Source organism: Subtercola sp. PAMC28395 (assembly GCF_018889995.1).
GTDB lineage: Bacteria > Actinomycetota > Actinomycetes > Actinomycetales > Microbacteriaceae > Subtercola.
Genome location: NZ_CP076547.1, coordinates 115,343 through 571,749, shown reverse-complemented (window position 1 = coordinate 571,749; position 456,407 = coordinate 115,343). Strand labels below are relative to the sequence as shown.

Here is a 456,407-nt window from a genome sequence, read left to right as displayed (position 1 = left end):
GCACCCAACGTTCGCGTGGATGGTCCGATCCGCGTGACCAACCGTGCTACAGCGAGCGCGGACCTTCTCCCGCGATCGGAGAAGGTCACCTCTTTTGTGACGAGTGAAGACCCAGAAGCGAACTGCACGGCTGTGGCCGGTGCCGCCATCGTGCTCGTCGCGGTGAAGCCGCACATGGTCGCCGAGCTGCTCGACGAGATCAGCCCGGTACTCGAGCCCGGCACGATCGTGGTGAGCGTCGCGGCCGGTGTGACGACCGCAACAGCGGAGTCGCACACGCCGGAGGGGGTGGCGATCATCCGGTCGATGCCGAACACCCCGGCGATGGTGGGCCGCGCGGTCACCGGAATCAGTGCTGGCTCGCGATCGACCCCCGAACAGCTCGAGATCGTGCGCGCGCTGTTCTCCACGGTGGGGGAGGTGGTCGAGGTTCCGGAGTCACAACTCGATGCTCTCAGCACCATCTCGGGCTCGGGGCCCGCCTACGTTTTTCTGTTGATAGAGAAGCTGACGGCCGCTGCTGTGGAGAAGGGGTTCTCGCCCGAGCAGGCAGCCCAGCTCGTGAACGGCACCTTCATCGGGGCGGCCGAGCTCCTGCGCCAGTCCGACAAGACACCAGAGCAGCTTCGCATTCAGGTCACCAGCCCGAAGGGCACCACAGAGCGGGCGATCGGCGTGCTGCAGGATGCCCGGCTCGACACGATCTTCATCGAGGCGACTGACGCGGCGCTGGCGCGGGCGCGTGAACTCGCTGCCGGGTGACTGGCGGGCGCGCGCCATGCACGGCCGCACTTTTCCCGACGAAGCATAGCTTCGTCGGCGCTGGGCCCACGCCGCCGGTTCCCGACGATTCGCAGAATCGGCGGGCCGTGTCGGTGGGGAGCGTCGCGGCGAGCATCCACTGGATGCTCGCTTTTAGCTCCAGCGCGCGCTCATAGCTTCAGCGCGCGAGGCAGCCGCGCAAAGCCGTCGATGTCGGCGGCCGTACCCGACACCACGATCAGGTCGTCTTCGCCAACGATCGTGTCGGCTCCCGCGTACACGAACTTCTGGCCGGGGCTCCTGACGCCCACGACCGTGATCCCGTGCTTGCGGCGGAGGGCAAGAGTGGAGAGCGCTGCCCCGCGGGCCGCGAGGGGAGGGCGCAGCTTCGCCAGCGACAGTTCGTCGTCGAATTCGATGAAGTCGAGCACCTGCCCCGACACGAGATGGGCGATGCGGTCGCCCGACTCCGCTTCGGGGTAGATCACGTGGTGGGCGCCGATGCGCTGCAGAATGACGCCGTGCGAGTGCGACATCGCCTTCGCCCAGATCTGAGGCACGCCTAGTTCGTCGAGGTTGGAGGTGGCGAGAACGCTGGCCTCGAGCGACGCACCGATGGCGACGATCGCGATGGAGAAGCCCTGCGCGCCCACCTGCCTCAGGGCATCGATGTCGCCGGCGTCTGCCTGTACGGCGTGTGTCGCGACACCCGACCACTTCTGCACGAGGGCCGCGTCGGTGTCGATCACGAGCACTTCGCGCCCGAGGCGCTCGAGCTTGCTGGCCGCCGCCGCACCGAAACGGCCAAGGCCGACGATGAGAACGGGTGCGTCTGATGAGTTGCTAGCCAACGATCGGCCTCTCTTCTGGATAGGTGTAGAGCTGGCGGCGGTGCCGGGAGGCCAGCGCAGCCGCGAAGGTCACGGTGCCGATCCGCCCCATGAACATGGTCGCGGCCATCACGTAGATTCCCGCGTCGGGCAGGCTCGCGGTGAGGCCGGTCGACAGGCCGGAGGTGCCGAACGCCGAGATCACGTCGAAGAGAACCGCATCGAGCGTTGCGCCCGAGATCTGCAGGATGACGATTGTCGCCACCGCAACGGTCGTCGCCCCCCAGAGAACAACGCTGACAGCCAGGCGCAGGATGTCGACCGGAATCCTCCGGCCGAAGGCCTCGACCGAATCGTTGCCGCGTGCTTCAGCAAACGCGGCCAGAAAGAGTACCGCGATGGTGGTCACCTTGATTCCACCCGCCGTCGACGCCGAGCCGCCGCCGATGAACATGAGCATGTCGGTGATCAGCATGCTGGAGCCGTTCAGCTGGTCGATGGGGATCGTCGCGAAGCCGCCCGATCTCGTCATTGTCGACAGAAAGAGCGACTGGAAGGCCTTGTCACCCACGTTCAGAGGCCCGAACGTGCCGGGATTCGAGAATTCGAGCGCAAAGTACAGCGCCGCCCCGCCGCCCAGCAGAATCAGCGAGGTCACCACCGTGAGCCTGACGTGCAGCGACCAGCGCGCCTTGCCGGGGGTGCGGATCGCGCGGGTGACGGCGTAGATCACCGGGAACCCGATGCTGCCGAGAAAGACTCCGAGCATGAGTACGCCGAGAAACCAGTAGTCCTTCGCGAAGGGTGCCAGCCCCGCAGGGTTGGGCGAGAACCCCGTGTTGGTGAACGCCATGGCCGAGTAGTAGATGCTCTGCAGGGCCGCCTGGTCTGGCGCAATGCCACTGAGCAGCATCCGGGGGAACAGCAGCAGGGTGAGTCCGGCCTCGATGACGAGAGCACTGACAGCCACGGTGGCCAGCAGCCCACCCACCTCCCCGAGGCGTACGGCCTGGCTGCTGCCGCTGATGCCGGAGTGGGCATGCGACGGGTCGGCCTCACCGATCGCGAGCAGTCGCGAACGCAACCCGAGCCTTCGCGAGATGACGAGCCCGAGAATCGAAGCGAGCGTCAGCACGCCCACCGCACCGATCTGCACGCCGAGGTAGATGACCGTCAGGCCGAAACCCGACCAGTGGGTCGCCATGTCTACCGTCGACAGGCCGGTGACGCAGATCACCGAGACGGCGGTGAAGAGCGAGTCGGCGAGGCCGGTCGCTGTGCCTCTTGCGCTCGCGACCGGCAGCGAGAGCAGAAAGGTGAACACGGCGACCAGGGCGAGAAAGATGAGTACGGCAAACCGGGCGGGTGAACGACCGGAGAAGTCGTTGACCGCTTCGCGAAACCGCACGAGGGTGGATGATGCGCCATAGCGGGGGCGTCGTGTGGCCGTGCTGCCGGTCATCCATCACTCCTCTGGCCTCGCCGGTGTGGAGAAGGCTCGGTCGGCTGCTCTGTTGCCCAGCTTGTCAGTGGAGTCGCTCACCGCGCAACGCGGCCAGAGCAACTACCCTGTAGCCATGGCTGACATCTTCTCTGTAATCGCCGACCCTACGCGGCGCCAGATCCTGTCGCACCTGCTCGACCGTTACGTGGGCTCCGATGCTCCCGCCGCGACAGACAACCCCACGACGGCGCCGATGGGGGAGATCAGCGTGTCAGACCTGGTGTCGAAGCTCGTGCTGAGCCAGCCGACGGTCTCCAAGCACCTCAAGGTCTTACGTGATGCGGGCCTGGTGACCGTGCGAGAAGAGGGACAGCACCGCTTCTATGCGCTCGAATCGAGCCCGCTCGAAGAGGTCGAAGACTGGCTCATCCCGTTCCTGAGTGCAGACTTCGACGATGCTATGGATCAGGATTCCCTCGACATCGAAGCCGAGCTCGACGAGCTTGAGTCGCAGGCCGAACGCGAGCAGGCAGCAGAGCAAGTGTCAGACGGAACACCGCAGATGCTCAAGTCACAGTCATCCGCAGCACGCGCCGGCGAACGGCTGGGCTACACCGTGGCCGGGGCCGCCGAACGCGCGCGGGCACTCTTCGAAGAGGCGGCGCGCCGCATTCCGTCTATCTCCCGCAGCAGCGATTAGCAACCGCCTCCGGGTACGTTCGTTGCTTCGCGCGGATTTTCTTCGCGTGCAGGGCCGAGTCTGTGAAAAACTTCAGCGTCGCGCAATATTCATGCCTCTTTCACAGGTTTTACACATCTGAAATGTTTTATCCCTCAAACAGGGGGAGGTCGTCATTTAGGGTTGTCGAACGCGTGCGGGCCCTCTGCCGCGAGTGTTGGCTCTGACTGATTGAGGTTCTCTAGGTGAGTATTCCCCGGCGACGATTTACCCTGCCCCATGACGATGTTTTCGGTAGAACGGCGAGGCGGAGGCGGGGTCTCACCGTCGCAGCTGCGCTGGCGGCTGTGGTGCTCGGAGCCACCGGAGCGGCGACAAGCGCTGCGGCCTTTCCCGCCATCAGCGGTGTGAGCGCTGCCGCATCCCAGGGCACGACCCCGTCGATCGGCTTCACCCCGCTGCCGAGCGCGCCCACGCAGCCGGTGAGTGATTTCACAGATGGCCGCTACGTGGTCGCGATGACCAACCCCGCTGCGTCCACCTACACGGGCGGCCTGAACGGGTTCGGGCCGACGAAGCCCGACAAGGGTTCGCAGATGAACGCCAGGTCGGCGCCGGTAACCAGCTACACCGATTTTCTGGCGAGCCAGCAGAAAGACGTGGCCTCCTCAGTCGGGGCATCCGTCGACTACTCCTACACACTCGCGTTCAACGGCTTCTCGGCCAACCTGACCGCTGCGCAGGCATCTGCCCTGACTGCCAACAAGAACGTCGCCAGGGTGACCCGCGATGAGCTGAAGCACATCACCGCCGCTGAGCCCTCGACCACATTCCTCGGCCTCGACGGCCCGAGCGGGGTCTGGGCGAAGAACGGCGGAGTCGATGCGGCCGGAGACGGCATCGTCGTCGGCGACATCGACACCGGAATCGCACCGGAGAACCCCTCCTTCGCCGGGGACGCTCTCGGTACGACCCCGGGTGCGGCCCCGTATCTCGACTCCTCTGCGCCCGCCGGTGTCGGGCCGATCACTTTCGCGAAGGCCGACGGCAACACCTTCCACGGTGAGTGCGTCACGGGCGAGCAGTTCACCACCGCAGACTGCACCACCAAGATCGTAGGCGCACGCTACTACCTCGACGGCTTCGGTGCAGGCAACATCGGCACCGCGGCAACCGGCGAATACGTCTCCCCTCGTGATGGAGACGGTCACGGTTCACACACCGGCAGCACCGCGGTGGGCAACAACGCCGTCACGGCGACCGTTGGTGGCGACAGCTTCGGCCAGATCAGTGGTGTCGCACCCGCGGCGAAGATCTCGGTCTACAAGGTCTGCTGGTCAGGCCCCGACCCCGCCTCCAGTGACGACGATGGATGCACGAACGCCGACATGCTCGCTGCGATCGACCAGGCCGTGGCTGACGGTGTCGACGTGCTGAACTTCTCCATCGGAGGTTCTTCTGCGCTCACAACCGTCTCCGACACCGACGTCGCCTTCCTCGGCGCAGCGTCTGCGGGCATCTTCGTTGCGGCCTCGGCCGGCAACTCGGGCCCCTCGGCCTCGACGCTCGACAACGCCTCGCCCTGGTACACCACCGTGGCGGCGTCGACGATCCCCAGCTACGAAGCCACAGCAACGCTCGGCACCACCGAGAAGTTCGCCGGCGGCTCGATCACGGTTCAGCCGAACGGCTCCGGCCCGCTCACCGGGCCACTGGTTCGCGCCGACCTGGTGAAGCTGGCTTCGGCAACGGCGGCAGACGCGTTGCTCTGCGCACCCGGTTCACTGGACCCCGCGAAGGTCGCCGGGAAGATCGTCTTCTGCCAGCGTGGTGTCTACGACCGCACGGCGAAATCCGCCGAGGTGCTTCGCGCCGGCGGAACCGGCATGCTGCTGGTGAATAAGACCCCGAGCTCGATCGACCTCGACGAGCACTCTGTACCAACCGTTCACCTCGACTCGACGGCCTGGGACACCACCTACGCCTACTCGGCCCTTCCGGCCGCGACAGTCACTCTCAGCAAGGGCAACACTGCGGGCCCGTCCCCGGCTGTGCCTCAGCTCGCCGGATTCTCGTCACACGGCCCGGTACTGGGTGGAGGCAGTGACATCCTGAAGCCCGACATCACAGCCCCCGGCGTCGCCATCCTTGCGGCCGCAGCGAATGCCCAGGGCGGGGATCCGACCTGGGAGTTCCTCTCCGGCACCTCGATGGCTGCCCCGCACATCGCGGGTCTAGCGGCATTGTATCTGGGCGTGCATCCATTGGCCACGCCCGCTGAGATCAAGTCGGCCATGATGACGACGGCGGGCAACACCGTCGACAGCACGGGCGCAGACGTCACTGACGTCTTCGGCCAGGGTGCCGGCAACGTCGACCCGACGAAGTACTTCAACCCCGGGCTGCTGTACCTCAACACCAGCGACCAGTGGTGGCAGTACATCGCGGGAATGGGTTACGACGTCACGAGTGACCCGCCCATCGTGCCCATCGACCCGAGCGACCTCAACCTCGCATCGATCGCGATCGGCTCACTCACCGGGTCACAGACGGTCACCCGAACGGTGACGTCGACGCAGGCCGGTACGTTCACGGCATCGCCCGTCTCCATCCCGGGCATCACGACAGTGGTCTCGCCGACAAGCCTGTCGTTCGACGCCGCTGGTGAGTCCAAGAGCTACACCGTGTCGTTCACGCGAACGGATGCCCCGCTCAACGAGTTCGCCACCGGCTACCTCTCGTGGACGAGTGGCGACACGGTCGTCAGGAGCCCGCTTGCGGTGCAGCCCGTCGCCCTTCTTGCGCCGGCGGTCGTGACGGGAACGGGAACCACCGGTTCCGTCGACGTGCCGGTGACGCCCGGCGCCGACGGAGCGATTCCGCTGGTCGCCGAAGGCCTCGCGAAGGGTGACCTGCTGCTCTCGACCAACCAGGACCCGAGCCTTCCGCTCGGTGGCCACTCGGCCGTCCAGGGCCAGGGCACTCCTGCCCTGTTCGATGTGACGGTGCCGGCAGGTGTGAGTTATGCGCGCTTCGACCTGCATTCAGTCACGACAGCTGAACAGGGTGCCGACCTCGACCTGACGGTCGATCTCATCGACGATGCCAATGGCGGGGCCGTTCTCGACGAATGGGTCTCGGCAACCGGTGCGGCCAACGAACGGGTCAACATCGCTTCGCCTGCAGCTGGGCACTACCGACTGAGCGTCGATGTGTTCTCCCTGCCCACCGGGCAGTCGACAGCTGCGATGGACATGCGGTCGTTCCTCGTCTCGCCCGCGGGAGGCAGCGGTTCGTTCACGGTGCCGCCGGCTATCGACGGCACCCAGGGCACGCCGACCTCGTACACGGCATCGTGGAGAGGGCTCGACTACTCCTCTCCCTACCTCGGTTCTGTCGCCTACGGTGACACGGGGTTGACGACGATGTTCGAGGTCACGACCGAGGCTGCGCCGCCGACAACACCGACGCCGACCCCGACCGACACGGCTTCGCCGGTGCCCACTGTTCCGGGCACTCCGACGCCGACGTCATCGAACTCGGCATCGGCCGTGCCCGACCCGGGTTCGGGCGGGGGCTCGGGGCTTGCCTCGACCGGTCTGACGGTGTTGCTGCCGATCGGTCTCGCGGGCATCCTGTTGCTCGCAGGAATCAGTGCCCTGGTTGTTCGCCGCCGCCGCGCAGCTTCGGCTGATGGAGGCCTCGACGAGTAGCCCTCATGTGAATCGGAACATGGTCTGACCGTTGCACGAGCGGCGCTCTCCACGAACTGTGGGAGCGCCGCTCCTGCATGCCGTGGCCCCGGGCATCGACCGGCTTTACACTGAGTCACATCTGCCCCTAGAGTTACCAGTTACCACTCAGGTAACACCAACCTGATGCGCGCGAGAGGCAACGACCCATGGCACACGATCTGTCAGACGTGCGATTCCTGACCGTTGCAGAGGTTGCAGACATGATGCGGGTGTCGAAGATGACGGTCTATCGCCTGGTGCATTCGGGAGACCTTCCGGCAATCCGATTCGGCCGGTCGTTCCGGGTTCCCGAGACGGCCGTCGTCGCTGCCATCGGCACACCTGCGGTCGACTCGGCTGTCACCGACGGCCGGGCGGCGCCTTCGGCAGAGTCTGCCTAGCCGCTCGATGCGCTAGACTGCTCCGAGGTAATTTTTCCTTCTCGGCTGCACAGGAGTGTGGCCAAACCCAAATCTTGTGAGGTATCTGTGGGTTCAGTAATTAAGAAGCGTCGTAAGCGCATGGCGAAGAAGAAGCACCGCAAGCTGCTTCGTAAGACTCGTCACCAGCGTCGCAACAAGAAGTAGAACACGTCAGAGCGACGGTGCCTCCGGGTTCTCCGTCGAAGCTCTGCGTGCTCCCGCACTGGGAGTGCACCAGGCGTCAGGCTCTCGAAGCCTGGCGCTTTTTGTGTTGATCCGGCGCGAGAACTCGCCTGCGCGGTGCTGACGGGCGCAGAATGGGCCACCGCGCGAGGCGTGCGTGCTGGGTCAGGGCGCGGTCGGGGTGCACCAGCACCGGATGCCCGACAGCACTGAGCAGCGGCAGGTCGTTGTACGAATCGGAGTAGGCCCAGCACTCCCGGAGGTCGACGCTCGTTCCGCTGGCGATGATCGCCGCCGCTGCCGCCTTCTCTCCGGCGTGGAGCATCGGCCCGTCGAGGCGCCCTGTGAACGCTCCGTCGACGGTATCGAACCGCGTGCCCCGCGCTCCCGTGAATCCGAGTTCCTCTGCGAGCACCTGCGCCACGACGTCTGCGGTAGCGGAGAGCAGCCAGACCTGGTCGCCCCTGGCGAGGTGCAGGCGCGCCCTGGTGAGTACCTCCGGCCTGAGCCTCGCCCGGATGCGTCGATGGTAGACCTCCTGCCCCAGACGACGCAGCTCGTCTTCGGTGTGCCCGGTGAGCATCTGAAGCGTTCTGTTCTTCGCTGTCTCGGTGTGGCGCATGTTCTCGCCGACGGCCATGAACCTGGCTTGCTGCCAGACGAACGACGCCACGTCGCGGGCGGTGAGCAGTTTCAGGCGCCACGCCCCCAGGCCGACCAGATACACGGTGGCGCCCCGCACCAGCGTGTTGTCGATGTCGATGAACGCTATCGAAGGTGTGGCCGTCGACTCGGTCATGCCGCCCATGCTACCGGCAGGCCCCCGCAGTACAGTAGAGCCGTGGCGCATGCTGAAATCACCCTCATCGGAAAGCCGGGCTGTCACCTCTGCGACGACGCGCGCACGGTGATCGCAGAGGTCACGGAGTCGCTTCGAGCCAAGCCTGGATCACCGTCGACCACACTTTCCGAGGTTTCGATTCTCGACGACCAGGCGTTGTTCGATGAGCACGTCGAAGACATACCGGTCGTGCTCATCAACGGCCGGATCCACACCTTCTGGCGGGTCGACCCGGCCCGTCTCACCGCCGCACTTCTGGGAGTCCGATGATCAGGCACATAGTCACCTTCAGATTGTCTGCTGAGTCGGCTGAGAAGCGGGCGGAACAGGCGGCCTGGGCCGGTGAGCAGCTCACCTCGCTGGTGCCTCTCATTCCGCAGATCATCGCGCTCAGCATCGTGCACGACGTTCGCCTCGAGGCAGGCAATGCCGATTTCGCGTTGATCGCGGACTATGCAGACCAGGCTGCGCTCGACGCGTACCAGGTTCATCCCGATCACGTTCGGGTCTCCTCTTCGATCAAGCCACTCGTGGCGACGCGACTGGCCGTCGACTTCGAAGTCTGATTGCTCTCACGCCCTCGTTGTTCTCTGGGGCTGCATCATGCAGAGGGTCGTTCTCGGCCGCCGGGGATTCCACAGGGCGGCCGACCGGAAGGTTCTCCACAGATCGTGTCTGATGGCGGTCTGGCCATCAGGTGCCGCTCTATCGTGAGGCCATGAAGATCTCTCGTGACTCCTCTGGGCGGTTGAGCCCGAAGACAGGCCACGTGAAAAGCTGGCTCGCCTCGGTCCGGCAGGGCTCAGCGATGCAGAACTGGTAGCGCTGGTACTCGGCTCAGGCCTTCGAGGCGTGAACGTTCTCGACAGTGCCCGGCTGCTGCTCGAGCAGTCCGGGGGCGTGCAGGAGCTCATGGGATTGACCGTGCGTGAGCTCAGGCAGCTGATCGGCGTCGGGGCCGCGACAGCGGGCCGACTTGTCGCCGTCGCCGAACTCTGGCGCCGGGCGCACGATCCACCGCCTGGCCCGGTGGTGGCGACGGCATCAGACATCGCGCGCGCGATCCGAGCGCAGCGCGAAGCCGATGCCGAGTTCACGCTCCAATCAGCAGGCGATGTCACGGGACCAGTCGCTCCTACGCCAGGAGCGCCTGATCCGGTGCTCGACTCCCCAGCGATCGGCCCTTCTGTGTTCAGCTCACGGGCTGTCTACCTCGTGATCACCGACGCTGAACTCCGTCTGCGATGGGTCATCGCCATTGCGACGTGCGAAAGCGAGAGCATCGCGGTTCTCGCGTCGCGGGTTCTGCACGAAGTGCTCTTTCGCGGCGGCGCTGCATTCGCGCTTGCGTGGGTGGGTGACGACGATCAGCCAGATCAGAGCGAAGCGCACTCTCTGCGGGACGTGTTGAAGCTCGCGTCCGCGACCGTGGGCCTGACGTTCTTGTCGGCGCTCGTGCTCACCAGCACAGACTGGCACGCGCTCTGACAGAACTCGCGCGCCGGGCTACGGGGTCAGGCGAGTCGGTCCACGGAAGAGGTACGTGACCTCGCGCAGGTTCCCCTGGTGCAGCAGCAGCATCAGCACGCGTGCGAGACCCATGCCGAACCCTCCGTGCGGCGGCATTCCGTAGCGGAAGAAGTCGAAGTAGTACGCGAGCTCTTCGGGGTCGAGGCCCTTCTCGATCGCCTGCGCTTCGAGCACGTCGACACGGTGTTCTCGCTGGGCGCCGGTGGTGATCTCTGTTCCCCTGAAGATCAGGTCGTAGCTCTTCGTGATCGTCGGGTCTTCGTCTGAACGCATGTGGTAGAACGGGCGGATGCTCGTGGGGTAGTCGGTGAGGAACACGAACTCGTGCCCATAGGTCTCCTCGACGTATGCGGCGATCTGACGTTCACCTTCCGGGTCCATGTCATCGTCGTTGCGGTCGACGACATGCCCGCGTTCGGCGACGATCCGCTTCGCCTCAAGCAGCGGGATGCGAGGGAACGGAACAGTCGGAACGACGACATCGATGTCGAACAGGGCCTTGATCTGCTCGCCGTGCTTCTCCTTGACCGCGGCGATGCCGGCGGCGAGGAGTTCCTCCTGCATGTGCATGACGTCTTCGTGACTGTCGATCCAGCTGATCTCCGTGTCGACGCCGGTGAACTCGGTAGCGTGGCGTGAGGTGAACGACGGGTCGGCGCGAAAGACCGGGCCGATGTCGAAGACCTTGCCGAAGCCAGCGGCCTGCGCCATCTGCTTGAAGAACTGCGGGCTCTGGGCCAGGTAGGCGGTCGTGTCGAAGTAGTCGAGCTTGAAGAGCTCGGCATTCGACTCCGAGGGGCTGCCCATGAGCTTCGGAGTGTGGATCTCGATGTAGTCGTTGTCGATCCAGTAGGTACGGAACGCGTGCTCGAGCGTCGTCTGGATGCGGAAGATGAGCGCGTTGCGCGGCACCCTCAGATCGAGGAATCGCCAGTCCATGCGCTTGTCGATCCCGCTGTCTGCGGCAATCGGTGTCTCGGCGATGGCCGTCGAGGCCACGGTCAGGGTCTCGAGCTTCACCTCGATGCCGCCGAGCTTGACCCGCTCGTCGTGCTTGAGCTGACCGGTGACGGAGACGAACGAGCCCTGGGTGAGGGCTGAGATCGTGGTGGCCGGTTCATCGGCGATGACGACGCCCTGATCATCCGAATTTCTCGGGTTGACCAGCTGGACGGCGCCGCTCTCATCGCGGAGAACGACGAACTGCACCTTCTTCTGGTCGCGAACCGTCTCCACCCACCCCGAGACGCTGACGGGGCCATCGGCCAGGGCGGGGAGGTCTTTGATGAGTACGCGATCAGTCACGAGAGCCAATCTTATCGCGGGAGGTGCTGTGGCCGTCGCGAAGCGAGCTGCGCTGACGGCAGCTGTGCCTACGGGAGGCGGTTGAAGCGCACCTCGGAGGAGCGGTGGCCGTAGCCGTCAGTGACGGTTTCGATGATCGCGGCGACGATAGCGATGGCGGCGAGAATGCCGAGGAGTGTGAGGGTGATGATGATAGCCATGATGTGGATAGATCCTTTCGTGACTCCATTCCACTCCTGTTGACTGTTCAGCACAATCTAGTTCTTCTTCGCTTTTTGTGAAGCTGAGCTTCATCACTTATGACTCATTCAGGTGCTGAGCAGCTTGGCTTGTTCTACGCTCCGTAGACTGTGGGGCGTGGTAGCCAGCCAAATCCATCTCGTCCGTCACGGCGAGGTCTTCAATCCCGAGCACGTGCTCTATGGGCGACTGCCCGGCTTCGGGCTCTCAGACCTCGGCCGGCAGATCGCACAGTCGGCAGCCGACGAACTCGCGCAGCGGAGCCGACCGGTCTCGGCACTCTTCGCCTCGCCGTTGCAGCGCGCGCAGGAGTCCGCCGCACCCCTCTCTGTTGCCTTCGGTCTTGAGATCCAGACCGAACCGCGCATCATCGAACCCACAAACAAGTTCGAGGGCATGAGCCCGCAGATGCGGAACGCCACGCTGCGCCGGCCTCAGAACTGGTCGTGGGTCGCAAACCCGTTCAAGCCGAGCTGGGGCGAGCCCTACAAGAGCATCACGACCCGGATGATCGCCGCCCTTCACGACGCGTACGACTCCGTCGATTCGGGCGATGTCGTCATGGTGAGCCACCAGCTGCCGATCTGGGCGACCCACCTCGAGATCACCGGTCAACGGCTGTGGCACGACCCTCGCAAAAGACGGTGCAACCTGTCGAGCATCACGTCGTTCGAGCGCGTCGGCGGCATCTTTCTCGAAGTCGGCTACGAAGACCCAGCGGCCGACCTCCTGGCGCTGGCCACCGACGACGGGGCGGTGTGACACCGGGCATGCCTGATTACCTCTTCCCACGAACCTTTCGGGCTCGTACCTCGCGTCGGCTGCTTGCCTTAGGCGCTGCTCTGGCGCTGGCAGGTCTGCTCGCCGGCTGCTCGAGCGACCCACTTGCTGCTCAATACCGCAGCGGTGACTCCAAGCAGTACATCGCCGGCGACGGCACCGTGACCGAGATTGCCGCAGAGAACCGCGGCACCCCCGTCAGCTTCACGGCCACCACAGAATCCGGAACCACGGTCAGCTCCTCGCAGTATCTTGGCCAGGTTCTTGTTCTGAACTTCTGGTATGCAGGCTGTGCGCCCTGTCGGGCCGAAGCGCCCGCTCTGCAGACCCTCAGTGCGAAGTACGCCGACAAGGGAGCGAGCTTTCTCGGCGTGAACGTGCGCGACCAGGCCGACACTGCCCTCTCGTTCGAGAAGTCCTTCGGCATCACCTATCCGTCTGTCATCGACACCGATGGGGGTGTGCAGCTGGCCCTCGCAGGGCTCGTCGCGCCCAACGCCGTGCCGACGACGCTCGTGATCGACAAGCAAGGCCGGGTTGCCGCACGGATCCTGGGCCAGACCACTGAGCCGAGCATCCTCGACACCCTCATCAGCGGCGCTGTCGCTGAAGCGAGCTGAACGCCGTGGTGAATCCCTTCGCCGACGCTGTGCTGAACGGCCAGCTGCTCGTGGCGATACCCATCGCGATGCTGGCCGGCCTGGTCTCGTTCGCTTCGCCGTGTGTGCTGCCGCTCGTACCGGGTTACCTCGCGTACGTCGGCGGGTTGAGCGAGCCGGGCGAACGAGCGAACCGTCGCAGGGTGCTTCTGGGTATCAGCCTCTTCGTTCTCGGGTTCTCCCTCGTCTTCGTGGCAGCCTCGACGCTGTTCGGTGCGTTGGGTGTGTGGCTTCTGGTCTGGGGCGACGTCATCACGCGGGTGCTGGGTGTCGTCGTCATTCTGCTCGGACTTGTGTTCATCGGGCAGTTCAGTTTCATGCAGCGCACCTTCAAGCCTTCGTGGCGACCGGCAACCGGGCTGGCAGGTGCCCCCATTCTCGGCATTGTTTTCGGTCTGGGCTGGACTCCGTGCATCGGCCCGACCCTCGGCGCCATCCAGGCGCTCAGCCTCAGCGGCGGATCGGCATTCAGTGGCGCGCTGCTCGGGCTCTTCTACTGCCTCGGTCTCGGGATCCCGTTCCTGCTGGTGGCGCTCGGCCTGAACTGGGTCACGCACTCCATCGCATTCCTGAAGCGGCATATTCGCTTCATCAACATTCTCGGGGGAGCAGGGCTCGTCGTGATCGGTATTCTCATGGTCAGCGGTCTCTGGACCGCCTGGACCTACCAGCTTCAGGCGGTGATCACAGGTTTTGTCCCGGCCATCTGATCACATCGACTCACCCGACCCCTCGGTTGCCATCTCTGGCCCCGGCGGCGACGACATCGTGCAGCCCAAACTCGGCCTGGTGGGCTGGTTGCGCTGGTTCTGGCGACAGCTCACCAGCATGCGCACAGCGCTCTTCCTCCTGTTGCTGCTGGCGTTCGCGGCTGTTCCCGGTTCGCTCGTTCCCCAGCGCGCCGCCGACCCGAACGGCGTCACCCAGTACTTCGCCGACAACCCGTCGCTGGCGCCGTTCCTCGACAAGCTGCAGGCCTTCGATGTCTACACCTCGGTGTGGTTCTCGAGCATCTACCTGCTGCTCTTCATCTCACTCGTCGGCTGTGTCATACCGCGCGCGAAGCACCACTTCGACGCCCTCCGCGCGAAGCCTCCACGTACCCCACGCAATCTCGCGCGGCTGGGTGGATTCCAGAAGCGTGAGCTCGCAGCCGAATCGGGCACCAGTGCGGTGCAGGCCATCGAGGTCGCCCGGCGCCAGCTGCGCAAATCGGGGTACCGGGTCGTGGTCTTCGCCGACGCCGGTGCCGATGGCTCCACTGACACGGCCTCGGTCTCGGCCGAGCGTGGGTACGCCCGTGAGACGGGCAACCTCGTCTTTCACGCAGCTCTGGTGGGCATCCTGATGACCGTCGGTGTCGGCGGGGGCTTCGGCTTCGCGGGCCAGCGCACCCTCGTCGAGGGCGGAGGCACGTTCGTGAACACGCTGAGCGCCTTCGACACCTTCAACCCCGGCCGGTTCTTCAGCGAGAACTCGCTCGACCCGTACTCGTTGAAGCTCGACCAGTTCACGGCAACCTACGAGACGAAGGCAGACGGAGCCTTCGGGCAGCCGATCGACTACAACGCCACGGTCACCACACAGGAGAAGGGCCAGCCAGCGCAGCAGTCGACCATCAAGGTCAACTCGCCGCTCCGCATCGGTGGCACCGACGTCTACCTGCTGGGCAACGGCTACGCTCCCACGATCACCGTGAAAGACCCAGCAGGCAACGTGGTGTTCACTGACTCGGTGCCGTTCCTGCCGCAGGACGCGAACCTGACCAGCGTCGGTGTGGTGAAGATTCCGGATGGCCTGGCCAGACAGCTCGGCATGATCGGGTTCTTCTACCCCACGCAGGCGACGTCAACGACCGGTGCGTTCTACTCCTCGTACCCTGACGCGCAGTATCCCGTCCTCACGCTCAACGTGTATGACGGAGACCTGGGGCTGAACGGCGGAGTGCCGACCTCGGTCTACTCGCTGAATACCGACAAGATGACGCAGCTCACCGGAGGCAAGACCGGGGTCAAGTCGATCGAACTCAAGCCGGGCGACAGCCAGAGCCTGCCCGACGGGCTCGGCACGATCAGCTTCGACGCCGTTCACCGTTATGCCTCGCTGGACATCCACCACGACCCGACCCAGGGCTGGGTGCTGCTGTTCGCAGCGTCTGCGCTGGGTGGCCTGCTCATCTCGCTGTTCATCCCGCGCCGGCGCGTCTGGGTCAAGGCGACAGAGCGCAGCGACGGTACCCTGACCCTCGAATATGCGGGGCTCGCACGCGGCGAAGACCCGCGTCTCGTGAGCGCTGTGACCGAGATCGCAGACAGGCACACGAAGACCCTCAGCGACGCCCCAGATGCACCCATTCCCGCCGACCGAACAAACACTTAGGCTTACACCGTGACGCTAACTCTCGACGAGTATTCGATCTTCTTCCTGTACGGGGCCATGGTCCTCTACGCCGCGGCCTTCATCGCGTTCGCTCTCGACCTGGCTCGGCGTTCCGCGCAGGTCTCCAAGGGCAACCTGGTCAGTGTCGACGGTACTGTGACGACCCCTGCGCCCGCCCGCGAGACCGTCGGGGCGGCAGTCGGTGCCGGGGGCGTCGGCTCGCCCGTGGTTGGTTCGGCCCCAGAAAGTGCACCAGCGACCCAGAACCCGGGCGGCCGCTTGTTCGGCGGGCGCGGGTCTGGTTCTGCGGGCGTCACTGCGGCCGACGGCAGCACGTCGAGCCGCTCGCTGAGCCTGCGCCTCGGCGTCGCGTTCACCCTCATCGGGTTCCTGCTCGAAGTGACGGCTGACATCCTGCGTGGCATTGCCGCCAACCGGGTGCCGTGGGCGAACATGTACGAGTTCTCGATGACCGGCACGGTGCTGATTGTGGGCGTCTTCCTCCTCGTCATCACCCGCGTCGACCTGCGCTTCCTCGGTACCTTCGTCACCGGCCTCGTACTCATTCTGCTCGGCATCTCGACGGTGAACTACTACGTGGTGATCGCCCCGCTGCCGCCGGCGCTCCAGTCGGCGTGGCTCGTGATCCACGTGTTCGTGGCGAGTCTCGGTACCGCATTCTTTGCGCTCGGGTTCGCTCTGTCGGGCATCCAGTTGCTGCAGTACCGGCGTGAGACCATCACAACCGGGGCGAAGTTCCTGAAGCTCAAGTTCCTGGCGTCACTGCCCGACTCGGTCAGGCTCGAGAACCTCGCCTACCGGGTGAACATCGTCGGGTTCGTGTTCTGGACCTTCACGCTCATTGCCGGCGCAGTGTGGGCTGAGCGAGCCTGGGGCCGCTACTGGGGCTGGGACACCAAAGAGGTCTGGACCTTCATCATCTGGGTCATCTACGCCGGGTACATCCACGCCCGGGCGACCCGGGGCTGGCGCGGTTCGCGCTCGGCGGTGCTCGCGATCATCGGCTTCGGCGCGGTGCTGTTCAACTTCGGCGTGGTGAACGTGTTCTTCCACGGCCTGCACTCCTACTCCGGCCTGTAGACCGCCGAAGCTCCTGGGGCCAGATCAGCCGGCGTGGCGGCCTGACGACTCGCTGAGGGCCTCGAGCAGGCCGTAGGTGCGCATGAGCCGTTCGCGCCACCAGACGTCGCGGTCGCGAGCCGCGAGGTTGTTCTCGACCAGCGTCTCGTCGAGCACCGGACGTACCACCGGGATTGCGCCGTCGACAGGCAGCAGCGGTTCGGCGGTGACATCGGCCGCCAGCAGGGCAGCGGTCGCGAGACCGCAGTCGTATTCCAGATTCGGAATGCACGCTGCGAGGTGAGCGCCCATGGCGATTCCGATCGAGGTGTCGAGGGCAGACGAGACCACGACGGGCAGGCCCGCTCGCTCGACGATGTCGAGAGCTGAATGGATGCCCCCCAGGGGCTGGGCCTTGATGACGAGCAGATCGGCGGCACCCCGGCGAGCCACGTCGAGCGGATCATCCACCTTGCGCACGCTCTCGTCGGCTGCGATGGGGATTCCCATGTACTTGACGCGCTGCCGGATCTCCCAGAGTTCGTCGACGGTCGCGCAGGGCTGTTCGACGTACTCGAGGTCGAACTCGGCGAGAGCGTGGATGGCGTGCTCGGCCTCGTCGACGTTCCAGCCCCCGTTGGCGTCGAGGCGGATGCGGCCCTCGGTGCCGATGAAGGCGCGCGTCGCCCTGACCCTGGCGATGTCGTCGCTGAGCGACTGGCCACGTTCGGCTACCTTCACCTTGACCGTTCGGCAGCCAGGGTAACGGGCGAGAATCTGCTCGACGTCGGGTTCTGCGACGGCAGGCAGCGTGGCGTTCACGGGGATACGGTCACGCAACAGATGTGGGGTCTCGCTCCAGCCGAAATCGATGGCTGCGGCCAGCCAGGCCAGGCTCTCGGTGTCGTCGTATTCGACGAACGGAGAGAACTCGGTGGCCCCGAGCGGGCCCCTCAGAATGACTGCCTCCCGGGCATCCACACCGCGGAAGCGCGTATTCAACGGCAGCGAAACGACGCTGGCCAGTTCGAGCAGCTCGGTCAGCGTCGGCAGAGGGCGGTTCATTTGGGGCATGCCCCATTGTCCCGCTGAACAGCCGAGGCGCGCACCACCGGGCCGAAGGCTAGGCTGAACAGATGGTCACCGAACAGCCCTTTGTCTCTGAAATCTTCGATGCTGGTTCATGGAAGATCGCTCCCGGAGCGGAGTCGATGACGGACATCTCCTATCACCACGACCTCCAGGGCCAGGTTGCACGGATCGCATTCAACCGGCCGGAGGTGCGAAACGCGTTCCGCCCGCACACGGTCGACGAGCTCTACCGTGCGCTCGACGATGCCCGCCAAAACCCGCGCATCGGTGCGGTTCTGCTCACCGGGAACGGCCCGAGCCCGAAAGACGGCGGCTGGGCGTTCTGCAGCGGCGGCGACCAACGGATCCGCGGCCGCGACGGGTACCAGTACGCCGAGGGCGACGGGGCCGGGCTGAACGCGGCATCGACGGGCCGGCTGCACATTCTCGAGGTGCAGAGGCTCATCAGGTTCATGCCGAAGGTCGTCATCGCGGTGGTGCCCGGCTGGGCAGCTGGCGGCGGGCACTCGCTGCACGTTGTCTGCGACCTCTCCATCGCCAGTGAGGAGCACGCGAAGTTCAAGCAGACCGACGCTGACGTGGGGTCGTTCGACGCGGGCTACGGCAGCGCCTACTTCGCCCGGCAGATCGGCCAGAAGAATGCTCGCGAGGTGTTCTTTCTGGCGCGGGAGTACAGTGCGAAGCGGGCCCACGAGATGGGGGCCGTAAACGCAGTTGTGCCCCACGCTGAACTCGAGGCGACTGCCCTCGACTGGGCGCGCACTATTCTCACCAAGTCGCCCACGGCCATCCGGATGCTCAAATTCGCGTTCAACGCGGTGGACGACGGTCTCGTGGGGCAGCAGGTCTTCGCCGGTGAGGCGACCCGGCTCGCCTACGGCACCGACGAGGCCGTCGAGGGGCGCGACTCGTTCCTGCAGAAGCGCGAGCCCGACTGGTCACCGTTCCCCTACCACTACTGAACCGTCCCCCCGTTCGTCCACGCGCCCTCGCACGTGCAGTGTGCACGTAGCGCCCCGTGTAGACGAACGAGTGGATGCCTTCCGTTGAGACCGTAGGGTGGATGACGTGACGCGACGACTTGAGGTGATCGGCGGTGGGGACCCTGCCGCGGTGACGGTTGCGCTGAAGGCGGCGCTCGACGGCAGTGGTCCGGCGATCCTGCCGCGCGAACGGCGCACTGACGCCGCAGTGCCCGGTCGGCGTGTCGGCTCGGTAGGTGACATCGAATTCGCGGGCGGTCACGGCGGTCTCGGCGAGGGTGTTCAGGTCGGCGAGTCGACGGCAGCGGTCGACCCGCCGGATGTTAGGCCCGCAAGAGCCACCCAACCCACTCCCGCCGGTGTGCCGGATGCCAGGCCCGCAGTAGGCACACGAACCACTCCCGCCAGTGTGCCACGAGTGGTCGTTGAGGAGACAGGGCGACCCCTGTCACGCGAGGTGCCGAAGCGGGTGTCTCTCGTCGTCGAGACCTCGGGCACGTCGGGCGTGCCGAAGCGAGTTGCCCTGAGCGCCGACGCGTTGCTGGCGAGCGCGGCCGCCACCGAATCGGTGCTCGGCGGGGGAGGCCAATGGTTGCTGGCATTGCCCACGCACTACATCGCGGGCATGCAGGTGCTCGTGCGCTCCATCGTCGCGGGCACGCAGCCCGTTGTCATGCCTGCCGGGCACTTCGACCCTGCGGAGTTCGCGGCACTCGTGGACGAGCTGACCGCGCCGTTGAAGTTCACGTCGATCGTGCCGGCCCAACTGGCCAGACTGGTTGATGCCGCTGGCGGTTCGCCGGGCATCCGGGACTCGCTCCGGCGACTGGATGCCCTGCTCATCGGCGGCCAGGCGGTACCCCAGGCGCTTTTCACTGCGGCCCTCGACCTCGGGCTGAGGGCAGTGCGAACCTACGGCTCGAGCGAGACCAGCGGTGGATGCGTCTACGACGGCCGACCCATCGGCCAGGCCGTCGCGCGGGTCACCGCTGGCGAACTCGAGCTCGGTGGTCCGACGCTGGCCGAGGGGTATCTCGGCGACGAGGAGCTGACGGCGCAGAAGTTCTACTCCGACGCTGGCCATCGCTGGTATCGAACCGCAGACGGCGGGGACGTCACCGAAGGCATCGTCAGCATCACCGGGCGGCTCGACAACGTGATGATCTCCGGCGGGATCAAGGTCGCTCTCGATTGGGTCGAGCGCGTCGTGCAGTCAGTACCGGGGTACGGAACCGCGATCGTGACAGCGGTGCCGAGCGAGGCGTGGGGGCAGGCGGCCGCCGTCGTCGTCGCGCGCCCCAGCGCGGGCACGGGTACCGCCTCCCGTGATGATTCACTCGTCACGCTACAGGCTGCGGTGACGGCGAGTGTCGGTCGTGCTGCCGCCCCGACGCGAGTGGTCTTCGTCGACACGCTGCCGACGTTGAGCTCGGGCAAGCCCGACCGGTTGGCAATCACGCGGATGCTCGCCGAAAGTCCGTCAGAGTGACAGGGTTCTGCGTGCTGTCGGCCCCCCGCAGCATCCATTCGGCTGTGCACTCGTAGAATCTTCTGGTGGCACAAACCAAACGCAAGAGGTCGGGTCACCCGGCTGGCAAGAAGCAGCACTCGGCTCCGAACAAGCTCACCACGCCGACGGCGGCGATGTGGATCGCCGGGGCGCGAATTCGAACGCTGCCGCTCGCAATCGCGCCCGTTGCGCTCGGTGTGGGCGCCTCGACGATCATCACCGGTGGATTCGGCACGATCAACTGGGCGCTGGCTGCGCTGAGCCTCGGTGTTGCGCTGTTCCTGCAGATCGGGGTGAACTACTCGAACGACTACTCCGACGGCGTGCGTGGCACTGACGAGTTCAGGGTCGGGCCGCCGCGCCTGACCGGCTCCGGGGTGGCGAACCCGAAGCGGGTGCTCGCCGTCGCCGTCATTTTCTTCACCCTGGGCGCTCTCGCGGGCCTTGCGATCGTCGTGCTGACCGGACACTACTGGCTGTTGATCCCTGGCGTCATCGCCATTGCGGCCGCGTACTTCTACACCGGGGGCAAGCGGCCGTATGGCTACTACGGCTTCGGCGAAGTCTTCGTGTTCATCTTCTTCGGCGTTGTGGCCACGGTCGGCACGACCTACATCCTCTCCGGCACGTACAACGTCGAGTCTCTGGTCGCCAGCGTGGGTGCCGGGGCCATCGCGTGTGCGGTGTTGATGGCGAACAACATCCGCGACATCGACCAGGACAAGGTGGCGAAGAAGCGCACGCTCGCCGTGCTGGTCGGCAACCGTGTCGCCCGCGTTGTGTACGTGCTCTTCATGCTTGTGGCCTACGTGGTCGCGGCACTCGTCTCGTGGATCTATCCGCTGGCTCTGCTGGTGTTCTTCACGCTGTTGATCGCGATTCCGGCGGCACTCATTGTGCTCACCGGCAAGACCGCAAAGGAGTTCATCCTGGCGCTGAAGCTCACCAGCCTCGTGGGGCTGGTCTACGGGCTGGCACTTGCGAGCGTGTTCGCGTTCAGTTACTGAGCGTTCAGTTATTACCGAACGTTCAGCTGCGGGACGTTCAGCTGCGGGACGCCGGGTCGCCGTCTACGACGGCGTCTTCGTTCTCTTCGTCTGAGCCGGCTTTCTCGGGTGCGCGCGGAGCCACTTTGCCCTCGCCATGCCGTGCCTCATAGAGGCCCTGCGCAAGCTGCTCGCGGGGCTTGCGCAAGAAGATGTACGACGCACAGAGCGAGATGACGGCGGCCACGGCCGCGGCAATCCACGGTGTCATCTGCGTCAGAAGCAGCAGTGCGAGAACCACCGCAAACAGGCCGATCCTGATCAGCGAGTAAACCAACCACATTCGACTTGTTTTCACTCCTACAGTTTATCGAAGCCGTTCTGAGCGCTTGCCGTACGTCTCCCACAGACACAGCAAACAGAAGGTTTAGCACCTGCGCCAGGGCGTATGGTTTGACTATGGCTCGTCTCTTGGTTGGTCTCGTCGCAGTGGCGGTGGCTTTCTCTGTGTACGCGCTCGTGGACTGCATTCTGTTCGCCCGAGCGCGCGTGCGAGGGTTGCCCAAGCTGGTGTGGGTTTTCATCGTGCTCCTCTTCCCCGTCATCGGAGCCGTGCTCTGGTTCCTTGTCGGCAGGGGCCGGGAGAATCCCCGCCTGCAGCCCGTCTACCGCACAGTGGGTCCAGATGACGACCCCGACTTCCTCGGCAACCTCCGCGCAGAGCCGGTCACCGATGCACAGCTTCGCGAACTCGAGCAGCAACTCGCCGAGATCGACGACGACCCTGACGCAGGGAGAGCCGACACCGGCAGATCCGAGCGGTGACCAGGGCGCACATCTCCACGGGCAGCCCGGCTGCTGATTTCTCGCTCGCACTCCTGCAGGAGTTCCACCGGCTCGGGGTGAAAGACGCGGTGCTTTCGCCGGGTTCCCGCTCACAGGGGCTGGCCCTCGCGCTTGCAGAATTCGATCGGGCGAACCTCATCGACCTCCAGGTGCGCATCGACGAACGCACCTCGGGGTTCACTGCCCTGGGCCTCGCCATCGAAACCGGCCAACCTGCCCTCGTCGTCACCACCTCCGGCACGGCTGTCGCAAACCTGCTGCCAGCTGTGCTGGAGGCCAGCCACTCGAGTGTGCCGATGCTTGTTCTGAGCTCTGACCGCCCCGCTGAACTGCGCGGCACCGGCGGCAACCAGACGACCTGGCAGCCGGGCATCTTCGGGCGCTTCGTCCGGCACTCCATCGACGTCGGCGCGCCGGGCGGGCAGGCAGGCGAACCTTCTCTTGCAATCGCCATCGCCCGAGAGGCCTACGAAGCGGCGGTGGGAATCCACAGTGGCCGCCCGGGCCCGGTCCACGTCAACCTTCAGTTCCGTGAACCACTCTCGGCGTCGGTTCCCGACCTGGTCCCGAACCCGCTCGCTTTTGCTGGTGAGCAGCCGGAGACGAGTGAGGTCGTCATCGGAGAGCCTTCGCCGGGCACAGTCACACTCGACGACCATCTTCGCGCCTCGCACGCCGCGGCTGGGGGCCTTCAGCCCGCCCCCCTCGAGCTCGCCCGCGGCCCACGCACCATCGTCATCGCAGGCCACGGCGCTGGCAGGGCGGCCGAGCAGCTCGCCCACGAAGGCGGGTGGCCGCTGGTCGCTGAACCCTCCAGTGGATCCAGATTCGGGCGCAACCTCGTGGTCGCATACCGAGAGCTGCTGAACGACCCCGATTTCGGCGGCAGGGTCGAACGAGCCATTGTCTTCGGCCACCCGACTCTCTCGCGCGAGGTCCCTATTCTCTCGCTGCGGGAGGGCGTCGAGACCATCGTCGTCACACCTGACGCCGACGCCCACTTTCAAGCCGCAGAGCAGTTCGCCCGCGCCAGTGCCGATGCGGGCGACAACGTCGATCCCCGTGCTGTATTCCGCCGAAGAGCGGTGACCGACGACGCAATCGGTCTGTACAATCCTGGCCACCGGGTCTCTCGGTTTGCCTCCTCGGTGACGGTCGCAACCGATCCGACGGCAGGCGGTGCTAGCCCGGAAGGCCGTGACGCTCCGGATGATCGTGACTGGCTCCGATTGTGGGTGCTCGCGAGCCGGGCCATCGTCGCGTCCCAGCTCGACGAGGTCGCCCCGCCGAACCCCGACGACGCTCGCTCCCCCGACATCGCCGTGCGCCGCGACTACCGCCTGGCCGAACTCGCTGCGCTGCGCGCCCCGATCACGAGGCGCGTTCTCGCTCTGGCCCTTTGGCAGGCGACCTGGCCGCACGACCGGCTCGTGCTCGGTGCCTCACGCCTCATCCGGGATCTCGACCGAGTTGTGCCGGGCAAGAACATCCGCGTGCACTCGAACCGTGGGCTGGCCGGCATCGACGGCACCATTGCCACGGCGATCGGCATCGCGCTCGCGAGCCAGCGCGGCGCCGATTCTGTCGGCGTCACCAGGCTGCTTCTCGGCGACCTCACGCTCCTCCACGATGTGGGGAGCATGCTGCTCGGTGTGGGGGAGCGACGGCCGCGCATCCAGCTCGTCGTCGCGAATGACGGGGGCGGCACGATCTTCGACACGCTCGAAGTCGCCGATACCGCGAACCGTGCGGCATTCGACCGGGTGATGTTCACCCCGCAGTCCGTCGATATCGCCTCCCTTGCGAAGGCGTACGGCTGGGCCTACTCGATCGTGTCGACCCGTACTGACCTCGACAGCGCGCTCACGGCCCAAGTGACCGTCCCCGCGATCGTCGAGGTCCGTCTGCCTCGCTGACCACCGCCGATACCGCTCTCGGCCTGACGCGATAGGCCCTCTGACGCGGCTCGGGAGTGCGTATCGCGTCATCTCGACATCGATACCGGCTCACACGACAGATCGCGGAGCCGCAGGCAAGCCCGCGGAGTGATGCAGCAGTGCTACGCGAACGCCTCGACGATCGGCCGGAACTTCATGCGCGTCTCGAGGAACTCGTGGTCGGGTTGCGACTCGGCCACGATGCCCGCGCCGGCGTACGCCGTGATGTCTCCGTCGCCGGCGACCTGGGCGCAGCGCAGGGCGACAGCCCATTCGCCGTCGCCGTCGGCCCCGACCCAGCCGACCGGGCCCGCGTAGCGACCACGGTCGAAGGGTTCGAGTTCGCCGATGAGTCGCAGGGCATCCGGGGTCGGGGTGCCTGCGACGGCCGCCGTGGGGTGCAGTGAGGCGATCAGGTCGAGCGAAGTCGAGCCGTCGCTGAGCGCGCCTTCGACGTCGCTGGCGAGGTGCCAGAGGTTCGGCAGTTTGAGGGTGAAGGGGATCTCGCTCGTGATGAGCGTTCGACTGTGCGGCGACAGCGCGGTGAGCACGCTCGCCACGGCGAAGCGGTGTTCGTCGAGGTCTTTGGCGCTCGTGGCGAGTGCGACGGCCTGGTCGTGGTCTGCCTCAGCATCACGGCCGCGCGAAATCGTGCCGGCCAGAACCCGGGCAGACACGGTGCCACGGTCAACGCGTACCAGCGTCTCGGGGCTCGAGCCGATGAGGCCGTCGACCGCGAACGTCCAGCAGTCGGGGTAGCCCAGGGCGAGGTCGGTGATGACGCGCCGCAGGTCGGCCCCCTCCGGCAGATGCCCCACGAGGTCGCGCGCGAGAACGACTTTTTCGAGGTCGCCGGCGAGAATGTGCGCCACAGCCTTCTCGACGGCGCCGCGGTAGGTGTCGGGTTTCGAAGCCCCCGGCAGCAGAGAAATACGGTACTCCTCGCCGAGCTGCCTCCCGCCAGGCAGCGATGGATGATCGCCCGGCACGGTCTCGCCCGGCTGGAGTACGGTCACCTTCGTCACCCAGAACTGCCCGTCGCGCTTGCCGATGATCAGCTGCGGAACGATGAGCACGCTGGGCAGTGACGAGTCTCCTGCGAAGGTGAACGCGCCGAAGGCGATGAGCCCGGTGCCGGGAGAGCCGAGAGGGTTGACGACGGTCGCCGCATCAGCGACTTCGCGCCAGCGCGCGCACGCGTCGACGATCCGTGATTCGCCCGAGAACTCCAGGCGCAGCGCTGTGCCGATGCCGGCCATGCCCTGGCCCATGCGGATCCAGAGCAATGGGTCTCGCGAGTCGATCAGCGGGACGAGGAGTCGGATGTCGCCCACCGGGAGTGTTTCAACGTACAGCCGGGGTTTGTGCGGCGCGGAATCAGTCACGAAGCAACCCTACGCCGCACCCCGCGGATTGGGCCGCCAGCGATCGGCCCGGGCATCCTGAGCGTTTCCCGTGAGCCCTGATACAGCGAACTAAACTTGGAAGGTGTCCAAGGCCGACCTCAGTAAGCAACCCGCGCAGGTTTCTGCGATGTTCGACGATGTGTCGACCCACTACGACCGCACAAACAACGTGCTCTCGGCGGGTAACGATGTGCTCTGGCGCATCGCGACGACCAAAGCTGTCTCCCCGAGGCCGGGTGAGCGCATTCTCGACCTCGCGGCCGGCACGGGAACATCAAGCGCCTCTCTCGCCAGGCACGTGAAGAATGGGGTGGGCGGTGCCCATGTCGTTGCGGCCGATTTCTCGCCCGGAATGATCGAGGTCGGTAAGCGCCAGCAGGCGGGCAACCCGAACATCGAATTCATCGTGGCTGATGGCATGAACCTTCCGTTTGGCGACAATCAGTTCGATGCTGTGACGATATCGTTCGGGCTCCGGAACATCGTCGACCCGAAGGTCGCACTCGGTGAGCTCTACCGGGTCACCAAGCCCGGCGGCCGGATCGTGATCTGCGAATTCAGCACACCACCGTTCACGCCGATCAGGGTCGGTTATTCGACGTATCTTCAGCGGGTGATGCCGGCGGTGGCCCGGGTGGCAAGCTCGAATCCCGCCGCCTACATCTACCTCGCAGAGTCGATCAAAGATTGGCCGAACCAGACCACGCTCAGCCGGTGGCTCTCAGAAGCGGGTTTCCAACAGGTGGGCTATCGTAATCTGACCTTCGGCATCGTCGCCCTGCACCGTGGCGTGAAGCCCTCGAGCCCGCAGCCGACTCAGTAGGCTTGACACGTGAAGCCGACGAACCGCTCCGCGGACATTTTCTGGGGCGCCAACCCCTCCAAGGGGGCTAGGCGCAGCCAGCCCTCGACGGCCTCGCTCTCGCTGGCTGAACGACTCTTCTCCACCGCCGACGACCGCAAGGCCTACCGCGCGGTCGAGGAGGGCATCGAACGCCTCGAGAAGAACCTCGTCACCGAAACGGCCTTCCACGACGGCATGGCCGAGGTGTCGGCCCGGTACCTGCTCGACGCCGGCGGCAAGCGTGTTCGCCCCCTCCTGGCGTTTCTGACCGCGCAGCTCGGCGACGGTGTCACCGACGACGTGATCACCGCGGCAACGTCGATCGAACTCATTCACCTCGCCTCGCTCTACCACGACGACGTGATGGACGAAGCGGAGCAGCGTCGAGGCGTGCCCACCGCACACACGGTGTGGAGTAACTCCATCGCTATCCTCACCGGAGACCTGTTGTTCGCCCGCGCGAGCAAGCTGCTCTCGATTCTCGGTGAAAGGGCGATCCGCCTGCAGGCCGACACCTTCGAACGGCTCTGCCTCGGACAACTGCACGAGACGGTCGGGCCGCGCCCCGGCGAAGACCCGATTGTGCACTACCTCCAGGTGCTCGCCGACAAGACCGGGTCGCTGATTGCGGCATCCGCGCAGCTCGGAGTGCTCGTGTCGAACGCGCCAGAGGCATACCAGCAGGCCGTCTTCGACTTCGGTGAGAAGATCGGCATCGCGTTCCAACTCGTCGATGATGTCATCGACCTGGCTCCCCAGAGCGACGAGACGGGTAAGACGGCCGGCACTGACATCCGTGCCGGCGTCGTCACACTGCCCCTGCTGTACCTGCAGCGAGACGCGCCGACCGACCCGACGGCGGCCGGGCTCCTCCGTCGGCTCGACCCTGAACTCATCGCCGTCACACCCGACGCCGACGTCGACGCCCTGATCGCTGAACTCCGCGCCCACCCGGTCACGGCTGAGACCATCGTCGAATCCCGCCGGTGGGCCGATGACGCCGTCGCGGCCCTCGCACCCCTCCCCGACGGCACGATCAAGAAGACGCTCGTCAAGTTCGCCGCCACCATGGTCGAACGTTCGAGCTGACCACAAACGTAAGGAACCACACCCTCATGACCAAGCTCCGCCTGGCCATCGTCGGCGCAGGGCCGGCCGGCATCTACGCCGCCGACCTGCTCATCAAGGCTGAGAGGTCGTTCGACGTCTCGATCGACCTGTTCGACCACCTGCCCGCACCATACGGGTTGGTGCGCTACGGCGTCGCCCCCGATCATCCGCGCATCAAAGGCATCATCACGGCACTGCGTGAGGTGCTCGACCGCGGCGACATCCGGTTCTTCGGAAACGTGCGTTACGGGGTCGACCTGACGCTGGCAGACCTGAACAAGCACTACAACGCGGTGATCTTCGCAACTGGCGCCATTCGCGATGCGAGTCTCGACATCCCCGGCATCGACCTCGACGGGTCGTACGGCGCAGCCGACTTCGTGAGCTGGTTCGACGGGCACCCCGACGTGCCGCGTACCTGGCCGCTGACCGCCCGCGAGGTGGCCGTACTCGGCAATGGCAATGTCGCGCTCGACGTGGCGCGCATTCTCGCCAAGCACCCCGACGACCTGCTGCCCACCGAGATCCCCTCGAACGTGTACGACGGGTTGCTCGCCTCGCCGGTGACCGACGTTCACGTCTTCGGGCGCCGCGGGCCGGCGCAGGTGAAATTCACCCCGCTCGAACTGCGTGAGCTCGGCGAGATCCCCGATGTCGACCTGGTCGTGTACGACGAGGACTTCGACCTCGACCCGGCGTCGGAGGCGGCCATCGCCACGAACAAGCAGGTCATGGTGATCAACCGAGTGATGAACCAGTGGCGCACCCGGCCGGCGGGCACCGCGTCACGTCGGCTGCACCTGCACTTCTACGCCCGGCCGGTCGAAGTCCTCGGTGACGACGGTGCCGTCACGGGCATCCGGTACGAACGCACGCGGCCCGACGGTGCCGGGGGAGTCGAAGGTACCGGAGAGATTCGCGAACTGCCGATCCAGGCGGTCTACCGGGCCGTCGGGTACTTCGGCTCACCGCTTCCAGAGGTTCCGTTCGACGAGCGTCGCGGAGTGATCCCGAACCGCGAAGGCCGGGTTCTGGATGATCATGATGAGGTTGTTCCCGGCGTCTACGCCACCGGCTGGATCAAGCGTGGCCCCGTCGGCCTCATCGGGCACACGAAGTCCGACGCCATGGAGACCCTGTCGCACCTCGTGCGCGACGGCGCCAACTGGTGGACGCCCGCATCGCCCGACGAGGAATCGATCGTAGAGCTGCTCGACGAGCGTGGAGTGGTCTTCACCACCATCGATGGCTGGCACCACCTCGACCAGTACGAACTCGCGCTCGGCGCGGCTGCCGGCCGCACCCGCATCAAGGTCGTTCCCCGCGACGAGATGGTCGCGGTCTCGAACCAGACCCCGGAGGTCTGACCACTCCGCCGCGTCTCCTCGCAGTGCGGCGCGAGGAATTCGAGGCGCAGTACCTGCGCCCCCTCGTGAGCGAGGCCGCAAAACTCGGCATCACCAGAGAGCAGCTCGTTTCTCTCTTGCAGAAGGAGGCGTGACCCATGAGCATCATCGCCACCACCAACCTCACGAAGCGCTACGGCAGCGTCGTGGCCGTCGACGACGTGAGCCTGTCGCTCGAGCCGGGAAAGATCCACGGGCTGCTCGGCCGCAATGGCGCGGGCAAGACCACGTTGATGCAGCTGCTGACCGGCCAGGACTTCGCGAGCTCCGGCACGATCTCTGTGTTCGGCGAGTCGCCGGTCGAGAACAACCGGGTGCTGCAGCAGCTCTGCTTCATCAAAGAGAGCCAGAAGTACCCCGAAGACTTCCGTGTGAAGCACGTCTTCCAGAACGCTCCGCTGTTCTTCGCTGGCTGGGACGCGGCATTCGCCGATTCCCTCGTCGCCGACTTCCGATTGCCGCTCGGGCGCCGCATCAAGAAGCTCTCGCGGGGGCAGCTCTCGGCGCTCGGCGTGATCGTCGGGCTCGCCTCACGCGCTCCGCTCACCTTCTTCGATGAGCCGTACCTCGGCCTCGATGCAGTGGCACGGCAGCTGTTCTACGATCGGTTGCTCGAGGATTTCGCCGAGCATCCGCGAACCGTCATCTTGTCGACACACCTCATCGACGAAGTGCAGAACCTGCTCGAACACGTCATCGTCATCGACCAGGGCCGCATTCTCGTCGATTCGGATGCCGACGAGCTCCGCGGGTCGGCAACGACCGTTGCGGGCACCGCCCGGGCGGTCGACGAGTTCACGACGGGGCGCACGGTGCTCAGCCGTCAGGCTCTCGTCGCAGTTCTTCGCGTTCTCGTTCTTCTTCTTCGTGGGAGCGGCGATCGCCACGGTGTACCTGCGCTGGCGTGCCATGGGCCAGATCGTGCTCTGGATCGCGGTGACGCTCCTATCGCTCGGCGCTGTCACGCTGATCACGGTCACCAACGGCTGGCCCGCGGTCGGTACTTGGTTCGTCGACGCTGGTGCCTACGGGGTGGCCGCCTGGTCGCTGGTGATCACCGCTGTCGCTGCGGTCTTCGCGTATCTCGTACTCCGTCGCGCCACGCCCGCCAACTGACGCTGGCCGCACGCGCCACTCTCCCCGCACAGCCCGGCTGAAACGTTCGGACATTCCTGCGGGGCACGACACAGAGGCGCGTACTGTCGCCGAATCTCCGACGGTTTCCCCAGACTGAAGGCGCGCCACCGACCGTGCGGCGCATTCGGGCGTCAGCGGAAGTTGACGAACTGCACCGCGACGTCGAGGTCAGCCGACTTCAGCATCGCCATCGTGGCCTGCAGGTCGTCGCGGCTCTTGGAGGAGACCCGGAGCTCGTCGCCCTGGATCTGCGCCTTCACGGTCTTGGGAGATTCGTCGCGGATCAATTTCGAGATCTTCTTGGCGGCCTCCTGTTCGATGCCGTCTTTGAAGCTGGCTTCGATGCGGTACTCCTTGCCCGAGGCGAAGGGCTCTCCCGCGTCGAGGCTGCGCAGGCTGATGCTGCGCTTGATGAGCTTCTGCTCGAACACCTCGAGGATCGCCTTCACGCGCTCCTCGGAGTTCGCCTTCATCAGCACCTTCTCGCCGCTGTAGTCGATCGAGGCGCCGATGTTCTTGAAGTCGTAGCGCTGCTCGACCTCCTTCTGGGCCTGGTGGAGCGCGTTGTCGGCCTCCATCTTGTCGACCTTGCTCACGATGTCAAAGCTTGAATCTGCCATGGCGCAATTGTACCGGGGGAGGGTGGGGCGACGTGAAGTGAAGCGGCCGCCCGATGTGTGCCCGGGCGGGTGTCGGGCTCCTCCAAGCGGGCATCTGTAGGGTGGCCGAGTGAACTCCGCCAGCCGCTCCGGGAAGCCAAGGGGTCCCGGGAAGCCGAGCGTCCCAGGGAAGCCCAACGGCGGCGCGAAACGAAGCGGTCCAACTGGTTCGCAGAAGCCGGGAGGCAGGCGGGCAGTCGCACGCAGGCGGTCGAGCCGGCGGAAGTGGGGCATCCATCGCAGAAGGTGGATGATCGCCGCCTCAGTCGCGGGTTCCGTTGCCGTCTTACTGGTGTTCGGAGTGGCCGCGGCGGGCCCACTGGGAGACGCTGTACGCCAGGCTGTCGCTGATGCACAGGCGGGGCAGGATGATCCGCAGACCGTCGTCGTACCCCCGGCGTCGGTCGCGGTGGCCCAGCTGGGCAGCACCCCCGGCGCTCTGCCCGGTGTGGCGGGGCGGGTCGACCTTGCGTGGGCGACACGCGTCGCCACGTCCACCAACATCTCGTTGCGGGCCATCCAGGCGTACACGGGCGTCGCGGTGGCCAAACAGCAAGAGGACCCGGGGTGCCACATCGGCTGGAACACGCTCGCCGCGATCGGCTCGGTCGAGTCGGGCAACGGTACCTACGCTGACAGCTCGGTCGGCGCCGACGGCGTGGTCAGCCCGCCGATCTACGGCATCGCCCTCGATGGCAATGGGGTGACCGCGATACCCGACACCGATGGTGGAGCAATCGACGGCGACGCGACGTTCGACCGGGCCGTCGGGCCGATGCAGCTGATCCCCGAGGCATGGCGAAACTGGGGAACCGACGCGAACGGTGACGGCGTGGCCGACCCGCAGAACATCGACGATGCCGTGCTCGCCACGGCCAACTACCTGTGCCACGCCGGCGGAGACCTCAGCACGGAGGCCGGGTGGAAGAAAGGGGTCGCCGCCTATAACGATGCCACCTCCTACGCCCTCAAGGTCTCGCAGGCAGCGAACCGATTCGCTGCCGCCGCGGGTTGAGTAGGGACCGTGTCGCGTATCAAGACCTGCTCGTCGTTGGGGTTTCGATACGCGTGGCTGCGCCCCGCTACTCAACCGGCGAGGAGGCTCAACCAGCTGGCGGCGGCGCCGTCGACGTACGCACGATGAGCTCGACGGGCAACGGGATGTTCGTGGGCAGCGGGTCGCGGCGGCCGGGGTGAAGGCGGTCCATCAGCATTTCGACGGCCTGTTCTCCCTGGCGGCGCGGAAACTGGGCCATGGTGGTCAGGCCGAAGAACTCGGAGTGCTCGTGCCCGTCGATGCCGATCACCGAGACATCACGCGGTACCGAAAGCCCCAGATCGCGCGCCGCGAGGATCGAGCCGATCGCCATCTCGTCTGAGGCGGCGAAGATCGCGGTCGGCCGGTTGGGAGCGTTCGTCAGAAGTTCGTGCGCGGCTTCGTATCCACCACGAATCGTGAAGTCGGCTGGCCGAAACAGCGAGGCGTCAGGCTGAACGCCCGCGAGCCGAAGGGCATCCTCATAGCCGGCCCTGCGGTTGGTGGGCAGGTGGAAGTCGAGTTCGAAGCGCGAGGCCCCGCCGATCATCCCGATGCGGGTGTGACCGAGGCTGAGCAGGTGGTCGGTCGCGAGCATGGCTACAGCCACGTCGTCGACGCTGAGCGTCTGCACGCCCTTGAGCGGGCCGCCGATGCCGACGATCGGTTTGTGCAGGTCGAGCAGGCTCTGCAGCTCGCTCTCGTTGAGTTCGATGGTGAGCGCGAGAACGGCGTCGACACGTTTTCGCAGCAGAAAGTGTTCGAAGACGCTCGTGCGCTCTTCGTCTCCGCCACTCAGGCCGTACAGGGTGAGATCGTAGCCGTTCCGCAGGAGCGCTGCACCGGCCCCCTCGAGCACTGAGGAGTAGAACCAGCGGCTGAGGAACGGTACGACGACGCCGACATTCTTCGTTCGGCCGCTGGCGAGGCTCGACGCTGACGACGACACGACATAACCCAGCTCTCGCGCCGCTTCGTGAACCCGGACCCGGGTCGACGGGGAGACATGCCCGTTGCCGCTCAGCGCACGGGAAACAGTCGCCGTTGAAACGCCAGCGAGCTTGGCGACGGCTTCGATTCCGGGCATGGCGTCCTTGCTGAGACTTGCACGACAGAGTGCAACGAATTGGTGACTCCGAGTTTAGAGGGTGCCGTGCAAGCGTGTACACACCGCACTTCTCCCGCCTGTGGCCGGTGTCGATTTCGCCAGAGCGGCCCCAGTGAGTATTCTTGTGCGAGCGCCTTCGGTTGTGTTTGTGAACGTGGTCGGGTGCGCCTCGGCAAGTTACCCTAGCGGCCAAAGGGATCTGACTGTAAATCAGACGGCTGAGCCTTCGGGGGTTCGAATCCCTCACTTGCCACCAATGAAAGCCTTGAAATCACTGCGATTTCAAGGCTTTTTGGTTTGAATCAGGGGTCCGACCCCACACGAACCCCATACCGGGTCCTGACCGCCGTTGACGAACCCAGCCACCGATTCGCTGAGCCCGTCGTTCACCCATAGTCTTTTCAGGCGGGCGGATGCTCGTTCAGATGGTTCTCGCACCTGGAGCGTGATGGCTGACCCAACTCCTGTGACTCCTGTGAAGCTCGGCTGGGTGGGGCGCCTCGGTGCGGCGTCGGCCCGACGGCCGTGGATCGCACTGGCCGGGTGGATCCTGCTGGTCGGCATCGCGTTGACTGCGGCGCTCGGTGCTACGGGAGGCCAGACGCTCTTCCAGCGGCTGGTGACCGGTGCGCCGTCCGCGGTGGGGGAGAGCAGCAGGGCCACGGCGATTCTCGACAGTGGGGTCCAGCGTGACCAACTCAGCCTGGCGGTGCACGGAGTTTCACCCTCCGATGCCCGGGCCATCCGCATGTCGACGGAGATCTCCAGCACTCTTGCAGCGCTGCCCGACACGACAGTTGCCAACCCGCTTGTCGTTCGGCCGCTCGCTGATGGGAGTGCGAACCCAGCGTCGGTGCCTCTGCTCGCCGACGATGGCAACGGATTCCTCATCACGGCAACGATCTCCGGCGTTGACGGGAAAGCTCCCGACAAAGCCGTCGTCAACGATGTCGAGGCCGCGCTGAATACCAGTTCGCTCCAGTACCGCGCGGCGTTTCCCGGCGCGACAGCCGAGGTCGGTGGCTCGCCGCTGCTCGTCGAGTCGCTCACGTCGATCTCCGAGAGCGACCTCGCGAGAGGCGAGACGGTCGCCCTCCCCATCGCACTCATCGTCATGCTTGTCGTCTTCGGCGGGTTCATTGCAGCAGGAATTCCTCTGGCCGGCGCGGTGGCAGCCATCGGCGGCGCTCTCGGAGTGCTCTTCTGCTTCACTTTCTTCACCGACATCAATACGAGTGTCGTGAATGTCGTCACCGCAGTGGGGCTCGGCCTCTCGATCGACTACGGATTGTTGATCGTGAGCCGCTTTCGGGAGGAGTCCCGGAAACACCTGCTGGTGTCGAGGGACGAGCGATTGGCCGCGGTCGGCCTCGCGGTGAATTCGGCCGGTCGTACGGTCACCTTCTCAGGCACCGTCTTTGCAATCGCGGCTCTCGGGCTCCTGCTCTTCGATCCACCGATCGTGCGAGCAATCGGCATCGGGGCACTCGCCGTGACGGTGATTGCGGTCGCATCTGCGCTCACGCTCATCCCGGCGCTCATCGGTCTGAGTGGCGAACGACTCATTCGCCCCGGCGTGCTCACGCGCATCCCCGGTGTCGGCCCACTGCTCAGCCGGTTCGGTGACGTGGCGCCCCCTGAAGGCTTCTTCTCCCACCTGACCAGGCGCGTGCAACGCCGGCCCGCCCTCCTCACCCTGGCCACTGTGGTTGTGCTGCTGGTGATGGGCAGCCCACTGCTGACACTGCAGCTCGCGAACACGAGTGTCGATGCCATTCCGAAGTCATCCACCCAGTACGACTTCGTTCAGACGGTGAACGCACATTTCGCACTGGCGACGAGCCCACGTGTGCTCCTCGTGACCGAGACCGAGGCCGACGCGGCAAGCTGGGCCGCGCAGGTGAAGTCCCTCGACCACGTGGCCTCGGTCGGCGTGCCGACCGGGGCTGGTGACGGCTGGAGCGTCCGGGTGTCGGTCGACCAGCCCACCGATGGCGTCAGGGTCGTGCACGAGATCCGGGATGCCCGGCCGGCCTTCCCCGCCTGGGTCTCCGGTATCGACGCCGACACCGCCGACCTGGCCGGGTCGCTGCTCAGTGGGGCGCCCCGCGCTGCACTGCTCATCGCGGTCGGAACGATGATCGTGCTGTTCTTGATGACCGGTTCGCTGATCATCCCTCTCAAAGCACTTGTCGCCAGTGCGCTCTCGCTCGGGGCTTCGATCGGGGTGCTCGTCTGGGGCTTCCAACAGGGCAACTTCGCCGGCCTCATGGGTTTCAATGCCGCCGACGTGCACGGGGTGGATGCGTTGGTGCTTCTGCTGACCTTCGTTTTCGGTTTCGGGCTGGCAATGGACTACGAGATGTTCATCCTCTCGCGGGTGACAGAGCTGGTCGAGGCGGGTGTTCCGGCCAAAGAGGCGATTGCGCTCGGTCTGCAGCGCTCGGGTCGCATCATCACCTCAGCCGCACTCATCATCATCGTGGTGTTCGCAGGCTTCGCGACCGGCGACCTGATGCTCATCAAGCAGCTCGGGGTGGCGCTCGCAGTGGCGGTTCTGCTCGACGCCACCCTGGTGCGCTGCCTGCTGGTGCCCGCGTTCATGACGTGGTCGTATCGCTTCATGTGGTGGGCGCCCCGCTGGCTGAAACCCGTTCACGCGAGGTTCGCGCTGCGGGACTGAGCCAGCCAGACCCGGCCCCAGGCGGGGCCTCACCGTGCACGGCCGCCGCCGCGCGCCCCGGCCCGCTCAGTGAAAGCGGGTCGCCGCGCGCGACCAGTACTCGTCGCTGCCGGTGAGGCCCGAGCGCAGGCCGGAATCGCCGATCTTGAGGGCAAGGCCGACCCAGTTCTGCAACCCCGCTGGGTCTGGCACCCGCCCGAGATACGCCGAGTACATCGAACTCACGCGGCTGCTGATTGTCTCTGTCGAATCCCAGAACTGCGCGATGACCCAGTCGCGACCGTGGCTCTGCGCAAGATCTGCCCAGAATTGGTACTCGGACGCACCTCCCGAGCGTTTCAGGAGCGTCTGGTACAGCGACTGCGCGAACGACAGATTTGTACCACCGTGATTGGTGAAGTACTCCAGTGATCCGTAGAAGCTGGTCTCGATGTCGTCTGTGGTCAGCAGACCCTGTTGCATGCGTGTCAGCCAGAAGGTCTGCCCGCCGGGATCGGAGCCGCGCCCCAGAATGCCCCGATACGCGGCATTGATGCGGATGAGGCGGTATTCGTCGCTCGAGACGAAAGCGTCAGATACGGCAGTTCGGGCACCGCCGCCGTCGAGGATCTTCGTCCAGAACATGAGCTCGCTGAACGCCGGGGTGCGGGCGAGGTAGTCGTTGTACAAGGCTGTCACGTACGAGCCGCTGGCCGAGAGCACGTTGACGCCCGCGCCGATCGCGGCGAGGTTCAGCGGCACATTCGTGTTCCTGAAATCGATGTGCTCGTGATTGCAGGAGTCGGAGAACTGGTTGATGTTCACCAGGTAGAGCGACGTCCCCGCTGACACCCTGCATTGGTACTGGCCGGCGTTCGTCCCGTCTGGAACGACACTGTCGAGGAGCTTGAGCAGCTGGATGGTCTGCGAATTCGATCCGTTGAGCACCACGCCGCCGACGACGGCGAAGTCCACGGCCCTCGCCGGATCTGTGCAGTGCACGGAGTAGGTCGGTGGCCCGCAGTTGGTCTGGTCGCCGATGCACGGCCTCTGGATGTCGGAGATCGTGACCGAACCGAACTTGTACAGCGTCAGAACGATGATCTGCAGTATTCGCGTGTCGACGGTACAGCCCGTGAGCGCCTGGCCCTGGGCCAGAGGTGCGATCTCACGGTCGAAGATCGCGGGCGGGTTGGTGCGGAGCGCACCAGCCGTCTTGGCGTCGACGAGGGCCTGGGCGAGTTCGTGGGGGTCATTCGACACCAGCGGAGTACCGACTGCCTGCGTCGAGGTGGTGGGGGTCGGGGTCGGCGCCGCCGGCTGCGCAGACTTGACCGGTGTGGGTACGATCGTCGGCTGGGCTGTCGGTGTCGGTGTGGTCGTCGCTATCGGTTGCGGTGAACCAGTCGCTGGTGTGCCCGGTGACGGTGGTACAGCATCCGGTGTCGGTGTCGGAGTGGGGGCCGGCGCTTCTGTAGCCGTTGGCAGAGGGGCGGTGGATGCTGCGGCTGAAGGCGCCACTGACGGTGTCGGTGTTGGCTGTGCGAAGGCAGGCTGCACACCCACACCGCCGAGGCCTGCCACCAGGGCGATGGTGACGGCAATGGACACTCTGTTCAGCCGGGTCACAGTACTCCTCGTGCGTTCATGGGGTAGCTTCAGAACGACGAGCAAGTTCGGTACTGGCTGGGCGACGTTTGTTGAAGGGGTGGTCGGTGGTGCTCTTCATTGGCTTCAGAGATCGTTACGAAGGGGGAGTCGGAATGAGACTCGGTCTGGTTCGGGCATTTTCCGGGGCCGCACTGTTGGTAACGCTGGCTGTTGTGACGGGCTGCACGAGTGCAGGCCCTCAGCCGTCCCCGCCATCGTCGACGTCGTCTGCTTCGGCAACACCGAGCCCGCAGCCGTCGTCGGCACCCCCCGCAGCAACTCCATCGATGACCCCAGTCCCCAGTACAACGCCCTCGAATCCTAACCCGAGCTCTGCTGCTTTGGCCAGTGTGGTGCTCGCCTGCCAGAGTTGGCAGACGAGCCTCTCTCAAGACAAGTCGACCTTCCCGAAGACGCAAGCCGGTGCCGCGGCGCAGGTTTCGGCGGCGGCGGCCGTCGATTCGCGGTGGCAGACGCTGGCCTCAGACATGAGCTATCTCGTATCGGTCATCGACGACACCAGCTCCGAAGCGCAGTCGAAAGGGCAGCAGACGTTCACCGACCTCTCGAACCAGTGCCTCGCCGTGGGAGTGACGGTCAACGGCGGGTAGCCGCCACCCGCCTCCGTGCGAATCCGCTCCTTACCGACCAGCAGGTAGAGTTCGGGCATGACCGATCTGCCTCCGCAGCTTGCTGCGATCGACGACCTGCCGCGCACCCGCTACGAACAGATTTCGTTCCACCGGGGTACGTTCTCGTTCTTCATCCAGAACGATCACGACGAGAAGTTCAGTGTGTGGGTCTCTCGCCTCGTCGACTGGCACGAAGTGGGTCGCTTCGAACTCAGTGGCGCAGCGGGGGCCGATGCGCTCTATGTGGCCCGCACCCACAAGTCCCACGGGCATCCTGAGGTCACGGGTGAGCCGCTGCCGTGGCGGGACGCCGTCGCCTGGCTGGTCGATACGGTCGAGGGTTCGGCAGCATGACGCTCGCTGACCCGAACGCAGAGCTGCTCGCCATCGCACGCCGAATCGCCGTCGAAGCGGGCACCTTGGCGGCCCGCCGGCGCCAGGAGGGCGTGCAGGTGGCGGCGAGCAAGTCGTCACTCGAAGACGTGGTGACGTTCGCCGACCGCGAAGTCGAGGCGTTCATCCGCAGCTCTCTTGCCGATGCGCGGCCGAACGACGGGTTCCTCGGGGAAGAGTCGACCGACTCGGCCTCGGCAGGTACTTCGGGCCTCACCTGGGTCGTCGACCCCATCGACGGCACGGTCAACTATCTTTACGGCATCCCGGCCTACAACATCAGCATCGCCGTGGTCGAGGGCGAACCCGACCCTCTCACCTGGAACGCGCTGGCGGGGTGCGTCGTGAACCCGGCGGCCGGTGAGGTGTACACGGCGACGGATGCCCGGGGAGCCTTTCTCGGATCGACCCCGCTCGCTGTCAACCCTCCCGTCGACCTGTCGCAGGCGCTCGTCGGCACGGGCTTCTCCTACAGCGCTGAGACGCGCGTGAAGCAGGGGATCGTGCTCGGGGAGCTGATCGGTCAGGTGCGTGACATCAGGCGCATCGGCGCTGCCGCCCTCGACCTGTGCGCGGTCGCCGCCGGTCGCCTCGACGCGTACTACGAGCGTGGGCTCAACCCATGGGACCATGCGGCGGGTGCGCTGATCGCGCGCGAGGCCGGGGCCGTGGTGACGGGATTCAATGGCGCACCGGCCGCACGGGAGTTCACGCTGGCTGCAGAGCCGGTGTTGGCGGCCCGGCTCGAGCCGATCATCCGCGAGTTGTTCGCGAAGGCCGGTCTCTGAGCTGAGTTCGGGCTTGCGAGATGGGTCATCGACTTCAGAATCTCAGCAAGAACCCGACGTAAGAACCCGAAGAAGCACAGCTTCTTCGGCGCTGGCGTCGCGGCGGGCATCCACTGGATGCCCGCTCTAAGCTCCAGCGCGCGACATCACAGTGAGCGAAGCCACACCGTCGTGTCGGCGGGGAGAACAGCTTCGTCGACAGGGTCGCTGGCAAGCAGCAGTTCGCCGAGCACCTCGACCGGGAGTTCGACGGGCATCGCACCGGTGTTGGAGATCACTGTGACGTCACCATTGCGGAATGCCAGAACGTCGTCGCCGAAGCCGAGGTCGGTGATCCACTCGACGGCACCCATGCCGAGGTTGCCCTCGGCGCGGAGCGAGAGCGCGAGCTTGTACAGCTCGAGCGTCGAACCGGCGACTCCGGTCTGCTGGTCACGCGCGTAGACGTCCCAACCGGCGGGCTGGGGCAGCCAGCTCGCGTCCGCGGGCCCGAACCCGTAGCTCGGGGTGTTCGCCTCCCACGGGATGGGCACGCGGCAGCCGTCTCGGCCGTAACGCTCGCCGTTCGTGCGGAACCACGTCGGATCCTGGCGGGCCTCGTCGGGCAGGTCGATCGCTTCGGGCAGGCCGAGTTCTTCTCCCTGGTAGATGTAGGCGCTGCCGGGCAGCGAGAGCATGACGGCCGTGGCGGCCCTGGCTTTGCGCAGTCCGTCGGCCGGATCGGGAATGCCGACCGACTTCGGCCCGATGCCGTCGCCCTGCAGGTGGCCAGGGGCCAGGGCGAGGCGCGTGGCATGCCGCACGACGTCGTGGTTCGAGAGCACCCAGGTGCTCGGTGCCCCGACCGTCGCGAAGGCAGCGATCGACGTGTCGATCACGATGCGCAGCTCCTCGGCCGACCAGTTCGCCGAGAGGTAGGTGAAGTTGAAGGCCTGGTGCATCTCGTCGTCACGCACCCAGTGCGCGAGCTTGTGCAGGGGCTCGACCCACGCCTCGGCGCACAGTACACGTTCGCCGTCGTATTCAGCCAGTACTGCGTTCCAGTCGCGGTAGATCTCGTGGACCCCCTCCTGTGCCCAGTAGGGAGGAGTTGGTGCGTCGATCGGGTCGGCGATCTCCGGAGTCAGGGGAACGGCACCGCCACCCATGCTCCCGGCCTCGGCGGGAGGTGTGTAGTCGGGCAGGCCTTCTTCTTTGATGAGCCCGTGCGCAACATCCACTCGAAAGCCGTCTGCACCCCGGTCGAGCCAGAACCGCAGGATGCCGCGGAACTGTGCCCGCACCCACTCGTTCTCCCAGTTGAGGTCGGGCTGGCTGATGTCGAAGATGTGCAGGTACCACTGGCCGGGCGTGCCGTCGGGGTTGGTGATGCGCGACCACATCGGGCCGCCGAACACGGACTCCCAGTTGTTCGGCGCGATGTCGCCGTTCGGGCCGAGGCCATCGCGGAACACGTAGCGGTCCCGTTCGGGGCTGCCCTCAGGCGCGGCGATCGCGGCTTTGAACCACTCGTGGTCCCATGAGGTGTGGTTCGGAACCAGGTCGACGATCACCTTGATGCCGAGTGAGTGGCTCTCCGCCAGGAGTGTGTCGAAGTCGGCGAGTGTGCCGAACAGGGGGTCGACGTCGCAGTAGTTCGCCACGTCGTAGCCCGCGTCGTGCTGGGGCGACGTGAAGAAGGGCGACAGCCAGATTGCATCGATGCCGAGTTCGAGAAGGGAGGGGAGCCGGCTTGTGATGCCCGCCAGATCGCCGATGCCGTCGCCGTCGGAGTCGGCGAACGACCTCGGGTAGATCTGGTAGATCACTGCAGAGCGCCACCACTCGCTGCCGGTGGTCACCACTGTTTCGCGGTCGAGGCCGGCGAAAGTCAGCGTTTCGTTGGGGTCGCCGACGTCGGGAGTCAGATCGGTTGTCATGCTAAAACCCTAATGCGAGTCACGCGGCGCTTTTGCGCCTCCCGCAGATGCTATTCTCTTACGGTGCCAAAAGCCGCCGGATGTTCGGCTGCTCAGACGCGCCCCCTTAGCTCATTGGTAGAGCACTTCCTTGGTAAGGAAGAGGTAGTGGGTCCGATTCCCACAGGGGGCTCCCGGCTCCGTATGTCTCGTGAGAGACTGGGGGCCTTGGCGGGGTAGCTCAGTTGGTTAGAGCACACGGCTCATAATCGTGGGGTCGCGGGTTCAAGTCCCGCTCCCGCTACGAAGCCCTCGAGATCTCGCCGTCTCGGGGGCTTCTTTCTTTTCGCCTACTCCTGCAGCGGGAAATAGGAGAGGAAGAACTAAGTGGGTTCGTCCCTGTTTCACCCCCGCTCAGGGCGCGCATCGCCCCCCCGCACTCACTACTTGCGTTTTGAACCAGCGAGTGCTCGGCTCCGCCGTCCATCGTCGATAGTCTTCTCCAATGGAATCCGAGCCGGGTCGTCGATCACAGCGGATCTGGCCTTTGATCGCCTGTATCGTGCTCATCATGTTTGCCGATGTGACTGTGCTCGCGTCCGGCACGAGGGTGTGCTTCACCTCCCCCAGCGATTCGGGGTACGGGCCTGACTCATGTGGTCCACTGCGCCCTTTCGTCCCAGCGCCGTTCGCGGTAGGCATTGTCGTCTTAAGCGTTCTCGCTGTTGCACTGCTCGTTTGGCGAGTAGTCGTAATCGTCAGGGCTCGCAGGAGAGTGAATCCGTGATGCTCAGGTCGCGCAAGGGCTGGGTGCCGAGCGTTCAAACTCTCAGCGGCTAGTTCGCGTGCGGCAGGCCGAGCTCGACGACGAGGTGGCGGTGGTCGCTCCCGACGCTCAGTTCGTCGTTGACGGAGACGACGGTGATGCCCGGGCTCACGATTACATGGTCGAGGCGCATCAGAGGAGGGATGGGCAGGTCCCAGCGGGGCCAGGTCAGGCCGACGCCAGATCCGGCAACCCGGAAGGCATCGCGCAGATCGCCCGATACCAGCGACTCGAGCGGTGCGTGATCGAGCGTTGCATTGAAGTCGCCAGCGAACACGATGGGAAAGGGGCTCTCTGCCGCCACCGTAGCAAGTGAGGAGAATTGCCGTGCCCAGGCCGGTGCATCTTCGGTGGAGAGGGGAGCCACGGTGTGCACGTTGACGAGGCGCAGCGAGCCCGCCGGGGTCTCGAGGTCGGTCTGCAGCATCGGGTGGCCGGCCACGTCGATTTCGTGACTGTTGGCTATGGGGAACTTCGAGAATGTCGCCGACCCCAGAAACCCGTCCAGCGGCGCGGTGGCGCGGTACGGGTAGATCGTCCAGAGCTGGGATGAGCCGAGGGCTGCCAGCACATCTGGCGTGACTTCCTGCACGACGACGATGTCGGCACCCTCGGCCGCGAGACTGTCACCGAGCTCGGGGATGTGGGCGTTCTCGTTGAGCAGGTTGGCCGTGACGAGCCGGACCCGCAGATCTCCGTCGGGGAGCGCCTGCGTGCCGTTCCACCCGATCAGGCCTGCTGTCCACCACAGCTGTACGGCACAGAGTGCCAGCGCCACGACGGCGAGGGCGCGTTTGCGACGCCAGATCGCGATGACGGCCAGGGGATACGCAGGAAGCAGGGCCCACTCGACGACGCCCTGGAGACCGATGAGCAGGGGCACAGATTCCGGCCGCCATACGCGCACGACAGCCACGAAGACCAGCCCACCGGCCACGGCCCAGCCCAGTGCGTACCCGACTCGCGACAGTCGAGTGGGGCGACCCATCAGGCAGAGCCTTGCGGAAACAAGCGGTCGAGGGCGTCGTTCAGCGCTTCCGAGCTGACGGGTTTGGTCATCAGCCCGCTCAGACGACCAGCCAGTTCCGCAGAGACGGCCGAATGTTCGATGCTGCCCGTGATCAGCAGAAACGGTGGTTGCGTGCCCGGCCGTGCTTCGACCGTCTCCAGTACGTCGACAGCGGTTCCCGATGGGAGGTGGTAGTCCGACATCACGAGGTCGTATTCGGTCCGCACCACCTTTCTGCAGGCGTCGACGACATCGATCGCTTCGTCGACAGCGAAGCCGCGTTGACGGAGCATGTGCGACAACACGAGCCGGGAGATCGCATCGTCTTCAACAACCAGAGCAATCGAACCCATTACGAACCGTCCGTCTGCGGTCGGTCGATCATTGTGAAGATCTGGTCGAACTGGGTGAGCCGGAAAACGCGCATAGCGTCGTTGGCAATCGGCCGCACCAGCGTCACCGATCCTCCCTCGCGCATGAGGTCGCGTCGAGCTCGCGCGAGCACGGCGAGACCAGCGCTGTCGACGAACGAGACCTCAGTGAGGTCGATGGTGAGGTGTCGCACAGGAGCCAGTTTCTCACTGGCCAACTGCTCGCGAACGCCCAGCGACTCGACCACGTCGAATCTGCCCTTCAGGGCAAGTTCAGCGGTGTCGCCGACGAGCGATGTGATCGTCAGTGTCAGGCCGTCGCTCGGTACGCCTCTGGTGTCGGATTCCGTCACGATAGCCCCTCTGTGTCGATGCGCATCTCCAGTTCGTTCATGTCGCCGTTTCGACGGTAGACGAGAACAGAGACAAGCGAGCGGATGATCTTGACCCCGTAGCCGCGCTCGCCGAGGCCCATCGGGTCAGGCGCAGGCACCGCAGCCAGATCGAACTCTTCGCCCGGGTCTCGTACCTGTACGGTCAGACTGTCGGGCCCGAGAGTGAGTTCCAGCTCGATCATGCTGTTGGGCGGCAGCTCTGCATGGTCGATCACGTTCATGCACGCCTCGTGCACGGCCAACTCCGCGCGGGAGAACAGATCCGGTGCGGGTGCAGGATCCAGGCTGTCGATCGCTGTCTTCAACCAGGGACTCAGCGCCCGGAGGGCCAGAGGGCTCGGCTCAAGGCGGAGATGGGACTGCACAATGGGAGTCATGAGTGCTCTCCGAGCGATTTGAGGATGACGAGGGTCGAGTCGTCTGAGGCGCTCTGCCCGGCGGCGAATGAGTGAATGGTGTCGAACAACTCTTCTCCCATCATCCGTGAGGGTTTGAGCGAAGCGCTGAGACAGAGCTGTCGAAAGCGTTCGTAACCGAACATCTCTCCGGAAGCATTCGACTGCTCAGCGAGACCGTCTGACCCGACGACGAGGCAGTCGGTATCGTTCAGGATCATGCTGCTCACCACTGGTATGAGGTTTCGAACCACGCCGAGCGGGGGCACGGAGGCCGGTACGAAGGTTGCGACTCCGTCACGCACGAGTACGACGGGGGAGTGACCGGCGTTCGCCAGCGACACCTCGTGAGAGTTCTCATCGTAGAGACCGACAGCGAGCGTGACGAAGACCCCGACGTCGTCGAGGTAGTCGAAGAGTTCGTCTTCTATTCGCCGCATGACCTCGGCAACGGAGGCGTGGCGGTGGGCGAGGAAGGCGACTCGACAAGCCGCAACGGCACGCGTCATGATCATTGCTGCAGGCAGCCCCTTGCCCGCGACGTCGCCGACCGCGAACCAGATCGAGCCGTCTGTCTGGCCGAAGACGTAGAAGTCACCGCCTGTGAGTGACGCTGGCACTGACTTGGCGAAGAAGTCGATCACCGGTGACTTCGGCGGTCGCTCGATGATCACCGATTGCGCCAGGGCAGAGGCCAATTGGTGTTCGCGCTCGACGGCGGCGCGTTCGAGTTCGCGGTGGTGCAGGTCGTTGAACGCCAGCATCACACCGAGGGCAGAGACGATGGCTTCGATGACCGGGATGTCGGTGGTCGAGAACGATCGGCCCTCTCCGCGGAAGAAGGCGAGGTAGCGGTCGGCCTGCCCATCGGGGTCGAGCGCAGCGATCATCGCCCGTCCGGAGGCCGCGCTTCGCAACGAAGACCCTGGCGCCAAGCGGATGCTCTCGAGTGTCACTGCGGTGTATTCGTCGAGCTGGGCGAGCTGCCCGTTCGAAGCAATGACCTCCTCTCCCTCGAGGAGAAGGATCACGACGGATTCTGTCAGGCCGAGAGCCTTGCCGAGAAGCAGGCCGATCGTCTGCTCCGATGCCAGGCCCTGCACGTTGATCTGTGCGAGTGCCTTCATGGCGTGAATGCGGTCCTGGCTGGCGATCAGGGCGCTGGTCAGTTCGAGTTGCATCGACTCCAGGGAGTGGATCGCGTCTCGGGCGAGTCCGGCGGCTGCCGTCGCGCTCGCAGCCCCGCCTGTACCATCTGCCCGGCCGTCGTAGGCGGCCGATGCCTGAGCCTCGAGCTGGTCGATCGCGTGGTACGCCGTCTTCGGAACGGCCGCAAGCGCGGCCCGTTCGCGAGACTGCTGCGGGCGTGGATTGATCACGAGGAGCTCGCGCCAGACTGCTCAACGGAGAACACCTGGCGCAGGTCGGTGATTTCGAGGATGACGCGCACCGGGTCTGACAGATCGACGAGGATGAGTTCGCCTGAGAGTGCCTTGGCAGACTTCTGGAGTCGAACGAGCTCGGTGAGCGCCGTCGAGTCGACGAACGCCACCTGCGAGAGATCCAGCCTGAGCGTGCTGGTCTCCGCCGTGAGAAGGGGTGCCACAGTGCGCCGGAAGCTTTCGGCCTCGTGGGCGTCAAAACGACCGACGAGTGACACGCGGTTCTGGTTGGGGCCGGATTCGGTGCGGATGATCATGTCTGTGTTGGTCCTTCTTCAAGCCCGGCGGCGTGTGAGTGCTGGTCTCGTGCAACGGTCGTGTGGGGGGAGGCCGAATACCTGCCCTGCATGTCGTGCACACGGATTCGCACGAGATCTTTGAGGAACTGCATGCTGACCTTGGCGGCGTCCACCGTGGATCCTGGCGCGTCGATCCACTCGACGGGCACTTCCGCGGCACGGAAACCCAGTTTAGAGGCCAGATACAGCACCTCGAGGTCAAATGAGAAGCTGTCGACGACCTGCAGGGAGAACAGGCGATGGGCTGCGTCTGCTGTGAACAGCTTGAAGCCGCACTGGGTGTCAGTCACGGTTACTCCGAATCCTCGGGAGACGATGACGCGCAGGCCGCGGCTGAGAATCCTGCGCGACAGGCTCTTTCCGCTCACCGCAGCACCCTCGGCCGCGCGTGACCCGACGACGACATCGAAGCCCTCGGCGACCTTCCCGTAGAGCCGGTCGAACTGCTCGATCGGCGTCGACTGGTCCGCATCCGCGAACAACACGACCTCGCCGCGCGCGGCGAGCATGCCCCGGCGAACGGCGTCACCCTTGCCGGCATTCTTCTCGGCGACCAGGATCCGAAGGTTCGGGAACCGCAGGTCCTTCAGCAGTTCGACGGTGGAGTCGGTCGAACCGTCATCGGCGATGATGAGTTCCCACGGCTCATTCCGCGCGCTCATGTGCGTCGCGATGGCACCGAGGGTCGGCAGGATCCGGATCTCCTCGTTGTAGGTCGGAATCACGACCGAGACGATCGGCGGCACGGCCAGTGGCTCGGTGACCCAGGCACGGTACGCCCGGTATGCCGACGAATCCCCGCTCATGCGACCTCCTCCTGTCGGTTGCCCAGCCTCAGGGCGATTGCCCTAACGCCCAATACGACCACCAGCAGGCTCATCGCGATGAACTGCATGGCGATCAGGGTCGCCATGTCCGAGTGCCAGATGAGAATCAGAATGAGCTGCAGAACGGATGCGCCAAGCAGCAGGGCCGATTCGGTCACCCGCGACTGCGACAGGCGGTAGCTCGCCACAAGATTTGCGACGGCGAAGAGCGTGGTCATTGCGGCATACGCCGCGAGCGGCACCGAGAGCTGGGAGTATGCCGGGCCGAGGATGATGCCCAGCGCCGGGCCGCCGATCCAGAACGCTCCGAGAGTGCACGCGACCCCGATGGCGAGAACAGCGAGAATTCCGCCGCGGAGAACGGCCGACGATTCGACACCCGCAGCATGGCGTCGGGCGACGACAGGGAAGACGACCGTCGCAACAGACCACGCGAGAAAGAACACCGCTCGCCCGACGAGGGCCACGGCCGCGTAGATTCCGGCGTCGGTCGGCGTGAAGAAGGCCTTCGCCACGAAGATGTCACTGTTGTTGGCGATGATCTGCCCGAGTAGCAGAACGGAGACCAACCACGCATACGCCCGGACTTCGGCGTAGTCGATACCAGGGCCCATTGTGTCGCTGTGCGAGCGACTGCTGATCAGCACGACGATGCACGTGACGACGAACGAGACCGAGAGGGCAACAGTGGCGCCGTCAACGCCGAAGCCGGCGGTGACCAGGGCGATTCCGAGGCCGAGTCGCACCACCATCTCGACGACGAACGAGAGGGCGAGAGGTGCGAACATCAGTCTCGCCTGCATCACGCCTCGCCCCACGGCCTGAACGAGCCAGAAGGGTACGCCGACCCCGAGAATGACGAACGGCAACGCGGAGGCGGTGTGAAAGATCGTGGACCAGAACGGCGCCGCGATCGCGAGCACGGCGCCGGTGACGACTCCGGCGAGCAGAGCCACCAGGCGCAGACGACGTGCAAGCAGATCGGAATCCCCGCTGAATCCCAGCTGGTCGGCGCGTGCGATGAACCGGGCGGCAACGAGCTGCAGGCAGAGGGCAATCGAGGTCAGGCTGAAGAGAAAGGTGACGATCAGGTTGGCGTCGGAGAACTCTGCGGGGGTCAGAACCCGCCCGAGAAAGAGGTTCAGAATGTAGTTGCCCGCGTTCGCGACGACCATCGCGATGGCAAGAAGTGCGCCACCGCCGATCAGCCTGCCACTCACCTTCGAGTCGGTGACCGCCTGCTCCGTCATCGCCGCGCCCGCTTCTCGAGCAGACGTTCGATGTGCGCGATGTGCCACTGCACGACCTCTGACATCGGGATCCCGGTCGCGGCCGCATAGTTGCGCCGGCCCAGCTCCCCCTGTTTGACGGGGTCGTCGAGCACTTCTGCGAGCGCGTCGGCCAGGCTGGTTGCATCACCTGGTTCGAAGTAGACGCCTCGGAACCCTTCTTCCTCGATGATGTCGACCAGGTCACCGATCCGGGGGATCACCGCAGCGCGACCGTACTCTCCGGCCTGGTGCAGTACTCCCGAACTGCCGGTCGTCGAGGTGTACGGAAACGCCACAACGGTCGCTGAGAGAAAGAGGGTGGAGACTTCGTCTTCAGAGATGTAGCCCGGCATCTCGATATTCGGCACGTCGGAGAAGCGTTCCTCGGCCGAGGCCATGTATCCGGCCGAGTTCGGGCTGTCGGTGCCGGCAAGTACGAGGCTGATGTCGGTGTAGCCGCGGTCCAGGAGTTCTTTGTAGGCGTGAACCAGAAGGTCGACGGTCTTGTAGGTTCCCCATTTGCCGAAGGCGAGGATGGACCGTCGCCCGGGGGGCGCCGTGAACACGGGCTGGGGTATCTCATCGAAGCTGCCGTGGGGAGCGAGAATCGCGTTCGTGGCTCCGTAGCTCGACTGTAGGAACTCGACATATCGCGGAATCGTCAGCGCGACCAGGTCTGCACGAAGCAAGGCACGCGTCAGGATACGGCCGGCCTTCGTCATCAGCCAGGCGGTGAGCGGCGAACCGGCGAAGCCGGCATCCTTCATGTCGACGTTGTCAGCCAGATTGTGCAGGATCAGGAGCGTGGGAATCTTTCGTGCTCGCAGTACAGCGGGCACCAGGAGCCCGAGGGCCCCGGCGATGCGGCGATCGCCGAAGGTCGCAAACTGGAGATTGAGCACGACTGCATCGGGCTTCGCCTGCACGATGGAGCGGGTGAGACGGAACACGGTCGACAGGCTGTTGAATCGCCAGGCGGAGACGAATTGGACCCCCGGCATGGGGTCAGGGTCACCCGCGTCTGTCTCGTCGGCGAAGACGACCACTGACTCGACCTCGTCGAGCCGTGACAGGTGCTTCACCAAGTGGAAGCCGAATTCGTTCAGGCTGTTCCTGCCTGGTGGAAATGCTGTGACGACACCGATTCGAAGTTTCGAGGCGGAGCGTGAGTCGAGACGGGCCGTGTGCTGCGGATCGGTCATGAGCCGCTACCCCCCAGCAGTCGGTCAGGTGGCGAAGCAGGCAACTGCCCGATCGCCGTCGCACCCCGGATTTCTACTGCTGTGACGATGTCAGGTACATCGCCTGCGGGTGGTCGTGGCTTCACGATAGCGCAGAATCAACCGGGGCGATCCGACGACGGCTGTCGGGATTACGCACGAGAACACAAGAAGCCTGCAAGACTGGGCACCCCCAGTTTGAGTGGCACCAATGAATGCGCGGGTGTTGGGAGTACTGGGGGTGGGGAATCCGAGTCGACCGGGGCAGACGCGGCCTGCAAATCGTGCAGGAATCGTATCCAGAGACACTGCGCAGGAATAATCTTCAGGGACCGAGTGGGAGGAACTTCGAAGTGGCGAATGACACGAGCTCCGGTCAGCTGATCGGCGGCAGGGCGCGCGCCCGGGTTCTCAGCACCATTTTCGTGGCCGTCTTCGTCGTACTGACGGTGTACGGCATTGCCACCGTTGCTCTTCCGTCGTCTGTTCCCCTCTTCTGGTGGGAGACGGGTGTCTACCTGGGAATCGAGGGTGTGTCTGCGCTGCTCATCGGGCTCCGAGTCGCCCTGATTCCCCGTGAGAGAGTGGCGTGGGGGCTCATGTGCGCAGCCCTCGTCCTGGTCACCGTGGCGGACTGCATCGAAGGTCTCTCGGCTTCGCCAGGTGTGGCACAGCCCAACGCCCCGGTCTCGCAGGTTCTGTACGTTCTCTTCTTTCTCTGCACAACGGCCTCGCTCATGCTGCTCATCCGCAAGCGGGTGGCCCACGCGTCGTTCGCCGTCTGGCTCGATGGCCTGATCGCAGGCTTGGGTCTTCTGGCGATCGTTTCGAACATCACGGTCATTCCTGGCGAGTCGATGTCGGTCGGCAACCTCATCCAGCTCTTCTACACGGCGGCTCCCCTTCTGTTCGTGGCCATTCTCATCGCGGCCCTTGCCGCACTCAACCGCAAGCCGAGTACTGCGATGTGGCTGCAGTTTGCGGCGTACCTGCTCATGGCGATTTCGAGCATCGCGCTCGCCACGCAGATGGCGCAGGGGGCATACTCGATGGGCTCACCCTTCGATGTGCTGTGGCCACTCGCCACCATCCTGATCGCCCTTGCGGCGTGGTCGTCGCAGGTGCCACCACCGCCCAGCGAGTCGCGCTTTCGGGGCATCGTGTTCGCGCCGGCCCTGTTCTCCCTGTTCGCCCTGAGTGTGCTGCTGCAGAACCAACTCGGTGCCCGGGGTGATATACCCGTGTTCTTCGCGATCGCCACTCTGGGTGCCGGCGTGCTGCGGTTGCTCATCTCGGTGGCAGACGCCGATCGGTTGCGACGCGGAGAGGAAGCTCTGAGTGCCAGCCTGAAGCAGGCGAGGGATGAGGCGCTCGCGGCGAACGAGGCGAAGACCACGTTCCTCGCCACCATGAGCCACGAGATCCGCACGCCGCTGAATGGCGTGCTCGGTTTGAACGAGGCGCTGCTCTTGACCGATCTCGACCCTGAGCAGCGCGACCTTGCAACAAAGGCGTCGCGGAGCGGTTCGTTGCTTCTCGAACTGATCACCGACATCCTCGACTTCTCGAAGATCGAAGCCGGCGCAGTCGAGCTGGAGCACCGCCCGTTCGACCTTCGTGAGGCCGTGGCCGACAGTGCCGACCTTTTCGCGCTGCAGGCCGACGCAAAGCGTCTCAAGCTGAAGGTGCGCGTGGCGGATGACTGCCCCCTTCTGGTGCTCGGTGACGTCACCCGGCTCCGCCAGATACTGGTCAACCTCATCGGCAACGCCGTCAAGTTCACGCCGACTGGTGAGGTGCGTGTGACGGTGCGCAACGGCGCGTCGCCCGGTGCGGTGCGATTCGAGGTCGCCGACACCGGCATCGGCATCCCTGTCGACAAGCTCGACCGGCTGTTCACATCCTTCAGACAGGTCGATGAATCGACGACTCGGATGTACGGCGGGAGTGGTCTCGGCCTCAGTATCTGCCATTCTCTCGTCGAGTTGATGGGCGGCCACATCACGCTCATGAGCGTCGTAGGAATGGGGTCTGCATTCTCGTTCGAGCTCCACTTCGAGGATGCGAACCTCAGCCGGGTACGTGTCGAGGTCGACAGCCTTCCGCTGGAGGTGCCCGATGCGGGGGAGTTGACCACGTTCGACCCCGCCTCGGGCCCTGGCCTCAGTGCCGAGCCCGGCCTGCCTCGTTCACCAGACCCGAACCTTCCGAGACACGTCGCCGCTGTGGCTGGCGGAGCACTCAGAGTCCTGGTGGCTGAAGACGACCCGACCCTGCAGACCCTGTCGAGAGTGCTTGTGACCAAGCTCGGCCACGTCGTGGACTTTGTCTCCAACGGCGCCGAAGCCGTGGATGCCGTGCACCGCACGGTGTACGACTTTGTGCTCATGGACATGCACATGCCCGTCATGGACGGCCTCGAAGCCGCAATCACAATTCGTGCGGCCGGCGATGCGGTGCACCAACCCAGGATCGTCGCCCTCACGGCAAGCGCGACCGTCACTGATCGCGAGGCGTGTCTTGCGGCAGGAATGGACGAGTACATCGCAAAGCCGTTCACCGTGCGCGACCTTGCGTGGGCATTCGGTTCTGCCGTTCCGGCGAGTCAGGCGCACGCCGGCCTCGGGTCGTCAGAAAACCGGCCGTTCGCCCGGCTCGATCACCTGGGAGAAGAGGTCAAGGCCGCTGCGCTCCGCTCGTTCGCACTCCAGGGAGCTCACGACCTTCTCGACCTGGAGCACGCGTTCGCCGCCGGAAACGTCGGAGATCTGCGGTTCTTCGCCCACCGGCTGCGAGGGAGCAGCCTCACGATCGGCGCCGATGCTCTGGCTGCCGCCTGCCTGCCCATCGAGACGCTGAATGACGAGTCACCACTCGACCCAGCTTCGTTCGAGCACCTGCGCACGAGTTTCGATGCCGTGGCGAAAGACATCGACGATCTGGGGCACGGTCAGGGGATCGCCCCGTGATCAGAGTGCTCCGCCGGGCACCACGACCCACGCAGGCAGATGGGCTCGACCGCCCTCAGGCCTCGAAGCAGACGACTCGCACCAGGCCCGCCGGTGCAGCCGGGCTCTCGGTGAAGACCATCGCGCTCGCCGTCGGTGTGGTCTATTTCGCCGGCGCTCTCTTCGTCTTCCGTGACGTTCTGTTCGCCATCCCGTCTGTTCTGAATGGCACTGCCGTCATCGGCGGCGACGAACTGGTGCCCTTCTTCAACCCACGAAGCCAGCTTCTCGAACAGGCCGCCGGGCAGTTCAACGAGTTGGTGAACGGGTACGAGTTCCGCGTGCGCTACGCGTTCCTCACGACCTGGGTGCGCTATTACAAGGTGCTGCCCTTCGCCATTCTCATCGTGATCCCCGCCATGTTCTGGGGCACGTACCTCACCGTTGCCCGCTTCATGGACAAGGTGTTCACCTCTTTGTCGTCGCAGTCCATCTATCTCGCGACGGCGTTCCCGGTGGCCCTGATCTACCTGATCATGGTCTACTCCAAGGTCACGCATTTCTACACGCTGATTCTCGGGTTGGTCATGATGACCATCTCCTCGATGTGGATGCTCTACGCCCTCCTGTTCGCAGGGCGCAAGTGGAAGCGCTACATGGTGCTGTCGAGCTTCGTGACGCTTCTCAACCCGGCGGTGCACTACCTGATCCTGTTCAGCCTCTTCTTCGGCATCACCATCCTCGTGCTCATCGTCGGCCAGGTCGGGCTCTGGATGAGACTGGGCGGCCCGCGCAGGCTGAGGTGGCCCTGGCAGTGGCGCTGGCGCAGGCGATGGCGGTCTCCGGTGACGGTCTGGCGGGAGAGCGCGGGTGGTGAACCGTTGTCCCTGCGATCGGTCGGCGCCGGCTTGGCCCGGCTTCGCAAGAAGATCACGGCATTCACCACCAAAGCCAGCGACACGGTTCTCGGGCGCTCGCTGTTCGCCGGCGTCATCTTCGTGCTGATCGCGATCATCCCGTACGCCCTGTTCGTGAAATACGTCGCCCTCGCCGGGGTCACGAACCTGAGCGACACGGTACCCGGAGACTTCTACTTCATTCAGGACGCCTCGGTGTCGTGGCTGCACATGCTGTCGTGGGATCTGGCGGGCATCACCGACAAGATTCTCTTCGGCGACTACCTCGCCAAGGTGCCGCGGTACCCGGACGCGGTGTACACCGTTCTGTTGTTCATTCCGCTGTTCGTCGGGCCGATTCGCCGTCGGCTGTTTCCGACGAGACCGCACCGGCAACTCCTCGGCGTGATCTACGTGGCCATCGCGTTCGCCCTCTGGGCGACGATCGGCTACGGGGAGCCGCTGTGGTTGCCGACCTTCCACCGCACCCTCGCGGCTCTCGCCATCACCGCGAACAACTCACACAGCGTCATCGGCAACTTCGTGGTGACGATCGCTGGCACCATCGTGCAGGTGCTCCGCTTCCCGCACAGGTTCCAGCTGATCCTGTTCATGCTCGCGCCGCTTGTGATGTCGCTCACTCTCGCCTGGGGCATCGATGCGCTGGGCCGCCTTCTGACGGGTGCCCCGGCCCGTGCAGCGATGCCGCCCGCGGCCGACGCCTTGAAGCCGGATGCGCTGCAGTCCGGGGACTCGCGACAGGGAGAGCCTGCTGACGCACAGGCAGAACCCGTCACCGCAGCCGCATTCGCGCCGACCGATGCGCCGGTCTCCGCGACGGGTGTCGCAGCCAAGGCGATGAAGCCTGCGCGGAGGCGACGCCGGGCATCCACTGCGGCAGAGCGCAGCACGCTGCTGTTCCGGCTTCTCGCAACGGCGTGCATCGCCTCGGTCTTCTTCACCCCGTTCTTCTCCAACCCGACGTACCGGCTCGTGTTCAGCTCGGGCAACATGGCGAACTTTCTCTCGCCGTTCCCACTCGGTGACCTGAAGGAGCTCAAGACGGCCCTCGATGCCCTGCCGGAGGGCAAGACGGCGGTTCTGCCGCCAACAGAGACGTCGAAACTCGTAGGTGACGAGAACGGTATCGACCACAAGTTCATCGACAAGTTCTTCATCTACTATCTCGACGCGCCGAGCTTCTACTACGGGCTGACAGGCGACGTGAAGAACAAGTTCGACTTCTTCCTGATTCTGCGCGGGCTCTACTACCAGCAGGACTGGTGGATCAACGAGGCCCGCGACATCGGCCTCAGGTACATCGTGGTGGCAAAGAACATCCACACCAACAACGGTGTCGGTGCCGAGTACCTGCCGAACGTTGAGAGCTACGTCGAACCCGCTCTGAAGCGGTTGCCCGACCAGGTCGCGCTCCGGTTCGAGAACAAGAGCTATGCACTCTACGAGATCACCGACCAGGCACCGGAACATCGTGAGACGCTGCTGGTCGATTCGAGCTGGCAGACCTACCTGAACCTGGTGTTCACCCGCCACGATCTGAGCCGGTGTTACAAGTTCGAGTACACGCCGTACTTCGACCCGGCATCGGTGGAGCCGAACAGCACGATCCACCTGCTCACCGACGACGTGCAGACCTCTGCGCTCGACCTCTACATGCTGGATCATCCGAAGTCGATCTCGCCGCCGGACACCCGGATGTTCGCCTTCAACCCCGACATCGTTGCGTCGAGCTACTATCTGTCGCCAATGTTCCGTTCGTTCCTGTTGTTCTCGAACACGAAATGGAATCGCACGAACGTGATCACTCCCGGGGTTTTCGGTACTTTGCGCGGTTCGTTCATCGGTGTGCCCCGAGCCACCCAGTTCAGCATTCCGGTGACGGTTCCGACAGCGGGCAAATACCACGTGTTGATGCGAACGGCCGCGACGGCGAACACGTTGAAGATCAGCTCTCCCGGGCTCTCGTACGACAAGACGGTCGAACTTCGTTCCCCGCCGAGTGACCTCCAGTACTACCCGACGGCGAGCGTGTTCAGCCCCGATCGGAAGCCGGTGGACACCTCAGGGATGTCGGTCGCCCAACTCGAGGCAGCCATGCCAGATGAACTGACGCCGGTGAACGTCGCGTACAGCTACCAGGATCTCGGCGTGGTGGATGCCACGGCCGGCTCGCACGCCTTCAACATCGACAAGACCGACAACAACCCCATGCTGGTCGAGGGCATGATGCTCGTGCCCGAAGCAGACTATGAGTCGCTTGCTCTCCCGGCCAACGTTTCGCAGATCACCAACCCCAATGACCTCGGATGCTCGAAGGTCACCCCCATCACGGGCAAAGTCCAGGGCTACGTCGACCCTGCTGCCAACCAGGCCCACCTCAACCTCACCGAGGACCAGCTGCTCAATCTGGCGGCCGCAGACGTGCAGGATCTCGTGCCCGGTACGAGCGATGAGATGGGCCCGAGCTGGCTGGGCATCGCAGCAACCGGACTGCTCCTGGTGGTCAGCGCCCTGCTGGTGCGCTGGCGCTCGCGTCGACGGCCCGATCTGGAGTACGAAGACTCACCTCCACCCGAACCAAAGGAGTAACCATCGTGACCACCACCCCCACCCCTCGCAGGATCGTCTTTCTCGGCACGCATGGCCAGTACAACATCGGTGACGAGCTTCTGCTCGAATCGTTTCTCGCGCAGCTGGGCCGCGAGAATCGCTATCTGGTGAATTCGTATGACCCCGCCTTCACGCGCGCCCAGCTTGCCGGTCGGTACACCGTCGAGGTGATCGACACGTCGAAGGACCGGCGGCAGTTGTTGCGCGGGCTGCTCAGCTGCGATCTGCTCTGCTTCGGCGGCGGGAGCATCATCAAGGAGCTCTACGCCTCAACCGGGCGCAACCGGTATTCGACTCTTCTGATGATCCTCGCCATCGTGACCTTCACGCATCGGATAGCACGCAAGCCCATCGCCATGCTGAACATCGGTGTGGGCCCGCTGCGCAGCCCTCGGGGGCTACGCATTGCGCGCATGATCCTCTCCCAGGTCGACGAGCTGACGGTGCGTGATGCGAAGTCCCTCGCAACCTGCCAGTCGATCGGTGTCGATGCGCTTCAGGCGACCGACGCAGTGTTCTCGGCGAGCCCGGAGTGGCTGCTTGGCCGAGCTCCCCTGGCCGAACCGGCGCCACGGGCATCCACCGACCCCCTGAAGGTCGCCTTGAACCTCAACTTCGACATCGAGAACCCAGAGAACTGGGAACTCTTTCTCGAGCGCCTCGCCCTCGCCCTCGAGCGGGTGAACGACCATCACCCCATCGAGCTGCACGCGCTGGCGATGCAGGTCGGTTTCAAACAGAACGACGACGGCGAGATTCTGGATGCGTTCGCTGCCCGATTGCCCTCCGTCACGTTCCATCGGCACGAGCTGCACGATCACAACGACGTCGCCCGGCTCATCGAGTCGTGCGACCTGGTCGTGAGTGAGAGATTCCACGCGATCGTCATCGCCTCGATTCTCGGTGTGCCGTCTGTGGTGCTCGCGTATGACGTGAAGGTGAGCGGCTTGGCGAACATGCTCGGTCTCTCCGACTGGACTGTCGACATCAACCAGCCGTTCGAGGCTGCCGCGCTCGCAGGGCAGATGGTCGACTTGATCGAGCAACGCGAGACGGTCTCGGTGCAGGTGCGCGAACGCAGCGCTGAGCTCGAAGTTGAGGCACGTCGTAACTTCGATTCAATTCGCCAGTGGATCGCCGGCATCCCGCTTCGAGGCAAGCAGAAAGCCGCCTGACGGCTCTCAACAGTGTCCAGCTTCGTCGCGAGTCTGATGCGACGGTGCGAGGCGATGTCCGGCCGACGTGCCGATGTGAGGCGCGTGGGCTGGCCTCGATTCGGCACCATCGCCTCACGAGAGTGAAGTTGTCCGGCAATTCGTGCCATTCGGCGAGAAACTGCGCAAAAGCTGGGCGAATTGCGTCGGGACCGCAGAGGGTGGCAACGCTACTGTTCTACTCGGTACTGCACCACGCGGTACACCGACTGACTTTTCACACCGACTTGTCAACCCACCCAGCAAGGGGAACCTCGTGCAGTCCATCACCACGGCCACCAGCCGCCGTCGTCTCACCAGGAGCCACCTGATCGTGGCCGTCGTGGCTCCGGCTCTCGTTGCTTTCGGCGCGGTTGTCGCTGTTGCCGCACCGGCCTCTGCTGCACCCGTTGCCTCTGCACCCGTTGTCTCCGTGCCGGCCGGCACCAACTTGGTCTCCGAATCGTTCTCCGGCACCACGATCTCCGACAGCGCGTGGCGTGCTCTGGGCGACGGCTGCCTGACCCGCGCAACTGTCGCGCCGGCGTCGACCGCCTCGAGCCTGGGCGTCTGTGCCCTCCGGGTGGCATCGCCCGCTGCAGCGTCGGCAACGGGGTACCTGCAGCTCACCGACGCAACGGGCTACCGCAAGGGTGGCGCGGTGTACACGAAGGCCTCGCCTTCCGCTCTCGGGCTGGACGTGACGTTCGATCAGTGGCAGTACAGCTCGGGTGGCTCGGGTGGTGACGGTCTCAGCTTCTTCGTCGCTGATGGTTCGGCGAACATCACGACCACGGGCGGGCAGGGCAGCTCGATCGGTTATGCGCAGAACACGAATCAGCCGCCGGCTCCGAACGGTCTGGCGGGTGCGTACCTCGGTGTGGGTCTGGATGTCCACGGCGCGTTCGCGAGCTCGTCCGATGGGCACGGCACCGGATGCTCGACCGGCCAGTCGGCGACCTTCCAACCCAACTCGGTGGTGCTTCGCGGCCCCGGCTCCGGCAAGACCGGGTACTGCTACCTGGCGGCTACGAACCTGCCGACCGCGACTCAGAAGCTGCGCACCAGCCTGAGCGATTCGACCCTTCTCACCTCGGCGATGGCCCGCAAATTCCGCGTGACCGTTTCGGCCGAGAAGTTCCCGACGGTCACTGTCTATGCGGCATTCGCTCCGACGGCCGCGCTCACGCAGGTGCTGCGGTACACGATGACCGACGCGGCTCCGTCGAGCTACCAGTTCGGCTTCACGGCCTCAGATGGTTCAACGGTCGATACTCACCTGATCGGCAATGTCTCGGCCTCGACCATCGTTCCCATCGACACGACCGCGCCGGCCGTCACGATCACCGGTGCAGCGAAGTCACTCGTCGCAACGTCGACCCCGACGATCGACGGCACAACGGACGAGGCCGCAGGGGCTGTCGTCTCGGTACTGGTCGGCTCTCAGAAGCTGACGACGACGGCCGCTGCCGACGGCACGTGGAGTGTCACTCCCTCTGCGCTGCCTGAGGGCACGGCGTCCGTCGTCGCGTCGGTCACGGATGCTGCGGGCAACGTCGGTTCAGCGGCGCAGGCGCTGACCGTCGACACCATCGCTCCCGTCGTCACGATCACCGGCGGCGCGAGCGTGCTGGTGACGTCGACCACTCCGGAGCTCTCGGGTACGACCGACGCTGCAGCGGGTTCTGCGTTGACGGTTCTGGTCGGTACGCAGACGCTCACCACGCCGGTGAACGCAGATGGCACGTGGAGCGTCACGTCGGCCGCGCTTGCCCAGGGCCCGATCGCGGTGTCGGCTTCGGTGTCGGATGCTGCGGGCAACGTCGGTTCGGCGTCGCAGGCGCTGACCGTCGACACAATCGCACCGGTCGTCACCATCGCCGGTGGAGCCAGCGCGACGTCGGTGTCGGCAACTCCGGTGGTCGCAGGAACGACGGATGCTCCCCAGGGCAGCACTCTCACGGTCGTTGTGTCAAACCAGACCTTCACCGCCACGGTCCAGACCGGTGGCCGGTGGTCCGTTGCTCCCACAGCGCTCGGAAACGCAACCGTTGCCGTCACGGCCTCGGCAACAGACGCTGCAGGTAACACCGGCACGGCCACACAGTCGCTGACGATCAACGTGACCGTCGTCGTTCCGACCCCGACGCCGACTCCGACGGTCACACCGGCGCCGACCGCGACGCCGACGGTCACCCCGACCCCGACCCCGACGCCGACGCCGACTCCGACGGTCACGCCGACCCCGACGCCGACCCCGACAGTCACGCCGACCCCGACGCCGACGGTCACCCCGACCCCGACGCCGACTCCGACGGTCACACCGACGCCGACTCCTACCCCGACGGTCACCCCGAACCCGACTCCGACGGTCACGCCGACTCCGACCCCCGCGCCCCCAGCTTCACCGGTGGTCGCGATCACCGGTGGCCCGACGGCCTCCTCAACAGTGGCTCGGCCGACGATCAGTGGCACAACGAATCAGCTCAGCGGTCGCGTCACCGTCACAGTCGACAAGCAGACTCTCTCGGGCGCCGTTTCGGCCACGGGCGCTTGGAGTGTCGTCCCTTTCGTGCTCACCGAGGGCGCGCACGCGGTTGTCGCTGGCGTCGTAGCATCTGACGGGTCGAAAGCGAGCGCATCCCAGACGCTCATCGTCGACACCATCGCCCCGTCGATCGTGATCAACGGCGGCTCTGCCATCTCCACACGATCGGCCACGCCGACAATCAGTGGGCGGACCAGTCTGCCTGCTGGCGGCACAGTCACCGTCGTGGTCGACGGTGTCGCCCTGACGAGCGTTGTGTCGTCAACGAGAACCTTCTCAGTGGTCTCTCCCCGTCTCACCGTGGGCACCCACGGAGTGGTCATCTCTGCGACTGACGCTGCAGGGAATGTCGGCTCGCAGCGACAGCGGCTCACCCTGGCACCGGTGATCCTCATCGACGGTGGGGCTGCCCGGCTCACGAACTCTGCCGCGCCTACCATCAGCGGGACGACCGATGCTCTCCTCGGCAGCCCCATCACCGTCGTAGTCGGTGGACAGACGATCGTCGGCGCAGTGACGACGCCGGGCATCTGGTCTGTGACTGCTCCGAAACTGGGGTCATCCGGGTACTCGGTGATGGCGCGTGTTCGTGATGCTGTCGGAAATGTGTCGACTGCCTGGCAGACACTCACCGTCGACACGATCGCTCCAACGATTGTCATCGATGGTGGCCTTGCGATGTCGACCAAGTCCGTCACCCCGACGATCAGCGGTCGGGTCAATCTGCCAGCAGGCAGCAGCATCACTGTTGTCGTCGACGGAGTCGCCCACACGGCGAGCGTGTTGTCGGCACGCACCTGGTCGGTCACCTCGCAGCCTCTGACTCTCGGCGCGCACACAGTGGTCGTCTCTGCGACAGATGCTGCCGGCAACGTCGGTACCATGCAGCAACGTCTGACCATCATCGGCTGAGCAGCTGTCGAGACCCTGGCCGGCCACTTCACGGCCAGGGTCGCGACAATGCACTACATCCCGCCGGAAACTGCAGGCACTGGACCAACTCCAGCCCGCCGGTGATCCGCGCGACGTCTGGTGTCTGCTGGGTAGTATGAGGACCTCATCGCGCAGACTCTTCAGTGCTCCGACGATGACTTCGAGTCGCCCTACTTCGTCAGGTGCTCGTGCAGAGCCTCGACGCCGAATCGGTAGCCCGTCACGCCGGCCCCGACGATGATGGCGATCGCCACCTCGGAGAGGTACGAGAAGTGACGGAAGTCCTCCCGCCGGTGCACGTTCGAAAGGTGGATCTCGACCATCGGCAGCTCTGAGGCCTGCACGGCGTCGCGCAGCGAGACCGAGGTGTGGGTCAGTCCGCCAGCGTTCAGCAGCACGCCGACGTGGGTGGTCCGCGCCCTGTGGAGGGCATCGATGAGTTCGCCCTCGTGGTTGCTCTGCAGGGCATCCACCGCGTAGCCGAATCCGAGCGCGCTCGACGTCACAAGGTGCTCCACATCGGCGAGCGTCTGCGTGCCGTAGATGAGGGGCTCCCGGGTACCGAGCATGTTGAGGTTCGGCCCGTTGAGCAGCAGGATGCGCGGGGTTGGCCCTGTGGGCGGCGTCGGCGTCATGGGGGGCGGACTGCTTTCTACTGGCAGACCGCGCCGATGGCGGTGAAGGAGGTCTGGACGGCGAGACCGTCGGCCTGGATCGCGCTGCTGCCGACACTCGGGTCGGCGACGTAGGCCTGAATGTCGGCGATGAGGGTTTCGAGGTCCCCGTACGCGGTGGTTGCCGTCTGCAGAACCACCGGGTTCGTGATCGTGCCGAGCGCGGTGCCGAAGTCGGTCGACAGGTTCTGCAGAGCGGTCACAGCGCCAGCCGGGTCGGATTGCAGCGACGAGAAGCTGTTGCTGAGTGCGCTCGCTGAGGCGGAGACCTGTTTGTTCAGGATGGTGCAGGCCTCGGCCACAGTCTGGGTCGAGCCGTCGGAGCCACCAGCGCTCGGGTCGTCGGTCGGCAACGTCAGGTCGGTGGGGATCAGTGACGACAGCGCCTGGCTCTGGTCGATGCCGGCCTTCACCACGGCAGCGCCTGTGGCCAGTGCGACGACGAGAACGATCGCCACGATGATGCCGGCGAGAATTCCCGCGTACCCGAGGATCACCCCGGCAAGCGCAAGGCCGCGGCCCTTCTCGCCGGTCTTCTTGATCTGGCTGAGCGCCAGGTGACCGGTGATGACGGCGACGAGTGACAGAACGAAGGCGCTGACCAGTGAGACGATCGCCAGCACGTTGTACCTCTGGTTCGCCGGCACCTGGCTCGGTGGCTGGGTACCGAAGGGCGGCCCCGGCGGAACACTCGGCACCGGCGAGGTCGGCGGCACAGGCGGAGTGGGCGGCACAGGGGGAGGCGTTTCCATGCTCATGTCGTGTTCCTCGGTTCATCGCGGGTCGAACGATACGTCAGCAGCGCGCGGGTTGACCGGCGCAACCGGGAGCGTGAGCCCGTCGCTCGGAGGTACGGCACCGAATCCATGGTGTCGATCCGACACCGGCTCCGTGTGCATCACCCCAGACCGAAGGGTGCGGCGCTTCCCTATCAATCTAGTGGTGTCAAGCCGATTCGGCCCTAGGTGCGAGCGCCCGCCGGGCAGGAGCAGAATGGAACAAGAGGTACACCGAGGTGCCAATGGATATTGTGCACAGAGAACGAGCCCGCTGTGACGAGTGATGCTGAACGCCTGCAGGTCTCTCGCGTGCGAGAAATCGTCGCTGAGGACCCTCGAGCCCTGGCTGCGCTGGAGGATGCCTATTCCGGCCGATTCGCGGTGATGGATGCCCTGTGGTGGTCCGCGCATCCGCTCACCCGCGCGCCAAGCGGCGCGCTCGACCCGGCATTGGCGCTGGCTGCTGCTCGCGCGGCCGCGTATTCGCGCGAGGCATCGACTTCTCCGCTGGTCGCTATCGACGACCCGCTGACAGGGGAGTCGCTCACCGTCACCCGCGCAGAAGCCGCACTCATCCGGCTCGAAGCCCATCTCGTGACCGACTCCCGGACTCTCATCGAGGCGATCGAGCGTTCTCGCCCGCAACTCGAGGAGGCCGAATCACGGCTCGAAGCGGTGGCTCCGAAGACAACGACCCTCGAACATGCACCTCGGCAGGGCACGCCAGTGGCGGGAGCGACGACGGCAGCGGCCGGCTCGTCGACCGCTGGGAGCCGGGGCATTCACGCTCGGGTGGCCAGCGCCAGCGGTGGCGGTGAGGAAGACTCTGAGGGGTCAGACGAGCATCCGGGTGCACGGATCTCGGCCCTGGCGTGGCGTAGGAGGTCGATGATCTGGATGTCGGCAGCAGTGACGATGACTGTTCTCCTGCTCGCCGGGGTCGTGCTGGTCGTGGCACAGCAATCGGGCTCGCTGGGCACCACCACCACCGCGGCTGGGGCGGCCGGTGCGTCTGGGGCGACGCCATCCGCGACGGCCCAAGCCGGTGCGAGCCTCGGGCTGACGATCTTCGAAGACCCCACCCTCGCCCCGGCGATCCCTCCGGCGAACATCGACCCGTACTACAAGCCTGACTCGTTGCGCCTCCTGGGTGTCGCAGACTCCGACCTCACGGTCTACGCCGTCGAGAACCGAATCAACCAACCGTGCCTGCTTGCCGTCTACACCGATGGAACCCAGAGCGCCACGTGCGTGACGAAGGACGAGTTCGCGTCGATGGGGATCGAACTGCGCATCACGAGCCTGAATGCGCGCACGAGCTCAGACACGTACCCGTATCGCTCTGGTGCTCACGACGTGGTGTTCTGGAATCCCGATGGATCGTACGGCGTGAGCTCGAGCCCGGTCGCACCGACCGACAGCTCCAGCTACGGCGTCAACCCGCAGCAGACCTCGGCTCCGTAGCCCATCACCACTCCGGCAGGCGGATGAAGAGCGCTGCCGGTGGGCTGATCGTTAGACTTGCGTGGTGCCAATCAACCCAGATCTCGCGGGCCGGGTGTTCGAGAAGACCTCGCCGTATCTCGTCGGGCGTGAGAAGGTCCGTGAATTCGCTCGCGCGGTCTTCTCGACCAGCCCGCTCAACTTCGACGTCGTCGCGGCCAGGGCGGCCGGGTACAGCGATGTGGTGGCTCCGCCCACCTTCGCTGTCATCCTGCAGCAGCTCACGCTCGACCAGCTGCTCGCAGACCCCGACGCCGGTATCGACTTCTCGCGCGTGGTGCACGGCGACCAGCGGTTCACCCAGACGCGGCCCATCGTCGCCGGAGATGAACTCACGGCCACTCTCACCATCGCCAGCGTCAAGTCCCTCGGGGGCAACTCCATGGTCACCTCTGAATCGCGCATCGAAGACGCGGCCGGGGCCCACGTCGTGACCGCGATCTCGACCCTCGTCGTGAGGGGTGACGAATGAGCGTCATCACATCGGCCGACTTCGCCGCGCTCGCGCTGGGCGATTACGTCGCCGAACGCCAGTTCACCCTCACCCGCGATTCCCTCGTGCGGTACGCCGGTGCGTCCGGTGACTTCAACACCATCCACTATCGCGACGACGTCGCCCGGTCGGTGGGCCTCGAGGGTGTGCTCGCGCACGGCATGCTGACGATGGGTTTCGCTGTCCAGCCCGTGATCGAGTGGCTCGGCGACCCGGCCCTCATCGACGACTACCAGGTGCGCTTCACCCGCCCGGTCTACGTCGACGCCGAGAGCGGTGCCGAGGTCACGGTATCGGCGAAGATCGGCCAGCTCGACGTCGATGCCGGTACGGCCCGCGTCGACCTCGTGGTCACCGCGGCCGGCCAGACCGTGCTCGGCAAGTCCCAGATCCGCATCCACGCCCCGATGGCAGTGTTTCAGGCCCCATGATCGAAGAATCCACCGATGCCTCGCTCGAGCCGCTCACCACGCTTCGAGTCGGGGGCGCAGCGGCGCGACTCGTGACGGCGTCTGATGTCGAGGGCATCATCGAGGCGAGCCTCGATGCGTGGCACGACGGTGACCACTGGATGATCCTCGGTGGCGGCTCGAACGTGGTCGTCTCCGACGACGGCTTCGCGGGCACGGTCATCCGCGTCGCGTCGCGCGGCATCGTCGAGGCCGACACGGTGCCGGGCGACCCGCCTGCGACCGTGCGCCTGCTGGTGCAGGCGGGTGAACCGTGGGACGACGTGGTGAGCTACGCGGTCGAGCGCGGATTCAGCGGAATCGAGGCCCTCTCGGGCATTCCCGGCTCGACCGGTGCGGCGCCGATTCAGAACATCGGCGCGTACGGCCAGGAGATAGCTTCATCTCTCACCGGGGTCGAGTTTCTCGACTACGACACCGAAGAAGTGCAGTGGCTCGGGGTGCACGAACTGGGTTTCGGGTACCGCACCAGCATCTTCAAGGCGGGGCGCCGTGGTGTCGTGCTCGCCGTCGGGCTGCGATTGCACGCAGACGCAGACGCCGGCGCCGGCCGCGGGCCGCAATCCCTCGGCCAGCCGATCGAGTACGGCCAGCTCGCAACCGCACTCGGCGTGCAACCCGGCGATCGGGTGGCAGTGGGGCTGGTTCGTGACGCAGTACTTCGGCTTCGTGCATCCAAGGGCATGATCCTCGACGCAGACGACCCCGATTCGGTCAGCGCCGGTTCGTTCTTCACCAACCCCATCGTGAGCGAGGCGTTCTCACGCACGCTTCCCCCTGACGCACCGCGCTGGCTGGTCGAGCCCGAGGCGGCTCCCGTGGTGAGAGCGCTGGACGAGGCGCCAGAACCCGAGGTCTTCGCCCCTCATGTCGCGCCTCAGGGCGGGTACCCCGTGAAGCTCAGCGCTGCCTGGCTGATCGAACACGCGGGAATCGCCCGTGGGTTCGCGATTCCCGGCTCCCGCGCTGCAATCTCGGGCAAACACACCCTCGCATTGACCAATCGCGGGGGTGCGACCGCGGCCGAAGTCGCCGAACTGGCCCGCTTCGTGCAATGGCGGGTGCAGGCTGAATTCGGTGTAAACCTCTCGCCGGAGCCGGTCTTCATCGGGTTCGACGCCGAGCAGGCGGACTACCTGTAGCCACCAGCCAGCCTGCGGCCTACTCAACCGGCGTTGCCCGCGCCTTCCCTCAGATCAGCCCGAGCTCCATGGCCCGCGTCACGGCCCGCGTGCGGTCGGTCACGGTCAGCTTCTCGAAGGTGTGCTGCAAGTGCGTTTTCACCGTCGCCTCGCCGATGACCAGCGTCCGGGCGATCTCGGGGTTGCTGTTACCGGCCGCGACGAGCCTGAGTACATCGAGTTCTCTCGCGCTCAGCTTCGGAACCGGTGCACGGTCCTCGCGCATCCTCTGCACAAGCAACGAGGCGATCGAGGGCGCCAGCACGGTCTGCCCGGCTGCAACGGCACGCACACCGGCGAGAATCTCCTCCGGGGGTGCCGCCTTCACGAGGTATCCGCTGGCCCCTGCTTCGATCGCCAGCAGAATGTCGTCGTCCGTCTCGTAGGTCGTCAGTACGAGCACCCGGATGCCCGTCGACTTCGCCACGATCCGAGCCGTTGCTTCGGCTCCGCTGAGCCCGGGCATCCGGAGGTCCATGACCACGAGGTCTGGCCTGAGGTTCAGAGCCAGCACAGCGGCTTCGAGCCCATTCACGGCCTGGCCGACCACCTCCACATCGGGTGCTGATTCGAGCAGCGCGACCACGCCGGCGCGAACGATCGGATGATCGTCGGCGACCACCACGCGGATCACGACCCCACCCTCTCTGCGAGCGACGGCAGGGAGACCGTCAGTTCGACCCCGCCCTGGCCGGAGGGGCCGATCGCGAGTTCGCCACCGAGCAGGGCCAGCCGCTGCTGCATGCCGGACAGGCCGAAACCGTCGTCGAGCGGTCGCGACGCGTCGATGCCCGTTCCGTCATCGCCGACCGAAAGAACGATTCGAAGCCGGGCGCCGTCGGAGGGAGCGACCACGGCAGAGGTGGCGGCAGCTGCGCTTCCGGTTGTCGCCAGCCGCATCGTCACCCGAGTTGCGTGGGAGTGCTTCCGCACGTTCGCCAGCGCCTCCTGCGCCGATCTCAGCAGAACGACTTCGACCTCGTTCGGTTCGGGGTGATACCCCTCCGTGGTCAACGTGATGGCGACGCCGGTCTCGCGGGTGAAACGGGTGTTGAGGCGGGTGAGCGCGGCCGGCAGGCCGCCATCCACAGCCACGGGCGTGCCAGCGGCGACGAGCGCCCGGGTTTCGACGAGCGCCTCGCGGGCGATGTCTTCGATGAGGGTGAGGTCGAGCTTCACGGAGGGTTGATCATCCGTCGCCGCTCGTGACGCGCGCTGGGCCACCATCACCAGCCCGGTGAGGCTCTGGGCGATCGTGTCGTGGATCTCGCCGGCCAGCCGTTCGCGTTCGCTCAGAATTCCGCTGTCACGGTTGAGTACCGCAAGCTCATGTTGCGTGGCCTGGAGCTCGGCCAGGAGCCTGGTGTTCTCCTGCCCCTGCTTGAGGGCGAACGAGAACCAGAGGCCGAGGGCGAGGCTGAAGAGCAGGGAGATCGCCTCGATGGTGATCGCCTGCGCGATGGCCCGGGCTGAGGTTCCCGTCGAGAACAGGAACCCGATGGTGACCCCTGCAGCGAGAACGACGTTGAGAATGATTGCGCGGCGAAGCGGGTCGACGGTGAACCAGATGATCGGAAAGGCGATGGCCTGCAGCGTGGCAAGGGACGGGTTGAACCCCACTCCCACGCTGGTGCACACGATGGCCAGAACGGGGAAGGCGAGCGCCCGCAGGCTGGTGCGGTGGCACTCGTCGTAGTCCACGATGAACCCTCGCCACCCGAAGAGAACATAACCGACCGCGAGCACGCCGAGGCAGACCCAGGCGCCGATGGCTGACGTAGGTGATTCGGCGAAGTCGGTGGCAGCGACGGCGGCCATCGCGACGAGGGTGACCCCCACCGCGATGTGCCACCAGCTGAATCTGTTCATTCAGCTATCTTTGCGGATCCAGCGGAAGGTCACGCGGCACACGATGAGCCCGGCGACCAGCCAGACCAGCAGTGCAATGGCGACGCCGCCCAGGTTCCAGGCCCCCCCACTTTCGACGGTTGCGAAGGACTCGGGCAGAAAGACCGAGCGCATTCCCTGCGCCATCCACTTGAGCGGGAACAGGCTGGCGACGGTCTGCAGCCAATCCGGCAGCAGCGAGAACTGCAGGTAGACCCCGGAGATGAACTGCAGAATCAGCACCGGGGGGATGATCACGGCGGTGGCGCTGCGGCCGGTGCGGGGCAACCGAGAGATGGCGATACCCAGCACCGCCGAGGTGGCGATCCCGAGCAGATAGACCCAGGCGAAGGTCATCCACTTGGCCGGGTCTGTCGGCAGGGCCACGTCGAAGGCGAACCGGGCGACCAGAAGCAGCAGGCCGATCTGCAGCAACGACGTCACGAAGACCTGCCCCATCTTGCCGAAGAAGTACGAGAGTACCGGCAGGGGTGTGCCGCCGAGCCGCTTGAGGGTGCCGTCGCTTCGTTCCATGGCGATGTCGACGCCGAGGTTCTGAACGCCACTGAGCAGGATGCCCGCAGCGATCATTCCCGGCAGGTAGAACGCTGCCTGGCTGATGCCGCCTGTACCGTCGGGGTTCGCGCCGACGTTGCCCATGCCCTGGAAGGCGACGGAGAAGATCGAGAGCATGATCACGGGGAAGAGAAAGGTGAAGAAGAGGGTGTCGGTCTGTCGGAAGTAGACCTTCGTCTCATAGCCGATGCGGTTGGCTCCGAGCCGGATCGTGCGTGCGAGGCCGAACGACGGATTGCCTGGATTGGTGCGCGGGGTGCGCAGAGTGGTGGTGGTCATGCGAGTTCGTTCTCCTTCGAGGAGGTGCCGGTGATCGCGGCGCCTGTGGTGGCGGCTTCGGTGGTGAGGGTGTTTGCTGCGACCCTCGCCGACGATTCGCTGTGCGAAGCGGGGTCGGCATCAGCGACCAGTCCGAGGTAGATGTCTTCGAGGCTCGGGCGCACGACCTCGAGGTTCTGTGGTTCGCCGATGCGCCGCACGAGATCGGCGACCGTCGCCCCCGGATCGTGGGCCCGGACTTCGCGGGAGATGCCGTTCTCGAGCCAGCGCACAATGGGTACGCGCGCTTCAGCCGAGCCCAGAGAACCGACGGGCCCGATGTCGATGAGCTTGCCGCCGGCCACGACGGCGGCCCGATCGCTCAACTGTGCCGCTTCGTCGAGGTAGTGCGTCGTCAGCAGAATGGTCGTTCCCTCCCGTTTGAGGCCATGAATCAGTTCCCAGAACTGACGTCTCGCCTCCGGGTCGAATCCCGTGGTGGGTTCGTCGAGAAACAGCAGTTCGGGCCTGCCGATGACGCCGAGCGCCACGTCGACCCTTCGCCGTTGGCCGCCTGAAAGGTTCTTGATGCGGGTGCCGGCCTTCTCCTCGAGCCCGACGGCCGAGATGACGTCGTCGACGTTCCGTGAATTCGGGTAGAAGCCGGCGAACTGCGTGAGCTGCTCGCGTACGGTCACGTTTCCGCTCTCACCCGAGCTCTGCAGCACAATTCCCAGGCGTGCCTTCCATTCGAGTCCGCCGTGCTGCGGGTCGACCCCCAGCACGTGCGCCTCACCGCCGCTGCGGTCTCGGTACCCCTCGAGAATCTCGATCGTGGTGCTCTTGCCTGCGCCGTTCGGGCCCAGCAGCGCGAAGGTCTCACCGCGCGCGATGTCGAAGGTCACTCCGTCGAGCGCAGTGAAGGCTCCATAGGACTTGGTGAGGTTCTGCACGCTCACGGCGGTGTCGTTTGAGGTCATGAGACCATCGTGCACTCGCGCGGCTCGCAGCAACAGCCGTCGGCTCACCTATTTGTCCATCCCCCTATTGGGGGATGGACGCGGCTCCTTCGTGTTGCGATCATTCACGCAGTGAGAAATTCCTGTGAGGTTCCACATCTTCAGAATCGGCGAAGACCGGGGGTGGCAGTTGAAATGGGTGCGGACCCCGGTCTGTTGGGCAGCTCTGATCTGGTCTCCGATCAGGAGATCCAGCGCCGGATCGATTTTGCCGACGCGGCCCTTGCGCTGGTGAGGTGCGGGCCCGGCGATATTCGGCACCGTGTTCTTGTGCGACGGGTCGCTTCTGGCGCACTCCCAGCAGAGGAGGCCGTCGCCATAACCGCAGCCCGAGTCGGGGCGACGATCGGCGACCCTGATCTCACAGTCGGAGCTGGCGGAGATCTCTACGAGATCCCCGGGTCGACGACGTTGCGCAACCGCCTCATCTCTGCAAACCATCATTACGGCATTGAAGACAGCGCAGAGCTCCGACGAATCGAACAGGAGATCTCCCGGATCCGGTTGGTCGAACTTGCCGCCGTGCCGGTTCAGGGGCACCTCGACTACGACCACATGAAACACATCCATCGGCGGCTCTTCGGAGACGTCTATCACTGGGCTGGTCACGAGCGGGTCGATCCGTCATCGATGATGCGCTTCGCCCCCGACGCAGTGCACTTCGAACCTGGTGATCTTTCTGCCCCTCCGATGAAGTACAAGTACTTCGCAGGCTCGGAGATTGCCGAGGCCTCGTCTATTGTCTACAGCCAGTTGCACGCGTTGCGTTCGCGAACGGATCTAAGCCGTGAGGGAGTTCTCGATCTCATGGCGGAACTGGCGGGTGAGATCCAGACCATCCACGCTTTCCAGGATGGCAACTGCCGCACGGTCTACGTCTTCGCACTCCAGTTCTTCGAAGACATCGGCTACCCGGCCGACCCGAGCCAATTTCTGGGGGACTCCCACCTTCGCGAGCGCATGATCCACGCCCGTCACCAGAATCACGCAACGGGTCGCCATGAGGCCTACTTCCGCACGTTCGACGCTCTTCTGGCCCGAACAAAGAACTGAATCCAGCGATTCAGGCGTGCACCAGTTGCGCTGGATCTGGCCGGGCTGTCGGCCTCAGCTGAAGAGGCGCTGAAGCCGCGAGACACCCTCGGCGAGTGCCTCATCGCTCAGCGCATACGACAACCGCAGGAACCCGCTCGGCCCGAACGCCTCACCGGGAATCACCGCGACCTCGACCTGGTCGAGAATCAGGTCGGCGAGCTCGAGTGAGGTCGTGGGTGTGACGCCACCCCATTCGCGGTTCAGCAGGCCCGTCACATCGGGGTACACGTAGAACGCGCCCTCGGGTGTGGGGGTATGGATGCCCGGAATCGCGTTGAGCCCCGCAACGATCGTCGTGCGGCGGCGGTCGAACGCCAGCCGCATCTCCTCGACGGCGGTCTGCGGGCCGGTCAGTGCCGCGAGGGCGGCGCGCTGCGAGATGTTCGAGACGTTCGACGAAAGATGCGATTGCAGGTTTCCGGCGGCCTTGATGGCATCGGCAGGGCCGACCATCCACCCCACACGCCATCCGGTCATGGCGTAGGTCTTGGCCACGCCGTTGACCAGGATCGTGCGGTCGGCCAGCGCTGGCACGGCCTCGACGATCGACACCGCCTTCACGCCGTCGTAGGTCAGGTTCTGGTAGATCTCGTCGGAGATCACCCAGAGGCCGTGTTCGTCGGCCCATTCACCGATCGCCTTCGTCTGCTCCGGTGAGTAGACGGCCCCTGTCGGGTTCGACGGTGAGACGAACAGTAGAACCTTGGTTCGCTCGGTTCGGGCCGCCTCGAGCTGCTCGACGGTGACGAGATACCCCTGATCGCTGCCGGCGAAGACGTCGACGGTCACTCCGCCGGCGAGGGCGATGGCCTCGGGGTAGGTGGTCCAGTACGGCGAGGGAACAAGTACCTCGTCGCCCGGGTCGAGGAGCGTCGCGAACGACTGGTAGACAGCCTGCTTGCCGCCGTTCGTCACGATCACCTGCGCGGGGCTCACTTCGAGGCCGCTGTCCCGCAGGGTCTTCGCCGCGATGGCCTCCCGCAGCTCAGGGAGACCGACGGCCGGCGTGTACTTGTGGTTCTTCGGGTCGCGCGCTGCGGCGACGGCAGCCTCGACGACAAAATCCGGCGTGGGAAAGTTGGGTTCGCCGGCGGCGAAGCTGATGACTGGCCGTCCCGCAGCCTGAAGTGCCTTCGCCTTCGCGTCGACCTTGAGGGTCGCTGATTCGGCAATGGAAGAGATGCGGTGCGAGATTCTGGCGCGTTCAGTCACCAGACAAGTTTAGAGCACGACAGTCCAGAGTCCTCGGGCAACCGGATGCTCGGCGAGCCAGAGATCAGACGATCTTCGAGTTCTCGTCGAGGCGGTGCCAGGTGCGGTTGTGGTACACCAAGGGGTGCGCCTGAGACGCGTCGGCAGCCTCGTCGCCCGGCCCCGGTGCGTGCGTCTCGAGGGCCTGCACCGCGACCACGGTCGACCCGCCGGCTTGCATCTGGTTGACGATCCGACCCCGGATCCACGCGTGTGCAGCCGGAAAATAGGGCTCACCCGTCGGCAGTCTCTTCCAGATGTTCGTGTCCGCGAAGCGGTCGATGCCGCTCGTTGCGCCTAGTTTCGCGATGTCGAGCTGGTCAGCGCCCAGGAGATGAACGACCACCGTGTCGGCGCTCCGAATCGTTGGGGCACTCGACGAAAGCTCCGAGACGGAGAAGACCAACAGGGGCGGCGCGGCGCTGACGGAGAACACGCTGCTCGCTGTCATGGCGACCGGGCCGTCGCCAGCGTCGGCGGTGATCACGGCGACGCCAGCCGGGTGATTCCGGAACGCTGCTTTGAATTCGTCAGGAGTAACAGTCTCTGCACTCGGGTGCTGAACGAGGTTGTGTTCGTTCGCGATACTGTGCTCGGCCGTTTCGTTCTGCTCCACGTTGTGCTCGAACGGGTTTGGCGCCTGTGCGTTACTCACTGTCACTCCTGGGCCTTTTGTCGTATGGGCTGCTGCCAGCCTAAGTCGCCCCGTGTTTCATGGGAATTTCGCCGTAACACAATTGCGGCGCGCCTGTTCGTGCACGTGCATAGTGGTCCTGCCGTGGGCTACGTCGTCAGCACGACCTTTCCGATGTGCGTTGACGATTCGAGGAGGCGATGGGCTTCTGCGGCCTCGGCCAGCGGAATGCGGGCGAAGATCACGGGCTTGACCTCACGGTTTTCGATGAGGGGCCAGACGTTCTCGCGAAGACTCGACACGATCGCGCCCTTGGCCGCAGCCGAGCGGGCCCGGAGGCTGGTGGCGTGGATCGTTCCGCGCTTCATCATGAGGGGGCCGAAGTTCAGGAGACCGGGGGTCCCCCCGAGGTTGCCGATGTTCAGGAGGTGGCCGTCCAATGCCAAGGCGCGCACGTTGCGTTCAAGGTAGGAGCCGCCCACTGAATCGAGGATGACCTGGGCGCCGGGCCCCTCTGCTTTGAGTCGTTCGACGAAGTCTTGCGTCTTGTAGTTGATGAGAATCTCCGCGCCCAGTTCCCGGCAGGCGTCGAGTTTCGTATCCGATCCTGCGGTGACCGCAACCCTCGCGCCACGCGCCCGTGCCAGTTGGATCGCCATGGTTCCGATACCGCTCGAGCCGCCGTGCACAAGAAGGGTCTCGCCTGCCCGAAGGTCGGCAAGCAGAAAAACGTTCGACCAGACTGTGGCTGCGACCTCGACCAGGCCGGCCGCGTCGACCAGTGAGACGGTTGAAGGAATGGGAAGCACCTGTTCCACCGGTACGCTCACTCGTTCGGCATAGCCGCCACCGGAGAGCAGGGCACACACTTCATCACCGACCGCGAATTCGCTCACCTCGTGGCCGAGGGCGGCGACAGTGCCGGAGACCTCCAGCCCCGGCCATTCCGGCGCGCCCTTCGGCGCTGGGTAGTTGCCCTCCCGTTGGCTGACATCTGCGCGGTTCACACCGGCAGCAGCGACGTTGATGAGCACGTCACGGGGCCCGACAGTGGGCTCAGGCACGTCGCCCAGTTGGAGCACTTCCGGCCCACCGAATGAAGAGATCACGACAGCTTTCATGATTCCAAGGTAACTCGTGCTAGGCAGGTTGACCCTCGACCGACTGGGCATCTTTGCGGTCGACTTCGATGTGACTTACACTAGGTGAAGGTAGTTGAAATCTGCCATGCTTTTTCATGCCCATTTTCAGTTTCCAGCGTCTTCTGGCGCGTGGTGCTGAGGGTGGGTGTAACGAAGCGTGCTGATGCTTCTCCGTGCGGCAACACTGTTGAGTGTGACAGGGTTGTCTCATCCTTAGGGTGGTGGCTCAATTGGTAGAGCAGCGGTCTCCAAAACCGCAGGTTGCAGGTTCGAGTCCTGTCCGCCCTGCAAATCAGCGCAGGCGTTTGCCCGTGTTGATCGTGGCCGAAAGGCTGGTCGTGGCTCACGAAGTGAAATCACGCACGTTGGGAACTCACCGTTCCGGGCGTGGCGCGAAATAACTTCACTGCCGCGATTCCTGGGGCCAGTTTGTGAAAGGTACTAACGGTGGCACGAAAGATAGTCGACGAACCCAGTGAGGCAGTCGTCGAACGCGCCAAGACGGATCGGGCAGCCAAGCGCAACCCGTTCTCGCGTCTCGTTCTTTTCATCAGACAGGTCCTTGCAGAACTTAAGAAGGTCGTCACTCCGACCCGCAAAGAGCTCATCAGCTACACGCTTGTCGTCCTCGTCTTCGTCGTCATCATGATGGCTTTGGTATCAGGGCTCGACTTCGTCTTCAGCTGGTTGGCCGTCTTCGTGTTCGGTGATCCGGGAACCAGCCCAATCGGCTCGTAGGGTTCCCTTTCGGCTCACCCTTCAGCAACAGAAATGGAACGTATTTAGTGTCTAAGTCAAACCGCGACGATCTCGATCTCGGCGCTGCTCGTGAGCAGTCAAGCGAGGTCGAAGAGGCTCAAGAGGGCGACAACATCGAAATCGAGTCGCCGACCGACCTCGATGCACTTCTGGCAGCCATCGATGGCGGAACCGGCGAAGAGCACTTCGACTCCGAAGACGTCGTCGACATCGAAGCCGACGCTGAGGTGAACGAAGCGCTCGACCCCGACAGCGCTGACGACACCGAGGCAGCACTCGAGGCCATCGAAGACGAAGAAGAGATCGACGGCGCCGACACTGACGCAGAAGACGACGACTTCATCTCCGATTCCGTTGTGACTGCCGACAGTGAGGGTGACCTCGAACTCGAGGCCGAGCTTGCTGAGGCGGCAGAGGTCGACCCCTACGAGGCGTTCCGCACCGAACTCCGATTCATGCCGGGCAAGTGGTACGTCATCCACTCTTACGCGGGCTTCGAGAAGCGCGTCAAGCAGAACATCGAGAGCCGCAAGAGTTCCATGGGCATGGAGGACTACGTCTACCAGGTCGAGGTGCCGATGGAAGACGTCGTCGAAATCAAGAACGGCCAGCGCAAGCTGGTCACGCGCGTTCGCATCCCCGGGTACGTGCTCGTTCGTATGGACCTCAACGAAGACAGCTGGTCTGTCGTGCGCCACACTCCCGGTGTGACCGGGTTCGTGGGCAACTCCCACAACCCGACTCCGCTTCGCTTCGAAGAGGCCTTCTCCATGCTCAAGAGCCTCGTGGAGATCATCGAAGTCCCCGTAGCGAAGGCAGGCGGGGCCAAGGGCGGCAAGGCCGTTTCCCGTTCGATCCCCGCGGAGATCGACTTCGAGATCGGCGAGACCATCACCATCAAGGAGGGCTCGTTCGCGGGCCTCCCCGGTACGATCAGCGAGATCAAGCCCGAGAGTGGCAAGCTCACGGTCCTGGTATCCCTGTTCGAGCGCGAGACTCCGGTGGAGCTCAGCTTCGACCAGGTCACCAAGCTGTAGTTACACATTCGCGTCGCCGCTGCTGCGGCGCGACGTCGTCCGATTCCCAGCGCAATGCGGTTGTGCCGGGAATCGGCTAAAGTAAGAAGGTTGCCTTCGGGCAATTCATCACCACCACCGCGGGGACAAGCCCTGTAGTGGGAGCGCCGCCTTCTGGCGGCACGAAAGAGAAGAGAAGAAATGGCACCGAAAAAGAAGGTCACAGGTCTGATCAAGCTTCAGATCAAGGCCGGCGCCGCCAACCCCGCACCGCCCATCGGGCCTGCGCTGGGACAGCACGGCGTGAACATCATGGAGTTCTGCAAGGCGTACAACGCAGCGACTGAAGACCAGCGCGGCAACGTCATTCCGGTTGAGATCACCGTGTACGAAGACCGTTCGTTCACGTTCATCCTGAAGACCCCGCCCGCCGCTGAGCTCATCAAGAAGGCAGCCGGCGTCGCCAAGGGTTCAGGCACCCCGCACACCGTCAAGGTAGCGAAGCTCACCAAAGACCAGGTTCGCGAGATCGCCCAGATCAAGCTGGCCGACCTCAACGCCAACGATCTCGACGCCGCGTCGCTGATCATTGCAGGAACCGCCCGCTCCATGGGCATCACGGTCGAGGCGTAGGAGGCTCTCATGGCACAGAAATCAAAGGCTTACCGGGCAGCCGCTTCGAAGATCGAAGAGGGCAAGCTCTACACCGCCGCCGAAGCCGTCGTTCTTGCAAAAGAGACCGGCTCGGCCAAGTTCGACAGCACCGTTGAGGTCGCCCTCAAGCTCGGTGTCGATCCCCGCAAGGCAGACCAGATGGTCCGCGGCACCGTGATTCTTCCCCACGGCACCGGTAAGACCGCCCGCGTCATCGTCTTCGCAACGGGCCCCGCGGCCGAAGCAGCAATCGCTGCCGGTGCTGACGAGGTCGGTGGCGACGAGCTGATCGAGAAGGTGGCCGCTGGCTACACCTCGTTCGACTCCGCCGTCTCGACCCCGGAGCTCATGGGCAAGGTCGGTCGTCTCGGAAAGGTTCTCGGCCCGCGTGGCCTCATGCCGAACCCGAAGACCGGCACCGTCACTCCCGACGTGGCGAAGGCTGTCACCGAGATCAAGGGTGGAAAGATCGAGTTCCGCGTCGACAAGCACTCCAACGTGCACTTCGTCGCCGGCAAGGTCAGCTTCACGCCCGACCAGCTTCGCGAGAACGTCGGCGCCGCGCTCGACGAGATCGTTCGCCAGAAGCCGTCCTCCTCGAAGGGCCGCTACATCACCAAGGGCACCGTTTCGACGACCTTCGGTCCTGGCATCCCCGTCGATGTGAACGCTCTGGTCTAACCACATTTGTTTGTGAGCGGCACGCGCTCACAAACCGTGAAGGGGCTCGCCGTAGGCGGGCCCCTTCCTTCGTGGCGGAGCATGCCACTTCACCTGCGCTGCCTTGTCTAGGCTGGGGGAGTGCCACTCGTTATTCGCAAGGCCGACGCGGCCGACGCTGCTCGCCTCGCCCTCATTGCCTCCGCCACTTTCGCCTTTGCGTGCCCACCGCATACCTCGGCCGCGGGCATCCAGCAGTTCATCTCGTCGACCCTGTCTGAAGCCCGGTTCGACGAATATCTCGCAGACGGCGAGCGGATGCTCTTCCTGGCTGAATTCGACGGGTTGCCGGTCGGCTACACCATGGTTGTCATGGGGCAGCCGACAGACCCCGAAGTGGCCCGCGCTCTCACAACAGGGCCCACCGCGGAACTCAGCAAGTGTTACGTTCTGCCGGGGCATCACGGCCGCGGGGTTGCCCACCGGCTCATGGAGCTGTCGGTGCAGTCGGCTCGTGAGCAGGGTGCGGCGGCCGTGTGGCTCGGGGTCAACAACGAGAATGCGAGGGCGAACCGCTTCTATGAGAAAAGTGGTTTCGTCGCTGTCGGCACCAAGACGTTCCTGGTGGGCGAAGAGCTCGAGCACGACTTTGTGCGCGAACGCCTGCTCTGACCGACGTCAGACCTGCTCTGCGACGGCGATGACCAGCTTGCCGCGGGTGTGCCCTTCTTCGATTCGTCGGTGGGCGTCAGCTGCGTGATCGAGATCGAAGATCTCGTCGACGTGCACGTGAACGTCTCCGGAGTTGATGAGCCGGGTGATCACAGTGAGCGTCGAGGCATCAGGTGAGACCTTATAGGTGGTGGCACGGAGTCCGAGCGCGTGGGCATCGTCGATGAGACCTGGCCAGCTCCCGCTGGGAGCGTTGACGAGCAGGCCACCCGGGCGAAGGGTCTGCAATGCCCGTGTGCCGGTGTCGTCGATCGTGTTGCCGATCAGGTCGATCACCACATCGACATTCGACACCTCGTCTTCGAAGCGGGTCGAGGCATAGTCGATGACCTCTGCGGCGCCGAGCTCATGCAGCCAACTCCCGTTGCGCGTCGATGAGGTCGCGATGACGTAGGCGCCGAAATACGCGGCGAACTGCACTGCGAAATGACCGACACCGCCAGAGCCGGCAAGGATGAGCATCCGCTGGCCCTCGTGGGCCTTGGCGACGTCCACAACCATTCCCCAGGCCGTCAGTGCGGCAACAGGAACAGCTGCGGCTTCGACAAGCGACAGGCGTGCTGGCTTCTTGCACAGTTGCATACTCGGTGCTGAGACGTATTCCGCGTAGGCGCCGAGACCGCGTGGGGCGCTCAGCATTCCATAGACCTCGTCACCGGGTTTCAGTGGGTGACTTTCATAGGGCGTCTCAATGACGACACCGCTGAAATCCTGCCCGAGAACGCAGGGGTAGCTCGCGATCGCCGCAGAGGCTCCTTTGCCGGCACGGGTCTTTGCATCGATCGGGTTGACTCCGGCCGCCGCGACCTTGACGAGCACCTCTGCGCTGATACGCACGGGAAGACCGATCTCTGCGGTGTGAAGGACCTCGGGGGAACCCGTCGAATCGATCACTGCGGCCTTCATTGTGGTCGGGAGAGTGCCGAGGTGATCGAATTCTGCCTGGGGATTGGACAAGGGACTCACTCCGGTCGTTTGCTGCGTCATCGGTAACCTTCCGTATGGTGCGATCAACACCGCTGGCGATCGCTAGGCATCGAATGTGCGTGTGTCCCACCAGTGGGGGACACGACCTAAGTAAACCTTTCTATTGATACAACGATGTTACGAGGGTGTCACCTTGTTGCTAACAAACCTGCTGTGAGGCGCACGGGGGGTGCTGAACGTCACTCTGACCGGCGGCTGGAGCGTGACGTGCGGCGGGGCAGGCTGAATGCGCCCACGATGACGAGCATCGCCCCGACGGCGATCAGGGGCCAGAGCGCGGCAATGTCGAGCCCAGTGTGGGCCAGTTGCGGTTTGGTGGCGGTGGTTCCCGACGAACTCGAGTTCGACCCGCCCGCTGACCCGGAAGCGCCGGTCGAGCCACTCGTTGCCGTCGGAGTTGGCGTGGGGGTCGGGTTTGGTGTCACCGCAGGCGCGACGTCGACTGTGTAGAACTTGGCTGAAGCGGGAAGTGTGTCGTTGATCGCGACCATGTCGAAGGTGATCGACCCCGGCGTCGTGGGGGTTCCCGAGATTTCGCCCGTTGTCGCATTCAGTGACAATCCAGCAGGAAGGGTATCGCCTGTGCCGAGCTCAAATGTGGGCGCAGGCAGCCCGCTTGCGGTGAAAGTGAAGCTGTAGGGCACGCCAACGGTGGCCGGGGGGAGCGCCCCCGAAGTCAGCGTCGGAGCGACGTGCGGGATCGTGTTCGGCAGCCGCGACACGGTGTCGTCGTTCTCGTTGGCAACGTAGACGCTGGGAAACTGTGACGCGTCTGCAACAATCCCTCGAGGGCCTGAACCTGTTGACAATGTGAGCTTCTGCGACTTCTTGGGATCTCTGCCATCGAACTGGGTTACAGCGGAATCCGAGTTACCCGAAACAAAGACACTGTGCGTGGAAGGATCGACCGAGAGGCCCGTCGGCGCTCCGGGGATATCCATGGAGTCCAGAGTCGCTGCAGGATCAGCTTCGTCGAACCAGCTGATCTGTGAGATGAGAAGGTTTGTGACGAAGACTCTGTGGGTGCTGTTGTCGACCGCGAGCGCGCCTGGCACAGTGAACCCACCGATCGTTGTCGCCACGGGCGCAGCGGCTGATCCGTCGAAGAAGGACACAGAAGAACCGAAGGCATTGCCCACATACACCTCGTGTGAGGTCTGATCGACCGCGATTCCGCGAGGTGTGGCCCCGACTCCCACGGTGGCAATCACCGTGGGAGTGACAGCTCGTCCATCCAGAATGGAAACCGTTGCTGCGCCGGAATTCGCCACGAAGACCCTGCCCGACGAGGCGTCCACCGCGACTCCGTCGGGTGCCGCCCCGACTGCCGTGCTCGTGATCGTCGGCACAGGCAGTTCGCCATCGAAGATCTTCGGCGACGCCGAACCATGGCTTGCCACGAAAACCCGGCCGGTGACCGGGTCGACCGCCACGCCGCGGAGGTCGGTTCCTACTGCTGGGAAGGTGTCGGCAACAGGCGTCACTGCCGCGCGTCCGTCGAATCGCGAGACCGAGCCGTCTGCGGAATTTACGACGAAGACATTTCCCGTCGCGGAGTCGTACGCCATGCCCTGCGGATGGCTGCCGACGATAACAGGAGCTACCACTGCATGAGCAGCCGAAGCAGAACCGAAGAGCACGAGGCCCAAAGCGCCAGCCCCGAGAACGGAGGCCGCAAGGGTGCGAAAGGTGAAGGAAGATCGAGAAAGGCGCATAGGGGTGAGGCTATCTCACCTCAGGATTGCTGTGCAACCCTCGACTTTGGCGTGGGTCTGCTGTGCTCGCAGCCTCGACTACCGCGCCGAAACCTGCAGCGGCGGCAGGTGTGTGGAACCCGAGCGGAGCTGGCTGAGGTGGCGTGCGTGGGCGTCGAGCCGATCATCCTCTGCGGTGACGGGCACCCAGGGCCTCACAGCGGTGGTGTGCCCCGAGTCGTCGAGTGCAGCCATGATCGTCAGGCAGTGCGTAGTGAGCTGGAACTCGCGTTCCCGCGGGTCACGCGAGCGCACGTGGGTGGAGATATGCATCGCTGAGTGCCCAGTGTGCACCAGACGTGCCTCGACCTCGACCAGGTGGCCGATGGGGATGGGCCGGTAGAACCGGATGCCACCCGAGTACACGGTGATCGCGTCGAGCCCGCTCCAGGTCGAGGCGCAGGCAAGGGCAGCCTCATCGATCCAGCGCATTACGGTGCCACCGTGGGTCTTGCCGCCCCAGTTCACGTCGGTCGGGGCCGCGAAGAAGCGCATCGTCACGATCTCTGCGGTGCCCTCCGAGGAGTAGACCTGGCCCTTCATGGCCTCTTCGATGCGGGCGCGGATGTCGATGCGGTTCACGGCATCGTTGTAGAGGCTGGCGTCTTCGTCGGTCTGGGGAACCCACGGTTCGACGGGCTGTGGCCTGGCATCCGCACCCATGGCGACGAAGATCACCATGCAGTCGCTGGAGGTGACATAGCGGCCGACCTTGGGGTCTGCCGAGGTGACGTTCACCCTGATGTGCATGCTCGAGCGCCCGGTGTAGACGAGTTTCGCGCGTACCTCGACAAGGTTGCCCGAGTCGATGGGGGCGACGAAGCTCACGCTGCCGACGTAGGCCGTTACGCAATAGGTCGCGCTCCAGCCCACAGCGCAGGCGTAGGCGGCCTTGTCGATCCACTCGAGCACCCGGCCAGCGTGCACCTTGCCGCCGATGCTGGCGACATCGTTGGGCGATGCGAGAAAGCGGAGCGTGACTTCGGGGGCGCCGTGCATCATGATTGGCTCGCCCTGGTGAGCTCGTGCTCAGGGTCGTGACGGTCGAGAAACTCGAAGACCTCCGTGCTGTCGACGCCGGGGAACGAGCCGGTCGGCATCGCAGCGAGCAGGCTCGAATTCAACCGGGCGCTCGGCCACGACTTGGTCTGCCATTTTCTCGACAGTGCCGTGGAGGGCTGCCGGCAACACGTCGGGTCTGGGCACGTCGAGGCGAACCGGGTGTCGGTGTCGCGGCCCCGGAACCAGCGCGCGTCGGCAAACGGGGTGCCCACGCTGATCGAGAAGTGACCGCGGGAGGTGGTCTGGATGCGCGAGGTGCACCAGTACGTACCCGTCGGTTTGTCGGTGTACTGGTGGTAGGGGCTGAACCGGTCTTCGGCGTCGAACACCTGCCGGGCACTCCAGTACCGGCAGACGATCTGGCCCTCGACCGACCCGAGCGCATCGGTCGGGAAGACGACGTCGTCATTCTCGTAGGCCTTCACGACAGAACCCGTCTCGTGCACCTTGAGGAAGTGCACGGGGATACCGAGGTGCTCCGTCGCCAGGTTGGTGAAACGGTGTGCCGCGGTCTCGTAGTTCACGCTGAAGGCGTCGCGCAGGTCTTCGACCGAGAGCTCGCGCTGGGCCTTGGCGCGCTGCAGGAACTCGACGGCCGTGTGTTCGGGGATGAGCAGAGCGCCTGCGAGGTAGTTCGTCTCGACACGCTGGCGGAGGAAGTCCCCGTAGCCCGTCGGCTCCTCGTGCCCGAGTACGTGGCTGGCCAGGGCCTGCAGCAGAACGGTGCGCGGGTCGGCGTCGGGGCTCTGTGCGCGGGGCACGTAGATGCGCCCGTTCGCCAGGTCGGTGATCGACCGGGTCGACCCCGGCAGGTCGGCCACGTAGTGCAGTGTGAAGCCGAGGTGCGAAGCGAGATCGGATGCGACGCGTTGCGAGAGCGGGCCGCCCAGGTGACCGACGGCCTCGAGCAACTTCTGCGCTGTCGTCTCGAGTTCGGCGAAGTAGTTGTTGCGCCCCCGCATGTGTGCGCGCAGCTCGGTGTTGGCGCGGCGGGCCTCCTCGGGGGTCGCGATGCGCTCGCCGTGCATCCGCTTGATTTCGTGATGCAGGCCGAGAATCGTCTCGATCGCCTCGTCGCTGAGGGTCTTGCGCGCGGGCACCGCGGGGAGGCCGAGCGAGGAGTAGAGCTGGCCGCGCTGGATGCGCTCGAGGGCGATCTCCAGGGCCGCGCGACGGCTGGGCGGTTCGGAATCGAGGAGCTGTTCGACCGTGACGTCGAGGGCCGTGGCAAAGCGTTGCATGTCGCCGAGCTTCAGTTCGCGCTTGCCGTTCTCGACGACAGAGACCTGCGACGCTGCCCGCCCGACGGCAGAGCCGAGGGCGTCGAGGGTCATTCCTTTGTCGGAGCGCAGCTGGCGGATCCGTCGGCCGACGGTGAGTGAATCGAGCATGACTTCATCTTGGCTGCGCGCGGGCGACGGCAGAGCGAACTCGTCCCGCCGACATCGCTCCTTCTTTCATAAATCGAAAGAAGTGCCATTCTTCTGCTCGCGAGCCCGCTTTCTGTGGGATCGACTTTCCCGAAGGTGCGCGAAAGTCGCCCTTTTCTTGCACATTCGGGCAAGTCGACGGAGGTCAGCGGCGCTGCATGAGGCCGAGCAACTGGTCGGCCAGGCGAACGAGCTGGGCGATCTCGTTGTCGTCGCGGTCGATCCAGCGGCACTCGGGTTCGGCCGAGAGAGGCACGAACTCCGCGTGCTGCTCCCAGACCAGGAGGGTGCGCTCTGCGCCCAGCACGTACTGCTGCCACCAGATCTGCCGAAGGTAGTGGCGGGGTACCGACTTCCACGCCTTGTTCGTCGTCTTGATCTCGGCGAGTTCGGTGTCGCCGGTTGCGGTCACGGCGATTCCGTCGGGCGTGGCCAGGTGAAGTGGCCGGCCGTGCGCGTGGAAGAGCACCGTGCTCGGCGCGATGCCGTGTTCACGGTGCACCCAGGCGGCGATGTGCGGCTCGCGGTCTCTACCGTGGTCTGTGTAGGCGTTACCGCCGAAGTTGTGGCCGTTCAGCTTGTCGTAGGCCGCGTTCTCGACCGAGCGTTGGGTGGTGAGCCGCGCGGCATCGGTGGCGGTGACCCCGCGCGAACGTGCCCTGATCCACGCCACGCGGTCAGTCGAATCGGCGACGACGCGCGACAGGTGGGCCGGCACGAAGGCCACGGCAGGCGCCAGCTCGTCTTCTTCCCACGGGAAGGTCAAAGTCAAGGCCGTCGTCACGATTCCATTCTCTCGCTGTGACGGTGGAACACTTGACCAGACACGGCTGGTCTCGCTCGAGGTGGCGCAAACTGCTCTTACCACTGGGCCTCAGCAGCATTTTGCGTCACGTGCTTGGCGGTCATCCACAAGAGTAAAGGCGAACAATGCGCATTGCAGTTACCGGCGGTTCAGGCAAACTCGGCAGAACAGTGGTCGACCATCTGCGGGAGGTAGGGCACGAGGTGTTCAACCTCGACGTGGCCGGCCCACGCGACAGCACGATCCGCGTCGATTTCACGAACTACGGCGAGGCCCTCGACGCCCTGCTGGGCGTGAACGACAGGTACGACGGTGTGGATGCCCTGGTTCACCTTGCCGCAATACCGGCGCCGGGCATCCGCTCTGATGTCGCCACGTTCGACAACAACATGCTCTCGACGTTCCATGTGCTGCACGCGGCGCGGCGCGCAGGAATCACGAACATCGTGACCGCGTCGAGCGAGACCGTGCTCGGCCTGCCTTTCGACACCCCGCCGCCCTACATTCCGGTGGACGAGGAGTACCCAGCCCGCCCTGAATCGGTGTATTCGCTCACGAAGCACCTCGAGGAACAGCTGGCGATCGAGCTGACGCGCTGGAGCCCGGAGCTGAAGATCGTCGCGCTGCGGTTCTCGAACGTCATGTACGAGGAGGACTATGCCGAGTTCCCGTCGTTCGATGCCGATGCGCGCCTGCGTAAGTGGAACCTCTGGGGATACATCGACTCGCGCGATGGGGCGCAAGCCGTGCTCAAGGCGCTGGAGTTCGAGGGCACGGGCTTCGAGCGATTCATCATTGCTGCGGCCGACACCGTCATGAGCCGGAGCAACGACGAGCTGGTGGCGGAGGTGTTCCCCGACACGCCTGTGCGCGGCGAGCTCGGCGAGAACACGACCCTGCTCTCGATCGACAAGGCTCGCAGAGTGCTGGGGTACGCACCGCAACACTCGTGGAGAGACGCTCGCTCGTAGGACTGCCGCGGAACATCGATCAACCATCGGCCCTCAGTGAAACCTCCGCGCTGGGCGGCTTGGTTTGGCTGTGGGCCGACGATTGATCGATTCAGGCGGCGGGTCGGGGGCAGGTGGTGTCAGGCCTCGCGCACCGTGCCGCCCTTGATGTGCAGTCGGCGTTCGGCGCGCCGGGCGACCGCGGTGTCGTGCGTCACGATGATGAGCGTGAGCCCCTTCTCGCGCCAGAAGCCCTCGAGCAACTGCATGATCTCGTCGCGAGTCTCTTCATCGAGGGCGCCCGTCGGTTCGTCGGCGAGCAGTACATCGGGGGACTTCACCAGCGCCCTCGCGATGGCCACCCGCTGCTGCTGCCCACCGGAGAGCTCAGCCGGTCGGTGAGTCAACCTGTCGCCGAGGCCCACGGAGGCCAGGGCATCCTGAGCCTTCGCGCGCCGCTCAGAGCCCGGCATCCCCAGCGGTGCGAGCGCCGTCTCGACGTTCTCCTGCGCCGTCAGGGTCGGGATCAGGTTGAAGCTCTGGAAGACGAAGCCGATCTCCCGCGCGCGAATCTCGGCCAGGGCGTTGTCGCCGAGTCTCGAGAGCGTCGAACCCCCCAGCAGCACTTCGCCGGAGCTCGGCCGGTCGAGCGCGCCCAGCATCTGCAGCAGAGTGGACTTGCCACCGCCGGTCGGCCCCTGCACGGCGACCATCTGGCCGTCGGGAATGCTGAGAGTCACATCGTCCAGCGCGACAACGGTTCGCTTCGCCTGGCTGTAGCTCTTTGAGACGTTCTTCAACTCGTACATGGATGATCTCCAGAAGTCGGTGTGAGGGATGAGTGGATCGGCCCTGATGCGGGGCTGGAAGCGCAGGCTAGGCGACTGAGCGCAGTGCCTCAGCCGGGCGCAGGCGAGCCGCCCGCCAACCACCGATGGCCCCGGCGAGCAGGCCGCCCAGAACAGCCAGCCCCACAGCGATCAGGACGATCTCGATGGTGAAGGGTGCGTGGAGGACGACGGTCGAAGTTGCCTGGTTCGCCGCAGCGCCGAAACCGCCGCCAGCACCACGCTGGCCGAAGCCGCCGCCCCCGCCGGTCGCCCCGCCGCCCGTTGCAGCAGACCCTGCCGTACCGGCTGCGCGCCGTGCTGCCCCGCCGAACCCACCACCCGTGGTGGCTGAGCCGGTCAATGTGGGGGAGATGGCATTCACGATCGCGATGCCGGCGATTCCCACGACGACACCGATGACCCCGCCGATGAGGCCCTGCACCACCGATTCTCCGGCGACCTGGCGCACGATGCGCCCGTTGCTCCAGCCGATGGCCTTGAGCGTGCCGAACTCACGCGTTCTGCGGGTCACTCCCGAGATCGTGAACAGGATGGCAATCAGGAACGCCGCGGCTAGCACGAGGATCGACAGCCAGGTACCCAGGCTGCTCACCAGCGATGATGCAGTCGACAGGGAGCCGGAGACGGTCGAGGCGAGGTCGGCCTGTGTGTTCACGGTAGCCGTCGGCAAGGCCGTCTTGAGGTCTGCTGCAAGCTGGTCGACACCGCTGGAGGAGGCGGCCTGTACGTAGACCGTGCTCAGCTTGCCGGTGTTGCCCGAAAGGGACTGGGCGACATCCAGGGGCACATAGACGTTCGCAGCGGTTGTCGAATCCGTGCCGGTCGAATCGACTGTGCCGACGATCTGGAACGCTGTTCCGCCGATCGTGATGGTGCCACCGACGGCGAGCGACGCACTGGTGGCATAGCTGCTGTCGAGAACGGCGACATCGGTGCCGGCGTCACTTGTCGCAAGAACGCGCCCGGTCGCAACGGCAACCGACGAGAGGGGCCCGACCGAATCGCCCGCGGAGTCGACGCCGAGCACGCTGAATCTGTTGAGGTTGAAGGCGCTCCCTCCCGCGCCGTCTGCACCGCCGGTGGGCGGCGTCGCGTTGGTCGCTCCGCCCGGGGTGCGGTTGCCACCGGTGGCACCCGCCTGACGGTTCGGCACCTGCCCGCTGAACGTGATGTTCTCGAGCGACAGGGTGCCGGTGGCGGCGGCGACTCCACTCACTCCCTGCACCGTTGCCAGCTGGCCGGCATCGAAGACCGTCTGCGTCGGAGTGCTGACGAGCCGGGACTGGCTGAGATTGGTCGTGCCTCCCGAGGTGTCACCTGAGCCCGACCCGAAGGCGAATCCCTGCTGGCCACCGCCAGCGGCTCCGGCAGTCGGCGGAGTGGCCGCCTGGCTGATCGTCACGTCGGTGCCGACGCCATAGACGGAGGCGAGTACAGAGGCCTGTGCGTTCTGCACTCCGGCAGAGATCGAGTTGACCAGGATGACCAACCCGATCGCCAGGGCCATGCCGATGGCGATGATGATGGTCTGTCTGCGGCGGCCGAGTAGTTCTCGCCGCAAGTAGGTACCGAACACGGGTGCTCCTCGTAGATCCAGCTGTCTCGGCCCGGGGCAGGCAGAGAGGGTGAGTCGAACAGCGAGAATCTAGGAGCGTGTCTTATCGAATTGCCAAGGAGAAGCTATGAATCAGCTGTGCCTGAGAGCTTGCTCAGAGAAATGGACATTTTCAATTCACAGACCACGCGTAGGCGATTCATAGACTTGTCATAGAAAAGAACGATTACCTAAGGGCTGTGACCATAGACAACTCAAGGCTTCCTTCCAGTTCCTCGGCGAGCAGGCCGCGACTCTCGAGAGCCGACGGCTCCCCGGTGCGTGCCCTCGTCGTCGACGACGAGCCCACCCTGACCGACCTGCTGTCGATGGCACTGCGCTACGAGGGATGGGACGTCAAGACGGCCAGCGAAGGCCGCCAGGCCGTGACGCTGGCCCGCGAGTTCCGCCCCGACGTCATCGTTCTCGATGTGATGCTCCCCGACATCGATGGGCTCCAGGTGTTGTCCCGCGTTCGCGGCGATGGGCAGGAGACCCCTGTTCTCTTCCTTACGGCGAAAGACTCGCTGGATGATCGGATCGCCGGCCTCACCGCGGGTGGCGACGACTACGTCACCAAGCCGTTCAGTCTCGAAGAGCTGGTGGCCCGCCTGCGTGGCCTGCTCCGCCGTTCGACCGTTCTCGTCACCGACGCCGTCGACCCCGAGGTCGTGGTGGGCGATCTCGTGTTGAACGAAGACAGCCACGAGGTGCACCGCTCCGGCGAGCCGATCGAACTCACCGCCACAGAATTCGAGCTCCTGCGCTTCCTCATGCGCAACCCTCGCCGGGTGCTCAGCAAGGCCCAGATCCTCGACCGGGTCTGGAGCTACGACTTCGGTGGGCGCTCGAGCGTCGTCGAGATCTACATCTCCTACCTGCGAAAGAAGGTCGACGCGGGTCGCCCGCCGATGATCCACACTGTGCGCGGCGCCGGCTACATGCTGAAGACCGCGCCGTGACCCTCCGTCGCCGGCTCGTTCTGAGCGTCGGCGCCCTGATCGTCCTGCTCGGCCTGGCCATCGGGCTCGTGAGCACGCTCACGCTCAACGGCGTGCTCGTGAACAAGCTCGACGAACAGCTCCCCGGCGGCTCATCGAGCAGTGCGGGAGGGCCTCCGCCGGGCGGAACGTTCACTCTGCAGCTCCGCGGGGGCGACCTCTCCACGTTTCTCGACCGACAGCCGCTCGGAACAGTCGGGGTGATCGTGTCCGGTGGCCAGGTGCTGTACTCAGGCACCGTCATCAGCTCGTCGAGCGCCACTTCCTTCGGTGGAACCGAAGTGGTTCCGCTCGCGTCCGCACGAGCCCTGCAACTCGCAGCCGTCACTCCCGGCCAGAAGCCGGTCACCGTCGACCTCGGAACCGGGCTCGGCCAGTACCGCGTCGTCTCGCTTGAAACGACCAATGGCTACACCGTCGTGCTCGGCCTCTCCCTGGCGCCCGTCCAGGCGACCGTTACGCAACTCGCCATCACCACCGTCGTCGTGACCCTGGCCGGCCTCCTCGTCGCCGTTCTGCTCGGCGGACTCATCATCACTCTCGCCCTCCGGCCCCTGCAGCGCGTGGCCGACACCGCTGCCCACGTTGCAGAGCTCCCGCTCGACCGGGGCGAAGTCGCCCTCGCCGTGCGCGTCCCCGAGCGAGACACGAACCCGAAGACCGAGGTCGGCCGGGTCGGTAACGCCCTGAACCGGATGCTCGAACACGTGTCGTCTGCGCTCACCGCGCGCCAGCAGTCCGAAGACAAGGTGAGGCAGTTCGTGGCCGACGCCAGCCACGAGCTGCGCACCCCACTCGCGTCGATCAGGGGGTACGCCGAGCTCACCCGCCGCCAGGACGAAACCCTGCCCACCGACGTGACGCATTCCCTGGCCCGCATAGAGTCGGAAGCGACGCGAATGACGTCACTCGTCGAAGACCTGCTGCTGCTCGCGCGACTCGACTCGAGCCCGGACGTGGCTCATGACGCCGTCGACCTGACGCTCACTCTCGTGGATGCCGTCAGCGACGCCCACGCGGCCGGGCGCGACCACGACTGGATCCTCGACCTGCCTGAAGAACCCGTCGAGGTCGAAGGAGATGCTGCCCGTCTCTACCAGATCACGGCAAACCTGCTGGCCAACGCCCGCGTCCACACACCCGCCGGTACGCACGTGACGGCTGGGCTCGAGGAGATCGCGGTCTCCGGGAAGAAGTTTGCGGTCATCAGCGTCGCTGACGACGGCCCCGGCATCGACCCTGCCGTCATGCCGACCCTCTTCGAGCGGTTCGTTCGCGGTGACGTATCGCGTTCGCGGCACGCCGGCAGCACCGGACTCGGCCTGGCGATCGTGTATGCGGTTGCTGAGGCGCACGGTGGCACTGTCACGGTTGAAAGCGTGCCGGGTCACACGGTGTTCAGGGTGACGTTGCCCGTGACCTATGCCGCGCCCGCCCCCATCGCTGCCTGACGTGGCCGGTGCGCGGGCCGCCGCACGGGCAGGATGATCGTCCCGGCGCATCTCGATGACGATACCGATCACGCGCCACAGGTACAGAATGGTTCCGTGAGTTCCTCTCCGCACGCCATCACCCGCCCGATCCTGCGCCAGCAGTGGCGCAACCTCACCTTTCTCCACTGGCGCATCGACAGCGCAGTCGCTGCCTCCCTCATGCCCGCGGGAATCGTTCCCGATGAGTTCGACGGAAGCTCGTGGGTAGGCCTGGTGCCGTTCACGCTTCGCAACACGCAGTTCGGCCCCTCCCCGGCACTCCCGTTCTACGGAACGTTCCACGAGACCAACGTGCGCCTCTATGCGCGCGACGCAGAGGGGCGTCGGGGAGTCGTCTTCCTCTCGCTCGAGGCCGAGCGACTCGCGGCAGTCCTCGGCGCACGAGTGGCGTTCGGGCTCCCGTACATCTGGTCGCACATGCGCGTTCGCAAGACCGGGGGAACGATCGTGTACACCTCGCGCAGGCATTCGACTCCCCGGGGTGAGGTCGACTCTGCAGTGTCGGTGCGGCCGGGCGCCCGCATCGAGCATCCGGATGCCCTGGCCGACTTTCTCACCGCCCGCTGGGCGCTGTTCTCAAGGCACCTCGGCCGAACGCTCTACCTGCCGAACAACCACCAGCCGTGGCCGTTGCAGCAGGCGGAGCTGCTCGACTTCTCAGACACGCTCATCACCCGCGCGGGGCTCCCGGGTGTGGCCAACAGGCCGCCCGACTCTGTGCTGTTCTCCACCGGAGTGGACGCCATCTTCGGTCGCCCCCAGCCTTTCAACGCCGGCGAGTTGCGTGCCGGGGTCACGACAGGCTAGTCTGTACGAAGCCAAAGACCGCTGGTCATCGGTGTGCGCAGATTCGTGAGAACGAAGACGTGTGCTCCGGTCGAAGTTTCGCAGAAGCGAAGCCCGCGCAGGTGTTCGAAGTCAGTTTCTTCGGGTTGTGAATGACCACGGTCATCCATGCCAGCTGAAATCCAAGCTCCGCACTCCTGTGCCGGAGCTTTTTTTGTTGTGTTACCGGGGCTGCCCAGCACAGTTTTTCAACGAAAACTATTTATCCAAGGAGCGCCATGGCGAACAAAGAAGCCACGGTTGCCGAACTCTCCGAACTTTTCGAGAGCTCGACCGCCGTTCTGCTTACTGAGTACCGCGGTCTCACTGTTGCGCAGCTGACAAAGCTGCGCCGTTCGATCAGTGAGCACGCCACCTACGCCGTGGTAAAGAACACGCTGACCAAGATCGCGGCCAACAAGGCCGGCATCACTTCGTTTGACGACGAACTGGTGGGTCCTTCCGCTATCGCTTTCGTTCACGGTGACCCCGTGACCGTGGCAAAGGCTCTGCGCGACTTTGCCAAGGCAAACCCTCTTCTGAGCGTGAAGGGCGGTTACTTCGACGGTAACCCGCTGACCGCTGAAGAGGTCACCAAGCTCGCCGACCTCGAAAGCCGGGAGGTGTTGCTGGCGAAGTTCGCCGGTGCCGCCAAGGCTTCGCTGTTCGGTGTCGCCTATCTGTTCAACGCACCGCTCTCGAAGGCCGTTCGCACGGTCGAGGCGCTGCGCGAGAAGCAGGAGTCCGGCAACTAGGTTGTGACCCCGTGCATTCCGCACGCGAGTCGCACCTGACCGTCGGTAGTAAACACAAACCAACACAAGGAGAAAAAAATGGCAAAGCTGTCACAAGACGAGCTCATCGATGCCTTCAAGGAGCTCACGCTCATTGAGCTCAGCGAGTTCGTGAAGAAGTTCGAAGAGGTCTTCGAGGTCACCGCTGCTGCTCCCGTGGCAGTCGCTGCTGCCGGTGGCGCTGCTGCGGCCGTCGAAGAGGTCGAAGAGAAGACGGCGTTCGACGTCATCCTCGAGGCCGCTGGCGAGAAGAAGATCCAGGTCATCAAGGAGGTGCGCGCTATCACCAGCCTCGGCCTCGGTGAGGCGAAGGCACTCGTTGACGGAGCACCCAAGCCTGTTCTCGAAGGCGTCAACAAGGAAGCTGCCGACAAGGCAGTCGCCCAGCTGCAGGCAGCCGGCGCGACGGTTACCCTCAAGTAACTCCGCTTCACAGCTCTCACGAAGGGGCGTCAGGGTGAAAACCCTGGCGCCCCTTTTGTCTTGCGGATGAGAGCGCGATCATTTACTGTGTAGTCTCCCAGATAACGATTCGGCAACGGGTCGGATAAATGCCGAAACGGGCTTGCCCCAAGCCGCCAAGGCGCTTAGTGTTTGTCACTGGAAGCGCTTGCTATTTCGATAACAACCGCGGTTCGCGTGCTTCCCAACCGTACTCAATGAGGAGGAAATCCATGAGACTCACCCGTGACAAGCGAGTGATCATCCCTCTGGCAGGCTTGGCCGTTCTGGGTCTTGCGCTGACAGGCTGTACCGGTGACGCGCCGGCTTCGTCTGGCGGCACTGCCGCAGCAGGTTGCGAACACTACGCAAGCTACGGCACCTTCACCGGTTCACCCACGGTGAGCATCTACTCGACGATCGTCGACGTCGAGGCAGACCAGCTGAACCAGTCCTGGGCCGATTTCGAGAAGTGCACCGGAATCACCATCAAGTACGAGGGCAGCCAGGAGTTCGAGACCCAGATCAACGTTCGCGCACAGGGTGGCAACCCGCCCGACCTCGCGATCTTCCCGCAGCCGGGCCTGCTCGCCTCGATGGTGGCCGGTGGCTACCTCAAGCCAGCACCCCAGTCGGTCTCCGACAACGTCGACAAGAACTGGTCTGCTGACTGGAAGAAGTACGGCACCGTCGATGGCACCTTCTACGGTGCACCGCTGATGGCCAGCGTCAAGGGCTACATCTGGTACTCGCCGACGTTCTTCAAGAGCAACGGCTACACCATCCCGAAGACCCTCGACGAGCTGAACACCCTGACCGCCAAGATCGCGGCCGACGGCAAAGCCAAGCCGTGGTGTGCAGGTTTCGCATCGGGTGAGGCCAGTGGATGGCCGGGCACCGACTGGATCGAAGACGTCGTGCTTCGCCAGTCAGGCCCTGACGTCTACGACAAGTGGGTCACCAACGATGTCAAGTTCACCGACCCGCAGATCACGAAGGCATTCGACTACGTCGGCAACTTCCTGAAGAACCCGGCCTACGTGAACGCCGGCTTCGGCGACGTGACCAGCGTCAACTCGACGACCTTCCAGGACGCCGGTCTGCCGATCCTCCAGAGCCAGTGCGCCATGATGCACCAGGCTTCGTTCTACGAGGCACAGTGGCCCAAGGGCACGAAGGTCGCTGAAGACGGAGACGTCTACGGCTTCCTCATGCCTCCTGCAGCTGCAGGTGGAGCCCAGGCTGTCACCGGTGGTGGCGAGCTCGTCGGCGCGTTCAAGACGAGCGACCAGATCACCGCAGTGCAGACGTACCTCTCCAGCGCACTGTGGGCCAACAACCGCGTCAAGCTCGGTGGTGTGATCAGCGCGAACAAGGGTCTCGACCCCGCGAACGCCCAGTCGCCCCTGGCCGTGCAGAGCATCAAGATCCTGCAGGACCCGAACACCACGTTCCGGTTCGACGCGTCTGACCTGATGCCCGCCGCCGTCGGCTCGAACTCCTTCTGGAAGGGCATTGTCAACTGGATCAACGGTGACAGCACCCAGACGGTGACCGAGTTCATCCAGTCAACCTGGCCGACAAAGTAGCAACTCACTAACCAGTGCACACGAGATTGCTGCGCGGTACCCTCAGAGGTGCCGCGCAGCAATCTCGCTTTGGTCCAAAGACGTATCTAAAGGGGTGAGCCATGACAACCACCGACCTAATCAACAAAATCGTTCAAGTAGTAGTGGCACTTGCGGCTTTCGCCGCAGTGATCGGACTACTGCTGTTCCTCATCGACCGGGCACCGAAAAAGCGAAAAGATGTCGTTCAACTCATCGGTTTCGTGACTCCGGCGTTCCTCTTCCTCATCATCGGTCTTGTCTATCCGGCCATCAGAACGGCGATCGCCTCGCTTTTCGACGGCAAGGGCAACTTCATCGGTGGCGAGAACTTCGTGTGGGTGTTCACCCAGCCTGACTCCCTCGTGAGTCTTCGCAACACGATCATCTGGGTCATCCTGACTCCGCTGGCCGCGACCGCGATCGGCCTCGCCTACGCGGTCTTCATCGACAAGTCCCGCGGTGAGCGCTACTTCAAGGCGCTTGTCTTCATGCCGATGGCGATCTCATTCGTCGGCGCGAGCATCATCTGGAAGTTCGTGTACGAGTATCGGCCCACGGGTGTCAACCAGATCGGGCTCCTGAACCAGATCGTCGTGTGGCTGGGCGGTGAGCCTGTGCAGTGGTTGCAGTCCGTTCCTGCGAACACTCTGCTGCTGATCGTCGTCATGGTCTGGATCCAGACCGGGTTCGCAATGGTGGTGCTCTCCGCCGCGATCAAGGGCGTTCCCACGGAGATCATCGAAGCGGCCCAGCTCGACGGCACCAACGCCTGGCAGCGGTTCACGAACGTGACCATCCCGGGCATCCAGAGCTCGCTCGTCGTGGTCGTGACGACCATCTCGATCGCCACACTGAAGGTCTTCGACATCGTGCGAACGATGACAGCCGGAAACTTCGACACCAGCGTGCTCGCCAACGAGATGTACACCCAGGCCTTCCGTGCTGGTGAACCGGGGCGGGGCTCAGCACTGGCGTTGATCCTGTTCGTGCTGGTTCTGCCGATCGTCATTTACAACGTGAGAGTCTTGCGCAAGCAGAGGGAGATCCGATGAGCGTCGCACCAGTCGAGCTTCCAATCCCGGGTGGAGCCACCCGGTCGCTCGAAGAAGAGTATGTCGCCGCCACCACGAAGACGGCGCGAGTCAAGAAGAACCTCACGTCGCGGTGGGCGACTGTTGCGGCCCTGGTGATCGCTGTCGTCTGGACGATCCCGACCTTCGGCCTGTTGTTGTCGTCGTTCCGCCCCGAGGTGCTCATCAAGACCACCGGCTGGTGGACGATCTTCACCAATCCCGGCCTCACCCTCGACAACTACAAAGAGGTGCTCTTCGCCTCATCGTCGAGCGCGCCGCAACTGGGCCAGTATTTCGTGAACTCGATCGCCATCAGCATTCCGGCGACCATCTTCCCGTTGATCCTGGCGTCGATGGCTGCCTACGCTTTTTCGTGGATGAAGTGGAAGGGCCGCGACGTCGTCTTCATCCTGGTTTTCGCGCTCCAGATCGTGCCGCTGCAGATGGCGCTGATCCCCCTTCTTCAGCTCTTCTCGAAGGGTGTCCAGATCGGCAGCACGACCATCATCCCGCCGATCCCGACCGGAACGTACGCGCAGTTGTGGATCGCCCACACGGCGTTCGCTCTGCCGCTGGCAATCTTCCTGCTCTACAACTTCATCTCGCAGGTTCCCGGCGAAGTGATCGAGGCAGCGCGGGTCGACGGGGCATCTCACGGGCAGATCTTCCTGCGGATCATCATTCCGCTCGCGATGCCGGCACTCGCGTCGTTCGCCATCTTCCAGTTCCTCTGGGTGTGGAATGACCTGCTCGTCGCGCTGGTGTTCTCGGGTGGTTCGCCTGAGGTGGCGCCTCTGACCCAGCGACTTGCCGAGCTCACCGGTAGCCGAGGCAGTGAATGGCAGCGCCTCACGGCTGCTGCCTTCGTCTCGCTGGTCGTGCCGTTGATCGTGTTCTTCAGCCTTCAGCGTTACTTCGTGCGTGGACTGCTGGCAGGCTCGACGAAGGGGTAACAGGGCCACAGAGCGGCGTAGCCTGAACCCATGAGTTCAGTGGGTCGCGGTGGTCGTGGTGGTGGCGGTGGTTTGATGGGCGGTGGCGACGTCCAGGCGCAGAAGGCCCGGAACGCCCAGGCGCCGAAGGTCGACAACCTCTTCGGGCGCATCACCCAACTGTTCGCTCCGTATCGGCCACAGATCGCACTGACGGTCATCCTCGTTCTGGTGGCGGCGGCACTCTCGGTAGTGCCGCCGCTGCTCACGCAGCGAGCCTTCGACGACGGGTTGTTCCCTGTCGCGGGCGGCGGGCCGAATGTGCCGGTGTTGACCGGCATCATCGCCCTGATGATCGTGATCTATGTCGTCTCGACGCTGCTCGGTGTCTGGCAGACCTACCTGACCGCCACCGTGGGCAACAAGGTCATGGGGGCGATGCGTGTCAGCCTGTTCACTCACCTGCAGGCGATGGAACTCAGTTTCTTCACCAAGACGAAGACCGGCGTCATCCAGTCGCGGCTTCAGAACGATGTCGGTGGTGTGGCCGCAGTTCTCACCAACACCATCTCGAGCGTGCTCGGCAACACCGTCACAGTGATCGCCGCCTTCGTCGCCATGCTGCTGCTGAATTGGCAGCTGACGATCGTGGCGATCATCCTGATGCCGATCCTCGTGATCGCCCAGCGCAAGGTAGGCCAGGTTCGAGCGCGGATCGCCACGAAGACGCAGGAATCGCTGTCTGACATGACGGCCATCACCCAGGAGACGCTGAGCGTTTCGGGCATCCTGCTGTCGAAGAGTTTCAACCGTCAGAACAGCGAGATTGCCCGCTATTCGAAGGAGAACGACAACCAGGTTCGCCTGCAGGTGAGCCAGCAGATGAGCGGCCAGTGGTTCTTCGCCATGGTCAGCATCTTCCTGTCGAGTATTCCGGCGATCGTCTACCTCGTCGCCGGACTTCTGCTGAACAACGGCGCTGCCGACATCACAGCAGGCACGATCGTTGCCTTCACCACCGTTCAGGCCCGGTTGCTGTTCCCGCTTCTGGGGCTGCTGCGCGTGGCGCTTGACCTGCAGACCTCTGGCGCACTCTTTGCACGGATCTTCGAATACATGGATCTGGTGCCCTCGATCGTCGACGGCCCGGATGCTCGTGACGTGCCTGGCCCGGCGCCGGATTCTCTTGGCGTTGCTTCGCCTGTTCCGGACCAGCTGGGCAGCGTGGCGTTCGAGAACGTCTCCTTCCGTTACGCCGACGCCTCGCCGACCTCGCGGCCCACGCTGGGTGGAATCAGTTTCGAGATCGAGCCCGGCCAGTTCGCGGCGTTCGTGGGGCCGTCGGGCGCAGGAAAGACGACGATCTCCTCGCTGATCCCACGGTTCTACGAAGCCACGGGTGGTCGAGTGCTCTTCGCAGGTGTGGACGTTCGCGAGCTCCGCCAGGAATCGCTGGTTTCGCATCTGGGTATCGTGAGCCAGGAGACCTACCTCTTTCACGCCACCGTGGCCGACAACCTCCGCTACGCAAAGCCCGATGCGACACAGTCCGAACTCGAAGAAGCGGCGACGCAGGCGAACATCCACGATCGCATCATGAGCTTCGACGACGGGTACGACACAATGGTGGGGGAGCGTGGGTACCGTCTCTCGGGCGGCGAGAAACAGCGCATCGCGATCGCGAGGGTTCTGCTCAAAGACCCAGCTGTACTCATTCTCGACGAGGCGACGAGCGCCCTCGACTCGATCTCAGAGCGCATCGTCCAGGCAGCGCTTGACACGGCAGCGCGGGGGCGCACCACCATCGCCATCGCACATCGCCTCTCGACGGTCGTGTCAGCCGACGTCATCTTCGTCATCGAAGACGGGCTGATCGTCGAGAAGGGCACGCACGCAGACCTGCTCGAGCGCGGGGGCGCCTATTCGGCCCTGTACGTGGAGCAGGTCTCGGTGCGGTGACCCTCGTGCGCGGATGACTCGTTCTACGCTGGATCCCGGGTGCCGGGTAACACGAAATTCTTCGCTGGTACGTTTAAGAAGTGAAATACGCGGAAACTGTGCTCGACCTCATCGGCAACACTCCTCTGGTGAAACTCAACCGGGTGACCGACGGCATCGCCGCCACGGTGCTCGCGAAGATCGAGTATCTGAACCCCGGCGGCTCGGCCAAAGACCGCATCGCGATCCGTATCATCGATGCCGCCGAGCGCGACGGCCTGTTGAAGCCCGGCGGCACCATCGTCGAGCCGACTTCGGGCAACACCGGTGTGGGCCTGGCGCTCGTGGCCCAGCAGCGCGGCTACCGCTGTGTCTTCGTACTGCCCGACAAGGTCGGCGAAGACAAGCGCAACGTGCTGACGGCCTACGGTGCCGAGATCGTCGTCACTCCCACGGCGGTTGCCCTCGATCATCCGGATTCGTACTACTCGGTCTCTGACCGCCTCGCAGCCGAGATCGAAGGTGCGTTCAAGCCGAACCAGTACGCGAACCCCAATGGCCCGCTCAGCCACTACGAATCGACCGGTCCAGAGATCTGGCGCGACACCGACGGGCGCGTGACGCACTTCGTGGCCGGAGTTGGCACCGGCGGCACGATCAGTGGCACCGGCAAATACCTCAAGGAGATCTCGGATGCCCGGGTGAAGGTGATCGGAGCAGACCCCGAAGGCTCGGTCTACTCCGGGGGCACGGGGCGCCCGTACCTCGTCGAAGGCGTCGGCGAGGACTTCTGGCCCGCAGCCTACGACCCCAGTGTCGTGGACGCCGTGATCGCGTCCAACGATGCGGAGTCGTTCGACATGACCCGCCGGCTTGCGCTCGAAGAGGGCCTGCTCGTAGGGGGTTCGAGCGGACTCGCCGTCTCGGTGGCACTCAAAGTCGCGAAAGACCTCCCGGCCGACGCTGTCGTGGTTGTTCTCCTCCCCGACGGCGGTCGCGGGTACCTCGGCAAGATCTTCAATGAGAAGTGGATGCGGTCGTACGGCTTCAGCGACGAGTCGACCGAGAGCACCGTGCGCGAACTCATCAGCCTGAAGAGTGGGGCAATGCCCGACCTCGTGCACGCGCACCCGACCGACACCGTGCACGACGCCATCGGCATCATGACGAAGTATGGTGTCTCGCAGCTGCCCGTGCTGAGCGCGGAACCCCCCGTCGTGATCGGCGAGGTCGTCGGCTCGCTCAACGAGCAGTCCCTGCTCGAGCAGGTTTTCAGCGGCGCCGCGAGCATGACAGACAAGGTCGGCGGGTTCGCCAGCGATGCTCTCCCGCTCATTGGAATCAACGAGTCGGTGGGCGCGGCCAGGCAGGCATTCCGCGCCTCGCAGGCGCTCCTGGTCGTCGACGACGGCAAACCCGTCTCCGTGATCACCCGGCAGGACCTGCTGAGCTTCCTGAGCGAATAACCGCTCGTCACACCTACGAACCGCGCCCTACCCGGCGCTTGAGGACACACCATGCCCAACAAGCAGCACTTCGAGACACTCGCCATCCACGCCGGCCAGGAGTTCGACCCCACTACGGGCGCCATCATTCCGCCGATCTACCAGACGTCGACCTTCGTGCAGAACGGAATCGGCAACTTTCGCGGCGGTTATGAATACGCACGCGGTGGCAACCCCACCCGCACATCACTCGAAACCCTGCTGGCCGCCCTCGAAGGCGGAACCCATGCGTTCTCGTTCGCGTCGGGACTCGCAGCCGAAGACGCACTGCTTCGCGCTGTTCTGGAGCCCGGTGACCACGTGGTACTCGGAAACGACGTCTACGGTGGCACTCATCGCCTCATCAACAAGATCCACAGCCGGTCTGGCATCGAGAACGACACCGTCGAGATGATGGATCTCAATGCCGTGCAGAAGGCTGTGGTCAAGGGCAAGACGAAGGTGCTCTGGCTCGAGACCCCGAGCAACCCACTGATGAAGATCAGCGACGTCGGCGAGCTTGCCGAGATCGGTCACGCTGCGGGAGCCATCGTGGTGGTCGACAACACCTTTGCATCGCCCTACCTCCAGAAGCCGCTGGCGCTCGGGGCCGACGTTGTGGTGCACTCGACCACGAAGTACCTCGGCGGCCACTCCGACATTCTCGGGGGAGCCCTCGTCATGAGCGACGCGGAGCTTGCCGACAAGGTGGGTTTCCAGCAGTTCGCCGCGGGCGCTGTCTCCGGGCCGATGGATGCGTGGCTCACCGTCCGCGGAATCAAGACGTTGGCCGTTCGCATGGACAGGCACAGCGCCAATGCCCAGGCGATCGCCGAACACCTGGTCGGTCATCCGGCAATCGAGCGCATCTACTACCCGGGCCTGGAGTCGCACCCCGGGCACGAGCTCGCGAAGAAGCAGATGTCGGGTTTCGGTGGCATGATCTCGCTCGGAATCCGGGCGGGTGCCAAGGCCGCGCGCAAGTTCGCCGAGTCGACGAAGGTGTTCCAGCTCGCCGAGTCGCTCGGTGGTGTCGAATCGCTCGTGGGGTACCCCAGCGAGATGACGCACGCCTCGGTGCGAGGGACCGCCCTCGAAGTGCCTGACAACATCATTCGCCTGTCGGTCGGTATCGAGAACGTCGATGATCTGATCGACGACCTCGACCGTGCGCTGCCGAAGCGGTAGCCCGGGATACGCATGCTGCACGAAGAAGCCCCGACGGTCAACTGGATGACCGGCGGGGCTTCTTCGCTCTGCGACTGACTCGTCGTGCCCGAACCGGCCGCGACGTGAATCGGTGTGTGAGCTGTGTGTTCTACTTGCCTGAAAGGGCGTGTGCCTTGATCGCGTCGTATTCGACCGAGGTGATCGTGCCAGCGTCGAGGAGGGCCTTCGCCTTGGCAATCTCGTCAGACGGGCTCGAGCCTGCAACCGTGCGGATGTACTGGTCGGTGGCCGACTGGGCTTCTTTGACCTGTTTGACCTGGCGCTCTGCCATGCCGCCGCCACGGGCGATCAGGTAGACCAGCGCGGTGAGGAACGGCACGAAGATCAGGAAGAGGATCCAGATCGCCTTGAAGACGCCGTTCAGTTTGTGGTCGCGGAACAGGTCACCGATGATCGCAAACAGAGCGAAGAGGTACGCGATGAACGCGAAGCTCCAGAAGAAGATGCCGATGACGTTCCAGATGTTGTTCCAAAAATCCATGATGAGTGTTCCCCTCGAGGCGCGCGCTGTGCGCTAGTCAAACTGTTGCAATCTGCCGAGAATTCGGCGATTTCTTTCTTACCGTAGTGGGTACGGGCCCCACTCGTGTAGTGGCCTACCCGAGGGCGAGCATTCCGGCAGCTGACAACGCCAGAACCAGGCCGACGATCTGCACGGGCGCGATGCGCTCGCGCAACACGATCGCGGCGAGAATGATGGTTCCGGCCGGATACATCGCCGTGAGTACCGACATGGTGACCAGGTCGCCGAGGTGCAACCCGGTAAGCAGCAGAATATTGCCCAGGGCGTCGACGATGCCGCACCCGGCAGCAAGCGACACTCCGAGCCTGGCGGGAGATCCAGTCCGCGTTCCGGCGTCGACGCCGGCTCTCTTCGTGCGACTCGTGAGAAAGATCACCAGAGCGACGCCCAACAGCAGGGTCGCATTCACCGCTCGATTGAAGAGCAGCGGCACGATTCCGGAGTCTTCTGGAGTCTGGTTGATCAGAATCAGAAAGACGCCGATCATCGCTCCCGAGCCGACGGCCATACCGATGCCGCGAAGACTCGGTCGCACTGCACCCTTCTCGGGCACGAAGCCGACGAGCACGACCGCGACCAGTGCGACAACCAGGCCGAGGTAGCCGATGATGCCGAACCGTGTGCCTGTCAGCAAGCCGACAACCATGGGTACGATCGCCGAGACGAGGGCAGTGAGCGGCGAGAGGATGCTCATCGGCCCGATGGCGAGGCAGGCATAGAGGAGCGAAAGTGCGATCGCACCGGCGACACCGGAGAGGGCTCCCCAGATCGCTGCCGACCAGCTGAAGGCGCCGCCGATGATCGGGTAGACGGCGAGGAGAATCGCGAGGCCGGATGCTGCCGCCAGCGCTGTCACGAGCACCGGGTTCAGGCGCTTCGAGGCGAGGCCGCCGAGAAAGTCGGCAGAACCGTAGACCAAGGCGCCTGTGATTCCGAGAAGCGTGGGGATCATGTGACCCGAGCCTAACGCGGCACGTGGTCTGTTGATCATGCTGTGGAGAGAAGTTCTCCACAGGGTCGAACAGGCAGGGGTGGTGTGTCAGGAGTCAAAACTAAGCTGGGCACATGACATTCGACTCTGCTGCACCCACTCTCGATGATGCGGTGAGTACGCGGGTCGGCGGCGGGTCTGCAGAGGCCAGACCTGAGCAGGCCAGCCCTGAGCAGGCCAGACCTGAGCAGGCCAGCCCCGAGCAGGTCAGCCCCGAGCAGGCAGGGCTCGAGCAGGCTGACCCAGCGCGCCAGTTGCTCAAGAGAGTGTTCGGTTACGACGACTTCCGCGGCGACCAGGCCGCCGTCATCAGCCACGTGGCCGCGGGTGGTGACGCTGTTGTGCTGATGCCGACCGGCGGTGGCAAGTCGTTGTGTTACCAGATCCCTGCGCTCCTTCGTGACGGCACCGGGGTTGTCATCTCTCCTCTCATTGCTCTCATGCAGGATCAGGTCGACGCTTTGTTGGCGGTCGGGGTGAGGGCGGCATTCCTGAACTCGACCCAAGACGCCTCAGAACGCGATCGGGTCGAGAGTGCGTATCTCGCCGGCGAACTCGATCTGCTGTACGTGGCACCAGAGCGACTCTCGTCCGAGAGCACGAAGCGGTTTCTCGACAACGGGAGAATTGCTCTCTTCGCGATCGACGAAGCCCACTGCGTGTCGCAGTGGGGCCATGACTTCAGGCCCGACTACCTGAGTCTTTCCGATCTGGCCGACCGCTGGCCCGAGGTTCCGAGGATCGCCCTGACGGCGACGGCGACGGCTGCAACCCACACCGAGATCACGCAGAGACTGAAACTCGGCGACGCGCGGCACTACGTCGCGAGCTTCGATCGGCCGAACATCCGGTATCGCATCGAGGGTAAAGGCGAGGTGCGGCAGCAACTGCTCTCGTTGATCCGTCGCGAGCACGATGGCGACGCGGGCATCGTGTACTGCCTCTCACGCAAGACCGTCGAGCAGACAGCGCAATTCCTTTCGGCGAACGGGGTCAACGCGCTGCCGTACCACGCGGGGCTGGAGAGCGGGCTGCGCTCCCGCACCCAGGCACGGTTCCTGCGCGAAGACGGCGTGGTCATCGTGGCCACGATCGCGTTCGGCATGGGTATCGACAAGCCCGACGTGAGGTTCGTCGCGCACATCGACCTGCCGAAATCGGTGGAGGGCTACTACCAGGAGACAGGTCGGGCCGGTCGAGACGGCCAACCGTCGACGGCCTGGCTGGCCTACGGCCTGCAAGACGTGGTGCAGCAGCGCAGAATGATCGAGCAGTCCCCGGGTGACCTCGCACACCGCCGCAAACTCTCCTCCCACCTCGATGCCATGCTCGCGCTCTGCGAGACGATCGACTGCCGGCGGGTGAACCTGCTCGGCTACTTCGGCCAGACGAGTGTGCCATGCGGCAACTGTGACACCTGCCTGGTGCCGCCTGTCTCGTGGGATGGCACCATTCCCGCTCAGAAGCTGCTTTCGACCGTGGTGCGGTTGCAGCGCGAACGCAACCAGAAGTTCGGTGCAGGGCATCTCATCGACATCCTGCGCGCGAAGAAGACGCCCAGGGTCGACCAGTATGGTCACGATGAGCTCGCGGTCTGGGGCATCGGTTCAGAACTCTCCGAGCAGCAGTGGAGAAGTGTGGTGCGCCAACTGCTGGCAAAGGGCCTTCTTGCAGTGAACGACGACGGGTTCGGCACCCTTGTGCTTGCGCCTGCCAGCATCGACGTGTTGAGCGGGGCTGTGACGGTGCCGATGCGATTGGAGCCAGACCGCGCCGCGGGTTCGTCCGGCTCAGGCACGGGCGGTTCGCGCGCGAAACAGGCGCGCGCAGTTGCCGACCTGCCAGACGACGCCATCTCGCTTTTCGAGGCCCTTCGTGCCTGGCGGTCGACGACGGCCAAGACGATGGGTGTGCCCGCGTACGTGATCTTCCACGATGCGACACTCCGCGAGATCGCCGTGAGGCGACCGCTGGTTGCCGCTGACCTCGACGGAGTCGCCGGTATCGGCCAGAAGAAGCTCGACACCTTCGGCGAGGGGCTGCTCGAAGTCGTTGCGGCCAACGTCTGACCGCATCGGGCTCAATGCGCGCTGCCGTCTGGTTCGGCCAGCGTTCAGTGGGACCGGTGCAGCCTTGTGCGTTCTCTGCTGTGAAGACGCTGGTCTATTGGAGGTTCTCACAAACTGGTGAGCATACGGCCATGGGGAGTTTGTAGCCCCGGCACTGTCGGCTTGGGCGTGCAGTGCCTCGCCTTTACTGTGAGGGAGAACTCACTCAGTGGGGAGAGTCATTCCCCCACGATTGAGCAGCACTGAACGCACTCGACAGACGAGGACACCAATGATGGTCACCACTTCTCCGGCTTCTGCCCCACACGAGGCGCCGATACGACGTCCGGCATCGTCCGGTGGCGCGACGAAGAATTCGCGTGTGAATGGGTCGACCTCGGGTGCCTTCGTGGCCAGCACCCCTGCGCCGACTGTCGATGTCGCGTTGCTGGGTGAATATCTGCTGGGCACCTGGGCCGAGGCCCGCCTCGAAGCGCGTCGGGTCACAGCGCGCCCAGAGATGCAGCGCATCGAGGGCCAGACCCTCTCCGAACATCGCCAGAGAGTCCTCGACCAGCTCCACCTGCTCGTGGCAGAGGGCGCTGTGAACAAGGCGTTCCCGACGAGGCTCGGCGGGCAGGACGACCACGGCGGCAACATCGCGGGTTTCGAAGAACTCGTGACGGCCGACCCCTCGCTCCAGATCAAATCCGGCGTGCAGTGGGGCCTGTTCGGTGCAGCTGTGCTGCACCTCGGAACCGAATACCACCACAACACCTTCCTGCCCGGCATCATGAGCCTTGCTGTGCCCGGTGCATTCGCCATGACCGAGACGGGTCACGGTTCTGACGTCGCCAGCATCGGCACGACTGCGACCTACGACCCGGAGACCCAGGAGTTCGTGCTGAACACGCCGTTCCGCGGTGCCTGGAAGGACTACCTCGGCAATGCTGCACTGCACGGCATCGCGGCGGTCGTCTTCGCCCAGTTGATCACTCAGGGAGTGAACCACGGAGTGCACGCACTCTACGTACCGCTGCGGGACTCTGACGGAGCATTCCTGGCCGGCGTCGGCGGTGAAGACGATGGGTTGAAAGGTGGGCTGAACGGGATCGACAATGGGCGGCTGCACTTCGACGATGTGCGGATACCCCGAGCGAACCTCCTCAACCGGTACGGAGACGTTTCTGCCGAGGGTGTCTACTCCTCGTCGATAGCCAGCCCGGGCCGCCGCTTCTTCACGATGCTGGGCACTCTCGTTCAGGGCCGCGTCTCGTTGGACGGGGCATCCACTGCTGCCGCGAAGATCGCACTCAACATTGCCATCACGTACGGAAGCCAGCGTCGGCAGTTCACCGCGGGCAGCGACACGAACGAAGAAGTCCTGCTCGACTACCAGAAGCACCAGAGCAGGCTCCTGCCGCTTCTTGCCACGACCTATGCGGCGAGTTTCGCCCATGAGGTGCTGCTGACCAAGTTCGATGAGGTGTTCTCCGGCAAGCACGACACAGACGTCGACCGGCAGGATCTCGAGACGCTTGCTGCGGCCCTCAAGCCTCTTTCGACGTGGCACGCCCTCGACACCCTGCAGGAGGCGCGCGAAGCGTGCGGAGGCGCTGGCTTTCTGGCCGAGAACAGGTTGACCGGCCTGCGCGCCGACCTCGACGTGTATGCCACGTTCGAGGGAGACAACCACGTACTTCTCCAGCTGGTCGCCAAACGCCTGCTCACGGATTTCAACCGCAAGTTCGCAAAGGCCGATGCCGGCGTCATGGCACGATACGTCGTCGAACAGGCCGCGGATCGAGCGGTCAATGGCACGGGACTGCGACGATTGGCGCAGAATGTCTCTGACCGTGGTTCGGTTGCCCGTTCCGTCGGCCAGCTGCAATCGTCGAAGGTGCAGCGATCACTGCTGACCGATCGCGTGGAGACGATGGTGGCGGAGATCGCGACGCGGCTCCGCCCAGCTGCCAAGTCCTCGAAGAAGAAGGCAGCCGATCTCTTCAATTCGAACCAGAACGCCATGATCGAGGCCGCGCGGGCACACGCCGAACTCCTGCAGTGGGAGGCGTTCACCGATGCGCTCGCAGGGATCGACGACGCACCGACGAAGGCGGTTCTCACCTGGTTGCGAGACCTGTTCGGGCTGGGGCTCATTCAGAAGCACGCCGCGTGGTACCTGATCCACGGTCGCCTCTCGCCGAAGCGTGCGCTCGCCATCGAGGCCTACATCGACCGCCTCACGCTGCGGCTTCGACCGCACGCCCTCGACCTCGTGGATGCCTTCGGGTACGGGCCGGAGCATGTTCGGGCTCCGATCGCCTCTGGCGCCGAAGCGGTGCGCCAGACCGAGGCGCGCGAGTACTACAGGGCGCTCCGCGAAAGCGGAACTGCTCCTGTCGACGAGAAGTCCCTCGCGAAGACGAAGGCTTCGACGAACTGACGGCAGAGGCTTCCGTGCGGAATCACCGACGCGGAAGCCTCTGCGAAATTCGTCTTCGCGCCGCGACTATTTCGCCGCAGAAGTCTTCGTGTACTTGACTCCGTCGAACAGCAGGCGATAGCTGAGGCCGGCAATGAGCGCGCCGACAATGGGGAAGACAATGAACACCCAGAGCTGTGCCAGCCAGTCACCGCCACCGAAGATCGCCGTCGCAATCGACCGGGCCGGGTTGATCGACGCGTTGTCGATGGGAATCGAGATGAGCAGCAACAGCGTCAGCGTGAACCCGATGGCGATCGGAGCGAATCCCGCCACTGCATGCTTGGCATTCGTGACGCCGAGGATCACGAAAAGGAACAAGGCCGTGATGATGATCTCGATGGCGATCGCAGCGCCGAGCCCGAAGCCGCCGGGCGAGTGCTCGCCGTAACCGTTAGAGACGAATCCACCCTTCACCGCCGAATCGAGAAAGCCGGCGGGCCCTGCCGAGGCGAGGGCGAAGATGGCCGTTGCACCCAGAATCGCACCGACCAGCTGAGCGACGATGTACGTGATGACGTCGCTCCAGGCGAAGCGACCCGCGGCCGCCAGGCCGAGGGTGACCGCGGGGTTGAAGTGGCCGCCAGAGATCGGCCCGAATGCATAGGCCCCGATCATGACGGTGAGCCCGAGCGCGACAGCGACCCCGAGAAATCCGACACCAAGGGGGTTCGATGCGTCGCTCGACGGGAAGGCGGCTGAGAACGTCGCGGTGCCGACCAGCCCGAAGACGAGGAGGAAGGTGCCGAAGGTTTCTGCGAGCAGGCGCGCGAGAGTCGACGGCTCAGCTGGTTCTGGTGCTTCTGGAAATGACACAGGGGTCCCCTCAATCGGTGTGTTTGTGTGAGAATATGCGCAGATTGCGCAATCGTTTGTGCACGTATGTGCTGAAAAAAACATACTGGAAGTTCACAGGTCGTACCGCGGTATGACGATCGGTGTTCGAATCGTCGACACAAAGATCCACCCGTGGTCGGATGCCCGGGGTGCACTAGACCTCGTACTCTCGAAGTACTGCGGGCCATTGCCCGGAGCATCCACGCAGAAGTTCGGAGATCAGCCAGTGATCGAAGCTCACTCACTCACAAAAAGGTATGGATCGAAGACCGCCGTCGATTCGGTCAGTTTTGTCGTTCGCCCGGGACTCGTCACCGGGTTCCTCGGCCCGAACGGTGCCGGCAAGTCGACGACGATGCGCATGATCGTCGGCCTCGATCGCCCGACGGGCGGCAGCGTCACCGTCAATGGCAAGGCGTACAAAGACCATCATGCCCCGCTTCACGAGGTGGGCGTGCTTCTCGATGCGAAGGCAGTGCACCAGGGCCGCTCGGCCTACAACCACCTCCTGGCGCTGGGGGCCACCCACGGAATCGGTGCAACGCGTGTTCGCGAGGTGATCGAGATGACCGGCCTGGACACCGTGGCGAAGAAGCGGGTGGGTGGGTTCTCGCTGGGCATGGGGCAGCGGCTCGGAATTGCGGCTGCGATGCTCGGCGACCCGTCGACGCTCATTCTCGACGAGCCGGTGAACGGTCTCGACCCCGAAGGCGTGATGTGGGTGCGGGAGCTGGTGAGGTTCCTGGCGTCGGAGGGCAGGACTGTTCTGTTGTCATCGCACCTCATGAGCGAGATGGCACTCACGGCCGACCACATCATCGTGCTGGGCAAGGGGCGCGTGCTCGCCGATGCGCCGGTTGCGGAGATGATCAGCTCGTCGACCGTCTCCTCGGTGCGGGCGGTCAGCCCCCAGGCCGGAGAGATAGCCAGGTTGCTCACCTCGAACGACGTGACCATCACGAGTGTCGATGGCCAGACCCTGCAGATCGTCGGGCTGACGGCTGCTGCCGTCGGTGAAGCCGCGGCTGCGGCGGGCATTGTTCTGCACGAACTCACGCCTCTCAAGGGCTCACTCGAAGACGCTTATGTGAACCTCACTGCCGATTCTGTCGAATACCGCACCCACCCGTCGGCACTTGCCGCTGCCGCTCTCACCGACTCGGAGGTCTCACGATGACTGCCACCGCTCCTTCTGTACCCCGTTCCTCCCAGAAACTCGCGAAGGTCCATCTGACTGCAGGCGGCATTCTGAAGTCGGAATGGATCAAACTGACATCGCTCCGGTCGACGGTGTGGTCGTATGCTGTTCTGCTGGTCATCCAGGTCGCCATCGGGCTGCTCATTGCCTCTGTTGCGGCAAGCGGCCAGAGTGGTCCACGTGGCCAGGGCGCAGGTCTGCTTCATTCCCCCGGTGTCGCAGCACTTGTCGCGACTGCCGGAGTGAACTTCGGGCAACTCGTGGTTTCTGTGCTCGGCGTTCTGATCATCAGCGGCGAGTATTCGACGGGTCAGATCAAGTCGAGTTTTGCCGCGGTGCCGAAACGGCTGCCCGTGCTCTGGGCGAAGGCTGCCGTCTTCACCGTTGTGACGTTCGTGGTGTCGCTGGTGGCGATCGTGCTCACCTACTTCGTCACCTGGCCCATCCTCTCGGGAGCCGGGGTCACCTCGAATCTCTTCGATTCAGACGTGTACCTGAATCTTCTCGGGGCGGCGCTCTATCTGGCCCTGGTCGGACTCCTCGCCCTCACGATCGGTGCGGTTCTGCGCACCACGGCAGGCGCCATCGCCGCTTCGCTCGGCCTGCTGTTGGTTGTGCCGGTCATCTTCGGCCTGATCCCCGCTGACTGGGCCAAGTCCATCTCGGATTGGCTGCCCGGCAGCGCGGGCGGTAGCCTCTTCGGGTCGGGCGGGATCTTCGAGTGGTGGCAGGGACTGCTGATCGTTCTTGGTTGGATCGTGGCGGTCGGAGTAGCGGCGGCCGTACTGATGAAGCGGAGAGACGCCTGACCCACGCCCCGCAGGAGAGCGCTCTGGTGAGTCCCACCGGGCGCTCTTCGGCGTCCGTGTCGGCGGAGCAGGATCTGAAGCTGCCCAAACCTCCTGGGGTCTTCCGGCTCTTCTTCGGCAGGCACATGTGGATCGTGGACTGGGCAGTCGTCGTCGTCTTCGCCCTGCCCGCTGCGGTCTATCTCCCGATCAGACTCTCTGGCGCGACCGGTGATGCGCCTGGCACGGTCGTCGGGATTCTGGCCATCGTCGGCACGGCGACCGTCGCCGTTGCTTTGCTGTTCCGGCGTACTCACCCCCTGGTGCTCGTCGCCGTTGTCGCCGTTTCATTCTTTCTGGTGCTGCCGTCCTTTCCCGGCCTCGGCCAGTCGGCGCCGCTGTTCGCCCTCTATGCGGCCGCCCTCTACGCTTCGGTGCGCGCGGCCTGGGTGTCATTCGGTGTTCTCATCCTCTGCCTGGCTGCCGTCAGCCTTGTCGCCCACAATGGTGATCTCGGGGAGGCGATCGCCGTCTCGCTGGTCTTCGGCTTTCTGATGCTCGTGGCCGTTCTTGTCGGCATCAATGTGGGCAATCGCAAGCGCTATGTGGAGGCGCTGCTCGACCGAGCGGCACAGCTCGCCCGCGAGCGTGACCAACAGGCACTCCTGGCAGCTGTGACGGAGCGGGCCAGGATCGCCAGGGAGATGCACGACATCGTCGCACACAGCCTCACCGTGATGGTGGCACTCGCCGACGGCGCCGGTCTCACTGTGGGGAATGACCCCGACCGCGCCCAGGAGATCATGCACCAGGTGGCAGAGACGGGTCGCCAGGCACTCGCAGACATGCGCGTCGTTCTCGGAGTCCTCGCCGATCCGCGCCCCTCCACCGTGGCAGCGGCCCTCAAGCCCCAGCCGGGTCATGACGATCTCGAAGCCCTCGTGCAGTCGTATCGCGGCGCGGGAATGGTCGTTCACTTCACCGTGTCGGGGGCGCCCCCGCGAGATCCAGGGTTACAGCTCACCGTGTTCCGCATCGTCCAGGAGGCACTGACGAACTGTCTGCGTTATGCCTCCGACCCGAAACACGTGGTTGTGGAGCTGGACTACGGCACTTCCGAACTCGTGGTGTCTGTCGCCGACGAAGGCCAGGGCACAGCATCGAACGGCAGCGCGAAAGGTTCGCTCGCCGGTGCCACCACCGTCATCGGATCCGGCCAGGGACTCGTCGGCATGCGTGAACGGGTGACCGCATACGAGGGTTCCCTCGAGACCGGCCCGACAACGGCAGGCGGCTGGCGAGTGCGAGCCACCCTACCCGTGCGGCCTCCGGGAGCACCGGGCGGCGAACACGCCGTAGTGTGAGGCGCGGGCAGCAGAGACAGTGTGTTCACGCGGCCGAGAGCAAAAGGGTTCGATGCAGAAGGAGTGTGGGGCGCAATGATGGCGAGCGACGCGCGCCCGGTCATCCGGATCGTGCTGGTCGATGACCAGCCACTGCTTCGCCTCGGGTTTCGGCTCGTGCTCGATGCCGAACCGGGTTTCGAGGTGGTGGGCGAGGCCGAAGATGGCGCGTCGGGGATCGCCGTTGCTGCTGAGCTGCTACCGGACATCATCCTGATGGATGTGCGGATGCCCGGGATGAACGGCATCGAGGCAACCAAGGTACTCGTGCGTGATGTCCCGTCGAGCAGGATTCTCATTCTGACGACGTTCGATCTCGACGAGTACGCGTTCTCTGCGCTGCGCGCCGGAGCGAGCGGGTTCCTGTTGAAGGATGCGCGCCCGGCCGAGCTCGTCGCCGCGATACGGGCGGTCGCCGCGGGCGATGCTGTCGTCTCACCGCGTGTCACGAAGCAGCTGCTCGACCTGTTCGGCTCGAAGCTGCCCGTCGCAGACAGTGACGCTGGCTCGCCGGCCGAGATGCCCAAGGGTCGAGAGCCAACAGCAGTGCTGCGGGGCTCCACCGCTGGCACCACTGTGAGTTCAGGAGTCGGGGCTGGCGACGAGCGCCCGGTCACGGCTGTTGCCGATGAGCTGCGCCTCGGCACACTCACCGACAGGGAGCGGGAGGTGTTGCTGGCGATCGCCGGTGGTCTCACCAACATCGAGATCGCGGCACGACTGACGGTCTCCGAGTCTACGGTGAAGTCGCACGTGGGTCGGGTCCTGGCCAAGCTCGAGGCACGGGACCGCGTACAGGCCGTCATTCTCGCCTACGAATTCGGATTGACCAGCGATTCGTCCGCGCCTCATAACCCGTGAAGTAGGCGCGCGCAATGCCCTTGAATTGAGTGCCGGGGCAGACGAGGCTGTAGGCATGAAACGGATTTCGTACAGCGGCGGGTCATTTCTCACTTCAGACGCTGTGGCCGACGCGCTCGCGCACTTCGTTGCGGCGCTCGGTTCGAGTCACCGGGCTGAGGCATTGGAGGTGCCGGTGGTCAGGGACAACGGGGAGACAGGCGTTGTGCAGATGGTGATCGGGCCGGCGAGCGAGTTGGTGAGCACGACCGTCGAATCGCCGTTCGCCGAACCGGAGTCGGCCGCGGCTGTGCAGAACATGCTCCAGAAGACGAACGCTCTCGGCCGACCCAGACCGATCGCCGAATCGCAGTCAGAGGCGACAGCGATGGGGTTCGACTACGACGAGGTCTGATGGTGTCGCGCCGTTAGGCGGGAGGGTCGTGGGCGTCCTAGGCTCGAACCATGCGACAGATGTATCCCGAAATCGAACCAGACGAGATCGGCTTCCTGCCGGTCGGTGACGGCCAGGAGCTCTACTGGGAGACATCGGGAAACCCAGCTGGCAAACCGGTGGTCTTCCTGCACGGTGGGCCGGGTGGGGGCACCAGCCCCGCGCACCGGCGCCTGTTCGACCCCGAACGGTATCGCATCGTTCTCTTCGACCAGCGCGGCTGCGGCCTGAGCCTGCCGCATGCCAGCGAGTCCTCCGCCCACCTCGCTGCCAACACCACCTGGCACCTCGTGAGCGACATCGAGAAGCTACGCACGCACCTCGGCATCGACAAGTGGCAGGTCTTCGGCGGCTCGTGGGGGAGCACACTGGCCCTTGCCTACGCCGAGACCCACCCCGACCGGGTGAGCGAGCTGGTGCTTCGCGGCATCTTCACCCTGCGCAAGGCCGAACTCGACTGGTTCTACGAAGGCGGGGCACGGATGATCGTTCCCGACCTCTGGCAGAAGTTCCTCGAGCCCGTTGCCCACGCCGAACGGCACCACCTCATTCGCGCCTACCACGAGCTTCTGGCAGACCCCGACCCGGGCATCCATGGCCCCGCGGCCGTCGCGTGGTCGACCTGGGAGGCGTCGACCATCACCCTGTTGCCGCGTGAAGAGCTCATCAGGCGTTTTGCAGAGCCCGCCTATGCCCTGGCGTTCGCCCGGATCGAGAACCACTACTTCGTCAATGAGGGGTGGCTCGACGAAGGCCAGCTGATCGCGAATGCAGGGGTGCTCCGGCAGATTCCGGGAGCGATCGTGCAGGGTAGGTATGACCTCTGCACCCCAGCGGTGACAGCCTGGGACCTGCATGAGGCCTGGCCCGAAGCATCGTTCACCATGGTGCCCGACGCGGGCCACGCCTTTGACGAGCCGGGTATTCTCGACGCGCTGATCGAGGCGACGGATCGCTTCGCCGAATCACCGTGACGGGCTGGCCCTGACTCTCGGCTGGGGTGACAGCGCGAGAACGGCGAGGCCTGCAGCGAGCAGAACCAGGCCGGCCGCGATCGACACCGTGAACTGCTCGTGCAACACGACCAGCCCGAGCACGGTGGCGGTGAGGGGTTCGACGAGTGTGAGGGTCGATGCCTGGGATGCGGGCACGCCCCGGAGCCCCCTGGCGAAGAGCGTGTACGCGAGGGCGGTTGTGACCACGGCCAGCCATGCTGCGGTCAGGCCGCCGCTCGGCGTCGCCAGCCACGCGAGGTCCGAACCGAGCAGCACCGGCGTCATGATGACCGCGGCAGCTCCGAAGGTCGTGCCCATCGTGGCCGCCGGGGTCCAACCGAGGTCGAGCAGGGCCTTGCTGCTCAGGGCATAGAGCGCGTAGGAGACACCCGCGCCGAGCGACGCGACAATGCCGAGCGCGGTGATGGTGCTGGGGGTCGAGGCGCCCGACCCGAAGAGCAGAGCGAAGGCTCCCGAGAGGGTGGCGACGCCAAGCGCCGCGATGGCCGTCGCTAGGGCCCATCGCATCCCGGGCGCACGCCGACGCACGAGCCATTCGAGCAGGCCCGTGATCACGGGTGCCGAGCCGAGGGCGACCAGAGTGCCCACCGCGACGCCGTTCTGGCTCGTACCGGTGAAGAACGTGGGCTGGTAGGCGGCGACCCCGACGGCACCGACGGCCACGAGCATCCATTCGACTGGGCGCACGGCGTGCAGGCGCGCGAGAAGGCTGGTACGAGCCTGAAGCTGGGCGGTGGAGCCTGGTCGAGAGCGAGCACCTGATCGTGCGGCGAACAGTGCGAACAGGGCGAGCAGGGCGCCCCCGAAGACGATGCGGGCTGCCCCGAGCGAGACTGCGCTGGCTGCCGGGGCTCCGAGGGCCTGCGCCGTGCCCGTTGTTCCGAAACAGACGGCCGCACCGATGATCAGAATGGCGGATGCCCGGCCTCTGCCCGATGGTGACGTCACACCAGATTCTGGCACAGGTCGCCTGAACCGAGCTCAGCTCTCAATGAGCCCAGTTCTCAACGAGCACAAAGGCGGCTGCTCAGAGCGCGCGGCGGGGTTCCTCTTCGCTGGGCTCGGAATCGTCACTCTCGATTCGCTCTGGCGTACGCTTCGGCGACGTTCGGGGGGCTCCGCCCAGCGACAGGGTCGCAAGAAAGCCGATGGCAAGGAATCCCGCTGCAGTGAACGCGGCGTACTTCGTGCCGTCGCTGAAAGCCACCTTGGCGGCTTCTGCCACTGCCGCCGTCTCCGGTGAGGCGGCAAGCGCGCTGATCGACGAACCCGCACTGTCGACCACGCTCGACACGAGGGCGGTTCGCTGGGCCTCCGGCACGCCCTGGTCGCTCAGCTGGGAATCGAGAGCGGCGCCCGTCGCGGTGAACAACACCGTGCCGAGAATGGCGATACCGAGCGCAGACCCGATCTGGCGGGCGGTGGACTGGGTACCGGAGCCTTGCCCGCTCTGCTCGACGGGAACATCGCGGAGCACGACACCGGTGAGCTGTGCGGTGGCGAGGCCCACGCCGAACCCGTAGACGAAGAGGAAGGGCACCAGCAGGCCCCACGGAGTCGTGGAGGAGATCACGAAGCCGATGCTGGCGACACCGATGATCTCGGCCACGAGCCCGATCCGCACGATCGTGACGGGGGAGACCTTGTTGCCGAATGCGCCGGCGAACCCGCTGGCGACGAACGAGCCGATGGCCAGCGCCAGAATGATGAAACCTGTTTGCAGGGCGTCGTACCCCAGCACGTTCTGCAGCCAGAGGGGCAGCGACAGAATGATGCCGAATTCGCCGAGTGAGACGATCATCGCCGCGATGTTGCCGTTGCGGAAGGAGGGGATCGCGAACAGGTCGAAGGCGAGCATCGTGCTCTTGCCGGCACGCTGCCGACGACGGCCCCAGACCACGAACAACACGCCGGAGACCACGGAGATCGCGAACACCATCGGGATCGGCGACAGTGCATACGGCCAGGTGTAATTTCCGATCACGGGCGCATGGTTGGTGAGCCACCAACCATAGGTGCGGCCTTCGATCAGACCGAAGACCAGCGTGGCACTCGCAACCACAGACAGAACAGCGCCAACGACATCCACCCGACGAGTCGAGCCTTCGTCACGCGATTCGCGCACGAAGACGAGCACGCCCACGATCACGATGATGCCGAGGGGAATGTTGATTCCGAAGGCCCAGCGCCACGAGAAGTAGGTGGTGAGCCAGCCACCGAGCAGCGGGCCGACCGCAGTCATTCCACCGATCGTCGAACCCCAGATGGCGAAGGCCAGGGCGCGTTCTCTACCCCGGAAGTTGGCGTTGATGAGGGAGAGTGTCGTGGGCAGCACCATGGCGCCACCGACACCCTGAACGACCCGCGCCGCGATGAGGAGTTCACCTGTCTGTGCTGCCGCGGCGAAGATGGATGCGATGGCGAAGATGGCCACACCGAGGATCAGCAGGCGACGGCGGCCGTACCGGTCGGCGAGCGTGCCGAAGACCAGCAGAAGGGCCGCAAAGACGAGGGTGTACGACTCCTGGACCCACTGAACCTGCGTAGACGTGATGCCGAGGTCCGAGATGATCGAGGGGATGGCGACATTGACGATGGTCGAGTCGACGATGATGAGCGAGACGCCGATGCTGATGAAGACCAGCCCGGCCCAGCGGGCGCGAGCAGTCTGGGCAATGTTATTCACGCGCCTAGTATTTCACTTACCTAGATAAATCGCCAACCGAATGAGCGATTCTGCGAGCAGCAGAATTGACGATCCCGTGTCAGCGACGGGGCAGCCCAGCCGATCTCGCCCGGAGTCGAGCCACGATGGTTGCGATGATGACGACGGCAGCCGCTACAAGGGCGGCTATCGCTACAGGCGTGGAGGGAAGGGTTCCGGTGAGCCGGCACACCGCCACCCAGACGATTCCCCAGGTGAGCGAGAACATCGGGGCAAGCCTCCCTCTGCCGTAGACAGCGAGCAGCACGCCCACCAGGCCGGCAACCGCGACGACGGCCACTCCCCACACCTCAGCAGGCAGTCCCCACCCGGTGAATCCCGCCTGCTGCAGCCAAGCGGTCAGATTGGCTGCGGTCGCGATGCTCACCCATCCGAGGTAGAGGCCGACAGTGCCGTCGAGAACGATCGTCTCGATGACTGTTCGGGGACGGGAACGCAGTGTCATGGCGAAGGCGTAACAGAGTGAGGCGAGAAGCATCACGATCACCAGCGCGCTGAGAGCCAGGTAGCCCGCCTGCACGCTCAGGATCCAGGCAGCGTTCAGAATGAGCGTCACAGCAATGGGGTAGCCGAGAGCCCGCTGCCGAGCATCCGTCTTCTGGGCGGGAAGAAGTTGCCAGAACGCGTACGCGACCAGGCCGAGGTAGATGACGCTCCAGATGGCGAACGCCCCTCCGGCGGGGGCGACGAGCGTGGAGTCCGCGCCGAGTGCTCCTCCAGCGGCTTCGGCGATGGGGGTTCCCCCTGCTGCCCCCGAGCCCACGAAGGCACCCACGACGGCGATGACTGCGCTGGAAACGACGACACTCTGGCGCACGGTGTCTCTCAGTGTCGGTGAACTCATGCTTCAACCGTAACCGCCGCGAGCTGCGGAGGAGAGGCGGGCCCGCAGATCGATCTGTAGGGAGAGTTTCACGGCAGTCTGAGAATCCGCACACTTTCGGAAGACGCTCGGGAAGCGAATGTGCGGGCGTGCGAGCATGATGCTCAGGGAAGGGAGCATCGCGTGCGACTGCTGGTTGTCGAAGACGAAGAAGAGATGGGCCGTTTGATCGCCCGGGGGCTCGAGGCGGAGGGCTACGAGGTCGACGTCACGGACAACGGCGTTGATGCTCTCATCAAGGCGGGATCGGTGTCGTACGTCGCCGCACTCGTCGACGTCATGCTGCCGGGAATGTCGGGCTTCGAGTTCTGCCGGCATCTGCGCTCGCAGGCGAGCACCCTGCCGATTCTGCTGCTGACGGCACGGGATGCTGTGGACGACCGCGTACGGGGCCTCGACGCCGGTGCCGATGACTACCTCACGAAGCCGTTTGCCTTCGCCGAACTGACGGCGCGCATCCGTGCGCTCGTGAGGCGTGAAACGGCAACACCGAAGCTCTCTGTGAGGGTGGGGCAGCTCGTCATCGACAACCAGACGCGCCGGGCCGTGATCGCAGGCACGAGCCTTGCCCTCAGTCCGAAGGAATTCGAACTGCTGAGGCTGCTGGCACTGCGACAGGGCCAGGTGCTCACCCGGGCGGAGATTCTCACCGAGGTCTGGGGCAAGAGCGAGAACATCGATGCCAACGTCGTCGATCAGTACGTGAGCTACCTGCGACGCAAGATCGACCCGCTGGGTTCGGGTATCTCGATCATCACGCGGCGGGGAATCGGTTACGGGCTCGGCGTCGACGAGCTGGCAGGCAGCGTGTGACAGAGGCCTCCGGCCCCGTCGTTCGCAGGGCCCCCCGGATTCTTCGCCGACTCTCGATTCGCGCCAGGCTCACGGTCGGCGCGCTGATCATCGCCGGCGTGTTCTTCGCAGGAACAGCCTTCGCCGTTCACCAGCAGGTCGAAGCGATTCTCACCAACTCCTCGATTCTGCTCCTGCAGAATGACTCCTCCCTGTTCGAAGAACAGATCACCGATGGCAAAGACGCTGACCTCGACCGCCCGGGCCAGGGCCAGCTGGTCGCCGTGATCGACCCGACAGGAACCGTGCGCCTGTCGACGTTCCCCGCTGAACTCGAGCCGATGCTCAGTTCGCTGGCCTCCGCGGGCACGGCCCCTCAGAACGTGCACACCACTGCCGCCGACTATCTCGTGCTCGCCCACACGGTGACTGCGCCCAACGGCCAGTGGAAGGTTGTCGCCGCCCGTAACGAGGGCGCATCCCGGCTCTCGCTCGACTCGCTGACCCGCGCGCTCACGGTCGGCCTCATTGTGCTCACCCTGCTCTTCGGTCTCGGATCGTGGGTCCTGGCTTCGGCGGCTCTCAGGCCGGTCTCTGCGATGCGGCGAACCGCAGAGGAGCTGAGAGCGGCTGATCGCCTGGTATCGGCCGGCTCCGGCTCCCACAAGGCCGAACTTTTGCCGGTCGGGCCCGCTCACGATGAGCTCTCTGAACTGGCGACCACCCTCAATGCGCTGATCGAGCAGCTTCGAGCATCGGCAGACCGTGAAAAACAGCTGGTCTCCGACGCAAGCCATGAACTGCGTACACCCCTGGCGATCCTCCAGGCCCAGCTCGAACTCGCCCACCTCAGTGCTGGAGACCCGGATGCCCTGCTCAGCGAGATCGAATCCGCCGAGCTCACTGTCAAACGCCTCTCGCAGCTCGCCGCAGGTCTCCTCGAACTGACTCACATCGAAGCGGCACAGCAGCACGATTCGACGCCGGTCACCGAGATGGCCGACGAGATCGTCGATGCAGTTGCCCGGGCCGCGCTGCTCTCTGGCGATTCTGGAGTCGCCGTGACCTCGTCGACTGCGGGGAACATCGTCGGCACCATGGGCAGGGTGGGGCTGTCGCCGCACAACTTCGGCCGCGTCATCGACAACCTGGTGACCAACGCCGTTGCAGCGTCAACCCGGCCGGGCTCCGAGCAAACAGGGGAACGGTCGGTCGAGGTGCTGCTGAGTCTCCCGACCGACGCGAGACTGAGGCTCGAAGTGCGCGACGACGGCCCCGGGATGGCGCCGGAGTTCGTGCACCTGGCGCTTGATCGGTTCGCCAGGGAAGACAGCTCGCGCGCCGCCCGTGGGCGATCATCCGGTGCTGGTCTCGGCCTGTCGATCGTGGCAGCACTCGTGTCGTCTGCAGGAGGGACTGTTAGCATAACGAACCGACTGCCGCGGGGGCTCAGCGTGGTCGTGGAACTGCCCGTTGCAGAAGAGCTGTCGTAAGGATGAGTGCTGTGTTTTCTGAAGTGGTGGTGAGCGGCGCGGCCGTTCTGGCCGGTATCAACCCGATCAACCCCGAGTCGATCATCTCGGGTGCAGGCCCGTGGGCCCTCGTCGTTGTCTGTGCCATCGTGTTCGCAGAGACGGGCCTGCTGATCGGCTTCGTACTGCCCGGCGACACCCTGCTGTTCTTCACCGGACTGCTGACCTACACCGGCGTGATCTCTGCACCGCTGTGGCTCGTGCTGCTGGCCGTCTCTGTGTCGGCCGTGCTGGGCGACCAGCTGGGGTACTTCATCGGCTATCGGACGGGCCCGCGAATATTCGAGCGAAAAGACACGGGGCTCTTCAGTAAGAAGAACGTGGCCAGAACGCAGCAGTTCTTCGACAAGTACGGCGGAGCCGCCGTGATTCTCGCGCGGTTCGTCGCTGTGGTGCGCACTTTCGCTCCTGTCGCAGCCGGTGTGGGCAAGATGCACTACCTGAGGTTTCTCGCCTTCAACGCGATCGGTGCAGTCGCCTGGGCGTTCAGCGTGATTCTGCTCGGCTACCTTCTGGGCCACGTACCCGGCGTCGCCGACTTCGTCACGCAGTACATCGACGTGGTCATCGTCGGAATCGTCGTGATCTCGCTCGGTACTGTGCTGGTGCAGGTGCTGCGGTCACGGCGCAAGCAGGGCGAATCCTGATCGAGAGCATAAGCTCGGGGTATGGTTTCTTCTCCCTTCACCGTCTCCCAGGAGCGCAAGCTCGTCACTGAGCTGCCCGGCCCGAAATCGAGAGAACTGCACGCGCGTCGACTCAAGACGGTGTCGCGCGGTGCGGGCACCCTCGTCGACATCTACATGGACCATGGTTCAGGCGCGATCCTGGTCGACGTCGATGGCAACCAGATCATCGACCTGGGCTGCGGGATCGGCGTGACGACCATCGGGCACGCGCATCCGGCCGTTGCGGCCGCTGCGGCTGCCCAGGCCAACAAGCTCACCCACACCCTGTTCACCGTGACGCCGTACGAGAACTACCTTCGAGTCGCAGAGAAGCTCGCTGAGATCACGCCCGGCGACTTCGAGAAGCGGTCGATTCTCGTGAACTCGGGCGCAGAAGCGGTCGAGAACGCCGTCAAGATCGCTCGCAAGTTCACCGGCCGACGCGCCATCGCGACCCTCGACCACGCTTTTCACGGCCGCACGAACCTGACGATGGCGATGACCTACCGCCCTTGGCCCGAGCGCGCGGGCATGGGGCCGTTCCCCGGTGAGATCTACAGTGTTCCGACCAGCTACCCCTTCCGCGACCCCGAGGGCATGACGGGTGTCGAAGCCGCCGAGCGCACCATCGACTACATCAATACCCACATCGGGGCGACGGAGCTCGCCGCGTTCTTCGTCGAACCGATCCAGGGCGACGGCGGCATCGTCATTCCCGCCCCCGGTTTCTTCGAGACGATGAGCGCGTTCTGCACAGAGAACGGCATCGTCTTCGTCTCTGACGAGATCCAGGCCGGTATCGCCAGAACCGGTGCCTGGTACGCCATCGAGCACAGCGGAGTGGTGCCCGACCTGGTCACGAGCGCCAAGGGCATCGCCGGCGGCTTTCCGCTAGCGGCGGTGACCGGTCGAGCAGAGATCATGGATGCTGTGCAGCCCGGTGGCATCGGTGGCACCTTCGGTGGCAACCCCGTGTCGACGGCCGCAGCGCTCGCTGTGTTCGAGACGATCGAGTCCGACGGGCTGATTGCCGAGGCGCAACGTGTCGAGCGTGCCTTCTTCGCGCGGATCGGCGATTGGGCCGAACGCTTCAGCGTCGTCGGCGAGGTTCGCGGAAAGGGCGCGATGATCGGGGTCGAACTGGTTCTCCCCGGTACCAGAAAACCCAATCCAGAGGCACTGACAGCGATAATCAAACACGCCACCACGAACGGAGTCATCGTTCTCGACGCAGGCAGCTGGGACAGCGTGCTGCGGTTCCTGCCGAGCGTGGTGATCAGTGAAGAGCTCATCGACGATGCAGCCACGGTGATCGAAGAAGTGCTCACTCTCCTCGAGAACGCCTGAGTCTCCTCATGCGGGGCGCGGAACGACGGGCCAGCAGGGGGTCACTGCTGGCCGCCCTGCGCGTCGCCGTTCGCGACTGGAGACACGGTGACGAAGATGCTTCGCTGTCAGCGGCTGCCGCGCAGAACGACGAAAGCGCAGCCCCCGTACCTGCAGTCCCGGTACCTACTTCCGATGCGCCCACGGTCGCAGCGGCCCCCGTCACGTCGCCCGCCGACGAGAGTGAGCTGCAACTGAGCGTACTGCTCGACCAGCTTCCCGACACCATTCTCTTCATCGTCGACGAAAACCTGCGTTACCGGGTCGCTGCGGGAGCCGGTAGGCGCGGGCAGGGCGTGCTCGACTGGGAGGGCAAGACCCTCTATGAGGTATCGAGCCCCGAGAACATCGTGATTCTCGAGCGCGCCTACCGGGCTGCCCTTGCTGGCACCCGCACGGTCGTGCGCATCACTTCGACCGTGACGCATCGTGAGAATGAGGTCATTGCGGCACCATTCACCCGTGGCGAGCACCCGGAAGCCCTCGTCGTGGCCCGGGATCTCACCGAGATCCGCGGCCGCGAGATGGCGCTGAGGCTGGTCACCCAGCAGTTCGAGCAACTGGTGCTGGCTTCGCCGACGGGGATCGCACTCGCAGACCCCGAGGGCCGGATCTCGCTGGTGAACGACGCCTTCTGCGCTCTGTTCGATGCCGAGGCAGAGTCGCTCATCGACACGTCGGCCGTTGAGCTGCTGCCCCTGCCTCCCGTGCCTGGAGCGGCTTCGCCCGGTGACGGCTGGGTGGAGCAGCTCATCCACTCCCCGTCGGGGCTTCGTACCGACGACATCGAACTGCCGGGGCCCACTGTCATGGACGAGACCCGACGCGCCGTCGTCAGTGCGGTCGTGCTGCGCGACGGCTCGGGCGAGGCGACGTCGGTGCTCATCAACGCGTACGACACGAGTGAACAGCACCGCTACCACGAGCACATGGCCTACATCTCGTCGCACGACACCCTCACCGGCCTCATGAACCGGGCCGCCTTCGAGCGCCGTCTCGACGAGCACCTGGCCTCGTGCCGCGACAGCGAAGATTGTGGCGCCGTACTGGTCGTCGACGTCGACAACTTTCGCGACATCAACGAGCAGTTGGGTCACCGTGCTGGTGACGACTTCATTGTGGCACTCGCCGGCATGATCTCCCGCTGGGTGCGATCGACGGATGCTGTCGCCCGCCTCGGTGCTGACGAGTTCGCCGTTCTGCTCACCGAAGGCGACCACACCCAAGTGGAGGCAGCGGTCAACTCGCTTGTCGCCCAGGTGCGCGACGGTTTTCGCGGTCTGGAGCAGGCCGAGGCGGTCGGGCTCGCGCGCCGGGTCACGGCGAGCGTCGGTGCCGTCGCAGTGGTGAGCGAGGGCACAACTGCGGCCGATCTCCTCTCCGATGCCGACTTGGCCATGTTCCACGCCAAGCAGCATGGGCGAAACGGGTACAGCTTTCTGGAGCCATCAGAAGTGCTCGCGGCGAGGGCGTCGAACCAGATCAACTGGACGGCGAAGATCCTCGCGGCCATAGAGAGTGACCAGCTTGTGCTTCATGCCCAGCCGATCCTCAACCTGAAGTCGAAGAAGATCACCTCCCTCGAGTTGCTCGTGAGAATGATCGACGACGACGGGAGCCTGATCTCCCCTGCCCCGTTCATCTCCGTAGCCGAGCAGTCGGGGCTCGCCGTGATGCTCGACGAATGGGTCGTCGCCCACGCGATCAGCTGCCTCGGCAGGCTGCAGAAGATCGATCCGACGATCACCGTGCATGTCAATCTGTCAGGGCGATCGGTCGGTGACCTCGCTTTCGCCGATTTCATCGCTGCCCGTCTCGCCGAAGCCGGTGTTGATGCCTCTGGCCTGGTGCTCGAGCTCACCGAGACGGCGGCGGTGAGCAACATCGACAGTGCACAGGCCTTCATGCGCACCCTCACGGCGCTCGGCTGTGTGTTCGCGCTCGACGACTTCGGGGTGGGTTACGGCTCGTTCTACTACCTGAAGCACCTGCCGTTCGGAATTGTGAAGCTCGACGGCGAGTTCGTCTCCGGCAGCGAGCGGGACCCGCTCGACCTGCTCGTCATGTCGTCGCTCGTCTCGGTCGGCAAGGGCCTCGGCATGGTGACCATCGCCGAATTCGTCGAAGACGAGGGCTCGTTGGTGCTTCTCGAGTCGCTCGGTGTCGACGGCGCGCAGGGGTTCCACATCGGTCGCCCCGCACCGCTCGAACACTACTTTCCGCAGCTGAGCGTCGCCGTCTAAGGCCCCCGCCCCGTCGCGCGCCCGGCACGATCGCGCGGCGTGTCAGTTGCCGAAGGCGTTCGCGCAGGTCTGTTCGGCGGCCGTCTGGCCCGTGACCCCATCGATGACGTTGCTCGTGGGAGCCGGGGTGGGTACACCTGAGGCTCCCGGCGTTTCGGTCGCAGTGGGCAGCGGTGTGTCTGTCTGGACCGGGGTCGACACAACAGAGGACCCGGGTCCTGTCGAGTCCGCATTGAGCGTGAACGGCTCATCGGCCTTGATCTTCGCGAACAGCTCGTCGGCGACGTCGGTCGTCGGCACGACCTTGCCGGGGTAATCGGCATCGCCGGTCGTTCCCGGGTACTGCACGAAGACGAGCTTGGCGAGGTCGACGTCTTTCAGCGCCAGCGCCAGCGACACCATCGAATCGAGGCTCGCCAATGTGGTCGAGAGCTTGATGTTCTGGGCCGCCGCCTGCGCCAGCCCATAGAGCTTGGTCACGTCGGTGAGGGTGTTCGCGCTCTTCAGCGTACGCACGAGCGAGGAGAGGTACTGCTGCTGCGACGAGATACGGGCCAGGTCGCTGCCGTCGCCGACGCCGTGCCGGGTGCGCAGGAACGCCAGCGCTGTTCCGCCGGAGATCGTGTTCGTTCCGGCCGGCAGGTCGAGGCCCGAGTCGGTGTCTTTGATGGGTTCTGCGAGACACACTGGCACCCCGCCGACGGCATTCGTCATCTCAATCACGCCGTTGAACGAGATGAGCCCCGCGTACGGGATGGTCAGACCGGTGAGATTCTCGATCGTGGTCTTGATACAGGCCAGCCCGCCGCGTTCATACCCCGTGTTGAGTGCTTCGTTGTAGGTCGCGTCGTAAGCGGTGCCGGTACTGGGGTCTGTGCAGGCCGGATGATCGACGATCAGGTCCCGCGGAAAGCTGACCACGACCCCGCTCTTCTGGTCGGCAGACACGTGCAGCAGAATGTTCACGTCGTTGAGGGTGGCGTCGCGCTCACCGAAGGAATTGCCCTGGCTGGCGTCGTTGTCTGTTCCCACGATCAGTACGTTGAACCCGCCGACGAACGCACCGACGTGTGCTTCGGCGGGGGCGCCCGAGCTGCCCCCGATGTCGATCGAGTTCGCCGAGACCTGCGTGGCGATGCTGGTCACGGCGATGGCAGCAACAGAAGCGCCACTGACGAGAACGACTGCGACAGCAATCGCCAAAAACTTCACGAGAGTGCTGGCGGCGCCGAGGCGGCCCCGTTCTGCGTGCTTGATCGGTGGAGCCATTGGAGCATCATACCCGCAGCCCTTCTGGCAGCCTGGTGTGAGGGCTCTGTTGTGAAGGGGCCCGTGTGAATCAGTTGTCAGAATCGAGCGGCGCTCTCCGCGTCGGTGATGAGGAGCAACCCGGCCGTTCCGAGGCTGGCGAGCCTGTCATCCATTTCGGTGCCCGACAGTGCAACGCCCTCGACGGCCAGAGTCCCCGGGGTGGGTGCGCCGGTGATGAGGGCGTCGAACTCTGCGACGTCACCGATCGTACCGAGGTGCACCTGGCCGAGCTTGCTCACATCGGCGACGATGACGGCCCGGGCGGCCGATTCGAGCATGCGGCGCTTGACCTGGGCCTCCGGCAGGTTCACGTTGGTCACGCCCTGCTCGGCATCGACGCCGTTGCACCCGATGAAGGCGAGATCGACGTGCAGGCCACTCAGAACCGGTGAGACCAGAGGCTCTACCAGCGAGTGCTGCAGGGGCCGCAGAGTGCCTCCGGTGACGATGACCGTGAAGCGCGGGATGGCCGGCTCGAGCGCGAGCGCAATGCTGAGCCCGTTCGTGATGATCACAACGTCGCTGAGGTCTGGCCGAGCGACGAGCGCATGAGCTACCGCCAGGGCCGTAGAACCCACGTCGAGCAGAACGCTCTGGCCCGTGCGCACCAGACTGGCCGCCAGTTCGCCGATGAGCTGTTTGTCGGCAGCAGCAGCCTCGATGGCCTGTTCGAAGCTCGGCTCCTGCACGAGCTGGCGCTGACGGATGACCGCGCCACCGTGCACCCGGCGAATCGCCTGCTGCGCGTCGAGGGCGTCGAGGTCGGTTCGAATCGTCACGTCAGACACCCCGAAGGTGTCGCTGAGTTCGCCGACTCTGGCGAATCCGCGCTCGTCGATCACCGCGAGCATCTGTTCTCGACGAGCCACCGCAGAATGCTGTACTTTAGATTTCGAAAGCATTCTGCAATTGTATTTGCGAAAACGAAAGTGTGGCTCATTTGCGCGGCTCAGACGAGAATCTCCCCGGCCCTCCCGCCGGTGAGGTCGAAAGACTCTCGATGGTGGATGGTTCGCCCATCGTCAAACGCCCGTATTCCCTCGCCGACGGCCGGGAACTCATCTACTACGACGACGCCGACACGCTTCTCCCGCCTGAGCGAGCTGCCGACGAACGCCTGCTCGACCCGCGCCCACCCGTCGCGGAGATGCGCCAGGACGCGCTGACGGGGGAGTGGATCTCCATTGCCGCCGCCCGCAACAATCGCGTCTTCCTCCCGCCGGCGAACCTCGATCCTCTCGCACCCCAGGCCCCCGACAACCCGTCGGAGGTGCCGAGCCTCTACGACGTCGCGGTGTTCGAGAACCGCTCGCCGTCGTTCGGGCCCGAGCTTCTCGGCGCGGGCGAGGCACCCGTGCGAGACGACCACTCGATCGGGCTCGGCAAGAGCCGGGCATCCATCGGCCGCTGCGAGGTCGTGTGCTTCAGCCCCGAGCGCGAGGGCTCTTTCGGGTCGTTGCCGACGTCGCGCGCCCGAACGGTGATCGAGGCCTGGGCCGACCGCACCGCCGTACTGCAGGCCATGCCGGGCATCGAGCAGGTCTTCCCCTTCGAGAACCGCGGTGAGCAGGTGGGAGTCACGCTGCACCACCCGCACGGCCAGATCTACTCGTACCCGTTCGTCTCGCCTCGCACGCAAAGGCTCATCGCCTCGATCGACGACTACGGCCCGACGCTCTTCGCCGACATTCTGGCCAGCGAGCAGGCAGGCGACCGGATGATCGTGCAGGGCGAGCACTGGAGCGCCTTCGTTCCCTTCGCCGCACGCTGGCCGATCGAAGTGCATATTCTGCCGCACCGCCAGATTCCCGACCTCGCGTCGACCACTCCGGCCGAACGTGACGAGCTCGCTGTGCTGTACCCGCGCGTTCTGCGCGCTTTCGATGGTCTCTACGACACGCCGACGCCCTACATCGCGGGGTGGCACCAGGCCCCGGTGAGTTCGCATCGCGATGACATCCGCCTCATGATGCAGATCACCTCGCCGCGTCGCGCCGCAGACCGCCTCAAGTTCCTGGCCGGCTCCGAATCGGCCATGGGGGCGTTCATCGGTGACGTGCGCCCCGAGGTCACCGCCCACAACCTTCGAGAGAGTTTTGCCGCCCATGAGTGACCCCATCGACCCGAATCGTGATGCTGAGCAGACCAGCGACGCGCAGACAATCGCGGCGCAGACGACCGCCGCGCTGACAACCGAGTTCGAGCGCCTCCACGGCCAGCCGGCCGACGGCGTCTGGTCCGCGCCGGGCAGAGTGAACCTGATCGGTGAGCACACCGACTACAACGAGGGCTTCGTGCTGCCGTTCGCCATCGATCGGAGGGCGTATGTGGCGCTTGCGGCCCGTGCTGACGGGCTGGCCCGCGTCTCGTCGACGTTCTCAGACGACATCGTCGAGTGTGCGCTCACCGAACTCTCACCCGGCGTGCTTGCCGGGTGGTCGGCGTACCCGCTGGGCGTGGCGTGGGCCCTGCTTTCGGCGGCGGTCGAGGGGCAGAAGCCCCGCACGCCCGAATCGCTGCCGGGGTTCTCGCTGCACATCCACTCCGAGGTGCCGATCGGCGCAGGGCTCTCGTCGTCTGCTGCGATCGAATGCGCCACAGCGGTTGCCCTCAATGAGTTCTGGCAGTTGAGTGAGGCGCCGGCCAGGCTCGCACGCATCGGGCAGATCGCCGAGAACCAGGCCGTCGGTGCTCCCACAGGAATCATGGACCAGTCCGCCTCGATGCTCGGTCACGCCGACGCAGCGGTCTTCCTCGACTGCCGCAGCATGCAGACGGCCACGATTCCGCTCGGGCTCGCCGCGAACGACTTCGAGATCCTCGTGATCGACACCAAGGTCAGCCACGATCATGCGACGGGTGGCTATGCGGATCGCCGGGCATCCTGCGAGCTCGCAGCGGCGACGATGGGCGTGCACTCGCTCAGGGAGCTGACCCCGGCAGACCTGCCGCGCATGCGCGAGGCGCTCGACGAGGTCACCTTTCGCAGGGCCCGGCACATTGTCACAGAGAACGAACGGGTGCAGGAGACGGCGAGGCTTCTGCGCACAGAGGGCCCCCAGGCGATCGGGGCGCTTCTGGACGCCTCACACGTCTCGATGCGCGACGACTTCGAGATCTCGGTCGCCGAGCTGAACCTGGCGGTGGAGGTCTCGCAGCGCTCCGGGGCGATCGGCGCCCGGATGACCGGCGGCGGTTTCGGCGGATCAGCGCTCGCACTCATTCCCCGCACGCTCCGTGAATCTCTCGAAGCCGATATTCTCGAAGCATTCCGGGCAGAGGGGTTCGCCCGGCCCGACCTGTTCATCGTGCAGCCCTCTGAGGGTGCGACCATGACCGGAGCCCACGCGTCAACTGGAGAGGGAGCATCCGAATGACCTGGATCGTCACCGGAGGGGCCGGCTACATCGGCTCGCACGTCGCTCGGGCGTTTCTCGAGAACGGTATCGACGTTGTCGTCATCGATGACCTCTCGAGCGGTCGCACAGAATTCGTGCCTGAGGGCGCAGTGCTCGAGCAGGGTTCGCTCGTCGATCGGGCCTTCGTCGACCAGGTCTTCGCGCGGCACCAGGTGAGCGGCGTCGTTCACCTGGCCGGCTTCAAGTACGCCGGTGTGTCGGTGACGCGCCCGTTGCACACCTACACGCAGAACGTCACCGCCACGGTCAACCTGCTCGAGGCGATGGCGGCCACCGGTGTCGAATCGATCGTGTTCTCCTCGAGTGCCGCGGTCTACGGAAACACCCCGGTCGCCTTCGTGACCGAGGAGACCGCAACGAACCCCGAATCGCCGTATGGCGAGACCAAGCTCATCGGCGAGTGGATGATCGCCGACCAGGCCAGGGCGACCGGCCTCCGGCACACCAGCCTGCGGTACTTCAACGTCGTCGGTTCGGCAACGCCGACGGTCAGCGACACCAGCCCGCACAACCTCTTCCCGCTGGTCTTTAGGGCGCTTCTCGCGGGCGAGACCCCGAAGATCTTCGGTGACACCTATCCCACCCCCGACGGAACCTGTGTTCGCGACTATGTGCACGTCGCCGATGTCGCCGCGGCGCATGTCGCTGCCGCACGCAAGCTCGATGCCGGTGTGCCCCTCGAGCGTGCCTACAACCTCGGCAGCGGGTCGGGCAGCTCTGTTCGCGAGATCATGACCGAGATGGCTGGAGTGACCGGCATCGCCTTCACTCCCGAGGTCATGCCCGCCCGACCGGGTGACCCGGCACGCATTGTCGCTTCAGGCGAGCTGGCATCGCGCGATGTCGACTGGGCGCCCCGCCACACTCTCCGCGACATGATCTCCTCCGGCTGGGAGGCGGCGACCCACTCGGCGTGAGCCCTCGGCGTCACCTCTACTTCGGTGTCTCGCTGAACGAGCCCGTCCAGATGGCCGCCGCACCCGACTCGCCGATCTGCACGACCCTGATCGTCGTCGCCGTGCCGAGCGCGAGTGCGAGCACCATGAACACGACCGAGACCACCAGTGATGCCCGCCGGCTCACCCGGCCGGCGAATCGGCCTGCGGGCCGCGCTGCACGGGGTGAAGAGTCGGCAGGCGTCGTTTCGGCGACCACGAACGGGTCGCGCTCGTCAGGTACGGCGAGGTTGCGCGTCGGGGGCTCCGGCTGGCTGGGAGGGGCGGCGAATGAGCGATACCAGACCCAGATCGCGGTCGCCAGAACGAACTGGCCGAATGCCCAGGGTACGAGGGTGTCGCCGATGGCGGCATGCGCGGTGATGAGCGGCGTGGGGTTCACCCGGGCGAGCAGCCACTCACCGGCATTGGTGGCAAGCGGCACGCTCGCGAGCCCGACGAAGGTCACCAGCGGGGTGATGAATGTCAGCTTGCGCCGGAATGCCGGCCACACTGCCCCGAGAAAGGTCATGATGGCGCCGAGGGGCACCACGATGACCACCACGTGCACGAGCAGGATGTGGAGGGGGAGACCGTTGATCTCGTAGGGCAGCATGAAGGTACTCTAACCGGCGACGATGGCGTCGCCGGCGACCTTCACCGCAACGACGCTGAGCCCCTTCTGTGCGGGGCCGTGGGTGACGTTGCCCGTCGCGAGGTCGAAGGTCGAGCCGTGGCAGGGGCACGCGAAGTCACTTGACGCGAACGCCACGGCGCAGCCCTGGTGTGGGCAGACCGAACTGAAGGCGACGACCTTGCCGGCGCTGGGCTGGGCCACCAGGATGTCCTGCCCGCCGAACGAGATGCTCTTCGCCTGGCCGACCGGCACATCGGCGAGCTTGGCGATCTCGCCGGCGCTCCCCGAACCTGCCGACGCTGCCGGTGTCGAAGCTGTGCCGCCAGCCGCCCCGGTCGAGGTGGTGGGGGCGCAGGCCGAGAGGGCGAGCGCGCTCGCGCCGAGCATGCCGACGCTCCCCGCTGTGAGAACAACTCGGCGGGTGACGGGGGTGTTTTCAGACATGAGGCTCCTTCTTCGGCTGCGGAATTGTCATACTGCTACTGGTACCTACGAAACGCTGGCTCATTCGGTTCACCGCCGGGTGAACTTTCTTGGCCGGCATCTCGTATGTACTGGTGGAGGTGTGAAGAGTCGTGGATGATCAGGCCGAGCTGTTGCGCACGCTCCACGACCAGCATGCCCCAGCGCTCTACCGTTTCGTCGTTCGACTGACCGGCGACAGGGCGTGGGCAGAAGACGTGGTGCAGGAGACCCTGTTTCGGGCGTGGCGCAGCCCCGCGATCATCCAGAACACCGGCACGGGAGTGCAGGCATGGCTGTTCACGGTAGCGCGCAATCTCGTCATCGATGAATTCCGCAGCGCCCGGTCGCGAAACGAGATCGGTACCGACGTTCTGCCCGAACGGGCGAGTGCCGATCGCACCGACGAGCTGCTGCAGGCCTGGCTGGTGGCCGACGCCCTGACCGACCTCACTGCGGAGCACCGTGAGGTTCTGGTGCAGGCCTACTACGGCCAGAAGTCGATCGCCGAACTGAGCCAGCTTCTCGGCATACCAGAGGGCACCGTGAAGTCACGCCTGCACTACGGACTGCGTGCGGTGAAGCTCGCGCTGCAGGAGCGGGGGGTGACCAGATGACAGAGCCAGGTGGTGGCAGCGGTCGTGAGGGCCCCGACCTGTACGACTTCGCCGAAGACCCCTACGCCGAAAGTGATGCAGCCTACGTTCTCGGTGCGCTGTCGCCGAGCGAACGGCTGCTCTTCGAGAGGCATCTGACCGGATGCCCGGCCTGCCGGGAGCGCGTCGGTGAGCTCGTCGGGCTTCCCGGGTTGCTTGCGTCGGTCTCGGCCGAAGAAGCGCTTGCGGGCGAGACGCGCGGCGAGATCCACGATGAGGGCGAAATCGCCGGTTCCACAGCGGTCGATGCCACAGCCGTCGATGTCGGCCCGATCGATGTCGGAACGGTCGACGTGCTGCCACGACTTCTGGGGCGGGCACGTCGCCGCAGAAGGATGACCCGCCTGCGAATCGGGGCTGCGGCGGGGCTGGCCGTGGCCGTTGCGGCAGGGGTGGTGACTCTTCTGGTCGTCATGTCACCTCCCGGCAGGGCACTGCCCGAAACGGCACTACCCGATGCTTCGACGGGAACAGCACTCCCCGTGTCGCCCAGCACCGAGCACGTGCAGCTGGTCTCCGTTCAGCCGAGCCCGCTCAGCGCGGAGGCCTCGTTCACTCCGCTGCCGTGGGGCACCCGGATCGACTGGACCTGCACCTACAGTGACCAGGCCAGCCAGGCGGCTGGCAACCCTGCCTCCCGCGCGCCTGAAGAGACTTCTGGGCAGAAGTCCAGCCTGCCGCAGGCGGGCGGGTATTCGCGGGGGTACGCGATGGTCGTCACCGCTGCCGATGGCACACGCACGCAGGTCGCGACCTGGACTGCGGGGCCCGGCACCGAGGTCACGCCGACCGCCACCACGAGCATCCAGCTGGCCGACATCGTGGCGGTCTCCATCGTCGCGTCAGACACCGGTCAGATCCTGCTGGGTTCTGATCTGTAGCTCGGCAGGGAGCGGTCGTGCATTGGGCCCGTCATTCCGGGCCTCGCGCGTTTGGCTGCCGGTTGGTCAGCGGCCGGGAGAGACCGGGGCCCGGTGGTGGTAGTGCTCGCCGTTCACGATCGTCGCATGCCACTCGTGAGGGCCGTCTTCGCGGGCGGTGTGCAGCAGCACGCTGTGGGCTGCGTTCGAGATCGTGGTGACTTCTGCGCCAGTGAGAGCCGTCATTGCTATGCGGATGAGCGTGCCGTGAGCGACGACGATGATGCGTTTGCCGTGGTGTGTGGTGACGATGTCGGTGAGGGCAGTAGTCGACCTCCTCGCGACTTCGAGTTCTGTCTCTGCCCCGGTGAATCCTCCGGGAATACGAAGAGCGGTGAGTTCCTCGGAGTCCTGCAGGCCCTCCGCTGGGCCATAGTCACGCTCGACCAGTGCCGGGAACTCGGCGACGACGTTGATGCCGAGTTCGCTGCCCAGTATCTCTGCGCTCTCGCGGGCCCGCGACAGTGGTGAGCAGACGATGAAGTCCCACTCGTCGACCTGCATCGCCCGAGCGGTGGCGCGTACCTGTTCGCGGCCGGTGGCGTTCAACGGAATGTCGGATCGGCCCTGGATGCGCTTCTGGGCGTTCCAGGCCGTTTCGCCGTGCCGAACGAGGGCGAGGGTGGTATGCGGTGTCACTCCCCAATTCTCGCACTCTCTGCGTGATTCCGACTCGGTAGCGTAGCATTCCGCTCCGGTCAAGCCCCTGACTCGATAAGACGTTCCGTGATCTGTTTGAATAGGGTCTGTCTGTAGCTACGCGGGGAATCGCCCTTTGAGCAACAAATGGAGGCGTTGGGCTTGTGGGCAAACTGATCTACGGCAGTTCTGGGATCGAGGTCGTCTTCGACGACCGGGCACTGGCTCACCTGCAGATCGTCGTCGGCAACAAGCTCAGACGCCGTGAGAGCTTCTTCTTCTCATGGAAGGATGACGCCGAAATGGGTTCTGGCCGCAGCAGCCTGTGGCTCGACCCATCCATTCCCCTGTACTTCAAGTATTTCGGCAGCAAGGTTCCGGTGGTGAACCGGGCCTGGATCCAGGTGCTCGCGGATTCGGCCAACAGTGGTGCGGGCCTGCACTACATTCCGGAGCCCACCGACTCCTAGCTGGTCGACCCGGCGGCTCCGAGGTGGGCAGTATGCCGGGTCAGAGAGTCAGCGTGCGATTGACGATGTCAGCAGCGACTTCGCTGAGCGGCCTCCGTGCGTTCCGGGCATAATTCCTGATCAGAGCGAAAGCCTCGTTCATCTCGACGTGCTTGACGTGTGAGACCACACCCTTGGCCTGTTCGATGACAACCCTGCTGTCGAGCGCTCGCTGGAGCTGCTCGCGGGTGTCTTCGCTCTGGCGGAGAGCACGCTCGTGCACGATGCCGATCGTGGCCATGTCGGCGAGCGCCTGCGCGGCGGCGGCGTCGGTCTCGTTCAGTTCGCCGGTGGCGTCGCTGAAGAGGTTCAGCGCCCCCATTGTGAAACCACGCAGGCGAAGCGGAACGGCATGCACCGAGAGAAAGCCGAGGTCGAGAGCACCGTCGCGAAAGGCGAACCAGTCCGGCCGGATCTCACGGATGTCGGGAACCTCGACGACTTTGCCGGTGAGGTAGCACTCGACACAGGGTCCGAGACCGGCCCGGAGCTGGAGGATCTCGAGCAGTCGACTTCGTTCGCTGGTCGAGGCCATCACTTCGAGGACCCCGTTCTCGTCGGCCAGCAGCAGGCCTACTGCGGCAGCGTGGAGCACGGTCGCACAGGTGTCGACCAGCGTCTGCATCAGATCGACGACGTCGTAGCCGACGACGAGAGTATCGGCGAGCGAAACAAATGAGGCTGCGAGCAGTCCTTCTCGGGATTCCGTCATGACGGACTCACCCCTCTCTACGGCTGCGCTCGGTCGTGGGTGAAATCGAGACGGCGTGAGACCACATCGTGGGCGACTTCGCGCACGCTCCGCCCCGATGCGAAGGCGTGCGCTCGCAGCAGGAGGAGGGCATCTGTTGACGAGACCTCCAACTGGGCGATGATCATCCCGGTTGCCTGGTGAACCTGCTTGCGCGAGAAGCCAGGGCTCGGGTCGCTGTCGACGTCGGCGATGTTCACCGAATCGTCGGCCAGTACTCTGCGCAAGACCTGCCAGGCCGCTATCTCGGTAAGAGAGACCACGTCGGAGACCTCGGTCTCGGACAGCGTGAGTGGTTCGTGCGAGTACAGGTCGATCGACCCCACGTCGAGCCCGCCCAGCGTCAGCGGAAAGGCGAAGAGCGCACCGATCTCGTACTCGCGGAGTGCTTTGGCGAAGACGGGCCAGGCCGGATGCTCGGTGAGCGCGAAACTCGGGGAGAGTACCGGCGCCCCCGTCCGTAGCGCCTGCCAGCAGGGGCCCTCGCCGAGGTCGATCTGCAGTTCGTCGATCACAATGGCCTTGGGGTCGGTCGCGCAGATGGTGGAGGTGCCGAGGCGACCGCTGCCGATCGTCGACACTGCCGCGCCTGTGACGGGCACGACCCGCAGGAATGGCCGGCAGAGGCTCGCCTTGCCGTCTCCTTCGTGTGCGCGCGAAAGTTCACTGTGTGCGAGAAGGTACGCCTCGCGATCGTTCCCGCTCATGGTGCGCGCCGCAGGCTAATCGCGGTACGGGGATTTGACCATGGCGATGCCCGCGACGATGCCGGTGATGGCGACCCCGACAGAGAGGAAGGCGAGCAAACCGAGCAGTACTTCTGGCATGTCGTTCTCCTTGAGCGAGTGCGGGTGAATCCAATTAAAGTGGCAGCGTGCCAGTTATGCAAACGGAGCAGGAATTCGCCCAGGTGGTCGCGCGTCTCCGTGAGGCAGGATGCGTCTTTGCCGAAGAAGAGGCGGCCCTGGTCGCCGAGGCCGCGGAGTCGCAGGGAGGGCTCCGAGAGCTGGTCGACAGGCGGGTCGGCGGGGAGCCGCTGGAGTACATCCTCGGCTGGGCGGAGTTCTGCGGGCATCGCGTCGGCGTGCAGCCAGGGGTGTTCGTTCCGCGGCGGCGGTCGGAGTACCTGGTCGAGTTGGCTCTGGAGGAGAGCCGGGCATCCGAACCGCTCGTAATTCTCGACCTGTGCTGCGGTTCGGGCGCACTCGGGCTCGCTGTTGCCCTCGAGCGACCGGATGCAGTGCTGGTCTCGGTCGACGTCGACCCCGCGGCCGTCGCCTGCGCCCGGCGCAACCTGGCGGGGATCGGTGAGGTGTTCGAGGGTGACCTGTTCGACGCTGTGCCCGAGAGCGTGAGGGGCCGAGTCACGACCCTGCTGGTCAACGCCCCGTACGTTCCCACGGAGTCGATCGCGCTGATGCCTCCGGAGGCGCGGTTGTACGAGGCTCCCGTCGCCCTCGACGGCGGGGGCGACGGTCTCGACGTACAGCGACGAGTGGCGGCGGGCGCAGCGGACTGGCTCGTGGGAGGGGGGAGCCTGCTGATCGAGACGAGCACGTTGCAGGCCGAGCGAACAGCTGCGCTCTTCGCCGCGGTGGGGCTCGAGATCCGGATCGAGCACTCAGGGGAGTACGGTGCGACTGTCGTGATCGCGACGATGGGCCGATCATCCATTGCGCCGGGTGGTGGCCACCTGCCAGAGTGAGGTCATTATGAGCCAGACGACGACGACACCGGCATCAGACGACCAGCAGAACACGACACAGTCGCACGCTCCGCGGCCACACAGGGCGCGCGCTCACCCGACACGACCCGGGCACGTGGGAACCTCGGGCCAGAACCAGCTGAACCCGATCTTCGCGCGCGAGGGCGAAGCCACGGATTTTCCGCAGAACACGCTTCCCGACGCCGAATCACTGCCGGAGACGGCGTATCAGATCGTGCACGACGAGGCCATGCTCGACGGCAATTCGAGGCTGAACCTCGCCACCTTCGTGGGCACGTGGATGGATGAGCAGGCCACGCGCCTGTACGCCGAGACCGTCGACAAGAACATGGTCGACAAAGACGAATACCCGCAGACGGCCGCGATCGAGACGCGCTGCTGGAAGATGCTGTCGAAACTGTGGAATGCGCCCGACCCCGACAATTCGATCGGAACCTCGACGATCGGGTCGTCGGAGGCCTGCATGCTCGGTGGGCTCGCCCTCAAGCGTCGCTGGCAGCAGGCTGCCAGGGCTGCAGGGAAATCGACCGAGCGGCCGAACCTGGTGCTTTCGAGCGCGGTTCAGGTGTGCTGGGAGAAGTTCTGCAACTACTGGGACGTCGAGCCGCGTTACGTGCCCATCACCGATGAGCACAAGGTTCTCGACGGGTACGACCTGGCGTCGTACGTCGACGAGAACACGATCGGCGTCGTCGCGATCATGGGAGTGACCTACACCGGCATGTACGAGCCGGTCGCCCAGATCGCGGAGGCCCTCGACCGAATCCAGGCGGAGACGGGGCTCGATATTCCGATCCATGTCGATGGTGCGTCTGGCGGCATGATCGCGCCGTTCCTCCAGCCGGAGCTGGTCTGGGACTTCCGGCTCGATCGGGTGGCTTCGATCAGCACCTCGGCTCACAAGTACGGGCTCGTGTACCCGGGTCTCGGCTGGGTGATCTGGCGCACGATCGACGACCTGCCGAAAGACCTGATCTTCGACGTCACGTATCTCGGTGGGCACATGCCGAGTTTCGCGCTCAACTTCTCGCGCCCCGGCGCGCAGGTGCTGCTGCAGTACTACCTCTTTCTGCGGCTGGGCTGGGACGGGTACTACAAGGTGCAGAAGGCCTCGCACGATGTGGCGGTGTTCCTCGCCGGCGAGATCGGCGCGATGCCTGCCTTCGACCTCTGGAATGACGGCACAGACATTCCGGTCTTCGCCTGGCAGTTGGCTGCGGGGCACACCGAGAACTGGAACCTCTACCACCTGTCTGAACGACTGCGCCTGAAGGGCTGGCTCATCCCCGCCTATCCCATGCCCGACAATCTCACCGACGTGGTGGTGCAGCGCATCGTTGTGCGCAACGGCCTCAGCCTCAACCTCGCCGAGAGCCTGATGGGCGACATCAGGGAAGCGGTCGACTATCTCGACCGGCTCGAGTCGCCTATGCCCACCGAGGGAATGGTGTCGTCGTTCACGCACTGACGAGCCAGTGCGGGCAGGGCACCTCTGGCGGTAGGGTCTTCGCATGACTGACACTGTCGCACTCCAGCCGGCAACGCCCGGGGCCTCTGGCGTCTCTCTCGACGGCCGCACCTTCACCTTCGAGGTGTCTAGCGAGACCTCGTTCATGCCGGGCGAATTCGTCACCCTGACTTCAGCGTCGGGCGACGTCGCAGTGGGTCACGTCGAAGCGCATTCGGTTACGGCCTCGGGTGGCACGACGGGGTTCGGCCGCCTGCTCGGCTCCGTGCATCCGGATGCCCGGCTCGACCCGCGCGGTGCAAAGCCGTTCGAGTCGGCGGTTCTGGCCGCGGCCGACACCGCCGTGCTCGAGCTCGTGCACGAATCGGCGAGGGCTACGCTCGCCGTGGGCACGCTGGCCAGCTATCCAGGTGTCGACGCCCGCCTGCTTCCTCACCGGTTCAACCGGCACACCTTCTGGTGCGGGCAGAGCGGGTCGGGCAAGACCTTCGCGCTCGGCGTTCTGATCGAGCAGCTGCTCTCGCACACCGATCTGCCGGTAGTGATCTTCGACCCGAACTCGGACTTCGTGAAGCTCGACCAGGTGCGCCCGGGTGCCTCGGACGAGGAGGCCGAGCTTCTTCGTTCGAGGTCGATCAGGATCCTGCGGCCCGGGGGCGACGGCGAGCACCTGCGCGCCCGGTTCACCGCCCTTCCATTCCCGGTGAAGGCGGCCCTGCTGCGCCTGGACCCCCTGCTCGACCGCGACGAATACAACACGATGCTGCACCTCGACGGAGCCTTCCAGAGCGAAGACACCGCGGCTCTCATGCGGCGACTCCTGGGGTCGGAGGATCCGGCCAAACACGCCCTGGCCCTGCGCATCGACAATCTGAATGTGCTCGCCTGGAGCGTGTGGGCGAGGGAGGAGACGGCGGCCACCGAGGTCATCGTCGACCGCCCCAACGCCACCGTGCTCGACCTCGGCGGGTTCGAGTTCGCAGAGGAACCCCTGATCGCGGCACTGTCGGTGCTCGACGACCTGTGGGCGCGCCGCGAAGAGCGCAGGCCGATCCTCATTGTGATCGACGAAGCCCACAACCTCTGCTCGCCCGATCTCACCTCGCCGCTTCAGGTGGCGATCAGGGAGCAGATCATGCAGATCGCCGCAGAGGGCCGGAAGTTCGGCCTGTGGTTGCTCTTGTCGACGCAGCGCCCGTCGAAGGTGCACCCGAGCATCATCTCGCAGTGCGACAACCTCGCGCTCATGAAGATGAGTTCGCCGCTCGACCTCGAGGAACTCGGAACGATCTTCGGCTTCGCGCCGGCGGCGCTCGTCTCGCAGTCGCCGAACTTCCGCCAGGGCGAGGCGCTCTTCGCGGGCGGCTTCGCGCCGGCCCCGGTGATCGTGCAGGTGCGCGACCGCCTCACGGTTGAAGGTGGCGTCGACGTTCCCGTTCCGCTGAGGGCTCCTGTCGTTCCCGTCAGCGGGTAAGCAGCGCCTGGCGCTCCGGATGCTCGTCGAACCATTGGCCGACGTACCAGCACATCGGAATGACGCGGAGCGTCGAGCTGTGCTCGACGTCATCCATTGCGAAGGCGACGACTTCGCCGGCCAGCCCCTGGCCCCGGAGCTTCGGGTCGGTGAACGTGTGGGTGAACGAGATGCTGTCTGCCCGCTCGATGTAGTCGGCTGCGCTGGCGAGGGCGCCGTCGAGGCGAAGCTCGTAGCGGTGGCGCTCCGTGTCGTGGATGAGTTCGCGTGCCATGCTTCCCAGCCTAGGACGGGAATAGGGTCAGCTGCCCGAACCGCCTCGGATCACGCGTGGAGAGACGCGAAGAGAGACGTGGAGCGCAAAAAGGCGGGGCGTACGGCCGGCTGTGGCCGTGACGCACACCCCGCACTCGGGTTGCGAGAGTGTTACTGGCTGAGCGGGAGCAGAATGCTCTTCACCGAAGGGTCGGTGGCGAGGAACGTCTGCACGGCCGGGTCCTGGAACGCGGCGACCAGCTTCTTGATGTTGTCGCTGTTGGCGAAGTTGGAGCCGATGGTGAGCTGGCCGGCGAACTCGTCGGGAGCCTGGGGTGCGAAGATCTGCTTCTCGATCGGGATGTTCGCGGCGAGGTAGTACTCGGTGTAGCCCACGGCCGCGTCGAGGTCTGGCAGGGCGCGTGACTGCGCCGCGAAGTCGAGCAGGGTGAACTTCAGGTTCTTCGGGTTGGTGGCGATGTCGGCCTGCGTCGCGGTGCCCTTGCCGGTACCGGGCTTCAGCGTGATGAGACCCGCGCTGTCGAGGATCCAGAGGCCCTGCGCCTCGTTGGCCGGGTCGGAGTACAGCGAGATGGTGCCGCCCTCGGGGATCTGGCTGACGTCGGTGTACTTGTCGCTCCAGAGCCCGAAGCCCCAGCGGAAGACGGGCGTTGCCGCCTCCTCCTTGAAGTCGGGGTTCGCCTCGAGAACCTGGCCGAGCCAGAGCTTGTGCTGGTAGACCGTCGCCGCAACTTCGCCGTCGCTCACGGCGCGGTTGATCGTGTTGCTGTCGGAGAGGCCCTTGAACTCGACCTTGATGCCGTACTTCGGGGCGACGTTGGCCGCGACGAAGTTCACCAGGGCCTGCTCAGAGGCGTTGCCCTCTGCGGTGGCGACGTAGAGGGTCGCTCCGGCGGTGTTGTTGGCCGAAGCCGAGGGGCTGAGCAGGGGGATGGTGACCGCGGCGACGACGCCGACGACCACGATCGCCCCACCGGCGATCCAGGGCCACTTCTTGCGCTTCTTGAGTTCGAATCCGTGGCCGGTTTCGGCGGCCGAGGGGGTGGTGGAGGGTGTTTCAGACATGGCTGTAGTGCCTTTCGGGCTGCTGTGGTTTACAGGAGGGTAAGGATTGGGGTGGGGTGGAGCGACACGGAATAGTCAGCACGCAGGAGCACGTGCAGGCTGCACGCGCCGGGCCGAGTGGACTGTTCCGTTGCGGGGGATGGCGGTCGGTGAGCGACCGCTAGAGCATCAGGTGGGACGGGCGACATCGTGATGAGGTCACGACAATCGCGCGCTCAGACGGGCGACGCAGCATTTGCAGCCTCGATATCGATGCGGGCGACCCTGCGGGCGAAGCGGCGATCGCTGGCCGTCGAGCTGTGCGGGGTGGTGAGGCGCACGAGAGCGTCGCCGACCAGCTGCACCGCCGCGACGAGAGCGACGAGGATGATGATCGTGGCGAGCATGACCTGGTTGTCGAAGCGCTGGTACCCGTAGGTGATGGCGACGTAACCGATGCCCCCGGCGCCGATCGTTCCCGCGATCGCTGAGTACTCGATCATGGCGATGGTGTTGATTGTGAGTCCACCGATGAGCGACGGCACCGCTTCACCGAGCTGCGCCGTGCGGATGATCTGGAAGCTCGAGCCACCTGAGGCCTTCGCGACCTTCACCAGCGACGGCGGAACACTGCGCAGCGAGTTCTCGACGATGCGGGTGAAGAACGCGATGCCCGCGACCGACATCGGCACCACGGCAGCCGCGATACCGATGTTCGTGCCCGTGATGAGCCGGGTGAACGGAATGATCGCGACCATCAGGATCAGGAACGGCAGCGACCGCCCGACACTCACGATCCAGCTCAGCGCGCTGTGCAGGGCAGGGTTCGGAAAGAGACCGTCACGGGCGAGATTGTGGATGATCGCCCCGAGTGGCACGCCGACGACGACCACGATCGCCATCACGATGCCCACCATGATCAGTGTCTCGCCGAGCGCGGGCAGTACGAGTGCCGGGATCTGCGCGAGTGGCACGTCGTTGTTGGCGAGCACGGCGCTCGCGAGAGTCGCGGCGCTCATGCGGCGAACTCCTTCTCGGAATCCGCTGCGCGAGCCGCAGCCGAGCTGCGTAGCGAAACCTCGTCCTCGTGCGCGGGGGTTCCGACCCGGCCTTCGGCGTGCTCGACCGGCGATTCGGCAGGCGTGAGCCGGGCATCCAGACCCAGCCGCCGGGCAGCGTCGATGACAGCCTGCTGGCTCGAGGCGCGGAGCCCCACGCTGGCGTGCCCGACGATGGCCCCGTTGATGGTCTCGATCGACGCACCGAGCAGAGAGACGGGGGTCGACAGTTCGTTCGAGAGGCGAGTGACCCAGTCCGAGGGAACCCCGGCCGAGGTGTAGCTGACGAACCAGGTGGTCTCGTCGATGCCGGCGTCGAGGGCGGGTTTCGCCGGGTTGAGGGCCCTGCCGAGTTCAGAATTCGGGTCGCGCAGCAGGTCGACGACGCGGCCCGATTCGACGATGTGGCCGTGGTCGAGGCGGGCGACGGAGTCGGCGACCTGCAACACCGTCTGCATCTCGTGGGTGATGAAAAGAATGGAGAGGCCGAGGTCGTCGCGCAGCTCTTTCAGCAGCGAGGTGATCGAGGTTGTCGATTCGGGGTCGAGGCCGGAGGTGGCTTCATCGGCCAGCAGAACCGTCGGCTTCAGGGCGAGAGCCCGGGCGATACCCACGCGCTGGCGCTGGCCGCCCGAGAGCTGGTGCGGAAAGTAGTCAGCGCGTGCAGAAAGCCCGACACGGTCGAGCAATTCGGCGACACGCTTCTTCGAGTCCCGGCGGGTGACGCCGAGATAGCTGAGCGGCAGGGCGATGTTGTCGGCTGCCGTGCGGCGGCTGAACAGCCCGTCGGACTGGAAGACGGTGCCGATGCGGCGGCGTGCGGCGCGCAACTGCGCCTCGCTCAGCTGCGACAGGTTCTCGCCGTTCACCACGACAGAGCCGGAGGTGGGGCGCTCGAGAAGGTTGACGCACTGCGCCAGAGTGCTCTTGCCCGCTCCACTCGGGCCCACGACGGCGAAGATCTCGCCAGGAGCCACGCTGAAGTCGAGGTTGTCGAGCACGGTCACGGCAGTGTCGCCGTGACCGTAGACCTTCGTCAGCTTCTCGAGAGTGATCACGTGACAGGCACCCCGACGCGATACTGGGCACCGAGGTGCTCTTCGGGCAGGCGGTCGCCGCGACCGTGCAGCTTGTTGCGCAGGGTGCCCTCGACGTAGTCCGTCTGATAGGCGCCGCGCTTCTGAAGCTCGGGAATGACGAACTCGACGACGTCTTCGAAGGTACCGGGCGTGATCGCGTAGGCGAGGTTGAACCCGTCGACGTCGGTGTCTTCGACCCATTCCTGCAGGTGGTCGGCGACCTCTGAGGGCGAGCCGACGACGAACGGGCCGAGGCCGCCGATCGCACCGAGCTTGGCGATGTCGCGCACCTTCCACTCGCTGCCGTCTTCGTTCGCGGCCTGGAAGTTGGCGACGGTCGACTGGATCGCGTTGCTCTTGACGTTGCCGATCGGCTCGTCGAGGTCGTATTGCGACAGGTCGATGCCCATCCAGCCCGACATGAAGACGAGCGCGCCCTCTTCGCTGGCGTAGCTGAGGTAGTCGGCGTGCTTGGCCTTGGCCTTCTCGGTCGTCTCGTCGACGATGATCGTGAGCAGCGTGTAGATCTTTGCGCTGTAGCGGTCGCGACCGGCCAATTCGAGGGCATCGCGGATCTTGCCGACGGTCTCCTTCAGCCCGGCCTTCGTCGACGACGCCACGAAGATCGCCTCAGCATTGCCTGCCGCGAACTCGATGCCGCGGGGCGAGGCCCCGGCCTGGTAGATCACCGGTGTGCGCTGGGTCGACGGCTCAGAGAGGTGGATGCCCGGAACCGTGAAGTGCGTGCCGTAGTGCCCGATCTCGTGCACCTTGCTCGGGTCGGTGAAGACACCTGACTCGCGGTCGCGAATGACGGCGTCATCCTCCCACGAGCCTTCCCAGAGCTTGTACAGCACCTCGAGGTACTCGTCGGCGACGTCGTAGCGCTCATCGTGCTCGAGCTGGTCGTCGTGGCCCATGTTGCGGGCAGCGCTCGGCAGGTACCCTGTCACGACGTTCCAGCCGACACGGCCGTTTGTGAGGTGGTCGAGGGTCGACATGCGGCGGGCGAACGGGTACGGATGCTCGTAGGCCGTGCCGGCGGTGATGCCGAAGCCGAGGTTCTCGGTGACCGCGGCCATGGCAGACACCAGGAGGATCGGATCGTTGACCGGAACCTGGGCTCCGTGACGGATGGCGGCCTCGTTCGATCCGCCGTACACGTCGTACGTGCCCAGCACGTCGGCGATGAAGATGCCGTCGAACTTGCCGCGTTCGAGGAGCTTCGCGAGCTCGGTCCAGTAGGAGATCTGCTTGTAACGCCACGACTGGTCCTGCGGGTGTCGCCACATTCCTGAGGACTGGTGGGCGACACAGTTCATGTCGAAGGCGTTGAAACGAATCTGTCGGGTCATGAGGCTATAGTGCGTGAGATCCGCGTGCGCTGCTCGCTCGGCTGCCACAAAGCGTCACATTCCCCCGCGCAGACAGTCCGCACGGCCTCCGCAGCGCAGGGTTTGCTGCGGTGGGGCGACGTGAGCGCGCATCCTCGACAACCCCCACGGCCCGACAGTCGAACGGGCGGAGGAGGGCCGATACCCCGGGATATGTGGCGGACGTCGGCCCAGCTCCGCCCGTTCTCACCAAGGCCGAGGTTTAGCACGTGCCAACGGGTGTCAGAGCCGGATGAGGGGAATTCCTGCCAGTGCCTCCCAGGTGACGAAGACGAGAGTGGCGAGGTAGGCGACCACCACGACGCGCATGACGGCGAGCCGAGTGCCCGGCGATAGAAGCGCCCGAATCCGCGTAGAGAGTAGTTCGAGCGCAGCTGCAATCAGCGGGATGATCTGCAGAGCGTGCATCCCGACGAAGTGGGGAATCCGCAGGTCGCCGCCCACGGTGCTCCATCCGAGCAGCGGCAGGCCGGGGCCGCCGTCTGGCAGGCCGACCGTGTGTGCGCCGACGATGCCGTGGTAGTCCGCCAGCTGCGCTGCCGTCGGGCTTGTCATCAGAAAGGCGAGTCCCATCCCGATGAGGGCGATGATCAGGCCGGAGCGGATGGCGAGGGTGCGGGCTGCGTCGCCGAGGTCGCTGCGGAACAGCAGCACGGCGACGGGAACCGCCGCGCTCCAGACGACGACGATCGAGACCGCCATCACCGCCCAGACGGCAGTCTGCAGTGGGGTCGACACGTTGAAATGGCTCGTGGTGTCGGCGGCGGCGGCCGCAACGATGATCACGATCTCGACGGCCAGGAAGACGGCAGCAGTCGTTCCTGCCCACCAGGCGACGCGCTGAACCCGTCGTGAACCCTTCACCAATCCGATGAGCCACGAGAGGGAGAGGGAGTAGACGAAGACCGAGACGGCGAACTTGAACGGCTTCGCCCAGAGGGCAGCCCCCGTGATGATTCGTGGATCGACGAAGATCCCGACAAAGGACCAGACGGCGAGTGCAGCCATGGCCAGCGACACCACGAGAAGAGGCCTGTGCCAGGTGACCCGACGCAGGGCCGCGTTCCGGAGTGTGGTCGATGGGGAGTGGGTAGCGGAGTGAAGATCGGTCATGGTGATCACGCGGTTCCTTCCGGTGAATAGCGCTGCTGGGTGACGTGCTCCTGGGCGATGCGGCGCAGAGCCGCGAAGAGTGCGTCGCCGAGAACGGTGCCGACGACCACCGTTTCGGCCTGGGATTCGCGTGACTGGCGCGTTTCGATCTCGTCGAGGTCGGCCTCGGCGGCGACCAGTGCGGCAGTCTTATAACGGCCGAACCAGCCCCGGTCATCCCGCTGGCCCACCGCGTCGAAGGTGCTGAGCACCCGTCCCGCAGCCAGGCGGCCGGGGTTCGCGGGCAAGTATTTCCAGTCCGAGACGAGAGCATCGATGCGCTGGAGGGCTTCGGGGTCGATCTGTTCGACGTCGAGGGTTTCGGAGACGGTGTTCTGCGCCACCGCGAACGTCTCGGCGAGCGAGGAGTCGGAGTAGATCGAGTCGATGACCTCGCGGGCAGACAGGATGCTCAGCCCGCCGACGTCGAGGAGTGCCCGAATGAGCCGCAAGCGGCGAACGTGCTCGTCGTCGTAGCTCGCCTGGTTGGGGCTGCTCGCGACGCCCGCTTGCAGCAGCCCCTCCCGCAGGTAGTACTTGATGGTCGCGACCGGCACCCCGGCCACCGAACTCAGTTCCGCCATTCTCATAACAGATACTTTAGCTATCCGATAGTGGCACTGTCTATAGTTCGTGGAGCACTTTCGGCGGAAGAGCGCGCGTCCGCCGCGCTGGCGTCGGCGGATTCCCTCTGCTCCGACGAAAGTCGGGTCTACGCGGAGACGTCGGCCAGATTCGGAGGGTTGGCGCCGGAGCGAGACACGGTGATGGCGGCGCAGTCGATGGCGAAGGTGCCGAGGCGAGTGAGTGTTTCGGCGGTGAAGGCCGAGCCGTCGACGAGGGATTCGGGCGCGGTGCCTTCGCCGAGCATCCGGAGCAGCGTGTGGATCGACGCGCTCATGAACGAGTCGCCCGCGCCGATGGTGTCGGCCACGACCACACGCCTGCCGGGCAGGTCGAGGGTCGCGAGATCAGAGACGAGCAGGGCACCGGATGCCCCGCGGGTCATGATCGCAAGCGCCGGCCCCAGCGTGAGAATGTGGCCGAGTACCTCGGACGGTGACAGAGCTGGGTACAACCATTCGGCGTCCTCGTCGCTGAGCTTCACGACGTTCGACAGTGCCATCAGGTCTTCTGCTGTTGCCCGGGCTGTCTCGACGGAGCCGAGCAGCGAGGGGCGGATGTTCGGGTCGAACGTGACGATCGTGCCCACGGGTGTCTCGGCAAGAAGGCGGCGGACGTCGGACGCGCCAGGGGTGAGGAACGCGGCGATCGAACCGGTGTGCACGAGGGCGGTTGCGGGCAGCTCTCCGACGAATTCGAGTGACCAGCGAATGTCGAACTCGTAGGTGGCTGCGCCGGACTCGTCGAGCAGGGCGGTGCCCGTCGAGGTCGGCTCGTCGATGATGGAGCCAGGAAAGAAAGCGACGCCCGAGGCTTCGATGTGTCGTTTCAGTTCACCGCCGCGTGCATCGCTGCCGATGCGGGTGACCAACTCGACGGCGTCGCCCAGCCGGGCCAGGCCGATGGCGACGTTCATGGGCGAGCCGCCGGGGTGCTCGGAGACACCGTTCGGACTGATGACGATGTCGGTGAGCGCCTCGCCGATCACGATCGCCGGCCCGGGCGTTCTGGCCGGTGCTGCTGAGGGTGCGGGCTGCGCGGCGGACTCTGGTTCAGGAGACACGGTGTCGGATCCTTTCGGCGATCATCAGGCGGGAAAGACGCCGATGGGGTCGAGCATGGTCAATTGTGACTGGCCGCCGGTGATGAGGGAAGTCAGCCTTCTGTTGAATTCGAGGCCGTGAGCGCTGGCGAGGTGCGCGTCGAAGGCGAGTTGGTCGCGGTAGAGCTCGTAGACGAAGACGGAGTGAGGATCGCTGGACAGGGAATGGGGGTCGAATCGCAGGTTTCCGGGTTCAGCACGCACGGCCGTCGCGAATTCGTCGATGAGCGCGGACACTGCGGCAGCGTTGCCGGCTGAGGCGGTGAACTCCGCGTAGAGGGCGATTGTCATGGCGAAGTGAGTGCTCTTTTCTGGGTGCGAAGCGGTGTCGCGGGTGCAGAGGGGGTTCGGATCACTGCGCCGGGATGGGCCGTGAGGTCGTCGACGGAGTGCCGTACTAGGAGTCTGGTCGGTAGGGTCACCGAGGTCTGTTCAGTCGATGGATCGGCGATCTGCGCGATCAGGTTGTCGACGGCTGCCTTGGCCATCTCCTCGATGGGCAGGTCGACCACGGTCAGGCTCGGGGTGAGCACAGTGGCCCAGGGTGCATCGTCGAAGCCGACGAGCGAGAGGTCCCGGCCGATGACGAGCCCCCGTTCCTTCGCCACCCGCAGTACGGCGAGCGACATGTTGCCGTTCGAGGCCAGCAGTGCGGTCGGTGGCTCCGGCGAATCGAGGATCGCGCAAACCGCGGTGGTTGCAGCATCGCCGGCATCGCCGCAGTATCGCACCCAGTCCGGGTCGACGCGAAGGCCCGACTCCGTCATCTCGGCGTAGTAACCCTCGACGCGATCGTGGATGGTCGAGATGAGGCCACGCGGCCGCTCGCCGGTCTCGCCCTCGAGATTCGCCGTCACAACGATCAGGCCGATCTTCGTGTGACCGAGAGAGTGCATGTGTTCGACCGCGTCGCGGGCCCCGCGATTGTTGTCAGCGGTGACACTGGGAATGCCCAGCGTCTCGAGCGAGCGGTCGAGAAGCGTGACTGGTTTGCCCTTGAGGTCGGATTTGCTGAGGAACTCGAGGTCGACCACGGCACTGGGCACGACGATCAGGCCGTCGACCTGCTTCTCGAGCATGACGCGAATCGATGCGCGTTCTGCAACCAGGTCTTCGTTGGTGTTGGTGACGAGCACCTGGTAGCCCTGCAGGCTGGCCGACTCGATGACGGATCGCATGGCCAGGTCGAAGACACTCAGGCCCACTTCGGCAATGATGAGCCCGAGGGTCTGTGTGCTGCCGGCCCGCATCGAGCGGGCGAGCACATTGGGCACATAGCCCAGCTCTTCTGCGCTCCGGAGCACTTTGGCGCGGGTCTCCGAATTGACAACCCCGTAATTGCTCAACGCACGGGACGTCGTGGCCCGGGACACTCCTGCGTGCCTGGCCACATCGCTGATCGTGGGGTGGGCTTCGTTACCCGATTGCTTCATGAGCTTTTTCCTGATGGTTTGACAGCGGAGATAAACGGTGTGATGATCATACCCATCATCACCGAGATCGATCTCACAACAAAACTGAGATCGATCTCAATATAGGGCTGATGACTTCACGAAGACACCTGCACCACACCGCAAGCGAAGTCAGACTCTGCCACTCTTCCCCTCCATCGGGCGAAAGTGAGAGAGTCAGATCGCACTCAAAGGAGAGTTACCCGAAATGAAACGTATCGTTCAGACCGTCGGAGCAGTCAGTGTGGCAGCATCGCTGCTTCTCGTGGCTTCCGGCTGCAGCGGCTCGACCACGGCAAGTTCGACCGCCGGCGGAGCGAAGCCGCTCACCATCGCCTTCGTCATGGGCGCAGAGGCCGACCCGTTCTTCAAGGCAATGAATGTCGGCGCTGCTGCTGAGACATCCGCCAAGGGCGACAAGCTGATCTGGCAGGGCGACCCCTCGCTCTACTCGCCGGCAACGCAGATTCCCATCGTCGACCAGGTGCTGGCCCAGAAGCCGGACTGCCTCGTGCTGATCCCGACCGACCCTGACGCGCTCCAGGCTTCGGTCACCAAGGCGACCGCAGCGAAGATCCCTGTGGTCAACGTCGACACTCACGTCACCGACCTCAGCAACGTCATCTCGTTCATCACCGGAGACAACGTTCAGGGCGGCCAGGCCGCAGCCGACCAGATGGCTACGGCGATCGGTTACAAGTCCGGTGGCAGCTACAAGGTCGTTGCCGGCCTGACCTCGGCCACCGCGACCACCAACGTCGATCGTCTCAAGGGCTTCAAAGACCAGCTCGCAGCGAAGTACCCGGGCATCGAGCTCGTCGACACGGCATACTCGCAGTCGCAGGCAGCCACCGCTGACAGCAACGTGAGCAACTGGTTGACCAAGTACCCCGACCTCGCGGGCATCTTCGCCATTGACGGCACCAACGCCACGGGCGCTTCATCTGCCCTCCAGGCCAAGGGCCTGACCGGCAAGGTCGCACTCATCGGCTACGACGCATACAAGTCCAACGTCGATCTGATCGGTAAGGGCGTCTTCACTGCTCTCATCGCCCAGAACCCGGCCGAAGAAGCCAAGCAGGCTGTCGACGCATGCCACACCTACATCGACAACGGCAACAAGGCCACCGGTATCGAAGCCAAGGTCACACTGCCGAACATCACGCTGAACAAAGACACCTCGGCTGCTGACCTGACGAAGTACACCTACGTCCAGTAGTCACCCCCTGCCGCGGCTTCGTCGGTCACCACCCGAAGGTGACCGGCGGGGCCGCACCCCCTCATCTCACCACCGCATGCTCGAGCACCACTGCATGTATCTCTAGACGCTGTCTTCATACGACGCGAAAGGCACCCCGTGGCAATCACCGAAACAATCGAACTGAAGCCGGGCGCAGGCGCACAGCCGCCTGTCACTCCCGGCAAGCGGTTCATCGAGCTGCTCACCAACCAGCAGACGATTCTTCTGCTGGTCCTGATCGGAATGGTGATTGTCTTCTCCGTTCTGAACCCGGTCTTCTTCACCGTCGACGTGTTCGGCAACATCCTGCTCGACTGGGGCCCCATCGTTCTCATCGCGGTCGCTGAGACGTTCGTCGTCATCTCGGGCGGAATCGATCTCTCGGTCGGTGCCACTCTCGGCTTCTCGGGTGTGATTGCGGCCTACGCCATGCAGGCGATGACCGCAGCCGGCCAGAACGACGGAATCACGATCTTCGTCGGAACGCTCGTGGCTGCGGCGACCGGTGTGCTCGTCGGTTTCATCAACTCCGTACTCATCAACCGGTTGCACCTCGTGCCCTTCATTGCCACACTGGCCACCCTCGGTGCCGCTGGCGGTATGTCGATCGTGCTCACGGGCGGTGCGCCCATCGGTGAAGGCCCGCAGAGCGCCATTCTGCTCAGCGTGCCGTGGCTCGGCCCGCTTTCGTGGCCGCTGATCTTCGTGATCATCATCGTCGTGATCGCCGGTCTGTTCCTGCACAAGGCCCGCTTCGGCCGGTACACCTACGCGATCGGCTCGAACTCGTTCGCCGCCCTGGCCGCCGGTATCAATGTGAAGCGGCACCTGACGAAGATCTACGTTCTGTCGGGTCTGCTCTCGGGCCTGGCGGGTATGTTCCTCTACATCCGCCTGGGTTCGGGTGCTCCGACCTCCGGTGTCGGAGACGAGCTCGACGCCATCGCCGCAGTCGTCATCGGTGGCGTCGCACTCTCGGGTGGTGTCGGCCGCATGTCGGGTACGGTCCTCGGATCGCTCATCCTCGCCACCGTCACCAGCGGTCTCATCATCATCGGCGTCGAACCGAACTGGAAGCAGGTCGTCGTCGCCATCCTCATTGCCGCAGCGGTCTCGCTGCAGGCCCTGCGCGCGAACGGAAGACGCTCATGACCCTCGCAGATGCACCTCTCTACGAAGTACGCAACATCTCCAAGAAGTACGGCAGCGTCGTCGCTCTCGATGACGTGAGCCTCAGCGTCAGGGCCGGAGAGGTCATCGGCCTGGTCGGCGACAACGGCGCCGGCAAGTCGACACTCGTGAAGGCGCTCGCTGGGGCGCATCAGCCGGACTCAGGCCAGATTCTGCTCGAGGGCGTCGAACGCCACTGGAAGAGCCCGCACGAAGCGCTCGAAGCCGGCGTCGAGACCCTCTATCAGGAGTCGAGCCTCGCTCCCCACCTCTCGGTGAGCTCGAACGTGTTCCTCGGTCGCGAGATCCCGAGCCCGGGCATCCTCGGCAAGCTCGGATTCCTGGCCCAGAAGCGAATGGATGCTGAAGCCCACGCCGACCTTGAGCGTGTCGGTATTGCGGTGCCGGCGTCGAACCGCCCCGTTTCCCAGCTCTCTGGTGGGCAGCGCCAGGCTGTCGCCATCGGCCGTGCAGTGTCGTGGGCACGCAAGGTCATCATCCTCGACGAGCCCACGAACCACCTCGGCGCGAGACAGTCGAAGGAAGTCCTGCAGGTCATCCGTGCCGCCAAAGCGAAGGGGCTGGGTGTGATCTTCATTTCGCACACCCTGCCTCACGTGCTGGAGGTCACCGACCGTGTCGTCGTGCTGCGACTCGGCAAGATCGTCAAAGACGCACCCACGGCGGATTTCGACGTGGACACCCTGCTCGGCACGATCACCGGTCTGCTCGTCTGACCGCTTTCGTGAACAGGTCAGCTGCGGCTGCCGGGAACTCGTGGTTCTCCGGCTGGTCGCAGCTTTTCTGTGTGCAGTGTCGTGGAAGCTCTCAGTTGCCGTGCCTCTGTGCGGCTGCGTTCACTACCTTGTCGACGATGGCTTGTGGGTTGAAGTCCGGTGGGGCCTGGGTTGGGGGGAATTCGGTGAAGGTCGCGATGTGTTGCTGCACGATGGCTGCTGCCGGAAGCACGGTCCAGAGTTTCTCGCCGGCATACAGGGGGTAGGCCGGGTCTTCCATGTGGCGTTCGAACGGGTCGACGCGCAGGTTGACGGGTTGCGGAACGGTGCTCTTCACGATGGCCCCATGGAACCAGTCGTCTTTCGTCTGGAAGTGCACCTTCCAGTTGTTGTAGCGCAGCGCGAAGAGGTCTCGTTCGCCGTAGTAGAAGAATTCGTGGCGCGGCGACTCGTCGACTTCGCCTGTCAGGTAGGGCAACTGGTTGTAGCCGTCGATGTGCACCCTGAAGTGCTTGTCGCCGAAGTCGGCTCCCTCGAGGAGTTCTTCTTTGACCTCGGGTCTACCGACTGCGGCCATGACGGTGGGCAGGATGTCTTCGAGGGAGAAGATGCCGTTCAGCACCTGGCCCGCGGGGATCTTTCCCGGCCAGCGGATGGCGAGTGGGGAGCGGAAGCCGCCCTCCCAGCCGAGACCCTTCTCGCCGCGGAAGGGCGAGGTGCCGCCGTCGGGCCAGGTGAAGGCCTCTGAACCGTTGTCGCTGGCGAACACCACGATCGTGTTGTCCGCGATGCCGAGCTCGTCGAGTTTGGCGAGCAGTTCTCCGACGACCCAGTCGAGTTCCTGCATCCCGTCGGCGTAGACACCGAGGCCGGTCTTGTCTTTCCAGCGCTCCGAGAGATGCGTCCATACATGCATCCGCGTGGTGTTGTGCCACAGGAGAAAGGGCTCGTCTGCGGCGACGGCGCGGTCGATGAAATCGAGCGAGTGCTCGAGCAGGTCATCCTCGATGCTCTCCATGCGCTTGCGCGTGAGGGGCCCAGTGTCGGTGATCGTCTGCTTACCGATGGGCCCGAACCGCGGATCCACGGTCGGGTCATCCACGGTGCTCGCCTTGCAGTCGAGCACGCCGCGCGGAATGAACAGCTGCTGGAAGATCGGCAGTTCTTTGGGGTACTCGGGCTGCTCGGGCTCTTCTTCGGCGTTCAGGTGGTACAGATTGCCGTAGAACTCGTCGAAGCCGTGTACCGTCGGCAGGAACTTGTTACGGTCGCCGAGGTGGTTCTTGCCGATCTGCGCCGTTCGGTAGCCCTCCGGCTTGATGAGCTCAGCGAGGGTCGGATCGGAATCCTGGATTCCCTGCTCGGCCCCGGGCAACCCGACTGTCGTGAGCCCGGTGCGGAGCGGAATCTGCCCAGTGATGAACGCCGCCCGCCCGGCCGTGCAGCTAGCCTGCGCATAGTTGTCGGTCATCATCGCGCCCTCGGCCGCGATGCGATCGATGTTGGGCGTCTCAGTGCCCATGATCCCGCGATGATACGCCCCGACATCGAACCAACCGATGTCGTCGGCGAGAATCAGCAGAATGTTCGGTTTTTCGTTCGTCATCGAATCCTCGCGCCCCTGAACGCGTCAGCACGTCCACCCTCCCATGGTATGCAGAGGCCTTTGCGCTGTCACGAAACAGTTTCGGCTCGTACGAAGGGCATGCACCCTCTTCGGGAATAGAGTCGCGTCGTGTGCGTTAACTTGATACGAAGGCACTCAAGTTTCACAGGAGGACCACTTGCCCATTTCACCCGACAACCTCGGCCCCGCGGCCGAAGGCTCCAGCTCGTTCGACGAATTCCTCGCCCGCTACCTGCAGGGTGAGCGCGCCGCCCAAGCCGGTCGTCCCATCGACATCAGCAGGCTCATGAGCCGGCGTACCCACGAGGTACTCGCCGAGGCCGGCCAGTTTGCGCTCTCCCACGGCCAGAGCGAGCTCGATGCCCTGCACATTCTGCGGGTCATCGCTGAACAGGAACCCGCGTCCGACGCCATTGCCCGCCTCGGAGCGAGCCCCTCTGCGATCGCGCACGCCGCCGAGCAGCGCTTGCCGCAGTCGTCGACCGAACGCCCCGATGTTCTGCCTTCGCTGACCCAGTCGGCCCAGCGCACGCTCTTTCACGCCTACCAGGTCGCCCGGGCATCCGGCTCGACCTACATCGACCCCGAGCACCTCTTCTTCGCGCTGGTCATCAACCAGGATTCACCGGCTGGTCAGGTGCTCGCCGCCGCCGGCGTGACTCCGGATGCCCTGCAAGCCGGAATGCGCGAAACCGTCAGCGCGGGCGAGGCGTCTGACCCGATGTCGCCCGCGTCCCCGGAGTCTGAAACCCCGATGCTCGACAGGTTCGGCACCGACCTCACGGAGATGGCTCGCGAAGGCGACCTCGACCCTGTGATCGGCCGCTCCGACGAGATCGAGCAGACCATCGAGATCCTCTCCCGTCGTACCAAGAACAACCCCGTGCTCATCGGCGAGGCCGGCGTCGGCAAGACCGCGATCATCGGTGGGATCGCCCAGGCCATCGTCGACGGCGGTGTTCCCGAGCAACTGCGCGGCAAGCGTGTCGTCTCGCTCGACCTGCCCGCGATGCTGGCGGGCACGAAGTACCGTGGCGACTTCGAGGAGCGCCTCACCACAGTGATGGACGAGATCGCCGCCCACAAGTCCGAGCTGATCGTCTTCATCGACGAGCTGCACACCGTCGTCGGTGCTGGCGGCTCCGGCGAAGGCGGAATGGACGCCGGCAACATCCTGAAGCCCCGACTTGCAAAGGGCGAACTGCACCTGGTCGGTGCCACCACCCTCAAGGAATACCGTGCGATCGAGAAGGATCCTGCGCTCGAGCGCCGCTTCCAGCCCGTCGTGGTCGGCGAACCGAGCATCGAAGACGCCGTGAAGATCCTCGCGGGTCTCCGCGGGGCATATGAAGACCACCACGGCGTGACCTACACCGATGAGGCCATCCGCGCGTCCGTCGAGCTGTCGGCGCGCTACGTCACCGACCGTTTCCTCCCCGACAAGGCGATCGACCTGATCGACCAGGCCGGTGCGCGACTGCGCCTGAAGCTGGGCCTCAAGTTCGACGCTTCTGCCTTACTGGTGCAGCTCGCAGATCTCGAAGCCTCGAAGAACTCCGCCGTCGCGGCAGAGCACTACGAAGAAGCTTCGCGGCTGCGCGACGAGATCGGAACGGTGCACGCGAAGCTCTCCGCGGGCGCGGCTGGTCACACTGCGACGTCTCTGCCTGCGACGCCTCTGCGCGGTCGATCCTCAGGGTCGACGACAGGCTTGTCGACCACGGTTGGTGAGCCCGAGATCGCAGCTGTGATCGCGCGCGCCACCGGCATCCCGGCCGAGCGCTTGACCGAGGTCGACCGTGAACGTCTCGCGTTGCTCGAGACCGAGCTGCACGAGCGCGTGATCGGTCAGGACGACGCGGTCACTGTCGTCGCCAAGGCCGTTCGCCGCAACCGCACCGGCATGGGCGACCAGAACCGGCCCGTCGGCAGTTTCCTGTTTCTCGGCCCGACCGGCGTCGGCAAGACCGAGCTCGCCAAGACGCTCGCGTCGAGCCTGTTCGGTGACGAGAAGGCCATGCTGCGCTTTGACATGAGTGAGTTCGGCGAGCGCCACACGGTGTCTCGCCTGGTCGGAGCCCCTCCCGGATACGTCGGGTACGACGAGGCCGGCCAGCTGACCGAGCGTGTTCGCCGCAACCCCTACTCGGTCATCCTGTTCGATGAGATCGAGAAGGCCCACCCAGACGTCTTCAATCTGCTTCTTCAGGTGCTCGACGACGGTCGCCTGACCGACGGCCAGGGCCGCACAGTCGACTTCCGCAACACCGTCATCATCATGACCTCGAACCTCGGTTCGGAGTTCCTGGCGAGCCGGGGCGGGGCCATCGGGTTCGTCGCCGACCCGACAGCTGGCGGCGGTTTCGGCAGCGACAAGGCCCTTCGCGACCGCGTGATGGGCAAGCTGCGCGAGGCGATGCGCCCCGAGCTCCTCAACCGCATCGACGAGATCGTGCTGTTCAGAAAGCTCGAGACCGCGCAGCTGCGTGAGATCGTCGACCTGCTGCTCGGTGCGACCAGGGCCCGTCTGGCCGTTCGGAACGTCACCATCGAGGTGACCGACGCCGCGATCGACTGGATCGCGTCGACCGGGTACGAGCCCGAGTATGGCGCACGCCCGCTTCGCCGCGTCATCCAGCGCGAGGTGGATGATCGCATCGCCGATCTCCTGGTGACAGGTGCGCTCAGCGATGGTGGCTCCGTCACCGTCGATGCCCACGATGGCTCTCTCGTGGTGGTTGCTGGTTCCATCGCCGACGCCGGGTTGCCCCTGGCCGCGTAACCCGAGACTCGTTCCCTGGGGAACGGGAAGGTGCCCCGAGCGGATCCTTCTTCACGGAAGAGATTCACTCGGGGCATCTCTGTATATGCGGCCCCCTGCGGCCGAACTGTGGGGTACTGTCGTCGCATGACGCCCGCAGAGCTTGCCAACCTCGCGCACCTGCGCCGGGCGCGCGACCTCATCGACCGCGACTTCGCGAAGGCGCTTGACGTACCGACCATGGCTGCGCGCGCCATGATGTCGCCCGCGCACTTCTCGCGGTTGTTCCGCGCGGCCTACGGCGAGACTCCGTACGGCTACCTCATGACCCGTCGCATCGAGCGGTCGATGGCGTTGCTGAGGGCCGGCATGAGTGTGACCGACGCGTGCATGGCCGTCGGCTCGACCTCGCTCGGGTCGTTCAGCACGCGGTTCACCGAGTTGGTCGGCGAACCTCCGAGCGTGTATCGGGCACGCGAGCACCCTGCCGTGATCGTTATGCCGACCAGGATCGCGCAAGAACAGACTCGTCCGCGACGGCGGGCAAGCGGTGCACCGCAGGCGAGCAGGATTCGAGAAGCAGCGGCGCGGGCATCCGTCTAGCGTTGCTGACATGACGATTTCACTCAGATACTCCCAGATCACAGTCAATGACGTCGATGAGTCACTGGGCTTCTACCGCGACGCGCTGGGTCTGGCGGTGCGCAACGACGTCGCCAATGGTGGCTACCGCTGGCTCACGCTCGGCAGCGATGCGCAGCCCGGGCTCGAGATCGTGCTCTCGGAGCCCCACGCCGGTCGCTCGCAGGCCGACGGCGACGCCCTTCAGGAGTTGTTGACGAAGGGCGTCCTGCCCATCATGGTCTTCAGTACCGATGACCTCGATGCGACCTTCGAGCGGGTTCGGGCCTCGGGAGCCGAGGTGCTGCAGGAGCCGATCGACCAGCCGTGGGGCCCACGCGACTGTGCCTTCCGCGACCCGTCGGGTAACACTGTTCGTATCAACCAGGCCGTGTAGGGCGCGCACCCACGGCGGAATACGCGAAGCGGGTCTCGAGTTGGCCCTCTTGACATGGATACTGCCCTGCACTCACAACTCTCGCCGAGCGTGACGATCGTGGGTCACGTGTGTATCGACCAGAACCGCACCGTCGAAGACCTGACCGACGAGCACCGAATCGACAATGGTGCCGGCACCAGTGCGACGGTCGACGCTGGCGACACGGGGAGTTCGGCTGGCTCGCCGGCCGTCTACATGGCGCCCCAGTTCAGCAGGAACGGCGTCGACGATGTGTACGTTCTCGCCCCGTACTCAGACGATTTTCTCGGTCTGGGAGCTGGCCTTCATTTTCTGAACCCGCCGCAGCCGGGAAGAACGATGCTCTACCGCAACATCATCGAGGGTGGCCTGCGGCGACAGGAGTGTTATCTCTCGGAGACTGCGAAATCGGTGCCCCTGAATGACGTGGTCGCGGATCGTCTCGCGTCAACCGACATTCTGGTGGTCGCTCCACTCCTGCCCACCCTGACTGCGGACTACATTCGCCAGGTGACGGCTGCCGCACCATCGCACGCCGTCACGATTCTGATCGCACAGGGTTATCTTCGCGACGTGACCGATGAGTCGGTTGTGGTCAAGCGTGCATTCATCGAGCATGCCGACATCCTGCCGCAGTTCGACCTCGTCGTCTTCTCCGACGAAGACATCTCCGATGCGCTTGTCGTTGCCAGGAACTGGTCTGGTCTCTATCCCCAAGTGCGATTCGTCGTCACCCAGAACAGTGCAGGGGCGACTGTCTTCTGCGCGGGCATGCCCACCCATGTCGCTGCGCACCCCATCGATACGGTGGGCCAGGCCATCGGAGCGGGCGACGTCTTCAGCGCCGCGCTGTCGTTTTCGTACTTCCGCGGCGGTGACGCGGTTGATGCCGTGGCCGAGGCGAACAGTGCCGCAGCTGAATTCATCGTGCGCTCCGCGGCGCGGGCGGCCGTCTGAGTCGCGGCGCCACAGCGTTCGCGCCATGCTGCCGAGGCGAATGGATGCCCGGCAGCAGCCCGCTCGATAGGCTCGCCTTGTGACAACGCACGAAACGCCGACCCCGACGGGAGTCACGCCTGCGCCGCGCGCTCGCCGGGCATCCCGCAGGCGCTGGATTCTCGTCGGCGCGGTCGCACTTGCGGCACTCGTGTATGTCGGCGTCGTGTTGCTCTATGCCTCGAGCGGACGAGTGGTCTCGGTGGGCGAGAAGGACTCCACGGCTCCGGTCGGAGGGGTGACCGTCTTGCTCACTCCGCAGGCCGTCAACCCTGTCGGCGAGAGCATCACCATGCAACTCAAGCTCGTGACATCCGACCAGATCCAGCCCGTCGATTCCGCGTTCCTCCCGGAACAGGTCAGTGTGATCATTTCACCAGTCGAAGGCAACCAATCGATCGATTTTGCGAAGGACTCGATTCCCGGCACCAAGACCGTGACCCTGCTCACGCCGGGTGAGGTCGAGAAATGGCCATTCGACTCCTATCGCCAGCAGAATCTGGTGGTCATTGCGTACACGACGGTTGATGGGGTTGCGACACCGGTTCCCACGAAGGTCTACCTCACCGGAGACATGCCGGGGTGGAGCCTGGCGGGTCGGGAGACACCGACCGACACAGTGAATGTGACGGTGGCCGGCGAGACGGAAGACCTGCCCGTCATCTCCGTTTCAGCCACCCGCTCCGCGAGCACTGTCGCGTTCGGCATCGTGCTGCTGGGGCTCATGGTCGCGATGCCGGTGCTTGTACTCTTCGTGGCGATCACGGTCTATCGCGGGCGGCGTAAGGTCGAGGCGTCGTTCATGAGTTGGATGGGCGCGATGCTCTTCGCAACGATTCCGCTGCGAACCTTTCTACCGGGTTCGCCGCCGATCGGTTCGTGGATCGATTTCTTGATCGTGCTGTGGGTGATCGTGGGCCTGATCGCCGGGTTGGCGATCTACGTTGCAGCGTGGGTGAAGTGGGGGAGCCCGACCACGAGCCGAGCCTGACGGCGGCGACGAGGCAGCAGGCGAACTCGGCCGTCGTGGGCCAGAGCGCGTTGAACGTCAGCCCGCTGGTCCGAGCAGAACCGCGAAGAGCGCGGCAGCGCTGCCGACGATGAAGAGCATCGTGCCGAGTTGCATGGTGCGGGTCTTGTTCTTGTCAGCCGTGGGAACGTCGACTTCGAGAATCGGGCACCCCGACCATCCGATCAGGCCGATACTCACCGTGACCAGACTCGAACCGACCCACCAGAGAAGTTTGACCCCGCCGGTGAGCACGGCCGGGCGCCAGCCAGACGAAAGAAGAAGGCCGAGTACAACGGCGACAGACCCGACAGCCGCAGCGAACCAGACCGTTCCGGTGCGCATGATGCGCTGCACGTTCTGTTCGGCAGACATCAGTTCGTGTTTCTGCGGAGCTGTCACATCATGTGTAGACACGGTTCTGTGAATCCCTTCTGGCTGCGGGGCGCGGGTAGAACCGATTCCACCCGAGATCCAACGATAGTCCAGCATTGTGCTTGAGAGGAGGGCTTGATTTTCGAGGTACTTGCCTTCCCCTAATCAGTTATATCGCCGAGGGGCGATTTCGTCAAAATCTGGCTTGATCTCGCCGATCGTGCGCGACGCGAACCGACGTCATCTCGGCGCGATGAGGCTCGCTGAATTGCGCGGATTCACCAGGTTGATGCGATCGGAGACGCGATGCATGGTGAGCTTCTCTGCTTTCTCGATCGCGCGGCGCTTCAGTTCCTGCAGAAAGGAGGGGCTCCGGGCATCGGCTCCCGGATCGAGCCAGGCACTCCAATCGCCCCGGCCGAGAATCATCGGAGCCGTGCGTCGACGAGCGTCGACCGTTTCGTCTCTCGTGATGAATGCCACGGAAAGGCGTTCTCGTGGTTTTGCTGCCGAGACGTTGTAGACGCCCAGCGAAGCCATCATCGGCGCATTCCCCGAGACGAAGAACGGCTCCGATGCCCCCGGTTCGTCCTTCCAGTCGAAGTAGCCCGTCAACGGAATCAGGCATCGCCGGTCTCGAAGCGTGTCGCGGAACAACCCGTTCATGCCGATCCGCTCGATGCCCACGCTCGTGACAGGTGCGAGCTCGCCGTTGTTCCACAGGGGCAGGTAGCCCCAACTCGCAGGAACGAGTTCCTGCGATCCCAGTGCCCCGGCCGAAGCTCGGGCAATCAGCACGGTGGCCCCATGGTCGAAGACGTAGGAGGGCCTCCAGGGCCCGGGGTGGCCCAGTGATCCGCGGATGAACGTCTCGATGTCTGAAGACGAAGCCGACAGAGCGAACCGAAGCGGCCTCGGTCGGCCAGCCCAGGGTCGGGCGTCAGAATCGAGTTCGTGCCGGTCATCCAGCTGCCGTGCGGTCACGAACGCGCGAGACGTCCGACGGCGAAGAGCGCGGCGACGGCGGTGAACAGAACGAGCGAGACAACAGGCACAACTGCTGCAATTCCGATCGCTGCGAGGTAGGCGGCAGCGGCAATCACGCAGAAGACGATCGCCCGCTTCGCCACCGGGTGTGCCGCTTCAGCGCTCTTGAGGATCGAACCAGACCGGCGCACGTGCAGCCAGAGCAGCAGGAACATCGTCGTCAGCAGCACCATCGTGACGCCGTAGAGAGCGGTAGCAGCGTAGAGCTGAGCAGTCGTGCCGTCGACCAGGTACTCGGCGAGCACGCCCGTGGGGAACGGGATGAACGCGACAACCGCGAGTAGGCCGAGGTTCAGAAAAAGCAGTGGCCGATCCACGCGCGCGAAGAGGCCGATCAAGAAATGGTGATTGATCCACATCACACCGATGGTGAGAAAGCTCACGAGGTACGAGACATACGAGGGCCACAGGGCGAACAGTGCGGCGAACAGGTCTCCCTCTTCACCGACACGAGGCACGGTGATCTCGAGAATGAGCAGGGTGGTTGCGATGGCGAACACCCCGTCGCTGAACGCTTCGACACGGCTGGTCGACACAGACCCGATGGGAGGCGCGGACTCGGTTTGACGGGATTCGGTCACTCGCAAGAGTCAATCATACGAAGCGTATGATTCACAAGTGAGAGTATGGACTCGTGAGCACTGAAAGCGCGGGCACCCGGGTCAACCCGCGGGTGCAGCGCACCCGGGCGAATGCGCTCGCAGTGGCCCGTGAAATTCTCCTCGACGGTGGGCCCGCTGCGCTGACGTACACCTCGCTCAGTGACCGCAGTGGACTGACCCGGCAGACCCTGTACCGGCACTGGCACCAGAGGGAGGCACTTCTCGCCGATGTGATCCTCACAGGCCCCGATGTCGGGTACCCGAGCGCTGGCCCGGATGCCCGGCAGGTCATGATCGAATTCCTCACCAGCCTGCGGGCCGGCCTCAGCGACACGGCAACGGCCGCGGCCCTGTTGACCATCGCTGCCCAGGCCGGTCAGGATCCCGATGCTTCCGACGCGCTCTCGCGGATCTTCGCCGACCGTCGCGCGGCCTTGAATCTGCTTCTCGAACAGACGCCTGTGACACTCGATCCCACCGATTACCTGCAGGTCGCAGGCCCCGTGATCACGCAGCTCCTCATCGGGCGTCAGCCGGTGAGCGACTATCTCATTGCCGACACGGTCGATGCGTGGCTGGCTCGAGGCCAACACTGACGGGTGCGATTCGCGCGGCTGATGCGGGTGCTCGTCGCGCGGGGGGAGGGCTGCGCAACAGGGCCGCAGCCTCGTGCTCACCTCTGGGTTACCGATTCAGAGCGAGCTCAACCGGGATCGGATCTCGGCGGTGACCGACTCCAAGGCGGCAGTGAAGTCGCTGAGCTGTTCAGAGTCGAGGTGTCCGGCTGAAGCTGCGAGCATCTCGTTGAAGCTCCGATGGATCTGTGTCATCAGGTCGTGACCCGAAGCTGAGAGTTCGAGGTAGAGGCTCCGCCGGTCATCCGGATGATCGACCCGGTGCACGAGCCCGAGATCGACCAGGCGTCGTGAAATCGCCGTCACGGCACCCGTTGTCATACCCAGGTGCGAAGCAAGGTCTTTCGGGGTCAGGCTCACGGCCTGGGCGATCCTGAACAGCGCACGCAACTCGGTGGCCGAGACGCCGGCATCCCGGGCGATGCGCAGCCGGTTGGCCTCCAGCGCACTCACGAAGTCTGTCGCAGCTTTCGGGAACCCGCTCAGCGTATGGGGGGCCTGCTCTTCACGCACATTTCACCTCCGGCTGGCTGAGGCTGCGAGCAAGCCCGTCACTTCGTCTGTTCTGATCGCCTCATTCTACAGATCGTCCTTCAGAATGCTCACAAATTGATTGACTTAATAAGTTACTTAGCTTGTAAGGTATCTGGTGTGCCCCAGAAGAAAGCACTTTCGGGGCGCTTCGCCGATTCCGATCAGATGGAGAACGCCGTGATACCTGACCTCCTCTCGCATGGCCAATACGAGACCGTGTACAACTTCCTCTCGCTTGTGATTGCATCGCAGCTCTTCACGGCGGTGTTCCTTCTGATCTCGCTTCCCCGGATACTCCCGCGGTATCGGCAGGCCATCACAGTGGCGATCATCGTCTGTGGCATTGCTGCGTATCACTACTTCCGCATCTTCGACTCGTTCAAGTCCGCGTTCGTGACCACGTCTGTCGGCGGCACGGGCGATTACACCCAGGCTGTCGGGCAGGGCTTCAATGAGGGCTACCGGTATGTCGACTGGCTCCTCACCGTTCCGCTGCTCCTGGTGGAGCTCGTGGCCGTTCTCGCTCTCGCTCGCTCGGTGCAGTCGCGGCTCCTGGCGCGTCTGGTGCCCGCAGCAGCGTTGATGATCGCTCTCGGTTACCCCGGTGAGATCAGCGGCGACAACGGTATTCGCGGCCTGTTCGGACTCCTGTCGACCATCCCGTTCATCTACATCCTCTACGTGCTGTTCGTCCAGCTCGGCAAATCGCTCGACAAGCAGCCCGCCGGCGTGCGGAAGACTCTGAGCCGACTCCGCTTTCTCCTCCTGCTGAGCTGGGGCGTGTACCCGATCGCCTACCTCCTGCCCTTGCTGAACATCTCGGGGTCTGATGCCTGGGTCTACAAGCAGGTCGGCTATTCCGTCGCTGACATTCTCGCCAAAGCCGTCTACGCGCTGATCATCTTCCACGTGGCGCGCATCAAATCGTTCGACGACGATACCGCCTTCGCTGCCGTCGAACTCTCTGCCGAGGAGGTCCGCGCAGCGAAGTAGTCGCTGCCCTCACCGGCTGAGGCGCTGCCATCACGGGAATCCGCGATGACAGCGCCTTTTCCAATTCTTCCCCTCCAGCGATGGGCCTCTGTCGCCGCACCGTCAGCGAAGGTTGGGCACCTCGGTACGGGTGCTCCCGATCGAGGAGGGGACTCTTGCTGACTTCTGCGTTGCGGCGACACGAAGAGCCTTCACGCCGAGCTGGTCGGTCGGAATACGGAACGATTCCTTAGCAGTGATCGCTGCGATGGCCGAGAGAACCATGCAGGACCCCGTGAAGATCGCAACGGGGACCCACCCGTCGATCCCGCTGCCGAGAATCGCATAGCAGATGCTCGGGGCGAAGCCTGCGAGGAGGAATCCCAGCTGGGTACCGATCGCGAAACCCGAATACCGAACGGGAGCCGCGAACATCTCGGCGAAGAAGGAAGGCCACAAGCCGTTCACCATCGAGTAGAACAGTGTCATGTTGAGGAATCCGCCGAGAAAGATGAGTGGGATGGATCCGGTGGAGATCGCCCAGAAGTAGAGAAAGATGGTGGCAGCGCTCCCGAGAGTCCCGATGATCCACACCGGGCGTCGGCCGATTCGGTCAGACAGCGCGGAGAAGAGCGGAATCGTCACGAGGGACCCGCCGATCGACACCGTCGCGACCCACAGCATGGCCCCTCTATCGACACCGACGGCCGGGCTGGTCGCGTAAGCGAGTCCGAACACGGTGAAGGTGGTCTGGGTCACGGCGAAGAGGGAGCACACCAGTACCCGAACCACGTCGCGCCATTGGTAGCGGAACACCTCGGCGGCGGGGAATTTCTTGACGGCGGCGACGGACTGCGCCTCAGCGAAGACCGGGGTCTCGTCGAGTCGGGAGCGCACCACGTAGGCGGCCACGAGAACGACCGCGCTCAAGAGGAACGGGATCCGCCAGCCCCACGAGTACAGCTGCTCTTCCGGAAGGGCGGCAATGGGAATGAAGACGATGGTCGCAAGAACCATGCCGGCGGCATATCCGGCCATGGTGAAGCCCGAGAAGAACGCCCTGCGGTTTTCCGGGGCGTGTTCGATCGCGAGAGTGCTCGCGCCGGCGGCCTCCCCGCCAGCCGAGAACCCCTGCGCGAGACGGCAGAGCACGAGAAGCGTCGGTGCCCAGACGCCGATCTGGCCATAGGTGGGAAGGAAGCCGATGACCAGACTGGCAACTCCCATGATCACCAGCGTGAGGATCAAGACCCTCTTTCTGCCGATCCGGTCTCCGAAGTGGCCGAGAATGAGGCCGCCGAACGGCCGTGCCACGTAGCCCACGCCGAAGGTGGCGAGAGACGCGATGGTCGCCATCGCCGGATCCGCCGCCGAGAAGAAGACGTGATTGAAGACGAGGGCTGCTGCCGAGCCGTAGATGAAGAAGTCGTAGTACTCGAGTGCGCTGCCGACGAAAGCCGACGCCGCGGCCTTCCTGGGCATGCGCTGAGGGATCGCCGATGGTGCAACTGTGGTGGACATTCTGTCTCCTTTGACGTGGTGCCGGTAGTTGGTTGAGTTTGGGGTTGTGGTTGGGCGAGATGCCGTGGGCAGAGGCCGTGCCGATTCTCTGTTCAGACTGCGGTGTAGCCTCCGTCGATGACGAGTTCGGAACCGGTGGTGAACCGTGATTCGTCGCTGGCGAGGTAGAGCACGCCGTAGGCGATCTCCTCTGGCTCGCCTTGCCTGCGCAGCGGATTGCCCTCGACAAGTTGTCGGTAGTAGGCCTCGGGCCCGACCATGCTCATCTCGGCCGCTGTCCGGCTCATCCGCGTATTCATAGAACCGGGGTGGATCGAGTTCACTCTGATCCCGTACTCACCGTAGGTTGCGGCGTCCGACTTGGTGAGCAGTCGAACCGCACCCTTCGTCGCATGATAGAGGGGAACGCTCTTGCCGCCCGTGATGCCATGAATCGAGGAGAAGTTCACGATGCTTCCTCGAGAAGCCGCAATCATGGCAGGCACCACGTATTTCGTCGTGAGCCACGTGCCTTTCACATTCACGTTGAAGATGCGGTCGAATTCCTCCAGGGTCGACTCGTGCGACGGCGCCGCTCGGCCGATGATTCCTGCTGCATTCACCAAGACGTCGGGAATGCCGACGTCTTCGAGTACCCGGGCGACGGCGCGTTCCACTTGCTCCGGATCGGTGATGTCGAGTTCGAGTGAGGTGACGCCCGCCTCCTCCCAGGGGTCAGCGGGTCCTGTCACGTCGAAGCTGACGACGCGGGCACCGTGGCGGGCCAGCAGTCGCACACACGCGCCGCCGAGATCCCCACTGCCTCCGGTGACGATGACGATCTTGCCCTGCACGCGGCCCGCAGCTGTGCGTGCCTGTTGTGCCATCTCGGTGACGTTCATTCAGAGCCTCCCTTGCGGTCGTTCGATTTGTTCGGCTCCGCAATCAGGAAGTCGACAGACGCGATCTCACGGGTATGGGGGCTCGAAAGTGCGATCAACGGCGTGTGAAGTGGATGCCCGGCATACCCCGTCACATCGGAGGCTGAATCGAAATCCGCGACGATGGCGCAGTCCCACGCTCTGTCATCGCCACCGATGTCTCGCCCGACATCGAGCGATCTGAGCCCCGGAACGGCCCCGACCAGCCCGGCGAGCTCTGCGCACCAGCGTTGTTCGATCGCCGTAGTGAAGGTCTCGGCGAACCGGAAGAGCACGACGTGGCGGATCACTGCGCTGTCGCCTCTGCGACTTCAGCCAGATAGCCGATCGGGCGCTCCGCGAGCGTGCGGCCTATCAGGTACCCCATGGTCATGAGGGGTCCGAGCGTCGCGCCGGCCCCGGGATACCCCGCTCCGTAGGCGCTCTCGGTGGTGTTTCCCGCAGCGAAGAGCCCGGGAATGGGGTCGTCGTCGACATCGTGAACCTGGCCCGATGCGTCTGTCGAGACGCCACCGCTCGTGCCGAAGGCGCCGTTGACGACGGGAATGGCGTAGAACGGCCCGGTGGCGAGCGGACCGAGGCTCGGGTTGGGAAAGAGATTTGCCGCGTCACCCCAGTAGGTGTCGTATCGGCTGAGCCCCCTCCCGAAATCCGGGTCCTCGCCCAGCACGGCGAAGTGATTGAAGCGAGAGACGGTGTCGATGAGAGCAGACGCATCCACGTCGATCTGAGCAGCGAGCTCGGTAAGGGTCGCGCCCTCGCGCAACCAGGTCGGCGTCGGCTCGCCCGCCCGATGGCTGAGAATCCCATAGCGTTCGAGGTAGGTGTGGTCGAAGACGACGTGGGCCGGCGTGTTCAGCGGCGCGTTAGACGCTGGGTCCCAGGAGTGAAGCGATCGGGCGAGATCGTTATAGTTCTGGGATTCGTTCGCGAAGCGGCGACCCTTCTGGTTGACCATGATCGACCCGGGGCCCTGCCGTTCGAATCGGAGAAGGGTGCCGATTTGCTCGCCGTCGCGCAGATCGCCCGGGATGACCGACATGGGCGCCCACCACGCCTCTCTGGTTCCTCCGATTCGTGCCCCGATACGCTGGGCCATTCGAAGACCATCGCCGGTATTCGACGGCGGGGAGCACACGGCATGCAATCGGGTCTGAAGCAATCCATCGGTCAGCTGCCTGTCCCACTCGAAGCCGCCGCAGGCCAGCACGACACCGTCGTCTGCATGAATGGTGCGCCCGTCGACATGGATGCCCGTGACGCGCCCGCCCTCGATGAGTAGTCGTTCGGCTCGGGCATCGACGGCCAGGGTGACGTCGTCTGCGATGCACGAGGCCAGCAGCATACTGACCAGAGCCTGACCCTTCGCCACCAGACCGCGAGCATCCCTGGCCGCCAGCTCGTCCCACGGGAAATGGGTGAATGCTCCCCACTCCTCGTACTCCTGCATGGTGAACGGCAGGCGCCCGTCGCTTCGCACGAATTGGCGCAGGTCTCCAAGAGCGGCCTGAGCGTCGTAGAGCTCCGGCTCAACCGTGCGCCCACCGTTGATGGATCCCGGGAGATCCATGCGATAGTCGGGAAAATTGTCGAGCAGCAAGAATTCCACGCCCAGTTCCCGTGCAGCGTAGCGAAGCATGTCATCGCCGTGGTCGATGGCCGCATCGAACAACTCATTCCGACCGCGACCTCTCGACACCGCTCGAACATATCGGGCGGCATCCTCTACTGAGTCCGCGATGCCCGCGGCGCGGGAAAGGTGGTTCGCAGCGATCCAGAGCATTCCGCCCGATACCGCCGAGGTGCCTCCGAGCAGAGCCGATTTCTCGACCACAACTACGCTCTTGCCCTCGTGCGCCGCAGTCGCGGCGGCTGTCAGAGCCGCCGCACCCGACCCCACCACGACTACGTCGAATCGTTCCTGCATTTTGCCATGAAGAACTCGCATCGAATTCCACACTCCCGTCTTCGTTGACCTGAGAATCTTGTCCTCTGAAGAATGCCAACCATGCGCGTCACCGACCGGGTGGCTCCCGTTGAATGAGAAGAAAGGTAGTCGTGCGAGAGCCGATTTCAGTGTCGAATGTCGTCGACGAGTTCAGGAACCGGGCCGAATCCGGGCGCCGATGTCGCGTGGGCGTTGGGCTCCGAGCGCACGGGAGATGCCGCGTGCCGCAGTCTTGAGCGCGGGCACGGTCGCGCGCAGATCTTCCTCGCCGAGGGGAACGATCACGTTCAGCGCCGCGATGACGCGGTCGCCCGCCTCGAACACCGGCACAGCGATGCCCGTTGTGGTCGGCACGATGATCCCCGGAACAGATGCGAAGCCGAGCATCCTGATCTCGGCCAGCAACCGTCGAAGAGAGGCGGGTTCCGTGACGGTGTTCTCGGTGTATCGCATGAGGCTCCTGGAGAGCACATCATCCTGAAACTCAGAAGAGGAGTGGGCCAGCAATACGAGCCCAGACGAGCAGGCGTGGATCGGCAGCCGCCCGGCGATCCGGGTGATATTGACCGCGGAACCCTTCGTCGTGAGGCGCTCGATGTACAGCACGTTCTCGCTGTCGAGAACGCTCAGGGTTGTGTGTTGCTGCACCACCGTTTGCACGTCTTCCATGAACGGAAGCGCGATCTCGCGCAGGTCAGTCGTACGTGATCCGCGGGAAGCGAGCTCCCACAGTCGAACGCCGAGACGGACTTCCCCCTCTGCCCCACGCTCGAGGAGCCGTTCGCCCAGAAGCTGCCCGACGAGCCGGTGGGTGGTGGCCAGAGGAATCCCCACTCGACGAGACAACGCGGAGATCGTCATGGAGGATCGATGCGAATCGAATGCGCCGAGGATCGTGACGAAACGAGAAAGCAGAGAGTCTCCAGACGGGGAATTCGCCATGAGCCAACACTAGGCCTCTGAAAGCTAAAAGAACCCCCATGAGTAGAAGCCTCAACGAGGGTCCGGTGGCACCGACCGGCATCGATCCGGTGACCTCTCGATTTTCAGTCGAACGCTCTACCAACTGAGCTAGCGGCCACCGCATTCTGCGATTCGGCGCATTCTGAATGTGAAGGAACGAACGAACAGACGGATGTCATTTCACCAGAAGTCAGGTTCTCCGAACCAGAATTCGAGCTGAGACCACGGCGGCTTTCGATCTTCGCCATAGTCGGCGGGAGGTTCCCAATCCATGAGGCGAAACTCCGTCAAGAAGTACTTTGCGAGATTTGTGCCGTAGAAGATCGTGTCGAGCCCGTGAACGGACAAGACCGGTGCACCTGGTTCGGTGGGCTCGGCAGGCATGTATCGATGCGCGTATAACGGAATCAGAGTCGGCCACGTATTGATGTGCCTCATCGCAATGTCTGCCGCCTCGAACAACGAGGTTGGCCGCTCTCCCCACGTGCGACCCCACACGTCATTCTCGACAACGTAGGAAAGCACCCAATCCTTATGCCGGTCGAGCCGCATCCTGATTTCATCGTCGGAGTCGTGTCGCCAGTCGACCCATCCCTTGCCTAGAGGCAGCACCCTCGATAGCAAGTCTCGATGATCAGGGCCGAACCTGAAGCCGAACGTACCCTCGATGCGGCGGAGTTCAGATTCTGAGAGGCCAGCTTCCAGCGAAACGCCCACCATGCGCAGCACTTCGACCGCTTCATCGACGATGTCCACGGACCCACCATACTCGGCGCGTCTCGGGTGGCATCAGGCAGGTTTCACCACACACCACTCGTTGCCCTCTGGGTCCTGGAGCACCTGGAATGATCCGGCCACATCGGCGTGGACGTCACCGATCCGTCTGGCTCCGAGTCGCTCGGCCTCGCGGGTCGCCTCGGCGATGTCCCCGACGCGCACGTCGATGTGAAGCCGGTTCTTCACCGACTTCGGTTCGGGTACTTTCTGAAACGAAAGCTGGCTCCACCCCGGTGGAACGATGTACCACCACGCTTCGTCACGGCCCCGGGGCTCGCCGCCCAGAATCGCCGCCCAGAATCGCGCGAGGTCTTCCGGATGCCGACAATCCACCACAATCTCGTCGACGCTCCCGATCACGCACCGATTCTAGCTGGTGCGCCACAGGCGCTGCACGACGTGTGCTGCCCGGTTGAGTCACCGGCGGGGTATCTGTTCATTTCGCCGGAGGTGAGGCTGCCTGACGGATTCCTCATAGGCGCTAAGTGCGTCGGGAGACGCTCGGTCCTTCCGAAATCCGGCTATGACAGCGCGTGTCTGCAACTCCATCGTTGGGAAGTAACAACCGTTCGATCACGACCCGCCGTTGCCGACGGGGTTGTCGTCGAGGTCGTCGGTACGGGCATCCGTGTCGCCGTCTGCGGGTGTGCCCTTGGGTGTGGGTTCGGAGACCAGGTCTGCATCTTGGGGAACCGTGAAGTCGTGCATGAAGTCGGGGTCGTCGCCAGGAGTCATAGCTCGAACATACGCCTGTATAGCGAGTTGCGCTCGAGGGTTGCTGAGCAACGCCCAGGCGTCGACGCATCGGGTCTCGTCATCCGTTGGGCACTGCCAACGGGCACAAAAAAAGCCCTACTCCAAGTAGAAGCCTCGAAGTAGGGCAGTGGCTCCGACCGGCGTCGATCCGGTGACCTTTCGATTTTCAGGTCGACGCTCCGATCTGTACATCCGTACTACTTAGCAATTGACTCAAACATTGCGACTGGATACCGGACGTTAGTAGTTGTGTACGCCAGATTCGTGGCCCGCTGGTGGCCCGAGTTCCGAGGTCGTAGGCCGGGGTTCAAATGAACGTTGCCGAACCCACCACGTCGAGTGAGGACGATCTCGCTGAGGCAATTCTGCGGCGCTATTGCTCTCGGCCGATCGAGGTCTCTGGAAATCGACGTGTTCGCTGCGGGTCACGACTCAAGACAAAGTGCGTTAGCTGTAGCACGATTTACGCGAACGACTGGAAGGCCATACTCCGCAGCGGGCTCCGTAGTGAATCCACAGGGGACTACCGATGGTTCTTTCTCACATTGACAGCTCCGTCGTTCGGAAAGACGCACACGATGTCAGATCACGATGGTCAAGGACGTTGTGCCTGCGGCACAAAACATTCGCAGGACGAGGACCAGTTTCGCGGCCTGCCGATTGATCTTGAGCGGTATGACTATGACGGAGCGGTGGCTTGGAATCACGACATGGGAAAACTCTGGGACGTGACCAGATCAAAGTTGAGAAAGCAATATCCAAGGTTTGAATTCGCGCTCGTTCGTGAATGGCAACGCCGGGGAAGTTTGCACGTTCACCTAATCATCCGCATGCCGTCCATCGAGGCAACCTCCGCCACGCAACTCGGCCTGCATGCCCAATCGACGATGACGTTCGTGAATGGCCGAAAGGTTCGATGGGGCGCCCAGGTCGACTCTCAAGAGATCGAGCTGGAATCTAGTTCAGCGAAGCAACTCTGGTACCTCGCTAAGGCGCTCGGGTATTCTTTGAAATCAGTCGATTCGGCGCTTTCGTCAAATTCCTACCAGCATATTGTGCGACTATTCGAAGCCGCTCGTAAGTTCACCTGCGATCTTTGCCCCTCGTCGGGCCCGCATGATTGTCGCGCATCGTGTCATCGTAATTTCGGTTCGAAGGCGGTAATCGTATCGGTTAGTCGAAAAACCAAGAGTCGTCCAGGCTGGTCATTCTCGGGACTTACCCGAACGCGTCAACGGGCCGATCGAAGAGAGTGGATGGTGAACAACGGGGACGATGAAGCGCCGATCTCTGTCGATATCAGCGTCGCAATTCGATGGGCTGATGACCATTACAACGGAGGGCTCGCGGGGAGGAGGTCCACTCCTGTCTGGGCGCGCGCGGGTTGAGAGAATTGGAGGGCAGACATACAACTTCTCCAAATCCTGATCGGGGTGAAGAATTCAGGATGGGTATATTGATTTCTACAGCGCCGACGAGTTGCCCCATTCCGGTCATTGGCGAGGCGCATGTCAATTTGCGCGAGATTGGCGATATGGCGACTTGGACGTCGGGCTGCCGGGCGTTAGGACCGATACTCTGAACTCATCGTTCCTCGGGGGTTACCTATGGCAGTTGAGCTAGACAGCGGGATTCCCTCGGCTGTTCCAATTTGGCCCGCCCTGGTCGCGCCAGTACTTGAAGTGCTGCGCGATGGGGAAGCGCTGCATCGCCGAGACGTGTTTGACCGGGCGGCGAAAATCGCCGATCTGACCGAAGCGGCCCGGGCAGAAACCTTGAACTCAGGCGGCTTTAGATATGAGCAGCGAATAGGTTGGGCCCTGACTCACTTGTCAAAAGCTGGATGGGTTGATCGACCGGCGCGCGCGACATATTCGATAAGTCCGTCCGGCAGAGCTTGGCTCGATTCCGAACCAGGGGAGCTTACCTACGCCACTGCTCGTGAAATATTTTCGCCATTCTGGCCTAAGGAGTCTGAGAAAGCGGGGGCGGCTGGCCTCGACTCGTCGGTCGCAACGCTGGAATCGCTAGAGCCTGTCGAGCAAATAGAGGACGCGATCAACCGAATCCAGGTGAGCGTCGGTGACGAGCTATTGTGTCAGCGACGGTTGAAATGTAGGCCAGGATCGACGGTCGAAAACTAGGCCACCCGAGGAACGATTGATTGGGTGATCACAGTGGAAGATTGGGCGTTGATTCGTCGCCTTCATAAGGGTGAGGGGCTGTCGCAGCGAGAGATCGCTAAACGGCTCGGGCTGGCCAGGGACACGGTCGCGAAAGCGATTAGTACTGATGGGCCACCGAAGTACGTCCGGCCGCCGAGGCCGTCGGAGGTGCGCGATCTCGAGCCGGCGATCAGGGAATTGCTGAAGGCGTATCCGCGGATGCCTGCGACGGTGATCGCGGAGCGGTTGGGTTGGCAGGGCTCGATCACCTGGTTTCGTCAGAATGTGGCCCGGCTCCGCCCGGAGTACGCACCCGCTGACCCGGCTGACCGGCTCAGCTACCGGCCGGGTGATCAGGCGCAATGTGATCTGTGGTTCCCGCCGGTGAAGATCCCGCTCGGTCACGGTCAAACAGGGTCACCGCCGGTACTTGTGATCGTGCCCTCGAATTCACGGTTCATCACCGCGATGATGCTGCCCACCCGCACGACACCCGATCTGCTCGCTGGGATGTGGGAGCTGCTGCAGGGTCAGCTCGGGGCCGTGCCGCATCGGCTGATTTGGGATAACGAGGCCGGGATCGGCCGGCGGAACTCGTTCGCCGAAGGTGTTGCCTCGTTCACCGGTACCCTCGCGACCCGGATCGTGCAGCTGAAACCGTTCGACCCGGAATCCAAGGGCATCGTTGAACGAGCGAACCAATACTTAGAAACCTCGTTCCTACCTGGCCGTACGTTCACCTCACCCGCCGATTTCAACGACCAGCTGGTCGTGTGGTTGCGGCGGGCCAATAACCGGCAGGTTCGCCGCCTCGCCGCGAAACCTTCCGAGCTGATCGGCGTGGACCGTGCTGCGATGGTGCCGCTGCCGCCGATCGCGCCGAACGTTGGCTTCAGCTCGAAGGTCAGGCTGCCGAGGGATTACTACGTCACCGTGCTCGGTAACGACTATTCCGTCGACCCTGCTGGTATCGGCCGGATGGTTGACGTGCGCGCGAACTTGCGTACCGTGACCGTCACCCTCGACGGGAAGTTGCTCGCGCAGCACGACCGGGTATGGGCCAGGGGTCAGTCGATCGCCGACCCAACCCATGTTGGCTCAGCCAAGACGTTACGGACTTTGTTTCAAACCCGAACTCCTGCGGTACCGGAACGGTATGACCGTGACCTCGCCGACTACGACCAGGCGTTCGGGGTCAGCTTCGACCCGGCCGGTGAGGTCGCCTGATGAGCAACGAGACCGTCAGCCAAATCGAGTACTACGCCCGAGCATTGAAAGCGCCACGCATTCGGGAGGCCGCGGCCCGGCTCGCCATACAAGCCCGTGACGCCTCCTGGACGCACGAGGAGTACCTCGCCGCGGTGCTCTCTCGTGAAGTATCTGCCCGCGAAGCGTCCGGCGCCGAGCTCCGGATTCGCGCTGCGGGGTTTCCGGGACGTAAATCGATCGAGGACTTCGCGTTCGATCACCAACCCGCTCTGAAGCGCGACACCATCGCGCACCTCGGCACCAACAGCTGGCTCGCCGACGCCCAGAACGTCGTCCTCCTCGGCCCGCCCGGTACCGGGAAAACGCACCTCGCGATCGGCCTGGGCATCAAAGCGTCACACGCCGGCTACCGGGTGCTGTTCGCCACTGCGACGGACTGGATCACAAGACTGCAAACCGCGCACACACTCGGGCGGCTCCCGCAAGAACTCGGCAAACTCCGCCGGTACGGACTGATCATCGTCGACGAGGTCGGCTACATCCCGTTCGACAAAGACGCCGCGAACCTGTTCTTCCAACTCGTGTCATCCCGCTACGAACACGCCTCTCTGATCCTCACCAGCAACCTGCCCTTCGCTGGCTGGGGCGACACCTTCGGCGACCACGTCGTCGCCGCGGCAATGATCGACCGGATCGTGCACCACGCCGAAGTCATCACCCTCAAAGGCGCCAGTTACCGGCTGAAAGACACCGGCATCAAAACCCTCCCATCCACCAGACCCGAGAACACGGCAGAATAACAACACACACGTGGCCGACTTTTACACCGTCGAAAATGGCCCACTCTTAGACCGTCGCTGACAGCTATTGCAACGGCTACGCGAGAGTCACCCCGCTTTTTTTGAAGAAGCCGTCGTAGCGCTCCTCTTGAAAATGGGCTACGGCGGTGCCGAGCAGCGGGGCAAGCGAATTGGCGGAACCGGAGACGAAGGAATTGATGGCGTCATCGATCAGGATGCGCTGGGCTTGGACCGCATTTATCTGCAGGCCAAACGCTATAAACAAGGAAATAACATTAGTCGCGAAACCATTCAGGCATTCGTGGGAGCGCTGCACGGATTCGGAGCTTCGAGGGGTGTTTTCATAACCACAAGCGCCTTTACAAGCGCCGCGGTTGCTTACGCGAACGGAGTTCCGATTCGGGTCATTCTTATCGACGGGGACCGATTGGTAAACCTGATGATCAAATATCGTGTTGGTGTGCAGGCCAGGCAGACATATGCGGTGGTTGAGATCGATTCCGATTTCTTCGACTAGGCCTTCGCTCAGTACCTCAGGGCTTAATTTTTTCGCAAACCGACTGCTGAGTCAGTTCGATGGCTGCTCTAAATAAGGCGCGCCCCTCGTTAACTGCATCCTGGGACTCTTCACCTAGCCGAGAGACTTCCTCAATCGTTTCATCAGAGAACGCCGGAATCTTAATCTTTTCCAAGGCGTCGTCAGGGACGGCGCTGAGTATCCCGCCATTGCCGTAGCGTTGAAATTGGTCTTTTACCCATCGCGATTTCATTAGAGCGAGCACGAAGTGCCCCGACCATTTGTAAGGTCGGAGATGAAAGAAACCAGTGGATACGATTGCCCCGTCATAGGCGTCGTCCACATAGGCCACCTTGTTCAGTGAACCTAAGACAGACGACGCGACAACGTCACCAGATTGGACGCGTCGTCTAGCTCGTGAGGGAAGGTCCGACCCGATCCGCGATTGACCGGCGGCAATTGCTCCAGTGCGCGGATCAATATTGGACAGCTCGACATATCTGTATTCGAGATCTGGTGTTTTTCGGGGGTCGATGTTCACAGACAAGGGCAACATGGCCGACGTGAGGCCTATCGACGTCACCGAGTCAGCGATACCGGCCGCAAAAGATAGCGAACCAGGCGAAAAGAATTCGGCATCAAACCGTCTGTCGTCGAGTAGCATCCGAAAATTCACAACGCTGATGTTTCCAGGAATCGCCGAAATCAGAGGGTGCTGCAGGTTCAAGATCTCTATCGCCCGCGCGTGCTTTTTCTCTGACGTGGAAATTGACTCGTGGCTCTTATGGAGAAGGTCCCTGACTTCGCCCTGCACGCTCATGGGCAGAAGTGGGATCTTGACCTTTCGGATTTCCGAGCCACTCACATTTGCCTGGTTGATCGAACGCATCGCGCGTCGACGCACCTGGGAAATGCCAAACGGGGTATTCAAATATGCGGTTAGGTATTCAGGCAGTACACGGGTCGGGTCGGGTCGCAATCGAATCAGGTAGGAAGCGAAAACTGTACCTTGTGCAGACAGAGCTATGCCGGTTCGGCCAACCATGTTGAAGGCGTTCGTGCGATTGAACAACACGTCCCCGGGCTCAATTAGGTACCTGAGGGAAACTGCGTCATCAATATCTGCGAATCTCGAAGCGCTCTTCACGAACCCAAGATCCAGCTCGTTCATTCGTAAGATTGGGAAACCTAAGCCCGTGTCGTTCATTGCCAAGGAAAGCCCGTATTGGACCTGCTTTAGCACGGTTCCGAGCGGTACCCATTCGCTATCATCGACTGCCCTGAATTCGTATTGAGGATCAAAGAATTCGGCTGAAAACCGGTTCTGAGCGGACATTTCAGAAACGTTCACGCTTGTCACGACACTCATGGCTGTGTCCAAAAGCTGAGATTCTGCTCCTTCGCGAACAGGATGAATTGCTCGGCAATGTCTAGATCACTCGCAGGAATGCCAGCGATATTTTCGAGGTCCCTCTTGTCTAGTTCAAAGTTGACTAGGTCCTGATCGACCAATATGTGCCCTAGGGAATCTCTCTTGGTTGCGTCGTCGACGCTTTTGTAGATGTAAGTGTAATTACCTGAGGAATCCTTTCCGCCCCGTTCGCTCACGGCCATGAAGACTGGGTAATCGAGGGCCTTGAGCGTTTCGTTTGCGATCCACTTGGTCTTGTAATCGCTTATTAGGTCGGGAGTGTCGAAGAACAGCTGAGCTTGGCCCCGATTGGTTTCTCGAGCTTCATCGACTCGAATTCGATTCAGAATGTCAACTAGGGCTAGATGCTCGGATCCGAGTTCCTTGAGCTTTGCCTTATCGGCGGCGGCCTTTTCTCGATGTTTGTCGCGCAACCTCTTAACCTGATCGACGCGGTCTGGAGCTGTCTTGACAGAAGCGATGGCGACCTGGAGACCGGCGGCTTCCGTTTTCAGCGCCTTCTCGATTTCGACGATCTGCGCGCGCACATTTGCTGCCGCTTGTTCGCTGGAGCTCTTCATCTCCTCGCGTCCACGGATCTCACCACTTTCGTCTGCGTAGTCGGCGGGATCGAACGGCTCTGGGAATGCAGCATCAAAGACGTCAAAAACTAGTCCCGGAATTGACTCAGTGGGGATATCGTCGTCCCCGTGTACCTCGGCCAGGATTTGACGCAGATCGTTCTTGATGTCGGGGCATTTCAAGGCAATGGTCTTGCTTAGGGCTGCGTGTTCAGCCAACTCAGAATGAGTGTATTTCTGAAGAAGAAGCACGGAGGTCTTGGTTCCGGTGTGTGGTTTGAAGGTGTTTTGATGTAATCCGACGACGCCGAGAATACGAGCCTTGTTGAGGATCCACTCGCGAATATACGAAAGCGATGGGTTATTAAATTTGCCTTGCGGAAGTACGACCGCGGCGCGGCCGCCAGGCTTCAACATGTCGATGATGCGTTCGATAAACAGCACATCACGTTCTTCCTTCACTTGTCTCTTGCCCTTAGCGCGTCTTATCGCCGGTCCGGCGAGTTCATAGTGCGCCAACGTCTGACTGTCCTTTATTTCTCCGGCAAAGGGAGGATTTGCCAAGACAATGTCGAAATTGAGGTGTTGGAAGTATTCCCACGCTCTGTCGCGATCAAGAAGTGGGTCGCCTGCCGGAATCTTCGCTTGAACCAATTTCTTGTGTTTTTTAAGGCCACGTATCAACTCTTGGCCCGATGTGTTGTCGTACCAGGTGCGAGGGTCGATTGAGTTCACGTCGGGGCCGAAAATGTTTGTGTGGCCGTCACCCGCAATGAGCATTAACGCGCGCGACGTCTTTGCTGCTCGTTTTTCGAAATCAATTCCCCAAAGGTACCTGCTGGCGTATTCACTCTTCCGCTGCTCGCGTTGCTCCATAGTGTGTGCCGGAAACACCCAATCCATGGTGTGAAGCAGAAATCCCCCCGAGCCACACGCCGGATCCATGACGAACTCCCCCGACTTTGGGTTCAGCATGCGAACGCACATTTCGATTACCGGGCGAGGGGTGAAGAACTGACCCTTCTTTTTCTTTGCCTCGGAGGGCAATAGATATTCGAACGCGTCGTCCATGATTCGAAGATTCGAACCCATGAATCGAAGCTTTTCCAGCGGACCAATACAGACCTGTAGATGGCGAGCTGCAAGCTCAATATCCTGATCGTCGTCGAAAATTCCCGGCCACTCTTCGCAGGCTTCGGCAAACAGCGTGTTTATCGCGGTGTACGTTTTCTCGGGTTCGACGCTTTTTCTGAAACGGGTCGTCTTGCCCTTGGTTTTCGAGGCGGACTTCTCATCCCAAATTTTTGCGAAGATCAGCTTGAAGATCTCGTTGAATTCGTCTGTCCCGCTGTCGGCTAGAACCAATTCTTCGAGGTCTTGGATCACACGCTTGAAGTTAAAAGTCTCCCGAAGGTCATCGATCGTGATTGGTGCCTCAAGCACCTCTTGCAAGCTCTGTCCGTTTTTGGGAAGGTCAGGCAACGTGTCGTCAAAATTTCCCTTGACGGACCGATACAAGGTGATTCGATCTGCACCATTTGACCAAACCGCAGAAGGAGCGCCTTTTGAGTTCATGTAGCTCTTGAGCTGCTCTATTCCTTCCGCAGAATCGGGCTGCTTGCACTCGACGATGATCTTCGCTGTCGACTTGGATCGATCGGTGTAGACAACAATGTCCGCTGCCTTCGGATGGATTTCCGTACCGAAGTGGACAGGCACCTCGATGTCAAGCTGCTCCGCAGGATATCCATATGTCGTCATTAGCTTCTTGAGCCATAGCTGACGGACGATCTCCTCAGGCGCAGACTGTCCCGTCTCCGCTGAATAAACGAAGTACTCAGATAGGCCCGATCGGGTGGTGATCAGTGTCTTGACGTAGTAAGCCAGCGAACCCGCGTATTTCCCGGACTGGATCACCCGTTCCGTGATCTCAAGAGCGTCTTCAACGGGGATGCCTATGTCTTCGAATTCGCTGAGCGAATGGAGTACGGCGGGGTCCTTGAAGATCAAGTTAATGACTTCGAGAGATGACAGCATTTGTTTTTTTCAACCTTCGCTACAGATTCCTTCTAGGAATTTGTCCAGTCTTCTCAAACTAGCAAAGGTCTGAAATTATTTAGTCCATTGAATCGGTCGCGCCAGACAATGATCGCGAAGTGGCCGGCGCGGATAAATTGTGGCGAAGCACCGTCGCCGCGGCGACGCCGCGAGCGACGGCTTGATTTAGTGAAGAAGAATTCGACGGGAAATGATTTGGCTACGGTTCGAGTGGAAGCGAAATCGGGCCTGGGCGCATGCGCAGCCGATGTCCGTCGAGGATTTCAGCGGCATCGCGTGGGGCTTCACTTACTCGAAAGCTCACCCGCCCGTACCCCTCGGTGAAACCGTCGATCCTGTAAGTCGCTACGACGAAGCTGGCGAGTGTTGCGACGAGCACTTGCCCGACGTAACGCGAAGGCTCGCGAACTGGCCACCAGGCGCGGAGCGCGTTACGGCGAATCGCATCATTTTCATCTTGCGATAGCCCCGCGTCATACGTCTGTGCGTAGCCGATCCATTTTCGTTCGTCGTCGTCCTTTGCAGGCATCTTGGAATGAACACGGACGACGTAGCCCGGGGGACGAGGTCGAGATGCTTCAGTCCGCTCCTCCAAGAAACGTGTGATGGTCTCCGCCTCGAACAACTTTTGTCTGCCGATTGTTAGCGGCTCGGGAATCAACTCTGCAGCGATGAGGTCCAAGAGCGCCTTAGGGGACACTTCAAGCTGGTTTGCCGTCGCTGTGGAGGTCAGGTAAGCGGGCATTTCCAAACCATAGCGAAACGGCAGACACAAATGCATCATTTACAAATAAATTAACCAATATATGTGTGATGATGGGATCTATTGTTCGTATCGCTATATGTATAGGAGATCTCAGTGCCAGCCTCAGTAAATATCCCCATCAACGGCAGTTCGGCGAGTTTCACTCCCAGTTCTTTCGTCTCCCGCGCCAAAAAGCTCTATGTGAACGGGAACGTGACTGACGGCTTCAAGCTCGACGCAAAGAATCGCCCGCTCTTCGGTTTCAAGGCCATTGTTGAAGTGTTGGGCCAACGTCTGGAAGAAGTTTCCGTTGAATCGACGATGGAACTTCCCTCTTCTCTTCCTCTCGGCGTTGTTCTGGTCGGCTCTGGCGTGGGCGAGATCCGCATACGAAACACGCGCGAGGGTTTTGACCTCGGAATAACGGTCTTTCTTGAGACGTTTGCGATTCGAAAGGGCGGCGAGTAGATGAGACTTCGTCTGTTCTGGGTCCGTGAACTGTGGGGCCCCCTTGCCTGCCTGTGGTTAATTCTCCTCTCGGCCCTCACTGAAAACGGGGCCGTCTTGATTCTGTCGGTGATGACGCTCGCTGTTTGGGCGTCTAATAGCTTCGTCGTTCGCACGCTGTGGGACACACGGCTCGACGTCGTCAAGGATCGCGACGCTCAGATTCTCCTGAGAAAAGTGCTCATCGGTTGGCGCTTTATCGTCGACAAGGCAGGTTTAGTGCCTGGTGGTGCAGCAACGCACTTTCGAGCGTTTCCAGCGGTCGAAAACTACAGAGTCGAAGCCGTGGGAATTGTGCTGCGTGTTCGACTCTTGAAGGGTCAAACCATCTCAGAGTGGCAAGCCGCGGCGAACCGCATCGCTAGCCATGCCTTTGTCAATGTCCCAGTTACCGTGACCGCAGCGCCAGCACAGATGTCTCGCGTAGAAATCCATTTCGTCCTTCGGGATCTTCTTGGCGAATCGCGGGGGCGCTAGATGTCCAGCTGCGTACGAGTGATGCTCGGTCAAGACGAATCTGGGGCGCCGGTCATCATCGACCTGGTATCGCCATGGGGGATTGCTGTTGCGGGTCAGTCCCGAAGCGGTAAATCACAGCTTGTATACAGGCTATTGGCGACAGCTGCCAATTATGACGAGGTTGCCGTCGTTGGCTGCGACCCGACCGGGCTTATCTTTCAGCCATTCGCGGACGCTCTTCATCCCGATTGGCGCGCCTCTCGTCTCTCTGATGTGGGCCCACACGTCGAGGTGCTCGATCGATTAGTCGAGGAACTCGATCGACGCATTGATTACCTGCTCGCCAGCGATTTGGACCAGTTCGAAGACTTTTCGGTCGAGTTTCCGCTGCTCGTCGCAGTGCTTGAAGAATACCCGGCGCTCATCTCCACTTCCGAAGCAGATGACCTTGCTGACGCCCGCCGCCCTGGCGAGCGTTATGCGCCAAGGGTGCGGCGCAATGTTCGGCGAATTATTCAAGAGGGGGCGAAGGTCGGTTTTCGCGTCGTCCTCCTGAGTCAGCGCGCGGACGCGGCGATAATCGGCGGCTCTGAGCGATCCAACCTGGCCTTCCGGATAAGTCTGCGCACGGTAGACGCGGACGGCGTTCGCATGCTGCACCCATTGGCAACCGCGCAGATGATCATTCGACTCTCGCTGGCGGCTCCTGGCGTCGGAATCGTTGACGGGCCGGGCGAGGTGACCCGATTCTTTCGCGGAACCTATATGACTTACGCGCAGTATCTTCACGATGTTCGAAAGAACATTCGGATGTCTGCGAGTCACGAATGAACGCGATGATTTCGCCGTACCTGACAAAGAAGGAAGCGGCGGAATACGTGCGATCTCGACCACGCACACTCGATGACCTCAGACAAAAAGGTCAATTTCCCGAGCCCGACTCAAGCGTTGGCAGACTCTTATTGTGGTCGAAGGCATCGCTCGACTCGTACCTGACGCAAGGTGGGAGCCGATCGAATGTCGAGTGACAAAGATCTGCCCGAGGGGGTGCGTTGGAGGGAAGACCGCAACAAGTTCCAGTGGCGTCTGAGGTACAAAGACGGATCAGGCAAATGGCGCGAGCAAAATGGCTACGCATCAACTGCCGCCGCGGCCAAGAAGGCGCGATCTCTTGCCGCAAGAGGTCGAACTATCTCTGACACGACCACACTCTCAGAATGGTACGAGCGGTACTGGCCAGTAATCTCCTCACGGCTGGCCGAGGGCACTATTCGGGCGTACGGCGTAGCGTGGCGGATTCGGGTCAAACCCTCGCTAGGACACATGCGACTTCAGACAATCTCGCCGACCGTCGTTGAAGAAGCCATGTTGAGCTGGACGGGAGGTTCTTCAACAAAGCGAGATGCCATCGCGGTTCTCGCAAACTTGCTGCGCGCGGCCAAGAAGGCGAATCTGGTGTCGAGCATCGTCACGTTGGAAATTGACCTGCCGAAGGAAGAGCAGCGCGATCCCACGTCTCGGGCGCTGGACGCTAGCGAAATACGCAATCTGATCGCAGCAGTTCCTGAGGGACCATACCGACGGATCATCTGTGTTCTTGTTTTTGCTGGTATTCGCCTAGGTGAGGCCGCCGGTATGAGGGTCGGTGACGTGGACCTTGATCGAAAGGTGCTGAACGTTCGCGTTCAGGTTACGGGCAACCGATCAGGTGCCCTTCAGGAGTCGTCGCCGAAGTCGCATAAGTCGCGATTGGTTCCGATACCCGAGGAGCTCTTGCCCCACATACTCGCGGCAATGAGTTCCAAAGAGAAGACGGATCTGTTATTTCCGGGACCCAGGGGCGGGAGGATCACGTCAACAAATCTCTCTAGAGATCTGAAGTGGAATGATCTCAGGAGCGCAATCAGGCGGTTCGGCGAAAACGAGCATCAGCTTAGATTTCACGATCTCAGACACACATTGGCGACGCTGCTGTTCGACGCAAATCTATCAGCGCCGGATGTCCAGGCGATCCTTGGTCATTCGTCGCTGCAAGTCACGCAGCGTTATTCGCGCGCGAGAGCCGACTCCGCGCAGCGGGGAAATTTGGCGCTCAACCGTCTCTTTGGTGGCCCATCCGTGGCCCAGGGTGAGGGTAGCACCAATGAATGATGTGTCCACGGTGTGTCCACAGGCGACGACAGGCGAGTGGAAACCGGGCAAAAATAAGGCCCCACTCCCGGTAGAAGCCCAGAAGTGGGGCAGTGGCTCCGACCGGCGTCGATCCGGTGACCTTTCGATTTTCAGTCGAACGCTCTACCAACTGAGCTACAGAGCCGAAGAGGCGAACCCCTCCGGAGGCCGAAAAACCCTTCCGAAGAAGGGCAGTTCGAACCTTTGCGACCCTGACCGGACTTGAACCGGCGACCTCCGCCGTGACAGGGCGGCGCGCTAACCAACTGCGCTACAGGGCCAAACTTATGAAATTTTTGATGTTCGGTTTTCTTTGTGCCAGCAGGCCCTCGAAGAGCATACCCTACGTGGCTTGTGACCCCAACGGGATTCGAACCCGTGCTACTGCCGTGAAAGGGCAGCGTCCTAGGCCGCTAAACGATGGGGCCGTTTTGACAACTCAACGAGTATGCCACATTCTCGGGTGCCGCCGCCAATCCGATGTGGATGCCCGGCGAGCCGCACCGCATCCCCACGTCTCGGCGTCCCACATCCGGCATCGAACGACCTCGATCGGGCCAGCCACGCCCGCGCCCACGCGTCGGCTAGCGCCCAGATCGGCCAATCGTCGGCCCTCAGTGAAACCGTCGCACATAGCGCCGAGGTTTGACCGTGGGCCGCCGATTGATCGATCGGGAGGCTAGTGCGAGCCCTCTTCGGCGAGCTTCGTGATGCCGTTCTGCACGATCGTCTCGGCATCGGCGGCCGAACCCCAACCCTCGGTCTTGACCCACTTGCCGGGCTCGAGGTCTTTGTAGTGCTCGAAGAAGTGCTCGATCTCGGCACGAAGCTGGGTGGACAGATCATCCAGATCCTGAATGCCAGCCCAGCGCGGGTCTTTGGCGGGCACCGCGATGACCTTCGAGTCGATGCCAGCCTCGTCGCTCATGTTGAACACGGCGACCGGGCGCACCTTGAGGCCGACGCCCGGGTACACCGGGTACTCGAGCAGCACCAGCACGTCGACGGGGTCACCGTCGAGGCCGAGGGTGTTCTCGAAGAAGCCGTAGTCGGTGGGGTAGACGAAGGTGGTGAACAGAACCCGGTCGAGGTAGACGCGGCCGGTCTCGTGGTCGACCTCGTACTTGTTGCGGCTCCCCTTGGGGATCTCGATGACGGCGTCGTAGGTGCCCATGGCAACTGCTCCTTCTGATGGGTTGTGCGAGTGGCTTGCGCTGGTTCTCTGCGCAAAGTCTGCGAGTGCTGAAACTGCAATAACGTTACTGGATGCACACGAACGCCCGCCGACCGCGCCTCACGCCCGCGATGGCCGACGTGCGCCGTGCTGTGCGTGAACTGCTCGCCAGGGAACTGCCCGGCATTGACGCGCTGGTGCCAGAGCCCGGGGGCGACTCCGCTCCGGATGCCCGGCTCGCAGGCCCCGAATCGCCAAGCAGCGCGCGACCCGACTCCTCGCTCAAGCGGCCGGATGATCGGCTCGACGCCCCCGAATCCCGCCCGCGTGACCGGACCGATGCCCCGCCCGAACGGCCGGATGATCAGCTCAGCCACCCCGAATCATCGTCGCGAGCCCATCCCGACATTCCGCTCGTGCTCGTGGGGCTCAGCGGCGGCCCCGACTCGCTCGCCCTCGCCGCCGCCCTCGCGTTCGAAGCCCCGCGCGCAGGAATCCGTGCTGGCGCGATCGTCGTCGACCACGGGCTGCAGGCCGGCTCAGCAGAGGTGGCCGAAGAGGCCGCTCGCCAGGCACGCGAGCTGGGCCTTGGCCCAGTGTTGATCGAACGCGTCAGCGTGGAGCGGGGTGGCGTCGGCTCGGGGCCGACGGGTGGCCCCGAAGCCGCAGCGCGCACGGCACGGTACGCGGCCTTCGAACGCGCGCTCGCCACGACCGGCGCCAGCCACGTGCTGCTCGCCCACACCCTCGATGACCAGGCCGAGACCGTGCTGCTGGGTCTCGCCCGCGGTTCGGGGCCGGCGAGCCTGTCGGGCATGAGCGCGGTGAACGGGGTCTACCTCAGGCCGCTGCTGGGCATCCATCGCGAGGTGGTGCACCGCTCGCTCGCCGACCAGGGCCTTGTCGCCTGGCTCGACCCGCAGAACCTCGACCCCGCCTACGCGAGGGTGCGCGTGAGAGAGACGGTGCTGCCGCTTCTAGAGGCCGAGCTCGGCCCCGGTATCGCCGACGCACTCGCCCGCACGGCCGACCAGCTCCGCGAAGACTCCGTCGCTCTGGATGCCCTGGCCGCCGAATGGGCGGCCGAGATCGTCGAGCACGCCGAGGCGGGCATCGCGGTCGATGTACACGGACTCGCGTCCAACCCCGCCGCGCTCGCCCAGCGCATCGTGCGATTCGTCGTGGCAGCCGAGTTCGGCACCGCCCTGAGCCGGGCGCAGACGCTTGCCGTGCTGAAGCTGGTGACCGAGTGGCACGGGCAGGGCGGGGTGGATCTGCCGGGCATCCGTGTCGCGCGTGTCGACACCAGACTCGTCTTCGCCCGCCGCCCGTAACGTGCGTGTCCTGTTGCATGGCGGTCGTGCGAGCGCTGCCAGGTAGACATCGGGCGGAGCTCAGCGAAAGCGTGGCGTCAGGTGCGGGGGGATGAGCCATGCTCCGCCCGTTGTCGACTGGCTCTGTGGCGAAATGCCGGTGAGCGAGTCGCGCGGTGCCCCCATGCGTTGCAAGGTGCTCTTGTGCATCACCGTATTCTCGTTGCCAGCCACGTCTTTCCGACAAAGTTCTCGGGGAGCGGAGGCATCGCCGGGCGCATCGCATCCAGATCGGTGTTGGGTAGGCTGGCACCCATGGATTCCCGCGATGTTGAAGCAGACCTGTCACGCATTCTGATCACCGAGAGCGAGATCCACGCGAAGATCGCCGAGCTCGCGCGAAAGATCGAAGTCGACTATGCGGGCCAGGATCTGCTGCTCGTCGGCGTGCTCAAGGGTGCGGTCATGGTCATGGCCGACCTGGCACGCGAGCTGCACCTGCCGGTCAGCATGGACTGGATGGCCGTCAGCTCGTACGGCAACAGCACCCAGTCGAGCGGTGTCGTACGAATTCTGAAAGACCTCGACTCCGAGTTGCAGGGCCGCACCGTGCTGATCGTCGAAGACATCATCGACTCGGGTCTGACGCTCTCCTGGCTGCTCGGCAACCTGCGCTCGCGCGGCCCGGCCTCGGTCGAGGTGTGCGCGTTACTGCGCAAGCCTGATGCGGTGAGAGTCGAATTGGATGTTCGGTACGTCGGTTTCGACATCCCCAACGATTTCGTGGTGGGCTACGGCCTCGACTACGCGGAGAAGTACCGCAACCTCAAAGACATCGGGGTGCTCGCACCCCACACCTACTCGTAGTCGCCCAATCGGACGAACCTCAGCGCCTCCGTCGAAAATAGCGCGGAGGTCGGGCTGAGGTTCGTCCGATTTCGTTGACCCGAGCGTCTGATCACGAATTGTTCAGGCTCGGACACGCTGCTTGGTTGACCTCGGAAGCGCAGCTTCCCAGGCGCTGGCTGTCGCGGCGAGCCTCCACTGGATGCGCGTTCACAGCTCCAGCGCGCTACTCAACCAGCGGTGGCTGCTGATGCGTCGGCCTGGCGATCGTTCTCGCGGTGCTGCTCGGCGGTGGCGTGGGCGGCGTGCAGAGTGGCATGAATCGAAGCCTTGCGCTCGAACAGCAGGGCAGCCATGATCGCCCCGGCCAGGAAGAAGCCGGATGCGCACCAGTACGCGACGTGGTACCCGTTCACTGCGGCTTGTGCTGCCACGGCCGCCTGGGCCGCCGGCGTCGTGGCCCCTGCGATGTTCGAAGCGATGTAGTTCGTCACGGCCGTGGCCACCAGTGTGTTGAGGAGGGCCGTGCTGATCGAGCCGCCGACCTGCTGGCTGGTGTTCACCATTGCCGACGCGACGCCCGCGTACTGCCGGTCGACCCCGAGCGTTGCGGTCTGGATGGACGCCGGCATGATCGTTCCCATGGCGAGCCCCATGAGCATCAGGGGCGGCAGGATGTTCGCGGCGTACGTGCTCGAAAGGTCGAGGAGGGTCATCCAGGCGAGGGCAGCCGATGCCATGAGCATGCCGATCGGAACGAGAACCTTCGGCCCGAATCGCGGAACGAAGATGTTCGTTCCGAGCTGGGCGGCCAGCACCAGGCAGGCGATCATCGGCAGGAACGACATTCCCGTGGTGATCGGCGAGAAGCCGAGTGAGGTCTGCAGGTAGTACGTCAAAAACAGGAACACGGCGAACATGCCCGACCCCGCGACGAACACCGACAGGTACGACGCGCCGCGGTTGCGGTGGAGCACGATCTTGAGGGGGAGCAGCGGGTGTTTCGCTCGTTGCTGCCAGAGAACGAAGGCCACCAGGAGGATGCCGCTGGCGACGAGCATGCTCCAGGTCCAGAAGTCGCCCCACCCGTTGGTCTCCGCGTTCGAGAACCCGTAGACGAGGGCGAACAGGCCGCCGGAGACCAGAAGGGTGCCGGGCACGTCGAGTTTTGGGCGGGGCCCGGTGCGCTTGTTGGTCGGCACGAAGATGAGGGCGCCGATCACGGCGACGATCGCGAAGAACACGTTGATGTAGAGGTTCCAGCGCCAGCTGAAGTCCTGCGTGAGGTAACCGCCCAGCAGCAACCCGACTGCGCCGCCCGCACCGGCGATCGCACCGAACACGCCGAAGGCGCGGGCACGCTCCTTCGGAATGGTGAAGGTCGTCGTCAACACAGCGAGCGCGGTCGGCGCGAGCAGCGCGCCGAACAGCCCCTGAAGGGCCCGCGCTGCAACGAGCGTGCCGAAACTGTCTGCAGCGCCGCCGAGCGCGGAGGCTGCGGCGAAACCGATGAGGCCGATGATGAAGGCACGCTTACGACCGATGAGGTCTGACATTCGGCCGCCGAGCAGCAGCAGGCTGCCGAACGCGAGGGAGTACGCCGTCACCACCCACTGGCGATCACCGTTCGAGAAGCCGAGGTCGGCCTGCGCCGCGGGGAGCGCGATGTTGACCACGGTGGCGTCGAGTACCACCATGAGCTGCGCGAGCGCGACAGTGGCGAGAGTGAACCAGCGACGAGTGGATGCGGTCTCTGCCGCTGTTTTCTCCGACATGTTTGATAGCATATACGGTACTCATCAGTTTCGGATATTGGAATTCTCTCGTCGGAGGCACCCGATTCTTCGGAACAGCACGGTGTTTCACAGATCTTCGAACAGAAAGGCAGGTGCTGTAATGGCGCACACCGACGCCGCTGACACCACCTTCGCAGACACCTCAGACACTGTGCCGAAACTCGGTCGCAAGCGGGACCACTCCCGTGATCCCGAGATTCTGGATGCTGCACTCGACGTTCTCGCCGAGACCGGCTATGACGGCATGACGATCGACATGGTCGCGGCCCGCGCCAAGGCGGGCAAGGCCACGCTCTACCGCCGGTGGCCATCCAAAGCACATCTCGTACTCGATGCTGTCGCCTGCATGAAGAAGGGCGACTACGACCCCGACGGCCTGCCAGACACCGGCACCCTGCGCGGCGACCTGGTCGCCATGATCAAGCCGCACTCGATCGAAGACGGCGAACGCAAGATGCACATCATGGCCGGTGTCATGTCGATGCTTTCCCGCGACCCCGATCTCGCCGACGTCGTCAGCGCGGCGATCGTGGAGCCCCGCGCCGAGGTGAATCGCCTGTTCATGAGACGTGCGATCGCCCGCGGGGAGATCCCGGCCGAAAGTGATATCGAGACCCTCTCGATGATCACTCCGTCGATGGCCTCGTACCGCACGCTCATACTGAAGAAGCAGATCGACCGCGAGTTTCTGCTCTCGATCATCGACGGTGTCATCTTGCCCGCCCTCGGCATCAGACAGACCGCTCCCTCGTCGCACTAGTCACGGTGGCCCTGTCGGGTCAACGGGCGCGCCCTCACGCACGGTTGATGGCACAGAGATGCCCCCTGTCCCGCGAGGGGAAGGGGGCATTCTTTGTGCAAGGGTCAGTGCATTACAGCCAGCGGCAGGTCATCGGCATCTTCGGCCTGCGCCTCGGCGTGGGCGGCGTGTGCCGTCGCCGTGACCGTCGACTTGCGGGTGTAGAGAAGTGCAGTGATCACGGCGCCGACGGCGAAGAAGAGCGCGCTGTACAGGTAGGCGGTGTTGTAGCTCGCGATGGCGGCGTCAGACACGACCTGGGCAGAGGGCGGCAGGTGCGAGGCGACGTAGCTCGTCGCAGCGGTTGCCGCGAGCGTGTTCAGAAGGGCCGTGCCGATCGAGCCACCCACCTGCTGGCTGGTGTTCACGCTCGCCGAGGCGACTCCAGCGAACTGGCGATTCACTCCGAGTGTCGCGGTCTGCATGGCGGCGGGCATGATCGAGCCCATCGCGAAGCCGAGCACGAGCAGCGCAGGCAGGATGTTCGCCGCGTAGGCACTGTTCGTGTCGAGCCTCGTCAGCAGCAGCATCCCGACCACGCCGATCACCATGCCCGTGGGCACCATGACCTTCGGGCCGAACCGAGGTACGAGGATGTTTGTCGACAGCTGTGCGGAGACGACCAGCATGAGGATCATCGGCAGGAAGGCAGTGCCGGTCTGGATCGGGGAGTAGTGCATCGACACTTCCAGGTAGTACGTGACGAAGAGGAAGATGCCGAACATTCCGGCGCCCGAGATCAGAACAGCAAGAAAGGATGCCCCGCGGTTGCGGTCGAGGACCACGGCGAGGGGGAGCAATGGATGCTTCGCCACCCGTTGCCAGAGAACGAACGCGACCAGCAGCACGCCGCTGGCGACCAGGAAGCCCCAGCTCGAAGCCGAGCCCCAGCCATCCGTCTCGGCGTTCGAGAAGCCGAACACCAGGGAGAACAGGCCACCGGAGACGAGGATCGTGCCGGGGATGTCGAGCTTCGGGCGCGGACCCGTGCGCGCGACCGTGGTGAGGAAGATCGCGGCACCGATGACGGCGATGACGGCGATGAAGACGTTGATGTAGAGGTTCCAGCGCCAGTTGAAGTTCTCGGTGAGAACGCCACCGAGAAGCAGGCCGACAGCACCACCGGCGCCGGCGATGGCACCGAACACACCAAACGCTCGTGCGCGTTCCTTCGGGATCGTGAAGGTCGTCGTCAGCACGGCCAGGGCCGTGGGTGCGAGCAGAGCGCCGAAGGCTCCCTGCAGGGCTCGCGCGGCAACGAGCGTGCCGAAGCTGTCAGCAGCACCACCCAGTGCCGAGGCGATGGCAAAGCCGATCAGGCCGATGATGAACGTTCGCTTGCGACCCATCAGGTCGGAGAGGCGACCGCCCAGCAGCAGCAGGCTGCCGAAGGCGAGGGAGTAGGCGGTGATGACCCACTGACGGTCGGCATTGGAGAAGCCGAGGTCGGTCTGGGCGGCGGGGAGGGCGATGTTGACGACGGTGGAGTCGAGAACGACCATCAGCTGGGCAAGGGCGACCACGGTGAGGGTCCACCACCGCCGGGAGGAGGCGACAGGTGTTTCGAGAGAGGATTCAGACATGTCCGCAACTATATGCGGTACTGGGTAGTTTCGGAAATGAACAGTTCCTGAATTTACCTGGGCGAAACAATCCTCTCGATCTACCTCGGCAACCGTGTGCCACGGTCGATCATTCCCGGGCCGCGTATTTTGCCTGCTGACAAGTTAAGCCCACGGGGAACACGCAGGCGGCACCCAGTTGCCCCCGAGTACTCTGGGCCAAGTACTTTGGTGACCAGAAAGGTGCCGGCATTGCCGCAAGAACCTAAAAGAGACATGAGCATGAAGCGAATTTTCAGGTCTCCGATTCCCTACATCATCCTGGGTGCCATCGCGCTCTGGATCGGCTTCGGCCTGATCACCGGCACCGGCTTCCAGCAGGTCTCCACCCAGCAGGGCCTGCAGTTCCTGAAAGACGGCAAGGTCTCCGAGGCTCTGATCATCGACGGCGAGCAGCGCGTCGACCTCACCCTGGCTTCAGCCGACGCGAAGTACGGCACCAAGGTGCAGTTCTACTACGTCGCCCCGCGGGGCACCGAGGTCGTCAATGCCGTGACCGCGGCTGCCCCCGCCGACGGGTTCAACGACCAGGTTCCGCAGACCAACTGGTTCCTTTCGTTGCTGGGCATCCTGCTGCCGGTGATCCTCATCGGCGCCTTCTTCTGGCTCATGCTCTCTGGCATGCAGGGCGGCGGCAACAAGGTCATGCAGTTCGGTAAGTCCAAGGCGAAACTCGTGTCGAAAGACACACCCAAGGTCACCTTCGCCGACGTCGCCGGCAACGACGAGGCCATCGAAGAGCTCGAAGAGATCAAAGACTTTCTCAAGGACCCATCGAAGTTCCTCGCCGTGGGTGCGCGAATCCCGAAGGGTGTTCTGCTCTACGGGGCTCCCGGCACGGGCAAGACCCTTCTCGCCCGCGCAGTCGCCGGCGAGGCAGGAGTGCCGTTCTACTCGATCTCCGGTTCTGACTTCGTCGAGATGTTCGTCGGTGTCGGCGCGAGCCGGGTTCGCGACCTGTTCGAACAGGCCAAACAGAATTCGCCTGCCATCATCTTCATCGACGAGATCGACGCCGTCGGCCGTCACCGTGGTGCTGGCATGGGTGGCGGTCACGACGAGCGCGAGCAGACCCTCAACCAGCTGCTGGTCGAGATGGACGGCTTCGACGTCAAGACGAACGTGATCCTGATCGCGGCGACCAACCGCCCCGATATTCTCGACCCCGCCCTTCTTCGCCCGGGCCGCTTCGACCGCCAGATCGGCGTCGACGCCCCCGACCTCCAGGGCCGCAAGCAGATCCTCGAGGTGCACGGTCGCGGCAAGCCTCTGGCTGCCGGCGTCGACCTCGAAGTTCTCGCTCGCAAGACACCGGGTTTCACCGGTGCCGATTTGGCGAACGTGCTGAACGAGGCTGCCCTTCTGACGGCTCGCTCGAATGCGCAACTGATCGACAACCGTGCGCTCGATGAGGCAGTCGACCGCGTCATGGCGGGCCCGCAGCGTCGTACCCGGATCATGCGTGATCACGAGAAGCTGGTCACGGCCTACCACGAGGGTGGTCACGCCCTGGTCGCCACAGCGATGAACCACACCGACCCGGTCACGAAGATCACGATCCTTCCGCGAGGCCGTGCTCTTGGCTACACCATGGTGCTTCCGCTGGAAGACCGGTACTCGGTTTCTCGCAACGAACTCCTCGACCAACTCGCCTACGCGATGGGCGGGCGTGTTGCAGAGGAGGTTGTCTTCCACGACCCCACCACGGGTGCGTCGAACGACATCGAGAAGGCCACATCCACGGCCCGCAAGATGGTCACCGACTACGGAATGAGCTCTCACGTCGGAGCCGTCAAACTCGGCAGCTCGTCGGGTGAGATGTTCCTCGGCCGCAACATGGGTCACGAACGGGATTACTCCGACTCGCTGGCGCAGCAGGTCGACGCCGAAGTTCGCGAACTCATCGAGGCAGCGCACGACGAAGCGTGGCAGGTGCTGAACGACAATCGCGACATTCTCGATCGTCTGGCCACCGAGTTGCTCGAGCGCGAAACGCTCGACCAGCACGAACTGGCCGAGATCTTCAAAGACGTGCGCCACCTCCCGCCTCGCCCGCAGTGGCTCTCCAGCGAGAAGCGCCCGGTTTCGTCGATCCCCCCGATCGAGTTCAAGGCATCCAAGGCGCCGATCGACCTCGGCGCAACGGACGGTGGCATCACTTCAGCGCCCGAACCCGAGGCCAAGCCGAAGCGTGCGCCGCAGAGCACGCCCCGACCCGCAACTGCGTAGTCGTCGCGCACTCCCGTTGTGAACACTGGTCGCACAGATTCCGCGCGCACCGATGTGGAGAGTCCTGGTGTGGAGACCCTCGAGCTGGGAGCGAGCGATTTCGTGAGCCGTGATTCCCGCGAACACGCTGACAGCCACCATGGCAACGTCAACCGGATCGACTCGCAGAGAGTCGAATCAGCCGTCAGGGAGCTCCTTCTGGCTATCGGTGAAGATCCCGACAGAGACGAACTCGTGAGTACGCCGCGACGGGTTGCCGAGGCGTACTCTGAGTTCTTCTCCGGCGTGGGCGTCGACGCGTCACACCTCCTGTCGGAGACGTTTCCGCTGGAGCCCGACGTAGGCGCTCACGCACCGCAGCCCGTGCTCGTCAGGGGTATCTCCTTTCGCTCGGTCTGTGAGCATCACCTCCTGCCGTTCCTCGGTACGGCACACATCGCCTACGTGCCGAGCAACCGGCTGATCGGTCTGGGCAGGCTGCCCGCAATCGTCGACATCATCGCGTCACGCCCGCAATTGCAGGAGCGACTGGGTGAACAGATTGCCCAGACCATCGCCGACGGGCTGGACGCCAGGGGTGTACTGGTTGTTCTCGAGGCATCGCACGGCTGCGTCACCATGCGCGGGGCGCGACAGACAGCGAGCTCGACCGTGACCATCGCCGCCAGGGGGTCCCTGGCAGAGCCTGCTGCCCGCGCTGAGATCCTGATGCTGATCGGAGCGATTCCGCTGCCATCCACTACATCGAGTACACGGTGAGCAACGTCGGCGAGGGCTTCTCGCGGAGAAGGCGGCCGGCGATCGACGTCGTGCCGCAGACCTTCGAGGGTCTGCCGAAGGGCCGTACCCTCATCATGGGCATCGTGAACGTGACGACCGATTCATTCAGCGATGGCGGGCGCTGGCTTCGTTCGGAGGCCGCCATCCAGCACGCCCTCGAACTGGTCGCGGCAGGGGCCGACCTCATCGACGTCGGCGGTGAATCGACGCGGCCGGGTGCCAGGCGTGTTCCTGTCGCCGAAGAACAGCATCGTGTGGTTCCGGTCATTCGCGAGCTGGCCCGGCACGGTATCGCCGTGAGCATCGACACGATGAACGCGTCCACCGCACGGGCAGCGATCGAAGCTGGTGCGATTCTCGTCAACGACGTTTCGGGCACCGCCTCAGACCCGCTGATGACTCCCACGATCATCGAACTCGATGCCCCGATCATCGTTTCGCACTGGCGGGGTCACAGTGACACCATGAACTCTCGGGCCGTGTACGCCGACGTTGTTGCAGAGGTTCGCGCCGAGCTCGAATACCAGGTGGCCGAGCTCGTGGTGCGGGGGGTGGCGATCGACCGGCTCCTGGTCGACCCGGGCCTCGGCTTCGCCAAGAACTCCGAGCACAACTGGAAGATCCTGGGCCACCTCGACGCCCTCACCTCGTTCGGGCTGCCCGTCGTGGTCGGCGCGTCGCGAAAGCGGTTCATCGGCGAGCTGCTGCCCGCCGGTGACGCAATGGAAGAGAGAGATTTCGGCTCCGCTGTTGCCGCGGCGCTCGCCGCGCAGGCGGGCGCCTGGGCAGTGAGAGTTCACGACATTGCAACAACCACTGCCGCGCTGGCCGTGGCAGAGGCGTGGAAGACGGGGGCTCTCGATGAGTGAGATCGGCCGGGCATCCGCTAGTGTCGCCGTCGTGACTGATGAATTCGCGCCGGGCGGGACCCCGTCAGCCCAGAACCCACCGACCCTGCTCGTGCCCACGGAACCCGACTCACTCACCCTCACAGGCCTCGCCGTGCAGGCGAACCATGGGGTCTACGACTTCGAGCGTCGCGATGGCCAACCGTTCATCATCGACGTGACCGTGTGGCTGAACACCGTCGACGCGGCAGCAAGCGACGACATCGACCAGACGCTCCACTACGGTGACCTCGCGAGCGAGATCGTCGAGGCGGCCTCGAAAGACCCCGTCGACCTGATCGAGACCCTCGCAGAGCGGGTGGCGCTCGTCGTTCTCGCGCACGCGATCTCTGACCGTGTGCAGGTGACCGTGCACAAGCCGGAGGCGCCGATCGCCGTTCCGTTCGGCGACGTCTCGATCACCATCACTCGGAGACGGGCATGAGGCAGGAGAAGCTGCGCGTCACGCTGCCCGCAGTGATCGCGCTCGGCAGCAACCTCGGCGACCGCGAGGCAACCCTGCGGTCTGCCGTGGCTGAGATCGAGGCCCTCGACGGTGTGATCGTCGACGCGGTCTCGAGCCTGTACGAGACCGACGCCCTCAAGCCGGAGGGAATCGACCTCTCGGCGCCCGCCTACCTCAACGCCGTCATGCTCGTTCGATCGGCCCTCACCGCGCACCAGCTGCTCGCTGCCCTGCAGGGCATCGAGCAGACCCACGACCGGGTGCGGGCCGAGCGCTGGGGCGACCGCACCCTGGACCTCGACCTCATCACGTTCGCTGACCTCGAACAGAGCGATGAAGTGCTCACCCTGCCCCACCCGCGTGCGTTCGAGCGATCGTTCGTGCTGGCGCCGTGGCATGAGATCGCGCCCCACGCCACGCTGCTGGGCAAGGGCCCCATCGATGAGCTGCTGGCAGAGACCTACGAGAGCCCGCGGCTCTTCGCCGGGTGGGTGCGATGAAGCGTACGCGCCCCGTCACCCTCGTTCTCCTCGGAATCGCGGGGGCGTTCCTCGGCTTCTTCCTCGAGGTCGCGCTCGCTTCCTCTGGGCAACCGATCGTCGCCCTGCCTCTCTCGCTCTCCATCACCCTCGTCGCCGCGGCCGCGATCGTCGTTGCGCTCGCCGTGCCGATCGCTCGCGCGATCCGGGGCACCAACCCGCACCCGATCAATCCGTTCCGGGCAATGCGCGTCGCCGTACTGGCGAAGGCGTCGAGCATGGTCGGTTCGCTGATCGCGGGGGTCGGTCTCGGCGTCGTCGTCTACCTGCTCACGCGAGCCGTCATCCCCGCGGTCGCCTCGCTCTGGCTCAGCATTGCGGCCGCCGTTGCCGGTGCTGTGCTGCTGGCGTGCGGGCTGGTCGCCGAGAAGCTCTGCACGCTACCGCCCGACGATCGCAACCCGGACGACGGGCAACCCGCGCCAGACAGACGATTGGGCTGAGGCAGTGAGCACTCCCACTGATTCGAGCAGGCTCTCATTCGAGGGTACTTGGCGTCGGGTCAGCCCGAAATACGTCGCCGTCGAGATCGCGGCCTCGTTCGTCACGGGAGTCGTGCTGGCTGGTGTGAGCGTCTTCTTCATCGTGGTCGCCGGCGCGTGGTTCGGGTGGTGGATGCTCGGGGCCGCAGTGCTGGTAACGATCATCCTGCTGGTGGTCGCCCCCCGGCGCGCCCGCGCGTACGGGTTCCAGTTGCGCGACGATGACCTGCTCTTCAGGCGGGGGATCATGTTCTTCCGCATTGTGGCGGTGCCCTACGGCCGCATGCAACTCATCGACATCAACAGGGGGCCACTGGGACGCGCGCTCGGGCTCAGCGACCTGAAGTTCGTGACCGCCGCAGCAACGACCGGAGTCTCGATTCCCGGTCTCCCCGAAGCAGAGGCCGACGAGCTTCGCGACACGCTCGTGAGGTTGGCCGAGCAGCGGCGGTCTGGACTGTGACCACCGGTGGGCTGCCCACGGGTGCCACGGCCAGGCTGGTCGACGGTGAATGGCACCGCCTGCACTGGGCGTCACCGCTTCTGAAGGGCGGCTTCTGGCTGGTCGCCATCGTGGGTTTCGTGTTGGCGAACCTGCGGGAGCGGCTGGTGGAGTTCTTCATCGGCACAGGGCCAGCAAATGGCGGGGGTCCGGGCGGCGGCGGAGGGCCCGGTGACAACGGGGACATCATCGCGATGGTCTACGACAGGGGCCAGACAGGCGTCGCGATCCTGGTGATCGCTGGAATACTCCTCATCGCCGTCGGATCGTTCGCTGTGGCCTGGCGCATGCACAGCTTCCGTATCGGCGCTGACGCGGTCGAGGTGCGAAGCGGAGTTCTGTTCCGGCATCACCGCAAGGCGCGGCTCGACAGGTTGCAGGGCATCCACATCACGCGCCCCCTGTTCGCACGGTTCTTCGGGGCGGCGAAGATCGAGCTCAGCGTCGCGGGCCAGGACGCGAAGGTCGAGCTGGCGTACCTCGGGTCGGGGCAGGTCGATGAGCTTCGGCGCGAGATCCTGAGCCGGGCATCCGGAGTTCGTGCCGAAGAGCACACCGCCACAGCGAATGCGGCCGGCGCGGGAGCTGTGAATGCTGAAACCGGGCTGGTGGCGGATGCGACCACAACGGTGGCCGGGGCGGCACCGGTGAAGGTGGATGATGGCCTGCTGCAGCGCAGAGTGCACGAGTTGCTGGCACCCGAACTCGACCCTGACACGGCCCCGCCCGAATCCGTGGTGAAGATCACTCCCGGCAGGTTGATCGGTTCGCTGGTGCTCAGCGAATTCACTGTCGTGTTGCTGCTGGTGATAGCGGGGCTCTTCGTCTCGACGTTGTGGGGCCACCGGTTCTTCGTGCTCTTCCTGCTGCTGCCGAGCGTCATCGGTTCGCTCGGCTACTACTGGCGGCGGTTCAGCAAGTCCCTGCGCTATTCGATCGCCGGCACCGCCGACGGAGTGCGCGTCGGATTCGGCATGTTCAGCACGAGCAACGACACGCTGCCTCCCGGCCGCATCCACGCGATAGAGGTGACGCAGCCCATTCTCTGGCGGCCGGCAGGGTGGTGGATGATCCGCATCAACAGGGCTGGTCACGCGTCGAGCCGGAGCGGCTCGAGCCAACCCCACACCCTGCTGCTGCCGGTGGGCCGTGCCGGAGACGTGCAGAAGGTGCTGGGGCTGTTGCTGCCCGGCAGTGCGGGCCAGGAGATCCAGGAGCTCGTGCTCGCCGGACTGTCGGCTCGCTCAGGCAATGGTTTCGCCGATGCCCCCCGGCGCGCGTTCTCGCTACGGCCGCTCTCGTATCGGCGCACGGGGCTGGCGGTGACCTCCGACGCGGTTCTGCTTCGTAGCGGCTTCATCTGGCGACGCCTGAGTGTTGTTCCTCTCGCGCGACTGCAGAGCCTTCACGTTGCGCAGGGGCCGGTGCGCCGGGCGCTCGATCTGGCGCAATTGCAGTTCAATACGATTGCAGGCCCCGTTCGGGCGACTCTCGGTGTGATCGGCCGGCGCGAGGCCCTGGAAGCATTCAGGTTGCTCTCTGACGGGGCTGTGCGAGCGGCCGAAGCGGATGGTTCGCACCGCTGGGCCGAGTCACGCGAGCACGTGGTCTTGTCGCCGGCGTCGCCGTCCGCAGAACACGGCGCTGCCGCAGGACCGATCGTGGAGCAGGCTGCTCCGTCAGCGCAGTCGGCGCCGCCAGGGCTCGACGTCTCCCGACCGTGAGCCACTCGATGAGTCACCCCAGCACCCTCCAACCCGAGCGATCCACTCCAACCATGAACAGGCAACGATGAACCCCCAGCAGCGATCAGGCCGGCTCGGCATCGGCATCATCGGAGCAGGGCACGTCGGCCCCGTTCTCGGTGCCGCGCTGGCCGGCGCGGGGCACGCCATCGTCGGGGTGGCAGCCGTGTCGGAAGCCAGCCGGGAGCGTGCCGAAGCGATGCTGCCCGGGGTGCCGTTCCTGGCGATTCCAGACCTCATCGAGCGCAGCGAGCTCGTGATCCTCGCCGTGCCGACCGATCAGCTGCGCAGTCTCGTCGAAGGGCTTGCCGCAACACAGGCGTGGCAACCCGGGCAACTCGTGGTGCACACGGCTGCCGAGTTCGGCATCGAGGTGCTGGCACCGGCCCTCGCCTCCGGTGCAATCCCCTTGGCACTGCACCCTGCGATGGCGTTCACCGGTTCGAGTATCGACATCGCCCGGCTCGCCGGCACGTATTTCGCTGTCACTGCTCCCGGCCCCGTGCTCCCGATCGGGCAGGCCCTCGTTGTGGAGATGGGCGGAGAGCCCGTGATCGTCGCCGAACGCGATCGAACGGCCTACGCCGAGGCGATCGAAACCGCCACCAGCTTCTCGAGTTCGATCGTCGACCAGGCCACGGGCATCCTGGCCTCGATCGGCATGGCTGCGCCCGGTCGCGTGCTCGGGCCACTGGTGCGCTCCTCGGTCGAGAATGCGCTGCTTCGAGCAGCGGGGCCCGATGATGCGCTGCCCCTCGGCTCGTAGCCGGTAGCATTCATCGGGGTTAAAAAAGGAGATTCGGTGTCGATACTCGCTGTTTCGATCGCAGAAGTGCGCGAACAGATCGCAGCCGCCACGCACGACGCACGAAGCCAGGGCAATGCCAACCCTGTGGTGGCGCTGGTGCCGACCATGGGTGCACTGCATGCCGGCCACCTTGCTCTGGTCGCCCGCGCGCGTGAAGTGGCCGATGTCGTCGTGGTCTCGATCTTCGTCAATCCGCTGCAGTTCGGTGAGGCAGAAGACCTCGACCGCTACCCCCGCGACTTGAGCGGCGATCGTGCGGCGCTCGACGAGGCCAGCGCCTCGGCGGTACCGCGAGCCGGCTCCGGGATGACGTCGGTGAGCGAGATCATCGTCTTCGCCCCGAGCGCCGCGGAGATGTACCCCGACGGCAAGACCCAGACCAAGATGTCGGCTGGCAATGTCGGCAACCTGCTCGAAGGCCGCAGTCGCGCCGGGCACTTCGACGGCGTGCTCGTTGTCGTCAACAAGCTCCTCAACATCACGCGACCCGACGTTGTGCTCTTCGGGCAGAAGGATGCCCAGCAGGTCTTCGTCGTCAGCCGGATGGTTCGCGACCTGAACATTCCCGTCGTGGTCGAGGTGGTCGAGACGGTGCGAGAGGATGATGGACTCGCGCTCTCGAGCCGAAACCGTTTTCTCGACAGAGGTGAGCGACTCGCTGCCCGCGTTCTGTCGCAGACGCTCGAAGCGGCGGATTCCGCAGCCTCGAGTGGAATCGACGCCGTGATCGCTGCCGCGCAGTCGGCGAGCATGGGGGAGCCGCTGGTGAAGCTCGAGTACCTGGCGGTGGTGAACCCGACGACGTTCCTCCCGGTCGACGACAACTACCACGGCAAGGCCATCGTCGCCGTTGCCGCCCGGGTGGGTTCGACGAGGCTCATCGACAACGAATCCGTGTACCTCGGCGGTTGACCGTGCGGCGCGCCACGTAAACTTGGGGCGACTTCAAGGAGCTTCTTCGCATGACCAGCAACCCCGAACATCCTGACCTCGCAGCTGACCCGAAGGGCGGCGAGGCCAGCGCACGAATCGCCGCGGCCGACGCGCTCGCCAATGATGCTGCGGCGGAGGCCGCAGCCGCTGAGGCCGCCGCTGAGGCCGCCGCTGAGGCTGCCGCGACGAACGAGCAGAAGCTGATCAGGCTCGGTAAGCGCGAGCGCCTGAACGAGAGCGGTGTCGAGGCGTACCCCGTTTCGGTGCCCATCACCACGACCATTCCGGCCGTGCGGGCGAAGTACGGCGACCTCGTGGCCGATGAGACGACCGGCGATGTCGTGGGCCTCGCAGGCCGGGTGGTGCACCTGCGAAACACGGGCAAGCTGTGCTTCGTGTCGCTGCAGTCCGGCGACGGAACGCGCATCCAGGCCATGGTCTCGCTCGCACTGGTCGGCGAGGAGGCGCTCGCGGGTTTCAAGGAGTTCGTCGATCTCGGTGATCACCTCTTCGTCAGCGGCGAGGTCATCTCCTCCCGTCGTGGGGAGCTCTCGGTGATGGTGGCCGAGTGGAAGATCGCGTCTAAGGCGTTGTTGCCGCTGCCGAACCTGCACTCCGAGCTCAACGAAGAGACGCGCATGCGCAACCGGTACCTCGACCTCATCGTGCGCGACGAGGCGCGGGTGATGGTGCGAACGCGTGCAGCTGCCGTGGCGAGCCTGCGCAAGACCTTCGCCGACCGTGACTTCATCGAGGTCGAGACTCCGATGCTGCAGACCATGCACGGGGGAGCGGCGGCCAGGCCGTTCTCGACCCACAGCAACGCGTTCGACACGGAGTTGTTTCTGCGGATCGCACCGGAGCTCTTTCTCAAGCGGGCCGTCGTCGGCGGCATCGACCGCGTCTTCGAGATCAATCGCAACTTCCGCAATGAAGGCGCCGACTCTACTCACTCGCCCGAGTTCGCCATGCTCGAAGCATACGAGGCCTACGGCGACTACAACACGATGGCCACTCTCACGCAGACGATGATCCAGAACGCCGCGCTCGCGGTCTCCGGTTCTCACGTCGTGACGTGGGCCGACGGCACCGAGTACGACCTCGGAGGCGACTGGGACCGCATCAGCATGTATGAGTCGCTGAGTGAGGCTGCCGGCGTGACGATCACCCCCCAGACGCCGACAGATGAACTCAAGGCGCTTGCCGCTCTCGAGGGCGTCGAGGTGCACCTTCCGAACCACGGCAAGTACGTCGAAGAACTCTGGGAGCACTTCGTCAAGGGCTCGCTCGTGCGCCCGACGTTCGTGATGGACTTCCCGCTCGAGACCAGCCCGCTCACGCGCTCTCACCGCTCCATTGCCGGGGTCGTCGAGAAGTGGGATCTCTACATCAGGGGGTTCGAGCTGGCGACGGCCTACTCCGAGCTGGTCGACCCGGTCATCCAGAGGGAGCGTTTCATCGAGCAGGCACTGCTTGGCGCCGCCGGCGACGACGAGGCGATGCGCCTCGACGAGGAGTTCCTGCGGGCACTCGAGTTCGGTATGCCTCCCTCAGGGGGCATGGGAATGGGGATCGACCGCCTGCTGATGGCCCTGACCGGGCTCGGCATTCGCGAGACGATCCTGTTCCCCCTGGTCAAATGACCTCCGTGGGTGCCGCCTCGAAAACCGATCGGCGCCCGAGCGAAAAGAGAAGACGATGAGCTACGTTCCCGAAGACAAAGACGACAAGAAGAACAACAAGCCGACGACGACGCGCATCATGATCTGGGTCGGAGTCGGTGCCGTGGGGCTCTACTTTCTCGTCTCGGGCATCATCGGCATCGTCACTGGCGGTCACTGACCATGTCGAACGACGATGGGCGCGAACCCGATGACTCGACGGATGCTGGTGAGAACGATGCGGCGGACGCCGAGCAGAAACGTCGCCGGCTTCTCTATGCGCGGCTCGTCGTGGCGGGCGTGGGCCTGACCTTCCTGATCGTCGGCTTCGTGCAGTTCGTCACGAAATGATCACCGCAGGATTCGGGCGTAGGGTGGAGACGTTATGAGTGACTTTCTGGCTGTCTGTGCTGTGCTTCTGCCGACTGTGGCCGTCGGGCTCCTGTTCTGGTTCATCATGCGGGCGATCATCCGCTCAGACAAGACGGAGCGCAAGGTTCTCGCGAAATATGAGGCCGAAGAGCGCGCCAGACGCGGCATGTAGCGGTCGCGAACCGTTCAGGCAGGCCCCGCCAGTCCCCGTGGCTTCACTATGCTGTGAAGCGCGACCACGAGGAGAGCAATGATGCATGCAGTGAGCATTCTGGCCGACCAGGCGAACTACGGTATCGGCGGTGGCCAGATCTACGGGCAGGGGTTCGGGCTCGTCTTCGCCATTCTCACCGTCATCGGTCTCTGGGCCACCTTCCGCAAAGCGGGGCGGCCCGGATGGGCCGCGATCATCCCGATCTACAACCTCTACACGATGATCAAGATCACCGGCAGATCAGGATGGTGGCTGCTGCTCTTCCTCATTCCCCTGGTCAACATCGTGCTCTACATCGTGATCGTGCTCGACCTGGCTGCCGCATTCCGTAAGGGAGCTCTGTTCGGCATCTTCGGGCTCTGGCTGTTCCCGTTCATCGGTTTCATGATGCTCGGATTCGGCAAGGCGAAGTTCGAGGGCACGCCACTGTTCTGATGTGACGCCGTTGGGCACCTGTGGCACGGAATTTCTTTTATTCTGATATGTTTCAGATCGCGCGCCGGGGGGATCTGGCGCCTATGCGACGAGCAAGGGGTAACAGTGAAGCTATTCACCGCGGCAGTGGCCGTCATAGTCATGGTTGGAGCGGGATTCATCTCGTCTCCAGCGATCGCCGCAGAGAAGTCGGCCGGCATCACGGTCACCGGCTCTCCTTCTCACAGCGACATCGTCGCACCACCCGCCTCACCGCCGCAGGGCGAGGTTGCTGCCACCCATCCCCTGGTCACGCCCTCAGACATCTCTGCAAGTGCGAACTCCTCGACGCAGGGAAAGAGTTCTGCTTCCAGTACCGCTGCCATAGGTGGCTTCGTGACGCTTGCGTCGACGTCGGCGCCGATGGGCTCTGGCATCACCGTGGTCGCCATTCTTTTTGACGATGTCACTGGCGCGATCAAGTTCACCAGCGAGACGAAGACGGCCTCCGACGGCAGCTTCTCGATCCAGGGTCTCGCGCCTGCAGACTACTGGCTCCTGTTCTACGACGACACCAAGCCGGGCGTGCCCACAGTCCAGTGGTACGGTTCGTCGGAATTCGATCCATACGGTTCTTCCCTCCCTGTCGCCGACGGCCAGTCCGTCTCAGCGAACTGGGCACTCACCCCGTCGGGTGAGGTGCTAGGTTCCGTTTCGTGTGAGGGTTGCGATGCGCCACCGGCCTCGGCCGATGTGGTCATCTACATCGCGAAGTTCGACCCGTCGCGCAACGACTGGTTCAACGTTGCGAGCGCGCAGCCCGATTCTGCCGGAAGATACGACGTTCAGGTTCTGTACCCCGGCTCGTACTACTCCTATGCCAGGTTCAACGGCTCGAGCGAATTCAGCAATATCGGGTTCTCTCGTGACTACACCGTGAACGCGCGGTCAGCGGTCTCGGCCGACGTCATCATTCCCCGGCTGATCACGCCGGTCTCCGGAGTGCAACCCGCCATCAACTCGGTGGTGAATGCGCTGTACTTCGACTTTCTGACCCGCTTTCCGAGCGCTCACGACATCACCTTCTGGAACGGGCAGTTCGCCGGCGGATCTGACCCCGGAGCGGTTGCCACCGGCTTCGTCACCAGTGATGAGTACCGTCTGATCCGTATCAACGCGGCCTATCAGACGATCCTCGGTCGTGGCGCGGACCCGGCGGGCCGCCTCGACTGGCTGCACTGGATGCAGCAGGGTCGAATCACGACCGATGACATCGAGACGTCGTTCTATGCGTCTGACGAGTACTTCAACAAACAGGGTGGCACGAACAAGCAGTTCGTCAACGCCATCTACCAGACGCTCCTGCACCGAGGCGGAACCGACACCGATTACGCGTTCTGGTCGAACCTCGTGCAACAGCACGACAGGGCTTGGGTCATCGCACGCTTCTGGGACTCCACCGAGACCATCAGTGAGCGCGTCAGCCTGATGTATGCGCACTACCTCGGTCGTACGCCTGACCCCTCGGGTCTGGCGACCTGGGTCGGCCTCGCGCTCCAGATCGGCGACTCCGGCCTGCGTGCTGGCCTCACCGGCAGCGACGAATACTTCATTCGCTCGCAGTACCGCTTCTCCGAGCACTAGGGACTCGCTGGGCGGGGCAGTAACTGCAATCTGCCCACGGCGAACAGAGCAGTTTCGGTGGCCCGGCGTCGTTAACATTTAGATACCGGCTACCGTCACACTGCCCCGGTACCCAAGGAGTCAGCATGTTTGAGAGATTTACCGACCGTGCCCGTCGTGTCGTCGTCTTGGCCCAAGAAGAAGCCAAGATGCTCAACCACAACTACATCGGCACCGAGCACATCCTGCTCGGGCTGATCCACGAGGGTGAGGGTGTCGCCGCCAAGGCACTGGAATCCCTCGGCATTTCGCTCGACGCTGTGCGCGAGCAGGTTCAAGACATCATCGGCCAGGGCCAGCAGCAACCGACGGGTCACATCCCGTTCACGCCGCGAGCGAAGAAGGTTCTCGAACTGTCGCTGCGCGAAGCGCTGCAGCTCGGGCACAACTACATCGGCACCGAGCACATCCTGCTCGGCCTCATCCGTGAGGGCGAGGGTGTTGCCGCCCAGGTTCTGGTCAAGCTCGGGGCTGACCTCAACCGTGTTCGCCAGCAGGTCATCCAGTTGCTGAGTGGGTACCAGGGTAAGGAGGCTGTTGCTGTGGGAGGCAACGAGCAGGCTCCCGACAAGGGGTCTCAGATTCTCGACCAGTTCGGTCGCAACCTCACGCAGGCCGCGCGCGACAACAAGCTCGACCCGGTCATCGGGCGCGAGAAGGAGATCGAGCGGGTCATGCAGATCCTGTCGCGCCGATCGAAGAACAACCCTGTGCTGATCGGTGAGCCCGGCGTCGGCAAGACCGCTGTCGTCGAAGGCCTTGCGCAGGCGATCGTTCGCGGCGACGTGCCAGAGACGCTGAAAGACAAGCAGCTCTACACCCTCGACCTCGGTTCGCTCATCGCCGGCAGCCGCTACCGCGGTGACTTCGAAGAGCGACTGAAGAAGGTCACGAAGGAGATCCGCACACGCGGCGACATCATCACGTTCATCGACGAGATCCACACGCTGGTCGGTGCCGGTGCAGCAGAAGGCGCGATCGATGCGGCGAGCATCCTGAAGCCCCTGCTTGCACGCGGTGAACTTCAGACCATCGGTGCGACCACCCTCGACGAGTACCGCAAGCACTTCGAGAAGGATGCGGCGCTCGAGCGCCGCTTCCAGCCGATCCAGGTCGCAGAGCCGTCGTTGCCCCACACGATCAACATCCTGAAGGGACTTCGCGACAAGTACGAGGCGTTCCACAAGGTGTCGATCACCGACGGTGCCATCGTCGCTGCGGCGAACCTGGCCGACCGGTACGTCGCCGACCGCTTTCTGCCAGACAAGGCCATCGACCTGATCGACGAGGCCGGCGCGCGCCTTCGTCTCTCGATCCTTTCAGCACCGCCGGAGCTTCGTGAGTTCGACGAGCGCATCGCTCTCGTTCGGGGCCGCAAAGAGGCCGCGATCGAGGAGCAGGACTTCGAGAAGGCAGCGTCTCTCCGAGATGAAGAGAAGAACCTCCTCGGTGAGCGACTGAGGCTTGAGAAGAAGTGGAAGTCGGGTGACGTCAAGGCGTCGGGCATTGTCGACGAGGGTCTGATCGCCGAGGTGCTGGCACAGGCCACGGGCATCCCGGTCTTCAAGCTCACCGAAGAAGAGTCCAGCCGGCTCATGTTCATGGAGAAGGCCCTGCACCAGCGGGTCATCGGGCAGGAAGAGGCGATCGCGGCTCTGTCGCGCACCATCCGTCGCACCCGTTCGGGCCTGAAAGACCCGAAGCGCCCCTCTGGCTCGTTCATCTTCGCCGGCCCCACGGGTGTTGGTAAGACCGAGCTCGCCAAGGCGCTCGCCGAGTTCCTGTTCGACGACGAGAACGCGCTCATCTCACTCGACATGAGTGAGTACGGCGAGAAGCACACCGTCTCGCGTCTGTTCGGTGCCCCTCCCGGGTTCGTCGGCTTTGAAGAGGGTGGCCAGCTCACCGAGAAGGTGCGCCGCAAGCCGTTCAGCGTGGTGCTGTTCGACGAGATCGAGAAAGCTCACCCCGACATCTTCAACTCGCTCCTCCAGATTCTGGAAGAGGGCCGGCTGACGGATGGCCAGGGTCGCGTGGTCGACTTCAAGAACACCGTGATCATCATGACGACAAACCTCGGTACGAAAGACATCACGGGTTCGCCGATCGGTTTCCAGTCGCAGACCAACGTGTCGACGTCGTACGACCGTATGAAGGGAAAGGTCAACGAAGAGCTGAAGAAGCACTTCAAGCCCGAGTTCCTGAACCGCGTCGACGACACGATCGTGTTCCCGCAGCTGTCGAAAGAGGAGCTGCTGCAGATCGTCGACCTGTTCATCGGCCGCCTGCGCGATCGCCTGCTCGACCGCGACCTGTCGATCGAGCTGTCGCTCGCTGCGAAGGAGCGCCTCATCGAGGTCGGGTTCGACCCATCGCTCGGTGCTCGACCGCTTCGTCGTGCCATGCAGAACGAGGTCGAAGACCGGTTGTCTGAGCGCATCCTCCTGGGTGAGCTCAACGCCGGCGACAAGATCTACGTCGACTTCGTCGAAGGGGAGTTCACCTTCCTGACGACGTCGCCCGAGCCCCTCGCTGCCATCACGGCCGAGGCTGCCGGAGCTGCCGCGATCGACTAGTACGCTGCGAGAAACGGATGCCGGGCATCCGTAGCTCGACAGAAAGGGCCGACCACACACAGTGGCCGGCCCTTTCTCATGCCCGCAACCCGACTGAGGGCGGGAATGTTCTCTGGCCCTGACTCACCGCGCACCGCCGGGCGGGGTGCTGCGTCGACTGGTGTTTCGTCGGCGAATCGGGGTGCCGCCGCCATAGTGGCCTCGCCACCCCGATTCTCCGACGAAACTCACGTGAGTGCGCGGCCCAGCGGCTGCCGGCGAGGTCGAAGTGGTCGGGTTTCGCGAAACGGGCGCGTGGCTGGGAGGATGGAAGGATGACTGCCGCAGACGTGACCGCCGCCCGCCCCGATTCGGGTGCGATCACGGTGCGACGCGCGCGCACGAGCGACGTGCCGTGGATCCAGCGTCTCGTCGAGCCGCTGGTGCAGGAGCGCATTCTGCTCGGCAAGGACTCCGTGGTGTTCTACGAAGCGGTGCAGGAGTTCCGCATCGCCGTCGACGAAGACGGCACCCCGATCGGCTGCGGCGCGCTTCACGTCTTCTGGGAGGATCTCGGCGAAGTCCGTACCCTCGCGGTCGACCGGGACTGGTTGGGCAGGGGAGTCGGCCACGCGCTGCTGAATGCGATCGAGAACGATGCCCGCGAGCTCGGCCTCTCGCGCCTCTTCTGCCTCACCTTCGAGGTCGCATTCTTCGAGCGGCACGATTTTGTGGCATCACCTTTGGCGCTCGTCGCACCCGACGTCTACGCCGAACTGGTGCGCTCTCCCGACGAGGGTGTCGCAGAGTTTCTCGACCTCGCGCGCGTGAAGCCGAACACCCTCGGCAACACGCGCATGCTGAAGCACCTGTAGAAGGCAGCATGGCGGGCTACCAGGTGTGCGTCTGCTATCTCACACGCGAGCGGGCGGATGGTCGCCGGGAGGTCCTACTCGGACGCAAGCTCACGGGGTTGGGCATCGGCAAGGTTGTAGGCCCGGGTGGCAAGATCGAGCCCGGCGAGAGTGCGCGTGAGGCGATCGTTCGGGAGGTCTGGGAGGAAACGGGCATCCGTGTCGCCGCTGACGAACTGAGGGAGGCGGGGTACCTGCGCTACGAGTTCCCCCACAGGCCGTCGTGGAGCCAGGATTCGACGGTGTTCATCGGCGAGGTGTGGCAGGGCGAAGCTGTGGCTTCGGCCGAACTCGCCCCCGAATGGTTCGCACTCGATGAATTGCCTCTCACCGAGATGTGGGATGACGCGAAGCACTGGCTCCCTCGAGTGCTGGAGGGCGAGCGTGTCGACGCGTGGTTCTCGTTCAACGCCGACAACGCAACGGTTGCCGAATGGACTGGCCTTCATAGCGGAAACCAGAACCTGGGTTCCGGTGGGGTCGCTCCGAGCTAGGGGCCAGTTGAGGGTGCCGAAAGGAAGCGGCTGAGGAACTTTACGAGGTCGTCGGTCGCGCGGTGGGCCGTCGCCTTCATGATGAGTGGGTACGTCACCCAGCCGTGGGGCGCGCCGGGGTAGGTGATCAGCTCGACGTAGGTCTCGGATTGCTGGAAGCCGCGCGCATAGGCGATGCCCTGGTCGCGCAGTACGTCGTGCTCGCCGACCTGCACGAGCGCGGGCGGCAGCCCGGCGAACGATGCCGCTCGCAGCGGCGCGACCCGGGTGTCGCTTCGCTCGGGCGACGACGGGTCTGAACCGAGGTAGTAGTCGAAGAACGCAGCCATGTCGTCTCGATGCAGAACGGGTTTGTGGGAATTCTCGAGCATCGACTCGTCGTCGAGAGTGGTGTCGGTCACCGGATAGATCAGCCCCTGGGCGGCGATGGGAGGGCCCGAGCGGTCGCGCGCCAGCAGCGCCAGCACAGCCGAGAGGTTTCCGCCAGCGCTGTCACCGATCACCGCGAGGCGATTCGGGTCGATACCAAGCTCCACATCGTTGGCAGACACCCACTCCAGGGCGGTATAGCAATCGTCGACGGCCGCGGGGAACGGATGCTCGGGGGCAAGCCGGTAGTCGACGGCGACCACGACCGCTCCCAACCGGGCACTCACCCTGCTGGGGAGCCAGTCGCACATGTCGAGCCCGCCGAAGAGGGTCCAGCCGCCGCCGTGCAGGTAGAGCACGACCGGCAGGGACTCGGGAGGCAGGCCCGTCGAGGAGTCTCCAGACCTCCTGGGCCGGTAGATACGGACGGGGATGGTGTGACCGTTCGATGAAGGTACGGCCAGATCCTCTACCGTCGTGCCCGAGTGACGGGCGCCGAAGAGCACCCGGCGAACCGGTGCAGGCACGTGCTGCATGGTCTGGTTGTGCGCGATGTCTGACGGACTCATCGTGGCAATGTGCATCGAGCGAAATCGGTCCATGAACCACCCCCAGGCGCGAACGCGCGCGGGAATCGGGGTCGGCACCGGTTTCGTCATGACACGAAGTCTGTCAGTCGCGGCGACCGTGGCACTTCTCCGGTCGGCACGCCCACGCTGAAGACGGCCAGCGCCACGTCACTGCGACCGAGCGAGAGCCGCTTTCGCAGCAGCCCATGCGCGAGTGGCGAGTCGATCAGCTCGGAATGCGGTGACACCGCGAGTCCCCGGGTGTGCGCGTGCAGCCAGAGGCGCTGCAGCACCCGGCCCGCGTCGAGCACATCGGGTTCGGCGATGCCGATCGAGCTGTCCATCGCAGCGGTGACGCGGGGTGCGTCGTCGAGAACCGCGAGACGCGCATTGGCGACAAGCACGAGATGGGTGGGGGAGTCAGGCGACCTCTCGGCGAGCGAGAGGTCGAGGGGCCGGAGGCTCCGGGCGCGCTCGAGCGACTCCGAAGCCCCGCCGATGACCCCGGCCACAGCCAGCATCGGGTCGCGCAGGTGCCGTCGCCGCGTGGCAGGGGCCGCCAGCCTCGCCAGGGGCCGCGGCATGCCGAGCATCACATCCGTCATTCCGTCGAGCCGGTATCTCGGGTGCTTCGGGTCGAGCCGCAGCCACGAGAGCAGCTCCTTCGCCACGCTCGGCCGCGACGCTGTGAACGCGATGCCGAGCCGGCTGAGGTACGCCATAGCGCGATCGTCGAGCCGCCGAACAGTGAGCCACGGTGGCAGGTCGACGTCGACGAGGTCGTCCCAGGTCTCCGGATGCCCGGCGAGCCGCCCGCGGAACACACCCCTCTGGCGAACATCGTCGGCGCTGAACGACCGCGCCTCGACCGGGGCACCTGGCACACCCGCACGGTGCGGCTCGAGCGACACCCTGAGCACAGGGGACGAGGGGTCGGCTCGACCCACGACAGGCAGCTCCTCCAGCCGCTCGAGGGCAGGGAGCGCCTCGACCGAGACGCCGAACCCGAGCTCAGAAGCGCCGATCGCGAAACTCTCGACCCAGGCGCCGAGCGCGAGCACGACGTCCCGAAAACTGGGGTCGCCGGCCGGCAGGGTGCGGCTGGGCACCACCGAGACCTCCACAGACGTCTCGGAGACGATGCGGGCAGACCACGGCTGCGTGTTGTGTGCCGACGGCGCGCGGCTCGCCAGCAGAATCAGGTCATCGAGCGTCGTGCTCATCGCAGCCCCTTCCGGTAGAACGTATAGCCGTGCAGCGGGCGACCGCCAAATCTGGAGAACTGCGCTGTCGAGCCGAAATTGCTGCGCGCCACGTACGTCGAGCGCAACGTCGAATAGCCGGCTTCGGCGAGATTCGCCTGCAGCTGGCGACTGAGCAGCGTGAGAATGCCCTGGCCCTGCCGGCTGGGTTCTGTTCCCTGAATGACGAGCACAGCATCCGTTCGGTATTTCTGGCGCGTGAGCAGCAGTTGCACCTGCCGAAGGCCAGAAAGACGGCCGCCCACCTTCTGCACGAACTCGGTGATGTCGGGGATGACCAGCACGAACGCCACGGGCACGGATGATCGGGCATCCCTGGCCAGCAGAAGCAGCTTCTCGTCGAGCAGGAACGCCAGCCCATCGGTCGCGGCCGCCATCTCTGCCGGGGTGATCTGCGTGTAGTACGGCAGCTGGGCGAATGAGGCGTTGAGCAGGGTGAGCAGTTCGGGGATCAGCCGCGACACGCGCCGCTTCGAGCCGTATTCGAGCATGAGCCCGGCTTCGGCCCACTCTGCCGCGCGTGGAGCGACAGCATTCGCCTGCGTGACGTCGACGACCCAGGTGTCGGCCTCGCCCCAGCGCTCGAACCCCTCAGCCTCGTAGACAAGAGGAACCCACTCCTCGTTCCAGGCCGAATCGATGAATCCGCGTTGCTCGAACCCCGAGGTGACCACTCCGCCAGCCTGGTTCGGCAGGAGGGAGACCGGGCCGAAGAGGGCGTCGAACGGGGTCGATGGTGGTGTGCCCGTGCCTGTGCCCGTACCCGAGCCCGTTGCCCGCACAGTGAAGTATTCGAAGAGGGCGCTCGCCGCTTCGCCGTCGCGGAACTCGGTCGCGCCGAAGAGCAGCAGCTTCTCGCCGAGCTTCGCGTCGAGGCGCGCATCGGTGTGCAGCGTGCTGCGGCCGACAACGTCGCCCCCGGCGTCACGGGCGATCACGAGCTCCACCGGCTCGGGGTGGGGGCTGGTGCCCCTGTGCCACGACCGGATGCTCGACTCGAGCAACGGCACAGCGAGGTCCTGCGGCTGTACCCGCAGCGGCATCGCGACGAATTCACGGAGTTGTCTCTCGCTGCTCACCCGCTCGACAGTGACCGCGTTCACCGGTCGTCACCTCCGGGCGGCGAGGCTGGTGCGGGTTCTGTTTCCGACGATGCCACTCCGGGCGATGCGGCTTCTGCCGGCGCGTCTGGCAATGAGGTGTGGATGCGGATGTACCCGCCGGTTCCGTTTCGAGTGCCAGCGGTGATCCACTGCATGAGCTGGCGGTGGGCCGGCAGCCTCGCAAAACTGAGCAGCTCGTCACGGGTTCCGAAGAACGCCAGGGTGCCGAGCGTGAACGGGGCCTCCCAGTACACGGTGTGCCAGACGTAGCCGCGAAGGTGCTTCATGCGGACGACCATGGGGTACCACGTGCGCGACAGCACCAGCCACGAACCGAGCCCGCGGTATTTGGTCGCCCCGATGAACATGGCGTGCGCATCGCTGAGCGGTCGGAGCTCGTGTTCGGTGTGGCCGGAGGAGGGGTGTGACCGAGACGACCCCGGCGTTGCCACTCTTGGCGGGGTCGCGCCGTGGGCTTGCTCAACTGACGTCGGAGTGAAGTGCTCGATGTGCGCCATGACGTTTGCCTCCGCCCGCCACACGCCGTTGCTGTAGCCGCTGGGCTCCGCATTCAACACGCGAGCGATCCATCCCTCCTTCACAGGTGGCCGGAGCTCCAGAGGTGATGAGTTCGCGGTGAAGGTTGCGCGCGGCGGCCGGTTCAGCGTCGCAGCAAACGATTCTGCGTCGGCTGCAGTCTCGAAACAGACGATCACGCCGACGCGCCGGTCACCGCCCGGGCCGCCGCGCCGAAAGCGCTTATGCCAGACGAATCCACGCTCGACGCGCGCGCGTCTGGCAACCGAGTGCGGGCTCTCGCCGGAACCCCGCACTTGCTCGGCGACAAGGATCGCACCGGCCCTCGCCTGTACAGGTGCCTTCGAGAAATCAGTGGTTCGCATCAGTCAACGGCCCCGCCCCCTGGCCCGGCCTCCGGGCCTCCTGAGCGCGGCCCGGTTCTGGCCGGCTGCACGACTGCACCCCGATCATCCGCGTCCACCAGGTACACGTTCTTGATCTTGCTCGACCCGCCGGCGAACACCCCGGTGCCGTGCTCGTGCACCTCGATGCGAACGTCAGAGGCGGTCGGGTCTTCTGCGAGCGACTGAGCGATGTCTCGCGACACGCTGGCCAGGTGCGCGAGCACTCCCGCGGCAGATCGCTCCCGCAGTTCGGCGACGGCCCGCTCGTCGAGCTCCGCATCGGCCCGCAGCTGCAAGTGGATGACCGGCCGCTGTTCGAGGTCGCCGATGTCGAGCAGGCTCAGCTTGAACGACTCGATCGCGTAGGCGTAGGGGTTGCCGAGGTACAGGCCGTTCTCCACATCGAGGGGGTAGATGTTCGCGCCCATGTAGGAGATCGTCGAATCCTTGCGGCCGAAGAGCAGCACGAAGGGCAGCTTCATGCGCTGGATGGCGAAAGCCCGCTCGAAGGCGAGGGCGAGCCTCGGGAACTGGCTGACGTAGCCCTGCATCTCGGGGAACGTGACGATCGAGGCTTCGTCGCCGATGTTGTATCGCACCTTGGGGCTCATGATCGCGGTCGAGTTGAGGGTGACGAGCAGTTCACCGGCGTCGGTGGTCTCGAGGTAGGTCTCGAGCGGGTTGTACTGGAAGATCATCGGGGTGCGTTCCTCGCCGTCACCGAGCACGAGGGAGCGCAGCGCCGGGTTGGCGACCAGGCTCCGGCGAAGCCAGACCGAGAGGTCGCTCTCGCCCGCCATTCCGATTGTCAGGTCAGAGGCCCCGTACCCCGAATACACCCGGGAGAACCGCTGCTCGATGTAGTCGCGGAGGCCTTCGGTCAGGGCTTCGCCGCCGACGAAGCCGTTGAGGTCGAACGCATCCCAGTCGAAGCCCTCGGCATCGAGCCGGTCGCGCAGGTGCTTGAGAAAAGGCGGGTAGGCGCTGACGAGATAGGTGTAGCCCGGACCGAAGTGCCGCAGGGTGTCGACGATCTTGTCGATGTCGGGGCCGGTGTTCTTCACCATGGCGACCTTCGACATCGCAAGCCCCGTGTTGGTGCCTGTGGCCCAGGCGCCCATCGAGAAGGCGTTGATGCAGAACAGCTTTCGAGAGCCGAAGAGCAGCGTGATGTACCCGGCCACGTTCTTGTGCACGGTGGCGAGTTCACGCTTGGAGCGCATCCAGTTGTAGGGCCTACCGCTCGAACCACTCGACTCGTCGACGACCGTGCCGACGGTGACGATCTCACCGTTCCAACACCTCGAGGGCTCGGGGAATCGGTCGACGTACTCCTTCTTCGAGGTGGGGGTGTACGCGCCGAGTCTCCACCAGCGAAAACGGAATCCGGTCTCGTTCTGGTACTGCCGGTACGCCGGAACATCGAGATAGGCCTGCTGGCAGATCATCCATGCGTTGATTCTCGCGAAGCGCTCGAACGACGGCTGGTAGTGCCGGGCGGTGAAGCGCCAGAGCGCCGGGTGCAGCCGATACACGCTGTAGAACGCCGTGACCCCAGCGGTGGCGACGCGGAGTGCGGCCTGCCGCAACTGCTGCCGGCGAAGCGGTGCGGGGTGTTTGAGCATGGTTCACATTATCCCGCCGTGTGCTCGAAGAACACAGGGCTCGCAGCCCTCGTGCGGTCTATTCTTGATCGGGAGTGCGGGTTGCCAGAAGGAGTACCACAATGCTGTTGCACGGAGTCGGTGTCGGTCGGGGCCTTTCTGTCGGTTCGATACTGCGGATGCCTGAGCCGTTGCCCGAACCGGCAGACGACATCAGCCAGGCGTCACCGGCCGACGAGTTCGCCCGGGTCAAGGTGGCGCTCGCCCACGTTGCAGCCGACCTCGAAGCCCGCGGCGAGAAGGCCGGGGGTGAGGCGCAGGATGTGCTGGGTGCCCAGGCCCTGATGGCCCAGGACCCGACGCTGGTCGACGACATCGAAGAACGTCTCTCAAACCACAAGTCGGCCGACCGGGCCGTGTTCGAGGCCTTCGCCAATTTTCGTGACCTGCTGCTGCAGATGGGCGGCTACATGGCCGAGCGCGCGACCGACCTCGACGACGTCTCGCAGCGCATCATCGCGAAGCTCCGGGGGGTGGCAGCACCCGGCGTTCCCGAGTCAGACGCGCCGTTCATTCTCGTGGCGCACGACCTTGCACCGGCCGACACCGCACTGCTCGACCTGGCGAAGGTCATCGGGCTCATCACCCGCGAGGGCGGCCCGACCTCGCACACCGCCATTCTCGCCCGGTCGAAGTCGATCCCGGCGATCGTCGGCGTCGAGGGTGCAGAAGAGCTGGCCGATGGCACGCTGGTGATTCTGGATGCTGGAGCCAGCACCGTGCGCACCACACCGTCGGATTCTGAGATCGAGCAGGCGAACATCCGTATCGCCGAGCGGCTGGCTGTGGCTTCAGCGCCGCTTACACCCGGAGCGCTGGCCGACGGCACGCTCGTGCCGCTGCTCGCGAACCTCGGCTCGGCAGATGGCGCCGACGAAGCACTTGCTGCGGGCGCTGAGGGTGTGGGGTTGTTCCGCACGGAGTTCCTCTTTCTCGATGCGACCGAGGCGCCCTCCGTCGAAACGCAGCTGCGGGAATACGAACGGATGCTGCGAGCCTTCGCCGGCAAGAAGGTCGTCGTGCGCGTGCTCGACGCGGGTGCCGACAAGCCGCTGAGCTTTCTGAACGACGAGAAGGAGGAGAACCCGGCGCTGGGTCTGCGGGGCATCCGTGCCCTTCGGGCGAGCGAGCAGATCCTCACCGACCAGCTCGCCGCGCTGGCTCTGGCGGAGTCCGCGGTGAACGACTCGGCCGCTCCGGGTGACCGGGTCGAGCTCTGGGTCATGGCGCCGATGATCGCCGACAGTGACGACACCGAGTACTTCGTCTCGCTGGCACGGGAGGCGGGCATCCGGGTCGCGGGCGTCATGGCAGAGGTGCCGTCGTCGGCGCTCGTGGCCGACCAGATCTTCGAAACGGCCGACTTCGTGAGCATCGGCACCAACGACCTCACGCAGTACACCCTCGCGGCCGACCGCCTGCTCGGCTCGGTGGCGAACCTGCAGGACCCGTGGCACCCGGCGGTGCTGCGACTGGTGGGGATGCTCGGCAGAGCCGGCCGCGACGCGGGCAAGCCCGTGGGTGTGTGCGGAGAAGCTGCGGCCGACCCGTCGCTCGCCGTGGTGCTGGTGGGGCTCGGGGTCACGACGCTCTCGATGACGCCCGCTGCGCTCGCCGATGTGCGCGCCGAACTCGCGCGCCACACGATGGCTGAAGCCCAGGAGCTTGCGCGGGCGGCCGTCGCCGCGACGTCGGCCCAGCGGGCTCGCACGGCCGTGCTGCGGCTTTCGGCAGCCAACGCCGTCGGCTGAAGAAGCCCCCCGGTATTCTAGGAGCATGTCTTCTGCCGCAGGTTCACCTCGTCGACGCCCGTCGGCGAGGGTGTACCGGCGTCGCCGGTTCGTCGTTCTGCTCGGACTGCTCGCGGTGATCGTGATCGTTCTGCTGATCGTCTTCCGGCCCGGATCTGGTTCGGGCTCGCCCAGCGGAGCTCCCGCACAGACCGGCTCCGCTGCTGCGTCCGTCGCACCGACAGCGTCTTCTTCGACGGCCGCCGCAGACTCGGCCAGCCTGTCGCCGGCGGCGGCCCCTGCCCCCTCTGCAGCAGCGACGCCCGCTCCTGCGCCCGCTGCGGCTGACGGCTCGGTGGCCTGTGCGGCTGGCAACATCACCGTCACACCGAAGACCGACTCCAACGACTACTCGAGCGGGTCACAGCCGCAGCTCTCCTTCACCCTGACGAACACCGGCTCCGACCCGTGCACAATCAACGCCGGCACCTCGAAGCAGGTGTACACGATCACCAGCGGCTCGGAGGTGTACTGGACCTCGACCGACTGCCAGACCGGCGCCGCTGACACCCTGGCGATGCTCGCACCGGGGCAGACGGTTTCGGCGACGCCCTTCGGGTGGGGCCGCGTCCGGTCGAACAAGGCTGCGTGCGATGCTGCTCCGGTCTCAGTTCCCTCCGGTGGGGCGTCGTATCACCTCAAGGTCTCCGTCGACGGCATCACCTCGAAGGACTCCGCACAGTTCATCCTCGAGTAGTCTGCCCGCGCGCCGCACCGGTCTTCGACCTCGCTGGTGCTTGCGTTCGCCTGCAGCTCGGGCGCATCGGTTCGCCTGCCCTTCACCTTCGCGCGTTAGCATCGCATCATGTCGACTTCGGTTCTGCGCAACGACCTCGAGATCGAGACGGCCCAGGGCGTCGTGCGAGGGGTACGCGAACGCGGCATCGAAACCTGGCGTGGCATCGCCTACGCCGAGCCGCCGGTCGGTGCGCTGCGGTTCAGGGCTCCCCGGCCTCCGCTGCCGTTCACTGGCGTACAGGATGCCCGGCACTTCGGCCACGTCTCGCCGCAGTCGCGCGAGGGCAACTTCATCGGTGCGGCGAAGAACGCCACCATGAGCGAGGACTGCCTGACGCTCAACGTGGTGCGGCCTGTGCGGGGTGCGTCGGCCGGGCATCCGGAGTCTGAGGCCGTGCACGACGCACCCGTTTCCCCGCTGCTGCCTGTCATGGTCTTCATTCACGGCGGGGCCTACAGCGTGGGGTCGTCTGCCGAGGTGCCACGAAACGGTGACACCCTCGCGCGTGACGGCAACGTCGTGTATGTCAGCATCAACTACCGACTGGGCGCGCTCGGGTTTCTCGACTTCACGGCCTACTCGAGTCCCGACCGCCCGATCGAGAACAACCTCGGGCTGAAGGACTGCGTTGCGGCGCTGCAGTGGGTTCAGTCGAACATCCGGGCGTTCGGCGGTGACCCGGATTCAGTGACGCTGTTCGGCGAGTCTGCCGGCGCCAACGCGGTGACGACGCTGATGACCGTGCCGTCGGCCGCCGGGCTCTTCGCGCGCGCGATCGCCCAGAGCTCGCCGACGAACGCGGTCTATCCGCCCGAGCTCACCCGTGTCTGGGCCGGCCAGTTCGTCGAGCTGCTCAGTGAACGCATTGCGAACGACAGCGTCGAGAACACCACGGCAGAAGACGCGGGAGAGATGCTCGTGAACGCCCACTGGGGCGACCTGGTCAAAGCGACCGATGCCCTCACGATGCGGGCGCCAGACACCGACCCCGGCACGATCGCGCTCTGCCCGGTCATCGATGGCGACTTTCTGCCGGAGCGCCCACTCGACGCGTTCAAGGCGGGCCACGCGCACCGGGTGCCGCTCATCATCGGTACCAACGACCGCGAGGGGTCTCTGTTCACCGGGCGACTCGACATTCTTGCGACGACGCCCAAGCGCATCCGGGCGATCTTCTCCAAGACGAAGAAGAAGGCGCGCAAGGCCATCAAGGCCGAGTACCCGGGCCTGCCCGAGAAACGCCCGGCGGCTGACTTCGGTGGCGACTATGCCTTCTGGTACCCCACCGTGAAGGTCGCCGAGCGTCACTCCCGGTTCGCGCCGGTGTACTTCTACCGTTTCGACCTGGCTCCGCGCCTGGTGCGCCTGGCCGGGTTCGACGCGACGCACGGCATCGAGCTCTTCGCGCTGTTCGACCGGATGCACGGGGCCTTCGGCCGCACGATGACACTGCTGGGCGGGCGGAGGTCGTTCCTGCGTTCGGGAGCCCGCATGCGTCGGTGGTGGAGTGCGTTCGCCTACGAGGGCGATCCCAACGCGGACGCGTGGAACGGTGGGCGCGGTGTGGCGGTTGCCGCTCCGAATGCGGCCGCGCGGGATGGTGAGCGTGGTGGGGCGGTTGCCGCTCCGAACGCTGAGGAGTCGGGCCCGGACCGGTCACGCCCTCGGTGGCCACGCTACGAGGAGGAATCCCGCCGCACGCTCATCATCGACGCGGTCGACCGAGTGGAATCAGACCCGCGCGCCTCGCGTCGCCTGGCCTGGCAGGCTTTCGTTCCTCACGTCTAGCGGACGTGCCCCCCGACCCGCTCCGCGTTGTGACGCTCGCTCGTCGCCGGTGGGCGCGAATATCGCCGTCGATGGCTCACTCCGCCGGTTCGTCCTTCGTGTGCTGCAAACCGACGAACCTCAGCGAAGCCGTCGCAAATACGACGTCGGTTGCTCTGACGTTCGTCGGTTCTGCGTCGCGACCCGTCTGCGTCGCGACCGGTTTGCGCCGCGACCGGGTGGGTCCGGCAGCGGACCACGCCTGGCTGGACGCTATTCCGGCTGGGTCAGGCCGCGTCGAACGCCCGGTGGAACGCGAGCTTGATCGCCGTCTCTCCCGGGCCGAGCACGGAGGTGAACCCCAGCCGCCTGGCCTCCGTCGTGCGCAGTGCACCCGACGTGACGGGCCGCACTTCGCCTGCGAGGCTGATCTCGCCGAATGCCACGAAGTTGTGCGGCAACGCGATGTCGCTGTTTGCTGAAGCGATCGCAAGCGCGATCGCGAGGTCGGCCGAGGGGTCGGTCAGTTTCACGCCGCCCACCGTCGACACGTACACATCTTTGTCGCTCAGCTTGATCTTGAGGCGCCGTTCGAGCACGGCCAGCAGCATGGAGACGCGCGACGCGTCGACGCCGTTCGTCACGCGACGCGGGTTCGGTGCACCCGTGGCCACGACAAGCGCCTGGACTTCGACGGGCAGGGCCCGCCTGCCCTCGAGTGCGACCGTGACACAGGTGCCGCTGACCGCCTCGGTGCCCCGGCTCAGGAACAGCCCGCTGGGGTCGGGTACTTCGCGGATGCCTTCCCCGGTCATCTCGAAGCACCCGACCTCGTCGGTGGGGCCGAAGCGATTCTTGAGCGTGCGCACGAATCGCAGCGACGTCTGCCGGTCGCCCTCGAACTGGCAGACGACATCGACGAGGTGCTCGAGCACCCGAGGCCCGGCTATCGAGCCGTCTTTGGTGACGTGCCCGACGAGAAGCACTGGCAGTGAGCGTTCTTTGGCAACGCGGATAAGCGCTGTCGCCACCGCTCGCACCTGCGTTGGCCCCCCGGCCGCACCGTCGATCTGCGAACTGCTCACCGTCTGAACGGAGTCGACGATGACGAGGTGCGGCATGACGGCGTCGATCTGGCCGAGGATCGTGGCGAGGTCTGTCTCGGCCGCGAGCATGAGTGTGGGCGAGAGTGAACCTGTGCGTTCGGCACGCATCTTGATCTGGCTCACGGACTCCTCAGCGCTGACGTAGAGCACGCGCAGGTGCTCCTGCGCGGCGCGGGCGGCGACTTCGAGCAGGAGGGTCGACTTGCCGACACCAGGTTCGCCCGACAGCAGGATCGCCACGCCGGGCACGAGACCCCCGCCCAGAACGCGGTCGAACTCGGTGATGCCCGTTGCCCAGTGTGTTGCCGTGTCGGTCTCGATCTCGGTGATCGGGCGAGCAATGCTGGCCTGGTCGACGCTCACGGCTTTGATCTGCCCCTGGAGCCCCGTGGACTCAGCTGACGACACAACGGTGCCCCACGACTGGCATTCACCGCAGCGGCCCGCCCAGCGCAGGGTCGTCCACCCGCACTCGGTGCACTTGAAGTTGCTGAGGGGTTTGGTCGCCATACAGCCCACATTAGGCGCGGCTGCCGACACTGGACTCGAGCAAGCGCGCGAGTGGTGAAACACCGTCACGTGACGAAGATTGTGAGGGACGAGCCGGGCCCGGTTCGCCCACGCTCGAGCTGGTCGAGTCGGAGCAACTTGCGCCGATCATCCACGACCGCCGAGTGAAGACGAGCTGGCAGGCGAAGAGAACGGGGAGGTCAGTCCTCGTCGTCGATCTCGGCCTTACCCTTGCCCTTCGCAGAGAGCACGGCGGCGCGCTCGGCGAGACGACGATTGACCTCTGCCTGGGTGTCGTCGACGAACTTCTGGTCGAGCGGCGGGTTGGCCTCCTGCGGCTTGCCGTTGTACTTCTCGATGTACTCGTCGAGCTCGGGGCCAGATGTCCACGAGGTGATCAGGCTGTACCGGGGTTCGGGGCCGGTGTGCCACACGGCGTGCCAGAACCGCTGCGTGTCGACGATCAACCGCGACCCTGCAGGAAGCGGAATGCGCACCTCGGTAGAGGGGTCGAACCGGTCCTCGCGCAGGATGAGCACGGAGTCGGGGTCGTCGCTCAGGTTGAAGAAGCCGCGCACGATCCACCCGGTGCCATCGGGGTTCAGGCGGTTGTTGTCATCCTGGTGCAGGTTGTAGACAGCCGTCTCGTAGTCGTTGGGCTGCAGTTCGATGACGCGGCACCGGCCGACGTTCGCCCCTGGTTCTTCGGCACGGGCCTTCAGAATCGGCGCCCGCTCGACGTTTCCCTGCACCCAGACTCCGTCTTTGTCGGCGCGGGGAGGCGTGTGATTCCAGAAGCCGTTGCACTCCATCTGGCCGAACGCGCTCGCGAGGGGCGCAAACCGGGTGTCTCCCGACGACTTCCAGTCGACAAAAGTGAGGTCGAGCCATTCTTCGGGATCAGCAGCCTGGTTGTAGGTGTCGAGCACAACGTAACCGCTGTCGGCGAATGCTGCAGATCTGATGTAGCTCATCGGGGTGAAGGTGCCTCTCAGTGAACGGCCGGGCCCGAATGCTCAGGGTCCCGTAGAGAAACGCTAACACTTGATGACTCCGTGCCACCTGTTGCAGCCAGCCGATATCGCTCGAATGCGGCAAGCGTGTGGCGTTGCCCGCCCGAGAGCACGATGTCCTCGCCGTCGAGCGTCAGCTGCGTCTGGTGCTGGGCAAGCGCACGCATGACGGTGTGGCGGTGGGGCTCGAGCGGAATCTCGAGGTCGCCCACTTGTGACGGCTCAGCCTGCGGAACGACCATATAGAGAGGCAGCCCTGTCTGCGACGAAGCCGCAGCTGCCGCATCGTGCATGCGCACGTGATCCGGATGCCCGTACCCGCCCTTCTCGTCATAACTCACCAGCACGGCCGGCCCGGTCTCGTCGATCACACGAAGGATCTCGTCGACCACTTCGTCGAGCGAGGCCAGGCTCAGGGCATCCACTGGCGCGTCGTCGGCCGCGATCGCGGTGCCGGCTGGCCCCCATTGCATTCCCGAATCGGAATACACGCGCGGGGCCGCTGCGTCGTCGACACTTTCGCCGAGAAAGCGGTGGTCGGTGACGCCCAGCTCGCGCATCGCTCCAGCCAGCTCGGCTACGCGTGCTGCTGCGAGTTCGGGTGTGCCTTCGAGATGCTTCAGCGGCCCCGGCACAACTTCGCCGCGCTCGCCGCGCGTGCCGGTCACGAGCACAACGGAGTAGCCATCGGCCACCAACCTCGCCATGAGGCCGCCGGTGGCGAGCGTCTCATCATCGGGGTGCGCGTGCAGCAGCAGAACGGCCTGGTCAGTGCGGGCAGGGTCGGAGAGCTCGGGGAACAGCACGAACCCAGCCTATTCGGCTGGCTGACTCGAATCGCCGCGTCGCTCTCGAGTCTGCTCGTTGCCCCGAGCCAGCTGCGATGAGACCGCGATCAGACCGCGCTCGATGGTGCCCACAGGTTGAGCCGGGCATCCACCGCATGTTCGTCGATCGCGTCGAGCTCAGACTGTTCGAACGAGAGGTTGGAGGTCGCCGCAAGATTGTCTTCGAGCTGCTTCACGCTCGACGCGCCGACCAGCACCGATGTCACGCGTTCGTCGCGCAGCGCCCACGACAGCGCGAGCTGCGCCAGCGTCTGCCCGCGGCCGGAGGCGATCTCGTTCAGTGCGCGCACATGACCGAGTGTCTCGTCATTCAGGAACGTCTGCGACATCGACCCGCCCTGTGCAGCGCGCGAATCGGCAGGAACCCCGCCCAGGTACTTGTCGGTCAACAGCCCCTGCGCCAGCGGTGAGAAGGCGATGCATCCCACGCCGAGGTCACCCAGTGTGTCGAGCAGGCCCGACTCGATCCAGCGGTTGAACATCGAGTACGACGGCTGGTGGATGAGCAGGGGAGTGCCGAGGTCGTTCAGGATGCGCGCGGCGGCCACTGTGCGCTCGGGCGAGTAGCTCGAGATGCCCGCATAGAGAGCGCGACCCGAGGTGACAGCAGTGTGCAGCGCCCCCATCGTCTCTTCGAGCGGCGTATCGGGGTCGGCCCGGTGCGAATAGAAGATGTCGACGTAGTCGAGCCCAAGCCGACCCAGCGACTGGTCGAGGCTCGCGAGCAGGTACTTGCGCGAACCGAGGTCGCCATACGGGCCTGGCCACATGTCGTACCCGGCCTTGCTCGAGATCACGAGTTCATCGCGGTACGGAGCGAAGTCCTCGGCGAAGATACGCCCGAAGTTCGTCTCGGCGCTGCCATACGGGGGCCCGTAGTTGTTGGCCAGGTCGAAGTGCGTCACGCCCAGGTCGAACGCCCGGCGCAAGATGGCGCGCTGCGTCTCGGTGGCCACGCCGTCGCCGAAGTTCTGCCACAGCCCCAGCGAGACCGCCGGCAGTTTCAGCCCGCTTCGCCCGGTCCGGCGGTAGGGGAGGTGGTCGTAGCGGTCGTCTGCAGCAATGAAGGTCACGCTCCGATCATGCCACGCGGGCTTCGCCTGTATGGATGCCCGGCCTCCGATTGGCGCCTCCGCGTGGTGTGCCGTAATGTGTCCTCCGGTACCGTGTCCGAGCGGCCGAAGGTACATGTCTCGAAAACATGTGTGCTTGAAAGAGCACCGTGGGTTCAAATCCCACCGGTACCGCCATCTTCCAGCCCCTCACTTCCCTGTATTTACGGGGATGTGGGGGGCTTTGGTTTGCTCACGGCTCCTCACAACCCCACAAAAACCACACATTTGCTTTTTCTCGCGCCGTAGCGAGAGATTCAGCGACCGCGTCAAGGTCGTCTGGGAAGAGGTCGGCGTAGGTGTCGAGGGTCATCGCCGCAGATGCGTGGCCGAGCATCCGTTGCACGGCCTTGACGTTCGCGCCGGCACTGATCGCGAGTGAGGCGGCTGTGTGTCGAAGATCGTGAGGAGTCACCCGCGGCATGTTCGGTTCGGCTGCTTGTGCCTTTCGTACGGCGGAGGCGAACCAACCTCGCTGGCTGTGCGGAAACTTCAGATGCGACCCACCTGATCCGAATACGAGCTCGTTCCGGTTCTTTCCCGCCACTGCCAGACGGATGGATTCATCCAGAAACGAAGGGTATGGCACGCTCCGGCCGGCGTATGACTTTGGAGTTCCGACATGGATCGTGCCGTTGACATCGACTGCATTCTCTTCTACTCCGAAGCGTCGCCGGTTCACGTCAACGTGCTTGACTCGCAGCCCGGTGAGTTCACCCCATCGAAGTCCCGTGTAGGCGAGGGCCAGAATGACCACACCATGGTCCTCAGCAAATCGAGCCAGGGTGTTGAGCTGTTGATGGCTGAGGTATACGCGGGGCTTTCTGAGCTTGCGCGGCAAATTCACTCCGCGAGCGACGTTGGACTGCACGCGGCGGTCCCGAACTGCGACATCCAGGATGGACGCGAGAACGCCATAGGCGCGTATCACGGAGGTTGCGCCTAGGCCGGTGGAGGAGGAACTCAGTCGAGAGACCCACGCTTGAACGTCGCTGTGCTGTACCTTGCCGACAGGGGTCAGCCCGCAAACCGGAACAACGCTTAAAAATGATCAAATGAACTTAAAACTGCTACTGTTTGATCAAGGGTACGCGTCAATGGGCCTACAAAGCTGGGCATCTCGCTCGTGAAGAAGACTGAGAGGACGTGGATGGCACGGCTTGAGGATCGAGTTGCCATCGTGACGGGCGGGGCGACGGGAATAGGTCGCGCAATCGCTGAACTGTTCGTATCCGAAGGTGCGCGAGTCGTCATCGGTGATATTCAAGACGATCTCGGTATGGAAGTTGCATCAGCGCATCCTGAACGACTGCTCTACCAGCGCGCAGACGTCACGGTCGATCGAGACATCGAGGCTCTGATCCATTCGGCGACAGATGTCTTCGGACAGGTAGACGTGATGGTCAACAACGCGGCTACGGGAGGGGATCGTTCAGACCTTGTTGACCTGACCGCTTCGGGATTCGAGAGCACAGTGCGGCTTGTGACGACGTCGGTGATGCTCGGCCACAAATATGCTGCCCGGCAATTCCGAGCTCAGGGGCGCGGCGGATCGATCATCACGACTGCCAGCGTCGCCAGTCTGCAAGGCGGCTGGGCACCCGCAGCGTATACGGCGTCCAAGCACGCCATCGTCGGGCTCATCCAAGCCGCAACAGCAGAGCTGGCTCCTTACGGGATTCGCTCGAACGCAATTGCGCCCGGCTCTATTTTCACGCCGGGGAGCGCGCGCGGTTTGGGGATCGCTGAGGGCGAAATCGACGAGTTTGTGAAGTTCGTCGATGTGCGAACCGCTGATTCCTACCCGCTCGGCAGGTCAGGCCGTGGTTCCGACGTCGCTAACGCAGCTCTGTTTCTTGCAAGCGACGAGTCGAGCTGGATTTCAGGGGTGATGATTCCCGTCGACGGGGGGTCGACGGCAGTCGCGCTGGGCGGAACGGCCCCCATCACTCCACCCGGCTCGCCCACCATTCTTGCCGACGCAGTGGCCGCGTTCCGGGCCCGATGACTAAGAAGTATGGTATAACCAGTCAGTGAAGAACAGTCGGCAAAGCGAAATCGTTCAGTTCCTCGACGCCGAGGGAATGCTCACCGTAACAGAGTTGGGCAAGCGTTTCGGTGTCTCTGAAATGACGGTTCGGCGCGATCTGGTGGAACTCGAGACGGCCGGATTGGTGCGACGAGTTCACGGGGGAGCCACGCGCGCACTGGGCCGTGCTTACGAGCCTCCATTCAGAATGCGTCAAGCGGCAGCGCTGGGTAGCAAACAGGCCATTGCGCGGGCGGCGGCGAAGCTGATCGCTGAGGGCGACGCGATCGGGCTCGATGTCGGATCGACCGTGCTCGAGATGGTGCCGGAGTTCGTTGACATTGACAACCTGACTGTCGTCACCGCGAGTCTGAGAGTGGCGAATCGGGTAGCTGAGTTGCATGCACTCGAACATTCTGTGCGGCTCATCGTCACAGGTGGCGTGGCGCGGGCTGAAGAGCTCTCTCTGACCGGTCAGTCCGCGATCGAGTTCTACCGCAACATTCGTCTCGACAAAGCCTTCATTTCGGTTGGGGGAGTGAGTAATGAGGGGGGCGCGACCGAGTTCAATCTTGAAGATGCCGAGGTGAAGCGCGCCCTCATCAACTCCTCTGAAGAGGTCGTGGTGTTGGCCGACTCATCCAAATTCGGGCAGACCGGGTTCGCCTATGTCGCCGACCTGCGTCGGGTGTCGTGCTTGATCACCGACTCAGGCATCGGCGAGAAGGTCTTGAGCGACCTTCGGGGGATCGGTGTTTCAGTTACCGTCGTCGATCCGGTTTGATCTCTGTCGGTCGATCGTCACCAGGTCGGCAGCCCATTCTCGATGATCGGAACGCCGTCGAGCAGAATACTGCCCGCGCCTCCACCCGAGGAGGGGCGCAGATCTTTCACGATGTCCCAGTGCAACGACGATTGATTGGTGCCGCCGCACTGCGGGTAGGCGCGACCGAGGGCGATGTGCGCGGTACCCAGTATCTTCTCGTCGAAGAGCAGGTCACCGGTCATCGTGCGCATTCCGGCGTTGAGTCCGATTCCAAGTTCACCAACTCGCCGTGATCCGTCGTCGGTGTCGAGAAGTGCGGTAGCGAGCGCGCTGCCTGTTGTGGCGTTGACTTCTTTCACCAACCCGTCTTCGAAGTCGAGGCGAAGGCCTTCAACTCGTTCACCTGCAAAGTAGAACGGTTCGGAGAAGACGATGTGCCCGTCGACACGGTCGTCTAGCGGAGCGGTGGCGATCTCGCCATCAGGCCAGTTCGCCTCTCCGGCAAAGACGACGGCTCGCCGACCGGTAACACCTAGCGAGAGATCGGTATCGCTAGAAATGATGCGCAACGTGTCGGCCTGGTCGATTCGCTCCGCCAGGGCCTGCCACGCAGGGAGTGCTCCGGACCAGTCCATGAGACAGCCGGCGAAGAACTCCTCGAACAGCACGTCGGGACAAACGCCGATGAATTCCGACCACTCCCGGGTAGGCACGCGAACGAGGGCCCAGCGCCCCTTCTCCCAGCGCGCTGAAGAAACCTGGCCTTTTGCACGCCGCAGGGCTGCCACCCGAGTGGCCACCTCCGGCTCGCTGAAGCCTTCGAGGCCGGCCGGTGGCAGCATTCCGCGGAACGAGACGTGCACGTCGGATTCCCGTAGCGACGCCATCTCGATAGCTGATGGAGACTCGAGCACTTCGCTCGACGCGAACCGAAGGCCGAGGGTATCGAGCCGCTCGTCGGTCAGCAGAACATGGGGTACTGCTCCGCGACGGTACACCGCGGCGCAGAACGACTCCACGATCGCGAAGCTGCCGGCATCGGTCAGAAAGACTCCGACCTTGTCTCCGGAGGCGATGTGAAGCCCATCTGCCACGGCTTCTGCCACGGTCGACCAAGAGTGCTCGGGCATGCGGTCTGACACGTATCAGTTACCTTTCGAGGATAGACGCGCTAATTGGTGAGCTATGGGTTGCATGGCTGTCTGCAGTTCGTGCCAGAGCAAAGTGCGCTCGCTGTAAAAACGAGTACGAGCGGCGTCAGGGATGATTCGCGCCGACGTCTTCGCCCAGGCAGCGACCGCACGCGGGCTCGGCACCAGGCCCACGGCCACGGCAGCGAGCATCGCGTCGCCATACGATGCGCCGTTGCCGTGGCACACCTCCTGCGCGAGACCCGACATATCTGAGACGAGTGAGAGCCACACAGAGTTCTTCGTGCCACCGCCGACCGCGAGAATGCGGTGAGGAGGCACGCCGGCGTCTGCATAGCACGCGAACACATCTGCGACGCCGTAGCCGATTCCCTCGAGCAACGACCGGTAGACATCGGCCCTAGTGTGTCTGACTGTCAGGCCAGCAAGCATCCCGCGAGCATCCGGGTCGTTCAGTGGTGTGCGTTCCCCGCTGAAGTGCGGCAGCGCGAGAAGTTCGTTGGCGCCGGGCGGGGACTGCCCGGCCTCGATTGCGAGTTCGGTGAACACGGCGCCGTCCGTGTTCTGCTCCAGCCCGAGTATGTCGACGAACCAGCGAGTGATGGTTCCGGCCGTCGACGTGCCCGCGGCAAGCACGTACGAGCCCTCGAAGAGGTAGGGCGCCGCGTACAGCCCGGCATTGGTGACAGCACGATCTACCACCTGAATGAAGAAGTGGCTCGACCCGTACATGACCATCAGGTCGCCAGGATCGAGAGCGCCGCAGCTGAATGCCTCGGCGAGAGCATCGCTTGTGCCCACCAGCACCGGTGTGCCCTCAGCCAGACCGGTGGCCCCCGCTGCCGCCCTGGAGACCGCGCCGGCTACCTCGCCGGCCCAGGCCAGCTCGGGAAGCTGGTCGTCGTCGACGAACCACTCACAGCCAGCCGTGTTCCATCTGCCTTCAGCCAGCTCGTACAACGGGTGAAAGTAGGCTGCGGTGCCGTAGTCCATCACCCATCGATCGGTGAGGCGGCCGACGAGAAAGCTCTGGCTCGTCACAAAACGGTGCGTTCGGCTGTATACCTCGGATTCGTTGTCATGGATCCACGCGATCTTCGGTCCCGCAGACTGGCTCGATAGATCATTGCCGCTGCGGGCGTGAATCACCTCGCGACCGAGTGCGTCCTCGATGCGAGCGATCTGAAGGGTCGCTCGCGTGTCGATGCCGTAGAGAATTGCGTTGCGAAGTGGATGCCCGGACGCATCGACCGGCAGAACGCTGGGGCCGATTCCACTGCACGCGACTGCCGCGACGGATTCGCCCTCGGCAACAGAGCTCAGTAGTTCGCCGACGATCTCGCAGAAGCTGCCCCACCAGTGGAGTTCGGCGTCATGCTCAACGAATCCCGGTTTCGGCGTGATGATGCTGTAGGACCGTACCGAGCTCGCCCGCACCTCACCCGTCTCATTGACGAGAACGCCCTTCGCTTCGAAGGTTCCGAGGTCGAAACCGATAAGGAGTGCCATGACTCGATCCTTGCGCAGTCTGCGTCAGACTCGACTCATCCGCACATCGCGCACGGCGCTCATCAGCTCACGCACCCGTTTCTCGTCTGCGGCGTTCTCGAATTTTCCATCGACCTTGAGTGCCGTGCCGACGATCGCTGCATCAGCGATGGAGAGTTGAAGTTCGGCGGTCTCTGCTCGCACGCCGGTATTCACGATGACTGGGGTGTCGCCTGCGTTTTCTTTCACGACTCTCAGTGAAGCGCTGTCTGTTGCTGCGCCGGCAGTGAGGCCCGACACGCAGATCGCGTCGGGTTTGGCATTGAACACGGTCGACACGGCGATGTCAGCGAGCGACCGCGAACCGAGATACGCCGTGGCCTCTGGCACGATGTTGAAGATCATTTTGACATCGCTGGCTCCGATCCGGGCTCGGTGCCGTGCGGTAGCCCCGACGTTCGTGTCCCACAGGCCGAAGTCACTGGCGTAGACCCCCGTGAAGATCTCGCGAACGTACTGCGCGCCTGTCGCGGCAGCGAGATCGAGTGAGGCGATGCCATCCCACAGTACGTTGACGCCGAACGGGATGGTGATCTCGTCAGAGAGTTCACCGATGATCGTCGCCATGCTGATCGCAGTGAGCGGCTCTGTCTTCGTGAGGTAGGGCAGGCTGAATTCGTTCGAGATCAGCAGCCCGTCTACGCCGCCGGATTGCAGCGCGTCGAGATCCCGCCGGGCGGCGTCGATCACTGAGCGCATACCCCCAAGGGAGTTGAAGGCGGGGTCGCCCGGCAGTGCCTGCAGGTGCAACATCGCGATGACGGGCTTTCGCACCGGAAAGAGGTTGTCGAGCCAGGTCAATGTAATTCCTTTCGAAGATTCCGGCTGTCCCGGAATGTTTGATGCATGTTTAGTTTATACATAAATCATGTTCATATTGACAATATTTACGGTCAGCCTCGAAACGGGGTGCGCAGATTCAGGCCCGTGGTGCGAGACGGTCTGAACCCGGTCAACCGGGTAGACCACGCGCTCGGTTGCTTTCGATGACCAAGGGGAGCGATCGGCACCTGTTCGGCGCACAGGCGCTGGGCCGTGGCGAGCAAGTCCCGCTGGAGATCACGCGGAGCGATGGAGGCTTGGTCGAAAAGCGATTCGAGTTCGTCTGCCACGGGGTCCTGCCAATGACAGTATCCGCGAGCCCAGGTGCGTCCCAGATACCAGCGGAGGACGAACTCACCGTCTACCCCGTACACGCTCGGGTCACCCGAACTGAGTAGGAGGTCGTAGTCGCCCGCGGGCACCTCGGCCGAGAAAAGATCGGCGGTGTGGGCGACGGTGACGGTGACATCGATTCCGGCTCTGGCCAGCTGGCTGACGACCGTATCGGCGTTCGCCTCTACCCAACTCGCGCTCGAGACGGCAAGACGCAACTCGAGGCCGCTGCCGTATCCTGCGGCGGCTAAAAGTTCTTTCGCGGCCGTGACGTCGGACTGCGGGTACATGGGGCAGGGTGCGTAGTCTGCGTGCCACGAAGGAAGCAGCGAGTCGGCCGGCACCAGATCGCCGCCATTGGCATGCCGGGAAAGTCCGTCGCGATCGAGCGCGTGAACGATCGCCCGCCGCACCCGAACATCTTTCAACCGCTGGTCGGCGCAATTGAACATAAGCCACAAAATGTTCTGGCTCTCTTGGCGACCAAACTCAAGATCAGATCGCAGGCTGATCCGCGACTCTGATGTCGGCGACGGGTCTTCGATGGCGTCGAACTCGCCTCCCAACAACCCATCGAGCCGCTCTGAGGCGTCAGGGCTTGCTCTCAGCGTCAGCAGAGGACGCAAGCTCGCTCCGGGGTATGTCTCTGCAGGTTCGAGTGCGACGGTCGCGCTGCTCGCTTCGACGATGCGGTACGGACCGGTAGCGGGCGCATACGCGCGCCGCAGACCCGAATTTTGCCAGTGTTGCGGAATGACGCGCACTAGGGCCAGACGTTCGTCGAGAAGCGGCATCGGTCCTGCGGTGTGCAAGCGCAGCGTGCGTTCGCCGACAGCAAGGGCATCCCGCACGGCCCGAAGCGACTCTCCGAGAAGCTGACCTTTCTCGCCCGTGGCCTGCACCATGGTGCGCACCGCGGCGGCGGCGTCTTCGGCAGTCACCTCTGTGCCGTCATTGAAGAGAGCATCCGGTCTGAGAGTGAGTTCGTACTCGTGCTCACCCACGCGAACGAGAGTACCTTCGGCCAAGCCGCCGTCGAGCCGCCCGGTGGCTGGGTCGCGACGGCGAAGCGTGTCGTGAACGTGATCGAGAACAGCGACCCCGCCCGACGTCGCCGCGTCGTAGGGGTCTAGAGTGCCGATGGTGTAGGCGAGACCGCCCGAGATGTTGTTCGTCATTTCACGCTGCCTTCGGTCAGGCCGCCGACGAGATGTTTCTCGACGAACAGAAACAGAACGACGACCGGGATGATTGCGACGAGCGAGGTTCCAAACAGGTACTGCCACTGAATGTTGTCTCGCCCGATGAACTGGGTGATTCCCACCTGCAGAGTCTTCTTGTCTTCGCTGCTGATGAGGGTGAGGGCCACGATGAACTCATTCCAGCCCGCGATGAATGCGTAGATGCCGGCCGTCACGAGTCCAGGCCGGATGACCGGCAGCACGATCGTCCAGAGTGCCCGGATTCTCGACGAGCCGTCCATCCACGCCGCTTCTTCAAGCGTCGCAGGAACGGTTGAGATGAACCCACGCAGCAGCCAAATTGCGAATGACAGGTTGAATGCGGTGTTGATGATAATCAGCGCCGGCAGGCTGTCGAGAAGTCCGAGGGTCGCGAACTCCCGATACAGGCCGACTATCAGCGCGATGGGGGCCAGAATTTGCGCGATGAGAATGAAGAAGAGATAGCTGCGGCGGCCGGGAAAAGTGAACCTCGCTGTCGCATACGCGGCAGGAACCGCGATCAGCAAGACGAGAACAGTAGACACCCCGGCGACGAGAAGCGAGTTCGCCAGGTACTGCGCAACGGGTGCCGCAGTCCACATGTTGATGTAGTTGCTGAAGTCCCAGTTCTTCGGGAAGAGAGTTCCCGGAACGGAAACGAGTTCGCTGCTCGGTTTGAACGAGGTAAGCAGCATCACCAGATAGGGACTGAGAAGCAGCAGTGAGAGCGCGAGCGCGATGAGGGTGAGGGCTACGGACGCCAATTTCGACTTTGTCATCGATTACTCCAGTCTCGCGCGGCGCACGTAGAACGCGACACACACTCCGATGATCAGCACGTTGAATACAGCCATGGCTGCACCGGCGCCGATGTCGCGATCGGTGAGGAAGGCGATCTTGTACATGAAGGTGATCGTCGTGTCGTTCTGGTAGCCCGGGTTGCTCTTGTTCAGCACGTAGATGATCGGGAAGGAGTTGAAAATCCAGATGGAGTTCAGCAGTACGGTGACCATGAGCGGTCCCCTCAGCAGGGGAAGTGTGATGTGCCGGTAGGCCTGCCAACGACTTGCCCCGTCGATCTGACTCGCTTCTTTGACCTCTTCTGGAATGCCCTTGAGTCCTGCGAGCACCGCGAACGAGGTGAAGGGGAGAGAGATGAAGACGGCGGTGAAGATCATCACCGGCATGATGGTGCGCTCGTCGCCCAACCAATCGACCGGCGCATCGATGATATGGAGGCTCATCAGAAAAGGGTTGAGCACGCCATAGTAGTAGTTCAAGATCCATCGGAACCCGATCGCCGTCATGACTACCGAGGTGGCCCACGGCACGATGAGCGCGATGCGAAGCAGACGGCGGCCGCGGAATTCCCTGTTGAGAAGTTGGCCCATCGGAAGAGCGAGCAGCGTCGTGATCGCGACGCCGCAGACCACCCAGATCAGAGTGTTGATCAACACTCGAGTGAGGTCGGGATCGGAGAAGATCTTCTCGAAGTTCGCGAATCCGGCCCAACCTTTCACGGCGCCCGTCAGCGAGAACTTCTGGAATGCCGCCCGCAGTGTCTCAAATAGGGGATAGACGACGACCGCAACAACGAGCGCGACGCTAGGCCCGATCCACGCCAGCAGAGACAACGTCCGCAAGCGGTTGGGGGAGTTGCGTCGTTTTCGTGCGGCACGACTGGCCGGAGCCTGCTGACCGGGCCGGGTTGCGGCCCGGTCAGCAGGCACTCTGACGGTTGTCGACATCAGTTCGCGGTGGCGACAGCTTGGATCTGGGAAAGGATGTCCTTGGGATCTTTGCCGCTGACGGCGAGCCCCAGCGAGTTCTTCATCTCGCCGAGCACCTTGTCCCAGTTCGGCTCTCCGACGGGAGCGAAGCTGGCGGACTGTAAGGCGGTGATGTATGGCCCTGCAGTGGGGTCAGCGGCAAGCTTGGCCTGGAGGTCGGTCGTTACCGGCAGCAGGCCCGTGTCGCTGATCAGGGGTGCGTAATTCTCCTGCGCGAGAGCGAAGTCCAGGAACTGTTTGACGGCGTCTTGGTTGCCCGGCTTCTTGAACCCCATGATGTAGTCGGCGATCGCGAGGCTAGTCGGCTTCACTCCGGAAGCGGAGGGAAACGGTGCGGTCGCATACTTTACGCCGTTGCCCTTCATGCGCTCGTCGAGCGCGCTCTGGCCAATCACCATGCCGGCGGTTCCTGACTGGAACAACTGCCAGGTGCCGTCGACGCGACCAGTGTTACCCGGGTTCACTTCGGTTGCTCCGTCGGCGGTGAGCTTGTTCAGAAATTGTAGTGCGGTGACGTTCTCGGCGGAGTCGACGGTCCACTTGCCGTCTTTCATGTAGGCGCCGCCCATGTTGAACATGAAGGTGGAGTAGTCGATGTGCGGCGCTTCGGGGCTCAGCGACAGGGCGAATCCTGCTTTTCCTGGCAGAGCAGAGATCTTCTTCGCGTCGGTGGCCAGCTCGTCGAGTGTCGTCGGAGGCCCTGAGATTCCCGCCTGAGCGAACAGGTCGGTGTTGTAGAACAGGGTTGACGCGCTCCCGACGAAGGGCAGCGCGTACTGGGTGCCATTGTAGGAACCCGATGTCGCCAAGTTCTGGGGGATGTTCGTGGCCAGTGCCGAGGTCTCGATGTCGCTTGCCGGGTAGAGCAGGTCATCGGCAGCATACTGCGAGAACGAATCGAGGTTGAGAATGTCGGGAATCTGATTCGTCTGAATCATGGTGCTGACCTGCTGGTGAATGTCGCTCCAGCCGATGACCTGGAGGTCGACCTTGATGCCGGTCTTCGCGGTGAACCGCTTGGCTACATCGGTCCAATAAGCCGACGTGTTGTCGCTGTACTCTGCGGCGACGAACTTGATCGAGCTGACCGGGGCGTCGGTCGCGGAGGGGCTGCCAGCCGAGCACGCCGAAAGTGCGAGCATCGAGGCTGTACCGATGGCGGCTACCAGCGCCACCTTGGTTGTGCGGAACATCTTTTCTCCTTTGAAGAGCCAGAGGTTGCCCTGAGCTTTAGATACTCGGGTCGGATTACTAGGTGAACAAACAATACAAAAAAAATGATCGTTAGAACAGAAATGAAACATGAATGTTACATTGGCGACCGCGGTCAGCCGTTTACGGGAAAGCCCAAATTGATTCCCGTGCCAGCGCCTAGTGGCCAGCGCGAGGTGACGACCCTTGCGCGAGTGAAGAACTTCACGCCGTCGGCACCGTGAGCGTGCGAGTCGCCGAACAACGAGTCCTTCCAGCCACCGAAGGAGTAATACGCAACAGGCACGGGCACTGGCACGTTGACGCCGACCATGCCCACTTCGATCTCGTTCTGGAAGGCGCGGGCGGCTCGGCCATCGCCGGTGAAGATCGACGTGCCATTGCCGTACGGATTGCTGTTGACGAGCCGGATCGCTTCCTGCAGTGTGTCAACCCGGATAATCAGCAGAACCGGCCCGAAGATCTCTTCGGTGTAGATCTTCATGTCGGTCGTCACATGGTCGAACAATGTGGGGCCGACGAAGAACCCCGTGCTGGGCGCGTCAACTGAGATCTCTCGGCCGTCGACGACGAGTGTTGCGCCTTGTTCGATACCCGAGGCGATTAATCCGGTTACTCGCTCCTTCGACGCCGCCGTGACGAGCGGGCCCATGTCGCAGTCGCGACGGCCGTCCCCTGTGCGCAACGAGCGGGCGCGCTGAGCGATCTTTTCGGCGAGCCGGTCTGCAATCGGCCCGACCGCGACAACGGTCGACACGGCCATGCACCGTTCGCCCGCCGACCCGAAACCGCCATTCACTGCCTCGTCTGCCGCGAGATCGAGGTCGGCATCAGGCATCACGACCATGTGGTTCTTCGCGCCACCGAGGGCCTGAACACGCTTGCCGTGCGCGCTACCCGTCTCGTAGACGTACCGGGCGATCGGCGTAGAGCCCACGAACGAGATGCTCTTGATGTCGGGGTGCGTCAGCAGAGCATCCACAGCGACCTTGTCGCCATTGACCACGTTGAACACTCCATCGGGAAGCCCTGCCTCGGCCCACAGTCGAGCGATCCAGACCGCCGCACTTGGAACCTTCTCCGAAGGCTTGAGTATGACGGTGTTGCCCGCCGCGATTGCGATGGGAAAGAACCACATCGGCACCATGGCAGGGAAATTGAACGGGGAGATAATGGCGACGGGGCCGAGTGGGGCGCGTACAGAATGCACATCGACGTTCGTCGAGACGTTCTCTGAGAACTCGCCCTTCACGAGTTGCGCGATGCCGCAGGCGAACTCGACGACTTCTTGACCGCGCGATACCTCGGCGAGGGCGTCGGAGAGGATCTTGCCGTGTTCGGCTGTGATCAGTGCCGCCAACTCAGGCTTTCGTTCGTTCAGGAGTTCCCGGAATCTGAACAGGATGGCCGTGCGCTTTGCCAGCGACGTGTCTCGCCAGCCCGGGAATGCGTCGGTTGCTGCCTGCACGGCCAGCGCGACATCCCCGCTCGATGCGAGAGCAACGTTCCGGGTGACGACTCCTTCTGCCGGATCAGTCACCTCGGCCGTGCGAGTGTCGGTGGCAGTGTACTCGGCACCGTCAATCCAGTGGGGAACGGTCGTATACATGGGTCTCCTTCGTCGATAGGGAATCAGTTGGCTCTTTGGATGGTGCGCAAGATGGGAAAGGAGATGAGAAAGATGATGATGAGCATGACCGTTGCTATCGCAGCGCCCTTCCCGACTTCGAGATAGGTGAAAGCGTTGAAGTAGGCGAACAGGTCGAGCGTTTCGGTGGAGTTTCCCGGCCCGCCACCGGTCATCACATAGATCGTGTCGAATCGGCGGATGGCGTCCATCGTGCGGAACAAGACGGCGAGCAGGATCATCGGCTTCAGGAGCGGCAGGGTGATGTTCCAGAACATCCTGAAACCGCCCGCGCCGTCGACTTGCCCGGCTTCGAATACCTCGCCGGGTATCGAGCGCAGCCCGGCCAGCAGTATGACGACGACGAACGGGGTAGACAGCCAGACATCCGAACCGATGACCGCAGGCATCGCTGTTGCGGCATCACCAAGCCAATTGACGGGGCCGATTCCCACCAGGGAGAGAAGGTAGTTCACCATTCCTGAGTCGGTGTTGAAGAGCATCCGCCACATCAGCCCGACAACCACCGGAGTAGTCATCATGGGGATCAGGTAGACCGAGCGCAAGAACTGTGCGCCCTTGAACTCCTGGGAGAGAAGCAGAGCGATGCATGTGCCAAGCGAAACCTGGACGACCACCGTCACGATCACCTGGTAGGCAGTGAGCAGCAACGCGTGCCAGAACGCCCCGTCGACCATCAGGTCGAGAAAGTTCTGTAGGCCGACGAAGGTCGCGCCAGCCGGATCGCCTAGGTTCCAGTCGAGCAGGGAGGTGTAAAGCGATAGCGCCAGCGGTACGGCCGTGAGCAGGAAGAGCAGCGCGAACGGTACCCCAATCAGCAGATACCAGGTCGTGTTGTCGTCTCGCTTGAGAAACCCGGGAGCTAGCGGCACTGGAGCCCGCTCCCGGGTCAGTTGCGTCGTCACTGAACGATCTTCTTCACTTCGTCGTTGGCTTCATTCATCGATGTCTCGATGTCGGATTGATCGCTCAAGATCTTCGACAAGGCGAGTGACAGTGCTCCGCGAATCTGGGTGCCCTGGGGAATGACGGGGGAGTAGACAGAGTTCGCGTGGCCGATGGCGTCTTTGATCGCGGCAAGATATTCAGGGTTGTAAGCCTTCTGCACGTCGGGGTTCTCGAGGACGTCAGAACGCGCCGGTGAGCTCTTACCTGAAACGGCTTGCCCGACTGCGACGTTTTCGTCGGTGAGGTACTTGATCAGTTGCCAGGCGGCTTGGTCGACCTTGGTGCCCTTGACCATCGAGAATCCCCAGACTGCGCCCGCGATGTAGTTGTCGCCTTCACCGCTCAGGGCGGAGTATCCGACATCCCCGGCGATCTTCGAGGCCGAAGGGTCTTCAAGCGGGGGGCCTACGGGTGCACCATCTATCCACATGGCCGCTTTGCCTTGCTGCATGGCGGACTGCGCCTCGACGTAACCGTAGTTCGCTGAACCAGCCGGCCCGTAGTCGACCATGAGCTTCTTGTACTGTTCCGTGGTGGTGATGGCCTCTGGCGTGGTCAGTACGTCGTACTTGGCGTTACCGTCGTCGCCCAGCCAGCGCCCACCATTGAGGAGCCACATCATGATCCACGAGAAAGAATTCTCGTTGCCTTCGCGAGTGCCGCGACCGACGAAGCCGGCCTGGCCCTGGTCGGGCTTGTTGAGTTTCTGTGCGGCTGCCACGATGTCGGTCATCGTGTGCGGCGGGTTTGCTGGGTCGAGGCCGGCGGCGGTGAACATGGACTTGTTGTAGTAGAGAAGGTCAGCACCGACCTGATAGGGCATGGTATAGGACTTGCCATCGTTTTCGAGCGACTTCAAGAGCGAGGGCTGAAAGCCCGCTGTGTAGCTCGCCGGTGTTGCGGTCGCGTCGCCCAGGTAGCTGTCGAGCGGGCTGATCCATTGCGATGCGACTAGCGTGGGCAGGTTCTTCGCTCCTGCCTCGATCACGTCGTACTGGTTCGAGCCACTTCCCAGCGACAGCGCGAGCTTCGCGTCCATTCCGGCTTCGGGTACCAGTTCGACGTTGACTTTGATGCCGGTCTGCTCTTCAAACTTCGGCACGTAGACGTCTTTGAGTTCTTTGGTCGAGCCGGTGTCGATCATCAGAATGTTGACGGTCTGGCCTTTGACGTTGTCGGGGGAATACGTAGCCGAACTACTCGACGCCTGGCCAGAGCATCCTGAAAGAGCAACCGCTGTGAAGGCGGTGAGTGCGATTGCGGTGCCCCGCAGAACAGCTTTGTGGTGTCGCATGGATGGTGCTCCTTTACTTGATAGCTCCTGCAGTAAGGCCTCGGACGAGGCCCTTTTGGGTGAAGATGGTGAAGACGAGCACGGGGAGTACGACGAGGATCGACGCGGCAGACAGCTGCCCCCAGTTGACGCCGGTGGAACTGATGAACCCCTGTAGTGCGACCGGTGCTGTACTGGTGTTCCGGCCTGCCAGAACGAGGGGGTAGAAGAACTCGTTCCACGACATGATGAACGAGAAGATGGCGCAGGTTGCGATGCCCGGCCATGAGGAAGGCACGATTACACGGAACAGTGCCTGCACTCGCGTGCATCCGTCCATCCGTGCCGCTTCTTCGAGTTCGACGGGGATCGACCGGAAGTACCCGGACATGATCCATGTGACGAAAGGGAGCGTGATCGTCATGTACACGAGCACAAGGGCGAGATAACTGTCGAGCAGACCGAAGAATCGGAACATGAGAAAGAACGGAAGAGCAAACCCCATGGCGGGTGCCATTCGCACCAGGATGATCCACGTGCCCATGGTTCGTGTCACTTTGCCCGTGGTTCGGGCCAGGGTGTAGCCGGCTGTGATACCGAAGAGCAACGACAGCGCAGTGGTGGCGATCACGACGATGATGCTGTTCTTGTAGGCGGCAAGAAAGTCGCCGCCGCCGAGTACGGCCGTGAAGTTTTCGAACGTCGGGGTGAAGATGAACAGCGGGGGTGATGCGAAGGCATCGGATGCCGTCTTGAGCGAGGTCGAGAGCAGCCACAGCAGCGGTAGCAGGCTGCTCAGCACAATCACCCAGGTCAGAACGATGCCGGCTGATCGCAGCGGCGTCGGGCGGGAGCGGCGGTGACCCGCCACTACGGAGTAACCTGAACTTTTATCGCGTTGTTCGCCGGATTCGTCAGAGTGTCGAAGGCCTCCTGAGCGTGTGCAAGATCGAACTGGTGCGTCAGGAGGGCGTCGAGGTTGATTCGGCCGGCTGCAACCATATCGATGGCAACCTGGGTCTCGTCATTCGCGCCGGTGCAGCCGATGATCGTGATCTCCTTGTGCAAGATGGGTAGCAGATCGACGGTGACGGTATCTTGCACTGCACCGAAGAACATCACTCTTCCGCGCTTGCGCACGGTGTGGATCGCCTCTTGGTAGGTTGCATCGATGCCGACCGACTCGATCACCACATCTGCGCCTTCGCTTCTGGTCAGGGCTCGGACCTCGTCTCGCACTGACTGCTCGACCGGATTCACGATGACATCGGCGCCCAGTGAGCGTGCAACCTGCAGGCGGTGAGGGGAGGTGTCGCTGACGATGATCCTGCCCGCCCCGGCGAGCCGCGCCCCTTGCAGGATGCATAGGCCAAGTGTGCCGGCGCCGAAAATCACCACCGTGTCGCCGAGCAGAATGCCTGATCGGTTGATGACATGCAGCGCGTTCGAGAGCGGTTCGATCATCGAGGCCTGGCTGAAGGTGACGGAGTCGGGAACCCGAAAGACTTGCTTCTCCGGCACGGCCGCCAACTCCGCCATGGTGCCCTGTTCGAAACCGCGCAAGCTGGAGCCGATCACCCGTTTGCGGTCGCAGATCGAGATCAGGCCCTGCGAGCACGGCACGCACTCGCCGCACGAGACCTGGGGGTCGATCGTCACACGATCGCCGACGGACACCCGGGTGACACCCGCGCCGACGGCGACCACGTCTCCCGCGCCTTCGTGCCCCATAATGAGGCCGTCACGCCGGGCGGTTCCTTCTGAATCGGTGAAGCCGTGCAGGTCTGACCCGCAGATGCCGGAGGCACGAATGCGGATGAGTACCTCATGCTCTCCGTGCTGTGGGTCGGCGAGATTCTCGGTGACCAATACTTTTCGACCGGAATCACGCCGGATGACTGCTGCCTTCATCTTCTCTACGCTCCTTTGCTTGCCGACTGTGTCTGGGAAATGAATTCTGCGAGGACTGCTTCGGTGTCTGGTGCTGAAAGCAACGGCTCGCCTTGTACGATCACGCGGGCTCCAGCCTTGACGGCCGCAATACTTTCCGCGATGTCATACGTTGCATAGCTGACAGGAACATCGACCGAGCCGACGACATCGCTAAGCAGTTGGATGGGCGAACCCTGGGGCTGGCTGCGTTTCTGGTCGACTCCGAAATGCACCATCAGGTAGTCCGCACCCAACGAAGCGAAGTGCTGTGCTTTCCGGAGGGTGTCTGTCGTGTTGAAAAGGTCAACGGTGACGTCAATACCGAACCGTTTTCCCGCGGCAATTGCCTCTGCGACTGTCTCTTCTGGTGCTAGCGCGGTTACCGTGATGTTGCTGGCTCCCATGTCCTTCGCTGCCCGGATGTACTTCTCGGGGGCCGCCACGATCATGACGTCGAGCAGCACGTATGTGCCGACGAGTTCGGGCATGAGTTGGCGCACACCGTTCAAGCCTTCGAACTCGATGAGCGGTTTGCCAAGCTCGATCCAATCCGCGCCCGCTGCCCGGGCGCTGTGAATCAGTGGTCGGGCAGCCCCGACGGATGTCACGTCGATTGCTATCTGAACGAGAGGTGTGCTCATGGGTTCGTTTTTCCCCTTTACTCTTCGTCGCTGAATACCGCAGGTTGATCGGTAGTTGATCAAGTATTACACAGAATGTGTTCATGTAAACATTCAATGTGTGTACATCACCACGTTTTGTTCTGCGCTTGGCGGTTACGCGAGTAGTGCACCCAGGCGCGGACCGAGCCGGCCTGCCAGCACCTTGTAGCCTTCTGGGCTGGGGTGCAGCCCATCTTGCAGCAGATGCGCTTCATCGACGTCGAGAACATCCAATCCGTCGATCAGAAAGAGATTCGCGTCACCGCGACGTTGTAGCTCGATGACGACATCACTCACAATGGTGCGGATCTCTCTCAACGTGAGCTGGTCGTCGTTCAAGCGGTTTTCGCGCTCGGGTGATGCGATGGGGGAAATGATCACGAGTGGCGTGTGCGGATGCCCGTCGCGAACGGTCGCCAGAAAGCCCTCGATCGTCGGTGCGAGGGTGCGGCGCGGGTATGTCGAGGCGCCCCAGACGTTGATGCCCAGGCAAAGTGAGATCAGGTCGGCTGGTGTATCGCGGATGTGCCGCGCGACGACGGGATCAAGGTGACACTGCCCGGCGAAGCCGAGGCTGGTGAGCCGCAGGTCTTCATGTGCCGAGACGAGGGCGGGCCAGGTCTCGCTCGGACCAAGTGCTTCGCGACAGTGCGTGATCGAGCTGCCGTAAGCGATCCAGTGCGGGCGCGAAGTGAGGGGGCTTTCGGCGTACTGAGCGTCGCGAAGGGTCAGGGTGCCGAGCTTCGAGTCTCCGAAGTGCGGCAACCAGACTGTGATGTGTTTGCGATCGTGGCCGAGGCCGGTTGCAGAGAGCGTTCCTTCGCCGACGACCAGCTGGCGATGTATCCGCACTCCGTCGACGCACACATCGAAAGGCGCTACGGCGCCGCTGAGGCTCGCGGGCATCGTCACGTCGACATCGAGCGCCAGCTCAGAAGCGTCGGTGATGAGATCCAGTCGTACCCCGGCCGCCATGTCGGCCATCTGGGTGAGCTCAGGATGAACGATCAGGCCCTTCCTCGTGATCGGTAGGCGGCGCGGCGTCAGCCAGTTACCTTCGGCGACCAGCTCAGCGCACCCCTCCACGAGAATTCTCGAATCGTTGGGCATAAGTTCCATGTCAATGGCCTTCCGTGTGGGGAATGTGAGGAAACGAAGTGACGCGGAGGATGCTGTAACATCAGACATCAGATGTAATGTCTGCTTCCGAGCCTACGCCGTAATTTTGAGGGCCTGCATGCACGAAGCCGAAGGGTGAGGCCGCAACCATGAGCGTTCTTATTCACGGCGTTCGAAAGGCCGATTCCGACGGGATAGTCGAGGACTTCTGGTTCGTGTCGGAGCAATCCCGTATCGTCGCAACCGGAATCGGCGACCGCTGGCGCTCGCAGTATGGCAATGTCGCTGACCAGCACGACATGCCCGGCCGTATTGTCACGCCAGGGTTCATTGACATTTGGTGGCGGATATTCGTCCGAAGACGGCCCGTCTACAATCCGAACGGGCCTGGCAACGCATCGCGCACACAGCACTACCCGAACGGTGATCTCTTTCGTTTCTGGCGACCTTCCGGCAACGCTTAACCGGCTCGTCACGGTAGCCCGTTTCGTTGAGGAAGATTCGCTCATCCTCGGCTCGCATCTCGAAGGGCCGTTCCTTGCTTCCGCTAGGCGGGGTGCGCATGCGCAGAAATATCTCGCATCACCCGACGCGGACACGGTCGTCACGCTGCTCGAAAAGGGCGGCCATACTCTACGTCAGGTGACGTTCGAGCCGGAGCTGCTGCGGGAGTAGCTCCCGCGCTCGTCGCCCGTGTATTCGGGCCGGTCGAGAAGGTGTTCCAGGTGGTCGTTTGCCCGGGCGAGATCGGGACTGTGCCGAGTGGGGAGCGTCAGCATCTCGAGTTGGGAGCTGGTCAACGGCTGGGTGAGTCCGTGATCGATGTCAGCGACAGTCCCTCTGCCGGCAGTGTCTTCTTCCATGATCGTCGTCACCTCTCCGTGAGCGTCGATGGACCGTGTTGACGCCCACTGTAGCCCCCTTCATCGCCGGGGGGAAGGCTGGGCGTGTCGCCGTCTGCGAGAGGGTACAACCAGCGCCAGGGCTCCTGAAACGAGGAGGAGAGCCCCCGCCAGAAGTGCCCCGAGCGGGGAAGCGAGCCCTGCTCCCGTGTTCGCAAGCGTCGCGGCCGCCGCGGCGGGAGCTGCCGAGGGTGAATCAACCGGGGTCGCCGACGGAGTGGATACCGGTGTCGGGGTCACGGGCAGTGATGCGCCGATGTCGCCGCCGTGCGGGATGACGACGGTCACCGGGTCGAACATCTCTGGGCATGAGACGGACAGCATGATCTCCGCATCGGGCGGGGTACCGTGTGCCCGGAACCATTCAATTGTCGATTCGAACGAGATGCTGAGCACGCCCGCGGTGGCGGGCCCGCCGCGTTGCAGTTCGATGGAGGTCTGGAACGGCAGCCCGGAGACGAAATATTCGACCGTCGTCTCGATCCGTGCTAATGACTGGTCTGCTCCGAGTGCGCAGCCGGAAACAGTGATGCTGGGGAGGCCACCGACCGGCGGGTTCAGGATGCTCGTCACCGTCACCGCCGTCGGTACCGTGACGCGCATCCTGAAGCTCACGGTCACACCGGGATCGCCCACCCCATTCGGGTGGGTGATGTCAGGTGCCACAGTCGCGTTCGTCAGATCGGCAGCGTGGAAGCTCACGCCCCCTCCGCCTCCGCCGCCTGATCCGACGAACGGACTACCCGCGCCGCCGCCGGTTCCCCCGCCTGATAAGGCCGAATCACTCACAGGGCCACCCCCGCCGCCGCCACCGCCACCGACGCAGGCTGACCCCGCATTGCCGTCGCCGCCGTCGGCAGAACCGCTGCGCCCGAGGGATCCCGGCGTTGCTTCCCCGCTGCCGGCATTGTCGAGGTCAGCGTCACCGCCGACTCCGGCATCGGTTCGCTCCGGATCCTGAAAACCGCCACCACCACCGCCGGCTGCGACAACCGCAACGATGCCGTCTGCGAAGAGCGCAGAGGAACCGCCACCGCCGCCAGCGAATGCTCCGCAGTTGTTCGAGCCTGCGCCGCCCGCCCCGTAGCCTGTTCCACCCGACCCATCGATACTGCTTCCTGCGGTGCCGACCTGCCGGGTCAGAACCTGCCCCGGCGAGACCGCGAGGTCTCCGGTGACAACGGACCCGTGCCCTCCCGCGGCGCTCTGTGCAGTGGCGCCTGCGCCAGGCGCACCGATGACGCTCACCTCGACGGAGGTGACTCCCAGCGGTACAGCCCAGGTTCCCGATGGCGAAAATACGGCGGTGGATGTCAAAGTGCTGAAGTAGTCCGTAGTCCCGGGAGCCACAGGGGGTGCGGCCGTTGCCGCGGTAGCCGAAACCCCCACGACGACCAACGTCACCGCCCCCACGGCGCCGATGAAGCGGGCCATTTCGAAGAGAGGGCGTCTGCGGCCGGTTCGCGGGCTCATGGCAATCTCCGATGGTCACAGCGCAGAGAACGGAGATGTGCTCCTCGACGCGCCGTTATCGAGTTCCCCACCCACAGGCTAGGGCACCGATGAGTCCTTTCGAAGTCGTCGGTGCTCGCTCAGCGAACCGCGGCAATGCCCACCTCACCAGCGCGGTTGCATAAGGCCGCTGGCGGAACGGGAGCTGCGGCTGGCCTCGCCGGTGTTCACCCTCACCGTCGTCTATGTCTCGCTCGACGAGGGGCGGGCATCCCGGCCTGTCGCCATCGCCTCGCTCGCGTTCTACGTTTTCGTCACCCGCCGAAATGCGGCGATCTCTCCGGCGACCCGGGAGTTCATGCGCCTTGCGCGCAAGGTGCTGCAGGATATTTCGGGTAAATAACCCCTTCACTACAAAGATTACGACTCTGACATCGACCCGTGTCAACTGATCGCTTCGTTGTCTTGGAAACCCCTGCAAGCCTGCGTGAATCACCGGGTCGTGTCCCAGGCGATCGTGGTCGCGGTCGGTGTCGCCGCTGACCGGCCAATATGACCGAGATCGCGCCCGCCAGGGGTAAGGTGTGCAGATGACTGTCTCGCCTAGTCGACCGGCCCGGAGGCAGATCACCCTCACGGTGCAGCGCAAAGAAAACCTCGGCCCTCATCTGGTGAGAGTCGTGCTCGGCGGCGAGAATTTCGACGATTTTCTGGCCAACGAATTCACTGACAGCTATGTGAAGATCTACTTCGCCAAGGCGGAGCTCGGGCTCGTACCGCCCTTCGACATGCCGGCTCTGCAGGCGACTCTCGCCCCCACCGATCTTCCCGTCACTCGCACCTACACCGTGAGGGCAGTCGATCCCGTCGCACAGACGATCTCGATCGACTTCGTCGTGCACGGCGACGATGGACTGGCTGGTCCCTGGGCTGCTGCCGCTGAACCCGGCCACCAACTGACGTTCAGCGGCCCAAGCGGGAGTTATGCACCAGATCCGGCAGCTGAGTGGCACCTCTTCGTCGGGGATCTCTCGGCGCTTCCCGCCATAGCCTCTGCCCTGGATTCGCTTCATCGGGCAGCTGTGGGCCTGGTGTTCATCGAGGCCGTCGACGAAGCAGACATTCTGGCTCTCGACGCACCACCGAACATCGCTGTGCGCTGGGTTCTGCGCGGGCAGAACCAGAATCTGGTCGAGGCAGTCGATGATGCCGAATGGCTACCCGGCCGGCCCCAGATCTTCGCGCACGGCGAGCGCGGCACAATGAAGCAGATGAGAGATCTGTTCAAGCAGCGCGGCGTGCTGCGATCGGAACTCTCACTGTCGGGGTACTGGGCGGCGGGACGAACCGAGGATCGCTTCCAGGCGGAGAAACGACAGCCGGTGGGAGTCATCCTTCCCGTGTCGGAATAGCTCGCACCACGTCGATTCGCAGCCTGTTCAGCGAAACGCGGCGATACCCGTCACGTGATTGCCGATGATGAGGGTGTGCACTTCGTCGGTGCCTTCGTACGTGCGAACGCTCTCCAGGTTGTTCGCGTGGCGAAGTGGTGAGTAGTCGAGCGTGATCCCGTTGCCGCCGAGCATGCTTCGCGCCTCGCGGCAGACGGTTATGGCCTCGCGACAGTTGTTCAGCTTGCCGACCGATATCTGGTGCGGTTGGAGGTTTCCGGCGTCTTTGAGGCGACCGAGGTGCAGGGCGAGAAGCGTGCCCTTGTTGATCTCGAGCGCCATGTTCACCAGCTTCTCCTGCGTGAGTTGGTATGCAGAGAGCGGCTTGCCGAACGGTACACGTTGTGCCGAGTAATCGAGGGCCGCAAGGTAGCTGTCGCGCGCCGCCCCCATCACGCCCCAGATGATGCCGTAGCGCGCCTCGTTCAGGCACTCGAACGGCGCACGCAGGCCACGGGCATCCGGAAGCATCGCTGATGCGGGGAGCCGCACGTCGGTCAATTCGACATCACACTGAATGGATGCCCGCATCGAGAGCTTCTGCGTGATCGCGGTCGCTTCGAACCCGGGTGTCGACGTCGGTACGACGAATCCCCGCACTCCGTCATCGGTCATCGCCCAGACGATGGCGACCGAGGCGATGGACGCGAGCCCGATCCATCGTTTCGAACCGTTGAGCACCCAGTCGTCGCCATCGCGCGCGGCGAATGTCGTCATGCTGCCGGGGTCGGAGCCGGAATTCGGCTCGGTGAGACCGAAACAGCCGATGGCAGTACCTGCTGCCATCTGGGGCAGCCATTCCTGCTTCTGTTCCTCTGAACCGAACTTGTGGATCGCGCTCATCGAGAGGGAGCCCTGAACGCTGACGAAAGTGCGGATGCCCGAGTCACCCGCGTCGAGTTCGAGGGCCGCGAGCCCGTACTCGACCGCTGACCGGCCGGCGCATCCATAGCCATGCAGGTGCATGCCGAGCAGCCCGAGTTCGGCCATCTGTGGGATGAGGCTCCGCGGGAACTCGGCTGAGTCATACCAGCCCGCGATATGCGGTCTGATCTCAGAATCGACGAAGGCGCGGACAGAACGGCGTAGTTCGCGCTCTGGCTGGCTGAGCAGGGAATCGACGTCGATCAGGTCTGCTGGTTCGCTCACAATGGTGCTCATGTCGAACACTCTAGGCTTCCTGTCGTGTTCGTGTGGGCCGAAGGTCCCTGCTGATCAGCCCAGGCCGATCAGCCCTCGGTTGAGAGGCGAAGGGGCGACCTCGACGAGGCCCCAGCTGATGTCGTAACCGTGTTCGGAGCATGCTGCGTAGCGCAGCCGCAGGCCTTCTGATTCGACCGTCACCACACAGTCCGCTTCAACTGCGCATGCCTCGATGAGGCACTCGGTCTTGGTCGGCCGCGCCGTGCCCCAGCTTGTCTTCGTTTCCCAGGGAGTCGTTGTTCTCATGTCATCACCTTTGATCTACGGGTTATATTTCCATCTTGGGCAATCCGTTGCGCATTTGGTACGGGTCGGGACGCGAAAGATCTGTAGATCTTGCCAAAAGAGGTAATTCACGGCCGAACGAAGGGCGTGCCGGAATTTGCACCGATGTTCAGATGGTGTAAAAATACACTTCATGCAAGATGGTGCAACTATTGGTCGGCGAGAGCGTCGCAAGCAGGAGACCGCCTCGAGCCTGACGTCGGTCACCCGGCGGCTGACGGCAGAACGTGGGCTCGCGGGATTCACGATCGAAGAAGTATGTGAGCAGGTCGATGTCTCCCGGCGCACGTTCTTCAACTACTTCGCAACGAAGGAAGACGCGGTCATCGGTGTCGACCCCGAAGAGGAGGCCCAGCAGTTCGCCTCGGACTTCCTGGCATTGGGCTCGCACGGTTGGCCTGCGGTCATCGACGACCTCATCGCGCTGATCGTGCAGCACGTCGAGTCATCTGACTTGGTGGCGGCCGAGCACACCGTGTTCTGGCTCGCCCTCGAGCGGGAGCCTCACCTGATGGTGCGCTTCATCGGTATCTCGCGCGAACGCGACCGCCAGGCAGCCGCATTCATCGCCGAACGCGAGGGCGTGTCTCCAGACGACCCGCACGCTCGTGCCGTTGTCAGCATTCTGTCGACCCTGCTGCGCTCGGCCGGTGAAGAGCTCTTCGACCCGTCGAACACCCGGGAATTCTCCGAGATCATCAACGAAGCACTGACGGCCTACCGGAGCGTACTCACAACAGATCAAACCCGACTCTCGTCAGCTCCGCCCCGAAAGGAATGACTGTGACCGCCATCAAGACCGAGGCGCCGCTCCTGCTCACGCAGCGCCGGATCTGGATCATCTTCGCCGCCCTGATTGCCGGCATGCTGCTGTCGAGCCTCGACCAGACGATCGTCTCGACCGCAATGCCGACGATCGTGGGCCAGCTCGGCGGTGTGGAGCACCAGGTCTGGCTGACCACCGCGTACCTGCTCGCGACGACCATCGTGATGCCGATCTACGGCAAGTTCGGTGACGTTCTCGGCAGGCGTCGCCTGTTCCTGATCGCGATCGCGTTGTTCACGGTCGCCTCGCTCGGCTGCGCGCTGGCCGGCGACTTCACCCAGCTCATCGTGTTCCGCGCCATCCAGGGCCTCGGCGGTGGCGGGCTCATGATCCTCTCGCAGGCGATCATCGCTGATATCGTCCCCGCCTCTGAGCGAGGCAAATACCTCGGCCCCCTCGGCGCGATCTTCGGTCTCTCCGCGGTGGGCGGGCCCCTACTGGGTGGCTTCTTCGTCGATCACCTCACCTGGCAGTGGGCGTTCTACATCAACATCCCGGTGGGCATTGCCGCGTTCGCCGTCGCCTGGTTCACGCTCACCCTCCCCAACAAGAAGGCGACGGCCCCGATCGACATTCTCGGCGTGGTGCTGCTCTCGGCGTTCACCACGTGCCTGATCTTCTTCACCGACTTCGGCGGTGACCGTGCCCATGGCTGGGGTGCGATCGAGACCTGGATGATCGGGGTCGGCATGGTGCTCTCGGCGCTGCTGTTCGTGCTGGTCGAGTCGAAGGCGAAAGATCCGATCATCCCGTTGTCTCTCTTCAGGAACCCGATCTTCGTGAATGCGACCGCGATCGGTCTGACGATCGGTCTCGGCATGTTCGCGGCGATCGGCTTCGTACCGACGTTCCTGCAGATGTCGTCGGGTACTTCTGCCGCTGTGTCGGGGCTGTTGCTGCTGCCGATGATGGTGGGTCTGATCGGCACGTCGATCCTCTCCGGGCAGCTGATCACCCGCACCGGCCGGTACCGCATCTACCCCATCCTCGGCACGATCGTCACCGGGGGCGCGATGGTCGCCATGACCACGCTCACAGCGACGACACCGATCTGGCTGATCTGCGTGTTCCTGTTCTTCTTCGGCGCCGGTCTCGGCCTGATCATGCAGGTCGTGGTGCTCGTTGTACAGAACTCGGTCGACGCGAAGATGGTCGGAACAGCGACGAGTACGAACAACTACTTCCGTGAGGTGGGTGCTGCCCTCGGCACGGCAGTGTTCGGAACGATCTTCACCACGCGGTTGACCGACAACCTCAAAGCCGTGTTCACCGATGCCGGCGCCAGCGCCACCGACGCAGCCAACGCGACCGCGAGCATCGACCCGCAGACCCTGAACTCCCTGCCGCCGGAGATCCACCTCGGCGTGGTGACCGCCTACGCCGACGCGCTCGCACCGGTGTTCTGGTACCTCCTGCCGTTCATCGGCCTGGCATTCGTGCTCGCGCTGTTCCTGAAGCAGATCCCGCTCTCCGACCAGGCCGGGCTCATCGCCCGCGGTGAAGCGATCGGCGGAGAAGAGGCCGAGGCGCTCGAGGCTGCACAGCGGGCAGGTCGACACACGACTGTTGTCGAACCGATGGTCGAACCGGTGGTCGAGACGGTGACGTCTGGGGCTGCACCAGACGGTGCTCGTGAAGACAGCAGGACCAACGACCCTTCCTGACCGGGCGTCTGTCAGCAACAGTGGAGGCGGATGCGGGTCGACTGGCTCGCGCTTCGAAGGACTGAGTGTGGAACGGCGCTGATCGAGGGCGGCGAACCAGAAGCGTAGGGATGCAGTGGTCGGCCCGATGATGTCAGGCAGCGTGTTCGTGATGAACTGGGCGATTCTCTTCGGATCGCTGGTGGTGGTCGGACTCGCACTGATAGTGATCGCAGTCTGCGGCCTGGTTCTCTCTCGCGGCCGGCTGGAGCGGGGCATCCAGTCAGAAAGCCTGGGCAAGTCGCCAGAGCTACCGGGCCAGCAACCAGAGCTACCGGGCCAGCAACCAGAGCAGAGCGTGCGCTGATGGCCGCTGTCAGTCGGCGGACCTTCCTCACCCTGGGCGGAGTCGGTGCCGCGTTGGTCGTGACCGGCGGCACCGGCTTGATCTGGGATGGGTTGAACAACGCCGCACCCGTCACTGCGTCGACCGGTGGCGCTGCCTTCACCGAGCCGCCCGTTCTGCGAAGTGTCTCAGGTCTGCTCGACGTTGCTCTGTCTGCATCGCGCTCGCGTATCGATGTCGGGGGCACGACAGTTTCGGCGATGACCTACAACGGGAGCCTCCCCGGGCCGACCCTGGTCGTTCGGCCGGGAGACACGGTGAAGATCTCGCTCGTCAACAGCCTCGGCGAGCCGACCAACCTGCATACCCACGGGCTTCATGTCTCGCCGGAGGGATCGAGTGACAACGTCTTTCGCCAGGTGGATACGGCGACGACGGCCGACTACGAGTACCAGATTCCCGACGATCATCCGGCGGGCGCCTTCTGGTACCACCCGCATCACCACGGCATGACGGCAGAACAGGTGTTCGCGGGGCTCTACGGCGTGATTCGCGTCGAGCGCGATGACCACATCGCTGTGACACGCGAGCGTCTGCTCGTCATCTCGGACATCACCTTCGATTCCTCCGGAGAAGTCGCCGTGACCACTCAGATGGATCGCATGGCGGGGCGCGAGGGCCAGATCATGCTGGTGAACGGCCAGGTCGCTCCTGTGCTCGACGCGAAACCGGGAGACATCGAACGCTGGTACGTGGTCAATGCCTGCACCTCGAGGTACCTCTCGCTGACCCTCGCAGGGGCGACCATCTCGCTGCAGGGCAACGACGGCTCGCGACTCGCCGAGCCGCGCCAGGTTTCGGCAATCGATCTGGTACCTGGAGCTCGTGCAGACGTGCTCGTCACGATGCCCGCCGGCGCCGTCAACCTTCTCGCGATTCCGGTCGACCGCGGTTCTGCAGGCAGCATGATGGTCGGCAATCCGCGCAGCACGAGCGTGGTCACACTGGCACGCCTGCGTGTGTCGGGGGAGAGGGCGACCGTTCCGCAGACAGCCACACTCAGCCCCGCGCCCCTCCCGCTCCGGGACCTGAGAACCGAGACGCTGACAGGCTCACGCACTCTCACGCTCGCAATGGGCGCCGCAGGCATGGGCATGGGTGGTGGCGGAATGATGCAGTTCACCATCGACGGCACGACCTTCGACCCGAATCGCGTCGACCAGTCCGTCGCTCGAGGGGCGATCGAAGAGTGGATGCTCGTCAACACGAGCACGATGGATCACCCTTTTCACCTGCACGTCTGGCCGATGCAGTTGCTCTCAACCGGCGGCACGACCGAGACCGAACCAGTCTGGCGCGACGTGGTGAATGTGCCGGCGAAATCCCGCGTTCGCGTTCGAATCGCCTTTGAGGACTTCACCGGCACATCGGTCTACCACTGCCACATTCTCGACCACGAAGACGGCGGCATGATGGGAGTCATCACCGTCGCGTGAGTGCTGCGGTCTGGCTGCTAGATACCGAGCAGTGCTAGATACCGAGCAGTTTGGCCTTCGCCGCAGTGAATTCTGCGTCACTGATCAGCCCGGCCTGGTTCATCTGGCCGAGTCGCGCCAGCTGCGTGAGGAGGTCATCCGCGGGTGCCGCAGCCGGTGCTGCGGGTGCGGCCTGCGCGGCGGCGGCCTGCTGCGCAACAGCCTGCTGGGCGGCAGCGTCGATCGCAGCCTGCTGCTGCGCGGCTGCCATCTCCTGCTGCTGGGCTGCCGACTGCGCGCCAGCCTGCTGCCTGTTGCGTACATTGCCGGAGACCGCCGTGGCGGTTCCTGCGATGACGGCCGTGCGTGCCATTGTTCCGAACAGACCGGGGCGTCCCATACGTCGCATGGTCTTACTCTCCTTCGACTTCGAGTTCTTCGAGTTCCGCGAGTGCGGAAAGTACTTCATCGACAACCGGCCCGGGTACCCGGGTGCTGTCAAGCAGAATGCCGCCTGAACCGACAACCGCGTCGCGAAGCCCCTTCGCCCAGGTGTGCTCGAAGACGAGCACTGCTGCAGTGGTGTTCGGCTCAAGCCCGGTGAGCAGTTCGTGCACGTCGTCGTCGGAGATGAGTCCGTCAACGCGTTCGAGGAGCCCACTCAGGGTGGATTCATCGCTGTCAGCACTGATTTCGTCGAATTCGGCGAACGACTCAGTGCCATCTTCATCGATGTGCACGATCAGCCCATCGATGATCGTGATGGTCTCGCTCTCGACGAGCTTCTGCAACTCAGGCACGATCAGCCCTGAGAAATTGCTGCCTGGAAAGACGACGGTGAGTATCTCGACGGGCCCGGATGCCATGGGTTCCTCCATTGGAAATGTTGTGTTCTGGTGGGGCACCGGAACCATCTGACTCTGAGGCTAGGGGGTACGGTGGCTCTTGATCAAGCTGAACGACAAAGCTTTCAGACAACGGAGAACATCGTGGAAATGCGACTCGAATTGATTCCCTTACCCTCCACCGATGTCGAGCGCAGCAAGGCGTTCTACATCGATCGAGTCGGCTTCGTCCTCGACCACGATGTCGAGCCGGGGAACGGCATGCGGGTCGTGCAATTGACCCCGCCCGGTTCGTCCTGCTCCATCGCCATCGGGGTCGGCTTCGTCGACCCTTCGGCGGCCCCGGTGCAAAGCCTGCATCTGGTCGTCGACGACGTCGACCTGGCCCGCCAGACCCTCCTCGCCAACGGGGTCGACGTTTCTGAGGTGAGCGATATGGGCGGTGGAGTGCGGTACGCGTATTTCAGTGACCCCGACGGCAACTCCTGGGCGCTTCAGCAGATCTCGCGCTAGCGACCCACCGTCGGGCCTGTTCTGGTCACCAGCTTTCGCGCGATGGAGCTTGTCGCAAGAGCGGAGGTGGCGATGGTGACCAGTGCGCCGAGGATGATCGCAGCATCCTCACCTGCAGCCAGCGAGCCCGACTGCAGTGCCAGCGTCACGGCAGCCACGGGTACACCCAGCTGCCCGGCTGATGCAACCGATTGCGACCACGGCAACCGTGCGACCCGGCTCGCGAGATGGGCAACGACGGCCGAGAGCCCGAGAGCGGCACCCAGCAGAATCATCTGAGGATGCCCGGCCAGCGTGCGGAGGTCGAGTGACGCTCCCAGCCAAACGAAGAACAGCGGGCCGAAGAAGCCCTCGGTGATTCCGAAGAGCTGGCGGGCGAGCCTGCGGGGTTCGCCGCCCGCTGCGAGCACCAGGCCGAAGGCGAATCCGGCCAGCATGATCGAGAGCGTGGCGAACTGCGCGATCGCTGCGAAGGTGAAGAGCGCAAGAAGGCTGAACCTCAGTTCCAGGGCGAACCGGCGGCGCTCGGAGAACCGGTGCAGTCGGCGGCGGAGGTCGGTGTGTGACAGCCTGCGAAGAACGACCACGAGCACGATGGCGGCCGCCGCGATGACGAGCGCGCCGATTGCCGCTTCAGGTGCGCGGTCGGGAGCCACGACCAGGGGCAAAACAACGATGCACGCGACATCGGCGATGGCGATCTGGGCGACGAGTTGCGTGACGGAACTTCTTCGCATGCCCACTGACTGCAGCATCGGGAGCACCAGAGCCGCTGATGATGACGCGAGAACGACGGCATAGAGAGCGGCGTGACCCGTTCCGAAGAGAGCAGCGATAGCCACACCCAGAGCCGCCGCCGCGACTCCGACCGCCGCGGCGCCGAGCAACCCCTTCGGCACCAGCGCGCGAACTGCGGCGTCGGCGACGGGAATTTGAGAGCCTACGATGACCATCGTGAGCCCGAAACCGATGGTGGCCAGGAGATGGAAATCGATGCTCGAGGGGTCCACAAGGTTGAACCCGGAGAGCCCGATGATGAGCCCGCCGGTGAGCTCACCGACCACCACAGGAATACGCCATGACGAGCGCGCGGCCAACAGTGGGCCGAGCAGCCCGACCAACACCACGAGGGCCAGCACCGTGAAACTCATGGCTGACAGGGATTCACAGCAGCGACTGCGCGAGCGTCAGTGCGCCGGTCACGCCCGAAAGGTCTCCCAGCGAAGGGCTGACCACAACGAGCGGGCCGTCCCCTGACTCTGCCAGGTAGTCGAAACCGATGAGCGCATTTGCCGTTTCGGCGACGAGTCCCGGCAATCCGGGGGATTTCGAGACGCCGCCACCGAAGACCACGAGCCTCGAGCCGAGTGTGTAGTAGATCGTCGCGAGGAGCTGGCCGAGGTAGAACGCCTCCATTTCGAGGGCGAGTGACCGATCATCCGGTGCCAGCGACGACGCGTCGGTGCCCCAGCGCGCGTGGATTGCCGGCCCCGAAGCCAGACCCTCGACACAGTCGCCGTGAAAGCGGCAGACCCCGGCGAACGTGTCGGCGGGGTGACGGCGAACCAGCACGTGGGCGACCTCAGGGTAACCGGTGCCGGCATGGATGCGGCCGTGCACGATGGCGCCGACCCCGATTCCCGTGCCTACGGTGAGGTAGGCGACGTCGTCGTGGCCGCGGCCAGAACCCCAGCGGTGTTCGCCGATGACGGCACCCGTCACGTCGGTGACCAGCCCGATCGGCGCCGTGAAACGCGCTGTGAGGGAGCCGACGATGTCGACGTTCGACCAGCCGTGCTTCGGGGTCGACAGTATGCGGCCGTAGGTGGAGGAGTCCAGACGCGTGTCGAGCGGGCCGAATGAGGCCACACCGATTGCACTGGGTGCTCCCCCGGGGGAGTTCTCAGCGATGAAGCCGGCGATCTTCTCGAGGGTCTCTGTGGGCGAGGTGGTCGGAACCGTCGACAGTGTGACCGGATGCTCGGGGTTGCCGACTTCGGCCGCTGCCATCACCACCTTGGTGCCGCCGGTCTCGATTCCGATGATCATCCCCACAGGATACCGACCGGGCTGGGCTGTTATTCTGATTCCCTGTTCGCAGGTGTGCCTCACTTAGCCTGCCTCCTTCATCACTATGGCCACTTCATCCACCCCGATTCACGACCGGCATCGACCGGCGAAGACCTCACCGCGTCGCCGCGTGAGCCGATCGGTCGCGGTCTGCGCCGGAGTCGCCGCCTTCGCCCTTCTCGCCCTCACGGGGCTCGCGCCGCCGCCGGCCCCGCCGATCGATGTCGAATTGGCGAATGCTGCGTACGCCCGATCCGGGGCCGATCAGAACTCTGCCGCACAGATCATCACCGTGCCGGGGGTCGCCGGAACCGTGACCGTCACTCGTGACGACTACTCCTCGACACCCGGTGTGAAGACACTGGCTGCGGGGAGCACCAACCGTGACTGGGCCACGCTCGTGCTCCTCCTGGCCGGATTCCCTCTGACGGATTCGAACATCACCGTCATGACCAGGTGGATGCGCCAGGAAAACGGCCCCGATGACTGGTGGAACCGCAACAACCCGCTGAACAACGGCTGGGGTTCGGGCGGCGGCAGCGGATTCGGCAGTTACGACAACCTAGTGACGGCGGCAGAGAACGCCGCAGAGGCACTGCACGGCGTCAGCGGGTATTCGGCAATCGTCGCCGGATTCACCTCATCGGCCCCGACCAGCGTCATCGAGCATGCCATCTGGGCTTCACCGTGGGCTGCGAGCCATTACGCGAACGGAGCGCACTGGTCGTACGCCCCTGTTCCGGTGATCTCGTCGCCGGCTGGCACCTGGTAGCACCTGGTAGCAGCTGGTAAGTGGCTGCTACGGCTGCTGCTGCGGTGGTTGCCGGGTCTGACGGGCAGCGGTCAGCGCAGCCCAGAGGCGAAAGCGTTCTGCAACTCGTCGATGCGAACCCCCTTGCCCGGCAGGTCGATCAGGTTCGTCAGCAGCACGAAGCACGCGTCGAGTTCCGGATAGATCCACCACTGGCACCCCGACCATCCTGCGTGGCCGAAGAGGTTTCGGTCGAGAATGGCCGACGACGTGGGCAGGTTGAATCCCAGCCCCCAGTCCTGCTTCTGGGCATCGTCGGCACGTGAGTTAAGTCGGGGCAACCCTGCCGTCCGATTCACCCGCATCGCAGCGAGGGTCGACGGATGCACGACCTCCGAAGACCCCGATGCCACCGTTCTCAGCAAAGCGCTGCCGAGCGAGAGCAGATCGCTTGCCTTCGCGTATGCGCCGGCAGCAGGGTGCCGTGCCTCGACCAGACGAGAGTGGTCAAGACCGACCGACTCCGTTCCGTGTACGAAGTGTGGATCGCGATCAGGGTCGAAGCCCAGTGTCGATACGCCTTCGACCTCGTTCAGAGCTGCGAACTGGGCCTCGAAGGATCTCCCTCCAGAGCCCACTTCACCGGCTGTTGTCGCGTTGGCCCGTGCCGACGCGTGCTCCATCAGCTTTTCGACACCGACGAAACCGAGGTTGCAGTACTGCGTCATCGTGCCGGCAGGAAAGACCCCACCGATGCGAGCGAGGGTGTCCCTCGGATCGGTACCGTCGAGGTCGGGGTCGGCTAAGCCGCTTCGGTGACTCAGCAGGTGTTCAAGGGTCGCCAGCCCCGAATTCTCTCCACTCAGGGTGGGCACCGCCTCTGCGAGCTGGGCGTCGAGGCTCAGTTCGCCAGCCTCGACGAGTCGGAGTGCAGTGAGTGCCGTGAGTGGTTTCGTGACGGAGAAGAGTGCGAACTGGTCGTCGACACCCGCGACTCGGCCCTTGTCACTGCCGAAGGAGGCGATCTCCTGGATGCCCGTCGAAGTTGCTACTCCGAACACTGCAACGGGCAGCGGACCATCGGTGACAGCGCGCCGCACCCAGGCGAGTGATTTTTCGTAGGGCGCTGACCGTGTTGTCATATTCGTAGTCCTGATCTTTCTGGTCGATGTGCACTCCTGTGCAATGCTGCCGCACTTTGGATACACCAGTCGAATCGGTGGAGCCGGCATTCCCTACCGCACCAGCGAATCCACCAACCGCGATCGGTTTCAGAATGGTGGAGCGCCAACCTCGCTGTCGCTCTCGCTGTCGCTCTCGTCGAGATCGTCGGCGAAGTCAGGCTTGCTGTCTGTTCGGTCTGTTCCTTGGGTGAACTGCACGATGGGTTTCGTGAGTGGTGTGGGGTCGATGGTGTAGTGGTAGCCGGCGGGTGAGGTCCAGGTGATGGTCGGTGGTCGCCCGTTTTCTCCTGGGGTTTGCCGGATGGTCCATTCGGTGTGGTGTTTGACTTTGTGGTGCGTGGTGCAGAGGGGGCTGAGGTTGTCGTACGCGGTGGTGCCGCCGTCGCCCCAGGCGATGGTGTGGTCGAGGTCTGTGGTGGTGGAGGGTTGGCAGGGGGTGGGGAAGGTGCATTCGGTGTGGGTGAGCCGGATGAGTTCGTCAAGGTCTGCCGGGGGCTTGTACCGTTGCCTGCCGTAGCTGAGCACGGTACCGGTGGCGGGGTCGGTGAGGACCCGGGTGAACGAGTGGGCGTCGCGGGTGATGGTGAGGGCGGTGTGCCGGTCGATCGGCCCGAACCCTTCCAGGTTGGCTGGGCCGGACGACTGGTCGGGGTCGGGGACGCCGTGGTGGTCACGGCCCAGCAAGGTGAGTGCGGGGACGGTGACGTTCACCCGTGCCCGGATCCCTGGGGCGACGCGGGGGGTGTGGGTGTTGCCGTTGAGCATCAGGTCGGTGAGGACATCGACTTTCAGTTGGGTGAGGGTGCGGGGGTCGCCGGCGTGTTTCGCGGAACGGGCCATGTCAGAAGCGCGGTTGTGGATGGCAACAGCTTCCACGGCGGCGGTGTACAGGGTCAGGTACGCCATCCCGTCCGACCCAGGCTCCAAATACACACGCCGGTTGGTGACGGCGTCGGTGTGGCGTTGGTTGTCGGTTCGGGGTTGTGCTTCCTCAACGCAGGCGCGGGCGATCGTGTCCAGGCGTTGCACGGTCACCCGGCGTGCCCACGGCAACACCGTGTTCTCGTACTTGCTGAGCGCTTCCCGGGGCAGCGGGTGGGAGCGGTGGATGAGGGTTTCGGTGTGCCGGTACGACACCCGCCCCGAAGCCAACGCGTCACGGGTTTTCGTGAACGGGCCGGTGAGGCCTTCGCAGGTATCGACCAGCCGCCTCGCGTCAGGCTCGCTCAGGTGTAAGGCGACGGCGAGCTCGAGAACGACCTGGCGTTGCACAATCTGGTCAGAAGACCACTGCGGACCTCCGCCGCCATTGCTCGCGAAGCTGTCCTGGGTGTGGAGTGCGAACCCGGCGATCCGGGCCTCTTCGACGAGGAGGGCGTGTTCGGCGTGCGCGGCCGCGATCGCCCGATGCGACACCACCACCGCCGCGACCGCCGCCGCAAACCTGCCCCGACGCGACACCGACGACGGTGGTGACGACGTTGACGCAGATCCTGAAGATGCTGACGCTGGCCCTGACGACGGTGACATCCCACCGTTCTTGGCAGGATCATCGGTCACCGAGCCGTCGGGCTCCCAGCCGCAGCAGGTGGGGCCGGTGCTTGTTCGATCGGGCACGGCCGGATCAACCTCGTCATCAGTGAGTAATGCTCGTGTCATGCGAACAGTCAACCATCCACCCCGACACCGAGAACCCGAAACCCCCGATCAGTGCACAACTCACAAATTCGCCCGACTGTGGAGGAGGAGAGCCAGCGACAATAGACCATGACGAAGAATTGGACCCCCCTCGCCCTCGCCTATCTCGTGCTGGCCGTCGTCGGCCTGGTCGGAACCTGGTCGTTCAACGTGTTGTCGATCATCCAGCTGCGCGATTTCGTGGGCGACTGGGTGAACAGCGGCCCTGCCGTCTCGTCTCTCACGGTCGACCTCCTGGTTGCGGCTGTTGCGGGGAGCATCCTGATCATCGTCGAGAGCAGGCGACTCGGGATGAAGCGGGGCTGGCTCTACGTCGTGCTTGCCGGTGTCACGGCTTTCGCCTTCGTGTTCCCTTTGTTCCTGGCCATGCGTGAGCGGCGGCTACACCTCACTGGCGTGGGCACGATACAGCACGAAGCGGCCCCGGCGGTCGATGGCGACGAGTCTCAGCTGGAGACGTAGGCTTAAAGCACACCACACCGGCGGAGGTCGCTTTCTTGCGCCTTTCCGTCGTGTCCAAGGGAAGGATTCGCATGACAGTCCAATCATCGACACCCCAGTCGTCAGCCACCTCGTCAGTCACAGCAACAGAAGCCTCGACATCGAGCACGACCACAACTGTGCCGGCGCTGATCACATCGTCGGCTGGCGCAGCATTCGAACGCTCGACGATCGAGCGGCGCGCAGTCGGCGAGCACGACGTGAGGATCGACATCGCCTTCGCCGGCATCTGCCACTCCGACATCCACCAGGCGCGTGAAGAGTGGGGCAAGGCCATCTTCCCGATGGTGCCCGGCCACGAGATAGCCGGAATCGTCGCCGAGGTCGGTTCAGCCGTCACCCGACACCGCGTCGGTGACCGCGTGGGCATCGGATGCTTCGTGGACTCGTGCCGCGAATGCGAGAACTGCCTCGCGGGTGAAGAGCAGTTCTGCTTGAAGGGCAACGTCCCGACGTACAACGGCCGCGAATACACCGGCGAAGAGACCTACGGCGGATACAGCACCGGGATCGTCGCCAACGAGAACTACGTGCTCAGCATCCCCGAGGGCATCTCGCTCGACGAAGCAGCTCCTCTGCTGTGCGCAGGCATCACAACGTATTCCCCCCTGAAGCACTGGGGCGCTGGCCCGGGCAAGAAGGTGGCGATCGTCGGAATGGGCGGTCTCGGCCACATGGGCGTGAAGATCGCACACGCACTGGGTGCCGAGGTCACCGTTCTGAGCCAGACGCTTTCGAAGCAGGATGATGGACTCCGCTTCGGCGCAGACGACTACTTCGCCACGAGTGACCCGGCGACGTTCAAGGCCAACCGCGGCCGGTTCGACCTGATCATCAACACCGTCTCGGCTGACCTCGACCTCGACGCCTACCTGCGAATGCTCACGCTCGACGGCTCGATGGTCTTCGTCGGTCTGCCGGAGAACACGCAACAGTTCCACGTCTTCTCGCTCGTGGGTGGGCGTCGAAGCCTCGCTGGCTCGAACATCGGCGGCATCAGGGAGACGCAGGAGATGCTCGACTTCTGCGCCGAGCACGGCCTGGGTGCCGACGTCGAAGTCATTGATGCAAGCATGGTCGACGAGGCATACGAGCGGGTCGTGAAGAGTGACGTGCGCTATCGCTTCGTGATCGACACGGCCACGATCTAGAGTCGACCCACTGCGGCGCCGGGCGGTTCAGGCGGAGAGCCTGCCCGGCGCCGCAAGTGCATCGTCGACCCAGGTGCGCGTGAACAGGAGAATCGACCGCAGAGGCTCGAACGTCGCAGCGTGCTGGGGCGCGTTCTTCCAGAACTCGAGGAAGATCTCGCGTGTGAGTTGCTCTGAGAGGCTCACGTCTGGCACCAGTGCACGCACGATGCCGAAGACACGAGCCGATGTCAGGTCGTAGAAGTCTGAGAACGCGCCGTGGTCGGCCTCGGCAATTCTCTCTACCAGACGGATGCTCGCCTCGCCCCGCATCTCATCGAGCCAGTATGCAGCGTCGAAGCATGCCTGTTCGGATGTCGGGCGAGAGTTCATGGAGTTCTTCCTCGGTCAGCTGCGATTGTCGGCGCCGGGGTCTGGGGCAACACGCTGTGAGACTATGCGGTGGTCCAGCCGATTCCGGGACAGGATGGCGGGGGTTGACTTAGGGTGGCCATCAGTACAGTCAGGTTTTTCCCAGACATTTCCCGATCCCGTCGCGCTGGGCGACCGAAGGAGTAACGACGATGCCCGAGTCCACCGCGACAACGAGGTTCCGGGAGGCCAGAAACCAGTTGATCGAGCTCCGCGAGGACTACCACGGCGCGGTCGAACAGTTCCGTTGGCCGGAGCTCGGTGAGCGCTTCAACTGGGGCGTCGACTGGTTTGACGAGATCGCCCGGGGCAACCCACGGGAGGCGCTCATCATCGTCGAGGAGGACGGATCGAGCATCCGGCGCACCTTCGACGAGCTCGCGACACGCTCCGATCAACTCGGCGCCTGGCTGAAGGCACACGGGATCGGCAAGGGCGACGCCGTCATGCTCATGCTGGGCAACCAGGTGGAGCTGTGGGAGAGCATGCTCGCAGTGATGAAGATCGGGGCCGTCATTCTGCCGACGACCACGGCATATGGTTCGGCAGACCTCGTCGACCGGGTGGAACGCGGTGGTGTGCTGCACGTCATCGCCGACGGTGCGGATGCCGCCAAGTTCGACACGGTACCGGGCGACTACACGCGGATCAGCGTCGGGCCGGGCCCTGCGGGCTGGCTCGATTTCGTAGAAGCATTCGACACTCCTGCCGAGCCGCTCCCACACCCTGGCACCCAGCCCGACGACCCGCTACTGCTCTACTTCACCTCAGGTACCACCCAGCGGCCGAAGCTGGTCGAGCACACCCAGGTCTCCTATCCGGTCGGGCATCTGAGCACGATGTACTGGCTGGGCCTTCGACCCGGCGATGTGCACCTCACCGTCAGTTCGCCCGGCTGGGCCAAGCACGCCTGGGGCTGCTTCTTCGCCCCGTGGATCGCCGAGGCGACCATCTTCATCTCCAACTACGCGCGATTCGACCCGTCGCGCCTGCTCCAGACCCTGAGGTCGGAGAAGGTGACCTCCTTCTGCGCGCCGCCGACGGTGTGGCGCATGCTGATCAAGAGTGACCTTTCGGCGGGCCCCGGTTCGCTGCGCGAGGCGATCTCGGCCGGTGAGCCGCTGAACCCGGAGGTCATCGGGCAGGTCCGCAGCAGCTGGGGACTCACCATCCGCGATGGTTACGGTCAGACCGAGATGACGGCAGTCGTTGCGAACACACCGGGGACGGCACTGAAAGACGGCTCGATGGGCCGCCCCCTGCCCGGCTGCCCCATCGTTCTGCTCGACCCGCTGACCGGGGAGCCTGCCGAGGAAGGGGAGATCTGCGTCGACCTCAGTGGCGCCGTGGCCCAGGGCAGCCAGACCGCCTCGATGCGCCCGACGAACCTGATGACCGCCTACGTCAACGACCCTCAACGCACGGCCGAAGCGATCCACGACGGCTACTTTCACACAGGCGACCTCGCGTCACGCGATTCCGACGGCTACATCACCTACATCGGGCGAACCGACGATGTCTTCAAGGCCTCGGACTACAAGATCAGCCCGTTCGAGCTCGAGAGTGCACTGGTCGAGCATCCTGCCGTTCTCGAAGCGGCGATCGTACCGGCACCGGATGATCTGCGCCTCTCTGTTCCGAAGGCATACGTAGCTCTCGCCGCCGGCTTCGAGCCCTCGGCCGAGACCGCACAGTCGATCCTGGTTTTCGCCCGCGAGCGGCTGGCCCCGTTCCAGAGGATCCGGCGGGTGGAGTTCTTCGAGCTGCCGAAGACGATCTCGGGCAAGATCCGCAGGGTCGAACTGCGCGAGCGCGAGGAGCACATCGCCCGGGGAGTCGTGGTCGCCGTCGAATGGCGCGATGACGAGTTCCGAGGTCGGTGACAGGGAGGTCTGCCGCCGGTATCTCTCGTTACGGATAGGGCCGGCAGCTCAGCGCTGCGGCCAGGGGAGCTTCAACACCCGAACCGGTTCGCCCGCCTCGATGCCGTCACTCGGAACGACGAGTACTCCGTCCGCCTCGGCGAGGCCGCGCATCATTCCTGAGCCGGTCCACGGGTTCGGGGTCGCGACGCCGTCGAGCAGGGTGCCGGGCAGGAGCAGGGTGGTTTCTGCTTTGCCGGCCAGCGCAGCGCCCGCCACCGCCCGTGAGCTCCGCGGGGCGGAACTCACGCTGAGGTCTCCGCTGAGTGCGGCCACGAGGGGCACTGCCACCGTGAGCACGCCCATCATCGCGGCGAGCGGGTTGCCTGGCAAGCAGATGACGAATGTTCCGCTAGGCAGACGTGCGAGAAGAGTGGGGCTGCCGGGTCGCATGGCGACCCCGTCGATGAGGATGCGCGCCTTGAGTGTTCGAAGCGCTGAGCGCAGGTGGTCCGCGGGTGAGCCGCCCGTTCCCCCCGTGGTGACGAGGAGATTGGCCCCGGCGGAGGCCTCGGCCACGGCAGCGATGGTCGCCTCGAGGTCATCGGGGCAACGGCGGCTGCCGAGTGGGAGGGCCCCGAGCATCCGGAAGCCAGAGGGGAGCTGTGGGCCGAAGGTGTCGCGCACACGACCGGGCTTCGGTGTGCCACGTTCGTCGACCTCGTCGCCGGTGAAGACGAAGGCGACTCTGGGCTGTCGCACAACAAGAAGTGTGTCGAGGGCGCAGAGCGCCGCGACGGCGATGTGCGCCGGGTTCACCACAGTGCCTCGGGCGATCACCAGGTCTCCCTCGCGCGCCTCCTGGGCTCGCGGGCGGATGTGCTGGCCGGGGTGAGGGTCGCCGGCGGAGATGCCCGCTGTATTGAGGGTGAGGTGGCCCGCGCGCACTTCCCCATTCTCGGAACGGAGCACGGCGTCGGCTCCCTCGGGAACGAGTGCACCGGTGACGATCGGGAGAGCACGGCCCGGCCGCAGCTGCCCGTCGACCGTTGCGTCGCCCAGGTGGCCGCCCAGTGGGTCCGCGACATTCCAGGGGCCGGAACCGGCGACCGCCCAGCCGTCCATCGCCGAGGAGGCGTAATGCGGTACGTCGTGTTGGGCTGTCACGTCGGCAGCGAGCACTCGACCGGCGGCCTCGGAAAGCTCGATCTGTTCGGCGGGCAACGCCTCTGCCGCTCCCGCAGCGGCGGCATATGCCTCGGCCCAGGGAAGAGAGCTGCGCTGTGCTGTTCGACCCGTCGCGTTGTGTGCCACCTCGATCTGTCGCCCCATGGCCGGTTGCACTTCGCCGGGAGCGCCGCCTCCGAGCGCATGAGCGGGTGTCAGGTCAGCGGGAGGCATCGGGCTCGTCGCTCGGTGGGGCCCAGCTTTCGGCGAGCGTGCGTGCCGCGTCACTCGCCCCGGTGAAGGCCTCGGCAACATCTGTGCCCTGAGCCGCGGCGCGCCCAGCGGCGAAGCCCACGAGGTACGTCGTGAGTGGCGCGGCGGGGCGGGTCACGGCGTGCGCTGCAGTTCCCGCGAGCGAGAGGATCGTGTCGATGTCGACCGGCGTTTCGCCCAGCTCCAGCTCGGCGCAGAGGGCCTGGGCCCAGCGCGCCAGCACCGCGGACTGGTCATCTGCCTGCTTCGGGGCGTCAGTGCCACCTGCGTCAGTGCCTCCTACGTCAGTGCCTCCTGCGTCAGTGCCCTCTGACGGTACGGCCGGTGTGCTCATGACGTGACTCCTTGCTGTTCCTGCGTGGTCTGTTGCGTGGTCTGCTGGGTCGGCGCTGCGTCTGGGCGGGCCGCCTGGTTGCGCCCGAAATCGCAGTGCGTCAGCCCAGGTGTCGATGTCGTCGCTCGAGTCGTCGTGCAGATGCACCGGCTTGAGCGTGAGCGGCCCGAGGAGCGAGCGCATGGAGAGCCCCGCCACGCCCTTCGATGCGTCGGGCCCGCCTCCAGCCGCGGTGATGGCAGAGATGAGTGCGGCCGTGCGGTACAGCCCGAGTAGATGCTGTGGATGCCCGGAGCCATCGATCGCAATCAGCCCGTCATTCCTGGCCTCCGTCGTCGCGTCGCATGTTCCTCCCGCTGCCCGAAGAAGCTGCTGCACCGCGCTCCCGACTCCGGGCATGTCGCAGGCCAGTACGAGCGTGTATTCGCTGGGACGTGCCGTGTTCTGCTGCAGGGCATGTAATCCGGCTGCGAGGGCCGACGCCGGGCCGGAGAAGGGTGGGTTCTCCCGCACGAGGAGGGTGCCGGGGACGTGAGGCACGGTGGAGGGATCTGCGACGATGACGGTCTGCCGGGCATCCGTTGCCGCGGCGAGCGTGCGGTCGAGCAACGAGCTGCCTGCGACGGTGATCGAGGGCTTCGGGTAGCCGTTGAGCCTAGACGAGCGGCCGCCGGCGAGCACCACGCAGTCGAAGTCCATGCCTTCACTCTATGTCGGGGGCCATTCGGTACTCGACTATTTCGACGGCGACAGAAGATCCCATCAGTGCATACCCCGGGGACTCGGGCAGTCCCGTTGTGCCCCGTGCTCGGGGGTGATAGGCATGCATCATGGGTCGAATCACTGCAAGGCGCCGCGTCACGAGAATAACCGTCGGAGAGCCGGCCCGTCAGCGGGAAGACTTGCTCGCGGTTGAGGAACCGCTGGAGATCAGGGTCGGGGGTAGAGCGCTCGCGATCACGATGCGCACGCCAGGTCACGACTTCGAGCTGGCCGCCGGCTTTTTGGTGTCTGAGGGTGTCGTTGCGGCGCAGGGCGAGTACAACGGCGCTCGGTATTGTGCTGGCACCAACGACGACGGGGAGAACACCTTCAACGTGCTCGACGTCACCCTCGGTGTGGGCGTCCCTGCGCCCGACCCGAGCCTCGAACGAAACTTCTACACCACAAGTTCGTGCGGGCTGTGCGGCAAGGCGAGCATCGACGCCGTGCGCACCCGGTCGCGCTTCGACATCGCCGACGACGCCACACGCATCGCCGCCGAACTGCTGGTCGGCTTTCCCGAGCGCCTGAGGGAACACCAGGGCGTGTTCGACAAGACAGGCGGACTGCACGCCGCCGGGCTCTTCGACGCCGAGACCGGTGAACTGCTCGTCGTGCGCGAAGATGTCGGCCGCCACAACGCCGTCGATAAGGTGATCGGCTGGGCGCTCACCGAAGGGCTCTTGCCGCTTCGCAGAACGGTGCTGATGGTGTCTGGTCGGGCGAGTTTCGAATTGGCGCAGAAGGCGTCGATGGCGGGCATCCCGATTCTGGCCGCCGTTTCGGCCCCCTCATCGCTCGCCGTCGAGCTGGCGGCGGAACTCGGGATGACCGTGGTGGGCTTTCTGCGAGCCCCGTCGATGGTCGTCTACTCTTCGCCCGAGCGGATCGTGGTGTCGCCGGGCGGAGATGCCGAGCACTCTGTTCGGCCGGAATCCGAACTGACGAACGCCGTGGCACTGTGAACGGCGCGGGGCGACACGATGTGGAGACGGGTGCTGCGTCGGGCTCGGAGGAGTACCCCGATCTGCGGGTCGGGCATGCAGAGGATGTCGCTGTCGGGCTTCCCGCCATCTTCCATTCGATGGAACCGGCCATCAGGCAGCTCGGGCTGACGCGCACTGCCCAGCTCTTCACGTCGATCAACCAGAAAGACGGCTTCGACTGCATGAGCTGCGCCTGGCCCGATCCCGACGAGCGCAAGGCGCTGGAGTTCTGCGAGAACGGTGCGAAAGCGGTCACATGGGAGGCGACCCCGGTGACGATTCCCTCATCGTTCTGGGCCGAGACACCGGTCAGCGAGCTCCTCACCAAGTCGGAGTACTGGCTCGGAATGCAGGGCCGACTCGTGGAACCGGTGTACAAGGCGAAAGGCTCAGACCACTATGTGCCGGTCAGCTGGGAGAAGGCTTTCGCCCTCGTGGCCGAGAAACTGAACTCCCTCGACTCGCCCGATCAGGCCGCCTTCTACACGAGCGGGCGAACGGCCAATGAGACGGCGTTCGTGTACCAACTCTTCGTTCGAGCGTTCGGCACGAACAATCTGCCCGACTGCTCGAACATGTGCCATGAATCGACGGGCACTGCTCTTGGCGAGACCATCGGTATCGGCAAGTCGACGATTGCCTATGACGACTTCGAGAACACCGATCTGATCATCATCATGGGTCAGAACCCGGGCACCAACCACCCGCGTATGCTCACCGCGCTCGAAGACGCGAAGCGGAACGGGGCGAAGATCGTCTCGGTGAATCCGCTGCCCGAAGCAGGGTTGATGCGCTACAAGAACCCCCAGACTGTGCGCGGCATTGCTGGTCGTGGTACGACGCTCTCCGACCAGTTCCTGCAGATCCGTTCCGGCGGCGACATGGCTCTGCTGCAGGCGGTCGGCAAGAGGGTGCTCGATGCCGAACGAGAGCGACCCGGCACGGTACTCGACCACGAGTTCTTGAGTGCCCACACACTCGGGCTCGAGGAGTTGCAGGCCCATCTGGCGAATCTCGACGAGTCGGAAGTACTCGAGGCGACCGGGCTGAGCAGCGCTGAGATCGACGAGCTTGCCGGACGCTACATCGCCGCCGATCGGGTGATCATCACCTGGGCCATGGGCCTCACCCAGCACAAGAAGGCCGTCGAGACGCTCCGCGAGATCATCAACCTGTTGCTGTTGCGCGGCAATATCGGCAAGCCCGGTGCAGGGGCGTCGCCCATCCGCGGTCACAGCAATGTTCAGGGCGACCGCACCATGGGCGTGTGGGAGCAGATGAGCGACACCTTCCTCGACGCCCTGCAGAAAGAGTTCGGCTTCGACCCGCCGCGCGAGCACGGCACCGACTCGCTGAAGGCGATCGAATCGATGCAACGCGGCGAGATCAAGTTCTGGTTCTCGATGGGTGGCAACCTCGTCGCCGCGATCTCCGATACGGCAGCGGCCGAAGCGGCGATGCACGGCACAGAGATGACGGTGCAGGTGTCGACCAAACTGAATCGCTCGCACGCGGTCGTGGGCGAGGAGGCGCTGATTCTCCCGACGATGGGTCGAACCGAGGTCGACCTGCAGGCGACCGGCCCGCAATTCATGTCGGTCGAAGACAGCGTGTGCGCCGTGCACGCAACGCATGGCCGGGTCGCGCCGGTCGCACCCAGCCTTCTCTCCGAGATCTCCATCGTCACCCGCCTGGCCCGTGCGACCCTCGGCGACACCGTGCCGATCGACTGGGCCGGATTCGAGCGCGACTACGACGTGATTCGCGACCACATCGGCCGTGTGGTTCCGGGCTTCGAGAATTTCAACGCCCAGGTGAGGCGCAAGGGCGGATTCGTTCTGCCCAACGGCCCCCGCGATTCCCGAACATTCGCCACCGCGACAGGCAAGGCAATGATCACCGTCAATCATCTTGAGCCGCTGGAGCGGCCGGAGGGGCGACTGATCCTGCAGACTCTCCGCTCTCACGACCAGTACAACACCACGATCTACAGCCTGAACGACCGGTACCGCGGCATCAAGAACGGTCGCGACGTCATCTTCGTGAATCCCGACGACATCGCCGAACTCGGTCTTACCGACGGCCAACGGGTCGACATCTTCAGCGAGTGGAAGGATGACGCCGACCGCGTTCTGCGCAACTACCGGGTCGTTTCGTACCCGACGGCGAAGGGATGCGCGGCGGCCTACTTCCCCGAAGCGAATGTGCTCATTCCGCTGGCGAGCGCGGCCGACAGGAGCAACACGCCCGTGTCGAAGGCGATCGTCGTGCGACTCGAGCCGGTCGCCCGGTAGTACCGCGGCCCGAGGGGTTGTGGCTCTGCGAAGATGGAGGGAGGAGTTTTTCTGTCGAAGGAGTCACTGTGTCGTTGTCTGAGAGCGCCCTCGTAGCGAGCATCCCGACCAGCTTGTTCATCGCAGGCGAGTGGGTCGGAGCTGATGGCGGAAAGACCCTGACCGTCAGCAACCCCGCGAACGGCGAAGCCCTGACGACGATTGCCGATGCCTCGGCGGCCGACGGAATGCGGGCTCTCGACGCCGCGGTCGACGCCGCAGACAGCTGGGCCGCGACGGCGCCGCGTGTTCGTGGCGAGATCCTGCGCCGAACCTTCGACCTGGTGCAGCAGCGCAAGCACGACTTCGCGCTGCTCATGACGCTCGAAATGGGCAAACCTCTGGCAGAGGCCCTGGGCGAAGTCGCCTATGGCAGCGAATTCCTGCGGTGGTTCAGCGAAGAAGCGGTGCGCATCAGTGGGCGTTACTCGCTCAACCCTGAGGGCACAGGTCACGCGATCGTCTCCCAGCGCCCGGTGGGGCCGTCATTCCTGATCACGCCCTGGAACTTTCCGCTCGCCATGGCCACGCGCAAGATCGCACCGGCGCTGGCCGCTGGGTGCACAGTAGTCGTCAAGCCCGCTGAACTCACTCCACTTACGACGCTGTTCCTCGCGAGCATCCTCGAAGAAGCAGGCCTGCCCAAGGGTGTGGTCAACGTCATCACGACGAGCACCTCGCGCGATGTCTCAGGCCCGATCATCGCCGACCCGCGTCTGCGCAAGCTCAGCTTCACGGGCTCGACCGAAGTGGGCCGCACGCTCATGAAGCAGGCAGCCGACGGAATCCTGCGCACCTCGATGGAACTTGGTGGAAACGCCCCCTTCATCGTCTTCGGTGATGCCGACCTCGACAAGGCCGTCGACGGTGCCATGATTGCGAAATTCCGCAACATCGGCCAGGCGTGCACGGCGGCGAACCGGTTCATCGTGCACGAATCGGTCGCCGAGGAATTCGCGAGCCGCATCGCGAAGCGGGTCGGCGCGTTTGTTGTCGGCCCTGGCACAGAAGACGGCGTCACTATCGGCCCGCTCGTCGACCGCAAAGCGGTCGCGTCGACCAAGAGCCTTGTCGACGACGCGGTGAGCAAGGGCGCGACAGTACTCACCGGCGGCCACCAGATCGAAGGCGCTGGTTCGTTCTACGAGCCGACCGTGCTCTCGGGCGTGACCAGCGACGCCCGGATGCTGAAAGAGGAGATCTTCGGCCCGGTGCTCGGTATCGTGACCTTCACGACAGACGAAGAGGCAATCCGCCTGGCGAACGCCACGGAATACGGGCTCGTCAGCTACGCCTTCACCCAGGACCTGGCCCGGGGGCACCGCCTGATCGACCAGCTCGACACAGGAATGATGGGGCTGAATACCGGAGTGGTCTCCAACGCCTCGGCGCCGTTCGGCGGGGTCAAGCAATCGGGCATCGGCCGCGAGGGCGGGCTCGAGGGCATCCACGAGTACCTCGAGACGAAGTACACGCTGGTTCCGGTCAGCTGAGCTTCGCCCAGCTGAACTCGTTCCGGGTGAATCGACGCAGAGTTGCGCCTGAGAGGCGAGTAGAGGTGCTCAGGCGGGCGAAGGTGTCGCTCTGGTCACCATCACAACGCTGTCAACGAGGGTGACCCGGTTCCCGTCGGGGCCCACGACGGAGCGAGGCTCTTCAGAGCAGAGCTTCGTGACCCAGCCACGCGGGTCGAGGTGCAGGGAGTCGAGCACCTCCTGGGCGCTGGGCAGAGGTTCGCCGGCGTGAGCCATCTTCGACCACGGCGGAAACTCTGCGTGCCCCACGATGAGCAGACTGCCGCCAGGTGCGAGTGAATCGAGAGCCTTCTGCAGGATGCGCTCGCGGTCGAGCGGGATGGGTGACTGCAGGAACTGGGCAGACACGAGATCGAATTCGGCGTCAGGGAAGGATTCACCCAGGTCGTGCTGTTGCCAGTCGATCAGCTCATCGACGCTCGCCCGGACAGCTGCCGCCCTGCCGCGCTCGAGTGCGGTCGACGAGACATCGACTGCGGTGACCTGCCAGCCCTGCGTTGCCAGCCACACGGCATCGGCGCCCTCGCCGCACCCGAGATCCAGAGCCCGGCCCGCGGGGAGTCGCTCGGCCTCGCGCACCAGCAGCGGGTTCGGGTTGCCGCTCCAGATCTGGTCGCGCTGGCCGTAGTGGCCCTCCCAGAATTCCTGGGGGTTGTTCGGCTGGGCGGCGACCGTCTCGGCGTGGCTGCTTTCGGAGTGTTCGTGCATAGGTCAATTATCGAGCCAGGGCGTGATCGTCAGAGACCGCTCTGCGCCACGAGTCGTCCCGACGCCACGGCCGCTGCGAAGGCGTCGTAGTCCTTCTCGTTCTGGTCGGCGTACTCGGTCGCGAACGAGGTGATCGCTTCATCGAACTCAGTGCCCTTGCCGATGTAGGCCGCTATCGCGACCCGGTCGCCGGAACGCGCGTGCGCGCGGGCTAAGGTCTCGCCGCAGACCTGGGCGTAGATCAGCGCGCCCTTCACGACCATGTTCTCGACGTCGACCGATCCCTTCCAGTCGTGAAGTTGCCGCAGGTAGAAGTCGCGATCGATGCCGTCGAACCCGATGAGTGAATGCCAGCCCAGAAAGATGTCGCTGGCAGACTGCATCATCCGCTGGCCACGAACGACTCGTTCGCCGTGCGTCTGGTAGATGCTGGGCGGCAGGAATCGTTCGAGAACCGATGCCTGGGCCTCTTTCGCCTGAAGCAGCAGCGGGTCACCGGCATCGCGGCCCTCGAAGAGCAACACCCACGCGCGGGTGCCGACACTGCCGACACCGACCACCTTTCGTGCCATGTGCAGGTAGGTGAACTCCCTGATGGGGTGATGCTGGTCGATCAGTGTGTTCTGGTACCGCTCGATGAGCCTCTTCATGTTCTGCTGCTCTTCTTCGAGCGTGCGTTCCGAGGTGTCGAGATCTTCGACGGGCACGATCAGCGGTGGGTTCGCGAGGATCTTCAATCGGCCGTCGACCACACCGACCAGCTTGGTGAAGACGTGTGCACTGTCGCGTGTGCGTGCCTTTGCCAGGGCCGCTTCTGTGCGTTTTGCAATGGCGCTGTCCACCTGGTCGGCCTTCTGATGCCGATGGGTCAAGTCGCTCAGCTGTTCCGCATCGAGCCGGTCGTACCATGACTCGAGTACGCTGGCCTCGGCCGCAGCCCGCATGCGCTTGCGGTAGGCCCGGGTCACGGCGAGGGTTATGGCGCGGCGGTCGGCCTCGGAGAATTCGCGGTACCGTCCAGCGATCTCGAAGCTCGCGGCGAGGCGCTTCAGATCCCACTCGAACGGCCCGGGCAGGGTCTCGTCGAAGTCGTTGATGTCGAAGATGAGTGTGCGTTCGGGCGTGCCGAAGACACCGAAGTTCGAGAGGTGGGCGTCGCCGCAGAGTTGGGTGATCAGGCCGCTGTTGGGAGTCGTCGACAGGTCGGCAGCCATGATGAGCGCCGCGCCCCGGTAGAAGGTGAAGGGCGAGATGAGCATGCGGCCGTACCGGATGGGCACCAGCTCCGGCACCCGGGAGACGGCCTGTTCCTCCAGCAGTTCGACCGGGTCCGCGCGGTCGGGAGCTGCGGTCCAACCGGCGTGGCTCGATCGCGGCACTCGTTTGCGAGCCTCGCGGCCTGCACTCCGACGTGCATCGAAGGCATCTGCTGGTGGCGATGCATCTGCTTCTGGCTCAGATTCCGGGCTGGATTGCTCGGCTGTTTCCTGGAGATCGGTCATGATGAACCCTGCTTTCGGTTCCTGCTCACGGTGGAGATTGTGTGCTCACCGTAGTGCAGCGTCGGCCGAAGCGTAAGTGCCCAAAGTCCCGTGACCGAAGAAGTCAGGCTACCGTCACCTGATCGCGCGGGTCACCGCGCTGCCAGCGAAGGGCGCGGGGTCGAACACACCATTCTTCGCCTGGAAGGTATGGGCGGGCCCCGGCCAGAGCAGGGTCTGCCTGCCACTTCGGGTATCGACGTACCAACTCCGGCACCCGCCAGTCAGCCACACCGTCGACGCGCTGTCTGCGTCGAGCTCCGCGGTGTACTCGGCTTCGGCCAGTGCTGAGACCTCCAGCACCCCGGAGTTATCGCTGTGGCCTTCGCTGTCATCACTGCGTGCGCGATGGGCGAGGGCACCGGCAATGTACTCGATCTGGGTCTCGATCATGGTGATGGCCGAATTGTGGCCGAGGCTCGCGTTCGGCCCGTCGATGATGAAGAGATTGGGAAACCCGTGCACGACGGTTGAGGCGTATGCCGTCATCCCCTCGGACCAGTGGTCGGCGAGGGTCTCGGGGCCACCACCGTCACCGTCGCGATCATCGTCACCCGAGCCACGACCGACGATTCGGCTGGCGAACGGCAGCTCGGTGGTGTGAAAGCCGGTGGCGAGAATCAGCACGTCGAGGTCGAATTCCGTGCCGCTGGCCAACACCACCCGAGGACCGTCGATCGAAGCGACTGGGCTGGGCTCGAGCGTGACGTTCGGCCGCGCCAGTGCCGGGTAGTAGTCATTCGAGAACAGCACTCTCTTGCAGCCGATCTCGTAGTCCGGGGTGGCGGCCGACCTGAGTACCGGGTCTTCGACCTGCGTGTGCAGGTGGCCGAGGGCCAGATCGCGGTGCCGGCGTGCAGAGGCACTCCCATCGAGCTTCTGCGCGAAGCCTTCTTCGGCCGCCCAGTAGTACTCCGACCGGGCAGCTTCGAGCGCTTCCGGATGATCGCGGAATCCCCGCTTCTCGTCCGAGGTGTAGACGCGGTCGTGCCGGGGCACGATGTACGGCGCACTGCGCTGGAAGACCACGAGCTCTGCCGCCTGTTCTGCAACGGCGGGAACGAGCTGCACAGCAGAGGCGCCGGTACCGACGATTCCCACGCGCAGCCCCTCCAGCGAGACGTCGTGCCGCCAGGCCGCGGTGTGGAAGGCGTGCCCGGTGAACGACTCGAGCCCAGGCACCACTGGCAGGCGCGGCTCTGACAGGCGCCCGGCCGCCGTGACGAGAACACGCGCCGTGTAGTCGCCGCCTGACGTCGTGAGTCGCCAGAGGCTCTTCTGGGCATCCCATCGCGCTTCGAGAAGCTCGGTGCTGAACCGGATGCACGGCAGCAGCCCCTCGTCGCGGGCACATTCTCTCAGGTACTCGGCGATCTCGGCTCCCGGTGCGAACACCCTCGACCAGTCGGGCTTCGGCCGGAACGAGAAGGAGTACAGCTGCGAAGGCACATCGCAGGCGACCCCGGGATAGGTATTGTCGCGCCAGGTGCCGCCCACCTCGGTGGCGCGTTCGAGGATAAGGAAGGAGTGGGTGTTCTCGCGGGCGAGGCGCATGCCCATTCCGAGCCCGGCGAACCCGGCGCCGATGATGATGACCTCCACGTGCTCGCTCGACGTGCTGGTTCTCACGGTGAGAGCTCTTCGACGCGGGCGTAGAGCGTGGTGCGCTGGCGTGGTGTGCGGCCGAGGGCGGACGAGATTCGCTCGACAAGCCCGAGGGTGAGCGTTCGGCCGGTTTCAGCACCCGCGCTGGGGTCGAGGGTGCCGTCGAGGAGGAGCCCGCCGAGGTCGTCTGCGCCTCCCCTGAGCACGCCGAGGGCCTGCCGGAGGCCCAGCTTGGTCCAAGGCCGCCTGCACGTGGTCGATTCGGCCAGCCAACATCAGCCTGCTCACCGCGTGGACGGCGCGGGATTCGCGTTCTGATGGACCGTCGCGGCGCTGGTGCTGGCCGAGGGCAGGCGTGGCAGGCAGGCTCGGCAGGGCGGGGGAGTCTCCTGCGACGAACGGCATCGGAATGAATTCGGTGAAGCCGCCCGTCTCGTCGTGCAGGCGGATGAGCGTTCTGAGGTGCGCCACCTGCTGGCCGGCAGTTTCGATGTGCCCGTAGATCATGGTCGCCGTCGAACGCAGCCCGCTCTGGTGCGCCGCCGTGATGATCTCGATCCACTCCGCAGCGGGCAGGTCGGTGCCGCCGGTGAGGGAGGCCCTCACACTGTCGTCGAGGATGCGGGCACCCGTGCCCGGAACCGAGCCGACGCCGGCCTCACGCAGCGCTTCGAAGTAGTCGGGGTACGAGAGCCCCGATCGGCGCGCCCCGTCGGCGTGCTCTGCCGGGCGGAAGGCATGGAGGTGCAGCGAGGCTCCCTCTCCGCCTTCGTCTCCCTCTCCGGGCTGCGCAGGCGAGGCCTTCGCGATCGCCCGTGCCAGGTCGAAATACGCGGTGGGCCCGAGGTCGGGGTGGGCACGACCCTGCAGGCAGATCTCGGTGGCCCCGAGCATCCGCGCCTCAGAGGCGAGTGTGGTCACCTCGCGCAGGGTGAGCGGTCGTTCGGCCGTCAGGGCAGCCTGGTCGGGCCGCACGAGCGTGGAGTCGAGGTTGCGATTGATCGCGAAGGTGAGGGTGTCGCCGAGGGTGGCGCGGCGCAGCTCGTCGGCGAGGTGGCAGAGCTCATCGAGGTCTGGCCCGTCGGCACCGAGCAGTTCGGCGTAGTCGCCGTCGCTGAGGCCGGCGGGCGAGGTTTCGGCCCGGCGGAGGATTGCTGTGAGCGCAGGGGCGCGGTTCGTTCGTGCCTCGGGTGCGCGGGTCGCCGAAACCGGTCGAACCACCGTGAGGCCGTCTCTCGCCAACCCTGATTCGTCGGCCAGGGCGAGCACATGTGGCAACACCGCGGGGTCGATCCAGTCGCCGGGCTCGCGCACGAAATGCGGGTGAGCGGTGAGCCGCTCGCGCAGGGTGAAGCCGCTGCGTGCCGTCAGTGCCGCAAGCTCGTCGATCTGCGGCCACGGCCGCTCGGGGTTCACATGGTCGGGGGTGAGGGGGCTCACTCCGCCCCAGTCGTCGATGCCGGCGCGGATGAGCAGGGCCAGTTCGTGCGCGTCAGTGAGGTTCGGCGGCGCCTGGATGCGGGCGTCCTCGCCCAGCAGAAGACGAGTCACCGCGACGGCCGCAACGTACTCCTCGGTCTCGAGATCGACCGTTCGCATCATCGCCGTGGAATCCTTCGCACGGAAGTTCTGCACGATCGTCTCCTGGATGTGCCCGTAGCGCTCGCCGGATGCCCGGATCGCCAGAATCGAATCGACCCGTTCGGCCGTATTTTCGCCGATGCCGAAGAGTACCCCGGTGGTGAAGGGGATCTTCGACCTCCCCGCGTCGTCGAGCACCCTGAGGCGCACGGCCGGGTCTTTGTCTGGCGAGCCGTAGTGCGGGCCGCTCTTCTCCGACCACAGCCGGGTCGCGGTGGTCTCGAGCATCATGCCCATCGACGGCGCGACGCCTTTCAGCTCCTGCAGCTCTGCCCAGGTCATCACTCCGGGATTGAGGTGGGGTAGAAGGCCGGTCTCCTCCATCACCCTCAGGGAGACGTGCCGCACGTAGTCGATCGTCGAGTCGTACCCGTGTTCGTCGAGCCACGCGCGTGCGGCCGGCCAGCGATTCTCGGGCCGGTCGCCGAGGGTGAAGAGCGCCTCCTTGCAGCCCAGGGCCGCCCCGGCTTTCGCTATGGCGAGCACCTCGTCGACCGAGAGATAGGGCGCGATGCCCGCCTTGGCGAGCTTGCCGGGAGTCGACACGAAGATGCAGTAGTGGCAGCGGTCCTGGCAGAGGTGGGTGAGGGGAATGAACACCTTGCGCGAATAGGTGATGACGCCTGGTCGGCCTGCGGCCTCGAGCCCTTTGTCCCTGAGCTCGGACGCGATGTCGAGCAGTGTTTGCAGCTGCGTGCCACGCGCGTGCAGCAGTGTTTCGGCGTCGTGGGCCGAGATGCTGAGGCCGGTGGCTCCCGACGCCGTTTCCGCACGGCGCAAGGCTCTATCGATCTCAAGCGACGTGGCCGCGGGGCCTGCTGTGGGGGGTGATGGGCGCAGCTGGGGCGCAGACAGGTTCACGGCTGGCATGAAGCGGCTCCGGACAAGTGGGGGTGGGGCTGACGGACAGGAAATTCGTTCAGCCCAAAGCCAGGCTCACTACCAGATTCCCTCCCAGCCTAACCTCTCCGGATACACACCTGCCCTGCGGGCGCGTGTTGCGGTGTGCCTATTGAAGACCAGACGTCAGGCGCGCCAGACCGTCGAGCACTGTTCGGCTGAGTGGCTCCTTCTTCCACTCTTCCAGCGTCAGTTCACTGCTGATCGCCCGATACCCGGCCTCGACCTCGCGCATCTGGGCAACGAAGCTGGGCCCGTGAACCATGAGCGAGACTTCGAGGTCGAGGCTGAACGAGCGGATGTCCATGTTGCTCGACCCGATCACGGCGACCTCGTCGTCGATCGAGAAGTGTTTGGCATGCAGGATGAACGGGGCCGGGTAGCGCCAGATCCGCACGCCTGCTTCGAGCATCACCGAATAGTACGAGCGCTGGGCGTGGAACACGGGGCCCTGGTCGCCGATCTCCGAGACGAAGAGCTGTACGTCGAGGCCTCGCTCGCAGGCGGCCGTTATGGCATAGATCATCGCTTCGTCGGGCACGAAGTAGGGGCTCGTGATGATGATCTTCTTCTGGGCCGCATAGAGCAGCGCGAGAAAGAGTCGCAGGTTGTTCTCCCCGACGAAGCCGGGGCCGCTCGGCACGACCTGGCAGTCGAGGGCGTCGGCCGAGGTGTCGACAGCGACCTCGGTCGCGATGACGTTCTCCTCTGTCAGGATCTCGTCTGTCTCCGAGAACCAGTCCGAGAGGAAGATCACATTGATGCCCGAGACCGTCGGGCCAGTGACCCTGGTCATCAGCTCCTGCCATTTGAGGCCACGCTTGAGATTCTTCGTGGAGTTGTAGCTCCGGTCGATGAGGTTCTGCGATCCCATGTACCCGACCCGGCCGTCGACGACGACCAGTTTGCGGTGGTTGCGGAGGTCTGGCCTCTGGTACTTGCCCTTGAGGGGCTGCACAGGCAGCATGAAGCTCCAGCTCACACCGATGCGGTCGAGTTCGGCGAAGGTCTGCTTGTGGTTGGCCGTGCGAATCGACGCGATGTGGTCGAGGAGAACTCGCACGCGCACTCCCCGTTTGACCGCGGCCTCCAGTGCGGAGAAGAACACCTTCGTGGTGGAATCCCACGAGACGATGTAGAACTCCACATGCACGAATGTCGTCGCGGTGTCGATGTCTGCGGCCATCGCGTCGATCGACCCCTGGTAGTCGCCGATCAGCCTGGCGGTATTGCCCCCGGAGATCGGAACGGCACCGAGGGTGGTGTTCTGCGTGACGACGTTTGCCAGCCACGAAGGCCAGGAGTCGGTGTCGCTGACCAGGCTCTGTTTGGGGCGACCCTCGGCGATCATCCGGTTGATGGCCACCTGCTTGTCGCGGCGTGCCTTCGGGAGCTTCGAACTGCCCAGAAGCAGAAAGAAGAAGACGCCGATGTAGGGGATGAGGAAGATGGCGAGCAGCCAGGCCATGGCCGCGCTCGGCTTGCGATTTCGCGGAATGACGATGATCGCTGCGATCCGGATGCCCAGATCGACGAGCACCGCGAGAACGGCGAAGAGCGTGGTCACAGTGTCTCCGTTCACGGCAGCACCCTTCGTTCGATGAGTCGAGTATGGCAGTGACAGGCCCGACAGTATGCAGATGGGCGCTGAAGCTGTCTGACATCACCTCGATCGGATGAGGGTGAACCTCGACCCGATGCGCCGCTCGCCGCTATGGTTGTCGCAACAGGGCAGACGCAGTCTGAAGGAGGTGCGGTGGGAATGAGCCACATCGCAGCATCCGGCGCTCCGGATTCTGGCGAGCACGGATCCCCAGCGGTCGACACCGTGGGGCAACCCGGTTCGCGATATCCGCGGGGAACGGTGATCCTGGTCGGGCTTGCAGCGGTTGTCGTGGCTGCTGCCGGCATCAGCGCGATCAGCCAGATTCTCGCGCCGGTTCTGTTGACGCTCATTCTCACGATCTGCGCGAACCCCGTTCGCACCTGGTTGCAGAAGCGAGGCGTACCGCAGGGACTCGCCACCGGCTCGGTGATCCTCGTCGTCTTCGCCCTGCTTGCAGGCTTCGTCTATACCCTGGTCATCGCTTTCGCCCAGTTCGTCTCGATGTTGCCCAACTACTCGAGCCAGTTCACCGCGATGGGTGCATCGATCGGTTCGTGGCTCGAGAGCATCGGAATCGGTGCCGAGCAGGTGCAACAGGCAGCTGCGGGATTCAACCCCGCGAACATCCTGAACTTCTTCAGTGGCCTTCTGGGAAGCGTGTTCGGCATCACGGCCGGCCTTGTCATTGTGTTGACGATGCTCATTCTCATGTCGGCCGATGCCGCGTACACTCCGACGCTGATGCGCCAGCTGAGTGAACGCCAGCCGTATTTCGTTGCAGCCCTCGGCGAGTACACCTCGAACGTGCGCCGGTACATGGTGGTGACGACAGTGCTCGGGGTCGCCCAGGGAGTGCTCAATGCACTCGCGCTGTGGATCATGGGAGTGCCGGCGGCGCTGCTCTGGGGCATTCTCGCTTTTCTCTGCAGCTTCATTCCGAACATCGGGTATTTCTTTGCGATCATCCCGCCGATCGTCTTCGGTTACCTGGTGGGCGGCTGGCCGACCGTGATCGCCGTTGTGGTGGTGTACGGGGTCATCAACGCAGTGGTGCAGTCGATCATCCAGCCCCGCGTCGTGGGCAATGCCGTCTCACTGAGCCAGACCATCACGTTCTTCTCGGTGTTGTTCTGGGCGGTGGTCATCGGGCCGATCGGCGCGATCCTCGCGATTCCGCTCACGCTCATGGTTCGTCTCTTTCTCATCGACTCCGACCCGAAAGCACGATGGTTGCGATTGGCGATCGGTGACACCACCGAGACGAGGGTGATCATGAAGACCGAGGTCGCCAGGGCGAAACAGGTGCGGCTCGACACTCGGGCGACCCGCAAGAACGAGAAACTCTCATCAGAGGCTGGGCCGCCTCGATCAGAGGGCTGACAACACCACCGCTGAGCCCTGGCCACCGCCACCGCAGATGCCTGCCGCGCCGATGTTGCCTCGGCCGAGTGCCTGCAGGCGGCGAGCGAGGTGCCCGACGATCCGGGTGCCCGAGGCCCCGACGGGGTGACCCAGGGCGATCGCCCCGCCGTGGCTGTTGACGATGCTCGGGTCGATGCCCAGAAGCCTGGTCGAGTGTACCGATACCGCCGCAAACGCTTCGTTGATCTCGACAGCTGCCAGATCGCTGGCAGCCCAACTGGTGCGGTGGAGTGCAGCGGCGATCGCGTGTGCCGGCTGTGCGTGCAGCGTGACATCGGGGCCGGCAACGAACGCGTGGCTCTCGACCCGTGCCAGGCCATGGATGCCGCGCGCCTCAGCCACCGTTTCGCTCATGAGTACGAGGGCAGCGGCGCCATCGGTGATCTGGGAGGAGTTGCCGGCGGTTATGGTTCCGCCCGAGCCGAAGGCTGGTCGCAGTGTGGCAAGCGATTCGATGGTGGTCTCAGCGCGAAGGCCGTCGTCGGCCATGACGATCTTCGCTTGCCCCCGCCCGGGAACCGCGAACGGCTCGATCTCGCCAGCGAGGAATTCCGAGGACGAAGCGAGACGCCTGTGTGAGAGGGCAGACCATTCATCCTGGTCGGCGCGGGAGATGCCGAGAGGTGCATTGCGTTCCTCTGTCGAAGAACCCATCGACCGCTTTTCGAAGGCATCGGTCAGGGCGTCGTGCTCGAGGGTATCGAGGAACTCGGCCGTGCCGTACTTCTTGCCCTGTCGCGATCCAACCCAGGCGTGGGGCGCGAGCGACATCGATTCCTGGCCGGCCGCGACGACGATGTCGGCTTCGCCGGATTCGATCAGTCGCACACCGGCGACGACCGCTTCGATGCCCGAGAGGCAGACGACATTGAGAGTGAGGGCAGGAGTGGTGAGAGGGATGCCGGCACCGACGGCCGACTGGCGTGCCGGATTCTGTCCTGCTCCACCCTGCAGCACCTGGCCGACGATGACCCGTTCCACGTCGTCCGGGGTGAGCCCTGCCCGTGTCAACGCAGCGCTGATGGCATGGGACCCGAGGGCCGTCGCGGCGACCGACGCGAACTGGCCGTTGAATTTCACGAAGGGAGTACGGGCGTAACCGGCGATGATCACGCTCATGCGAGTGCCCCGATCGACTCGAGTTCTACCTCGAAGGGCGCGCCGGTGAGCCTCTGTAGCTCGTCGACCGTCACATCGGGGGCGAGGGTGCGGAGCACCAGGCCCGCTTCCGTCACGTCGAAGACGGCAAGATCGCTGATGATGCGCTGCACGACGCGCGCGCCGGTGAGGGGGAGGTCGCACTCCTCGACGATCTTGGGAGATCCGTCTTTGGCGTTGTGCTCCGTTACAACGATGACGCGGGGAGTACCAGCGACGAGGTCCATGGCGCCGCCCATGCCTTTGACCAACTTGCCCGGAATCGTCCAGTTCGCGAGGTCACCGCGCGCTGAGACCTGCAGTGCTCCCAGGATGGCAAGTTGCACGTGGCCGCCGCGGATCATGGCGAACGACGTGGCCGAATCGAAATAGCTGCCGCCCGGAAGCAACGTCACCGTCTGCTTGCCCGCGTTGATGAGGTCGGCGTCTTCGTCGCCGTCGAAGGGGAAGGGCCCCATTCCGAGGAGCCCATTCTCGCTCTGCAGTGTGACGGTGAGCCCGTCGGGAACGTGGTTCGCCACGAGTGTCGGGATGCCGATGCCGAGGTTCACGTAGGCGCCGTCGGTGAGCTCACTTGCGGCGATCGCCGCCATGGTGTCGCGTGTCCAGGTCATGATCTGTTCCTTACGCTGTCGCGAATGTGTGGGTGGTCGAGTCTGCAGCAGCACCAGCTTCTGGCTGGCCCGCGCTCGCGGGTCGCTGCCTCACTGTGCGCTGCTCGATGTCTTTGACGCGGGGGAGTGCCTTCACCAGGCGCTGCACAAAGATCCCTGGGGTCACCACAGCGTCGGGGTCGAGGTAGTCCACGTCTTCGATGTGCTCCGCTTCGACCAGCGTCGTGCGCCCTGCCGTCGCGACCAGGGGGTTGAAGTTGCGCGCGGTGTGCCGGTAGACGAGGTTCCCGGCCCGATCGGCTCTGAACGCATGGACGAGGGAGACGTCGGCCACGATGCCGCGTTCAAGCAGGTACGTCTCCCCGTCGAAATCGGCGTGCGGTTTGCCCTCGGCGACGGGTGTGCCCACTCCGGTCTTCGTGTAGAACGCGGGTATGCCCGCTCCGCCCGCCCTCAGTCGCTCGGCCAGTGTGCCCTGGGGCACGAACTCGACATCGAGCTCTCCGCTCAGAAACTGCTGGGCGAAGAGCTTGTTCTCGCCGACGTACGAGGCGAGCACCTTGGCGACCTGCTTGTTCTCGAGAAGAATGCCGAGACCTCTTCCGTCGACCCCCATGTTGTTCGACACAATCGTGAGGTCGCGTGCCCCACTGTCGCGGAGTGCCTCGATGAGGTCTGTGGGGTTCCCGCTCAACCCGAAACCTCCGACGGCGATTGTGTCTCCGTCGCGGACGAGATCACGCAGGGCCTCTGCGGCGCTGGCATAGATGGTGGTCATGGCACTCCTTTGTGTTCAGTACGCAGACGAGACCAACCAATGATCGTCGGAGTCGCCACTTCGAAACGTAGGCGGGTCTCCCGGTCGGAGTCAAAGGCCTGTTGCCGCGGAATCCCGGGTATGTCGACAGGTGGGCAAGCCGCCCCTCTTTGTCCACTATGTGAACAGGTGTAGCGTTCGACTATGAGAGAAGAGTTCCTGTGAGTGAAGTTGTCAGGGGAGGGCAGGTCGTCTCCCGCGTCGGCACCGTTCTGAGGGCGCTCAGCGGATCGCCCACGCACGGGCTTACAACCGCGGAGGTTGCCGGTGCCACGGGTCTGTCCCGCCCGACTGCGCACCGCCTGCTCTCCGCCCTGCTTGCCGAGGGATTCGTCGATCGGGAGGCATCGGATGCCCGCTGGCACGTCGGCCCGGAACTCTACCTGCTCGGCACTCTCGCCGCAGACCGCTACGACGTGACCGAACTCGCCAGGGAGAGCGTGCGTACCCTGGCCGAGGTGACGGGTGAGAGTGCATTCTTCTCTGCCAGGCGCGGAGACGAGACCATCTGCCTGATGCGAGAAGACGGCAGCTTCCCGATCCGTTCGTTCGTTCTGTATGAGGGGGTGCGATTCCCGTTGGGGGTCGCCTCCGCGGGGCTGGCCGTTCTGGCGTATCTGCCTGAAGACGAGATGATGCGGTACACCGCCGACGACCGGCTCGTGGAACGGTTCGGGACCAGGCACTCTGGTGCGAGCATCCGGAATCGAATCGCGGTGACGCGCAACACCGGGTACGCACTGAACCCCGGGCTGATCCTCGAGGGGAGCTGGGGCATGGGAGCCACCGTCTTCGATGCGGCGGGCAGGCCCGCGTACGCCCTCAGCCTGACCGGGGTGGAGTCGCGGTTCCGGCAGGAGAGACAGCAGGAGCTGGGCGCACTGTTGCTGCAGCACGCGCATCTGGTGACGCAGAGGCTGAGGTCGGCGACGAGGGTGTGAGGGTGCACCGCGATCGCTGGGGCCCCGGTTTGTGACGCGCACCGGCCTCGACGATGGCGTATGATTCCGCCCCGAGCGCAGAGGGCGAGAGAGGCCTCCCGGATCGGGTAAACTGTGTGTCTCAACCTAAAGGCAGATTAGATGAAAATTGAAGTCGGCGAAACTCTCGTCTACCCCCACCACGGTGCAGTAACCATCACAGCACTCGAAACTCGCGTGGTCAAAGGCGAAGAGAAGCAATTCATGACGCTGAACGTGCACACCAGCGAGCTGACCATCAAGATTCCGGTCGAGAACATCGATCTTGTCGGCGTTCGCGATGTCATCGACGAAGCCGGCGTCCAGGCCGTCTACGCCGTATTGCAGAACGAGTTCGTCGAAGAACCGGGCAACTGGTCGCGACGGTTCAAGGCCAACCAGGAGAAGATGGCCTCGGGCGACGTCAACCGCGTCGGCGAAGTCGTTCGCGACCTGTGGCGCCGCGACCACGACAAGGGTGTCTCTGCCGGCGAGAAGCGCATGCTCGAGAAAGCGCGCCAGATCCTCGTCTCCGAGCTCGCTCTTGCTCAAGACCTGACCGACGAAGAGGCTTCGGTGCTGTTGAACGGCGTGCTCGAAGCCGTTTGACGCGGTACGTTCAGCGCGCCAGCGGGCTGCGGGTTCGGTTCGCCCTGATGGCACCGGCCAGGCCCGCTGCGCTGAAGACCAGCGTCGACACCACGATGATGCTGAGGGGCAGCGTCCACGCGCCCGTGGCATCGTGGGCTGCGCCCAGCAGGGTGGCCGACGTCGCACCGAGCGCGTAGCCAACCCCTTGGATCATGGCCGAGAGGCCGCGGGCGTGTGTGCCGTTCAGTGCGAGCTGCACGATGAGCATGAAGACGATGGTGATTCCGCCGCCCTGTGCGACACCGCCGAAGAAGCCCCAGATGAACCAGGCCGAGGGGTCCAGCAGCAGGCCGACTGGGCAGCTGACCCACAGAATGGCGACCAGTACGAAGGTGCGGGGAATGCCGATCCGTGTCGACAACAGCGGCACTCCCAGTGCCCCGACGACGGCTGCGATCTGAAAGATCGACGAACTCGAGCCGGCGGCAGTGACCGACAGCCCCACTTCGTCTTCGAGGATCGTCGGGAACCACGCGGTCACGCCATAGTACGAGAAGGCCTGGCCGGCGAACGCCAGCGAAAGCAAGAGGGCTGAGGCGCTGCGCCACGTGCGGGCATGCACCCCTTGGATGCTGGGTATCGACTGGGTGTCGATCGCCACCGTCTCGAAGGCCCCTGACTCGAGCGTCGGCCTGAGAGGCCCCACATGGAAGGCGGCCCGGGGGCCGATCGCCAGAAGCCAACCCGCTGTGGCGATGACGGCGAAACCGCCCCACGCCAGCAGGGCGGCCTGCCAGCCGAACGCCTGGGCGAGCGGTGCGGTCGCAAGCGAGGTGATCATTGAACTCACGTTCATGGCCGAGGTGTACGAACCCGTGACGATTCCCACCCGGCGCGCGGGGACATCCCGGCGGATCAGCACCGGTACCACCACATTGCCGACGGTGATGAACGCACCCATGATGATGGTGCCCACAAAGACAGCCTCGACCCCGCCGGCCGAACGGATGATCGTACCGAGCCCCACGCCGATGACAGTGATGGTCGTAGCGAAGTTCGCTCCCGCTCTGCCGACGAAGAACGAGGCGAACGGGGTGATGATGGCAAAACACAGCACGGGCAGGGTGGTGAGGAGGCCGACCTGTGCGGCGGTGAGGCCAAGATCGGCGCGCAGGGTTCCGCTGATCGGCGCGATGGCGATGATCGGACCTCGAAGAACCAGCCCGATCAGCACGATGCCGATGACGACGGGCCAGGGGAACGATCGGGTGGAGGTGGTGGGCATGACCTGGCGATTCTGAGGATCGGTCCGCCCGCCCGGAACTCGGACAGACGAAATTCTGTCAGCGAATTTGTTGGGGTGTACTAACGATATACCAGCGATCGGATCGGCTCAGATGCCGTGCTCTGCGTTATGCCGGCTGAGCTCACAGATCGGGCGCGGCAGGCTTCTGGTTGGCGATTCCGATCTGGTCGGGCACCGAGCGGGCGACGTCGCGGAGCCAGGGCCCCGGCTCCGGCCACGATCGGCCCGTCGGCAACGATCGCAGCACGCGTGTCAGCGGTGTCGAGCCGGTGGCCCAGGGAATGACACGCGTCGGTGCGGCCTGGGGTAGTACCCCGAGCCACCAGTGCTTCCAGGTGGCCGGGAGCCGCTCGGGGTCGACCACGATGTAGTAGTCGGGCATGCTGAGGGTTCCACCCTGGAACCCTGAAGTGGCCCGGTCCACCTCGAGGTCGAGGGTTCCGAGTGTTGCGAGATCGTCGAAGAACTCGACCCATGCGGCCGCGACGTGCGCCAGAGGGTCACGGTCGTGAACGACATAGGGTGCGCTGGACCTGCTCACCCAGCGTTGCACTTCGTCGTCGGTACTCTCGGTGAGCGACGCGGCATGCACGTTGGCATGGTGGCCCAGCGCGCCAAGTGCCGTGGGCGATTCGTTACCGACCAGAACGAGTGTGGTGCTTCGCGGGCTCCCCATGAACAGAGTTTACGCGGCTGGCTGGGGCGATCGACAGGGCCTGCCGTGACGATCGCGTTACAGGGGTCTGAGTGTCAGCGACCGTAGGCCGACGCTGCCGGGCACTGGAACGCATCCCGGCCGGCAGCGAGCCCGACCTTGTTCAGATAGGTGATCACGATTCCATAAGCCTCAGGAAGCGTCGTCTCGGTGTACAGGATCGTGTGGGTCTCGCAGTATTCGCGGGCGATCTGTTGCGCGGCCTTGAGGTGCGGGCGTGCCATATTCGGGAAGAGGTGGTGTTCGACCTGATAGTTCAGGCCTCCCATGAACCAGTTGATGAACCAGCCGCCGCTGATGTTGCGCGAGGTCAGCACCTGGCGGCGCAGAAAGTCCACCCTGGAGTCCTTCGGCAGTATGGGCATGCCTACGTGGTTCGGAGCGAAGGACGAACCCATGTACACACCGAACACGGCCAGTTGCACGCCGATGAAGGCGAATGCCATGCCCAGGGGCAGCATCAGGAAGATCACGGCGACATAGGCGCCGATGCGTGCCAGGAGCATGGTGATCTCGACGGCCCTCTTGTCGACTTTGCCCTTGCCGAAGACGGTACGAAAGCCGTGCACGTGCAGGTTCAGGCCCTCGAGCACGAGGATCGGAAAGAAGAAGTTGCCCTGGCGTTTCGTGAACCACGCATAGATCCCGCGGGTCTTCGCCGCATCGTGTTCGGTGAAGGAGACGACGTCCTGGTCGATGTCGGGGTCTTTGCCGATGATATTGGGGTTGGCGTGGTGGCGGCTGTGCTTGGTCATCCACCAGGAGTAGCTGATGCCCACGAACAGATTGGCGAGCATGCGGCCGACGATGTCGTTCGCCTTGCCCGATTCGAAGACTGCTCGATGGGAGGCCTCGTGCGCCAGAAAGGCGAACTGCGTGAGAATCACGCCGAGAACGGCCGCCATCAGGAGCTGGTACCAGGAGTCACCCAGCAGGATGAAGCCGGTGACTACTCCGCCGAGGGCGACGAGCAATGCACCGAACATCGCGTAGTAGTAGCCCGTGCTCCGGCGAAGCAGGCCGGCGTCACGAACGGTGCGGAGGAGCGCCGAATATTCGGTGGTCGGGTTCGCGCGGTTGCCGCCGGGCTTCGTCCGCGTGAACTTCACCACGGGAGTCGAGGTGCCCGATGCCGCCAGAGCGACGGAGGGCACCGAGGAGTTCGAGAGCGCCAGAGACTCAGACGGCACAGAAGGATTCATAGACAGGCTGCTCATCAGAGCCTCATTCCGCGGTTCGGCCTTGCAGAGAGTGCGGATCGCAAGAGGGCGATGCACCTTCATCGATATGGCAACCAAGGTCTGGGGCAACCTCTATTGACGCTACTGGGAAGCGCGCTGGGCCGCGTGCAGAAGGCGGTCAGGAAACCTCTTTGGCGGCAAATCAGCAGGTTGGGCAGCGCGTGGATGAGCCGGGAATTGAGGGCTGATCGAGACCCGTCAGGAGAGGATGTCTTTGGTCGAGAAACGACCGTACGCGAGCGCGCCGAAGACAAGCACATACGCGAGCTGCAGGAGGGCGTTCGTGCCGAACGACGACCATTCGATGGGCTGGCGAAGCAGGTCAGCGAAGCTCAGCCAGTAGTGGCTGAAGAGCCACGGGTGCAGCCAGTCGAGTTGCGGCAGTGAATCCAGCACCTGCGAGACGATCGAGATGACGACGGTGGCCGCCATGGCACCCACGGGAATGTCGGTCAAGGTCGAGATGAACAAGCCGATGGCCGAGAGACCGAGCAGCGAGACCGTCACATAAGCGGCAATCAGCAGGGCGCGGAGGGCCGCTTCTGGCACGCCGATGGTATCTCCGGAGAGCAGCGTGACCGGGCCGATCGGGAAGAGAGCCGCCCCGATCACAGCACCCGCGAGCGTGATCACGATCACGGCGGCAAGGCAGAACGCTATGGCACCGGCGTACTTCACGATCAGCAGCCGGCCCCGGCCGACGGGCGAGACCAGCAGGTACCGGAGGGTGCTCGCGCTGGCTTCGCCGGCGATCGTGTCTCCGGCGACGACGCCCACGGTGAGGGGCAGGAACAGCGGAATGCAGATCGTGAGGGCGACCAGGCTGACGAACAGCCCGTTCTGGGTGATCTGGTCGAGGAAAGCGGGCCCCCTGCCCGATGGTGGTCGGGCCGTCGAGACCCGCACGGCGACGGCGATCAACACCGGAATCGCGGCCAGCGCGGCCAGCATCACCCAGGTGCGCCGACGGCGGAAGAGAACCGACAGCTCTGACGCGAGCAGCGCCCATCCGGCGTTCGCTTTTCGCGGCACACTGGTGAGCGCGCCCATCTGATCTCCACTGGTTGTTTCATTACTGGGCAACGTCGAACCCCTCCCCGGTGAGGGCGACGAACAGGTCTTCGAGCGTGGCTCGTTCGACAGAGAAACCGCGCACGCGGACTCCTTCGGCAACCAGGGCCGCGACGATCGACTCCGGAGCCCGGTCATCACCGAGCGGGGCTGTCACGATTCCGTCTGCCGACGCCTGCTCGACCAAGGGGGTCGGATGATCGGGGTCGAGCCCGATCATCCGCAACACCCGTTCGGCCGCCGCCGTGTCGGGGGTCACCACTCTGGCACGGGTCTGCCCCGCGAGCCGCAGTTCGTCGAGGCTGCCCTGCGCAACGAGCGAACCGGCGCTCATGACTGCTGCGTGGGTGCACATGTGCTCGATCTCGGCCAGAAGGTGGCTCGAGACGAACACCGTGGTGCCTTCTTCGGTGAGCGAACGGACGAGGTTGCGAACCTCCCGTGTGCCCTGTGGGTCGAGGCCGTTGGTTGGTTCGTCGAGCACGATCAGTTCACGGGGGGTGAGAAGCGCATTCGCGATGCCGAGACGCTGCTTCATTCCCAGCGAATAGGCGCGTACCTTCTTCTCGGCGGCGTGGCTGAGGCCGACCCTGTCGAGTGCTGCATCGACGCGCGCGCGCCGGGTGTGACTCGAAACGAAGCGATCGGCCGAATCGAGGCGGCGCAGGTTCGCAGCCCCTGAGAGGAACGGGTAGAAACCGGGCCCTTCGATCAGCGCGCCGACGCGTGGCAACACGTCGGGGAGCATCTTCGGGAGCGCGCGACCCAGCACACTCACCTCGCCCGACGTTGCAGAGGCCAGGCCCAGCAGAACCCTGATGGTGGTGGTCTTGCCCGACCCGTTCGGGCCGAGAAAGCCGAACACCGACCCGCGAGGCACAGCGAGGTCGATGCTGTTGACCGCGGTCTGCCTTCCGAACTTCTTGGTCAGGCCGTGGGTCTCGATCGCGAGTTCGCCTGGCGCTGTCGTGGCCATGGGTACGGTCGGCAGGGGGGTGGTGACCACTACTTGGCCGCGGCGGCCGCCTGGAGCTGGGCTGCGGGCACCGACCCTGCCAGCACGCGGCCGTCGCTCGTGATGAACACCGTCACAAGCGTGGTCTGCAGAACGTGACCTCCGTCGACCGGAGTCGTAAGGCTGGCGAACAACGGCGAGCTGGTCATCGTGCTGAGGTCAGTGGCACTCGACGCGGGCAGCTCGACGATCGAGTCCCACCCCGTGCCGCTCACCGTCGGCTTGCTGTTCGTGGCCGGTGCGGAGGGGGTCTTCGCTTCGCCGTCATGGCTGGGTGCAGCCTTCTCTGTGACGGTGGTGCCGGCCGGTGGAGTGAACGTGAACAGGTCGGCCGAGGGGGTGTCCAGGCTCAGCGAGGTGAAGGCGGTGCTGAACGCTGTGTCGCTTGCCCCGCGTGCAGTGACCTGCACCTGCAGGGGCATCCCGGTCGCCGAGTCGACCGCGATCGAGACGGTACCGACCAGGGTGTCAGTGGCCTGTGGCGCGAGGATCAGGTCGTACGCCGACCGGCCGGCGACGGTGACATCGCCTCCGACCGAGACATTCGTGGATGGGTCGACCGCTGCGAGGAACTTCTGCGCGAGCTGGTCTGGAGTCTGCGGTGCCGCAGCAGGATTGCCCGGGTCGGCCGCCTTGTCGGTTTTGGCGGGCAGGGTGGTGTGAACGGCTGTCTGCTTGCTCGAATCGTAGGCCCAGACATCAGTGCCGTTCGAAATGACGTCGCGCTCCGCCAGTTGGTCGAGGACCTGTACGCGGGCCTCTGCATGGCCCGCTCCTGAGGCGTCTACGTAGACACGTGCGGTGTGTGAACCGGTGAGGAGTTCGAGTGCCGAGGCGGCATCGGCGGTCGACGATCCGGATGATCCTGAGCCAGCGGTGCCGGTGACGGGCAGTTCTGGCAGGCCGAGGTTCGACGTCTGCGTCACAGTACCCGAGAATGCGCTCACCGAGCTGTTGCCGATCATGGCGATGACCTCTTGAGGGGTCTTCGACGGAAGGTTCGCGGTTGCGTTGGCGGAGATCGGTACGGCGATGGCGACCCCGGCGATCAGCACCGGCACTGCAAGTGCCGGCATCCACCGTTTGACGTTGCGATTCATGAGAGACGAGCCTCCTGCACACCCGCACGAACTGAGCGGATGCGAGCGAGAATACACCCGTCAGCCGTCAGTTTGCCCTGCGTTTCCTGACCCGTTCTGTGACCCGTTCTCGGACCCGTTTCGAGTCGGTATGTGGGGCGAACGCGAGAGGCTTCTCTAGCGCGCCGACACCGTCACGACAGGTGCTTTCGGTGCGGCCGTTGCAGACACCTGAAGGCCGACCCTGACCGTTTGGCCCGCACTGAGCTTGCCCGCCCAGTCGATGCCCGTGCAGGTGATCGAGGTGTGTGCGGTGATCGTGCAGGTCATGCCCCAGGCGTTCACGATCGAGGTCGCTGCGGTGTCGGGCCAGGTGACGGTCCAGCCTGCTGCACCCGTGGGACTGGTGACTTCGATGTCTGCGACATAGCCGGCCCCCCACGCGCTCTGCAGCATCCACTTCGCGGTGACGGTCGGTTTCTGCGTGGGCGTCGGCGTGGGCGTGGGTGTGACCGTGGGCTTCGGAGTCGGAGTGACCGTCGGTTTGGGAGTAGGTGTCGGTGTGACGGTGGGCTTCGGCGTGGGTGTCGGTGTGACGGTGGGCTTCGGCGAGGGGGTCGGTGTGACGGTGGGCTTCGGTGTGGGCGAGGGGGTCGGTGTGACTGTCGGCGTCGGGGTCTGCACCGGTGTCGGGGTACCCGATCCGAGAAGTGGCTGGAGGGCGGCGAGCTTTGCCGTCTGAGGTGTGACCCAGTCGTCTTTCACCAGCCCGCCGGTGTCGCCGCTGTTCGGGTTGAACGACCAGTAGGCAAAGCTCATCGAGTTGGCTGCGAGGTAGCTGACGATGGAGCTCAACCATTTGCGGTCGGAGTCGGTTTCGAGCTTTGTTCCGAACTCGCCGAGCAAGACCGGTGCCTTGCCGGTCTTGGCGATGTAGCCCCAGTTCTTGTCCCACACACCCGCGAGATTCGCCGGGTAGTTCGACGCAGAGAACCAGGTCTGGTTGTAGACGGTGGAGGGGTAGTCGTGGGGTGAGTACACCACATGGTTCGGCACGGTGAGGGTGACCGGCTTCGCCGCAACACCCTGGAGCCCGCCACCCCACCAGGTGGAGCTGCCGTCTGCCTGCTTCTCGACACCTTCGACGATCACGAGCAGGTTCGGGTTCACCGTCTGGACGGCGTTGCCTGCGCGGGTGGCGGCAGCCTGCCAGTCGGTGGCGGCATTGCCGCATCCCCAGCAGGCAGTGTCGTGCGGCTCGTTGTGCAGGTCGAACCCGATGACAGTGGGGTCGTTCACGTAGCGTTTTGCGAGCATCTTCCAGTCGCTGATCCAGGAGGCTTCGCTGTAGGCACTCGTGTACCAGAGTGACGACTGAGCGCCGGAATCGGGGCGATGCTGGTCGAGAAAGACATTGAGGCCGTAGACCTTGGCCCGGGCAACCACTGCATCCATGATCTGAAGGGGAGTCAGACCCTGCAGCGTGGGGTTCACCTGGTAGTTGATCGAGTTGCTCGTCTTCGCGGCGAGGCATTCGTTCGAGAACGGCAGGCGAAGCGTGTTGAAGCCCATCGACTTGATCTGCGCCAACCCTGAATCGAGACTGATCGACCAGAGGCCGTGCGGTGCGCAGTTCGACGTCTCCAGGCCGAACCAGGCCGCGCCCTTGATGACGTATGGGGCGTTGCCCGCTGTCTTGATCGTCGCGCCGTCGGTGTGCAGCCAGCCCGACCCCGCCGCGCCGACCACTGAGGCAGGTGCTTGAGCGGGCGTTGCGGCCGAGGCCACAGAGACGCCGCTGGCGACGAGGGCGATCGCGCTGATCGCTGTGACGATGCGGCCGGGCAGACTCAGTCTCATGTCAATCCATCAGGGGGTCAGAGAGCGCTGGAATACAAGGGGGTTCAGTGACGAGCGGTGGTGTTGGTTCAGCGTAGGGCACCTCGGGGGCATTTCCCGAATTGGTGCCACCAGAACAGGGGTGACGATTCGAGCGCGGCTGACGACGGGATAACATTGCGGGCGGAAACCGCAACAGAGAAAGCCGATGATGACCGACACTTCCCGCCCTGAAGGCACCACGACTTCGGCGTACCGTGCAGACCAGATCCCTGCAGAAATCGCTCGCTCATGGTTGTTGGTCGCTGCCACACGCCCAGAGACGTTCGATGAGGTGGCGAGCTCACGCGCAGACCAGATCGTTCTCGACATCGAAGACGCGGTCGACCCCAAACTCAAGCCGGCCGCGCGGAACGACGTCGTTGCGTGGTTGAGTAATGGTGGCAGCGCGTGGGTCCGGATCAACGACCACAGCACCCCGTTCTGGTCCCACGACGTAGATGCCCTCAAAGGTCTCCCTGGCCTTCTCGGAGTGATGCTCGCGAAGACCGAGTCCGGTGCCCACGTCACCGAAACGTTCGACCGCCTCGGCGGGGGCACCGCTGTCATCGCCTTGATCGAGTCGGCGCTCGGCATCGAAGAGGCCCGCTCGATCGCCGAGGCACGAGGGGCTTTTCGACTCGCATTCGGCAGCGGTGACTACCGTCGTGACACCGGTACGGGCGCAGACGATCTCGCCATGGCCTACCCCCGGTCGCGTCTCGTCGTGGCCAGCCGCATCGGCGGCCTGCCCGGCCCGATCGACGGCCCCACCGTCGGCAGCAGTCATCCGGTTCTTCGCGAGCAGTCCGCGCTCGCCGTCACACTCGGGCTCACGGGCAAGCTGTGCCTCGACGTCGAACAGTTGCCGGTGATCAACGAGGTCATCAGCCCGACGCGCTCCGACGCGACGTGGGCCCGGGACTTCCTCGAGGATTTCGAGTCGCGGGGGCGGGTCATCCGTGACGGCAGCGACCTGCCGCGCCTCGGCCGCGCCCAGAAGATCGACAAGCTCGCCCAGGCCTTCGGTATCAAGCCTCTCTGACTCCCGCCGGGCACCCCGGTGCCTCCCAACACCCACCCACCCCCCGGTGCCGCTCCATCAGGTGCGGCCAAACGTCCCGACAGCGCCGGGTTTCGGGCCGTTTGCGCGCACCCCGAGTTGGTGGGTGAGGTGAAACGTCCCCAAGGCGCCGGGTTTCGGGCCGTTTGCGCGCACACGGGGCCCGATCAGCGGGTACCGGGTCAGCGCGTGTAGCTGACGAAGCGGTACCGGATGCCCGTGGCCGACTCGAGCCAGGGCGACGCCGCGACGCGCTCCCACGTCGCGTCGATCGCGGGAGCGAGCGTGTCACCCTTCACCCCGAGGTCGAGCTCAGTCACCTCGAGGCGGGTCGCGGACGGCATGGCCTGCCGATAGAGCTCGCCGCCGCCGATCACCCAGAGGCCCCCGTCGTCATCGGAGGAGACCTCGGCCAGACTGTGCACGACCTCTGCGCCGGGGGAGGTCCATTCGGCATCGCGCGTCAGCACGAGGTTGCGGCGACCGGGGAGCGGCCTGAACCGCACCGGCAGTGAATCCCAGGTGCGTCGGCCCATCAGCACCGTGTCGCCGAGGGTCAGCTCCTTGAAGTGCGCGAGGTCTTCGGGCAGCCGCCAGGGGATTGTTCCGCCGTGGCCGATGACGCCACCGCGGGCCTCTGCCCAGATCATCCCGAGCGTCATACGGCGACCGGCGCCTTGATCGCAGGGTGGTGCTGGTAGTCGACGACCTCGAAGTCATCGAACTGGTAGTCGAATATGCTCTCAGGCACCCTGGTGATCTTCAGCGTCGGCAGCGGGTACGGGTCGCGACGGAGCTGCTCGGTGACCTGCTCGCGGTGGTTGTCGTAGATGTGGCAATCGCCACCGGTCCAGATGAAGTCGCCCACCTCGAGACCGGCCTGAGCCGCCACCATGTGGGTGAGCAGTGCGTAGCTCGCGATGTTGAAGGGAACCCCGAGGAACATGTCGGCGCTGCGCTGGTACAACTGGCACGAGAGCTTGCCGTCAGCGACGTAGAACTGGAAGAAGGCGTGGCAGGGCGCCAGTGCCATCGAGGGGATGTCCGCTACGTTCCAGGCCGACACGATCATGCGCCGGCTGTCGGGGTCAGCCCCCAGGGTGTGGATGACCTGGCTGATCTGGTCGATGTGCGAGCCGTCAGGCGTGGGCCACGACCGCCACTGCACCCCGTAGACCGGGCCGAGTTCGCCGTCGGCGTCTGCCCACTCGTTCCAGATGGTGACGCCGTTCTCCTGTAGCCACCCGACGTTGCTCTCGCCGCGCAGGAACCACAGCAACTCGTAGGCGATCGACTTGAAGTGCACCCGCTTGGTGGTGATGAGCGGAAAGCCTTCACTCAGGTCGAAACGCAGCTGCGCTCCGAAGATGCTCGTGGTGCCGGTGCCTGTGCGGTCTGACTTGGCCGAGCCCGTCTCGAGGGTGTGGCGCAGCAGGTCTTCATACGGGGTGGTGAGTGAAGTAATCATCGGTTCGAGAGTACGGCAAACACGCATGAAATCGGGCTTACGATTCAGCTATGACTTCGTTGAATGACATCCCGATCACAACCATCGATGGCACTGATACTTCGCTCGCCGCTTATGGCGACAAAGTGAAGCTCATCGTCAACGTTGCTTCGCGCTGCGGGCTCGCCCCGCAGTACAGCAAGCTCGAAGACCTCCAGAAGACCTATGGTGACCGGGGGTTCACGGTGCTCGGTTTTCCGAGCAACCAGTTCCTGCAGGAGCTCGGTACCGAAGAGGCTATTGCCGAGTATTGCTCCACCACCTGGGGCATCACCTTCCCGATGTTCGAGAAGATCAAGGTGAACGGCCGCTCCGAGCATCCGCTCTACACAGAGCTGAAGAAAGCAGTCGACGCTGAGGGCAAGGCCGGCAAGGTGAAGTGGAACTTCGAGAAGTTCGTGGTCACCCCAGACGGTGAAGTCCACCGCTTTCGCCCCCGCACCGAGCCGGATGACCCCGCCATCGTCGCCCTGATCGAGGCGTCGCTGCCCGCCGTCGAATAGGACATTCGCCTCAGGTAAGGCGCGGACTGAGCGTGTGAGTGCCGGGCCGTGCTGGACCGTGTGAATCCTCTCAGGCGAAACACTGCGTTCACGTTGCGTGGTTAACGTGGAGGAATGAGCGACACAGCCGCCCTTTCTGCCCGCGTGGGCACACATGCCCTGAGCAAGGTGCCCGAAGCCACTGCACTGTTCTGGCTGGCGAAGATCCTGACCACCGGCATGGGTGAGACGGCGTCGGACTTTCTGAATGTGAATTTCGAGCCGCTGTTCGTCATTCCCTTCGCGGCCCTGGCGCTCGCCGGCGCTCTGGTGCTCCAGTTCCGAACGGCAAGATATACGCCCTGGGTGTACTGGCTGGCCGTCGCCCTCGTCAGCGTGTTCGGCACGATGGCGGCCGACGTCGCTCACGTTGCGCTCGGCATTCCGTATCTCGCATCGACTGTGGTCTTCGCCGTCGCGCTGGCTGTGGTGTTCGTTCTCTGGCGACGAACCGAGAAGACCCTGTCGATCCACAGCATCACGACGCCCCGGCGAGAAACCTTCTACTGGCTCACGGTGCTGGTGACGTTCGCGCTCGGCACCGCCGCCGGTGACCTCACGGCCACCATCTTCGGGTTCGGGTACTTCGGCTCAGGAATTCTCTTCGCCGTCATCATCGCCGTGCCCGCGATCGGGTACTGGAAATTCAGGCTGAACCCGGTCTTCGCGTTCTGGTTCGCGTACATCGTCACCAGGCCGCTGGGTGCCTCGTTTGCTGACTGGATTGCCGTCTCTCCGGCCCGCGGAGGGCTCGGCCTCGGTACCGGCCCAATCACTCTGGTGCTTGTCGCGCTGATCGCCGCGTGTGTGGCAGTGATGGCCTCGCGCCATCGCGCACAGGATGCCCGGGCATCCTGACGCGAAAGGTGCATGCCTAATCGGCGAGGATGAGGTAGAGCGCTCGCCTGGCTTCGTCGAGCTTCGCGGCCGCGGCGGCGCGCTGGGCGTCGGTTGCCGGTGACCGGAACTGCTGCACGACTCCGATCAGTTTGGCGACGCTCTCGTGAAAGGCCGTGTCGCTCTCTGAGCGGCCCGGAGTCGCCTCCCACGCCTTGGTGAGTTCATCGGCGTGTTCCTGGAGATACGAGCGACCGGATTCAGTGAGCTCGTATTCGGTGCGGCGACCGTCGCCCTTCGAGACGATGAGTTCTTCGTCGACGAGCTGCTGCAGGGTCGGGTAGACCGAACCGGGGCTGGGGCGCCAGGTGCCGCCTGTGCGTTCGGCGATTGCCTTGATGAGGCCGTAACCATTCGAGGGGCCGTCGCCCAGAAGCGACAGGATGACGCTCCTCACGTCGCCCTTGCCTGCACGACGTGGCCCGCGGGGCCCGAATCCTGCTGGGCCGAAACCGGCGAAACCGCCGGGACCGAACCCGCCGGGCCCGAAGCCTGCAGCGCCGAATCCGCCACCGTTGTGCCCGTGTGGGCCTCGGCGGGCGAACTCGCGGGGGGAATGCGCGAGTCGAGGATCGTGACCCGCGTGGGTGCCGTCGTCGGAGTGACCGGCACCGGAGAAAGTGAAGTGTTGTCTGTGAGTGCGTTTCATGATCGCGTTCACCTTTCGAGTTGAGTAATGACACCGAGTAACGGTGATGTGTCAAAGATACACACCGATATATCGTTAAGTCAACTCCGGAAGAAGAGTGCCGGGTCAGCCCGTGGATGCCCTGACCAGAAGCGTGGTCGGGAGAAGTGTCACCCGTGGTGCCGGTTTGCCCTCGATCAGGGCCATCAGGATCTCGGCCATCATCGCGCCGAGCTCGTGGGAGGGCTGGTGCACCGTGGTGAGGGGAGGTGTCGAGGTGGCGCCGAAGTAGTTGTCGTCGAACCCGGCGACGGCGATGTCGCCGGGAATGGTGAGCCCGCGTTCGTAGATCACCGAGTATGCGCCGGCCGCCATCTGGTCGTTGGCGACGAAGAGCCCGTCGATCGGTCTACCCCGATCGAGCAGCCGCCGCATGGCAGCGGCTCCGGAGAGCGGAGTGAAGTCGCCGTACTCGACCAGTGACTGGTCCAGGCCATGCATGGCCAGTGTGCGTCGCCAGCCATTGAGGCGGTCCACTCCCGGTGGCATGTCCTGGGGGCCGGCGATTGTGGCGATCTGCCGTCTCCCGGTCGACAGGATGTGCGCGGTGGCGCCCGCGGCCCCAGCCGCATTGTCGACATCGACGAAATAGCTGCTGCTCTCGCCGGGGAGGAGTGGTCGACCACCGAACACCACGGGGAGTGACTGGCCGAGGTGCCCGAATGACTGGTCCCCGCTGTGGTGCGAGACCACGAGGGCGCCGTCGACGTTGCCACCGAGGAGATAGCGCCTCGTCTTCTCGGCACGAGTGTCGGAGGAGATCAGCATGTTGAGGGTGTACTCGGTGTCGGCGAGGGCGAGGGCGATTCCCTGGATGACGCTCGCGAGGTAGGGGTCTGTGAAGAGTTTCGCCGTCGACTCTGGCACGACCAGGGCGATCGCCTGCGTGCGCCTGCTGGCGAGCGAGCGAGCGGCCCGATTGGGCACGTAGTTCAACTGCGCGATGGCGTTGTTGACGACCTCGGCGATTTGCGGAGTGACCTTGGGAGAGGAATTGACAACCCGCGACACGGTGGCCCGGGACACGCCGGCGAGGGCTGCCACCATCTCGAGAGTTGGCACCGGTTTCACCTCTGTGAGCGAGTCAGCGGGCCATCGCTGTTGAATGCTGAGAGCTCCATGGTGCCCGGATACTGATTCCGTCGTGCTCGTGGTGGCAGATACGTCTTCGGACACAGCCATCTCCCTACAGTTTCGTCAATCCCCCCCAGTGTAAACGCTTGCCGCGCTCTTCGAGATGATCTCAGAATAGGCGAGACCACTGTCTTTGATCGTTCGTTCGCCGGTCGCATAGTCCACGCCGACGATGCCGAATCTCTTCCCGTAGCCCCACGCCCACTCGAAGTTGTCGAGAAGCGACCAGACGAAATACCCGCGAACGTCGGCACCGTCGTCGATCGCACGGGAGACGGCCGTGATGTGCGCACGAATGTAGGCGGTGCGTTCTGGATCGTGAATGCACCCGTCCGGGGAGATGACATCGTCGTACGCAGCCCCATTCTCGGTCACATACAACGGAGGGAGCTTCGGGTACTGCAGCCCCAGCCGGACCAACAACCTCCGGAGGCCATCAGGATGAACCTCCCAGTCCATGCTGGTGCGGGGAAGGCCCCGCGACGGAAAGGTCACGAACTCCGAACCGACGAACGGTGACGACTTCGGGCGTGCGGTCGGTTGCGCGGCACGCCGACTGCCCGGGGCTTGAGGATGACCGCTGACGGCGTCGTCGTGATAGTGATTCACCCCGAGAAAGTCCAGGGGCTGCGCGATGACTGCGAGGTCGCCCTCCATGATCACGTCGTCAAGGCCCTGGCCCTCCAGGTCCCGCAGAAGGTCGGCGGGGTACGCGCCCAGAAGCAGGGGCTCGAGGTACATCCGGTTCCACAGTGCGTCAATGCGTCGCGCGGCGTCGAGATCCACGGGGTCGCTCGGGTCGATCGGCACGGCATTCGTCAGGTTGAGGGTGATGCCGATTCGGTCGCCCGTTTCGCCCGTCTTACCCTGCGAGGCACCGAGCTCGCGAAGTCTCTTCGAAGCGAGCCCATGTGCCAGGTGTTGGTGGTGTGTCGCCGCGAGGGCAGCCTTCGGCTCGGTGCGCCCCGGAGCGTGCTCGCCCGCCGCGTAGCCGATGAGTGACGAGCACAGCGGCTCGTTGAAGGTCGTCCAGTGGGTCACCCTGTCTCCGAGACGGCCGTAGACGGCCTCTGCGTAGTCAGCGAACCGGTAGGCAGTGTCGCGGTTGGTCCACCCGCCCCGGTCTTCGAGAGCCTGCGGCAGATCCCAGTGGTACAGGGTCAGCCAGGGAAGGATGCCCGCCTCCAGCAATTCGTCGACGAGGCGGGAATAGAAATCCAGACCCGTGTGATTGACGAATCGGTCGCCGGGCTTGATGCGTGCCCAACTGGTCGAGAATCGATAGGAACCGAGTCCGAGGCGCTTCATCAACTGCACGTCTTCCGGCATGCGATGGTAGTGGTCGACCGCTTTCTCCGGCAGGTCGCCATTCGCGATGGCTCCCGGCACCCTGGCGAAGTGGTCCCAGATCGAATCCTCTTTGCCGTCTTCGTGGGCGGCGCCTTCGATCTGCGCGGCGGCCGTGGCCGAGCCCCAGATGAAGCCGGCCGGCCAGGGTGTGAGTTTCGGTTGCGTGATCACGGCTCAGCCCTTCACTGCGCCGGCCATGATGCCCGAGACAAGCTGGCGACCGGCGAGGATGAACAAGACGAGAAGGGGCACCGTGGCAAGAACAGCACCGGTCAGAACGATCGAGTAGTCGACGTACTTGGCCGACTGCAACTGGCTCAGTGCGACCTGCAGCGTGGGGTTCTGCGGCACCACCAGCAGTGGCCAGAGGTAGTCGGTCCATGCGGTCATGAACGTGAACAGCCCGAGAATGGCCATTGCCGGGCGGGCCGCCGGCACCCCGACGTGCCAGAAGGTGCTGATCATGCTTGCCCCATCGACCCTGGCCGCTTCGATGAGTTCGTCGGGAATGACATCGACGAGGTACTGCCTCATGAAGAAGACGCCGAAGGCTGTCACGAGTGTCGGGATGATGACGGCGCCGAGAGTGCCCGTCCATCCGAATTGCTTCATGACCATGAACAACGGGATGATGCCGAGCTGCGTCGGCACCGCCAGGGTTGCGATGACGAAGACCAGGAGCCCCTCTCTGCCGCGGAACTTCAATTTCGCGAAGGAGTATCCGGCGAGGGTGGAGAACAGAACAACAGAGACGGTGATCACCGTCGACACGATGACGCTGTTGAGCAGTGACATCCAGAACGGCACAGTGTCGAAGACGGCAGAGACGTTCTGCCAGAAGAGACCGCCGGGAAGCAGGGGTGGCCAGGTGTCAGTCAGCACCGAGCTCGGGCTCGAACCGGCCAGGAATGACCAATAGAGCGGGTAGGTGCCACCGATGAAGAACACGATGAGCAGGCCGTAGGTGAGAAAGCCCGGGCGCTTCTCGATGCCGAGTGGCTTCCGCCGCCTCGAACGATTCAGCGCGAGCTTGCTGTCACCCTCCACCGGCGTGGATGATCGGCTGATGGTCACGCTCATGATCGGTGCTCCTGCGTTGGTGAGTCGTCGGGTTGTGCTCTGGGCGCCGCAACAGTTTCAGCTGGTTCTGAAGCAGCAACGGGGATGCTGTTCCTCTGCTCGTTGATGCGCGCGAGACGACGCGCGGTCGAGCGTTTCGAGGCCCGGGCCTCACCGGATGCGATGCGCCGCGAGATCAGGAAGTTGAGTACTCCGAAGAGCACGATGATGAGAAAGAGAAGCCAGGCGACCGCTGAGGCCTTCCCGAAGTTCTGTCGGTTGAACGCGAGGTCCCAGAGGTAGAGCACAGTCGTCTGGTATTGCCGCTGCGGCCCACCCGGTGTGGCGGTGGTGGGGTTGAAGAGCTTGGGCTCGGTGAAGATCTGAAGACCCCCGACTGTAGCTGTGATGATCACGAAGATCATGGTGGGCCGGATGCTCGGCAGCGTCATGGAGAAGAAGCGTCTGATCGGGCCGGCGCCATCCAGTGCCGCCGATTCGTAGATGTCGCGGGGAACGGCCTGCATCGCTGCGAGCAGAATGAGGGCGTTGTAGCCCGTCCAGCGCCAGTTCACCATCGTGGCGATTGCGATGTGAGACGGGAATGTCTCGGTCTTCCACATCACAGGGTCGAGGTGGAAGGCAGTGAGGAGGTTGTTGATCAGACCGTACTTCTCGTCGAACGCGCTGGAGAAGATGAGGGTGACTGCTACCGGCGTGACCACATAGGGAATTAGGACGCTCATGCGCCAGAACGTCTTCGCCCGGATGTTCTGGTCGAGGACCGCGGCGATGACCACGGCGATGACGAGCTGGGGTATCGCGGAGAGCAGGAAGATGCTGATCGTGTTGAAGAGTGAATTCCAGAAGAACGGGTCTGTCAGTTCTGCGACGTAGTTGTCGAGACCGACGAAACCTGCCGGGCCGGTGAGCAGGTTCCACTTGTTGAGGGAGACGACGAATGTGTAGCCCAGGGGGAACAGTCCGACGAGCCCGAACAAGACGAAGAACGGGGCGATGTAGAGATAGGGAGACGCTTTGACGTCGAAGCGATTGAGCCGGTGCTTGAGCGGCACCTTCTGCTTGGGCTTCGGGGAGGGCGCGTCGTCGGTGGTCTGCGGGGGAGTCGTCAGCGTTGCGGTCACGGGGCGGTTCTCCTGTTTGGTGGTGCGTTGGGGGGTACCGCTGGTTGAGTAACCTCCGACGATGTCTGGGGTTACTCAACCAGCGAGTGGTGGTGTGGTGCCGCCCGCCTGGCGAGGCGTGCCGCCCTTGGGGGCGAGCGGCTGTTCAAGCCGCCCGCCGGGTGCGCCGTGCCGCCCTTGGGGGCGAGCGGCTGTTCAAGCCGCCCGCCGGGTGCACTTATTTGTTGACGACGAGCTGGTTGAGCAGGGTGATCGCGTCATTCCATGCGGTCGCTCCGTCTGCCTTGCCCGAATCGATCTCCTGGATGGACGGGCCGAAGACCTGCGACTGGATGACGGAGTCGTCGGGTCCCTTGAACTGCGCGACGACGCCCTTTGCGCGATCGGCGAGGATCTGGCCGATCGGTGCGTTGTTGAAGAAGGTCGACAGCGCGTTCGTGCCGGTGACGGCTGGGTCGGTCTGGGCGGCTGTGACACTCGGGAAGGTTCCGGCGACGCCGAACGCGGCGGCCTGCGACTTCGCATCTGTGAGGAATGCGGCGAGGTCAGCCGCCTCCTGCGGGTGCTTGGACTGTGTCGGAACGGTCAGGAAGCTCCCGCCCCAGTTCGCAGCTCCTCCGGGGAAGACGTTCGCGAAGTCCCAGCCGGTCGACGCGTCGCCGCCAGCAGAGGTGACCTGTCCCTTGACGACCCCGAGCATCCAGCCCGGGCAGACGAACGTGGAGAACGTGCCATCGGTGAAGGCCTTGCCCTTGCCCCAATCCCAGGCGGTCTGGTTGGCGGAGAGGCCAGAAGACGTTGCCGCGGAGAGCTTGGTCCAGAGAGCTTTCAGGTCGGCATTTCCGTCAACGTTCAGGGTGCCATCAGCCTTGTAGTAGCCCTCTTTCTGCTGGTTGACCATGGCGTTCCAGAGAAAGCCGGACTGGTCGTAGAACGCCTTGCCCGTTGCGGCCTTGTATTGGGCGCCGACCTTGAAGTAGTCATCCCAGGTTGCAGAGGAGCCGCCGAAGAGGGTCGCAACCGCATCGCGGTCGGTCGGCAGACCGGCAGCGGCGAAGTCGGTCTTGTTGTAGCACAGGCCCTCTGGGCCGATGTCGGAGCCGTAGCCGATGATGCGGCCGTTCTTGTCGGTGGCCTGCTTCAGTTTCCAGTCGACCCAGCGGTCCTTGATGTCGTTCGCGCCGTACTTGCTGAGGTCGTTGAACTGGTCGGAGACCTGCATCACCGCACTGAGCCAACCTTCCTCCACAGCCTGCACGTCAGGAAGACCAGAACCGGCCGCCTCCTTGGTCTGCCAGTCGGTCTTGGCGTTGTCGCCGGTGTCGATGTTCGTCGCTTTGATCGTGATGTTCGGGTGATCGGCCTCGTACTGCTTGTAGAGGTCGTCGTAGCCCATCGTGCCGAACGTCGAGACCGTGAGGGTGATCGGGTCGGTCGATGAGCCGGTGCTGGCTGGCGTGCTCGAGCTCGAGCATCCGGTCGCTATCAGTGCGAAGGCTGCGGCGCCTGCAATGGCGGCAATCCTGGTTGTGCGTCGTGAGAAGGTCACGTCACTCCTTTGTGTGCAATGGGAACAGGGTCAGTCTCTGAGAGCGCTCTCAGTCGTGTTGTGAGAGCGCTCTCAGGGATTGTGAGTGAGCGTACGCAGAAGACGACGTCCGTGTCAAGCGGAACGGTCCAGGTGACCGATTCTGAGCGTGTTCGACGCTTCGCTGGCTCTCCATCGGTCTATATGCGAAAAATGGCATATTCGCCATCGGGGAGCATCGAATGCGGCAGACTGGAACGATGCTGACCGTATCCGCCAGACGAGTACCGAATTGCCTGGCTGCCGCTGACTCCGGTCCTGATGCCGTTCTGGGCGAATGAGCGCGAATCTGCCCGAAGTGACGGAGGGGGACTCTCTCCCGCGTTTCCCGCGTCTGAGGCGCGTCCTGCACCAGAGACGGGGTTTCTCCGACAGTGAGAAGACAGGAGCCGCCCTGCTGCTCGGTGCGACGGTGCTGGCCCTCGTCTGGGCGAACCTTCCGTTCGGCAACTCGTACGCCGAGTTCTGGAGCTCCACTGTTTCGTTGCAGGTCAGCGGTACGGGCATCCAGCTCGATTTTCGGGCCCTGGTCAACGAGGCACTGATGACGCTCTTCTTCTTCGTGGTCGGTCTCGAGGTGAAGCGCGAGTTCGCAGTGGGGGAGTTGAGTGATCGATCGCGCGCGATAGTGCCGGTCGCTGCGGCCATCGCCGGACTCGCTGTTCCCGCCGGGATCTTCCTGCTCTTCAACCACACGGGAGAGACCGGGCATGCCTGGGGTGTGGTGATCTCGAGCGATACGGCGTTTCTGCTGGGCGCCCTCGCCCTGGTCGGCCCGCGGTTGCCCGGCCACCTGCGAATCTTCCTGCTGGCGCTCGCTGTCGTCGACGATGTGGGTGCGCTCGCCGTGATCGCCTTCTTCTACACCGACCAGGTGCACTTCCTGCCGCTGGTGGTGGCTGCCCTCGGGCTCGCGATCATCTGGTCGCTGAAGTACCTGCGGGTCGGCCAGGGCCCGGCTTACCTCGTGTGCTCGGTTCTGGTGTGGGGTGCGTTGTACGCGTCCGGCGTTCAACCGACTCTGGCCGGTGTGGCCATCGCGTTGCTCATTCCCGTGTACGCGCCACGCCGCAGGGAGGTCGAGCGGGCTGCCGAACTCAGCCGCGCGTTCCGGCAGTCGCCGAACCCTGCCTATGCGCAGGCGGCGGTTCGTGGCCTGCTGAATTCGGTGTCGGTCAACGACCGCCTGCACACCCTGTATTCGCCGTACACGAGCCTCATCATCCTGCCTGTCTTCGCCCTGGCGAACGCCGGGGTCAAGCTCAGCGGAGAAACCCTGGCTGCAGCGTTCACGTCGCCGTTGACCTGGGGTGTCATAGCGGGTCTGGTCGTCGGCAAGTTCGTGGGCATCACCGGCATGACAGCCCTCATCAAGGTGCTGAAACTCGGCGAACTCGCCCCCGGGCTGACGCTGGGGCGGGTGGCAGGCGGGGCGGCGCTCTCTGGCATCGGCTTCACCATCTCGCTCTTCATCATCGACCTCGCCATCGACGATCCGGCCCAGCAGGATGAAGCAAGGGTCGGAGTTCTGGCCGCATCGCTCATCGCCTTCATACTGGGTTGGGCCATCTTCAGGATCGTCGACAAGGTGCAGCCGCCAACACGTATGAGCCTTGTGCTCGCCCGGCCGGTCGACCCCCGCCGTGACCACATTCGGGGGGCTGCCGACGCGAAGCTGACCCTGGTTGAGTACGGCGATTTCGAGTGCCCGTTCTGCAGCCGTGCGACAGGGTCGATCGACGAAGTCAGGGCGCACTTCGGCGACGACCTGCAGTATGTCTGGCGGCATCTGCCGCTCACCAAGGTGCACCCGCACGCGATACTCGCAGCGCGGGCCAGCGAGGCCGCGGCCCTGCAGGGGCGGTTCTTCGACCTGGCCCCTCTGATGTTCAGTCACCAGGACGAGCTCGAACTCGACGATCTGCTGGCGTACGCTGCGACCCTCGGTCTCGACCTCAACCGGTTCGAGGAGGACATGCGGTCGGCCGACGTGGTCAACCGGGTACGCGACGACGCCATCGATGCCGATCTCATGGACGTGCATTCCACTCCGACCTTCTTCATCTGCGGCAAGCGCCACTTCGGCCCCTACGATGCTGCAACCCTCATCAGGGAGCTGGAGGATTCGAGGGAGATGTTCACTCTCGCCGAGGCCAAGAGGCTGGATAAAGCGCGGCAGGAACTTCAGCATCGGGGCCGATGACAGCGTCGGTTAGGCTTGAAGCCCGAGTGCTGAGGAGTGCATGCGTGAAGAGGATGACCGGGATCGAGGTTCGGCATTCGCTCGCCAATGCCTCAGCGAGCGAAGCAGCCAACATGGTGCTGCCGTCGAACTTCGTCGAACTCGACTGGGACAACCTCGACTACCTCGGCTGGCGGGACTCGCATTCGCCGCACCTCGGGTACATCATCCAGTGGCAGGGTGACATGGCCGTGGGCATTGTGGTTCGCGAGGCGGATGGGCCCTTGTCGCGCCGCCGCATGATGATGTGCCAGCTGTGCCGCGCCACCCATACGGAGCACGGCGTCTCGCTGTTCAGCGCGAAACGCACCGGTGAGGCCGGCGAGAACGGCAACACGGTCGGCACGTATATCTGCGCGAACCTCGGCTGCTCGACGAACATCCGGGTGGATGTGCCGCACTCGTCGTACTACCGCGACCCCCAGAGCCTGCTCGCCGAGAAGGTGTCGGGGCTCGAGGCTCGCGTGACGGGCTTTATGAACGACGTCTGCCGCTCCTGAGTCAGAGCGGTGCCGGCCGGTGTTCGCTGGCCCGTGCTCTACAGGCCCGTGGTACCGAAGGCCAGGCCGAGTAGATAGGTGACCGCTGCGGCGCCATAGCCGATGAGAAGCTGGCGCAGGGCCCGCTTCAGCGGCGGGCCCCCCGAGAGGATGCCGACAATCGCCCCCGTGCAGAGCAGTGCGATTCCCACGAGTACCGACGCGACGATGAGGGCAACGAGACCCTGCAGACCGAACAGGTAGGGAAGCACGGGGATGATCGCCCCCGAGGCGAAGAAGCAGAAGCTCGAGAGCGCGGCGCTCAGGCCTGTGCCGACGGCCTCATGTTCGTCGATCTGTTCGTTGACCGCCGGGTCGCTGACATCGGCCAGGGCATCCGTGCGATCGATCGCCTTCAGCGGGCCCGTGGCGAGCGACATGCTGAGCAGCATGGCGTTGGCCTTCGCGGCGGCGTCGTCCACCGACATTCCCCGGGCGCGGTAGACGAGGGCCAGCTCGTTCGCGTTCACGTCGAGGTCTGGGAGGGCGCTTGTCGCATCGAGGTTGGGAGAGGATGCCTCGAGGAGCTCACGCTGGGAACGCACAGACACGTACTCGCCGGCACCCATCGAGAGTGCGCCGGCCAGCAGGCCGGCGACGCCGGTGACCAGCACCACGGAGTTGTCGACACCGGTCGCCGAGATGCCGATCACGAGAGCCAGGTTGCTCACCAGCCCGTCGTTGGCGCCGAAGACGGCTGCCCTGAACGTGCCGGAGAGCCGGTTCCGGCCCCGGGCAGCGAGACCGCGCACAACTTCGGCGTGAACCTCCTCGTCGGCGGCCATCGCCGCCGTCGCATCGGAATCGTGCGCGTAGGGCGAGCGGGTCTCGGCGCGCTGGGCCAGTGCCAGCACGAAGACCGAACCAAACCGGCGAGCGAGAAAGCCGAGGCTGCGGGTGCGCAGGTCTCCGCGGAGCGGCTTGCCGGCCTGATCGCCGAGCAACCGCCGCCAGTGCGACTCGTGGCGGGACTCCGCCTCGGCGAGGGCCATCAGAATTGCCCGCTCTTCGCCGGTTCGACGTTCGGCGAGATCGCGGTAGACAGCGGCTTCGGCCTGTTCGTCGGCCATGTACTGTCGCCAGCGCTTGATGTCGGCGGGGCGTGGCTGTGTCACAGTCATGAGTCAATTATCCAAGATGAAAGTCGTGGTCCGGCCCTGGCGGGTCGATTGTCGCCGGTCGCGCGCGGCGGGTCTCAGCGCGCTTTGGGCGCGATCGAGTTGGGGTTCGTGCGTGCGTGACGTTCGGCACGCTCTTTCTGCGCGGCTTTTTCAGCGCGCTCGACCTTGATGCGGGCGTTCTCTTCGTGCACCCCGGCCTGGCGCGCGCGCTCGACCACGAGCCACTCGGGCGGTGCTTCGAGCAGACCCTTGATCTGGGCGGTGGTGTACGCCTCATCTGCCTCGGCGCGGCTCAGGCCCGAAATCGAGATGCCCAGCTTTCGCGCGACCTCCTGGCGGGGGTGCGGGCCGTTCAGGCGCAGTTGCACCAGCCATTCGGGCGGTGAAGTGAGAAGTGTGTTGAGCTCGTCACGCGTGACGTCGCCCTCTTGAAACTCGGCCGGCGCGGCCGGCAGGTAGATGCCCAGCTTCTTCGCTGCCGTTGCGGGCTTCATGGTCTGGGGCGATTTCTGACTCGTCATGAGGCCAGCGTATCCTGAAGGCCTGTCAATGCTGTGGCGGATGATCGGGGCAGAGAATGAGCGAAGCACACTCTGACGCGCCCGGGCTTCCCCCTGCCGAGGACTCTGCAGCATCTGACGAGGCGCGCGAGCTGCCCCCAGTCGAGGGCGACCTCGCCCCCCAGCTGCCCGGCCAGGCTGACGACGCGGCCGAACCGTTCAGGATCGCCTTCGCCGTCGGCGTGACCGTCACGAAGTGGACGCGAATCTGGCAGGAGCGGCACCCCGACGTGCCTCTTGTGGTGTTCCGCTCGGAGCCGGGTGAACAGACCGCCGTTCTCGTCGATGGTGGCGCCGACGTCAGTTTCGTTCGGCTGCCGATCGACACGGAGGCCTTCAGCGCAATCGCGCTCTACACCGAGGTGCAGGTGGTCGGTGTCGCCAAGGATCATCCCGTGTCGGCCTTCGATTCGGTGACCGTCGCTGACCTGGCAGATGAGCACCTGCTGCAGGAGCCCGACACGGTGCCGGAGTGGCGGGATGTCGCGATCGAGATCGCCGAGGGCTCGCGACGACCGCTGTTGGGCATCCGGGATCTGGACGACGCGGTCGGGCAGGTCGCGGCAGGCGTGGGGATCGTCATTGTGCCGCACGCGATCTCGCGCATGCATGGGCGCAAAGACGTGGTGTTCCGCCCCGTCACCGACGTCGCTGAGACGCAGGTCTCGTTGGCCTGGCCGCAGGGCTCCGACTCACCGCTGGTCGAGGAGTTCATCGGCATCGTGCGCGGGCGATCGGCGGCCAGCTCGCGCACCGGTTCCGGCGTCGGTGCAGCTGCGGGGGGCCAGAGCGGTGCCGGCGATGAGAAGCCGGTGAAGAAGATCGGGCCGGTGGCGAAGGCCAAGGCGAAAGCGCGGGCGGCGGCAGAGGCAGAAGCCGCAGCGTCGTCGAAGAAGGGCGGCGCAGCTGCGAAGAGACCGGGAGCGAAACCCGCGAAGCCCGTGAAGAAGAAACAGTCAGACCAGGCGAATGCGGCGCAGGCGAGGCGTCGCAAGTTCGGCGGAAAGAGGTAGTGCGGGTGAGAGCGATCGTCTACAGCAAGCCGGGAACGGCCGATGTGCTGCAGCTTGTGGAGCAGGAGACACCGCCTGTCGGGCATGGCGAAGTGCGGGTTCGTATCGTCGTCTCCGGAGTGAACCCGACGGACTGGAAGTCACGCGCTGGCTCCTCCGGAGTGGCACACTTCGACCCACCCCAGGTACCAGGGCAGGATGGCGCAGGCATCGTTGACGCGATCGGTGACGGGGTCTCGCGCGTCGCCGTGGGCGACCGGGTGTGGCTGCGCGACGCAGCGTTCAAGCGCCCGACGGGTACCTCTGCCGACTACGTGGTTCTTCCCCAGTTGCTGGTGAACGATCTGCCGCCGGGAGTCTCCTTCGATGTGGGAGCCTCGCTCGGGATCCCGGCGCTTACAGCACACCGGGCGTTGACGGCGAGAGAGGGCGGACCCGAGCGCCTGGCCCCGGCAACGCTGGTGGGCCAGACCGTGTTGGTGGCCGGGGGAGCCGGGGCTGTCGGCCACGCGGCGATCCAGCTCGCTGCATGGGCGGGCGCGACTGTGATCACCACGGTGAGTTCTGACGCGAAGGCAGACCTGGCCTGGAGAGCGGGCGCGAAACACGTGATCAACTACCGCGACGAGAACCTCATCGCACGAGTGCAGGAGCTCGCTCCCCGCGGAGTGGACGTGATTGTCGAGGTGAACCCGCTCGCGAACCTCGCTGCAGACGTCGAGGTGCTCGCAACCGGCGGGACCATTGCCATCTACGTATCGGGCGACCCTGACGGCGTGGTCGTGCCTGCCCGCGCGAGCATGACCAAGAATGTGCGGTACCAGTTCATTCTGACGTACACGACGAGCGAGGTGCAGAAGGGCAACGCGGTGGCAGCGGTTACGGCGGCCGCTGCGGATGGCGCGCTGGGGGTGGGGGAGGAGAACGGGCTGCCAATCATCCGGTTCGCCCTCGAAGAGACGGCCGAGGCGCATCGGGCAGTCGAGGGCGGTTTCGTCGGCAAGGTGCTCATCGACGTGCAGCCACCCGGCGCTGGGAGGCAGACCCTTGCAGACGGGCAGAGCGTGATGGCACCCGACGGTGACGCGTGGTGAGCGGAATGGCTGACGCCGCACCAGACTCAACGGGCCCAGACTTCGCCGCAGTGCCGACCCTCGTGGGTACGCGCCTCACGCTCGAGCCGCTTACCCTAGGCCACGTCGCGGAGCTCTCTGCCGCTGTCGCAGAGGGCGAGCTGTGGCAGACCTGGTACACGCGCATTCCGTCACCCGACGAGATGGCAGAGGCGGTGCAGACGCGCCTCGAGCTCGGGGAATCGAAGCAGTGGGTCTCGTGGGCCGTGCGGCGTCACGACACCGGGCTCGCCTGCGGAATGACGTCGTTCCTGAACATCAGAGCTGACAACCGAAAGCTCGAGATCGGTTCGACCTGGCTGAGTAAGAGTTCGCAGCGAACCGGGCTGAACAGCGAGGCGAAGCTGCTTCTGCTCACCCACGCCTTCGACACGCTCGGCTGCGTTGCCGTGGAGTTCCGAACGCACTGGCACAACCAGCAATCGCGCGCCGCGATCGCCTGGCTCGGCGCGAAGCAAGACGGGGTGCTGCGCAACAACGATGTCTGGCGCGACGGCACTCTGCGCGACACTGTGGTCTTCTCGATCATCGAGTCGGAGTGGCCGACGGTGCGCCTCTCCCTCACAGAGAAGGTCGCCGGCCGCGCGCGCTGAGTATCAGCATCTCCGGGGGGATCGGCGCTGCGTGCGCTCAGCTCAGCTCGGTTAAGCGCAACTCAGCGCAGGGCGAGGGCTGTGGATGCCCGGGCCACGGCGCTCGCGACGACAGCTTCATCGACCCGCGCGAGCTGCCCGTCTTCGACCACGGCGACACCGTTCACCAGCAGCAGCGCGAGTGGCGGCTGGGCCCCGAGGGTGAGGGCCGCCACGGGGTCGAGGATTCCCGCGTGCTCCACCCCGTCGATCTTCCAGACGGCGAGGTCGGCGAGTTTGCCCACTTCGAGCGAGCCGAGTTCGCCGTCGCGCCCCAGCGTCTTCGCCCCGCCCATGGTCGCCATTCGCAGCGCCGTTCGCCCGGGCATCCGGTCGGCCCCGGCTCCCAGCCGGTTCATCAGTACGGCCATGCGGATCTCGGTGCCGAGTTGGCCGGACTCGTTCGAGGCGGCGCCGTCGACGCCGAGCCCCACGGTGATGCCGGCGTCGAGCATGGCTGGCACACGGGCGATGCCGGCCGCCAGCCGTGCGTTCGAGGAGGGGCAGTGGGCGACGGCCGTTCCGGTCGCAGCGAAGCGGCCGATCGCGTGGTCGTCGAGGTGCACGCAGTGGGCCATCCACACGTCGCTGCCGAGCCAGTCGAGGTCTTCGAGGTACTGTGTGGGAGTCTTTCCGAACTTCGCCAGACAGAACGCGTCTTCCTCGACGGTCTCTGAGCCGTGCGTGTGCAGCCGCACGCCGAGCGACCGCCCGAGGGCTGCCGATTCGCGCAGCAGGTCGGCGGTCACCGAGAACGGCGAGCAGGGTGCCAGGGCGATCTGCGCCATGGCCCCTCGGCCCGCATCGTGGTAGCGCTCCACGGCCTCACCGCTCGCCGCCAGGATCGCATCGATCGACTCGACGGCGAAGTCGGGTGGCAGTCCGCCCTGGCTCTGCCCGAGGTCCATCGAGCCGCGGGTGGCGTGGATGCGAACGCCCAGCTCGCCGGCCGCCTTCACGATTCCGCCGAGGATGTCGCCGGCACCGCTGGGGAACACGTAGTGGTGGTCGCCGACGGTCGAGCATCCCGATTTCGCGGCGACCGCCATCGCACCCATCGCTCCCGCTTCGACGAGCTCGGCATCGATGCGGGCCCACAGCGGGTAGAGCGAGGTGAGCCAGTCGAAGAGAATGGAGTCCTGCGCGTAGCCGCGGGTCAGCCACTGGTAGAGGTGGTGGTGGGTGTTGATGAGCCCCGGTGTCACCAGGTGCCCGCGCCCGTCGACGAGGCGAATGGATGCCCGGCTGCTGCCACCCGTCGCACCGACCCCATCGGGGGTCAACCCGTCCCGCGCCCACTGCGGAGAGCTGCCGCTGCCGACGGCCACGATCGTGTTGCCGTCGACGACCACGTGCCCCACCGCGAACTCGCTGCCAGCCTCGTCGACTGTGGCAATGAACGCCCCTTCGATGATCGTGCGTGCGAGGGGCAATGCTGAAGAGCTCATGCCGCCACGCTACCCACCGAAGATGTCGTGCATGTTGCAGACACCACTACGTGCGGCGGATGACCGCAATCTGCGCGCCGAGGGCTGCAACGAGGTCGGCCGGGGTGACCTCGATGTCGAAACCGCGCCGGCCGCCCGAGACGTAGATGGTTTCGAAATCGAGGGCACGATCATCCAGAACCGTTGGCAGTCGGGTCTTCTGACCGAACGGGCTGATGCCCCCGACGACGTAGCCCGACTTGCGCTCAGCGACAGCTGCATCGGCCATCACGGCGCGTTTGGCCCCGACCGCTCTGGCCAGGGCTTTCACGTCGAGCTTCGAGTCGACCGAGACGATGCCGATGGCGAAGCCCTTGTCAGTGTCGACCATCAAGGTCTTGAAGACCCGCCCACCGTCGATGCCGAGCGCGCTCGCGGCCTCGGCGCCGAAGTCGGTCGACGATTCGTCGTGGTGGTAGGCGTGTGGGGTGAAGGAGATGCCTGCGTGGGTCAGAGCCACGGTCGCGGCGGTGGTCGGCCCGGCCGCCTTCGAGCCCTTCGGGGTCTTGGACACGGTCAGACTGCGGTTGCCCCGTCGGTGCTCAGTGCGGCATCGCTTGTCACGAGCGGGTTGGTGTGGGTCTGGATGGCACTCAGAAACTGCGAGACGTCGGTGATCTCTTCTTGCGAAACCCCGTGACGGATGCCCGGGTAGAGCTTCGCCGTGAGCGTGGAGTGTTCGGGCAGCCACGCTTCGGTGCGTTCGACGGCGACGCCGTTCACGATGGGGTCTGCCACGTCACGGCCCCAGAACACGGGCGGCCGCGACTCGCTCATCACGCGGTCTCCGTGTACCTGCCCGTTGACGACGAACCCGGAGAGGTTCACCGCGGCGACGAATCGCTCGGGGGCCGTGCGCAGCAGGTGGATCGCCATGGCACCGCCCTGGGAGAAGCCGAGGGTCGCGATGCTGGCAGGCGTGCCGAAGTGGGCTTCGACGCGGTCGAGCCAGTCGAGCACAGACGCCGCAGCGTCGTCGAGGCCCGACACCCGGGGGTTGCCGGGCTCGCCGATGGTGAACCACGCGAACCCGTTCTCTACAGGGTATGGGGCGAGGAGTGGCGCGCGCAGTGAGGCGGCTATGGTGCCAGCTGGCAGGAGCGGGGCGAGGGAGATCAGGTCGTTCTCGTGTGAGCCGTACCCGTGCATGATGATGACGAGCGGGCTCGACTTCAGCCTGGCCGCAACCTCGTCAGTGGGAACCGACCAGACGACCGCAGCGTCGTTGATCGGGGCGCGGCGTGGGGAATCGGTCACGATGTTCCTCTGGTGAAGTGAATGATGCAGTGGGGCAGAGCGCGGTTGTCGAACGACGGTATCACCCACTGTAAACCGTACGAATGATTTCGACCCTCGAACAGGGGGTCGAATTTTTACGGAATGAGTCACGGGTGGCGCGGAACCACTGACCACGGCTCGACCCAGCCACCGGCCTCCAGCCAGGCGTGCCTCAGCGACACTGGGCGGCGACCGCGATCTGCGCGTTGCTCGGGCGGCCGTAGGCTTCGATGCCAGAACCGGGGATGTCGAATCCCTGGCTGATCGACCACGCCGTCGCCCAGACCTCCTGCTGTCCCTTGATCTCGGGGCTGTTGAACAGCGGGGCGCAGCGGTACACCTGCGAATGCCCGACTTCGTGCGCAACCAGGGCGCGGGCATCCCGGCCGTCGTACCACGCCGTCTCAACGGTGTAGTTGAGGTTGATGATCGCGTACCCGCCGTCGGTGTCGAACGACTGCGTGGTACCAGAGAGCCAGTTCGCGCCGAGGCCAGAGACCTCAGGCGACCAGATGAATTCGAGTGCGACGCCATTGCTCAGGGATCGGGCATAGTTCTCGATCTCGCGTCGGACGGCCCAGGCCGGGTCATCCAATTCTGACTGGTGGGTGGCCTGCGAGGCGCGCACCTGCGATTCGGCGTCGCTCATCGAGGCAAGAAACGCGCCATCGTGCGACATGCTCATGCTCGGGTTTCGCGCCTGCTCTGTGAGCCGGATCAGAGCGACCTGCAGCGATCGGTTCGACAGTGTGTTGCTTGCAATGAGCTGGTCTGCCTCGGTTGCGGCAGCGGTGAAGAAGCCGGCTTCGGCGGTGTTGAGGCTGCCTTCTGCGTCGGCTGTGTTCTTCGCAGCCGTGACGAGGTCGCTGGCCTGCTGCTGGGAGGACAGTGAGCGAGCCTCGAGCTGTTCGGAATCGGTGGTGAGCTGCCATGGCGGTCGGTACCCAGCAGGAGGGGTGGCGAGTGCGTCGAGTTCTGCTGAGCTCGGCGGTGTCGAGGCGGCGGCGGTGGCCAGGGCATCCATCGCCGTCAGCGATTGGCGAAGCGCAGCGGCTTCGGCCAGCGTCTCAGCGGCGAATGCCGGGCTGTCGACCACGGAATGGATGCGCTTGGCGAGACTCCGTACGTCGGCGAGCCGGGCGTCGAATGCGTGCGATGCGCTCACCTGGGTCGTGAGCTGTGACTGCAGGCTGCTGGCCGCCGATTCGTACCGGTTCTCTGCGGCCACGCTCCAGCCCCAGAAGCCACCGATCACTGCGGCCACAACGACGATGACGCCGGCGAGCTGAAGAATCCGTCGCCGCCGTCGACCACGAGGTGGATGACCGGCTGCCGAGTCTCCGTCTTCACTGCCGTGCTCGTTCAGGCGATCTGCCCCGAGTTCCTCGCTCGTTGCGGGTGTGCCCACAGCGGCCGGGGCTGACCGCCCCTCGTCAGGCATGCCCTCGCCAGGATCGAGGTCTGAAGCGCGCGCAGCCCCCGTCGATGGGTCTTCGGTGGTGGGTTCGGTCATTCGGTCGGGTCCTTCTGAGTACCTAGCGAGTCCAGCGATACGGGGTCGTCGTTGAAACCCTGACAAGGCCGGAGCGCTCGAGTATCGGGCGGGAATATTCGGTCGAATCGCTGTGGATGAGCGACTTTCCCCTTCCGACCGCGGAGCGTGCCCTGGCGGCCGTGACGGCTCGGTAGATGCCGCGCCCTCGCCACTCTTCTCGCGTTGCTTCTCCCCAGATACCGGCGAATCGTGAACCGCGGACTGGCTCGAGCCGGCCCGCCGAAACGATGACCCCTCGGGCTTCCGCGATCCACAGCTCCATGCCGTCGTCAATCGCAAGCCGGCGAAGAAGGGTGTCTGCTTCTTCCCGCGAAACGGGGTCACCGAAGACCTCGTCCTGCATGGCGCTCATCGCACGGACGTCGGTCTCTTCTGTGATGCGGCGAAGGGTGACGCCGTCTGGCAGCGCGACGTCGAGGGCGAGTGACGCCGCCTCGCCGATCATGATCGACACCGCTTCGTCAGCCAGAAAGCCGTTCGAGAGTAGGGCTTCATGCAGACCGAGCGCCCTGTCGTGAGCCCGGGTCTTCCACTCGACTCGGCTGATGCCGGGGTCTGCCAGGTAGTACGCGACGGCTTCGGCAACGAGGTGGTGAACGGTGGTCTCGTCGGCGTCGCCGAGGGTCTGGTAGGTGATGAATCCGCGGCCGTTCGCGACGTCACCAGCCGAAGCGGGCCGAGCCGACTCACGTTCGTCGCGCTGGGTGTTTCTGCATCGGTGCGCAGTTCGTCGTCGTAGGCCTTCAGGAACTGCTGACGTCGATCCAGCGCCACCGATTCGTCATTCGAAGCCACGTCAGCGGCGGCCTTCGGAGTCGGGCCTCAGACGGATGAGACGCTGCGAACCCTCGTCCTGTAGGTCTGCTACCTCGCTGCGGGAGGCGAGAAAATCAGTGAACGAACGAAAGCCGAGAGGCTTCTCGTTGAACGAAGGGTCCATTCGCCGCATCTGGTTCTTGACGGTGCCGGTGTTGAGCCACTCGTCTGCGTCGCCCTTGGCGTGGCCGATCTGCAGGGCCCGAACGAGCAGCTCGGTCGCAACCGACTGTGGGTCGACGTCTTCTGCGACTTCGGGTTCGTCGAACGACGTGTCTTCGGTGTGCGAGAACATCGGGATCGTCGAAACCCGTCTTGATTTCGCCGGAGCCTTCGTGGGCTGGGTCTCGGCGGCCTCGGCAGCTGCCTTGCCCGCTGCAGCCTTGTCGGTCTTCGGAAGAGCACTGGCCGCCGTGGCCGCCACTTTCTCGATGCCGGGCAGCGAGTCGTAGTCCTCGAACTCGTCGCACGCGGCCGCCAGCGAGGTGCTCGTCGAACCGGCGACTCCGATGCCCACCACGAAGCGCCCCAGGCGCTTCGTCTTCTGCGCGAGGGCGATGTAGTCCGAGTCGCCGGCCACGATGATCACGTGCGTGAGGTCGGGCAGTCGAAAGAGATCCTCGACCACGTCCACAGCGAGACGGATGTCGGCACCGTTCTTCGTTCCCCGTGTGGTGGTGGTGAAGAGCTGCGTCAGGTCGACGGCCCTCGACATGAGCTGGCGCTGGTAGCTCGCGTTGACGGGCACAGACCAGTCTGCGTAGGCGCGGTTGACGACCATTGTGCCGAACGACGCGGCGAAGTCGATGATCGCATTGAAGTCGACCGTGGCAGCGGCCAGCCGGGCAGCAACGTCGGGGTCAGCATCCGGGCTCGACTTGTCGAAATCGCGGATGCCGTCGCGCTGGAAGGCATTGCGCCCGTGCAGCTGTTGGTACCGCGAGATGACGATGTTGTCGAAGTCGATGTACAGGCCGACGCGGGAATCACTCGGTTCGCTCATGATGGGGGTTGGCTCCTTGGTCGCTGTCGGAAGACTCTCTCGCGATCCGGTGCCTTCAGTCTGCTGTGAGCGGTGGGTGCAGGGCAACTTGCGGGCCGGTCTGTCGCCGGCTCGGGATGCTCGGGGTGAGGTACGCGTTCACGATCAGGTCGCCGCGAATGACGCGAAGTGTGTCGAGAAGCCTGTCGATGAGGCGATCAGACACGTTTGTCGCCGTGAGGTCGAAAGGGCCGAGCGGATGCAGCTTTCCGCAGCGGATGCGCACCACCTCCCAGCCCACCGCACGCAGGAGCCGGTCCTTGCGGCGGTCGGTCTCTTCGCGCTTGCCCACGTGCTCCAGGCCATGCCTGCCGACGGTGTCATACTCGATCGCCACCCGGAGTTCAGGGATGACGATGTCGGGCCACACCTCGACGTGGGTGAAGAACGGGCGGCTGGTCTTCACCGCATTCACCGACAGGTCGACGGCCAGTCGTTCGGCGAGGAGCTGCCGCAGGCGCGCTTCGGCCGCAGAGGCGGGTCTCGGTGCCCGCGGGCTGACGAAGGCGTCACCGGCGAAGACGCCGTCTGGCGCGCGTGCTGCCTGCCGTGCGGGTCGGTCGGGCGTGGCGGCCGGGCGTGCCGCTGTGCTGCGTTTCGGCACAGCCAGCGCCGTGCATTCGGGGCACCACGATGACCGGCGACGTGTTCTGCCCGGCCGCGACCGCTGCTCTTCAGGGGTTGCCACGAAGAGGTGACCGGTGTCGCACTGCCACAGCAGGTACACCTCGGCTGCGGGCGGGATCTGGGTGAGGGTGATGTGGTGATTCAGCTCGGGGTGATACTGCCTGATCAGCACCGGGTATCGCTCCCAATCGCCCCGGTACGTTCCGATCTCGTAGGGCATGAGGGTGCCCTTCGAGCGCTGTCGCCTCGACCACCATGCCTCGATGTTCTCGGCCATGCCGGGCACCTCCATTCCTGACTCTGGCATTTTCGCTGCCGCTCCGTCTGACGAACGTAATCACGACCACCGACGCTGTCGGAGCATCCCGTCTCAGAGCCTGCCGTCCCAGCGTCCGTCGTCAGAGGTCGGCCCTACAGTGGCGGCATGGTCGAATCCGTTGGTGAGCTCGCGACAGGAGAAACCCCGAGCCGGTGCGGCATCCGGGATGACGGCGTGCCCTGCCCGAACCCGGTCGCTGGGGCTCGCGGGCTGAACCTCTGCGACCGGCATCTGCTGGAGGCCTACTCCCTGGTCGCCGAAGACGTCGGCGTGAGCGATGTGCTGCCGACGCCCTGTGTGGCCTGCGGCTCGAGGCTGGGAGTCGCCTACCCGTCAGGCTGGCTCTGCGGAGTCTGCGAGTGGAGGCTCGGAGACCTGCCCGACGGCACAGACCGCCAACCCCGCGTCGACGTGGTCTACTACGTTCGCTTCAGGAACACCGTCAAGATCGGTACCAGCGCCAACCCCCGTGCACGGCTCGCCCAATTGCACTTCGACGAGCTTCTCGCCTTCGAGCGCGGTACACGGCAACGCGAGCATCGGCGGCACCTGCAGTTCGCGAGTCACCGCATCCCGGGCAGCGAGTGGTTCACCCTGCACGACTCTCTCGACGCCCACATCCGTGAGCTCCAGGCCGGCGTCGACGACCCGTGGGCCCAGTACAGTCTCTGGGTCAGCCAGGCCATCGCCCTCACCGAGTGATTTCTGGCCCAGTCTGCTTGACCGAAGGGCTCTTCTGAGATGGATCAGCCTGTACGGGTGTACAAACAGGGTATGACGTTTCAGGAAATCATCGAGATCGCCGCATCAGTGATCGAGGGCGCGGGGGTCGCGATCATTCTCCTGGGTGCGGCGTGGTCGAGTGTTGTCGCCATTCTTCATGCCCTGCGGCGCGAGCCGTCGGTCTACAAGGAATATCGCCGGATGCTCGGGCAGTCCATTCTGCTCGGCCTCGAGTTTCTCGTGGCCGCCGACATCGTTCGGACCGTCGCCGTGACCCCGACCCTCGAGAGTGTCGCCGTACTGGCGGCGATCATCCTGATTCGCACGTTCCTCAGCTTGTCGCTGCAGCTGGAGATCACCGGCCGCTGGCCGTGGCAGTCGGAAAAGGAAGTTGCACCCGTCACCGCCGGTGACTGAGCTGCGCGGTACCGTTGCGGGTCAGACGGGCTGCGATTCTTCGACGTCGAGCATCACCTCATTGTGCCGCAGGAAAGCGGGCAGGAACGGCGGATCGAAGCGGGCGAACCTCGGTTGCCCGGTCGAGGTGAAGCCGGCAACGGCGAGGGCCGACGTGAGCTGTTCGAGGTGCTTCAGGTAGCTCTCTTCGGTCCAGCGCCCGCGGTACCGGATTGCAGCAACCAGGCTCTCCGGCACCGCACGGAGCTGTACGCGGGGGTTCGTCGGGCGCGGGGCCGTCTCGAACGCGAAGTCCGCGGGCAGCACGAAGGCGACCCTGAAGCCGCTGCTTTCGCCGTCATCCGGGTTCGCGGAAGCGGGTTGTTGCACCACAGGCGCGGTCATCGCGATGCGTGACGAGGCATCGGCCTGCACCACGGGCGCCGTCATCGCCACCTTCGAATTCGAAACGTTCTCACCGCCGATGTAGGCGAAGAGGTACCTGAACGCCTTGTTGCCTGCGTCTTCGAAGGGCGCATCGACGACCGCCTCAGCCAGGAGATGGCCGGGGTACCGGCGAAGTTCGAAGTCGTCGTAGCTGTGAAGCACGTCGTAGGGCTGTTGCTCGGTCATAGCCTCAAACTACTCTCGCCGCCCGTGAGTTGCAGGGGCCCACACGGGTGAGCAGAGTGACGATGATTCGCAGCTGGTCTGCCCGGGCCCGCGCGTCTACTCCCCGCGGTTGCGACTCAACTCGTAGATGCGCACGAGCTCGTCGATCGCTTTTTCTCGGGTCTCGCCGCCCTCGTCGAACATCTCGGTGACATGGGTCTTCAAGTGGTTCTCGACCATCAGCTTGTTCAGGGAGCCGAGTGACTTCTGAATGGCGAGCGACTGGGTGATGATGTCGACGCAGTAGTCCTCGTTCTCGATCGCCTTGCTGAGGCCACGCATCTGCCCCTCGAGGATGCGCGCGCGGTGCAGGGCCCGTTTCTTGATGTCGTCGATCACCCCCCAAGAATACGATGTCGCGACTCTGCTGGTGCCCCCACTCGCGCTCCCAGCCAGGCCTCGTGCAGGTGCGCGCAAACGGCCCCCGGAGACGTTTCTTGGGGCCGATTGCGCGCACCAGCAGAGAGAGCCGGAGCGCACGGGCCCGAATCAGGTCTGGCAGTGGGGGCACCAGTAGGTGTCGCGGAGGCTGAGTTCGGTGGCGCCGAGCTTGCCGCTCTCGATGCGGGTGCCGCAGCGCCGGCAGGGCTGCCCACCGCGACCGTAGACCCAGAGCATCCGCCCCGGTCTCATGTCGCCCGTCGTCGTGCGTTCGACGCGATCGCGGTTGGCCGTGATGAGTCGATGCGCGAGCGCGACGACGGCATCGAGCTTCGGCACCTCGCCGACGGGTCGCGTCGGCAGAACACCCCGCAGAAAGCACAGCTCGTTCGCGTACACATTGCCGAGCCCGGCCAGGTTGCGCTGGTCGAGCAGTGCCACGTCGATCTCGCGGAGCGGGTCGGAGGCCAGGCGGCGCACGGCCTCGTCTGCGTCCCACTCTGGCCCGATCAGGTCGGGGCCGAGGTAGCCGACGACGCTGTCTTCGGCCTCGCGTGGCACAACCTCCAGCAGGCCGAGCTCGAAGCCCACGGCCATCCAGTCTTCGGTCTTCAGGATGGCCCTGGCCTGCCACGCGGGTTTGCGCCAGCGGGTCTCAGGGCGATAGAGGTGCCAGGTGCCCTCCATCTTCAGATGCGAATGGATGCTGAACCCACCCACCCGCATGAGCAGGTGTTTGCCGCGGCTGATGACCCCCTCGACCGTCTCGCCGGTGAGGTCGACCGTGGCGAACTTCGGCACGCGGATGTCGCACGCGGTCAGCACCCGCCCGGCCAGCACGGCGTTGAGGTGCTCGGCAGTGCGGTAGACGGTGTCGCCCTCAGGCACTGCGGAGCCTCAGCCCTCGCGGGGTGTTGTTGAAGCCGGCCGCCTCGAGAATACGCCCGACGGTCGAGCCGACCGAGAACTCGCCGTCGATCTTCTCGATGGTGAGCTTGTCGACCCGGCCAGAGGTCACGGTTGCGGCGAGGGAACCGGCGGCATCGACGAGTGTTTCGATGTCGTCGGTGAACGAGAGCACGGTCTTGCCGCCGCGCTCGACATAGAGAACGAGGGCGCCGTCGACGAGAACGACGAGGGCGCCGGCCTTGCGGCCGGGTCGGTGGCCGGAGCCGGTGGGCCAGGGCAGTGCTGCCCCATAGGCGTTCGCGGGGTCGCTCGCGGCGAAGGTGGTGGCTCGGGGCTTGGCCTCGCGGTCACGTGCAGTGCCGCCTCGACGCGGCGGTGAGGCTGCTGCGGGGCCCTGTGCGTCACGGACCTGGTTCGTTCCCGCAGCCCGGGATTCGGAGGAGCCGACCCGCACGGTGGAACCGCCGTACCCCGCGCTGGCGGGGTTTTCGCGCGGGTCGTAGCCGAGCATCCCGCCGCTGGCGGCGACCGGCCCGCCACGGCTGTCGCCCGGGAGAGCGTTGCCGGGTGTTGCTGGCTCGTCTGTGAGAATGTCTCGCGCGAACGAGCGCAGGCGGTCGACGGTACCGCCCGTCGCGAACTGCGAGGCGCCGAGCCCTTCGATGAAGTAGCCGCGGCGGCACCGGCCCGTCTCCTCGAACTTGCTCAGCACCCGGTAGGCCAGCGCGAAGCCGCCCGGCAGATGCTCGTTCATTACGGAGCCGCGGGTCACAACGCCATAGCGGTCGAGCAGGAACTCGGCCATGGCGTGGGCACGGAGAGTTGCGTCGCCTTCAGCGCGGGGGAGCAGCGACCACCTGCCGCCGACCGTCGGGGGCCCCACACGGGTGGCCATCGTGGGGCGGGCGTAGGCGCGGCCGCGGTAGAGGGAGCTGCGGGGCGTCGATCGTTTCGTAGAGTGCGCCGATCGGCCCGCCGTCGTGCTGCCGGTCAGGGTGCGCAGCGGCGCGAGGGTGTCGTTCGTGATGAGACCGGCCCAGACGAGATCCCAGAGCGCGGTGACGAGTTGGTCGTCGCTGAAGAACCCGGTCGGGGGTACGAGAGGAGCTGGAGCTGTGCCGGCGTCGGCGGCACCGGATGATCGACCGACCGTGTCACCTGCCGAATCCGTCGTGCTCGCTGACGTCGGGTTAGACGAGGACGCCTGCTCAGAGGCGCCCATCGCGAGCTGACTCGCTGTCGATGTGGGCATGCCGTTTGCGGCTGCCAGACGCGCACTCCGGGAGACGCGGGGCGCGATCTGCTCGGCGTCGGACAACGCTGCTGCTGGCTCGCCCGCTGAGTGGGCTGCGCCTGCGCGGGTCGCCTGTGCCGGAGCGGCCGGGTTCGCGGGTGTCGTCGCTGCAAGGTTGGCTCGGAGCGTCATAGCGACTTGGTCCGCCAGGGTGCGGAAGAAGTACGCGCCGCCACCGCTGAGGGCCTCCAGGATCGCAGACTGCAGGTCGGTCGGCGTGAAATCGATGGGCTCAGGCAGGGTGACACGCACGGTGTCGGCGAGATGGAGCGAGACCCAGCCGTCGCTGCCGGGCAGCGAGCCGTTGCCTGCCCAGACGATCTCGCCCGAGGCGGTGAGTTCGTCGAGCATGGCCGGGCTGTAGTCCGACACGCGTGATGGCAGCACGAGCGTCTCCCAGGCGGAGGCCGGCGCCGGCACTCCGGCGAGCTGTTCGATCACGGTGAGCACGCCGTCGATTCCCCGGAGGGTGCCTCCGACGTGCTGCCACGCGGGCAGGAATCGGCCGAACGCACCCTGGTCGACGGGTTCGACTTCGTGTCGCAGCGCTGCCAGCGAGCGGCTGCGCAGTCGCCTCAGCACCTCGGAGTCGCACCACTCCGTTGCCGCTGCCGTCTGCCCTCCGATGCCGGAGTTCCCGGTGGGCCTGAATTCGCCCTCGATCACTCGGCGCGTGCGCTCGAGCCGCTTGAGGGTCTCGTGCACGACCGCAGACCCGAGCCCGAGGCGCGCACCGACCTCCGCCGCGGTGAACGGGCCATGTGTTCTGGCGTACCGGCCGACCAGGTCACCGAGGGGATCTTCGACCGGCTCGATGAAGGCGTCGGGGACTCCGAACGGGATCGGCACCCCCAGCGCGTCACGCAGGCGGCTCGCGTCTTCGATGGCCGCCCAGCGCGGCTCACCGGCGATGTTCACCGCGAGCACGCGTTTCGCCTGCAGCAGTGCCTGCAGGTGCTGCTCGGCTGCCTCGGGCGCAGATTCGCCGTCGGTCGTGCTATCGGCGTCGCCGTCGCTGAGTCGCTCGGCTATCTCGGCCGCAGTGAGCGGCCCGAGCATCCGCACCAGGTCGGCGACACCCTCGACCCCGTAAGCCTTACGACCCGGGGCGAGACGCTGCAATTCGCGTTCGGTCTGCTCGATGACGGCCGGGTCGAGTAACTCACGGAGCTCTGCGCGACCGAGCAGTTCGGCCAGCAGGGTCGGGTCGAGCGAGAGGGCGGCGGCGCGGCGTTCGGCGAGCGGGCTGTCGCCCTCGTAGACGAAGGAGGCGACGTAACCGAAGAGCAGCGAGCGTGCGAACGGAGACGGCTCGGGCGTCTCGGTCTCGACGATACGGATCGTGCGGCTCTCGATCTCACCAGCCAGGGACTTCAGTGACGGCAGATCGTAGACATCCTGGAGGCACTCGCGCACGGTCTCGAGAATGATCGGGAACGTCGGGTACCGCCGGGCGACCTCCAGCAGCTGCGCCGAGCGTTGCCGTTGCTGCCAGAGCGGTGACCGCTTGCCGGGGTTCTGCCGTGGCAGCAGCAGCGCCCGTGCGGCGCTCTCGCGAAAGCGTGAGGCGAAGAGTGCAGACCCGCCGACCTCGGTGGTGACGAGGATCTCGAGCTCGTCGGCGTCGAAGACGAACAGCTCGGCCCCCGGAGGGTCGCTCTCGGTGTCGGGCAGGCGCACCACGATGCCGTCGTCGCTGGCCACGACCCCACCGTCGACGCCGAAGCGCTCCCGAATACGGGCTCCGATCGCCAGCGCCCAGGGCGAATGCACCTGCATGCCGTACGGGGAATGCAGGATGACCCGCCAGTCGCCGAGCTCGTCCCTGAAGCGCTCGACGACGAGCGTGGTGTCACCCGGTACATGCCCGGTTGCTTCCCGTTGTTCGGTGATGAACGCCACCAGGTTGGTGGCGGCGTTCTCGTCGAGACCCGCGTCTCGCGCGATCTGCAGGGCACGGCTTTCGGATGATCCCGCCACCGTGCGGGTGAACTCGCCGATCGCGCGCCCGAGTTCGGCGGGCCGCCCCAACCCGTCGCCCCGCCAGAACGGCAGCCGCCCCGGCTCGCCGAACGCCGGAGTCACCCGCACCTGGTCGTGCGTGATCTCCTGGATGCGCCAGCTGGTCGCCCCCAGGGCGAACACATCGCCCACCCGGGATTCGTAGACCATCTCCTCGTCGAGTTCGCCGACCCGGGAGGCCTTCTCTCCCACCATGAACACGCCGAACAGGCCGCGGTCGGGGATGGTGCCACCACTTGTGACGGCCAGACGCTGGGCCCCGGGCCTTCCGGTGAGTGTGCCGGCGTCGCGATCCCAGACGATGCGCGGGCGGAGCTCTGCGAATTCGTCGGAGGGGTAGCGACCGGCCAGCAGGTCGAGCGTGGCTTCGTAGGCCGAGCGGGGCAGGCTCGAGAACGGCGCGCTGCGCCGCACGGTGTCGAACCACTCCTCGACGTCGATCGACTCGAGGGCGCAGGCCGCGACGGTCTGCTGGGCGAGGATGTCGAGTGGGTTCTTCGGAACACTGAGCGTCTCGATGAGCCCGTCGGTCATGCGCTGCGCCGCGACAGCCGAGTGGATGAGGTCGGCCCGGTGTTTCGGGTAGATGATGCCGCGCGAGACCTCGCCGACCTGGTGCCCTGCCCGGCCGACGCGTTGCAGGCCGCTTGCGACCGACGGGGGTGACTCCACCTGCACGACGAGGTCGACCGCACCCATGTCGATGCCGAGCTCGAGGCTCGAGGTGGCGACAACGCAGCGGAGACGACCCGTCTTCAGGTCGTCTTCGATGATCGCCCGCTGCTCCTTGCTCACCGAGCCGTGGTGCGCGCGCGCGAGCAGTGGTGCGGCACCCTCGGTCTGCCCGCTCTGAGCCATCGTCTGGGCCGGTGGACGACCGCTCGCGACGCGGTCGTTCGCGGCAGGAGCGCCAGACCCGGCGTACCGGTCGTCGGGGCGGCCGGAGCCCGGGCGCCGGGCGGGATCGGCCAGAATGCTGCGATTGGTTCCTGCCGCACGAATCGTGCGCGCCGAGGTGGGCACGTCACCCGTCTCGTCGTCGTACCCCGAACCGAGCTGCAGTCGTTCGGCATAGATCTCGTTCAGCCGGGCCGTGAGCCGTTCGGCAAGGCGCCTCGAATTGGCGAAGACGATCGAGGAGCGATGCGCCAGGATGCGGTCGACGATGCTCTCTTCGACGTGCGGCCAGATCGACCCCTGCTGTGGTGTGGCAGCCGCGGCAGACCCCTCGAGTGCCGGCGCCGCACCGAGGTCTGACATGTCTTCGACGGGGACGACCACGTGCAGGTCGAACTTCTTCGTCGAAACCGGGGCCACGATGGTGACGGGTGCGCCCCCGGCCAGGAAACGGGCGACCTCTTCTGGAGGCCGCACGGTGGCCGAGAGACCGATTCTCTGTGCGGGCTTCTCGAGCAGGGCATCCAGTCGGTCGAGGCTCACCGCCAGGTGTGCCCCACGCTTCGTGGAGGCGACAGCGTGCACCTCGTCGATGATGATCGTGTCGACAGCGGCGAGCGTCTCGCGGGCGGCGGAGGTCAGCATGAGGAACAGCGACTCGGGGGTGGTGATCAGAAGGTCGGGTGGGTTCTTGATCATGGTGCGGCGGTCGGTCTGGGTCGTGTCACCCGAGCGCACGCCCACGGTCACGGTCGGGGGAGCGGCGCCCAATCGCTTGGCGGTCTGGGTGACGCCGACGAGAGGCGCACGCAGGTTGCGCTCGACGTCGACTGCCAGCGCCTTCAGCGGCGAGATGTAGAGAACGCGGGTGCCCTGCTTCGCTTGCGGGTCACGCGGATGCGCGATCAGCCGGTCGATCGCCCAGAGGAACGCTGCGAGCGTCTTGCCCGACCCGGTCGGTGCGACCACGAGCGCATGCGCGCCGTCGGAGACCGCCTCCCAGGCGCCGAGCTGGGCTTCGGTGGGCGCGGCGAAGGCCCCGCCGAACCACTCCCGGGTGGCAGGCGAGAACCTCTGTAACACCAGGTCGGCCCTGCTCGCGGCCGTTCGGGCTGCACTCATCGCTCATCACTCCTGCTCCTATGATCGCCCACTCCACTGACAGGCGCGGCCCGGTTGCGCCGACGGGCGGTGTCATGCGTCTGTGTGGGGCTCCAGCATCCACCGCTCGCGAGGCGCGCGCGGGCTACGCCCCGAATATGGGTAAGAATGAACCATGAGCGTGCGCACCCCTGACCCGAACCCCGGCTGGCTGAGTGACCAGGAGCTTGAGGAGATCCGGCGACGCCTGCCGCTGCTCTACGTCGAGGCGGTTCCGGTGCGCGTCGACGGGCTCGGCCAGGTCACCGAAGTCGGCGTGCTGCTGCGGGTGTCGAAGAGCGGCACCATGACGCGCACCGTCGTCTCTGGCCGCGTCATGTACGGCGAGACGCTGCGCGACGCGCTCTTCCGCCACCTCGAGAAAGACCTGGGGCCGATGGCGTTCCCCCAGTTGCCGACGAGCCCGATTCCCTTCTCGGTCGCCGAGTACTTCCCGCTGCCGGGTGTGTCCTCGTTCACGGATGACCGGCAGCACGCCGTCTCGTTGGCCTACGTGATCCCCGTCACCGGCACCTGCGACCCACGGCAGGATGCCCTCGAGCTCACCTGGATGACACCCGAAGAGGCGGTGAGCGATGCCATCCACGCCGAGATGGAGGGCGGGCGCGGTGCCCTCCTGCGTGCGGCGCTCGCCTCGGTCGGCCGCCTGTACTAATTCGGCGCCCGTCCCCGCCGGGCGCCGGTACTAATTTGTCGCCCGTCCCCGCTGGGAGTCTGTACTGATTTGACGCCGGTCCCCGCCGGGCGTCTGTACTGATTTGTCGCCCGTTTCCGCCGGGCGCCGGTGCTGATTGGGGGCCCGTTTCCGCCGGGCACCGGTGCTGATGCGGGGCACGTCCCAGGCTCCGTGAGGCAGCCGCGGCGAATTGAGACGGGTCTGCCCGACTCGACGTGTCGCGGGAGTCTCGGCTGGGCGTCGCGGATCGCGTCTGCGCGCTCGTCAGGCCAGAGTCGCGATGGTGCGCAGGTACAGGTCCACGAAGCGCGGCGCGTCCACGCCGAGGGCGACGTCGGTGAGACCGGTCGCTGCCGCGAGGCCGTGCAGCGAGTCTTCGCCCGGAAAGACCCTGCGGTCGACGACGGTCTGGCCGCGGGTCGCTCCGGAAAGCTCGACGTAGACCGGCCGGCGCTCGATGTGCAGGGCATCCGGATCGACGAGCGCACAGAGCGCGCCGGCGTCACCGAGAAGCCCGGTGTAGACCGGCTCGTGGTTCGCTCCGACGCCCATGCGGTGCCCAATGAGTGCCCCGGCCAGCCGAACCGCCCGTGACGGGCTCTGCAGCATCTCGCCTGCTGTCTCCTGGTCGACGGCCACGTGATTGAACACGTCGAGCCCGTACATGAAGGTCTGGATGCCCGAATCCAGCACGATCGCAGCAGCCTCCGGGTCGTGCCATACATTGAACTCGGCCACGGCAGTAGCGTTGCCGATACTGGCCGATCCGCCCATGAACACTACGCGCTCGATCTTCGGCACGATCTCCGGGTAGGTGCGCAGCAGCAGGGCGAGGTTGGTCTGGGGGGCGAGCGCGACGATCGTGACCGGTTCGGGGCTGTTGAGGAGGAGCATCCGCATCATCTCGACGGCGCCCACGGGCCGGCCGTCGACGGAGTGGGTCGTTCGCGTGGTGGCAGGCAGTTCGATCCCGCCGAGCCCGTCGGCCCCGTGCACGTGCGAGGCATCGCGGGTGGGGTTGATCAGCGGCCTGCTCGCCCCGCCCGCGACCGGCACGTCAGGTGCCCCGGCCGCGTCGAGCACCCGAAGCGTGTTCTCGACGACCTGCGGCAGCGCGGCGTTTCCGGCCACGCAGCTCACGCCCAGCAGCTCGATCGCCGGGTGGGCGACGGCGAACAGTATCGCGAGGGCGTCATCCACGCCCGTATCGACGTCGAGCAGAACTCTCGTGGGTGCCATGCTCCCAAAATACCGCCCGGCATCGACTTTCCCGGATGCGCAGCTTTTCGAGTGAAACAGTGCACTTACGGGAAAGTCGATCTTCGCCCCAGGAGGCGTTTCGCGTCATTTCGGTGAGGAGACTATCCCTGCGCGCGGCGCGGAGCCGAGCGGCGAACGCGAGGAGCTGAGGTCGCTCCGGCGCTGCCGGTCGAGCTCGACCAGGCGGTGGTGGAGCCACCGCTGCGGCCGCCGGCACCAGAGCCCTGCGGGCGGCGGGTTCCGCCGTTGCCCGAGCCTGCGGCCGGCGCTGAACCGTCACGAAGGGCGCGCTTGCGCTGGGCATTCGCTCCCTGCGATCCGCCCTGGCCGCCGCCGGCGCCGCGTGAATTGCCGCCCTGGCGCGAACGCCCGCCGCCGTTACCGCCATTGCCGCCGCCGAATGCACGACCGCCACCGGTGAGGGTGACCGGGGCATCCGAAGGCTTCACGTAGGCTGCGACTTCGCCGACCAGTGCGTCGACCGACGGGGAGTCGAGTGCAACACGCTCGACGGCGACCGAGATCGCTGCCTTGCGCATGAGCTGGTCGAGGTCCTTGCGCTGTGCGGGCAGGATGATCGTGACCACGTCGCCCTCGCTGCCGGCGCGTGCCGTGCGGCCCGAGCGGTGCAGGTAGGCCTTGTGCTCGGCCGGCGGGTCGACGTGGATGACGAGTTCGATGTCGTCCACGTGCACACCACGCGCGGCGACGTCGGTCGCAACGAGAACACTCACGTCGCCAGCGCTGAACGCCGCGAGGTTGCGGTCACGGGCGACCTGCGAGAGGTTGCCGTGCAGGTCGACAGCCGGAATTCCGGCCTCGATGAGCTGGCGCGCGAGCTTCTTGGCGTGGTGCTTGGTGCGCATGAAGAGAATGCGGCGGCCGGTTCCCGAGGAGAGCTTCTTGACGAGAGCGGTCTTCGCCTCGGCGTCGTTGACCTCGAACACGTGGTGGGTCATGGCAGCGACGGGCGAGTTGGCCTCGTCGACGGAGTGCAGGACCTCGTTGTGCAGGAAGCGGTTGACGATCTTGTCCACGCCGTTGTCGAGGGTCGCGGAGAACAGCAGGCGCTGCCCGTTCTCGGGCGTCTTCGAGAGGATGCGCGTGACGACGGGCAGGAAGCCCAGGTCGGCCATGTGGTCGGCTTCGTCGAGCACGGTGATCTCCACGGCGTCGAGTGAGACGAAGCCCTGCTTCATGAGGTCTTCGAGGCGGCCGGGGCAGGCGACGACGACATCGACACCGGCTTTGAGAGCCGCGACCTGGCGCTGCTGCGAGACGCCACCGAAGATGGTGGTCGACTTCAGGCCGTACGCGTCAGCGAGCGGCTGGAGAACGGCGGAGATCTGCGTGGCGAGCTCGCGGGTCGGCGCGAGAATGAGGCCGAGCGGGCGACCGGGGCGACGCTTGCCGCCGGCGAGTGCACCGGAGAGACGGGCGATCATCGGAATCGAGAAGGCAAGGGTCTTGCCAGAGCCGGTCTTGCCTCGGCCGAGCACGTCGCGCCCGGCGAGGGTGTCTGGCAGGGTGTCGACCTGGATGGGGAACGGCGACAGAATGCCGTCGGCCGTCAGCTTGGCAACGATCGGGGCGGGAACACCGAGGGTGGCGAAGTCGGGCACGGGCTTGGAATCGGCCGGTGAAGTGTGTGAGGTGCGGGTGTCAGTTGACATGGGGTTTCGGTGCCTTTCGCTGGCATCGGTTCCACCTGGGCTGTGAACTGCGCGTGCACGGCAGAGCTCTGCTGTGCGAGGTGCGTCTGCGCAATCTCGATCGACACGCTGTTGCACAGCGGATCGAACTCCGTGGTGGAAGTTGTGGCGAAGGTGCCGGTGGGCACATCCGTTCGCCGTGAGAATTTTTCTTCGAAAGCAATCGCCTGGCCCACTGTTTTTTGATCAGCGTGTGTTGATCGAAGCGATGTGTGTGCATCGCGCAGGGGCCGAAATTGCGCAGAAGAGTTGCGTTCTACGACGCAGGGAGCGCGTAATTGCACTCACAAGTGTCTCCAGCATAGCGCACCGGATGCCCGGCCCAGCTGGGGCCGCCCAGCATCACGAACGTCGGTCTGGAATTCAGCCTGCCGTCAGGTCGTAGACCGTCGCGCTACCCACCGTTGTGGCCGTGAACGTCGACGTCACCCACGTCTCGATCGCGCTCGCCGTGCTGGTGCCACCGCCGGGCGCACCCCCTCCGCCCTGGCCGCTCACCACGTAGTAGCCGACGTCCCCAGCGGCTACGTAGGCCTGGAACTCCGCGAGTGTAGGGGTGGGATCACTGCTCCACCCGCCGATCGCCATCACTGCGGTGCCCGAACTCAGCTCGAGAGTCGCTGCCGACTGCGAACCGTTGACGGCCGCGGCCCAGCGGGTCGTCGTCGCTGAGAGCAGAGCGTCGAGCGCCTCCGACGACGCGGTTGTGGATGCTCCCGCCTGCGCTGGTGCCGCTGAATCCGTTGCCGCGGCATCCGCGGTGCCGCTCGTCGTGGTTCCCGTGCCGGATGCGCCCGCTGGCGGCGTTCCACCCGCGGTTCCGCTCGGAGGTGTGCCACCGCCAGAAGCAGAGCCGCCCGAAGCCATGCCGCTCGGAGCCGCCCCGCCACCTGCGCCGCCTGCGGTTCCGCCGGGGGCGCCGCCGCCCATACTCATCGAGCTCGACGATCCGACCGTCGGGATCGAGCCGCCGTGCGCCACCGACGCTGTCGCCACGGCATAGGCGCCCGAGCCGCCGAGAGCGAAGAGTGTGCCGGCGAGAACGGCCACCACGGTCATCCTTCGCAGCCCGGCGACCGCACCCACCACCAGGGCCACCGCCGAGAGCACAGAGCCCACCAGCAGCACCCAGCGGAGCCACGGTAGCCAGTCGGCGTTCTCAGTGAGCAACACGAACGACCAGGCGCCAGAGCCGGCGATCATGACCGCCAGGCCGAGTCTGCCGAGCCAGGTGTTGCGTGCCGTCCAGAGGGCAACACCGCCGAGGGCGACGAGCGCGCCGATCGCGGGTGCCAGCGCGACGGTGTAGTACGGGTGCACTGTGCCGCTCATATAGCTGAAGACGAGCCCTGTCACGAGTAGCCAGCCGCCCCAGAGAACCAGTCCGGCGCGAAGCGGGTTCGACCGGCCGCCTTTGCGGGTGACGATGAGCCCCAGTACGAGAGCCACAAGGGCAGCGGGCAGAAGCCACGAGATCTCGAGCCCCATCTCGCTGCTGAAGAGTCGCTGCAGCCCGGTTGCACCACCGAAGCTCGAACCTGACACTCCGGAGCTTGTGCCACCCCCGCCGCCAGAACCCCCGAAAAGCCGACCGAAACCGTTGTACCCGAACACGAGGTCGAGCACGGTGTTGTTGGTCGATCCGCCGATGTAGGGCCGGGCATCCGTCGGCCACAGGGCAACGGTGAGCACCCACCAGCCGGCCGAGACCACGAGCGCGCCCGCGGCCACCAGAAGGTGCGCGAACCGCTTCCAGAGCACGGTCGGAGCCGCAAGCAGGTAGACGAAGCCGAACGCGGGCAGCACCAGCAGGCCCTGCAGCATCTTGGTGAGAAAGGCGAACCCGAGGGCGACGCCGGCCAGAGCGAGCCATCTCCAGCTCGCCTTCGGCAGCGCGCGAACCACGAAGTAGGCGGCTGCCGTCATGAGCAGGGTGAGCATGGCATCCGGGTTGTCGAAACGGAACATCAGTGCGGCCGCCGGGGTGAACGCCAGTATCGTGCCGGCGAGCAGGCCGCCCGCGACGCTGAGCGTGGGGCCCACGGCGACCAGGCTGCGTCTCACCGCGCCGAAGAGCAGCGCCACCGATGCCACGCCCATCAGGGCCTGCGGCACCAGGAGGCTCCAGCTCGAGAACCCGAAGAGTCGCGCCGAGATGCCCATCACCCAGAGCGAGGCGGGCGGCTTGTCGACGGTGATGAAGTTCGACGAGTCGAGAGACCCGAAGAACAGGGCCTTCCAGCTCTTGGACCCGGCCTCGACGGCCGCTGCGTAGAACGTGTTGGCATAGGCGCTGTCGCTCAGGTTCCAGAGGTACACCGCGGCGGTCACGAGCAGCAGGGCGACGAGGCTCGGCCGTGCCCACGAGGGGGCGGTTCGGTCGCCGAACACGATTCGCCCGATTCGGCTTCGGCCACCGGATGATCGGCCGACAGTCGCCGGCTGTGAACCCTGCGGCGCAGAACCGGTCGGCACCGAACCGGTCGGGGCAGAAGCTGCAGCCGCGCTGGAAGCTGCCGAAGGAGAAGCTGTTGAAGCAGACACGATGCCCACCTTTCACTGAGGATGACCCTCAGCTTCTGGTAGCGGGCTATGAGCTCCCTTGTCTGTTTCTATGGCCTTCCTATGAGAGGGTGCGCATGGGCGAGCGGATCGGTGCCCGCGGTGGCACCGCCGAGGCGACGCTCCTCACGAATACAGCTCGCCGACAGGGATCGCCGCCGCCACACGATTGCCCAGCGGGGCCAGCGGGCACGCCCACGCCGGGTCGTAGGCGCACGAGGGGTTGTAGGCGAAATTGAAGTCGAGCACGAGGGAGCCGGGCCCCGCCCCCTCACCCAGGTGGGCCCCCTTGATGGTGTCGAGCAGATACCGGCCCCCGCCATAGGTGCCGCCTTCGCGCCCGGCAAGCCCGTCGCGCACCGGCACGAAGATGCCGCCACCGTAGGACTTCAGCCGCCAGACATCGAGCACGCCGACACCGCCGATCTCTGCGCGGCCGATCAGCTCGAACGGCACGACGCCGTCGGTGCCTGTCTCGAAGTCGAATCCTGCAGGCTCTGTGGGGGCAACCAACTCGACGTCGAACCGCCAGGCAGGGTCGTAGTCGGCCACGGGCAGCCCGGCGAAACCCACGCGATCCTCCGGCAACAGTGGAGTCTGGGGGTGGGTGGCGAAGAGCTCGTCGCGAGCCGCTCGCCAGTACGAATGCGCACCCACAACGTCGTCGACGCTGAGGCGTCGCACTTCGGCGTAGATGGCGAACACCCGGCGGCGCCAGTCAGCGACCTCGATCGCCGTCACGGGCATCGCAGCGGCTGCGCCCTCGACACCCGCAACGCTCATGACACGCCCAGGTCGGGGTCGACGCCGAGAACGTTCGATCCGGCGACCGGCGGTTCGGCGAGCACCTCCGCCGGCGACTCGGCGCCCAGGCGATCCTGCTCCGCCGCTTTCTCAGTAGCATCGGCAGCCTCGTCGGCGCCGACGATCTCCGGGTCGAATGCCCAGGTCGGTGCCAGCTCGCGCAGGCGGATTCCCCTGAGCTGCCAGAACGCCCAGAGGCTCGCCCAGAGGGCCGGGGTCATCGGGCCGGCGCCGATCACCAGGCGATCACGGTAGAGCGTCTTGCCTGTGCCGGCGGGGTCGGCGGCCACGGCCATCCGGTGGTCCCAGATCGTCGCGAGCTTGAGAGCGCCGGTCACGCCCCGGCCCTTGTCGCGAACGATCCGTACCCCGGGGTGCTGCGTGCGCGACCGGTCGATGTCGATGATCTGCCGACCGAGCGGAAACAGCCCGAGAGCATCTATCTCGACGCGATTCTTACCCTCCGGCCAAGTCGTTGCGAAACCGCCCGGTTCGAGCGACTTCATGGTGAGGAGAGGGGCCGAAACCTCTCGGAAGACCGCCGGACTCTGCAGCGCACGCCAGGCAGCGTCGGGCTCGCAGTCGAGAATCAGCTTCAGCATTATCTTCATCGCTCCAGTCTCACTCTTCTGGCGCGCGGTTGCAGACAATTGCGGTGGCTCTTGCCAGCGGTTCGCCTGTGGCGTAGGGCCACGCAGGCATACTCGCCGAACGGGGCCCTCGCCACGCACGCCTGCGCTGTTCCTGCGCGCTATTACGATGAACGAGTGACTGACTCCATCGCCGCACAGGCGCACTACCAGGTCCGGTTCGGCCGCGGCGCGGAGGGGCTCGCTGTGGTGGGTGCCGCCGCCGACGTGATCGTCTACGTCGACGTGCTGCCCGGCGTCGACGGCGAATTCACCGAGGCAGTCGAGGTGGCTGTGCCGAGCATCCGTGCCGATCTTGCCACCCGCACGGCCGCAGCCGAATGGATGCTCGCCCAGCAGGTCGCGAGAGGCTCGCGTGTCTCGGTAGCAGTGATCGCCGCGAGCGACGGCGCCGAAGACACCCTCGGCGCGGGAGCCGTGATCGACGCCCTTGCTACCCTCGGCATCGACTTCAGCTCACCGGAGGCCGCTGTTGTCTGCGCGGCCTTCACCTCGCTCGAGCGGGCCGTCGGTCATCTGCTCACGGCGTCAGTTGCGGGCCGCGCGCTCGTCGAGGCAGGGCGAGTGGATCTGGTTTCGGCCGCAAGCGGTATCGATTCCCGGCAAGGCGTGGTTGCATAGCAGGAGAGGCGCACGTGTGATCAAGCCTCTGGGCCGCGGGGCCCGCGTTCGTGTTTCTGTTCGTCATTTTCTGTTCGTGATTCGAGAGGACCCATCATGAAGGCAGTAGTCAACGGCACGGTGATCGCCGAAGCTCCGAAAGAAGACCTCATCTCCATCGAGGGCAACTGGTACTTCCCCCCAGCGAGCGTGAACGTGGAACTGCTCGCCAAGAGCGATACCCCGTACACCTGCCCATGGAAGGGCGAGTGCCAGTACTTCAGCGTCGTTGACGGCGGCACCACGCTCACAGACCGTGCGTGGAGCTACCCGAACCCGTACCCTTCCGCGTTCGATCGGGTCGGCAAGGATTTCACCAACTATGTCGCCTTCTGGAAAGAGGTCTCCGTAGTCGAGTGAGCGTCGTCGAGTGAGCGTCGCCGAATGAGCGTCGCTGGGTGAGTGCGGCCAAGCGGATGTGAAGGATTGAGAATCGTCCTGCGAGTGACGACGGGGGACCTTCGGCACTATCCCCCAGTGCGTGACTCCGCTTGGCTTGCCTCTGAGGGGCAGCGCAGAGGCCGCCCCCTGGGCGGTCACGAACCTCCCATCGCATCAAGCAGGGAGAACTCCATGAAGGCGCTCGTCTACAAAGGTCCAGGCCAGAAGAGCTGGGAAGAAGTGCCGAACCCGGTGCTGAAGGCACCGACCGATGTGATCGTGAAGATGGTCGCGACCACCATCTGCGGCACCGACCTCCACATTCTCAAAGGCGATGTGCCAGAAGTGAGTGCCGGGCGCATCCTCGGGCACGAAGGCATCGGTGTGATCACCGAGATCGGCGAGGGCGTCACCCAGCTGGCCGTCGGCGACAAGGTGATCCTGGCCTGCGTCAGTTCGTGCGGCCGGTGTTCGAACTGTCGCAAGGGCCTCTACAGCCACTGCGAAGACCCCGAGGGAATCGCCGGTATCGGCTGGATCTTCGGCTACATGATCGATGGCACCCAGGCCGAGTACGTGCGGGTGCCGTTCGCCGAGAACTCCGTCTACAAGGTGCCAGAGGGCGTGACGGATGCCGAGGGCATCCTTCTCTCCGACATTCTGCCGACCGGCTTCGAGATCGGCGTTCAGTACGGTCACGTTGCTCCCGGTGACGTCGTTGCCGTCATCGGATCAGGCCCCGTCGGTCTTTCTGCCGTCATGACAGCACGACTCTACGGCCCCTCCAAGATCATTGCGATCGACCTCGACGACGCGAGGCTCAAGCGTGCCGCGGACTTCGGCGCGACGAACACGGTCAATTCAGGCGACGCCGACTGGAAGGAACAGGTTCTGGCCCTCACCGACGGCCAGGGTGTCGATGTCGCAATAGAAGCGGTGGGCATCCCGAACACCTTCACGATGTGCACCCAGATCGTTCGCCCCGGCGGCCATGTCGCCAACGTGGGTGTGCACGGCAAATCGGTCGACCTCGCCCTCAACGAACTCTGGATCAAGAACATCGACATCTCGACCGGCCTCGTGAACACGAACACCCTCGGCATGCTGCTGAAGCTCGTCGCCGAGCACAAGCTGCCTGCCGAGAAGTTCGTCACCCACGAGTTCGGGTTCGACCAGGTGCTCGACGCCTACGAGGTCTTCGGCAATGCGGCCCAGCACGACGCCCTGAAGGTGCTCATCCACTGAGTAGCCCAGTCACGGGAGGCCGGCTCAGACCGACTCGTGTCGGCTCACCCCGACAGCGAGTTGGTCGAGCAACTCTCCGATTCGTCCCGACACCCACGCTGAGATCGCAGGCGGTGTGTCTGGGTAGCGCTCGTCGGCGTACTCCGTACCCGCCCTGAGTGCGACCAGCGTCTCTTCGACTTCATGCCGCGCTTCGTTCTCGCGCATGCCCCACGATCGAGCTTCGTCGATGATCTTCGTCGTGGTGACGCGGTCTGCAAGGAGCGTTCCGCCAACTCGAAGACCCATTTCCGTTGTGGCCGGGTTGACGACGGCTGCCGGCACGACGTCATACATCGGGCTGAGGCTGATTTCGACTTCGGTGCGATGCATGATGCCGTAGTTCTTGGCGTGTGCGTCCGTATTTCCGACGGCGACGTTCACGACCACCTGTTGCAGAAGGCGATGGAGGTCTGTTCGTGGTGCCGCGGAATATCGTTCCAGAAGCCCGGCGATCTTCAGCAACGACGGGTCAGACTTCGACGCCTGTCGGCTGGCATATTTGCGGTCGGGGTGGATCCCCATTGCCTGCGCGGCGTCTTCCTGATGAATACGGATCAGCGTCCCGCCGACCTCGATCCGATCGAATCGCGTGACGACGAGAGTGAGAGGTGCCCCGTCCAGGCGCATCAGGTCGACCTCTGCAGTGGGGGTGGTCGAGGCAGCAAGCGTCATAGTCCACGCTTCGCCTTCGATGATGCCAGGCCACTGCCGTGCCGGTTGCGGCTTCAGAATGTGAGTCGAAATCGCGCCGTCGAGGGGGAGCGACCATCCCTCGGCTGAGCTGGTGACGAGCATCTTGGCCTGGTACCCGCCCAGTGAGATCCTCAGGGCGTCATTTGCGTCAAATGGATGCCCGGGCAAGGCGTTCAGCCGTTCTGTGATGTCGCTCGCCGTCAACGCCCGAAGTGAAGCGGATCGTGGAGCACCCTGCGGTGGAACGACGACGACGGCACCCGCGCATTCCCAGCCGGTTTCACGGAGCATGTCGAAATAGCTACCGGATTCCAGCCCGAATCGACGCGATACTTCGACGCGTTGCTGGCCTTCGGGCAGTAGCCCGGTGAACCACGCTCGTGTGAGTTCCGCATCTGCTGATGGCGCTCTCACCGGTAGGGCAGTTGAGAGCGTCGGCAACCCCGGCGACGAAGTCACAATGTCTTCGTCGAAGCTGAAGCTCGCGCCTCGCCTGGTCGGTTTGAGCGAGCCGATTCTCCGGTCTCTCAGCCAGACCTCCAGCGCCTCACTCATGAGGGAGCTCGCGAACGGTGACTGCCGCCGACTTGGGGACGATGACCAGGCGCGATCCCAGTGAATTGATCGCTTTCACCATGAGCCGGGCCGACACGGCCCCACCGTTCTCAAGACTGGAGATGGTCGGTCTCGACACACCAATCCGTTCTGCGAAGTCTGCCTGTGTGAGACCTTCACCTATGCGCAGGTGAGCGATGTACGCGCCGATGTCTTCGCTCGAGAAGACATTCATCCAGTCCACAGGGCCTCCGTGTCAAGTATTCTATACAAAGTGCCTAATGTAGGACAATGTAAAAAATATCTTACAACGATTGCCAAGTCGAGAGTGTAAAGAATATTTTACAGAAATCGGACTTCCCGCACTGTGGTCGGCTCGGTGGCGAGAGTGGCCAGCCTCCCAAGGGTGTCGTGCAATATCTCAGTCAAGGGCAGGTCATCGTTCAGATCTAGCCAGCGCTCGACCGCGACGCTGAAGACCGTCACTGCGAGATGGGCGCTGAGCCGCGCCGTGAGCTCATCGAGACCCCGATCGTGAAAACCGGTCTCGACCGCCTTGATCATGATCGCCTGCTTGCGAAGCGCCCGCTCACGAAGACCGTCGTCCGACTCCACGATTGCTCGATGGGCCCGAAGGTAGTGCTGCTGGCCCGCGAGTTGATTCGTGGCGATGACGTCGAGACTGTGGCCGATCACGGCGAGTGGGGTCATTTCCGGCGGTGCTTCGGCCATGACCTCCGCAATGATGTGGGGCAGCTGCTCGTCGAAACTGAAGAGCACTTCACGCTTGTCGGTGAAATACCGGAAGAACGTGCGGGTGGTGAGGCCCGCTCGCGCCGTGATCTGAGGAACCGTCGTCTCAGCGAATCCATTCTCAGCGAAGAGTTCGAATGCCGCGCGTTCCAGCCGTTCGCCCGCTTCGGGCATCCATCGTCCCATGCCCAAATCCTACTCAGTGACCTTTCGTGACGGCCCCGGCTCCACGGCCAGTGACGCGATCCAGTCTGGCTCGACCTGCAGTGTGACGACGAGCTACAGTGCGACGACCGCTACAGAGTGACGACGAACTTCTGGGCTCGCGCTCCCTGCCGAAGTCGGGCCAGAGCCTCCGGTAGTGCTTCCAGTCCGTTACCGACGACGACTGCGATGGGAGCAGCCGAGTAGCTCCCGCTCGCAAGCGCCCCGGGCAGAAAATCGTTCCACACCGCAGGCCCGACGGGCGTGTCTTTCGGGTTGCCGCCCCAGATCGCGGTGACCTGGATCTTGTGGCGCCGTGCCAGAACGGCCCGTATCCGCGTCACCGGCGTGGGGTGCGCAGAAGCAACACGCCGTGTGCCGACCACCGTCGGTGCAGCGTTCACGGCGATCGCCTGGCGCAGGGAGCCGCTGGCCACGGCCAGGGTTCCCGCGAGGTGTCGCCCCGAGAGGTGGTGGATGATCTGCTCCACGGCATCGGGGTCATGGTAGTCCACCACCTTCGAGGCGCCGAGTTCCTCGAGCAGTTCGAAGTTGCTCCGGGAGGCGGTGGCCAGCACGGTGTACCCCGCGCCTCGCGCAAGCTGGATCGCGTTCATGCCGACGCTCGTCGCCCCGCCGAAGACGAGAATGGTCTGGTTGCGCGGGCTCGCGCCGGCGGCAGGCAGCTCGAGGGCGAGCTGGTCGTGTTCGAAGAGGCCGGCGGCAGCGGTCGTGAGCCCCATCGGCAACACGCAGGCGTCGGCGAATGACATCGTCTCCGGAAGGCGCGAGACAAGCCTCGCGAGCAGAACCACGTGGGTCTGGAAGGCCCCCTCCGCAGCACTGTTCCGACTGCGCTCGATTCCGACCGCGTACCCGACAACGCGGTCACCGACGCTCAGACCGGCGACAGACGAGCCGACGGCCACGACCTCGCCCGCGACATCCGAACCGATGACGGCGGGGTACGTCAGCCAGGGGAGCACGACGCGCCGGGCGATGCCGCCCATGGCGTCGATCGGGTTGACGGCAATAGCCCTGGTTCGCACGACAATCTCGTCCGCGCGCGGCGTGTGGATGGGGGCATCCTTCAGCTGCATGGATGCTCCCGCTGAACTGAGCCAGAGAGCCTGGTGTGCCTCGCCGGGGTTCGTTGACGCATTCGAGGCGGAGGTCGGCTCGGTGTTCTGCGAGTTCGTCATCAGGCTTCCATCCCGACGATCGCGTCGCGAAACGGCCTGTCCGATCGGCCGAGAATCTCCCTCAGCTCAGTCGGGTCACCCACCATGTCTCCCCGTGCGCCCTCGCCGACAAACCCCGAAATCGCCCCTGCTGGCACCCGTGCGATGCGCTCGATGGCCGGAGCGAGGAACCGGATGACACGGCCAGGAATGAAGACGATCATGCCTCGCCTTCGGCCCAGCGTGTCGGCGGTGATCGTCGCCATCTCTCTCATCGTCAGCACGTCGTCCGATCCGACGTCCAGCGCGCTGCCGAAAGCCTGGGGAAGATCGATGAGGTCGACGATGTCGTTGGCCAGGTCGTCGACAGCAACAGTGCGGAACTTCTGTCTCGGGCCGGCAACGGCGATGGCGTACGCCTTCGTGGCTGCCCGCGTCACGATGCCGAAACCGTCACCGCCCTGCCCCACGATTATGCCGGGGCGCACAATGGTGGCGTCGAGGCCGCTTGAGAGGAGCGCCTGTTCAGTCTGCCACCTCCCTCGAAGCCAGCTGCTGGTGGCGTGTTCGGCCACCCCGATCGATGTCACGTAGACGACGCGCTTCACGCCGGTGACGCGGCAGGCGGCAATCACATTCGACATACCTGCTGCTTCGATGTCCATGAAGCCCTGATCGCTCTGCGCGGCGATCTGGCGCGAAAGAGTGTGCACGCAGACGACCACCGTGCTTGACCCCGTGAGAGCGTCTTCTACTGCTCGAAAGTCAAGCATGTCGCCGTGCAGAACCTCGACGCCGTCCCCGGCGAGCGTCTGGCCCTTGTCGGCATCTCGCACCAGGCATCGCACGAGATGACGTCTTTCACGCAGGGCCGCGACGACTCGTCCACCGACGAAACCTGTGGCTCCGATGACGACAACGGGCAGCTCGTTCCTGGGCATGGTTTCCTCTCACGCCCTGACTTATGACATGGCGTGTCATCACTATGACTGATGACACGCCATGTCGTCAAGTTGCGAGAGCGCGAAGGTGAACGGCCAGCGACTGACCTGAGCGGAAGCTGCGTCGAGGTCTCGGGGTCCGGTCACGACGATGGTCTCCATGTCGAAGTCGTGAGTGATCACTGCCTCGACCCGGTACCCGTCATGATCGCCGAGGAACTCCGCCCGGATCTCGCCGACAGCCCCCTCTTTGCCCAGTGGCTGCTGACGAGTTGTGTCCCGTCGTTGACCAGCACCGAAAAAGAGCTCTAGGCCACCCGCCACGAGGCACGCTCTGTCACGCCCAGGCTCCGACTGATGCGACCCGCCACCTCGTCAGGTGTTCCCTCACCGAAGACCCTGTGCAGTATTCCGCGCTCTTCGAAGGCCTTCGCCAACGGGGCCGTCTGCAACTCGTACGTGTTCAGCCTGACCCGGATCACCTCCGGAGTGTCATCGAGCCGGCCTTCGACGCGCGCGCGCTCTGCCAGGCGCTCGCGGATCTGTGCTTCGCCGACGCTCAGCAGCAGTGCGGCATCCAGTACCGTACCCAGCTGGGCGAGGGTGTTCTCGAGCTGGCCCACTTGTTCGAGTGTTCGGGGGTAGCCGTCGAGTATGAACCCTTCCGCGGCGTCAGGTCGAGCGAGGCGCTCGGCCACGACGGCGTTCACGATCTCGTCGGGCACGTACTTCCCTCCGTGGATGAGGGCGTCGACCTCCATCCCGAGCGGGGTGCCCAGGGCGACCTGTTCGCGAAACAGGTCGCCCGTGGAAATGGCCGGCACGCTGATGCTCTCGGCGAGACGCTTCGACTGGGTGCCTTTGCCCACGCCGGGCGGGCCCATCAGCAGAATGCGTCGGGCGGGGGATGATCGTATCCCGGTTGAGCCCATCGAATCCGGATTTGTGTCGGTCATAGCTGCCTCTCAGTCGTCGTGCATTCCCGTGGAGATACCCGCCGAGATGGTGGCCATCACGGAGGTGTCGGCCAGCGTGGTGACGTCGCCGACCGGCCGGTTCTCCGCCACATCGCGAAGCAGTCGGCGCATGATCTTGCCCGAGCGCGTCTTCGGCAGTTCGGCCACGATCATGATCTGCCGCGGGGTCGCGATCTTGCCGATCTGGGCTGCCACGTGCATCCGGAGCTCGTGGACGACGTGCGGGCCGCCGTCGCCTGCTTCGCTTCGCAGGATGACGAACGCCACGATGCCCTGGCCGGTCACCGGGTCTGAAGCGCCGACAACCGCAGCCTCGGCGACCTTCGGGTTCGACACCAGTGCCGACTCGATCTCGGTCGTCGACAGGCGGTGGCCAGAGACGTTCATCACGTCGTCGACGCGGCCGAGAAGCCAGATGTCGCCGTCGTCGTCACGTTTGGCTCCGTCGCCGGCGAAGTACTTGCCCGCGAACTGCGACCAGTAGGTGTCGACGTACCGCTGGTCGTCGCCCCAGATCGTGCGGAGCATCGACGGCCACGGCTCGCTGATCACCAGGTAGCCACCTGTGCCATTGGGCACGGAGACCCCGTCGTCGTCGACCACGTCGGCCACGATGCCCGGCAGCGCCTTCATGGCCGCCCCCGGTTTGCCGTGGGTTACTCCCGGTAGCGGGCTGATCATGATCGACCCGGTCTCGGTCTGCCACCAGGTGTCGACGACCGGTGCCGTGTTGTGCCCGATGTTTTCGCGGTACCAGATGTACGCCTCGGGGTTGATGGGTTCGCCCACCGAACCGATGAGGCGCAGGCTCTCGAGCGAGTACTGCTCCACGATCTCGTGGCCCCACTTCATGAAGGTCCTGATCGCCGTTGGTGCGCAGTACAGCGTCGTCACCTTGTACTTGTCGATGATCTCCCACCAGCGACCCTTGTGCGGCGAGTCGGGCGTGCCCTCGTACAGCACCGAGGTGGTGGCGTTCGAAAGCGGGCCGTAGACGATGTAGCTGTGCCCGGTGACCCAGCCGATGTCAGCGGCCGTCCAGTAGACATCAGTCTCGGGTTTGAGGTCGAAGACCTCCCACTGGGTGAACGAACTGCCGGTCAGGTACCCGCCGGAGGTGTGCAGAATGCCCTTCGGGTTGCCGGTTGTGCCCGAGGTGTACATGACATAGAGCGGATGCTCGGAGTCGAACGCCTGCGCATCGTGCACGCTGCTCGCCCGCTCCACGCTCTCGTGCCACCACACGTCGCGCCCCTCGTTCCACCCGACGTCGATGCCGGTGCGCTTGACTACGAGCACGGCCGTCACATCCGGGCAGTCGACCAGCGCCGCGTCGACAGTCGGCTTCATGGGGCTGATGGTGCCCTTGCGATACCCGCCGTCGGCCGTGATGACCACGGTCGCGTCGCAGTCGAGAATGCGGGTCTTGAGCGCGTCGGCGCTGAAGCCGCCGAACACCACGGTGTGCGGTGCCCCGATCCGGGCGCAGGCGAGCATCGCGATCACGGTCTCGGGGATCATCGGCATGTAGATCGCCACGCGATCGCCCGCCTTCACCCCGAGCCCGGTGAGCACGTTCGCCGCCTGGCACACCGAATCGGTGAGTTCGGCGTAGGTGATTGTGCGGGTATCACCGGGTTCGCCCTCGAAGTAGTAGGCAACCCTGTCGCCGAGGCCCGCTTCGACGTGCCGGTCGAGGCAGTTGACGGCGACGTTCAGCGTGCCGCCGACAAACCACTTGGCGAACGGCGCATTGCTCCAGTCGAGCGTCTGGGTGAACGGTTCTGCCCAGGTCAGCCGCCCTGCCTGCTTCGCCCAGAATTCCAGGGTGTCGGCAGAGGCTTCTGCGTAGATCGCCTCGGTGACATTCGCGGCGGCAGCGAACTCGGGCGAGGGCGCGAACCGCCGGTTCTCGTGGGCGAGGTTCTCGAAGGCTGCCGGATGATGCACTGTCGATTCACTGATCGTCATGATGCCCGCGCCCTACTTGCTGGGCCAGACGGGAAGCACCACGCGCTTCCACGTCGAGTTGATGACGACAGCGAACGCCCCGTACCAGGCCAGGGCCGCCGTGAGCAGGCCCAGCCAGCCGCCGAGCTGGGTGATACCCGTCAGGCCGGTGAACTTGCCGATGGTGAGGGCGATGAACGTCAGGCTCAGAACGACGAACACCGATAGCAGCAGGCCGCTGGTCTTGACCGCCGCGACGGTCATGAAGACGGTGAAGATGGTCCAGGCCAGGAGGAAGGCACCGACGCCCGCGGCGCCGGCCGTTTTGGCCACTTCAGGGTTCGTGTCGAGCCACCAGAAGGCCAGCCAGAATGCACCGTACGAGGTGAACGCCGTGGCACCGAAGGTGTTGCCCTTCGTGAATTCCCAGAGCCCGGCGGCAACCTGGGCGATTCCGCCGTAGAAGAGCGCGATGCCGAGAACGGCTGCACCTGCAGTCGGGATGATTCCCGAGTTCGCCAGACTCAGCATGAAGGTGGTGAGCGCGAAGGCCCCGAGCCCGAGGGCGCCGGGGTCGGCGATGTCGGGCCGGCCCATCGCACTGGGGCGGAGCACAGGCAGCATGCCTGCTTCGGCTTCTCCTGCTCGGGCGATCGGGGGTTTCTCTGTTGCGATACTCATGGTGACACTCCTTTGTGTTGCGATGAATGGTTCAGTGATGAATGGTCGTGCTGGTGGTACCCGCTGGTCGAGTTGCTCCGCAGTGGCGTCTCGGAACCGGTGCTGCCGGTGACGTGGTTTCGAGGGCGCGCCTATGAAGCTGTGACTCAATCGGCGGTGCTGATCGTCGCGACGATCACGCTGATCGCCTCGACGTTGTCGATCGTCGGCGGAACCACGTAGTCCTCGCCGTTGATGATCTGCCGCATGGTTTTGCGCAGAATCTTGCCCGACCGGGTCTTCGGCAGCGCCGAGACCACGGTCACGTCCTTGAATGCCGCAACGGCGCCGATCTGCCCGCGCACCATGGCGATGAGCTCCCTTGCCAACACCTCGGCGTCAGCATCCGTCACGCCGCTCTTCAGTACGACGTAACCGGCAGGCTTCTGGCCCTTGATCGGGTCGTGCAGGCCGATCACCGCGCACTCGGCGACGAATGGATGCTGTGACAGCACCTGCTCCATCGACCCCGTCGACAGGCGGTGCCCGGCCACGTTGATGATGTCGTCGGTGCGCCCCATGACGTAGAGGTAGCCTTCGCGGTCGAAGTAGCCGGAGTCGCCGGTGAGGTAGTAGCCGGGGAAGGCACTGAGGTAGCCGTCGATGTAGCGTTGGTCGCCCTTCCACAGGGTGGCCAGGGTGCCGGGTGGCAGGGGGAGCTTGATCACGATGTGACCCTCGTCGAGCACGCCGACCTTGAGCCCTGCGTCGTCGACGATCTCGACGTTGTAGCCGGGCGAGGGGAACGACGGCGAACCGGCGCGCAGTGGCAGGTGTTCGATGCCGTGCGGGCTCGCGCAGATGGCCCAGCCGGTCTCGGTCTGCCACCAGTGGTCGATGACGGGTTTTTCGAGCAGTGCTGTCGCCCAGGTCCAGGTGTCGGGGTCAAGGCGCTCGCCAGCCAGAAACAGGGCGTCGAGGCACGACAGGTCGTAGTTCTTTGCCAGGCTCGCGTGTGGGTCGGCCTTGCGTATCGAGCGGAGGGCTGTGGGAGAGGTGAAGAGCGTCTTGACCTTGTAGTCCGACACCACGCGCCAGAACGCCCCTGCGTCGGGGGTGCCGACGGGTTTTCCCTCGTAGAGCACGGTCGTCGCTCCCGCCAACAGCGGGCCGTAGACGATGTAGGAGTGGCCGACCACCCAACCGACGTCACTCGCGGTCCACATGACGTCACCCGGGTGCACGTCGTAGATGTTCGTCATCGACCAGGCCATTGCGACCGCATGGCCGCCGTTGTCACGAACGACGCCCTTCGGCGAGCCCGTGGTGCCTGAGGTGTAGAGAATGTAGAGCGGATCAGTGGCGGCCACTGAAACGGGCGCATGGGGGGCGGCATCGACCATCGTGCTGTGCCAGTCGATCCAGCGGGTGTCGTCGTCGCCGTGGTAGTCGGCGGCTGCGCCGGGCACTTCCGGCCGGTCTTTGACGATCACCGTCTCCACCGTGTGGGCACTCAGCGCCAGGGCTTCGACGATGGTCGGCAGGTACTCGACGACCCGGCTCGGTTCGATGCCACCGGATGCTGTGATGATCACTTTCGCACCGGCATCGTCCAGTCGTGCGGCGAGTTCCTTCGCGGCGAATCCACCGAATACGACCGAGTGCACGGCGCCCAACCGGGCGCAGGCAAGCATTGCCACGATCGCCTGGGGAATCATCGGCAGGTAGATCACGACCCGGTCGCCCTTCACCACGCCGAGGTCAGCGAGCATGCCGGCGCACCTGGCGACCTTGTCGAGCAGCTGGCTGTAGCTGTAGCTCTTCGACTTGTTCACCACGGGGGAGTCGTAGATCAGCGCAGTGGCGTCACCCCGGCCCGCGAGCACGTGGCGATCGAGGGCGTTGTAGCTGGTGTTGAGCCGGGCATCCGGAAACCAGTGGTAGAGCGGAGCCTCTGAAGCGTCGAGCGCCGAAGTCGGGTAGACATCCCAGTCGATCGCCTGCGCCGCGTCGAGCCAAAAGCCTTCGGGGTCGTCGGTGGAACGCGCCACGACGCTCTCGTAGGCGCCGAGTACCTTGTGTTCGGCTACGCGCTGGCTCACGAGAGAACCCGGGTTCGGGCTGTGAGGGGTGCGAAAGGCATGGCATTTCTCCTTTGAAATGGTCGATGTTCCGTAGGCTGACACCTCGTGCAATTGACTGCTACGCTGCAGGCTACGAGCACACCGCAGTGCCGTACTACCGCCCAAAGGAGGTAGACCATGGGGCCCGACGTCCCCTCGTACGACCTGGCTCAACTCCAGAAGGCCCTCAAGGCGCTCACGACGCGCGCCGAATTCGCGGTCGCTTTCGGTGGTCTCGTGACTCGTGACGGAGCCCCGCTGACCTCCTTCGTCGGCACCCGGGGGCAGAGCCTCAACGGGCTGCTGATCGAGCCCAGCCAGGGCCTCGGGGGCCGGGCGATCTCCGAACGACGGCCGGTGACGGCGACCCAGTACCGGCACGCGACGACCATCACCCATCGCTACGACAGGGAGGTCCTGGCCGAGGACATCGTCTCCCTGTTGGCGATTCCGGTTGTCGTCGACGGCTCTGTTCGCGCTGTGATCTACGGGGGGCACCGTCTCGCCACGCAGTTCGGCGACACCGTCGTGCGCCAATCTCTGGCTGTGGCGAAGGGTCTGGCCTGGGAGTACTCGGTGCACGACGAGGTCGAGCGTCGCGTTGCTGTTCTCGAGACAGAAGGCGGTCTGGGCGGGTCAGCTGCGCTGGATCGACACGAACGCGACGAGCTCCGGGAACTCTATGCAGAACTGCGCGAGATCAGCCGCACGGTCACAGACCCCGAGGTGGCGAGACGCCTGGGCTCTGTGGGCCGGGCCCTGGGTGCCCATGCGAAGCCCAGCCTCCCTCTGAGCGACGTCCTTCGCCCGGGTGATGTCCAGCCCGCTGCACACGGGGCGATCGAATCGCCCGCTGGTGGTCTCCGGCCTTCGGTCGGCCGTGGCGTGCCCGTTTCACTGGCGCCGACAATGAAGGCAGAACTCGGTTTGCATTCGTCGTCCGAGTTGTCTCCCCGTGAACTTGACGTTCTGGCCCATGTTGCACTGGGCAAGCGCAATACGCAGATTGGCGCGCAGCTCAACCTCGCCGAGAGTACGGTGAAGAGCTATCTCTCGTCGGCGATGCGCAAGCTCGATGCCGCCGGGCGTTTTGAGGCGGTGCTCGCTGCTCGCCGAAGAGGGCTGATCCCCTAGGTTGACGGAGGGTGTCGTCGGAGTTCGATCATCCGAGTTGCACTCGGGGCCCAGTAGTGGCCAGGTCGGGGCATCCGACCAGCGCCTCGTGTCCCTGGGTGGATTGCTCGCGGGTGTTGCTCAGGCCGTGTTGCTCAGGCCGTGTTGCTCAGACAGGGGAGCGCGGTGCGCGCGCCAGACGCCGTGTGGCGGCGCTGATCTCTCGGCGCTCCCAGCTGATGAGGTAGGCGCTGTCGAATCGCTTGGAGCACTTGCCGCATGCCGTCTCGCGCGTGGGCCTGCGATGGCGGTAGTGCAGGTGGCCGTGCGGGCAGGTTCCGACCCAGGGTGCGAGCTCCTTCGCCGTCTCTCCGTGGTGCAGGCGATCTCCGGCGTAGCCGAGTTCCCTCGCCACAGCTCGCCACCGTGGCCCGTGGCCAGCTCGCGGGCCAGCCATCGCGTGGGCGATCTCGTGGAGGAGCACCTGGTGGATCTCGTCGTCGTCGAAGCGAGCGGCGAGATAGCGCGAGACAGTGATGCGCTTGGCGGTGAAGTCGCAGAGGCCCGCGCGGGTCTTCGCATTGTCGAAGCCGAACGACCATTCCGAAGGGTCGAGATGGAGAGTGATGAGTGCGTTCGCCCAGCTGCGAACACGGAGTAGTTCAGACACGAGCACAGCCTAAATCAGACCGCAGACGTTCCCTCGAAGTTATCCACAGGCTGGGTTGGCGGCTCCAGAGTAGCGACTCAGGAGGCGAATGCTTCGGCAACACCGATCGCGATCATCGTGCTCTCGAGCTGATCGATCGAGGCCCCGGTCTTCTCCCAGAGGAAGACAGCCGCCTTGAAGTCACGCAGGGCATCCGTATAGTCGCGCTGGTCGAACGAGGTCTTGCCCCGTGCGAGCAGGGCCGTTGCCTCCAGCGCGCTCCATTCATGGCCCCGGGCTTCTTCGACGCAGATGGTCAGGTCTGTCAGCGCCGGAGCGAGTTTGCCCTGGTACTGCTGCACCTGGGCCCGGCGGATCCGAGCGGCGAGTGCCTGCTCCCTGTCGCCGGAGAACCGTGCCTGGCGCAACGCTTCGTTCGCGACGTCCCAGGCCTCATCGAGACGGTCGAGCAGGCGTAGGAGGCTGACCTTCTCGTTGAGGGCCGAAAGGCTCCGAAGGGTGCCCAGTTCGGCGAGTCGGCTCTCCGCCGCGGCAACATCGATGGTCTCGCGGAGGGTTTTCGGGTCGTAGCCGGTGATGATGCTCAAGGGGTACGCTCCAGAACTTCGTGGCCGACCGGGGTTCAGCAATCCCCGTCGGCTCGTGTGCAGCTGTCGCAGCCGGTGTCTTCACTGCGACACTCCAAGGTTACCCAGAACGGGGGTGGGGCGGCTATTCTGACGCGCCCGGCTTGACCTGAAATATACTTCGCGCCGGGGGAGGCGAGGCGATGGCGGTCTGGTCGGTCACCACGGGTGCGCTGGCGATGAAGGCCCGCAATTCGGCGCCATCGATCACCTTCGCAGGGGTCGGATCGCTGGCAACCAGCCGCGGGAGCCGGTCGAATGGCAGGGGGCTTGCCGAGGCGAACATGACCACGTTGCCGAACCGCCGGGACTTCAGCACTTGGGGGTCGACGACCAGGGCCACGTGGGTGAACACTGCAGACAGCGTGGCCGCCTGGCTCCGCGCGAACGCGAGTCCGGCTCCATCTGCGACGTTCGCTGCCACGATGCCCTGTGCCGAGAGCAGGCCGGAGACCAGAGCGTAGAACTCCATGCTGGTCACATGTGCGGGTGTGCGCGCACCCGAGAACACGTCGACGACGACCACGTCGACGGTTCCCTTCAGCCCGGGCGGCAGCTTCGCCAGAACGTCACGCGCGTCTCCGTGGCGAATGCGGATCTGCGCTTCGCGAGGCAGGGGGAGCTGTTCACGCACGAAATCCACCAGGTCGCTCTCGAGTTCGACCACCTGCTGGCGCGACGAGGGCCGCGTTGCGGCGATGTACCGGGGCAGCGTGAAGGCGCCTCCGCCGAGGTGAACTGCCGTGATCGGCGCTCCCTCCGGCGCGACGAGGTCGATTCCGTGCCCGATTCGCCGCACGTACTCGAACGACAGGTAGCGCGGGTCGTCCAGCGCGACGTGCGACTGGGGGGTCCCGTCGACCACGAGGGTGAAGGCACCCGGCTGGTGGCGATCGGCCTCGACGACGGCGCGAAAGCCGTTCGAAAGCGTGACCGAGGGGTGATCATCCGCCCCACCCCGCCGGCGTCCCCTGCTCTGCTCGCTCACCCGCCGACTCTACCGCCGCACCGCCGTCGCTGCGCGCTGCTCACGGCCGCGCGCAGCTCACGGCCGCTCGCTGCCATCGAGTTGCTGTCGGGCCGCTGATGCTCGCGGCCGCCTGCTCCGGCTGCACCGCTGTTCTCGCTCACCTGGCCCGCCCCACCCGCTGCTGCCCCCCACCGGCAGGATGCGTCCACTCGATCGTCCAGGCGTGCCGCAACGTGCAGCGTGCACGTGAGATCGTGTCTGGACGAACGAGTGGATGCCGCCGTTTTCCCCGCCGATGCCCGGCGCGGTTCGCAACTCTGACCCACGTGTCCGACACTGTCGGCCGATGTCGTCCACTCGATCGTCCGGGCGTGCCGCGACGTGCAGCGTGCACGTGAGACTGTGTCTGGACGAACGGGTGGATGATCCCGCCTGCGACTGGGCCCGCCCAGGCGTCCTTCGGCCCGGAGTTATCCACGGATTCCGACCAGATCCGATTCAGGACCAAGGCTTTCGACACGATGGATCAATGTCACTCGTTTCCCAATACATTCCGCAGTGGCCGGGGGTAGTGCATTATCAAGCACTTCTTCGAGCCGGTGCCTCGCAGGCCGACGTGCGAGGGGCGGTAATTAACGGCGCAATCCATCGGGTGAGTCGCGGATGGTTCGCCTTGCCATCCGCGCACAAGCCCGTTGTCGCTGCCGTTCGTGCGGGAGGATCTCTGACGGGGCCGTCCGCAGCAAAGCTGCGGGGGTTGTGGGTGCCACCATTTCAGGGGCTTCATATTTCGGTTGCCCGCGGTGCGAACGGGGCCGCAGTGCAGGGCGCGGTGCGGTCGCGGCAACACTGCGTGCACTGGCGCAAAACACGGCGACGCAGCCACGAAGCGGTCGAGCCGCTCACAACACTGTTGCTGGACTGCATCTCGTGTATGACGGAGGAGATGGCGCTGACGGTCATCGATTCCGCGCTCAACAAGTCGCGCAGATACCTGATTCCCGAACGCATAACCCAGCGCACGCTGCAGGCCGCCGCCGAGACGCTTCCCGAACGCTATCGTCGCACCATCGAGAAGGCAGACCCGCTCAGCCAGTCCGGGCTCGAGACGCTCGTTCGGCTGAGGCTCAGGTCGCGCGGGATCAGGGTGACGACGCAGAAGCACCACCCAGGGGTCGGTCACGTCGACCTCCTCGTCGGCGACCGCCTCGTGATCGAGGTCGACGGGCGCGAGACACACGACACAGACGACGGTTTCGCGACGGATCGTGTGCGCGACCTCCGACTCTTTAGCGACGATGTGCGTTGTCTTCGGCTCACCTACGCGCAGGTGATGCACGACTGGCCAACAGTCGAGCCCATCATCCTCAGCAAGATCCGAAGGAGAGACCACCGCTGGGGCCGCGGAATCAACGGGCCACAGCGGGAATGGGCCCGCCGACCTCTGGGTTATACCTGACAACGCAAAATTGGTCAAGATATCGACTTTACAACTGGCCATCACAGGCATATAGTTGTTCTTTGCGCTCCCAGTACTCCTATGCCTTCATATTGTGGTCGGCTCGCGCTGCAGAAACCCTCCGATGGTCCCGCGAACCAAGTATCACCCAAGTGATGCGACCGCTCGCGTGAGTCCGATGAATGGCGACCCGCAGCATCCTCTGGAACTAATCGAACAAGTTCCGACGACGAGTCTGGCGCGTTCTCGACCAAACATAAACCCAGTACTGAGACCCGACGGGGTCCACGGAGGTTATTTCCTTGGCTGCTGCGAGCAACGCAACCACCACCACACCCAAGAACGGTCGCGGAGCATCGCGACTCTCGTTCGCCAAAATTTCTGACAACCTGACGGTTCCCGATCTGCTTGCACTGCAGACCGAGAGCTTCGACTGGCTTGTCGGCAACGACGCGTGGAAGACGCGTGTTGCCGAAGCCAAGAAGCAGGGTCGCAAAGACCTGCCAGAGCACTCCGGTCTTGACGAGATCTTCGAGGAGATCTCTCCGATCGAAGACCTCGGCGAGACCATGCAGCTCAGCTTCACGAGCCCGTTCCTCGAGCCCGAGAAGTACACCATCGACGAGTGTAAAGAGCGTGGCAAGACCTACGCCGCTCCGCTGTACGTCGAGGCCGAGTTCATGAACCACCTCACCGGTGAGATCAAGACCCAGACCGTCTTCATGGGAGACTTCCCCCTGATGACCGAGAAGGGCACGTTCATCATCAACGGCACCGAGCGTGTCGTCGTGTCGCAGCTCGTCCGCAGCCCCGGCGTCTACTTCGACCGCCAGCTCGAGAAGACTTCTGACAAAGACATCTACTCTGCTCGCATCATTCCGAGCCGCGGTGCCTGGCTCGAGTTCGAGATCGACAAGCGCGACCAGGTCGGCGTTCGCATCGACCGCAAGCGCAAGCAGAGCGTCACCGTCTTCCTGAAGGCCCTGGGCCTCACGAGCGAAGAGATCCTCGAGCAGTTCAAGGGCTACTCCAGCATCGAAGCGACTCTGGAGAAGGATTCCATCCTCACCAAAGAAGAGGCGCTCAAAGACATCTACCGCAAGCTCCGCCCGGGCGAGCAGGTTGCTGCCGAAGCTGCGCGTGCGCTGCTCGACAACTTCTACTTCAACTCCAAGCGCTACGACCTCGCGAAGGTCGGTCGCTACAAGATCAACCGCAAGCTGGGCCTCGAGAGCGAGCTGTCGAACTCCGTTCTGACGAACGAAGACATCATCGCGACGATCAAGTACCTCGTGGCCCTCCACGAGAACCAGGTCACTCTCCCCGGCGTGCGCGCAGGCAAGAAGGTCGACATCCGTCTCGACATCGACGACATCGACCACTTCGGCAACCGTCGTATCCGTGCCGTGGGTGAGCTCATCCAGAACCAGGTCCGCACGGGGCTCTCCCGTATGGAGCGCGTTGTTCGCGAGCGCATGACGACCCAGGACATCGAAGCGATCACCCCGCAGACCCTGATCAACGTGCGCCCCGTCGTCGCAGCGATCAAGGAGTTCTTCGGTACCTCGCAGCTGAGCCAGTTCATGGACCAGAACAACCCCCTCGCGGGCCTGACGCACAAGCGTCGCCTTTCCGCGCTGGGCCCGGGTGGTCTGTCACGTGAGCGCGCCGGCGTCGAGGTTCGAGACGTGCACCCCAGCCACTACGGCCGCATGTGCCCCATCGAAACCCCTGAAGGCCCGAACATCGGCCTGATCGGCTCGCTGGCGTCGTTCGCCCGTATCAACTCCTTCGGCTTCATCGAGACCCCGTACCGTCGCGTCGTCGACGGCGTGGTCACCGAGAACATCGATTACCTCACGGCCAGCGAAGAAGACGAGTACGTCGTCGCCCAGGCCAACGCCCCTCTGACGAAAGAGGCCCGGTTTGCCGAGCCTCGCGTTCTCGCCCGCCAGAAGGGTGGAGAGGTCGACCTCTTCCCGATCGAGGTCATCGGCTACATGGATGTCTCGCCGCGCCAGATGGTCTCCGTCGCGACAAGCCTCATTCCGTTCCTCGAGCACGACGATGCAAACCGCGCGCTCATGGGTGCGAACATGCAGCGCCAGGCTGTTCCGCTCCTCATGAGCGACAGCCCCTACGTGGGTACCGGTATGGAGGGCTTCGCAGCCATCGACGCCGGCGACGTCGTCACGGCGTCACACTCCGGTGTCGTGCAGGAGGTGTCGGCCGAGGTCGTCACCGTCGCGCTCGACGAGGGTGGCACCGAGACGTACTACCTGCGCAAGTTCGACCGCTCGAACCAGGGCACGAGCTACAACCAGCGTGTCATCGTCAACGAGGGCGACCGCATCGAGGCCGGAGAGGTCATCGCCGATGGCCCCGCCACCGAGAACGGCGAACTCGCACTCGGCAAGAACCTGCTCGTGGCATTCATGCCATGGGAGGGCTACAACTTCGAAGACGCGATGATCCTGAGCCAGAACCTGGTGAAGGACGACACTCTGTCGAGCATCCACATCGAAGAGTACGAAGTGGATGCCCGTGACACGAAGCTCGGCAAGGAGGAGATCACCCGTGACCTCCCCAACGTCAGCCCCGAGTTGCTTGCCGACCTCGACGAGCGAGGCATCATCCGCATCGGTGCCGAGGTCCGCCCCGGTGACATCCTCGTCGGAAAGGTCACCCCCAAGGGCGAGACCGAGCTCTCTGCCGAGGAGCGCCTGCTCCGTGCGATCTTCAACGAGAAGAGCCGCGAAGTCCGCGACACGTCGTTGAAGGTTCCCCACGGTGAGCGCGGCACCATCATCGCTGTCAAGGAGTTCTCCGCTGACAACGACGATGAACTGGGTTCAGGCGTCAACCAGCGCGTCGTGGTCTACATCGCCCAGAAGCGCAAGATCACCGAGGGTGACAAGCTCGCCGGCCGTCACGGCAACAAGGGTGTCATCGCGAAGATCCTCCCCGTCGAAGACATGCCGTTCCTCGCAGACGGCACTCCTGTCGACGTGGTGCTCAACCCACTCGGTATCCCGGGCCGCATGAACTTCGGCCAGGTTCTCGAGATCCACTTGGGCTGGATTGCCAAGCAGGGCTGGAAGGTCGAAGGCAAGGGCAACAAGTGGGCCGGCCGTCTTCCCGAGGCAGCGCACGAGGCCCCGGCCAACACGAAGGTCGCGACCCCCGTGTTCGACGGAGCCCTCGAAGAGGAGATCGCAGGTCTGCTCGACTCGACCCTGCCGACCCGTGATGGCGACCGCCTGATCGACGGCACCGGCAAGGCGACTCTCTTCGATGGCCGCTCAGGTGAGCCGTTCCCGAACCCGATCTCTGTCGGCTACATGTACATCCTGAAGCTGCACCACCTCGTCGACGACAAGATCCACGCTCGCTCGACCGGTCCGTACTCCATGATCACGCAGCAGCCGCTGGGTGGTAAGGCCCAGTTCGGTGGCCAGCGCTTCGGTGAGATGGAAGTGTGGGCGCTTGAGGCCTACGGCGCCGCCTACGCACTGCAGGAGCTTCTGACGATCAAGTCAGACGACATCCTCGGCCGCGTGAAGGTGTATGAAGCCATCGTCAAGGGTGAGAACATCCAGGAGCCCGGTATTCCCGAGAGCTTCAAGGTGCTCATCAAGGAGATGCAGTCGCTCTGCCTCAACGTCGAAGTCCTTTCGGCAGACGGCACCGCAGTCAGCCTGCGCGACACCGATGATGAGGTCTTCCGCGCTGCAGAAGAGCTCGGCATCAACATCTCCACGCGCTTCGAGAACTCGTCCATCGACGACATTTGAGCCAGCCAATGATGTGATTCGCGAGACAGTGAATCGAGTCTCGCGAATCACATCATCACCAAACTTCAAAATGTAACTTCCTAATTTCAGGAGAATATAAATTGCTCGACGTTACAACTTTTGACGAACTGCGAATCGGTCTCGCTACGGCAGACGACATTCGCAAGTGGTCACACGGTGAGGTCAAGAAGCCCGAAACGATCAACTACCGCACGCTGAAGCCCGAGAAGGATGGCCTCTTCGGAGAGCAGATCTTCGGACCTTCCCGTGACTGGGAGTGCTCGTGCGGCAAGTACAAGCGCGTGCGCTTCAAAGGCATCGTCTGTGAGCGCTGTGGTGTAGAGGTCACGAAGTCGTCGGTGCGCCGTGAGCGCATGGGCCACATCGAACTCGCCGCGCCCGTCACTCACATCTGGTACTTCAAGGGTGTTCCCTCGCGCCTCGGCTACCTGCTCGACATGGCTCCGAAAGACCTCGAGAAGGTCATCTACTTCGCTGCCTACATGATCATCTCTGTCGATGTGGATGCTCGTCACGAAGATCTTCCTGGCCTTGAGAACGAACTGCGTCTCGAGATCAAGACGCTCACCGACCAGCGTGACTCCCGCATCGCCGACCGTCTTGCGAAGCTCGAGACCGACCTTGCTGCCCTTGAGGCAGAAGGCGCCAAGAGCGACCAGAAGCGTCGTACGAAAGATGCTGCTGAGAAGGAGATGGGCCAGGCCCGCAAGTCCTTCGACGAGCAGATCGCCCAGCTCGAGCGCGTGTGGGAGGACTTCCGGAGCCTCAAGGTCGGCGAACTGAAGCCCGAAGACAGCGTCTTCCACGAGCTGCAGGACAGGTACGGCCAGTACTTCGAGGCCTACATGGGGGCCGAGGCGATCAAGAAGCGCCTCGAGGCCTTCGACCTCGCCACCGAGTCGGACACGCTGCACCTGCAGATCTCCGAGGGCAAGGGCCAGAAGAAGATCCGCGCCATCAAACGACTGCGCGTGGTCAACTCCTTCCTGATCACCGGCAACTCGCCGGCCGCGATGGTTCTCGACGTGGTCCCCGTGATCCCGCCGGAACTTCGCCCGATGGTCCAGCTCGATGGTGGACGTTTCGCGACCTCCGACCTCAACGACCTGTACCGCCGCGTGATCAACCGCAACAACCGCCTCCGCCGTCTCCTTGACCTCGGTGCCCCCGAGATCATCGTGAACAACGAGAAGCGCATGCTGCAGGAGGCCGTCGACGCACTGTTCGACAACGGTCGCCGTGGTCGCCCCGTCACCGGTACCGGTAACCGCGCACTCAAGTCCCTGAGCGACATGCTCAAGGGCAAGCAGGGTCGGTTCCGCCAGAACCTGCTCGGTAAGCGCGTGGACTACTCCGGCCGTTCGGTCATCATCGGTGGCCCACAGCTCAAACTGCACCAGTGCGGTCTGCCCAAGCAGATGGCGCTCGAGCTGTTCAAGCCATTCGTCATCAAGCGACTGATCGACCTGAGCCACGCCCAGAACATCAAGGCCGCGAAGCGTATGGTCGAGCGGAGCCGCCCCCAGGTGTGGGATGTGCTCGAGGAGATCATCCGTGAGCGCCCCGTCATGCTGAACCGTGCACCCACGCTTCACCGACTGGGCATCCAGGCTTTCGAGCCCCAGCTCGTCGAGGGCAAGGCAATCCAGCTGCACCCGCTCGTCTGCACCGCATTCAACGCGGACTTCGACGGTGACCAGATGGCCGTGCACCTTCCGCTGTCGGTCGAGGCCCAGGCCGAGGCCCGCATCCTGATGCTGGCGTCGAACAACATCCTGAAGCCGTCTGACGGTCGCCCCGTGACCCTGCCCACACAGGACATGATCATCGGCCTCCACCACCTCACCACCGTGCGCGAAGGCGTCATCGGCGAGGGGCGTGCGTTCTCGAGCGTTGCCGAGGCGATCCTTGCGAAAGACCAGGGTTCACTCGACCTCAACGCGAAGGTGCGCATCCGCCTGGAGAACATCACGTTCGCCGAGGGAGAGGTTCCTGAGAACGCCGTTCTCGCCGAGGGCAACCACGCACCCGGTGTGACCCTGGTCGAGACGACCCTGGGCCGCGCGCTGTTCAACGAGACGCTGCCGACCGACTACCCGTACGTCGAAGCCGTCGCAGACAAGGGCCAGATCTCGGCCATCGTCAACGACCTCGCCGAGCGGTACCCGAAGGTCGAAGTTGCCGCGGCACTCGACCGCATCAAGGATGCCGGTTTCTACTGGGCCACCCGCTCAGGCGTCACCGTTGCTCTCTCTGACGTTCTGACCCCGCCGAACAAGCGCGAGATCGTTGCGACGTACGAGAAGCAGGCCGCCAAGGTGCAGTCGCAGTACGAGAAGGGCCTCACCACCGACGCCGAACGTCGCCAGGAGCTCATCCAGATCTGGACCCGCGCGACCGAAGACGTCGCAGAGGCCATGCAGGCGAACTTCCCGGCCGACAACACCATCAACCGCATGGTCACCTCCGGTGCCCGCGGTAACTGGCTGCAGATCCGCAACATCGCGGGTATGCGAGGCCTGGTGAACAACCCGAAGGGTGAGATCATCCCTCGCCCGATCATCTCGTCGTACCGTGAAGGTCTCTCGGTCGCCGAGTACTTCATCGCGACCCACGGTGCCCGCAAGGGCCTGGCCGACACCGCGCTGCGTACCGCCGACTCGGGGTACCTCACGCGTCGTCTGGTCGACGTCTCGCAGGACGTCATCATTCGTGAAGACGACTGTGGCACGACCAAGGGACTCGACCTCATCATCGCGGCGCACGACGCCAACGGTGTACTGGTCAAGGACTCGAACGTCGAGAACTCGGTGTTCGCACGGAGCCTTGCTGCTGACGCAGTGGATGCCCAGGGCACCGTCGTCGCTGAAGCTGGCGAAGACATCGGTGACGTGTTGATCGACAAGCTGGTCGAGGCCGGCGTCGAGAACATCAAGGTGCGCTCGGTTCTGACCTGTGAGTCGGCCGTCGGTGTGTGTGCTGCCTGCTACGGCCGCTCGCTCGCCACCGGTCTGCTGGTCGACATCGGAGAGGCCGTCGGCATCATCGCCGCGCAGTCGATCGGTGAGCCCGGCACCCAGCTGACCATGCGTACCTTCCACACGGGTGGTTCCGCATCGGCTGACGACATCACGCAGGGTCTTCCCCGCGTGCAGGAGCTCTTCGAAGCGCGTACCCCCAAGGGTGCGTCGCCCATCGCAGAGGCCTCTGGCCGCATCACGATCGAAGACACCGACCGCAGCCGCAAGCTGATCCTCACGCCAGACAACGGCGACGAGGCGATTGCCTACCCCGTGCTCAAGCGCGCGAGCCTCCTCATCGAGGATGGCGAGCACGTCGAGCTCGGCACGCAGCTGCACGTCGGCGCGATCGACCCGAAAGAGGTCCTGCGAGTGCGTGGCGTCCGCGCCGTGCAGGAGCACCTCGTCGGTGGTGTGCAGGGCGTCTACCGCTCACAGGGTGTCCCCATCCACGACAAGCACATCGAGGTCATCGTTCGCCAGATGCTCCGCAAGGTGACTGTCGTCGACCACGGTGACACCGACCTGCTCCCCGGTGAGCTCGTCGACCGCCAGCGCTACAACATCCTCAACCGCGAGGCGCTGACCGAGGGTCGCAAGACCGCTTCGGCCCGCCAGGAGGTCATGGGTATCACCAAGGCTTCACTCGCAACTGAGTCGTGGTTGTCGGCCGCTTCCTTCCAGGAGACCACGCGTGTTCTCACGCAGGCCGCCATGGAGGGCAAGAGCGACCCGCTGGTCGGCCTCAAGGAGAACGTCATCATCGGTAAGCTCATCCCGGCCGGAACGGGCTTGCAGAAGTACCGCAACGTCACCGTCGAGGCGACCGAAGAGGCCAAGGCCGAGCGCTACCCGAACCGCATCTTCACCGATGACGCCGTGTTCAGCGAAGCCGACCTGTCGTTCGTCGACTTCGACAGCTTCTCGAGTGACGACTACACCCCCGGCACCTACAACTAGGTGACGGTTGGTGCAGTTCTCTGCACCGGATGATCGAACGAAGGCCCCTCGCGCAAGCGGGGGGCCTTCGTCGTTTCGGGGGTGTGCCAAGAGACCAGCGTCACGAAAGTCAAGCATTCTGCTCACGCAGCGACACAGAACGAAACACAGCGACGCACGACGTCATCGACGCACCATCCGCCCACTTCGTTCACTACTGTCGACGAATCGCGTAAATCGCTCTTTCGCCTGGTTCTCGATGAGGAATCCGGGTGAACCCGAAATTCTGTGGAGATGTGCCAGATGTCAGACCAAGCAGTAGTTGAGACCGCCACCCCATCGCTCTGGGCCAGCCTGCCCGTACCGAGCTCAGCCGCCGAGTGGATCGCGCGCGCCGAGCAGGTTGCAGAGATCCTGGCCGAAGACGCCCTCGCCAGGGACCGCGCCAACGAGGCGCCCTACGCCGAAGTGCAGCTGCTCAAGGATTCCGGCCTCGTGACACTGCTGGGCCCGTCAGCCTTCGGAGGCGGCGGCCAGGAATGGGTCACCGCTCTCGCCGTTGTGCGCACCGTCTCGCGCGCTGACGCGTCGATCGGTCAACTGCTCGGCTATCACTACCTCTGGGCCTGGGCCGTGCGCCTGGTCGGCACTGAGCCCCAGATCGCCGCAGTGGAGGAGCTCTATACGACGAACACCTTGTTCTTCGGGGGAGCGGTGAACCCCCGTGATGGCGACCTCACGATCTCCGAAGAGGGCGAGGAGCTGGTCTACAACGGGCGCAAGTCGTTCTCGACCGGCGGCCGCATCTCCGACCTCACCGTTCTCGAGGGAGTGCTCGACGGTACAGAGACGCACATCTTCGCCATTGTGCCGACCGATCAGCCGGGCATCCGGTTCGCCGGTGACTGGGACAACCTGGGCCAGAGGCTTTCGGAGTCGGGTTCGGTGGTCATCGACGGTGTTCGCGCCGACTGGGCTTCAGCAGCTGGTTTCGAGAACAAGGTCTACCAGCCCCTCACGTACAACTCGCTGAACGTTCCTCTTGTGCAGCAGATCTTCAGCAACATCTACCTCGGCATTGCGCAGGGTGCGGTGGCCGCTGCCGCCGAGTACACCCGCACCACCACGCGGGCCTGGCCCTACGGCGGTGACAACAAGCTGGCTGCGACAGAGGAGTTCTACATTCTTTCGGGCTACGGCGAACTGCAGTCGAAACTGTGGGCCGATGAGGCACTGATCGACCAGGTCGACCGTGAGCTGAGTGCGGTACTGCACGCCGAGCGCGAGGCCCTCACCGAGAAGGCCAGGGGAGACGTCGCCGTTCGAATCGCGGCGGCAAAGCTTCGCATCGCCGAAGACGGTCTCGAAGCGGCAACGAAGGTGTTCGAGTTGACCGGCGCCCGCGCTTCGTCGAACAAGGTCGGCCTCGACATCTACTGGCGCAACCTCCGCACGCACAGCCTGCACGACCCGCTGCCATACAAGAAGCGCGAGGTCGGCGAGTACGTGCTTCTTGGCGCACTGCCGGCACCGAGTTGGTACACCTGATCCGGCTCAACTGACCGTACACACGCCGAACCACTGAGGATGAAGCTATGACGAACGACACAGCACAGCTCGACGATGCCGCCGTGGGCAGCGCAGTCGATGAACTGTCGACCGGAACGGACTACGAAGCCCTCGCAGGGCGGTTCCGGCCACTGTTCGAGACGATCCGGGCCACCGCCCTCGAGCGTGAGAAAGAGCGCGCTCTGCCGTACGGCGAGATCCGTGCACTCAAAGAGGCGGGGTTCGGGGCGGTGCGGGTGCCGAAGAAGTACGGCGGCGCCGGGGCTTCGCTGCCCCAGTTGATCGAGCTGCTGATCGAACTCGCCGAAGCCGATTCGAACATTCCGCAGTCGCTGCGTGGGCACTTCGCCTTCGTCGAAGACCGCCTGAACGCCCATGCGACAGCAGACCAGAGCGAGTGGTTTGCCCGCTTCGTCTCCGGAGACCTGGTCGGAAACGCGTGGACCGAGGTCGGCGCTGTCGAGGTCGGCACCGTCGACACGAAGGTCACGCCGGGGCACGACGGCTGGGTGGTCAACGGCGAGAAGTACTACAGCACCGGCAGCATCTTCGCCGACTGGATCGACGTGTTCTCCCAGCGCTCTGACACCGACGAACTGGTGATCGCCGCCGTGAGCACGCACCAGGATGCTGTCGCCCAACAGGATGACTGGGACGGCTTCGGCCAGCGAACCACGGGTAGCGGAACGAGTACCTTCCGCGACGCGCTCGTGCTGCCGGAGAACGTGTTTCCCTTCGAATCGCGCTTCAAGTACCAGACGGCGTTCTACCAACTGGTACTGCTCGCAGTTCTGGCCGGCAGCACACGGGCAGCAGCCCGCGAGGTCGCCGCGCAGGCCAAGGGGCGCACCCGCGTCTACAGCAATGGTGTCGCCCCGGTCTGGAGTGACGATCCGCAGATCCAGCAGGTGGTGGGTGAGGCGACGTCACAGGGATTCGCGGCGACCGCGATCGCCGTGCGCTCGGCCGAAGCGTCGCAGGCCGCCTACCTGGCCCGCTACGAGTTCGACGACGCGAGGGAGCTCGAGGCGAACATCCGGGCCGAACTCGACTCCGCCCAGGGCCAGGTCGTGCTCGTGAAGCTCGCTCTGGAGGCAACCAGCACCGTTCTGAACGCGTTGGGAGCATCGGGCGTGAGCGAGTCGAAGAGGCTCGATCGCTTCTGGCGCAACGCCCGCACGGCATCGTCGCACAACCCGGTCGTCTTCAAGGCACGGATCGTCGGCGACTGGGCGATCAACGGCACGCCGCCGCCCTACGTCTGGTGGATCGGGGCGTCGAAGTCCGGCCCGGCTTCTGGCAAGACAAGCTAGTAAGGAGAAGGCTTGTCACGTGCCCGTCCCGTGGCACGGCGGGCACCGAGCACGGATGATCGCGACACCTCCATCGGGACCTTCGGCCCTGCTGCCACGCCCGGGCCAGAGCCACGATGAGAGGGTCGCGCGCAACAGAGTGCGTGCGCCCGCCTATTTCAGGGAGAGCCATGAACCGTTTCGGGATCAGTATGCACACCAAGCTCAGCCCACTCCAGCAGAAGATCCTGGCTGCCGTGATGGTCTGGGGCCTCGCCTGGAAGGCGGCGTCGCTGTGGCGGGCCGCCCGCAATGACAGCAAGCCGTGGTTCGCCACGCTGTTCCTCGTGAATTCAGCCGGAATTCTCGATGCGTTCTACCTGTTCGTGGCGAGCCCCATCGCTCGCCGGGCCCGGGAAGAGCGCGTCGTCGAAGAGGTTCTCGAGCTCGCTGCCGAGGTGGAGCAGTACGCCGAGGCGGTCGAAGAGGCAGTCCGTGAGGCAGAAGGAGACCAGGAGCCGTTAGCCTGATCACCAGACGAAGGGACTCCGTTGAGTAAATCCGCCCCGAACCGCGCCAAACGCATCGACAAGGCCATCTACGAAGCCGAACTGCAGCGGCTCCAGGCCGAGCTCGTCGCCGCCCAGGAATGGGTGATCGAAACCGGCGCGCGGGTGCTCGTGCTCTTCGAGGGTCGCGACGCGGCGGGCAAGGGATCCGCCATCAAGCGAGTCACCGAGTACCTCAACCCGCGGGTCGCCCGAATAGCGGCTTTGCCCGTTCCCTCCGAGCGCGAACGCGGCCAGTGGTACTTCCAGCGCTACGTTCAACACCTCCCCACTAAAGGCGAGATCGTGCTCTTCGACAGATCCTGGTACAACAGGGCGGGCGTCGAGAAGGTCATGGGCTATTGCACTGCTGACGAGTATCGCCGGTTCCTGCACCAGGCTCCGATCTTCGAACGGATGCTCGTCGAAGACGGCATCATCCTTCTGAAGTACTGGTTCTCCGTGTCAGACCGCGAACAGGAGGCGCGTTTCAGGTCGAGGCTGAACGACCCGATGCGCCGGTGGAAGCTCTCGCAGACCGATCTGCTGTCGATCACGAAATGGGCCGACTACTCGAAGGCCAAAGACGAGATGTTCGTGCACTGCGACATCGCCGAGGCGCCGTGGTGGACGGTCGAAAGCGAAGACAAACGCTCCTCACGACTCAACATGATGAGTCACCTCCTCTCGCAGATCCCCTACGAGCACCTCGAACCTCCGCACGTCGAGTTCCCCAAGCGCCCGCCGGCCACCGACTATGAACGACCGCCCCTCTCGCTCACGCGGTACGTGCCCGACTACGCGGCGACGCTCTGACTCAGCCGTTGGTTCGTGTTCGGCGCCGGGGAGTATCGGATGCCCGGTGCCTCGGCGCCGGGGAGTATCGGATGCCCGGTGCCTCAGCCCCGGGCATCCGTCGCTGCCACTGCATCGCCGATGAACGTCGCCAGCTCGTGCGGTCGCACCAGGCCGCTCGGGTGCGGCCCCGCTGCCTTCAGCTGGGGCAGCCAGGCGAGCATGTGCTGGCCCGCCGACCCCAGGATCACCGCGTTGCCCTCCCTCAGCTGATCCGTGAGGGCGGTCGGGCCGACCACCGCAACCAGGCTGAACGCGCGGCGAACGGCGTCGGCCTGCGATCGCACGGCGGCGAGCCCGTTGTCGTCGGCCACGTTGACGGCCACGACTCCCTGCGGGGCCAGCAACCCTGTGAGCTCCTCGTAGAAGCCGGTCGTCTTCAGGTGGGGTGGTGTGGATGATCCCACGTACACATCCGACACGATCAGGTCGAACGGCGCAGACGCCGCTGCCCACCTGAGCCCTGTGCGTGCGTCGTCGACACGCAGTGTGAGGTCGTCGTTCGCGTCGAGCGGCAGATGTTCGAGCACAAAATCGACAAGGCCGGGCTCCAGTTCGATGATGAACTGCTGCGACCCGGGCCGGGTGGCCGAGATGTACCGTGCCAGGGTCAGGGCGCCGGCGCCGAGATGGAGCACCCGGATGGGAGCGTGGGCTTCGGCGACGAGGTCGGCGGCATTTGCGATCCGTCGTACGTAGTCGTACAGAACCTCTTCCGGCGCGGCCGGGTACACGTGCGATTGTGCTTCGCCCCCGATTTCCAGCGTGACTCCGGACGCACCGAACGTGTCGGGGACGAGTTCGGCGAGCAGGCCGCTCTGTTCGAGGGTTCGGGAGTGTCTGGCGGTCATTGCCCGAATCCTATGGCGTCCGTGCGTCGCCGGTATCGTCGCACACGCCACGGGCCGCGTTTCTGAAGCGGATTTCCCCGAGGTTCCGCCTGCTCGTTGTTAGAGTGTGGCTGCGGCACGTTTGCCGTAGCAGTGCGGCCGACCGGCCCGTGAAGGAGTGGCATCATGAGCACCGACGAACACAGCGCTGGCGAAGAAGCCGCAGCTCCTCTCGGCACAGCCGACGCATCAGTGCCGGCTCCGGAGACGAGCGACTCAGTGGCACCCGCGGGAGATTCGGCCGAGCATCCGGTGGCTGAGGCGGTTGGGCCGCAGCAGGTCACCTCGCCCGAGCCTTCAGGGACCACACCGAGAGAGCTCTCAGAGCCGCAGCCTGTTGCGGAATCGCGGGTAACAGAAGCTCCCGTCACCGAATCAGCTGTTGTCGCACCGCCTGTCGTCGAACCTGCCTCTCCAGGCCCGACGGTTGATTCGGCAGTCGCCCCGACGGCTGCCGTCGAACACGCCGCTCATTCTGAAACTCACACTCCGGTTACCGACGGCGTTGCGGCTGCGCCCGTTGCCCCGTCCGAGGCACCGCATGCTGCTCCCGGCGCTGCGCCGGTCGCTGCCGCTGCGGCCGGAGCTGTAGGTGGGGCCGCCATTGCGTACCCGGCCGCCGCGTTCGCCCCGCCGGCTGCCTATGCGCCACCAGCTGGGTATGCGACGCCCGTTGCGTACCAGACACCTCCGTCAGAACTCGCCGCACGGTACCCCAACGGAGCGCCCGTCGAGGCCTACCTGCCGCCGGGCTACGTACCGCCGGTGCCCGTTGTGGTGCCAGTGCTGACGCCCCCCAAGCGGCGAAGCAATCGCGGTGTCGGCGCACTCATCGCCCTCGCTGGTGCGGTCGTGTTCGCGATCGTGTACGCCCTCGTGAGCCTCGCGATCCTCTCCTTCTCTGTCGCCGGCAGCAAGGTCGGGTCGGTTCTAGTGCAGTTCATGACCAGTCCGGCGTTCTACGTGCCGGTCATCTTCTTCGCCATCGCCCTCATTCTCGTCGTGCTCATCGTCAACCGTGCCAGCTGGTGGGCATACGTGTTCGGCGGGTTCCTCGTTGCTGTCGTGGTCTACGGCGCAGCAATACTCGGAGCACTGCTCGCCGTCCAGGCGTGGAACTTCACTCCGGACCAGGCGGCACAGTTCATTCGGGGACTTGTGATGGATCCGCTGACGCTCGCCGCGGCGATCGTTGCTCGCGAGGTCACGATCTGGGTCGGTGCGTGGATCAGCTCGCGGGGGCGCAAGATGAAGGCGCGCAACGCGACCGACCGCGACGAGTATGAGCGAAAACTCGCCGATCAGACTGCTGCGCAGAACGCGGCACAATACCCGCAGCAGGCGGTTGCGACACCCTTGGTGTGACAACGCAGGCGCACGTTCGACTGCCGGCGGATCGTCCGGCGCACGGGGTATCGGCGCAAGGGTGAGGCGTCCAGCGCTCGCTTGACCGGAGCCCTCCACGCGAGTATGATTTTCGAGGTGTGCGCTTTGTCGTGCGCTCGTTCGGTGCCCGCGTCTTCACGCCGCAGGCTACCGCTCGGCCACGCATGCTTCATACAAAGCAGGGTTTGACTGTTCAGCTCTTTCGAACGATCAGCCCCCACGGCATACCTACCTCAATCAGATTCACTCTGTGCGGTCTGCAGGTAGGTCCAATTGAACTCGAAACACGCGGCCGTTTCCATGGGAACGGCTTGCGCCGTCTTCGAATGCTCATTTTCAGTAGCAGCTGTCACCGTGCAGTAAACACAAGGAGTCATGTAGTGCCTACCATTCAGCAGCTGGTCCGTAAGGGCCGAACGCGCAAGGTCTCCAAGACCAAAGCGCCTGCTCTCAAGTCCAACCCGCAGCAGCGCGGTGTGTGCACTCGCGTGTACACCACCACGCCGAAGAAGCCGAACTCGGCTCTCCGCAAGGTCGCCCGCGTCAAGCTCTCCAACGGTACTGAGGTCACGGCCTACATTCCCGGTGAAGGCCACAACCTGCAGGAGCACTCGATGGTGCTCGTGCGCGGCGGTCGTGTGAAAGACCTGCCCGGCGTTCGTTACAAGATCGTTCGAGGCGCGCTTGACACCCAGGCTGTCAAGAACCGCAAGCAGGCTCGCAGCCGCTACGGCGCGAAGATGGAGAAGAAGTAATGCCTCGCAAAGGACCAGCTCCCAAGCGTCCCGTAGTCGCAGACCCGGTCTACGGCGCTCCCATCGTCAGCCAGCTCGTCAACAAGATTCTTCTTGACGGCAAGAAGGGCCTCGCCGAGAAGATCGTCTACGACGCTCTCGCCGGCGTCTCGAGCAAGAACGGTGCCGACGCTGTCGTCACCCTCAAGAAGGCCCTCGACAACGTGCGCCCGACCATCGAGGTCAAGAGCCGCCGCGTCGGTGGTTCGACGTACCAGGTGCCCGTCGAAGTCAAGCCGCACCGTGCGAACACTCTCGCACTGCGCTGGCTCACGACATACGCGAAGGGTCGTCGCGAGAAGACCATGACCGAGCGTCTGACCAATGAGATCCTCGACGCGTCGAACGGTCTCGGTGCCGCTGTGAAGCGTCGTGAAGACACTCACAAGATGGCCGAGTCGAACAAGGCCTTCGCGCACTACCGCTGGTAAACCAAGTTCTTCGAAATTCGGTCGAAGCGGGGTCAGCCCGCTTCGACCGAATTAGTACCAGCCCCCATCTTTAGCAACACAATCGGAGGAAATCCGTGGCACAGGACGTGCTTACCGACCTGAACAAGGTCCGCAACATCGGCATCATGGCCCACATCGATGCCGGCAAGACCACCACCACCGAGCGCATCCTGTTCTACACGGGTATCACTCACAAGATCGGTGAAGTCCACGATGGCGCAGCCACGATGGACTGGATGGCGCAGGAGCAAGAGCGCGGCATCACGATCACGTCTGCTGCAACCACGTGTTTCTGGAACGAGAACCAGATCAACATCATCGACACCCCCGGCCACGTCGACTTCACGGTCGAGGTCGAGCGCTCACTTCGTGTGCTCGATGGTGCCGTCGCGGTATTCGACGGCAAGGAGGGCGTCGAGCCCCAGTCGGAGACCGTCTGGCGCCAGGCCGACAAGTACGACGTCCCGCGCATCTGCTTCGTCAACAAGATGGACAAGCTGGGTGCCGACTTCTACTTCACCGTCGACACCATCGTGAAGCGCCTCGGCGCTCGCCCGCTCGTCATCCAGCTCCCCATCGGCGCTGAGTCGAGCTTCGAGGGTGTCGTCGACCTGGTCGAGATGCGCGCGCTGACCTGGCGCGGTGACTCCAAGGGTGACGTCGAGCTCGGTGCGAAGTACGACATCGAGCCCATTCCCGCAGACCTGCAGGAACTGGCCGACGAATACCGCGAGAAGCTCATCGAGGTCGTCGCTGAGACCAGTGACGAGCTGCTCGAGCGCTACCTCTCCGGTGACATCGACTTCTCCGTTGCCGAGATCAAGGCTGCGATCCGCAAGCTCACGGTCAACAGTGAGATCTACCCGGTTCTCTGTGGCTCTGCCTTCAAGAACCGCGGTGTCCAGCCGATGCTCGATGCCGTTGTGGACTACCTGCCGAGCCCGCTCGACGTTCCGAGTGTCGAGGGACACGACGTGCGTGACGAGGAGATCATCATCTCCCGTGGTGCCAACTCGACCGACCCGTTCGCCGCTCTGGCGTTCAAGGTCGCGGTTCACCCCTTCTTCGGTCGCCTGACCTACATCCGTGTCTACTCGGGTCACGTCGACTCCGGTGCACAGATCATCAACGCGACCAAGGGCAAGAAGGAGCGCATCGGCAAGATCTTCCAGATGCACGCCAACAAGGAGAACCCGGTGGCTTCGGTCACGGCCGGTCACATCTATGCGGTCATCGGCCTGAAGGACACCACAACCGGTGACACCCTTGCCGACCCGGCGCACCCCGTTGTGCTGGAGTCGATGACGTTCCCTGAGCCCGTCATCGAGGTCGCCATCGAGCCGAAGACCAAGGCCGACCAGGAGAAGTTGGGCCTGGCCATCCAGAAGCTGGCCGAAGAAGACCCGACCTTCCGCACCGAGCAGAACCAGGACACCGGCCAGACGGTCATCAAGGGAATGGGCGAGCTTCACCTCGACATCCTCGTGGACCGCATGCGTCGTGAGTTCAACGTCGAAGCCAATGTCGGCAAGCCGCAGGTTGCCTACCGTGAGACGATTCGTCGCACGGTCGACAAGCACGACTACACCCACAAGAAGCAGACCGGTGGTTCGGGCCAGTTCGCGAAGATCCAGATCTCGATCGAGCCTCTTGAGGTCACCGCTGAGAAGATCTACGAGTTCGAGAACAAGGTCTCGGGTGGTCGTGTTCCCCGCGAGTACATCCCCTCGGTCGACCAGGGCTTCCAGGCGGCAATGGCCGTCGGTGTGCTCGCCGGTTACCCGATGGTCGGCGTGAAGGGCATCCTCCTGGATGGCGCGGCGCACGACGTCGACTCGTCTGAAATGGCGTTCAAGATCGCCGGCACGATGGCGTTCAAGGAGGCGGCTCGCAAGGCGCAGCCCGTTCTCCTCGAGCCCCTGATGGCCGTCGAGGTCCGGACTCCCGAGGAGTACATGGGCGACGTCATCGGCGACCTGAACTCACGTCGTGGCCAGATCCAGTCCATGGAGGACGCCACCGGTGTAAAGGTCATCCGTGCGAATGTTCCCCTGTCGGAGATGTTCGGTTACGTCGGCGACCTGCGGAGCAAGACCTCCGGTCGCGCCGTCTACTCGATGACGTTCGACAGCTACGCCGAGGTCCCGAAGGCAGTTGCCGACGAGATCATCCAGAAGAACAAGGGCGAGTAACACTTACTGCCGCTCGCTCCCAGAGCGAGCAACCGGCTAAGCTGTTCCGGTTGCCCAATACCGTAAAATAAAGAAATCCCCCGTAGAGACCTGAGTCTTCAGAGATCTACATTGAAGTCCTGAGGAGGACCCAGTGGCTAAGGCCAAGTTCGAGCGGACCAAGCCGCACGTAAACATCGGAACAATCGGTCACGTTGACCACGGAAAGACGACGCTCACCGCGGCCATTTCCAAGGTGCTCGCAGACAAGTTCCCGTCGGCGACCAACGTTCAGCGCGACTTCGCGTCGATCGACTCCGCCCCAGAAGAGCGCCAGCGCGGCATCACGATCAACATCTCGCATGTTGAGTACGAGACCGACAAGCGTCACTATGCGCACGTCGACGCTCCGGGCCACGCTGACTACATCAAGAACATGATCACGGGTGCCGCCCAGATGGACGGCGCAATCCTCGTGGTTGCTGCGACCGATGGTCCCATGGCCCAGACGCGTGAGCACGTGCTGCTTGCGCGCCAGGTCGGCGTTCCCTACCTGCTCGTCGCTCTGAACAAGACCGACGCGGTTGACGACGAAGAGATCCTCGAGCTCGTTGAGCTCGAGGTCCGTGAGCTCCTTTCGAGCCAGGGCTTCGACGGAGACGACGCACCTGTCGTCCGCGTTTCCGCACTCAAGGCCCTCGAGGGCGACGAGAAGTGGGTCGAGAGCATTCTCGAGCTCATGGCTGCCGTCGACGCTTCGGTTCCGGACCCTGTGCGTGACCGTGACAAGCCGTTCCTCATGCCGATCGAAGACGTGTTCACGATCACCGGTCGTGGCACTGTCGTCACCGGTCGTGCAGAGCGTGGCACGCTCGCCATCAACTCCGAGGTCGAGATCGTCGGCATCCGCCCGACGCAGAAGACCACGGTCACGGGTATCGAGATGTTCCACAAGCAGCTCGACGAGGCCTGGGCCGGCGAGAACTGTGGTCTGCTCCTGCGCGGCACCAAGCGTGACGACGTTGAGCGTGGCCAGGTTGTCGTCAAGCCCGGTTCGGTCACACCGCACACCGGCTTCGAGGGCACCGCCTACATCCTCTCCAAGGATGAGGGTGGCCGTCACAACCCGTTCTACACGAACTACCGCCCGCAGTTCTACTTCCGCACCACCGACGTCACCGGCGTCATCACGTTGCCAGAAGGCACCGAGATGGTCATGCCCGGCGACACCACCGACATCAGCGTTGAGCTCATCCAGCCCATCGCCATGGAGGAGGGCCTCGGCTTCGCCATCCGTGAGGGTGGCCGCACCGTCGGCGCCGGAACGGTGACCAAGGTCACCAAGTAGTACCAGCTCTCCAGAAGTTGGGCCGTGCCGAATGGTGCGGCCCATCTTTCGTTAAGGCGTTCGGCTGAGGGCCGTGCGCCGAACTGAGTCGCATACGCGAGTCTCACCGTGGCGTAGGCGACCCACTGGCGTCCGTTTCGATCCGGTCGGGTTCCCCCTTTCCACAGCGGCGAACCCTCCGGAGTCATCCCGAGCTGGCGTTGCGGCCAGGTGCCACTGTTGGCGATTCCGAGAGCCGAGGTGAATCGGGTGCGCCGAGTTGAGTCCTGCGCACCGGTCGCAAGCTGACTGCAGGGGCCTCACGAATGGTAGATACCCCTCCGTCAAGCCCCTCCGGGCGAGTGGAGTGCCTCTGGCGCTGGCAGGTACCGTAGTCCAGTGGTGAGACTTAGACGCAGCGACTCCTCAGGCAGCGGGTTCCGACGGATGGGTTCCGGCACAGGGTTCATGTACAAGCATCCCGACGGAAGCACGTTGACCGATCCAGACCTTCGCTCGCGAATCGAACAGCTCGCGATTCCGCCAGCCTGGACTGACGTGTGGATCGCGCCGCATGCAAACGGGCACATCCAGGCCACCGGAATCGATACGGCGGGGCGCCGCCAGTACATCTACCACCCCACCTGGCGCGAACAGAAGGATCGCATCAAGTTCGACCGTGCTCTCATGCTCGCTGAAGCACTGCCGACGGCGCGTCGCAAGGTGACGATCGATCTTCGGCGCGAGCAACCCGACCGAGAGCGGGCGTTGGCAGCGGCATTCCGGATGCTCGACCAGGGCTCCCTGCGCGTCGGCAGCGAACGATACGCCCAGGAGCACGGCAGCTTCGGCCTGTCGACTCTGCTCTGCGGCCACGTGAGGGTCAGCGGAGATGATGTGCATTTGGAATTTCCCGCGAAGAGTGGGCAGCCCTGGGAGTCAGACATCCACGACGCCGAGCTTGCGCGCGTCATTGCCGGACTCAAGCGGCGAGGGGCGAATGCCCACCTTCTCGCCTATCGCAGCGAGACACTGTCTCGCTCGACACCCGCGGACGCTCCGCTGAAGCATCGTTCGGTGTGGCGCCCACTCGATGCCGCAGAGATCAACGTGTACGTGCGGGAGCAGACCGGGGGAGACTTCACGGCAAAAGACTTCCGCACACTGCACGGCACGATCGCTGCGGCAGTCAGCCTCGCGAAAGCAGGGCCCCAGAATTCTGAATCAGCGCGCAAGCGCGCGATTGCGCAGAGTATGCGCGACGCCTCAGCTGTGCTCAGCAATACGCCATCGATTGCTCGCAAGAGCTACGTAGACCCCCGTGTGATCGACAAGTTCACCGACGGCGTCACTATCGACCCGGCCCGCCTGGGTTCAGCTGAGACCGAGCTGCGGAACCTGCTCTACGAATAGAACGGATGCGCGACCGGAGCCCATGCGCCCAGATGCCGCCCGGGCTGCGGCCCCGCAACCCATGCGCGTTTCTTCGGCGTCGTCGTATCGCTTGCTCAGCTGTGTGGCCGCAAGCGGCGGGCCTGCGTGCTTGGTGAGCGCTGGCCCGCCAACGGTGGACCATTGCGTCTCGCATACGGACGTGCGCCACTCCTTGGCCCACATGTGACAAATGTCACAGCCGAGACGTGACGTTCGGGTGAGGCCTGCTTGCCTCGAACGCGAGATGATCATTGCATGGCACACATCTCCGCTGTGAACTCCCGGGTCGACTCATTGACCAAGCACGACGCAGTCGCCTTGCGCGGCGTCACGAAATCGTTCGGTCGAGTCCGCGCCGTCACCAACGTCGACCTCCGCGTGAAGCCCGGCGAGGTGGTCGCCCTCCTCGGCCCGAATGGGGCAGGCAAGACGAGTTCGATCGACATGATCCTCGGCCTCAGCAAGCCAGACGCTGGTGAGATCACGATCTACGGCATGGCGCCTCACCTGGCAATCGCTCGTGGCCAGGTGGCCGCCGTCATGCAGACCGGTGGCCTGCTCCGCGACCTCACCGTGCGCGAGACCGTGCTCCTGACCGCGACACTCTTCCCCGGAGCGAGGCCAGCCGACGAGGTACTCGAGCGGGCGGGCATCCTGAGCATCGGCGACCGCCGAGTGGGCAAGTGTTCGGGCGGGCAACAGCAGCGCCTGCGCTTCGCGCTCGCCCTGCTGCCAGACCCCGATCTTCTCATCCTCGATGAGCCGACCACGGGCATGGATGTGGAGGGCCGCCGCGACTTCTGGAACGCCATCCGCGCCGATGCGGCAACCGGCAGAACGGTCATCTTCGCAACGCACTATCTCGAAGAAGCCGACGCCTATGCTGACCGCATCGTGCTGATGCGTGAGGGCGAGATCGTGGCCGACGGAACCGCCGCTGAGATCAAGAATCTCGCATCGGGCCGGACTGTTCGCGCCACAGTGTCGAATCTCGACCGGGCAGAGGTGGCGGCGATGCCCGGCGTCGACGGCATCGAAGACCGTGGCGAGTCCGTGCTCATCCATGCCAGTGACTCAGATGCTGTAGCCCGCTACCTCCTCACCCAGACGGATGCCCGCGACCTCGAAATAGCGTCGCACAACCTTGAAGACGCCTTCGTCGCATTGACGTCATCCAAAGCCACCCTGCCCCAGAGCGGCGACCGAACCTCATTCACCAGCCGAACCGATTCCACCGGGACACTCTCATGACAATCGCACCCCCACCCACTGACCGCAGCCGCATCGAGCGCCGCATTCCGCCCCTCGGCGGGTTCAATGTCACCTTCCTCGTGCTCGAGATCAGGCGCGTGCTGCGCAATCGACGCACGCTCGTCTTCACCATCGTCATGCCGATCATCTTCTTGGTGCTCTTCGCTCTGCCCAACAAGAACGATCCGCTGGGCACGACCGGGTACAGCTATGCGGCCTACGTCATGATCAGCTTTGCCGTGTACGGTGCAATGATCGCGGCTACGAGCGGTGGCGGAATGGTCGCGGTGGAGCGCGCTCAGGGGTGGAGCCGCCAGCTCAGACTGACGCCCCTGCGTCCAGCCGCCTACATCAGCATCAAGATGCTCTCGGCTATGTTCCTGGGACTGATCGCCGTTCTCGCGGTGTTTGCCGCCGGGCTCGTCATGGGCATCACGATGCCGCTGCAGGTGTGGATTCTCTCCGGCCTCGTGGCCTGGATCGGCTCAATGGTGTTCGCCACGCTGGGTCTTTTCGTGGGCTACCTCGTACCCAGCGAGAACGTCATGCAGATCCTCGGTCCGCTGCTGGCCTTCCTCGCACTCTTCGGTGGCCTTTTCGTACCCCTCGAAGTGCTGCCCCAGGTGCTGCAGGACATCGCGAAGTTCACCCCGGCGTATGGCGTCGGTGCGATCGCGAGAAGCCCTCTGCTCGGCAACGGTTTCGACTGGTGGGCCCTCGTGAATGTGCTGGCATGGGGCGTGATCTTCGGGCTGGCCGCGGCTCGCATGTTCCGCCGCGATACGAAACGGGTCTGAGCAATGGCTGCAGGCGAATCGACGTCGAACATCCGTGCCACCGATTCCGGTGGCGCAGATGCCCGAAGGGGACCCCGTGCGTGGTACCTCGGTTCGACCGTGGGACTGTTGTGGCTGGCCTTTCCGATCAGCATCCTATGGACCACCGGCCTGCCGCTCGCTGCCGGTCAAGGCCGAACGAGTCGTGGCCTCGTTGCAGAGATTGCCGCAGAATTGTTTCTCTCCGAGGGAACCGTGCGCAACTATCTCTCCAGCGCCATCGGTAAGACCGCCGCACGCAGCCGCGCAGATGCCGCACGAATCGCCGAGGAGAACGGCTGGCTGCTCGGCTGAGCCACGGATGCCCGGCAGCGCTTCGTCCGTCACCAGGAGATGGTCGCGGCCGGCCCGGGTACGAGCGATACGTTCTGCGCGTCGAGTACCGAGCCGTCGTCGCCGACGAAGGCCAGCGATGCGTGCTGGCCTGTGCTCGTATCCCGGGTCAATGAGACCCGCCCTCCCGGGTTGGGCGAGAATTCGTCTCCCCACTCCTGCAGGGCGACGAGCACGGTCTTGAGGGCGAAGCCCTGCTCCGTCAGGTGGTAGCTGAAGCGCTCGCGCTCACCCTGCTCCCGGTATGACCGGCGTTCGAGTACTCCAGCGTCGACCAGCGACGCGAGCCGGGCAGCCAGGATGTCGCTCGGGATGCCCAGATTGTCGCGCAACTGAGAGAACCGGCTCTCTCCGCGCAGGGCGTTGCGCACGATGAGCAGCGACCACTTCTCGCCCACCAGGTCGAGACTGCGGTGGATGGAGCAGTGATGTTCTTTCTTCGGCCGGGAATTCGTCGGAGTGACCACGCCTTAACGATAGAACCAGCCAGCTAGATTGGCAATTCCAACTGAGATGGGTAGAGTTCAGCCATGGCACAGACGATCACGAGATCTTCACGCAGGGGCAGCTTCTGGGCCTCGGCAGCAGTATTGGCCTTGTGCCTCTGGTCCAGTGGCGCGCCCTCGGTGCTCTACCCGACGTACGCTGCGGAGTGGCACCTCACGTCGACCGTGATCACGACGATCTTCGCGACGTACCCGGTCGTGCTCCTCGGGGGGCTGCTCGTCGTCGGCAACATCTCCGATTCGATCGGCAGGCGGCAGGCCATGCTCATCGGAATCGGGCTCATTCTTGTGTCGGGTGTGATCTTCGCATTCGCCCCGAATGTCGGCTGGCTCTACGCTGGCCGAGCGTTGCAGGGTATGGGTACCGCGTTCGCGCTGGGTGCAGCCAGTGCATCCCTCGTCGAGAACAACACTTCGTCGAATGCTCGTCTCGCCAGTTCGCTCACGACGGCCAGCACTGCTCTCGGGTTGACGCTCGCCCTTCTCGTGTCGGGAACGCTCGCCCAGTACGCTGTCTGGCCGCAAGGGCTGAGCTTCCTGGTGTTGTCGGTGCTGAGCGCGGTCGTGTTCGCTGTCGTCTTCGTGATGCCAGCTGATGCAGAGGATGCCCGCCCAGCCTGGCGCCCACAGCCCATCCGCGTTCCACGCGGCACTGTGCGCGTGTTTGTCGCCGCCACCCTCTCGGTGTCCCTGGCGTACTCCGTTGGTGCTGTATTCCTGTCGCTCGGAGCATCGATCGCTCGCGATCTCGCTGAAACTACAGACCTCCTTGTCGTCGGATTGCTGCTGGCAGTCTCGTCGGTCATGATCGGGGCCACCGCGATCGCACTCCAGCGCATCCACACTCACATTGCAGTGATTCTCGGCGCACTATTGTCGCTGGCCGGACTCACTGTGCTCGAGATCATGACACGTTCCGGTTCGATCGGTCTGTTCCTGGTGTGGTGCGTCGTCGGCGGCGCCGGCTATTCGCTGGCGTTCATGGGCGGGCTGCAGTTGATCGGCCGAACGAGCCTGCTTGCGCACCGCGGAGCCACCCTTTCTGCCCTCTACCTGTTCTCGTACGTATTTCAGGCGCTCACCGCGATCGGTGCAGGAGCCCTGGCGACCGCACTGGGGCTGGCGGCGTCGATCGAAATCATTGTGCCGCTTGTCGGTGTTCTGGCCCTTGCCTCGGGTGTGTTCGCCGCGGTCGATTGGCATCGGCGTACTCGATCCACGGCTGCTGTCGCCTAGTGCGCTCGCGGGCCTTCTTCCCTTTATTGGCGCGACACGCCGCCGCGACACGCCCGGGTTGCATGAGCCTTCCCGGTGTGGCAGAATCTTCTAGTTCGGTATTGCGAGTGAACTGTGCCCGCATCACTACCAGGCAGTGCATAGCTATAGGCCTTCAGGTCTTGTAGGGCTAGGCCGCGGGTAGCAGAACGAAGCTTCACAAATCCCCCTCAGAATCGCATCTTCTGATGCGCACTGTTCGCAGCTGCGCGGTCGTGTGTGCCTGGCCCAGTCGGGGGAATTGAAAGAAAAACAGTGGTAAGCGCGTCCAATGCGACCAGGGCTAACTCAGCCCGGGCGTACGACGCAAGACAAGAGAGATGAGTCAAACATGGCGGGACAAAAGATCCGCATTCGACTTAAGTCGTATGACCACGAGGTCATCGACAGCTCGGCGCGCAAGATCGTCGACACAGTCACTCGTGCTGGTGCAACCGTAGTCGGCCCTGTGCCGCTGCCGACGGAGAAGAACGTCATCGCGGTCATCCGTTCACCCCACAAGTACAAAGACAGCTTCGAGCACTTCGAGAAGCGCACTCACAAGCGCCTCATCGACATCATCGACCCGACGCCCAAGGCTGTCGACTCGCTGATGCGCCTCGACCTTCCTGCCGATGTCAACATCGAGATCAAGCTGTAGGGGTCGACTGATGGCAACCACAACAAAGACTTCCAAAGGTCTGCTCGGCATCAAGCTCGGCATGACCCAGGTGTGGGACGAACAGAACCGTCTCATTCCCGTCACCGTCGTTCAGGTCACCCCGAACGTCGTCACCCAGATTCGCACCCCCGAGGTCGACGGCTACGAAGCGATTCAGATCGCCGGCGGCCAGATCGACCCCCGCAAGGTGAACAAGCCCCTCACCGGTCACTTCGACAAGGCAGGCGTCACGCCTCGCCGCCACGTCACCGAGATCCGCACGGCTGACGCTGCTAAATACACCGTCGGCCAGGAACTCACCGTCGACGGCATCTTCGAAGCCGGCAAGAAGGTCGACGTCGTCGGCACCAGCAAGGGCAAGGGTTTCGCCGGTGTGATGAAGCGTCACAACTTCAAGGGTGTCTCCTCGTCCCACGGTTCGCACCGCAACCACCGCAAGCCCGGTTCCATCGGTGCTTCCTCGACCCCGAGCCGTGTCTTCAAGGGCATGCGCATGGCCGGTCGTATGGGTGGAGAGCGCGTGACCGTGCTGAACCTCGTCGTTCACTCTGTAGACGCAGAGAAGAACCTCATTCTGGTCAAGGGCGCCGTTCCCGGCGGCCGTGGCCGTCTCGTTTTCGTTCGCACCGCAGTGAAGGGGGCGTAGCTCATGGCCGACGCAACTACTGTCGACATCATCGACGCCCAGGGCAAGAAGGCCGGCACAGTCGACCTTCCCGCTGAGCTCTTCGATGTGCAGACCAACATCCCGCTCATCCACCAGGTCGTTGTCGCGCAGCTCGCTGCCGCCCGCCAGGGTACCTCCAAGGTCAAGCGCCGTGGCGAGGTCTCCGGTGCCGGCCGCAAGCCGTTCAAGCAGAAGGGAACCGGTCGCGCCCGCCAGGGATCGATCCGTGCTCCCCAGATGACCGGTGGTGGCATCGTGCACGGCCCGACGCCGCGCAGCTACGACCAGCGCACCCCGAAGAAGATGATCGCGGCAGCACTGCTGGGTTCACTTTCCGACCGCGCCCGCGGCAGCCGCGTGCACGTCGTCGACTCGCTGACGCTCGGCCCTGTGCCCTCGACCAAGACGGCCATCGCCCTGCTCGAGCAGATCGCAACCAGCAAGCACGTTCTCGTGGTTGTGGAGCGCGGTGACGACATCGCTGTGAAGAGTGTCCGCAACGTTCCCGAGATCCACGTCCTGACGTATGACCAGCTGAATGCCTACGACGTTCTGGTGAGTGACGACATCGTCTTCACCAAGGGCGCAATCGACGGCTTCATCGCGTCGAAGACCACTAACACGAAGGCTGAGGTTGCAGCATGAGCGGCAACAACAAGGACCCCCGCGATGTCATCATCTCGCCGGTCGTCTCCGAGAAGAGCTATGGACTGATCGACGAGGGTAAGTACACCTTCATCGTCTCGCCCGACTCGAATAAGACCGAGATCAAGCTCGCCATCGAGAAGATCTTCAGCGTCGAGGTGGCTTCGGTCAACACGCTGAACAAGCAGGGCAAGACCCGCCGCACCAAGTTCGGACTGGGAAAGCGCAAAGACACCAAGCGTGCCATTGTGACCCTCAAGTCCGGCACCATCGACATCTTCACGGCTGTTGGCTAAGTCGGAATCCAGAGGATAAAAACATGGCTATTCGCAAATACAAGCCGACTACTCCGGGTCGTCGCGGTTCTTCAGTTGCAGACTTTGCAGAGATCACGCGCACCACTCCCGAGAAGTCGCTGCTTCGCCCCCTGCCCAAGACCGGTGGGCGCAACAACGCCGGCCGCATCACGACGCGTCACATCGGTGGTGGCCACAAGCGCCAGTACCGCGTGATCGACTTCCGTCGCAACGACAAAGACGGCGTCAACGCCAAGGTCGCTGAGATCGAATACGACCCCAACCGCACGGCTCGCATCGCGCTGCTTCACTTCGTCGACGGAACCAAGCGGTACATCATCGCTCCGAACAAGCTGAGCCAGGGCGACATCATCGAGTCTGGCGCCGGCGCGGACATCAAGCCGGGAAACAACCTCCCGCTGAAGAACATCCCCGTCGGTACCGTCATCCACGCGATCGAACTGAAGCCGGGCGGCGGTGCCAAGATGGCACGCTCAGCTGGTGCATCCGTTCGCCTCGTGGCGAAAGATGGCCCCTACGCACAGCTTCGTCTGCCTTCCGGTGAGATCCGCAATGTGGATGCGCGCTGCCGCGCGACGATCGGCGAGGTCGGCAACGCCGAGCAGTCGAACATCAACTGGGGCAAGGCCGGCCGCAAGCGCTGGTTGGGCGTCCGCCCGACCGTTCGAGGCGTCGCCATGAACCCTGTCGACCACCCACACGGTGGTGGTGAGGGCAAGACCTCCGGTGGTCGCCACCCGGTCAGCCCGTGGGGTCAAAAAGAGGGCCGCACCCGCCACCCCAACAAAGAGAGCGACAAGCTCATCGTTCGTCGCCGCAACGTCGGCAAGAAGCGTAAGTAGGAGTCGAGAAGATGCCACGCAGTCTCAAGAAGGGCCCCTTCGTTGATGACCACCTGCTTCGCAAGGTGGTCGTACAGAACGAAGCCGGTTCGAAGAACGTCATCAAGACCTGGTCACGCCGGTCCATGATCATCCCAGCCATGCTGGGCCACACGATCGCCGTTCACGACGGTCGCAAGCACATTCCGGTGTTCATCACCGAGACCATGGTCGGTCACAAGCTCGGCGAGTTCTCGCCGACGCGTACCTTCCGCGGCCACGTGAAAGACGACAAGAAGGGTCGTCGCCGCTAACGCGGTGGCGAAAAGGAGGAGAGTAATGGTGGAGTCGATCGCACGCGTGCGTCACATCCGCGTCACCCCCATGAAAGCTCGTCGCGTCGTCAACTTGATTCGCGGCAAGCAGGCCATGGAGGCCCTGGCAATCCTGAAGTTCGCCCCGCAGGGAGCGAGTGAGCCTGTTTACAAGCTCGTCGCCTCGGCGATTGCGAACGCGAAGGTCAAGGCCGATGCAAGCAACAGCTACCTCGACGAGCAGGACCTGTTCGTCACGGCGGCATTCGTCGATGAGGGTACGACCCTCAAGCGGTTCCAGCCCCGTGCACAGGGACGCGCATTCCAGATCCTGAAGCGCTCCAGTCACATCACCGTGGTTCTCTCCACGCCTGATGAGACCGAAGCAGTTGTCAAGGGTTCACAGAAGGCAGGAAAGAAGTAATGGGCCAGAAAGTAAACCCCTACGGCTTCCGTCTGGGTATCACGACCGACCACGTGTCGCGGTGGTTCTCCGACAGCACCAAGCCCGGCCAGCGTTACGCCGACTTCGTTGCAGAAGACGTCAAGATCCGTAACCTGCTCACCAAGTCACTCGACCGTGCAGGCGTTGCCCGCATCGAGATCGAGCGCACCCGTGACCGCGTTCGTGTCGACATCCACACTGCCCGTCCCGGCATTGTGATCGGTCGCCGCGGCGCCGAGGCAGAGCGCATCCGCTCCGACCTCGAGAAGCTCACCAAGAAGCAGATCCAGCTGAACATCCTCGAGGTCAAGAACCCCGAGGCTGAGGCTCAGCTCGTCGCCCAGGGCATCGCTGAGCAGCTGTCTGCTCGTGTGGCGTTCCGCCGTGCGATGCGCAAGGGTCTCCAGGGCGCCCAGCGCACCCCGACGGTCAAGGGTGTGCGTATCCAGGTCTCCGGCCGCCTCGGCGGTGCAGAGATGAGCCGCTCTGAGTTCTACCGCGAAGGTCGTGTACCTCTGCACACGCTGCGCGCCAACATCGACTACGGCTTCTACGAAGCCAAGACGACGTTCGGCCGTATCGGTGTGAAGGTCTGGATCTACAAGGGTGACATCACCAACAAGGAGCTTGCCCGCGAGCAGGCCAACCAGAAGTCATCGCGCCCCGAGCGTCGTGACGACCGCCGTGGTGGCGACGACCGTCGCCCGCCGCGTTCTTCGGCTCCGCGTTCCGACGCGCCGAAGGCAGACGCAGCCCCCGTGGCAGCAGCAGGAGTTGAGGCCTAACTATGTTGATTCCCCGCAGAGTCAAGCACCGCAAGCAGCACCACCCCGGCCGCAGTGGCCAGGCGACCGGTGGCACGACAGTGTCATTCGGTGAATGGGGCATCCAGGCCCTGACCCCGGCTTACGTGACCAACCGCCAGATCGAGTCCGCTCGTATCGCGATGACGCGTCACATCAAGCGTGGCGGGAAGGTGTGGATCAACATCTACCCCGACCGCCCGCTGACCAAGAAGCCGGCCGAAACCCGCATGGGTTCCGGTAAGGGTAGCCCCGAGTGGTGGATCGCGAACGTCAAGCCAGGTCGTGTACTCTTCGAGCTCTCCGGTGTCTCTGACGTCGTCGCTCGTGAGGCACTCACCCGTGCAATTCACAAACTGCCTTTGAAGGCACGCATCATCAAGCGCGAGGAGGGCGACGCATAATGGCGATCGGTTCTAAGGAGCTCACCCCCGTCGAGCTCGACACATTCGAAGATTCACGTCTTGCAGAAGAGCTGCGCAAGGCCAAGGAAGAGCTGTTCAACCTGCGCTTCCAGTCGGCCACCGGCCAGCTCGAGAGCCACGGCCGCCTGCGCGCCGTCAAGCGTGACATCGCTCGCATCTACACGATCGTTCGCGAACGCGAGCTGGGCATCCGTGCCACGCCCGTCGCCGTGGAGGTCGCTCCTGTAGAGGCAGCACCCAAGAAGACCCGCAAGGCGAAGGCCGCTCCTGTCGAAGAGGCGCCCGAAGCTGAGGCCGAGGTCGTCACCGAAGAGACAACTGAGGAGGCCAAATAATGGCTAAGACTGAGGCAGCGTCAGCTGCAACCGTCGAGACTGTTGCCGCGCCCGATCACGAGCGTGGCTACCGCAAGACCCGTCGTGGCTACGTCACCAGCGACAAGATGGAGAAGACCATCGTCGTTGAGGTCGAAGACCGCGTGAAGCACCCGCTGTATGGCAAGGTCATCCGCCGCACCTCCAAGGTGAAGGTCCACGACGAGGCCAACTCCGCCGGCATCGGCGACCTGGTGCTCATCTCCGAGACCCGTCCGCTGAGCGCCACCAAGCGCTGGCGCCTGGTCGAGATTCTCGAAAAGGCCAAGTAAGCGCCGCGCGCTTACCAGACCTCTCGATTAGGAAGAGTAGAAAATGCTTCAGCAGGAATCACGAGTCAAGGTTGCCGACAACACCGGTGCCAAGGAGCTCTTGACGATTCGCGTCCTCGGTGGCTCAGGCCGTCGTTACGCCGGCCTCGGTGACATCATCGTGGCGACCGTCAAAGATGCCATCCCCGGCGGCAACGTCAAGAAGGGTGACGTCGTCAAGGCGGTCATCGTTCGCACCAAGAAGGAGACCCGTCGCGTAGACGGTTCGTACATCAAGTTCGATGAGAACGCCGCAGTGATCCTGAAGGCTGACGGTGACCCCCGTGGTACCCGCATCTTCGGCCCCGTCGGCCGCGAGCTTCGCGACAAGAAGTTCATGAAGATCATCTCGCTGGCACCGGAGGTTATTTAATCATGGCGAACATCAAGAAGGGTGACCTCGTCCAGGTCATCACCGGCGCAACCCAGGCCCGCGGCGGAGACCGCGGCAAGCAGGGTCGCGTCATCGAGGTCCAGGTCGAGAAGAACCGTGTCATCGTCGAAGGAATCAACTTCGTCAAGAAACACGTTCGTGTCGGCCAGACCCAGCGCGGCACCAAGACCGGTGGCATCGAGACCGTCGAGGCCCCGATCCACGTGTCGAACGTCGCACTCATCGACCCCGAGACCAAGAAGCCCACTCGCGTCGGCTTCCGCGTCGAGCAGGTCACCAAAGACGGCGTCACCAAGAACGTTCGCGTTCGCTACGCCAAGAAGTCAGGTAAGGACCTGTAATGACTGACACCACAACTGCAGCGGTCGCTGGCAAAATCCAGCCCCGCCTGAAGCAGAAGTACAAGAACGAGATCATTCCCCAGCTCACAAAGGACTTCAGCTTCACGAACATCCACCAGGTTCCTGGCCTCATCAAGGTCGTCGTGAACACCGGTGTCGGTGAGGCAGCCCGTGACGGCAAGATCATCGATGGTGCCGTCAAGGACTTGACCGCCATCACCGGTCAGAAGCCGCAGGTCACCAAGGCCCGCAAGTCGATCGCCCAGTTCAAGCTTCGTGAGGGCCAGCCCATCGGCGCCCACGTCACGCTTCGTGGCGACCGTGCCTGGGAGTTCCTCGACCGCCTGCTCTCGCTCGCGCTTCCCCGAATCCGCGACTTCCGCGGGCTCTCAGACCGCCAGTTCGACGGCCAGGGCAACTACACGTTCGGCCTCACGGAGCAGTCCATGTTCCACGAGATCGACCAAGACAAGATCGACCGCGTTCGCGGTTTCGACATCACCGTCGTGACCACGGCGAAGACCGACGACGAGGGTCGCGCGCTGCTCAAGGCGCTCGGCTTCCCGTTCAAGTCAGCCGAGAACGCTTCCTAAGACCGCTCCATCGCAGTGAACCAAGGTCGGCAATTCGGCCGGCCTTGGCAGAGACCACAGGTCGGCATCCTTGCACAGGGTGTCGAAACCAGGTCAGAAAGGCACTATCCGTTATGACAATGACAGATCCGGTCGCAGACATGCTGACCAGACTGCGCAATGCGAACTCGGCATTCCACGACACCGTGTCAATGCCGCACAGCAAGCTCAAGTCGCACATCGCCGACATCCTGAAGGCTGAGGGTTACATCTCAGCGTGGGACGTCAAAGACGCAGAGGTCGGCAAGACCCTGACGCTCTCCCTCAAATTTGGCCCCAACCGTGAGCGCTCCATCGCTGGAATCAAGCGTGTCTCGAAGCCGGGTCTGCGTGTCTACGCAAAGTCGACCGAGATTCCCACCGTTCTCGGCGGCCTCGGAGTCGCAATCCTCTCGACGTCGTCTGGTCTCCTGACCGACCGTCAGGCCTCAAAGAAGGGCGTAGGTGGGGAAGTCCTCGCTTACGTTTGGTGATCTCTCATGTCACGAATTGGAAGACTGCCGATCGAGATCCCCGCTGGGGTCGAGGTCACCGTTGACGGCCAGGCCGTCACAGTGAAGGGCCCGAAGGGCGAGCTCGCGCTCACCGTCAAGGCTCCGATCGAGGCGAAGGTCGAAGACGGCCAGGTCCTCGTGACCCGTCCGGATGACGAGCGTGAATCACGCTCGCTCCACGGGCTCACCCGCACACTCATCGCGAACCAGATCATCGGCGTCACCCAGGGTTACACCAAGGGTCTCGAGGTCGTTGGAACCGGTTACCGCGTTGCTGCCAAGGGCGCGAACGTCGAGTTCGCTCTCGGTTACTCCCACTCCATCACCGTCGAGCCGCCTGCGGGCATCAGCTTCACGGTCGAGGGTGTCAACAAGCTCACTGTCAGTGGTATCGACAAGCAGGCCGTTGGCGAAGTAGCCGCAAACATTCGTAAGTTGCGCAAGCCAGAGCCCTACAAGGGCAAGGGTGTGCGCTACGCCGGCGAAGTTGTTCGTCGCAAGGCCGGAAAGAGCGGTAAGTAATCATGGCTACTGGAACCAGAGGCAAGAGCAAGGCTGCAGCACGCGGCCGCCGCCACGACCGTCTTCGCAAGAAGATCGAGGGCACCGAAGCGCGTCCGCGCCTCGTTGTCACCCGCTCCGCCCGTCACGTGTTCGTTCAGGTCGTCGACGACAGCAAGGGATTCACCCTCGCGTCGGCATCGACGCTCGAAGCGGACATGCGCACGTTCGACGGTGACAAGTCTGCAAAGGCCCACAAAGTCGGCGAGCTCGTCGCAGAGCGGGCCAAGGCTGCCGGCATCGAAGCAGTTGTATTTGACCGCGGTGGCAACCGTTACGCCGGGCGCGTAGCAGCAGTCGCCGACGGCGCTCGAGAGGGTGGATTGGACCTGTGAGTACCGAAAACGCAAAGGAAGCTGACGTGGCAGAAGCTACGACCGCTGAGCCGACCACGGCTGCGGCAACGACAACCGAAGCGCCAGCGGCGCAGAACGAGCCTCGTGAGGCTCGTCGCGGCGGTCGCGAACGCAACCCGAACAAAGACCGCGGAGCACGCGACTCTGAGAAGAGCCAGTTCCTCGAGCGCGTCGTCACGATCAACCGCGTCTCCAAGGTGGTGAAGGGTGGTCGTCGCTTCAGCTTCACCGCTCTCGTCGTCGTCGGTGACGGCAACGGTCTTGTGGGCGTCGGCTACGGCAAGGCACGCGAGGTGCCGACCGCGATCTCGAAGGGCGTCGAAGAAGCCAAGAAGAACTTCTTCCGCGTTCCCCGCGTGGGCAACACCATCCCGCACCCCGTCCAGGGTGAAGCGGCTGCTGGTGTCGTCCTGCTCCGTCCGGCCGCTGCAGGTACCGGTGTTATCGCCGGTGGCCCCGTGCGCGCCGTACTCGAGTGTGCGGGCATCCACGACGTTCTGAGCAAGTCGCTCGGGTCGTCGAACACCATCAATATCGTTCACGCGACCGTCGAGGCTCTCAAGCAGCTCGAGGAGCCGCGCGCTGTTGCCGCTCGCCGTGGCCTGACGCTCGAGCAGGTCGTGCCCGCACGTCTGCTCCGCGCCCAGGCTGAGGCCGATTCGGCTGCAGCTCTCGCAAAGGCAGGTGCCTGATGGCTACGAGCCTCAAGATCACGCAGATCAAATCCAAGATCAGCGAAAAGCAAGACCAGCGCGACACTCTACGTAGCCTTGGCCTCCACCGCATCGGCCAGTTCGTTGTGCGTGAAGACAACTCGCAGAACCGCGGCTACGTTCGCCACGTCGCTCACCTGGTGAAAGTCGAGGAGATTGACTAATGGCTGAAGAGAAGAATGACGCTGCAGAAGCAACTGCAACGCCGGTAAAGAAGGCACCAGCAAAGGCTGCTGCAGCAAAGGCACCCGCGAAGGCCGCTTCGGCAGCCAAGACCGGCACGACTGACGCTGCGCCGAAGGCCGCTTCGAGCAAGACCGCTGCGGCGAAGGCCGAGAAGTCGGCTGTCGTCGAGGCCAAGCCCGCGAAGGCGAAGGCGGAGCCTGCTGAAGCCCGTGACCAGGTTCTGAAGGTGCACCACCTTCGCCCGGCCGCTGGTTCGAAGAAGGCGCGCACGCGTGTCGGTCGTGGTGAAGGTTCCAAGGGTAAGACCGCGGGCCGTGGTACCAAGGGTACGAAGGCGCGCTACAACGTGCGTCTCGGCTTCGAGGGTGGCCAGATGCCGCAGCACATGCGTACGCCGAAGCTGCGTGGGTTCAAGAACCCGTTCAAGGTGTACTACCAGGTCGTCAACCTCGACCGTCTTGCCGAGCTGTACCCGACTGGGGGAGACGTCACGATCGCCGACCTCGTCCTCAAGGGTGCTGTGCGGGGCAACGAGAAGGTCAAGGTTCTCGGCGACGGCGACATCGCCGTCAAACTGAACGTCACTGTCGACAAGGTCTCCGGCTCAGCTGAGCAGAAGATTGTTGCGGCCGGCGGTTCGGTCAAGTAACGCATCACGTTTGTCGTGGGGGCGGCTGTCTTTTGAGGCAGTCGCCCTTTCGCGTTCTTCTCCGGTTGTCGGGATTGCAACTCCCTGCAACCTGGATCGGAATCAACTAGCGCTCAGTTCGAGTAGAGTCTTCGTGGGAATTCTTTCCTGTGATGGCTGTGCTGTGGCACGTCTCGTATTCATATAGCAGGAGGCCTTTTTTTGTTTAGAGCCGTCGGCAGGATCTTCCGTACTCCGGATCTCCGCCGGAAAATTCTGTTCACGCTCGGCATCGTCGCGCTGTTCAGGCTGGGATCCTTCATCCCCGCCCCCTTCGTCGACTTCGGCAACGTACAGGCCTGCCTGTCAGCCAACCAGAACACCTCGGGCCTGTACGAGCTGGTGAACCTCTTCAGTGGTGGGGCCCTGCTCCAGCTCTCGATCTTCGCGCTCGGCATCATGCCGTACATCACCGCGTCGATCATCGTCCAGCTCCTCCGAGTGGTTATTCCCCACTTCGAGACCCTCTACAAAGAGGGCCAGGCCGGCCAGAGCAAGCTGACCCAGTACACGCGCTACCTCACCATCGCGCTCGGTGTCCTGCAGTCGACAACGCTGATCACGGTTGCGCGAAGTGGCGCACTGTTCGGCACAAGCACGACGACCCAGTGCACGCAGCTGATCACCAACGACGCCTGGTACGCGATTCTGCTGATGGTCATCACCATGACCGCTGGAACCGGCCTCATCATGTGGATGGGTGAGCTTGTCACAGAGCGCGGCATCGGCAATGGAATGTCGCTGCTGATCTTCACGTCGATCGCGGCACGATTCCCGAACTCGCTCGGCGCCATCGCGCAGCAGCAGGGCATCGAGATCCTGGTCTTCGTGATCGCCATCGGCCTGATAATCATGGCCGCTGTCGTCTTCGTCGAACAGTCGCAGAGACGAATACCCGTGCAGTATGCCAAGCGCATGGTCGGCAGACGAACCTACGGTGGCAACAACACCTACATTCCCATCAAGGTGAACATGGCCGGAGTTGTGCCCGTCATCTTCGCGTCGTCGCTGCTGTACCTGCCGGCACTGATTGCGCAGTTCAACCAGCCCGCGGCCGGCCAGGAACCAGCAGCCTGGGTGACGTGGGTCACGAACTACCTCACCAAGGGCGATCACCCGCTCTACATGCTCCTGTACTTCCTGCTCATCGTCGGGTTCACGTACTTCTATGTGGCGATCACTTTCAACCCTGAAGAGGTGGCCGACAACATGAAGAAGTACGGTGGCTTCATTCCGGGTATCCGTGCGGGTCGTCCGACAGCTGAATATCTCGACTATGTGCTGACGCGAATCACGCTTCCCGGTTCGTTCTATCTCGGCATCATCGCGCTCGTTCCCCTCATTGCGTATTCGCTCGTCGGAGCCAACCAGAACTTCCCCTTCGGTGGTGCCTCGATCCTGATCATCGTCGGTGTCGGCCTCGAGACAGTCAAACAGATCGATTCGCAACTCCAGCAGCGTCACTATGAAGGACTCCTGCGATGACACGAATGCTCCTGATCGGGCCACCCGGGGCAGGCAAGGGTACGCAGGCAGTGCGGCTCTCTGCGGCCTACGGAATCCCGGCGATATCGACCGGCGATATCTTCCGGGCGAACGTCGAACAGGGCTCCGAGCTCGGCCTCCAGGCCAAACAGTTCATGGACGCAGGTAAGTACGTACCCGACAGTCTCACGAATGACCTTGTGAGAAGTCGTCTGAACGATGCAGACGTGTCCGACGGGTTCCTGCTCGACGGTTACCCCCGCACGAGCGCGCAGGTCGACGAACTCGATGACATCCTGGCCCAGAGTGGTCACGCGCTCGACGTGGTCGTTCTGATTGTCGCCGAGAAAGACGAGATCGTCACGCGGTTGTCGAAACGTGCCATCGAGCAGGGGCGCAGCGACGACACGGTCGACGTCATCCGGCACCGCTTCGAGGTCTACGAAGAGCAGACAGCACCATTGATCTCGATCTACACTGCCCGAGGGTTGGTTGTCGAGGTCGATGGCCTCGGCGCCGTCGACGATGTCACGGGACGCATTGTGTCGGCCCTCACTGCGCGGGGCCTCGCCCAGCCAGTGGCCTGACGCGACACCGCCCAGTCACCTGATCCCATGGCTTTTCGCACATCGATCTACAAGACTCCCGACGAGCTCCGGCTGATGGTCGCGCCGGGCCTCGCGACCCTCGCCTCACTCGATGCGGTGCGCGAGGCCATCAGGCCTGGCGTCACCACCCTCGAGCTCGATTCGATCGCCGACGCCGCCATCCGCGCCCTCGGCGGGCGGTCCAATTTCCAGATGGTGCCCGGTTACCGTCACACCATCTGTGCGTCGGTCAATGAGAACGTCGTGCACGGCATCCCGGATGACCGGCCCCTCGAGCCCGGAGACATCGTGTCGATCGACTCGGGTGCCGATGTGGGCGGCTGGAGCGGGGATTCCGCGATCACCGTAGTCGTTCCCGGTGCAAGCCCGGCCATGTCAGGCCCACGCCATCACCTCAGCGACGTCACTGAAGCATCGCTGTGGCACGGCATCGCCCGGCTCGCCTCGGCGAAGCATCTCAATGAGGTCGGTGCAGCCATCGAGGAGTACATCGACTCCCAGGGCGAGTTCGGCATTCTGACCGACTACATCGGTCATGGAATCGGGCGGAGCATGCACGAGGATCCACCGGTCTACAACTATCGGGTGCGCGCAAAGGGCCCCGCTGTGAGGCCCGGGCTCGTGGTGGCCATCGAGCCCATGGTGACCTCAGGAAGCATCGACACGCTGACCCTCGACGATGACTGGACTGTCGCCACTGCAGACGGCAGCATGTCCGCTCATTGGGAGCATTCCGTCGCCGTGCACGCCGGCGGGATCTGGGTGCTGACCGCAGCGGACGGTGGCGCATCGAAGCTGGCGCCCCTTGGCGTCCGCCCGGTTCCGATTTCCTGAGCACAGTCCGCGTGGGCGCAGAGTGCCCGCTGGATGCCCTACGCGTCCATCAGGTGCACGAGCTGTTCGATGAACGACGTGAAGTCCGGGGACGCCCGCACGAGCTGTTGCACGTCGTCATGGTCAGAGAAGACTTCGACGAACTGGTCGAAGACCGTCTGGAATGAGTTGCGCCCGTTGCTGCTGAACGCGATCAGCGCCACCACGCTGACCCGGTTCTCGCCCCAGGCCATCGGAGTGTCGTTCAGGGCGATCGCGATCGCCGTTCTGTTTGCGGTCATCAGCATCGAATGGGGCACGGCGACGGAATCGGTGAACGCCGTCGACGACATCCGCTCGCGCGTGATGGCCGCTTCGATGTAGTCGTTGTCGATGATCCCTGCCTCGAGCATCCGTTCGCCCAGCTGGCGGATCATGTCTGCTTCTGATGTTGCCCGCAGATTCCGCACGAACTGATCTTCGCTGAAGTACAGGAGCAGTTCGTCTTTGAGCTGCCTGCGTCGCTGGCCACGCCTCACGCGGTTTGCTGCCTTGCGGATGCTCTCGACGTCGGCGTCGGTGAGAAACGGTTGAACGAGCACGACGTTCTCGGTCAGTGCCAGCGCAGGGACGGTCGTGATCACCAAGTCAGTCGAGATCTCGCTGCGGTCGATATCGGTGCGTGTGATGATCTTGTCGACGCGTACCTGGTCTCCGAGCGCATGCTCGAGCCGGCGCAACATCATCAGGTGGATGTCGTGGTAGTTCGGGAAGACGAGGGTGCAGGTCACCATTTCTTCTCGCCGGGCCTGGCGTTCGAGGTGCGAACCGACATGCAGGGCGATGTATGCGATCTCATCGTCGTTGATCGTGATGCTCTCGCGCTGCTGGATCTCGCTGGCGATGTAGACCGCGAGTTCATAGGTCATCGGGTACGAGGTCTTTATCGAGCGCGTCATGGGGTTTCGCGAGAACGAGCTGACCCTGGCTCTCGCGACGAGGTTGCGCACGTGCAGGGCGAGCCTGACCGCGAACTCGTCGTCATCGAGATCGATCAGGTATTGGGCGCTGGCCTGCTTGGCTACGAGTTTGATGAATTCGACGTCGTCGGTGAGGCCCAGTTCGTCGGTCTGCACCGGAGCGGGCAGGTCATGCCCCGGCGTGATCACCCGTGTCGTGAGCAGGAGCACGATGTGATCGAGGTCGGCGTTCGGCAACGACACTCCGAAGTGCCGGTCGACGAGCGTCAGGATGCCCGCGGCAACGTCGGACTGGCCGGGCACCGGTGCGCTGGCCGACTCGAGGAACTGGTCTTTTGAGATGCGGTCGACCGCGATGGCGAGGTGCAGCATCACGCTGTCGAGCCCATATTCGTTGATGAAGTACCCGCCGGAGTCGAGCAGTTCGAGTAGCTCTGTCTTGAAGACGGCCAGGTTCTCGGAGGCGAATTCGTTCTGGATCCGCTCGATCTCGAGAAAGCCGCGGGCGCTCTCCTCGCGGAACATCTTGCTGATGAGGGCGCGCCGATCTTCTTCGGACCCCGTGATCAGAAGCAGGCTGCCCTGGCGACCCAGAGAGAGGTTCGACTCACTGAGGAGAGGGCGGATCTTGCGGAGATCGGCCTCCAGTGTTGAATCGCTCACGAAGAGACGTGCGGCCAGCTCGTAGAGATCGAGGCCGTCGGGCGCATCGAGCAACCGGCGGACCACATGGTAGAGCCGGTCTCCGGGTGTCTCCGGTTCGCTCGCCCGGGTTCGCGTCGACAGGTACGCAGCGTAGGCTTCGCGGTTCAGCCGGTAGCCCTCTGCCGAAGAAGCAATGATGTCGAGCGGCTCAGCCGCCGACTTTGCAGCCGTGACGTAGCTCCGGACACTGCGTGTCGTCACACCCAGGCGATCCGCCAGCTGCGCTGAGGTGATCCAGCCGGAGGATTCGGCCAGGTACTCCAGCAATCGTTGGCGTTTGTCAGCCATGTGTGTAACCCGTCATTGGAGAAACTCTAGACACCTTTCGGTGTGTCGGTGGCCGCATGCCCGATGTTCTTGCACATTTCCGCAGGGGCGGAAGGTTTCCTGCTGGAAGCGAGGAGTGGATCCGCCGCACACTTACTTGTGCACAGCCTGTAGGGGCACCGAATTCTTGCACAGAGCAAGACGGACCAGCACGATCGCGCAAGGGGGCGAGAAACGTGAAGAGAATTCTTGTGGTCTGCGGCGCAGGCGCATCGAGCACGTTCCTGGTTCACCGCATGCGCAAGGTGGCAGCGATGAGAGGGCTCGAGCTCACCATCACGGCCACCAGCCAGAGCGAGTTGGCTGCCGCCATTGCCGACAGCGATGCCCTGCTCGTCGGGCCGCATCTCGCACCGGAGTACACAGCGCTGGCAGCGTCAGCAAGGCTCGTCGGTGTGCCGAGTGCACTGCTGCCGTCAACGGCCTTTTCGGCCGGGGGAGACGACGAAGCTCTCACCCTCGCCCTCACTCTCTTCGACCACCCACAGACAGAAAGCCTGCTCTCATGACGGAACGAACTGCACTCATCGCCTCGACACACGGTCTGCACGCCAGGCCGGCGTCGCTCTTCACCCAGGCCGTCGCGAAGTCGGGCGCCAAGGTCACGATCTCGAAGCCCGAAAGCAAATCGGTCAATGCCGCCAGCATTCTCGGCGTCATCTCGCTCGGTATCGAAAGCGGTGACACTGTCACGCTGAGCGCAGAAGGTGACGACTCCGTCAGCGTTCTCGAAGACCTCGTCGCACTACTCGAGAGGGACCTCGATGCTGAGTGACAAGCAGGGCGCAGCCGTGATGGATGCGCCTGTCACCCGCCGCCTTCAGGGTGCCGGTATCGGTCGGGGGCTTGCCGTCGGTGTTGTGGCACGGATGCCCGAACCACTGCCGGAGCCCACGAATTCGCCGAGCGGGCTGACACCGGGTGCCGAATCGACCCGTGCAACGACGGCACTCGCCGCCACAGCGTCGGACATCCGCACCAGGGCTGAGAATGCCGGCGGCACCGCGGGCGATGTTCTCCAGGCACAGGCATACATGGCTGAAGACCCGACCCTCCTGGAGGACGTCGAGGCGCGCATACTCAGTGGGCTGACCGCTGAACGTGCTGTATTCGAAGCCTTCGCCGGATTCCGCGAGCTCCTGGTGGGTATGGGCGGGTACATGGCCGAGCGGGCAACCGATCTCGACGACATCTCCCAGCGCGCTGTGGCCCGGCTGCAGGGAGTTGCGGCCCCCGGAATACCCGACCCCGGGCATCCATTCGTGCTCGTCGCTCGTGACCTCGCTCCAGCGGATACGGCTCTGCTCGATCTGACCACGGTTCTGGCACTCGTGACAAGCGAGGGTGGCCCGACCTCCCACACGGCGATCCTTGCCAGGGACAAAGCCATCGTCGCGGTTGTGGGTGCGGTGGGCGCAGCTGAGCTTCGCGAGGGCGAGCTGGTCATCGTCGACGCCGCCACCGGCACGATCGTCGCCTCACCGATCGACGACGAGGTGGCAGCGGCGCACGCGGACCTCCTCGAGCGGAGCACTCGCACGACGGCCCTCACGGGCGCCGGCACGATGGCAGACGGCACGCTGATTCCGCTGCTGGCCAATCTGGGTTCTGCAGCGGCAGCGGCCGACGCCGTTGCCAAGGGCGCTGAGGGCGTCGGGCTCTTTCGCACCGAGTTCCTCTTTCTCGACCAGACTGAAGCTCCCACGGTCGCGGCACAGCAGGCCGAGTACACCGCGCTGCTCTCAGCGTTCGCCGGCAAGAAGGTCGTCGTCCGGGCACTCGACGCTGGCGCCGACAAACCGCTGAGCTTTCTGAATGACGCTGCTGAAGAGAATCCCGCGCTCGGGCTCCGAGGCTTGCGGGCATTGAGGGCGAACGAGCAGATCCTGCGGGACCAGCTCACGGCGCTCGCCAACGCGGCTGCCGTCACCGATGCCGATCTCTGGGTGATGGCGCCCATGGTCTCGACTGTCGAGGAGACCCGGTACTTCACCGGCCTCGGGCGTGAACTCGGGCTCCAGACGCTCGGCGTCATGGTCGAAGTTCCGTCAGCGGCGCTACTGGCCGACCGGATTCTCGCCGACGCGGATTTTGCGAGCATCGGCACCAACGACCTCACCCAGTACACCCTCGCTGCAGACCGACTCCTCGGGTCGGTGGCCGCCTTCCAGGATCCCTGGCACCCGGCCGTGCTTCGACTCGTCGGAGAAGTCGGTCGGGCCGGAGCAGCACTCGGCAAGCCCGTCGGCGTGTGCGGCGAGGCGGCAGCAGACCCGCTGTTGGCCGTCGTGCTGGTCGGCCTCGGCGTGACGAGCCTGTCGATGTCGCCAGCTGCCCTCGCCGATGTGAGGGGCGAACTCGCGCTCTACTCCCTCGAGCAGGCCCAGCAGTTCGCCATGGTCGCGCTCGCGGCGAACTCGGCTTTCGAAGCCAAGGCCGCTGTGGTTGAGGCCCTCTCAGATTCACAATCCCACCCTGAAACACCCACTCACAATGAAGGAGCACGGCAATGACAACGTTGTCACAACCACAGACCAGCGGCCCGGGCGCTGCCACAAAGCCAGGGGGTGCCAGGGTCGCCGTTCAGCGGTTCGGTACCTTCCTCAGCGGAATGGTCATGCCGAACATCGCCGCGTTCATCGCGTGGGGTCTCATCACGGCCCTGTTCATCAAGACCGGCTGGCTGGCGCAGTTCGGCATCCTGGTTCCGGTCGTCGGCGGGTTCCCGAACGCTGACGGTACCGAGAACGTCGGTCTCGTCGGCCCGATGATCACGTACCTTCTGCCCCTGCTCATCGCGAACACGGGTGGCCGGATGATCTACAGCACGCGAGGCGGTGTCGTCGCCGTTGTGGCGACCATGGGTGTCATCGTGGGCAGCCCCGTTCCCATGTTCATCGGCGCGATGGTCATGGGGCCGCTGGCGGCATGGATCATGAAGCAGGTCGACAAGATCTGGGCGAACAAGGTCAAGCCCGGCTTCGAGATGCTCGTCGACAACTTCTCTGCCGGTATTCTGGGTGCGATTCTTGCGATCGCCGGGTTCTTCCTGGTGGCTCCGCTGATCACCGCGTTGAGTGCCGCACTCGAGTCGGCCGTGAACTGGCTCGTCTCCCTTTCGCTGCTGCCGCTGGCGAGCATCCTGGTCGAGCCGGGAAAGGTGCTTTTCCTCAACAACGCGATCAACCACGGTGTGTTCACCCCGCTGGGAGTCCAGCAGGTCGCCGAGAACGGCAAGAGCATCCTGTTCCTGATCGAGGCGAACCCCGGCCCCGGCGCCGGAATCCTGCTGGCCTTTGCGATCTTCGGTGTCGGTCTTGCCAAGGCGAGCGCCCCTGGCGCATTCATCATCCAGTTCTTCGGCGGCATCCACGAGATCTACTTCCCGTATGTGCTGATGAAGCCGATGACGATCATCGCAGCGATCCTCGGCGGCATGACGGGCGTGTTCGTCAACGTTCTGTTCCAGACGGGGCTCAGGGCACCCGCTTCGCCCGGCAGCATCATCGCCGTGTTGATCCAGACCGCGCCTGACAGCTATGTCGGCGTCATCCTCTCGGTCATCCTCTCCGCTTCGGTGTCGTTCCTGGTGACGGCTGTCATTCTGCGGGCGACCCGCAAGCGTGACCTCGCAAACGAGAACGCTGGCGACCTCAGCGCGGCCATCGCGCAGACCGAGGCCAACAAGGGCAAGTCGAGTTCTGTTCTCTCCCACCTGCAGGCAGATGGCCTGGCAAACGAAGATGTCGCTCTCAAGGCCATGGCCGCCCAGGGTGGTTTCGAGTCAGCCGAAGAGGTCGAACGCATCCAGGAAGCCCAGAACCTCTCGGCCATCCACAACATCGTGTTCGCCTGCGACGCGGGAATGGGGTCGAGTGCGATGGGCGCCTCTGTTCTTCGCAACAAGATCAAGAAGGCGGGCATCACTGACGTTACTGTGGTCAACAAGGCGATCAGCAACCTGACCGACGACATCGACCTGGTGATCACTCACCAGGATCTGACGGCGCGGGCCCGGCAGCAGTCGCCCAGTGCAGAACATGTCTCTGTGGAGAATTTCATGTCGAGCCCGAAGTACGACGAGATCGTCGGGCTTCTGCAGAACCAGAGCCACAACCAAAAGGCGTAGCAACGTCAGAAGGAGAACAGCAGTCTCATGAGCGACACCGTACTCACCCTGAACTCGATCAAGATCAACGGCTCTGCCACCACCAAGGAAGAGGCGATCGCTGAAGCGAACGACCTCCTGCTTGCTGTAGGTGCCGTGTCGAACGGGTACCTGGAGTCGATGCTCGAGCGTGAGGCTTCTGTCTCCACGTACATGGGCAACTATCTGGCAATACCACATGGCACGAACGAGGGCAAAGATGCGATTCTCGCCTCGGCGCTCTCGTTCGTGCGGTACGCCAAGCCGATCGACTGGAACGGCGAAGAGGTGCGGTTCGTTGTCGGCATCGCCGGAAAAGACGGCGGTCATCTCGACATCCTGTCGAAGATCGCCATCATCTTCAGCGATGAAGACGAGGTCGAGAAGCTGTTGAAGGCACCCAGTGACGAGGCAGTCTTCGCTCTCCTCGCTGATGTGAACGACGATTAGAAAAGGAAGAACTTCGTGAAAGCCGTACATTTCGGAGCAGGGAACATCGGCCGCGGATTTGTTGGGCTGATCCTGCACAATGCCGGCTACGAAGTGGTGTTCGCCGACGTCAATGCCGAACTCATCGATGCGTTGGCAGCATCGAGCAGTTACCAGGTGTTCGAGGTGGGCATGGCACCGAAGACCTGGACGGTCGGCAACTACCGCGCGCTGAACAGTGCGAGCAACACCGACGCCGTGGTTGAAGAGATAGCGACGGCCGACATCGTCACGACGGCTGTGGGGCCGAGCATCCTGCGCTTCATCGCGCCGCTCATCGCCCGGGCGCTCGACGCCCGAGCCGATTCGCTGCCGCCGCTGCAGGTCATGGCCTGCGAGAACGCCATCAACGCGACGGATGCCCTGCGGGAGCACATCGTCTCCGAGCTCGGTGCCGCCGCCTTCGCCGGTGTCTCGGGGCGGGCCGTCTTCGCGAACACCGCCGTCGACCGCATCGTGCCGGCGCAGGTTCCGCACGCGGGTCTCGACGTCACGGTTGAGGACTTCTTCGAATGGGCGATCGAGAGTGGGCCGTTCGGCGAAGCACCTCCCGAGATCGCCGAGGCGCATTTCGTGCCCGATCTCGCCCCCTTCATCGAGCGCAAGCTCTTCACCGTGAACACCGGTCACGCTGCGACGGCCTATCTCGGGTACCTAGCGGGAGTGGCGACCATCGCCGAGGCGATCTGTGTTCCCGAAATCTTCGTTGCGGTGAAAGCCGTGCTCGATGAGACCAAGGCTCTGCTTGTAGCCAAGCACGAGTTCGACGACGACGTGCAGGAGGCGTATCTCGAGAAGAATCTCACCCGATTCGCGAACCCGTACCTGCCCGACACGGTCGAAAGGGTGGGCAGGGCCCCTCTTCGCAAACTGAGTCTGAACGAGCGTTTCATCGGCCCGGCTGCACAGCTGGCAGAGCGCGGGATCGAACCGGTTGCCCTGCTCGCCGCGGTGCGAGCGGCGCTGAGGTTCGACTTCGCCGGTGACCCGGAAGCAGTTCGACTGCAGGGTCTGCTCTCGTCGGCAACTGCCGAAGAGGCGACGTCAGAGATCACCGGGCTCGAGCCCGGGCATCCACTTTTTGCCAGTGTCGTGCGGGTCATCGAGTCAGTGCAATCGAACCGCTGAAGACCGGCAATATACACCGTTCGTTATGGTAGGCTCGATCTTTGGTGTCTCCGGCGTGTTCACACGCGCTTTGCCCCTCTCTCCAAACCGTCACGATCACGTGTCGGTTCCGAACGAAGCGGCGCGGCACCGACAAGAAGAACGCACGACCAGTAGTCACTATTTAAGTGAAACGCAATTTATAGCAGACAGTGAGTTATGGCCAAAAAAGACGGTGTCATCGAGATCGAGGGCGCAGTGGTCGAGGCTCTTCCCAACGCGATGTTTCGTGTTGAGTTGACCAACGGACACAGAGTTCTTGCCCACATTTCGGGCAAGATGCGACAGCACTACATCCGTATCCTCCCCGAGGACCGCGTGATTGTGGAGCTCAGCCCGTATGACCTCACCCGTGGTCGTATTGTCTACCGGTACAAATAAGCCGCCGCTATAAATAAGCCCGCCGAATAGCCGCTTCACACGAAGCACCTGCTGGAAAGTAACGGCCGGATCGAACTGAACCGGTACGAAGACAGCGAAAAAGGAAATCATGAAGGTCAACCCCAGCGTCAAGCCCATCTGCGAGCACTGCCGCGTCATCCGACGCAACGGCAACGTGATGGTCATCTGCAAGTCGAACCCGCGCCACAAACAGCGCCAGGGTTGAGTTTTTTCGCCCGCGTCCGCGCGGTCGAAAAAACCCAAGAGCCACTTGGTTTTGTGAGCGCACGCGCTCACAAAACGTATGAATCTCGACTGAAGTCTTACAACTGAATATCGATTGATAGCACGGCCAGAACCGGATGCTCGGCAACGATCATCCGTGGACACCTGCGGTGGAGGCCGCAGCACAGACCGTGCACCACACCTCCACTCATCTACAGGAGCATGCCACCATGGCACGTATTGCAGGAGTAGACATTCCACGCGACAAGCGCGTGGAGGTCGCACTGACTTACATCTACGGCGTTGGCCGTACGAGGGCACTTCAGACCCTCGCCGATACCGAGATCTCGGGCGACATCCGCGTCAAAGACCTCACTGACGAGCAGTTGCTTGCGCTTCGCGAGCACATCGAAGGCGCGTACAAGGTGGAGGGTGACCTCCGCCGCGAGGTCGCCGCCGACATCCGCCGCAAGGTCGAGATCGGCTCCTACCAGGGCATCCGTCACCGCCGCGGGCTTCCCGTGCACGGTCAGCGCACCAAGACCAACGCTCGTACCCGCAAGGGCCCGAAGCGCACCGTAGCCGGCAAGAAGAAGGCCCGATAGCCAACACTTCCGGGTTTCGACCCTGAGGTAAGGCATCGCCATAAACGTTTTAGGAGAACATCATGGCAGCACCAAAATCGGCCGCTCGTAAGCCGCGTCGTAAAGAGAAGAAGAACGTTCCTGTGGGCCAGGCCCACATCAAGTCGACGTTCAACAACACCATCGTGACCATCACTGACCCCTCAGGCGCTGTTCTGAGCTGGGCTTCGTCAGGCACCGTCGGCTTCAAGGGTTCGCGCAAGTCGACCCCGTTCGCCGCCCAGCTGTCTGCTGAGTCTGCTGCTCGCCAGGCACAGGAGCAGGGTGTCAAGAAGGTCGACGTCTTCGTGAAGGGCCCCGGCTCCGGCCGCGAGACCGCGATCCGCTCACTCCAGGCTGCTGGCCTCGAGGTCGGCTCGATCAACGACGTCACCCCGCAGGCGCACAACGGTTGCCGCCCGCCCAAGCGTCGTCGCGTATAGCCTTCCTTTCTTTCAAGCCCGAAGCGGCGTGACGCCTGTGCGTTACGCCGCTCAGGCCGTTCAGCTTTGAAAATTCAATAACGTCGGGCTTAGCCACCCGCATCGCAAACGAAAGTGTCATATAGCGGACACTTCGCCGAAAGGAATCAACAGTGCTCATTGCACAGCGTCCAACGCTCACCGAAGAAAACATCTCGGAGTTCCGTTCGCGGTTCGTCATCGAACCACTGGAACCCGGTTTCGGTTACACCCTCGGTAACTCCCTCCGTCGCACCCTGCTCTCGTCGATCCCGGGAGCTGCTGTCACGAGCATCCGCCTCGACGGCGTACTTCACGAGTTCAGCACGATTCCCGGTGTCAAAGAAGATGTCACCGAGATCATCCTGAACATCAAGGGCCTGGTCGTCTCGAGCGAGCACGATGAGCCGATCACCGCCTACCTGCGCAAGCACGCGTCTGGCCAGGTCACCGCTGCGGACATCTCTGCACCTGCCGGTGTCGAGATCCACAACCCCGAGCTCGTCATCGCCACTCTGAACGACAAGGCGAAGTTCGAACTCGAACTCATCATCGAGCGCGGCCGTGGATACGTTTCGTCGACCCAGAACCGCAGTGAGTTCAGCGAAGCGGGTCAGATCCCGATCGACTCGATCTACTCGCCCGTTCTGAAGGTCACGTACCGCGTCGAGGCGACTCGTGCCGGTGAGCGCACTGACTTCGACCGCCTCGTGGTCGACGTCGAGACCAAGCCGGCCATCACGCCGCGCGACGCCATCGCTTCGGCCGGTCGCACACTGACCGAGCTGTTCGGCCTCGCTCGCGAGCTGAACACCGCCGCCGAGGGCATCGAGATCGGCCCTGCGCCGGTCGACGCTGTGCTCTCGAGCGAACTCGCCGTACCGATCGAAGACCTCGATCTGTCGGTTCGTTCGTACAACTGCCTCAAGCGTGAGGGCATCAACACCGTCAGCGAGCTCGTAGCGCTGTCGGAGACGCAGCTCATGAACATTCGCAACTTCGGTCAGAAGTCGGTGGATGAGGTCAAAGACAAGCTCGTTGAGCTTGGTCTGTCGCTGAAGGACACGGTGCCCGGCTTTGACGGTGCGCACTTCTACGGCGGCTACGACGACGAGAACATCTAACCCACTTTGTTGTTACCCGGCTTGATGGCCGGGCCGACCGCACAGACTCACTTACTGGAGAAATGAAATGCCAACCCCAACTAAAGGGCCTCGTCTCGGCGGTGGGCCGGCGCACGAGCGCCTCATGCTCGCCAACCTGGCCGCAGCCCTGTTCACCCACAAGAGCATCAAGACCACCGAGACCAAGGCCAAGCGCCTTCGCCCGGTAGCCGAGCGTCTCATCACGTTCGCAAAGAAGGGCGACCTTCACGCCCGCCGCCGCGTTCTTGCCACGATCGGTGACAAGACCGTCGTGCACGAACTCTTCACCGAGATCGCCCCCCTGGTCGCTGAGCGTGACGGGGGCTACACCCGCATCACGAAGCTCGGCTTCCGTAAGGGTGACAACGCATCGATGGTGCAGATCGAGCTCGTTCTCGAGCCCGTGACCCCCAAGGTCCGTGCCAAGCGCACCTCGACTGCTTCGGCCAGCGTCGAGCCCCTCGTCGAGACGCCCGAGGCTGAGGCCCCCGAAGCCGAAGCCTCCGACGTGCCGGTCGAAGAGACCGAGACCGTCGAAGCAAGCGAACCTGTAGCCGAGGAGGCGCCTTCAGAGGCTGCCGCCGAGGTTGAGGCCGACGCTGCCGAGAAGGCTGACGACTCCTCCAAGTAGGTGTGACAGTTCGACAAGCCCCAGACGACTCCATCGAGTCGTCTGGGGCTTTCTTCACGAGGGGAAATGCATGGCCACGGCCCGCACAACGATTCCTGTGCTCGACGACTCGGTTCGAGTGCACGGCCAGACTGTTCACATCCTCGACCGCAGGGTCTTTCCTGAATCCCTGAGCTGGGTTGTCGCCGAATCGGCAGAAGACGTTGCTCGGGCGATTCGGGAGATGGTGACCCAGAGTTCCGGCCCGCTCTTCGCCGCCTACGCGGGTATGGAGATCACCGCATTGCAGGTCGCAGGGCTCGATCTGGCACTCGCGCAGACGCGGATGCAGCAGGCGGGTGCCGCACTGGCTTCGGCGAGGCCCACCAACAATCATCCGCGCGAAGCGGTGAACCATGTACTCGGCGCGGTCGACGCCGCACATTCAACGGGCAACCTCGTCGAATTGGCCCTCGAGGCCGTACGATCGGGGCCACAGGACTATCGAACCCGTAGTTACGCCCTCGGCAGAGAGACTGCGACGTTGCTTGCTGACGGGTCGCGGATCCTCACCCACTGCTGGATGGACAGCTACCTGATCGAACTCGTGCGTGCAGCGGCAGACGCCGGCAAATCGTTCGACTGGGTCGCCACAGAGACGCGCCCCTACCTCCAGGGAGCGAGGCTCACCGCTCACACGCTCGCGGAACTCGGCCAGAACGTCACCCTCATCACCGACGGTATGGGCGCCGCTGCCCTCTCGCCGGGATCATCCATCGGCCCCATCGACGCGCTCGTGACGGCAGCCGATCGGGTGAGCCTCGACGGCAGCGTCGTGAACAAGGTCGGTACGCTCGGTCTGGCGATTGCGGCGTCGGCCTTCGACGTGCCGTTCTTTGCGCTCGTTCAGGCTCCGGATCAGGCCGCCCAGACGGCAGCCGACATCGTCATCGAGGAGCGTGACCCAGCGGAGGTACTTCACACGCTGGGGCGCCGTACGGCATCCGGCCTCGTAACCGAGGCGTGGTACCCCGCCTTCGATGTGACACCCGGGCGGTTCGTGTCGAAGATCGTCACCGACAGGGGTGCCTACTCACCCCAGGAGGTGCACCGCTACTGGTCGGATGCCCGGGCCGAGGTCGACCCCAACGGCGCAGCATGACCGCGTACGCGTCGGCAGGGTACGGGCTGCTCGAAACCAGCAGTGATGTCTCCTCCTATCTGAGAGATTCAGGGCTTCTCTCTCTCGTCGCGCACCACGAGTCGCAGGTGACCGTGGTCGAGGTGACCGCCGGCAACATGAATCGGGTATTCCTGGCGCGCGGACCGCGGGGGAGTCTTGCCGTCAAACAGGCGCCTCCCTGGGTTCAGGTTGCAGGCCCCGGATGGCCGATAGACCCGGGCCGCATCACTTCAGAAGCTCGCACCTATGAGCGTCTGGCCGACCGGGTCCCGGAGTCCATTCCGACCATTGTGCACTTCGACGAACAGCGGCACATCCTCGTGATGGAAGACCTCTCCGACCTCGTCGTGTTGCGTGATGAGCTGGTGGACCAGTTGGCACTCCGTGCTCCCGCCGAATCGAATGGCGAAGGGCGCCCCGATTCCGGCCCCGTGTCATCGACAGCTCGAGATCCGCTGTACGACTGGGGCGATGTCGGCGAGGTCGTGGGCCGGTTCGTCGGTGAACTGTCGAAGTCCACGAGCCGCGCGGGGCTCGGAGAGGCGGAATTCGAACGGCTGGTCGAATCGGCAGCGAACCCTGAACTCTGCCAGCTGACCGTCGATGTCGTGCTCGACGAGCCCTATCGCGCGCATGAACACAACCACTGGCATCCTGTGCTGGATTCACGCGTGCGGGACCTCTATGTCGACGAACACGTCCAGCGCGCGGTCGCGATCGTGCGATCGACGTTCGAGACGGCGAAGCAGGGGCTCGTGCACGGAGACCTGCATACCGGGTCTGTCATGGTCGGCCACCGGGGCGGCTCCCAGGTGACGAAGATCTTCGACCCAGAATTCAGCTTCGTCGGGCCGGTCGGGCTCGACCTCGGTCTCTTCTGGGCGAACATGGAGATCGCAGCGATCGCCGCACGCGCGGTCGGAGACCACTCTGCAGCTGCCTCCCGCCTCGAGGCCGTCACTCGAAGTCGCGTCGCGTTCGCCACACTGTGGAGCGGCGACCCGCTCCTACCCGTCATCGAACGAGAGGCCTGGGGCTTCGCCGGCGTCGAGATGATGCGGAGGGCCGTCGGGTACTCGCACGCCGCAGACATCGACACCCTTCGGAGCGCACAGTGTGAAGCGGCCTCGATCGAGCTCTGCGACACCGCTCTGCGGCACCTGCTTTCAGTGCTGAGTCCTCCACGCACGTCCGCTTTGCTTTCCGTATCCCACCCCGCCTCACCGAGCACGAAGGATCTCCCCGCGTGACACCAGACACAACCCCGTTCTCAGCCTCTCTCTCCGTGCGGGCCAGATTCGTCGTGCTCGATCTGGAGGGCACCACGAGCGCGGCCGGTTTCATCCTCGGCGACCTCTACGACTATGCCCGCCCTCGCCTGGCCGGTTGGCTCGACGATCACGCCTCAGACACCGCGATCGCTGAGGCGCGGGCGCAGGTGATCCAGGACGCCCGGCTTGCCGCTGGCGCCTCAACGAGCGATGTCGTCGCGGTGCTGCACCAGTGGATGGCCGACGACGTCAAAGCGACTCCGTTGAAGACGATCCAGGGCCAGATCTGGGCTGAAGGATTCGCCCGCTCCGAGATCAGCTCGCACTTCTTCGACGATGTCATTCCGAAGCTGCGCCGTTGGCACGATGCGGGGGTCGAACTCGCTGTGTTCTCCTCAGGCTCGATCGCGTCACAGGTACCGTGGTTCCGTCACTCGCCGGCTGGCGACCTGACCGGTCTCATCACCGACTACTTCGACACGGTGAATGCCGGGCCGAAGAAGCTCGCGTCCTCGTACGACACCATCGCCAAGGCGTTGGGCGCACCCGGGTCGGAACTGGTGTTCTTCACCGACAATCCGGGTGAGGTGGCAGCGGCCGCCGAAGCCGGGTGGCAAGTCGTGGCGTTCGCTCGTCAGGGCGAACCGTTCTTCGGAGCCGACTTCGATGGAGCATCCGTTGTCTCGTCGTTCAACGGCGTCGAGGTGAGTGCACCGTGAATGACACTGCACGTGCAGGTGGAGATGGCGCGGTGACCTCGGAATCGGTGTTGTCGGCCGGGGCGGCGCTGGCGACGGAGTCGGCCCGTTTCGCGGCCCGCGGGTGGATGCCCGGCACCGCTGGCAATCTGTCGATGACCCTCGCGCGGAATCCACTGCGTCTGGCCGTGACGGCTTCTGGCCTGGACAAGGGCGAACTGAGCGCGACCGACGTCGTTGTGGTCGATGGAGTCGGAGACTGGGTGGCTGAGGCGGGGTTGCCGTTTCGACAGCCCTCCGCCGAAGCGGGGCTGCACGCGCGTATTGCTGCGGTGACGGGAGCCGGCGCGGTCATCCACGTTCACGCCCTCGCTGCCGTTCGAGCCGGATACCAGTGGCCGCACGGGGTCGAGCTGCACGACCTGGAGATGCTCAAAGGAATCGGGCACAGTGCTCACCATGAGCGAGTCACCATTCCCGTCGTCAGAAACCACCAGGACATGGCGATTCTCGGCGACGACTTCGATAGGGTCTACCTTCCGGCGACGGAATCGACCGCGGAGGTACCGGCGCTGATCGTGGCAGACCACGGTATCTATGCCTGGGGCAGGGATCTCCGGCAGGCGCGATGGCACCTCGAACTCACCGAGGCGCTGCTGCAGATCGCGTTGGCGACGAGGGCGTAGCTTCGCGCCGTCGGCCGGCGAGGTGCCTCACTCTGCCGGCGTTGCTGCGCTCTTCAGAATCAGTGCTGTCTCGGCCGAGAGGTCGTCGGCTGGCCTGCGCGAGGCGTGGGCGAGCGCCAGAGCGCGCCCGGCTCGCAGAACACCCCGTGCAGCGCCCTCCCGCAGAGGTGGCTCCAGCGACTCGATGTCGCTCGCTTTGGCGAACCCGATGATGCGGCGAATGCACTTTGCGCCGGCGAAGACGATGGCGTCGTCGAGGATGCCCGCCAGGAGTGCATCGAGAACGTCGTCATTCCACACCCGTGGGTCGAGCCTGGCCGGCCAGAGCGCGCGGTACTGCGCTTCGAAACTCGCCCAGAGGCGCGACGGCAGGGTCAGGATGAGGGCTGCACGCTCGCTGTCGCCGAGTGCTTCTGCGCGGGCTGCAGCGATCACGAAGTTGGCCCAGAGTGCCCCGAGGTCGAACCCCGTGGGGCCGACGAAACCGAACTCGCTGTCGAAGGCCCGCACCGATGCGGGAGTGGTCGCGGTTGCCGCGCGAACGAAGACGGAGCCCGTGTGCAGGTCGCCATGGATGAGCGATTGCGCCACCGTCATGAATCGCAGTTTGGCCAGGCCGATCTCCTGGACGAGTGCTCTATCGCCCTGGATCGCACGGACATCGGGTTCGTTCGCCGGGAGCACGGCATTGTGCTCGTGCTCGATGTAGGGTTCGGTGAAGACCAGGTCTTCGGTGATCTCGCAGAGTTCGGGGTTGATTGCGCGGGCGACCAGCAGCTTGTGCTCGAGCGGAGACAGGCCCACCGGTGAGGTCGAGAACGCAGCACGGGCCGCATACTGCCCCAGATCATCCGCAGCGTAGGCGTGCACTCGACCGGAATTGAGTTCGTTTCGCCACACCGCATGGTCTGACAGGTCCTCGATGGCGAGGATGTAGTTGGCGTCGTCGAAGTCGTACAGTGCTGGCACATGGCTCGCGTCGGCTTCGAAGTGATGGGCGAGCACGGTCGCTTCGCGAGCGGAGCGTTCCCTTGTCATCGGCCATGACGGGTCGGTGCGAACATGGGGCAGAGACTGCTTGAGAACGAGTGAAGCGCCGCGTGCGTCTCCGACGATGAAGACGAGGTTGAGGTTGCCATCGCCCACCTCCCTCACAGACGTCACGCTGGAGGCATCGATGTGCCCGGCGAGCGCAGCTCGACTGGACAGGTAGGGGACGACCGTGTCGGCGGTCAGGATTGAGAAGTCGATCATCTGCGCTGTCTTCAGTTCGAGGTGGTGGAGCCTGCCGTGACGACTGTACGCCGTCTCGAGAAGGTGAAGCTGAACAGGAGCGCGATCAGCAACACCACGCCTTTACCGAAATCCTGGAAGTAGTACGGCAGGCCCAGCATGGTGAAGCCCGTGACCATGACCGCGATGAGAATCGCGCCGAGGGCCGTGCCCCAGGCGTTCGGCCGGCCGATGCCGAGAACCGAGACGCCGACGAGCGCGACGGCGACCGCGTCGAGCAACAGTGAATTGCCTGCTGTGACGTCGCCCTGGCCGATGCGAGCAGCAAGAAGAAGCCCCGCAACAGAGGCGAGCAGCCCGCACCCCATGTAGGCGAACGTGCGGTACCACTGAACCCGGATGCCCGCCAGACGTGCAGCCTCTGAGTTCGTTCCGACGGCGAAGAGTGCGCGCCCCCAGCGGGTTCGTTCGAGCAGGAACCACAGCAGCACTGTGATGAGGAAGAACAGGATGACGGGTACCGGAACCGGCCCGATGCTGCCGCGGTCGAGCCAGAGGAAGTCGGCAGTGAACTTGCCCTGGGCCGTCTGGCCATTGGCGAGCGTCATCTGCGAGGAGATGGATTTGCCGTCGACGATGATCAACTTGAGCCCGACGATCACGAACATCGTCGTGAGGGTTGCCAGCAGGTCGGGGATGCGCGCCACCACGATCAGAAAGGCATTGAGTGCGCCGATCAACAGACCGCAGATGAGAACCACAGTCACCGCTACGCCACCGACCTGGTTGGCGACCACCATCGTCCAGGCGGCGATCGACACGGCGAAACCTGCCGATGCGCCCACCGAGAGATCGATCCCGCCGACGGTCATCGCCAGCATCACACCGAGGCCGGCGATCGCGGTGGGCGCGATGAATTTGAGCATTCCGAAGAGGTTGTCGACGGTTCGAAAACTCGGTTCGCTTATCGCGAAGAACGCGACGAGACCGATGGTCACGCCGACGAAGCCCCACTTGACCACGAAGGCGGCGAACTGCTCCCCGGCGCTGCTCTTTCGCACTCTGATCAGGGTCGCGCTGGTCATTCGGGGTCCTTTCGGGAGGTACTGGTCTGCTGCGAACCGAGGAACGCTTCGATCACGGTCGCGCGATCGAGTTCATCGGCGTAGGCATCGAGTTCGATGCTGCCCGAGACGAGCACGACGATCCGGTCGGCGACTTCGAAGATCTCGTCGACATCGCTGGACAACACCACGGCGGCAGCGCCGTCCGCGGCGATGGCGGCGAGTCGGGATCCGATCTCCCGGCGCGCAGCGATGTCGACCCCGCGGAAGGGCTCATCGAGAATGGCGAGCCGCGGCTTTGCCGACAACCATCGCCCTACGACGGTCTTCTGCTGGTTTCCGCCTGAAAGATCGTCGATCAGCGCGCCCGGGCCGCTCGCCACGATGCCGAGCATGTCGATCACCACATCGGCCCGCGACGTCTCAAAGCGTTTGCGTATGATCCCGGCAAGGCTCGATTCAGCGAGAAACGGCACGGTGATGTTGCGAAGCACAGACCAGCCAGGGAGGATCCCCTGGCGCTGCCTGTCTTCGGGCACCAGTACAACGCCGGCTGCGATCGCATCGCCGGGACGCCGGGGGGAGTAGGGGGCACCAGCGAGAGTCAGCGTGCCGGCGAGCGGTGAGCCCAAGCCCGCGAGCAGCTCAGCTATCTCACTCTTACCCGCGCCGATCAGCCCCAGCACACCGAGCACTTCACCAGACCTGATCTCGAGGTCGATGGGGGCCGAGCCGCTGAACAGTGTCACCTGCGAGAGTGTGGCAACAGCATCCGTACCCCGGTGAGTGAGGCCGCGGTCGTGTTCGAGGTCGGCGGATCTGCCGAGCATGTCGTGCAGAATGCCGCTCCAGCCGAACGGGCGTTGTGAGGTGCTCTGCACGATGCCGTCACGCAGCACGACCACTCGGTCGGCCAGCGCCTCGATCTCACCGAAGCGGTGTGACACGTAGATGATCGAGAGGCCGGATGCACGGAGCGATCTCAGCACGTCGAACAGCCGTTCGGCCTCGGCGGTGGTCAGGGCAGAGGTCGGTTCGTCGAGAATGAGCAGTCTCGGGGTGCCGCGCAGGGCCCGCGCCAGCACGAGGAGCTGCGCGTCAGAGATCGGCAGGTTGCGGGCATCCTGGTTCAGCACACGATCGGGCCAGTCGAGGCCGAGGGTCGCCAGGGCCGAGCGCGCGTCTGCCAGCTGGCGCCGGTGATTGCGCAGAATGTGCTTCGACCCCTGCGCCAGGTCGTCGAGGGTGAGGTTCTCGGCGACGCTCAGGCCGGGCACGATTCCGTCGGCGACCTTCTGGTGCACGGCAGAGATACCGAGTGACTTGGCCTGCACGGGTGTGGCCAGGTGCACTGCCTCGCAAGCGACCCGGATGATGCCGCTGTAGCGCGAGTTCGCGCCGGAGAGTGCCTTGATCAGCGTCGATTTGCCGGCGCCGTTCGCGCCGAGGAGGGCCGTGATCTCGCCAGCTCGAAACTCGAGCGAGATCTCCGAGAGCACCAGGTTCGATCCGTACGAGACGGAGACGCCGACGAGGGACACGACAGAATCATCGTGTCCCTCGTTCGGGTTCAGTGGGGCAGAGGTCATCCGGAGACCGCGGGGAGCCAATCTGCAACGACGGTCGTGTCGAGCTTGAGCTTCGGTTCGGCAACGCGGAGCTGGGTCACGTTGGTGACCTTGTTGTCGGCCAGGAACTGCTGAGTGATCGTGACAGCGGGGAACTGTTCGCTGGTGTCCTTCAGCTGGCCGGCGAGCGATAGAGCCAGGGTGCGGATGACGCCGGCACCGACGGCGGCCGGGTCGGTGGCCGAGGTGGCGACCCAGGGACTGCCGTCTGCGGTGATGACCTGGATGTCGGCGTTCGAGATGTCGATGCCGTAGACCTTCACCTTCGACTGCAGGTTGTTCTGGATGACGGCCTGGACCGTTCCCTTGGTGATTTCATCGTACGGGGCGAAGATCGCCTGAACGTCGGGGTTCTGCTTGAGAGCGGCGTCGACGAGGGGGATGTTGTCGGTCGCGGTCGACTCGGTGACCTTGCCGGTCGAGAAGACGACGTTGAGCTTGTGGGCCGCGACGACCTGGTCCCAGACCTTCGCGCGGGCGTCGAGAGGAGCGAAACCGGTGGCGGAGACGTAGCCGACCTTCGCACCGTCTCCGACGTCTTTCACCAGTTGATCGAGAACGCCCTGAGCCATCGAGGCATCGGACTGGCTGGTGGTGATGACGCCGGTCGCGTCCGTGAGGGCGAGGTCGTAGGTGACCACCGGGATCTTGGCGGCGACGGCCTCGGTGATCAACGGCTGGAGCGTGTCCGTCTGCCCGTGGTCGACGATGATGGCGGCGGGCTTCGAGGCGATGGCCTGTTCGAGGTCGCTTGCCTGCTTCGCGTTGTCGTTGCGGGCATCCGTGACGGTGAGTTCGATGTTGGCGGCCTTGGCCTGCGCCGTCGCGCCAGCACCCCAGGCCTCGAAGAAGTCGCCTGCGCCGCTCTGGCGGACCAGGGCGACCTTCACAGGTGCGCCGTTGAACGGGCTGGGCAGGGGAGCAGAAGCGGTGGCAGCGGGAGTGGACGCTCCCGCAGAGGTGCTGGAGCTCGTCCCGGACTGCGAGCAGGCGGTCAGCGCGAGCAGGGTCGCTGCGGCAACGACCAGTATCGGGGCTCGACGGGAAATGGCCATGAAGGCTCTCCTTGAAAGGTGTGGGGGAGTGGATTGAGAGACGACGCCTGAGGTGAGTCAGGCAGAACGCACGCGGGCTCTCTGGTGAAGGGAACCGGCGGCTGCTGTGTTCTCCACCATTCAAGGGCGTAATCGGTGGCTTCTGCCAATTGTGTTTCGCTCTGTTACTTTCATGAACAATTCGAGTTGGCCGTCTGGAGGACGCGTTTACGATGAGTACATGACGCTGCTGACCGTGTGGAGCACCACCGACCCTTCGACCCCTGAAATCCAGACCCGCGATGCCGATACGATCCGAGGGATCCTCGCGGGTGTCGGTGCCCGGTTCAGCCGGTGGGAGCTCAAGGAGCTGTCGGAGAACCCGACACAGGACGAGGTGCTTGCCGCCTACGCAGACGAGATCGCCGCCGTGAATGCTGCTCAGGGCTACAGCCTCGTCGACGTTGTGTCGATCGTGCCTGAGGATTCGGACGCCTACCGACAGACCGCCGAGACGGCGCGACAGAAGTTCTTGAGCGAGCACCGCCACGATGACGACGAAGACCGCTTCTTCGCGCGTGGCAGCGGGGTCTTCTACCTGAACGTCAACGGCAAGGTGCACGCGGTGTTCTGTGAAGAGGGCGACCTGCTCTCAGTGCCGGCCAACACGACACACTGGTTCGACATGGGCACGACACCGAGTTACGTTTCGGTGCGCTTCTTCCACGACGACGACGGCTGGGTCGGCAACTTCACCGGCAGTGACGTCGCCACGCACTTCGCCACGTACGACGAGTTGGCCGCTGTCTCGGTCTGAGCTCGGTCGAAGGCCAGTCTGACTCAGCTGTAGCCGCTCGGCGCCGGGAAGGTGCCCACGAGGCCGTGGTCACCGACCTCCTGGGCTTTGTAGGCAACCGGGTCGTGCAGGGTGATAGTGCGTGCGTTCCGCCAGAACCTGTCGAAGGCATAGCTCGAGGCTGTCGCTCGGGCTCCCGTCAGTTCGAAGATGCGAGACGACACGGTCAACGCGACTTCTGTGGTGAAGACCTTTGCAGCGGCGATCTCCACGGCGGCTTCACCGCGTTGGGCATCAGTCAGTTGCCAGCCGCGCTCGGCAGCCTCGACGAAGGTCTCCGTCGCTTGCCAGGTCAGGGCATCCGCTGCCCGTGTCTGTGCCTGGAGCTCACCGAACAGCGCGCGAATGTGTGGGTCATCTGTGGCGTGTTCGACTCCGCTGGTGGACCAGGGCCGTGTTGTGGAGGTGACGTAGTCGGATGCTGCGGCCAGGGCACCCTCGGCGAGGCCGACGTGCACGTGGTCGAGGGCGAGCTGGAAGAGAAGGATCGACAGCGAGGAGTACGGGCGGTAGCGAGGCCCCTCCTGTCCGCCGAATCCGAGGACGTGGGCCGTTGCTACGAAGGCATCGGTGAACGAGACCGAGCCGGAGGCCGAGAGGCGCTGCCCGATGCTGTTCCAGTCGTCGTGGTGTGTCACTCCCTGCTGGGTCGCGTCGATCACGATCGACAGCTTCTCCCCGGTGTCGACCCGAGTGCCGCTGGCGGTGATGCGGTCGGACACCTGTGCTCCGGTCGCGAAGAACTTGCGGCCAGAAACCGTGAAACCACCCTCGACGGGGGTGAGGGCGAGGTTCGCATCGCGGGGATTGCCCGCCCCGCCCCAGAACCAGTGGTTGGCTGCGAGGCCGCGCTGCAGAGACGTGATGGCTGCGGAGTCTTCGTTGAGTGCAAGCCGCCACGAATTGACGAAGTGATACGCGAACACGTGGCCGAGCCCGGCATCTGCCCTGATGATCGGGCGCAGGGCGACGAAGACGGAAGTCCAGTCGAGCCCGCCACCACCGAGCCCGGATGGCACCAGGGCAGGAAGCAGACCGGTCTCGCGTAGTGCGGCGACCTCGCCGAACGGCGCCGTGCCCTCGCGGTCCCGTTCCGCAGCGACGTCTGCGAACTGTTCGGCCAAGCGAACGCCAGCTTCCCCTGCTGCTGTTGCGCTGGTGATCACCGGCAGGGGAGTGGTGAACGAACGAGGGGCGTGAGGCGGCAGGGGCACGATGATCTGTCTCCAGCGTGAGGTGTCGTTTGTCGTGCGGCGGTCGTAGTACCACCACGTCTACTCACCACTATGCCCGGTCCGGGTGCCTTTGTGCGTCGGCGAGTCTTTCAGTGACCGTGTACCTCAGAGAAGACGCGTGCAGGTTCTGTGCAGGCCTCCACTCTGGCGAGTTTTCGCGCTGGTGAGTTTTCAAGAGCTAAGCGAGATATACTCATATCCAGTCATCGTGGGGGTCACGTGAGGAAATGCAACGATGTTGCCCAGAAAAGCAAAACGCAGTCCGTTCTCGTCGTACGTCGGGGCTCGCTTCGAACAGCCCGAAGTCGAACTCGATGACAAGGATCTCTCCCTCTTGAGGGAGCTCGCAAAGGATTCGCGGCAGTCGCAGCGGGCATTGAGCCGTTCGGTCGGCATGTCGCCTCCGGCTGTCGCTGAACGGCTCGCGCGTTTCGAGCGCACCGGCATCGTCAGGCAGTACTCCGTCTCGATCGACTGGAACAAGCTCGGGTTGGGTGTCGTTGCGCTGGTCAACGTGACGCTCAAGCCTGGTTGTGATCGCCAGGAGGTCTTCGACGCACTCGCCGGCATGGTCGAGCTCGAACAGCTCACCATCGTCACGGGCAGGTATGACCTTGCTGCACGATTTCGAATCAGTGACCAGGCGCATCTGCGTGAACTGATTCTCGACAGGGTGCCCACGCTCCCGGGAATTCTGAGAACCGAGACGCTGCTCGGTCTTGGTACTCTCGACACCGAAGACTTTGCGTCGAGAATGTTCGACGCATTTCCGGGCGACGAGTGCGTCGAGAGGGCGGTCTGAAGCACACGGTTCGGAGCGTACGGCTCGGAGCATACGGGTTGAGAGGTGCATGCGGTGGTGGTTCGAGTTCGCCTCGATCTCGCTTACGACGGCACCGATTTTGCCGGCTGGGCGCGCCAGCCTGGTCTTCGTACCATCCAGGGCGAAGTAGAGAAGGCTCTCGCGGGCCTGTACTCGAAACTGGGTCCCATCGCCTCCCTGGTTGTCGCCGGGCGCACCGATGCAGGTGTGCACGCTCGCGGTCAGGTGGCCCACCTCGATCTCAGTGACGAGCAGGCTGCGAAGATCGAGGTGAGTCGTATTGCACTCAGCGTGAATGGATTGCTCAGCACGATGCCGAGTACCATGCCGAGTAACACGCCCGGTGGCAACCAGGACATCGTGATTCGGCGCAGCACCATCTCCGACGAAGGATTCGACGCGCGGTTCTCTGCACTCTGGCGTCGGTATGAGTACCGCATCGCCGACACGCTTCCCGCCCGCAACCCCCTTACCCGCCGAACGACAGCGTGGACGACCAAACCCCTCGACGTCGAGCTCATGAATGAGGCTGCGGCCCAGATGCTGGGGCTGCATGACTGGGCGGCGTTCTGCCGCCCGCGGCCGTTCGCCACGACCATCCGTACTCTCCAGGAGTTCATGTGGGTCCGGACTGGCGACGACACGGTCGTCGCCTCGCTGGAGGCTGATGCGTTCTGCCACAGCATGGTGAGGGCTCTGGTTGGCGCGACAGTCGCCGTCGGGGAAGGGCGACTGAGCGTGGATGATGTCGTGCGACTGCGTGAGGCGCTCGAGCGCACAAGTGCCTTCAAGGTGATGCCGGCGCGCGGGCTCACGCTCACAGAGGTCGGGTACCCTGATGCGGCGGGCCTCGCCGTTCGCGCCAACGAGACGCGGGCACGGCGCACGCGCGAGGCGCTGATCGCTGAACGAGCCGAACAGGCCGCGCGAGCCGAGCAGACCCACGGGACGGGCGCGCGCCAACTGGCCAATCAGCCAGAAATGGGCTAGGCTCGCTCTTTGGTGTGTGCAGCATATTTGCGCCACCTGAAATTGAGCCCTCCACCGGCACGTTCCCCTGCTTCTTGCAGGGCAGAATCTTCCACGGAGCGGGATTTCACGAACACCTCATTTCAACCAGAAAGCACTGTTACTGTGACGCGTACCTATTCCCCCAAAGTGAGCGAGCTCGTTCGCAACTGGGTCATCATCGATGCAACCGACGTGGTGCTCGGCCGTCTGGCCAGCCACGCCGCGATCATTCTCCGTGGTAAGAACAAGCCGACCTTCAGCCCCCACCTCGACGGTGGCGACTTCGTCATCATCATCAACGCCGAGAAGGTCGCCCTCACCGGCTCGAAGGCCCTGCAGAAGAAGGCGTACCGCCACTCCGGTTACCCGGGAGGCCTCTCGGCTGTCACGTACGCCGAGCTTCTCGAGAAGAACCCCACCCGCGCGGTCGAGAAGGCCATCCGTGGCATGCTGCCGAAGAACTCGATCGGCCGTTCGCAGCTGACCAAGCTCAAGGTCTACACGGGCAGCGAGCACCCGCACGCCGCGCAGCAGCCCGTTCCGTACACCTTCGACCAGGTCGCGCAGTAGCGCCCGCCGGTCACCTCCTCTTAGACATCTTTAGATTTAGACAAAGGAATTCGTAACCAAAGTGGCGAAGATCGCAGATCAGATTGACGTGGCTCCCGAGAGCTACTCGACCGAAACCCCCACCATCGAGACCCCCAAGGCAGCTCGCCCCGTACTGAGCGTCGGTGGCGCAGCCGTCGGTCGTCGCAAGCAGGCCATCGCCCGCGTGCGTCTGACCCCCGGCGCAGGCACCATCGTCGTCAACGGCCGCGAGTTCGAGAACTTCTTCCCGAACAAACTGCACCAGCAGCTGATCAACGACCCTTTCAAGCTCCTCGACCTGCTCGGCAGCTACGACGTGATCGCCAAGATCTCCGGTGGTGGCCCTTCCGGCCAGGCCGGTGCGCTGCGCCTCGGCATCGCCCGTGCGCTCAACGAGATCGACGAAGAGAACAACCGTGCAACCCTGAAGAAGGCCGGCTTCCTGAGCCGCGACGCACGCGTGAAAGAGCGCAAGAAGGCCGGTCTCAAGAAGGCTCGTAAGGCTCCTCAGTTCTCGAAGCGCTAAGCGCTTCGCAGCCCATAGACTTCACCTGTGCTGTTGCAAGTCGTGCTTTTCGAGGGTGTCTTGTCTGAAACAGCGCTGTCTGAAGTCGTTCAGTGCATGTCATTCTCAACGAAGAAGTCTGCTGGCTCGGCAGTAGTCGGTCGGCGTTTCGGGCAGGGGAACTTCTGTGGGTAGCCTCTTCGGCACTGACGGCGTGCGTGGGCTCGCGAACAGAGATGTCACGGCAGATCTGGCCCTTCGTGTAGCCCAGGCGGCCGCGGTTGTGCTCGGTGCTGAGGCGCGCCGTGCCGGCCGCAGGCCTGTCGCGGTCCTCGCACGCGACCCGCGTACATCGGGCGATTTCATCGCGGCCGCGGTTGCAGCGGGATTCGCCAGTTCTGGTGTCGACGTCTATGACGCCGGCGTCATCCCGACCCCCGCGGCGGCATACCTCGTCGCTGACTTCGGCGCTGATTTCGGCTGCATGATCTCGGCTTCGCACAATCCTGCTCCTGACAACGGCATCAAGTTCTTCGCCCGCAAGGGGAAGAAGCTCGACGATGACATCGAAGATCAGATCGAGGTCGCTCTCACCGAGCCGTTCCTCACCCCGCTGGGTTCCGACGTCGGCAGGATCCGCAGGTTCGCTGACGCCGAGGATCGCTACGTCGTCCACCTGCTGTCGACACTGCCTCACAGCCTCGAAGGCCTGCATGTCGTTCTCGACTGTGCGCACGGGGCTGCGGCGGGAGTCTCTCCGCACGTCTTCGCCACTGCGGGAGCGACTGTCACCGTCATGGGCAACGACCCCACCGGCGACAACATCAACGACCAGGTGGGCTCGACCCACATGCAGGCCCTCATCGACACCGTGCGCGAGTTGGGTGCCGACGTGGGCATCGCCCACGATGGTGACGCTGACCGGTGCCTGGCGGTCGACCATAACGGCGCGATTGTCGACGGCGACCAGATCATGGCTATCCTCGCCACCGCACTCGATGCGCGAGGGGCGCTCAAAGACCGAACACTTGTCGCGACCGTGATGAGCAATCTGGGGCTTCGTGTCGCGATGGCTGAGCAGGGCATCCGGATGCTCGAGACCCGTGTCGGTGACCGTTACGTTCTCGAGGCCATCAACGCCGAAGGCTACAACCTCGGTGGTGAACAGTCCGGCCACATCATCTTCGGCGACTACGCCACGACCGGAGACGGAATTCTGACCGGGCTGCAGCTCGTGAGCCAGATGGCTGCGACCGGAAAGTCTCTCGCCGAGCTCGCGTCGATCATGAAGGTGTACCCGCAGACGCTCGTGAACGTTCGTGGTGTCGACAGGGAAGCTGTCGCGTCTGATGACGTCATAGCCCAGGCGGTGCTCGAGGCCGGTGTCGAACTCGGCAACACGGGTCGCGTGCTTCTGCGTCCGTCCGGTACCGAGCCTCTCGTTCGCGTGATGGTTGAAGCCGCGGACCAGGCAACGGCAGACAGGGTTGCTGCGCGGCTGGCGGATCTTGTTCGCGAGCGACTGGCGCTGACGCCCGCCACGTAGCGCACAATCCGCCGCGAGTGCAGTGGGGGCAACCTCAAGCGGTGATTCGGATCGCTTTCAGATCTTGCGCAGCAACACGCGGCTGACGTGGTGCTGGGCGTCTTTTCTGAGCACCAGCGTCGCGCGCGAGCGTGTCGGCAGTACGTTCTGGAGAAGGTTGGGCTGGTTGATCGACTCCCAGATGGAGTTTGCTGTCTGGCGTGCCTCATCGTCAGAAAGACTCGCATAGCGGTGGAAGTACGAGCTCGGGCTCGCAAACGCGCCCTTCTTGAGCTTCAGGAAACGTTCTTCGTACCAGCGGGCGATGTCTGTCGTTCGTGCGTCGACGTAGATCGTGAAGTCGAAGAGGTCGCTGACCGCGAGTCGGTTGCCCGGTGTCGGCGGTTGCAACACATTCAGCCCCTCGACGATGAGAATGTCGGGCTGGTGCACGACGATCTGGGCGTCGGCGACGATGTCATAGCTCAGGTGCGAGTAGAAGGGCGCGCGTACTTCGCTTGCGCCGCTCTTGATCGCGGTGACGAAACGGAGAAGCGCCTTTCGGTCGTAACTCTCGGGGAAACCCTTGCGATTCATGAGACCCAGTCGCTCGAGTTCCCGGTTGGGCAGCAGGAACCCATCGGTGGTGACAAGCTCGACACGTGGTGTGTCATCCCAGCGCGCAAGCAGCTCGCGCAGGAGACGCGCGATCGTCGACTTTCCCACGGCAACAGAGCCCGCAACGCCGATGACGAACGGTGTGCTCCTGGCCTTCTCCCCGAGAAAATCACTCGTCGACCGATGGAGATTCTTGTATCCGGCGGCATACAGGTTCAGAAGCCGGCTGAGCGGCAGGTAGACCTCTGACACCTCCGTCATGTCGAGCGGCTCGCCGAGACCTCGGAGTTGCACGATTTCGGTTTCGAGCAATGGATGCGGCGTGGCCGGTGCCAGCGCGGCCCACTCAGCACGGTCAATCTCGACAAAAGGGGTGGTCTGGCCCGCTGCTGAATGCGACGCGGGATTCGACGTGGGATCGGCCATAGACCTCCATTGTGCCTCAACACAGGTACCCACCTGTAAAATCGAATTCATGTGTGGAATCGTGGGCTATGTCGGACGACCCCAAAGCCTGGAGGTTCTCCTCGGCGGCCTTCGGCGTCTGGAATATCGGGGCTATGACTCCGCAGGCGTGGCGATCATCACCGAAGACGGTGATCTGGTGACGCGAAAGCGTGCCGGCAAGCTCGCGGTGCTGGTCGACGATCTTGCAGCCAATCCGCTGCAGAACGGATCGACGGGCATCGGGCACACCCGCTGGGCTACGCACGGCGGGCCCACCGACGTGAACGCGCACCCGCACCTGAGCCAGGACGGCACGCTGGCACTCATCCACAATGGCATCATCGAGAACTTCGCCGAGCTGAAGGCCGAACTGCTTGCTGAAGGATTCACCTTCGAGAGCGAGACCGACACCGAGGTCGCAGCCAAGCTTCTCGGGCGCGAATACGACAAAGGCGACGGCCTCGCAGCTGCGCTCGGGCGTGTCGTGGTGCGCCTCGAGGGTGCTTTCACGCTTCTTGCCCTGCACAAGGGTGAACCCGGCGTGGTCGTCGGTGCCCGCCGCAACTCTCCGTTGGTGATCGGGTTGGGCGAGGGCGAGAACTTCCTCGGCTCCGACGTCGCGGCCTTCGTCGAACACACCCAGCGTGCCGTTGCCATCGGCCAGGACCAGATCGTCACCATCACTCCCGACTCGGTCGTCGTCACCGACTTCTTCGGCACCGAGGTGCCGGTTTCGGAATTCCAGGTCTCGTGGGACGCGTCGGCCGCCGAGAAGGGTGGCTGGTCGAGCTTCATGGCCAAGGAGATCAGCGAACAACCCGAGGCGGTCCTGAAGACCCTGCTGGGTCGTGTCGTCGACAAGAAGGTCGTGCTCCCTGACCTCGGCGTGCTGGCAGAACATCTCGAAGCCATCGACCGCATCGTCATCATCGCGTGCGGCACGGCCAGTTATGCCGGGATGCTCGGCAAGTACGCGCTCGAGAAGTGGGCGCGCATTCCGGTCGAAGTGCAGCTCTCGCACGAGTTCCGTTACGAAGACCCGGTGCTGACGCCGAACACCCTGGTCATCTCGATCAGCCAGTCCGGTGAAACGATGGACACGCTGATGGCCGTGAAGTACGCGATCGACGCGGGCGCACGGACTCTCTCGATCTGCAACACCCAGGGCGCAACGATCGCCAGGGAATCAGATGCTGTGATCTACACCCATGCCGGGCCCGAGGTCGCCGTAGCTTCGACGAAGGCATTCGTCGCCCAGATCGCCGCCCTGTATCTCTTCGGTCTGCACCTCGCCAGTGTTCGGGGCACCCTTCCAGCGGCCGAGATCGCGGGCGCGCTCGACGAGCTCCAGGCCATCCCGGAGAAGCTCGAAAAGGTGCTTCTCACGGCACCGCGGATCAGCGAACTCGCCGGGTGGATGTCTGACACGAGGGCCGTTCTCTTCCTCGGCAGGCACGTCGGCTACCCGGTGGCGCTCGAGGGCGCTCTCAAGCTCAAGGAACTCGCATACATCCACGCTGAAGGCTTCGCAGCGGGCGAGTTGAAGCACGGCCCGATTGCCCTGATCGAACCGGGGCAGCCGGTCTTCGTGGTCGTACCTAGCCCGAGGGACCCGAATTCGCTGCACGCCAAAGTCGTGTCGAACATCCAGGAGATCAGGGCTCGTGGTGCCCGAATCCTGGCCGTCGCCGAGCAGGGTGACGCCGCTGTGTTGCCGTTCGCCGACGAAGTGATCCCCATTCCTCTTGCCGGCGCGCTGTTCGAGCCGCTGCTTGCTGTGGTTCCCTTGCAGATCTTCGCCATGGAGCTCGCCACGGCCAAGGGGCTTGATGTCGACCAGCCGCGCAACCTGGCCAAGTCCGTCACGGTCGAATGAGCGGTCCCGGTCGAGTGATTGGCCCGGTCGAATGATCGTGGGCGTGGGTGTGGACATCGTCGACGTGCCCCGGTTCCGTCGGTCGCTGGAGCGAACGCCGGCGCTCATCGAGCGGTTGTTCGCTCCCAGCGAACGCGGACTCGCGGTGCGGTCGCTCGCGGCCCGGTTCGCTGCGAAGGAAGCACTCGTGAAGGCGGTCGGAGGCCCGACAGGCTTTCGCTGGCACGACATCGAAATCGTGACAGACGAACACGGTCGCCCCTCGTTCTCGCTCGAGGGTACTTCGGCTGCCCGCGTCGCATCAGACGGCGTCGCGGCCCTCCACCTCTCTCTCAGTCACGACGGCGATTCAGCCTGCGCGTTCGTCGTCGCCGAGGGCCCGGAGAGAACCCAGTGACGAACACCCCGCTCCGGCTGGCGACGATCGACCTCGCAGCGATCAGCCACAACGTTCGAACCGTGGACCGGCTGGTGGGCGACTCCGAAGTCATGGCCGTCGTCAAAGCCAATGGATACGGCCACGGCGCAGTCGAAGTGGCTCGCGCCGCACTCGAGGGTGGTGCCACCTGGCTCGGTGTCGCCGATGTCGACGAAGCACTCGAGCTTCGCGCGACCGGGATCACCGCGCCGATTCTCGCGTGGCTGCATGCGACCGAACCCGATTTCACCGACGCTGTTCGCCAGTCGATCGACCTCGGCATCAGTTCCCGTGCGCAGCTCGACGCCGTTGCCCGCGCCACTGAGGGCCTCAGGATGCCCGGCGGAGCAGCCCCGGAAGCGCGGGGTGACGCACAGACACCGGCGACGGCAAGGGTTCACCTCAAGATCGACACCGGCCTCGGGCGCAACGGTGCGGAGTCGTCGGACTGGGCCGGGCTCTTCGAGCGGGCGGCTGAGCTCGAGTCACAGGAACTGATCACTGTGGTCGGCATGTTCAGTCACCTGTCGAATGCGAACGACGAGGAAGATCGTGCCCAGTTGGCGATGCTCGAGAGTGCCGTCGCGCAAGCTCGGGATGCGGGCCTGGCTCCCACGATCATCCATCTGGCGTCGACGGCGGCAGCCCTGCGATTGCCAGAGATGCGTCTTTCGCTCGTGCGCCTGGGAATCGGAATGTACGGCCTCTCACCGTTCGACGATGAGGACTCCGCTGCGCTGGGCCTCCGGCCGGCGATGCGACTGGAGGGCCGGGTCATCGCAGTGAAGCGAGTCGAGGCCGACAGCGGAGTTTCGTACGGTTACACCTATCGCACCGAGGGAGCGTCGACGCTGGCGCTGGTCGCACTCGGCTATGCCGACGGTATTCCTCGGTTGGGCTCGAACCGGGCGCCCGTGTGGATCAATGGGGCGACGTACACCGTGTCTGGCCGCATCGCAATGGACCAGTTCGTGGTCGATGTGCACGATGCACAGGTCGAGGTGGGTGACAGCGTTGTGCTGTTCGGCGACCCCGCGACAGGTGTGCCGGCAGCCGAACACTGGGCAGAGAGCGCTGAGACCATCAACTACGAGATCGTCACCCGCGTGGGCGGCCGCATCGAGAGACGGTACACGCGGTGAGCGAGGTGCGTGATTCAGCGCACGCCGGCAGTCTGCCAACGGGCCGCGAGTCGACGGTCAGTGGCTCGCTGGATGACCTCTCGTTGGGGTCTGCTCGCCTGGGAGCGGCGCCAGAACGGGTCGCCCGCATCAACGTCGATGCGTTCCGGCACAATGTGCGTCTGCTCAATCAGCTCGCTGCGCCGGCCGAAACGATGCTCGCGGTAAAGGCAGACGCCTATGGGCACGGCATGGTTCCGCTCGCCTTCGCTGCCCTGGAGGCGGGCGCGACCTCGCTTGCCGTGCTCGACATCCCGGCGGCGTTGGTGCTGCGGGCGGCAGGAATCACGGCCCCGATCTTCGCGTGGATGCACGCACCCGACGCTGATTTCGGGGCCGCTGCCGCGGCCGACATCGATCTCGGCCTCTCCGCAGTGTGGCAGCTCGAGGCCATCGCTGCCGCAGCCCAGGCGAACGCCCCTCGGGTTCATCTCAAGATCGACACGGGGCTTCATCGCAACGGCGCCAGTGTCGAACAGTGGCCGGGTCTCGTGCAGGCCGCGATGGCCGCCGACGCTGCCGGTGTCGTGCGCCTTCATGCCGCCTGGTCGCACCTCGCAGACGCGTCGCCGGCCGATGACGAAGAAGCGTACGCCCACTTCCGGCAGGCGGTGGATGTCGCAGAGGGGCTGGGTGCGAGATTCGAAGCCCTGCATCTGGCGGCCAGTTCGGCCGGAATCCGGATGCCGGGGGCCAGGCTCAGTTTTGTGCGCTTCGGCATCGCGGCCTACGGAATCTCGCCGTTCGACGATGAGACGGCCCTGGAGCTGGGGCTTCGCCCGGTGATGACGCTCGCAGCACCGGTTGCCTCTCTCAAACGGGTCGGCGCCGGGCACGGGGTCTCGTACGGATTCGACTACCGCACCACTCGGCCGACGACGCTCGCACTTGTGCCCCTGGGCTACGCCGACGGCGTTCCGCGTGCGGCGAACGGGCGGGGCCAGGTCTGGCTGAAGGGAAGGCGGTACCCCATTGCGGGTCGTATCGCTATGGACCAGTTCGTCATCGACGTCGGTGACGACGTTGTGGCCGTCGGCGACGAGGTGATCGTCTTCGGCGAAGGCCGGACTGCGGTCGAACAGGAGCCGGGCACCGGGGTTCCGACGGCGGAGGACTGGGCCGGATTCGCGCACACGATCGGCGACGAGATCGTCGCGCGGGTGGGCCCCCGGGTGCCTCGTGTCTACCTGACCGACGACGCTGATGCGGGTGAAGATGCCGCCGAAGCGAGCGCCACCGATGGGAGCGCTGCAGACCCGGACCGCTGGGTGATCGCCGACCCGGAGGCCATGCACGATTTCGGATTCGGATTCGCCTCACGTCTCGGCGCGGGCGATGTGCTCGTTCTGACGGGCGAGCTCGGTGCCGGCAAGACGACCTTCACCCGGGGGCTCGGCGAGGGCCTGGGTGTGCGGGGCTCTGTCACGAGCCCGACGTTTGTACTCGCCCGGACGCACCCCAACCTCACCACCGGCGTGCCTCTGGTTCACGTCGACGCCTACCGGCTCGGAAACGCAGCAGAACTCGACGACCTCGATATCGATTTCGGCGGTTCGATCGTCGTCGTCGAATGGGGTTCCGGTCTCATCGACCGTATCGTCGGCGACTACCTCGAACTCGTTATCGAGCGGCCGATGGGCCGCGCGGGCTCGACAGACGGCGGTGGGGCAGACGCTGACGAGACCGGCGAGGCGCCGGTCGAACCCCGTGTCGTGACACTTCACCGGCGCAGACGGGCCGATGGATGACTGCCACGACGAAATCCGACGTGATCGTTCTGGCGATCGACACCTCTGCAGCGACGAGTGTGGCTGTCGTGAGTGGCGAGCGGGGCATCCTGAGCGAAGCCAACGGACTCGACACGATGAAGCACGCCGAGGTCATCGGGCGGCTCATCGAGCAGGCCCTCACCGAAGCGGGAGTCCGGCCGGCAGAGCTGACGGCCGTGGTCGCGGGGATGGGGCCGGGGCCGTTCACCGGGCTTCGGGTGGGCATCGCCGCCGCGCACGCCTTCGCGATCGGCGCGGGCATCGACGTACTGCCCGTCGTCAGCCATGACGCCGTCGCTTTCGAACGCCGTGCGGCGGGCGAGCACGGTGAACTCCTCGTGGTGACCGATGCGCGACGCAGGGAGGTGTACTGGTCGCTGTACGACCTTGGCGCGGCTGAAGCTGTTGCAGACAGTGCCAGCCCAGGAGCTTCTGGAGAAAGCGGCGGGGCACGAATTGCCGGGGCAGCGCGGAGGCTCGACGGCCCGGGCCTGGCGAAGCCCGATTCGCTTGCGTACAACGCGGCAGCGCGGGTCGACGCGACCCAGGTCTCGGCCGGGGCGCTCGGCACAGTCGCGCTCGGAATCCTCGAGTCGGGAGACGAGTTCGCCACCGGCCAGGCGCTGTACCTCCGTTCTCCGGATGTGACCGTCTCGACCAGCGTGAAGCGGGTCAGCCAATGAGCTTCACACTGCACCGGGCCGGCCCTGCCGATGTCGCCGACATCATGCTGCTCGAGACCAGCACCTTCGGTTCCGACGCGTGGTCACCCGCGATGATGCTGGCCGACGTCGCCCAGCCGCACTGTTACTACCTCGTCGCCACGAGTGAGGGCTCCAGCGAGCTCCGCGGGTACGCCGGGCTGCTGAGCCCGCAGGGAGCGCCCGACGCCGACATCCAGACGATCGCCGTGGCACCGGATGCCCGGCGGCACGGCCTCGGCCGCCAACTCATGCTGGCACTCCTCGTTGAAGCCGAACGCCGCGGTGCGCGCCGGGTATTCCTCGAGGTCCGGGCAGACAATCCCGGCGCCCAGCACCTCTACAACACCCTGGGCTTCGCGCCGATCGGCACACGACGGGGGTACTACCAACCCGACAATGTCGACGCGATCGTGATGCGCCTGGATCTTGCGCACAACACGGCACAGAGCGGAAGCAGGACGTCATGACTGACCCCGCCACCCGGCCCATCGGCATGGATGACCTGCTCGAAGCGACCAGGCCGATGCCGGCAGAGCCTGTCGTGCTCGGCATCGAGACCTCGTGCGACGAGACCGGCGTCGGGATCGTGAGGGGCACCACGCTGCTGGCCAACGCGATCGCCTCGTCGATGGATGAGCATGCACGGTACGGGGGAGTCGTGCCCGAGATCGCGGCGCGTGCGCACCTCGAAGCTCTGACCCCGACCATCCTGCTCGCCCTCGAGCAGGCAGGCCTGGGCATCCACGACATCGACGCAATCGCTGTGACGAACGGGCCAGGGCTCTCAGGCGCACTCATTGTCGGCGTCGCTGCGGCAAAGGGCCTGGCTGTCGCAACGGGAAAACCGCTGTATGCAGTGAATCACCTGGTCGGCCATGTCGGCGTCGATCTTGTGACTCCCGACAGTGCGCCGCTCGAGTACCCCACGATCGCCCTGCTGGTGTCGGGTGGCCACACCTCGCTGCTCTATGTGCGCGACCTCGTCGACGACGTGGAGCTGCTGGGAGAAACCATCGACGACGCAGCGGGGGAGGCCTTCGACAAGGTCGCGAGGGTGCTCGGGCTTCCCTACCCCGGAGGCCCGCACATCGATCGCGTCGCTGTGGGCGGCAATCCCAAGGCGATCCGTTTTCCTCGTGGGCTGAGCCTGCCCAAAGACATGGCTCTGCATCGGTACGACTTCTCGTTCAGCGGGCTCAAGACGGCCGTCGCGCGGTGGGTCGAGGCCCGTCAGGATCGCGGGGAGGAAGTGCCCATCGCCGATGTGGCTGCCAGCTTTCGCGAGGCCGTTGCCGACGTGCTGCTGACCAAGGCGCTCGCGGCATGCGCCGATCTCGGCGTTCCCCGGTTGCTGCTGGGAGGTGGAGTCGTGGCCAACGCGCGCATCCGTGAGCTGGCCGCCGTGAGGGCCGAGAGCGCCGGAGTGACGCTGCGCATTCCTCCGTTCGATCTCTGCACCGACAACGGGGCGATGATCGCTGCACTCGGTGCCCAGGTGATCATGCGGGGACTGCCCCCCTCCACTCTCGATTTCGGTGCGGATTCCACGTTGCCTGTGACCGACATCCACGTCATCTGACAGTCATTCGCGTCATCAATTGACATTTCTTCAGACAATCTGTCACTATTGTCAACGCCGCCGCGACAATGCTGTCGGCCAACCACCGCACCCGTGCCGCGACGATCGCCCGGGTCCGTAGTCGAAGGAGCAGACCATGACCACCCCAGCCCCCTACACCGCCGGCCCCGCACCCGTGGCAGCGAAGACGAATGTCATCTCCATCGTCGCCCTCGTGCTCTCGATCATCGGGTTCACGGTCGTCGGCATCATTCTCGGCTTCGTGGGGCTGAACCAGGTCAAGAAGACCGGAGAGGCCGGCCGCGGACTCGCGATCGCGGCCATTGTGATCGGCTTCATCGAGCTGGTTCTCGGAGTCATTCTGATCATCGTGTATGTGGCGGCACTCGCGAGCCTCAGCGCCTCGACCTACTGACGCACCCCCGGTCACACGTCAATTTCTTTGCCGCGGGGGTGCCGCTCGGCAGGTCTGCCTCGGTAGGCTGTGGCACAAGCAGACCCGCACTGCAGGCAGGGCCGATGAACATGGCCTGCTGGAATGCGGCGTCTCAACCGAGACTGGAACAGGGAAGGGATGTCACCATGACCGATCCGAGCACACCCACAGGCAACGGTATTCCGGGCCAGCCGGCAGGGCCCGGGGCATCCGACACCCCGCCACCCCCTCCTGCGCCGAACGTGCCACCCACTGCTCCGCCGGTTCCTCCGGCTCCGCCGGTCGCACCTCCCGCGCCCAGCTACACAGCTCCCGCTGCGCCTGCGTACCCGGCACCGAGCTACTCGGCTCCAGCAACTCCGCCCCCGGCTTACGCGTCGCCGCCACAGGCGTACGCCGCAACACCCCCCGCGCCACCTGCCGCTCCGGGATACCCTGCGCCCGTAGCAGGGTACGGTGCCCCTGTGGCGAAGTCACCGGTGCTCAGCATCATCGGAATGGTCGCCGGAATTCTCGGAATCCTCATCTCATTCGTGAGCCTGGGAATCGGCGGCTTCCTCTTCTCCGTCGGCGCCGTTGTGCTCGGGTTCCTGGGCCGTAAGAAAGAACCTGCTGCCCGTGGATTCTGGCTCACCGCACTGATCACCGGGTTTGCTGGCATCGCTTTGTCAGTGATTCTGATCCTGGTCTTCATCATCGCGATCGTCTCGAATATCAATACCTCGTACTCGTACTGAACCGTCGTAGGCAGAGCAGCTGTGCCCTTCTGGCCCGCGTCGTTCTGACCCAGGACCCCCACAGCCTGACTCAGGCGGTGGGGGTCACCCGGTCGGCGAGGATCGCGACATGCTTGCCGCCGGCGCGCGTCACGAACAGGGTGGCAGACTCCGTGCCCTTGAGCGCGAGCTTCGTGCGAAGCGTCGCGGGGTCGACATCCACGCCTCGTTTCTTGATCTCGAGCGAACCGATGTTGCGACTTCTCAGCTCGCGCTTCAGCGTCGGCACGTTGAACGCGAAGACCTCGCGCGCCCGGAACACCTGCGCGAACGGCGATTCGACCAGTGTGTCTCCGGTGAGGTACGCGATCTGGGCCGAGACCAGTCGCGTGTCGAGGGCGCGGGCGAGGTCGCCGATGAGGCGTGCGCGAATGACACTGCCGTCGGGTTCGTAGAGATACGCTCCCAGCTCACCGGGCTCGACATCTTCGCTGTCCCCTGGCCCGGTCAACTCGTGGCGTGCGTCTCCACGCATCACCAGTGCTGCCCGCCGGATGCCCGGGCGGGCGAGGGGTCCGAACCAGAGGCCCATCTCCACGACCTGCCCGTCGACCGAGATCCACTGCGCTTCACAGTCGCCGGGAATCAACCCCCGGTCGATTCCCGGACCGAGCTTCACTCCTGTGGGCACGCGACGCGCGACATCGAACACGAAATCGAGGGTGGGGCTGAAATCGGCCGGGTCGATCATCCGTGTCGTATTGGTGTGTCCCGAAGAGCGCCTCGCCGGGTCGAGATAGACCCCGTCGACGCGTGTGAGGTCGAACGACTCTGCCTCGCCGTTCTCGACCGTGGCTGAGGGGAACGGTGCGAGGTTGTAGGCGGCGAGGGCAGCCGTGACCTCGTCGCGTTCGACTGCCGTCACAGAGATGTCGAGCGCCGCGAGGGCGAGGGCATCTGCCCCGATTCCGCACCCCAGGTCGGCGACGCGGGTGATCCCCGCTGATCGGAAGCGCCCTGCGTGGACCGCAGCGACGCTGAGCCTGGTCGCCTGTTCGAGGCCGGCGTCGGTGAACAGCATCCGGGTGGCGAATTCGCCGAACTTCGACTGCGCCCTGGCGCGAAGTCTGGCCTGCGTCATGACGGTGCCGACCAGTGATGCCGGGTATCCGCTCTTACGCAGATCGGCCACGGAGCGCACGATGTCGCCGCCGTTCGTGTAGGGAGGCAACGAGTCGAGCAAGCGCAGGCCCTCCGGCGTCAACAGCTGTTCGAGCTCGGACCTGTGCATCAGCTCAGTTTAGGCGCGAAGCTTCGCTGCATCGGCTTCGCGAACACCGCGCGCGGCTGGCACTCGGGTTGACCGAGTGCTAGATTCACCTCTAAACTTCAGTTAGCACTCTCAGTGTGAGTGTGCCAAAACAATGACTTTTGAACCGAAGAAAGAAGAGGTCAACAGTGTCGGTCTCCATCAAGCCGCTCGAGGATCGCATCGTTATCAAGCAGGTCGAAGCAGAAACGACGACCGCATCTGGTCTCGTCATTCCTGACACGGCCAAAGAGAAGCCTCAGGAAGGCGTCGTCGTCGCCGTCGGCCCCGGTCGCATCGACGACAACGGTAACCGCGTTCCCCTCGACATCTCCGTCGATGACAAGGTCCTGTACTCCAAGTACGGCGGAACCGAGGTCAAGTACAACGGTGAAGAGTACCTCGTGCTCTCCGCTCGCGACGTACTGGCTGTTATCGTTCGATAGTGAGATCTTCAAGAAGGCTCGGGTTCGGTGAACCCGGGCCTTCTTCACGTGGTGCACATGACGGAGCGACGGCAGTAGCCCGTCGGGTGCGCGTCGGGTTCTTCTATGCGCTGGGCGCGTACCTGATCTGGGGTGGGCTACCTCTCTACTTCCTTCTTCTGGCGCCGACAGGAGCCTTCGAGATCGTCGCCTGGCGCGTCATCTTCTCGCTGGTGTTCTGCTCCCTCATCATCACCGTTGTTCGGCGCTGGCCCGCGTTTCTCCGGGTCTTCCGGCAGCCGCGCCTGATCCTCATGATGGGTCTGGCCGGCGCCCTGATCTACGTCAACTGGCAGACATACGTTCTCAGCGTGGTCTCAGGGCACGTCGTCGAGGCGTCGCTTGGGTACTTCATCAACCCAGTGATAACCATTCTTCTGGGCGTCTTCGTTCTGCGGGAGACCCTTCGACCTCTTCAGTGGGCTGCACTCGCGCTCAGTGCGGTCGCCGTAGTTGTGCTGGCCGTCGGCTATGGCGCCGTGCCCTGGATCGCCCTCATCCTCGCTTTCTCCTTCGGGTTCTATGGTCTGGTGAAGAAGCACGTGGGCCCCAAGATCGACGCCGTGAACGGCTTGACGCTCGAATCCCTGTGGCTCGTGCCGCTGGTCGTCATTCAGCTCTGCGTGGTCGGAGCGACTACGGGGCTCACCTTCGGTCAGATCAACGCGTGGCACACCGTGGCGCTTGTGGGCGCAGGCGTCATCACTGCCGTGCCCCTGCTGCTCTTCGCCTCAGCCACCAAGCGATTGCCGCTCATCGTCGTCGGGTTCGTGCAGTACCTGACCCCGATCATCCAGTTCGTACTCGGTGTATTCGTTCTTCAGGAACCGATGCCGCCCGAAAGGCTCGCCGGGTTCGTGATCGTGTGGCTGGCGCTCGTGATTCTGTCGGTCGACATGGCCCGCAACAGCCGTTCTCAGCGCCGGCGGGACGCATTACAAATTGCTAACGATATTCGCATGGCACGCACAGAAAACACGTTTGAAACATAGGAACCGTAGGTTGGGACCTAATGAGCGCGAAGGGTCTTCATCCGAAGGCCCGAGGTTTGCGAGCACTATGAAAGGGTTCACAGGATGATCAAATCCAAGTACGCCCTCCGGACCACAATTCTGGCTGGAGCAGGCATCATTGCCGTCATGCTTTCCGGCTGTGCCTCCGGTGGCAGCACGACATCGACTTCCTCAGCGACCGCTTCAGCGGCCGCGACTTCGTCTGACTGCGCGAGCGACGCAACGACAGCCAACAACCTCGTTGTCGGTACGATCCTCCCGATCACGGGTAGCCTCGCGTACCTGAACCCGCCGGAGCAGGCTGGCGTCGGCCTCGCGGTTTCCGACATCAACGCCGCTGGCGGAGTCGACGGCAAACAGGCCTGCGTTCTCGCGACCGACTCCGGAGACTCGACCGACCTCAGTGTTTCGACGGCCTCTGCCCAGAAGCTGATCACGGCCAAGCCGTCGGTCGCCATCGGTGCAGCTTCGTCGAGCGTCTCGCTGAACGTCGTCGACTCGTTCGCCTCGGCCAAGATCACACAGATCTCGCCCGCGAACACTTCGGCCAAGCTCAGTGGCTACGGTCCGTTCTACTACCGCACCGCACCGCCGGACTCGGTACAGGGTTCAGCTCTCGGCTCGCTCATCACCGGTGACGGCAACTCGAAGATCGCGTTCCTCGTGTTCAACGACTCCTACGGCACTGGCCTCCGCGACTTCACGCAGGCATCGATCGAGTCCGCTGGCGGAACCGTCGTATACGGGGCCAAGGGCGCAGGCCAGGAGTTCCCTCCCGGCCAGACGACGTTCTCGGCTGAGGTCACCGCGGCCCTGGCTGCCAAGCCCGACGCCATCGTGATCCTCGCGTTCGACGAGACCAAGTCGATCATCCCCGAGCTGGTCGCCCAGGGCTGGACCATGCCGAAGACCTACCTGTCAGACGGTAACACCGCTGACTACAGCAAGGACTTCCAGGCGGGTACCCTGACCGGCGCGCAGGGTACGATCCCCGGTGCAAACGCTGACGACGCCTTCAAGGCTTCGCTGGTGGCCTGGTACAAGTCGGCTGAGAACGGCGACCTCAAGGACTTCTCCTACGCTCCTGAGGCCTACGACGCGACCACCCTCACCGCTCTGGCAGCGCTGAAGGCCAAGTCGAACGTCTCTGCCGACCTCAACAAGCAGCTCGCTGCGGTCTCCGGTGCGAATGGCGGCACGAAGTGTGCTTCCTACGCCGAGTGCGCCAAGCTGGTCTCTGCCGGTACTGAGATTCAGTACACAGGCAAGTCCGGCATCGGCCCGTTCAACACGCACAACGAGCCCTCGAGCGCGTTCATCGGTATCTACAAGTACAACGCCGACAACACGTACACGTTCCAGTCGTCAATCGAAGGCCAGACCTCCTACTAGGGAGTAGCGCCTGAGGTTTGCGCCTCACAACAGAACAAGCCCCCGCCCGGTGATCCGGTCGGGGGCTTCTTCTGTTGTACCGGTGCGACGTGGCTGGTGCGGTAAGACAGCTGAAGGGTACGAAGAAGGCCCACCCCGATCATCCGGAGTGGGCCTTCTGGGCCGAGAATGTGTGTCAGATGGCGCCGGGGGCGTCGTGCGAAGTCTCTTCTTCCACGTCTTTTGCGAGGGTACCGAGGTAGAGCTCGATGACCTTCGGATCGTCTGCGAGCTCGCGGCCGGTGCCGGTGTAGGCGTTCCGGCCCTGGTCGAGCACGTAACCGCGGTCGCAGATCTGCAGGCAGCGCCGGGCGTTCTGCTCGACCATGATGATCGAGACACCCGTCTTGTTGATGCGGCGGGTGCGGATGAAGGTCTCATCCTGTCGAACGGGCGAGAGTCCGGCGGAGGGCTCATCGAGCAGGAGCACTGACGGGTCCATCATGAGGGCTCGAGCCATGGCAACCGACTGTCGCTCTCCACCCGAGAGTGAACCCGCACGCTGCGTTCGCCGGTCGGCAAGCACCGGAAAGAGGTCGAAGATCGCCTCGAGACGCTCCTTGAGCAGCTTGGGGCGGAGGAAGAGCCCCATCTGCAGGTTCTCTTCGATGGTCAGCGACGGGAAGACGTTGTTGTTCTGGGGCACGAAACCCACACCGGCCTGCACGAGCTTGTTGGCCTTGTGCCCGGTGATGTTCTCGCCTTTCAGCGTCACACTGCCGGAGCGCACGTTCACCAGACCGAAGAGTGCCTTGAGCAGGGTCGACTTGCCGGCGCCGTTCGGGCCGATGATGCCGATCAGCTCGCCGGGATAGACGTCGAGATTGCACCCGTTCAGGATGTTGATGCCCGGCAGGTAGCCGGCCACGAGATCGGTCGCCTGCATCACAGGGACCCGGGTTTCAGTCGTTTCGACCATGACTAGGCTTTGCCCTCCGCGCGCCTGTCGGCGCTGTTTCCGGTACTGTCTCCAGCAGCTTCTGCTGCGTCTTCTGCACTGACTTCTGCAGCGAGTTCCTCGGCGACCTCGTCGGTCAGGAGGGAGTCGTCGCCGAGGTCTGTGTTGTGGTGAGCACCCAGATACGCATCGATGACCGCCGGGTCGTCCATGACGGTGCCGGACGGGCCCTCGGCCACGACCTTGCCTTCGGCCATGACGACCACCCAGTCGGAGATGTGGCGCACCATGTGCATGTCGTGCTCGACGAAGAGCACGGTCATCCCCTCGTCTCGCAGGGCCTGGATGTGGCCGAGCAACGATTGGGTGAGAGCAGGGTTGACTCCAGCCATCGGTTCGTCGAGCATGATCATGACCGGGTCACTCATCAGTGCCCGCGCCATTTCGAGCAGCTTCTTCTGGCCGCCCGAGAGGCTTCCTGCCATGTCGTCACGCTTTTCAAGCAACTTGAAGCGCGCGAGAAGCTCTTCCGCCTTCGCCGTGATCTCGGCCTCGCGTTTGGCCCAGAGGGGTTTGACGACGGCGACGAAGAGGTTCTCGCCCGGCTGGTCTTTCGCGCCGAGCCGCATGTTCTCGATCACCGTGAGCTTCGAGAGCGCCTTGGTGAGCTGGAAGGTGCGGACCATGCCCATCTTGGCGACCTTGGTTGCACCGGTGTTGCCGACGTCGCGGCCGTTGAAGGTCGATTTCGCGGCTTCTCCGGCTTTCGGGCCGCCGATCAGACGAGGAGCGGAACTCGGCTTGTCGAACCCGGTGATGAGGTTGAAGAACGTGGTCTTCCCGGCCCCGTTCGGGCCGATGAGTGCCGTGATGATGCCGCGCTGGACCTCGAGGTGCTGCACGTCGACCGCGGTCATGCCACCGAAACGGCGAGTGACGTGGTCCACAGTGAGGATCGGGTCGGGCTTGGAGACCCCGGGAACCGGAGCGACTCCTGCGACGCTGGCCTTCGCCGCGGCACCTGCCTCGGTGATGTGACTTGTCGTGGGAAGACTACTTGACATCGAAGCTCAGCTCCTTCTTGTTGCCGAGAATACCCTGGGGTCTGAAGATCACGACCAGCATGAGAGTGATGCCGATCACGATCCAGGCGAACTGTTCGGTCTGCTGGCCATTCATGATGCTCGACGGCACGAACTGGCCCGCGAGCCCCTGTACGAACAGGCGGATGGCGAAGAATACGATCGCACCGAGCACGGGCCCGAAGACCGTCGCCGCACCGCCGAGCAACAGGGCGGTGAAGATGAAGTACGTCATTGAGCGCCCCATGCTGTCGGCCTGGAGTGACGCCGGCAGAATGTAGACGATTCCTGCGAGGGCACCGATGACACCACCGAGGATCAGCGCCTGCATCTTGTAGCTGTAGACGTTCTTGCCGAGGCTGCGCACGGCGTCTTCGTCTTCGCGGATTCCGCGGAGCACGCGGCCCCAGGGGCTGCGCATGATCGCCCAGACGAAGAGGCAGAGCAGCCCGACCACCAACCATGCGGTGGCGATGAACCACCAGCCATTCGACCCGGTAGCGTCGTAGTTCCACGGCCCGACGTTGATGCGGCCGTCACCGAAGAACGACAGGTCGGTGAAGGGGCTCCGGTATTCATTGCCGGTGATGCCGTTCGAACCGCCGGTGACGTTGGTCAGAAGCGAGGATCGCCCGATCATCCGCACGATCTCAGCGGCCGACAGGGTGACGATCGCGAGGTAGTCGCCCCGGAGCTTGAGGGTGGGTATACCGAGGATGAGTGCGAAGATGAGCGCCGCCACGAGAGCGATGAGCACGGCGAGGATGATCGGCAGCCCGGCGATGATGGAGATCGCGAAGCCGTACGCGCCGATCAGCATGAATCCGGCCTGGCCGAAGTTGAGCAGTCCGGTGTAGCCGAAGTGGATGTTGAGGCCGATTGCGGCGATCGCCAGGGCAGCGGTCTGCGGTGAGATCGCCGAATTGAGGATGGCGTTCAGCGTCTGGAGTAGTTGATCCATGAGTTCAGCCCTTCTAACCGATGCGCTCTCGGCGCCCGAAGATACCCTGCGGTCTGACCAGAAGAACCAGGATCAGGATGACGAGCGCCGTGGCGTACTTGAAGTCGCCCGGCAGCACGAGGTTGGTCAGTTCGACGACGAGCCCGATGATCATTGCACCGGCGAGGGCGCCGAATGCGGTGCCGAGACCGCCGAGGGTGATCGCCGCGAACATGAGCAGCAGCAGCTGAAGGCCGGTCTGCCAGTTGACTCCGTTGAGAACCAGGCCGAGCAGCACGCCGGAGAGACCTGCCAGCGCAGTGGCGCTGGTCCAGACCAGCCGGATGATGCGGTCGACGTCGATGCCGGAGGCGGCCGCGAGCGAGGGGTTGTCAGAGACAGCCCGTGTCGCCCGGCCGATGCGTGTCTTGACGAGCACGAAGCCGACCAGGGCAATGACGACCACGGCGATGCCCATCGCCACGAGCGACTGTGCCGAGAGCGTGACGGGGCCGAGGGCCACCGTGACGGGGTTCGCCTGGTCGATGCGCACAGTGGATGCCCCGAGGAAGTACTGGAAGAGGTACTGCAGCGCAATGGAGAGACCGATCGTGACGATCATGAGCTGGGTGGTGCCCAGTCCCCGTCGCCTCAGCGGCTTCCAGATCAAGGCGTCCTGGAAGTACCCGGTTGCTGCGCAGATCACCACGGAGATGATCGCCGCGAGAATGAGATTCAGGCCGAGCACGTTGGCGAAGAGGTACGCCAGCAGTCCACCGAGCGTCACCTGCTCGCCGTGTGCGAAGTTCGAGAGCCCGGTCGTACCGAAGATCAGCGACAGGCCCACCGCAGCAAGCGCGAGCAGCAACCCGAGCCGGATGCCCGAGACGAACTGTTGCAGGAACCTCTCGAACGAGACTCCCGTGCCGGAGTCGGTGGTGGGCGTCTGGGTTGTCGTTCCATCGGCGGCAGTGGTGCCGCCGACGATCTTGAACACATAGCCGACGTTCTTGTTCAGGGCTCCGTTGACCGTGGCGGGGTTCTTTGCTGCTGAGTCGAGTACCGCACCGTCGGGAATCGATGTGGTGTCGACCGTGATGGTGTACGGCCCCGCGACGGTGATCGCCTGGCTCCACTTGCCGTCGTCGCCGGTCGCCACCGTGGCGTCGAGGTCGCCGCCCTTGATGCCGAGCTTGATGCCGACGGCAGGGTCGCCGTTCGGGAGCTTGATCGTGCCCTGCAGACACCCGGTGGTCGCGTTCGAGACACAGGCTGCTGCTGCCGCCGGTGTCGCTGCGTGAGCGGGCGCAGCGCCCAGGCCGATCATGGTGATCACGGCGGTGATCGCCAGCATGAGCATCGCCGCGAGTCGCCAGAAGCCCACACGGTTTTCAGCCCTGTGTGGCTTTGGTCTCTGCGGCACTGTGCTCTGCAGCACTGTGAGTGTCGTCAAGTTCTATTCCTCCAGGACGAGCGCGCACCATTGGACGCTACGAGTGAGTTGCAAGTGAGCTTACGTTATAAGGCGTTTGTGTCAGTCGTGTTTCCGGACTGCTGGAGCTGGACAAGGCCGCGGGCGCGGAATAGGCGTGGCCCCCGGATCGTTAGAATTGTCACGAGGGTAGAGATGTACGTCACCCGCTTGAGATTCACCCGTTTGAGACAGAGGAATTCATGGAACAGAACGATCCCTTCGGATTTGTCGGGCTGACGTACGACGACGTCATGCTGCTTCCCGGTCACACCGATGTGATTCCTTCTGAGGCGGACACCTCGTCTCGCCTGACCAAACGCATCACACTGGCGGCCCCGCTGCTGTCGTCCGCTATGGACACGGTGACTGAAGCTCGCATGGCGATCGCCATGGCCCGCCAGGGCGGCTTCGGCGTCATCCACCGCAACCTTTCGATCGAAGACCAGGCCGCCAATGTCGACAAGGTCAAGCGAAGCGAATCCGGCATGATCACCAACCCGGTGACCACCACACCGTTCGCGACAGTTGCCGATGCAGATCTGCTCTGCGGGCAGTTCCGTGTCTCCGGCCTCCCCGTCGTCGATGAGTCGGGAGTTCTGGTCGGCATCATCACCAACCGCGACATGAGGTTCGTCTCGGCGTGGGAGAAGAGCACCACCCTGGTGCGCGACGTGATGACCAAGGCTCCGCTCATCACCGCACCCGTCGGCATCGACCCAGACGGCGCCATCGCCATCTTCGCCCAGCACAAGATCGAGAAACTTCCTCTCGTCGACGCAGCCGGAAAGCTTCGCGGCCTGATCACCGTCAAGGACTTCGACAAGAGCGAGATGTACCCGCACGCCACGAAAGACGAAGAAGGCCGACTGCGTGTCGGCGCGGCCATCGGGTTCTTCGGTGACGCCTGGGAGCGGGCAATGACCCTGGTCGACGCGGGCGTCGATGTGCTCGTGGTAGACACGGCCAACGGCGACAGTGCCGGTGTGCTCGACATCGTGCGCCGCCTGAAGTCAGACCCGGCGTCTGCAGGCGTCGACATCATCGGCGGAAACGTCGCAACACGCTCCGGCGCCCAGGCGCTCATCGACGCTGGTGTCGATGCCATCAAAGTCGGGGTCGGCCCTGGCTCGATCTGCACCACCCGCGTGGTCGCCGGTGTCGGTGTCCCCCAGGTCACGGCCGTATACGAAGCGTCGCTGGCCGCACGCGAGACGAACACTCCGGTGATCGCCGACGGCGGGCTCCAGTACTCTGGCGACATTGCGAAGGCCCTCGTGGCCGGTGCAGACACGGTGATGCTGGGTTCGCTGCTCGCAGGCTGCGACGAGAGCCCTGGCGACCTGGTCTTCGTGAACGGCAAGCAGTTCAAGAACTATCGCGGCATGGGTTCCCTGGGGGCCCTGCAGACACGCGGGGAGAAGACCTCGTACTCGAAGGACCGCTACTTCCAGGCAGACGTGCCGAGCGACGACAAGCTCATTCCTGAGGGAATCGAGGGCCAGGTGCCCTACCGCGGCCCGCTTTCTGCAGTCGCGTACCAGTTGCTCGGTGGTCTCCGCCAGTCGATGTTCTACGTCGGTGCGCGGTCGGTCGACGAGCTCAAAGCACGCGGCAAGTTCGTGCGCATCACTGCTGCCGGCCTCAAGGAGTCGCACCCCCACGACATCCAGATGGTGGTCGAAGCGCCCAATTACCGCCGCTAGGCGAGCGCGGCGGGCAGCCTGAACGGCTGCTCGCTTCTAGCGCGGCGCGTCTCGCGCGGCGGGCAGCCTGAACGGCTGCTCGCTTTGAGCGCGGCGCGTCTCGGGCGGCGGGCAGCCTGAACGGCTGCTCGCTTTGAGCGCGGCGCGTCTCGGGCGGCGGGCAGCCTGAACGGCTGCTCGCTTTTAGCGCGGCGCGTCTCGCGCGGCGGGCGTGGCTGAACGAGTCGTCCGTTGGTAGCGCGGCGCGTCTGGTTGCTCCTCGGTAGTATTGGTGGGTGAGTATGGAAAGAGAAATCGGCCGGTCAAAACGAGGCCGCAGGGTCTACGCCTTCGACGACATTGCGGTGGTGCCCTCCCGGCGTACCCGTGATCCGCAGGATGTGTCGATCTCGTGGTCGATCGACGCCTACCATTTCGACATTCCCGTCATGGCAGCTCCCATGGACTCGGTCGTCTCGCCTCTCACCGCAATCGCCATGGGCAAGCTCGGAGGCCTCGGCGTGCTCGACCTCGAGGGTCTGTGGACGAGGTATGAGAACCCTGAGCTGCTCCTGGAGGAGATCCGGTCTCTCGATGCAGCAGACGCAACGGTTCGCATGCAGCAGATCTACGCCGAACCGATCAAGCCGGAGCTTGTCACGGAGAGACTCGCCGAGATCCGGGCATCCGGAGTCACCGTCGCGGGCGCTCTCTCGCCCCAGCGCACTCAGGAGCTCTACGAGACCGTCGTGGCAGCGGGTGTGGACCTCTTCTTCATCAGGGGAACGACAGTTTCAGCAGAACATGTCTCGAAGACCGTCCAGCCACTGAATCTGAAGAAGTTCATCTACGAGCTCGACGTGCCCGTGATCGTGGGTGGTGCGGCGACCTACACCGCAGCGCTTCATCTCATGCGCACCGGCGCGGCCGGCGTGCTCGTCGGATTCGGTGGGGGAGCGGCCTCGACCACCAGAGCCACCCTCGGCATCCATGCGCCGATGGCCACAGCTGTAGCCGATGTCGCCGGTGCCCGACGCGACTACCTCGACGAGTCCGGCGGGCGGTACGTTCACGTGATCGCCGACGGGGGCCTTGGCACCTCGGGCGACATTGTGAAGGCGATCTCGGTCGGCGCCGATGCAGTGATGCTCGGCAGCGCCCTCGCGCGGGCGACGGATGCTCCGGGCGGCGGGTACCACTGGGGCCCGGAGGCCCACCACGCGCAGCTCCCACGGGGCAATCGTGTGCACGTCGGCAGCGTCGCGCCCCTCGACCAGATCCTGTTCGGGCCGTCGCCGGTGGCCGATGGAACGGCCAACCTGATGGGTGCGCTGAAACGGTCGATGGCGACGACGGGGTACTCCGATCTCAAGGAGTTCCAGCGCATCGAAGTGGTCGTTTCGCCGTACTCGTCCCGCTGAGCCGCCTCGCTGAAATTCGCCGCGGTTAGACTGGTACCTGCGAATTATGCGAAACGCGAGTGAAGTCAGGGAGATCAACAATGGTTGACGTACGTCGGGTCAAGCTCCCGGGAGTGGGTGTGCTCCATACCTTCGTGACCGATGACGGGGGCAAGGTGGGCGTGATCGCGCACCGCTCCGGCCACAGCGACCTGATCACTTTCCAGGACGAAGAAGACGGCGCGGAGTCCACCAAGGTCTCACTCCGCCTCAGCGAAGACGAAGCCCGCACGCTGGCAGAGCTCCTCGGCGGGACGCAGATCACCGAGTCGCTGACCGCCCTCGATCAGATTCCCGGCCTCAGCATCGACTGGTTCACGGTCGACTACGAAGACCACATCGCCGGGCAGGAGCTCGGAGACCCGGCCGACCGAGGCGTAGTCGGGGTCACCGTCGTGGCAGTGGTTCGGGGCGAGTCTGCGAACCCGGCACCGGCATCAGACTTCAAGGTCTTCCCCGGTGACACCCTCGTCGTGGCTGGATCGCCTGAAAAGGTCGCGAAGGTCTTCAACTTCTTCCGGACCGGCCAGTACAAGGCCAAGAGCGCCGTCGACGCGCCGCCAGGAGGCTAAGCGATGCAGATCGCGATCGCAGCCACGCAGGCAGGCGACACGACACACCTCGGCGGTGACCTTCTCGTCCTCGGGATTCTCTTCGTCATCGCCTACATCCTCGGCCGCCTCGGCAAGGCAGTGGGCCTGCCTGCGATCCCGATCTACATGGTCGTCGGTCTGCTGGCCAGCCCGAACTTCCACATCTTTCCGCTCGACTTCATCCACAACGACTACATCGCCCTGATCGCCGTCTTCGGGCTGATCATGCTGCTGTTCAGCCTGGGCCTGGAGTTCGACCAGGACGAGTTCTTCGGCAATGCCGGAAAGTTGATCATCTCCGGTGGCTCGTACATCGCCGTCAACATGATCGCCGGGTTCGCCTTCGGTTTCCTGGTGGGGTGGGGAACCAGGGAGGCGCTGGTCATCGCCGGCATCACCGCCACGTCGTCGAGCGCGATCGTCACCAAGCTCCTCATCGAGCTCAACCGGCTGGCAAACCCGGAGACGCCGATGATCCTGGGTGTCACGGTCGTCGAAGACATCTTCATCGCCATCTACCTGGCCATCGTCTCCGTCGTGCTGAGTGGTGAGACCGCCGTCTGGCCCGTTGTGGCGAAGCTCGGCATTGCGTTCCTCTTCCTGGTGGTGATGTTCGCTGTCGCGCGCTTCGGCGGCAAGTGGGTATCGCGACTCTTCCGCACAAAAGACGACGAACTGTTCACCATCCTGTTCTTCGGGCTGGCGATCATGTTCGGTGGACTCGGTGAGATCCTCGGCGTCACCGACGCGATCGGCGCGTTCCTCATCGGGCTCGTGCTCGGAGCCAGCCGGTACCGCAACAAGATCGAGCACATCGCCATTCCGCTGCGCGACGTGTTCGGTGCATTCTTCTTCCTGAATTTCGGGCTGGGTCTGAACCCCGCCCAGTTCCCCGAGGTCATCTGGCCCGTGTTGGGTGCCGTCGCGATGACCATGATCCTGAACATCCTGGCCGGCCAATTCGTGGCCAGGCTCAACGGGCTCGGTGTTCAAGCGGGAATCAATGCCACGGTCATCCTGCAGAACCGAGGTGAATTCGCCCTCATTCTCGCGACTCTCGCCCTTGCAGCCGGCCTCGACGAGCGAATCCAGGCCTTTGCCGGCCTGTACGTGCTCGTGATGGCTGTCGCCGGGCCGATTCTGGCCGCCAACTCTGAGAAGATCGGCGGTGCTCTCCTTCAGACGAAGAAGAAGAAGCGTGATTCGCAGAATCCCGTTGCAGCAGAAGGCGCGGATCGCCCGCGAATCGTCGACCCCATGATCCTCGAGCAGATCGCGCTCGTCGAAGCTGCGACGGCGACGCTCGAGCCGGGCGAGAACCCAGCTACCAAGGAGTATGTTGATCGGGTCGTCGAGCAGGCGAGCAACCAATCCGATCTTCACAGCAGAGCCGATCATCCGAACTGGCCCTTTGGCTCTCACCCGCCAGAGCGCGAGTCCAGGCCCGAGAAAGACGACGAGTATTGACCATCTTCAGCGTGATGCGAAGGCCGAAGTGGATTCGCGCTCTCGTCTACGCCCTGCTGCTCGCCGCAGTGTTCGCGCTTCTCGGCCAATGGCAGCTCAGCCGGGCCGTCACATCGAACGGGCCTGACCCGCGGGCGACGACAGAGTCGGTGACCCCGCTCACCCAGGTGGCGACAGCGGGCCAGCCCGTCTTCGAGGCGCAGGATGGCCAGATGGTGTCGGTCACGGGCTCGCTGGTCGCGCCCGATTTCAGCATCGTCTCGTCGAGGTTGAACGGCGGCGTCCAGGGGTACTGGGTCGTGGGTCGTTTCGACCTCAGCGAATCGCAGGTGGGCACTCTCACCAGCGTTGCTGTGGCACTCGGATGGTCGGCAGACCGGTCCCGGGCCGAATCCGTCGCTGCTGGGCTCAACTCCACGCCGACGTTCGCGCCGCAGCAGCTCATCGGCCGCTATGTCGGTACCGATGGCCCCGATGTCACTGCCGCACAGGGTAAGACGGCGGCAGATTTCGTTCCGTCGACGATGGCGATCTCTGCGCTCATCAACCAGTGGAGCGGCTTCCCCGAGACGGCAAGCGTCTTCGGCGGATACGTCGTGGCCCAGACCCCCGTCGACTCGCTCGCCGCGATCGACTCTCCCGTGCCCGTGCGAACCACCGAGATCAACTGGCTGAACATCTTCTACGCCATCGAGTGGGTCATCTTCGCCGCGTTCGCGATCTTCTTCTGGTACCGCCTGGTGAAAGACGCATGGGAGCGCGAAGTCGAAGAGGCCGAACTCGAAACCCAGTCTGAACTCGAAAGGTACAATTAGCCCATGCCACTCGAGCCCAAACGCGCTGATTTTCCGCGCATCCGCTCTGCACTTGCGTTCTACAAGGTCTGCGCCATCATCACCGGCGTCTTCCTGCTGCTGCTGTGCGCTGAAATGCTGCTGAAGTACACACCCATCGCGGTCGAACTGCAGCTCGGGGGCAGACAGGGGTTCCTCGCATTCGTGCCCGCCGGTACGGTCACTGCGATGAACCTGAGCACGGGCATCCTGATCGTTCATGGTTGGTTCTACGTGGTGTACCTGTTCTCGTGCTTCCAGCTCTGGACCCGCATGCGCTGGCCGCTCGCTCGCTTCGTGGTTCTCGCCCTCGGCGGCGTGATCCCTTTTCTCTCGTTCGTTCTCGAGCGTCGCACCCGTCGAGAAATCGACACCTACCTGGCCCGTCGCGAGGCCGAATCAGTGACACCGACAGTGGAGGCCTCCCATTAGCATTCCGACCACCAGGCCGGTACTTGTCGTCGATTTCGGCGCACAATACGCACAGCTCATCGCCCGTCGCGTTCGCGAGGCGAATGTCTACTCGGAGATCGTGCCGAGCACGATCACGGCGGCTGAGATCGCGGCCAAGTCGCCTGTCGGCATTGTTCTCAGTGGTGGCCCCTCGAGCGTGTACGAAGAAGGCGCGCCAGCCTTGGACCCGGCGATCTTCGACCTCGGCGTACCCGTTCTCGGCATCTGCTATGGCTTCCAGGTCATGGCCCAGGCCCTCGGCGGCGAAGTCGCTCACAGCGGGCTGAGGGAATACGGCGCCACCGACATGCAGGTCACCGGCGACGGGGGCGTTCTGCTCGACGGCCAGCCCGGCGACCAGACGGTGTGGATGAGCCATGGCGACCAGGTCTCGAAGGCACCGGAGGGCTTCACGGTCGTGGCGAGCAGTGCATCCACACCTGTCGCCGCGTTCGCCAACGACGCGAAGCAGCAGTACGGCGTGCAGTGGCACCCCGAAGTCAAACACAGCCCGTTCGGGCAGGCCGTGCTCGAGAACTTCCTGCACAAGGCCGCCGGTATCCCCGCCGACTGGAACAGTGGAAATGTCATCGCCGACCAGGTAGCGCTCATCCGTGCGCAGGTCGGTTCGGGCAAGGTCATCTGCGGGCTCTCGGGCGGCGTCGACTCGGCCGTCGCCGCTGCGCTCGTGCACGAGGCCGTTGGCGACCAGCTCACCTGTGTCTTCGTCGACCACGGTCTTCTGCGCGCCGACGAGCGCCGCCAGGTCGAGGTCGACTATGTGGCTTCGACGGGCGTTCGACTCGTGACAGTGGATGCCCGTCAGCAGTTCCTCGATGCGCTCGCCGGTGTCACGGACCCCGAACAGAAGCGCAAGATCATCGGGCGCGAGTTCATCCGGAGCTTCGAGGGCGCGGCCGAGGCTCTCGTTCTCGAAGCCGCCGCAACCGACGGCTCGCCGGTCGAGTTCCTCGTGCAGGGCACCCTGTACCCCGACGTCGTCGAGTCAGGCGGTGGCACCGGTACCGCCAACATCAAGAGCCACCACAATGTGGGCGGCCTGCCCGAAGATCTGCAGTTCAAGCTCGTCGAGCCGCTGCGCACCCTGTTCAAAGACGAGGTCCGGGCCATCGGCCGCCAACTCGGGCTACCCGAGGTCATCGTGGGGCGCCAGCCGTTCCCCGGCCCCGGTCTCGGAATCCGAATTGTCGGCGAGGTCACCTTCGAACGACTCGAGCTGCTGCGCGCGGCAGACGCGATCGTGCGTGCCGAGCTGACCGCGGCTGGGCTCGACGGTGAGATTTGGCAGTGTCCTGTGGTGCTGCTCGCCGACGTTCGCTCGGTCGGCGTGCAGGGCGATGGGCGTACCTACGGGCATCCGATCGTCTTGCGGCCGGTCTCTTCTGAAGACGCGATGACGGCCGACTGGACTCGGCTGCCGTACGACCTGCTGGCGAAGATCTCGAACCGCATCACGAACGAGGTGGCTGGCGTCAACCGCGTTGTGCTCGACGTCACGTCGAAGCCGCCGGGAACCATCGAGTGGGAATAGTCTTGCGGCGTGTTGCGCTGCGCGCCCCACGCACGCGCTTTAAGGACGTTGCCGGGGTTGGACTGTGCGGTGGGTGACTTCTTGCGTACCGCCTTGAACAGGCGCTTTCTCCAAGCGCGGCACACCTAGCGGCGTGTTGCGCTGCGCGCCCCACGCACGCGCTTTGAGTACGTTGCCGTGGTTGGACTGTGCGGTGGGGGACTTTGACGGGCGTGTCCGAGTGCGGCTTCTCACCTCCTCCACAGGTACTCCCTTGGGAGGAGATCTGAGGAGCAGGACGGGATTGACTCGAGCTGCGCAGTAGCATTCTTCAATGAAACTGTTGCGCCTCATCGGCACATACGTGAAGCCCCACTGGCGGCTCATCGTCGGTGTCGTGATCTTCCAGCTGGCCCAGGCCATCGCCTCTCTGTACCTGCCGACGCTGAACGCCGACATCATCGACAATGGGGTCGCCACGGGCGACACCGGCTACATTCTGCGCATCGGTGCGCTGATGCTGATGATCACGCTCGCCCAGGTGATCTGCGCCATCATCGCCGTGTATTTCGGTGCGAAGCTCGCGATGGCGCTCGGCCGCGACCTGCGCCTGTCGGTGTTCACCCGCGTCGGCGACTTCTCAGAACGTGAAGTGTCGCAGTTCGGGGCGCCTTCGCTCATCACCCGAACGACCAATGACGTTCAGCAGGTTCAGATGCTCGTGCTGCTCACCTGCACGCTGCTGGTCAGCGCCCCGATCCTCGCGATCGGCGGCATCATCATGGCCCTGTCGCTCGACGTGCCGCTCTCTGGCATCATTGCTGTGGCTGTACCGGTGCTGCTCATCACCCTCGGCCTGATCATCGTTCGCATGGTGCCGCTGTTCCGGCTGATGCAGAAGCGCATCGACAAGGTGAACGGGGTGTTGCGCGAGCAACTGACGGGCATCCGGGTGGTTCGGGCCTTCGTGCGCGAGCGCGTCGAGACCGAGCGCTTCGCGGTGGCGAACAGGGAGGTGACCGACACAGCGCTGCGTGCCGGTCGGCTGTTCGCGCTCATGTTCCCGATCGTGCTGCTCGTGATGAACGTATCGAGCGTCGCGGTGATCTGGTTCGGTGCGTTCCGAATCAATGACGGCTCGATGCAGATCGGCACGCTGACCGCATTCCTGACGTATCTCGTGCAGATTCTGATGGCGGTGATGATGGCCACCTTCATGGCGATCCTCATTCCCCGCGCCTCCGTGTGCGCCGACCGTATCACCGAGGTGCTGCAGACTCCGTCGTCGGTGGTCATGCCTGCCGAGGGCGTGACCACGCTCGACGAACACGGGTTGATCGAACTCGACAACGCGAGCTTCGCCTACCCCGGGGCCGCCGAGCCGGTGCTTCGCGAGCTGACCTTCGTGGCGGAACCCGGAAAGACGACGGCCATCATCGGCAGCACAGGGTCGGGCAAGACAACGCTGGTGAATCTGCTGCCGCGACTCTTCGATGCCACCGAGGGCGAAGTGCGGGTCGATGGTGTGAACGTCAGGGACCTCGACCCCGATGTGCTCTGGGGGCGCATCGGACTGGTGCCGCAGAAGCCGTACCTGTTCTCCGGAACGGTTGCCAGCAATCTGCGGTACGGCAAGCCCGATGCGACCGACGAGCAGCTCTGGGCCGCGCTCGAGACAGCTCAGGCACGCGACTTCGTCTCGGAGATGGAGCTCGGGCTCGAATCTCCGATCGCCCAGGGGGGAACGAACGTGTCAGGTGGCCAGCGCCAGCGACTCGCGATCGCCCGCGCCCTGGTGAAGCGCCCTGAGATCTACGTTTTCGACGACTCGTTCTCGGCACTCGACCTGGCGACGGATGCCCGGCTCAGGAGAGCCCTTCGCAGAGACGTGCTCGGGGCGACCATGATCGTGGTGGCGCAGCGCGTCTCGACGATCATCGACGCAGACCAGATCCTTGTTCTCGAAGATGGTGTCATCGTTGATCGTGGAACGCACACCGAACTGCTGGAGAACAGCGAGACCTATCGAGAGATCGTGGAATCGCAGATGACGGCGGAGGAAGCAGCATGAGCGACGAAGCGCAGCCGATCGAAAAGGCTCCCGCCATTCCGCGGCCGCCCGTGCGGCGCGGGCCGGGCGGTGGTGGTCCGTTCGGCGGGGCAGGAATGCCAGCCGAGAAGTCGAAGGCCTTCGGGCCGAGTGCGAAGCGTCTGGTCGGCCGACTCCGCCCGGAGCGGATGCTCATCGGCGTGATCACCCTGCTCGCTGTCGTGAGCGTAACGCTGTCGGTGCTCGGGCCGAAGATGCTCGGCAACGCGACGAACGTCATCTTCGCGGGCATCCTGTCGAAGGCGTTTCCGGCCGGAACCACGCAGCAACAGGCGATCGACGGGCTGAACGCAGCTGGCCAGAGCCAGCAGGCAGACCTTCTCAAGAGCGTCACTTTCACCCCGGGCCAGGGCATCGAATTCACCCAGCTCGGCATGATCCTGCTGACAGTGCTTGCGATCTACGTGTTCGCGTCGGTGTTCAGCTGGGCGCAGTCGTACCTGCTCAACGGCGTCGTGCAACGAACCGTGTACCGCCTGCGCGAAGACGTCGAGGAGAAGATCAACCGGCTCCCGCTGGGTTATTTCGACCGGATGCCCCGCGGTGAGCTGCTCAGCCGGGTCACCAACGACATCGACAACATCTCGCAGAGCCTGCAGCAGTCTCTCTCGCAGATCATGACCTCGTTGCTCACCGTCATCGGTGTCATCACGATGATGTTCATCATCTCGCCGCTGCTGGCCCTCATCGCTCTCGTGACGATCCCGCTGACACTGATCATCACGACGGTGGTGGCAAAGCGATCCCAGAAGCTCTTCGTCGCGCAGTGGACGTATACCGGCACGCTCAACGCGCAGATCGAAGAGAGCTACACCGGCCACGCGCTCGTGAAGGTCTTCGGTCGCCACCGCGAGATCAACGAGGTCTTCCGCAAGAAGAACGACGAGTTGTTCACGGCGAGCTTCGGGGCCCAGTTCGTGTCGGGCATCATCATGCCGGCGATGATGTTCGTCGGCAACCTCGTCTACGTGGCCATCGCGGTGATCGGCGGGTTGATGGTGGCGAGCGGCAGTCTGAGTCTCGGTGATGTGCAGGCGTTCATCCAGTACTCCCGCCAGTTCACGCAGCCGCTCACCCAGCTGGGGTCGATGGCCAACGTGCTGCAGTCGGGGGTGGCCTCCGCAGAGCGTGTCTTCGAGCTGCTCGACGCCGATGACCAGACTCCGGATGCCCAGCCCGCCGAGACGCCATTGAACGAAGAGGGCCGACTTGTGTTCGAGAACGTCTCGTTCAGTTACAGCCCTGAAAAGCCGCTCATCGAGAACCTCTCCCTCGAGGCGCTGCCCGGTCAGACGGTCGCGATCGTTGGGCCGACAGGGGCTGGCAAGACGACCCTGGTGAACCTCATCATGCGGTTCTACGAACTCGACTCGGGTCGCATCACCCTCGACGGCGTCGATATCGCCTCGATGACACGGGATGATCTGCGGAGCCGTACCGGAATGGTGCTGCAGGATACGTGGCTGTTCGGTGGCACGATCCACGACAACATTGCGTACGGCAACCCTGAAGCAAGCGAGGAGGAGATTCTGGCCGCGGCCCAGGCCACCTACGTCGACCGGTTCGTGCACTCCTTGCCCGACGGGTACGACACGGTGCTGAACGACGAGGCAGACAACGTTTCAGCGGGGGAGAAGCAGCTCATCACGATCGCCAGGGCTTTCCTGGCCAAGCCCAGCGTGCTCATCCTCGATGAGGCCACGAGCTCGGTCGACACGCGCACCGAGGTGCTGGTGCAGCGAGCGATGTCGGTGCTGAGGCAGGACCGCACCAGTTTCGTGATCGCCCACCGCCTGTCGACCATCCGCGATGCCGACCTCATCCTGGTGATGGAGTCGGGCAGCATCGTCGAGCAGGGTACCCACGACCAGCTGCTGGCGGCAGGCGGCGCCTACGCGAACCTGTACAACTCGCAGTTTGCGGCCGCGATCACCGACTGAGATCGGAGCCGACCACCGTTGTGATCAACCGACAAAACGCACCGAAACCACTGGAATTTGAGGGTTTCGATGCGCTTTGTTCGTATGGCTTCAGCGTCAGTTGCGCGCGATGGCGAACATGCGCAGCAGTTCGAGGTACAGCCACACAACGGTCATGACAAGGCCGAATGCCGCCGACCACGCTTGGTTGCGCGGGGCGCCGGCCTTCACGCCGCGTTGGATCTGGTCGAAATCGAGTACCAGTGAGTACGCGGCGAGAATCGTCACGAACACGCCGAGAATCACGCCGAGTGGAATTCCCAGCAGGGTGACAGAGCCGCTGAGCCCGAAGGCGTTGCTGTTGACTCCGGTGAGCATCAGAACGATGTTCAGAATCGAGAAGACGATGTACCCCACCATGGCGATCAGGAAGATCTTGGTGGCCCGCTTCGACGCTCGGATCTTGCCGAAGGCGAAGAGCACGAGAGTCACCGCGAAGACGCAGATCGTGGCCAGCACGGCCTGGATGACCACGCCCGGGTACCTGGCCTCGAAGACGCCGGAGATCGCACCGATGAAGAGGCCCTGAACTGCCGAATACAGGAGGATCAACGGAGGTGACGGCTGCTTCTTGAAGACGTTGACCATGGCGAGGACGAAGCCGAGAACAAGTGCGGGCAGCGCCAGTACAGGAACGTTCCACCCGACCACAGCGAAAGCCACGAGTACGACGAAGTTCAGGGCCGTCTTGATGATGACGTCGTCGTAGCTCAGGCGCCCGGTCTGCGCTGCTGTCGCGGCAGGCGCGTCGTACATCTGCTCCAACCCTGCCGCAGTGATGGTGGGGGTCGGGGTAGCCGGGGCCTTGCCGTTGAAGACGGGGTTCCGTGAGAACGCCGGGTTGTTGGAAGCCATCGATTCCTCGTGTCTGGAGTGTGCGCGCCGACGTCGGTCGGATTCCCTCAAATCTAGCGGCAGCTCAGCCCTGTTTGCTGGAAGTTCTCACAGACAACGCCGTCTGTGGTGCGGTCACAGCGAGACGTCCGATATGCGCCATCAATGGACCGCGAACCGCAGGAGTCCTATCGTTGAGACGTGAGCGAACGTCTGGGATTCCCGTACCCGCTGGTGATCGGCCACCGTGGTGCGTGCGGCTATCGGCCCGAGCATTCCGCTGCCGCCTACCTCCTGGCGTTCGACCTCGGAGCGGACTTTGTGGAGCCCGACATCGTCGTGACGAAAGACGGGCAGTTGGTGCTGCGCCACGAGAATGAGATTTCGGGGACGACCGATGTGGCCGATCATCCGGAATTCGCTCACCTGCTGACCAGCAAGGTCGTTGACGGGGTCGTGTGCGACGGGTGGTTCACCGAGGACCTGACCTGGGCCGAGCTCAGCACGCTGCGTTGCACCGAACGGCTGCCCGAGCTGCGACCGCAGAGCGCGGAGTTTGACGGGCAATTCGGTATTCTGCGCCTCGCCGACCTGTTCTCGCTCGTCGATGGGGCCGGGGATGCCTCGCAGCGGCCCCTCGGAATCGTCGCCGAACTCAAACATTCCTCGTACTTCTCGGGGCTGGGGTTCTCGCTCGCCCAGCTCTTCGCCGACGAGGTCCAGAGTGCCGGCTGGGGCGACTCGCAGGGTCGGCTCATCGTGGAGAGCTTCGAACCCACGTGTCTGGCCGAGGTGCGCTGGAGCGGGGTCGGGTGCGCCCGGGTGCTTCTGGTCGAGGCAGAGGGATCACCGCCTGACCTTCTCGCCACATCGGGCGATGACGCGCCAGAGTACGCCTCCTACCTCACGACTGAGGGATTGCGCCAACTCGCCGATGGCCAGAGCATCGACGGTATCAGTGTGCCGAAGCAGATGGTTCTGTCGCACGACGGCCGTCGGTTGGTCGCGGAGGCGCATCACGAACGACTGGCTGTGTACACCTGGACGCTGAGGCCGGAGAACATGTTCCTGTCGGAGCAATTCCGGGCGGGAGCCGAACCCACAGCGTTCGGTGACTGGGCAGGAGAGTTTGAGGCGATTCTGGCGACGGGTGTCGACGGCGTCTTCGCCGATCATCCTGACCTGGCCGTGACAGCGAGGGACGCACTCCCGCACTGACCGGGCGTGCCAGACGAGCGGATGATCGCCGCATCTCTCGACGTCGGGCCACGCGGTGCCCCTGCCGACTGGTCCCTGCCTGCGTGTCAGCGCTCACGTCTAAACTTGGCAACGACATGAACTCCGACTTCACAGCCCGCCAGAGCCCACCCATCCCTTCGGGCGGTATGAGTTCGGTACCACTCATCGTCGACGAGCTGATCACTTCGAACGGCGGCTACTCCAACGGCGGCTCGGCAGGCGGGTATGAAGACCCCCTGCTGGCGGGGCTCAACCCCCAGCAGCGCATCGCCGTCGAATACCGGGGGCCAGCACTGCTGATCGTCGCCGGAGCGGGATCGGGTAAGACGAGCGTTCTCACGAGACGCATCGCAAGCCTGATCGGAACGCGCGAGGCCTGGCCGAGCCAGATTCTTGCCATCACGTTCACCAACAAGGCGGCCGCCGAGATGCGGGAGCGCGTCGGTGCGCTCCTCGGCCAGACCGCAGAGGGAATGTGGATCTCGACGTTCCACTCGGCGTGCGTGCGCATTCTGCGGCGCGAGGCCGAGAACTTCGGATTCACCAAGAGCTTCACGATCTACGACTCGCACGATTCGCGCACCCTGATCAAACGCATCATCAAAGACCTGCAGGCGGACACCTACGGTTTCACTGTTGCTGGCGTAGCCGGCAAGATCTCCAAACTCAAGAATGAGCTGGCGGACGCTGACAGTTATGCCCGTACCGCGAACTTCAACGACCCGCAGGAAGAACTCTTCGTTGAGATCTTCCGGCAGTACACGCGCAGCCTGAGCGCAGCCAATGCGTTCGACTTCGATGATCTGATCGGGCAGACGGTCTACCTGTTCCGGGCGTTCCCGAACGTCGCCGAACACTACCGGCGCCGGTTCAGGCACATTCTCGTCGATGAGTACCAGGACACGAATCACGCCCAGTACGCACTGATCCGAGAGCTGACCCGTCCAGTCACGGAGGGAACCGGCTTCGACGAACGGTCGGCTGGCTTGCCGGGTGCATCTCTCACGGTGGTGGGCGACTCCGACCAGTCGATCTATGCGTTCCGAGGCGCAGACATCCGCAACATCGTCGAGTTCGAGCGCGACTTTCCGGGGGCGAAGACCGTTCTGCTCGAACAGAACTACCGGTCGACCCAGAACATCCTGACCGCAGCGAATGCGGTGATCTCCAACAACTTCGATCGCAAAGACAAGAAGCTCTGGACCGACGTCGGCGACGGCGAGAAGATCACCGGCTTCACGGGCTACAGCGGGCACGACGAGGCCCAGTTCGTCGCTGACGAGATCGCAAAGCTGCATGACTCTGGCACCCCGTACAAAGACGTCGCCGTCTTCTACCGCACCAACGCGCAGACAAGGGCACTCGAAGAGATCTTCATCCGGTCGGCCGTACCGTACCGGGTGCTCGGTGGCACGCGATTCTACGAGCGCGCCGAAATCAAAGATGTGCTGGCGTACCTCATTGCAGTCGCCAACCCTCGCGACGCTCTTGCCCTTCGCCGGATTCTGAACACTCCCAAGAGGGGTATCGGCCCGGCGACCGAGACAGCGCTGGGGTTCTTTGCTGAGACGAACGAGGTGAGCTACCGGGATGCCATGCGCCGTTCAGCCGAGCTCGGCCTCGGCCCGAAGGTGACGCAGGCGATTCTCGACCTCGCGAAACTGCTCGACGAGGCGACAGAGATGATCGACCCTGATCGAAATGCCGGCCCGGTCACTGTGGCAGAGATTCTGACGCTTCTTCTCGACCGAAGCGGATACGTGGTGGCTCTTCGTGCGGGCCGCGACCCGCAAGACGAAGCCCGCGCCGAGAACGTCGAGGAACTCGTTGCTGTGACGAGGGAATTCCAGAAGAACAACCCCGGTGGCACACTTGTCGACTTTCTCACCGAGGTGTCCTTGGTTGCCGCAGCCGACGAGCTCGACGACACCAGTGGAACGGTGTCGTTGATGACCCTGCACACAGCGAAGGGCCTCGAATACGAGGCAGTCTTCCTCACCGGTGTCGAAGAAGATCTCCTGCCGCACCGCATGTCTGCGTCAGAACCAGGCGGGCCCGCAGAGGAGCGCAGGCTCTTCTACGTGGGAATCACCAGAGCGCGTAAGCGCCTCTATCTCTCGCTTGCGATGACGAGAGCCCAGTATGGGGAGACCGCGGTCGCGATGCCGAGTCGCTACCTGCAGGAGATTCCTGCCGAGCTCATCGACTGGCGGCAGTCCCCGGGAATGGCGACCTCACGGGGCGGAACCCAGCCTCGCGCCCTCAATGCAAACCGCTCCAGTGGCGGCGGTTTTGCCTCACGAAACCCTTCGCGGGCGAGCGACTCGCTGTCGTTCACCGACCAGTCTCTCCCCAGGGTCAAGGCGGAGTGGCCCAATCGCGTCACCGCCCAGGTGCGCGACAACGGTGACCTCGAGCTTCAGCCCGGCGACAGGATCCGGCACACCGATTTCGGAGAAGGCCGGGTGAACGCCGTCACGGGCGACGGAACCAAGCGTGTCGCGCATGTGCAGTTCGACGCGGCGGGCTCGAAGAAGCTGTTGATCAAGATCGCTCCGATCGAGAAGATCTGAGCAGCGGTCAGTGTGTCGTCGCCAGGCCCGATCGCATACGTGCAAGATAGTGGCGCATTGGCAGGGAACGAACACTTCGGGGAAGGGCGCGGTAGACGAGAGCGATTGCCCCAAAGACGATGGCGAATCGACGCTCGGCCCCCCGGCTCCACGGAAGTGCATACGCCACTCTCAGTTCGGCGGGCAGTAGCCCGGTGGTGAACAAACGTACGACGGGCATCGCAATCCTGAGCCAGATCGGTGCAACCCTCGGGTGCAGTAGGTCATGAGCCACCCGCCGTGCGTCGTCAGAGACTTCGAGTCTGCCGATGGCGTCATCCCAGTACCGGCGAAATGCTGCGAGGTCTGTCGGCCAGCGGTTCCGCGGAACCTGAAGTGTTGTGCCCAGAACGCTGTACTGCTGGTAGACGTTCTCTGCTGACACCGGGCACAGCGGCCCGAAAACGCGTTCGTACACGCCGAGCGCAGTTTCGTACAGGGTTGCCGCGACCCAGAGCTGCGAATCCGGATCGAATGCACTGTAGCCCGGCGTTGTCCCGTCTCCAGCCGCTACGACGGGGCCGTGGGCACGATTCACCTTTTCGACGATCGCTGCGAGTTCGGCATCAGTGGCGAACACCGTTGCGTAGGCGTACGTCACCGTGTTGGTGAGTCTGTCGAGGGGGCGATGTGCGAAGTCACTGTGCCGGGCAACCCCGGCCCCGACGGCCGGGTCGGCGATCTGCAGTAGGATCGCCCGCCCGCCCCCGGCCAGCAGGATTCCCTCAGCGGCGACGTCGGTGAACACGCTCATGGCTCGAGACTACGCGTGTCACGAGCATCGACCCTGATCCGATCACGAGCGCACCAGCCGCAGCAAGAAGTACCAGACCGGCCCCGCCCGACACCTCATCGCGCGCTCTGCCCGTACTGGCCAGCTGTGCAGATGCAGCTGGCGAACTCGTCGCCAAGCCAGGGGAAGGCATCGGCGAAGGCGATGGCGAAGTGCCAGAGGAGCCAGTCGGTGGGATCACGATTGCAGGCGGAGTCGGGCTGGGCGTGGTCGGCGCAACCTGGGTCACCTCGCTTGCAATTCCGAACGCAGACACCCACGGCTGGATGCGCTCGCCGCCGAGGTCTGGAGGTGTCTTCTTCGGGTCGATCGATTCGACCCAGACGTAGAAGCCCGGCGACGGCAGCACACACTCGGGTGTCTGGTACCTACCGGGACCGCTGGACGCCAGGGTGTGCACCGTGCACACCACCGGCGCATCCGCTGGAACCGAAGGGCTCTCGGTCGGAGCTTCAGCCAAGGGCCCCACGAGAGTGCTGTCGATCGTCACGGGAACGGGTTGCTGGGAGCCATCGGGTGCGGTGTACAGGCCCCACTGCTGAATCACGGATTCGACGCTCGCAACCTGTTGCAGCGGCTCACGCACTCCCAGTTCGAGTTCGTCGCTCAGCGCGGCGCCCGTGCTGGCCCGCTGGGCGCTTGCCTGGGTCTGCACGGCCGGAGCGAACGGGAGCGGTGAGATACCGCTTTCGTGCGTCGAAGCATGTGCCGAGGCAAGCGTTGCCGGAGGAACCAACAGTGTCTGGACATCGTTTGCACCCTTGGCCACCCAGATCGAATTGCCATACGGCAGGCCCGTGTAGTCGACAACGGCAGACACGTCGGCCGTGGAGTTTCCAACGGTCGGAGTGATGGCGTAGTCCACTCCGTTCTCGACTGTGCGGGTCATCGATCCGTCAGGGAAGGCAGCTCCCGTGAGATGCAGTGTTCCGCTGTGCTTTCCCGGGGGAAGCTGGGAACGGCCAGTCCCGACGAAATCCACGGTGATTTCGCTCCGCACAGTGAGTGGCGTGGAGTCGAGGGACGACAGGGCTACCGAGGCCGCCACAGATCTCGACGCTCCGGAACGGCCATTCATTCGGTCCCTGATCTGGTCCGCAATGATCGACACGGTCAGCGCGTGCTCGTTCGCGCGCTGGGCGTACCACGATGAGGTGTGGCCGCCGAGGCCTGTGAGATTCCACGTCGCGAGTTGTGCCCCTGCGGCCCAGTCCGGATCGGTCGTGGTCACGAACTCCCGGGCGATGAACGCGAGCCGGGCGGTGAGGTCCGCGTCCCGCAGCCCGACACGATCACCTTCGATGTAGGTCAGATCGGAGCCCTCTGGCGGCCGCTTCGTCACCTCCAGACAGAGTCCGAGGTTGTTGTCGCCGAGCCGATGTGTGCCGAGCCACGATCGGCCGTCACGGGCCGAGAGATAGCCCACTCCGTGGCTGGTCGAGTGGACTGCCCACGCAGAAGGAGCGAGTAGGAGAATGCCCGCAGCGGCCAGAAGGGCCGCGAGAAGAGCCAGAGCGATGCGAAGGGTTCGTTTCATGGAACCAGATTCCTTCCACGCAACAACACTGCGGCCGTGGAACCGTGATTTTGTGCACTGTCGGCCAATCCGGCACATTGTGGAGGGGTAGGCTTTGAAACGGTCTAGATGTCTCGATCTCGAGAGACATGGAGCGTCGCGACATCCGGCTACCGTTTTCTATCAGAAACCAGGCAACGCGTGCCCGCTGAGTGCACGCGGATGGGATGTACAAGCGTGGATCTATTTGAATATCAGGCACGAGACCTGTTCGAGAGCTATGGCGTTCCGGTTCTTCCGGGCATCATCGCCGACACCCCTGAAGAGGTGCGTGCGGCAGCGGAGAAGCTCGGCGGTGTCACCGTGGTGAAGGCCCAGGTCAAGGTCGGAGGCCGCGGCAAGGCCGGAGGCGTCAAGGTCGCGAAGTCACCAGACGAAGCCGAGGCGGCAGCAAAGGCGATTCTCGGGCTCGACATCAAGGGCCACGTCGTCAAGCGCGTCATGGTCGCCGGCGGTGCCCGAATCGCCCAGGAGTTCTACTTCTCGATTCTCCTCGACCGGTCGAACCGCACCTTCCTCTCAATGACCAGTGTCGAAGGTGGCATGGAGATCGAGCAGCTCGCCGTCGAACGCCCCGAGGCGCTCGCGAAGATCGACGTCGATCCCGTGGTCGGCATCGATGAAGCCGTAGCGACCGACATCGCCACGAAGGCAGGCTTCTCCGACGAACTCGTCGTCAAGGTCGCCCCAGTGCTTGCAAAGCTCTGGAACGTGTTCAAGGGCGAAGATGCAACACTGGTCGAGGTGAACCCGCTCGTGCTCACCGAAGAAGGCGACGTCATCGCCCTCGACGGCAAGGTCACGCTCGACGAGAACGCGGAGTTCCGTCACCCGAACCACGAATCCCTTGTCGACCAGGGTGCAGTCGACCCGCTCGAGGCGAAGGCGAAGGAGTCGAACCTCAACTACGTCAAGCTCGACGGCGAAGTCGGCATCATCGGCAACGGCGCAGGTCTCGTGATGTCCACCCTCGACGTCGTCAGCTACGCCGGCGAGCGCCACGGTGGAGTCAAACCCGCCAACTTCCTCGACATCGGTGGTGGAGCATCCGCTGCTGTCATGGCTGCCGGCCTCGACGTCATCCTGAACGACCCGCAGGTGAAGAGCGTGTTCGTCAACGTCTTCGGTGGCATCACCGCCTGTGACGCGGTGGCAAACGGAATCGTCGGTGCACTCGCAACACTGGGCGCATCCGCCACCAAGCCGCTCGTGGTTCGGCTCGACGGCAACAACGTCGTCGAGGGCCGCGCCATTCTGGCTGAAGCCAACAATCCGCTCGTCACCGTCGTCGACACCATGGACGAAGCGGCCGACAAGGCTGCCGAACTCGCTCACGCTGCTGCGTAAGTAACCCCCCACTTCACACACTCGCGCAGAAACAGGAAGAGAACAACAATGTCGATTTTTCTCGACGAGAACTCCAAGATCATCATCCAGGGCCTGACCGGCTCTGAAGGAACCAAACACGCCGGCCGGATGCTCGCATCGGGCTCCACGATCGTCGGCGGCGTCAACCCGCGCAAAGCCGGTACGACGGTCGAGATCGAGGGGCACACCCTCCCGATCTTCGGCAGCGTCGCTGAGGCCATGGCCGAGACCGGGGCTGACGTCTCTGTCATCTTCGTGCCGCCGGCCTTTGCCAAGAGCGCCGTGCTCGAAGCGGTAGAAGCGGAGATTCCGCTCGCCGTCGTCATCACCGAGGGCATCCCGATCCACGACTCGGCCGAATTCTGGTCGTTCGCCCAGCAGAAGGGCAACAAGACCCGCATCCTCGGGCCGAACTGCCCCGGGATCATCTCACCCTCGAAGTCCAATGCGGGGATCATCCCCTCGAACATCGCCGGGCCCGGCCCGATCGGCCTGGTGTCGAAGTCAGGCACCCTGACGTACCAGATGATGTACGAGCTCCGTGACCTCGGCTTCTCGACAGCAATCGGAATCGGCGGTGACCCGATCATCGGCACAACCCACATCGATGCTCTCGCCGCGTTCGAGGCCGACCCCGAGACCAAGGCCATCGTCATGATCGGTGAAATCGGCGGTGACGCCGAAGAGCGCGCGGCCGACTTCATCAAAGCGAACATGACCAAGCCCGTCGTCGCCTATGTCGCAGGATTCACCGCGCCAGAGGGCAAGACCATGGGTCATGCCGGTGCAATCGTCTCCGACGGCGCAGGCACTGCCCAGGGCAAGAAGGAAGCGCTCGAAGCAGCGGGCGTCACCGTCGGCAAGACGCCGAGCGAGACGGCCGCGCTCCTGAGGGAGATCTACCTCGCACTCTGAGCCGGGTACCGATTTCTGATCGGACTTGCCCGACCCGCACGCAACGGCCCTCCATCACGGTGGAGGGCCGTTACGTTTAAGGTGGTGCATCACGGGTGGGCCACGAAGTCGCTCAACGCGCTCCCAGAGCACGAGTGACCGACATCGCTTCTCGTGCTGCCTCTTCTTGGTTCGACAATGTGATTCGGGGTTTCCACGTGGCAGAGAACGCGTCGGCGTCGGCACCGGCATCGACACCTGCCGGGGTGCATGGTCACGATTCCCGGTACACGCGCATGCGCCGCCGGATCGTGACACCCCAGGCCATCTACGGCACGCTCCTCGTTGCTGCGATCATCGGCACGGCAGCAGATGAAGCCAGCGATCGAGACGTGCTCATCACCACACTCGGCACGGTCATCGTCTTCTGGATCGCCCACGTCTTCGCCGAGGCGATCGCCCACTACGGTACGAAGACCTCACTCGGACTACCGCTCAGCGAGTCGTTGCGCCACAGCCTGCACGGGGCCGCGGGGCTCCTCTACTCCGCACTGCTTCCGTGCGTGTTCCTTCTTCTCGGGGCCCTGGGCGTGCTGGGTGAGGCGACCGCATACAGGATCTCCCTCCTGCTGCCCGTCGGCCTGCTCGCCGCGCTGGGCTGGCTCGCGCTCGCCGACCGGGGCAGCCCCGTATGGGGAAGGGTTCTCGGAGCGCTGGTCACCGGCCTTCTCGGAGTCTTCGTGATCCTTCTGAAGATCGCTTTCCACTGATGAACCGGCCCACCACTGCCCTTCTGGCCGCGCTCGACGCCCTGCTCACTGTCGCCCTGGGCCTCGGCATACCGCTCGTGATGCTGACCGTTCTCTGGGCGACGCAGTTCTCGCTCTCGATCGACTGGATCGTCTTCTGGCGAGCCGCCGCAGACGTCTGGATGCTCGGCAACGGTGTCGACGTTCTCATCTCCCTCGACGCCGGCACTGCGGCACAACTCGCTCTCGACCACGCAGCCGTTCCCTTCGAGATCGGCATTACACCACTCGGATTCGCCGTACTGACGGTCTTTCTCGGCCGTCGGTCCGGCCTCAGGCTGGGCTTCACCGAGCATCCATTCTTCGGGGGCGTCGTCGGGATCGTGACAGTCGGATTGTTGTCAGGCCTCGTCTGCGCAAGCGCCCGCTCCGATGTGGCCGTCGCATCGTTTCGCCAGGCCGTCGTATTCGTACCGGCGATCTACGCACTGGGATTGCTCGCCGGAGCGATCGAGAGCATCGCTCGCACGCAGAGCCCACTGAGATCGGGGGTGCGCGATCGGGTGGATGCCCTGCCGACGGTCGTTCAGAGCGTCGTAGCAGCTGCACTTCGCGGCGGGGCGGCGATCGCCGTGGCGATGGTCGGGGTCGGGGCGCTCGCCGTGGCACTGCTCGTGGTGGTGAACTATTCGACGGTCGTCTCACTCTATGAATCGCTGCAATCCGGCATCGCCGGAGGTGCGGCGCTCACGATCGCGCAGATCGCATTCATGCCGAACCTCGCCATCTGGGCTGCCAGTTGGATGCTCGGACCGGGGTTTGCGCTGGGAACCGGTACGGCAGTCTCACCCCTCGGCACCCAGCTGGGCCTGATTCCCTCGGTGCCGGTGTTCGGGGCGCTCCCTCATTCCTCGGCGATCGGGTTCATAGCACTCCTCGTGCCGGTGGTCATCACCTTTCTCATTACGACTCTGATGCGGTCGCGGCCCGAGCTGCACTTCGCCCTTACCGTGCGAGGAATCGGGCAAACACTCGGCACGGGGTTCGCAACAGCCCTCGTCGCTGCCGGCCTCCTCGCCCTGCTCGCGATGTGGTCAGGCGGCGCCATCGGCCCTGGCCGGCTGGCAGACGTCGGGCCCGATCCTTCGGCAGTGTTCCTCTGGGCGTTCGTCAGCTGCGGAGTATCCGGGTCGGCAGGCCTGGTCGCTGCCGGCGTGCGTCGACGGCCAGCGGAACCCGTGCAGAGCCCGGCGCAGTAGACACCATCGTCTGCCAGAGCCTCTAAACTGTGTGGGTGCTGTCGATAGTCGTTCTCATTTCGGGCGGTGGGTCCAACCTTCGTGCCCTTCTCGAAGCTTCGACCGACGCCCAGTACCCTGCCCGGGTGGTTGCGGTCGGTTCCGACACCGATGCCGCGGGCCTCGCGTTCGCCGAGGAATTCGGTGTGCCGGCCTTCACTGTCTACCCGTCGTCGTTCGACTCGCGTGCCGCCTGGGGTGACGAGCTGCTTGCACAGATCACGCAATGGTCGCCCGACCTGGTTGTCTGCGCCGGCTTCATGCGGATTCTGCCGCCGCGAGTGGTGACCGCCCTCTCGCCGAACCTCATCAACACCCATCCGGCCCTCCTTCCGGCCTTTCCCGGTGCCCACGCCGTGCGCGATGCGCTGGCGGCCGGTGCGCTTGAGACCGGTGTGACGGTGCATGTCGTCGATGAGGGTGTCGACACCGGCCCGGTGCTTGTGCAACAGGCCGTCGACGTGCGCAGCGACGACACTGAAAGCTCCCTCCACGAGCGCATCAAGGTGGTCGAACGCGAACTGCTCGTCCAGGCTGTGCTCGACATCGCGAACAACAGGCTCGCACTGACCCCGAACCACCCCGATTCCCCTAGGAGTTCCACCCTCTCATGAGCACTTCACGCCACGACCCCTCACTCTTTCGCCATCGCGACGTCATTCCGATCAAGCGTGCCCTCATCTCGGTGAGTGACAAGACCGGTCTCGTTGAGCTTGCTGCGGCGCTCAGCGCCTCGGGCGTCGAGATCGTCTCGACCGGTTCGACCGCGAAGACCATCGCGGCGGCGGGATTCGCCGTCACCGAAGTGAGCTCGATCACCGGCTTCCCCGAGTCGCTCGACGGAAGGGTGAAGACGCTCCACCCCTCCGTGCACGCCGGCATCCTCGCCGACCTCCGACTCGAATCGCACATCGCCCAGCTCCAGCAACTCGAGATCCAGGCCTTCCAGCTCGTGGTCGTCAATCTCTATCCGTTCTCCGAGACGGTGGCCAGCGGCGCAGAGGGTGACGATGTCATCGAACAGATCGACATCGGCGGCCCGGCCCTCGTTCGCGCCTCGGCGAAGAACCACGCGAACGTCGCTATTGCGGTGTCGCCCGGCATCTATCCGGAGATCCTCGCCGCAATCGGCTCGGGGGGCACGACGCTCGAGATGCGACGGCACCTGGCTGCGACGGCGTTCGCCCACACCGCCGCGTACGACACTGCGGTGGCAACGTGGTTCGCCGAACAGCTCGGTGCCAGCGCGCTCGCCGCCGAATCCGTCTTCGACCCGACCGCTCCCCTCGGTGAGAAGGGGTTCCCGCAGGTGCTCGACCGCAGCGTCACGCTCTCACGCACCCTCCGGTACGGCGAGAACTCCCACCAGTCCGCTGCCCTGTACCTCGAACCGAATGGGCGCGGAATCGCTGAAGCCACGCAGCTGAACGGCAAGGAGATGTCGTACAACAACTTCGTCGACGCCGATGCCGCTGTGCGCGCGGCCTACGACTTCCGGGCCCCTGCCGTGGCGATCATCAAACACGCGAACCCGTGCGGCATCGCCATCGCTTCCTCCACGGCCCTCGATCCCATTGCGTCCGCCCACCTGCGCGCACACGAATGCGATCCTGTCTCCGCCTTCGGAGGAGTCATCGCCGCCAACCGCACCGTGACGCTGGGCATGGCAGAGGCCGTCAAAGACATCTTCACCGAAGTACTGGTCGCGCCCGATTTCGAGCCGGATGCCCTGAAGCTCCTGCAGACCAAGAAGAACCTCCGCATTCTGCGCCTCCCGGCCGACTATGCACGGCCCTCGATCGAGCTGAAGCAGATCAGCGGAGGACTCCTCGCGCAGGAGGCGGATTCGTTCGTCGACTATTCGACGGCCGGGTGGCAGCTCGTCTCGGGCGAACCGGCTGACGAGGCCACACTCCGCGACCTCGAATTCGCCTGGAAGGCGTGCCGGTCCGTGAAGTCCAACGCCATCCTGCTTGCCTCGAACGGTGCGTCTGTCGGGGTGGGGATGGGCCAGGTCAACCGCGTCGATTCGTGCCATCTCGCCGTGAGCAGGGCCGGAGCCCGGGCCGCTGGGTCGGTCGCCGCGTCCGACGCCTTCTTCCCCTTCGCCGATGGCCTCCAGGTGCTGCTGGATGCCCGTGTGAAGGCGGTCGTGCAACCAGGTGGTTCGGTCCGCGACAGTGAGGTGTTCGAGGCCGCCCGTGCGGCGGGTGTCACGATGTACGTCACCGGGGAACGCCACTTCTACCACTGAGGTATGGGCAGTTCCTCCCGGTGAGCGATTCGGCATCGAGTAGGGTCACAAGCATGTCTTTTTTCACTCGGCGGGCCATCCTCGCTTCACTTGTCACGGCAGTTGTCATTGCGGCGGTGGCCCACGTCTCGATGGTGCTCGCCTTCTTCGTCGCCAAGGCCTTCGAACCGGGCGCGCTCCCCGTCATCAATGCCTTCTTCGTTCCCCAGACCCTGTTCACACTGCTCTTCCTGTTCGTCTTCGCGGTGGTCGGTGCATTTCGGAGCTGGTATCTCTCGATCGCAGCAGGGCTGGTCTCCGGTGTCGCGGGCGCCTTCGTCGGCACCGGAATCCAGGTGCTCACTCAGGGCAACCCACTGAACGGTGATGTCGTGAGCTACCTCATCGGCACGCTGTTCGGCATCAACCTGGTCTTCGTCGTCGTGGTGGTCCTCGCGTCTGCAACGATCGGGCGCCGTGTCTACGAGGGCATCGCGCGCGTGGCGGTGGCCGAGCGGCGAGATCAGGGCGAGAAGCGGATCGCGATCATCCGGCACCCGGCAGCCACCCTTGCCGAAGGCCAGGTGACGCACATCGAGAAGAGCGACATCGACCTCGAGCTGGCAACGTCGCAGTGGCAGTCATACGTCTCTGCACTCGAGGGCGCCGGGTGGGTCACCGTCGAGGTC

At 64.4% G+C, this 456,407-nt stretch carries 433 protein-coding genes, 9 tRNA genes and 2 pseudogenes (2 of these 444 running past the window's edge); 254 read left to right on the top strand and 190 right to left on the bottom strand.

The window, feature by feature from the left end; translation table 11 throughout:
- Positions 1-762, top strand: partial view of a pyrroline-5-carboxylate reductase gene (gene proC, locus KPL76_RS02765; RefSeq protein ID WP_256438719.1) — the 3' portion only. Its footprint begins 78 nt before the window's first position; the window shows 762 of its 840 coding nt (coding positions 79-840); its start codon lies off the left edge, out of view; its stop codon occupies positions 760-762.
- Between the two features lie 170 nt (positions 763-932).
- On the opposite strand, the gene KPL76_RS02760 is transcribed toward proC, so the two are convergent.
- Together KPL76_RS02760 and KPL76_RS02755 are read right to left on the bottom strand one after the other, a co-directional pair.
- The gene (locus KPL76_RS02760; RefSeq protein WP_216334983.1) at positions 933-1,613 is read right to left on the bottom strand and encodes a TrkA family potassium uptake protein; all 681 of its coding nucleotides are present in this window, start codon (positions 1,611-1,613) and stop codon (positions 933-935) included.
- Positions 1,606-3,054 (bottom strand): TrkH family potassium uptake protein, encoded by a 1,449-nt coding sequence (locus KPL76_RS02755; RefSeq protein ID WP_216334981.1) that lies wholly within the window; start codon positions 3,052-3,054, stop codon positions 1,606-1,608. Before KPL76_RS02755 ends, KPL76_RS02760 begins: the two co-directional genes overlap by 8 nt.
- Before the next feature lie 115 nt (positions 3,055-3,169).
- On the opposite strand from KPL76_RS02755, the gene KPL76_RS14915 reads away from it, so the two are divergent.
- From KPL76_RS14915 to KPL76_RS02735, 4 genes are all read left to right on the top strand, one after another.
- Positions 3,170-3,736, top strand: a complete 567-nt coding sequence (locus KPL76_RS14915) for a helix-turn-helix transcriptional regulator (protein WP_216334979.1) — start codon at positions 3,170-3,172, stop codon at positions 3,734-3,736.
- Between the two features lie 224 nt (positions 3,737-3,960).
- Positions 3,961-7,428 carry a S8 family peptidase gene (locus KPL76_RS02745; RefSeq protein WP_253202130.1) on the top strand — a complete coding sequence of 1,156 codons (3,468 nt, stop codon included), beginning with the start codon at positions 3,961-3,963 and terminating at the stop codon, positions 7,426-7,428.
- 188 nt (positions 7,429-7,616) lie between these two features.
- Entirely contained in the window at positions 7,617-7,850 is a 234-nt protein-coding gene (locus KPL76_RS02740; protein WP_253202129.1) for a helix-turn-helix domain-containing protein, read from the top strand.
- Between the two features lie 87 nt (positions 7,851-7,937).
- Entirely contained in the window at positions 7,938-8,036 is a 99-nt protein-coding gene (locus KPL76_RS02735; RefSeq protein ID WP_003792170.1) for a 30S ribosomal protein bS22, read from the top strand.
- Between the two features lie 76 nt (positions 8,037-8,112).
- On the opposite strand, the gene KPL76_RS02730 is transcribed toward KPL76_RS02735, so the two are convergent.
- Positions 8,113-8,853 (bottom strand): HAD family phosphatase, encoded by a 741-nt coding sequence (locus KPL76_RS02730; RefSeq protein WP_216334977.1) that lies wholly within the window; start codon positions 8,851-8,853, stop codon positions 8,113-8,115.
- 42 nt (positions 8,854-8,895) lie between these two features.
- Here KPL76_RS02730 and KPL76_RS02725 point away from each other — a divergent pair, with 42 nt between their 5' ends.
- The 3 genes and pseudogenes from KPL76_RS02725 to KPL76_RS02715 all read left to right on the top strand — a co-directional run.
- Positions 8,896-9,165 carry a glutaredoxin family protein gene (locus KPL76_RS02725; protein ID WP_216334976.1) on the top strand — a complete coding sequence of 90 codons (270 nt, stop codon included), beginning with the start codon at positions 8,896-8,898 and terminating at the stop codon, positions 9,163-9,165.
- A complete protein-coding gene (locus KPL76_RS02720; protein ID WP_216334974.1) occupies positions 9,162-9,461 on the top strand; it encodes a Dabb family protein in 300 nt (99 codons plus the stop codon). The genes KPL76_RS02725 and KPL76_RS02720 overlap by 4 nt, the downstream gene beginning before the upstream one ends.
- A 196-nt stretch (positions 9,462-9,657) precedes the next feature.
- Positions 9,658-10,383, top strand: a pseudogene (locus tag KPL76_RS02715) (UPF0758 domain-containing protein); the annotation flags it as partial.
- A gap of 18 nt (positions 10,384-10,401) precedes the next feature.
- Here the strand turns inward: KPL76_RS02715 and aspS are convergent.
- A complete protein-coding gene (aspS, locus tag KPL76_RS02710) occupies positions 10,402-11,730 on the bottom strand; it encodes an aspartate--tRNA(Asn) ligase (protein WP_216334971.1) in 1,329 nt (442 codons plus the stop codon).
- 68 nt (positions 11,731-11,798) lie between these two features.
- The gene (locus tag KPL76_RS14850; RefSeq protein WP_256438718.1) at positions 11,799-11,930 is read right to left on the bottom strand and encodes a hypothetical protein; all 132 of its coding nucleotides are present in this window, start codon (positions 11,928-11,930) and stop codon (positions 11,799-11,801) included.
- A 157-nt stretch (positions 11,931-12,087) separates the two neighbouring features.
- Between KPL76_RS14850 and KPL76_RS02705 the strand changes: the two genes are divergently transcribed.
- The 5 genes from KPL76_RS02705 (at position 12,088) to ccsB (ending at position 16,889) form a co-directional block, all read left to right on the top strand.
- Positions 12,088-12,732, top strand: coding sequence for a histidine phosphatase family protein (locus tag KPL76_RS02705; protein ID WP_216334969.1), 645 nt, complete (start codon positions 12,088-12,090; stop codon positions 12,730-12,732).
- An 8-nt stretch (positions 12,733-12,740) separates the two neighbouring features.
- Positions 12,741-13,370 carry a TlpA disulfide reductase family protein gene (locus tag KPL76_RS02700; protein ID WP_216334967.1) on the top strand — a complete coding sequence of 210 codons (630 nt, stop codon included), beginning with the start codon at positions 12,741-12,743 and terminating at the stop codon, positions 13,368-13,370.
- Between the two features lie 68 nt (positions 13,371-13,438).
- Positions 13,439-14,119, top strand: a complete 681-nt coding sequence (locus tag KPL76_RS02695; protein WP_216335957.1) for a cytochrome c biogenesis CcdA family protein — start codon at positions 13,439-13,441, stop codon at positions 14,117-14,119.
- Positions 14,103-15,788, top strand: a complete 1,686-nt coding sequence (locus KPL76_RS02690; RefSeq protein ID WP_216334965.1) for a cytochrome c biogenesis protein ResB — start codon at positions 14,103-14,105, stop codon at positions 15,786-15,788. The genes KPL76_RS02695 and KPL76_RS02690 overlap by 17 nt, the downstream gene beginning before the upstream one ends.
- Before the next feature lie 57 nt (positions 15,789-15,845).
- On the top strand, positions 15,846-16,889 hold the full coding sequence (ccsB, locus tag KPL76_RS02685) for a c-type cytochrome biogenesis protein CcsB (RefSeq protein ID WP_216335955.1): 1,044 nt from the start codon (positions 15,846-15,848) through the stop codon (positions 16,887-16,889).
- A gap of 24 nt (positions 16,890-16,913) precedes the next feature.
- On the opposite strand, the gene KPL76_RS02680 is transcribed toward ccsB, so the two are convergent.
- Entirely contained in the window at positions 16,914-17,933 is a 1,020-nt protein-coding gene (locus tag KPL76_RS02680) for an o-succinylbenzoate synthase (RefSeq protein ID WP_216334963.1), read from the bottom strand.
- A 71-nt stretch (positions 17,934-18,004) separates the two neighbouring features.
- Here KPL76_RS02680 and KPL76_RS02675 point away from each other — a divergent pair, with 71 nt between their 5' ends.
- The 3 genes from KPL76_RS02675 to KPL76_RS02665 all read left to right on the top strand — a co-directional run bounded on the left by KPL76_RS02675 (position 18,005) and on the right by KPL76_RS02665 (position 21,460).
- A complete protein-coding gene (locus KPL76_RS02675; protein ID WP_216334961.1) occupies positions 18,005-18,922 on the top strand; it encodes a 1,4-dihydroxy-2-naphthoyl-CoA synthase in 918 nt (305 codons plus the stop codon).
- A 106-nt stretch (positions 18,923-19,028) separates the two neighbouring features.
- Complete coding sequence (locus KPL76_RS02670) at positions 19,029-20,432, top strand: AMP-binding protein (protein ID WP_253202127.1); 1,404 nt, start codon at positions 19,029-19,031, stop codon at positions 20,430-20,432.
- A gap of 65 nt (positions 20,433-20,497) precedes the next feature.
- A complete protein-coding gene (locus KPL76_RS02665) occupies positions 20,498-21,460 on the top strand; it encodes a 1,4-dihydroxy-2-naphthoate polyprenyltransferase (RefSeq protein WP_253202126.1) in 963 nt (320 codons plus the stop codon).
- Positions 21,461-21,497: 37 nt separating this feature from the next.
- On the opposite strand, the gene KPL76_RS02660 is transcribed toward KPL76_RS02665, so the two are convergent.
- A complete protein-coding gene (locus KPL76_RS02660; RefSeq protein WP_216334959.1) occupies positions 21,498-21,797 on the bottom strand; it encodes a DUF4229 domain-containing protein in 300 nt (99 codons plus the stop codon).
- A gap of 101 nt (positions 21,798-21,898) precedes the next feature.
- On the opposite strand from KPL76_RS02660, the gene KPL76_RS02655 reads away from it, so the two are divergent.
- A complete protein-coding gene (locus KPL76_RS02655) occupies positions 21,899-22,264 on the top strand; it encodes a PLD nuclease N-terminal domain-containing protein (protein ID WP_216334957.1) in 366 nt (121 codons plus the stop codon).
- Positions 22,261-24,201: a 2-succinyl-5-enolpyruvyl-6-hydroxy-3-cyclohexene-1-carboxylic-acid synthase gene (gene menD / locus KPL76_RS02650; RefSeq protein ID WP_253202125.1), complete on the top strand. Its 1,941-nt coding sequence runs from the start codon at positions 22,261-22,263 to the stop codon at positions 24,199-24,201. Before KPL76_RS02655 ends, menD begins: the two co-directional genes overlap by 4 nt.
- A 143-nt stretch (positions 24,202-24,344) precedes the next feature.
- Here the strand turns inward: menD and KPL76_RS02645 are convergent, their stop codons facing one another.
- Positions 24,345-25,607 (bottom strand): isochorismate synthase MenF, encoded by a 1,263-nt coding sequence (locus KPL76_RS02645; RefSeq protein ID WP_253202124.1) that lies wholly within the window; start codon positions 25,605-25,607, stop codon positions 24,345-24,347.
- 103 nt (positions 25,608-25,710) lie between these two features.
- Here KPL76_RS02645 and ubiE point away from each other — a divergent pair, with 103 nt between their 5' ends.
- The 4 genes from ubiE (at position 25,711) to KPL76_RS02625 (ending at position 30,145) form a co-directional block, all read left to right on the top strand.
- Entirely contained in the window at positions 25,711-26,451 is a 741-nt protein-coding gene (ubiE, locus tag KPL76_RS02640) for a bifunctional demethylmenaquinone methyltransferase/2-methoxy-6-polyprenyl-1,4-benzoquinol methylase UbiE (RefSeq protein ID WP_216334950.1), read from the top strand.
- Between the two features lie 9 nt (positions 26,452-26,460).
- Positions 26,461-27,561 (top strand): polyprenyl synthetase family protein, encoded by a 1,101-nt coding sequence (locus tag KPL76_RS02635; protein WP_371733929.1) that lies wholly within the window; start codon positions 26,461-26,463, stop codon positions 27,559-27,561.
- A gap of 26 nt (positions 27,562-27,587) precedes the next feature.
- The gene (locus KPL76_RS02630) at positions 27,588-28,949 is read left to right on the top strand and encodes an FAD-dependent oxidoreductase (RefSeq protein WP_216334944.1); all 1,362 of its coding nucleotides are present in this window, start codon (positions 27,588-27,590) and stop codon (positions 28,947-28,949) included.
- A 137-nt stretch (positions 28,950-29,086) separates the two neighbouring features.
- Positions 29,087-30,145, top strand: a complete 1,059-nt coding sequence (locus KPL76_RS02625) for an ABC transporter ATP-binding protein (RefSeq protein ID WP_216334942.1) — start codon at positions 29,087-29,089, stop codon at positions 30,143-30,145.
- Between the two features lie 111 nt (positions 30,146-30,256).
- Here KPL76_RS02625 and KPL76_RS02620 read toward each other — a convergent pair whose 3' ends face one another.
- Positions 30,257-30,745: a YajQ family cyclic di-GMP-binding protein gene (locus KPL76_RS02620; protein ID WP_205106665.1), complete on the bottom strand. Its 489-nt coding sequence runs from the start codon at positions 30,743-30,745 to the stop codon at positions 30,257-30,259.
- Between the two features lie 289 nt (positions 30,746-31,034).
- Between KPL76_RS02620 and KPL76_RS02615 the strand changes: the two genes are divergently transcribed.
- Positions 31,035-31,799, top strand: coding sequence for a lytic transglycosylase domain-containing protein (locus KPL76_RS02615; RefSeq protein WP_216334940.1), 765 nt, complete (start codon positions 31,035-31,037; stop codon positions 31,797-31,799).
- Between the two features lie 88 nt (positions 31,800-31,887).
- Here the strand turns inward: KPL76_RS02615 and KPL76_RS02610 are convergent, their stop codons facing one another.
- Positions 31,888-32,907, bottom strand: a complete 1,020-nt coding sequence (locus KPL76_RS02610; protein WP_216334938.1) for a LacI family DNA-binding transcriptional regulator — start codon at positions 32,905-32,907, stop codon at positions 31,888-31,890.
- 192 nt (positions 32,908-33,099) lie between these two features.
- Here KPL76_RS02610 and KPL76_RS02605 point away from each other — a divergent pair.
- Together KPL76_RS02605 and KPL76_RS02600 are read left to right on the top strand one after the other, a co-directional pair.
- Positions 33,100-33,184: transfer RNA gene (locus tag KPL76_RS02605), tRNA-Tyr, on the top strand.
- A 192-nt stretch (positions 33,185-33,376) separates the two neighbouring features.
- Entirely contained in the window at positions 33,377-35,611 is a 2,235-nt protein-coding gene (locus KPL76_RS02600; protein WP_216334930.1) for an MMPL family transporter, read from the top strand.
- 66 nt (positions 35,612-35,677) lie between these two features.
- On the opposite strand, the gene KPL76_RS02595 is transcribed toward KPL76_RS02600, so the two are convergent.
- Positions 35,678-37,219 carry a DUF4214 domain-containing protein gene (locus KPL76_RS02595; RefSeq protein WP_216334928.1) on the bottom strand — a complete coding sequence of 514 codons (1,542 nt, stop codon included), beginning with the start codon at positions 37,217-37,219 and terminating at the stop codon, positions 35,678-35,680.
- Between the two features lie 308 nt (positions 37,220-37,527).
- Between KPL76_RS02595 and KPL76_RS02590 the strand changes: the two genes are divergently transcribed.
- From KPL76_RS02590 to KPL76_RS02580, 3 genes are read left to right on the top strand one after another with little or no spacing between them, the layout of a single operon-like run.
- A complete protein-coding gene (locus tag KPL76_RS02590) occupies positions 37,528-37,851 on the top strand; it encodes a hypothetical protein (RefSeq protein WP_216334926.1) in 324 nt (107 codons plus the stop codon).
- Positions 37,852-37,908: 57 nt separating this feature from the next.
- Entirely contained in the window at positions 37,909-38,226 is a 318-nt protein-coding gene (locus KPL76_RS02585; RefSeq protein WP_216334924.1) for a hypothetical protein, read from the top strand.
- Positions 38,223-39,053, top strand: a complete 831-nt coding sequence (locus tag KPL76_RS02580; protein WP_216334922.1) for an inositol monophosphatase family protein — start codon at positions 38,223-38,225, stop codon at positions 39,051-39,053. Before KPL76_RS02585 ends, KPL76_RS02580 begins: the two co-directional genes overlap by 4 nt.
- A 146-nt stretch (positions 39,054-39,199) precedes the next feature.
- On the opposite strand, the gene KPL76_RS02575 is transcribed toward KPL76_RS02580, so the two are convergent.
- Positions 39,200-40,972 (bottom strand): glycoside hydrolase family 13 protein, encoded by a 1,773-nt coding sequence (locus tag KPL76_RS02575; RefSeq protein WP_216334921.1) that lies wholly within the window; start codon positions 40,970-40,972, stop codon positions 39,200-39,202.
- A gap of 100 nt (positions 40,973-41,072) precedes the next feature.
- Here KPL76_RS02575 and KPL76_RS02570 point away from each other — a divergent pair.
- Positions 41,073-41,144: transfer RNA gene (locus KPL76_RS02570), tRNA-Thr, on the top strand.
- Between the two features lie 37 nt (positions 41,145-41,181).
- Positions 41,182-41,255: transfer RNA gene (locus KPL76_RS02565), tRNA-Met, on the top strand.
- A 532-nt stretch (positions 41,256-41,787) separates the two neighbouring features.
- Here KPL76_RS02565 and KPL76_RS02560 read toward each other — a convergent pair.
- From KPL76_RS02560 to KPL76_RS02520, 9 genes are read right to left on the bottom strand one after another with little or no spacing between them, the layout of a single operon-like run.
- Positions 41,788-42,765 carry an endonuclease/exonuclease/phosphatase family protein gene (locus KPL76_RS02560; protein ID WP_216334919.1) on the bottom strand — a complete coding sequence of 326 codons (978 nt, stop codon included), beginning with the start codon at positions 42,763-42,765 and terminating at the stop codon, positions 41,788-41,790.
- Positions 42,765-43,139, bottom strand: coding sequence for a response regulator (locus KPL76_RS02555; RefSeq protein ID WP_216334917.1), 375 nt, complete (start codon positions 43,137-43,139; stop codon positions 42,765-42,767). The genes KPL76_RS02560 and KPL76_RS02555 overlap by 1 nt, the downstream gene beginning before the upstream one ends.
- The gene (locus tag KPL76_RS02550; RefSeq protein ID WP_216334916.1) at positions 43,139-43,510 is read right to left on the bottom strand and encodes an STAS domain-containing protein; all 372 of its coding nucleotides are present in this window, start codon (positions 43,508-43,510) and stop codon (positions 43,139-43,141) included. Before KPL76_RS02550 ends, KPL76_RS02555 begins: the two co-directional genes overlap by 1 nt.
- Positions 43,507-43,929 (bottom strand): ATP-binding protein, encoded by a 423-nt coding sequence (locus KPL76_RS02545; RefSeq protein WP_216334914.1) that lies wholly within the window; start codon positions 43,927-43,929, stop codon positions 43,507-43,509. Before KPL76_RS02545 ends, KPL76_RS02550 begins: the two co-directional genes overlap by 4 nt.
- Positions 43,926-45,326: a PP2C family protein-serine/threonine phosphatase gene (locus KPL76_RS02540; protein WP_216334909.1), complete on the bottom strand. Its 1,401-nt coding sequence runs from the start codon at positions 45,324-45,326 to the stop codon at positions 43,926-43,928. Before KPL76_RS02540 ends, KPL76_RS02545 begins: the two co-directional genes overlap by 4 nt.
- Positions 45,323-45,646, bottom strand: coding sequence for an STAS domain-containing protein (locus KPL76_RS02535; protein ID WP_216334906.1), 324 nt, complete (start codon positions 45,644-45,646; stop codon positions 45,323-45,325). The genes KPL76_RS02540 and KPL76_RS02535 overlap by 4 nt, the downstream gene beginning before the upstream one ends.
- Entirely contained in the window at positions 45,643-46,494 is an 852-nt protein-coding gene (locus KPL76_RS02530) for a dolichyl-phosphate beta-glucosyltransferase (RefSeq protein ID WP_216334904.1), read from the bottom strand. The genes KPL76_RS02535 and KPL76_RS02530 overlap by 4 nt, the downstream gene beginning before the upstream one ends.
- Positions 46,491-47,765 (bottom strand): oligosaccharide flippase family protein, encoded by a 1,275-nt coding sequence (locus tag KPL76_RS02525; RefSeq protein WP_216334902.1) that lies wholly within the window; start codon positions 47,763-47,765, stop codon positions 46,491-46,493. Before KPL76_RS02525 ends, KPL76_RS02530 begins: the two co-directional genes overlap by 4 nt.
- Complete coding sequence (locus tag KPL76_RS02520; protein ID WP_216334900.1) at positions 47,762-48,988, bottom strand: glycosyltransferase; 1,227 nt, start codon at positions 48,986-48,988, stop codon at positions 47,762-47,764. The genes KPL76_RS02525 and KPL76_RS02520 overlap by 4 nt, the downstream gene beginning before the upstream one ends.
- A 371-nt stretch (positions 48,989-49,359) precedes the next feature.
- On the opposite strand from KPL76_RS02520, the gene KPL76_RS02515 reads away from it, so the two are divergent.
- From KPL76_RS02515 to KPL76_RS02500, 4 genes are all read left to right on the top strand, one after another.
- Positions 49,360-51,975, top strand: a complete 2,616-nt coding sequence (locus KPL76_RS02515; protein WP_216334899.1) for an ATP-binding protein — start codon at positions 49,360-49,362, stop codon at positions 51,973-51,975.
- The gene (locus KPL76_RS02510; RefSeq protein ID WP_216334897.1) at positions 51,972-55,460 is read left to right on the top strand and encodes a hypothetical protein; all 3,489 of its coding nucleotides are present in this window, start codon (positions 51,972-51,974) and stop codon (positions 55,458-55,460) included. Before KPL76_RS02515 ends, KPL76_RS02510 begins: the two co-directional genes overlap by 4 nt.
- A 5-nt stretch (positions 55,461-55,465) precedes the next feature.
- Complete coding sequence (locus tag KPL76_RS02505) at positions 55,466-56,656, top strand: polysaccharide pyruvyl transferase family protein (protein WP_216334896.1); 1,191 nt, start codon at positions 55,466-55,468, stop codon at positions 56,654-56,656.
- Between the two features lie 295 nt (positions 56,657-56,951).
- Positions 56,952-60,134 (top strand): Ig-like domain-containing protein, encoded by a 3,183-nt coding sequence (locus tag KPL76_RS02500; RefSeq protein WP_216334894.1) that lies wholly within the window; start codon positions 56,952-56,954, stop codon positions 60,132-60,134.
- Between the two features lie 191 nt (positions 60,135-60,325).
- Here the strand turns inward: KPL76_RS02500 and aroQ are convergent, their stop codons facing one another.
- Complete coding sequence (aroQ, locus tag KPL76_RS02495) at positions 60,326-60,790, bottom strand: type II 3-dehydroquinate dehydratase (protein WP_216334892.1); 465 nt, start codon at positions 60,788-60,790, stop codon at positions 60,326-60,328.
- A gap of 17 nt (positions 60,791-60,807) precedes the next feature.
- Complete coding sequence (locus KPL76_RS02490) at positions 60,808-61,587, bottom strand: DUF4190 domain-containing protein (RefSeq protein ID WP_216334890.1); 780 nt, start codon at positions 61,585-61,587, stop codon at positions 60,808-60,810.
- A gap of 294 nt (positions 61,588-61,881) precedes the next feature.
- Here KPL76_RS02490 and KPL76_RS02485 point away from each other — a divergent pair, with 294 nt between their 5' ends.
- The 4 genes from KPL76_RS02485 (at position 61,882) to KPL76_RS02470 (ending at position 65,216) form a co-directional block, all read left to right on the top strand.
- Entirely contained in the window at positions 61,882-63,072 is a 1,191-nt protein-coding gene (locus KPL76_RS02485; RefSeq protein ID WP_216334888.1) for a hypothetical protein, read from the top strand.
- Positions 63,073-63,136: 64 nt separating this feature from the next.
- On the top strand, positions 63,137-63,583 hold the full coding sequence (locus KPL76_RS02480; protein WP_216334886.1) for a MaoC family dehydratase N-terminal domain-containing protein: 447 nt from the start codon (positions 63,137-63,139) through the stop codon (positions 63,581-63,583).
- Complete coding sequence (locus tag KPL76_RS02475; RefSeq protein ID WP_371733928.1) at positions 63,580-64,035, top strand: MaoC/PaaZ C-terminal domain-containing protein; 456 nt, start codon at positions 63,580-63,582, stop codon at positions 64,033-64,035. The genes KPL76_RS02480 and KPL76_RS02475 overlap by 4 nt, the downstream gene beginning before the upstream one ends.
- On the top strand, positions 64,032-65,216 hold the full coding sequence (locus KPL76_RS02470; RefSeq protein ID WP_216334884.1) for a UDP-N-acetylmuramate dehydrogenase: 1,185 nt from the start codon (positions 64,032-64,034) through the stop codon (positions 65,214-65,216). The genes KPL76_RS02475 and KPL76_RS02470 overlap by 4 nt, the downstream gene beginning before the upstream one ends.
- A gap of 49 nt (positions 65,217-65,265) precedes the next feature.
- Here the strand turns inward: KPL76_RS02470 and KPL76_RS02465 are convergent, their stop codons facing one another.
- Genes KPL76_RS02465 through KPL76_RS02450 form a run of 4 tightly spaced genes read right to left on the bottom strand, consistent with a single transcriptional unit; the run spans position 65,266 to position 68,956 of the window.
- A complete protein-coding gene (locus KPL76_RS02465) occupies positions 65,266-65,889 on the bottom strand; it encodes a response regulator transcription factor (protein WP_216334882.1) in 624 nt (207 codons plus the stop codon).
- Positions 65,886-67,124: a sensor histidine kinase gene (locus tag KPL76_RS02460; protein ID WP_216334880.1), complete on the bottom strand. Its 1,239-nt coding sequence runs from the start codon at positions 67,122-67,124 to the stop codon at positions 65,886-65,888. Before KPL76_RS02460 ends, KPL76_RS02465 begins: the two co-directional genes overlap by 4 nt.
- A complete protein-coding gene (locus KPL76_RS02455; RefSeq protein ID WP_216334879.1) occupies positions 67,125-67,997 on the bottom strand; it encodes an ABC transporter permease in 873 nt (290 codons plus the stop codon).
- Positions 67,994-68,956, bottom strand: a complete 963-nt coding sequence (locus KPL76_RS02450) for an ABC transporter ATP-binding protein (RefSeq protein WP_216334878.1) — start codon at positions 68,954-68,956, stop codon at positions 67,994-67,996. The genes KPL76_RS02455 and KPL76_RS02450 overlap by 4 nt, the downstream gene beginning before the upstream one ends.
- A 174-nt stretch (positions 68,957-69,130) precedes the next feature.
- Here KPL76_RS02450 and KPL76_RS02445 point away from each other — a divergent pair, with 174 nt between their 5' ends.
- Positions 69,131-70,048 (top strand): Fic family protein, encoded by a 918-nt coding sequence (locus tag KPL76_RS02445; RefSeq protein ID WP_216334877.1) that lies wholly within the window; start codon positions 69,131-69,133, stop codon positions 70,046-70,048.
- Positions 70,049-70,102: 54 nt separating this feature from the next.
- Here KPL76_RS02445 and KPL76_RS02440 read toward each other — a convergent pair whose 3' ends face one another.
- The 3 genes from KPL76_RS02440 to KPL76_RS02430 form a co-directional block, all read right to left on the bottom strand.
- Positions 70,103-71,302, bottom strand: a complete 1,200-nt coding sequence (locus tag KPL76_RS02440; protein WP_216334871.1) for a pyridoxal phosphate-dependent aminotransferase — start codon at positions 71,300-71,302, stop codon at positions 70,103-70,105.
- A 64-nt stretch (positions 71,303-71,366) separates the two neighbouring features.
- A complete protein-coding gene (locus KPL76_RS02435; RefSeq protein WP_216335940.1) occupies positions 71,367-71,927 on the bottom strand; it encodes a flavin reductase family protein in 561 nt (186 codons plus the stop codon).
- A gap of 197 nt (positions 71,928-72,124) precedes the next feature.
- Positions 72,125-73,096 (bottom strand): NAD(P)H-quinone oxidoreductase, encoded by a 972-nt coding sequence (locus KPL76_RS02430; RefSeq protein WP_216334869.1) that lies wholly within the window; start codon positions 73,094-73,096, stop codon positions 72,125-72,127.
- A 236-nt stretch (positions 73,097-73,332) separates the two neighbouring features.
- Here KPL76_RS02430 and KPL76_RS02425 point away from each other — a divergent pair.
- The 6 genes from KPL76_RS02425 to KPL76_RS02400 all read left to right on the top strand — a co-directional run bounded on the left by KPL76_RS02425 (position 73,333) and on the right by KPL76_RS02400 (position 76,878).
- A tRNA-Trp gene (locus tag KPL76_RS02425) sits at positions 73,333-73,405 on the top strand.
- 159 nt (positions 73,406-73,564) lie between these two features.
- Positions 73,565-73,855 carry a preprotein translocase subunit SecE gene (secE, locus tag KPL76_RS02420; protein ID WP_205106728.1) on the top strand — a complete coding sequence of 97 codons (291 nt, stop codon included), beginning with the start codon at positions 73,565-73,567 and terminating at the stop codon, positions 73,853-73,855.
- Between the two features lie 47 nt (positions 73,856-73,902).
- Positions 73,903-74,913, top strand: a complete 1,011-nt coding sequence (gene nusG / locus KPL76_RS02415; RefSeq protein ID WP_216334867.1) for a transcription termination/antitermination protein NusG — start codon at positions 73,903-73,905, stop codon at positions 74,911-74,913.
- A 180-nt stretch (positions 74,914-75,093) separates the two neighbouring features.
- Positions 75,094-75,525, top strand: coding sequence for a 50S ribosomal protein L11 (rplK, locus tag KPL76_RS02410; protein WP_188672284.1), 432 nt, complete (start codon positions 75,094-75,096; stop codon positions 75,523-75,525).
- Positions 75,526-75,534: 9 nt separating this feature from the next.
- Entirely contained in the window at positions 75,535-76,227 is a 693-nt protein-coding gene (gene rplA / locus KPL76_RS02405) for a 50S ribosomal protein L1 (RefSeq protein WP_216334859.1), read from the top strand.
- 120 nt (positions 76,228-76,347) lie between these two features.
- A complete protein-coding gene (locus KPL76_RS02400) occupies positions 76,348-76,878 on the top strand; it encodes a GNAT family N-acetyltransferase (RefSeq protein WP_216334857.1) in 531 nt (176 codons plus the stop codon).
- A 6-nt stretch (positions 76,879-76,884) separates the two neighbouring features.
- Here the strand turns inward: KPL76_RS02400 and KPL76_RS02395 are convergent, their stop codons facing one another.
- The 5 genes from KPL76_RS02395 to KPL76_RS02375 all read right to left on the bottom strand — a co-directional run bounded on the left by KPL76_RS02395 (position 76,885) and on the right by KPL76_RS02375 (position 82,955).
- The gene (locus KPL76_RS02395) at positions 76,885-77,925 is read right to left on the bottom strand and encodes an NADP-dependent oxidoreductase (RefSeq protein ID WP_371733927.1); all 1,041 of its coding nucleotides are present in this window, start codon (positions 77,923-77,925) and stop codon (positions 76,885-76,887) included.
- A 179-nt stretch (positions 77,926-78,104) separates the two neighbouring features.
- A complete protein-coding gene (locus KPL76_RS02390) occupies positions 78,105-79,640 on the bottom strand; it encodes a putative Ig domain-containing protein (protein ID WP_216334849.1) in 1,536 nt (511 codons plus the stop codon).
- Positions 79,641-79,718: 78 nt separating this feature from the next.
- Positions 79,719-80,681 (bottom strand): acyl-CoA thioesterase, encoded by a 963-nt coding sequence (locus KPL76_RS02385; protein ID WP_216334848.1) that lies wholly within the window; start codon positions 80,679-80,681, stop codon positions 79,719-79,721.
- Positions 80,678-82,132: a helix-turn-helix transcriptional regulator gene (locus tag KPL76_RS02380; RefSeq protein ID WP_216334847.1), complete on the bottom strand. Its 1,455-nt coding sequence runs from the start codon at positions 82,130-82,132 to the stop codon at positions 80,678-80,680. The genes KPL76_RS02385 and KPL76_RS02380 overlap by 4 nt, the downstream gene beginning before the upstream one ends.
- 184 nt (positions 82,133-82,316) lie before the next feature.
- The gene (locus tag KPL76_RS02375) at positions 82,317-82,955 is read right to left on the bottom strand and encodes a YqaJ viral recombinase family protein (RefSeq protein ID WP_371733926.1); all 639 of its coding nucleotides are present in this window, start codon (positions 82,953-82,955) and stop codon (positions 82,317-82,319) included.
- Between the two features lie 146 nt (positions 82,956-83,101).
- On the opposite strand from KPL76_RS02375, the gene KPL76_RS02370 reads away from it, so the two are divergent.
- On the top strand, positions 83,102-83,947 hold the full coding sequence (locus KPL76_RS02370) for an NAD(P)-dependent oxidoreductase (protein WP_216334841.1): 846 nt from the start codon (positions 83,102-83,104) through the stop codon (positions 83,945-83,947).
- 119 nt (positions 83,948-84,066) lie between these two features.
- Here the strand turns inward: KPL76_RS02370 and KPL76_RS02365 are convergent, their stop codons facing one another.
- Both KPL76_RS02365 and KPL76_RS02360 read right to left on the bottom strand, forming a co-directional pair.
- The gene (locus KPL76_RS02365; protein WP_216334839.1) at positions 84,067-84,735 is read right to left on the bottom strand and encodes an ABC transporter ATP-binding protein; all 669 of its coding nucleotides are present in this window, start codon (positions 84,733-84,735) and stop codon (positions 84,067-84,069) included.
- A 67-nt stretch (positions 84,736-84,802) separates the two neighbouring features.
- Positions 84,803-86,353: an ABC transporter permease gene (locus tag KPL76_RS02360; protein WP_216334837.1), complete on the bottom strand. Its 1,551-nt coding sequence runs from the start codon at positions 86,351-86,353 to the stop codon at positions 84,803-84,805.
- A 218-nt stretch (positions 86,354-86,571) separates the two neighbouring features.
- Between KPL76_RS02360 and KPL76_RS02355 the strand changes: the two genes are divergently transcribed.
- The 11 genes from KPL76_RS02355 (at position 86,572) to KPL76_RS02305 (ending at position 99,150) form a co-directional block, all read left to right on the top strand.
- On the top strand, positions 86,572-87,333 hold the full coding sequence (locus tag KPL76_RS02355; RefSeq protein WP_305803668.1) for a response regulator transcription factor: 762 nt from the start codon (positions 86,572-86,574) through the stop codon (positions 87,331-87,333).
- Positions 87,330-88,823 (top strand): cell wall metabolism sensor histidine kinase WalK, encoded by a 1,494-nt coding sequence (locus KPL76_RS02350; protein WP_216334835.1) that lies wholly within the window; start codon positions 87,330-87,332, stop codon positions 88,821-88,823. Before KPL76_RS02355 ends, KPL76_RS02350 begins: the two co-directional genes overlap by 4 nt.
- 96 nt (positions 88,824-88,919) lie before the next feature.
- Positions 88,920-89,672, top strand: coding sequence for a YqjF family protein (locus KPL76_RS02345; RefSeq protein ID WP_253202123.1), 753 nt, complete (start codon positions 88,920-88,922; stop codon positions 89,670-89,672).
- A gap of 257 nt (positions 89,673-89,929) precedes the next feature.
- On the top strand, positions 89,930-90,445 hold the full coding sequence (gene rplJ / locus KPL76_RS02340) for a 50S ribosomal protein L10 (RefSeq protein WP_216334831.1): 516 nt from the start codon (positions 89,930-89,932) through the stop codon (positions 90,443-90,445).
- A 78-nt stretch (positions 90,446-90,523) separates the two neighbouring features.
- Positions 90,524-90,907 carry a 50S ribosomal protein L7/L12 gene (gene rplL, locus KPL76_RS02335; RefSeq protein WP_205106759.1) on the top strand — a complete coding sequence of 128 codons (384 nt, stop codon included), beginning with the start codon at positions 90,524-90,526 and terminating at the stop codon, positions 90,905-90,907.
- Between the two features lie 251 nt (positions 90,908-91,158).
- Positions 91,159-92,514 (top strand): ABC transporter substrate-binding protein, encoded by a 1,356-nt coding sequence (locus KPL76_RS02330; protein ID WP_216334829.1) that lies wholly within the window; start codon positions 91,159-91,161, stop codon positions 92,512-92,514.
- 101 nt (positions 92,515-92,615) lie between these two features.
- Entirely contained in the window at positions 92,616-93,587 is a 972-nt protein-coding gene (locus KPL76_RS02325; RefSeq protein ID WP_216334827.1) for a carbohydrate ABC transporter permease, read from the top strand.
- Positions 93,584-94,561, top strand: coding sequence for a carbohydrate ABC transporter permease (locus KPL76_RS02320; RefSeq protein WP_216334825.1), 978 nt, complete (start codon positions 93,584-93,586; stop codon positions 94,559-94,561). Before KPL76_RS02325 ends, KPL76_RS02320 begins: the two co-directional genes overlap by 4 nt.
- Before the next feature lie 30 nt (positions 94,562-94,591).
- Complete coding sequence (locus tag KPL76_RS02315; RefSeq protein ID WP_216334823.1) at positions 94,592-96,499, top strand: ABC transporter ATP-binding protein; 1,908 nt, start codon at positions 94,592-94,594, stop codon at positions 96,497-96,499.
- 80 nt (positions 96,500-96,579) lie between these two features.
- Positions 96,580-97,944, top strand: coding sequence for a cystathionine beta-synthase (locus KPL76_RS02310; protein ID WP_216334821.1), 1,365 nt, complete (start codon positions 96,580-96,582; stop codon positions 97,942-97,944).
- Between the two features lie 51 nt (positions 97,945-97,995).
- Positions 97,996-99,150, top strand: coding sequence for a cystathionine gamma-synthase (locus tag KPL76_RS02305; RefSeq protein ID WP_216334820.1), 1,155 nt, complete (start codon positions 97,996-97,998; stop codon positions 99,148-99,150).
- Between the two features lie 130 nt (positions 99,151-99,280).
- Here the strand turns inward: KPL76_RS02305 and KPL76_RS02300 are convergent, their stop codons facing one another.
- A complete protein-coding gene (locus KPL76_RS02300; RefSeq protein ID WP_205106774.1) occupies positions 99,281-99,673 on the bottom strand; it encodes an SHOCT domain-containing protein in 393 nt (130 codons plus the stop codon).
- 115 nt (positions 99,674-99,788) lie between these two features.
- Positions 99,789-100,667 (bottom strand): DMT family transporter, encoded by an 879-nt coding sequence (locus KPL76_RS02295; RefSeq protein WP_216334818.1) that lies wholly within the window; start codon positions 100,665-100,667, stop codon positions 99,789-99,791.
- Positions 100,668-100,780: 113 nt separating this feature from the next.
- Here KPL76_RS02295 and recQ point away from each other — a divergent pair, with 113 nt between their 5' ends.
- Together recQ and KPL76_RS02285 are read left to right on the top strand one after the other, a co-directional pair.
- On the top strand, positions 100,781-102,775 hold the full coding sequence (recQ, locus tag KPL76_RS02290; RefSeq protein WP_216334816.1) for a DNA helicase RecQ: 1,995 nt from the start codon (positions 100,781-100,783) through the stop codon (positions 102,773-102,775).
- 271 nt (positions 102,776-103,046) lie between these two features.
- Positions 103,047-105,200, top strand: a complete 2,154-nt coding sequence (locus KPL76_RS02285) for an acyl-CoA dehydrogenase (protein WP_371733925.1) — start codon at positions 103,047-103,049, stop codon at positions 105,198-105,200.
- Positions 105,201-105,266: 66 nt separating this feature from the next.
- Here KPL76_RS02285 and aqpZ read toward each other — a convergent pair whose 3' ends face one another.
- Positions 105,267-106,055 carry an aquaporin Z gene (aqpZ, locus tag KPL76_RS02280; protein ID WP_253202121.1) on the bottom strand — a complete coding sequence of 263 codons (789 nt, stop codon included), beginning with the start codon at positions 106,053-106,055 and terminating at the stop codon, positions 105,267-105,269.
- 247 nt (positions 106,056-106,302) lie between these two features.
- Here aqpZ and KPL76_RS02275 point away from each other — a divergent pair, with 247 nt between their 5' ends.
- From KPL76_RS02275 to pip, 6 genes are all read left to right on the top strand, one after another.
- Positions 106,303-107,253, top strand: a complete 951-nt coding sequence (locus KPL76_RS02275; RefSeq protein ID WP_216335932.1) for an ABC transporter ATP-binding protein — start codon at positions 106,303-106,305, stop codon at positions 107,251-107,253.
- Positions 107,250-108,083 (top strand): ABC transporter permease, encoded by an 834-nt coding sequence (locus KPL76_RS02270; protein ID WP_216334812.1) that lies wholly within the window; start codon positions 107,250-107,252, stop codon positions 108,081-108,083. The genes KPL76_RS02275 and KPL76_RS02270 overlap by 4 nt, the downstream gene beginning before the upstream one ends.
- Positions 108,084-108,109: 26 nt before the next feature.
- Positions 108,110-109,426, top strand: a complete 1,317-nt coding sequence (locus KPL76_RS02265; protein WP_216334810.1) for a sensor histidine kinase — start codon at positions 108,110-108,112, stop codon at positions 109,424-109,426.
- Positions 109,427-109,501: 75 nt separating this feature from the next.
- Positions 109,502-110,326: a response regulator transcription factor gene (locus KPL76_RS02260; protein ID WP_305803667.1), complete on the top strand. Its 825-nt coding sequence runs from the start codon at positions 109,502-109,504 to the stop codon at positions 110,324-110,326.
- 55 nt (positions 110,327-110,381) lie between these two features.
- A complete protein-coding gene (locus KPL76_RS02255) occupies positions 110,382-110,720 on the top strand; it encodes a hypothetical protein (RefSeq protein ID WP_216334809.1) in 339 nt (112 codons plus the stop codon).
- Between the two features lie 50 nt (positions 110,721-110,770).
- Positions 110,771-111,733, top strand: a complete 963-nt coding sequence (gene pip / locus KPL76_RS02250; protein ID WP_216334807.1) for a prolyl aminopeptidase — start codon at positions 110,771-110,773, stop codon at positions 111,731-111,733.
- On the opposite strand, the gene KPL76_RS02245 is transcribed toward pip, so the two are convergent.
- The 3 genes from KPL76_RS02245 to KPL76_RS02235 form a co-directional block, all read right to left on the bottom strand.
- A complete protein-coding gene (locus KPL76_RS02245) occupies positions 111,725-112,723 on the bottom strand; it encodes an EamA family transporter (protein WP_216334805.1) in 999 nt (332 codons plus the stop codon). The two genes, pip and KPL76_RS02245, sit on opposite strands and share 9 nt — an antisense overlap.
- Before the next feature lie 79 nt (positions 112,724-112,802).
- Complete coding sequence (locus tag KPL76_RS02240; protein WP_216335928.1) at positions 112,803-114,452, bottom strand: MFS transporter; 1,650 nt, start codon at positions 114,450-114,452, stop codon at positions 112,803-112,805.
- Between the two features lie 88 nt (positions 114,453-114,540).
- Positions 114,541-115,344, bottom strand: a complete 804-nt coding sequence (locus tag KPL76_RS02235; protein WP_216334804.1) for a tryptophan-rich sensory protein — start codon at positions 115,342-115,344, stop codon at positions 114,541-114,543.
- A gap of 162 nt (positions 115,345-115,506) precedes the next feature.
- On the opposite strand from KPL76_RS02235, the gene KPL76_RS02230 reads away from it, so the two are divergent.
- From KPL76_RS02230 to KPL76_RS02210, 5 genes are read left to right on the top strand one after another with little or no spacing between them, the layout of a single operon-like run.
- A complete protein-coding gene (locus KPL76_RS02230) occupies positions 115,507-116,196 on the top strand; it encodes a response regulator transcription factor (protein ID WP_216334802.1) in 690 nt (229 codons plus the stop codon).
- Positions 116,193-117,668 (top strand): cell wall metabolism sensor histidine kinase WalK, encoded by a 1,476-nt coding sequence (locus KPL76_RS02225; RefSeq protein ID WP_216334801.1) that lies wholly within the window; start codon positions 116,193-116,195, stop codon positions 117,666-117,668. Before KPL76_RS02230 ends, KPL76_RS02225 begins: the two co-directional genes overlap by 4 nt.
- A gap of 11 nt (positions 117,669-117,679) precedes the next feature.
- A complete protein-coding gene (locus tag KPL76_RS02220) occupies positions 117,680-118,354 on the top strand; it encodes a DedA family protein (RefSeq protein WP_253202120.1) in 675 nt (224 codons plus the stop codon).
- A 21-nt stretch (positions 118,355-118,375) separates the two neighbouring features.
- Entirely contained in the window at positions 118,376-119,722 is a 1,347-nt protein-coding gene (locus KPL76_RS02215; protein ID WP_216334796.1) for an aminotransferase class III-fold pyridoxal phosphate-dependent enzyme, read from the top strand.
- Positions 119,723-119,730: 8 nt separating this feature from the next.
- Positions 119,731-122,004 carry a bifunctional diguanylate cyclase/phosphodiesterase gene (locus tag KPL76_RS02210; protein WP_216334795.1) on the top strand — a complete coding sequence of 758 codons (2,274 nt, stop codon included), beginning with the start codon at positions 119,731-119,733 and terminating at the stop codon, positions 122,002-122,004.
- 42 nt (positions 122,005-122,046) lie between these two features.
- Here the strand turns inward: KPL76_RS02210 and KPL76_RS02205 are convergent, their stop codons facing one another.
- Both KPL76_RS02205 and KPL76_RS02200 read right to left on the bottom strand, forming a co-directional pair.
- Positions 122,047-123,273 carry an LCP family protein gene (locus tag KPL76_RS02205; RefSeq protein ID WP_253202119.1) on the bottom strand — a complete coding sequence of 409 codons (1,227 nt, stop codon included), beginning with the start codon at positions 123,271-123,273 and terminating at the stop codon, positions 122,047-122,049.
- Positions 123,274-123,350: 77 nt separating this feature from the next.
- Entirely contained in the window at positions 123,351-124,184 is an 834-nt protein-coding gene (locus tag KPL76_RS02200; RefSeq protein ID WP_253202118.1) for a DeoR/GlpR family DNA-binding transcription regulator, read from the bottom strand.
- Between the two features lie 131 nt (positions 124,185-124,315).
- Between KPL76_RS02200 and galT the strand changes: the two genes are divergently transcribed.
- From galT to galE, 3 genes are read left to right on the top strand one after another with little or no spacing between them, the layout of a single operon-like run.
- Positions 124,316-125,428: a galactose-1-phosphate uridylyltransferase gene (galT, locus tag KPL76_RS02195; protein ID WP_216335924.1), complete on the top strand. Its 1,113-nt coding sequence runs from the start codon at positions 124,316-124,318 to the stop codon at positions 125,426-125,428.
- The gene (gene galK / locus KPL76_RS02190; RefSeq protein ID WP_216334792.1) at positions 125,421-126,692 is read left to right on the top strand and encodes a galactokinase; all 1,272 of its coding nucleotides are present in this window, start codon (positions 125,421-125,423) and stop codon (positions 126,690-126,692) included. Before galT ends, galK begins: the two co-directional genes overlap by 8 nt.
- Positions 126,689-127,651, top strand: coding sequence for a UDP-glucose 4-epimerase GalE (gene galE, locus KPL76_RS02185; RefSeq protein ID WP_216334791.1), 963 nt, complete (start codon positions 126,689-126,691; stop codon positions 127,649-127,651). Before galK ends, galE begins: the two co-directional genes overlap by 4 nt.
- A 16-nt stretch (positions 127,652-127,667) precedes the next feature.
- On the opposite strand, the gene KPL76_RS02180 is transcribed toward galE, so the two are convergent.
- Positions 127,668-128,285, bottom strand: coding sequence for a hypothetical protein (locus tag KPL76_RS02180; protein WP_216334789.1), 618 nt, complete (start codon positions 128,283-128,285; stop codon positions 127,668-127,670).
- Positions 128,286-128,294: 9 nt separating this feature from the next.
- Positions 128,295-128,750 (bottom strand): ubiquinol-cytochrome c reductase iron-sulfur subunit, encoded by a 456-nt coding sequence (locus tag KPL76_RS02175; RefSeq protein ID WP_216334787.1) that lies wholly within the window; start codon positions 128,748-128,750, stop codon positions 128,295-128,297.
- Positions 128,751-128,881: 131 nt separating this feature from the next.
- Between KPL76_RS02175 and KPL76_RS02170 the strand changes: the two genes are divergently transcribed.
- Complete coding sequence (locus KPL76_RS02170) at positions 128,882-129,385, top strand: sigma-70 family RNA polymerase sigma factor (RefSeq protein ID WP_216334780.1); 504 nt, start codon at positions 128,882-128,884, stop codon at positions 129,383-129,385.
- Entirely contained in the window at positions 129,382-130,305 is a 924-nt protein-coding gene (locus tag KPL76_RS02165; protein ID WP_216334779.1) for an anti-sigma factor, read from the top strand. The genes KPL76_RS02170 and KPL76_RS02165 overlap by 4 nt, the downstream gene beginning before the upstream one ends.
- 66 nt (positions 130,306-130,371) lie before the next feature.
- Here KPL76_RS02165 and KPL76_RS02160 read toward each other — a convergent pair whose 3' ends face one another.
- Positions 130,372-130,983 (bottom strand): histidine phosphatase family protein, encoded by a 612-nt coding sequence (locus KPL76_RS02160; protein WP_216334777.1) that lies wholly within the window; start codon positions 130,981-130,983, stop codon positions 130,372-130,374.
- 164 nt (positions 130,984-131,147) lie between these two features.
- Between KPL76_RS02160 and KPL76_RS02155 the strand changes: the two genes are divergently transcribed.
- Positions 131,148-131,453 carry an ATP-dependent DNA ligase gene (locus KPL76_RS02155; RefSeq protein ID WP_205106822.1) on the top strand — a complete coding sequence of 102 codons (306 nt, stop codon included), beginning with the start codon at positions 131,148-131,150 and terminating at the stop codon, positions 131,451-131,453.
- Between the two features lie 40 nt (positions 131,454-131,493).
- Here KPL76_RS02155 and KPL76_RS02150 read toward each other — a convergent pair whose 3' ends face one another.
- Entirely contained in the window at positions 131,494-132,204 is a 711-nt protein-coding gene (locus tag KPL76_RS02150) for a GAF and ANTAR domain-containing protein (protein WP_216334775.1), read from the bottom strand.
- A gap of 17 nt (positions 132,205-132,221) precedes the next feature.
- On the bottom strand, positions 132,222-132,950 hold the full coding sequence (locus KPL76_RS02145) for a GAF and ANTAR domain-containing protein (protein ID WP_216334774.1): 729 nt from the start codon (positions 132,948-132,950) through the stop codon (positions 132,222-132,224).
- A gap of 176 nt (positions 132,951-133,126) precedes the next feature.
- On the opposite strand from KPL76_RS02145, the gene KPL76_RS02140 reads away from it, so the two are divergent.
- The 3 genes from KPL76_RS02140 to KPL76_RS02130 are packed head-to-tail and all read left to right on the top strand — an operon-like array spanning position 133,127 to position 136,911.
- Positions 133,127-133,948 carry a putative protein N(5)-glutamine methyltransferase gene (locus KPL76_RS02140; RefSeq protein ID WP_216335922.1) on the top strand — a complete coding sequence of 274 codons (822 nt, stop codon included), beginning with the start codon at positions 133,127-133,129 and terminating at the stop codon, positions 133,946-133,948.
- Between the two features lie 7 nt (positions 133,949-133,955).
- Positions 133,956-135,437 carry a glutamate decarboxylase gene (locus tag KPL76_RS02135; RefSeq protein ID WP_216334772.1) on the top strand — a complete coding sequence of 494 codons (1,482 nt, stop codon included), beginning with the start codon at positions 133,956-133,958 and terminating at the stop codon, positions 135,435-135,437.
- A 43-nt stretch (positions 135,438-135,480) separates the two neighbouring features.
- Complete coding sequence (locus KPL76_RS02130; protein WP_216334770.1) at positions 135,481-136,911, top strand: ATP-binding protein; 1,431 nt, start codon at positions 135,481-135,483, stop codon at positions 136,909-136,911.
- Here the strand turns inward: KPL76_RS02130 and KPL76_RS02125 are convergent.
- From KPL76_RS02125 to KPL76_RS02080, 10 genes are all read right to left on the bottom strand, one after another.
- Complete coding sequence (locus KPL76_RS02125) at positions 136,901-137,185, bottom strand: GNAT family N-acetyltransferase (protein WP_216334768.1); 285 nt, start codon at positions 137,183-137,185, stop codon at positions 136,901-136,903. The genes KPL76_RS02130 and KPL76_RS02125 overlap by 11 nt on opposite strands.
- A 152-nt stretch (positions 137,186-137,337) precedes the next feature.
- Positions 137,338-138,252, bottom strand: coding sequence for a MetQ/NlpA family ABC transporter substrate-binding protein (locus KPL76_RS02120; RefSeq protein WP_216334766.1), 915 nt, complete (start codon positions 138,250-138,252; stop codon positions 137,338-137,340).
- 215 nt (positions 138,253-138,467) lie between these two features.
- On the bottom strand, positions 138,468-139,250 hold the full coding sequence (locus KPL76_RS02115) for a methionine ABC transporter permease (protein WP_216334764.1): 783 nt from the start codon (positions 139,248-139,250) through the stop codon (positions 138,468-138,470).
- Complete coding sequence (locus tag KPL76_RS02110) at positions 139,247-140,347, bottom strand: methionine ABC transporter ATP-binding protein (RefSeq protein ID WP_216334762.1); 1,101 nt, start codon at positions 140,345-140,347, stop codon at positions 139,247-139,249. Before KPL76_RS02110 ends, KPL76_RS02115 begins: the two co-directional genes overlap by 4 nt.
- Positions 140,344-141,723 carry an LLM class flavin-dependent oxidoreductase gene (locus KPL76_RS02105; protein ID WP_216334760.1) on the bottom strand — a complete coding sequence of 460 codons (1,380 nt, stop codon included), beginning with the start codon at positions 141,721-141,723 and terminating at the stop codon, positions 140,344-140,346. Before KPL76_RS02105 ends, KPL76_RS02110 begins: the two co-directional genes overlap by 4 nt.
- Before the next feature lie 261 nt (positions 141,724-141,984).
- On the bottom strand, positions 141,985-142,884 hold the full coding sequence (locus tag KPL76_RS02100) for a hypothetical protein (RefSeq protein WP_216334757.1): 900 nt from the start codon (positions 142,882-142,884) through the stop codon (positions 141,985-141,987).
- A complete protein-coding gene (locus tag KPL76_RS02095; protein WP_216334755.1) occupies positions 142,881-143,504 on the bottom strand; it encodes a MerR family transcriptional regulator in 624 nt (207 codons plus the stop codon). Before KPL76_RS02095 ends, KPL76_RS02100 begins: the two co-directional genes overlap by 4 nt.
- Before the next feature lie 122 nt (positions 143,505-143,626).
- Positions 143,627-144,601: a carbohydrate kinase gene (locus KPL76_RS02090; RefSeq protein ID WP_253202117.1), complete on the bottom strand. Its 975-nt coding sequence runs from the start codon at positions 144,599-144,601 to the stop codon at positions 143,627-143,629.
- Positions 144,602-144,625: 24 nt separating this feature from the next.
- Positions 144,626-144,931, bottom strand: a complete 306-nt coding sequence (locus tag KPL76_RS02085) for a putative quinol monooxygenase (protein ID WP_216334753.1) — start codon at positions 144,929-144,931, stop codon at positions 144,626-144,628.
- Positions 144,928-146,073, bottom strand: a complete 1,146-nt coding sequence (locus KPL76_RS02080) for a LacI family DNA-binding transcriptional regulator (protein WP_216334751.1) — start codon at positions 146,071-146,073, stop codon at positions 144,928-144,930. Before KPL76_RS02080 ends, KPL76_RS02085 begins: the two co-directional genes overlap by 4 nt.
- A 226-nt stretch (positions 146,074-146,299) precedes the next feature.
- On the opposite strand from KPL76_RS02080, the gene KPL76_RS02075 reads away from it, so the two are divergent.
- From KPL76_RS02075 to KPL76_RS02065, 3 genes are all read left to right on the top strand, one after another.
- On the top strand, positions 146,300-147,310 hold the full coding sequence (locus tag KPL76_RS02075; RefSeq protein WP_216334749.1) for a substrate-binding domain-containing protein: 1,011 nt from the start codon (positions 146,300-146,302) through the stop codon (positions 147,308-147,310).
- 138 nt (positions 147,311-147,448) lie between these two features.
- Positions 147,449-148,483: an ABC transporter permease gene (locus KPL76_RS02070; RefSeq protein WP_216334747.1), complete on the top strand. Its 1,035-nt coding sequence runs from the start codon at positions 147,449-147,451 to the stop codon at positions 148,481-148,483.
- Positions 148,480-149,238: an ATP-binding cassette domain-containing protein gene (locus tag KPL76_RS02065; RefSeq protein WP_216334745.1), complete on the top strand. Its 759-nt coding sequence runs from the start codon at positions 148,480-148,482 to the stop codon at positions 149,236-149,238. Before KPL76_RS02070 ends, KPL76_RS02065 begins: the two co-directional genes overlap by 4 nt.
- 91 nt (positions 149,239-149,329) lie before the next feature.
- Here KPL76_RS02065 and KPL76_RS02060 read toward each other — a convergent pair whose 3' ends face one another.
- Positions 149,330-150,844 (bottom strand): arylsulfatase, encoded by a 1,515-nt coding sequence (locus KPL76_RS02060; RefSeq protein ID WP_216334742.1) that lies wholly within the window; start codon positions 150,842-150,844, stop codon positions 149,330-149,332.
- A gap of 178 nt (positions 150,845-151,022) precedes the next feature.
- Between KPL76_RS02060 and KPL76_RS02055 the strand changes: the two genes are divergently transcribed.
- From KPL76_RS02055 to KPL76_RS02035, 5 genes are all read left to right on the top strand, one after another.
- Positions 151,023-153,647, top strand: a complete 2,625-nt coding sequence (locus KPL76_RS02055; protein ID WP_253202116.1) for an ATP-dependent Clp protease ATP-binding subunit — start codon at positions 151,023-151,025, stop codon at positions 153,645-153,647.
- A 126-nt stretch (positions 153,648-153,773) separates the two neighbouring features.
- A complete protein-coding gene (locus KPL76_RS02050) occupies positions 153,774-154,229 on the top strand; it encodes a helix-turn-helix transcriptional regulator (protein ID WP_216334740.1) in 456 nt (151 codons plus the stop codon).
- A 10-nt stretch (positions 154,230-154,239) separates the two neighbouring features.
- Entirely contained in the window at positions 154,240-154,644 is a 405-nt protein-coding gene (locus KPL76_RS02045) for a VOC family protein (RefSeq protein WP_216334738.1), read from the top strand.
- A gap of 54 nt (positions 154,645-154,698) precedes the next feature.
- Positions 154,699-155,622 (top strand): carbohydrate kinase family protein, encoded by a 924-nt coding sequence (locus KPL76_RS02040; protein WP_216334736.1) that lies wholly within the window; start codon positions 154,699-154,701, stop codon positions 155,620-155,622.
- 79 nt (positions 155,623-155,701) lie between these two features.
- Complete coding sequence (locus tag KPL76_RS02035) at positions 155,702-156,652, top strand: DUF4436 family protein (RefSeq protein ID WP_216334734.1); 951 nt, start codon at positions 155,702-155,704, stop codon at positions 156,650-156,652.
- Between the two features lie 57 nt (positions 156,653-156,709).
- Here KPL76_RS02035 and KPL76_RS02030 read toward each other — a convergent pair whose 3' ends face one another.
- The 3 genes from KPL76_RS02030 to KPL76_RS02020 all read right to left on the bottom strand — a co-directional run bounded on the left by KPL76_RS02030 (position 156,710) and on the right by KPL76_RS02020 (position 158,673).
- The gene (locus KPL76_RS02030; RefSeq protein ID WP_216334732.1) at positions 156,710-157,087 is read right to left on the bottom strand and encodes a hypothetical protein; all 378 of its coding nucleotides are present in this window, start codon (positions 157,085-157,087) and stop codon (positions 156,710-156,712) included.
- Between the two features lie 198 nt (positions 157,088-157,285).
- Positions 157,286-158,029, bottom strand: a complete 744-nt coding sequence (locus tag KPL76_RS02025; RefSeq protein WP_216334730.1) for an SOS response-associated peptidase family protein — start codon at positions 158,027-158,029, stop codon at positions 157,286-157,288.
- A complete protein-coding gene (locus tag KPL76_RS02020) occupies positions 158,026-158,673 on the bottom strand; it encodes a TMEM175 family protein (protein ID WP_216334728.1) in 648 nt (215 codons plus the stop codon). Before KPL76_RS02020 ends, KPL76_RS02025 begins: the two co-directional genes overlap by 4 nt.
- Before the next feature lie 53 nt (positions 158,674-158,726).
- On the opposite strand from KPL76_RS02020, the gene KPL76_RS02015 reads away from it, so the two are divergent.
- On the top strand, positions 158,727-159,290 hold the full coding sequence (locus KPL76_RS02015; RefSeq protein WP_216334726.1) for a TetR/AcrR family transcriptional regulator: 564 nt from the start codon (positions 158,727-158,729) through the stop codon (positions 159,288-159,290).
- Between the two features lie 96 nt (positions 159,291-159,386).
- Here the strand turns inward: KPL76_RS02015 and KPL76_RS02010 are convergent, their stop codons facing one another.
- Positions 159,387-159,842 (bottom strand): MarR family winged helix-turn-helix transcriptional regulator, encoded by a 456-nt coding sequence (locus KPL76_RS02010; protein WP_216334724.1) that lies wholly within the window; start codon positions 159,840-159,842, stop codon positions 159,387-159,389.
- A gap of 138 nt (positions 159,843-159,980) precedes the next feature.
- Here KPL76_RS02010 and KPL76_RS02005 point away from each other — a divergent pair, with 138 nt between their 5' ends.
- Positions 159,981-160,856 carry a bacteriorhodopsin gene (locus tag KPL76_RS02005; protein WP_253202115.1) on the top strand — a complete coding sequence of 292 codons (876 nt, stop codon included), beginning with the start codon at positions 159,981-159,983 and terminating at the stop codon, positions 160,854-160,856.
- A 102-nt stretch (positions 160,857-160,958) separates the two neighbouring features.
- On the opposite strand, the gene KPL76_RS02000 is transcribed toward KPL76_RS02005, so the two are convergent.
- The 9 genes from KPL76_RS02000 to KPL76_RS01960 form a co-directional block, all read right to left on the bottom strand.
- Positions 160,959-162,356, bottom strand: a complete 1,398-nt coding sequence (locus KPL76_RS02000) for an MFS transporter (protein ID WP_216334722.1) — start codon at positions 162,354-162,356, stop codon at positions 160,959-160,961.
- A 92-nt stretch (positions 162,357-162,448) separates the two neighbouring features.
- Positions 162,449-163,237: an SDR family NAD(P)-dependent oxidoreductase gene (locus KPL76_RS01995; protein WP_253202114.1), complete on the bottom strand. Its 789-nt coding sequence runs from the start codon at positions 163,235-163,237 to the stop codon at positions 162,449-162,451.
- Positions 163,234-163,566 (bottom strand): Dabb family protein, encoded by a 333-nt coding sequence (locus KPL76_RS01990; protein WP_216334720.1) that lies wholly within the window; start codon positions 163,564-163,566, stop codon positions 163,234-163,236. Before KPL76_RS01990 ends, KPL76_RS01995 begins: the two co-directional genes overlap by 4 nt.
- Entirely contained in the window at positions 163,563-165,203 is a 1,641-nt protein-coding gene (locus KPL76_RS01985) for an FAD-dependent oxidoreductase (RefSeq protein WP_253202113.1), read from the bottom strand. The genes KPL76_RS01990 and KPL76_RS01985 overlap by 4 nt, the downstream gene beginning before the upstream one ends.
- Before the next feature lie 171 nt (positions 165,204-165,374).
- Positions 165,375-166,166, bottom strand: coding sequence for an IclR family transcriptional regulator (locus KPL76_RS01980; protein WP_216334716.1), 792 nt, complete (start codon positions 166,164-166,166; stop codon positions 165,375-165,377).
- A gap of 63 nt (positions 166,167-166,229) precedes the next feature.
- A tRNA-Phe gene (locus tag KPL76_RS01975) sits at positions 166,230-166,307 on the bottom strand.
- 60 nt (positions 166,308-166,367) lie between these two features.
- Positions 166,368-166,943, bottom strand: coding sequence for a hypothetical protein (locus KPL76_RS01970; RefSeq protein ID WP_216334714.1), 576 nt, complete (start codon positions 166,941-166,943; stop codon positions 166,368-166,370).
- Between the two features lie 33 nt (positions 166,944-166,976).
- Complete coding sequence (locus KPL76_RS01965) at positions 166,977-167,324, bottom strand: VOC family protein (RefSeq protein ID WP_216334713.1); 348 nt, start codon at positions 167,322-167,324, stop codon at positions 166,977-166,979.
- Positions 167,325-167,537: 213 nt separating this feature from the next.
- Complete coding sequence (locus KPL76_RS01960) at positions 167,538-167,699, bottom strand: hypothetical protein (protein ID WP_216334712.1); 162 nt, start codon at positions 167,697-167,699, stop codon at positions 167,538-167,540.
- 332 nt (positions 167,700-168,031) lie between these two features.
- Between KPL76_RS01960 and KPL76_RS01955 the strand changes: the two genes are divergently transcribed.
- The 5 genes from KPL76_RS01955 (at position 168,032) to KPL76_RS01935 (ending at position 172,411) form a co-directional block, all read left to right on the top strand.
- Positions 168,032-169,108, top strand: a complete 1,077-nt coding sequence (locus KPL76_RS01955) for a replication initiator (RefSeq protein WP_371733924.1) — start codon at positions 168,032-168,034, stop codon at positions 169,106-169,108.
- Between the two features lie 219 nt (positions 169,109-169,327).
- Positions 169,328-169,864 carry a winged helix-turn-helix domain-containing protein gene (locus KPL76_RS14910; protein ID WP_216334710.1) on the top strand — a complete coding sequence of 179 codons (537 nt, stop codon included), beginning with the start codon at positions 169,328-169,330 and terminating at the stop codon, positions 169,862-169,864.
- 24 nt (positions 169,865-169,888) lie between these two features.
- A complete protein-coding gene (istA, locus tag KPL76_RS01945; protein WP_216333196.1) occupies positions 169,889-171,112 on the top strand; it encodes an IS21 family transposase in 1,224 nt (407 codons plus the stop codon).
- Positions 171,112-171,894, top strand: a complete 783-nt coding sequence (istB, locus tag KPL76_RS01940; protein ID WP_216333198.1) for an IS21-like element helper ATPase IstB — start codon at positions 171,112-171,114, stop codon at positions 171,892-171,894. Before istA ends, istB begins: the two co-directional genes overlap by 1 nt.
- A 67-nt stretch (positions 171,895-171,961) precedes the next feature.
- A complete protein-coding gene (locus KPL76_RS01935; RefSeq protein WP_216334709.1) occupies positions 171,962-172,411 on the top strand; it encodes a restriction endonuclease in 450 nt (149 codons plus the stop codon).
- Positions 172,412-172,427: 16 nt separating this feature from the next.
- On the opposite strand, the gene KPL76_RS01930 is transcribed toward KPL76_RS01935, so the two are convergent.
- The 3 genes from KPL76_RS01930 to KPL76_RS01920 form a co-directional block, all read right to left on the bottom strand.
- Positions 172,428-173,780 (bottom strand): hypothetical protein, encoded by a 1,353-nt coding sequence (locus KPL76_RS01930; RefSeq protein WP_216334708.1) that lies wholly within the window; start codon positions 173,778-173,780, stop codon positions 172,428-172,430.
- Entirely contained in the window at positions 173,777-176,440 is a 2,664-nt protein-coding gene (locus KPL76_RS01925) for an N-6 DNA methylase (protein ID WP_216334707.1), read from the bottom strand. The genes KPL76_RS01930 and KPL76_RS01925 overlap by 4 nt, the downstream gene beginning before the upstream one ends.
- A 220-nt stretch (positions 176,441-176,660) precedes the next feature.
- Positions 176,661-177,206, bottom strand: a complete 546-nt coding sequence (locus KPL76_RS01920; RefSeq protein WP_216334700.1) for a hypothetical protein — start codon at positions 177,204-177,206, stop codon at positions 176,661-176,663.
- A gap of 114 nt (positions 177,207-177,320) precedes the next feature.
- Here KPL76_RS01920 and KPL76_RS01915 point away from each other — a divergent pair, with 114 nt between their 5' ends.
- From KPL76_RS01915 to KPL76_RS01900, 4 genes are all read left to right on the top strand, one after another.
- Entirely contained in the window at positions 177,321-177,674 is a 354-nt protein-coding gene (locus KPL76_RS01915) for a hypothetical protein (protein WP_216334699.1), read from the top strand.
- Entirely contained in the window at positions 177,675-178,190 is a 516-nt protein-coding gene (locus tag KPL76_RS01910; protein WP_216334697.1) for a hypothetical protein, read from the top strand.
- A gap of 21 nt (positions 178,191-178,211) precedes the next feature.
- Complete coding sequence (locus KPL76_RS01905; RefSeq protein WP_216334695.1) at positions 178,212-179,003, top strand: FtsK/SpoIIIE domain-containing protein; 792 nt, start codon at positions 178,212-178,214, stop codon at positions 179,001-179,003.
- A 186-nt stretch (positions 179,004-179,189) separates the two neighbouring features.
- Positions 179,190-180,323: a site-specific integrase gene (locus KPL76_RS01900; RefSeq protein WP_216334694.1), complete on the top strand. Its 1,134-nt coding sequence runs from the start codon at positions 179,190-179,192 to the stop codon at positions 180,321-180,323.
- Between the two features lie 93 nt (positions 180,324-180,416).
- Here KPL76_RS01900 and KPL76_RS01895 read toward each other — a convergent pair.
- The 4 genes from KPL76_RS01895 to KPL76_RS01880 all read right to left on the bottom strand — a co-directional run bounded on the left by KPL76_RS01895 (position 180,417) and on the right by KPL76_RS01880 (position 181,518).
- Positions 180,417-180,489: transfer RNA gene (locus KPL76_RS01895), tRNA-Phe, on the bottom strand.
- A gap of 62 nt (positions 180,490-180,551) precedes the next feature.
- Positions 180,552-180,625, bottom strand: a tRNA-Asp gene (locus KPL76_RS01890).
- A 74-nt stretch (positions 180,626-180,699) separates the two neighbouring features.
- Positions 180,700-180,772 (bottom strand) — tRNA-Glu (locus tag KPL76_RS01885).
- Between the two features lie 251 nt (positions 180,773-181,023).
- On the bottom strand, positions 181,024-181,518 hold the full coding sequence (locus KPL76_RS01880; protein ID WP_216334686.1) for an inorganic diphosphatase: 495 nt from the start codon (positions 181,516-181,518) through the stop codon (positions 181,024-181,026).
- 92 nt (positions 181,519-181,610) lie between these two features.
- On the opposite strand from KPL76_RS01880, the gene tilS reads away from it, so the two are divergent.
- The gene (tilS, locus tag KPL76_RS01875; RefSeq protein ID WP_371733922.1) at positions 181,611-182,852 is read left to right on the top strand and encodes a tRNA lysidine(34) synthetase TilS; all 1,242 of its coding nucleotides are present in this window, start codon (positions 181,611-181,613) and stop codon (positions 182,850-182,852) included.
- Positions 182,853-183,146: 294 nt separating this feature from the next.
- On the top strand, positions 183,147-183,698 hold the full coding sequence (hpt, locus tag KPL76_RS01870; protein WP_205106916.1) for a hypoxanthine phosphoribosyltransferase: 552 nt from the start codon (positions 183,147-183,149) through the stop codon (positions 183,696-183,698).
- Between the two features lie 209 nt (positions 183,699-183,907).
- On the opposite strand, the gene KPL76_RS01865 is transcribed toward hpt, so the two are convergent.
- Positions 183,908-185,452: an MFS transporter gene (locus KPL76_RS01865; RefSeq protein WP_253202112.1), complete on the bottom strand. Its 1,545-nt coding sequence runs from the start codon at positions 185,450-185,452 to the stop codon at positions 183,908-183,910.
- A 121-nt stretch (positions 185,453-185,573) separates the two neighbouring features.
- On the opposite strand from KPL76_RS01865, the gene KPL76_RS01860 reads away from it, so the two are divergent.
- A complete protein-coding gene (locus KPL76_RS01860; protein WP_216334682.1) occupies positions 185,574-186,233 on the top strand; it encodes a TetR/AcrR family transcriptional regulator in 660 nt (219 codons plus the stop codon).
- A 104-nt stretch (positions 186,234-186,337) separates the two neighbouring features.
- Here the strand turns inward: KPL76_RS01860 and KPL76_RS01855 are convergent, their stop codons facing one another.
- Entirely contained in the window at positions 186,338-187,855 is a 1,518-nt protein-coding gene (locus KPL76_RS01855; protein WP_216334680.1) for an MFS transporter, read from the bottom strand.
- A 255-nt stretch (positions 187,856-188,110) separates the two neighbouring features.
- On the opposite strand from KPL76_RS01855, the gene ftsH reads away from it, so the two are divergent.
- The 19 genes from ftsH (at position 188,111) to KPL76_RS01760 (ending at position 205,572) form a co-directional block, all read left to right on the top strand.
- On the top strand, positions 188,111-190,123 hold the full coding sequence (ftsH, locus tag KPL76_RS01850) for an ATP-dependent zinc metalloprotease FtsH (protein ID WP_216334678.1): 2,013 nt from the start codon (positions 188,111-188,113) through the stop codon (positions 190,121-190,123).
- A 156-nt stretch (positions 190,124-190,279) separates the two neighbouring features.
- Entirely contained in the window at positions 190,280-190,882 is a 603-nt protein-coding gene (folE, locus tag KPL76_RS01845) for a GTP cyclohydrolase I (RefSeq protein WP_216335892.1), read from the top strand.
- A gap of 95 nt (positions 190,883-190,977) precedes the next feature.
- Positions 190,978-191,772, top strand: a complete 795-nt coding sequence (folP, locus tag KPL76_RS01840) for a dihydropteroate synthase (RefSeq protein WP_216335891.1) — start codon at positions 190,978-190,980, stop codon at positions 191,770-191,772.
- Between the two features lie 31 nt (positions 191,773-191,803).
- Positions 191,804-192,235, top strand: coding sequence for a dihydroneopterin aldolase (gene folB / locus KPL76_RS01835; protein WP_371733921.1), 432 nt, complete (start codon positions 191,804-191,806; stop codon positions 192,233-192,235).
- A complete protein-coding gene (gene folK, locus KPL76_RS01830; protein ID WP_216334675.1) occupies positions 192,232-192,756 on the top strand; it encodes a 2-amino-4-hydroxy-6-hydroxymethyldihydropteridine diphosphokinase in 525 nt (174 codons plus the stop codon). Before folB ends, folK begins: the two co-directional genes overlap by 4 nt.
- Positions 192,753-193,238: a DUF3180 domain-containing protein gene (locus KPL76_RS01825; protein ID WP_216334651.1), complete on the top strand. Its 486-nt coding sequence runs from the start codon at positions 192,753-192,755 to the stop codon at positions 193,236-193,238. The genes folK and KPL76_RS01825 overlap by 4 nt, the downstream gene beginning before the upstream one ends.
- A gap of 4 nt (positions 193,239-193,242) precedes the next feature.
- On the top strand, positions 193,243-193,740 hold the full coding sequence (locus KPL76_RS01820; RefSeq protein ID WP_216334648.1) for a PH domain-containing protein: 498 nt from the start codon (positions 193,243-193,245) through the stop codon (positions 193,738-193,740).
- On the top strand, positions 193,737-195,503 hold the full coding sequence (locus KPL76_RS01815; protein ID WP_216334640.1) for a PH domain-containing protein: 1,767 nt from the start codon (positions 193,737-193,739) through the stop codon (positions 195,501-195,503). Before KPL76_RS01820 ends, KPL76_RS01815 begins: the two co-directional genes overlap by 4 nt.
- A gap of 67 nt (positions 195,504-195,570) precedes the next feature.
- Positions 195,571-196,290 (top strand): Rossmann-like and DUF2520 domain-containing protein, encoded by a 720-nt coding sequence (locus tag KPL76_RS01810; protein WP_216334638.1) that lies wholly within the window; start codon positions 195,571-195,573, stop codon positions 196,288-196,290.
- 36 nt (positions 196,291-196,326) lie between these two features.
- Positions 196,327-197,244, top strand: coding sequence for a pantoate--beta-alanine ligase (gene panC / locus KPL76_RS01805; RefSeq protein ID WP_253202111.1), 918 nt, complete (start codon positions 196,327-196,329; stop codon positions 197,242-197,244).
- 50 nt (positions 197,245-197,294) lie between these two features.
- The gene (gene lysS / locus KPL76_RS01800; protein WP_216334631.1) at positions 197,295-198,908 is read left to right on the top strand and encodes a lysine--tRNA ligase; all 1,614 of its coding nucleotides are present in this window, start codon (positions 197,295-197,297) and stop codon (positions 198,906-198,908) included.
- A 55-nt stretch (positions 198,909-198,963) separates the two neighbouring features.
- Complete coding sequence (locus tag KPL76_RS01795; protein ID WP_216334630.1) at positions 198,964-199,107, top strand: hypothetical protein; 144 nt, start codon at positions 198,964-198,966, stop codon at positions 199,105-199,107.
- 2 nt (positions 199,108-199,109) lie between these two features.
- Positions 199,110-199,277 carry a hypothetical protein gene (locus KPL76_RS01790; RefSeq protein ID WP_216334629.1) on the top strand — a complete coding sequence of 56 codons (168 nt, stop codon included), beginning with the start codon at positions 199,110-199,112 and terminating at the stop codon, positions 199,275-199,277.
- A gap of 34 nt (positions 199,278-199,311) precedes the next feature.
- The gene (locus tag KPL76_RS01785; protein ID WP_216334628.1) at positions 199,312-199,470 is read left to right on the top strand and encodes a hypothetical protein; all 159 of its coding nucleotides are present in this window, start codon (positions 199,312-199,314) and stop codon (positions 199,468-199,470) included.
- 78 nt (positions 199,471-199,548) lie between these two features.
- Positions 199,549-199,947 (top strand): DUF5684 domain-containing protein, encoded by a 399-nt coding sequence (locus KPL76_RS01780; protein ID WP_216334627.1) that lies wholly within the window; start codon positions 199,549-199,551, stop codon positions 199,945-199,947.
- 105 nt (positions 199,948-200,052) lie between these two features.
- A complete protein-coding gene (locus KPL76_RS01775; RefSeq protein ID WP_216334626.1) occupies positions 200,053-201,570 on the top strand; it encodes a DUF4214 domain-containing protein in 1,518 nt (505 codons plus the stop codon).
- A 125-nt stretch (positions 201,571-201,695) separates the two neighbouring features.
- Entirely contained in the window at positions 201,696-204,185 is a 2,490-nt protein-coding gene (locus KPL76_RS01770; protein ID WP_205106952.1) for an ATP-dependent Clp protease ATP-binding subunit, read from the top strand.
- Between the two features lie 314 nt (positions 204,186-204,499).
- Complete coding sequence (locus KPL76_RS01765; RefSeq protein WP_216334625.1) at positions 204,500-205,039, top strand: amino-acid N-acetyltransferase; 540 nt, start codon at positions 204,500-204,502, stop codon at positions 205,037-205,039.
- A gap of 8 nt (positions 205,040-205,047) precedes the next feature.
- Complete coding sequence (locus KPL76_RS01760) at positions 205,048-205,572, top strand: 8-oxo-dGTP diphosphatase (RefSeq protein ID WP_216334624.1); 525 nt, start codon at positions 205,048-205,050, stop codon at positions 205,570-205,572.
- Here the strand turns inward: KPL76_RS01760 and KPL76_RS01755 are convergent.
- Genes KPL76_RS01755 through KPL76_RS01735 form a run of 5 tightly spaced genes read right to left on the bottom strand, consistent with a single transcriptional unit; the run spans position 205,569 to position 211,423 of the window.
- The gene (locus KPL76_RS01755; protein WP_216334623.1) at positions 205,569-206,600 is read right to left on the bottom strand and encodes an alpha/beta hydrolase; all 1,032 of its coding nucleotides are present in this window, start codon (positions 206,598-206,600) and stop codon (positions 205,569-205,571) included. The two genes, KPL76_RS01760 and KPL76_RS01755, sit on opposite strands and share 4 nt — an antisense overlap.
- Positions 206,597-207,733 (bottom strand): hypothetical protein, encoded by a 1,137-nt coding sequence (locus KPL76_RS01750; protein WP_216334622.1) that lies wholly within the window; start codon positions 207,731-207,733, stop codon positions 206,597-206,599. The genes KPL76_RS01755 and KPL76_RS01750 overlap by 4 nt, the downstream gene beginning before the upstream one ends.
- The gene (locus KPL76_RS01745; RefSeq protein WP_216334621.1) at positions 207,730-208,875 is read right to left on the bottom strand and encodes a hypothetical protein; all 1,146 of its coding nucleotides are present in this window, start codon (positions 208,873-208,875) and stop codon (positions 207,730-207,732) included. Before KPL76_RS01745 ends, KPL76_RS01750 begins: the two co-directional genes overlap by 4 nt.
- Positions 208,872-209,777, bottom strand: coding sequence for a hypothetical protein (locus KPL76_RS01740; RefSeq protein ID WP_216334620.1), 906 nt, complete (start codon positions 209,775-209,777; stop codon positions 208,872-208,874). The genes KPL76_RS01745 and KPL76_RS01740 overlap by 4 nt, the downstream gene beginning before the upstream one ends.
- Positions 209,777-211,423 (bottom strand): phenylacetate--CoA ligase family protein, encoded by a 1,647-nt coding sequence (locus KPL76_RS01735; protein WP_253202110.1) that lies wholly within the window; start codon positions 211,421-211,423, stop codon positions 209,777-209,779. The genes KPL76_RS01740 and KPL76_RS01735 overlap by 1 nt, the downstream gene beginning before the upstream one ends.
- Positions 211,424-211,524: 101 nt before the next feature.
- Here KPL76_RS01735 and ptsP (KPL76_RS01730) point away from each other — a divergent pair, with 101 nt between their 5' ends.
- The 3 genes from ptsP (KPL76_RS01730) to KPL76_RS01720 all read left to right on the top strand — a co-directional run bounded on the left by ptsP (KPL76_RS01730) (position 211,525) and on the right by KPL76_RS01720 (position 215,779).
- Positions 211,525-213,213, top strand: a complete 1,689-nt coding sequence (gene ptsP / locus KPL76_RS01730) for a phosphoenolpyruvate--protein phosphotransferase (RefSeq protein ID WP_216334619.1) — start codon at positions 211,525-211,527, stop codon at positions 213,211-213,213.
- A 25-nt stretch (positions 213,214-213,238) separates the two neighbouring features.
- Positions 213,239-213,949 carry a hypothetical protein gene (locus tag KPL76_RS01725; RefSeq protein WP_216334618.1) on the top strand — a complete coding sequence of 237 codons (711 nt, stop codon included), beginning with the start codon at positions 213,239-213,241 and terminating at the stop codon, positions 213,947-213,949.
- A gap of 108 nt (positions 213,950-214,057) precedes the next feature.
- Positions 214,058-215,779 (top strand): carboxylesterase/lipase family protein, encoded by a 1,722-nt coding sequence (locus tag KPL76_RS01720; protein WP_216334617.1) that lies wholly within the window; start codon positions 214,058-214,060, stop codon positions 215,777-215,779.
- 266 nt (positions 215,780-216,045) lie between these two features.
- On the opposite strand, the gene radA is transcribed toward KPL76_RS01720, so the two are convergent.
- The 4 genes from radA to mgrA form a co-directional block, all read right to left on the bottom strand.
- A complete protein-coding gene (gene radA, locus KPL76_RS01715) occupies positions 216,046-217,374 on the bottom strand; it encodes a DNA repair protein RadA (protein WP_216334616.1) in 1,329 nt (442 codons plus the stop codon).
- A gap of 200 nt (positions 217,375-217,574) precedes the next feature.
- Complete coding sequence (locus KPL76_RS01710) at positions 217,575-218,348, bottom strand: hypothetical protein (protein WP_216334615.1); 774 nt, start codon at positions 218,346-218,348, stop codon at positions 217,575-217,577.
- A gap of 17 nt (positions 218,349-218,365) precedes the next feature.
- Complete coding sequence (locus KPL76_RS01705; protein WP_216334614.1) at positions 218,366-219,193, bottom strand: PIG-L family deacetylase; 828 nt, start codon at positions 219,191-219,193, stop codon at positions 218,366-218,368.
- An 89-nt stretch (positions 219,194-219,282) separates the two neighbouring features.
- Positions 219,283-220,308, bottom strand: a complete 1,026-nt coding sequence (gene mgrA, locus KPL76_RS01700) for an L-glyceraldehyde 3-phosphate reductase (protein ID WP_216334613.1) — start codon at positions 220,306-220,308, stop codon at positions 219,283-219,285.
- 87 nt (positions 220,309-220,395) lie between these two features.
- Here mgrA and KPL76_RS01695 point away from each other — a divergent pair.
- Positions 220,396-220,485, top strand: a tRNA-Ser gene (locus KPL76_RS01695).
- Between the two features lie 55 nt (positions 220,486-220,540).
- Here KPL76_RS01695 and KPL76_RS01690 read toward each other — a convergent pair.
- Positions 220,541-221,278: a site-specific integrase gene (locus KPL76_RS01690; protein ID WP_253202109.1), complete on the bottom strand. Its 738-nt coding sequence runs from the start codon at positions 221,276-221,278 to the stop codon at positions 220,541-220,543.
- A gap of 219 nt (positions 221,279-221,497) precedes the next feature.
- Here KPL76_RS01690 and KPL76_RS01685 point away from each other — a divergent pair, with 219 nt between their 5' ends.
- On the top strand, positions 221,498-222,355 hold the full coding sequence (locus tag KPL76_RS01685) for an SDR family NAD(P)-dependent oxidoreductase (protein ID WP_216334612.1): 858 nt from the start codon (positions 221,498-221,500) through the stop codon (positions 222,353-222,355).
- 25 nt (positions 222,356-222,380) lie between these two features.
- The gene (locus tag KPL76_RS01680) at positions 222,381-223,160 is read left to right on the top strand and encodes a DeoR/GlpR family DNA-binding transcription regulator (protein WP_216334611.1); all 780 of its coding nucleotides are present in this window, start codon (positions 222,381-222,383) and stop codon (positions 223,158-223,160) included.
- A gap of 17 nt (positions 223,161-223,177) precedes the next feature.
- Here the strand turns inward: KPL76_RS01680 and KPL76_RS01675 are convergent, their stop codons facing one another.
- The 14 genes from KPL76_RS01675 to KPL76_RS01610 form a co-directional block, all read right to left on the bottom strand.
- On the bottom strand, positions 223,178-224,272 hold the full coding sequence (locus KPL76_RS01675) for an aminopeptidase (protein WP_216334610.1): 1,095 nt from the start codon (positions 224,270-224,272) through the stop codon (positions 223,178-223,180).
- A gap of 15 nt (positions 224,273-224,287) precedes the next feature.
- On the bottom strand, positions 224,288-225,802 hold the full coding sequence (locus KPL76_RS01670) for an FGGY-family carbohydrate kinase (protein ID WP_216334609.1): 1,515 nt from the start codon (positions 225,800-225,802) through the stop codon (positions 224,288-224,290).
- 24 nt (positions 225,803-225,826) lie between these two features.
- Positions 225,827-226,642: a BtpA/SgcQ family protein gene (locus KPL76_RS01665; RefSeq protein ID WP_256438717.1), complete on the bottom strand. Its 816-nt coding sequence runs from the start codon at positions 226,640-226,642 to the stop codon at positions 225,827-225,829.
- Positions 226,643-226,734: 92 nt separating this feature from the next.
- Positions 226,735-228,174, bottom strand: a complete 1,440-nt coding sequence (locus KPL76_RS01660) for an ABC transporter substrate-binding protein (protein ID WP_216334608.1) — start codon at positions 228,172-228,174, stop codon at positions 226,735-226,737.
- Positions 228,171-228,998: a carbohydrate ABC transporter permease gene (locus KPL76_RS01655; RefSeq protein WP_216334607.1), complete on the bottom strand. Its 828-nt coding sequence runs from the start codon at positions 228,996-228,998 to the stop codon at positions 228,171-228,173. Before KPL76_RS01655 ends, KPL76_RS01660 begins: the two co-directional genes overlap by 4 nt.
- Positions 228,999-229,001: 3 nt before the next feature.
- Positions 229,002-229,967 (bottom strand): carbohydrate ABC transporter permease, encoded by a 966-nt coding sequence (locus KPL76_RS01650; protein WP_216334606.1) that lies wholly within the window; start codon positions 229,965-229,967, stop codon positions 229,002-229,004.
- Complete coding sequence (locus KPL76_RS01645) at positions 229,967-231,202, bottom strand: ABC transporter substrate-binding protein (RefSeq protein ID WP_216334605.1); 1,236 nt, start codon at positions 231,200-231,202, stop codon at positions 229,967-229,969. Before KPL76_RS01645 ends, KPL76_RS01650 begins: the two co-directional genes overlap by 1 nt.
- A gap of 134 nt (positions 231,203-231,336) precedes the next feature.
- Positions 231,337-232,830, bottom strand: coding sequence for a CoA-acylating methylmalonate-semialdehyde dehydrogenase (locus KPL76_RS01640; RefSeq protein WP_216334604.1), 1,494 nt, complete (start codon positions 232,828-232,830; stop codon positions 231,337-231,339).
- A 23-nt stretch (positions 232,831-232,853) separates the two neighbouring features.
- A complete protein-coding gene (locus tag KPL76_RS01635) occupies positions 232,854-233,774 on the bottom strand; it encodes a carbohydrate ABC transporter permease (RefSeq protein ID WP_216334603.1) in 921 nt (306 codons plus the stop codon).
- Complete coding sequence (locus KPL76_RS01630) at positions 233,771-235,111, bottom strand: sugar ABC transporter substrate-binding protein (RefSeq protein ID WP_216334602.1); 1,341 nt, start codon at positions 235,109-235,111, stop codon at positions 233,771-233,773. The genes KPL76_RS01635 and KPL76_RS01630 overlap by 4 nt, the downstream gene beginning before the upstream one ends.
- A gap of 13 nt (positions 235,112-235,124) precedes the next feature.
- Complete coding sequence (locus KPL76_RS01625; RefSeq protein WP_216334601.1) at positions 235,125-235,961, bottom strand: carbohydrate ABC transporter permease; 837 nt, start codon at positions 235,959-235,961, stop codon at positions 235,125-235,127.
- Positions 235,961-237,001: a zinc-binding dehydrogenase gene (locus KPL76_RS01620; RefSeq protein WP_216334600.1), complete on the bottom strand. Its 1,041-nt coding sequence runs from the start codon at positions 236,999-237,001 to the stop codon at positions 235,961-235,963. The genes KPL76_RS01625 and KPL76_RS01620 overlap by 1 nt, the downstream gene beginning before the upstream one ends.
- A 5-nt stretch (positions 237,002-237,006) precedes the next feature.
- Positions 237,007-237,663: an orotidine 5'-phosphate decarboxylase / HUMPS family protein gene (locus KPL76_RS01615; RefSeq protein WP_216334599.1), complete on the bottom strand. Its 657-nt coding sequence runs from the start codon at positions 237,661-237,663 to the stop codon at positions 237,007-237,009.
- 135 nt (positions 237,664-237,798) lie between these two features.
- A complete protein-coding gene (locus KPL76_RS01610) occupies positions 237,799-238,803 on the bottom strand; it encodes a GDSL-type esterase/lipase family protein (protein ID WP_216334598.1) in 1,005 nt (334 codons plus the stop codon).
- 149 nt (positions 238,804-238,952) lie between these two features.
- Here KPL76_RS01610 and KPL76_RS01605 point away from each other — a divergent pair, with 149 nt between their 5' ends.
- On the top strand, positions 238,953-239,267 hold the full coding sequence (locus tag KPL76_RS01605; protein WP_216334597.1) for a hypothetical protein: 315 nt from the start codon (positions 238,953-238,955) through the stop codon (positions 239,265-239,267).
- 174 nt (positions 239,268-239,441) lie between these two features.
- Here the strand turns inward: KPL76_RS01605 and KPL76_RS01600 are convergent, their stop codons facing one another.
- Positions 239,442-239,666 carry a hypothetical protein gene (locus KPL76_RS01600; RefSeq protein WP_216334596.1) on the bottom strand — a complete coding sequence of 75 codons (225 nt, stop codon included), beginning with the start codon at positions 239,664-239,666 and terminating at the stop codon, positions 239,442-239,444.
- 60 nt (positions 239,667-239,726) lie between these two features.
- Positions 239,727-241,178 carry a hypothetical protein gene (locus tag KPL76_RS01595; protein WP_216334595.1) on the bottom strand — a complete coding sequence of 484 codons (1,452 nt, stop codon included), beginning with the start codon at positions 241,176-241,178 and terminating at the stop codon, positions 239,727-239,729.
- 202 nt (positions 241,179-241,380) lie between these two features.
- On the opposite strand from KPL76_RS01595, the gene KPL76_RS01590 reads away from it, so the two are divergent.
- Positions 241,381-241,560 carry a hypothetical protein gene (locus KPL76_RS01590; protein ID WP_216334594.1) on the top strand — a complete coding sequence of 60 codons (180 nt, stop codon included), beginning with the start codon at positions 241,381-241,383 and terminating at the stop codon, positions 241,558-241,560.
- Between the two features lie 187 nt (positions 241,561-241,747).
- Positions 241,748-242,569, top strand: a complete 822-nt coding sequence (locus KPL76_RS01585) for a siderophore-interacting protein (RefSeq protein ID WP_216334593.1) — start codon at positions 241,748-241,750, stop codon at positions 242,567-242,569.
- A gap of 27 nt (positions 242,570-242,596) precedes the next feature.
- On the opposite strand, the gene KPL76_RS01580 is transcribed toward KPL76_RS01585, so the two are convergent.
- Together KPL76_RS01580 and KPL76_RS01575 are read right to left on the bottom strand one after the other, a co-directional pair.
- The gene (locus tag KPL76_RS01580) at positions 242,597-243,769 is read right to left on the bottom strand and encodes an acyl-CoA dehydrogenase family protein (RefSeq protein WP_216334592.1); all 1,173 of its coding nucleotides are present in this window, start codon (positions 243,767-243,769) and stop codon (positions 242,597-242,599) included.
- Positions 243,770-243,823: 54 nt separating this feature from the next.
- Positions 243,824-244,057, bottom strand: coding sequence for a hypothetical protein (locus KPL76_RS01575; RefSeq protein ID WP_216334591.1), 234 nt, complete (start codon positions 244,055-244,057; stop codon positions 243,824-243,826).
- A gap of 172 nt (positions 244,058-244,229) precedes the next feature.
- On the opposite strand from KPL76_RS01575, the gene KPL76_RS01570 reads away from it, so the two are divergent.
- The 4 genes from KPL76_RS01570 (at position 244,230) to KPL76_RS01555 (ending at position 248,407) form a co-directional block, all read left to right on the top strand.
- On the top strand, positions 244,230-244,877 hold the full coding sequence (locus tag KPL76_RS01570) for a TetR/AcrR family transcriptional regulator (protein WP_216334590.1): 648 nt from the start codon (positions 244,230-244,232) through the stop codon (positions 244,875-244,877).
- Entirely contained in the window at positions 244,874-246,586 is a 1,713-nt protein-coding gene (locus KPL76_RS01565; RefSeq protein WP_216334589.1) for an MDR family MFS transporter, read from the top strand. The genes KPL76_RS01570 and KPL76_RS01565 overlap by 4 nt, the downstream gene beginning before the upstream one ends.
- 127 nt (positions 246,587-246,713) lie before the next feature.
- Entirely contained in the window at positions 246,714-246,932 is a 219-nt protein-coding gene (locus KPL76_RS01560) for a hypothetical protein (RefSeq protein ID WP_216334588.1), read from the top strand.
- A complete protein-coding gene (locus KPL76_RS01555; RefSeq protein WP_216334587.1) occupies positions 246,932-248,407 on the top strand; it encodes a multicopper oxidase family protein in 1,476 nt (491 codons plus the stop codon). Before KPL76_RS01560 ends, KPL76_RS01555 begins: the two co-directional genes overlap by 1 nt.
- Positions 248,408-248,441: 34 nt before the next feature.
- Here KPL76_RS01555 and KPL76_RS01550 read toward each other — a convergent pair whose 3' ends face one another.
- A complete protein-coding gene (locus KPL76_RS01550) occupies positions 248,442-248,795 on the bottom strand; it encodes an SHOCT domain-containing protein (protein WP_371733920.1) in 354 nt (117 codons plus the stop codon).
- Between the two features lie 4 nt (positions 248,796-248,799).
- The gene (locus KPL76_RS01545; protein WP_216334586.1) at positions 248,800-249,252 is read right to left on the bottom strand and encodes a DUF6325 family protein; all 453 of its coding nucleotides are present in this window, start codon (positions 249,250-249,252) and stop codon (positions 248,800-248,802) included.
- Positions 249,253-249,381: 129 nt separating this feature from the next.
- Here KPL76_RS01545 and KPL76_RS01540 point away from each other — a divergent pair, with 129 nt between their 5' ends.
- Positions 249,382-249,744 carry a VOC family protein gene (locus KPL76_RS01540; RefSeq protein WP_371733919.1) on the top strand — a complete coding sequence of 121 codons (363 nt, stop codon included), beginning with the start codon at positions 249,382-249,384 and terminating at the stop codon, positions 249,742-249,744.
- Here the strand turns inward: KPL76_RS01540 and KPL76_RS01535 are convergent.
- Together KPL76_RS01535 and KPL76_RS01530 are read right to left on the bottom strand one after the other, a co-directional pair.
- The gene (locus tag KPL76_RS01535; protein WP_216334584.1) at positions 249,741-250,895 is read right to left on the bottom strand and encodes a cation:proton antiporter; all 1,155 of its coding nucleotides are present in this window, start codon (positions 250,893-250,895) and stop codon (positions 249,741-249,743) included. The two genes, KPL76_RS01540 and KPL76_RS01535, sit on opposite strands and share 4 nt — an antisense overlap.
- Before the next feature lie 13 nt (positions 250,896-250,908).
- Positions 250,909-251,793, bottom strand: coding sequence for an ROK family protein (locus KPL76_RS01530; RefSeq protein ID WP_216334583.1), 885 nt, complete (start codon positions 251,791-251,793; stop codon positions 250,909-250,911).
- Positions 251,794-251,944: 151 nt separating this feature from the next.
- Between KPL76_RS01530 and KPL76_RS01525 the strand changes: the two genes are divergently transcribed.
- On the top strand, positions 251,945-252,586 hold the full coding sequence (locus KPL76_RS01525; RefSeq protein WP_216334582.1) for a hypothetical protein: 642 nt from the start codon (positions 251,945-251,947) through the stop codon (positions 252,584-252,586).
- A gap of 71 nt (positions 252,587-252,657) precedes the next feature.
- On the opposite strand, the gene KPL76_RS01520 is transcribed toward KPL76_RS01525, so the two are convergent.
- The gene (locus tag KPL76_RS01520; RefSeq protein WP_216334581.1) at positions 252,658-253,707 is read right to left on the bottom strand and encodes a serine hydrolase; all 1,050 of its coding nucleotides are present in this window, start codon (positions 253,705-253,707) and stop codon (positions 252,658-252,660) included.
- 129 nt (positions 253,708-253,836) lie between these two features.
- A complete protein-coding gene (locus tag KPL76_RS01515) occupies positions 253,837-255,408 on the bottom strand; it encodes an HNH endonuclease signature motif containing protein (RefSeq protein WP_216334580.1) in 1,572 nt (523 codons plus the stop codon).
- A gap of 108 nt (positions 255,409-255,516) precedes the next feature.
- Here KPL76_RS01515 and KPL76_RS01510 point away from each other — a divergent pair, with 108 nt between their 5' ends.
- Together KPL76_RS01510 and KPL76_RS01505 are read left to right on the top strand one after the other, a co-directional pair.
- Positions 255,517-255,909: a DUF2834 domain-containing protein gene (locus tag KPL76_RS01510; RefSeq protein WP_216334579.1), complete on the top strand. Its 393-nt coding sequence runs from the start codon at positions 255,517-255,519 to the stop codon at positions 255,907-255,909.
- Between the two features lie 71 nt (positions 255,910-255,980).
- Positions 255,981-257,099, top strand: coding sequence for an NAD(P)-dependent alcohol dehydrogenase (locus tag KPL76_RS01505; RefSeq protein ID WP_216334578.1), 1,119 nt, complete (start codon positions 255,981-255,983; stop codon positions 257,097-257,099).
- Between the two features lie 27 nt (positions 257,100-257,126).
- Here the strand turns inward: KPL76_RS01505 and KPL76_RS01500 are convergent, their stop codons facing one another.
- Positions 257,127-257,471, bottom strand: coding sequence for a hypothetical protein (locus tag KPL76_RS01500; protein ID WP_216334577.1), 345 nt, complete (start codon positions 257,469-257,471; stop codon positions 257,127-257,129).
- 191 nt (positions 257,472-257,662) lie between these two features.
- Between KPL76_RS01500 and KPL76_RS01495 the strand changes: the two genes are divergently transcribed.
- On the top strand, positions 257,663-259,393 hold the full coding sequence (locus KPL76_RS01495) for an AMP-binding protein (protein WP_216334576.1): 1,731 nt from the start codon (positions 257,663-257,665) through the stop codon (positions 259,391-259,393).
- A 48-nt stretch (positions 259,394-259,441) separates the two neighbouring features.
- On the opposite strand, the gene KPL76_RS01490 is transcribed toward KPL76_RS01495, so the two are convergent.
- Both KPL76_RS01490 and KPL76_RS01485 read right to left on the bottom strand, forming a co-directional pair.
- Positions 259,442-260,773 (bottom strand): molybdopterin molybdotransferase MoeA, encoded by a 1,332-nt coding sequence (locus KPL76_RS01490; RefSeq protein WP_253202108.1) that lies wholly within the window; start codon positions 260,771-260,773, stop codon positions 259,442-259,444.
- Entirely contained in the window at positions 260,760-261,845 is a 1,086-nt protein-coding gene (locus KPL76_RS01485; RefSeq protein ID WP_216334575.1) for a DUF6457 domain-containing protein, read from the bottom strand. Before KPL76_RS01485 ends, KPL76_RS01490 begins: the two co-directional genes overlap by 14 nt.
- Before the next feature lie 131 nt (positions 261,846-261,976).
- On the opposite strand from KPL76_RS01485, the gene fdhD reads away from it, so the two are divergent.
- From fdhD to KPL76_RS01470, 3 genes are all read left to right on the top strand, one after another.
- The gene (fdhD, locus tag KPL76_RS01480; RefSeq protein ID WP_216334574.1) at positions 261,977-262,873 is read left to right on the top strand and encodes a formate dehydrogenase accessory sulfurtransferase FdhD; all 897 of its coding nucleotides are present in this window, start codon (positions 261,977-261,979) and stop codon (positions 262,871-262,873) included.
- A 20-nt stretch (positions 262,874-262,893) separates the two neighbouring features.
- Entirely contained in the window at positions 262,894-265,188 is a 2,295-nt protein-coding gene (locus KPL76_RS01475; protein WP_253202107.1) for an FdhF/YdeP family oxidoreductase, read from the top strand.
- Between the two features lie 68 nt (positions 265,189-265,256).
- A complete protein-coding gene (locus KPL76_RS01470; RefSeq protein WP_216336583.1) occupies positions 265,257-266,720 on the top strand; it encodes an NAD-dependent succinate-semialdehyde dehydrogenase in 1,464 nt (487 codons plus the stop codon).
- Between the two features lie 69 nt (positions 266,721-266,789).
- Here the strand turns inward: KPL76_RS01470 and KPL76_RS01465 are convergent, their stop codons facing one another.
- From KPL76_RS01465 to cls, 5 genes are all read right to left on the bottom strand, one after another.
- Entirely contained in the window at positions 266,790-267,470 is a 681-nt protein-coding gene (locus KPL76_RS01465; RefSeq protein WP_216334573.1) for a bifunctional 2-polyprenyl-6-hydroxyphenol methylase/3-demethylubiquinol 3-O-methyltransferase UbiG, read from the bottom strand.
- Between the two features lie 29 nt (positions 267,471-267,499).
- Positions 267,500-268,972 (bottom strand): DUF2252 domain-containing protein, encoded by a 1,473-nt coding sequence (locus KPL76_RS01460; RefSeq protein ID WP_216334572.1) that lies wholly within the window; start codon positions 268,970-268,972, stop codon positions 267,500-267,502.
- Positions 268,973-269,086: 114 nt separating this feature from the next.
- Positions 269,087-270,640, bottom strand: a complete 1,554-nt coding sequence (locus tag KPL76_RS01455; protein WP_253202106.1) for an NAD(P)/FAD-dependent oxidoreductase — start codon at positions 270,638-270,640, stop codon at positions 269,087-269,089.
- A 108-nt stretch (positions 270,641-270,748) separates the two neighbouring features.
- A complete protein-coding gene (cofG, locus tag KPL76_RS01450; protein WP_253202105.1) occupies positions 270,749-273,037 on the bottom strand; it encodes a 7,8-didemethyl-8-hydroxy-5-deazariboflavin synthase CofG in 2,289 nt (762 codons plus the stop codon).
- A 229-nt stretch (positions 273,038-273,266) separates the two neighbouring features.
- The gene (gene cls / locus KPL76_RS01445; protein ID WP_216334571.1) at positions 273,267-274,739 is read right to left on the bottom strand and encodes a cardiolipin synthase; all 1,473 of its coding nucleotides are present in this window, start codon (positions 274,737-274,739) and stop codon (positions 273,267-273,269) included.
- 180 nt (positions 274,740-274,919) lie between these two features.
- Between cls and KPL76_RS01440 the strand changes: the two genes are divergently transcribed.
- Entirely contained in the window at positions 274,920-276,143 is a 1,224-nt protein-coding gene (locus KPL76_RS01440) for an AI-2E family transporter (RefSeq protein ID WP_216334570.1), read from the top strand.
- Here the strand turns inward: KPL76_RS01440 and KPL76_RS01435 are convergent.
- The 3 genes from KPL76_RS01435 to KPL76_RS01425 are packed head-to-tail and all read right to left on the bottom strand — an operon-like array spanning position 276,132 to position 278,735.
- Complete coding sequence (locus tag KPL76_RS01435) at positions 276,132-277,304, bottom strand: acetyl-CoA C-acyltransferase (protein ID WP_216334569.1); 1,173 nt, start codon at positions 277,302-277,304, stop codon at positions 276,132-276,134. The genes KPL76_RS01440 and KPL76_RS01435 overlap by 12 nt on opposite strands.
- Positions 277,301-277,957, bottom strand: a complete 657-nt coding sequence (locus KPL76_RS01430; protein WP_216334568.1) for a CoA transferase subunit B — start codon at positions 277,955-277,957, stop codon at positions 277,301-277,303. The genes KPL76_RS01435 and KPL76_RS01430 overlap by 4 nt, the downstream gene beginning before the upstream one ends.
- A 10-nt stretch (positions 277,958-277,967) precedes the next feature.
- Complete coding sequence (locus KPL76_RS01425; RefSeq protein WP_216334567.1) at positions 277,968-278,735, bottom strand: CoA transferase subunit A; 768 nt, start codon at positions 278,733-278,735, stop codon at positions 277,968-277,970.
- A gap of 200 nt (positions 278,736-278,935) precedes the next feature.
- Between KPL76_RS01425 and KPL76_RS01420 the strand changes: the two genes are divergently transcribed.
- Both KPL76_RS01420 and KPL76_RS01415 read left to right on the top strand, forming a co-directional pair.
- A complete protein-coding gene (locus KPL76_RS01420) occupies positions 278,936-279,715 on the top strand; it encodes an IclR family transcriptional regulator (RefSeq protein ID WP_216334566.1) in 780 nt (259 codons plus the stop codon).
- A 141-nt stretch (positions 279,716-279,856) separates the two neighbouring features.
- On the top strand, positions 279,857-280,342 hold the full coding sequence (locus KPL76_RS01415; protein WP_205107082.1) for a CarD family transcriptional regulator: 486 nt from the start codon (positions 279,857-279,859) through the stop codon (positions 280,340-280,342).
- A 10-nt stretch (positions 280,343-280,352) separates the two neighbouring features.
- On the opposite strand, the gene KPL76_RS01410 is transcribed toward KPL76_RS01415, so the two are convergent.
- From KPL76_RS01410 to KPL76_RS01380, 7 genes are all read right to left on the bottom strand, one after another.
- Positions 280,353-281,609, bottom strand: coding sequence for a CynX/NimT family MFS transporter (locus tag KPL76_RS01410; RefSeq protein WP_216334565.1), 1,257 nt, complete (start codon positions 281,607-281,609; stop codon positions 280,353-280,355).
- A 142-nt stretch (positions 281,610-281,751) separates the two neighbouring features.
- Positions 281,752-282,306 carry a hypothetical protein gene (locus KPL76_RS01405; protein WP_216334564.1) on the bottom strand — a complete coding sequence of 185 codons (555 nt, stop codon included), beginning with the start codon at positions 282,304-282,306 and terminating at the stop codon, positions 281,752-281,754.
- Positions 282,307-282,380: 74 nt separating this feature from the next.
- Entirely contained in the window at positions 282,381-283,562 is a 1,182-nt protein-coding gene (locus tag KPL76_RS01400; protein WP_253202104.1) for an acyl-CoA desaturase, read from the bottom strand.
- 222 nt (positions 283,563-283,784) lie between these two features.
- A complete protein-coding gene (locus KPL76_RS01395; protein WP_216334563.1) occupies positions 283,785-284,636 on the bottom strand; it encodes an ABC transporter permease in 852 nt (283 codons plus the stop codon).
- A gap of 22 nt (positions 284,637-284,658) precedes the next feature.
- The gene (locus KPL76_RS01390) at positions 284,659-285,633 is read right to left on the bottom strand and encodes an ABC transporter ATP-binding protein (protein WP_216334562.1); all 975 of its coding nucleotides are present in this window, start codon (positions 285,631-285,633) and stop codon (positions 284,659-284,661) included.
- Between the two features lie 29 nt (positions 285,634-285,662).
- Positions 285,663-286,772: a hypothetical protein gene (locus KPL76_RS01385; protein WP_216334561.1), complete on the bottom strand. Its 1,110-nt coding sequence runs from the start codon at positions 286,770-286,772 to the stop codon at positions 285,663-285,665.
- A 156-nt stretch (positions 286,773-286,928) separates the two neighbouring features.
- The gene (locus KPL76_RS01380; RefSeq protein ID WP_216334560.1) at positions 286,929-288,611 is read right to left on the bottom strand and encodes a cellulase family glycosylhydrolase; all 1,683 of its coding nucleotides are present in this window, start codon (positions 288,609-288,611) and stop codon (positions 286,929-286,931) included.
- A 187-nt stretch (positions 288,612-288,798) separates the two neighbouring features.
- On the opposite strand from KPL76_RS01380, the gene KPL76_RS01375 reads away from it, so the two are divergent.
- The gene (locus KPL76_RS01375; protein WP_371733918.1) at positions 288,799-289,674 is read left to right on the top strand and encodes a CoA ester lyase; all 876 of its coding nucleotides are present in this window, start codon (positions 288,799-288,801) and stop codon (positions 289,672-289,674) included.
- A gap of 200 nt (positions 289,675-289,874) precedes the next feature.
- Here the strand turns inward: KPL76_RS01375 and KPL76_RS01370 are convergent, their stop codons facing one another.
- Entirely contained in the window at positions 289,875-290,354 is a 480-nt protein-coding gene (locus KPL76_RS01370) for a dihydrofolate reductase (RefSeq protein ID WP_216334558.1), read from the bottom strand.
- A complete protein-coding gene (locus KPL76_RS01365) occupies positions 290,351-291,160 on the bottom strand; it encodes a thymidylate synthase (RefSeq protein WP_216334557.1) in 810 nt (269 codons plus the stop codon). The genes KPL76_RS01370 and KPL76_RS01365 overlap by 4 nt, the downstream gene beginning before the upstream one ends.
- 50 nt (positions 291,161-291,210) lie before the next feature.
- On the opposite strand from KPL76_RS01365, the gene KPL76_RS01360 reads away from it, so the two are divergent.
- On the top strand, positions 291,211-291,702 hold the full coding sequence (locus KPL76_RS01360; RefSeq protein WP_216334556.1) for a glutathione peroxidase: 492 nt from the start codon (positions 291,211-291,213) through the stop codon (positions 291,700-291,702).
- 114 nt (positions 291,703-291,816) lie between these two features.
- A complete protein-coding gene (locus KPL76_RS01355; protein WP_216334555.1) occupies positions 291,817-292,599 on the top strand; it encodes a hypothetical protein in 783 nt (260 codons plus the stop codon).
- Between the two features lie 16 nt (positions 292,600-292,615).
- On the opposite strand, the gene KPL76_RS01350 is transcribed toward KPL76_RS01355, so the two are convergent.
- The 6 genes from KPL76_RS01350 to KPL76_RS01325 form a co-directional block, all read right to left on the bottom strand.
- A complete protein-coding gene (locus tag KPL76_RS01350) occupies positions 292,616-293,287 on the bottom strand; it encodes a PadR family transcriptional regulator (protein WP_216334554.1) in 672 nt (223 codons plus the stop codon).
- Between the two features lie 105 nt (positions 293,288-293,392).
- The gene (locus KPL76_RS01345; RefSeq protein WP_253202282.1) at positions 293,393-294,373 is read right to left on the bottom strand and encodes a LacI family DNA-binding transcriptional regulator; all 981 of its coding nucleotides are present in this window, start codon (positions 294,371-294,373) and stop codon (positions 293,393-293,395) included.
- Positions 294,374-294,523: 150 nt separating this feature from the next.
- Positions 294,524-295,981, bottom strand: coding sequence for a GH1 family beta-glucosidase (locus KPL76_RS01340; RefSeq protein WP_216334552.1), 1,458 nt, complete (start codon positions 295,979-295,981; stop codon positions 294,524-294,526).
- 3 nt (positions 295,982-295,984) lie between these two features.
- Positions 295,985-296,890: a carbohydrate ABC transporter permease gene (locus KPL76_RS01335; protein ID WP_216334551.1), complete on the bottom strand. Its 906-nt coding sequence runs from the start codon at positions 296,888-296,890 to the stop codon at positions 295,985-295,987.
- Positions 296,887-298,014, bottom strand: a complete 1,128-nt coding sequence (locus tag KPL76_RS01330) for a carbohydrate ABC transporter permease (protein ID WP_371733917.1) — start codon at positions 298,012-298,014, stop codon at positions 296,887-296,889. The genes KPL76_RS01335 and KPL76_RS01330 overlap by 4 nt, the downstream gene beginning before the upstream one ends.
- Positions 298,015-298,231: 217 nt before the next feature.
- Positions 298,232-299,563 carry an ABC transporter substrate-binding protein gene (locus KPL76_RS01325; protein ID WP_216334550.1) on the bottom strand — a complete coding sequence of 444 codons (1,332 nt, stop codon included), beginning with the start codon at positions 299,561-299,563 and terminating at the stop codon, positions 298,232-298,234.
- Between the two features lie 316 nt (positions 299,564-299,879).
- Between KPL76_RS01325 and nhaA the strand changes: the two genes are divergently transcribed.
- Positions 299,880-301,805 (top strand): Na+/H+ antiporter NhaA, encoded by a 1,926-nt coding sequence (nhaA, locus tag KPL76_RS01320; protein WP_216334549.1) that lies wholly within the window; start codon positions 299,880-299,882, stop codon positions 301,803-301,805.
- A 53-nt stretch (positions 301,806-301,858) separates the two neighbouring features.
- Positions 301,859-302,344: an FBP domain-containing protein gene (locus KPL76_RS01315; protein ID WP_253202280.1), complete on the top strand. Its 486-nt coding sequence runs from the start codon at positions 301,859-301,861 to the stop codon at positions 302,342-302,344.
- Positions 302,345-302,382: 38 nt separating this feature from the next.
- Here KPL76_RS01315 and KPL76_RS01310 read toward each other — a convergent pair whose 3' ends face one another.
- On the bottom strand, positions 302,383-303,504 hold the full coding sequence (locus tag KPL76_RS01310) for a VIT1/CCC1 transporter family protein (RefSeq protein WP_216334547.1): 1,122 nt from the start codon (positions 303,502-303,504) through the stop codon (positions 302,383-302,385).
- A gap of 74 nt (positions 303,505-303,578) precedes the next feature.
- On the bottom strand, positions 303,579-304,025 hold the full coding sequence (locus tag KPL76_RS01305; RefSeq protein ID WP_216334546.1) for a DUF5997 family protein: 447 nt from the start codon (positions 304,023-304,025) through the stop codon (positions 303,579-303,581).
- A 56-nt stretch (positions 304,026-304,081) separates the two neighbouring features.
- Between KPL76_RS01305 and KPL76_RS01300 the strand changes: the two genes are divergently transcribed.
- Genes KPL76_RS01300 through KPL76_RS01290 form a run of 3 tightly spaced genes read left to right on the top strand, consistent with a single transcriptional unit; the run spans position 304,082 to position 306,803 of the window.
- Entirely contained in the window at positions 304,082-305,077 is a 996-nt protein-coding gene (locus KPL76_RS01300; RefSeq protein WP_216334545.1) for a LysR family substrate-binding domain-containing protein, read from the top strand.
- A 5-nt stretch (positions 305,078-305,082) separates the two neighbouring features.
- Positions 305,083-306,171 carry an NADPH:quinone reductase gene (locus KPL76_RS01295; RefSeq protein ID WP_216334544.1) on the top strand — a complete coding sequence of 363 codons (1,089 nt, stop codon included), beginning with the start codon at positions 305,083-305,085 and terminating at the stop codon, positions 306,169-306,171.
- 5 nt (positions 306,172-306,176) lie between these two features.
- Positions 306,177-306,803, top strand: coding sequence for a GNAT family N-acetyltransferase (locus KPL76_RS01290; protein WP_216334543.1), 627 nt, complete (start codon positions 306,177-306,179; stop codon positions 306,801-306,803).
- Positions 306,804-306,865: 62 nt separating this feature from the next.
- Here the strand turns inward: KPL76_RS01290 and KPL76_RS01285 are convergent, their stop codons facing one another.
- The 5 genes from KPL76_RS01285 to KPL76_RS14905 all read right to left on the bottom strand — a co-directional run bounded on the left by KPL76_RS01285 (position 306,866) and on the right by KPL76_RS14905 (position 311,607).
- The gene (locus KPL76_RS01285) at positions 306,866-308,290 is read right to left on the bottom strand and encodes an 8-oxoguanine deaminase (RefSeq protein ID WP_216334542.1); all 1,425 of its coding nucleotides are present in this window, start codon (positions 308,288-308,290) and stop codon (positions 306,866-306,868) included.
- 46 nt (positions 308,291-308,336) lie between these two features.
- The gene (gene ybaK / locus KPL76_RS01280; protein ID WP_216334541.1) at positions 308,337-308,843 is read right to left on the bottom strand and encodes a Cys-tRNA(Pro) deacylase; all 507 of its coding nucleotides are present in this window, start codon (positions 308,841-308,843) and stop codon (positions 308,337-308,339) included.
- 2 nt (positions 308,844-308,845) lie between these two features.
- Positions 308,846-309,586: an alpha/beta hydrolase gene (locus KPL76_RS14665; protein WP_253202103.1), complete on the bottom strand. Its 741-nt coding sequence runs from the start codon at positions 309,584-309,586 to the stop codon at positions 308,846-308,848.
- A gap of 193 nt (positions 309,587-309,779) precedes the next feature.
- Positions 309,780-311,120 carry a hypothetical protein gene (locus KPL76_RS14660; RefSeq protein WP_253202102.1) on the bottom strand — a complete coding sequence of 447 codons (1,341 nt, stop codon included), beginning with the start codon at positions 311,118-311,120 and terminating at the stop codon, positions 309,780-309,782.
- A 22-nt stretch (positions 311,121-311,142) separates the two neighbouring features.
- Positions 311,143-311,607 carry a GNAT family N-acetyltransferase gene (locus KPL76_RS14905; protein WP_371733916.1) on the bottom strand — a complete coding sequence of 155 codons (465 nt, stop codon included), beginning with the start codon at positions 311,605-311,607 and terminating at the stop codon, positions 311,143-311,145.
- Between the two features lie 48 nt (positions 311,608-311,655).
- Here KPL76_RS14905 and KPL76_RS14900 point away from each other — a divergent pair, with 48 nt between their 5' ends.
- Entirely contained in the window at positions 311,656-311,901 is a 246-nt protein-coding gene (locus tag KPL76_RS14900) for a hypothetical protein (RefSeq protein ID WP_371733915.1), read from the top strand.
- Positions 311,902-311,958: 57 nt separating this feature from the next.
- Here KPL76_RS14900 and KPL76_RS01265 read toward each other — a convergent pair whose 3' ends face one another.
- Positions 311,959-312,981: an NYN domain-containing protein gene (locus KPL76_RS01265; protein WP_216334539.1), complete on the bottom strand. Its 1,023-nt coding sequence runs from the start codon at positions 312,979-312,981 to the stop codon at positions 311,959-311,961.
- A 55-nt stretch (positions 312,982-313,036) separates the two neighbouring features.
- Positions 313,037-313,924, bottom strand: a complete 888-nt coding sequence (locus KPL76_RS01260) for a zinc-ribbon domain-containing protein (protein ID WP_216334538.1) — start codon at positions 313,922-313,924, stop codon at positions 313,037-313,039.
- Positions 313,925-314,071: 147 nt separating this feature from the next.
- Here KPL76_RS01260 and KPL76_RS01255 point away from each other — a divergent pair, with 147 nt between their 5' ends.
- Positions 314,072-314,668 (top strand): GIY-YIG nuclease family protein, encoded by a 597-nt coding sequence (locus KPL76_RS01255; protein WP_253202101.1) that lies wholly within the window; start codon positions 314,072-314,074, stop codon positions 314,666-314,668.
- 72 nt (positions 314,669-314,740) lie between these two features.
- Positions 314,741-315,106, top strand: a complete 366-nt coding sequence (locus KPL76_RS01250) for a DUF1622 domain-containing protein (protein ID WP_216334537.1) — start codon at positions 314,741-314,743, stop codon at positions 315,104-315,106.
- A 21-nt stretch (positions 315,107-315,127) separates the two neighbouring features.
- On the opposite strand, the gene KPL76_RS01245 is transcribed toward KPL76_RS01250, so the two are convergent.
- The 4 genes from KPL76_RS01245 to KPL76_RS01225 all read right to left on the bottom strand — a co-directional run bounded on the left by KPL76_RS01245 (position 315,128) and on the right by KPL76_RS01225 (position 322,382).
- Positions 315,128-315,718 carry a heme-binding protein gene (locus KPL76_RS01245; RefSeq protein WP_216334536.1) on the bottom strand — a complete coding sequence of 197 codons (591 nt, stop codon included), beginning with the start codon at positions 315,716-315,718 and terminating at the stop codon, positions 315,128-315,130.
- 96 nt (positions 315,719-315,814) lie between these two features.
- Positions 315,815-316,096, bottom strand: a complete 282-nt coding sequence (locus KPL76_RS01240; RefSeq protein WP_216334535.1) for a metal-sensitive transcriptional regulator — start codon at positions 316,094-316,096, stop codon at positions 315,815-315,817.
- A gap of 150 nt (positions 316,097-316,246) precedes the next feature.
- A complete protein-coding gene (locus tag KPL76_RS01235) occupies positions 316,247-317,026 on the bottom strand; it encodes a DNA-formamidopyrimidine glycosylase family protein (protein WP_216334534.1) in 780 nt (259 codons plus the stop codon).
- Positions 317,019-322,382 carry a DNA glycosylase AlkZ-like family protein gene (locus KPL76_RS01225; protein ID WP_253202100.1) on the bottom strand — a complete coding sequence of 1,788 codons (5,364 nt, stop codon included), beginning with the start codon at positions 322,380-322,382 and terminating at the stop codon, positions 317,019-317,021. The genes KPL76_RS01235 and KPL76_RS01225 overlap by 8 nt, the downstream gene beginning before the upstream one ends.
- 154 nt (positions 322,383-322,536) lie before the next feature.
- On the opposite strand from KPL76_RS01225, the gene KPL76_RS01220 reads away from it, so the two are divergent.
- On the top strand, positions 322,537-323,076 hold the full coding sequence (locus tag KPL76_RS01220; RefSeq protein ID WP_216334533.1) for an NUDIX hydrolase family protein: 540 nt from the start codon (positions 322,537-322,539) through the stop codon (positions 323,074-323,076).
- A 285-nt stretch (positions 323,077-323,361) separates the two neighbouring features.
- On the opposite strand, the gene KPL76_RS01215 is transcribed toward KPL76_RS01220, so the two are convergent.
- From KPL76_RS01215 to KPL76_RS01195, 5 genes are all read right to left on the bottom strand, one after another.
- Positions 323,362-324,336 carry a nucleoside hydrolase gene (locus KPL76_RS01215; RefSeq protein WP_216334532.1) on the bottom strand — a complete coding sequence of 325 codons (975 nt, stop codon included), beginning with the start codon at positions 324,334-324,336 and terminating at the stop codon, positions 323,362-323,364.
- Between the two features lie 122 nt (positions 324,337-324,458).
- Positions 324,459-326,030, bottom strand: coding sequence for a DEAD/DEAH box helicase (locus KPL76_RS01210; RefSeq protein ID WP_216334531.1), 1,572 nt, complete (start codon positions 326,028-326,030; stop codon positions 324,459-324,461).
- Between the two features lie 402 nt (positions 326,031-326,432).
- Positions 326,433-328,613 carry a glycosyltransferase family 39 protein gene (locus tag KPL76_RS01205; protein ID WP_216334530.1) on the bottom strand — a complete coding sequence of 727 codons (2,181 nt, stop codon included), beginning with the start codon at positions 328,611-328,613 and terminating at the stop codon, positions 326,433-326,435.
- A 144-nt stretch (positions 328,614-328,757) separates the two neighbouring features.
- Positions 328,758-329,414 carry a DUF1684 domain-containing protein gene (locus tag KPL76_RS01200; protein WP_253202099.1) on the bottom strand — a complete coding sequence of 219 codons (657 nt, stop codon included), beginning with the start codon at positions 329,412-329,414 and terminating at the stop codon, positions 328,758-328,760.
- The gene (locus KPL76_RS01195) at positions 329,411-330,046 is read right to left on the bottom strand and encodes a hypothetical protein (RefSeq protein ID WP_216334529.1); all 636 of its coding nucleotides are present in this window, start codon (positions 330,044-330,046) and stop codon (positions 329,411-329,413) included. The genes KPL76_RS01200 and KPL76_RS01195 overlap by 4 nt, the downstream gene beginning before the upstream one ends.
- Before the next feature lie 156 nt (positions 330,047-330,202).
- On the opposite strand from KPL76_RS01195, the gene KPL76_RS01190 reads away from it, so the two are divergent.
- The 3 genes from KPL76_RS01190 (at position 330,203) to KPL76_RS01180 (ending at position 332,371) form a co-directional block, all read left to right on the top strand.
- Positions 330,203-330,706 (top strand): hypothetical protein, encoded by a 504-nt coding sequence (locus tag KPL76_RS01190; protein ID WP_216334528.1) that lies wholly within the window; start codon positions 330,203-330,205, stop codon positions 330,704-330,706.
- Positions 330,707-330,802: 96 nt separating this feature from the next.
- Positions 330,803-331,105 (top strand): DUF427 domain-containing protein, encoded by a 303-nt coding sequence (locus KPL76_RS01185; RefSeq protein ID WP_216334527.1) that lies wholly within the window; start codon positions 330,803-330,805, stop codon positions 331,103-331,105.
- A gap of 213 nt (positions 331,106-331,318) precedes the next feature.
- Positions 331,319-332,371, top strand: coding sequence for a zinc-dependent alcohol dehydrogenase family protein (locus tag KPL76_RS01180; protein ID WP_205107180.1), 1,053 nt, complete (start codon positions 331,319-331,321; stop codon positions 332,369-332,371).
- Positions 332,372-332,395: 24 nt separating this feature from the next.
- Here KPL76_RS01180 and KPL76_RS01175 read toward each other — a convergent pair whose 3' ends face one another.
- The 3 genes from KPL76_RS01175 to KPL76_RS01165 form a co-directional block, all read right to left on the bottom strand.
- A complete protein-coding gene (locus KPL76_RS01175; RefSeq protein WP_216334526.1) occupies positions 332,396-333,661 on the bottom strand; it encodes a type II toxin-antitoxin system HipA family toxin in 1,266 nt (421 codons plus the stop codon).
- Positions 333,654-333,896, bottom strand: coding sequence for a helix-turn-helix transcriptional regulator (locus tag KPL76_RS01170; RefSeq protein WP_253202279.1), 243 nt, complete (start codon positions 333,894-333,896; stop codon positions 333,654-333,656). Before KPL76_RS01170 ends, KPL76_RS01175 begins: the two co-directional genes overlap by 8 nt.
- Positions 333,897-334,003: 107 nt before the next feature.
- Positions 334,004-334,600 (bottom strand): TetR family transcriptional regulator, encoded by a 597-nt coding sequence (locus KPL76_RS01165; protein ID WP_216334524.1) that lies wholly within the window; start codon positions 334,598-334,600, stop codon positions 334,004-334,006.
- Here KPL76_RS01165 and KPL76_RS14845 point away from each other — a divergent pair.
- The gene (locus KPL76_RS14845; RefSeq protein WP_256438716.1) at positions 334,599-334,721 is read left to right on the top strand and encodes a hypothetical protein; all 123 of its coding nucleotides are present in this window, start codon (positions 334,599-334,601) and stop codon (positions 334,719-334,721) included. The two genes, KPL76_RS01165 and KPL76_RS14845, sit on opposite strands and share 2 nt — an antisense overlap.
- Here KPL76_RS14845 and KPL76_RS01160 read toward each other — a convergent pair.
- Positions 334,711-335,820, bottom strand: coding sequence for a zinc-binding alcohol dehydrogenase family protein (locus KPL76_RS01160; RefSeq protein ID WP_216334523.1), 1,110 nt, complete (start codon positions 335,818-335,820; stop codon positions 334,711-334,713). The two genes, KPL76_RS14845 and KPL76_RS01160, sit on opposite strands and share 11 nt — an antisense overlap.
- Positions 335,820-336,740: an SDR family oxidoreductase gene (locus tag KPL76_RS01155; RefSeq protein ID WP_216334522.1), complete on the bottom strand. Its 921-nt coding sequence runs from the start codon at positions 336,738-336,740 to the stop codon at positions 335,820-335,822. Before KPL76_RS01155 ends, KPL76_RS01160 begins: the two co-directional genes overlap by 1 nt.
- A gap of 51 nt (positions 336,741-336,791) precedes the next feature.
- On the opposite strand from KPL76_RS01155, the gene KPL76_RS01150 reads away from it, so the two are divergent.
- Complete coding sequence (locus KPL76_RS01150; RefSeq protein WP_216334521.1) at positions 336,792-337,052, top strand: hypothetical protein; 261 nt, start codon at positions 336,792-336,794, stop codon at positions 337,050-337,052.
- Here KPL76_RS01150 and KPL76_RS01145 read toward each other — a convergent pair.
- The 4 genes from KPL76_RS01145 to KPL76_RS01130 all read right to left on the bottom strand — a co-directional run bounded on the left by KPL76_RS01145 (position 337,049) and on the right by KPL76_RS01130 (position 342,429).
- Positions 337,049-337,696: an adenylate kinase gene (locus KPL76_RS01145; RefSeq protein ID WP_216334520.1), complete on the bottom strand. Its 648-nt coding sequence runs from the start codon at positions 337,694-337,696 to the stop codon at positions 337,049-337,051. The two genes, KPL76_RS01150 and KPL76_RS01145, sit on opposite strands and share 4 nt — an antisense overlap.
- Positions 337,697-337,705: 9 nt before the next feature.
- Positions 337,706-339,688 carry an acetate--CoA ligase gene (acs, locus tag KPL76_RS01140; RefSeq protein ID WP_216334519.1) on the bottom strand — a complete coding sequence of 661 codons (1,983 nt, stop codon included), beginning with the start codon at positions 339,686-339,688 and terminating at the stop codon, positions 337,706-337,708.
- Between the two features lie 12 nt (positions 339,689-339,700).
- Positions 339,701-340,348 (bottom strand): acetate uptake transporter, encoded by a 648-nt coding sequence (locus KPL76_RS01135; protein ID WP_253202098.1) that lies wholly within the window; start codon positions 340,346-340,348, stop codon positions 339,701-339,703.
- A gap of 146 nt (positions 340,349-340,494) precedes the next feature.
- Positions 340,495-342,429 carry an AMP-binding protein gene (locus KPL76_RS01130; protein WP_305803666.1) on the bottom strand — a complete coding sequence of 645 codons (1,935 nt, stop codon included), beginning with the start codon at positions 342,427-342,429 and terminating at the stop codon, positions 340,495-340,497.
- A 159-nt stretch (positions 342,430-342,588) separates the two neighbouring features.
- Here KPL76_RS01130 and KPL76_RS14655 point away from each other — a divergent pair, with 159 nt between their 5' ends.
- Complete coding sequence (locus KPL76_RS14655) at positions 342,589-343,584, top strand: LuxR C-terminal-related transcriptional regulator (RefSeq protein WP_253202097.1); 996 nt, start codon at positions 342,589-342,591, stop codon at positions 343,582-343,584.
- Between the two features lie 148 nt (positions 343,585-343,732).
- Here the strand turns inward: KPL76_RS14655 and KPL76_RS01120 are convergent, their stop codons facing one another.
- The 3 genes from KPL76_RS01120 to KPL76_RS01110 all read right to left on the bottom strand — a co-directional run bounded on the left by KPL76_RS01120 (position 343,733) and on the right by KPL76_RS01110 (position 345,847).
- Positions 343,733-344,233, bottom strand: a complete 501-nt coding sequence (locus KPL76_RS01120; RefSeq protein WP_216334517.1) for a SprT-like domain-containing protein — start codon at positions 344,231-344,233, stop codon at positions 343,733-343,735.
- Positions 344,234-344,310: 77 nt separating this feature from the next.
- Positions 344,311-344,820 (bottom strand): hypothetical protein, encoded by a 510-nt coding sequence (locus KPL76_RS01115; protein WP_216334516.1) that lies wholly within the window; start codon positions 344,818-344,820, stop codon positions 344,311-344,313.
- A 124-nt stretch (positions 344,821-344,944) separates the two neighbouring features.
- Positions 344,945-345,847: a spermidine synthase gene (locus KPL76_RS01110; protein WP_216334515.1), complete on the bottom strand. Its 903-nt coding sequence runs from the start codon at positions 345,845-345,847 to the stop codon at positions 344,945-344,947.
- Between the two features lie 916 nt (positions 345,848-346,763).
- Here KPL76_RS01110 and KPL76_RS01105 point away from each other — a divergent pair.
- The 7 genes from KPL76_RS01105 to ppk2 all read left to right on the top strand — a co-directional run bounded on the left by KPL76_RS01105 (position 346,764) and on the right by ppk2 (position 359,287).
- On the top strand, positions 346,764-347,288 hold the full coding sequence (locus KPL76_RS01105) for an endonuclease domain-containing protein (RefSeq protein WP_216334514.1): 525 nt from the start codon (positions 346,764-346,766) through the stop codon (positions 347,286-347,288).
- Between the two features lie 302 nt (positions 347,289-347,590).
- A complete protein-coding gene (rpoB, locus tag KPL76_RS01100) occupies positions 347,591-351,082 on the top strand; it encodes a DNA-directed RNA polymerase subunit beta (RefSeq protein ID WP_216334513.1) in 3,492 nt (1,163 codons plus the stop codon).
- 101 nt (positions 351,083-351,183) lie between these two features.
- Positions 351,184-355,083, top strand: a complete 3,900-nt coding sequence (locus KPL76_RS01095; protein ID WP_205107206.1) for a DNA-directed RNA polymerase subunit beta' — start codon at positions 351,184-351,186, stop codon at positions 355,081-355,083.
- Positions 355,084-355,365: 282 nt separating this feature from the next.
- Positions 355,366-356,610 carry an acyl-CoA dehydrogenase family protein gene (locus KPL76_RS01090; RefSeq protein WP_216334512.1) on the top strand — a complete coding sequence of 415 codons (1,245 nt, stop codon included), beginning with the start codon at positions 355,366-355,368 and terminating at the stop codon, positions 356,608-356,610.
- A gap of 47 nt (positions 356,611-356,657) precedes the next feature.
- Positions 356,658-357,944: an acyl-CoA dehydrogenase family protein gene (locus KPL76_RS01085; RefSeq protein WP_216334511.1), complete on the top strand. Its 1,287-nt coding sequence runs from the start codon at positions 356,658-356,660 to the stop codon at positions 357,942-357,944.
- Between the two features lie 170 nt (positions 357,945-358,114).
- A complete protein-coding gene (locus KPL76_RS01080; protein WP_216334510.1) occupies positions 358,115-358,453 on the top strand; it encodes a DUF5652 family protein in 339 nt (112 codons plus the stop codon).
- Between the two features lie 21 nt (positions 358,454-358,474).
- Entirely contained in the window at positions 358,475-359,287 is an 813-nt protein-coding gene (ppk2, locus tag KPL76_RS01075; RefSeq protein ID WP_253202096.1) for a polyphosphate kinase 2, read from the top strand.
- Between the two features lie 83 nt (positions 359,288-359,370).
- Here ppk2 and KPL76_RS01070 read toward each other — a convergent pair whose 3' ends face one another.
- Complete coding sequence (locus tag KPL76_RS01070; RefSeq protein ID WP_216334509.1) at positions 359,371-360,177, bottom strand: spermidine synthase; 807 nt, start codon at positions 360,175-360,177, stop codon at positions 359,371-359,373.
- A gap of 165 nt (positions 360,178-360,342) precedes the next feature.
- On the opposite strand from KPL76_RS01070, the gene KPL76_RS01065 reads away from it, so the two are divergent.
- The 9 genes and pseudogenes from KPL76_RS01065 to KPL76_RS14650 all read left to right on the top strand — a co-directional run.
- Complete coding sequence (locus tag KPL76_RS01065) at positions 360,343-361,581, top strand: hypothetical protein (RefSeq protein WP_216334508.1); 1,239 nt, start codon at positions 360,343-360,345, stop codon at positions 361,579-361,581.
- Positions 361,582-361,982: 401 nt separating this feature from the next.
- Complete coding sequence (rpsL, locus tag KPL76_RS01060; RefSeq protein ID WP_205107218.1) at positions 361,983-362,357, top strand: 30S ribosomal protein S12; 375 nt, start codon at positions 361,983-361,985, stop codon at positions 362,355-362,357.
- The gene (gene rpsG / locus KPL76_RS01055) at positions 362,357-362,827 is read left to right on the top strand and encodes a 30S ribosomal protein S7 (RefSeq protein ID WP_205107221.1); all 471 of its coding nucleotides are present in this window, start codon (positions 362,357-362,359) and stop codon (positions 362,825-362,827) included. Before rpsL ends, rpsG begins: the two co-directional genes overlap by 1 nt.
- Positions 362,828-362,922: 95 nt before the next feature.
- Complete coding sequence (gene fusA, locus KPL76_RS01050; protein WP_205107223.1) at positions 362,923-365,040, top strand: elongation factor G; 2,118 nt, start codon at positions 362,923-362,925, stop codon at positions 365,038-365,040.
- A 133-nt stretch (positions 365,041-365,173) separates the two neighbouring features.
- A complete protein-coding gene (gene tuf / locus KPL76_RS01045; protein WP_216334507.1) occupies positions 365,174-366,367 on the top strand; it encodes an elongation factor Tu in 1,194 nt (397 codons plus the stop codon).
- Positions 366,368-366,748: 381 nt separating this feature from the next.
- A complete protein-coding gene (locus tag KPL76_RS01040; protein ID WP_216335850.1) occupies positions 366,749-367,759 on the top strand; it encodes a DNA topoisomerase IB in 1,011 nt (336 codons plus the stop codon).
- A gap of 276 nt (positions 367,760-368,035) precedes the next feature.
- Complete coding sequence (locus KPL76_RS01035; protein WP_216334506.1) at positions 368,036-369,031, top strand: ABC transporter ATP-binding protein; 996 nt, start codon at positions 368,036-368,038, stop codon at positions 369,029-369,031.
- Positions 369,028-369,828, top strand: a complete 801-nt coding sequence (locus tag KPL76_RS01030; RefSeq protein WP_216334505.1) for an ABC transporter permease — start codon at positions 369,028-369,030, stop codon at positions 369,826-369,828. The genes KPL76_RS01035 and KPL76_RS01030 overlap by 4 nt, the downstream gene beginning before the upstream one ends.
- 159 nt (positions 369,829-369,987) lie before the next feature.
- A pseudogene (locus tag KPL76_RS14650) lies at positions 369,988-370,161 on the top strand (LuxR C-terminal-related transcriptional regulator); the annotation flags it as partial.
- Between the two features lie 29 nt (positions 370,162-370,190).
- Here KPL76_RS14650 and KPL76_RS01020 read toward each other — a convergent pair.
- A complete protein-coding gene (locus KPL76_RS01020; protein ID WP_253202095.1) occupies positions 370,191-370,667 on the bottom strand; it encodes a helix-turn-helix domain-containing protein in 477 nt (158 codons plus the stop codon).
- Positions 370,668-370,730: 63 nt separating this feature from the next.
- Between KPL76_RS01020 and KPL76_RS01015 the strand changes: the two genes are divergently transcribed.
- The 24 genes from KPL76_RS01015 to map all read left to right on the top strand — a co-directional run bounded on the left by KPL76_RS01015 (position 370,731) and on the right by map (position 385,056).
- The gene (locus tag KPL76_RS01015) at positions 370,731-371,942 is read left to right on the top strand and encodes an MFS transporter (RefSeq protein ID WP_216334503.1); all 1,212 of its coding nucleotides are present in this window, start codon (positions 370,731-370,733) and stop codon (positions 371,940-371,942) included.
- A gap of 370 nt (positions 371,943-372,312) precedes the next feature.
- Positions 372,313-372,621, top strand: a complete 309-nt coding sequence (rpsJ, locus tag KPL76_RS01010) for a 30S ribosomal protein S10 (RefSeq protein WP_104242452.1) — start codon at positions 372,313-372,315, stop codon at positions 372,619-372,621.
- 10 nt (positions 372,622-372,631) lie between these two features.
- Positions 372,632-373,288, top strand: coding sequence for a 50S ribosomal protein L3 (gene rplC, locus KPL76_RS01005; protein WP_216334502.1), 657 nt, complete (start codon positions 372,632-372,634; stop codon positions 373,286-373,288).
- A 3-nt stretch (positions 373,289-373,291) separates the two neighbouring features.
- Complete coding sequence (gene rplD / locus KPL76_RS01000; RefSeq protein ID WP_205107237.1) at positions 373,292-373,954, top strand: 50S ribosomal protein L4; 663 nt, start codon at positions 373,292-373,294, stop codon at positions 373,952-373,954.
- Positions 373,951-374,250, top strand: a complete 300-nt coding sequence (rplW, locus tag KPL76_RS00995) for a 50S ribosomal protein L23 (protein ID WP_216334501.1) — start codon at positions 373,951-373,953, stop codon at positions 374,248-374,250. The genes rplD and rplW overlap by 4 nt, the downstream gene beginning before the upstream one ends.
- A 23-nt stretch (positions 374,251-374,273) precedes the next feature.
- Positions 374,274-375,113 carry a 50S ribosomal protein L2 gene (gene rplB / locus KPL76_RS00990; RefSeq protein WP_205107241.1) on the top strand — a complete coding sequence of 280 codons (840 nt, stop codon included), beginning with the start codon at positions 374,274-374,276 and terminating at the stop codon, positions 375,111-375,113.
- 11 nt (positions 375,114-375,124) lie between these two features.
- A complete protein-coding gene (gene rpsS / locus KPL76_RS00985; protein WP_104242462.1) occupies positions 375,125-375,406 on the top strand; it encodes a 30S ribosomal protein S19 in 282 nt (93 codons plus the stop codon).
- A gap of 25 nt (positions 375,407-375,431) precedes the next feature.
- On the top strand, positions 375,432-375,830 hold the full coding sequence (gene rplV, locus KPL76_RS00980; RefSeq protein ID WP_216334500.1) for a 50S ribosomal protein L22: 399 nt from the start codon (positions 375,432-375,434) through the stop codon (positions 375,828-375,830).
- Positions 375,830-376,636 (top strand): 30S ribosomal protein S3, encoded by an 807-nt coding sequence (rpsC, locus tag KPL76_RS00975; RefSeq protein ID WP_216334499.1) that lies wholly within the window; start codon positions 375,830-375,832, stop codon positions 376,634-376,636. Before rplV ends, rpsC begins: the two co-directional genes overlap by 1 nt.
- Before the next feature lie 2 nt (positions 376,637-376,638).
- The gene (rplP, locus tag KPL76_RS00970) at positions 376,639-377,058 is read left to right on the top strand and encodes a 50S ribosomal protein L16 (protein ID WP_136641104.1); all 420 of its coding nucleotides are present in this window, start codon (positions 376,639-376,641) and stop codon (positions 377,056-377,058) included.
- Positions 377,058-377,414: a 50S ribosomal protein L29 gene (gene rpmC, locus KPL76_RS00965; protein WP_216334498.1), complete on the top strand. Its 357-nt coding sequence runs from the start codon at positions 377,058-377,060 to the stop codon at positions 377,412-377,414. The genes rplP and rpmC overlap by 1 nt, the downstream gene beginning before the upstream one ends.
- On the top strand, positions 377,414-377,725 hold the full coding sequence (gene rpsQ, locus KPL76_RS00960) for a 30S ribosomal protein S17 (RefSeq protein ID WP_216334497.1): 312 nt from the start codon (positions 377,414-377,416) through the stop codon (positions 377,723-377,725). The genes rpmC and rpsQ overlap by 1 nt, the downstream gene beginning before the upstream one ends.
- Positions 377,726-377,768: 43 nt before the next feature.
- A complete protein-coding gene (gene rplN / locus KPL76_RS00955) occupies positions 377,769-378,137 on the top strand; it encodes a 50S ribosomal protein L14 (protein ID WP_205107253.1) in 369 nt (122 codons plus the stop codon).
- Positions 378,138-378,139: 2 nt separating this feature from the next.
- On the top strand, positions 378,140-378,499 hold the full coding sequence (rplX, locus tag KPL76_RS00950) for a 50S ribosomal protein L24 (RefSeq protein ID WP_205107255.1): 360 nt from the start codon (positions 378,140-378,142) through the stop codon (positions 378,497-378,499).
- Positions 378,499-379,092, top strand: coding sequence for a 50S ribosomal protein L5 (rplE, locus tag KPL76_RS00945; RefSeq protein ID WP_216334496.1), 594 nt, complete (start codon positions 378,499-378,501; stop codon positions 379,090-379,092). Before rplX ends, rplE begins: the two co-directional genes overlap by 1 nt.
- A 113-nt stretch (positions 379,093-379,205) precedes the next feature.
- A complete protein-coding gene (gene rpsH / locus KPL76_RS00940; RefSeq protein ID WP_205107260.1) occupies positions 379,206-379,604 on the top strand; it encodes a 30S ribosomal protein S8 in 399 nt (132 codons plus the stop codon).
- A 6-nt stretch (positions 379,605-379,610) separates the two neighbouring features.
- The gene (rplF, locus tag KPL76_RS00935; RefSeq protein WP_216334495.1) at positions 379,611-380,147 is read left to right on the top strand and encodes a 50S ribosomal protein L6; all 537 of its coding nucleotides are present in this window, start codon (positions 379,611-379,613) and stop codon (positions 380,145-380,147) included.
- 2 nt (positions 380,148-380,149) lie between these two features.
- Complete coding sequence (rplR, locus tag KPL76_RS00930) at positions 380,150-380,521, top strand: 50S ribosomal protein L18 (protein ID WP_104242484.1); 372 nt, start codon at positions 380,150-380,152, stop codon at positions 380,519-380,521.
- A gap of 26 nt (positions 380,522-380,547) precedes the next feature.
- Positions 380,548-381,234: a 30S ribosomal protein S5 gene (gene rpsE / locus KPL76_RS00925; RefSeq protein WP_205107264.1), complete on the top strand. Its 687-nt coding sequence runs from the start codon at positions 380,548-380,550 to the stop codon at positions 381,232-381,234.
- Positions 381,234-381,419: a 50S ribosomal protein L30 gene (rpmD, locus tag KPL76_RS00920; protein WP_104242488.1), complete on the top strand. Its 186-nt coding sequence runs from the start codon at positions 381,234-381,236 to the stop codon at positions 381,417-381,419. Before rpsE ends, rpmD begins: the two co-directional genes overlap by 1 nt.
- Positions 381,419-382,090, top strand: a complete 672-nt coding sequence (gene rplO / locus KPL76_RS00915) for a 50S ribosomal protein L15 (RefSeq protein ID WP_216334494.1) — start codon at positions 381,419-381,421, stop codon at positions 382,088-382,090. Before rpmD ends, rplO begins: the two co-directional genes overlap by 1 nt.
- Before the next feature lie 201 nt (positions 382,091-382,291).
- Positions 382,292-383,614, top strand: a complete 1,323-nt coding sequence (secY, locus tag KPL76_RS00910) for a preprotein translocase subunit SecY (protein ID WP_205107269.1) — start codon at positions 382,292-382,294, stop codon at positions 383,612-383,614.
- A complete protein-coding gene (locus KPL76_RS00905; RefSeq protein WP_216334493.1) occupies positions 383,611-384,201 on the top strand; it encodes an adenylate kinase in 591 nt (196 codons plus the stop codon). The genes secY and KPL76_RS00905 overlap by 4 nt, the downstream gene beginning before the upstream one ends.
- A gap of 27 nt (positions 384,202-384,228) precedes the next feature.
- The gene (map, locus tag KPL76_RS00900; RefSeq protein ID WP_216334492.1) at positions 384,229-385,056 is read left to right on the top strand and encodes a type I methionyl aminopeptidase; all 828 of its coding nucleotides are present in this window, start codon (positions 384,229-384,231) and stop codon (positions 385,054-385,056) included.
- A 38-nt stretch (positions 385,057-385,094) separates the two neighbouring features.
- Here map and KPL76_RS00895 read toward each other — a convergent pair whose 3' ends face one another.
- Complete coding sequence (locus tag KPL76_RS00895; protein WP_216334491.1) at positions 385,095-387,008, bottom strand: BglG family transcription antiterminator; 1,914 nt, start codon at positions 387,006-387,008, stop codon at positions 385,095-385,097.
- Positions 387,009-387,223: 215 nt separating this feature from the next.
- On the opposite strand from KPL76_RS00895, the gene KPL76_RS00890 reads away from it, so the two are divergent.
- The 16 genes from KPL76_RS00890 to mtnB all read left to right on the top strand — a co-directional run bounded on the left by KPL76_RS00890 (position 387,224) and on the right by mtnB (position 400,133).
- On the top strand, positions 387,224-387,556 hold the full coding sequence (locus KPL76_RS00890) for a PTS sugar transporter subunit IIB (RefSeq protein WP_216334490.1): 333 nt from the start codon (positions 387,224-387,226) through the stop codon (positions 387,554-387,556).
- Positions 387,553-387,822, top strand: a complete 270-nt coding sequence (locus KPL76_RS00885) for an HPr family phosphocarrier protein (protein WP_216334489.1) — start codon at positions 387,553-387,555, stop codon at positions 387,820-387,822. Before KPL76_RS00890 ends, KPL76_RS00885 begins: the two co-directional genes overlap by 4 nt.
- Positions 387,812-389,560: a phosphoenolpyruvate--protein phosphotransferase gene (gene ptsP, locus KPL76_RS00880; RefSeq protein WP_253202277.1), complete on the top strand. Its 1,749-nt coding sequence runs from the start codon at positions 387,812-387,814 to the stop codon at positions 389,558-389,560. The genes KPL76_RS00885 and ptsP (KPL76_RS00880) overlap by 11 nt, the downstream gene beginning before the upstream one ends.
- A complete protein-coding gene (locus KPL76_RS00875; RefSeq protein ID WP_253202094.1) occupies positions 389,557-391,176 on the top strand; it encodes a PTS mannitol transporter subunit IICB in 1,620 nt (539 codons plus the stop codon). Before ptsP (KPL76_RS00880) ends, KPL76_RS00875 begins: the two co-directional genes overlap by 4 nt.
- 27 nt (positions 391,177-391,203) lie before the next feature.
- Positions 391,204-391,644 carry a PTS sugar transporter subunit IIA gene (locus tag KPL76_RS14645; protein WP_253202093.1) on the top strand — a complete coding sequence of 147 codons (441 nt, stop codon included), beginning with the start codon at positions 391,204-391,206 and terminating at the stop codon, positions 391,642-391,644.
- A gap of 15 nt (positions 391,645-391,659) precedes the next feature.
- Positions 391,660-392,811, top strand: a complete 1,152-nt coding sequence (locus KPL76_RS00870; RefSeq protein ID WP_216334488.1) for a mannitol-1-phosphate 5-dehydrogenase — start codon at positions 391,660-391,662, stop codon at positions 392,809-392,811.
- Positions 392,812-393,009: 198 nt separating this feature from the next.
- Complete coding sequence (infA, locus tag KPL76_RS00865) at positions 393,010-393,231, top strand: translation initiation factor IF-1 (protein WP_055811571.1); 222 nt, start codon at positions 393,010-393,012, stop codon at positions 393,229-393,231.
- Between the two features lie 109 nt (positions 393,232-393,340).
- Positions 393,341-393,457 carry a 50S ribosomal protein L36 gene (gene rpmJ, locus KPL76_RS00860; RefSeq protein WP_104242511.1) on the top strand — a complete coding sequence of 39 codons (117 nt, stop codon included), beginning with the start codon at positions 393,341-393,343 and terminating at the stop codon, positions 393,455-393,457.
- A 229-nt stretch (positions 393,458-393,686) separates the two neighbouring features.
- Positions 393,687-394,061, top strand: coding sequence for a 30S ribosomal protein S13 (gene rpsM / locus KPL76_RS00855; RefSeq protein WP_205107293.1), 375 nt, complete (start codon positions 393,687-393,689; stop codon positions 394,059-394,061).
- Between the two features lie 62 nt (positions 394,062-394,123).
- Positions 394,124-394,522 (top strand): 30S ribosomal protein S11, encoded by a 399-nt coding sequence (gene rpsK, locus KPL76_RS00850; RefSeq protein ID WP_136641125.1) that lies wholly within the window; start codon positions 394,124-394,126, stop codon positions 394,520-394,522.
- 152 nt (positions 394,523-394,674) lie between these two features.
- A complete protein-coding gene (locus KPL76_RS00845) occupies positions 394,675-395,664 on the top strand; it encodes a DNA-directed RNA polymerase subunit alpha (RefSeq protein WP_116283869.1) in 990 nt (329 codons plus the stop codon).
- 67 nt (positions 395,665-395,731) lie between these two features.
- Positions 395,732-396,316, top strand: coding sequence for a 50S ribosomal protein L17 (gene rplQ / locus KPL76_RS00840; protein ID WP_216334487.1), 585 nt, complete (start codon positions 395,732-395,734; stop codon positions 396,314-396,316).
- A gap of 70 nt (positions 396,317-396,386) precedes the next feature.
- Positions 396,387-397,457, top strand: coding sequence for a hypothetical protein (locus KPL76_RS00835; RefSeq protein WP_216334486.1), 1,071 nt, complete (start codon positions 396,387-396,389; stop codon positions 397,455-397,457).
- Positions 397,454-398,728 (top strand): phosphotransferase, encoded by a 1,275-nt coding sequence (locus tag KPL76_RS00830; protein ID WP_216334485.1) that lies wholly within the window; start codon positions 397,454-397,456, stop codon positions 398,726-398,728. The genes KPL76_RS00835 and KPL76_RS00830 overlap by 4 nt, the downstream gene beginning before the upstream one ends.
- Positions 398,725-399,468: an acireductone synthase gene (mtnC, locus tag KPL76_RS00825; RefSeq protein WP_216334484.1), complete on the top strand. Its 744-nt coding sequence runs from the start codon at positions 398,725-398,727 to the stop codon at positions 399,466-399,468. Before KPL76_RS00830 ends, mtnC begins: the two co-directional genes overlap by 4 nt.
- Positions 399,465-400,133 carry a methylthioribulose 1-phosphate dehydratase gene (gene mtnB, locus KPL76_RS00820; RefSeq protein WP_253202092.1) on the top strand — a complete coding sequence of 223 codons (669 nt, stop codon included), beginning with the start codon at positions 399,465-399,467 and terminating at the stop codon, positions 400,131-400,133. Before mtnC ends, mtnB begins: the two co-directional genes overlap by 4 nt.
- A gap of 27 nt (positions 400,134-400,160) precedes the next feature.
- On the opposite strand, the gene mtnK is transcribed toward mtnB, so the two are convergent.
- The 4 genes from mtnK to KPL76_RS00800 are packed head-to-tail and all read right to left on the bottom strand — an operon-like array spanning position 400,161 to position 405,113.
- A complete protein-coding gene (gene mtnK / locus KPL76_RS00815; protein ID WP_216334483.1) occupies positions 400,161-401,387 on the bottom strand; it encodes an S-methyl-5-thioribose kinase in 1,227 nt (408 codons plus the stop codon).
- A gap of 11 nt (positions 401,388-401,398) precedes the next feature.
- Positions 401,399-402,451: an ABC transporter permease gene (locus KPL76_RS00810; RefSeq protein ID WP_216334482.1), complete on the bottom strand. Its 1,053-nt coding sequence runs from the start codon at positions 402,449-402,451 to the stop codon at positions 401,399-401,401.
- Complete coding sequence (locus KPL76_RS00805) at positions 402,448-403,971, bottom strand: sugar ABC transporter ATP-binding protein (protein WP_253202091.1); 1,524 nt, start codon at positions 403,969-403,971, stop codon at positions 402,448-402,450. Before KPL76_RS00805 ends, KPL76_RS00810 begins: the two co-directional genes overlap by 4 nt.
- 44 nt (positions 403,972-404,015) lie before the next feature.
- Complete coding sequence (locus KPL76_RS00800; protein ID WP_216334480.1) at positions 404,016-405,113, bottom strand: substrate-binding domain-containing protein; 1,098 nt, start codon at positions 405,111-405,113, stop codon at positions 404,016-404,018.
- Positions 405,114-405,333: 220 nt separating this feature from the next.
- Here KPL76_RS00800 and KPL76_RS00795 point away from each other — a divergent pair, with 220 nt between their 5' ends.
- Positions 405,334-405,909, top strand: coding sequence for an acireductone dioxygenase (locus KPL76_RS00795; RefSeq protein ID WP_216334479.1), 576 nt, complete (start codon positions 405,334-405,336; stop codon positions 405,907-405,909).
- Positions 405,910-405,932: 23 nt separating this feature from the next.
- On the opposite strand, the gene KPL76_RS00790 is transcribed toward KPL76_RS00795, so the two are convergent.
- Positions 405,933-407,162, bottom strand: coding sequence for an acyl-CoA dehydrogenase family protein (locus KPL76_RS00790; RefSeq protein ID WP_216334478.1), 1,230 nt, complete (start codon positions 407,160-407,162; stop codon positions 405,933-405,935).
- Between the two features lie 256 nt (positions 407,163-407,418).
- Between KPL76_RS00790 and KPL76_RS00785 the strand changes: the two genes are divergently transcribed.
- The 5 genes from KPL76_RS00785 to glmM all read left to right on the top strand — a co-directional run bounded on the left by KPL76_RS00785 (position 407,419) and on the right by glmM (position 411,659).
- The gene (locus tag KPL76_RS00785) at positions 407,419-407,985 is read left to right on the top strand and encodes an Lrp/AsnC family transcriptional regulator (RefSeq protein WP_205107316.1); all 567 of its coding nucleotides are present in this window, start codon (positions 407,419-407,421) and stop codon (positions 407,983-407,985) included.
- A 54-nt stretch (positions 407,986-408,039) separates the two neighbouring features.
- Positions 408,040-408,996: a tRNA pseudouridine(38-40) synthase TruA gene (truA, locus tag KPL76_RS00780; protein ID WP_253202090.1), complete on the top strand. Its 957-nt coding sequence runs from the start codon at positions 408,040-408,042 to the stop codon at positions 408,994-408,996.
- A 144-nt stretch (positions 408,997-409,140) separates the two neighbouring features.
- Positions 409,141-409,587, top strand: a complete 447-nt coding sequence (gene rplM / locus KPL76_RS00775; protein ID WP_216334476.1) for a 50S ribosomal protein L13 — start codon at positions 409,141-409,143, stop codon at positions 409,585-409,587.
- Between the two features lie 61 nt (positions 409,588-409,648).
- Positions 409,649-410,134, top strand: coding sequence for a 30S ribosomal protein S9 (rpsI, locus tag KPL76_RS00770; RefSeq protein WP_205107323.1), 486 nt, complete (start codon positions 409,649-409,651; stop codon positions 410,132-410,134).
- 166 nt (positions 410,135-410,300) lie between these two features.
- Positions 410,301-411,659 (top strand): phosphoglucosamine mutase, encoded by a 1,359-nt coding sequence (glmM, locus tag KPL76_RS00765; protein ID WP_216334475.1) that lies wholly within the window; start codon positions 410,301-410,303, stop codon positions 411,657-411,659.
- Positions 411,660-411,716: 57 nt separating this feature from the next.
- Here glmM and coaA read toward each other — a convergent pair whose 3' ends face one another.
- Positions 411,717-412,682, bottom strand: coding sequence for a type I pantothenate kinase (coaA, locus tag KPL76_RS00760; RefSeq protein ID WP_216334474.1), 966 nt, complete (start codon positions 412,680-412,682; stop codon positions 411,717-411,719).
- Between the two features lie 49 nt (positions 412,683-412,731).
- Between coaA and glmS the strand changes: the two genes are divergently transcribed.
- The 9 genes from glmS (at position 412,732) to KPL76_RS00715 (ending at position 421,403) form a co-directional block, all read left to right on the top strand.
- Positions 412,732-414,579 carry a glutamine--fructose-6-phosphate transaminase (isomerizing) gene (gene glmS / locus KPL76_RS00755; RefSeq protein ID WP_216334473.1) on the top strand — a complete coding sequence of 616 codons (1,848 nt, stop codon included), beginning with the start codon at positions 412,732-412,734 and terminating at the stop codon, positions 414,577-414,579.
- Between the two features lie 31 nt (positions 414,580-414,610).
- Positions 414,611-414,976 (top strand): holo-ACP synthase, encoded by a 366-nt coding sequence (locus KPL76_RS00750; RefSeq protein WP_216334472.1) that lies wholly within the window; start codon positions 414,611-414,613, stop codon positions 414,974-414,976.
- Positions 414,973-416,139 (top strand): alanine racemase, encoded by a 1,167-nt coding sequence (gene alr / locus KPL76_RS00745; RefSeq protein WP_216334471.1) that lies wholly within the window; start codon positions 414,973-414,975, stop codon positions 416,137-416,139. The genes KPL76_RS00750 and alr (KPL76_RS00745) overlap by 4 nt, the downstream gene beginning before the upstream one ends.
- A complete protein-coding gene (gene alr / locus KPL76_RS00740) occupies positions 416,136-417,926 on the top strand; it encodes an alanine racemase (protein WP_253202089.1) in 1,791 nt (596 codons plus the stop codon). The genes alr (KPL76_RS00745) and alr (KPL76_RS00740) overlap by 4 nt, the downstream gene beginning before the upstream one ends.
- A complete protein-coding gene (tsaB, locus tag KPL76_RS00735) occupies positions 417,923-418,630 on the top strand; it encodes a tRNA (adenosine(37)-N6)-threonylcarbamoyltransferase complex dimerization subunit type 1 TsaB (RefSeq protein WP_371733914.1) in 708 nt (235 codons plus the stop codon). The genes alr (KPL76_RS00740) and tsaB overlap by 4 nt, the downstream gene beginning before the upstream one ends.
- On the top strand, positions 418,627-419,118 hold the full coding sequence (gene rimI, locus KPL76_RS00730) for a ribosomal protein S18-alanine N-acetyltransferase (protein ID WP_216334470.1): 492 nt from the start codon (positions 418,627-418,629) through the stop codon (positions 419,116-419,118). The genes tsaB and rimI overlap by 4 nt, the downstream gene beginning before the upstream one ends.
- 56 nt (positions 419,119-419,174) lie before the next feature.
- On the top strand, positions 419,175-420,230 hold the full coding sequence (gene tsaD / locus KPL76_RS00725; protein WP_371733970.1) for a tRNA (adenosine(37)-N6)-threonylcarbamoyltransferase complex transferase subunit TsaD: 1,056 nt from the start codon (positions 419,175-419,177) through the stop codon (positions 420,228-420,230).
- Positions 420,231-420,366: 136 nt separating this feature from the next.
- Positions 420,367-420,645: a DUF4190 domain-containing protein gene (locus KPL76_RS00720; RefSeq protein WP_216334469.1), complete on the top strand. Its 279-nt coding sequence runs from the start codon at positions 420,367-420,369 to the stop codon at positions 420,643-420,645.
- 167 nt (positions 420,646-420,812) lie between these two features.
- On the top strand, positions 420,813-421,403 hold the full coding sequence (locus tag KPL76_RS00715; RefSeq protein WP_216334468.1) for a hypothetical protein: 591 nt from the start codon (positions 420,813-420,815) through the stop codon (positions 421,401-421,403).
- A gap of 70 nt (positions 421,404-421,473) precedes the next feature.
- Here the strand turns inward: KPL76_RS00715 and KPL76_RS00710 are convergent, their stop codons facing one another.
- Entirely contained in the window at positions 421,474-422,673 is a 1,200-nt protein-coding gene (locus KPL76_RS00710; RefSeq protein WP_216334467.1) for a class I SAM-dependent methyltransferase, read from the bottom strand.
- Between the two features lie 167 nt (positions 422,674-422,840).
- On the opposite strand from KPL76_RS00710, the gene groES reads away from it, so the two are divergent.
- The 3 genes from groES to KPL76_RS00695 all read left to right on the top strand — a co-directional run bounded on the left by groES (position 422,841) and on the right by KPL76_RS00695 (position 425,581).
- Positions 422,841-423,137, top strand: a complete 297-nt coding sequence (gene groES, locus KPL76_RS00705; protein ID WP_205107345.1) for a co-chaperone GroES — start codon at positions 422,841-422,843, stop codon at positions 423,135-423,137.
- Positions 423,138-423,223: 86 nt separating this feature from the next.
- Positions 423,224-424,168, top strand: a complete 945-nt coding sequence (gene rarD, locus KPL76_RS00700) for an EamA family transporter RarD (RefSeq protein WP_216335835.1) — start codon at positions 423,224-423,226, stop codon at positions 424,166-424,168.
- A gap of 84 nt (positions 424,169-424,252) precedes the next feature.
- Positions 424,253-425,581: an ABC transporter substrate-binding protein gene (locus tag KPL76_RS00695; protein WP_216334466.1), complete on the top strand. Its 1,329-nt coding sequence runs from the start codon at positions 424,253-424,255 to the stop codon at positions 425,579-425,581.
- A gap of 175 nt (positions 425,582-425,756) precedes the next feature.
- Here KPL76_RS00695 and KPL76_RS00690 read toward each other — a convergent pair whose 3' ends face one another.
- From KPL76_RS00690 to KPL76_RS00675, 4 genes are read right to left on the bottom strand one after another with little or no spacing between them, the layout of a single operon-like run.
- Entirely contained in the window at positions 425,757-426,539 is a 783-nt protein-coding gene (locus KPL76_RS00690; protein ID WP_216334465.1) for an ABC transporter ATP-binding protein, read from the bottom strand.
- A 2-nt stretch (positions 426,540-426,541) separates the two neighbouring features.
- On the bottom strand, positions 426,542-427,582 hold the full coding sequence (locus tag KPL76_RS00685; protein ID WP_216334464.1) for an ABC transporter ATP-binding protein: 1,041 nt from the start codon (positions 427,580-427,582) through the stop codon (positions 426,542-426,544).
- Positions 427,572-428,561 carry a branched-chain amino acid ABC transporter permease gene (locus tag KPL76_RS00680; RefSeq protein WP_216334463.1) on the bottom strand — a complete coding sequence of 330 codons (990 nt, stop codon included), beginning with the start codon at positions 428,559-428,561 and terminating at the stop codon, positions 427,572-427,574. Before KPL76_RS00680 ends, KPL76_RS00685 begins: the two co-directional genes overlap by 11 nt.
- A gap of 13 nt (positions 428,562-428,574) precedes the next feature.
- Positions 428,575-429,993: a branched-chain amino acid ABC transporter permease gene (locus KPL76_RS00675; RefSeq protein ID WP_253202088.1), complete on the bottom strand. Its 1,419-nt coding sequence runs from the start codon at positions 429,991-429,993 to the stop codon at positions 428,575-428,577.
- A gap of 221 nt (positions 429,994-430,214) precedes the next feature.
- Between KPL76_RS00675 and guaB the strand changes: the two genes are divergently transcribed.
- The 9 genes from guaB (at position 430,215) to KPL76_RS00630 (ending at position 442,083) form a co-directional block, all read left to right on the top strand.
- On the top strand, positions 430,215-431,717 hold the full coding sequence (gene guaB / locus KPL76_RS00670) for an IMP dehydrogenase (protein ID WP_216334462.1): 1,503 nt from the start codon (positions 430,215-430,217) through the stop codon (positions 431,715-431,717).
- A gap of 281 nt (positions 431,718-431,998) precedes the next feature.
- Positions 431,999-433,117, top strand: a complete 1,119-nt coding sequence (locus tag KPL76_RS00665; protein ID WP_216335831.1) for a GuaB3 family IMP dehydrogenase-related protein — start codon at positions 431,999-432,001, stop codon at positions 433,115-433,117.
- An 80-nt stretch (positions 433,118-433,197) separates the two neighbouring features.
- Positions 433,198-433,728: a cation:proton antiporter regulatory subunit gene (locus tag KPL76_RS00660; RefSeq protein WP_205107360.1), complete on the top strand. Its 531-nt coding sequence runs from the start codon at positions 433,198-433,200 to the stop codon at positions 433,726-433,728.
- 3 nt (positions 433,729-433,731) lie between these two features.
- Positions 433,732-435,216 carry a cation:proton antiporter gene (locus KPL76_RS00655; RefSeq protein WP_216334461.1) on the top strand — a complete coding sequence of 495 codons (1,485 nt, stop codon included), beginning with the start codon at positions 433,732-433,734 and terminating at the stop codon, positions 435,214-435,216.
- Positions 435,213-436,031: an SURF1 family protein gene (locus KPL76_RS00650; RefSeq protein WP_216334460.1), complete on the top strand. Its 819-nt coding sequence runs from the start codon at positions 435,213-435,215 to the stop codon at positions 436,029-436,031. Before KPL76_RS00655 ends, KPL76_RS00650 begins: the two co-directional genes overlap by 4 nt.
- A 3-nt stretch (positions 436,032-436,034) precedes the next feature.
- Positions 436,035-436,481, top strand: coding sequence for a DUF3817 domain-containing protein (locus KPL76_RS00645; protein ID WP_216334459.1), 447 nt, complete (start codon positions 436,035-436,037; stop codon positions 436,479-436,481).
- Positions 436,477-438,054: a glutamine-hydrolyzing GMP synthase gene (gene guaA, locus KPL76_RS00640; protein ID WP_305803671.1), complete on the top strand. Its 1,578-nt coding sequence runs from the start codon at positions 436,477-436,479 to the stop codon at positions 438,052-438,054. Before KPL76_RS00645 ends, guaA begins: the two co-directional genes overlap by 5 nt.
- A 313-nt stretch (positions 438,055-438,367) precedes the next feature.
- Entirely contained in the window at positions 438,368-440,104 is a 1,737-nt protein-coding gene (locus tag KPL76_RS00635; RefSeq protein ID WP_216334458.1) for an ABC transporter ATP-binding protein, read from the top strand.
- Positions 440,101-442,083 carry an ABC transporter ATP-binding protein gene (locus KPL76_RS00630; protein WP_216334457.1) on the top strand — a complete coding sequence of 661 codons (1,983 nt, stop codon included), beginning with the start codon at positions 440,101-440,103 and terminating at the stop codon, positions 442,081-442,083. The genes KPL76_RS00635 and KPL76_RS00630 overlap by 4 nt, the downstream gene beginning before the upstream one ends.
- 96 nt (positions 442,084-442,179) lie before the next feature.
- Here the strand turns inward: KPL76_RS00630 and KPL76_RS00625 are convergent, their stop codons facing one another.
- Positions 442,180-442,977 (bottom strand): Bax inhibitor-1/YccA family protein, encoded by a 798-nt coding sequence (locus KPL76_RS00625; RefSeq protein WP_216334456.1) that lies wholly within the window; start codon positions 442,975-442,977, stop codon positions 442,180-442,182.
- A 180-nt stretch (positions 442,978-443,157) separates the two neighbouring features.
- Between KPL76_RS00625 and KPL76_RS00620 the strand changes: the two genes are divergently transcribed.
- Both KPL76_RS00620 and KPL76_RS00615 read left to right on the top strand, forming a co-directional pair.
- Entirely contained in the window at positions 443,158-444,174 is a 1,017-nt protein-coding gene (locus tag KPL76_RS00620) for a glycerophosphodiester phosphodiesterase family protein (protein ID WP_253202087.1), read from the top strand.
- Positions 444,175-444,341: 167 nt separating this feature from the next.
- Complete coding sequence (locus KPL76_RS00615) at positions 444,342-446,768, top strand: ATP-dependent helicase (protein ID WP_216335818.1); 2,427 nt, start codon at positions 444,342-444,344, stop codon at positions 446,766-446,768.
- Positions 446,769-446,775: 7 nt separating this feature from the next.
- On the opposite strand, the gene KPL76_RS00610 is transcribed toward KPL76_RS00615, so the two are convergent.
- Positions 446,776-447,561: an oxygenase MpaB family protein gene (locus KPL76_RS00610; RefSeq protein ID WP_216334455.1), complete on the bottom strand. Its 786-nt coding sequence runs from the start codon at positions 447,559-447,561 to the stop codon at positions 446,776-446,778.
- Positions 447,533-449,137: a hypothetical protein gene (locus tag KPL76_RS00605; protein WP_216334454.1), complete on the bottom strand. Its 1,605-nt coding sequence runs from the start codon at positions 449,135-449,137 to the stop codon at positions 447,533-447,535. Before KPL76_RS00605 ends, KPL76_RS00610 begins: the two co-directional genes overlap by 29 nt.
- A 216-nt stretch (positions 449,138-449,353) precedes the next feature.
- Between KPL76_RS00605 and sucC the strand changes: the two genes are divergently transcribed.
- From sucC to ddaH, 7 genes are all read left to right on the top strand, one after another.
- The gene (sucC, locus tag KPL76_RS00600; RefSeq protein WP_216334453.1) at positions 449,354-450,523 is read left to right on the top strand and encodes an ADP-forming succinate--CoA ligase subunit beta; all 1,170 of its coding nucleotides are present in this window, start codon (positions 449,354-449,356) and stop codon (positions 450,521-450,523) included.
- Positions 450,524-450,571: 48 nt separating this feature from the next.
- Positions 450,572-451,459, top strand: a complete 888-nt coding sequence (sucD, locus tag KPL76_RS00595) for a succinate--CoA ligase subunit alpha (RefSeq protein ID WP_216334452.1) — start codon at positions 450,572-450,574, stop codon at positions 451,457-451,459.
- 197 nt (positions 451,460-451,656) lie between these two features.
- Positions 451,657-452,208, top strand: coding sequence for a hypothetical protein (locus KPL76_RS00590; RefSeq protein ID WP_216334451.1), 552 nt, complete (start codon positions 451,657-451,659; stop codon positions 452,206-452,208).
- Positions 452,208-453,446, top strand: a complete 1,239-nt coding sequence (locus KPL76_RS00585) for a DUF6350 family protein (protein WP_216334450.1) — start codon at positions 452,208-452,210, stop codon at positions 453,444-453,446. Before KPL76_RS00590 ends, KPL76_RS00585 begins: the two co-directional genes overlap by 1 nt.
- Positions 453,447-453,481: 35 nt before the next feature.
- On the top strand, positions 453,482-454,099 hold the full coding sequence (gene purN, locus KPL76_RS00580; protein ID WP_216334449.1) for a phosphoribosylglycinamide formyltransferase: 618 nt from the start codon (positions 453,482-453,484) through the stop codon (positions 454,097-454,099).
- Positions 454,096-455,739 carry a bifunctional phosphoribosylaminoimidazolecarboxamide formyltransferase/IMP cyclohydrolase gene (purH, locus tag KPL76_RS00575; protein ID WP_216334448.1) on the top strand — a complete coding sequence of 548 codons (1,644 nt, stop codon included), beginning with the start codon at positions 454,096-454,098 and terminating at the stop codon, positions 455,737-455,739. Before purN ends, purH begins: the two co-directional genes overlap by 4 nt.
- Before the next feature lie 53 nt (positions 455,740-455,792).
- Positions 455,793-456,407 carry the 5' portion of a dimethylargininase gene (gene ddaH / locus KPL76_RS14880; RefSeq protein WP_216334447.1) on the top strand. Its footprint extends 603 nt past the window's final position, so only the first 615 of its 1,218 coding nucleotides appear in the window; the start codon lies at positions 455,793-455,795; the stop codon falls past the right edge of the window.

What these genes read in the sequence shown, in the direction of transcription:
- KPL76_RS02755 (WP_216334981.1), bottom strand. Translation starts at nt 3,054, where the DNA reads ATGACCGGCAGCACGGCCACACGACGCCCCCGCTATGGCGCATCATCC.
- KPL76_RS14915 (WP_216334979.1), top strand. Translation starts at nt 3,170, where the DNA reads ATGGCTGACATCTTCTCTGTAATCGCCGACCCTACGCGGCGCCAGATC.
- KPL76_RS02740 (WP_253202129.1), top strand. Translation starts at nt 7,617, where the DNA reads ATGGCACACGATCTGTCAGACGTGCGATTCCTGACCGTTGCAGAGGTT.
- KPL76_RS02730 (WP_216334977.1), bottom strand. Translation starts at nt 8,853, where the DNA reads ATGACCGAGTCGACGGCCACACCTTCGATAGCGTTCATCGACATCGAC.
- KPL76_RS02720 (WP_216334974.1), top strand. Translation starts at nt 9,162, where the DNA reads ATGATCAGGCACATAGTCACCTTCAGATTGTCTGCTGAGTCGGCTGAG.
- KPL76_RS14850 (WP_256438718.1), bottom strand. Translation starts at nt 11,930, where the DNA reads ATGGCTATCATCATCACCCTCACACTCCTCGGCATTCTCGCCGCCATC.
- KPL76_RS02700 (WP_216334967.1), top strand. Translation starts at nt 12,741, where the DNA reads ATGCCTGATTACCTCTTCCCACGAACCTTTCGGGCTCGTACCTCGCGT.
- KPL76_RS02695 (WP_216335957.1), top strand. Translation starts at nt 13,439, where the DNA reads ATGCTGGCCGGCCTGGTCTCGTTCGCTTCGCCGTGTGTGCTGCCGCTC.
- ccsB (WP_216335955.1), top strand. Translation starts at nt 15,846, where the DNA reads ATGGTCCTCTACGCCGCGGCCTTCATCGCGTTCGCTCTCGACCTGGCT.
- KPL76_RS02680 (WP_216334963.1), bottom strand. Translation starts at nt 17,933, where the DNA reads ATGAACCGCCCTCTGCCGACGCTGACCGAGCTGCTCGAACTGGCCAGC.
- KPL76_RS02675 (WP_216334961.1), top strand. Translation starts at nt 18,005, where the DNA reads ATGGTCACCGAACAGCCCTTTGTCTCTGAAATCTTCGATGCTGGTTCA.
- KPL76_RS02655 (WP_216334957.1), top strand. Translation starts at nt 21,899, where the DNA reads ATGGCTCGTCTCTTGGTTGGTCTCGTCGCAGTGGCGGTGGCTTTCTCT.
- KPL76_RS02630 (WP_216334944.1), top strand. Translation starts at nt 27,588, where the DNA reads ATGACCAAGCTCCGCCTGGCCATCGTCGGCGCAGGGCCGGCCGGCATC.
- KPL76_RS02625 (WP_216334942.1), top strand. Translation starts at nt 29,087, where the DNA reads ATGAGCATCATCGCCACCACCAACCTCACGAAGCGCTACGGCAGCGTC.
- KPL76_RS02620 (WP_205106665.1), bottom strand. Translation starts at nt 30,745, where the DNA reads ATGGCAGATTCAAGCTTTGACATCGTGAGCAAGGTCGACAAGATGGAG.
- KPL76_RS02615 (WP_216334940.1), top strand. Translation starts at nt 31,035, where the DNA reads ATGATCGCCGCCTCAGTCGCGGGTTCCGTTGCCGTCTTACTGGTGTTC.
- KPL76_RS02610 (WP_216334938.1), bottom strand. Translation starts at nt 32,907, where the DNA reads ATGCCCGGAATCGAAGCCGTCGCCAAGCTCGCTGGCGTTTCAACGGCG.
- KPL76_RS02600 (WP_216334930.1), top strand. Translation starts at nt 33,377, where the DNA reads ATGGCTGACCCAACTCCTGTGACTCCTGTGAAGCTCGGCTGGGTGGGG.
- KPL76_RS02590 (WP_216334926.1), top strand. Translation starts at nt 37,528, where the DNA reads ATGACCCCAGTCCCCAGTACAACGCCCTCGAATCCTAACCCGAGCTCT.
- KPL76_RS02585 (WP_216334924.1), top strand. Translation starts at nt 37,909, where the DNA reads ATGACCGATCTGCCTCCGCAGCTTGCTGCGATCGACGACCTGCCGCGC.
- KPL76_RS02580 (WP_216334922.1), top strand. Translation starts at nt 38,223, where the DNA reads ATGACGCTCGCTGACCCGAACGCAGAGCTGCTCGCCATCGCACGCCGA.
- KPL76_RS02575 (WP_216334921.1), bottom strand. Translation starts at nt 40,972, where the DNA reads ATGACAACCGATCTGACTCCCGACGTCGGCGACCCCAACGAAACGCTG.
- KPL76_RS02560 (WP_216334919.1), bottom strand. Translation starts at nt 42,765, where the DNA reads ATGGGTCGCCCCACTCGACTGTCGCGAGTCGGGTACGCACTGGGCTGG.
- KPL76_RS02555 (WP_216334917.1), bottom strand. Translation starts at nt 43,139, where the DNA reads ATGGGTTCGATTGCTCTGGTTGTTGAAGACGATGCGATCTCCCGGCTC.
- KPL76_RS02545 (WP_216334914.1), bottom strand. Translation starts at nt 43,929, where the DNA reads ATGACTCCCATTGTGCAGTCCCATCTCCGCCTTGAGCCGAGCCCTCTG.
- KPL76_RS02535 (WP_216334906.1), bottom strand. Translation starts at nt 45,646, where the DNA reads ATGATCATCCGCACCGAATCCGGCCCCAACCAGAACCGCGTGTCACTC.
- KPL76_RS02530 (WP_216334904.1), bottom strand. Translation starts at nt 46,494, where the DNA reads ATGAGCGGGGATTCGTCGGCATACCGGGCGTACCGTGCCTGGGTCACC.
- KPL76_RS02525 (WP_216334902.1), bottom strand. Translation starts at nt 47,765, where the DNA reads ATGACGGAGCAGGCGGTCACCGACTCGAAGGTGAGTGGCAGGCTGATC.
- KPL76_RS02520 (WP_216334900.1), bottom strand. Translation starts at nt 48,988, where the DNA reads ATGACCGATCCGCAGCACACGGCCCGTCTCGACTCACGCTCCGCCTCG.
- aroQ (WP_216334892.1), bottom strand. Translation starts at nt 60,790, where the DNA reads ATGACGCCGACGCCGCCCACAGGGCCAACCCCGCGCATCCTGCTGCTC.
- KPL76_RS02490 (WP_216334890.1), bottom strand. Translation starts at nt 61,587, where the DNA reads ATGAGCATGGAAACGCCTCCCCCTGTGCCGCCCACTCCGCCTGTGCCG.
- KPL76_RS02475 (WP_371733928.1), top strand. Translation starts at nt 63,580, where the DNA reads ATGAGCGTCATCACATCGGCCGACTTCGCCGCGCTCGCGCTGGGCGAT.
- KPL76_RS02470 (WP_216334884.1), top strand. Translation starts at nt 64,032, where the DNA reads ATGATCGAAGAATCCACCGATGCCTCGCTCGAGCCGCTCACCACGCTT.
- KPL76_RS02460 (WP_216334880.1), bottom strand. Translation starts at nt 67,124, where the DNA reads ATGAACAGATTCAGCTGGTGGCACATCGCGGTGGGGGTCACCCTCGTC.
- KPL76_RS02455 (WP_216334879.1), bottom strand. Translation starts at nt 67,997, where the DNA reads ATGACCACCACCACTCTGCGCACCCCGCGCACCAATCCAGGCAATCCG.
- KPL76_RS02450 (WP_216334878.1), bottom strand. Translation starts at nt 68,956, where the DNA reads ATGACCTCAAACGACACCGCCGTGAGCGTGCAGAACCTCACCAAGTCC.
- KPL76_RS02445 (WP_216334877.1), top strand. Translation starts at nt 69,131, where the DNA reads ATGGGTGCGGACCCCGGTCTGTTGGGCAGCTCTGATCTGGTCTCCGAT.
- KPL76_RS02430 (WP_216334869.1), bottom strand. Translation starts at nt 73,096, where the DNA reads ATGAAAGCTGTCGTGATCTCTTCATTCGGTGGGCCGGAAGTGCTCCAA.
- rplK (WP_188672284.1), top strand. Translation starts at nt 75,094, where the DNA reads ATGGCACCGAAAAAGAAGGTCACAGGTCTGATCAAGCTTCAGATCAAG.
- rplA (WP_216334859.1), top strand. Translation starts at nt 75,535, where the DNA reads ATGGCACAGAAATCAAAGGCTTACCGGGCAGCCGCTTCGAAGATCGAA.
- KPL76_RS02395 (WP_371733927.1), bottom strand. Translation starts at nt 77,925, where the DNA reads ATGACGCAGCAAACGACCGGAGTGAGTCCCTTGTCCAATCCCCAGGCA.
- KPL76_RS02390 (WP_216334849.1), bottom strand. Translation starts at nt 79,640, where the DNA reads ATGCGCCTTTCTCGATCTTCCTTCACCTTTCGCACCCTTGCGGCCTCC.
- KPL76_RS02385 (WP_216334848.1), bottom strand. Translation starts at nt 80,681, where the DNA reads ATGATGCACGGCGCCCCCGAAGTCACGCTCCGCTTTCTCGCATCGCCC.
- KPL76_RS02380 (WP_216334847.1), bottom strand. Translation starts at nt 82,132, where the DNA reads ATGCTCGATTCACTCACCGTCGGCCGACGGATCCGCCAGCTGCGCTCC.
- KPL76_RS02370 (WP_216334841.1), top strand. Translation starts at nt 83,102, where the DNA reads ATGCGCATTGCAGTTACCGGCGGTTCAGGCAAACTCGGCAGAACAGTG.
- KPL76_RS02365 (WP_216334839.1), bottom strand. Translation starts at nt 84,735, where the DNA reads ATGTACGAGTTGAAGAACGTCTCAAAGAGCTACAGCCAGGCGAAGCGA.
- rplJ (WP_216334831.1), top strand. Translation starts at nt 89,930, where the DNA reads ATGGCGAACAAAGAAGCCACGGTTGCCGAACTCTCCGAACTTTTCGAG.
- rplL (WP_205106759.1), top strand. Translation starts at nt 90,524, where the DNA reads ATGGCAAAGCTGTCACAAGACGAGCTCATCGATGCCTTCAAGGAGCTC.
- KPL76_RS02330 (WP_216334829.1), top strand. Translation starts at nt 91,159, where the DNA reads ATGAGACTCACCCGTGACAAGCGAGTGATCATCCCTCTGGCAGGCTTG.
- KPL76_RS02325 (WP_216334827.1), top strand. Translation starts at nt 92,616, where the DNA reads ATGACAACCACCGACCTAATCAACAAAATCGTTCAAGTAGTAGTGGCA.
- KPL76_RS02320 (WP_216334825.1), top strand. Translation starts at nt 93,584, where the DNA reads ATGAGCGTCGCACCAGTCGAGCTTCCAATCCCGGGTGGAGCCACCCGG.
- KPL76_RS02315 (WP_216334823.1), top strand. Translation starts at nt 94,592, where the DNA reads ATGAGTTCAGTGGGTCGCGGTGGTCGTGGTGGTGGCGGTGGTTTGATG.
- KPL76_RS02305 (WP_216334820.1), top strand. Translation starts at nt 97,996, where the DNA reads ATGCCCAACAAGCAGCACTTCGAGACACTCGCCATCCACGCCGGCCAG.
- KPL76_RS02300 (WP_205106774.1), bottom strand. Translation starts at nt 99,673, where the DNA reads ATGGATTTTTGGAACAACATCTGGAACGTCATCGGCATCTTCTTCTGG.
- KPL76_RS02295 (WP_216334818.1), bottom strand. Translation starts at nt 100,667, where the DNA reads ATGATCCCCACGCTTCTCGGAATCACAGGCGCCTTGGTCTACGGTTCT.
- recQ (WP_216334816.1), top strand. Translation starts at nt 100,781, where the DNA reads ATGACATTCGACTCTGCTGCACCCACTCTCGATGATGCGGTGAGTACG.
- KPL76_RS02285 (WP_371733925.1), top strand. Translation starts at nt 103,047, where the DNA reads ATGATGGTCACCACTTCTCCGGCTTCTGCCCCACACGAGGCGCCGATA.
- KPL76_RS02270 (WP_216334812.1), top strand. Translation starts at nt 107,250, where the DNA reads ATGACTGCCACCGCTCCTTCTGTACCCCGTTCCTCCCAGAAACTCGCG.
- KPL76_RS02260 (WP_305803667.1), top strand. Translation starts at nt 109,502, where the DNA reads ATGATGGCGAGCGACGCGCGCCCGGTCATCCGGATCGTGCTGGTCGAT.
- KPL76_RS02255 (WP_216334809.1), top strand. Translation starts at nt 110,382, where the DNA reads ATGAAACGGATTTCGTACAGCGGCGGGTCATTTCTCACTTCAGACGCT.
- pip (WP_216334807.1), top strand. Translation starts at nt 110,771, where the DNA reads ATGCGACAGATGTATCCCGAAATCGAACCAGACGAGATCGGCTTCCTG.
- KPL76_RS02235 (WP_216334804.1), bottom strand. Translation starts at nt 115,344, where the DNA reads ATGAGTTCACCGACACTGAGAGACACCGTGCGCCAGAGTGTCGTCGTT.
- KPL76_RS02215 (WP_216334796.1), top strand. Translation starts at nt 118,376, where the DNA reads ATGGTTTCTTCTCCCTTCACCGTCTCCCAGGAGCGCAAGCTCGTCACT.
- KPL76_RS02210 (WP_216334795.1), top strand. Translation starts at nt 119,731, where the DNA reads ATGCGGGGCGCGGAACGACGGGCCAGCAGGGGGTCACTGCTGGCCGCC.
- KPL76_RS02205 (WP_253202119.1), bottom strand. Translation starts at nt 123,273, where the DNA reads ATGGCTCCACCGATCAAGCACGCAGAACGGGGCCGCCTCGGCGCCGCC.
- galT (WP_216335924.1), top strand. Translation starts at nt 124,316, where the DNA reads ATGGTGGATGGTTCGCCCATCGTCAAACGCCCGTATTCCCTCGCCGAC.
- galK (WP_216334792.1), top strand. Translation starts at nt 125,421, where the DNA reads ATGAGTGACCCCATCGACCCGAATCGTGATGCTGAGCAGACCAGCGAC.
- galE (WP_216334791.1), top strand. Translation starts at nt 126,689, where the DNA reads ATGACCTGGATCGTCACCGGAGGGGCCGGCTACATCGGCTCGCACGTC.
- KPL76_RS02180 (WP_216334789.1), bottom strand. Translation starts at nt 128,285, where the DNA reads ATGCTGCCCTACGAGATCAACGGTCTCCCCCTCCACATCCTGCTCGTG.
- KPL76_RS02175 (WP_216334787.1), bottom strand. Translation starts at nt 128,750, where the DNA reads ATGTCTGAAAACACCCCCGTCACCCGCCGAGTTGTTCTCACAGCGGGG.
- KPL76_RS02165 (WP_216334779.1), top strand. Translation starts at nt 129,382, where the DNA reads ATGACAGAGCCAGGTGGTGGCAGCGGTCGTGAGGGCCCCGACCTGTAC.
- KPL76_RS02150 (WP_216334775.1), bottom strand. Translation starts at nt 132,204, where the DNA reads ATGACGGAATCCCGAGAAGGACTGCTCGCAGCCTCATTTGTTTCGCTC.
- KPL76_RS02145 (WP_216334774.1), bottom strand. Translation starts at nt 132,950, where the DNA reads ATGAGCGGGAACGATCGCGAGGCGTACCTTCTCGCACACAGTGAACTT.
- KPL76_RS02140 (WP_216335922.1), top strand. Translation starts at nt 133,127, where the DNA reads ATGCAAACGGAGCAGGAATTCGCCCAGGTGGTCGCGCGTCTCCGTGAG.
- KPL76_RS02135 (WP_216334772.1), top strand. Translation starts at nt 133,956, where the DNA reads ATGAGCCAGACGACGACGACACCGGCATCAGACGACCAGCAGAACACG.
- KPL76_RS02130 (WP_216334770.1), top strand. Translation starts at nt 135,481, where the DNA reads ATGACTGACACTGTCGCACTCCAGCCGGCAACGCCCGGGGCCTCTGGC.
- KPL76_RS02125 (WP_216334768.1), bottom strand. Translation starts at nt 137,185, where the DNA reads ATGGCACGCGAACTCATCCACGACACGGAGCGCCACCGCTACGAGCTT.
- KPL76_RS02120 (WP_216334766.1), bottom strand. Translation starts at nt 138,252, where the DNA reads ATGTCTGAAACACCCTCCACCACCCCCTCGGCCGCCGAAACCGGCCAC.
- KPL76_RS02115 (WP_216334764.1), bottom strand. Translation starts at nt 139,250, where the DNA reads ATGAGCGCCGCGACTCTCGCGAGCGCCGTGCTCGCCAACAACGACGTG.
- KPL76_RS02105 (WP_216334760.1), bottom strand. Translation starts at nt 141,723, where the DNA reads ATGACCCGACAGATTCGTTTCAACGCCTTCGACATGAACTGTGTCGCC.
- KPL76_RS02095 (WP_216334755.1), bottom strand. Translation starts at nt 143,504, where the DNA reads ATGAGAATGGCGGAACTGAGTTCGGTGGCCGGGGTGCCGGTCGCGACC.
- KPL76_RS02085 (WP_216334753.1), bottom strand. Translation starts at nt 144,931, where the DNA reads ATGACAATCGCCCTCTACGCGGAGTTCACCGCCTCAGCCGGCAACGCT.
- KPL76_RS02080 (WP_216334751.1), bottom strand. Translation starts at nt 146,073, where the DNA reads ATGAAGCAATCGGGTAACGAAGCCCACCCCACGATCAGCGATGTGGCC.
- KPL76_RS02075 (WP_216334749.1), top strand. Translation starts at nt 146,300, where the DNA reads ATGAAACGTATCGTTCAGACCGTCGGAGCAGTCAGTGTGGCAGCATCG.
- KPL76_RS02065 (WP_216334745.1), top strand. Translation starts at nt 148,480, where the DNA reads ATGACCCTCGCAGATGCACCTCTCTACGAAGTACGCAACATCTCCAAG.
- KPL76_RS02060 (WP_216334742.1), bottom strand. Translation starts at nt 150,844, where the DNA reads ATGACGAACGAAAAACCGAACATTCTGCTGATTCTCGCCGACGACATC.
- KPL76_RS02050 (WP_216334740.1), top strand. Translation starts at nt 153,774, where the DNA reads ATGACGCCCGCAGAGCTTGCCAACCTCGCGCACCTGCGCCGGGCGCGC.
- KPL76_RS02045 (WP_216334738.1), top strand. Translation starts at nt 154,240, where the DNA reads ATGACGATTTCACTCAGATACTCCCAGATCACAGTCAATGACGTCGAT.
- KPL76_RS02040 (WP_216334736.1), top strand. Translation starts at nt 154,699, where the DNA reads ATGGATACTGCCCTGCACTCACAACTCTCGCCGAGCGTGACGATCGTG.
- KPL76_RS02000 (WP_216334722.1), bottom strand. Translation starts at nt 162,356, where the DNA reads ATGTCCACCACAGTTGCACCATCGGCGATCCCTCAGCGCATGCCCAGG.
- KPL76_RS01995 (WP_253202114.1), bottom strand. Translation starts at nt 163,237, where the DNA reads ATGAACGTCACCGAGATGGCACAACAGGCACGCACAGCTGCGGGCCGC.
- KPL76_RS01985 (WP_253202113.1), bottom strand. Translation starts at nt 165,203, where the DNA reads ATGCAGGAACGATTCGACGTAGTCGTGGTGGGGTCGGGTGCGGCGGCT.
- KPL76_RS01980 (WP_216334716.1), bottom strand. Translation starts at nt 166,166, where the DNA reads ATGGCGAATTCCCCGTCTGGAGACTCTCTGCTTTCTCGTTTCGTCACG.
- KPL76_RS01960 (WP_216334712.1), bottom strand. Translation starts at nt 167,699, where the DNA reads ATGACTCCTGGCGACGACCCCGACTTCATGCACGACTTCACGGTTCCC.
- KPL76_RS01955 (WP_371733924.1), top strand. Translation starts at nt 168,032, where the DNA reads ATGAACGTTGCCGAACCCACCACGTCGAGTGAGGACGATCTCGCTGAG.
- KPL76_RS14910 (WP_216334710.1), top strand. Translation starts at nt 169,328, where the DNA reads ATGGCAGTTGAGCTAGACAGCGGGATTCCCTCGGCTGTTCCAATTTGG.
- istB (WP_216333198.1), top strand. Translation starts at nt 171,112, where the DNA reads ATGAGCAACGAGACCGTCAGCCAAATCGAGTACTACGCCCGAGCATTG.
- KPL76_RS01930 (WP_216334708.1), bottom strand. Translation starts at nt 173,780, where the DNA reads ATGAGTGTCGTGACAAGCGTGAACGTTTCTGAAATGTCCGCTCAGAAC.
- KPL76_RS01925 (WP_216334707.1), bottom strand. Translation starts at nt 176,440, where the DNA reads ATGCTGTCATCTCTCGAAGTCATTAACTTGATCTTCAAGGACCCCGCC.
- KPL76_RS01920 (WP_216334700.1), bottom strand. Translation starts at nt 177,206, where the DNA reads ATGCCCGCTTACCTGACCTCCACAGCGACGGCAAACCAGCTTGAAGTG.
- KPL76_RS01910 (WP_216334697.1), top strand. Translation starts at nt 177,675, where the DNA reads ATGAGACTTCGTCTGTTCTGGGTCCGTGAACTGTGGGGCCCCCTTGCC.
- KPL76_RS01905 (WP_216334695.1), top strand. Translation starts at nt 178,212, where the DNA reads ATGCTCGGTCAAGACGAATCTGGGGCGCCGGTCATCATCGACCTGGTA.
- KPL76_RS01900 (WP_216334694.1), top strand. Translation starts at nt 179,190, where the DNA reads ATGTCGAGTGACAAAGATCTGCCCGAGGGGGTGCGTTGGAGGGAAGAC.
- KPL76_RS01880 (WP_216334686.1), bottom strand. Translation starts at nt 181,518, where the DNA reads ATGGGCACCTACGACGCCGTCATCGAGATCCCCAAGGGGAGCCGCAAC.
- tilS (WP_371733922.1), top strand. Translation starts at nt 181,611, where the DNA reads ATGCACACGAACGCCCGCCGACCGCGCCTCACGCCCGCGATGGCCGAC.
- hpt (WP_205106916.1), top strand. Translation starts at nt 183,147, where the DNA reads ATGGATTCCCGCGATGTTGAAGCAGACCTGTCACGCATTCTGATCACC.
- KPL76_RS01865 (WP_253202112.1), bottom strand. Translation starts at nt 185,452, where the DNA reads ATGTCGGAGAAAACAGCGGCAGAGACCGCATCCACTCGTCGCTGGTTC.
- KPL76_RS01860 (WP_216334682.1), top strand. Translation starts at nt 185,574, where the DNA reads ATGGCGCACACCGACGCCGCTGACACCACCTTCGCAGACACCTCAGAC.
- KPL76_RS01855 (WP_216334680.1), bottom strand. Translation starts at nt 187,855, where the DNA reads ATGTCTGAATCCTCTCTCGAAACACCTGTCGCCTCCTCCCGGCGGTGG.
- ftsH (WP_216334678.1), top strand. Translation starts at nt 188,111, where the DNA reads ATGAGCATGAAGCGAATTTTCAGGTCTCCGATTCCCTACATCATCCTG.
- folP (WP_216335891.1), top strand. Translation starts at nt 190,978, where the DNA reads ATGGGCATCGTGAACGTGACGACCGATTCATTCAGCGATGGCGGGCGC.
- folK (WP_216334675.1), top strand. Translation starts at nt 192,232, where the DNA reads ATGAGGCAGGAGAAGCTGCGCGTCACGCTGCCCGCAGTGATCGCGCTC.
- KPL76_RS01825 (WP_216334651.1), top strand. Translation starts at nt 192,753, where the DNA reads ATGAAGCGTACGCGCCCCGTCACCCTCGTTCTCCTCGGAATCGCGGGG.
- KPL76_RS01810 (WP_216334638.1), top strand. Translation starts at nt 195,571, where the DNA reads ATGAACCCCCAGCAGCGATCAGGCCGGCTCGGCATCGGCATCATCGGA.
- lysS (WP_216334631.1), top strand. Translation starts at nt 197,295, where the DNA reads ATGACCAGCAACCCCGAACATCCTGACCTCGCAGCTGACCCGAAGGGC.
- KPL76_RS01795 (WP_216334630.1), top strand. Translation starts at nt 198,964, where the DNA reads ATGAGCTACGTTCCCGAAGACAAAGACGACAAGAAGAACAACAAGCCG.
- KPL76_RS01790 (WP_216334629.1), top strand. Translation starts at nt 199,110, where the DNA reads ATGTCGAACGACGATGGGCGCGAACCCGATGACTCGACGGATGCTGGT.
- KPL76_RS01785 (WP_216334628.1), top strand. Translation starts at nt 199,312, where the DNA reads ATGAGTGACTTTCTGGCTGTCTGTGCTGTGCTTCTGCCGACTGTGGCC.
- KPL76_RS01780 (WP_216334627.1), top strand. Translation starts at nt 199,549, where the DNA reads ATGATGCATGCAGTGAGCATTCTGGCCGACCAGGCGAACTACGGTATC.
- KPL76_RS01770 (WP_205106952.1), top strand. Translation starts at nt 201,696, where the DNA reads ATGTTTGAGAGATTTACCGACCGTGCCCGTCGTGTCGTCGTCTTGGCC.
- KPL76_RS01765 (WP_216334625.1), top strand. Translation starts at nt 204,500, where the DNA reads ATGACTGCCGCAGACGTGACCGCCGCCCGCCCCGATTCGGGTGCGATC.
- KPL76_RS01760 (WP_216334624.1), top strand. Translation starts at nt 205,048, where the DNA reads ATGGCGGGCTACCAGGTGTGCGTCTGCTATCTCACACGCGAGCGGGCG.
- KPL76_RS01755 (WP_216334623.1), bottom strand. Translation starts at nt 206,600, where the DNA reads ATGACGAAACCGGTGCCGACCCCGATTCCCGCGCGCGTTCGCGCCTGG.
- KPL76_RS01750 (WP_216334622.1), bottom strand. Translation starts at nt 207,733, where the DNA reads ATGAGCACGACGCTCGATGACCTGATTCTGCTGGCGAGCCGCGCGCCG.
- KPL76_RS01740 (WP_216334620.1), bottom strand. Translation starts at nt 209,777, where the DNA reads ATGCGAACCACTGATTTCTCGAAGGCACCTGTACAGGCGAGGGCCGGT.
- KPL76_RS01735 (WP_253202110.1), bottom strand. Translation starts at nt 211,423, where the DNA reads ATGCTCAAACACCCCGCACCGCTTCGCCGGCAGCAGTTGCGGCAGGCC.
- ptsP (WP_216334619.1), top strand. Translation starts at nt 211,525, where the DNA reads ATGCTGTTGCACGGAGTCGGTGTCGGTCGGGGCCTTTCTGTCGGTTCG.
- KPL76_RS01725 (WP_216334618.1), top strand. Translation starts at nt 213,239, where the DNA reads ATGTCTTCTGCCGCAGGTTCACCTCGTCGACGCCCGTCGGCGAGGGTG.
- KPL76_RS01720 (WP_216334617.1), top strand. Translation starts at nt 214,058, where the DNA reads ATGTCGACTTCGGTTCTGCGCAACGACCTCGAGATCGAGACGGCCCAG.
- radA (WP_216334616.1), bottom strand. Translation starts at nt 217,374, where the DNA reads ATGGCGACCAAACCCCTCAGCAACTTCAAGTGCACCGAGTGCGGGTGG.
- KPL76_RS01710 (WP_216334615.1), bottom strand. Translation starts at nt 218,348, where the DNA reads ATGAGCTACATCAGATCTGCAGCATTCGCCGACAGCGGTTACGTTGTG.
- KPL76_RS01685 (WP_216334612.1), top strand. Translation starts at nt 221,498, where the DNA reads ATGGCACGGCTTGAGGATCGAGTTGCCATCGTGACGGGCGGGGCGACG.
- KPL76_RS01675 (WP_216334610.1), bottom strand. Translation starts at nt 224,272, where the DNA reads ATGCCCGAGCACTCTTGGTCGACCGTGGCAGAAGCCGTGGCAGATGGG.
- KPL76_RS01670 (WP_216334609.1), bottom strand. Translation starts at nt 225,802, where the DNA reads ATGGCACTCCTTATCGGTTTCGACCTCGGAACCTTCGAAGCGAAGGGC.
- KPL76_RS01660 (WP_216334608.1), bottom strand. Translation starts at nt 228,174, where the DNA reads ATGACGAACAACATCTCGGGCGGTCTCGCCTACACCATCGGCACTCTA.
- KPL76_RS01655 (WP_216334607.1), bottom strand. Translation starts at nt 228,998, where the DNA reads ATGACAAAGTCGAAATTGGCGTCCGTAGCCCTCACCCTCATCGCGCTC.
- KPL76_RS01650 (WP_216334606.1), bottom strand. Translation starts at nt 229,967, where the DNA reads ATGTCGACAACCGTCAGAGTGCCTGCTGACCGGGCCGCAACCCGGCCC.
- KPL76_RS01645 (WP_216334605.1), bottom strand. Translation starts at nt 231,202, where the DNA reads ATGTTCCGCACAACCAAGGTGGCGCTGGTAGCCGCCATCGGTACAGCC.
- KPL76_RS01640 (WP_216334604.1), bottom strand. Translation starts at nt 232,830, where the DNA reads ATGTATACGACCGTTCCCCACTGGATTGACGGTGCCGAGTACACTGCC.
- KPL76_RS01630 (WP_216334602.1), bottom strand. Translation starts at nt 235,111, where the DNA reads ATGCGACACCACAAAGCTGTTCTGCGGGGCACCGCAATCGCACTCACC.
- KPL76_RS01620 (WP_216334600.1), bottom strand. Translation starts at nt 237,001, where the DNA reads ATGAAGGCAGCAGTCATCCGGCGTGATTCCGGTCGAAAAGTATTGGTC.
- KPL76_RS01615 (WP_216334599.1), bottom strand. Translation starts at nt 237,663, where the DNA reads ATGAGCACACCTCTCGTTCAGATAGCAATCGACGTGACATCCGTCGGG.
- KPL76_RS01610 (WP_216334598.1), bottom strand. Translation starts at nt 238,803, where the DNA reads ATGGAACTTATGCCCAACGATTCGAGAATTCTCGTGGAGGGGTGCGCT.
- KPL76_RS01605 (WP_216334597.1), top strand. Translation starts at nt 238,953, where the DNA reads ATGAGCGTTCTTATTCACGGCGTTCGAAAGGCCGATTCCGACGGGATA.
- KPL76_RS01600 (WP_216334596.1), bottom strand. Translation starts at nt 239,666, where the DNA reads ATGGAAGAAGACACTGCCGGCAGAGGGACTGTCGCTGACATCGATCAC.
- KPL76_RS01595 (WP_216334595.1), bottom strand. Translation starts at nt 241,178, where the DNA reads ATGAGCCCGCGAACCGGCCGCAGACGCCCTCTCTTCGAAATGGCCCGC.
- KPL76_RS01585 (WP_216334593.1), top strand. Translation starts at nt 241,748, where the DNA reads ATGACTGTCTCGCCTAGTCGACCGGCCCGGAGGCAGATCACCCTCACG.
- KPL76_RS01580 (WP_216334592.1), bottom strand. Translation starts at nt 243,769, where the DNA reads ATGAGCACCATTGTGAGCGAACCAGCAGACCTGATCGACGTCGATTCC.
- KPL76_RS01575 (WP_216334591.1), bottom strand. Translation starts at nt 244,057, where the DNA reads ATGAGAACAACGACTCCCTGGGAAACGAAGACAAGCTGGGGCACGGCG.
- KPL76_RS01570 (WP_216334590.1), top strand. Translation starts at nt 244,230, where the DNA reads ATGCAAGATGGTGCAACTATTGGTCGGCGAGAGCGTCGCAAGCAGGAG.
- KPL76_RS01565 (WP_216334589.1), top strand. Translation starts at nt 244,874, where the DNA reads ATGACTGTGACCGCCATCAAGACCGAGGCGCCGCTCCTGCTCACGCAG.
- KPL76_RS01560 (WP_216334588.1), top strand. Translation starts at nt 246,714, where the DNA reads ATGATGTCAGGCAGCGTGTTCGTGATGAACTGGGCGATTCTCTTCGGA.
- KPL76_RS01555 (WP_216334587.1), top strand. Translation starts at nt 246,932, where the DNA reads ATGGCCGCTGTCAGTCGGCGGACCTTCCTCACCCTGGGCGGAGTCGGT.
- KPL76_RS01550 (WP_371733920.1), bottom strand. Translation starts at nt 248,795, where the DNA reads ATGCGACGTATGGGACGCCCCGGTCTGTTCGGAACAATGGCACGCACG.
- KPL76_RS01545 (WP_216334586.1), bottom strand. Translation starts at nt 249,252, where the DNA reads ATGGCATCCGGGCCCGTCGAGATACTCACCGTCGTCTTTCCAGGCAGC.
- KPL76_RS01540 (WP_371733919.1), top strand. Translation starts at nt 249,382, where the DNA reads ATGCGACTCGAATTGATTCCCTTACCCTCCACCGATGTCGAGCGCAGC.
- KPL76_RS01535 (WP_216334584.1), bottom strand. Translation starts at nt 250,895, where the DNA reads ATGAGTTTCACGGTGCTGGCCCTCGTGGTGTTGGTCGGGCTGCTCGGC.
- KPL76_RS01530 (WP_216334583.1), bottom strand. Translation starts at nt 251,793, where the DNA reads ATGATCATCGGAATCGAGACCGGCGGCACCAAGGTGGTGATGGCAGCG.
- KPL76_RS01520 (WP_216334581.1), bottom strand. Translation starts at nt 253,707, where the DNA reads ATGACAACACGGTCAGCGCCCTACGAAAAATCACTCGCCTGGGTGCGG.
- KPL76_RS01515 (WP_216334580.1), bottom strand. Translation starts at nt 255,408, where the DNA reads ATGACACGAGCATTACTCACTGATGACGAGGTTGATCCGGCCGTGCCC.
- KPL76_RS01510 (WP_216334579.1), top strand. Translation starts at nt 255,517, where the DNA reads ATGACGAAGAATTGGACCCCCCTCGCCCTCGCCTATCTCGTGCTGGCC.
- KPL76_RS01505 (WP_216334578.1), top strand. Translation starts at nt 255,981, where the DNA reads ATGACAGTCCAATCATCGACACCCCAGTCGTCAGCCACCTCGTCAGTC.
- KPL76_RS01500 (WP_216334577.1), bottom strand. Translation starts at nt 257,471, where the DNA reads ATGAACTCTCGCCCGACATCCGAACAGGCATGCTTCGACGCTGCATAC.
- KPL76_RS01495 (WP_216334576.1), top strand. Translation starts at nt 257,663, where the DNA reads ATGCCCGAGTCCACCGCGACAACGAGGTTCCGGGAGGCCAGAAACCAG.
- KPL76_RS01490 (WP_253202108.1), bottom strand. Translation starts at nt 260,773, where the DNA reads ATGCCTCCCGCTGACCTGACACCCGCTCATGCGCTCGGAGGCGGCGCT.
- KPL76_RS01485 (WP_216334575.1), bottom strand. Translation starts at nt 261,845, where the DNA reads ATGGACTTCGACTGCGTGGTGCTCGCCGGCGGCCGCTCGTCTAGGCTC.
- fdhD (WP_216334574.1), top strand. Translation starts at nt 261,977, where the DNA reads ATGGGTCGAATCACTGCAAGGCGCCGCGTCACGAGAATAACCGTCGGA.
- KPL76_RS01465 (WP_216334573.1), bottom strand. Translation starts at nt 267,470, where the DNA reads ATGCACGAACACTCCGAAAGCAGCCACGCCGAGACGGTCGCCGCCCAG.
- KPL76_RS01460 (WP_216334572.1), bottom strand. Translation starts at nt 268,972, where the DNA reads ATGACCGATCTCCAGGAAACAGCCGAGCAATCCAGCCCGGAATCTGAG.
- KPL76_RS01440 (WP_216334570.1), top strand. Translation starts at nt 274,920, where the DNA reads ATGAGCCACATCGCAGCATCCGGCGCTCCGGATTCTGGCGAGCACGGA.
- KPL76_RS01435 (WP_216334569.1), bottom strand. Translation starts at nt 277,304, where the DNA reads ATGAGCGTGATCATCGCCGGTTACGCCCGTACTCCCTTCGTGAAATTC.
- KPL76_RS01430 (WP_216334568.1), bottom strand. Translation starts at nt 277,957, where the DNA reads ATGACCTGGACACGCGACACCATGGCGGCGATCGCCGCAAGTGAGCTC.
- KPL76_RS01425 (WP_216334567.1), bottom strand. Translation starts at nt 278,735, where the DNA reads ATGACCACCATCTATGCCAGCGCCGCAGAGGCCCTGCGTGATCTCGTC.
- KPL76_RS01415 (WP_205107082.1), top strand. Translation starts at nt 279,857, where the DNA reads ATGAAAATTGAAGTCGGCGAAACTCTCGTCTACCCCCACCACGGTGCA.
- KPL76_RS01410 (WP_216334565.1), bottom strand. Translation starts at nt 281,609, where the DNA reads ATGCCCACCACCTCCACCCGATCGTTCCCCTGGCCCGTCGTCATCGGC.
- KPL76_RS01405 (WP_216334564.1), bottom strand. Translation starts at nt 282,306, where the DNA reads ATGGGGAGCCCGCGAAGCACCACACTCGTTCTGGTCGGTAACGAATCG.
- KPL76_RS01400 (WP_253202104.1), bottom strand. Translation starts at nt 283,562, where the DNA reads ATGAGCAGCCTGTCTATGAATCCTTCTGTGCCGTCTGAGTCTCTGGCG.
- KPL76_RS01395 (WP_216334563.1), bottom strand. Translation starts at nt 284,636, where the DNA reads ATGGGCGCGCTCACCAGTGTGCCGCGAAAAGCGAACGCCGGATGGGCG.
- KPL76_RS01390 (WP_216334562.1), bottom strand. Translation starts at nt 285,633, where the DNA reads ATGGCCACGACAGCGCCAGGCGAACTCGCGATCGAGACCCACGGCCTG.
- KPL76_RS01385 (WP_216334561.1), bottom strand. Translation starts at nt 286,772, where the DNA reads ATGAATCGCAACGTCAAACGGTGGATGCCGGCACTTGCAGTGCCGGTG.
- KPL76_RS01380 (WP_216334560.1), bottom strand. Translation starts at nt 288,611, where the DNA reads ATGAGACTGAGTCTGCCCGGCCGCATCGTCACAGCGATCAGCGCGATC.
- KPL76_RS01375 (WP_371733918.1), top strand. Translation starts at nt 288,799, where the DNA reads ATGATGACCGACACTTCCCGCCCTGAAGGCACCACGACTTCGGCGTAC.
- KPL76_RS01370 (WP_216334558.1), bottom strand. Translation starts at nt 290,354, where the DNA reads ATGACGCTCGGGATGATCTGGGCAGAGGCCCGCGGTGGCGTCATCGGC.
- KPL76_RS01365 (WP_216334557.1), bottom strand. Translation starts at nt 291,160, where the DNA reads ATGATTACTTCACTCACCACCCCGTATGAAGACCTGCTGCGCCACACC.
- KPL76_RS01360 (WP_216334556.1), top strand. Translation starts at nt 291,211, where the DNA reads ATGACTTCGTTGAATGACATCCCGATCACAACCATCGATGGCACTGAT.
- KPL76_RS01355 (WP_216334555.1), top strand. Translation starts at nt 291,817, where the DNA reads ATGAGCGACACAGCCGCCCTTTCTGCCCGCGTGGGCACACATGCCCTG.
- KPL76_RS01350 (WP_216334554.1), bottom strand. Translation starts at nt 293,287, where the DNA reads ATGAAACGCACTCACAGACAACACTTCACTTTCTCCGGTGCCGGTCAC.
- KPL76_RS01345 (WP_253202282.1), bottom strand. Translation starts at nt 294,373, where the DNA reads ATGGTGGCAGCCCTCGCCGGCGTGTCCCGGGCCACCGTGTCGCGGGTT.
- KPL76_RS01335 (WP_216334551.1), bottom strand. Translation starts at nt 296,890, where the DNA reads ATGAGCGTGACCATCAGCCGATCATCCACGCCGGTGGAGGGTGACAGC.
- nhaA (WP_216334549.1), top strand. Translation starts at nt 299,880, where the DNA reads ATGAGCGCGAATCTGCCCGAAGTGACGGAGGGGGACTCTCTCCCGCGT.
- KPL76_RS01315 (WP_253202280.1), top strand. Translation starts at nt 301,859, where the DNA reads ATGACCGGGATCGAGGTTCGGCATTCGCTCGCCAATGCCTCAGCGAGC.
- KPL76_RS01310 (WP_216334547.1), bottom strand. Translation starts at nt 303,504, where the DNA reads ATGACTGTGACACAGCCACGCCCCGCCGACATCAAGCGCTGGCGACAG.
- KPL76_RS01305 (WP_216334546.1), bottom strand. Translation starts at nt 304,025, where the DNA reads ATGACGAGTCAGAAATCGCCCCAGACCATGAAGCCCGCAACGGCAGCG.
- KPL76_RS01300 (WP_216334545.1), top strand. Translation starts at nt 304,082, where the DNA reads ATGAGCGAAGCACACTCTGACGCGCCCGGGCTTCCCCCTGCCGAGGAC.
- KPL76_RS01290 (WP_216334543.1), top strand. Translation starts at nt 306,177, where the DNA reads ATGGCTGACGCCGCACCAGACTCAACGGGCCCAGACTTCGCCGCAGTG.
- KPL76_RS01285 (WP_216334542.1), bottom strand. Translation starts at nt 308,290, where the DNA reads ATGAGCTCTTCAGCATTGCCCCTCGCACGCACGATCATCGAAGGGGCG.
- KPL76_RS14660 (WP_253202102.1), bottom strand. Translation starts at nt 311,120, where the DNA reads ATGACCGAACCCACCACCGAAGACCCATCGACGGGGGCTGCGCGCGCT.
- KPL76_RS14905 (WP_371733916.1), bottom strand. Translation starts at nt 311,607, where the DNA reads ATGATCGGCGAGGCGGCGTCACTCGCCCTCGACGTCGCGCTGCCAGAC.
- KPL76_RS14900 (WP_371733915.1), top strand. Translation starts at nt 311,656, where the DNA reads ATGCAGACCGAGCGCCCTGTCGTGAGCCCGGGTCTTCCACTCGACTCG.
- KPL76_RS01265 (WP_216334539.1), bottom strand. Translation starts at nt 312,981, where the DNA reads ATGAGCGAACCGAGTGATTCCCGCGTCGGCCTGTACATCGACTTCGAC.
- KPL76_RS01260 (WP_216334538.1), bottom strand. Translation starts at nt 313,924, where the DNA reads ATGGCCGAGAACATCGAGGCATGGTGGTCGAGGCGACAGCGCTCGAAG.
- KPL76_RS01255 (WP_253202101.1), top strand. Translation starts at nt 314,072, where the DNA reads ATGGTCGAATCCGTTGGTGAGCTCGCGACAGGAGAAACCCCGAGCCGG.
- KPL76_RS01250 (WP_216334537.1), top strand. Translation starts at nt 314,741, where the DNA reads ATGACGTTTCAGGAAATCATCGAGATCGCCGCATCAGTGATCGAGGGC.
- KPL76_RS01245 (WP_216334536.1), bottom strand. Translation starts at nt 315,718, where the DNA reads ATGACCGAGCAACAGCCCTACGACGTGCTTCACAGCTACGACGACTTC.
- KPL76_RS01225 (WP_253202100.1), bottom strand. Translation starts at nt 322,382, where the DNA reads ATGAGTGCAGCCCGAACGGCCGCGAGCAGGGCCGACCTGGTGTTACAG.
- KPL76_RS01220 (WP_216334533.1), top strand. Translation starts at nt 322,537, where the DNA reads ATGAGCGTGCGCACCCCTGACCCGAACCCCGGCTGGCTGAGTGACCAG.
- KPL76_RS01215 (WP_216334532.1), bottom strand. Translation starts at nt 324,336, where the DNA reads ATGGCACCCACGAGAGTTCTGCTCGACGTCGATACGGGCGTGGATGAC.
- KPL76_RS01210 (WP_216334531.1), bottom strand. Translation starts at nt 326,030, where the DNA reads ATGTCAACTGACACCCGCACCTCACACACTTCACCGGCCGATTCCAAG.
- KPL76_RS01200 (WP_253202099.1), bottom strand. Translation starts at nt 329,414, where the DNA reads ATGAGCGTTGCGGGTGTCGAGGGCGCAGCCGCTGCGATGCCCGTGACG.
- KPL76_RS01195 (WP_216334529.1), bottom strand. Translation starts at nt 330,046, where the DNA reads ATGAAGATAATGCTGAAGCTGATTCTCGACTGCGAGCCCGACGCTGCC.
- KPL76_RS01185 (WP_216334527.1), top strand. Translation starts at nt 330,803, where the DNA reads ATGAAGGCAGTAGTCAACGGCACGGTGATCGCCGAAGCTCCGAAAGAA.
- KPL76_RS01180 (WP_205107180.1), top strand. Translation starts at nt 331,319, where the DNA reads ATGAAGGCGCTCGTCTACAAAGGTCCAGGCCAGAAGAGCTGGGAAGAA.
- KPL76_RS01175 (WP_216334526.1), bottom strand. Translation starts at nt 333,661, where the DNA reads ATGAGTGAGGCGCTGGAGGTCTGGCTGAGAGACCGGAGAATCGGCTCG.
- KPL76_RS01170 (WP_253202279.1), bottom strand. Translation starts at nt 333,896, where the DNA reads ATGAATGTCTTCTCGAGCGAAGACATCGGCGCGTACATCGCTCACCTG.
- KPL76_RS14845 (WP_256438716.1), top strand. Translation starts at nt 334,599, where the DNA reads ATGCCCAAATCCTACTCAGTGACCTTTCGTGACGGCCCCGGCTCCACG.
- KPL76_RS01165 (WP_216334524.1), bottom strand. Translation starts at nt 334,600, where the DNA reads ATGGGACGATGGATGCCCGAAGCGGGCGAACGGCTGGAACGCGCGGCA.
- KPL76_RS01160 (WP_216334523.1), bottom strand. Translation starts at nt 335,820, where the DNA reads ATGACGAACTCGCAGAACACCGAGCCGACCTCCGCCTCGAATGCGTCA.
- KPL76_RS01155 (WP_216334522.1), bottom strand. Translation starts at nt 336,740, where the DNA reads ATGCCCAGGAACGAGCTGCCCGTTGTCGTCATCGGAGCCACAGGTTTC.
- KPL76_RS01150 (WP_216334521.1), top strand. Translation starts at nt 336,792, where the DNA reads ATGACACGCCATGTCGTCAAGTTGCGAGAGCGCGAAGGTGAACGGCCA.
- KPL76_RS01145 (WP_216334520.1), bottom strand. Translation starts at nt 337,696, where the DNA reads ATGACCGACACAAATCCGGATTCGATGGGCTCAACCGGGATACGATCA.
- acs (WP_216334519.1), bottom strand. Translation starts at nt 339,688, where the DNA reads ATGACGATCAGTGAATCGACAGTGCATCATCCGGCAGCCTTCGAGAAC.
- KPL76_RS01135 (WP_253202098.1), bottom strand. Translation starts at nt 340,348, where the DNA reads ATGAGTATCGCAACAGAGAAACCCCCGATCGCCCGAGCAGGAGAAGCC.
- KPL76_RS14655 (WP_253202097.1), top strand. Translation starts at nt 342,589, where the DNA reads ATGGGGCCCGACGTCCCCTCGTACGACCTGGCTCAACTCCAGAAGGCC.
- KPL76_RS01105 (WP_216334514.1), top strand. Translation starts at nt 346,764, where the DNA reads ATGACGGAGGAGATGGCGCTGACGGTCATCGATTCCGCGCTCAACAAG.
- KPL76_RS01090 (WP_216334512.1), top strand. Translation starts at nt 355,366, where the DNA reads ATGTCAGACCAAGCAGTAGTTGAGACCGCCACCCCATCGCTCTGGGCC.
- KPL76_RS01085 (WP_216334511.1), top strand. Translation starts at nt 356,658, where the DNA reads ATGACGAACGACACAGCACAGCTCGACGATGCCGCCGTGGGCAGCGCA.
- KPL76_RS01080 (WP_216334510.1), top strand. Translation starts at nt 358,115, where the DNA reads ATGAACCGTTTCGGGATCAGTATGCACACCAAGCTCAGCCCACTCCAG.
- KPL76_RS01070 (WP_216334509.1), bottom strand. Translation starts at nt 360,177, where the DNA reads ATGACCGCCAGACACTCCCGAACCCTCGAACAGAGCGGCCTGCTCGCC.
- KPL76_RS01065 (WP_216334508.1), top strand. Translation starts at nt 360,343, where the DNA reads ATGAGCACCGACGAACACAGCGCTGGCGAAGAAGCCGCAGCTCCTCTC.
- rpsG (WP_205107221.1), top strand. Translation starts at nt 362,357, where the DNA reads ATGCCTCGCAAAGGACCAGCTCCCAAGCGTCCCGTAGTCGCAGACCCG.
- KPL76_RS01035 (WP_216334506.1), top strand. Translation starts at nt 368,036, where the DNA reads ATGGCACACATCTCCGCTGTGAACTCCCGGGTCGACTCATTGACCAAG.
- KPL76_RS01030 (WP_216334505.1), top strand. Translation starts at nt 369,028, where the DNA reads ATGACAATCGCACCCCCACCCACTGACCGCAGCCGCATCGAGCGCCGC.
- KPL76_RS01015 (WP_216334503.1), top strand. Translation starts at nt 370,731, where the DNA reads ATGGCACAGACGATCACGAGATCTTCACGCAGGGGCAGCTTCTGGGCC.
- rpsJ (WP_104242452.1), top strand. Translation starts at nt 372,313, where the DNA reads ATGGCGGGACAAAAGATCCGCATTCGACTTAAGTCGTATGACCACGAG.
- rplC (WP_216334502.1), top strand. Translation starts at nt 372,632, where the DNA reads ATGGCAACCACAACAAAGACTTCCAAAGGTCTGCTCGGCATCAAGCTC.
- rplD (WP_205107237.1), top strand. Translation starts at nt 373,292, where the DNA reads ATGGCCGACGCAACTACTGTCGACATCATCGACGCCCAGGGCAAGAAG.
- rplW (WP_216334501.1), top strand. Translation starts at nt 373,951, where the DNA reads ATGAGCGGCAACAACAAGGACCCCCGCGATGTCATCATCTCGCCGGTC.
- rplB (WP_205107241.1), top strand. Translation starts at nt 374,274, where the DNA reads ATGGCTATTCGCAAATACAAGCCGACTACTCCGGGTCGTCGCGGTTCT.
- rpsS (WP_104242462.1), top strand. Translation starts at nt 375,125, where the DNA reads ATGCCACGCAGTCTCAAGAAGGGCCCCTTCGTTGATGACCACCTGCTT.
- rplV (WP_216334500.1), top strand. Translation starts at nt 375,432, where the DNA reads ATGGTGGAGTCGATCGCACGCGTGCGTCACATCCGCGTCACCCCCATG.
- rpsC (WP_216334499.1), top strand. Translation starts at nt 375,830, where the DNA reads ATGGGCCAGAAAGTAAACCCCTACGGCTTCCGTCTGGGTATCACGACC.
- rplP (WP_136641104.1), top strand. Translation starts at nt 376,639, where the DNA reads ATGTTGATTCCCCGCAGAGTCAAGCACCGCAAGCAGCACCACCCCGGC.
- rpmC (WP_216334498.1), top strand. Translation starts at nt 377,058, where the DNA reads ATGGCGATCGGTTCTAAGGAGCTCACCCCCGTCGAGCTCGACACATTC.
- rpsQ (WP_216334497.1), top strand. Translation starts at nt 377,414, where the DNA reads ATGGCTAAGACTGAGGCAGCGTCAGCTGCAACCGTCGAGACTGTTGCC.
- rplN (WP_205107253.1), top strand. Translation starts at nt 377,769, where the DNA reads ATGCTTCAGCAGGAATCACGAGTCAAGGTTGCCGACAACACCGGTGCC.
- rplX (WP_205107255.1), top strand. Translation starts at nt 378,140, where the DNA reads ATGGCGAACATCAAGAAGGGTGACCTCGTCCAGGTCATCACCGGCGCA.
- rplE (WP_216334496.1), top strand. Translation starts at nt 378,499, where the DNA reads ATGACTGACACCACAACTGCAGCGGTCGCTGGCAAAATCCAGCCCCGC.
- rpsH (WP_205107260.1), top strand. Translation starts at nt 379,206, where the DNA reads ATGACAATGACAGATCCGGTCGCAGACATGCTGACCAGACTGCGCAAT.
- rplF (WP_216334495.1), top strand. Translation starts at nt 379,611, where the DNA reads ATGTCACGAATTGGAAGACTGCCGATCGAGATCCCCGCTGGGGTCGAG.
- rplR (WP_104242484.1), top strand. Translation starts at nt 380,150, where the DNA reads ATGGCTACTGGAACCAGAGGCAAGAGCAAGGCTGCAGCACGCGGCCGC.
- rpmD (WP_104242488.1), top strand. Translation starts at nt 381,234, where the DNA reads ATGGCTACGAGCCTCAAGATCACGCAGATCAAATCCAAGATCAGCGAA.
- rplO (WP_216334494.1), top strand. Translation starts at nt 381,419, where the DNA reads ATGGCTGAAGAGAAGAATGACGCTGCAGAAGCAACTGCAACGCCGGTA.
- KPL76_RS00905 (WP_216334493.1), top strand. Translation starts at nt 383,611, where the DNA reads ATGACACGAATGCTCCTGATCGGGCCACCCGGGGCAGGCAAGGGTACG.
- map (WP_216334492.1), top strand. Translation starts at nt 384,229, where the DNA reads ATGGCTTTTCGCACATCGATCTACAAGACTCCCGACGAGCTCCGGCTG.
- KPL76_RS00895 (WP_216334491.1), bottom strand. Translation starts at nt 387,008, where the DNA reads ATGGCTGACAAACGCCAACGATTGCTGGAGTACCTGGCCGAATCCTCC.
- KPL76_RS00885 (WP_216334489.1), top strand. Translation starts at nt 387,553, where the DNA reads ATGACGGAACGAACTGCACTCATCGCCTCGACACACGGTCTGCACGCC.
- ptsP (WP_253202277.1), top strand. Translation starts at nt 387,812, where the DNA reads ATGCTGAGTGACAAGCAGGGCGCAGCCGTGATGGATGCGCCTGTCACC.
- KPL76_RS00875 (WP_253202094.1), top strand. Translation starts at nt 389,557, where the DNA reads ATGACAACGTTGTCACAACCACAGACCAGCGGCCCGGGCGCTGCCACA.
- KPL76_RS14645 (WP_253202093.1), top strand. Translation starts at nt 391,204, where the DNA reads ATGAGCGACACCGTACTCACCCTGAACTCGATCAAGATCAACGGCTCT.
- infA (WP_055811571.1), top strand. Translation starts at nt 393,010, where the DNA reads ATGGCCAAAAAAGACGGTGTCATCGAGATCGAGGGCGCAGTGGTCGAG.
- rpmJ (WP_104242511.1), top strand. Translation starts at nt 393,341, where the DNA reads ATGAAGGTCAACCCCAGCGTCAAGCCCATCTGCGAGCACTGCCGCGTC.
- rpsM (WP_205107293.1), top strand. Translation starts at nt 393,687, where the DNA reads ATGGCACGTATTGCAGGAGTAGACATTCCACGCGACAAGCGCGTGGAG.
- rpsK (WP_136641125.1), top strand. Translation starts at nt 394,124, where the DNA reads ATGGCAGCACCAAAATCGGCCGCTCGTAAGCCGCGTCGTAAAGAGAAG.
- rplQ (WP_216334487.1), top strand. Translation starts at nt 395,732, where the DNA reads ATGCCAACCCCAACTAAAGGGCCTCGTCTCGGCGGTGGGCCGGCGCAC.
- KPL76_RS00835 (WP_216334486.1), top strand. Translation starts at nt 396,387, where the DNA reads ATGGCCACGGCCCGCACAACGATTCCTGTGCTCGACGACTCGGTTCGA.
- KPL76_RS00830 (WP_216334485.1), top strand. Translation starts at nt 397,454, where the DNA reads ATGACCGCGTACGCGTCGGCAGGGTACGGGCTGCTCGAAACCAGCAGT.
- mtnK (WP_216334483.1), bottom strand. Translation starts at nt 401,387, where the DNA reads ATGATCGACTTCTCAATCCTGACCGCCGACACGGTCGTCCCCTACCTG.
- KPL76_RS00810 (WP_216334482.1), bottom strand. Translation starts at nt 402,451, where the DNA reads ATGACCAGCGCGACCCTGATCAGAGTGCGAAAGAGCAGCGCCGGGGAG.
- KPL76_RS00800 (WP_216334480.1), bottom strand. Translation starts at nt 405,113, where the DNA reads ATGGCCATTTCCCGTCGAGCCCCGATACTGGTCGTTGCCGCAGCGACC.
- KPL76_RS00795 (WP_216334479.1), top strand. Translation starts at nt 405,334, where the DNA reads ATGACGCTGCTGACCGTGTGGAGCACCACCGACCCTTCGACCCCTGAA.
- KPL76_RS00785 (WP_205107316.1), top strand. Translation starts at nt 407,419, where the DNA reads ATGTTGCCCAGAAAAGCAAAACGCAGTCCGTTCTCGTCGTACGTCGGG.
- coaA (WP_216334474.1), bottom strand. Translation starts at nt 412,682, where the DNA reads ATGGCCGATCCCACGTCGAATCCCGCGTCGCATTCAGCAGCGGGCCAG.
- glmS (WP_216334473.1), top strand. Translation starts at nt 412,732, where the DNA reads ATGTGTGGAATCGTGGGCTATGTCGGACGACCCCAAAGCCTGGAGGTT.
- KPL76_RS00750 (WP_216334472.1), top strand. Translation starts at nt 414,611, where the DNA reads ATGATCGTGGGCGTGGGTGTGGACATCGTCGACGTGCCCCGGTTCCGT.
- tsaB (WP_371733914.1), top strand. Translation starts at nt 417,923, where the DNA reads ATGACTGCCACGACGAAATCCGACGTGATCGTTCTGGCGATCGACACC.
- rimI (WP_216334470.1), top strand. Translation starts at nt 418,627, where the DNA reads ATGAGCTTCACACTGCACCGGGCCGGCCCTGCCGATGTCGCCGACATC.
- tsaD (WP_371733970.1), top strand. Translation starts at nt 419,175, where the DNA reads ATGCCGGCAGAGCCTGTCGTGCTCGGCATCGAGACCTCGTGCGACGAG.
- KPL76_RS00720 (WP_216334469.1), top strand. Translation starts at nt 420,367, where the DNA reads ATGACCACCCCAGCCCCCTACACCGCCGGCCCCGCACCCGTGGCAGCG.
- KPL76_RS00715 (WP_216334468.1), top strand. Translation starts at nt 420,813, where the DNA reads ATGACCGATCCGAGCACACCCACAGGCAACGGTATTCCGGGCCAGCCG.
- KPL76_RS00710 (WP_216334467.1), bottom strand. Translation starts at nt 422,673, where the DNA reads ATGCACAGGTCCGAGCTCGAACAGCTGTTGACGCCGGAGGGCCTGCGC.
- KPL76_RS00695 (WP_216334466.1), top strand. Translation starts at nt 424,253, where the DNA reads ATGATCAAATCCAAGTACGCCCTCCGGACCACAATTCTGGCTGGAGCA.
- KPL76_RS00690 (WP_216334465.1), bottom strand. Translation starts at nt 426,539, where the DNA reads ATGGTCGAAACGACTGAAACCCGGGTCCCTGTGATGCAGGCGACCGAT.
- KPL76_RS00685 (WP_216334464.1), bottom strand. Translation starts at nt 427,582, where the DNA reads ATGTCAAGTAGTCTTCCCACGACAAGTCACATCACCGAGGCAGGTGCC.
- KPL76_RS00680 (WP_216334463.1), bottom strand. Translation starts at nt 428,561, where the DNA reads ATGGATCAACTACTCCAGACGCTGAACGCCATCCTCAATTCGGCGATC.
- guaB (WP_216334462.1), top strand. Translation starts at nt 430,215, where the DNA reads ATGGAACAGAACGATCCCTTCGGATTTGTCGGGCTGACGTACGACGAC.
- KPL76_RS00665 (WP_216335831.1), top strand. Translation starts at nt 431,999, where the DNA reads ATGGAAAGAGAAATCGGCCGGTCAAAACGAGGCCGCAGGGTCTACGCC.
- KPL76_RS00660 (WP_205107360.1), top strand. Translation starts at nt 433,198, where the DNA reads ATGGTTGACGTACGTCGGGTCAAGCTCCCGGGAGTGGGTGTGCTCCAT.
- KPL76_RS00655 (WP_216334461.1), top strand. Translation starts at nt 433,732, where the DNA reads ATGCAGATCGCGATCGCAGCCACGCAGGCAGGCGACACGACACACCTC.
- KPL76_RS00645 (WP_216334459.1), top strand. Translation starts at nt 436,035, where the DNA reads ATGCCACTCGAGCCCAAACGCGCTGATTTTCCGCGCATCCGCTCTGCA.
- KPL76_RS00635 (WP_216334458.1), top strand. Translation starts at nt 438,368, where the DNA reads ATGAAACTGTTGCGCCTCATCGGCACATACGTGAAGCCCCACTGGCGG.
- KPL76_RS00630 (WP_216334457.1), top strand. Translation starts at nt 440,101, where the DNA reads ATGAGCGACGAAGCGCAGCCGATCGAAAAGGCTCCCGCCATTCCGCGG.
- KPL76_RS00625 (WP_216334456.1), bottom strand. Translation starts at nt 442,977, where the DNA reads ATGGCTTCCAACAACCCGGCGTTCTCACGGAACCCCGTCTTCAACGGC.
- KPL76_RS00615 (WP_216335818.1), top strand. Translation starts at nt 444,342, where the DNA reads ATGAGTTCGGTACCACTCATCGTCGACGAGCTGATCACTTCGAACGGC.
- KPL76_RS00610 (WP_216334455.1), bottom strand. Translation starts at nt 447,561, where the DNA reads ATGAGCGTGTTCACCGACGTCGCCGCTGAGGGAATCCTGCTGGCCGGG.
- KPL76_RS00605 (WP_216334454.1), bottom strand. Translation starts at nt 449,137, where the DNA reads ATGAAACGAACCCTTCGCATCGCTCTGGCTCTTCTCGCGGCCCTTCTG.
- sucD (WP_216334452.1), top strand. Translation starts at nt 450,572, where the DNA reads ATGTCGATTTTTCTCGACGAGAACTCCAAGATCATCATCCAGGGCCTG.
- KPL76_RS00585 (WP_216334450.1), top strand. Translation starts at nt 452,208, where the DNA reads ATGAACCGGCCCACCACTGCCCTTCTGGCCGCGCTCGACGCCCTGCTC.
- purH (WP_216334448.1), top strand. Translation starts at nt 454,096, where the DNA reads ATGAGCACTTCACGCCACGACCCCTCACTCTTTCGCCATCGCGACGTC.